The 461,373-nt window shown below is 41.0% G+C and carries 372 protein-coding genes, 31 tRNA genes, 25 rRNA genes and 1 riboswitch (2 of these 429 running past the window's edge); of the genes, 289 read left to right on the top strand and 139 right to left on the bottom strand.

What is annotated here, in order from left to right; all coding sequences use genetic code 11:
* Both HWV02_RS22090 and glnA read right to left on the bottom strand, forming a co-directional pair.
* Positions 1–514, bottom strand: the 5' portion of a protein-coding gene (locus HWV02_RS22090) for a DUF4124 domain-containing protein (protein WP_211677884.1). 8 nt of this gene lie to the left of the window's left edge; 514 of the gene's 522 nt are visible here — the first part of the coding sequence; it begins with the start codon at positions 512–514; its stop codon lies beyond the left edge, outside the window.
* A 122-nt stretch (positions 515–636) separates the two neighbouring features.
* Entirely contained in the window at positions 637–2,046 is a 1,410-nt protein-coding gene (gene glnA / locus HWV02_RS22085; RefSeq protein ID WP_211677883.1) for a glutamate--ammonia ligase, read from the bottom strand.
* Between the two features lie 520 nt (positions 2,047–2,566).
* Here glnA and typA point away from each other — a divergent pair.
* The 5 genes from typA to HWV02_RS22060 all read left to right on the top strand — a co-directional run bounded on the left by typA (position 2,567) and on the right by HWV02_RS22060 (position 7,962).
* Positions 2,567–4,384, top strand: a complete 1,818-nt coding sequence (gene typA / locus HWV02_RS22080) for a translational GTPase TypA (protein ID WP_211677882.1) — start codon at positions 2,567–2,569, stop codon at positions 4,382–4,384.
* Between the two features lie 104 nt (positions 4,385–4,488).
* Positions 4,489–5,445, top strand: a complete 957-nt coding sequence (locus HWV02_RS22075; protein WP_211677881.1) for a virulence factor BrkB family protein — start codon at positions 4,489–4,491, stop codon at positions 5,443–5,445.
* Between the two features lie 106 nt (positions 5,446–5,551).
* Positions 5,552–6,526, top strand: a complete 975-nt coding sequence (gene pip, locus HWV02_RS22070; RefSeq protein WP_211677880.1) for a prolyl aminopeptidase — start codon at positions 5,552–5,554, stop codon at positions 6,524–6,526.
* A gap of 61 nt (positions 6,527–6,587) precedes the next feature.
* Positions 6,588–7,025 carry a D-aminoacyl-tRNA deacylase gene (gene dtd / locus HWV02_RS22065; RefSeq protein WP_211677879.1) on the top strand — a complete coding sequence of 146 codons (438 nt, stop codon included), beginning with the start codon at positions 6,588–6,590 and terminating at the stop codon, positions 7,023–7,025.
* A 37-nt stretch (positions 7,026–7,062) separates the two neighbouring features.
* Positions 7,063–7,962 (top strand): bifunctional GNAT family N-acetyltransferase/hotdog fold thioesterase, encoded by a 900-nt coding sequence (locus tag HWV02_RS22060; protein ID WP_211677878.1) that lies wholly within the window; start codon positions 7,063–7,065, stop codon positions 7,960–7,962.
* A 27-nt stretch (positions 7,963–7,989) separates the two neighbouring features.
* Here the strand turns inward: HWV02_RS22060 and recG are convergent, their stop codons facing one another.
* The 10 genes from recG to HWV02_RS22010 form a co-directional block, all read right to left on the bottom strand.
* Positions 7,990–10,062, bottom strand: coding sequence for an ATP-dependent DNA helicase RecG (gene recG, locus HWV02_RS22055; RefSeq protein WP_211690640.1), 2,073 nt, complete (start codon positions 10,060–10,062; stop codon positions 7,990–7,992).
* A gap of 126 nt (positions 10,063–10,188) precedes the next feature.
* Positions 10,189–10,875 (bottom strand): tRNA (guanosine(18)-2'-O)-methyltransferase TrmH, encoded by a 687-nt coding sequence (gene trmH / locus HWV02_RS22050; protein ID WP_211677877.1) that lies wholly within the window; start codon positions 10,873–10,875, stop codon positions 10,189–10,191.
* A gap of 193 nt (positions 10,876–11,068) precedes the next feature.
* Positions 11,069–13,189, bottom strand: coding sequence for a bifunctional GTP diphosphokinase/guanosine-3',5'-bis pyrophosphate 3'-pyrophosphohydrolase (gene spoT, locus HWV02_RS22045; protein ID WP_211677876.1), 2,121 nt, complete (start codon positions 13,187–13,189; stop codon positions 11,069–11,071).
* 256 nt (positions 13,190–13,445) lie between these two features.
* Positions 13,446–13,721: a DNA-directed RNA polymerase subunit omega gene (gene rpoZ, locus HWV02_RS22040; protein WP_211677875.1), complete on the bottom strand. Its 276-nt coding sequence runs from the start codon at positions 13,719–13,721 to the stop codon at positions 13,446–13,448.
* A gap of 59 nt (positions 13,722–13,780) precedes the next feature.
* On the bottom strand, positions 13,781–14,407 hold the full coding sequence (gene gmk, locus HWV02_RS22035) for a guanylate kinase (protein ID WP_211677874.1): 627 nt from the start codon (positions 14,405–14,407) through the stop codon (positions 13,781–13,783).
* A 126-nt stretch (positions 14,408–14,533) separates the two neighbouring features.
* Entirely contained in the window at positions 14,534–14,863 is a 330-nt protein-coding gene (locus tag HWV02_RS22030; protein ID WP_211677873.1) for a multidrug efflux SMR transporter, read from the bottom strand.
* A gap of 105 nt (positions 14,864–14,968) precedes the next feature.
* Positions 14,969–16,099 carry an S-(hydroxymethyl)glutathione dehydrogenase/class III alcohol dehydrogenase gene (locus tag HWV02_RS22025; RefSeq protein ID WP_211677872.1) on the bottom strand — a complete coding sequence of 377 codons (1,131 nt, stop codon included), beginning with the start codon at positions 16,097–16,099 and terminating at the stop codon, positions 14,969–14,971.
* 286 nt (positions 16,100–16,385) lie between these two features.
* Positions 16,386–16,745 (bottom strand): glutathione S-transferase N-terminal domain-containing protein, encoded by a 360-nt coding sequence (locus HWV02_RS22020; RefSeq protein WP_067040799.1) that lies wholly within the window; start codon positions 16,743–16,745, stop codon positions 16,386–16,388.
* 178 nt (positions 16,746–16,923) lie between these two features.
* Positions 16,924–18,156, bottom strand: coding sequence for an NADH:flavin oxidoreductase/NADH oxidase family protein (locus HWV02_RS22015; protein WP_211689339.1), 1,233 nt, complete (start codon positions 18,154–18,156; stop codon positions 16,924–16,926).
* A 103-nt stretch (positions 18,157–18,259) separates the two neighbouring features.
* Positions 18,260–18,859 carry a TetR/AcrR family transcriptional regulator gene (locus HWV02_RS22010; RefSeq protein WP_211677870.1) on the bottom strand — a complete coding sequence of 200 codons (600 nt, stop codon included), beginning with the start codon at positions 18,857–18,859 and terminating at the stop codon, positions 18,260–18,262.
* 302 nt (positions 18,860–19,161) lie between these two features.
* On the opposite strand from HWV02_RS22010, the gene HWV02_RS22005 reads away from it, so the two are divergent.
* Positions 19,162–19,620, top strand: coding sequence for a DUF1772 domain-containing protein (locus HWV02_RS22005; protein WP_211689338.1), 459 nt, complete (start codon positions 19,162–19,164; stop codon positions 19,618–19,620).
* A gap of 51 nt (positions 19,621–19,671) precedes the next feature.
* On the opposite strand, the gene HWV02_RS22000 is transcribed toward HWV02_RS22005, so the two are convergent.
* On the bottom strand, positions 19,672–20,916 hold the full coding sequence (locus tag HWV02_RS22000; RefSeq protein ID WP_211689337.1) for a dicarboxylate/amino acid:cation symporter: 1,245 nt from the start codon (positions 20,914–20,916) through the stop codon (positions 19,672–19,674).
* Between the two features lie 177 nt (positions 20,917–21,093).
* Between HWV02_RS22000 and HWV02_RS21995 the strand changes: the two genes are divergently transcribed.
* Complete coding sequence (locus HWV02_RS21995; RefSeq protein ID WP_211677867.1) at positions 21,094–21,969, top strand: LysR substrate-binding domain-containing protein; 876 nt, start codon at positions 21,094–21,096, stop codon at positions 21,967–21,969.
* An 18-nt stretch (positions 21,970–21,987) separates the two neighbouring features.
* On the opposite strand, the gene HWV02_RS21990 is transcribed toward HWV02_RS21995, so the two are convergent.
* Complete coding sequence (locus HWV02_RS21990) at positions 21,988–22,476, bottom strand: hypothetical protein (protein WP_255550572.1); 489 nt, start codon at positions 22,474–22,476, stop codon at positions 21,988–21,990.
* 174 nt (positions 22,477–22,650) lie between these two features.
* Between HWV02_RS21990 and HWV02_RS21985 the strand changes: the two genes are divergently transcribed.
* Positions 22,651–23,607: a helix-turn-helix domain-containing protein gene (locus HWV02_RS21985; protein ID WP_211689336.1), complete on the top strand. Its 957-nt coding sequence runs from the start codon at positions 22,651–22,653 to the stop codon at positions 23,605–23,607.
* A 593-nt stretch (positions 23,608–24,200) separates the two neighbouring features.
* Here the strand turns inward: HWV02_RS21985 and HWV02_RS21980 are convergent.
* The 4 genes from HWV02_RS21980 to HWV02_RS21965 all read right to left on the bottom strand — a co-directional run bounded on the left by HWV02_RS21980 (position 24,201) and on the right by HWV02_RS21965 (position 27,063).
* The gene (locus HWV02_RS21980) at positions 24,201–24,872 is read right to left on the bottom strand and encodes a YceH family protein (RefSeq protein WP_211677865.1); all 672 of its coding nucleotides are present in this window, start codon (positions 24,870–24,872) and stop codon (positions 24,201–24,203) included.
* The gene (gene cobO / locus HWV02_RS21975) at positions 24,872–25,480 is read right to left on the bottom strand and encodes a cob(I)yrinic acid a,c-diamide adenosyltransferase (protein ID WP_211689335.1); all 609 of its coding nucleotides are present in this window, start codon (positions 25,478–25,480) and stop codon (positions 24,872–24,874) included. Before cobO ends, HWV02_RS21980 begins: the two co-directional genes overlap by 1 nt.
* Before the next feature lie 72 nt (positions 25,481–25,552).
* The gene (locus tag HWV02_RS21970) at positions 25,553–25,798 is read right to left on the bottom strand and encodes a YdcH family protein (RefSeq protein WP_067040772.1); all 246 of its coding nucleotides are present in this window, start codon (positions 25,796–25,798) and stop codon (positions 25,553–25,555) included.
* Positions 25,799–25,860: 62 nt separating this feature from the next.
* Positions 25,861–27,063 (bottom strand): multidrug effflux MFS transporter, encoded by a 1,203-nt coding sequence (locus HWV02_RS21965; protein ID WP_211689334.1) that lies wholly within the window; start codon positions 27,061–27,063, stop codon positions 25,861–25,863.
* Between the two features lie 109 nt (positions 27,064–27,172).
* Between HWV02_RS21965 and HWV02_RS21960 the strand changes: the two genes are divergently transcribed.
* Positions 27,173–28,129 (top strand): LysR substrate-binding domain-containing protein, encoded by a 957-nt coding sequence (locus HWV02_RS21960; RefSeq protein WP_211689333.1) that lies wholly within the window; start codon positions 27,173–27,175, stop codon positions 28,127–28,129.
* 692 nt (positions 28,130–28,821) lie between these two features.
* Positions 28,822–29,073 carry a DUF1127 domain-containing protein gene (locus tag HWV02_RS21955; RefSeq protein WP_211673421.1) on the top strand — a complete coding sequence of 84 codons (252 nt, stop codon included), beginning with the start codon at positions 28,822–28,824 and terminating at the stop codon, positions 29,071–29,073.
* Positions 29,074–29,168: 95 nt separating this feature from the next.
* On the opposite strand, the gene HWV02_RS21950 is transcribed toward HWV02_RS21955, so the two are convergent.
* Entirely contained in the window at positions 29,169–29,351 is a 183-nt protein-coding gene (locus tag HWV02_RS21950) for a hypothetical protein (protein ID WP_045108620.1), read from the bottom strand.
* A 351-nt stretch (positions 29,352–29,702) separates the two neighbouring features.
* Here HWV02_RS21950 and HWV02_RS21945 point away from each other — a divergent pair, with 351 nt between their 5' ends.
* Complete coding sequence (locus tag HWV02_RS21945) at positions 29,703–30,614, top strand: hypothetical protein (RefSeq protein WP_211689332.1); 912 nt, start codon at positions 29,703–29,705, stop codon at positions 30,612–30,614.
* A gap of 17 nt (positions 30,615–30,631) precedes the next feature.
* On the opposite strand, the gene maiA is transcribed toward HWV02_RS21945, so the two are convergent.
* Genes maiA through hppD form a run of 4 tightly spaced genes read right to left on the bottom strand, consistent with a single transcriptional unit; the run spans position 30,632 to position 34,562 of the window.
* Positions 30,632–31,288: a maleylacetoacetate isomerase gene (maiA, locus tag HWV02_RS21940; protein ID WP_211689331.1), complete on the bottom strand. Its 657-nt coding sequence runs from the start codon at positions 31,286–31,288 to the stop codon at positions 30,632–30,634.
* On the bottom strand, positions 31,275–32,267 hold the full coding sequence (locus HWV02_RS21935; protein WP_211689330.1) for a fumarylacetoacetate hydrolase family protein: 993 nt from the start codon (positions 32,265–32,267) through the stop codon (positions 31,275–31,277). Before HWV02_RS21935 ends, maiA begins: the two co-directional genes overlap by 14 nt.
* 58 nt (positions 32,268–32,325) lie before the next feature.
* Entirely contained in the window at positions 32,326–33,450 is a 1,125-nt protein-coding gene (locus tag HWV02_RS21930; RefSeq protein ID WP_211689329.1) for a homogentisate 1,2-dioxygenase, read from the bottom strand.
* Positions 33,451–33,473: 23 nt separating this feature from the next.
* Positions 33,474–34,562: a 4-hydroxyphenylpyruvate dioxygenase gene (gene hppD, locus HWV02_RS21925; protein ID WP_211689328.1), complete on the bottom strand. Its 1,089-nt coding sequence runs from the start codon at positions 34,560–34,562 to the stop codon at positions 33,474–33,476.
* Positions 34,563–34,827: 265 nt separating this feature from the next.
* Between hppD and HWV02_RS21920 the strand changes: the two genes are divergently transcribed.
* From HWV02_RS21920 to HWV02_RS21905, 4 genes are all read left to right on the top strand, one after another.
* Complete coding sequence (locus HWV02_RS21920; RefSeq protein WP_211689327.1) at positions 34,828–35,298, top strand: hypothetical protein; 471 nt, start codon at positions 34,828–34,830, stop codon at positions 35,296–35,298.
* A gap of 304 nt (positions 35,299–35,602) precedes the next feature.
* Complete coding sequence (locus HWV02_RS21915) at positions 35,603–35,872, top strand: PTS sugar transporter subunit IIB (RefSeq protein WP_211689326.1); 270 nt, start codon at positions 35,603–35,605, stop codon at positions 35,870–35,872.
* A 10-nt stretch (positions 35,873–35,882) separates the two neighbouring features.
* The gene (locus HWV02_RS21910) at positions 35,883–37,139 is read left to right on the top strand and encodes a PTS ascorbate transporter subunit IIC (protein WP_255550571.1); all 1,257 of its coding nucleotides are present in this window, start codon (positions 35,883–35,885) and stop codon (positions 37,137–37,139) included.
* The gene (locus HWV02_RS21905) at positions 37,136–37,585 is read left to right on the top strand and encodes a PTS sugar transporter subunit IIA (protein ID WP_211689325.1); all 450 of its coding nucleotides are present in this window, start codon (positions 37,136–37,138) and stop codon (positions 37,583–37,585) included. The genes HWV02_RS21910 and HWV02_RS21905 overlap by 4 nt, the downstream gene beginning before the upstream one ends.
* 67 nt (positions 37,586–37,652) lie before the next feature.
* Here HWV02_RS21905 and HWV02_RS21900 read toward each other — a convergent pair whose 3' ends face one another.
* From HWV02_RS21900 to HWV02_RS21890, 3 genes are all read right to left on the bottom strand, one after another.
* On the bottom strand, positions 37,653–38,069 hold the full coding sequence (locus HWV02_RS21900; protein WP_211689324.1) for a hypothetical protein: 417 nt from the start codon (positions 38,067–38,069) through the stop codon (positions 37,653–37,655).
* 70 nt (positions 38,070–38,139) lie between these two features.
* On the bottom strand, positions 38,140–38,628 hold the full coding sequence (locus HWV02_RS21895) for a DUF4442 domain-containing protein (RefSeq protein WP_211677855.1): 489 nt from the start codon (positions 38,626–38,628) through the stop codon (positions 38,140–38,142).
* A 416-nt stretch (positions 38,629–39,044) separates the two neighbouring features.
* Positions 39,045–39,908 (bottom strand): YicC/YloC family endoribonuclease, encoded by an 864-nt coding sequence (locus HWV02_RS21890; RefSeq protein WP_211689323.1) that lies wholly within the window; start codon positions 39,906–39,908, stop codon positions 39,045–39,047.
* Between the two features lie 122 nt (positions 39,909–40,030).
* On the opposite strand from HWV02_RS21890, the gene rph reads away from it, so the two are divergent.
* Together rph and pyrE are read left to right on the top strand one after the other, a co-directional pair.
* Positions 40,031–40,762 carry a ribonuclease PH gene (gene rph, locus HWV02_RS21885; protein WP_211677853.1) on the top strand — a complete coding sequence of 244 codons (732 nt, stop codon included), beginning with the start codon at positions 40,031–40,033 and terminating at the stop codon, positions 40,760–40,762.
* Positions 40,763–40,906: 144 nt separating this feature from the next.
* Positions 40,907–41,548: an orotate phosphoribosyltransferase gene (gene pyrE / locus HWV02_RS21880; protein WP_211673400.1), complete on the top strand. Its 642-nt coding sequence runs from the start codon at positions 40,907–40,909 to the stop codon at positions 41,546–41,548.
* 104 nt (positions 41,549–41,652) lie between these two features.
* Here pyrE and slmA read toward each other — a convergent pair whose 3' ends face one another.
* The 3 genes from slmA to coaBC form a co-directional block, all read right to left on the bottom strand.
* Complete coding sequence (gene slmA / locus HWV02_RS21875; RefSeq protein WP_211689322.1) at positions 41,653–42,246, bottom strand: nucleoid occlusion factor SlmA; 594 nt, start codon at positions 42,244–42,246, stop codon at positions 41,653–41,655.
* A gap of 28 nt (positions 42,247–42,274) precedes the next feature.
* A complete protein-coding gene (gene dut / locus HWV02_RS21870) occupies positions 42,275–42,733 on the bottom strand; it encodes a dUTP diphosphatase (protein ID WP_198155594.1) in 459 nt (152 codons plus the stop codon).
* Between the two features lie 90 nt (positions 42,734–42,823).
* Entirely contained in the window at positions 42,824–44,041 is a 1,218-nt protein-coding gene (gene coaBC, locus HWV02_RS21865; RefSeq protein WP_211689321.1) for a bifunctional phosphopantothenoylcysteine decarboxylase/phosphopantothenate--cysteine ligase CoaBC, read from the bottom strand.
* Between the two features lie 211 nt (positions 44,042–44,252).
* Between coaBC and radC the strand changes: the two genes are divergently transcribed.
* The 5 genes from radC to mutM all read left to right on the top strand — a co-directional run bounded on the left by radC (position 44,253) and on the right by mutM (position 46,997).
* Positions 44,253–44,927 (top strand): DNA repair protein RadC, encoded by a 675-nt coding sequence (gene radC, locus HWV02_RS21860; RefSeq protein WP_211677850.1) that lies wholly within the window; start codon positions 44,253–44,255, stop codon positions 44,925–44,927.
* A 151-nt stretch (positions 44,928–45,078) separates the two neighbouring features.
* Positions 45,079–45,315, top strand: a complete 237-nt coding sequence (gene rpmB, locus HWV02_RS21855) for a 50S ribosomal protein L28 (protein WP_006030956.1) — start codon at positions 45,079–45,081, stop codon at positions 45,313–45,315.
* A gap of 11 nt (positions 45,316–45,326) precedes the next feature.
* Positions 45,327–45,482: a 50S ribosomal protein L33 gene (gene rpmG / locus HWV02_RS21850; RefSeq protein WP_045108636.1), complete on the top strand. Its 156-nt coding sequence runs from the start codon at positions 45,327–45,329 to the stop codon at positions 45,480–45,482.
* A gap of 175 nt (positions 45,483–45,657) precedes the next feature.
* Positions 45,658–46,122: a hypothetical protein gene (locus HWV02_RS21845; RefSeq protein WP_211677849.1), complete on the top strand. Its 465-nt coding sequence runs from the start codon at positions 45,658–45,660 to the stop codon at positions 46,120–46,122.
* Between the two features lie 62 nt (positions 46,123–46,184).
* A complete protein-coding gene (mutM, locus tag HWV02_RS21840; protein WP_211689320.1) occupies positions 46,185–46,997 on the top strand; it encodes a bifunctional DNA-formamidopyrimidine glycosylase/DNA-(apurinic or apyrimidinic site) lyase in 813 nt (270 codons plus the stop codon).
* A 20-nt stretch (positions 46,998–47,017) separates the two neighbouring features.
* Here the strand turns inward: mutM and coaD are convergent, their stop codons facing one another.
* Together coaD and HWV02_RS21830 are read right to left on the bottom strand one after the other, a co-directional pair.
* Positions 47,018–47,503 (bottom strand): pantetheine-phosphate adenylyltransferase, encoded by a 486-nt coding sequence (gene coaD / locus HWV02_RS21835; protein WP_211677847.1) that lies wholly within the window; start codon positions 47,501–47,503, stop codon positions 47,018–47,020.
* A 47-nt stretch (positions 47,504–47,550) separates the two neighbouring features.
* A complete protein-coding gene (locus tag HWV02_RS21830; RefSeq protein ID WP_370629417.1) occupies positions 47,551–48,555 on the bottom strand; it encodes a glycosyltransferase family 9 protein in 1,005 nt (334 codons plus the stop codon).
* A gap of 93 nt (positions 48,556–48,648) precedes the next feature.
* Between HWV02_RS21830 and HWV02_RS21825 the strand changes: the two genes are divergently transcribed.
* Together HWV02_RS21825 and HWV02_RS21820 are read left to right on the top strand one after the other, a co-directional pair.
* A complete protein-coding gene (locus HWV02_RS21825) occupies positions 48,649–49,356 on the top strand; it encodes a 3-deoxy-D-manno-octulosonic acid kinase (protein WP_211677846.1) in 708 nt (235 codons plus the stop codon).
* A gap of 94 nt (positions 49,357–49,450) precedes the next feature.
* Positions 49,451–50,116 (top strand): TetR/AcrR family transcriptional regulator, encoded by a 666-nt coding sequence (locus HWV02_RS21820; protein ID WP_211677845.1) that lies wholly within the window; start codon positions 49,451–49,453, stop codon positions 50,114–50,116.
* Positions 50,117–50,201: 85 nt separating this feature from the next.
* Here HWV02_RS21820 and waaA read toward each other — a convergent pair whose 3' ends face one another.
* Positions 50,202–51,509 (bottom strand): lipid IV(A) 3-deoxy-D-manno-octulosonic acid transferase, encoded by a 1,308-nt coding sequence (gene waaA, locus HWV02_RS21815; RefSeq protein WP_211689319.1) that lies wholly within the window; start codon positions 51,507–51,509, stop codon positions 50,202–50,204.
* Between the two features lie 86 nt (positions 51,510–51,595).
* Between waaA and HWV02_RS21810 the strand changes: the two genes are divergently transcribed.
* Entirely contained in the window at positions 51,596–52,681 is a 1,086-nt protein-coding gene (locus tag HWV02_RS21810; RefSeq protein WP_211689318.1) for a glycosyltransferase family 4 protein, read from the top strand.
* A gap of 68 nt (positions 52,682–52,749) precedes the next feature.
* On the opposite strand, the gene HWV02_RS21805 is transcribed toward HWV02_RS21810, so the two are convergent.
* Positions 52,750–53,517 (bottom strand): glycosyltransferase family 25 protein, encoded by a 768-nt coding sequence (locus tag HWV02_RS21805; RefSeq protein ID WP_211677842.1) that lies wholly within the window; start codon positions 53,515–53,517, stop codon positions 52,750–52,752.
* Between the two features lie 282 nt (positions 53,518–53,799).
* On the opposite strand from HWV02_RS21805, the gene glpE reads away from it, so the two are divergent.
* From glpE to hldE, 3 genes are read left to right on the top strand one after another with little or no spacing between them, the layout of a single operon-like run.
* Positions 53,800–54,120: a thiosulfate sulfurtransferase GlpE gene (gene glpE, locus HWV02_RS21800; RefSeq protein WP_211689317.1), complete on the top strand. Its 321-nt coding sequence runs from the start codon at positions 53,800–53,802 to the stop codon at positions 54,118–54,120.
* Between the two features lie 8 nt (positions 54,121–54,128).
* Complete coding sequence (gene glpG / locus HWV02_RS21795) at positions 54,129–54,977, top strand: rhomboid family intramembrane serine protease GlpG (protein WP_211673387.1); 849 nt, start codon at positions 54,129–54,131, stop codon at positions 54,975–54,977.
* Positions 54,978–54,994: 17 nt separating this feature from the next.
* Complete coding sequence (hldE, locus tag HWV02_RS21790) at positions 54,995–56,416, top strand: bifunctional D-glycero-beta-D-manno-heptose-7-phosphate kinase/D-glycero-beta-D-manno-heptose 1-phosphate adenylyltransferase HldE (protein WP_211677840.1); 1,422 nt, start codon at positions 54,995–54,997, stop codon at positions 56,414–56,416.
* 88 nt (positions 56,417–56,504) lie between these two features.
* Here hldE and HWV02_RS21785 read toward each other — a convergent pair whose 3' ends face one another.
* Positions 56,505–56,906, bottom strand: a complete 402-nt coding sequence (locus HWV02_RS21785) for a flagellar basal body-associated FliL family protein (protein ID WP_211673385.1) — start codon at positions 56,904–56,906, stop codon at positions 56,505–56,507.
* A 138-nt stretch (positions 56,907–57,044) separates the two neighbouring features.
* Between HWV02_RS21785 and HWV02_RS21780 the strand changes: the two genes are divergently transcribed.
* The 3 genes from HWV02_RS21780 to HWV02_RS21770 all read left to right on the top strand — a co-directional run bounded on the left by HWV02_RS21780 (position 57,045) and on the right by HWV02_RS21770 (position 60,022).
* Entirely contained in the window at positions 57,045–57,677 is a 633-nt protein-coding gene (locus HWV02_RS21780; RefSeq protein WP_255550570.1) for a chorismate lyase, read from the top strand.
* A gap of 18 nt (positions 57,678–57,695) precedes the next feature.
* Positions 57,696–58,556, top strand: coding sequence for a 4-hydroxybenzoate octaprenyltransferase (gene ubiA, locus HWV02_RS21775; protein ID WP_211689316.1), 861 nt, complete (start codon positions 57,696–57,698; stop codon positions 58,554–58,556).
* Positions 58,557–59,098: 542 nt separating this feature from the next.
* The gene (locus HWV02_RS21770; protein WP_211689315.1) at positions 59,099–60,022 is read left to right on the top strand and encodes a hypothetical protein; all 924 of its coding nucleotides are present in this window, start codon (positions 59,099–59,101) and stop codon (positions 60,020–60,022) included.
* A gap of 145 nt (positions 60,023–60,167) precedes the next feature.
* On the opposite strand, the gene plsB is transcribed toward HWV02_RS21770, so the two are convergent.
* Positions 60,168–62,603, bottom strand: a complete 2,436-nt coding sequence (plsB, locus tag HWV02_RS21765; RefSeq protein WP_211689314.1) for a glycerol-3-phosphate 1-O-acyltransferase PlsB — start codon at positions 62,601–62,603, stop codon at positions 60,168–60,170.
* Positions 62,604–62,800: 197 nt separating this feature from the next.
* Here plsB and lexA point away from each other — a divergent pair, with 197 nt between their 5' ends.
* The 11 genes from lexA (at position 62,801) to fghA (ending at position 73,807) form a co-directional block, all read left to right on the top strand.
* The gene (lexA, locus tag HWV02_RS21760; RefSeq protein WP_211677837.1) at positions 62,801–63,424 is read left to right on the top strand and encodes a transcriptional repressor LexA; all 624 of its coding nucleotides are present in this window, start codon (positions 62,801–62,803) and stop codon (positions 63,422–63,424) included.
* A gap of 256 nt (positions 63,425–63,680) precedes the next feature.
* Positions 63,681–63,968, top strand: a complete 288-nt coding sequence (locus HWV02_RS21755; protein WP_211689313.1) for an STAS domain-containing protein — start codon at positions 63,681–63,683, stop codon at positions 63,966–63,968.
* A gap of 9 nt (positions 63,969–63,977) precedes the next feature.
* A complete protein-coding gene (locus HWV02_RS21750) occupies positions 63,978–64,340 on the top strand; it encodes a response regulator (protein ID WP_211677835.1) in 363 nt (120 codons plus the stop codon).
* Positions 64,341–64,342: 2 nt separating this feature from the next.
* Positions 64,343–66,394 (top strand): chemotaxis protein CheA, encoded by a 2,052-nt coding sequence (locus HWV02_RS21745; RefSeq protein ID WP_211689312.1) that lies wholly within the window; start codon positions 64,343–64,345, stop codon positions 66,392–66,394.
* Positions 66,395–66,409: 15 nt separating this feature from the next.
* A complete protein-coding gene (locus tag HWV02_RS21740) occupies positions 66,410–66,946 on the top strand; it encodes a chemotaxis protein CheW (protein ID WP_211689311.1) in 537 nt (178 codons plus the stop codon).
* Entirely contained in the window at positions 66,939–67,787 is an 849-nt protein-coding gene (locus tag HWV02_RS21735; RefSeq protein WP_211689310.1) for a protein-glutamate O-methyltransferase CheR, read from the top strand. Before HWV02_RS21740 ends, HWV02_RS21735 begins: the two co-directional genes overlap by 8 nt.
* Positions 67,788–67,833: 46 nt before the next feature.
* Positions 67,834–68,898, top strand: coding sequence for a chemotaxis response regulator protein-glutamate methylesterase (locus HWV02_RS21730; protein ID WP_211689309.1), 1,065 nt, complete (start codon positions 67,834–67,836; stop codon positions 68,896–68,898).
* On the top strand, positions 68,885–70,084 hold the full coding sequence (locus HWV02_RS21725) for a methyl-accepting chemotaxis protein (RefSeq protein WP_211689308.1): 1,200 nt from the start codon (positions 68,885–68,887) through the stop codon (positions 70,082–70,084). The genes HWV02_RS21730 and HWV02_RS21725 overlap by 14 nt, the downstream gene beginning before the upstream one ends.
* Before the next feature lie 86 nt (positions 70,085–70,170).
* Complete coding sequence (dinF, locus tag HWV02_RS21720; protein WP_211677829.1) at positions 70,171–71,505, top strand: MATE family efflux transporter DinF; 1,335 nt, start codon at positions 70,171–70,173, stop codon at positions 71,503–71,505.
* 267 nt (positions 71,506–71,772) lie between these two features.
* On the top strand, positions 71,773–72,903 hold the full coding sequence (locus HWV02_RS21715) for an S-(hydroxymethyl)glutathione dehydrogenase/class III alcohol dehydrogenase (RefSeq protein WP_211677828.1): 1,131 nt from the start codon (positions 71,773–71,775) through the stop codon (positions 72,901–72,903).
* A gap of 58 nt (positions 72,904–72,961) precedes the next feature.
* On the top strand, positions 72,962–73,807 hold the full coding sequence (fghA, locus tag HWV02_RS21710) for an S-formylglutathione hydrolase (protein ID WP_211677827.1): 846 nt from the start codon (positions 72,962–72,964) through the stop codon (positions 73,805–73,807).
* A 58-nt stretch (positions 73,808–73,865) separates the two neighbouring features.
* Here the strand turns inward: fghA and trmL are convergent, their stop codons facing one another.
* A complete protein-coding gene (trmL, locus tag HWV02_RS21705) occupies positions 73,866–74,330 on the bottom strand; it encodes a tRNA (uridine(34)/cytosine(34)/5-carboxymethylaminomethyluridine(34)-2'-O)-methyltransferase TrmL (RefSeq protein ID WP_211677826.1) in 465 nt (154 codons plus the stop codon).
* 79 nt (positions 74,331–74,409) lie between these two features.
* Here trmL and HWV02_RS21700 point away from each other — a divergent pair, with 79 nt between their 5' ends.
* Positions 74,410–74,643, top strand: coding sequence for a hypothetical protein (locus HWV02_RS21700; protein WP_211677825.1), 234 nt, complete (start codon positions 74,410–74,412; stop codon positions 74,641–74,643).
* A gap of 44 nt (positions 74,644–74,687) precedes the next feature.
* Here HWV02_RS21700 and HWV02_RS21695 read toward each other — a convergent pair whose 3' ends face one another.
* Together HWV02_RS21695 and HWV02_RS21690 are read right to left on the bottom strand one after the other, a co-directional pair.
* A complete protein-coding gene (locus tag HWV02_RS21695; protein WP_255546970.1) occupies positions 74,688–75,980 on the bottom strand; it encodes an ATP-binding protein in 1,293 nt (430 codons plus the stop codon).
* Positions 75,981–76,085: 105 nt separating this feature from the next.
* Positions 76,086–76,772: a response regulator gene (locus HWV02_RS21690; protein WP_211677823.1), complete on the bottom strand. Its 687-nt coding sequence runs from the start codon at positions 76,770–76,772 to the stop codon at positions 76,086–76,088.
* A 434-nt stretch (positions 76,773–77,206) separates the two neighbouring features.
* On the opposite strand from HWV02_RS21690, the gene HWV02_RS21685 reads away from it, so the two are divergent.
* The 3 genes from HWV02_RS21685 to zapB all read left to right on the top strand — a co-directional run bounded on the left by HWV02_RS21685 (position 77,207) and on the right by zapB (position 79,301).
* Positions 77,207–78,097 (top strand): cation diffusion facilitator family transporter, encoded by an 891-nt coding sequence (locus tag HWV02_RS21685; RefSeq protein ID WP_274609798.1) that lies wholly within the window; start codon positions 77,207–77,209, stop codon positions 78,095–78,097.
* Positions 78,098–78,152: 55 nt separating this feature from the next.
* On the top strand, positions 78,153–78,914 hold the full coding sequence (gene cysE, locus HWV02_RS21680) for a serine O-acetyltransferase (RefSeq protein WP_370629439.1): 762 nt from the start codon (positions 78,153–78,155) through the stop codon (positions 78,912–78,914).
* 159 nt (positions 78,915–79,073) lie between these two features.
* Positions 79,074–79,301, top strand: a complete 228-nt coding sequence (gene zapB / locus HWV02_RS21675; RefSeq protein WP_211673375.1) for a cell division protein ZapB — start codon at positions 79,074–79,076, stop codon at positions 79,299–79,301.
* Between the two features lie 60 nt (positions 79,302–79,361).
* On the opposite strand, the gene rraA is transcribed toward zapB, so the two are convergent.
* Positions 79,362–79,847, bottom strand: coding sequence for a ribonuclease E activity regulator RraA (rraA, locus tag HWV02_RS21670; protein ID WP_045108663.1), 486 nt, complete (start codon positions 79,845–79,847; stop codon positions 79,362–79,364).
* Between the two features lie 218 nt (positions 79,848–80,065).
* Between rraA and HWV02_RS21665 the strand changes: the two genes are divergently transcribed.
* The 19 genes from HWV02_RS21665 to HWV02_RS21575 all read left to right on the top strand — a co-directional run bounded on the left by HWV02_RS21665 (position 80,066) and on the right by HWV02_RS21575 (position 110,346).
* Positions 80,066–80,929, top strand: a complete 864-nt coding sequence (locus HWV02_RS21665; RefSeq protein ID WP_211677821.1) for a polysaccharide deacetylase family protein — start codon at positions 80,066–80,068, stop codon at positions 80,927–80,929.
* Positions 80,930–80,948: 19 nt separating this feature from the next.
* A complete protein-coding gene (locus HWV02_RS21660) occupies positions 80,949–82,067 on the top strand; it encodes a glycosyltransferase (RefSeq protein WP_211689307.1) in 1,119 nt (372 codons plus the stop codon).
* Positions 82,068–82,129: 62 nt separating this feature from the next.
* Positions 82,130–82,579 (top strand): DUF411 domain-containing protein, encoded by a 450-nt coding sequence (locus HWV02_RS21655; RefSeq protein WP_211677819.1) that lies wholly within the window; start codon positions 82,130–82,132, stop codon positions 82,577–82,579.
* 468 nt (positions 82,580–83,047) lie between these two features.
* Positions 83,048–84,592, top strand: a 16S ribosomal RNA gene (locus tag HWV02_RS21650).
* Between the two features lie 76 nt (positions 84,593–84,668).
* A tRNA-Ile gene (locus HWV02_RS21645) sits at positions 84,669–84,745 on the top strand.
* A gap of 21 nt (positions 84,746–84,766) precedes the next feature.
* Positions 84,767–84,842 (top strand) — tRNA-Ala (locus tag HWV02_RS21640).
* A 276-nt stretch (positions 84,843–85,118) separates the two neighbouring features.
* Positions 85,119–88,010 (top strand): 23S ribosomal RNA (locus HWV02_RS21635).
* A gap of 141 nt (positions 88,011–88,151) precedes the next feature.
* Positions 88,152–88,267, top strand: a 5S ribosomal RNA gene (rrf, locus tag HWV02_RS21630).
* A 289-nt stretch (positions 88,268–88,556) separates the two neighbouring features.
* Positions 88,557–90,101, top strand: a 16S ribosomal RNA gene (locus tag HWV02_RS21625).
* Positions 90,102–90,220: 119 nt separating this feature from the next.
* Positions 90,221–90,296 (top strand) — tRNA-Glu (locus HWV02_RS21620).
* Between the two features lie 248 nt (positions 90,297–90,544).
* Positions 90,545–93,435 (top strand): 23S ribosomal RNA (locus tag HWV02_RS21615).
* Between the two features lie 140 nt (positions 93,436–93,575).
* Positions 93,576–93,691: ribosomal RNA gene (gene rrf, locus HWV02_RS21610) — 5S ribosomal RNA — on the top strand.
* A 922-nt stretch (positions 93,692–94,613) separates the two neighbouring features.
* Positions 94,614–96,158 (top strand): 16S ribosomal RNA (locus HWV02_RS21605).
* Between the two features lie 291 nt (positions 96,159–96,449).
* Positions 96,450–99,340: ribosomal RNA gene (locus tag HWV02_RS21600) — 23S ribosomal RNA — on the top strand.
* Between the two features lie 141 nt (positions 99,341–99,481).
* Positions 99,482–99,597, top strand: a 5S ribosomal RNA gene (gene rrf, locus HWV02_RS21595).
* Together the 16S, 23S and 5S rRNA genes with 3 tRNA genes alongside form the textbook arrangement of a ribosomal RNA operon.
* A gap of 339 nt (positions 99,598–99,936) precedes the next feature.
* Positions 99,937–103,329 carry an exodeoxyribonuclease V subunit gamma gene (gene recC / locus HWV02_RS21590; protein ID WP_211689306.1) on the top strand — a complete coding sequence of 1,131 codons (3,393 nt, stop codon included), beginning with the start codon at positions 99,937–99,939 and terminating at the stop codon, positions 103,327–103,329.
* On the top strand, positions 103,329–106,901 hold the full coding sequence (gene recB / locus HWV02_RS21585) for an exodeoxyribonuclease V subunit beta (RefSeq protein ID WP_211689305.1): 3,573 nt from the start codon (positions 103,329–103,331) through the stop codon (positions 106,899–106,901). The genes recC and recB overlap by 1 nt, the downstream gene beginning before the upstream one ends.
* Positions 106,898–108,925 (top strand): exodeoxyribonuclease V subunit alpha, encoded by a 2,028-nt coding sequence (gene recD, locus HWV02_RS21580; protein ID WP_211689304.1) that lies wholly within the window; start codon positions 106,898–106,900, stop codon positions 108,923–108,925. Before recB ends, recD begins: the two co-directional genes overlap by 4 nt.
* Positions 108,926–109,167: 242 nt before the next feature.
* Complete coding sequence (locus HWV02_RS21575) at positions 109,168–110,346, top strand: dicarboxylate/amino acid:cation symporter (protein ID WP_249185563.1); 1,179 nt, start codon at positions 109,168–109,170, stop codon at positions 110,344–110,346.
* A gap of 97 nt (positions 110,347–110,443) precedes the next feature.
* Here HWV02_RS21575 and miaA (HWV02_RS21570) read toward each other — a convergent pair whose 3' ends face one another.
* Positions 110,444–111,367 carry a tRNA (adenosine(37)-N6)-dimethylallyltransferase MiaA gene (gene miaA, locus HWV02_RS21570; RefSeq protein WP_211689303.1) on the bottom strand — a complete coding sequence of 308 codons (924 nt, stop codon included), beginning with the start codon at positions 111,365–111,367 and terminating at the stop codon, positions 110,444–110,446.
* Positions 111,368–111,638: 271 nt separating this feature from the next.
* Here miaA (HWV02_RS21570) and asnC point away from each other — a divergent pair, with 271 nt between their 5' ends.
* Positions 111,639–112,100: a transcriptional regulator AsnC gene (gene asnC / locus HWV02_RS21565; protein ID WP_006032709.1), complete on the top strand. Its 462-nt coding sequence runs from the start codon at positions 111,639–111,641 to the stop codon at positions 112,098–112,100.
* Positions 112,101–112,197: 97 nt separating this feature from the next.
* Positions 112,198–113,433 carry a cystathionine gamma-synthase family protein gene (locus tag HWV02_RS21560; protein WP_211673365.1) on the top strand — a complete coding sequence of 412 codons (1,236 nt, stop codon included), beginning with the start codon at positions 112,198–112,200 and terminating at the stop codon, positions 113,431–113,433.
* Between the two features lie 97 nt (positions 113,434–113,530).
* On the opposite strand, the gene HWV02_RS21555 is transcribed toward HWV02_RS21560, so the two are convergent.
* Entirely contained in the window at positions 113,531–115,213 is a 1,683-nt protein-coding gene (locus HWV02_RS21555) for a DUF342 domain-containing protein (protein ID WP_211689302.1), read from the bottom strand.
* 522 nt (positions 115,214–115,735) lie between these two features.
* On the opposite strand from HWV02_RS21555, the gene rplY reads away from it, so the two are divergent.
* The gene (gene rplY / locus HWV02_RS21550; protein WP_198439038.1) at positions 115,736–116,023 is read left to right on the top strand and encodes a 50S ribosomal protein L25; all 288 of its coding nucleotides are present in this window, start codon (positions 115,736–115,738) and stop codon (positions 116,021–116,023) included.
* Positions 116,024–116,083: 60 nt separating this feature from the next.
* Here the strand turns inward: rplY and HWV02_RS21545 are convergent, their stop codons facing one another.
* Positions 116,084–116,593 (bottom strand): tellurite resistance protein, encoded by a 510-nt coding sequence (locus HWV02_RS21545; RefSeq protein ID WP_211677811.1) that lies wholly within the window; start codon positions 116,591–116,593, stop codon positions 116,084–116,086.
* A gap of 9 nt (positions 116,594–116,602) precedes the next feature.
* Positions 116,603–116,992, bottom strand: coding sequence for a SirB2 family protein (locus HWV02_RS21540; RefSeq protein ID WP_211677810.1), 390 nt, complete (start codon positions 116,990–116,992; stop codon positions 116,603–116,605).
* A 204-nt stretch (positions 116,993–117,196) separates the two neighbouring features.
* Here HWV02_RS21540 and HWV02_RS21535 point away from each other — a divergent pair, with 204 nt between their 5' ends.
* Positions 117,197–119,236, top strand: a complete 2,040-nt coding sequence (locus HWV02_RS21535) for a protein-disulfide reductase DsbD (RefSeq protein ID WP_211677809.1) — start codon at positions 117,197–117,199, stop codon at positions 119,234–119,236.
* Between the two features lie 213 nt (positions 119,237–119,449).
* Positions 119,450–119,815, top strand: coding sequence for a nitrous oxide-stimulated promoter family protein (locus HWV02_RS21530; protein ID WP_211677808.1), 366 nt, complete (start codon positions 119,450–119,452; stop codon positions 119,813–119,815).
* Here the strand turns inward: HWV02_RS21530 and HWV02_RS21525 are convergent.
* The gene (locus HWV02_RS21525; protein ID WP_211677807.1) at positions 119,796–120,626 is read right to left on the bottom strand and encodes an NAD(P)H-binding protein; all 831 of its coding nucleotides are present in this window, start codon (positions 120,624–120,626) and stop codon (positions 119,796–119,798) included. The genes HWV02_RS21530 and HWV02_RS21525 overlap by 20 nt on opposite strands.
* Positions 120,627–120,723: 97 nt before the next feature.
* Between HWV02_RS21525 and HWV02_RS21520 the strand changes: the two genes are divergently transcribed.
* The 8 genes from HWV02_RS21520 to HWV02_RS21485 all read left to right on the top strand — a co-directional run bounded on the left by HWV02_RS21520 (position 120,724) and on the right by HWV02_RS21485 (position 129,840).
* Entirely contained in the window at positions 120,724–121,194 is a 471-nt protein-coding gene (locus tag HWV02_RS21520; protein ID WP_211673358.1) for a hypothetical protein, read from the top strand.
* Positions 121,195–121,352: 158 nt separating this feature from the next.
* On the top strand, positions 121,353–123,302 hold the full coding sequence (locus tag HWV02_RS21515; protein ID WP_211689301.1) for a DNA topoisomerase III: 1,950 nt from the start codon (positions 121,353–121,355) through the stop codon (positions 123,300–123,302).
* A 147-nt stretch (positions 123,303–123,449) separates the two neighbouring features.
* Complete coding sequence (gene msrP, locus HWV02_RS21510; protein ID WP_211677805.1) at positions 123,450–124,472, top strand: protein-methionine-sulfoxide reductase catalytic subunit MsrP; 1,023 nt, start codon at positions 123,450–123,452, stop codon at positions 124,470–124,472.
* A 2-nt stretch (positions 124,473–124,474) separates the two neighbouring features.
* On the top strand, positions 124,475–125,053 hold the full coding sequence (msrQ, locus tag HWV02_RS21505; RefSeq protein WP_211677804.1) for a protein-methionine-sulfoxide reductase heme-binding subunit MsrQ: 579 nt from the start codon (positions 124,475–124,477) through the stop codon (positions 125,051–125,053).
* Between the two features lie 157 nt (positions 125,054–125,210).
* Positions 125,211–125,384: a periplasmic nitrate reductase, NapE protein gene (locus HWV02_RS21500; protein ID WP_211677803.1), complete on the top strand. Its 174-nt coding sequence runs from the start codon at positions 125,211–125,213 to the stop codon at positions 125,382–125,384.
* Between the two features lie 39 nt (positions 125,385–125,423).
* The gene (gene torC / locus HWV02_RS21495) at positions 125,424–126,617 is read left to right on the top strand and encodes a pentaheme c-type cytochrome TorC (RefSeq protein WP_211677802.1); all 1,194 of its coding nucleotides are present in this window, start codon (positions 125,424–125,426) and stop codon (positions 126,615–126,617) included.
* A gap of 13 nt (positions 126,618–126,630) precedes the next feature.
* Positions 126,631–129,147, top strand: a complete 2,517-nt coding sequence (gene torA, locus HWV02_RS21490; RefSeq protein WP_211677801.1) for a trimethylamine-N-oxide reductase TorA — start codon at positions 126,631–126,633, stop codon at positions 129,145–129,147.
* Between the two features lie 156 nt (positions 129,148–129,303).
* Positions 129,304–129,840 (top strand): YaeQ family protein, encoded by a 537-nt coding sequence (locus tag HWV02_RS21485; protein WP_211677800.1) that lies wholly within the window; start codon positions 129,304–129,306, stop codon positions 129,838–129,840.
* Positions 129,841–129,937: 97 nt separating this feature from the next.
* Here the strand turns inward: HWV02_RS21485 and HWV02_RS21480 are convergent, their stop codons facing one another.
* The 3 genes from HWV02_RS21480 to HWV02_RS21470 form a co-directional block, all read right to left on the bottom strand.
* Entirely contained in the window at positions 129,938–130,849 is a 912-nt protein-coding gene (locus tag HWV02_RS21480; protein WP_211677799.1) for a DUF808 domain-containing protein, read from the bottom strand.
* A gap of 107 nt (positions 130,850–130,956) precedes the next feature.
* Positions 130,957–131,658 (bottom strand): spondin domain-containing protein, encoded by a 702-nt coding sequence (locus HWV02_RS21475; RefSeq protein WP_211677798.1) that lies wholly within the window; start codon positions 131,656–131,658, stop codon positions 130,957–130,959.
* A 157-nt stretch (positions 131,659–131,815) separates the two neighbouring features.
* Complete coding sequence (locus tag HWV02_RS21470; RefSeq protein WP_211677797.1) at positions 131,816–133,198, bottom strand: DEAD/DEAH box helicase; 1,383 nt, start codon at positions 133,196–133,198, stop codon at positions 131,816–131,818.
* Positions 133,199–133,466: 268 nt separating this feature from the next.
* Here HWV02_RS21470 and HWV02_RS21465 point away from each other — a divergent pair, with 268 nt between their 5' ends.
* Positions 133,467–135,089 carry a hybrid sensor histidine kinase/response regulator gene (locus HWV02_RS21465; protein WP_211689300.1) on the top strand — a complete coding sequence of 541 codons (1,623 nt, stop codon included), beginning with the start codon at positions 133,467–133,469 and terminating at the stop codon, positions 135,087–135,089.
* Positions 135,090–135,127: 38 nt separating this feature from the next.
* On the opposite strand, the gene HWV02_RS21460 is transcribed toward HWV02_RS21465, so the two are convergent.
* Complete coding sequence (locus HWV02_RS21460) at positions 135,128–135,274, bottom strand: hypothetical protein (RefSeq protein WP_211673348.1); 147 nt, start codon at positions 135,272–135,274, stop codon at positions 135,128–135,130.
* A 195-nt stretch (positions 135,275–135,469) separates the two neighbouring features.
* Here HWV02_RS21460 and HWV02_RS21455 point away from each other — a divergent pair, with 195 nt between their 5' ends.
* The 3 genes from HWV02_RS21455 to glpX all read left to right on the top strand — a co-directional run bounded on the left by HWV02_RS21455 (position 135,470) and on the right by glpX (position 139,215).
* On the top strand, positions 135,470–136,114 hold the full coding sequence (locus HWV02_RS21455) for a lysoplasmalogenase (RefSeq protein WP_211689299.1): 645 nt from the start codon (positions 135,470–135,472) through the stop codon (positions 136,112–136,114).
* Between the two features lie 47 nt (positions 136,115–136,161).
* Positions 136,162–138,078: an MOSC N-terminal beta barrel domain-containing protein gene (locus HWV02_RS21450; RefSeq protein WP_211689298.1), complete on the top strand. Its 1,917-nt coding sequence runs from the start codon at positions 136,162–136,164 to the stop codon at positions 138,076–138,078.
* Between the two features lie 120 nt (positions 138,079–138,198).
* Entirely contained in the window at positions 138,199–139,215 is a 1,017-nt protein-coding gene (gene glpX / locus HWV02_RS21445; RefSeq protein ID WP_211677793.1) for a class II fructose-bisphosphatase, read from the top strand.
* Positions 139,216–139,310: 95 nt separating this feature from the next.
* Here glpX and HWV02_RS21440 read toward each other — a convergent pair whose 3' ends face one another.
* On the bottom strand, positions 139,311–140,369 hold the full coding sequence (locus HWV02_RS21440) for a 3-deoxy-7-phosphoheptulonate synthase (protein WP_211677792.1): 1,059 nt from the start codon (positions 140,367–140,369) through the stop codon (positions 139,311–139,313).
* Between the two features lie 66 nt (positions 140,370–140,435).
* Positions 140,436–140,864 (bottom strand): GNAT family N-acetyltransferase, encoded by a 429-nt coding sequence (locus HWV02_RS21435; protein WP_211673343.1) that lies wholly within the window; start codon positions 140,862–140,864, stop codon positions 140,436–140,438.
* Positions 140,865–140,947: 83 nt separating this feature from the next.
* On the opposite strand from HWV02_RS21435, the gene murB reads away from it, so the two are divergent.
* The 20 genes from murB to thiH all read left to right on the top strand — a co-directional run bounded on the left by murB (position 140,948) and on the right by thiH (position 162,876).
* Entirely contained in the window at positions 140,948–141,979 is a 1,032-nt protein-coding gene (murB, locus tag HWV02_RS21430) for a UDP-N-acetylmuramate dehydrogenase (RefSeq protein WP_211680361.1), read from the top strand.
* A gap of 1 nt (position 141,980) precedes the next feature.
* Positions 141,981–142,940, top strand: coding sequence for a bifunctional biotin--[acetyl-CoA-carboxylase] ligase/biotin operon repressor BirA (birA, locus tag HWV02_RS21425; protein WP_249185562.1), 960 nt, complete (start codon positions 141,981–141,983; stop codon positions 142,938–142,940).
* A 150-nt stretch (positions 142,941–143,090) separates the two neighbouring features.
* A tRNA-Thr gene (locus tag HWV02_RS21420) sits at positions 143,091–143,166 on the top strand.
* Positions 143,167–143,194: 28 nt separating this feature from the next.
* A tRNA-Tyr gene (locus tag HWV02_RS21415) sits at positions 143,195–143,279 on the top strand.
* Positions 143,280–143,298: 19 nt separating this feature from the next.
* A tRNA-Gly gene (locus HWV02_RS21410) sits at positions 143,299–143,373 on the top strand.
* A 5-nt stretch (positions 143,374–143,378) separates the two neighbouring features.
* A tRNA-Thr gene (locus tag HWV02_RS21405) sits at positions 143,379–143,454 on the top strand.
* A gap of 336 nt (positions 143,455–143,790) precedes the next feature.
* Complete coding sequence (gene secE, locus HWV02_RS21400; RefSeq protein WP_211673340.1) at positions 143,791–144,168, top strand: preprotein translocase subunit SecE; 378 nt, start codon at positions 143,791–143,793, stop codon at positions 144,166–144,168.
* A gap of 4 nt (positions 144,169–144,172) precedes the next feature.
* Entirely contained in the window at positions 144,173–144,715 is a 543-nt protein-coding gene (gene nusG / locus HWV02_RS21395) for a transcription termination/antitermination protein NusG (RefSeq protein WP_211677791.1), read from the top strand.
* Positions 144,716–144,900: 185 nt separating this feature from the next.
* On the top strand, positions 144,901–145,329 hold the full coding sequence (rplK, locus tag HWV02_RS21390) for a 50S ribosomal protein L11 (RefSeq protein WP_045108698.1): 429 nt from the start codon (positions 144,901–144,903) through the stop codon (positions 145,327–145,329).
* Between the two features lie 8 nt (positions 145,330–145,337).
* Positions 145,338–146,036 (top strand): 50S ribosomal protein L1, encoded by a 699-nt coding sequence (gene rplA / locus HWV02_RS21385; RefSeq protein ID WP_211677790.1) that lies wholly within the window; start codon positions 145,338–145,340, stop codon positions 146,034–146,036.
* Between the two features lie 374 nt (positions 146,037–146,410).
* A complete protein-coding gene (rplJ, locus tag HWV02_RS21380) occupies positions 146,411–146,914 on the top strand; it encodes a 50S ribosomal protein L10 (protein WP_045108700.1) in 504 nt (167 codons plus the stop codon).
* A gap of 47 nt (positions 146,915–146,961) precedes the next feature.
* Positions 146,962–147,327 (top strand): 50S ribosomal protein L7/L12, encoded by a 366-nt coding sequence (gene rplL, locus HWV02_RS21375; RefSeq protein ID WP_211677789.1) that lies wholly within the window; start codon positions 146,962–146,964, stop codon positions 147,325–147,327.
* Positions 147,328–147,560: 233 nt separating this feature from the next.
* The gene (gene rpoB / locus HWV02_RS21370) at positions 147,561–151,598 is read left to right on the top strand and encodes a DNA-directed RNA polymerase subunit beta (protein ID WP_211677788.1); all 4,038 of its coding nucleotides are present in this window, start codon (positions 147,561–147,563) and stop codon (positions 151,596–151,598) included.
* A 100-nt stretch (positions 151,599–151,698) separates the two neighbouring features.
* Positions 151,699–155,982: a DNA-directed RNA polymerase subunit beta' gene (gene rpoC, locus HWV02_RS21365; protein WP_211689297.1), complete on the top strand. Its 4,284-nt coding sequence runs from the start codon at positions 151,699–151,701 to the stop codon at positions 155,980–155,982.
* Between the two features lie 147 nt (positions 155,983–156,129).
* A riboswitch (TPP riboswitch) is annotated at positions 156,130–156,231 on the top strand.
* A 137-nt stretch (positions 156,232–156,368) separates the two neighbouring features.
* Entirely contained in the window at positions 156,369–158,378 is a 2,010-nt protein-coding gene (gene thiC / locus HWV02_RS21360; protein ID WP_370629416.1) for a phosphomethylpyrimidine synthase ThiC, read from the top strand.
* 7 nt (positions 158,379–158,385) lie between these two features.
* Positions 158,386–159,849 (top strand): thiamine phosphate synthase, encoded by a 1,464-nt coding sequence (gene thiE / locus HWV02_RS21355; RefSeq protein WP_211689296.1) that lies wholly within the window; start codon positions 158,386–158,388, stop codon positions 159,847–159,849.
* 1 nt (position 159,850) lies between these two features.
* Complete coding sequence (locus HWV02_RS21350) at positions 159,851–160,621, top strand: HesA/MoeB/ThiF family protein (protein ID WP_211673332.1); 771 nt, start codon at positions 159,851–159,853, stop codon at positions 160,619–160,621.
* A 102-nt stretch (positions 160,622–160,723) separates the two neighbouring features.
* Positions 160,724–160,921 (top strand): sulfur carrier protein ThiS, encoded by a 198-nt coding sequence (gene thiS / locus HWV02_RS21345; protein WP_211673331.1) that lies wholly within the window; start codon positions 160,724–160,726, stop codon positions 160,919–160,921.
* Positions 160,922–161,731 carry a thiazole synthase gene (locus HWV02_RS21340; RefSeq protein ID WP_211673330.1) on the top strand — a complete coding sequence of 270 codons (810 nt, stop codon included), beginning with the start codon at positions 160,922–160,924 and terminating at the stop codon, positions 161,729–161,731.
* Between the two features lie 23 nt (positions 161,732–161,754).
* Positions 161,755–162,876 carry a 2-iminoacetate synthase ThiH gene (gene thiH, locus HWV02_RS21335; protein WP_211689295.1) on the top strand — a complete coding sequence of 374 codons (1,122 nt, stop codon included), beginning with the start codon at positions 161,755–161,757 and terminating at the stop codon, positions 162,874–162,876.
* A gap of 60 nt (positions 162,877–162,936) precedes the next feature.
* Here the strand turns inward: thiH and HWV02_RS21330 are convergent, their stop codons facing one another.
* Entirely contained in the window at positions 162,937–163,863 is a 927-nt protein-coding gene (locus tag HWV02_RS21330) for a DMT family transporter (protein ID WP_211673328.1), read from the bottom strand.
* 119 nt (positions 163,864–163,982) lie between these two features.
* Between HWV02_RS21330 and HWV02_RS21325 the strand changes: the two genes are divergently transcribed.
* Entirely contained in the window at positions 163,983–164,441 is a 459-nt protein-coding gene (locus tag HWV02_RS21325; RefSeq protein ID WP_211673327.1) for an Lrp/AsnC family transcriptional regulator, read from the top strand.
* Between the two features lie 41 nt (positions 164,442–164,482).
* On the opposite strand, the gene HWV02_RS21320 is transcribed toward HWV02_RS21325, so the two are convergent.
* From HWV02_RS21320 to HWV02_RS21275, 10 genes are all read right to left on the bottom strand, one after another.
* Positions 164,483–165,133: an SCO family protein gene (locus HWV02_RS21320; protein WP_211677779.1), complete on the bottom strand. Its 651-nt coding sequence runs from the start codon at positions 165,131–165,133 to the stop codon at positions 164,483–164,485.
* A gap of 20 nt (positions 165,134–165,153) precedes the next feature.
* Positions 165,154–165,633: a copper chaperone PCu(A)C gene (locus HWV02_RS21315; RefSeq protein ID WP_211677778.1), complete on the bottom strand. Its 480-nt coding sequence runs from the start codon at positions 165,631–165,633 to the stop codon at positions 165,154–165,156.
* A 14-nt stretch (positions 165,634–165,647) separates the two neighbouring features.
* On the bottom strand, positions 165,648–166,103 hold the full coding sequence (locus tag HWV02_RS21310) for a hypothetical protein (RefSeq protein ID WP_211673324.1): 456 nt from the start codon (positions 166,101–166,103) through the stop codon (positions 165,648–165,650).
* Positions 166,104–166,341: 238 nt separating this feature from the next.
* Positions 166,342–166,878: a dihydrofolate reductase family protein gene (locus tag HWV02_RS21305; protein ID WP_211677776.1), complete on the bottom strand. Its 537-nt coding sequence runs from the start codon at positions 166,876–166,878 to the stop codon at positions 166,342–166,344.
* Between the two features lie 26 nt (positions 166,879–166,904).
* Positions 166,905–167,786: a Dyp-type peroxidase gene (locus HWV02_RS21300; protein WP_211677775.1), complete on the bottom strand. Its 882-nt coding sequence runs from the start codon at positions 167,784–167,786 to the stop codon at positions 166,905–166,907.
* 54 nt (positions 167,787–167,840) lie between these two features.
* Entirely contained in the window at positions 167,841–169,631 is a 1,791-nt protein-coding gene (locus HWV02_RS21295; protein ID WP_211689294.1) for an aminopeptidase P family protein, read from the bottom strand.
* Between the two features lie 234 nt (positions 169,632–169,865).
* The gene (locus HWV02_RS21290) at positions 169,866–170,771 is read right to left on the bottom strand and encodes a DMT family transporter (RefSeq protein WP_211677773.1); all 906 of its coding nucleotides are present in this window, start codon (positions 170,769–170,771) and stop codon (positions 169,866–169,868) included.
* Positions 170,772–170,936: 165 nt separating this feature from the next.
* Complete coding sequence (locus HWV02_RS21285; protein ID WP_211689293.1) at positions 170,937–172,961, bottom strand: methyl-accepting chemotaxis protein; 2,025 nt, start codon at positions 172,959–172,961, stop codon at positions 170,937–170,939.
* Between the two features lie 277 nt (positions 172,962–173,238).
* Positions 173,239–176,967, bottom strand: coding sequence for an RHS repeat protein (locus tag HWV02_RS21280; RefSeq protein WP_211689292.1), 3,729 nt, complete (start codon positions 176,965–176,967; stop codon positions 173,239–173,241).
* 28 nt (positions 176,968–176,995) lie between these two features.
* Positions 176,996–178,108 (bottom strand): RHS repeat-associated core domain-containing protein, encoded by a 1,113-nt coding sequence (locus HWV02_RS21275; RefSeq protein WP_211689291.1) that lies wholly within the window; start codon positions 178,106–178,108, stop codon positions 176,996–176,998.
* Positions 178,109–179,062: 954 nt separating this feature from the next.
* On the opposite strand from HWV02_RS21275, the gene HWV02_RS21270 reads away from it, so the two are divergent.
* Positions 179,063–180,334: a hypothetical protein gene (locus HWV02_RS21270; protein WP_211689290.1), complete on the top strand. Its 1,272-nt coding sequence runs from the start codon at positions 179,063–179,065 to the stop codon at positions 180,332–180,334.
* Between the two features lie 125 nt (positions 180,335–180,459).
* Here HWV02_RS21270 and gorA read toward each other — a convergent pair whose 3' ends face one another.
* A complete protein-coding gene (gene gorA / locus HWV02_RS21265) occupies positions 180,460–181,818 on the bottom strand; it encodes a glutathione-disulfide reductase (protein WP_211689289.1) in 1,359 nt (452 codons plus the stop codon).
* A 258-nt stretch (positions 181,819–182,076) separates the two neighbouring features.
* Between gorA and prlC the strand changes: the two genes are divergently transcribed.
* The 17 genes from prlC to HWV02_RS21180 all read left to right on the top strand — a co-directional run bounded on the left by prlC (position 182,077) and on the right by HWV02_RS21180 (position 206,308).
* A complete protein-coding gene (prlC, locus tag HWV02_RS21260; RefSeq protein ID WP_211689288.1) occupies positions 182,077–184,116 on the top strand; it encodes an oligopeptidase A in 2,040 nt (679 codons plus the stop codon).
* Positions 184,117–184,330: 214 nt separating this feature from the next.
* Positions 184,331–187,315, top strand: coding sequence for an EAL domain-containing protein (locus tag HWV02_RS21255; RefSeq protein WP_211689287.1), 2,985 nt, complete (start codon positions 184,331–184,333; stop codon positions 187,313–187,315).
* A gap of 112 nt (positions 187,316–187,427) precedes the next feature.
* Positions 187,428–188,192: a class I SAM-dependent methyltransferase gene (locus tag HWV02_RS21250; RefSeq protein ID WP_255546967.1), complete on the top strand. Its 765-nt coding sequence runs from the start codon at positions 187,428–187,430 to the stop codon at positions 188,190–188,192.
* Positions 188,193–188,336: 144 nt separating this feature from the next.
* Positions 188,337–189,047 carry a transcriptional regulator gene (locus HWV02_RS21245; protein WP_211677768.1) on the top strand — a complete coding sequence of 237 codons (711 nt, stop codon included), beginning with the start codon at positions 188,337–188,339 and terminating at the stop codon, positions 189,045–189,047.
* Positions 189,048–189,618: 571 nt separating this feature from the next.
* Positions 189,619–191,163 (top strand): 16S ribosomal RNA (locus HWV02_RS21240).
* Between the two features lie 119 nt (positions 191,164–191,282).
* Positions 191,283–191,358 (top strand) — tRNA-Glu (locus HWV02_RS21235).
* A gap of 221 nt (positions 191,359–191,579) precedes the next feature.
* Positions 191,580–194,471 (top strand): 23S ribosomal RNA (locus HWV02_RS21230).
* A gap of 126 nt (positions 194,472–194,597) precedes the next feature.
* A 5S ribosomal RNA gene (gene rrf / locus HWV02_RS21225) occupies positions 194,598–194,713 on the top strand.
* Positions 194,714–194,753: 40 nt separating this feature from the next.
* Positions 194,754–194,830: transfer RNA gene (locus tag HWV02_RS21220), tRNA-Asp, on the top strand.
* Between the two features lie 276 nt (positions 194,831–195,106).
* A 16S ribosomal RNA gene (locus HWV02_RS21215) occupies positions 195,107–196,651 on the top strand.
* 291 nt (positions 196,652–196,942) lie between these two features.
* Positions 196,943–199,834 (top strand): 23S ribosomal RNA (locus HWV02_RS21210).
* A 140-nt stretch (positions 199,835–199,974) separates the two neighbouring features.
* A 5S ribosomal RNA gene (gene rrf, locus HWV02_RS21205) occupies positions 199,975–200,090 on the top strand.
* Positions 200,091–200,379: 289 nt separating this feature from the next.
* Positions 200,380–201,924 (top strand): 16S ribosomal RNA (locus tag HWV02_RS21200).
* Between the two features lie 291 nt (positions 201,925–202,215).
* Positions 202,216–205,107, top strand: a 23S ribosomal RNA gene (locus tag HWV02_RS21195).
* A 140-nt stretch (positions 205,108–205,247) separates the two neighbouring features.
* Positions 205,248–205,363, top strand: a 5S ribosomal RNA gene (gene rrf, locus HWV02_RS21190).
* Positions 205,364–205,458: 95 nt separating this feature from the next.
* Positions 205,459–205,574 (top strand): 5S ribosomal RNA (gene rrf / locus HWV02_RS21185).
* A 173-nt stretch (positions 205,575–205,747) separates the two neighbouring features.
* Positions 205,748–206,308 carry a DUF1415 domain-containing protein gene (locus tag HWV02_RS21180; RefSeq protein WP_211677767.1) on the top strand — a complete coding sequence of 187 codons (561 nt, stop codon included), beginning with the start codon at positions 205,748–205,750 and terminating at the stop codon, positions 206,306–206,308.
* 60 nt (positions 206,309–206,368) lie between these two features.
* Here HWV02_RS21180 and pyrI read toward each other — a convergent pair whose 3' ends face one another.
* Complete coding sequence (gene pyrI / locus HWV02_RS21175) at positions 206,369–206,830, bottom strand: aspartate carbamoyltransferase regulatory subunit (RefSeq protein ID WP_211677766.1); 462 nt, start codon at positions 206,828–206,830, stop codon at positions 206,369–206,371.
* 4 nt (positions 206,831–206,834) lie between these two features.
* The gene (gene pyrB / locus HWV02_RS21170) at positions 206,835–207,767 is read right to left on the bottom strand and encodes an aspartate carbamoyltransferase (protein ID WP_211680357.1); all 933 of its coding nucleotides are present in this window, start codon (positions 207,765–207,767) and stop codon (positions 206,835–206,837) included.
* A gap of 337 nt (positions 207,768–208,104) precedes the next feature.
* On the opposite strand from pyrB, the gene HWV02_RS21165 reads away from it, so the two are divergent.
* The 8 genes from HWV02_RS21165 to tuf all read left to right on the top strand — a co-directional run bounded on the left by HWV02_RS21165 (position 208,105) and on the right by tuf (position 214,155).
* On the top strand, positions 208,105–208,488 hold the full coding sequence (locus HWV02_RS21165; RefSeq protein ID WP_211677765.1) for a RidA family protein: 384 nt from the start codon (positions 208,105–208,107) through the stop codon (positions 208,486–208,488).
* A gap of 12 nt (positions 208,489–208,500) precedes the next feature.
* Positions 208,501–208,899 (top strand): sulfurtransferase complex subunit TusD, encoded by a 399-nt coding sequence (gene tusD / locus HWV02_RS21160; protein WP_211677764.1) that lies wholly within the window; start codon positions 208,501–208,503, stop codon positions 208,897–208,899.
* A 22-nt stretch (positions 208,900–208,921) separates the two neighbouring features.
* Complete coding sequence (gene tusC / locus HWV02_RS21155) at positions 208,922–209,278, top strand: sulfurtransferase complex subunit TusC (RefSeq protein WP_211677763.1); 357 nt, start codon at positions 208,922–208,924, stop codon at positions 209,276–209,278.
* Positions 209,279–209,292: 14 nt separating this feature from the next.
* Positions 209,293–209,583, top strand: coding sequence for a sulfurtransferase complex subunit TusB (tusB, locus tag HWV02_RS21150; RefSeq protein ID WP_211689286.1), 291 nt, complete (start codon positions 209,293–209,295; stop codon positions 209,581–209,583).
* Positions 209,584–209,811: 228 nt separating this feature from the next.
* Positions 209,812–210,186 carry a 30S ribosomal protein S12 gene (gene rpsL, locus HWV02_RS21145; RefSeq protein ID WP_006033662.1) on the top strand — a complete coding sequence of 125 codons (375 nt, stop codon included), beginning with the start codon at positions 209,812–209,814 and terminating at the stop codon, positions 210,184–210,186.
* Positions 210,187–210,270: 84 nt separating this feature from the next.
* A complete protein-coding gene (gene rpsG, locus HWV02_RS21140; protein WP_017223615.1) occupies positions 210,271–210,744 on the top strand; it encodes a 30S ribosomal protein S7 in 474 nt (157 codons plus the stop codon).
* A gap of 68 nt (positions 210,745–210,812) precedes the next feature.
* Complete coding sequence (gene fusA / locus HWV02_RS21135; protein WP_211677762.1) at positions 210,813–212,906, top strand: elongation factor G; 2,094 nt, start codon at positions 210,813–210,815, stop codon at positions 212,904–212,906.
* Positions 212,907–212,970: 64 nt separating this feature from the next.
* Positions 212,971–214,155: an elongation factor Tu gene (gene tuf, locus HWV02_RS21130; protein WP_211677761.1), complete on the top strand. Its 1,185-nt coding sequence runs from the start codon at positions 212,971–212,973 to the stop codon at positions 214,153–214,155.
* 149 nt (positions 214,156–214,304) lie between these two features.
* Here the strand turns inward: tuf and HWV02_RS21125 are convergent, their stop codons facing one another.
* From HWV02_RS21125 to hslR, 5 genes are all read right to left on the bottom strand, one after another.
* A complete protein-coding gene (locus HWV02_RS21125; RefSeq protein ID WP_211689285.1) occupies positions 214,305–216,644 on the bottom strand; it encodes a Tex family protein in 2,340 nt (779 codons plus the stop codon).
* 48 nt (positions 216,645–216,692) lie between these two features.
* Positions 216,693–217,178: a transcription elongation factor GreB gene (gene greB / locus HWV02_RS21120; RefSeq protein ID WP_211677759.1), complete on the bottom strand. Its 486-nt coding sequence runs from the start codon at positions 217,176–217,178 to the stop codon at positions 216,693–216,695.
* A 170-nt stretch (positions 217,179–217,348) separates the two neighbouring features.
* A complete protein-coding gene (pckA, locus tag HWV02_RS21115) occupies positions 217,349–218,980 on the bottom strand; it encodes a phosphoenolpyruvate carboxykinase (ATP) (protein ID WP_211677758.1) in 1,632 nt (543 codons plus the stop codon).
* A 163-nt stretch (positions 218,981–219,143) separates the two neighbouring features.
* Positions 219,144–220,025: an Hsp33 family molecular chaperone HslO gene (gene hslO, locus HWV02_RS21110; protein WP_211689284.1), complete on the bottom strand. Its 882-nt coding sequence runs from the start codon at positions 220,023–220,025 to the stop codon at positions 219,144–219,146.
* Positions 220,026–220,044: 19 nt separating this feature from the next.
* Entirely contained in the window at positions 220,045–220,458 is a 414-nt protein-coding gene (gene hslR, locus HWV02_RS21105; protein WP_211677756.1) for a ribosome-associated heat shock protein Hsp15, read from the bottom strand.
* Positions 220,459–220,883: 425 nt separating this feature from the next.
* Here hslR and gspC point away from each other — a divergent pair, with 425 nt between their 5' ends.
* The 14 genes from gspC to cysQ all read left to right on the top strand — a co-directional run bounded on the left by gspC (position 220,884) and on the right by cysQ (position 233,710).
* Positions 220,884–221,756, top strand: coding sequence for a type II secretion system protein GspC (gspC, locus tag HWV02_RS21100; protein ID WP_211689283.1), 873 nt, complete (start codon positions 220,884–220,886; stop codon positions 221,754–221,756).
* A 51-nt stretch (positions 221,757–221,807) separates the two neighbouring features.
* The gene (gene gspD, locus HWV02_RS21095; RefSeq protein WP_211689282.1) at positions 221,808–223,901 is read left to right on the top strand and encodes a type II secretion system secretin GspD; all 2,094 of its coding nucleotides are present in this window, start codon (positions 221,808–221,810) and stop codon (positions 223,899–223,901) included.
* Positions 223,902–225,401, top strand: coding sequence for a type II secretion system ATPase GspE (gspE, locus tag HWV02_RS21090; protein ID WP_211689281.1), 1,500 nt, complete (start codon positions 223,902–223,904; stop codon positions 225,399–225,401).
* A gap of 2 nt (positions 225,402–225,403) precedes the next feature.
* The gene (gene gspF, locus HWV02_RS21085) at positions 225,404–226,624 is read left to right on the top strand and encodes a type II secretion system inner membrane protein GspF (RefSeq protein ID WP_211689280.1); all 1,221 of its coding nucleotides are present in this window, start codon (positions 225,404–225,406) and stop codon (positions 226,622–226,624) included.
* Positions 226,625–226,649: 25 nt separating this feature from the next.
* Entirely contained in the window at positions 226,650–227,084 is a 435-nt protein-coding gene (gene gspG, locus HWV02_RS21080) for a type II secretion system major pseudopilin GspG (RefSeq protein WP_211673296.1), read from the top strand.
* Positions 227,085–227,201: 117 nt separating this feature from the next.
* Complete coding sequence (gene gspH / locus HWV02_RS21075; protein WP_211689279.1) at positions 227,202–227,807, top strand: type II secretion system minor pseudopilin GspH; 606 nt, start codon at positions 227,202–227,204, stop codon at positions 227,805–227,807.
* Positions 227,807–228,196 carry a type II secretion system minor pseudopilin GspI gene (gene gspI, locus HWV02_RS21070; RefSeq protein ID WP_211689278.1) on the top strand — a complete coding sequence of 130 codons (390 nt, stop codon included), beginning with the start codon at positions 227,807–227,809 and terminating at the stop codon, positions 228,194–228,196. The genes gspH and gspI overlap by 1 nt, the downstream gene beginning before the upstream one ends.
* Positions 228,153–228,821: a type II secretion system minor pseudopilin GspJ gene (gene gspJ, locus HWV02_RS21065; RefSeq protein WP_255550567.1), complete on the top strand. Its 669-nt coding sequence runs from the start codon at positions 228,153–228,155 to the stop codon at positions 228,819–228,821. The genes gspI and gspJ overlap by 44 nt, the downstream gene beginning before the upstream one ends.
* A 33-nt stretch (positions 228,822–228,854) precedes the next feature.
* Positions 228,855–229,829 (top strand): type II secretion system minor pseudopilin GspK, encoded by a 975-nt coding sequence (gene gspK / locus HWV02_RS21060; protein ID WP_211689277.1) that lies wholly within the window; start codon positions 228,855–228,857, stop codon positions 229,827–229,829.
* Positions 229,826–231,043, top strand: a complete 1,218-nt coding sequence (gene gspL / locus HWV02_RS21055) for a type II secretion system protein GspL (RefSeq protein ID WP_211689276.1) — start codon at positions 229,826–229,828, stop codon at positions 231,041–231,043. Before gspK ends, gspL begins: the two co-directional genes overlap by 4 nt.
* Positions 231,040–231,513 carry a type II secretion system protein GspM gene (gspM, locus tag HWV02_RS21050; protein WP_211673291.1) on the top strand — a complete coding sequence of 158 codons (474 nt, stop codon included), beginning with the start codon at positions 231,040–231,042 and terminating at the stop codon, positions 231,511–231,513. Before gspL ends, gspM begins: the two co-directional genes overlap by 4 nt.
* Positions 231,510–232,265 (top strand): type II secretion system protein N, encoded by a 756-nt coding sequence (locus HWV02_RS21045; RefSeq protein ID WP_211689275.1) that lies wholly within the window; start codon positions 231,510–231,512, stop codon positions 232,263–232,265. Before gspM ends, HWV02_RS21045 begins: the two co-directional genes overlap by 4 nt.
* A 47-nt stretch (positions 232,266–232,312) precedes the next feature.
* Entirely contained in the window at positions 232,313–232,858 is a 546-nt protein-coding gene (nudE, locus tag HWV02_RS21040) for an ADP compounds hydrolase NudE (RefSeq protein WP_211677745.1), read from the top strand.
* Between the two features lie 45 nt (positions 232,859–232,903).
* A complete protein-coding gene (gene cysQ, locus HWV02_RS21035; RefSeq protein ID WP_211677744.1) occupies positions 232,904–233,710 on the top strand; it encodes a 3'(2'),5'-bisphosphate nucleotidase CysQ in 807 nt (268 codons plus the stop codon).
* 79 nt (positions 233,711–233,789) lie between these two features.
* Here cysQ and HWV02_RS21030 read toward each other — a convergent pair whose 3' ends face one another.
* Positions 233,790–235,163 carry a sodium-dependent transporter gene (locus HWV02_RS21030; RefSeq protein WP_211689274.1) on the bottom strand — a complete coding sequence of 458 codons (1,374 nt, stop codon included), beginning with the start codon at positions 235,161–235,163 and terminating at the stop codon, positions 233,790–233,792.
* A 333-nt stretch (positions 235,164–235,496) separates the two neighbouring features.
* Here HWV02_RS21030 and fabR point away from each other — a divergent pair, with 333 nt between their 5' ends.
* On the top strand, positions 235,497–236,117 hold the full coding sequence (gene fabR / locus HWV02_RS21025; protein ID WP_211677742.1) for an HTH-type transcriptional repressor FabR: 621 nt from the start codon (positions 235,497–235,499) through the stop codon (positions 236,115–236,117).
* A gap of 23 nt (positions 236,118–236,140) precedes the next feature.
* Positions 236,141–236,503: a DUF1422 family protein gene (locus HWV02_RS21020; protein WP_211673286.1), complete on the top strand. Its 363-nt coding sequence runs from the start codon at positions 236,141–236,143 to the stop codon at positions 236,501–236,503.
* 84 nt (positions 236,504–236,587) lie between these two features.
* Here HWV02_RS21020 and trmA read toward each other — a convergent pair whose 3' ends face one another.
* Entirely contained in the window at positions 236,588–237,688 is a 1,101-nt protein-coding gene (trmA, locus tag HWV02_RS21015) for a tRNA (uridine(54)-C5)-methyltransferase TrmA (protein ID WP_211689273.1), read from the bottom strand.
* A 383-nt stretch (positions 237,689–238,071) separates the two neighbouring features.
* Here trmA and HWV02_RS21010 point away from each other — a divergent pair, with 383 nt between their 5' ends.
* Both HWV02_RS21010 and murI read left to right on the top strand, forming a co-directional pair.
* Positions 238,072–239,931: a TonB-dependent receptor domain-containing protein gene (locus tag HWV02_RS21010; protein WP_211689272.1), complete on the top strand. Its 1,860-nt coding sequence runs from the start codon at positions 238,072–238,074 to the stop codon at positions 239,929–239,931.
* Positions 239,932–240,059: 128 nt separating this feature from the next.
* A complete protein-coding gene (gene murI, locus HWV02_RS21005) occupies positions 240,060–240,848 on the top strand; it encodes a glutamate racemase (RefSeq protein ID WP_211689271.1) in 789 nt (262 codons plus the stop codon).
* 14 nt (positions 240,849–240,862) lie between these two features.
* Here murI and HWV02_RS21000 read toward each other — a convergent pair whose 3' ends face one another.
* Complete coding sequence (locus HWV02_RS21000; RefSeq protein ID WP_211677739.1) at positions 240,863–241,318, bottom strand: RNA-binding protein; 456 nt, start codon at positions 241,316–241,318, stop codon at positions 240,863–240,865.
* A 670-nt stretch (positions 241,319–241,988) separates the two neighbouring features.
* Between HWV02_RS21000 and HWV02_RS20995 the strand changes: the two genes are divergently transcribed.
* The 10 genes from HWV02_RS20995 to HWV02_RS20950 all read left to right on the top strand — a co-directional run bounded on the left by HWV02_RS20995 (position 241,989) and on the right by HWV02_RS20950 (position 252,753).
* Positions 241,989–243,533 (top strand): 16S ribosomal RNA (locus HWV02_RS20995).
* 76 nt (positions 243,534–243,609) lie between these two features.
* Positions 243,610–243,686: transfer RNA gene (locus HWV02_RS20990), tRNA-Ile, on the top strand.
* A gap of 21 nt (positions 243,687–243,707) precedes the next feature.
* Positions 243,708–243,783, top strand: a tRNA-Ala gene (locus HWV02_RS20985).
* A gap of 276 nt (positions 243,784–244,059) precedes the next feature.
* Positions 244,060–246,951, top strand: a 23S ribosomal RNA gene (locus HWV02_RS20980).
* 141 nt (positions 246,952–247,092) lie between these two features.
* Positions 247,093–247,208: ribosomal RNA gene (rrf, locus tag HWV02_RS20975) — 5S ribosomal RNA — on the top strand.
* Between the two features lie 289 nt (positions 247,209–247,497).
* A 16S ribosomal RNA gene (locus HWV02_RS20970) occupies positions 247,498–249,042 on the top strand.
* 119 nt (positions 249,043–249,161) lie between these two features.
* Positions 249,162–249,237: transfer RNA gene (locus tag HWV02_RS20965), tRNA-Glu, on the top strand.
* 221 nt (positions 249,238–249,458) lie between these two features.
* Positions 249,459–252,350, top strand: a 23S ribosomal RNA gene (locus HWV02_RS20960).
* 126 nt (positions 252,351–252,476) lie between these two features.
* Positions 252,477–252,592 (top strand): 5S ribosomal RNA (gene rrf, locus HWV02_RS20955).
* Between the two features lie 84 nt (positions 252,593–252,676).
* Positions 252,677–252,753: transfer RNA gene (locus HWV02_RS20950), tRNA-Asp, on the top strand.
* Positions 252,754–253,406: 653 nt separating this feature from the next.
* Here HWV02_RS20950 and HWV02_RS20945 read toward each other — a convergent pair.
* Positions 253,407–254,528 carry a PKD domain-containing protein gene (locus HWV02_RS20945; protein ID WP_211689270.1) on the bottom strand — a complete coding sequence of 374 codons (1,122 nt, stop codon included), beginning with the start codon at positions 254,526–254,528 and terminating at the stop codon, positions 253,407–253,409.
* Positions 254,529–255,039: 511 nt separating this feature from the next.
* On the opposite strand from HWV02_RS20945, the gene glnK reads away from it, so the two are divergent.
* The 5 genes from glnK (at position 255,040) to HWV02_RS22945 (ending at position 258,944) form a co-directional block, all read left to right on the top strand.
* A complete protein-coding gene (glnK, locus tag HWV02_RS20940) occupies positions 255,040–255,378 on the top strand; it encodes a P-II family nitrogen regulator (protein ID WP_211673280.1) in 339 nt (112 codons plus the stop codon).
* Between the two features lie 12 nt (positions 255,379–255,390).
* A complete protein-coding gene (locus tag HWV02_RS20935; protein WP_211677737.1) occupies positions 255,391–256,623 on the top strand; it encodes an ammonium transporter in 1,233 nt (410 codons plus the stop codon).
* Between the two features lie 178 nt (positions 256,624–256,801).
* Positions 256,802–257,401, top strand: a complete 600-nt coding sequence (locus tag HWV02_RS20930; protein WP_211677736.1) for an aminodeoxychorismate/anthranilate synthase component II — start codon at positions 256,802–256,804, stop codon at positions 257,399–257,401.
* Between the two features lie 161 nt (positions 257,402–257,562).
* Complete coding sequence (locus HWV02_RS20925) at positions 257,563–258,768, top strand: aspartate aminotransferase family protein (protein ID WP_211680353.1); 1,206 nt, start codon at positions 257,563–257,565, stop codon at positions 258,766–258,768.
* A gap of 41 nt (positions 258,769–258,809) precedes the next feature.
* Positions 258,810–258,944 carry a hypothetical protein gene (locus HWV02_RS22945; protein ID WP_255550564.1) on the top strand — a complete coding sequence of 45 codons (135 nt, stop codon included), beginning with the start codon at positions 258,810–258,812 and terminating at the stop codon, positions 258,942–258,944.
* 188 nt (positions 258,945–259,132) lie between these two features.
* Here the strand turns inward: HWV02_RS22945 and crp are convergent, their stop codons facing one another.
* Positions 259,133–259,774 (bottom strand): cAMP-activated global transcriptional regulator CRP, encoded by a 642-nt coding sequence (crp, locus tag HWV02_RS20920; protein WP_006032405.1) that lies wholly within the window; start codon positions 259,772–259,774, stop codon positions 259,133–259,135.
* Positions 259,775–260,058: 284 nt separating this feature from the next.
* Here crp and HWV02_RS20915 point away from each other — a divergent pair, with 284 nt between their 5' ends.
* The 4 genes from HWV02_RS20915 to panF all read left to right on the top strand — a co-directional run bounded on the left by HWV02_RS20915 (position 260,059) and on the right by panF (position 263,086).
* Positions 260,059–260,463 (top strand): OsmC family protein, encoded by a 405-nt coding sequence (locus HWV02_RS20915; protein WP_067041997.1) that lies wholly within the window; start codon positions 260,059–260,061, stop codon positions 260,461–260,463.
* 246 nt (positions 260,464–260,709) lie between these two features.
* On the top strand, positions 260,710–261,294 hold the full coding sequence (locus tag HWV02_RS20910) for a cache domain-containing protein (protein WP_211677735.1): 585 nt from the start codon (positions 260,710–260,712) through the stop codon (positions 261,292–261,294).
* Between the two features lie 168 nt (positions 261,295–261,462).
* Positions 261,463–261,657, top strand: coding sequence for a DUF997 family protein (locus tag HWV02_RS20905; protein WP_211673276.1), 195 nt, complete (start codon positions 261,463–261,465; stop codon positions 261,655–261,657).
* Positions 261,650–263,086 carry a sodium/pantothenate symporter gene (gene panF, locus HWV02_RS20900; RefSeq protein WP_211689269.1) on the top strand — a complete coding sequence of 479 codons (1,437 nt, stop codon included), beginning with the start codon at positions 261,650–261,652 and terminating at the stop codon, positions 263,084–263,086. The genes HWV02_RS20905 and panF overlap by 8 nt, the downstream gene beginning before the upstream one ends.
* An 84-nt stretch (positions 263,087–263,170) precedes the next feature.
* Here the strand turns inward: panF and HWV02_RS20895 are convergent, their stop codons facing one another.
* Positions 263,171–264,127: a pseudouridine synthase gene (locus HWV02_RS20895; protein WP_211677733.1), complete on the bottom strand. Its 957-nt coding sequence runs from the start codon at positions 264,125–264,127 to the stop codon at positions 263,171–263,173.
* A gap of 323 nt (positions 264,128–264,450) precedes the next feature.
* Here HWV02_RS20895 and HWV02_RS20890 point away from each other — a divergent pair, with 323 nt between their 5' ends.
* A complete protein-coding gene (locus HWV02_RS20890; protein ID WP_211677732.1) occupies positions 264,451–265,665 on the top strand; it encodes a glycerophosphodiester phosphodiesterase family protein in 1,215 nt (404 codons plus the stop codon).
* Positions 265,666–265,877: 212 nt separating this feature from the next.
* Here the strand turns inward: HWV02_RS20890 and HWV02_RS20885 are convergent, their stop codons facing one another.
* Positions 265,878–266,450, bottom strand: coding sequence for a pyridoxamine 5'-phosphate oxidase family protein (locus HWV02_RS20885; RefSeq protein WP_211677731.1), 573 nt, complete (start codon positions 266,448–266,450; stop codon positions 265,878–265,880).
* A 269-nt stretch (positions 266,451–266,719) separates the two neighbouring features.
* Between HWV02_RS20885 and HWV02_RS20880 the strand changes: the two genes are divergently transcribed.
* On the top strand, positions 266,720–267,361 hold the full coding sequence (locus tag HWV02_RS20880; RefSeq protein WP_211677729.1) for a heme-binding beta-barrel domain-containing protein: 642 nt from the start codon (positions 266,720–266,722) through the stop codon (positions 267,359–267,361).
* Between the two features lie 125 nt (positions 267,362–267,486).
* On the opposite strand, the gene HWV02_RS20875 is transcribed toward HWV02_RS20880, so the two are convergent.
* The 4 genes from HWV02_RS20875 to rpsU all read right to left on the bottom strand — a co-directional run bounded on the left by HWV02_RS20875 (position 267,487) and on the right by rpsU (position 272,117).
* Positions 267,487–267,563 (bottom strand) — tRNA-Ile (locus HWV02_RS20875).
* 251 nt (positions 267,564–267,814) lie between these two features.
* Complete coding sequence (rpoD, locus tag HWV02_RS20870) at positions 267,815–269,644, bottom strand: RNA polymerase sigma factor RpoD (protein WP_211677728.1); 1,830 nt, start codon at positions 269,642–269,644, stop codon at positions 267,815–267,817.
* A gap of 249 nt (positions 269,645–269,893) precedes the next feature.
* Positions 269,894–271,633: a DNA primase gene (gene dnaG, locus HWV02_RS20865; RefSeq protein ID WP_211677727.1), complete on the bottom strand. Its 1,740-nt coding sequence runs from the start codon at positions 271,631–271,633 to the stop codon at positions 269,894–269,896.
* Positions 271,634–271,901: 268 nt separating this feature from the next.
* Positions 271,902–272,117 carry a 30S ribosomal protein S21 gene (rpsU, locus tag HWV02_RS20860; RefSeq protein ID WP_006032380.1) on the bottom strand — a complete coding sequence of 72 codons (216 nt, stop codon included), beginning with the start codon at positions 272,115–272,117 and terminating at the stop codon, positions 271,902–271,904.
* Positions 272,118–272,311: 194 nt separating this feature from the next.
* Here rpsU and tsaD point away from each other — a divergent pair, with 194 nt between their 5' ends.
* The 5 genes from tsaD (at position 272,312) to HWV02_RS20835 (ending at position 277,313) form a co-directional block, all read left to right on the top strand.
* Positions 272,312–273,355, top strand: coding sequence for a tRNA (adenosine(37)-N6)-threonylcarbamoyltransferase complex transferase subunit TsaD (tsaD, locus tag HWV02_RS20855; protein ID WP_211673267.1), 1,044 nt, complete (start codon positions 272,312–272,314; stop codon positions 273,353–273,355).
* 193 nt (positions 273,356–273,548) lie between these two features.
* Positions 273,549–274,040: an LPP20 family lipoprotein gene (locus tag HWV02_RS20850; RefSeq protein ID WP_211673266.1), complete on the top strand. Its 492-nt coding sequence runs from the start codon at positions 273,549–273,551 to the stop codon at positions 274,038–274,040.
* A 54-nt stretch (positions 274,041–274,094) separates the two neighbouring features.
* Positions 274,095–274,697 (top strand): penicillin-binding protein activator LpoB, encoded by a 603-nt coding sequence (locus HWV02_RS20845; RefSeq protein WP_211673265.1) that lies wholly within the window; start codon positions 274,095–274,097, stop codon positions 274,695–274,697.
* Positions 274,698–274,706: 9 nt separating this feature from the next.
* The gene (locus HWV02_RS20840) at positions 274,707–276,239 is read left to right on the top strand and encodes a hypothetical protein (RefSeq protein WP_211689268.1); all 1,533 of its coding nucleotides are present in this window, start codon (positions 274,707–274,709) and stop codon (positions 276,237–276,239) included.
* Positions 276,240–276,314: 75 nt separating this feature from the next.
* Positions 276,315–277,313: an LPP20 family lipoprotein gene (locus HWV02_RS20835; RefSeq protein WP_211689267.1), complete on the top strand. Its 999-nt coding sequence runs from the start codon at positions 276,315–276,317 to the stop codon at positions 277,311–277,313.
* A gap of 100 nt (positions 277,314–277,413) precedes the next feature.
* Here the strand turns inward: HWV02_RS20835 and fis are convergent, their stop codons facing one another.
* The 3 genes from fis to prmA form a co-directional block, all read right to left on the bottom strand.
* Positions 277,414–277,713 carry a DNA-binding transcriptional regulator Fis gene (fis, locus tag HWV02_RS20830; protein WP_045108812.1) on the bottom strand — a complete coding sequence of 100 codons (300 nt, stop codon included), beginning with the start codon at positions 277,711–277,713 and terminating at the stop codon, positions 277,414–277,416.
* Between the two features lie 15 nt (positions 277,714–277,728).
* Entirely contained in the window at positions 277,729–278,694 is a 966-nt protein-coding gene (dusB, locus tag HWV02_RS20825; protein ID WP_211673262.1) for a tRNA dihydrouridine synthase DusB, read from the bottom strand.
* A gap of 326 nt (positions 278,695–279,020) precedes the next feature.
* On the bottom strand, positions 279,021–279,902 hold the full coding sequence (prmA, locus tag HWV02_RS20820; RefSeq protein ID WP_211673261.1) for a 50S ribosomal protein L11 methyltransferase: 882 nt from the start codon (positions 279,900–279,902) through the stop codon (positions 279,021–279,023).
* A gap of 398 nt (positions 279,903–280,300) precedes the next feature.
* Between prmA and HWV02_RS20815 the strand changes: the two genes are divergently transcribed.
* From HWV02_RS20815 to HWV02_RS20795, 5 genes are all read left to right on the top strand, one after another.
* Positions 280,301–281,668, top strand: coding sequence for a TolC family protein (locus HWV02_RS20815; RefSeq protein WP_211677724.1), 1,368 nt, complete (start codon positions 280,301–280,303; stop codon positions 281,666–281,668).
* Complete coding sequence (locus tag HWV02_RS20810; protein ID WP_211689266.1) at positions 281,669–282,667, top strand: HlyD family secretion protein; 999 nt, start codon at positions 281,669–281,671, stop codon at positions 282,665–282,667.
* Positions 282,668–282,676: 9 nt separating this feature from the next.
* Positions 282,677–283,885 (top strand): ABC transporter permease, encoded by a 1,209-nt coding sequence (locus HWV02_RS20805; protein WP_255546961.1) that lies wholly within the window; start codon positions 282,677–282,679, stop codon positions 283,883–283,885.
* The gene (locus tag HWV02_RS20800; RefSeq protein ID WP_255546960.1) at positions 283,878–285,044 is read left to right on the top strand and encodes an ABC transporter permease; all 1,167 of its coding nucleotides are present in this window, start codon (positions 283,878–283,880) and stop codon (positions 285,042–285,044) included. Before HWV02_RS20805 ends, HWV02_RS20800 begins: the two co-directional genes overlap by 8 nt.
* Before the next feature lie 92 nt (positions 285,045–285,136).
* Positions 285,137–285,646 (top strand): aminoacyl-tRNA deacylase, encoded by a 510-nt coding sequence (locus tag HWV02_RS20795; protein WP_045112363.1) that lies wholly within the window; start codon positions 285,137–285,139, stop codon positions 285,644–285,646.
* A 107-nt stretch (positions 285,647–285,753) separates the two neighbouring features.
* Here HWV02_RS20795 and HWV02_RS20790 read toward each other — a convergent pair whose 3' ends face one another.
* The 5 genes from HWV02_RS20790 to HWV02_RS20770 all read right to left on the bottom strand — a co-directional run bounded on the left by HWV02_RS20790 (position 285,754) and on the right by HWV02_RS20770 (position 291,657).
* Entirely contained in the window at positions 285,754–286,587 is an 834-nt protein-coding gene (locus HWV02_RS20790; protein ID WP_211677721.1) for a mechanosensitive ion channel family protein, read from the bottom strand.
* Between the two features lie 195 nt (positions 286,588–286,782).
* The gene (phnR, locus tag HWV02_RS20785) at positions 286,783–287,487 is read right to left on the bottom strand and encodes a phosphonate utilization transcriptional regulator PhnR (RefSeq protein ID WP_211677720.1); all 705 of its coding nucleotides are present in this window, start codon (positions 287,485–287,487) and stop codon (positions 286,783–286,785) included.
* Positions 287,488–287,590: 103 nt separating this feature from the next.
* Positions 287,591–289,312 (bottom strand): putative 2-aminoethylphosphonate ABC transporter permease subunit, encoded by a 1,722-nt coding sequence (locus tag HWV02_RS20780; protein WP_211677719.1) that lies wholly within the window; start codon positions 289,310–289,312, stop codon positions 287,591–287,593.
* A 1-nt stretch (position 289,313) separates the two neighbouring features.
* Positions 289,314–290,420 (bottom strand): putative 2-aminoethylphosphonate ABC transporter ATP-binding protein, encoded by a 1,107-nt coding sequence (locus tag HWV02_RS20775; protein WP_211689265.1) that lies wholly within the window; start codon positions 290,418–290,420, stop codon positions 289,314–289,316.
* Between the two features lie 229 nt (positions 290,421–290,649).
* Positions 290,650–291,657: a putative 2-aminoethylphosphonate ABC transporter substrate-binding protein gene (locus HWV02_RS20770; protein ID WP_211689264.1), complete on the bottom strand. Its 1,008-nt coding sequence runs from the start codon at positions 291,655–291,657 to the stop codon at positions 290,650–290,652.
* 277 nt (positions 291,658–291,934) lie between these two features.
* Between HWV02_RS20770 and phnW the strand changes: the two genes are divergently transcribed.
* From phnW to HWV02_RS20755, 3 genes are all read left to right on the top strand, one after another.
* On the top strand, positions 291,935–293,041 hold the full coding sequence (gene phnW, locus HWV02_RS20765) for a 2-aminoethylphosphonate--pyruvate transaminase (protein ID WP_211689263.1): 1,107 nt from the start codon (positions 291,935–291,937) through the stop codon (positions 293,039–293,041).
* Between the two features lie 150 nt (positions 293,042–293,191).
* Entirely contained in the window at positions 293,192–294,034 is an 843-nt protein-coding gene (gene phnX, locus HWV02_RS20760; RefSeq protein ID WP_211677715.1) for a phosphonoacetaldehyde hydrolase, read from the top strand.
* Positions 294,035–294,162: 128 nt separating this feature from the next.
* On the top strand, positions 294,163–295,617 hold the full coding sequence (locus HWV02_RS20755) for an FAD-dependent oxidoreductase (RefSeq protein WP_211689262.1): 1,455 nt from the start codon (positions 294,163–294,165) through the stop codon (positions 295,615–295,617).
* A 103-nt stretch (positions 295,618–295,720) separates the two neighbouring features.
* Here the strand turns inward: HWV02_RS20755 and HWV02_RS20750 are convergent, their stop codons facing one another.
* The 5 genes from HWV02_RS20750 to acs form a co-directional block, all read right to left on the bottom strand.
* Positions 295,721–297,376, bottom strand: a complete 1,656-nt coding sequence (locus HWV02_RS20750; protein WP_211689261.1) for a glycosyl hydrolase family 18 protein — start codon at positions 297,374–297,376, stop codon at positions 295,721–295,723.
* A 494-nt stretch (positions 297,377–297,870) separates the two neighbouring features.
* Positions 297,871–299,229, bottom strand: a complete 1,359-nt coding sequence (gene accC, locus HWV02_RS20745; RefSeq protein ID WP_211677712.1) for an acetyl-CoA carboxylase biotin carboxylase subunit — start codon at positions 299,227–299,229, stop codon at positions 297,871–297,873.
* A gap of 14 nt (positions 299,230–299,243) precedes the next feature.
* Positions 299,244–299,702 carry an acetyl-CoA carboxylase biotin carboxyl carrier protein gene (gene accB, locus HWV02_RS20740; RefSeq protein ID WP_211677711.1) on the bottom strand — a complete coding sequence of 153 codons (459 nt, stop codon included), beginning with the start codon at positions 299,700–299,702 and terminating at the stop codon, positions 299,244–299,246.
* Positions 299,703–299,715: 13 nt separating this feature from the next.
* Positions 299,716–300,174, bottom strand: a complete 459-nt coding sequence (gene aroQ, locus HWV02_RS20735; protein WP_211677710.1) for a type II 3-dehydroquinate dehydratase — start codon at positions 300,172–300,174, stop codon at positions 299,716–299,718.
* A 473-nt stretch (positions 300,175–300,647) separates the two neighbouring features.
* Positions 300,648–302,594 (bottom strand): acetate--CoA ligase, encoded by a 1,947-nt coding sequence (gene acs / locus HWV02_RS20730; protein WP_211677709.1) that lies wholly within the window; start codon positions 302,592–302,594, stop codon positions 300,648–300,650.
* 297 nt (positions 302,595–302,891) lie between these two features.
* On the opposite strand from acs, the gene HWV02_RS20725 reads away from it, so the two are divergent.
* The gene (locus HWV02_RS20725; protein WP_211677708.1) at positions 302,892–304,034 is read left to right on the top strand and encodes a 3-phenylpropionate MFS transporter; all 1,143 of its coding nucleotides are present in this window, start codon (positions 302,892–302,894) and stop codon (positions 304,032–304,034) included.
* 116 nt (positions 304,035–304,150) lie between these two features.
* Here the strand turns inward: HWV02_RS20725 and HWV02_RS20720 are convergent, their stop codons facing one another.
* The 4 genes from HWV02_RS20720 to HWV02_RS20705 form a co-directional block, all read right to left on the bottom strand.
* Positions 304,151–304,942: an HAD-IIB family hydrolase gene (locus HWV02_RS20720; protein ID WP_211677707.1), complete on the bottom strand. Its 792-nt coding sequence runs from the start codon at positions 304,940–304,942 to the stop codon at positions 304,151–304,153.
* 18 nt (positions 304,943–304,960) lie between these two features.
* Positions 304,961–306,244: a TRAP transporter large permease gene (locus HWV02_RS20715; RefSeq protein WP_211677706.1), complete on the bottom strand. Its 1,284-nt coding sequence runs from the start codon at positions 306,242–306,244 to the stop codon at positions 304,961–304,963.
* A gap of 9 nt (positions 306,245–306,253) precedes the next feature.
* Complete coding sequence (locus HWV02_RS20710; RefSeq protein ID WP_211677705.1) at positions 306,254–306,733, bottom strand: TRAP transporter small permease; 480 nt, start codon at positions 306,731–306,733, stop codon at positions 306,254–306,256.
* Between the two features lie 117 nt (positions 306,734–306,850).
* Positions 306,851–307,867 carry a C4-dicarboxylate TRAP transporter substrate-binding protein gene (locus HWV02_RS20705; RefSeq protein ID WP_211677704.1) on the bottom strand — a complete coding sequence of 339 codons (1,017 nt, stop codon included), beginning with the start codon at positions 307,865–307,867 and terminating at the stop codon, positions 306,851–306,853.
* A 272-nt stretch (positions 307,868–308,139) separates the two neighbouring features.
* On the opposite strand from HWV02_RS20705, the gene HWV02_RS20700 reads away from it, so the two are divergent.
* Together HWV02_RS20700 and HWV02_RS20695 are read left to right on the top strand one after the other, a co-directional pair.
* Positions 308,140–308,850 (top strand): glycerophosphoryl diester phosphodiesterase, encoded by a 711-nt coding sequence (locus HWV02_RS20700; protein WP_211677703.1) that lies wholly within the window; start codon positions 308,140–308,142, stop codon positions 308,848–308,850.
* 4 nt (positions 308,851–308,854) lie between these two features.
* Positions 308,855–309,604, top strand: coding sequence for a DeoR/GlpR family DNA-binding transcription regulator (locus tag HWV02_RS20695; protein WP_211677702.1), 750 nt, complete (start codon positions 308,855–308,857; stop codon positions 309,602–309,604).
* A 15-nt stretch (positions 309,605–309,619) separates the two neighbouring features.
* Here the strand turns inward: HWV02_RS20695 and HWV02_RS20690 are convergent, their stop codons facing one another.
* A complete protein-coding gene (locus HWV02_RS20690) occupies positions 309,620–310,069 on the bottom strand; it encodes a protein-disulfide reductase DsbD domain-containing protein (RefSeq protein ID WP_211677701.1) in 450 nt (149 codons plus the stop codon).
* Positions 310,070–310,280: 211 nt separating this feature from the next.
* Between HWV02_RS20690 and HWV02_RS20685 the strand changes: the two genes are divergently transcribed.
* Entirely contained in the window at positions 310,281–310,814 is a 534-nt protein-coding gene (locus tag HWV02_RS20685) for an FxsA family protein (RefSeq protein ID WP_211689260.1), read from the top strand.
* Between the two features lie 206 nt (positions 310,815–311,020).
* Positions 311,021–311,824: a uroporphyrinogen-III C-methyltransferase gene (cobA, locus tag HWV02_RS20680; protein WP_211689259.1), complete on the top strand. Its 804-nt coding sequence runs from the start codon at positions 311,021–311,023 to the stop codon at positions 311,822–311,824.
* 56 nt (positions 311,825–311,880) lie between these two features.
* Here cobA and HWV02_RS20675 read toward each other — a convergent pair whose 3' ends face one another.
* The gene (locus tag HWV02_RS20675; protein ID WP_211673238.1) at positions 311,881–312,495 is read right to left on the bottom strand and encodes a TetR/AcrR family transcriptional regulator; all 615 of its coding nucleotides are present in this window, start codon (positions 312,493–312,495) and stop codon (positions 311,881–311,883) included.
* 190 nt (positions 312,496–312,685) lie between these two features.
* Here HWV02_RS20675 and HWV02_RS20670 point away from each other — a divergent pair, with 190 nt between their 5' ends.
* Both HWV02_RS20670 and HWV02_RS20665 read left to right on the top strand, forming a co-directional pair.
* Positions 312,686–313,882, top strand: coding sequence for an efflux RND transporter periplasmic adaptor subunit (locus HWV02_RS20670; protein WP_211689258.1), 1,197 nt, complete (start codon positions 312,686–312,688; stop codon positions 313,880–313,882).
* Entirely contained in the window at positions 313,879–316,971 is a 3,093-nt protein-coding gene (locus HWV02_RS20665) for an efflux RND transporter permease subunit (RefSeq protein WP_211689257.1), read from the top strand. Before HWV02_RS20670 ends, HWV02_RS20665 begins: the two co-directional genes overlap by 4 nt.
* 107 nt (positions 316,972–317,078) lie before the next feature.
* On the opposite strand, the gene aspA is transcribed toward HWV02_RS20665, so the two are convergent.
* Both aspA and HWV02_RS20655 read right to left on the bottom strand, forming a co-directional pair.
* Positions 317,079–318,530: an aspartate ammonia-lyase gene (gene aspA, locus HWV02_RS20660; RefSeq protein WP_211689256.1), complete on the bottom strand. Its 1,452-nt coding sequence runs from the start codon at positions 318,528–318,530 to the stop codon at positions 317,079–317,081.
* 281 nt (positions 318,531–318,811) lie between these two features.
* Positions 318,812–320,188, bottom strand: coding sequence for an MATE family efflux transporter (locus HWV02_RS20655; RefSeq protein ID WP_255546959.1), 1,377 nt, complete (start codon positions 320,186–320,188; stop codon positions 318,812–318,814).
* Between the two features lie 315 nt (positions 320,189–320,503).
* Here HWV02_RS20655 and HWV02_RS20650 point away from each other — a divergent pair, with 315 nt between their 5' ends.
* The 3 genes from HWV02_RS20650 (at position 320,504) to HWV02_RS20640 (ending at position 324,742) form a co-directional block, all read left to right on the top strand.
* Complete coding sequence (locus HWV02_RS20650) at positions 320,504–320,794, top strand: co-chaperone GroES (protein WP_045108838.1); 291 nt, start codon at positions 320,504–320,506, stop codon at positions 320,792–320,794.
* A 66-nt stretch (positions 320,795–320,860) separates the two neighbouring features.
* Positions 320,861–322,498 carry a chaperonin GroEL gene (gene groL, locus HWV02_RS20645; RefSeq protein ID WP_211677695.1) on the top strand — a complete coding sequence of 546 codons (1,638 nt, stop codon included), beginning with the start codon at positions 320,861–320,863 and terminating at the stop codon, positions 322,496–322,498.
* Between the two features lie 249 nt (positions 322,499–322,747).
* Entirely contained in the window at positions 322,748–324,742 is a 1,995-nt protein-coding gene (locus HWV02_RS20640) for a bifunctional UDP-sugar hydrolase/5'-nucleotidase (protein ID WP_211689255.1), read from the top strand.
* A gap of 104 nt (positions 324,743–324,846) precedes the next feature.
* Here the strand turns inward: HWV02_RS20640 and HWV02_RS20635 are convergent, their stop codons facing one another.
* Positions 324,847–325,944: an alkene reductase gene (locus HWV02_RS20635; protein WP_211689254.1), complete on the bottom strand. Its 1,098-nt coding sequence runs from the start codon at positions 325,942–325,944 to the stop codon at positions 324,847–324,849.
* A gap of 210 nt (positions 325,945–326,154) precedes the next feature.
* On the opposite strand from HWV02_RS20635, the gene HWV02_RS20630 reads away from it, so the two are divergent.
* Complete coding sequence (locus tag HWV02_RS20630) at positions 326,155–327,081, top strand: LysR family transcriptional regulator (protein WP_211689253.1); 927 nt, start codon at positions 326,155–326,157, stop codon at positions 327,079–327,081.
* A 41-nt stretch (positions 327,082–327,122) separates the two neighbouring features.
* Here HWV02_RS20630 and HWV02_RS20625 read toward each other — a convergent pair whose 3' ends face one another.
* The 4 genes from HWV02_RS20625 to HWV02_RS20610 all read right to left on the bottom strand — a co-directional run bounded on the left by HWV02_RS20625 (position 327,123) and on the right by HWV02_RS20610 (position 331,322).
* Positions 327,123–328,106: an MDR family oxidoreductase gene (locus HWV02_RS20625; RefSeq protein ID WP_211689252.1), complete on the bottom strand. Its 984-nt coding sequence runs from the start codon at positions 328,104–328,106 to the stop codon at positions 327,123–327,125.
* Positions 328,107–328,226: 120 nt separating this feature from the next.
* Positions 328,227–328,862 carry a TetR/AcrR family transcriptional regulator gene (locus HWV02_RS20620; RefSeq protein ID WP_211677690.1) on the bottom strand — a complete coding sequence of 212 codons (636 nt, stop codon included), beginning with the start codon at positions 328,860–328,862 and terminating at the stop codon, positions 328,227–328,229.
* 195 nt (positions 328,863–329,057) lie between these two features.
* Positions 329,058–330,341: an outer membrane protein transport protein gene (locus HWV02_RS20615; RefSeq protein WP_211689251.1), complete on the bottom strand. Its 1,284-nt coding sequence runs from the start codon at positions 330,339–330,341 to the stop codon at positions 329,058–329,060.
* A gap of 633 nt (positions 330,342–330,974) precedes the next feature.
* On the bottom strand, positions 330,975–331,322 hold the full coding sequence (locus HWV02_RS20610; RefSeq protein WP_211677688.1) for a hypothetical protein: 348 nt from the start codon (positions 331,320–331,322) through the stop codon (positions 330,975–330,977).
* A gap of 317 nt (positions 331,323–331,639) precedes the next feature.
* Between HWV02_RS20610 and HWV02_RS20605 the strand changes: the two genes are divergently transcribed.
* The gene (locus HWV02_RS20605; RefSeq protein ID WP_211677687.1) at positions 331,640–332,935 is read left to right on the top strand and encodes an NAD(P)/FAD-dependent oxidoreductase; all 1,296 of its coding nucleotides are present in this window, start codon (positions 331,640–331,642) and stop codon (positions 332,933–332,935) included.
* Positions 332,936–333,009: 74 nt separating this feature from the next.
* On the opposite strand, the gene epmB is transcribed toward HWV02_RS20605, so the two are convergent.
* Complete coding sequence (gene epmB / locus HWV02_RS20600; protein ID WP_211689250.1) at positions 333,010–334,023, bottom strand: EF-P beta-lysylation protein EpmB; 1,014 nt, start codon at positions 334,021–334,023, stop codon at positions 333,010–333,012.
* A gap of 44 nt (positions 334,024–334,067) precedes the next feature.
* On the opposite strand from epmB, the gene efp reads away from it, so the two are divergent.
* Entirely contained in the window at positions 334,068–334,634 is a 567-nt protein-coding gene (gene efp, locus HWV02_RS20595; protein ID WP_211677685.1) for an elongation factor P, read from the top strand.
* A 204-nt stretch (positions 334,635–334,838) separates the two neighbouring features.
* Positions 334,839–335,813: an elongation factor P--(R)-beta-lysine ligase gene (epmA, locus tag HWV02_RS20590; protein WP_211689249.1), complete on the top strand. Its 975-nt coding sequence runs from the start codon at positions 334,839–334,841 to the stop codon at positions 335,811–335,813.
* 85 nt (positions 335,814–335,898) lie between these two features.
* On the opposite strand, the gene mscM is transcribed toward epmA, so the two are convergent.
* The 4 genes from mscM to rsgA all read right to left on the bottom strand — a co-directional run bounded on the left by mscM (position 335,899) and on the right by rsgA (position 342,465).
* Entirely contained in the window at positions 335,899–339,231 is a 3,333-nt protein-coding gene (mscM, locus tag HWV02_RS20585) for a miniconductance mechanosensitive channel MscM (protein WP_211689248.1), read from the bottom strand.
* 71 nt (positions 339,232–339,302) lie between these two features.
* On the bottom strand, positions 339,303–340,160 hold the full coding sequence (locus tag HWV02_RS20580; RefSeq protein WP_211677682.1) for a DMT family transporter: 858 nt from the start codon (positions 340,158–340,160) through the stop codon (positions 339,303–339,305).
* 232 nt (positions 340,161–340,392) lie between these two features.
* Positions 340,393–341,253, bottom strand: coding sequence for an archaetidylserine decarboxylase (gene asd, locus HWV02_RS20575; RefSeq protein ID WP_211673221.1), 861 nt, complete (start codon positions 341,251–341,253; stop codon positions 340,393–340,395).
* Between the two features lie 171 nt (positions 341,254–341,424).
* Complete coding sequence (gene rsgA / locus HWV02_RS20570; protein ID WP_211677681.1) at positions 341,425–342,465, bottom strand: small ribosomal subunit biogenesis GTPase RsgA; 1,041 nt, start codon at positions 342,463–342,465, stop codon at positions 341,425–341,427.
* A gap of 129 nt (positions 342,466–342,594) precedes the next feature.
* Between rsgA and orn the strand changes: the two genes are divergently transcribed.
* From orn to HWV02_RS20510, 12 genes are all read left to right on the top strand, one after another.
* A complete protein-coding gene (gene orn, locus HWV02_RS20565; RefSeq protein WP_211677680.1) occupies positions 342,595–343,161 on the top strand; it encodes an oligoribonuclease in 567 nt (188 codons plus the stop codon).
* Between the two features lie 139 nt (positions 343,162–343,300).
* Positions 343,301–343,376, top strand: a tRNA-Gly gene (locus HWV02_RS20560).
* A gap of 33 nt (positions 343,377–343,409) precedes the next feature.
* Positions 343,410–343,485: transfer RNA gene (locus HWV02_RS20555), tRNA-Gly, on the top strand.
* Between the two features lie 58 nt (positions 343,486–343,543).
* Positions 343,544–343,619, top strand: a tRNA-Gly gene (locus tag HWV02_RS20550).
* A 58-nt stretch (positions 343,620–343,677) separates the two neighbouring features.
* Positions 343,678–343,753, top strand: a tRNA-Gly gene (locus HWV02_RS20545).
* A 58-nt stretch (positions 343,754–343,811) separates the two neighbouring features.
* Positions 343,812–343,887 (top strand) — tRNA-Gly (locus tag HWV02_RS20540).
* 58 nt (positions 343,888–343,945) lie between these two features.
* Positions 343,946–344,021, top strand: a tRNA-Gly gene (locus HWV02_RS20535).
* Positions 344,022–344,079: 58 nt separating this feature from the next.
* Positions 344,080–344,155: transfer RNA gene (locus HWV02_RS20530), tRNA-Gly, on the top strand.
* 62 nt (positions 344,156–344,217) lie between these two features.
* Positions 344,218–344,293: transfer RNA gene (locus HWV02_RS20525), tRNA-Gly, on the top strand.
* Between the two features lie 64 nt (positions 344,294–344,357).
* Positions 344,358–344,433: transfer RNA gene (locus HWV02_RS20520), tRNA-Gly, on the top strand.
* Between the two features lie 270 nt (positions 344,434–344,703).
* Positions 344,704–345,195 carry a DUF4442 domain-containing protein gene (locus HWV02_RS20515; protein ID WP_211677679.1) on the top strand — a complete coding sequence of 164 codons (492 nt, stop codon included), beginning with the start codon at positions 344,704–344,706 and terminating at the stop codon, positions 345,193–345,195.
* Positions 345,196–345,460: 265 nt separating this feature from the next.
* Positions 345,461–346,759 (top strand): sodium:proton antiporter, encoded by a 1,299-nt coding sequence (locus HWV02_RS20510; RefSeq protein ID WP_211677678.1) that lies wholly within the window; start codon positions 345,461–345,463, stop codon positions 346,757–346,759.
* 98 nt (positions 346,760–346,857) lie between these two features.
* Here HWV02_RS20510 and queG read toward each other — a convergent pair whose 3' ends face one another.
* Complete coding sequence (gene queG, locus HWV02_RS20505) at positions 346,858–348,000, bottom strand: tRNA epoxyqueuosine(34) reductase QueG (RefSeq protein WP_211677677.1); 1,143 nt, start codon at positions 347,998–348,000, stop codon at positions 346,858–346,860.
* Between the two features lie 207 nt (positions 348,001–348,207).
* On the opposite strand from queG, the gene tsaE reads away from it, so the two are divergent.
* From tsaE to hflC, 8 genes are all read left to right on the top strand, one after another.
* On the top strand, positions 348,208–348,684 hold the full coding sequence (gene tsaE / locus HWV02_RS20500) for a tRNA (adenosine(37)-N6)-threonylcarbamoyltransferase complex ATPase subunit type 1 TsaE (protein WP_067041790.1): 477 nt from the start codon (positions 348,208–348,210) through the stop codon (positions 348,682–348,684).
* Positions 348,685–348,686: 2 nt separating this feature from the next.
* Positions 348,687–350,036 carry an N-acetylmuramoyl-L-alanine amidase gene (locus HWV02_RS20495; protein ID WP_211677676.1) on the top strand — a complete coding sequence of 450 codons (1,350 nt, stop codon included), beginning with the start codon at positions 348,687–348,689 and terminating at the stop codon, positions 350,034–350,036.
* Between the two features lie 7 nt (positions 350,037–350,043).
* Complete coding sequence (mutL, locus tag HWV02_RS20490) at positions 350,044–352,053, top strand: DNA mismatch repair endonuclease MutL (RefSeq protein ID WP_211689247.1); 2,010 nt, start codon at positions 350,044–350,046, stop codon at positions 352,051–352,053.
* Positions 352,034–352,969, top strand: coding sequence for a tRNA (adenosine(37)-N6)-dimethylallyltransferase MiaA (gene miaA, locus HWV02_RS20485; protein WP_211689246.1), 936 nt, complete (start codon positions 352,034–352,036; stop codon positions 352,967–352,969). The genes mutL and miaA (HWV02_RS20485) overlap by 20 nt, the downstream gene beginning before the upstream one ends.
* A gap of 84 nt (positions 352,970–353,053) precedes the next feature.
* On the top strand, positions 353,054–353,296 hold the full coding sequence (gene hfq / locus HWV02_RS20480) for an RNA chaperone Hfq (protein WP_211673211.1): 243 nt from the start codon (positions 353,054–353,056) through the stop codon (positions 353,294–353,296).
* Positions 353,297–353,355: 59 nt separating this feature from the next.
* Positions 353,356–354,645 (top strand): ribosome rescue GTPase HflX, encoded by a 1,290-nt coding sequence (gene hflX, locus HWV02_RS20475; RefSeq protein ID WP_211677673.1) that lies wholly within the window; start codon positions 353,356–353,358, stop codon positions 354,643–354,645.
* A 49-nt stretch (positions 354,646–354,694) separates the two neighbouring features.
* On the top strand, positions 354,695–355,858 hold the full coding sequence (gene hflK / locus HWV02_RS20470) for an FtsH protease activity modulator HflK (RefSeq protein ID WP_211689245.1): 1,164 nt from the start codon (positions 354,695–354,697) through the stop codon (positions 355,856–355,858).
* 3 nt (positions 355,859–355,861) lie between these two features.
* Positions 355,862–356,737: a protease modulator HflC gene (hflC, locus tag HWV02_RS20465; protein WP_211689244.1), complete on the top strand. Its 876-nt coding sequence runs from the start codon at positions 355,862–355,864 to the stop codon at positions 356,735–356,737.
* 118 nt (positions 356,738–356,855) lie between these two features.
* Here hflC and fldB read toward each other — a convergent pair whose 3' ends face one another.
* Complete coding sequence (fldB, locus tag HWV02_RS20460) at positions 356,856–357,377, bottom strand: flavodoxin FldB (RefSeq protein ID WP_211677670.1); 522 nt, start codon at positions 357,375–357,377, stop codon at positions 356,856–356,858.
* A 258-nt stretch (positions 357,378–357,635) separates the two neighbouring features.
* On the opposite strand from fldB, the gene xerD reads away from it, so the two are divergent.
* The 6 genes from xerD to lysS all read left to right on the top strand — a co-directional run bounded on the left by xerD (position 357,636) and on the right by lysS (position 364,630).
* Entirely contained in the window at positions 357,636–358,526 is an 891-nt protein-coding gene (gene xerD / locus HWV02_RS20455; RefSeq protein ID WP_211677669.1) for a site-specific tyrosine recombinase XerD, read from the top strand.
* A gap of 106 nt (positions 358,527–358,632) precedes the next feature.
* Positions 358,633–359,430: a bifunctional protein-disulfide isomerase/oxidoreductase DsbC gene (dsbC, locus tag HWV02_RS20450; RefSeq protein WP_211677668.1), complete on the top strand. Its 798-nt coding sequence runs from the start codon at positions 358,633–358,635 to the stop codon at positions 359,428–359,430.
* Positions 359,427–361,157, top strand: a complete 1,731-nt coding sequence (gene recJ, locus HWV02_RS20445; protein WP_211677667.1) for a single-stranded-DNA-specific exonuclease RecJ — start codon at positions 359,427–359,429, stop codon at positions 361,155–361,157. The genes dsbC and recJ overlap by 4 nt, the downstream gene beginning before the upstream one ends.
* 139 nt (positions 361,158–361,296) lie before the next feature.
* A complete protein-coding gene (locus tag HWV02_RS20440) occupies positions 361,297–361,710 on the top strand; it encodes a CBS domain-containing protein (protein WP_211677666.1) in 414 nt (137 codons plus the stop codon).
* A gap of 295 nt (positions 361,711–362,005) precedes the next feature.
* A protein-coding gene (prfB, locus tag HWV02_RS20435; protein ID WP_211677661.1) for a peptide chain release factor 2 occupies positions 362,006–363,104 on the top strand; the annotation gives its coding sequence in 2 pieces (ribosomal slippage) (positions 362,006–362,080 and positions 362,082–363,104; 1,098 coding nt in all).
* Between the two features lie 17 nt (positions 363,105–363,121).
* Positions 363,122–364,630 carry a lysine--tRNA ligase gene (gene lysS / locus HWV02_RS20430; RefSeq protein ID WP_211673202.1) on the top strand — a complete coding sequence of 503 codons (1,509 nt, stop codon included), beginning with the start codon at positions 363,122–363,124 and terminating at the stop codon, positions 364,628–364,630.
* Positions 364,631–364,704: 74 nt separating this feature from the next.
* On the opposite strand, the gene HWV02_RS20425 is transcribed toward lysS, so the two are convergent.
* From HWV02_RS20425 to ygfZ, 10 genes are all read right to left on the bottom strand, one after another.
* Complete coding sequence (locus HWV02_RS20425; protein ID WP_211677659.1) at positions 364,705–364,926, bottom strand: tautomerase family protein; 222 nt, start codon at positions 364,924–364,926, stop codon at positions 364,705–364,707.
* A 14-nt stretch (positions 364,927–364,940) separates the two neighbouring features.
* Entirely contained in the window at positions 364,941–365,336 is a 396-nt protein-coding gene (locus HWV02_RS20420) for a carboxymuconolactone decarboxylase family protein (RefSeq protein ID WP_211677657.1), read from the bottom strand.
* Positions 365,333–366,556 carry an MFS transporter gene (locus HWV02_RS20415; RefSeq protein WP_211677655.1) on the bottom strand — a complete coding sequence of 408 codons (1,224 nt, stop codon included), beginning with the start codon at positions 366,554–366,556 and terminating at the stop codon, positions 365,333–365,335. The genes HWV02_RS20420 and HWV02_RS20415 overlap by 4 nt, the downstream gene beginning before the upstream one ends.
* A 328-nt stretch (positions 366,557–366,884) precedes the next feature.
* Entirely contained in the window at positions 366,885–367,352 is a 468-nt protein-coding gene (locus tag HWV02_RS20410) for a MarR family winged helix-turn-helix transcriptional regulator (protein ID WP_211677653.1), read from the bottom strand.
* Positions 367,353–367,467: 115 nt separating this feature from the next.
* Positions 367,468–368,301 (bottom strand): hypothetical protein, encoded by an 834-nt coding sequence (locus tag HWV02_RS20405; protein ID WP_211677651.1) that lies wholly within the window; start codon positions 368,299–368,301, stop codon positions 367,468–367,470.
* A 120-nt stretch (positions 368,302–368,421) separates the two neighbouring features.
* Positions 368,422–369,048, bottom strand: a complete 627-nt coding sequence (locus HWV02_RS20400) for a hypothetical protein (RefSeq protein ID WP_211677649.1) — start codon at positions 369,046–369,048, stop codon at positions 368,422–368,424.
* Between the two features lie 49 nt (positions 369,049–369,097).
* Positions 369,098–370,126, bottom strand: coding sequence for an aldo/keto reductase (locus HWV02_RS20395; protein WP_211677647.1), 1,029 nt, complete (start codon positions 370,124–370,126; stop codon positions 369,098–369,100).
* Entirely contained in the window at positions 370,123–370,821 is a 699-nt protein-coding gene (locus HWV02_RS20390) for an HAD family phosphatase (protein WP_211677645.1), read from the bottom strand. The genes HWV02_RS20395 and HWV02_RS20390 overlap by 4 nt, the downstream gene beginning before the upstream one ends.
* On the bottom strand, positions 370,814–371,590 hold the full coding sequence (locus HWV02_RS20385) for an AfsA-related hotdog domain-containing protein (protein ID WP_211677644.1): 777 nt from the start codon (positions 371,588–371,590) through the stop codon (positions 370,814–370,816). Before HWV02_RS20385 ends, HWV02_RS20390 begins: the two co-directional genes overlap by 8 nt.
* Before the next feature lie 377 nt (positions 371,591–371,967).
* Positions 371,968–372,954, bottom strand: coding sequence for a tRNA-modifying protein YgfZ (gene ygfZ / locus HWV02_RS20380; RefSeq protein ID WP_211677642.1), 987 nt, complete (start codon positions 372,952–372,954; stop codon positions 371,968–371,970).
* Positions 372,955–373,074: 120 nt separating this feature from the next.
* Between ygfZ and HWV02_RS20375 the strand changes: the two genes are divergently transcribed.
* The 4 genes from HWV02_RS20375 (at position 373,075) to HWV02_RS20365 (ending at position 376,341) form a co-directional block, all read left to right on the top strand.
* Positions 373,075–373,326, top strand: coding sequence for a succinate dehydrogenase assembly factor 2 (locus tag HWV02_RS20375; RefSeq protein ID WP_211673191.1), 252 nt, complete (start codon positions 373,075–373,077; stop codon positions 373,324–373,326).
* Entirely contained in the window at positions 373,304–373,711 is a 408-nt protein-coding gene (locus HWV02_RS23070) for a protein YgfX (RefSeq protein WP_342357616.1), read from the top strand. Before HWV02_RS20375 ends, HWV02_RS23070 begins: the two co-directional genes overlap by 23 nt.
* Positions 373,712–373,849: 138 nt before the next feature.
* Entirely contained in the window at positions 373,850–375,769 is a 1,920-nt protein-coding gene (locus HWV02_RS20370; protein ID WP_211689243.1) for an alkaline phosphatase family protein, read from the top strand.
* A 65-nt stretch (positions 375,770–375,834) separates the two neighbouring features.
* Complete coding sequence (locus HWV02_RS20365; protein ID WP_211677638.1) at positions 375,835–376,341, top strand: DUF4442 domain-containing protein; 507 nt, start codon at positions 375,835–375,837, stop codon at positions 376,339–376,341.
* Positions 376,342–376,422: 81 nt separating this feature from the next.
* Here the strand turns inward: HWV02_RS20365 and nadB are convergent, their stop codons facing one another.
* Positions 376,423–378,027: an L-aspartate oxidase gene (gene nadB / locus HWV02_RS20360; protein ID WP_211689242.1), complete on the bottom strand. Its 1,605-nt coding sequence runs from the start codon at positions 378,025–378,027 to the stop codon at positions 376,423–376,425.
* Between the two features lie 304 nt (positions 378,028–378,331).
* On the opposite strand from nadB, the gene rpoE reads away from it, so the two are divergent.
* The 10 genes from rpoE to pdxJ all read left to right on the top strand — a co-directional run bounded on the left by rpoE (position 378,332) and on the right by pdxJ (position 386,962).
* Positions 378,332–378,910: an RNA polymerase sigma factor RpoE gene (gene rpoE / locus HWV02_RS20355; protein ID WP_067041729.1), complete on the top strand. Its 579-nt coding sequence runs from the start codon at positions 378,332–378,334 to the stop codon at positions 378,908–378,910.
* Positions 378,911–378,952: 42 nt separating this feature from the next.
* Positions 378,953–379,501, top strand: a complete 549-nt coding sequence (locus HWV02_RS20350; RefSeq protein ID WP_211673187.1) for a sigma-E factor negative regulatory protein — start codon at positions 378,953–378,955, stop codon at positions 379,499–379,501.
* Positions 379,502–379,514: 13 nt separating this feature from the next.
* Entirely contained in the window at positions 379,515–380,555 is a 1,041-nt protein-coding gene (locus tag HWV02_RS20345; protein ID WP_211689241.1) for a MucB/RseB C-terminal domain-containing protein, read from the top strand.
* An 87-nt stretch (positions 380,556–380,642) separates the two neighbouring features.
* Positions 380,643–381,122 carry a SoxR reducing system RseC family protein gene (locus tag HWV02_RS20340; RefSeq protein WP_211677632.1) on the top strand — a complete coding sequence of 160 codons (480 nt, stop codon included), beginning with the start codon at positions 380,643–380,645 and terminating at the stop codon, positions 381,120–381,122.
* Positions 381,123–381,213: 91 nt separating this feature from the next.
* Positions 381,214–383,010 carry a translation elongation factor 4 gene (gene lepA / locus HWV02_RS20335; RefSeq protein ID WP_211677629.1) on the top strand — a complete coding sequence of 599 codons (1,797 nt, stop codon included), beginning with the start codon at positions 381,214–381,216 and terminating at the stop codon, positions 383,008–383,010.
* A gap of 4 nt (positions 383,011–383,014) precedes the next feature.
* Positions 383,015–383,929, top strand: coding sequence for a signal peptidase I (gene lepB / locus HWV02_RS20330; protein ID WP_211677623.1), 915 nt, complete (start codon positions 383,015–383,017; stop codon positions 383,927–383,929).
* A gap of 2 nt (positions 383,930–383,931) precedes the next feature.
* Positions 383,932–384,603 (top strand): ribonuclease III, encoded by a 672-nt coding sequence (gene rnc, locus HWV02_RS20325; RefSeq protein ID WP_211689240.1) that lies wholly within the window; start codon positions 383,932–383,934, stop codon positions 384,601–384,603.
* Complete coding sequence (gene era / locus HWV02_RS20320) at positions 384,600–385,511, top strand: GTPase Era (protein WP_211677619.1); 912 nt, start codon at positions 384,600–384,602, stop codon at positions 385,509–385,511. Before rnc ends, era begins: the two co-directional genes overlap by 4 nt.
* Before the next feature lie 13 nt (positions 385,512–385,524).
* Positions 385,525–386,232: a DNA repair protein RecO gene (gene recO, locus HWV02_RS20315; protein WP_211677617.1), complete on the top strand. Its 708-nt coding sequence runs from the start codon at positions 385,525–385,527 to the stop codon at positions 386,230–386,232.
* A complete protein-coding gene (pdxJ, locus tag HWV02_RS20310) occupies positions 386,225–386,962 on the top strand; it encodes a pyridoxine 5'-phosphate synthase (RefSeq protein WP_211689239.1) in 738 nt (245 codons plus the stop codon). The genes recO and pdxJ overlap by 8 nt, the downstream gene beginning before the upstream one ends.
* Before the next feature lie 81 nt (positions 386,963–387,043).
* Here the strand turns inward: pdxJ and barA are convergent, their stop codons facing one another.
* Entirely contained in the window at positions 387,044–389,779 is a 2,736-nt protein-coding gene (gene barA, locus HWV02_RS20305; protein ID WP_211677614.1) for a two-component sensor histidine kinase BarA, read from the bottom strand.
* A 118-nt stretch (positions 389,780–389,897) separates the two neighbouring features.
* On the opposite strand from barA, the gene rlmD reads away from it, so the two are divergent.
* From rlmD to HWV02_RS20235, 14 genes are all read left to right on the top strand, one after another.
* Positions 389,898–391,232: a 23S rRNA (uracil(1939)-C(5))-methyltransferase RlmD gene (rlmD, locus tag HWV02_RS20300; RefSeq protein ID WP_211677612.1), complete on the top strand. Its 1,335-nt coding sequence runs from the start codon at positions 389,898–389,900 to the stop codon at positions 391,230–391,232.
* A 40-nt stretch (positions 391,233–391,272) separates the two neighbouring features.
* Entirely contained in the window at positions 391,273–393,519 is a 2,247-nt protein-coding gene (gene relA, locus HWV02_RS20295; RefSeq protein ID WP_211677606.1) for a GTP diphosphokinase, read from the top strand.
* 382 nt (positions 393,520–393,901) lie between these two features.
* A complete protein-coding gene (locus HWV02_RS20290; protein ID WP_211677605.1) occupies positions 393,902–397,108 on the top strand; it encodes an HD domain-containing phosphohydrolase in 3,207 nt (1,068 codons plus the stop codon).
* A 208-nt stretch (positions 397,109–397,316) separates the two neighbouring features.
* Complete coding sequence (mazG, locus tag HWV02_RS20285) at positions 397,317–398,111, top strand: nucleoside triphosphate pyrophosphohydrolase (protein ID WP_211689238.1); 795 nt, start codon at positions 397,317–397,319, stop codon at positions 398,109–398,111.
* A 152-nt stretch (positions 398,112–398,263) separates the two neighbouring features.
* A complete protein-coding gene (locus HWV02_RS20280) occupies positions 398,264–399,901 on the top strand; it encodes a CTP synthase (protein WP_211677603.1) in 1,638 nt (545 codons plus the stop codon).
* Positions 399,902–399,970: 69 nt separating this feature from the next.
* A complete protein-coding gene (gene eno, locus HWV02_RS20275; protein WP_045108897.1) occupies positions 399,971–401,272 on the top strand; it encodes a phosphopyruvate hydratase in 1,302 nt (433 codons plus the stop codon).
* A gap of 125 nt (positions 401,273–401,397) precedes the next feature.
* Positions 401,398–401,676 (top strand): cell division protein FtsB, encoded by a 279-nt coding sequence (gene ftsB / locus HWV02_RS20270; protein WP_211677602.1) that lies wholly within the window; start codon positions 401,398–401,400, stop codon positions 401,674–401,676.
* 9 nt (positions 401,677–401,685) lie between these two features.
* Positions 401,686–402,378, top strand: a complete 693-nt coding sequence (ispD, locus tag HWV02_RS20265; RefSeq protein WP_211677601.1) for a 2-C-methyl-D-erythritol 4-phosphate cytidylyltransferase — start codon at positions 401,686–401,688, stop codon at positions 402,376–402,378.
* 12 nt (positions 402,379–402,390) lie between these two features.
* Complete coding sequence (gene ispF, locus HWV02_RS20260; protein WP_211689237.1) at positions 402,391–402,870, top strand: 2-C-methyl-D-erythritol 2,4-cyclodiphosphate synthase; 480 nt, start codon at positions 402,391–402,393, stop codon at positions 402,868–402,870.
* A 47-nt stretch (positions 402,871–402,917) separates the two neighbouring features.
* A complete protein-coding gene (gene truD, locus HWV02_RS20255; protein ID WP_211680347.1) occupies positions 402,918–403,973 on the top strand; it encodes a tRNA pseudouridine(13) synthase TruD in 1,056 nt (351 codons plus the stop codon).
* Positions 403,970–404,611, top strand: a complete 642-nt coding sequence (locus HWV02_RS20250) for a protein-L-isoaspartate(D-aspartate) O-methyltransferase (protein ID WP_211677599.1) — start codon at positions 403,970–403,972, stop codon at positions 404,609–404,611. Before truD ends, HWV02_RS20250 begins: the two co-directional genes overlap by 4 nt.
* 63 nt (positions 404,612–404,674) lie before the next feature.
* On the top strand, positions 404,675–405,601 hold the full coding sequence (locus HWV02_RS20245; protein WP_255550556.1) for a peptidoglycan DD-metalloendopeptidase family protein: 927 nt from the start codon (positions 404,675–404,677) through the stop codon (positions 405,599–405,601).
* Between the two features lie 69 nt (positions 405,602–405,670).
* Positions 405,671–406,630: an RNA polymerase sigma factor RpoS gene (gene rpoS, locus HWV02_RS20240; RefSeq protein ID WP_211677597.1), complete on the top strand. Its 960-nt coding sequence runs from the start codon at positions 405,671–405,673 to the stop codon at positions 406,628–406,630.
* 170 nt (positions 406,631–406,800) lie between these two features.
* Entirely contained in the window at positions 406,801–407,487 is a 687-nt protein-coding gene (locus HWV02_RS20235) for an RNA polymerase subunit sigma (RefSeq protein ID WP_211677595.1), read from the top strand.
* Positions 407,488–407,490: 3 nt separating this feature from the next.
* Here HWV02_RS20235 and mutS read toward each other — a convergent pair whose 3' ends face one another.
* A complete protein-coding gene (mutS, locus tag HWV02_RS20230) occupies positions 407,491–410,058 on the bottom strand; it encodes a DNA mismatch repair protein MutS (RefSeq protein WP_211677593.1) in 2,568 nt (855 codons plus the stop codon).
* Positions 410,059–410,236: 178 nt separating this feature from the next.
* Between mutS and recA the strand changes: the two genes are divergently transcribed.
* Complete coding sequence (gene recA, locus HWV02_RS20225) at positions 410,237–411,289, top strand: recombinase RecA (protein WP_211689236.1); 1,053 nt, start codon at positions 410,237–410,239, stop codon at positions 411,287–411,289.
* A 110-nt stretch (positions 411,290–411,399) separates the two neighbouring features.
* On the opposite strand, the gene HWV02_RS20220 is transcribed toward recA, so the two are convergent.
* Positions 411,400–412,008: a PepSY domain-containing protein gene (locus tag HWV02_RS20220; RefSeq protein WP_211677588.1), complete on the bottom strand. Its 609-nt coding sequence runs from the start codon at positions 412,006–412,008 to the stop codon at positions 411,400–411,402.
* 151 nt (positions 412,009–412,159) lie between these two features.
* Positions 412,160–413,464, bottom strand: coding sequence for a conjugal transfer protein TraF (gene traF, locus HWV02_RS20215; RefSeq protein ID WP_211689235.1), 1,305 nt, complete (start codon positions 413,462–413,464; stop codon positions 412,160–412,162).
* A 553-nt stretch (positions 413,465–414,017) separates the two neighbouring features.
* Between traF and HWV02_RS20210 the strand changes: the two genes are divergently transcribed.
* Together HWV02_RS20210 and HWV02_RS20205 are read left to right on the top strand one after the other, a co-directional pair.
* Positions 414,018–414,602 carry a YjaG family protein gene (locus tag HWV02_RS20210; protein ID WP_211677579.1) on the top strand — a complete coding sequence of 195 codons (585 nt, stop codon included), beginning with the start codon at positions 414,018–414,020 and terminating at the stop codon, positions 414,600–414,602.
* Positions 414,603–414,856: 254 nt separating this feature from the next.
* Positions 414,857–415,141: an HU family DNA-binding protein gene (locus HWV02_RS20205; RefSeq protein ID WP_017221893.1), complete on the top strand. Its 285-nt coding sequence runs from the start codon at positions 414,857–414,859 to the stop codon at positions 415,139–415,141.
* 97 nt (positions 415,142–415,238) lie between these two features.
* Here HWV02_RS20205 and HWV02_RS20200 read toward each other — a convergent pair whose 3' ends face one another.
* Together HWV02_RS20200 and HWV02_RS20195 are read right to left on the bottom strand one after the other, a co-directional pair.
* Positions 415,239–416,531, bottom strand: a complete 1,293-nt coding sequence (locus tag HWV02_RS20200) for an HlyC/CorC family transporter (protein WP_211677577.1) — start codon at positions 416,529–416,531, stop codon at positions 415,239–415,241.
* Between the two features lie 66 nt (positions 416,532–416,597).
* A complete protein-coding gene (locus HWV02_RS20195; RefSeq protein ID WP_211677571.1) occupies positions 416,598–417,389 on the bottom strand; it encodes an inner membrane protein YpjD in 792 nt (263 codons plus the stop codon).
* A 218-nt stretch (positions 417,390–417,607) separates the two neighbouring features.
* On the opposite strand from HWV02_RS20195, the gene ffh reads away from it, so the two are divergent.
* From ffh to rplS, 5 genes are all read left to right on the top strand, one after another.
* The gene (gene ffh, locus HWV02_RS20190) at positions 417,608–418,999 is read left to right on the top strand and encodes a signal recognition particle protein (protein WP_211677566.1); all 1,392 of its coding nucleotides are present in this window, start codon (positions 417,608–417,610) and stop codon (positions 418,997–418,999) included.
* 309 nt (positions 419,000–419,308) lie between these two features.
* On the top strand, positions 419,309–419,557 hold the full coding sequence (rpsP, locus tag HWV02_RS20185) for a 30S ribosomal protein S16 (RefSeq protein ID WP_006033748.1): 249 nt from the start codon (positions 419,309–419,311) through the stop codon (positions 419,555–419,557).
* Between the two features lie 23 nt (positions 419,558–419,580).
* The gene (gene rimM / locus HWV02_RS20180) at positions 419,581–420,108 is read left to right on the top strand and encodes a ribosome maturation factor RimM (RefSeq protein WP_211673157.1); all 528 of its coding nucleotides are present in this window, start codon (positions 419,581–419,583) and stop codon (positions 420,106–420,108) included.
* Positions 420,109–420,132: 24 nt separating this feature from the next.
* On the top strand, positions 420,133–420,879 hold the full coding sequence (gene trmD, locus HWV02_RS20175) for a tRNA (guanosine(37)-N1)-methyltransferase TrmD (RefSeq protein ID WP_211677564.1): 747 nt from the start codon (positions 420,133–420,135) through the stop codon (positions 420,877–420,879).
* Positions 420,880–420,909: 30 nt separating this feature from the next.
* Positions 420,910–421,275 carry a 50S ribosomal protein L19 gene (gene rplS / locus HWV02_RS20170; protein WP_045108915.1) on the top strand — a complete coding sequence of 122 codons (366 nt, stop codon included), beginning with the start codon at positions 420,910–420,912 and terminating at the stop codon, positions 421,273–421,275.
* Positions 421,276–421,357: 82 nt separating this feature from the next.
* Here the strand turns inward: rplS and mutH are convergent, their stop codons facing one another.
* On the bottom strand, positions 421,358–422,035 hold the full coding sequence (gene mutH, locus HWV02_RS20165) for a DNA mismatch repair endonuclease MutH (RefSeq protein WP_211677562.1): 678 nt from the start codon (positions 422,033–422,035) through the stop codon (positions 421,358–421,360).
* Positions 422,036–422,736: 701 nt separating this feature from the next.
* Here mutH and rppH point away from each other — a divergent pair.
* Both rppH and lgt read left to right on the top strand, forming a co-directional pair.
* Entirely contained in the window at positions 422,737–423,243 is a 507-nt protein-coding gene (gene rppH / locus HWV02_RS20160; RefSeq protein WP_045108918.1) for an RNA pyrophosphohydrolase, read from the top strand.
* A gap of 292 nt (positions 423,244–423,535) precedes the next feature.
* Complete coding sequence (lgt, locus tag HWV02_RS20155) at positions 423,536–424,351, top strand: prolipoprotein diacylglyceryl transferase (protein WP_211680342.1); 816 nt, start codon at positions 423,536–423,538, stop codon at positions 424,349–424,351.
* Between the two features lie 80 nt (positions 424,352–424,431).
* Here the strand turns inward: lgt and HWV02_RS20150 are convergent, their stop codons facing one another.
* From HWV02_RS20150 to HWV02_RS20135, 4 genes are all read right to left on the bottom strand, one after another.
* Positions 424,432–425,283 carry a thymidylate synthase gene (locus HWV02_RS20150; RefSeq protein WP_211677560.1) on the bottom strand — a complete coding sequence of 284 codons (852 nt, stop codon included), beginning with the start codon at positions 425,281–425,283 and terminating at the stop codon, positions 424,432–424,434.
* 165 nt (positions 425,284–425,448) lie between these two features.
* The gene (locus HWV02_RS20145) at positions 425,449–427,188 is read right to left on the bottom strand and encodes a GNAT family N-acyltransferase (RefSeq protein WP_211677558.1); all 1,740 of its coding nucleotides are present in this window, start codon (positions 427,186–427,188) and stop codon (positions 425,449–425,451) included.
* Positions 427,189–427,254: 66 nt separating this feature from the next.
* Entirely contained in the window at positions 427,255–428,091 is an 837-nt protein-coding gene (locus tag HWV02_RS20140; RefSeq protein ID WP_211689234.1) for an alpha/beta fold hydrolase, read from the bottom strand.
* A complete protein-coding gene (locus HWV02_RS20135; protein ID WP_211689233.1) occupies positions 428,057–429,082 on the bottom strand; it encodes a M14 family zinc carboxypeptidase in 1,026 nt (341 codons plus the stop codon). The genes HWV02_RS20140 and HWV02_RS20135 overlap by 35 nt, the downstream gene beginning before the upstream one ends.
* 159 nt (positions 429,083–429,241) lie before the next feature.
* Here HWV02_RS20135 and nhaA point away from each other — a divergent pair, with 159 nt between their 5' ends.
* On the top strand, positions 429,242–430,459 hold the full coding sequence (gene nhaA / locus HWV02_RS20130) for a Na+/H+ antiporter NhaA (protein WP_211689232.1): 1,218 nt from the start codon (positions 429,242–429,244) through the stop codon (positions 430,457–430,459).
* An 89-nt stretch (positions 430,460–430,548) separates the two neighbouring features.
* On the opposite strand, the gene rpsT is transcribed toward nhaA, so the two are convergent.
* Positions 430,549–430,809, bottom strand: a complete 261-nt coding sequence (gene rpsT, locus HWV02_RS20125; RefSeq protein ID WP_019442312.1) for a 30S ribosomal protein S20 — start codon at positions 430,807–430,809, stop codon at positions 430,549–430,551.
* Positions 430,810–431,009: 200 nt separating this feature from the next.
* On the opposite strand from rpsT, the gene murJ reads away from it, so the two are divergent.
* From murJ to HWV02_RS20010, 23 genes are all read left to right on the top strand, one after another.
* Positions 431,010–432,569 (top strand): murein biosynthesis integral membrane protein MurJ, encoded by a 1,560-nt coding sequence (gene murJ / locus HWV02_RS20120; protein WP_211689231.1) that lies wholly within the window; start codon positions 431,010–431,012, stop codon positions 432,567–432,569.
* Positions 432,570–432,642: 73 nt separating this feature from the next.
* The gene (ribF, locus tag HWV02_RS20115) at positions 432,643–433,575 is read left to right on the top strand and encodes a bifunctional riboflavin kinase/FAD synthetase (protein WP_211689230.1); all 933 of its coding nucleotides are present in this window, start codon (positions 432,643–432,645) and stop codon (positions 433,573–433,575) included.
* A 34-nt stretch (positions 433,576–433,609) separates the two neighbouring features.
* Complete coding sequence (ileS, locus tag HWV02_RS20110; RefSeq protein WP_211677548.1) at positions 433,610–436,429, top strand: isoleucine--tRNA ligase; 2,820 nt, start codon at positions 433,610–433,612, stop codon at positions 436,427–436,429.
* Positions 436,430–436,741: 312 nt separating this feature from the next.
* A complete protein-coding gene (gene lspA, locus HWV02_RS20105; RefSeq protein ID WP_211673142.1) occupies positions 436,742–437,254 on the top strand; it encodes a signal peptidase II in 513 nt (170 codons plus the stop codon).
* Positions 437,244–437,690, top strand: coding sequence for an FKBP-type peptidyl-prolyl cis-trans isomerase (fkpB, locus tag HWV02_RS20100; RefSeq protein WP_211673141.1), 447 nt, complete (start codon positions 437,244–437,246; stop codon positions 437,688–437,690). The genes lspA and fkpB overlap by 11 nt, the downstream gene beginning before the upstream one ends.
* A 12-nt stretch (positions 437,691–437,702) precedes the next feature.
* Positions 437,703–438,647, top strand: coding sequence for a 4-hydroxy-3-methylbut-2-enyl diphosphate reductase (gene ispH / locus HWV02_RS20095; protein WP_211690634.1), 945 nt, complete (start codon positions 437,703–437,705; stop codon positions 438,645–438,647).
* 249 nt (positions 438,648–438,896) lie between these two features.
* A complete protein-coding gene (locus HWV02_RS20090; protein WP_211689229.1) occupies positions 438,897–439,343 on the top strand; it encodes a prepilin-type N-terminal cleavage/methylation domain-containing protein in 447 nt (148 codons plus the stop codon).
* Positions 439,340–440,317, top strand: a complete 978-nt coding sequence (locus HWV02_RS20085; RefSeq protein ID WP_211689228.1) for a PilW family protein — start codon at positions 439,340–439,342, stop codon at positions 440,315–440,317. Before HWV02_RS20090 ends, HWV02_RS20085 begins: the two co-directional genes overlap by 4 nt.
* Positions 440,314–440,748 (top strand): hypothetical protein, encoded by a 435-nt coding sequence (locus HWV02_RS20080; protein ID WP_211677538.1) that lies wholly within the window; start codon positions 440,314–440,316, stop codon positions 440,746–440,748. The genes HWV02_RS20085 and HWV02_RS20080 overlap by 4 nt, the downstream gene beginning before the upstream one ends.
* Before the next feature lie 9 nt (positions 440,749–440,757).
* Positions 440,758–444,633: a pilus assembly protein gene (locus HWV02_RS20075; protein WP_211689227.1), complete on the top strand. Its 3,876-nt coding sequence runs from the start codon at positions 440,758–440,760 to the stop codon at positions 444,631–444,633.
* Positions 444,633–445,061 carry a type IV pilin protein gene (locus HWV02_RS20070; RefSeq protein WP_211689226.1) on the top strand — a complete coding sequence of 143 codons (429 nt, stop codon included), beginning with the start codon at positions 444,633–444,635 and terminating at the stop codon, positions 445,059–445,061. Before HWV02_RS20075 ends, HWV02_RS20070 begins: the two co-directional genes overlap by 1 nt.
* 114 nt (positions 445,062–445,175) lie before the next feature.
* Complete coding sequence (gene glnB / locus HWV02_RS20065; protein ID WP_006033375.1) at positions 445,176–445,514, top strand: nitrogen regulatory protein P-II; 339 nt, start codon at positions 445,176–445,178, stop codon at positions 445,512–445,514.
* Positions 445,515–445,775: 261 nt separating this feature from the next.
* Positions 445,776–448,397, top strand: coding sequence for an alanine--tRNA ligase (alaS, locus tag HWV02_RS20060; protein ID WP_211677532.1), 2,622 nt, complete (start codon positions 445,776–445,778; stop codon positions 448,395–448,397).
* 135 nt (positions 448,398–448,532) lie between these two features.
* Positions 448,533–449,756 carry an aspartate kinase gene (locus HWV02_RS20055; RefSeq protein ID WP_211677530.1) on the top strand — a complete coding sequence of 408 codons (1,224 nt, stop codon included), beginning with the start codon at positions 448,533–448,535 and terminating at the stop codon, positions 449,754–449,756.
* Between the two features lie 120 nt (positions 449,757–449,876).
* Entirely contained in the window at positions 449,877–450,068 is a 192-nt protein-coding gene (gene csrA, locus HWV02_RS20050) for a carbon storage regulator CsrA (protein WP_006033372.1), read from the top strand.
* Between the two features lie 202 nt (positions 450,069–450,270).
* Positions 450,271–450,362, top strand: a tRNA-Ser gene (locus HWV02_RS20045).
* Between the two features lie 84 nt (positions 450,363–450,446).
* A tRNA-Arg gene (locus HWV02_RS20040) sits at positions 450,447–450,523 on the top strand.
* Between the two features lie 89 nt (positions 450,524–450,612).
* Positions 450,613–450,689, top strand: a tRNA-Arg gene (locus tag HWV02_RS20035).
* A 42-nt stretch (positions 450,690–450,731) separates the two neighbouring features.
* Positions 450,732–450,808: transfer RNA gene (locus HWV02_RS20030), tRNA-Arg, on the top strand.
* Between the two features lie 69 nt (positions 450,809–450,877).
* Positions 450,878–450,954 (top strand) — tRNA-Arg (locus HWV02_RS20025).
* Between the two features lie 80 nt (positions 450,955–451,034).
* A tRNA-Arg gene (locus tag HWV02_RS20020) sits at positions 451,035–451,111 on the top strand.
* A 24-nt stretch (positions 451,112–451,135) separates the two neighbouring features.
* A tRNA-Arg gene (locus tag HWV02_RS20015) sits at positions 451,136–451,212 on the top strand.
* 75 nt (positions 451,213–451,287) lie between these two features.
* Positions 451,288–451,379, top strand: a tRNA-Ser gene (locus tag HWV02_RS20010).
* 217 nt (positions 451,380–451,596) lie between these two features.
* Here HWV02_RS20010 and HWV02_RS20005 read toward each other — a convergent pair.
* Entirely contained in the window at positions 451,597–451,764 is a 168-nt protein-coding gene (locus tag HWV02_RS20005) for a hypothetical protein (RefSeq protein ID WP_211689225.1), read from the bottom strand.
* Positions 451,765–452,019: 255 nt separating this feature from the next.
* Here HWV02_RS20005 and HWV02_RS20000 point away from each other — a divergent pair, with 255 nt between their 5' ends.
* The 5 genes from HWV02_RS20000 to HWV02_RS19980 all read left to right on the top strand — a co-directional run bounded on the left by HWV02_RS20000 (position 452,020) and on the right by HWV02_RS19980 (position 458,951).
* Positions 452,020–452,436 carry a YqaA family protein gene (locus tag HWV02_RS20000; protein WP_211677527.1) on the top strand — a complete coding sequence of 139 codons (417 nt, stop codon included), beginning with the start codon at positions 452,020–452,022 and terminating at the stop codon, positions 452,434–452,436.
* Positions 452,437–452,479: 43 nt separating this feature from the next.
* Positions 452,480–455,356: a pitrilysin family protein gene (locus HWV02_RS19995; RefSeq protein WP_211677525.1), complete on the top strand. Its 2,877-nt coding sequence runs from the start codon at positions 452,480–452,482 to the stop codon at positions 455,354–455,356.
* An 87-nt stretch (positions 455,357–455,443) separates the two neighbouring features.
* On the top strand, positions 455,444–457,036 hold the full coding sequence (gene gshA / locus HWV02_RS19990) for a glutamate--cysteine ligase (protein WP_211689224.1): 1,593 nt from the start codon (positions 455,444–455,446) through the stop codon (positions 457,034–457,036).
* A 323-nt stretch (positions 457,037–457,359) separates the two neighbouring features.
* Positions 457,360–458,088, top strand: a complete 729-nt coding sequence (locus HWV02_RS19985; RefSeq protein WP_211689223.1) for an SDR family NAD(P)-dependent oxidoreductase — start codon at positions 457,360–457,362, stop codon at positions 458,086–458,088.
* Positions 458,088–458,951, top strand: a complete 864-nt coding sequence (locus HWV02_RS19980) for an amidohydrolase (protein WP_211677514.1) — start codon at positions 458,088–458,090, stop codon at positions 458,949–458,951. Before HWV02_RS19985 ends, HWV02_RS19980 begins: the two co-directional genes overlap by 1 nt.
* 39 nt (positions 458,952–458,990) lie before the next feature.
* Here the strand turns inward: HWV02_RS19980 and HWV02_RS19975 are convergent, their stop codons facing one another.
* A complete protein-coding gene (locus HWV02_RS19975; protein WP_211677512.1) occupies positions 458,991–460,166 on the bottom strand; it encodes a mandelate racemase/muconate lactonizing enzyme family protein in 1,176 nt (391 codons plus the stop codon).
* Positions 460,167–460,201: 35 nt separating this feature from the next.
* On the bottom strand, positions 460,202–460,969 hold the full coding sequence (locus tag HWV02_RS19970; protein ID WP_211689222.1) for a class II aldolase/adducin family protein: 768 nt from the start codon (positions 460,967–460,969) through the stop codon (positions 460,202–460,204).
* Positions 460,970–461,337: 368 nt separating this feature from the next.
* Here HWV02_RS19970 and HWV02_RS19965 point away from each other — a divergent pair, with 368 nt between their 5' ends.
* On the top strand, positions 461,338–461,373 hold the 5' end (the start) of the coding sequence (locus HWV02_RS19965) for a LysE family translocator (protein ID WP_211677508.1). It continues 609 nt past the right edge of the window; 36 of the gene's 645 nt are visible here — the first part of the coding sequence; it begins with the start codon at positions 461,338–461,340; the stop codon falls past the right edge of the window.

Below are 461,373 nucleotides of genomic sequence, written 5' to 3'. Positions count from 1 at the left end.
CCTTAAATCGATGTAAATAAACAGTAATGAGCTCTGATGATGCAATTACCTTGCCTAAGTTGTTAATTATTTGTAACTGTAATTTATGCGTACCAATGGGTACGTTTGTGACATCAAATTGCTTCTCAATTTGCTCACTATAAGTAATGCCATCAATTAATAAACGAATACTTGAACCGTACAGCAGTGTTGAACTGAGAGTGGCAGACACTGTGATTTCGCCAGTATTACTGCGTATTGTTTGTTGATCGCGTGGTGTGCTGATATGAATGCTACTTGGCGTGACTGATTTGTCATTCATTGTGGTTTTTGCATGACTTGTTTTCGGAGGAATTGATTGAGTAAGAGAGTCAATGGAAGGTGGAGTTAGCTTCACATCAATTTCTTTGGCTGATGCTGGTTTACTTTCATCATCCGAAAAGTGGGTAATACCTTGTTCATCAGTCCATTGATAAATAGCGGCAACACTAGTATAGCTTGTGATTATTAATATGAATAACATTACGTATTTCATGGCGACATCCTGTCTTTGATTACTTGATTTGTATGGTTATTTTCACCTAGTTACATTTATTTCACAAATAAAAAACCCGCTAAATAGCGGGTTTTTTGATATTAATTTTTATTAATAAGAAATTATACGCTGTAGTACATTTCAAACTCAACTGGGTGAGTTGTCATGTTCAGTCTTTCAACTTCTTCTTCTTTTATTGCAATGTAAGCATCGATTGTATCGTCAGCCATTACATCGCCAGCCGTTAAGAAGTCACGGTCAGTATCTAGTGCTGATAGTGCTTCTTGTAGTGAAGAGGCAACTTGTGGAATTTCTGCTGCTTCTTCTGCTGGAAGGTCGTATAGATCTTTATCCATTGCATCACCAGGGTGAATACGGTTTTTAATACCGTCAATACCTGCCATTAACATCGCAGAGAATGCTAAGTATGGGTTTGCTGCTGGATCTGGGAAACGAACTTCAATACGTGTCGCTTTTGGCGATGGTACGATTGGGATACGGATTGATGCAGAACGGTTACGCGCTGAGTAAGCTAGCATTACTGGTGCTTCAAAACCTGGGACTAAACGTTTGTACGAGTTAGTTGCTGGGTTAGCAAATGCGTTAATTGCTTTTGCGTGCTTGATGATACCACCAATGTAATGAAGTGCAGTTTCAGAAAGACCGCCATACAGATCACCAGAAAAAATGTTTTCGCCATTTTTCTGTAGTGATTGGTGACAATGCATGCCTGAACCGTTATCGCCTACAAGTGGCTTAGGCATAAATGTTGCTGTTTTGCCGTAAGCGTGTGCAACATTATGGATAACGTATTTAGTGATTTGAACTTCATCCGCTTTTTCAACGATTGAGTTATATAGTGCTGCGATCTCGTTTTGACCTGCTGTCGCTACTTCATGGTGATGCGCTTCAACTGTTAAGCCCATTTCTTCCATTATTAGGCACATTGCACTACGGATGTCTTGTGCAGAGTCAACTGGTGATACTGGGAAGTAACCACCTTTAACACCTGGACGGTGACCCATGTTGCCGCCTTCGTACTCTTTATCAGAGTTCCAAGAAGCTTCTTCAGCGTCAATCTTGTACATACTACCTGACATGTCAGTTTTGTACTTAACATCATCAAATAGGAAGAATTCTGGTTCAGGACCGAAGAATACATCATCAGCGATACCTGTTGAGCGTAAGTATGCAAGTGCACGCTTTGCTACTGAACGTGGGTCACGGCTATAACCTTGCATTGTTGCAGGTTCGAGTACGTCACAACGAAGGTTCAGAGTTGTTGCTTCTGTGAACGGGTCAAGTACAGCTGTTGCCGGATCTGGCATTAAAATCATGTCAGATTCGTTGATGCCTTTCCAACCTTCAATTGATGAACCATCAAACATTTTACCTTCTTCAAAGAAGCCGGCATTAACTTGATGATGTGGTAGAGATACGTGCTGCTCTTTACCTTTAGTATCTGTAAAACGTAAATCTACAAATTTAACGTCTTGTTCTTTAATTAGAGCTAATACGTTTTCTGCTGACATAAAAAATAACCTCCGGTGTCATCAATATGATGGCTTAATTTAAAGTGGCTGACTGTAAACAATCATGATTTAAATAATGCCATATATGTGCCAACTATTTAAGTTGTTGATTTTATTGCTTTAGTGTGCGTATTCTCCCTTGCTCCAATCTATTGCTGCACGAAGATCGTGCGTGCTACGCACTTGTTTGGTGCAGCGATTGTTGCGGTAAAAAAACGCGTACATTTACTATTACTAAGTTCGATATTATGGTTTATTTTCAGGGATTACCAGTAAAATCGTATTCAAATATAGTTGATAAAACGTCTCATCTGTAAGTCTAATTGATCACTGTGTGATACGGCCTATATTTATTTATATTTTGTGTGCTAAAAGCCCATTTAGTGGCTATTGCTTGGTTTTTAAATAAAATAAATTGCAATCATTTTACTCTGTGCCAAAATTTTGCTAGGTAGATCACAAGGAGGCGGTTACAATACCGCCTAATTTTTACCCATATAAAATATATAGAGGCATCACAGTGCTAGATAAACTACGCAACATTGCGATTATCGCTCACGTTGACCACGGTAAAACTACTTTAGTTGACAAGTTATTAGAACAGTCAGGTACTTTAGAGAAACGTGGTGGTAATGAAGAACGTGTAATGGATTCTAACGATCTTGAAAAAGAACGTGGTATTACAATTCTTGCTAAGAATACTGCTATTACATGGAAAGATTACCGTATCAACATCGTAGATACTCCAGGACACGCCGATTTCGGTGGTGAAGTTGAGCGTATTATGTCTATGGTTGATAGTGTTTGCTTAATCGTTGATGCTGTTGATGGTCCTATGCCACAAACGCGTTTCGTAACGCAAAAAGCATTTGCACATGGCCTTAAGCCAATTGTTGTTATCAACAAAATCGATAAACCTGGTTCTCGCCCTGAATGGGTTATGGATCAAATCTTCGATCTGTTTGATAACCTAGGCGCAACTGATGAACAGCTAGATTTTAAAGTTGTTTACGCATCTGCACTTAATGGTTGGGCTAACGTTGAGTCTGAAGAAGCTACTGAAAACATGGAACCTTTATTCCAAGCTATCGTTGATGGTGTTTCTGCTCCAGAAGGCGATCGTGATGGTGATTTCCAAATGCAAATCTCGCAACTTGATCACAACTCATATGTTGGCGTGATCGGTGTTGGCCGTGTAACACGTGGTTCTGTTAAACCAAATCAACAAGTTAGTGTTATTTGTGCTGATGGTCATATCCGTAACGGTAAAGTAGGTACTGTACTTGGTTACATGGGTCTTGAGCGTCATGAAACTGAAGAAGCGCAAGCTGGCGATATCATCGCAATCACAGGTCTAGGTCAACTTAAGATTTCTGACACTATCTGTGCGCCTTCTGCTGTTGAAGCACTACCTGCATTGTCTGTTGATGAACCAACAGTAACAATGACTTTCCAAGTAAACAACTCTCCATTCTGTGGTAAAGAAGGTAAGTTTGTTACTTCACGTAACATCCTTGAACGTCTAGAAGCTGAACTTGTTCACAACGTTGCATTACGTGTTGAACAAACAGATGATCCAGATAAATTTAAAGTTTCAGGCCGTGGTGAACTTCACCTAGGTATCTTAATTGAAAACATGCGTCGTGAAGGTTTCGAGCTAGCTGTATCTCGTCCTGAAGTGATCATGATTCAAAAAGATGGCGAAACTCAAGAACCATATGAAACGGTTACTATTGATGTTGAAGAAGCGCATCAAGGTCCAGTTATGGAAAAAATGGGCATGCGTAAAGCTGAACTTACAGATATGGCACCTGATGGTAAAGGGCGTATCCGTATGGACTTCATCGTTCCTAGCCGTGGCCTAATCGGTTTCCAAACTGAATTCATGACAATCACGTCTGGTTCTGGTCTTATGTACCATACATTCCTACAGTATGGCCCACATAAAGGCGGTACTTTTGCACTACGTCAAAATGGTGTATTAGTATCTAACGCGATGGGTAAAGCACTAACTTACTCTCTATTCGGCTTACAAGAACGTGGTCGTCTATTCATCGAACACGCTCAAGAAGTTTACGAAGGTCAAATCGTGGGTATTCACTCTCGCTCTAACGATCTTACTGTTAACTGCTTGAAAGGTAAGCAGCTAACTAACGTACGTTCTTCTGGTACAGATGAAGCACAAACACTAACTACGCCAATCAAAATGACGCTAGAGCAAGCTCTAGAATTCATTGATGATGACGAATTAGTTGAAGTTACACCACAAAGCATTCGTATCCGTAAGCGTTTCCTTACTGAAAACGAACGTAAACGTGCTAGCCGTCCAGCTAAATAATAGTTAATTAAGGTTATTATTTAATAATCTTGGCGCTATTATAAAAAAAGGTGATACTTAGGTATCACCTTTTTTTTACCTTAAAATTACCAGGGAGGGAACCTGTGGTTAAGTCATCTTATCAACATCCGTTACTGCAGTGGTTGGCAAAAACTAAAACCGTGTTGTGGTTGTTTTTGTTAAATTGCTTTGCATTTTTGCGTTATTTAGGTAAACGCGTGAGTGATGATCGGATCACGGTTAACGCCAGTGCGTTAGCGTATACAACGTTACTTTCTCTCGTCCCATTAATCACTGTCGTATTTTCGGTGATGTCGGCTTTTCCTATTTTTGAAAGTTGGCAGCAAAGTGTTGAAGCATTTTTATATACCAATTTAGTGCCACATGCGACGGGTACGATTCAAGAGTATTTACAGGATTTTGTTGCCAATACAGGGAAAATGACCTCGATTGGCTCTGGCGCGCTGTTTATGGTGGCATTGCTGCTAATTAATACCATTGATAAGCACATTAATCATATTTGGCGTTGTAAAATTGAACGTAGTTTCTTTTTATCATTTGCGGTGTATTGGTTGATATTAACTTTTGGTCCATTATTTATTGCCATTAGTTTAGGTATTTCGTCTTATTTATTATCTTTATCGTTTGTTTCTGATGTGACTGAAGTGACCGGGATTGTTAGCTTGTTAAAGTTGGTACCTGCCTTGCTGGGTACACTGGGTTTATTTGTGATGTATGTGGTTATTCCTCATCGTCACGTACCGTTACTTTATGCATTTATTGGCGCCTCGATTAGTGCTTTGCTATTTGAAGGTATCAAACGGATCTTTACTTGGTATTTAGTACAATTTCCATCTTATGAAGTGATTTATGGCGCATTAGCAACTATACCTATCTTATTAGTTTGGATTTACCTATGCTGGTTGATTGTCCTACTCGGGGCTGAAATTACCGCCTCATTAACAGAGTTTGATGAGCATAAAAAAGCACAGGTTAAATTGAAAAAACAGTCACAAAATCAACAGCAAAAACATCTATCTATGGATGCCAGCTCTGACTAAGTAAGGCAAAGTTAATACTGTAAGCGGGTTAACATTGTTGCGCTAATGTTAGGTTAAGCTATCAACCTCTAGTGTCTTTTGTTGTGGATAAGAGGTTGATATTGCTATGATTGGACTGTACCCGGCCATTCAGCATTATGCTGAACATCATTTATCTGTAAGCTCTCTGCACAGTCTTTATATTGAGGAAGTGGGTAATCCTGATGGTATACCGCTATTATTTCTGCATGATGGTCCAGGTAAGGGGGTTCTGGAAGATGATAGACGTTTATTCGACCCTAAGCTATACCGAATAATTTTGTTTGACCAACGTGGCTGTGGGCGCTCTAAACCGTATGCCTGTATTGAAGACAATACCACCCAAGATTTATTGCAGGATATTAGTGCTATCTTAACGCTGTTAGATATTCGCCGTTGCGTATTATTCGGTGAAGGTTGGGGGGCTACGTTAGCGCTACTGTATAGTTTGAGCCATCAAGATAAGGTACAAGGCTTAATACTACACAGTTTATTTTTAGCGCGTAATCAGGATTTAACGTGGCAATTTTCAGCATCGGGTGGTGCCGCACAGTTGTTTCCTGATCATTTTAAGCAGCTAGTTAGCCGTGCTAATGGAAGGGATTATGGTGCCTTACTCTCTGCATATAGTCAGTTGTTAGTCAGTGATAATGAGATAGAAAAAATGGCAGCGGCAAAAGCTTGGGTAGAGTGGCAAGCGCAAATTGGTAATCCACATCCTGAATTCCGCAGTAAAGTGGATCTGATTGATGCTAATGTGGCGCTTAGTATGTCGACGCTACAATGTCATTATTTTTCGAAAAATTGTTTTATTTCTGACAATTATATTTTTAAGTGTCTAGACTCATTATCACATTTACCGATAATTATGGTGCATGGGCGCTTTGATATCTCTAATCCGTTGGGGCCTGCGTACGAATTATGTCAGCACCTCTCATTAGCTAAGCTGTTTATTGTGCCTCATGCGGGTCATTTTGATTGTGAACCTGGCATGATAGATGCGTTACGAAAAGCAACAGAACTCATGGCTGAGATTATTGCGTTTGAGTTTGTCAGTGATTAATTTAAGGAGTTTCGGTATTATCAATAACATTAAATTTTAATAATGATTATTGAGGAATGGCATGATCGCATTGATCCAGCGTGTGCGCAAAGCAGATGTAACCGTTGAAGACGACGTTATCGGTAAAATAGGCCAAGGCTTAGTGGTGTTATTAGGCATCGAGAAAGGTGATACCGAGGCGAAAGCCAAGCGTTTATGTGAAAAATTATTAGCGTATCGCGTTTTTAGTGATACAGACGATAAAATGAATTTAAATGTTCAACAAGTCAATGGCGAACTGTTAGTGGTATCGCAATTTACTTTAGCGGCAGACACTAATTCTGGTACAAGGCCGAGCTTTTCGACTGCTGCTGCTCCCGCTGATGCCAGTCATTTATATGAATATTTTGTTGGTCAATGTCATCAAAAACAAATAACGACAGAGACTGGGCGCTTTGCTGCAGATATGCAAGTGTCGTTAGTCAATGATGGACCGGTTACTTTTTGGCTGCAAGTGTAGACTGCAGACCATGAGTGATAATAGACAAGGAGAGAATATGTTTCATGTGCATATACCTGAAACGGAACAAGAGTTAGAAGATTATTATCATTTGCGCTGGTCGTTATTAAGAGCACCATTACAACGTCCGCGTGGTAGCGAAAAAGATATCTATGATGAGCACAGCGAACATCGTATGATTTTGAATAATGCTGGCACACCCATCGCGTGTGGGCGGATTTACACCGCGGGTGCGGATGAATCACAGATTCACTATATGGCCGTTGATCCTAATCACCGTAAGCAGGGCTTAGGCAGTTTACTGATCTCGGCTTTAGAAGATGAAGCTTACAAGGCCGGTAGTGAACGCATTGTCATGAATGCACGTGTTGAAGCGGTGCCGTTTTATGAAAAATGCGGTTTTTCTTTAGTGGGCAGTGGCCAAATTAGTGAAGGTGTTCGTCATCGTCAGATGATTAAAGAAGTGAATGCCATGGATAAGATTTTACGACATCCAGATTGGTGCGCTGAACTACAACAAGAATGGGCAAGCAAGATCCCGATTAGCCAACACATGGGTATTAATATTCGTCAGTACAGTGGTTGGCGATTTGAAACTGCAGCGCCATTAAATGCCAATGTGAATGTTCACGATACCATGTTTGCTGGCAGTATTTATAGCCAGGCGACGCTAACAGGCTGGGGATTGGTTTGGTTAATGTTAAAAGAGCAGGGGTTATTGGGGAATATAGTGCTGTCGAAAGGCTGTATTAATTATAAACGCCCGATTAATTTGGAACCCTTTGCTGTGGCACATAAATATCGGATGAAGGGCAGCTTGCTGGAATTATTAGAAGGGCGTAATGCCAAGTTGGATATTGACGTTGACGTTTACAGTGGCCCGAAATTGGCCGCGGTTTTCAGTGCGACCTTCGTTGTGATACCTGTCGGTGTCTAGCGTTAGCGCTGTTTATTAAATGACAGGTTAAGCGTTGGAATAAATGTCCTTGTCTGCCATCCAACGTTGGGTGATCGCATGGGCATTATCGGGATGCTGTTGCAGTAAGTGGCGAGCAATATTTTGGACTAGAGGAATAAGTTGTTGGTCGCGAACTAAGTCTGCCACTTTTAAGTCTGCAATACCGGTTTGTTTACTACCTAGCATCTCGCCGGGGCCACGGATCTCGAGGTCTCGTTGTGCAATTTTGAATCCGTCGGTGGTTTCCCGTAATACCGATAAACGCTTACTGCCGGTATCGGAAAGTGGTGCGTGATAAAGTAATACACAGTGGCTGGCCACTTTCCCACGGCCGACTCGACCACGTAGCTGATGTAATTGTGCCAGACCCAAACGCTCTGGATTTTCGATAATCATCAAACTTGCATTTGGCACATCAACACCGACTTCAATAACAGTGGTTGCGACTAATAAATCCAACTGCTTGTTCTTAAAAGCTTCCATTACGTATTGTTTTTCAATGGCTTTCATTCTGCCATGTACTAAACCAATTCGTAAGTCAGGTAACATTTTTTGTAAATCATTAGCGGTATCTTCAGCGGCTTGGGCCTCTAACACCTCAGATTCTTCAATGAGAGTACACACCCAATAGACTTGACGACCTTCATTTTTAACGGCTAATTCAACCCGTTCGATGATCTTTCCGCGTTTGCTATCGGGCATCACCACCGTGGTAATAGGGGTTCGCCCTGGTGGTAATTCGTCAATGACCGAGGTATTTAAATCTGCATAAGCGGTCATGGCCAAGGTGCGTGGGATAGGGGTTGCTGTCATAAATAATTGGTGCGGGTATAAACCACTGACCGCGCCTTTTTCACGTAGGGCAAGGCGTTGCTCTACACCAAAACGATGTTGCTCATCAATAATGACTAAGGTTAAATTTAAGAATTTTACTGCATCTTGAAAAATGGCATGGGTGCCGACAATCATTTGCGTTTCGCCACTAGCAATCGATTCTAGCTCCGCTTCTCGCGCTTTACCTTTTTGTTTACCAGATAACCAGCCGACTTTGATACCCAGCTGATTGAACCAGCCTTTGAAATTAAGTGCATGTTGCTCGGCTAATATCTCAGTTGGAGCCATCAATGCCACCTGATAGCCATTACCGATAGCCTGAAGGGCCGCTAAGGCTGCAACAAGGGTTTTGCCTGACCCAACGTCACCTTGAACCAAACGCATCATAGGGTAGGCTTTCTGGAGGTCCTGTTTGATTTCAGCAACAACACGTTGTTGGGCATTGGTTGGCGTAAAAGGTAATTGTGCCAAAAATTTATCGGTAATTGTTTTGCTGGACTGCAATTTGATTGCGGGATGCTGCTGCATTTTTTTGCGTAATTGCAGCATGCTGATATTTTGCGCCAGTAGTTCTTCAATAATAAGGCGTTGCTGCGCAGGGTGTTGACCTTGTTCTAGCAGCTCAAGTGAGACATCGGGTGTTGGTCGGTGCAATAGTTGGATTGCATGATTTAACTCGATTTGTCCTGTGTATAAACCTTCAGGTAATAGCTCTTGTAATGTCGTTTGTGTTAAGTGTTGCAGTGCTTGGTCTGTTAGATTTCGTAAGGTAAGCTGCTTTAACCCATCTGTTGAAGGATATACAGGTGTTAGCGTTTCTTCACTCATTTCTGAGCTGGTAGCATGCGCAAGTTTATATTCTGGATGGACAATTTCATAACCAAAGCGGCCACGGCGAAACTCGCCAAATGCGGTAATTGTTTTTCCGACACTGAAACTGTTTTTTTGTCCGGCATTAAAATGGAAAAATAATAAGGTGATGATGCCTGTGCCGTCGTTGACTTTACAAGACATTATTTTGCGTTTACCAAACGTGACATCGCAACTGACGATCTCGCCTTCGATAGTACCGTGTAGACCGGGTAAAAGGTCTTGAATCGGATAGATGGTCGTACGATCTTGATATCGGCTTGGTAGATGAAACAGCAGATCCTGAACTGTGACTAAGTTCAGCTTTGCTAATTTCTCGGCCATTTTGGCGCCAACACCTTTTAACTCGATAACCGGGATCTTATCTAGTCGCATAATCACTCACGAATCCACTGTACATATAAACATATATTATCAGAAGATTTATACTCAAGCTACTACGATATGGATCATGCTAGCTTTGCATTTTGGTATTAAATGCAAAGCTAAATTTAAGCTGGCCTAGTTTGAACTACGCAGTGCATCCCACCACGATTCGTCAGCAACAATTTGACCTTCTTCATCTAATTCTGGATAAGCTAAACCTTTACGTTTACATGCTTTTGCATAGATAGGGTGGCCGCCTTCAAAGTAGATTTTGTGCTGTTCTTCAGCAGATAATTTACTTTCGCCTTGGTACATGCCTGCATTATCACGTTGACGTTGTGCTTCATATAAAATTGTCGCGGTTGCTACTGATACGTTTAGGGATTGCACCATACCAACCATAGGGATGATGATATCTTGATCTGCAAGTGCCAATGCTTCTGCACTGATACCGGTTTTTTCTTGACCCATTAAGATTGCCGTTGGTTTGGTGTAGTCAATTTCACGGAAATCAACAGCAGTATCAGACAGGTTAGTTGCAAGAACTTGCATGCCTTGGGCTTTTAATTCTTTGATTGCTTCAGCAATGTTATCGTGAGAGTGTACTTTCACCCAGTTTTGGCTACCTGTTGCAGTGCCTCCAGATACCTTTGTTGGACGTACAGACCATACCGCGTGAACATTGTTGACACCAACTGCATCGCAAGTTCTTACTACGGCTGCAAGGTTATGTGGTTTATGCACCGATTCCATACAAACAGTAAGATCTGGTTGGCGGTGTTGGAGCATTTTAGTGATGCGTTCGAGACGTTCTGGGGTCATGGTCTTACTCTATCAGATTTAATTGGCGAGGTATTATACCCAAATCACGGGCTAATGCGAATATCTGAACTTAGCTTAGGCGGGTCTGGGTCGGTTGAATGGCGTTTATATAACGAAGCCGTACTTTACAACGGCTTCGTTATCAGCAAACTAGCACTTTGTTATACATACATTCACATTGTTCATTGAATGCTTAATTATAACTGCGTGATATTTTTAGTACGTCTTGCAGGGTGCGGATCTTCTTCATTACATCTGCTACATGTTTTCGGTTTTTAGCGGTAATAAGAATATCAACGTTATAAACACGAGCATCCTTTTCATCGGTAACAATGTTATGAATATTAGCGCCTGTCGATGCTACAGTATTCGTCAATTTTGCTAATACACCTTGGTGATTAACAACTTGGATACGGATCTCGGTTTTAAACTCTTGGCTTGGATCGATATTGTCATCCCATTCCACTGGGATATAACGATCTGGTTCATTTTGATAACCGTGGATATTACGACAAGTCTCAATATGTACAACCAAACCTTTGCCAGGGCTTAAGTGGGCAACAATTGGGTCACCTGGAATCGGATGACAGCAGTTCGCAAAACTAACTAGCATGCCCTCTGCGCCCTTAATTGGCATTTTATCTTCTTCCGAGCGTGGTGAAAGGTCGGTCAGTTCATCAACACGACCTTGCAGGCGGCGAGCAATCAGGATGCTCATCATGTTACCGAGACCGATCTCGATAAGCAGGGCATCTAAATTTTCACATTTGGTATCTTCGAGTACTTGGTTTAAGTTTTCGATGTGAATGTCATCGACTTTAACACCGCTTAATGCGTGGTTTAATAAACGACGACCTAGAATGATTGAATCTTCGGTACGCATGTTTTTTAATTGCTGACGGACACGAGCGCGGGCTCTTCCTGTGACAATAAAGTTTAACCATGCTGCATTTGGTCGCGCACCTGGCGCGGTAATAATCTCAACTGTTTGGCCATTTTTTAATGGTTGGCTTAGCGCATGTGGTTGGCGATTAACACGGGCACCAACACAAGTATGACCAACATCGGTATGGATTGAATAAGCGACGTCTACCGGTGTCGCACCACGTGGTAGCTCGATAATCTTACCTTTAGGTGTAAAAACATAAATTTCATCTGGGAACAGATCTGTTTTCACACTTTCAATAAATTCAAATGACGAACCAGCACTTTGCTGTAATTCGAGTAAGCTTTGCATCCACTTCTGTGCACGTAATTGTGCATTGGTATTAACTTTGTCTGCGCCTTGTTTGTATGACCAATGTGCAGCAACACCACGGTCAGCCATAAGGTCCATATCTTTAGTACGGATTTGGATCTCAAGTGGCACTCCGTGTGGACCTACTAATGAAGTATGCAGTGATTGATAGCCATTAGTTTTTGGAATGGCAATGTAATCTTTAAAGCGCCTTATCTTTGGTTTGTACAAACTGTGCATTTGACCCAGTACACGGTAGCAAGTATCAAGGTCGTCAACGATGATCCTGAATGCATAAATATCAACAACTTCATGGAACTGGACGCGTTTCTTTTTCATCTTGTTGTAGATACTAAAGATGAGTTTTTCACGACCATCTGTTTTCGCCGGGACGCCTGCTTCAACTAAACGGCCTTCAATTTCTTGACGGATGTTAGACATCACTTCTTTGCGATTACCACGTGCTGATTTTACCGATTCAGTCAGGATTCGGTAACGCATTGGGTACATGGCCTCTAGCCCTAATTCCTCTAATTCATTTTTAATATTATGAATACCAAGGCGGTTAGCGATCGGCGCAAAAATTTCCAAGGTTTCACTGGCGATACGACGGCGTTTGTCTGGTCTTAAGGCACCAAGTGTTCGCATGTTATGGGTACGATCGGCCAGTTTGATTAAGATAACGCGTATATCTTGTACCATCGCCATGAACATTTTACGGAAGTTTTCTGCTTGTGCTTCTTTGCGATCGCGGAATTTAAGCTTATCAAGTTTAGATACACCTTCCACTAATTCAGCAACGGTATCACCGAATAATGACGCAAGGTCTTCTTGGGTTGTTTCTGTATCTTCAATCACATCATGGAGCAGTGCCGCCATAATGGTTTTATGATCGAGGCGCATATCAGCAAGAATTTCAGCAACGGCAACAGGGTGAATAATGTAAGGTTCACCCGTGCTTCTCTTTTGAGGTAGATGCGCTTCCCGCGCGACTAAATAAGCATGTTCAATGAGTTCGACTTGTTCAACCGATAGGTAGGTTGATGTCGTTGCTTTTAAATTTGCGAATATATGCAAGTACTGCCTCGTCACTAAAAAGTTGATATAAATAAGGTGATAATATTAGCAAGATAATCAAAAGTGGAGCTAATTGCACCTTTAAATTTATATCTTCTTAATATTTATGCCAACTCAATCTAGAATCAGCAGCTTGGATATTTTGAGTTTAAACATACATAAAAGCTCATAAAGACCATTTTGGGGTGGATCATAGGCATTAAAAAAGGTGCAATATGCACCTTTTTTATAAAATCATCGAAAAGATGATTAGGTATTAGCCACGGCCTTCAGCGATTGCTGCTACTGCTGCAATTTGCTGTGCTTCGTGCTCTTGCTGCTCTTGATGGTCGCCAGCATCCATTAATTCGTTGCTAATTAGACCCGCTTCAATTTCACGAAGGGCGATTACAGTCGGTTTATCATTCTCAGGTGCTACTAGAGGTTCTTTACCATTAATCTGTAATTGACGAGCGCGACGTGCCGCCATTAATATTAGGTCGAAACGGTTACCAACCTGTTGTACAGCATCTTCTACGGTTACGCGTGCCATGCAGGAACTCCCAGTGAATTAAGTCTAAAAAATGACGAGAAACTATACTTTATTTTTGCCTACTTAACCAGCAAATCTTTCATAATTACGTTGTTTTTTGCTGCTTGCTTTGTTGAACGGAGTCTTTCTGCACGAACAATTGCGTGAAGATCTTCTAATGCAGTCGAAAAATCGTCATTAATAATAAGGTAATCATACTCATTATAGTGTGACATTTCAGCTTCTGCTTCAGCCATTCTGCTTGCAATAATTTCGTCGCTGTCTTGACCGCGGCTATTTAGACGACGCTCTAACTCTTCACGGCTTGGAGGCAGGATAAAAATACCACGCGCATCCGCAATTTGTTCTTTTATTTGACGCGCACCTTGCCAATCGATATCGAGGAAAATATCAATACCGCGAGCAAGTGTTTTTTCAATCGTTACACGAGATGTGCCGTAGTAATTACCGAATACTTCAGCCCATTCAAAAAACTCATTGTTTTCGATTTGTTGTTTGAAGTCTGTTACAGGGATGTAGTGGTAATGAATGCCGTCAACTTCACCAGGACGAATTGCTCGAGTCGTGTGAGATACAGACACTTTCATATCGCTGCTTGGGTTTGCATCTAGAAGTGCTTTGATAAGACTTGATTTTCCTGCGCCACTTGGAGCGGATACAATAAATAGAGTGCCTTTACGTGCCATGGTGAGCCTTTGATTAGCGTTAAAAGCGGCCCAAGATAGCATAAGTACAAGGAAGAATTAAACTGCTTTCATACTTTACTCTGTCACAATACACAAAAAAGTGCTGGAAACTGTTAGTAAAGTAGCTTAATGGGAGTGTGGGGTCGAGGACAGATTGATTAAGGCAATGCCGACAGCGATAAATAACATGCCGATCCAAACTTTAGTATCGAGGTGCTGTTTGTAGATTAAGCTCGACATATAGGTCACCAAAATAATCGCTAATCCAGCCCATGATGCATGCACAATTCCCACGGGTAAGTTTTTAACGGCTTGCCCTAAAAATAAAAAGGCGAGTAGGTGGCCAAAGATAACAATGACGCTGGGCCAGAAGTTGCTAAATCCATTGGTCGCTTTCAGTGCTACGTGTGATGTTGCTTCTGCTAATACGCCTAATAAAAGAAATAACCAACCCATAACGCTACCTGCTCACTCTGATTTATATAAAATTTTATGCTTTAAAAACGCCTCCACATACTTGCTGTATGTGAAGGCGAATATAACTCGATTATTTGTAAACGCTTACTTATCGAAATGAATGACAGTACGAATACTTTCGCCTTTGTGCATCAATTCAAATGACTCGTTAATATCTTCTAAGCCCATCGTATGAGTAATGAAATCGTTTAGCTTGAAGTCACCTGCCATGTAGCGTTCTACAATTTCTGGTAACTCTGAACGACCTTTCACACCACCAAATGCAGAACCGCGCCATACACGACCTGTTACTAGTTGAAATGGACGGGTTGAGATCTCTTTGCCCGCACCGGCTACGCCGATAACAATCGATTCACCCCAACCTTTATGGCAGCATTCTAATGCCGAACGCATGACGTCAACGTTACCGATACATTCGAATGAGTAGTCAACACCACCGTCCGTTAATTCAACGATCACGTCTTGAATTGGTTTGTCGTAGTTTTTCGGGTTAATGCAATCTGTTGCGCCTAATTGACGAGCCAGTTCGAACTTGCTTTCGTTAATGTCGATAGCAATGATACGACCTGCTTTTGCCATTTGAGCGCCGATAATCGCAGAAAGACCTATACCACCTAGACCAAATACAGCCACTGTGTCGCCTTCTTGTACTTTGGCAGTATTAAGTACCGCACCCATACCGGTAGTTACACCACAGCCTAATAGACAAACCTCTTCTAATGGTGCTTCTTTGTTTACTTTTGCTAATGAAATCTCTGGTAATACTGTGTATTCAGAAAACGTTGAGCAGCCCATGTAATGGAAGATTGGTTGACCGTCTTTGTAAAAGCGCGTCGTGCCATCTGGCATTAGGCCTTGACCTTGAGTTTCTCTAATTTTTTGACAAAGGTTAGTTTTACCTGATTTACAGAACTTACATTCACCACATTCTGGAGTGTAAAGTGGGATGACATGGTCGCCAACTTCAACACTTGTTACGCCTTCACCAATTTGTTCAACGACACCGCCACCTTCATGACCAAGAATCACTGGGAAGATACCTTCTGGATCATCTCCTGACATAGTGAATGCGTCTGTGTGACATACGCCTGTTGCGATAATACGCACTAATACTTCACCTGCGCGGGGTAACATCACATCTACTTCTTCAATAGAAAGTGGTTGGTTAGGGCCCCAGGCAATAGCCGCTTTTGATTTAATAAATTTGTCAGTCATGTTGTTCTCTCTAATTTATACTGTCAGTTGGGAGGTAACACTGAGGTCCCTCGTTTTGTTGGAGCCATTATAGTTATTTCTCAGATATTGATAATCCCATAAAATAGTAAATTACTTTTACCATGTGGTAATAATATATGGGTATTAGTAGTGATTAGGTTAAAATTGAAATCGAATAGTTGGTATGTTGGGTTATTACGGCGAGGTGATTTTATTTATCATAAAAAAGCCTGATATTGTTATCAGGCTTTTCATACATTAATTAACTTGACTGGGCGCCATTTAATTAAGCAAATTTCTTTTCTAAGTGCGCAATGATGTCACTTGATTCATACATCCATTGTACTTGACCATTTTCTTCAATACGTAGGCAAGGAACTTTACGTTTACCGCCTTGTTGCTCGAGTTCGTTACCAAACGTAGCATCATTTTTCGCATCACGTACGGTGATATCTAAGTTTAAACGCTTCATGCTACGACGTACTTTTACACAAAATGGGCAAGCTTCAAATTGGTAAAGTGACATGTTATTGATCTCGCTATCAACTTTTGCTTGTGCATCAGCTGGGCGTTTCATGCTTTTTGGCGTGAAAATGAAATTAAGCGTTAAAATTAGACGGCCTAGTAGCCAGCGAACAACTTTCATGAATAAGTACCTTGTGAAAATGGGGTGAGTTTTTCGGTATGCTAACACATTTATAGCCCGTAAGGCGACGCTCAGCACGACTCTTGCTGTATATCTGCAAGAGGGTTAGGCGCAGACCTAATTAGTTATTGTTTATAATCAGGCTTATATGCAATATGATTGCGCGGTGACACTGTGACTAAGCACGGCGTTTTCTAAATGCGTAGATACCTGCGCCATAGAGAGTTTTGAAAAATACTGGCCAAGTACCTAAATTGGCTTTTGGCTGCTGCTGTTTAGCAATACGCGCAAGCTGGGCTTCGTACCACGTAATGTTTAACATCGCGATGCGATCAATGGCTTTAACACCTGTAGTTAAGTTCGGTAAACTAATCTTGTGGTCATCAGATGCCATTAGTTTATTCGGCAACTCGGTATCTAACGACATTGGGCGTGCTAATCCAATAAAATCTGTTGCGTTACTTTGTAGTGCAGAAAGCATAGCTTTACTTGAACGAAAACCACCAGTCACAACTAATGGTGTATCGGTAATAGCACGCACCTTTTCAGCATAAGCAAGGAAGTAAGCTTCACGCGCTAATGTTGATTTCTTCACTTTGTGACCGGTCATCGTTGGGCTTTCATAGGTACCACCACTGATCTCGATTTGATCGATGCCTGCATCAGATAATGCTTTGACTACTTGCATGGATTCTTCTTCGGTAAAACCACCTCGCATAAAATCGGCAGAATTCAGTTTAATACCAATCGGGAATGTGTCGCCTACTTCGGCACGTATTGCTTGATAGATTGATAATACAAAGCGCATGCGGTTTTCAATGCTGCCACCCCATTGGTCGTCACGTTGATTATGACGTGGAGACAGGAACTGGTTAACCAAGTAACCATGTGCACCGTGAATTTGTACACCTGTAAAGCCGACTTTCTTAGCTAATTTGGCACTGGTTTGGAATTGGCCAATAATATTCAAGATCTCTGATTCTGTCAGTGCGCGCGGGGTATTAAACCCTTTTTCTAAACCGTTCGTCAGTGCGATCGCCGACGGTGCAACAGGTTCTGCATTAATAAAATTCGGAGTTTGTTTACCGGGGTGATTTAACTGCGCCCACAGTTGGGTATTGTTAACACTGCCTTGTTGAGCCCAGCGTTTAAACTCAGTTAAATCACTCTGTTCATCTAACACTACTTGCTTTGGTTCGCCTAATGCATTGCGATCAACCATGAGATTACCGGTCATTGATAATCCTAAACCACCGAGAGCCCAAGCGTGATAAAGTGTCGCAAGTCCCGGTAATGGGTTATGCTCAGCATCACTAAGTTGCTCGCTCATTGCTGACTTAAATAAACGGTTTTTAATAAACGTGCCATTTTTTAAGGTAAAACCTTGTTGTAATGTAATTGCTGTTGTCATTATCAATCCTGCTTTAAATAATTAGACCGGTCGTCTTAAGTTGGGGCTTAAAAAAGCGATATTACAATTCGACTGATAATATCGCTGTTTGCGTGTTCGTTAGCTAGTTGGCTTTTAAAATGTCATCAAAAATGAAATCAGTGATCTGAGTAAGATTATCGGTATTACCGGCGATCTTCATTTCGATTAAACTGCCTTCCCATGCTGTCCACATTAATGTCGCCAACTGTTTTGCGGGTAGGTCGGTACGGATCAATTGCTGTGCTTGCGCATCGCTGATTAATCCTGATAATAATTGGTTTAATGCCTTCACCGAACGCTGCATTGCTTGTTGGCATAATACACTTGAATCACCAATGTCGTTGGCAACACTCGCTACCAAGCAACCTTGCTTGCCTTGTTGCTCGCTGTATTTTTGGCGAGCTTTTTCGAATAGCGCACGCAATTTTTCAATTGGGTTCAGGTTCGTGTTATCCAATAGCGGTTGAATTTCTTTTGCATTGGCGTGCATATCGGCTTCGATAAGCTCGGCAACAAAAGCTTCTTTGCTATTAAAGTAATTATAAAAGGACCCTTTCGGTACTTTAAGCTCATCTAGGATCTGTTTTATCCCAGTGCCGTGATAACCGTGTTGAGAGATATGCTTGATACCAACTTCAATCAGGGCTTCGCGAGTATGTTCGTTTTGTTTAGGTCTTGGCATTTGGTCATTCTATGACCGATCGTCTTGAAATGCAATCGTTAAAGATCGAGTGTAAATATAATTTCTTTATTTTGCGCCGCCTAACTAATTCCTATCGGCTGAAGGCTTGGAAGTATGAATTGACCATTTTCATGAACAACCTCATTAGCTATTTTGTAAGTTGCTGTAAATTAACTGTAAGTTATTGGTAAATTCATCGGGATCGACTTGTGGCTGGATGGTGGGTGTGGTTAATTAAGCGCGTATATTGATACTATATAAAAGTAGGTATGAATGTACTTTCCATTCATTCAGGAGTAAGTATGAAACAAATCAATAAAATAATGCAAGTATTAGTCATTGCCTTAAATGGCTCATTTATCGGCGCTATGATTTTAATTGCAATTGTTTTAGTGCCATTTTGGCAACTTTCTGAACCGCAATTATTCTTAGATTGGTTTTCAACTTATGGACATCTCATCGGTAGCGTAATGGTACCATTTGGACCCGGCGTTCTTATTTTGGCTATTTTAACGTGTTGTTTAAGCACTGAAAATAGAAAGTTATGGTTCTTAACTATTATTTTTATGCTGGCGAATATGTTGTATTATCCAATTTACTATGTGCCAACAAATACTTCATTTGCAGAGCAAACAATTGATGTTGCTCGAGTAAGTAATGAGCTATCAACTTGGCTAACGTTACATTGGCAAAGAATATTTTTTGCTATTGCAGCTTTAGTTACTTCGATTTTGGCTGTGACCAAAAAATCAATCAAGTAATATCCCACAAATAAGAATAGGTGTCGGTCGAACGACACCTATTTACTCATCTTAACGCTTACTCTGCTGCCATTTATCAACAACCAGCGCTGCAATCAGATCGCCTTCGACATTCACTGCGGTTCTGAATGTATCCAGTGGACGTTCGATAATCAGTAAGATCGCAATACCTTCGAGTGGAATACCTACAGCTAGCATCACTAACTGCATACCAGACATAGAACCCGATGGCATACCCGGTGCACCGACTGACGATACCATTGCCATAATAAAAATCATCACGATGCCAGTTGTACTTAAATCAATACCAAATAATTGCGCAAGAAAGATAGCGGCCACACCTTCAAACAAAGCGGTGCCATCCATGTTCATGACAGCGCCAAGGGGTAATACAAAGCTGCTGGTACTTTGTGATACACCCAGATCTTTTTCTGCAGCTTGCATTGATAACGGTAGCGTTGCAGTACTTGATGAGGTCGCAAATGCCATCGCCAGTGGTGCAGATATGGCTTTAAATAAGGTAGTAAATTTAATGCCTGTAAATATTTTTGCTAATACAGGCAAGATAATCACGCCATGGATCAGCGTCAGTACAAATACCAGTAAAGCGAATAATGCTAACTGACCAAATAAACCGGAATTCCCGGTAACAGTAAATTCAAACACGATGGCAAACACAGCAATCGGTGCGAGACTAATTATACTTTGGACTAACTTATTTAACCCTTTATTCAAGCCCGCAATAACATCAAATACCACATGGTGTTGTGGCAGTGACCGCAATAGCGACACTGAAAATAACAGCGAGAATAAGACAATGGCTAATAAATTGCCGCTAACCAAGGCTGCGAAAGGATTTATCAGTGCCATGGCGAGTAGTTTTGCGGCAATACTTGACCCAGTGACAGACTCCTGATCAATAAGTCTGATGTGATCTGCAACCGTAACAGGCTCGACTAAGGGTTGCCATTCTGGCATTAGCATTACTGCACCAAGCCCTAAGCTAATAGCGATAATCGAAGTCAGGCTATAAAAAATGAGTGTACTTACACCCAAGGTTTTTAATTTTAGCGTGGAGCCTATGTTGGTCATACCTTGCATTAAAGACAGCATCACCACCAACCCGATGACCATTTTTAGCAAGCCGATATAGGTGATCTTTCCTAGCAAGATCAGTTGATACCAAGTTTGTTCGGTAATATTGGCGACTGTTGGCATGATGGTGGCAAAAAACCAAGCCAAAATAGCGGCAGTCAGTAATTGCAGCGGCAATGAACGCTTGATCGTGGATAACATAATCTTTCTCGTTAGCGTTACTGGGTATCAGTAAATGAGGCGCGATTATATTGGAGTTATTCGACAATGATAATTAGCTTGATAAGCAAATCACTTTTACTGATTGGTAATAATGTAGGTTTATTGCAGGGAATAACTTATAATTGTTACCTAACTGTAGAATAAGAGAGTGTATAGATGAGTGATTGGTCTGGTGTTAGTGAGTTTGTTGCGGTTGCTGAAACCGAAAGTTTTACTGCGGCGGCAAAGCGTTTAGGGATCTCTACAGCGCAGGTTAGTCGACAAGTTTCTGCCCTTGAAGAACGGTTATCGGCAAAATTATTTTATCGTACTACACGCAAAGTATCGGTGACAGAGGTGGGGGGGATTTACTATCAACATTGCCGTCAGGTCATGGATGGGTTAGCAGATGCAGAACGTGCGATCACCAATTTACAAAGCACACCAAAGGGTAAGTTAAAAATCACTGCGCCTATTACCTATGGTGAGCGTAGTGTCGCGCCGTTAGTAAATGATTTTGTGACGCAATACCCTGAATTAGAAGTGCAGTTGATACTATCGAATCAGCAAATTGATTTAATCGATGAAGGTTTTGATTTGGCGATCCGCTTGGGTCAGTTAGGCGATTCATCCATGATTGGTAAACGATTAGCGACCCGAAAACAATATGTTTGTGCTGCGCCTGAGTATTTAAGTGCATTTGGTGCGCCGCATAGCTTATCTGAATTAGATCGTCATAATTGTTTGTCAGGGACACTGGATTATTGGCGTTTTCAGGAAAAAGGCAAAGCGCGTAATATTCGCGTGAAAGGTAATTTTAGTTGTAATAGTGGCCCGGTATTAGTGGATGCGGCGCTAAAAGGCGTAGGTATCGTGCAACTGCCGGATTATTATGTGCAGGAATACATTAATCAAGGTCAACTCATTGAATTACTACCGAACTACCGTGAACCAGATGATGCGGTATGGGCGTTATACCCACAGAATCGTCATTTATCCCCGAAAGTACGTATGCTGGTAGACTATTTAGCGAAAGAACTAGCAATAAACTAGCAATCGGAAAGTGATTGTCTAGGGTATAGAACAGACGTGATTAAATTCTTCACTATTATTGGCGGAGTAAAGATAAAGGAAGTTGTCTTTACGCTCAACCTTATAATCGATTGAAAAACCTTTATATAATAATTGATCATTATTAATCACATCATCAGAATGCTTTTTCTTAAAGTGTAAGTCGTTGAAAACCATCGATAAATTATTACCGTTTAGAATATATTCACCAATAAAGAGTAGTTCTACTGTTTCTGTGAGGCCGTTTTTATCCTTGACCAACATTCTATCTTTAATATAAAAACTACTCTTAGAACTAAAAGTATAAAGCATTGATTCATTTATCATTTCGTAATTTGAGTATGCATTACTTGGGAATCTAATTTTTTGGAAATTACACTTCCATTGACTACCGATCAAAACTAAATCTTGTGTTATCAAACTTTTACCAAGCAATATAAAACATAAAATGGCATATATAATGATCAGTTTAACTAAATATGATTGCATTTATTCACCACTCTACTATTTAATTTTCTTACTATTGTCGAATATAAATTTAAACAGCTAAGAATATGAATTAAGAATTTACGTTATAATATATTATATATAATTTTATTGCTTGTTCGTAGCTATGCTGACGAAGTGAAGCTCTATAAGTATCTAATTTAATATAGGACTTTAATGATTCACAAACAGCAATCAACCCAAAATAATATAGCCATAGATGTAGAGATGCGTGCTATCACTTGCCTTACTTCAGGCGTTACAGTGAATATGCGCCCTTTACCTTTTAGAGTGTTAATGTATTTATTCAAAAATCAAGATAAATGCATTTCTAGAGATGAACTGTTCGAAGTGTGCTGGCAAGGCGCAGTTGTTTCTGAGCAATCATTAACGAATACGATTTCTTATATAAGAAAGACGATAAAGAAACTAGAGTCTAATGAGTTGAAACTCAAAACCATTAGTAAAAAAGGCTACTCATTGGTAATTACTTTGAATAATGAATTACCTGGAAATTGTCTTAATGGGTCAATTGTAGATGGAGCTGAAGAGTCAAGTAAAGCACAAGAATCAAGTAAAGTACAAGAATCAAGTAAAGTACAAGAGTTAGATGATTCTTCTGATGACAGTGATAAAAAGAATAACGCTAATCGTGAGTTGTTAAACGATAGCAAAAGAATAAGCTTACCATCAATTAAGGGGAGCTACAGAAGAGGGCTCTGGCTTGTTGTTAATATAGTGTTTATATCGACATTAATCTTTTTAATCGCAAAGAATAATATGAGTAACGCTTCTTTTATGGATATAAAAAACTATCAACGCTATGAACTGGATAATATTGATATCTACATTAGTGATCTTGATGCATTACTTGTTGGCAGGGAGTTTAGAAAAGACCTAGGTGGTTCAAACCTAAATTTATGTGATATAAATAAGGTCTATATTAGGGTTTATTCCTCGCCATACGATAACGCTAACATCGCGATGAGTGCTTTTATCATAACCAATAAGGGCGAAAGTTTGAATATTATTAATTACAAACTAGTGGAGGAAGAACTCTACAGCTCAATCGTTGAATCAATTGCAAGTGACGATTTGTGTCATGGTTCTATCAATATCCCATCAGTCTTTTAAAATGTGATTATTTCAGTCTAAAATAATTCATATCACACTAAGAATTGCCTTAAACGTTGATTTTTTTATAATAAAAATATAACCAAAATGAAAAACTGCATGCGCTTTAGTTTGGGGTGATTATTTTTAGTTATTATTATACAGTTGCTTATGTCTAGTTTTTGTTATTGTTTATTAAATTATAAACATATTTCATTCTTGTTTATTTTTTAGTTAAATTTAACTTTATTATGATGCCTGATTTAGATTGAAACTTAGATTAAAGGTAAGTAATGAAAGCTGCAATAATATTTACGGCTGTGCTGATGTCGACATTGATGGTAAGTACTGTATCAACTTTTGAACTTAAAGGGTTTTATGTTGATGGTGTAAGCGATATTTCTGTCCGTAACGGTTATCGTATGAATCATCCATTAAAAATTTTCAGGCGAGCACGCGTAAATTCCAAGTATATTCTCTTCAATAGAAAAGTTAGGTGACGTTTCGACAATGGTATTCGTTAGGATCAAATTACACTGTCTTTCAATAGAGTAAGTTGGGAGTTCGAATCTGTGAACTCAGAACTCCCTTTGTTATTACTATGATCTAAAAATCTATTTTTTGAGTGCGACTACAGCAGATTGTAACGATTCTAACTGCGCTTTGAGTGTTGCGACTTCTTGCTCAAGTTCACCTACTCTCGTTGATAATGCACCATGTTCATCAGAACACTGATTCATCGTTTGTACTGCACTATCTGCTATTGCTGCCGAGGTTACTTCACCACTGAATAAATGGGCATAACGACAAGCACTTTGTCCCGGCTCTCTTGCCAGTTTAACGATAAATGGACCTTGTTCATGATTGACAAGTTGTTCCAGTGTCGCTTCAACTTCTTGTACATCATTAAATGGACATTGACGTGCTGAACGGGTTCTTAGTTCGCCAGGGGTTTGTGGCCCACGTAAAAATAGCAAGGTAAGGATCGCTAATTGCTGCGGGTTGAAACGAATTTTACTGAACTCAGTATTACCAAAACGATGGCGAATTTTAGCGCTGCGTTTTCCGCCATGTTCATCATTTACGACTAAACGTTTTTTCACTAAATCATCAACAATGTTTTGTACTTCATCTTGGCTAAGTGAGAGTACAGGCTCTCGGCTGCTTTTTTGATTACAGGCCGAGGTTAATGAGTTTAACGATAGTGGGTAATTATCTGGTGTAGTGTGTTCTTTTTCGATTAACGCGCCTAATACGCGGGTTTCATGTAGCGAGAGTTCATCCATTACCAGTCGATCCCTATTTGAGCTTTAATACCTGAGCGAAAGGCGTGTTTTTCTTCTCTTACTTCACTCACTGTGTCGGCGATTGCGACTAAATCTTTGTGGGCACTACGGCCAGTGACGATAACTGTTTGATCAACTGGGCGATTACGGATAGCGCTGAGTACTTCTTCCAAATCTAAATATTGGTAACTGAGCATGTAAGTCAGTTCGTCTAAAAGCACCATTTTAAGATCAGGGTTAGCTAACATGGCTTTAGCATGAACCCATGCTGCTTCTGCAGCTGCGATATCTGCGGCTTTATTTTGGGTATCCCAAGTGAAGCCAGTTTTCATTGCGTGATAAGGCATGTCAGGACGTACTTGCTGGATGAATTTTACTTCCCCCGCTTCCCATGTACCTTTAATAAATTGCACAACACCCGCATTAAAACCGTGGCCTATACAGCGAATGACATTACCAAAACCTGCACAGGTTTTACCTTTACCATTACCTGTCATTACGATCAAAATACCACGTTCTTCCGTGGCTTTATTGACGCGTTTGGCGACTGTATCTTGGATCTTCTGCATTTTTTGTTGATGTTTATCTTGGTTATGTTCTTCCGTCATTCTGCATTCCTTTCATGCCTTGTGCTATTAACTTCAGTGTAAGGCTTTTATGACTAAATGGAAGTGGGGAAATTAAAAATCACCATTAATTAGTTTTTGATAAATCTGGTCTTTTAAGGCAAGTCGACGGTTTTTCAATTCAATAAAATGGCTATCTGTGGTGGGAATGTCACTGGCTTCAAGGCCGTAAATATGATGGTCGAGTTTGTGATATTCTTTGGCTAGGGCGGCAAATTCGGGGTCATCGCTTTTTAGTTTGGCGATATCAATGGCGTGTTCAGGAAATTCATGGTTTAACGGGTGTTTTTCATTTTGCATTATTATTGCCTTAAGTGATGAACGAGTTCTTTCAGTGTAGTCGAACTCGTTCATTGCGGCACCTAATGTTGGACTTGTTCTTGATGCCAATGGTCGAGACGTGGCGTAAGCATTATCACTAGGAATATTATCGATAAACTACCCATTAATACAATTACAGCATATGGTGCGGTCAGCTCTGTTTGTTGAATCAATCCTGCGAGTAGTGCTGCGCCACTCATTTGGATACAACCTAGCATTGCCGCTGCCGTACCAGCGCGTTCGCCAAATGCGGCTAACGCCATACTGGTTGCTGGACCGAGCAATAATGCAAAGCCAATACAGAGCAACATCATAGGTAACATAAAGGCAAACGCGGCGGCCATACCTGCTGTCGGCCCCCAATTTTGCACGGCCAATTGCAGTGCCGCGGATAATAATAACGCGATAAAGGCAATGATAACGGTTGGACGATTACCGAAGCGTTTGATTACTGTAGGCGCTGTAAAACAAGCGGCGATATTGACGATAGCATTTAGACCAAACAATGCACTAAACTCTAGTTCTCCGATGCCTAAATGGCGGATTAACCAGTCTGGTGCATAGGACACATACGTTAGGATCGATGCCATACCCACCATACAAGCGATAGCGTAAAACATGAAGTGCGCATCGTATAATACCGGCTTAAAGCGAGACCAGTGGTACAGCGAACCGGATGTATCAGTATTATCTGGGCGTGTTTCTGGTAATTTGTTGATAATAATAGTTAATATCAACAATCCGTATAGCATCATAAAAACAAAAGTCGAGCGCCAACCAAATTGCAGCGCCAATAAGCCACCTAGCGTCGGTGCAAGTGCAGGTATAACACAAATAACGCCATTTAAATAACTGTAATAATGCGCGCCTTTTTTAGAGTCAAAGCTGTCACGTACCGCACTAAATACAACGATTGATGTTGCACAGGCTGCGGTACCTTGCAGCACTCGTGCTATTTGTAGCCAGTGAAATTCAATTGCGCCTGCTGCAAGAATACTGCTTAAGCAATAAAGCATAACACCACCGATTGCGACTGGACGACGACCAAAACGGTCTGCCAGTGGTCCTATTAATATTTGTCCGATGCCCATGGCAAATAAGAATAAAATTAATGTAGATTGAACTTCGCTAGACGACACCTGAAATTCTGCTGCCATTGTCGGCATTGAAGGCAGGTAGATATCGATAGCGAGGGGGCTTAACACCACCATAGCCATCAAAATAGGTAATATATTTCGGCGCATTGTTATTCTCGAATAAAAGGCATGGATTAATGTGGAGCAGTTTACGTAAAGCATGATATGAATGGAAGTGGTATAATTTCAGGACTGAGTTTCCATTTAGGAATATCTTATGAATTTAGATAATCTTGCCAAAATAGATCTAAATCTCTTGGCTATTTTACAGATCTTACTTGAAGAAGAGAGTGTAACTCGCGCAGCGCATCGCTTACACTTAAGCCAGTCGGCATTGAGTAAAAGTTTAAACCGACTACGTGATACCTTAGGTGATCCGTTATTTTTACGTACTGCCCATGGTTTAAAGCCGACGGCGCATGCTTTGCAATTAAAAGCGCAATTACCGACGATATTACAGGGCTTGTATCATCTCTGCTTACCGCCGAGTTTTATTCCCGAAAATAGTCATCGCCAGTTTTCGTTTGCTATGCTTGAAAGTGCCTATGAAACTTTACTACCTCATTACATTGGGCCAATATTATCGCAAGCACCTAAGCTGAATTTAGGTATTTATGATTGGAATGAAAAATCATTATTAGACTTGCAGCAAGGACAAATTGATTTTGGCATTACGGCCAGGGAGTTGCACCCTACGGCCGATGTTCGCCTCAATAATTTACCTGAGGGGATTGCGCATCAGCGTTTGTTTACCGATAACCAGGTGTGCTTAATACGCGAAAATCATCCTATGTTAGCAAGTATTAATGCAGGGCATTGGGATGTTGATGCTTATTTGAATATGTCGCATGTACAGGTTCGCTGCGAAGGTAATGATTGGTGGTTATTGGATTATCAATTAGCTGAGTCAGGGCTGCACCGTCATATTTGCGCAACCTTACCGGATTTTTACGGTGCCGCCAGTGTCTGTGCGCACAGTGATTTAATTTTTACTTTACCGTCGAGTTTTGTCTCGCATGCACAAAAGTTATATGGCTTGGTGCAATTGCCTTTGCCGATAGATTTTTCTTCATTGGTCTATGTATTGTTGTGGCATGAACGTAATAATGATGAACCGGGGCATAAGTGGGTCAGAGATACTATTTGCCAGAGTGTTGCGAAAGAGATGGGTTAATACCTAATATTGATTCAAAGATGCATTACAGCGTTTGTCTGCTCACATAGGCGATACTACAAAGTTCACTAATCGTTGTTGTATAAGTGGTTGTAGCAATATATTTATTTTGCATGGTGAATATTATTGTTTTTGTATGATGAGTAGGGGGGATGGGTTAGTAATAGCTAAGTTGAAGTACAGAGAGTGAACTTGATAAAATTCAGAGCTAAAACTATTACAGAATTGATATCGTAATATGGGGTGGAGATTAACAGGTTGAATATATTGTGAAAAGATGTATGGGAATACATTGTTAGCATAATACTTTGTTTTATTATTAACTGAGAATTTACGGTTGCAGAATGTTCAATTTCACATAGACTCTCCAATGTGATTTAACATTTATATCACATTTAATTTTGGATTAATTAGTTAACCGGAGGTACACATGAAAAATTTAAATCTTGTTCAATATGTTTGTGTATCTTTTGATCATACCAGTCTCATGATGGCCGTTCATCACGCCTTCGTGATCTGTTCCGATCGAAAGCCTGGCACCAATAACTAACGAATCCGTACCCTTAAAGGCTGCGGGAAAATGGCAGCTTGATAGGATGATAACCTCATTAATATCTCTAGATAGCCGAATTACTTCACGCCATTTCCCCCAGTATTTTTTATATACCAAAACTATATACTGGAGAATTATTATGCGTCATTCACTTTATTTACACCTTGCTGTTTTTTTTGTTCGAGCCGATATACGTCGTGAAGAACGCGTGTGGCTAGCAAAAGTTCGTCGTGCTACCAGCGAGATCCCATTGGGTAATGCTTATCTGTTAAAGGATATTGGACTTAATGCCGATGGTCGTCCACTTTGCAGTTCGGAACCACGTAATGTAACTGCTAAACGTCAAGTGCGTCATCTACGCCGCGCTTGCCGATTGAAAAGAGCAACGTAATGATAGGGGCTAGGCTGTGTGTGCAGTTTAGCCCCGCACCTTTATTGAAGATTTACTTCGAATTAAAATAATAAAATATAACTTATTGAGGTCTGTTAGTGTTCAAGCGCTGCCGAACCATCTTCGTTGATATGCAGTTTTGCTTTACACTGACTTATTAACTGTGCGGCATAAGAAGGTGAGACTGAGCGTAAGCTGCCTTTTCCAGTGTGGAATGAAGGTTCCCAAACTCTGTCCTTGTATCGACCTGTTTCCATAAACTCCACTACTACTTTCATAACGTACCTCTATATTGTTGGTCTTACTGGTTCCCAATTACGAAGCGATTATCGTTCGGTAATGGTTACTCAGATAACTATTAATATAATAAATATGCGGCAACTTCAAATATAATTGGCTCTTATTTCAAATGAAACTAATGGCTTTTTTTTTATACTTTTATTGATATATACAGCCGTCATTATTTTATATTAATGGCGCATACAATTATGTTTGTCATTACAACTAGCTAGCGTCTGCTGACTGACACAAGAGGAATTAGCAACTAAACTATTAGAAATATACCCATTACGATCACCATTTACCGTTCCGATACGTGTTAATGAAATATATTCGGGAGGAGGGTTAGTATGAGAGATAATTCTGCCATCGAAGCGTATCGTAAAGACCATGGACTGGAAAAACTCACTTATCACACGGTTGAAGAGATTCAGTCAGGGCATTTTGATTTAGACAAAGCGCAATATTTTCTGGTCTTTCAATCCCGTATCAACAACGAATTACTGAATCACAAGGTCATTACTGCTAACCCCTATACGCAGTGGTTTTGCGATGCGTCACTCAATGATGCACAGATTAAACAGCTAATTGTGCAATTCTCGGTTTTTTCCAATCAGTTTTTGGTTGCACAACTGGAGAAAATGCTGAATGCCGAAACCATTGAAGAAATGCGTGCCTCGAAAGAAATTTTAGCTAATGAAATTGGGGTTGTGTATAAGAACCCAACGCGAAACCGTGCTACGCAATTAACGCCGGATGAACGTGATTTTGGTGATATCGAAGGCAGTATTGATGGTGGTGCTTTCCATTTTAAAGCTGCACATTTTGAACTGTTAAATCAATTAGCCGATTATTTTGGTATCGCATTTAATCAAATTGGACGACGCCAGTTTGGTTCTGCCAAGACTTTATTCTTTTGTGATGAATTGGTGCGACTTTACGGTTCGGCAAGTTACGCCACGTCAACGGCGGCTTCTTATGCGGTAGAGAATTGGGCTGCTGCAGGGTTTTGGGATGAACTGGTCTCTGGGTTTAATCATTATCGCCAAACGAGAAACCTAAAAGGTTTACCGCTGACCTTTTTTACCTGGCATGCAAAACTTGAAGCCAACCATGCGAATCATACTCAGGAAGAACTCGAGGCTTATTATTTTAATAATGACGTTGATGAAGACCATTTTATCGTTAGTGGTAACGAAATGCTTGATGGTGTGTATACGTTTTGGCAAGGGCTTGATGAAGAAAGAAAACGCATCCATTAAGGTGTTTAATTTGGACGTTAGTCTGCATCAGGCTGTAGTTCTGGCGCGGCGTCGTAAAATGCAGGCAATTGAATACAGTACTGATAAATACGGTTGATTGCGGGATAGGGGGCCATATCAAGTTTAAAACGCTGTGCATTGTAAACTTGGGGGATCAAATAGACATCTGCCAAGGTGATTTGGTCGTTGTAGCAATAGTGAGTACTCTCTTTTTTGGTTAGTAATGTTTCGACGGCTGTGAACCCTTTTGCCAACCAGTGATGATACCAGACCATTTTTTCGGTACCGTCACAGTCGAAATTTTCCTCGATATATTGTAATACCCGCAAGTTATTCAGCGGGTGCATATCGCAAGCAATTATCTGCATCAATGTGCGTACATAGGCACGTTCAATGAGGTTTGTTGGTAATAAAGCTGGTTGCGGAAAAGATTCTTCCAGATATTCGATAATGGCCCCTGATTGGGTGATTATTTGTGGTTTATGTTCTGCCTCAGCGATATCAAGGCTTGGAACCAGACCTTGTGGATTAATATTAAGATATTCGGCTGAGTGCTGCTCCCCACCATGACGAACTAAATGGATAGACTCGGTGGTATAACTAATTTTCTTTAAATTTAAGACGATCCTAACGCGGTAAGCTGCCGATGAACGGAAATAGCTATAAAGCTTCATCTTGCATCACCACCATTTGTTCTATTGCGCCGAAAATGGATTGACCCGCGTGATCACGCATTTCAATTTTTACTCGATCGCCATTCTGTAGAAAGGGGGTTGTTATTTCACCTATGGTTATTTTTTCCAGCATTCTTTTTTCTGCTAGGCAGGATGAGCCTACCGTTCGGTCACAATTAGACACAGTGCCCGAACCAATAATGGTCCCCGCTGTTAAGGTTCTAGTTTTGGCTGCGTGGGCAATTAAACGGGGGAAATCAAATGTCATATCAGTGCCCGCATTGGGCGAACCGAATAATGCATCATTGAGATAACTGTACAAAGGTAAATGTAACTTGGCTCCGTCCCATGCCTCGCCGAGTTCATCAGGGGTAACTGCAACGGGAGAAAATGCGGTGGAGGGTTTGCTGTGAAAAAATCCAAACCCCTTAGCTAATTCACTGGGGATCAAGTTACGCAGTGATACATCGTTGACTAAAGTAATTAATAAAATGGTATTACTGGCCGCGGAGATATTTACGCCCATGTCCACATCGCTAGTTATCACCGCTACCTCACCTTCAAAATCTAATCCCCAAGCTGGGTCTATCAGTGGAATATTGTCATTGGGGCCTAAAAAACTGTCGCTGCCACCTTGGTACATTAACGGATCAGACCAAAATGATGCTGGCATTTCAGCTCCTCTGGCTTTACGTACTAACTCGACGTGATTGACGTAAGCGCTGCCGTCAATCCATTGATATGCTCTGGGCAGTGGTGATTCTAATTGGCAATTTGAGAACTCAATAATATCGTCTAATTCCCTGTTATTTAATCGTGTATATTGTGCTTGCAGTTGGGACTCGACAGCTGGCCAGTTTTCTAATGCCCATTGTAAACTTGTCGCTATCGATGAAGTACACACTGCGGTTTGTAAGTCTTTACTCACTAGGTGCAGGCTGCCATCTCTAGATCCATTTTTTAATGTTGCTAATTTCATTCCAGCCTCTTACCTATGTGTTCGTTAAGTTTTAATTTTTATAATCGGTTTTATAGCGTTATTCTTTCCAGCTATCGACATAACCGTGCCATTCCACATCTTGCATCAGGGACCCAATATCTAAGCCATCGCGAGTATCAATCATTACTGCTACTTCATCTGTTTCTTTTCGCTGTGACTTACAACCTGCGCGATAGGCTTTGGGGTGAGGGCCGTGGGTAAAACCGCAAGGGTGAAAGGTCAACATGCCTGGTTCTATATTGTCGCGGCTAAAGAATTCACCCTGGTGGTAAAAGATAACTTCATCAAAGTCATCATTGCTGTGGTAAAAAGGTACTTTCAATGCCCCCTGATCAGTTTCCATTGGTCTGGGCACGAAAGTGCAGACTACAAATCGATTGGTCACAAACGTTGAATGCGCGGACGGTGGCAGGTGAAAACGATGGCTCATTAACGGGCGAATATCTTGCCAATTAATCCTGACGACAGATACATTACCGTGCCAGCCCACCACATCAAGGGGGTTGAAAGGGTACTCAATAATCGACAGTTCATTAAAACGTTTAAGCACGACTTGCCACGGTTCTTCATTTTGTTGTTGCAAGTAGGCGGCGTCTATTTCTGGGGTGTCCAGTACCGTTTGATCAAATATCGCATGCTGGCCGACGATAGTTTTATCAGGTAAACCATAATAATCATTGGTGGCCTCGATCATCAGTAATGTGATGGGTTCGGCAGGCTCTAAACGCCATAAGCAAGCGCGTGGAATTAATATGTAATCGCCTTGTTTGACACTTAAATGGCCGTAATCACAAAACAATTCGCCGTGGCCTTGGTGGATAAATAACAGATCATCACCATCTGCGTTTCTGACTAAGGTTTTCATGTTTTCGTTACATTTCCAGAAGCGGACCTGACAATAGGCATTATGTAACAGTAGCGGTGCATCCCAGGGCGATATTTGCGAGTAGGACAGTTTTAATAGGTTATATGCCCTTGGCCTGTGATTACCTGACCATGCACTCCAGCCAGTCGGTGGATGTTTATGATGTAGGTGTGTTGCGGGTCCATAGAAACCTTCCCGACTGACTTCTCGCTCAAATATACCTTGTTCAGGCAGGTCTGCATGCGCCTGCCGAGAGTAGGTGCCTTTGCGTAGTGGGAAGCTAATTCTACGGATCATATCTTTTCCTCTAGGCACTGTGTTTATTTATCTTTTGTCGAAAGTACACCTCGTACGAGCTGGTCTCGTTCAATGGATTCGAACAAGGCTTGAAAGTTACCTTCGCCAAACCCTTCATCTCCTTTACGTTGAATAATTTCGAAGAAGATAGGGCCGATTAACGTTTTGGTGAAAATTTGCAGCAGTAGGACTAATTCCCCCGATTCCATATGACCATCAATCAGAATACGATTTTCTCTTAGCTTCTCGATCGCTTCATGATGGCCGGGTAAGCGTTCTGCGATCATGTCGTAATAAGTGTCGGGTATATCCATAAACTCGATACCATGCGCTCTTAACGTCGAGACAGTTTGATAAATGTCATCTGTGCCTAAGGCGATATGCTGGATCCCTTCACCGTGGTATTCCTGCAAGAACTCTTCAATCTGCGACTTATCATCACTGCTTTCATTGATGGGAATACGGAGGTTGCCGCAAGGGCTGGTCATGGCGCGGCTGCGTAAACCTGTCATTGCGCCTTTAATATCAAAATAACGTATTTCTCGAAAGTTAAAGATACGTTCATAAAATTCGGCCCACGGATCCATATGCCCACAGTGCACATTGTGAGTCAGGTGGTCGATATAAGTGAGTCCCGCCGATTTAGATGCGTTTTCAGTTTCGCCTGTTAATTCAAATTGTTCCTGATACAGGCGTGTTCTTACATCATCATCGACTAAATACAGCAGACTTTCACCAATGCCATAAATCGCAGGTACACCGAACTCGAGAATTTTACGCTTACAAGGCTTGGCTTCACGGCTTAACGCATGTTGATAGGCTTTATCTGCATCAGTGACTTTAAAGCCCATCGCACAGGCGGAAGGACCGTGTTGTTTCGCAAATTCAGAGGCGAAACCGCGACCTTCTGTACTGACTAAAAAATGGATATCACCTTGTTTGAACCAAGTTAACGGGCGTGTTTGATGCCGGGCATGAGGATGAAAACCCAACTGTTGGAAAAGCATGGCAAGCTGCTTTGGATCGGGAGACGAGAATTCGACAAACTCGAAGCCTTCGGTCCCCGCAGGATTACTAAACTGCTGTTTAGTATAATCATACGCGTGGTCCATTTTGACCTCCTTTGCAGACGATAGAGTTGCAAATAAGCCTACAAATTTAAAAGGAACTTAGAGGTAGTATGGACGATTTATCGTGATTCTGCTTTAGTGGGAAGTTAAAACAGATGGGAAATGCCTGTTTGATTAGGCTATCGGTTAATCTTTAATGATGATTATTCGCGTCAGTGGTTATGCTATCATATATATAAGAATGGCTAGATAGTGTTTGACGCATCTATTGGTATTCAAAATATAAATGTATAAAGGGAAGTTAATAGTGAAAAAGATGGCTGCTCCACAGGATATGTACAACGGAGCTAAATTTAAAACCAATAAATATGGTTATGTGAATATTGTCGAATATTATAATTGCCATACTGTTATTGTTGCATTTGAAAACACGGGAAACATTCGCGCTATCAGTGCCGCAAAACTAAGAAGTGGCAATGTCCCTGATCGTGCTATTCCGCCAGAATCCATCATGGTTGGCGAACGTGTTAAATCAATAAAACATGGTTGGTTAACCATTACTAAAGTTGAATCCGAAAACATCGTACTGATGACAAATGAGCAGCATGAAGAAATTCGCATGCTATTACCTGCAGTACAAAAGATGAAAGACAAATCAGCTGAAATCGAAAATCGAAAATCAGACACAAGTTCACCTACCTCATTGAAAGATTTAACAAAAAGAAACAAAAATGTTAATACTCTGGTGAAGAAAATGCTGACTGATTATGGTAAATGAAACCAACGGGTAAAAATAAATTTTTGTTAAGCCACTGATATTAAGTTTGTTTATTGTCAATGTTTGTCTTTTAATTCCTCCCGAATAAATATAATAAACTTTTCAAACGTTATTTCCTCCATTTTTAATGTTACAAATCACACTTCTATTATAAATGTCTCTTTTGGTGACTTGCGTCGCAATATCATTGTGGTTTTGTGACGTAAATCTTATTTGGTTTTTCCCCATTCAGTTATGCTTCCTCCACAAACTTTAGAAAACGCAATTTTGCATCCAGGTTAATCCAAGTAGAGAGCAAATCATTATGAAAAAGATCTTAGTTGTATGCGGTAACGGTTTAGGTACGTCATTAATGATGGAAATGGCTGTTAAAGAAGTTGCAAAAAAAATAGGTTTTGAAGCTGAAATTGATCATGAAGATTTATCTTCAGCGGCATCAAGTCATGCTGATATTTGGGTTGCGGCAACGGATATTGCGAGTCAGTTAGAGGAGGTGGGCAAGAAAAACATCATTCGCTTAGTGAATATTTTTGATAAAGCATCAATCGAAGCTCAACTAAAAACGTTCATGTAAGGTTAATATTATGGTGAATTTTTTTGAATTTATGCTCGGCTTATTAAAAGAGCCTGCGATCATGGTTGGTATGATTGCCTTTATTGGCCTTGTCGCACAAAAAGCGGATATTTCGACTATTTTGAAAGGCACAATTAAAACTGTAATGGGATTCCTGATCCTAGGTTTTGGTGCTGGAGCGCTGGTTGGTGCATTAAATAACTTCTCTGTTGTATTTACTGAAGCGTTTGGTGTGCAGGGTGTTATTCCAAATAACGAAGCTATTGTGGCATTAGCGCAACAGGCATTTGGTTATGAAATGGCACTGATTATGTTCTTCGCATTCGTCGTTAACATTGTGTTAGCGCGAGCTACGCCGTTGAAGTATATTTTCTTAACGGGTCACCATACTATGTTTATGTCAATGTTGGTGGCGGTAATCTTATCAACCGCAGGCATTACAGGCTCAGCACTGATTGCGATCGGTGCCACGACTGTTGGTTCGTTGATGGTGATCATGCCTGCCATTGGGCAGAGATATACTGAAAAAGTGATGGGTACTGACCAACTTGCGATTGGCCACTTTTCTACTCTGTCTTATGTTGTATCGGGTTATATTGGTGGTAAATTTGGTGATACGTCTAAATCAACAGAAGACATCCAAATGCCAAAAAGCCTGATGTTTTTACGTGATACTCCCGTTGCTGTCGCAACAACTATGGCTATATTTTTCTCTCTCGCTTCTATTTTTGCCGGTGGTGAGTTTGTTGAAACTGTTTCAGGTGGGCAAAACTGGGTTGTGTTCACCTTTATGCAATCGTTAACCTTTGCCGGTGGTGTATACATAGTACTGCAAGGTGTGAAGATGCTGATCGCAGAGATCGTGCCTGCATTTAAAGGTATTTCTGATACGTTAGTACCAGGCGCGAAGCCTGCACTTGATTGCCCTATGGTATTCCCTATGGCACCTAATGCGGTTTTAATTGGTTTTCTCTGTTCATTTGCTGCTGGTCTTCTAACTATGGGCATTCAAGGTGCACTTGGTTGGACAGTCATTGTTGCTGGCGTTGTGCCTCACTTTTTCGTCGGTGGTGCTGCGGGTGTTTACGGTAACGCCACCGGTGGTTTACGCGGTGCTGTGTTAGGTTCTTTCGCTCAAGGTCTGTGTATTTCAGTCTTGCCAATGTTATTGCTACCTGTGCTTGGTGGTTTAGGTCTTGAAGCAACAACGTTTGCAGATTTTGACTTTGGTGTTGTTGGTCTCGTTCTTGGTTGGATGGTGTCATGAGTCTATTTGATTTAATCGGTCATAATGGCATTGTGATCACAGCTGAAGAAAATCTCACTGTTAATGCAGCATTAGACTTAACTTGCTCAACCCTGTTGGCAAACGGTAAAATTGAAGCAAGTTATGTTGAAGCGATTAAAGCGACACATCAAGAGATTGGTCCGTATTATGTATTAGCACCTAAAATTGCTATGCCGCATGCTCGCCCGGAAGATGGTGTGAATGAAGCTGCATTGCAAGTTACGGTGTTTAAAAATGGTGTTGATTTGGGTTCGACAGATAATGGTGACGTGTACTTCTCGATCACACTTGCTGCAATGGATTCAGACAGCCACATTAATACCATCATGAAACTTGCTGAGTTATTCCAAAACGATGATGACATTGAAAAGATAATCGCAGCGGACAACCATGCTGACATTATCGAGATACTTAAAAATTACTAAATTGAAATGAGATAATTGGTTTTTAGTTGAAGGCGATAATGAAAGTTATCGCCTTTTTTTGATTAATTTACACCGCTGAAGTTAGCTTTGTGTTGGTTGTTACTTTTAATAGTTTAGCTGTGTACAGGCTGGTCCAGATGAGGCCTAAAATTTGTGAGGGTAAGATAGTAATAATAATATTGGGTGTGCTATTTAAATAATGTGAATAATAACTGACAAATAAGGTGAGTAATAAAGGGGTGATAACTGACGCTGGGATCATAATAAATCGGGGTGTTCGTTTACTCGCACAGATTTGGTCCATAATAAACGTCATGAAAAATCCCAGTAAAGCACTACAGATAAACTGCACTGCTGCAGCTTGGGACGCAATTATAATTCCGTCGGCATAATTGGCATATAACGCCCAGCTGCCATATAACAACCCCGCGATAATACCAGTCACAACCGCTGCTTTTGTGATTCTATTTTTGATTGCATTCATTTTAAAATCCTTTTATAAGCAAACGATCCATTTTAAATAGGTCTGTGAATGGAGTGCGTGATCAGTGATGTTATTTCTTTTTTGGAACCCATGCCCAAATGAATTCAGCATCAACAGGATTATTACCAGCGCTATCTGTAATGACGACTTTTACAGCTGTCTCTCCTTTGTCTGTATTTTTTATATCTGATATTTGTGTTTCAGTTAAGCTTGAAATCGCCTTTAAATCCCCATCTGCGCGACTAATATAATTAATATTCATCGATTTGAGTAAAGGAATACGATCATCAGGAACGTGCATGCCAACTAGAAAACCAGTCGCTGATTCGCCCAATAATGCCGTTGCTGCAGCATGAATGCCACCAATATGATTTTGTACCGTTTCGTTATTTTCGAGTCTTAGTACTGCATTGTTAATATTAAGTGATTCAACTTGAATACCTGCTCGGCCAAAAAATTTAACGGTTTCACCAAACATTGACGATAGCTGTAGTGAACTGATTTCTTTTGGTTGTGCAGAAATTTTATTTACAATTGAACTCAAACTGTTAGTCGCCATTAATTCGATTCCTTATTTGTAGGTCTATATTTTTGTCTAGATATCAAATTTTTCATTTATCTATATAAAATATAAGGATAAACAATGTTTTCCACGGTAGTGTTAACGGAGTGTTAATTCAAACTTATTTACAAAGAGGTATCTTTAGGGGGGGCTTATTTGGACGCGGGTCTTTGTTTGCTGCATTTTAGTGTGATTAGAATCACTAATGATGTGTTACCGACTTAAATGCAATTGCATCGTGATTTTTGCACTCACAGGCTGTGTCGGAGAGAATAAGATTGAGTTGCGTTATACGCCTCTTATGGAAAGTCTGTATTACTTTCCTAGCGTTGATGTTGAACTGAGTTTTGAGCGTAAATATAGCCCTCTGTTGAAAGAGGGCTTTTAATTATCGTAACTTAGTGGTTAAACAATTACTCAATATTTTGTAACTGCTCGCGCATCTGCTCAATCAATACTTTAAGCTCTACCGCTGACTTAGTAATGTCTGTGCTAATAGATTTTGAGCCTAAGGTATTTGATTCACGGTTGAATTCTTGCATCATAAAATCAAGACGACGGCCACATGCGCCACCTTTTTTCAAGATACTGTGCGTTTCTGTTACGTGGGCATTTAAGCGATCGATTTCTTCAGCAACATCTAACTTCTGCGCCATTAAGATAAGTTCTTGCTCAACGCGGGTTTCATCTAATTCGATTTTCGCATCGGTAAATTTCTTTTGAATGCGCTCGCGTTGCCATTCGATGATTTCTGGCATCTTACCTTGGACGAAATCAGCTTGTTCAGTGATACCCGCTAAACGTTGCTCTAGCATCGCTTGCAGTTTTTCACCTTCAGAAGCGCGAGACTCTAAGAACTCACCCAGCGTTTCGTTGAAAAAGCTGAGTAGGTCTGTTGATAACTCACCCATGTCTTTTTCTGCTGCTTCCATTACGCCAGGCCAACGTAGAATATCAACAGGGTTTAGTTTTGCCTTACCGGCTTTTTTTGATACCCAGTTTGCGCTTTCAATTAATTTTTCGGCTAATGCTTCGTTTAACTGTAATGCACCGCTGTTTGCTGCACTTGCTTCAAAACGCAGGTTACATTCAACTTTACCGCGTTGTAATTTTTTACGGAAACGTTCACGTAATACTGCTTCTAAACCACGAAATTGTTCTGGTAATCGGATGTACGTTTCGAGGTAACGTTGGTTAACCGAACGGATCTCCCATACAGCAGTACCCCAATCACCTTTAAACTCTTTACGGGCATATGCCGTCATACTATGAATCATGTTAAATCCGTTAATTAAAATAAATTAAGCTAATTATACCTTCAGGTTATTACAACTTGCTATAGCGATAGTTTAGCTTAGCTCATATAATATTGGGCAATCATCATTGAAGAGTTAAAATAATGCGTCCAAGTCAAAGAACATTAGGTCAAGTTCGACCTGTAACAATTACCCGTAACTTCACCGCTCATGCAGAAGGGTCTGTATTAGTTGAATTCGGAGGTACGAAAGTATTGTGTACTGCGACTGTTGAAAACAATGTGCCACGTTTCTTAAAGGGTAAAGGCCAAGGTTGGGTTACGGCTGAATACGGCATGCTACCGCGCTCTACGCACAAACGTATGAATCGTGAAGCGGCGCGTGGTGGGCAAACTGGACGCACGATGGAAATTCAGCGTCTGATCGCGCGTTCACTACGTGCTTGTATCGACCTTGGATCATTAGGTGAACACACGATTGTAATCGATTGTGATGTTATTCAAGCTGATGGCGGCACTCGTACAGCCGCTATTACTGGTGCTTGTGTGGCATTGGCTGATGCGGTTGAATTTTTGATCCGCAAAGGTAAGTTAAAGATTAGTCCAATCAAATTCATGATTGCAGCAGTGTCGGTGGGTATCTATAAAGGCGAGGCCGTGTGTGATTTAGATTACCCAGAAGATTCAGATGCTGAAACAGACATGAATGTGGTGATGACTGAAACCGGTAAATTTATTGAGATCCAAGGAACTGCTGAAGGCGAACCGTTTAGCCACGAAGAAATGCTAAGCATGCTCGCGTTAGCGAAAGATGGTATCGAGCAAATTATTGTAGAACAAAAGAAAGCACTCGGTGATAGCTTGATTAAAGCGTAAAGCTTGTTAGAATAGCGGCGCTTATCGTTAGTCGCCGAGCGCTAACAATATTAATTGCCTAATAATATACCCCATATTATTAGGCTTTTTAGGTGAAGTGGCTTTTAGCTAACAACATTTAATTAATCATAATAGGGGAAAACGATGAAAGATTACCAACGCGAATTTATTGAGTTTGCTTTAGAAAAAGAAGTACTTAAGTTTGGTGAGTTCACTCTAAAGTCTGGTCGTACTAGCCCTTATTTCTTCAATGCCGGTTTGTTTAACACGGGCCGTGATTTATCACGTATCGGTCGTTTCTATGCCGCTGCTTTAGTTGATTCTGGTATTGAATACGATGTAGTATTTGGTCCTGCCTACAAAGGTATTCCAATTGCGACAACAACGGTTGTTGCACTGAATGATCATCATGATATTGATGCACCTTACTGCTTTAACCGCAAAGAGAAAAAAGACCACGGTGAAGGTGGTTCATTAGTAGGCGCTGCGCTTGAAGGTCGTATTATGTTAGTTGATGACGTGATCACTGCGGGTACTGCAATCCGTGAGTCAATGGATATCATCCAAGCAAATAACGCTGAACTATCGGGTGTGTTAATTGCGCTAGACCGCCAAGAAAAAGGCAAAGGCGAATTATCTGCAATTCAAGAAATCGAACGTGATTATGCGTGTAAAGTATTATCAATCGTGACGTTAGGTGATCTTGTTTCTTTCTTAGCAGATAAGCCAGAAATGCAAGAGCACCTTGAAAACGTAAAAACATACCGTGAAAACTACGGTATCTAATTAGCAGTGCTAGATATACCGCTGTTATAAAAAATAAAAAGGCTACCTCGGTAGCCTTTTTTGTTTTTACACTTTGAGTAATGAAACAATTAACCTAGTAACGATTAACTCTGTAATAGCTGCTTGTGTAAGAAGTTCCACTGTTGATCAAAATCAGTCGTTGGTTTTAATGCAAAGCGGGTGCGAACGTATTGATTAATTCGCCCTTCTGCGTACGCCAGTAATAAGTTGGCCAACGTACCTTCGTCTAAACTAAAACCTGTGGCTTCGCGCATTTTCTTTTCACGTAGTACTTGTTTAAAGTGTGTTTCAATTTTGGCATATAAGGCGCTGATCTGCTCACCGAGACGTTCGTGCTCACCTTGTAGTGCATCGCCAGTCATAATGCGGGTGATGCCAGGGTTCCGCTCGGTAAAGACCAACAGTAGATGCAGGATGTGATGACAACGAGTAATGGTATCTTTTTCTTCATTTAAGATTTGATTAATACCCGCTAATATTGAATCTTCGATAAAGGTAATTAAACCTTCAAACATACGCGCTTTACTTGGGAAGTGACGATAGAGAGCTGCCTCTGAAACGCCGACTTCTTTAGCGAGTTTTGCGGTCGTGATACGCTGACCTGGATTGGTCTCCAGCATATGCGCTAACGCTTGTAAAATTTGTTCTCGACGATTTTTTTTAGTGCTTGTTGACATCTTTTTCATCCTAGAATGGTGTTAACCGTTATTGCTTACCCGAATGGCCAAAGCCACCTTCGCCACGTTCACTGCTATCAAACTCTTCAACGATGGTTAATTGTGCTTGTATTACTGGCACTATCATCATTTGAGCGATACGATCGCCCGGTTGAATACTGAAGCTGTCTTGACCTCGATTCCAACATGAGATCATTAACTCACCTTGATAATCAGAGTCGATTAAGCCCACTAAGTTACCCAATACGATACCGTGTTTATGGCCTAAGCCTGAACGTGGTAAAATGGTTGCTGCCATCGTTGGGTCTGCAATATGAATGGCAATACCCGTTGGGATCAAATGCGTTTCACCTGGATTAACCGTGAGTGGTTGTTCAAGGCAAGCGCGTAGGTCCAAACCTGCTGAACCCGGCGTTGCATAACTTGGTAATGGGAATTCTTTACCCACGCGTGGATTTAATATTTTTACTTCTATTTGCTTCATTATTTGTTTCACTGAATATATCAATTGATAGATCTACAATGCTTTGCGTTAGCGCAAGACAAGGTAGAATGTTGAATGTAATTTTAGTTATCGTTATGTATTGGCATTGAACTGGGTTGCAATTAACAGCAGTAATTGTGCTGCCACATCTTGCTTGTTCGCTAATGCTATTTGCGCAGTGCCTTGTGGCCAAAATACGGTCAATGCATTGTCTTCGGCATTGAAGCCTTGGCAGGATTGTGACACGTCATTTGCAGCGATCATAGCAAGATTTTTACGTTGCATTTTGTCGCGTGCATAATGTTCAACATCTTGTGTTTCTGCAGCAAAACCGACAGTAAAAGGAGAATTTTTGAGCGCTGCGACACTGGCTACGATATCGGGATTCTTGACCATTCGAACAATCATTTCGTCGCTATTGGTCTTTTTGATTTTTTGTTCAGCAATGGTTTCAGGGCGATAATCAGCAACGGCTGCACAAGCAATGAAAATATCTTGCTGGTTAATGTCAGACATAACAGCATTATGCATATCTAAGGCGCTCGTTACTTTTACTATATTGCAATCAGATGGCGGAGTTAATGCGACAGGGCCACTCACTATCGTTACATTAGCGCCGAGCGCAGAGGCTGCTTGTGCGAGGGCGTAACCCATTTTGCCTGAACTGTGATTACTGATGTAGCGTACTGGATCAATCGCCTCGCGAGTTGGTCCTGCTGTGATCATGATATTTTTACCCGCGAGCACTTGTGGTTGTGCCGCTGCGGTAAAGAAATCGACAACGGCGGTGACGAGTTCATCGGGATTAACCATTCGACCTGGGCCCACGTCTCCACAAGCTTGGGCGCCTGAAGCGGGTCCCCATAGTGGAACTGCGCGCTGTTTAAGTGTTGCTAAATTAGCCTGCGTTGCGGGCGCTTGGTACATGACTTGATTCATCGCTGGCGCAACGGCAATCGGTGCGGGTGTGGCTAAACACAATGTCGAGAGTAAATCATCGGCAATACCGGCTGTGAACTTGGCAATGAAATTAGCGGTTGCTGGGGCGATTAACACTAAATCTGCCCACTTCGCTAATTCAATGTGACCCATGCCTGCTTCGGCAGCAGGGTCTAATAAGCTATGGGAAACGGGGAATCCAGAGACTGCTTGCATGGTGAGCGGGGTAATGAATTCTTGTGCTGATTGGGTCATCACGACGCGTACTTCTGCGCCTTGTTCCGTTAAGCGACGCGTTAATTCTGCACATTTGTAAGCAGCGATGCCGCCCGTAATACCGAGCAAAATGCGTTTATTGGCAATTACAGTCATTGTGTATTCCACGTTAAAATCTGAAAGGTTATTCTAATAACGTAATAACAATACCATAATTAAATTATCAGATGCTAAGGTTTGTTATTAATTTTATACGCGTCATTATCAAATTCATAAATTTGAACTATTTCACTGTTTTATCATTATCTAGCTCTTTTATTCATCGAATTACTAAGCTAACAGGATGTTATGTTAAATGGGAATTCAGATGAAATTAAAAGCATTACCCAGAGATGAGATGCCCCGAGAGAAGCTGGTTAAGTTTGGCCCACAATCACTATCCGATGCCGAGTTATTGGCTATTTTTCTACGTACTGGTATTAAAGGGACGAATGTGGTGATGTTGGCTCGGCATATTTTAGCTGAATTTGGCACGTTAAGATCCTTGTTTGCTGCGAGTGAACATGAATTCTGTCAAACGAAGGGATTAGGCGTGGCAAAATATGTACAATTACAAGCCACTGTTGAGATGTCTCGGCGCTTTTTGGCCGAAAAGTTAGAGCGCGGTGATGTGTTAGCTAACCCCCAAGAAAGTCGAGATTACATACGCGCAAAATTACGCGATCAGCCTAATGAAGTCTTTGCGGTATTATTTTTAGACAATAAGCACCGAGTTATTCGCTTTGAAGAGTTGTTTTATGGCACAATAGACAGTGCTAGTGTTTATCCGAGAGTTGTGGTTAAAAAAGCGTTAGAAAGAAATGCTGCGGCAGTAATATTTGCCCATAATCATCCTTCTGGCATTGCTGAACCCAGCCGTGCAGATCGTATGATCACAGATAAACTTATTTCAGCCTTACAATTAATTGATGTTAAAGTCCTCGATCATTTTGTTATAGGTGACAGTGACATAGCGAGCTTTGCAGAGCGAGGGTGGGTATAAATTTTATATTTATGACTACCTGAGAAATATAAAAAGCTTGCTCTATGTTTTAATTTGCTGTATAAAATGCCGCCTTTAGCACGCGTCTTGGGCGACGGCCAACAAGACGCTGTATATTTGCTCGAGCAAGAAAATATTTGGAGAAGACGACATGTCTAAAGTATGCCAAGTCACTGGTAAAAAACCAGCTGTTGGTAATAACGTTTCTCACGCAAAAAACCGCACTCGTCGCCGTTTTTTGCCAAACCTACATACACACCGTTTTTGGGTTGAGAGCGAAAACCGCTTTGTAAAGTTACGCCTTACTTGTAAAGGTATGCGTATTATTGATAAAAAGGGTATCGATTCAGTTCTTGCTGAAATGCGTGCCCGTGGTGAGAAGGTTTAAGGAACTCTATTATGCGCGATAAAATTCGTCTGAATTCATCTGCTGGTACAGGTCACTTCTATACCACTGATAAAAACAAAAAAAACATGCCTGAAAAAATGGAAATCAAAAAATTTGATCCAGTTATTCGTAAGCACGTTATGTACAAAGAAGGTAAAATCAAGTAATCCTTGGTTTTATGTTCAAATATTGAAAACTCAGCTTTTGCTGGGTTTTTTTTTGCCTAAAATTCCTTGTTTCAACCTTGCCCAATCCGACATTTTCACGTAATTTGCATATACTTATTGATGTATATACCCAAACTACTTCAAGATGCGATATCAGAGATTAGAAGGATTTAATGTGCAGTTATCACGACGAGGTTGGAATAACGTATTGATATTTGCGGTACTGGCGATGATGCTGGTATTTCAATATTCAGGAAAAAAAATAGAAGGTGATGAGTCTGCTGGTCAATACCAAACGGCGTTACCTGCTCATGCTGTTGTATTGTCGATGCAGTTTGATAATATCCAGATCCAGCGTGTGGGTAGCCAACTTGCTACGTTACCGGAGTTAGGACTTTCACAACCGCAACTTAAACAAATTATTAAAGCGTGGGAAACGGCCACATTTAAGCCTGTGGTTAACGATATTGTGATTGCTAATTTGGCCTACGGTATTAATATATCTTTTGAACTGGCCAATTTATCTGAACCTGTTACGCTGATTTTATACCAAATTGATAGCGGTTACTTGCTACAAAATTGGCAGGGCCAGTTATTGAAAATTGATGAATCTGAGTTACAAGTTTTATTACCTCGCTAGTTATTTTATTTATTTCTTTTTATCATCATCAACAGATTAAGTTCTTACCTACTGGATTACACATGCCTGAATTACCGGAAGTTGAAGTAAGCCGTCAAGGCATTGCCCCTTATCTCGAAAATGCACAGATTACTAAGATAGTTGTGCGTAATGCACAGTTACGTTGGCCTGTGCCAATTGCGCTACAGGATGCGGTGGGCTGTACAGTGATAAGCGTACGTCGCCGAGCTAAATATTTATTACTCGAGACTGAAAAAGGCACAATCATCATTCACTTGGGGATGTCTGGTAGTCTAAGAGTGCTTGATTCGATCGTAGCAGTCGAAAAGCATGATCATGTAGACATAGTGTTGAATTCAGGTAAATGTCTTCGTCTGAACGATCCTAGGCGTTTTGGATCGGTATTGTGGCAAGTGGGTGATGTGCTTGAGCATAAATTATTAGCCAGCTTAGGACCTGAACCGCTGACCTGTGAGTTTACCGCACAACGTTTATTTGAGCGCTCGCGAGCACGGAAAGTGCCGGTTAAGTCATTTCTAATGGATAACCATGTCGTGGTTGGGGTCGGTAATATTTATGCCAACGAAGCCTTGTTCTCTGCTGGTATCAGTCCAAAACGAGCCGCGGGCAAGGTGTCTTTACAGCGTTATAAAGTACTCGTGGAAGAAGTGAAACAAGTATTAGCGAAAGCCATTGAGCAAGGCGGTACGACACTGAAAGATTTTACTCAGACGGATGGTAAACCAGGTTATTTTGTGCAGGAACTGCAAGTATATGGTAAGGGTGGGAAGCCGTGCCCGAAATGTGGTGAAGTATTACAAGCGATGAAGATCGGCCAGCGCAACACGATTTATTGTAATCAATGCCAACGCTAACCTAAGTTTTACTTAACGGGCTATTTTTCTGCAATTTTGTCTAAAATAGCCTGACAAACAATTGGTGCGACAAACTGTGCGACATCACCGTTGTGAATAGCGACTTCTTTCACTAGTGTTGAAGAGATAAATGAGTTCTCTTCAGACGGTGTTAGGAATACGCTTTCTAAATCAGGACTTAAGCGACGATTCATATTCGCAAGTTGGAACTCATACTCAAAGTCAGATACCGCTCGTAACCCTCGAATTAATACCGATGCATTATATTCCTTAGAAAAATCAACTAATAACCCGCTAAATCCTACCACGTCCACATTATCTAAATGTGCTGTTACGGTTTTTGCTAATTGCACGCGTTCATCAAGATTAAAGAACGGCTTTTTGGTTGGGTTAAAGGCCACGCCAACAATGACGTGGTCAAACAATTTTGCTGCGCGTTCGATTAAATCAGTATGACCATTGGTGATGGGATCAAATGTACCTGGGTAAATTACTTTTACTGTCATGATAATTTCTTACTCTACTCAGTGTTAGTTCAAGGTATATGTAATTATTATTGTATAAAACGTGCTAATTTCTTTTTAACGGTTGTGATGCTTATGTTATTCATTAAGTCTGGTCCTTTCGCTCGTTGTCCCCATTCACTGTTTGGTAAATGTTGATGGTAAACTTCAGCGACATCGCTAAGGTTATTATAAGGCCCTGTACGTCCCGGATTACTGTGCGCGTATAAGCCTACAACGGGAGTTCCTACAGTGGTGCTCATATGCGCAGGACCGGTATCGGGTGCTAACACAAGATCAGCATGTTTTAAAATAGCGAGCAATTGCTTCAAGGATGTTTCACCAACAAGATTATTAATTGGTGCCGTGGTTAGCTGCATTATATCTTTAGCGAGTTGCTTTTCGCTTTCTGTTGGGCCTCCGCATATTGATACTTGATAGTCTTGCTCATGCATATAATTGGCTATTTCGGCATAACCTTCTGTTGACCAATTACGTTCTGCTTTACTTGCTGATGGGCAAATAATAAAATTTTTCTTTTCGTGGCTTAATTGTGAATGCGCCCATAAGTTATCTTGGGTTGAAAGTGGGATATCCCATTGCGGAGGTGTAACGGGGACGCCAATCGCTTCGGCAAATGCCATAAAACCATCGAGTACATGAGGTTGTGATTGCGGCTTAATTTTATGATTAGTGAACAACCACTGGCCTTCTTTGGCTCTTGTTTTATCAAATCCCCAGCGCTGCTTGGCTTTAATACATAAACTCGCGATGCTGGCTCGGAGTGCAACTTGCATATGCAGTAATACATCAAACTGACGGTTATTTAATTTTTTTCGTAGGTCTGAATAGCCTTTTAATCCAGCTTTTTTATCAAAAATAATAAATTCAACATTGTTGATGTCCCCAACTAACATGGCTTCTATTTTTCCGATCACCCAAGTGATCTTTGCATTGGGGTATTGTCGCTGAATTGCTTGTACAACAGAAACAGCATGGCAAACATCACCAATTGCGGAAAAACGTAATATACAGATACTCTGTGGAGGGGTCATATTCATCATTTCTAGTTGTTGAATGTAAAAGGCTATTATGCAAATCGTTTGAGGTAATGTAAAATTTATCGACGAAGTTTTTTTGGAGAACACATGTTAATAGAGACACAAGGCGCTAGAGTCTTATTTTTTCAGGACGAATTAAAAGGCGAGATCACCCCTGAATATTTTAATGGGGCATATTGGCAACGTAATAATGCGATTATTGGTTCAGCGTTTGGTCGCGGTATTACCTGGTTCTTTAAAATAAACGATGATGAATTTGTGTTACGTCATTATCATCGTGGTGGTTTGATTGCGAAGTTAATTAAAGATGCCTATTTTTATACTGGGTTAAAGAATACTCGTGCTTACCAAGAGTTTGTGGTGACTCAGCAACTTGTGGATAAAAACTTACCAGCACCAAAACCGATTGCTGGACAGATTATTAAACAAGGATTGTTTTATCATGCTGATTTGATTACCGAGAAGATTGCGGGTGCCAACGATTTAGTTGCGGTATTAAAAGATCGTGCGTTAAAGTCTGATGATTATAGACAAATTGGCGCAATGATAAGACGTTTCCATGATGTTGATTTATGGCATGCGGATTTAAATACCCATAATATTATTCTCGATGGGGAGGGTAAGTGGTGGTTGATCGATTTTGATCGCTGCAAATTTAAACCTACTGCTGATGCGTGGAAAAAAGATAACTTAGCACGGTTAAAGCGCTCTTTTTTGAAAGAACAAAGGAAAGATACGGCGTTCAAATGGCAAGAGACTGATTGGGACTTATTATACGCGGGTTATCATAATTGAGCGAACATTCTAATAATGAGATATTACACTGTGTCATTTAGCTGTAAATGTGCGAGTATTGAGTATTCAATTATAAATCAAAGCGGTCATTTTCATGAAAACCAGAGATAAGATCATTTATACTGCACTTGAGCTGTTTAATGAATGTGGTGAGCGTAACGTGACCACCAATCATATTGCCGCACATTTAGGTATTAGTCCTGGCAATCTTTATTATCATTTTCGTAATAAAGAAGACATTATTGACTCTATTTTTGATCAATATGTGAATTATTTAGCGGAACATTTCCAACCTCACCGTGAAGGTGATGTGACATTAGAAGTGATGATGAGTTATTTAGATTCGATGTTTGAAACGATGTGGCGTTTTCGATTTTTGTATTACAGTTTACCGAGTCTGTTATCTCGAGATCCAAACTTACATAAAAAATATTTAAAATTCCAAGAAGTGTCAGCACAGCGTGAAGTTGATTTATTATTCTCTTTACAGAAAAATAAAGTGGTCAATATTCCGATGGAAGATCTGGATGAATTAGCCAACTCTATTAAGGTTGTGCTTGTGTCTTGGGTAAGCTATCGCACCACAATCAGTAAAGATGCAAAAGTATATAAGACGGATATTTATCGTGGGATTCTGAAATCTATCTTCATGATGAAGCCTTATTTCACTGAAAGAGCCCTTGTCGATTATCAGCATATGCGTGAATATTACTTACGTTTAGCGACGGCTGAAACGGTTATTCCGGAGATAAATGGCTAGTTTTATTGACTGTGTAAGTATGCAATATGGTTTTTCTTTATCGCTGATTATTTCGTGAAAAGATAAACCATATTGACGATATTCACTATTTTGTATTAGCTTGGTTGAGCGCTTGGTCGATGTAAAAGGTGAGTTTTTGCATTATTTTGGTTAATGCGCCTTTGTTCTTTTCCACGACACTCTTTGCTTGTTGACCCATAGTTACTGCAATCTCAGGCTGTGATATCAATTCATTTATCTTATTAGCTAATTCAAGCTCATTATTGACGACAGCAGCCCCATCACATGCAAGTAATTGGGCTGTTACATCCGCAAAATTATAATAACTTGGACCTGTGATACACGCTTTTGATAATGCGGCTGGTTCTAATAAATTATGCCCACCGACTTTATCTCCAATTAAACTTCCGCCCATAAAGCAAATATCACTGGCAGCAAGTAGCAGTGGCATCTCTCCCATACTATCTCCTAAATAAATATCAATGTTACTTAGGTTCTCAGTCGCTTGAGTTTGGCTGCGTCGTTGTGTGTGAGGAAATTTATCTAAGCAGCGTGTAGCAACATCGTCGAAGCGTTCTGGATGGCGTGGTACCAATATTAATAATGCATCATTATGTTGTTGTTTTACTTTTTCAAATGCGGCAAGCACGATTTCATCTTCACCTTTATGTGTACTTGAGGCAATGACGACAGGACGTTGTTTGCCAAACTGTTCGCGCAGTGATAAACCATGATTGATGATGGTATCTGAGAATTGAATATCAAATTTCACTGTACCTGTGACAGAAAGTTGCGTTTGGATTAACCCTAACGTTTTAAAGCGACGTAGATCATTTTCATCCTGACATAAGATATGAGTCAATTTCTGTAATGGTGCTGAGAATAATGATTGAAATCGTTGGTACTTTTGTTGCGACTTCTCAGACAGTCGAGCATTAACTACTATCGTGGGAATATTTTCATCGTTACAAATAGTTAGCATATTAGGCCATAACTCGGTTTCCATGATTAAACAGAGTGCTGGCTTCATACGGCTAATAAACTGTTTTACCGCACAAGGGTAATCTGCAGGAAAGTACCTGTGTTCAATGTTACCAGTTAAAGCCTCTACACGTTCTGCACCAGTGCTTGTTGTTGTCGTAATGAGTAGTGGTTGCTCAGGGTAGTGTTGTTGTAATGCTTTGATAATTGGTGTTGCAGCAATCACTTCCCCCACTGAAACTGCATGGATCCAGATCGGTTGCTGTGATAGCGTTAATTCAGGGGTTATACCTACAAACTCTTTCCAACGGTCCCCAATAGGAGGCTTTCCTTTTTTTTTCTTTAACAATAGAGAAAATATCAACGGTGAAGTTGCATAAAGTAACGTGGTATAGAGTGTTCGGCTGAGCATCTGGCATTCCCTTCTGTATCAATATTAACAATGTGATAGTATCATAAGCATTGTTAATAATTGAATTCGGAATGGAAAGGTACTATATGAAAATTTTGGTTGTAGGCGATTATGCTAAGATTACAAATGTTAGTAGACCTGAAGTCATGATTACGATCGGCTTTGCAAAAAAAGGTCATGATGTTACTGTTTTTACTCGACCTAATTCTGAATATACCCCTATGTTTGAAGAGCTTGGTATTAAAGTTATTGAACAATATCCGACTAAAAAAGTGTGCTTGAAAACCATTAAAGCGATTCGTGAAGAATTAAGCAGTGCACATTATGATATTGTTTACGCTTTAAATTCTAGAACGATTCCGAGTGCTGCTTTTGCTTGTATTGGTTTTCCTGCGAAAATGATTAACTATCGAGGAACCACTGGTGGATTATATCGTCATGATCCCAGTGCTTATTTAACTCATTTACATCCAAGGGTTGATGGCATTATTTGCGTATCTGATGCTGTAACTGAGGATGTCCGTTCTAAGGTATGGAAAAATAAAGATAAGGTCGTCACTATTTATAAAGGGCATGATTTATCTTGGTATCAATCAGTGCCGGGTAACTTATCTGAATTTGGTATTCCTGAAGATGCTTTTGTTGCAATCGCAGTTGCAACAATTCGACCAAGCAAAGGGTTATCAATCCTTATCGAAGCTGTAAGTAAAGTGGCTCATTTAGATAATTTCCATTTGTTACTTGTTGGTTCAGGCATGGATAAAGACCCCTACTTAAGTGCAATTAAAAATTCGCCTTTAGCGGATAGAATTCATTTAGCTGGATATCGATATGATGCACCAGAGTTAAGTGCTGCCAGTGATATATTAATTCAAGCTTCAATTAGTGGAGAAGGGCTTCCTCGCGCTGTCATGGAAGCTATGGGGTATGGTACACCGTCAATAGTAACAGAAACGGGCGGTAGTAAAGAGGTTGTTATTGAAGGCATAAATGGTTGCGTTGTACCAGTTAAAGATGCTCAAGCAATTGCGGATAAAATTGAATATCTTTACAACAATAAAGACTTAGTTCAAGACATGTCTAAAGTATGCAAGCATAAAATCGAAACTGAGTTTACATCAGAGAGAACGGTTTTAGAGCACATTGCGTATTTTGAAAAAATGATTAGCTGAGTAGGGATACTTAGGTAATAAAGTGATAAATAGTTGCTTCGCTATAACTGTTTATCACTTTAAATTATTTATAAGTCTGGATTATTATATTTTGCTAAAAAAGCAACATTATGATGTCGATTTAAAAAGAATTTTTTAATTTGAATAAATTGACGTTGAAAAAAACGATTGTTACTCTTATTACGTTTGCCACCCGTGCTGTCAATATCACTTAACATATTTTCATCTTGCGCTGATACGAATGGTAGTAAGCAGAATATATGGATATTTTTTTCCCACCAATATTGTAAATCAGTATCAAAAGGTCTACCAAATCGTTCAGTTTTCACAAGCAGTTCTTTAGCCGCCTTATAGCTAATCACGGTAGCAGAAGCCCCTGTAACGACCTTCGTATAGGCGACTAAATCCATATCTATAAGTCGTTTTTGGTATATTACTTTTTGTTTTATTTCTTTACTGTTATAGCTGGCCAACTTAATATAATCCCATTCAAATGGGATAGCATTTATATTTTCTATTGCTTTATTTAGATCATCTCGCAAGATAAAGTCATCTTCAAACACAATGCCATAATCAAGCTCTTTATCTACAATTGCTTGCCAAGCTTTTCGATGACTGAGGTATGCACCAATTTCACCATCATTTAATTTTCGATAGAATAATTTATGATTTAAATCGCTACTATAGTGTGTGTGTTTTTCCGTTTTAGATAAGTCAGCACCGTAGACGGCTGGTATCCTTGTGAAAGATAAACCAGCAGCTTTTAACTGTTGAGCTGAGGTTTCTAAACGTGAGGTTGATTTATCCAGGTTGATAACAAATATTTCATTATTCATATTAGTTGCTCATAGTTTGCAAATCTTAAAATTAGTACTGTGATTAAATTAATCATTCACAATTGATATCTTCTATCATGATGTTGAATTTTATAAATATTAATGCGCGTTATATCTCGTTCCAGTCTTATTAATGCCTGTTTAGAATTGAAATATAACAGGTTTCACTTTGATGGGATAGCCACCTTTGTGGATGATAATGCTTAAAGAGTACATCAATATTTGGTATCTTTGTTCTTATAGCAAATTTTAGTTCTTAATATCACTAAAGATGAGAAAATAATGGATAGTTTCAAACATATTTCAATTAATGAAGTTCAGCAATTAATCAGTGATAGTACAGGCGTTAAAATTGTCGATATTCGTGACCCTCAATCATTTACAGATGCACATATTGAAGATTCATTGCATCTCACTGACTCAGTGTTAGGTCACTTCATGCAGCAAACGGACTTTGATGTGCCTGTGGTGGTGGTTTGTTATCATGGGCGTAGTAGTCAAGGCGCGGCGCAATATTTAGTGGAACAAGGCTTTGAAAACGTGTATAGCATGGACGGTGGGTTTGAAGCTTGGCGTCGAGAATGTGCGTTTGTGACAAAATAGGTAATAGCATGATTGAGATTGGTGTAATTAATAATCCACGTATGGCGCAGGCTTTTGTAGATTATTTAGCAGTGCAAAAAATTGATGCGAAAGTCGCACAAACAGAAGACGGGTTTGCGATCTGTTTACCCGCGATGACCCATGTTGAAGTTGCATCACAAGAACTTGATATGTTTTTGGCTGACCCTTATCAAGATAAATACCAAGCAGCGTCTTGGGATGTTGCTGATACGCGTACGGCAAATTTTAGTTATGGTTCGGGTAATATGTTGTCCAACTTTTTGATACATGCAGGTAAAGTGACCCTCACTATTTTTACCTTGAGTGTGGTTGTCTTTGCCGCGATGTATTTTAGCATGTTGACACAAAATGAATTTATATATGCTGCGCTGCATTTTCCTTTTGATTTAAGTGTTTCCTCACTGAGTGAGGTTTGGCGTTTATTTACCCCTGCGCTCATTCATTTTTCAGTTTTACACCTGGTATTTAATTTATTATGGTGGTGGTATCTTGGTGGCCAAATTGAAAATAAGCTGGGCAGTAAAAAGTTATTACTGTTGTTTTTAGTTGCTGCGTTAATACCCAATATCGGTCAGTTTTTATTAGCAGGACCTAACTTTGGTGGTTTATCGGGTGTGGTTTATGCCTTGGTCGGTTATATTTGGTGGACAGGTTGGTTAGCGCCAACACAGGGTATTAGTTTACCCAAGCCTTATGTTGGTTTTATGCTGGTTTGGCTTGTGCTCGGCTTTTTCCCTATATTTGGTCTTAATGTTGCTAACGCTGCACATGTACTTGGTTTAATGGTTGGTTGTGGCCAAGCATTTTTAGACTATAAATTTAAATCTTCTAATTAGAAATTATCGAGAGAATAATGGAAATCATTTTACCTGACTTTAACAATTCAAAAATATTAGTCGTTGGCGATGTAATGTTAGATCGTTATTGGACGGGCGATTCGAGTCGTATTTCTCCCGAGGCGCCTGTTCCAATTGTTAAAGTGAATAATGTTGAAGATCGCCCTGGTGGTGCCGCTAACGTTGCGCTTAACCTTGCGGCTTTAGGTGCAAGTACAAAACTTTTAGGCTTAACGGGTAATGACGAAGCTGCACAAGCGCTATGCGGGAAAATGAATGCTGTCGATGTAATTTGTGATTTTTTGCAATTAGATGATTACCCAACTATCACTAAATTACGTGTATTAAGCCGTGGCCAGCAAGTGATTAGATTAGATTTTGAAGAATCTGTTGCAGCAGTCGATACCCAACCTTTAGTCGCCAAAACGATTGATAATTTTTCGGATTATTCAGTAATGATCGTATCGGACTATAACAAAGGCGCCTTGGTTGAGGTACAACAAATGATCCAAGCTGCAAAGCAACAAGGCGTTAAAGTTTTTGTTGATCCAAAAGGCTGTGATTTTGAAAAATACCGTGGTGCGACCTTATTAACGCCAAATTTATCGGAGTTTGAAGCGGTTGTTGGACATTGTAAGAATGAACAAGACCTTGTTGAGAAAGGTCGAAAATTAATTACTGAATATGATCTTGAAGCATTATTAGTTACGCGTAGTGAAAAAGGCATGACCTTAATTCGAGCTGAACAAGATGAGTTTCACCTTCCTGCATTAGCACAAGAAGTGTATGACGTGACAGGCGCGGGTGATACGGTTATCTCAGTATTAGCAGCTGCTGTATCAGCGGGTTCATCACTCGAAGAAGCTTGTGCATTGGCTAACGCGGGAGCAAGTGTTGTAGTTGCTAAAATTGGTACGTCGACGGTAAGCCCGATTGAATTAGCTAACTCTGTTTACGGCTCTCATGAAAGTGGGTTTGGTGTATTAAGCGAAGAGCAGTTAAAAATTGCGGTTAAATCAGCTAAGTTACGTGGCGAAGAGATTGTCATGACTAATGGTTGTTTTGATATTCTGCATGCGGGTCACGTGTCTTATTTAAATTCGGCACGTAAACTGGGGCAACGTTTAATTTTGGCGGTTAATTCTGATGCTTCTGTACGTGGGTTGAAAGGATCTGGTCGTCCGATTAATACTTGTGACCGCCGTATGACAGTACTTGCTGCTTTAGGTGCCGTTGATTGGGTTGTGGAGTTTGTTGAAGAAACACCAGAGCGTTTAATCTCTGAATTACTACCTGATGTATTAGTTAAAGGTGGTGATTACAAAGTGGAAGAGATCGCTGGGCATAAACAAGTTCTGGCGAATGGTGGCAAGGTTAATATCTTACAATTTGAAGACGGTTGCTCCACGACTGCGATCATTAATGCGATTAAACGTTAATGCTATTTAAAAGCATAAGTGACTAGCTGATTGTATTAGCGATGTAAATTGATAAAGGAGTAGGCTTAGCGGCTTACTCCTTTTTTGATTACATTAATATATATTTGGTAAATAATAGATTCTCAATAACGGCCTCACCACTTTCTTGTTTTAGTAAGCTGTTCACTTCATTTTGGATCATTTTTCTGATCTCTTCTCGGCCTGTGAGAGAGCGTAAATGTTGTGGTGATTGCTGACCGAGTAATGAAATTATTTTATCCCTGATCAAGGGCTCATGCTTTTCTATCACAGCTAAGCTTTTTTTATCTGCGAGCATAAATTCTATAGAGACACTGATGAAACCAATTTTGTTTGTTTCACTGGTATAGTTGGTAATAATATCCGGCTCTAAGCCGAAATAAATATACACCGGCTTGTGGTCGTTAGCAGATACGGCAGTGGAAGATACTGAGGCCATGATCATGCACAAGAGCCAGAATAATTTTTTCATTTACCGTATCCTTAGTTAAATGAGTCGTTAAAGTAGGTTGGTTGTGAGCCAGTATACTCACTTTCAAATGATTAATTAAATAAATCAGTTAACAACTTGTGTCCCTGCTTACAATCTTGGTCTGAATAGCAGATAATTATGCCTGATTTCGTTGTTGAAAAAGTAATTTATAATATGTCAGATAATATAAATAATACGCGTACTAGTGAGCAGGCATTACCATGCTACCCCATCGGCTGTGATTCGAAGTGGTTATGGCCAACTATATTAGAAGAAAAATTATCTGCGAATCTTTATGATTGGCTCGTTGATACGGGGTCATTAACAGCTAGATTGAAGCAGCATTGTCAGACATTTACGGTTGAAATATTAGCGGAAGGTCATTATCAATTATCCGACGATGAAAAGATAAAATTAAACCTAACGGATAATTTAGGTTTTGTTCGTGAGGTACTATTAAAACTTGATGGGATACCTTGGGTTTTTGCGCGTAGCGTTATGCCATTAAATACGCTAACTGCACCGGGCGGTGAATTGGAAAAACTGGGGACCCGTTCATTAGGTAGCGTATTGTTTAACGCGCCAGATATGCAGCGTAGTGAAATTGAAATCGCTGAGTTTTATTCACATAGTAAAATATATTCATTATCTCACCTGTTTTCATCTCCCCCTAAAGCATCGCTATTCGGACGTCGCTCGTGTTTTCTATTAGGCGGACAGTCATTACTGGTTTCTGAAGTGTTTTTACCTGATTCCTTAGCGTATAAATAATAAAAGGACGTTAACATTATGTCGTTCATGACATCAAAAATGAAAGATTACATACAGCTTACTCGTATGGATAAGCCTATTGGCACCTTGCTGTTATTGTGGCCAACGCTGTGGGCGCTGTGGATTGCTGCTGAAGGGGTCCCTAAATTAGATGTACTCCTCGTTTTTACATTAGGGGTTATTGTAATGCGTGCGGCGGGATGTGTGATTAATGATTTTGCTGACCGTCATGTTGATGGTCATGTAAAACGCACTGAAAATAGGCCGCTGGCTGCAGGGCGTATATCAAGCCGTGCCGCGTTGACGTTTTTCTTTGGTTTAACTTTGTTCGCATTTTTACTCGTCTTGACCATGAATACATTGACGATACTATTATCGTTTGTTGCTGTTGGCCTTGCCGCGTGCTATCCATTTATGAAGCGTTATACTCACCTACCTCAAGTTGTATTAGGCATGGCATTTGGTTGGGCTATTCCGATGGGGTTTGCGGCGCAATTAGATTCTGTACCGAGTTATGCATGGTTATTATTTGTGGCAAATATCTTATGGACAGTTGCTTACGATACCTTATATGCCATGGTTGATCGAGATGATGATTTGAAAATTGGCATTAAATCTACCGCAATTTTATTCGGTAAAAAAGATAAATTGATTGTAGGGTTATTACAATTGTCATCGTTATTATGTTTAGGCTTATTAGGTTGGTTATTGGTTTTACCAAGCGTGTTCTTTATTGGCTTAACAATCGTTGCTGGACTATTTATTTATCAACAATTTTTGATTGTGAATCGCGACCGAGAGTCTTGTTTTAAAGCATTTCTACATAATAATTATGTCGGTATGATTATTTTTGCCAGCTTATTTTTAAGCTATTTGTAGGTGGATATCCAGATCATTGGTGTAGTTTGTCGTTACAGTTGAAATAAGTTTACCTAGTAATATTGTGTGCCTTTTAAGTCCGCTGAAGAGGCGCACTGACAACATTGATTAGCTACAAAGATAGTAAGCGTAGGTTGCGGTAACTCAGCAGGCAAAGGCGAAATGTAATCGCAGTCGTCCCTAAATGTGCTTCATTAATAAAATTGTTGTTCCTTCCATGAAGACTTCTTATCGTTGAATTAAGTTAGAAAATGTAAGTAATTGCTGCTCTATATTAACTTGAGACCTAATATAGTAGTTAGTAATTATTAATGTTATTCCAATTTTCATTATATTAAAGTCTACTAGCTTTTAAAGCTTGGAATTGAATATGCTGTTATCTCCTTATCTATTGAAACTGTTTGGTTAATCAATTTTATTTTATTGAGGAAGTGACATTAGATACTAATATTTTTTTTCAACAGCCTTTACATATTATAAGTAAAGGATACTAAAAGGTTATTAAAATTAATTATATGACACTCTTTTATTGGGGAAATAATGTGAAAAAAATATTTATTATTTGCGCTACACTTCTGAGTCTAGGGCTTATTGGTTGTGATGGAAGTAACGGAAGTAACGGAAGTAACGGAAGTAACGGAAGTAACGGAAGTAACGGAAGTAACGGAAGTAATTATAAAGCACTTAAGATTTTGCCTCATAAAGCGGAAGTTTACTGGGGGGAGGAGAATGATTTATTGGTATCTTTCATACAAACGACCAGCCAAATTAAATGTACTTTACATAACCTTAATACAGGGACTAACTTAGAGTCGAGTGTAGCTAATACTTGTTTTTTTGACCATAGTGACTTGATATCTGAACTTTACGTTGGAGCAAACGACATTACTATTAGTAATCCTAATACAGATAAAGAACTGATGACCGTATCTATTTTTATTCCTGAAGGGTTAGACTTTAATGACGTACTGGTTTGGAAAAAGGTTGGTGATGAATATATGATCACCATTCCCTATCAGCCCTCTTCGGAGGATAAAAAAAATAATCAAACCGCCTATGGATACGCTATGTACACGACATCTTTTGAGACGCCTTTATCTGGTCAGGACGCTATCGCTTTCTGTGAAAGTAATAATGGCTGGAAGCTTCCACTGATAGGTGATAAATATGACCCTGTGGCGCAGAGGCGAGAGGCGTCATACAATACTTTGTATGCTAACTCGGCGTTCATGGCTGAATTGTATGAGGCTAATGATACAACATGGTCCGTTGACTATTTTATGTCTAGCTCGCTCCCCATTATTGAAGACAATATTCGAGACTCTTTTGAAACGTTTAAAAAGGGGGATGGTTATTATGGGAATCACGGAATATTTGATGTGCCTAATAGAGGCGGGCCTGGAGCGTATGGTGGCATTACGTCTCCGTTTTTATGTGTGCATGAGGGCGTAACAAAACTTCAATAGTGGTATTTTGGCCATGTAGTCTCTTAGGTGAGTAATCAGGAATAAATAAAAAGGAGCTTCAGCTCCTTTTTATTTATTCAAAACATACAATGTTTAAAGGGAGACTTTTCTATGTTTACGTAATATTCTCATACGTGATAGTTACCTAGTCGTCACTAGACTGCTGGCTAAGCATTACATCCGAGATTGTTTGCTTCACTTCAAGCGTGGTCAAGCTTCTGACTATATTCGCTAACTGACTAATTTTATCAGCTTTAGCTGTGCCTTCATCAGATAAGTAGTGCAGCTCTTGGAGTTTATTAATAAAGATAGCGAGTACTTTCTTATCAAAAAACTCTGGCGCACTCACACCATTTAGCGATGATAAACGTTCGGCAATTAACTGACTACGATCTTCGAGTAGGCTCTTTTCAATGACTTGGTTATGCTCTAATACGGTCAGTACAATCGCATAACGTTGTAGCGTTTCTTGGATGCTTGCAGCAAGCAGTCTTAGTGACATTAAGTGTTCGTTAACCGGTATAATGACATTGTCACTATTGACTATTAATCCCTGTGTCTGCATCTCAGTTAGCGTATCAGTGATACAATCATCTAATTCATCGTCTGAATATTTCAAGAACAATTCCGCTTGAATTAAGGGATAAAGCTGGCGAACTTTACCATTAATTTCTTCTACACTGGTCTGTGGTTTTTCTGTCACGATTGCCGCAATTAATGACGGTAGTGCAAACAGGTGTAAAATATTATTACGGTAGAAGGTTAATAGTACAGCTTGTTCATATGACATCGATAGCATTTGTCCTAAGCTATCTTCACGTACGGTGAATTTTTTCAGCGAGATCGCTTGGTCTAGAATCTCTTCTGCACTGTTTTCTGGTAAGGTACTAAATTCACTATACGGGTTGTTACGAAGTAATTTTAAGTAACTATCAATTTGCTTCACCAAAATTTCTCGGCTCAGAGCCTTATGTGGCGCGGCGTGTAAAATTACTGCGCAAATCGTTAAAGCATTTACCGCAGCGGCACTATTGATATTTATCATCACTTTATTCGCAAGATCGCGAGTTGTTTGGTTTAGCCATTTAGGCTGTTCTTCAACCGGCATATTCATATCATCACGCCAGTTTTCAACGTGTTGATTTAAATATTGGTTAAGGTTGATCGGTTCACCAAAGTTAACAAATGCTTGGCCATAATTTTTAAGCTTTCTGGCGATCCCAAATACTTGGAATATACTTTCCTTTTTCTTATGAGCCCCTGATAACTCTTTTACGTAGGTACTCACTTCCATCACATGATCGTAGCCTAGATATACCGGCACTAATGTAATAGGTCGGCTTTGTTCTCTTAACATCGCTTGTAATGTCATGTTAAGCATACCGGTTTTTGGTGGTAATAAACGTCCGGTACGGCTTCGGCCACCCTCAGTAAAGAATTCAACGGAATATCCTTTTGAGAATAATAAGCTTAGGTACTCTCTGAATACGGTTGCATAAAGTTTATTGCCTTTAAACGTACGACGTAAAAAGAATGCGCCGCCACGACGGAACATAGGGCCAGCAGGGAAGAAGTTAAGATTTATACCGGCGGCAATGTGTGGTGGGATCAAACCTTCATTGTAAATAACATAAGAAATAAGTAAGTAATCCATGTGGCTACGATGACAAGGCATAAATACAATTTCATGACCGTCGGCGGCAAGTTTACGCACTTGTTCGGCGTTATTAACTTTGATACCGCTGTAGATCTTATTCCATAACCAGCTCATAAAATTACTGGTGTTTTTTACGAGTTTATACGAAAAATCACTGGCAATTTCATCGATGTAATCATTGGCTCGCTTTTCCGCTTTTGTTGCTGAAATATTATGCTCAGCGATCTCAACTTGAATGGCTTTTTTAACTTCTGGATTACGCAGTAGTTGTTCAACAAGTTGGTAGCGGTTAGGTAGTTTAGGGCCTGATGCGGCTAATTTTTGACGACTGAAATGGATCTTAGCAACACGAATTAATTTCTGTACGATTTTTTCATCGGTGCCGTGCTGATCGGCCATGAAACGCAGTGATACCGGTTTGTTAAAACGAACCAAGTTATCTTTACGGTTAAGACCCACAATGATTGTTTTACGTAAACGGCTTGGTGAAATACTGTTTGCTAATGATAGTAGTGGTATTTGACCTTCTTTACCGGGTGCGCGTCCCCAAAACAATGCGACTGGCATCAATTGAATATCAAGGGCTTTATCATCTTTATGTAAGCGTAATAGCTGTTGGAATTCGTCAAAAAATACGTCAGTATCTTTTACTCGGCCGAAGAGGGGCGCTGGATTATCTAAGCAAACATAACTGGGAATGATGACCCCGTTCACTTTTATTGGTGTAAGGGGGTCGGGTAAGCCTCGTTCTTTACAAGCTCGCTGTAATGCCACGAGATCGGTCATCGATTTAGTTTTTAAAGCATAAACAATAGGACGTGTTAAATCTAGATTTAACGCATCAACGGGGTTATCTGGTACGTACTGAGATTTAACTAAGCCGTTAACGAAACTTCGACTTAACATTGACGGTGTTTGTTGCATAGGTGTTATCATTCTGTTGTATAAAGTGCGAGAGTGCTTGCTCCAATAATATCAGATGTGTAGCCATAAATCTGTGTTTCAGCGCCAGCAAACGATTAATTCATTATTATCCAGATATACTCAAGGCATATATTGCAAACTTGACAATACTGTATATAATTACAAGAAACTGTATATAAAACCAGTTAGGGTTCATGATGAAAGCATTGACACAAAGACAAGCAGAAGTATTTGAATTAGTTAAACAACATATTAAAAATACTGGTATGCCACCGACCCGAGCTGAAATTGCTAAGGAACTTGGTTTCCGTTCACCTAATGCTGCGGAAGAGCATTTAAAGGCATTAGCACGAAAGGGCCATATCGAAATTCTTGCGGGTACTTCTCGTGGTATTCGTTTGTTGGTTGATGCTGAGCAAGCCAGTAATGACAGTGGTTTACCTTTAATTGGGCAGGTTGCCGCCGGTGAGCCAATTTTAGCGCAAGAACATATTGAAGCACACTATAATGTTGACCCTTCAATGTTTACACCAACGGCAGATTTTTTACTGCGTGTACGTGGCGAAAGTATGCGTAATATTGGGATTATGGATGGCGATTTATTAGCTGTACATAAAACTAAAAATATCAGTAAAGGCCAAGTTGTTGTTGCGCGCGTTGACGATGAAGTAACTGTTAAGCGCTTTGAACAGCAGGGCTGTGAAATCTTACTGCACCCTGAGAATGATGAAATGAGCACAATTCGTGTTGATTTAAATTTCCAACATTTTGATATTGAAGGTGTCGCTGTCGGTATTATTCGTAATACCGATTGGATGTAATCACACCTTCTTACGCCATCGAGCCTGAAGATAGATAGTAAATAATCCTATTGCTGACTATCTATCTTTATATTTCTTTTTTCATTTCTTATCCCCTATCTTTAAATTTAGAAATCGTTTTCAAATCTTGCTTTAACATCACAGTTCTGATCATCTTCTACCTATTAATTTTTTCTTTTCCTATACTCAACATGAGATATAAAAATAAATATTTAATTTGTTTGTCGGTACGCTGGTACAAATATAGGATTAGTTTATGGAACAATACGTTATTGCTATGACGTTGGATGATAAGATCGATGTTTCATCGATTTCCACTCTTAAAGTTATACTTGATCAGCTCCCCATTAAAGCGTCATCTCAAGTACTTGATGCGCGTAATGTGACTCACATAGACAGTGCCACTTGCCAATTATTTTATGCTTATTCTCAACATTTAATTACACATAATACGACCCTCATTTTTTTATCTCCATCGGATAAATTTACGACTGTTGTTCAAGCTCTGGGGTTCGACGTATATTTTAATTACGCATTAGTATGAGGTTTTCTCATGAAACGAATATTAGCTGTAGATGACTCGGTATCCATTCGTGAAATGGTTCAATTTACCCTAAAGCAGGCTGGTTATCACGTCGATGCCGCCGTTGATGGTGTGGATGGATTAGAAAAAGCTAAAATGGGGAATTTTGATCTTATTATTTCTGATATTAATATGCCTCGGATGGACGGTATTAGCTTAATTAGCCAACTGCGTAATGAGCGAGCGTATAAATTTACGCCTATCTTAATGTTAACCACAGAATCGGGTAGTGATAAAAAGATGGCTGGTAAATCTGCTGGTGCGACTGGGTGGATCGTTAAACCTTTTAATCCTGAAAAACTCATTGCTACCGTGCAAAAAGTATTGAGGTAAGCATGGATATCGATCTCAAACAATTTCAACAGGTATTTATTGAAGAATGTGTCGAAGGGTTAGAAGTGATGGAAACTGAATTGCTAAAGCTAACGCCTGGTGCAGTTGATAGCGAAGTGATTAATACGATTTTTCGGGTTGCTCATTCCATTAAAGGGGGCGCGGGCACATTCGGTTTTAATCAACTGACAGAATTTACTCATGTCGCAGAAACATTATTAGATGATCTACGCGCTGGGACTTTAGTCCTTACTGACGATCATATTAGTCTTTTTTTACAAACTGTTGATTGTTTAAGAGAGTGGGTCCAACTATTAGCCTGTGATTTAGAATCAATCCCTGACATTGTAGAAGAGCTTAAGTATCAATATAACCAATTTTTGCAAAGAGATATGAATCAACAAGCATTACCGAATGGTGATGAAATAGCGGTGACGGATGTTGCCGAATTAGCAACTAATGCACACGATGACGGTTATTGGTTAATTAATTTTATTCCCGGTCCGGATATTTTAAAACAAGGTAATGAGCCACGTTTAATCTTTGCTGAATTACAGGAGATGGGCGAGCTAAAAGTAACCCCCAAGATTGCGGACCTCCCATTATGGGAGCTGTTATTACCAGAAGATATTTATGTGAGCTGGGAACTTGAATTAATTAGCAACATCAGTGAATCGCAAATAAAAGAAATATTCGAATGGGTTGCAGATGACTCAACAATCATCATTATACATTCTAATACTTTCTCTAATTCAAAGGCAGAATATGGTAATACTGATCATGCTTTAGCCGAATCTGTGATGACTCCAGTTGTATCGAAAACAATAATGAATAACGCGCCGACTGAAATAAATTCAATTCGAGTATCAATCGATAAAGTTGATGCGTTAATCAATATGGTCGGTGAATTAGTGATCACCCAAGCGATGCTCGGTGAGCTTGGTCAGGATTTTTCTGCTGAGAGGCTACCTGAGTTTAAAAAAGGCTTGATTCAATTATCTCAGCATACCCGTGAGATGCAAGACAGTGTGATGAAAATAAGAATGTTGCCGATCCAATTCGCCTTTAATCGTATACCTAGAATGGTAAGGGATCTAAGTGGGAAATTAGGTAAAAACGTACTGCTTAGGATGCAAGGTGAAGAAACTGAGCTAGATAAAATTATGCTTGAAAAGATCTCTGACCCAATTATGCATCTCGTTCGTAACGCTTTAGACCATGGTATTGAAACCATCGGAGAGCGTAAATTGGCTGGTAAAAGTGACGTTGCTTGTTTGGGGATCACGGCATTTCATCAAAGTGGTGAAATTATTATTGAGATCCGCGATGATGGTCGAGGATTAAACAGAGCAAAAATTCATGCTAAAGCCATTGAAAACGGAATTGCTAATCAAGACCAGCATTATAGTAATAGTCAAATTGATGAATTAATTTTTGCACCTGGGTTTTCAACAGTGGAAACGATCAGTGACATTTCTGGTCGTGGCGTCGGCATGGACGTGGTGAAGAGAAACATTGAATCGCTTGGTGGTGATATTAAGGTTGAGTCTCATGATGGAGAGGGCAGTTGTTTTTCGATTCGCTTGCCATTAACGCTTTCTATTATGGATGGTCAACTAATCAAAATCGGTAATAAAACGTATATCTTACCTATAATGTCAATCATTGAGTCACTGCAGCTGAAAGATGGCATGGTGACTAAGTTGGCGGATCAAACTGAGGTCTTTAAATTACGTGATGAATTTATTCCTATTATTCGACTCTACCGAGTACTAAACCATGAAACGAGTTTAGAGCATATTACCGATGGACTATTAGTTGTGGTTGAAAGTGGCTGTAATAAATATGGTTTATTAGTGGATGATTTGGCTGCACAGCAGCAAGTCGTGATTAAAAATTTAGAAGATAATTTTATGAAGGTTAGCTGTGTATCTGGTGCCACTATTTTAGGGAACGGAACGGTCGCTTTAATCTTAGATATTGCGGATATTGTCAAAATAATCACAACCGAACGATGCCAAATGCAAGGTCTGCGTGCACATGTTGCCGCTTAAATAGAAGGTATTGATATGGAGAGTAGTATGCAGGCTGACATTGATACAGGTGAACAATCAACCCAATTTTTGACTTTTATAATGGCAGATGAAGAATATGGTGTTGAAATATTAGATGTACAAGAGATTCGTGGGTGGGAACCTTGTACCGAGATCCCTAACATGCCGCAGTATGTGAAAGGCGTGATTAATTTACGTGGCACGATTGTTCCTATTGTGGATTTACGACAAAAATTTGGTTTCAATAATATTGAATACAGCACGACGACAGTCGTTATTGTCGTGAAAGTATTAGTCGAAGATAAATCAAAAATAATGGGGTTAGTTGTCGATGCTGTCTCTGATGTACATACGATCGCACATGGCGATATTAATTTACCGCCGCAATGGGGTCAAGATTATGGCCCAAGTGTTATTCGAGGATTAATATCAATTAACAATAAAATGGTGGTATTACTCAGCTCAAGTCTATTGTTAGATTTAGAGCAGTTTCAAAATATCGAGCAAATAAAAGGACATAATACGCAATCATCAATAGTTGCTAATGACTAATATAGTTATTCCTCTGCTATACAGTGAAACTAAGGGGGATACCTTAAATAACATGTGTATGTCGGATATAGATTTTCATTATTTAACGCAACTGGTCTTTAGTCAATCGGGAATTGTACTCGGTGAATCCAAGCGAGATATGCTTTATGCGCGGGTGATGAAAAGGATCCGATATCTCAAGATAAGTGGCTTTTCAGCTTACTGCCAATTGTTACAAGATGGCTATAGTGGCGAGTTGAACGAGTTCATTAATGCGATCACCACAAATCTAACTGGTTTTTTTCGTGAACGATATCATTTTGATTTTTTACAACAAGTCGCACTGCCTGATTTTAAGCGTAATAATCCAGATAAAAAACTGAGAATATGGTCTGCGGGGTGCTCAACTGGGCAGGAAGCATATTCGATAGCCATGACAATTGAGAACCAATTACGTTATTGGGATGCAAAAATATTAGCAACAGACCTAGATAGTAAGGTGCTGTCTCATGCTACTGCTGGTTACTATGATGACCTGGCTGGGATCGCTATCGATTATCGCCTGCAATATTGTCCCGATATGAATAACTCTCATCAGTACGTTATGAGTGAAAAAGTGAGGCAGCTAATTGCTTTTAAACAGCTTAACTTACTTGCTAAATGGCCAATGAAGGGACAGTTTGATGCGATATTTTGTCGTAATGTATTTATTTATTTCAACGAGGAAACGACTAAAAAATTAGTCCAACGATTTTATTCGCTACTTAAACCCGGTGGATATCTTTTTATTGGTCATTCTGAAAGTCTGCAACGTTTTAACACCCATTTTAGTCTTGTCGGTCAAACGATTTATCAACGTTAAGGTCGTTTTATCTCACCATTTTAACGGCGCTATAGGGATATCTTCTATGCAGAAAATAAAAGTGCTTGTTGTCGATGACTCTGTATTAATGAGAAAGATATTAATGACATTACTTCACTCAGATTCGGAGATTGATGTTGTTGGCAGTGCCGTCGATCCTTTTGATGCACGTGAAAAAATTAAAAAACTACAGCCAGATGTATTAACACTGGATGTTGAGATGCCAGGGATGAACGGTCTCTCTTTCTTAGACAATTTAATGCGATTACGTCCAATGCCTGTTGTCATGGTATCAACCTTGACATCAAAAGGTGCGCCAGTGACATTGAAAGCTCTGGAGTTAGGGGCCTTTGATTTTATTGCTAAACCCACTGATAACAGCGCACAATCATTTGGTTATTTTGGCGATGAACTGTGTGCTAAAGTTAAATTAGCCAGCAATGCAAACTTACGCGTTATGAAAACCCCGGTGATAGCTTTACCGGCAAGCCAAGAAATACAAGCAGAACGATTAATTGCGATTGGTGCTTCAACGGGAGGAACAGAAGCATTGCGAGAATTACTGACGCCATTAGCTCCCCCTTTTCCTCCGGTTGTTGTGACCCAGCATATCCCAAAAAATTTCAGTGGGGCGTTTGCAAAGCGTCTAAACGACAATTGCCGTTTAACTGTGATTGAAGTAACTAGTGAGCAAATTATTGAACCTAATCATGTATATATAGCTCCTGGCGATTGCCATTTAAAGGTGCATAAATCTGGACGACGTTACACTTGCCAATTATTTGATGGTCCTGCGGTTAATCGGCATAAACCGTCAGTGGACGTGTTATTTGATTCTGTTGCTACAACTTATGGGGCTAAAGCGATTGGTGTCATGCTAACTGGCATGGGGAAAGATGGGGCTGAGGGATTATTGTCGATGCGACAGACTGATGCCGTCACTATCGCGCAAGATGAAGCGTCATCCGTTGTTTGGGGGATGCCTGGTGCCGCGGTTCAGCTTGGTGCTGTTATGGATATATTAAGTTTGCCGTTAATTGCCCCTAAGTTAGCGGCATTGGTACAAAAGAAAACAGGTAAAGCGAAAGGGGTTGCTTATGACTCGATTTAATTTTTATCAAGGTGTTGCGCTGCTGCCATTCTTGTTGATGTTGCTTTTACAGGAATGGCTTGCGGCTGGTGCAGCGTTCGTCACATTAATACTTATGTCGATAGCTCTATTTACTCTTTATAAGAAGTCGGTAGAGAAACCCGTGGAAGAAAAAAGTGAGCATATCACGTCGATGAATACCAAAGCGATGTTGCTCAGTATGCTACAAGAAGAGATCCCGCCACGTATTGATGAATTAAAAGATGGTTTGAATAAAACCCAGCAAATTAATAGTGAGTCGTTTATCACCTTAAATAGCGCTTTTTATCAGTTATTGCGTATGTCAGCAGAGCAATCCGCATCTTTACATAAAGTACTGCTCAGTATCTCTAAAGATAAAGCCTTAGCCCTTACAGGGAAAGAATATTATGATCCTGATGCAATTGATTTAAAAACATTCATTGAATCAACACACCAGTTTCTTAATATTTGTTCTGATTTAATGATGGAGACTACCGCGCAAAGTAATGATGCCGTCAATAAGATCGCAGTGATGGAAAGTCAGATGAATAATATTAATGGGCTTGTTGAAAATGCACAGAAAATCGCTAGGCAAACCAATTTACTTTCCTTGAATGCAGCGATTGAAGCTGCTCGGGCTGGAGAGATGGGACGTGGTTTTGCCGTTGTAGCACAAGAAATGCGATTATTATCTGATACTTCAAATAAATTTAATGAGGATATCAGAGGACAAGTGACACAAGCGATGGCAACATTCGTTGAAGCGAAATCAATGGTTGAATCGTTAGCGAAAGATAATGCTGAAAAATCATCGCAGACACAAGCGCGGTTACACCAAGAATTAATTAAATTTGTCCAATTAGAAGAAAGCTTAGAAATAAACTTAGATAATCTCATGAGTTTATCGGTTGATACTCAAGTATGCGTTAATGATTCTGTTAGAAGTCTGCAGGTTGAAGATATCATCAGTCAATTATCCGAGCACAACTTATTGCAAGCTGAGAATATGAAGCAAGTATTATTTGCGTGTAGCGAATTACTATCAGCAGATGCGCATATTGAGCAGCATACTTTTATTGATAAGCTCAAAGTTGCCGCTGAACAGTTAAAACAGCAATCACTGCAAGTACAACAGAAGACGATCAGTACGGGGTCGATGGATGAAGGTGAAATAGAGTTGTTTTAATTTTCGATAGGTAATACTTTGTTTCATAATTGAAGTTAGATAGACTCTGGCCTCTTTTATTTCCCTCTACAAAGTTGAATTTGTCTATGTGGTTATCTATTCCTACTTCGGTGCATCGAAATATCATCGCGTTGGCATTGCCAATGATCTTGTCAAATATCAGTATTCCACTACTAGGTTTGGTTGATAGCATCGTTATTGGTCATCTTGAACAAGCTTGGTATCTCGGTGGCGTAGCATTGGGTTCCACTGTGGTTATGTTTATTGTCTCTATGTGTAATTTCTTACGCATGTCGACAACAGGATTGACTGCACAGGCATTTGGTAAACAAGATAGTTCTGCGATATTAATGACGCTCGCACACGCCTTGTTAATTGCGTTTTGTTTATCCGTTTTATTACTGTTGTGTAAAAATTATATTGTTGAATTAGCCTTAATGCTGACGGAAGCAAGTGACAATGTACAACAAAATGCACAGGCCTATTTATCGATTCGTATGTGGGGTATCCCCGCTGCGTTATTTAATTTTGCGATATTAGGTTGGTTAATAGGCCTGCAAAATATGAAAGCGCCGATGCTGTTATTAATTATTGCTAACGTGTTTAATATTTTCTTAGATATTTTATTTGTGGTGAATTTAGAATGGGGTGTAGAGGGCGCTGCGGCTGCGTCGGTGATTGCAGAGTATGCCGCTTTGTTATTTGGCTTATTATTAGTATTAAAGCAGCTCGGTAAGATTTCGTTACCTCATAGATCTGACATTATCAGTCGTTTATTTGCATCAGATAAATTACAGGGCTTACTGTCACTCAACCGTGATATATTTATCCGTTCGCTCTGTTTACAACTGACATTCGCCTTCATGACATTTAAAGCTGCAAGTTTTGGTGATGAGTATATTGCGGCTAATGCGGTGTTACTCAATTTTCTGATGTTTATCTCTTTTGCGCTGGATGGCGTGGCTTACGCGGTGGAAGCGATGGTCGGTAAGGCGGTTGGCGCTAAAAATACCCTTGCTTATCGTCAATCAATTCTCGCGTCATTGATCTGGGCGGGTATATTTTCCGTTGTTTTCTCTACGATTTTTTTCATCTTTGGCGAGGGAATAGTGCATATGATCACGGATATAGAAAGTGTTAATACCATTGCTGTTGAGTATTTACCTTGGTTAGTGTTATTACCCTTTACAGCTGTATGGTGTTTTGTATTTGATGGTGTATTTATTGGTGCAACTCGGGCAAAAGATATGCGTAACAGCATGTTATTTTGTGTCGTTTGTATATTCTTACCTACATATGTTATTAGCAGTGGATTAGGTAATCATGCTTTATGGCTGGCGATGAATACTTTTATGCTTGCCCGTGGTTTATCACTCGCTTGGTTGCTATCCCCTTCGCTACAAGAGAAGATCATGCAATGAAATTCTATCGACTATACTGAAGAGGTTTAAGCCTTCCTGATAATACAGCACTGTTATCAAGTTCGTTATTAACGAAAAAGAAAGATGAAATTACCGCGGTATTTTTGCTTTCCTTTTTATTGTTACATCTGGGTAAAAGTAATTTGTGTTTAAAGGGTATTATCATTACTGTGCAAATGAATATAATGAACGCCATACAGTATGACTGGTCGTGATGCAGAGATAAGCATTAACGATGATATTAATTTTATCCCAATGGAGATGAACATGACTGACAAATTTATTAAATCTAAAGCGGCTATTGCTTGGGGTCCAAAGCAACCACTATCAATCGAAGAAGTGGATGTAATGTTACCAAGAAAAGGTGAAGTGTTAGTTAAAGTGATCGCATCTGGCGTATGTCATACCGATGCATTCACATTATCGGGAGATGATCCAGAGGGTATCTTCCCCGTAATTTTAGGTCACGAAGGTGGCGGTATTGTAGAACAAATAGGCGAAGGTGTGACGAGCGTGCAAGTTGGCGATCATGTTATCCCTTTATATACGCCAGAATGTGGCGAATGTAAGTTCTGTAAATCAGGTAAAACTAACCTTTGCCAACAGATCCGTGAAACACAAGGTAAAGGCTTAATGCCTGATGGCACGACGCGTTTTTATAAAGACGGTCAGCCAATCTTTCATTACATGGGTTGCTCAACATTCTCTGAATACACTGTATTACCAGAAATTTCGTTAGCGAAAGTTAACAAAGAAGCACCGCTTGAAGAAGTATGTCTACTTGGTTGTGGTGTAACGACAGGTATGGGCGCGGTAATGAATACGGCTAAAGTTGAAGAAGGCGCAACTGTTGCTATCTTCGGTCTAGGCGGTATCGGTCTTTCAGCTGTTATCGGTGCAACGATGGCTAAGGCCAGTCGTATTATTGCCATCGATATTAACGAAAGTAAATTCGAACTAGCGAAGAAATTAGGTGCAACAGACTTCATTAATCCAAAAGATTATGACAAGCCTATTCAAGACGTTATCGTTGAATTAACTGACGGTGGTGTAGATTACTCATTCGAATGTATTGGTAACGTTAACTTAATGCGTTCTGCATTAGAATGTTGTCATAAAGGTTGGGGCGAATCAGTTGTAATTGGTGTAGCGGGCGCAGGTCAAGAGATCTCAACACGTCCATTCCAACTAGTAACTGGTCGTGTATGGCGTGGTTCTGCATTCGGTGGTGTTAAAGGCCGTACAGAACTACCTGATTACGTTGAACGTTACCTACAAGGTGAATTCAAATTAAGTGATTTCATTACGCATACCATGGGTCTTGAAGATATCAATGAATCATTTGATTTAATGCATCGCGGTGAAAGTATCCGTACCGTTATTCATTTCGATAAGTAATTAAAATATGTCCCGCTATTTATAATCTACATAGCGGGACGACTAGTAAAGGTTTGTCATGTCTATAGAAGTTGTTAGTAGTAATAAAATGTTTGGCGGTTGGCAGCATCAATATAACCATGCGTCGACTGTACTAAACTGTCAGATGCGTTTTGCTGTGTATTTACCACCGCAAGCATCCAATATGCGTAAAGTACCTGTGATGTATTGGTTGTCAGGCCTGACGTGTACTGATGAAAACTTTATGCAAAAAGCCGGTGCTCAGCGTATTGCTGCAGAACTGGGTATTGCGATCGTGGCACCGGATACTAGTCCGCGTGGTGAAGGTGTACCTGATGATGTTGACCAAGCGTATGATTTTGGTTTAGGTGCTGGATTCTATGTGAATGCCACACAAGCACCGTGGAACACACATTATCAAATGTATGACTATGTGCTCAATGAATTGCCTGCATTAATTGAAGCTAATTTCCCAGTGACACAAGAGCGTGTCATCAGTGGTCACTCAATGGGTGGTCACGGTGCATTAGTGATGGCATTGCGTAATCCTGAGCGTTATCGTTCAGTAACGGCATTTAGCCCGATTAGTAATCCGATTAATTGCCCTTGGGGGCAAAAAGCGCTGCAAAACTATTTAGGTAAAGACAAAGCAACATGGCAAGAATACGATGCTAGTTTACTGATGGCTAAAGCAGAAACGTTTGTACCAGCAATGGTCGAACAAGGAAAAGATGATTCATTCTTGGATGAGCAACTCAAGCCGAATATGTTGACTGCTGCGGCAGAGAAAAAAGGTTATCCTCTCACGCTAGAAATGCATGATGGTTATGATCATAGTTACTATTTTATCGCTACGTTTATTGAAAAGCATATGCGCTTTCATGCGGCTAATCTAGTAAAATAACGATTATAAATAATTTTACGATAAGGGTGATAGGAATTTTTTCTATCACCCTTTCTTTTTATTTTGAACCCGAAAAATCCAGTTGGCGCCAGCTTTCATAGATGAAAACAGATACCGCGTTCGATAGATTCATGCTGCGACTCTCTGGTAGCATCGGAATTCTTACCTTTTGCTCTTGTGGCAATGTATCGAGTACTTCTGGCGGTAGACCACGTGTTTCAGGTCCAAATAATAAAACATCACCTGCTTGGTATTGTGCTTCATGATGGTATTTTGTGCCTTTGGTTGTACATGCAAAAATACGAGCATCACCTACACAATCTAAAAATGCTTGATAATTAGCATGACGTTTTACGTCTGCAAATTCATGATAATCCAGTCCCGCACGTTTTACCCTTTTATCATCCCATTCAAAACCAAGCGGTTCGATTAAATGTAATTTGAAACCAGAGTTGGCACAAAGGCGAATGATATTACCTGTATTTGGTGGGATCTCAGGTTCAAATAGTGCTACTTGTAACATAATAAAGTCTCAGTTCAGGGTTATATAACGTAGGTACTTTGCGTAGAATAGCAAATTTAACAACCTAATGGTAAAAGTGATGAAAAAGCGTAGTACTTTGATCGTGATAGGCTTGGTAGTATTAAGTGCGATACCTTTTAGCTTAAATATTTTGATTAATATGTTCTTTGATGATCTGGATACTGAAATATATGAGAAGAAAAAAGCGCGGGTAGAACAGCGTCGACAAATAGAAAAGATGTTTCCTGATTTAGATACAAAAACTCCATTGCGTCCGCAGGTTGAAAAGGATAAAAAAGCAGAAGATAAATAAGATTTTAAGTATCTTCTGCTCCCGTTAAACCACAGATGAGCCCATTAGATCATAGGTATAGTAATAGCGATTTTTAAACCTTGAGTATCTCTATTGCTTGCCCGTATCTCGCCATGATGCTGTCGGATTGCATTATCCGTTATTGCGAGTCCCAAACCTGCCCCTCCGGATTCTCGATCGCGCGCTTGTGATACGCGGTAAAACGGTTTGAATATCTGTTCTATCTCATCTTCTGGCACACCAGGACCGTCATCAGTTATCACAAATGTTATTTTATCTAGGTCACTGATTACCGCTAAATGAACTTGTTGATTAGCATAGCGCAATGCATTACGAATAACATTCTCTATAGCGCTGCCGAAGAGTGCTGGAAAACCTTTGATATCCAAGTCTGGAATAGGCTGATGACTGAAATTTTTGTCTAATTGCTCCGCCTCGAAAATAGCATCATCGCAAATAGGCTGTAACAGTGAGTCTAGATTAAATGATTCTTTGGTTGTGGCATTTAATTGTGTTTTCGATAAGTTTAATAGTGCTGCAATCATCTCTTCTAAACGCTGCGACTCATTATCAATACGCACGATCTCTTTGGTCTCACCATAATGGCGCTTAGATAATGCAACTGACATTTTCAGCCGTGTTAAGGGCGATCTCAACTCATGAGAGATATCACTCAATAAACGATGCTGAAGTGAAATATGTTCACGGATAGAAAGCATCATAGTACGTAGACTTCGCGCTAATTCACCAATCTCATCTTGTCTCTGAGTCGCTGGAACGACAGCATCTAAATTACCGTCGGTGATCTCGGATGCGGTTCTTTGTAATTTTTGTAATGGTTTCGAAATATGCCATGCGAGTAGTGCACATAACGGCATACTGACAAACATAGTAATGAAAAGTAATAGAAATGGCCTATCTAATACATTAATTAACCATATGTTGTGCTCTGCTGGTAACTGTTGTGCTGCATACAGCTGAAATTGTTCACCACGTAGTTTTATTGGTATTGGTCCAGTCATTAACCAGTTTTTATATTGTTTTACTTTCGGTTTCGGCGATTCTTCACTTTGCAAAATAAAGCGACGAATGGCTTTAGAAGCTTTGCTACTTGAAATGATATCGCCATTTTCACTAACCAAATAAAAATGTTTTGTCTGTGCTTCTTTAGGGGTTATTAACACTTGTAATGGGATGTTCGGATAGCGATCTGCAGAGCTAGAGATATTATGTGCAATGCTATTTAAAATGCTAGCTGAGCGCGGATCAAGTTGTTTCATGATTCGGCTATCTAAGGTTGGTAGTGCTATAACGACAGCAACCACAAGTAGTAGCATACACCAAAACCAGACAAAAATTTTAACGAACAGTTGATTCAATTTGCGACTCAGCACGTGTTAATAACCTTATTTCAAAAATAATAGAAGCGTAAGATGGGCTGGTTATGTATCTAGCCACATATAACCACGACCACGGAGCGTACGAATTCGCATTTTTTCATCTTTTCTTTCTGGTAACTTCTTACGTAAATTACTTAAATGCATATCAATACTACGGTCAAATGGTGTTAGCTTTTTCCCCAGTACTTGATCGCTTAAATCAGCTTTGGTTAGGATCGTACCAGGCGATGAGATTAGTGCCTCTAATAACATTAGCTCGGTACTGGTTAAGTCAAGCAGAATACTTTGACACCATGCCTCCTGGGTTCGGCTGTTTATTTCAATGTCTAAATGTGTCAACAATTCTGTTTTTTTGGTTGATGTCGTTGGCTCGATTCGACGTAATACAGCTTTAATTCGAGCTAATAGCTCACGATCACTAAATGGTTTTGGTAAATAATCATCGGCACCCATTTCCAAACCAAGTACACGGTCAATTTCATCGCCTTTTGCGGTTAACATTAAGACCGGTGTGCTGTTATCTACTCGAAGTTTTTTTAATACTTCAAAACCGTTTAGTTTTGGCATCATGACATCTAAAAGTACCATATCATATTGACTACTTCTAATTGCGGCTAAACCCGCTTCACCATCATGTACCATATCGACATCGAAATCTTCGAGACTTAGAAATTCAGCGAGTAATTCGGCGAGCTCTTTATCGTCATCAATTAGTAATAATTTAGTCATATTAGGTACTCTGTTAATTGTTTTTATTGTATTAGGATACTGGGTTAAGCGGTAAATAATTCGAAGATTTACCTTGTTTTACATTTTTGTTTCAGCATTATAAAAAATAGTGATACCTAGTCAGTTTAACTAAGATCGTGTAATAAACAATGCAATCTTCAATTAAAGAGCTGAAGATTGTGAGGTGCTACGTAATTGCTTTATTTATGGTTTAGGCTTAATTACACAGTATTTATTACTACAATTTTAGATGAACGAACTAGGATTTAAGCCCTAATTATATCTATGTGTTGCTGCTATCCTAAAATAACAACAGAATATTTTTATTTTCCCTATTTTCTTTGATTTATAGGTTGTTTAAGTGAATAACTTCACGTTGTTTTTCTATTACCCCAGTTTATAATAAACGCATAGATAATATAAAGGGTAACTCTGTGATAGATTCTGATCATGAACAATTAATTAAACGAGCCAGTTATGCTTCTGTTGCTACAGCGGTCATTTTATTATGTAGTAAATTGTTTGTGTGGTTTGCCACTGGGTCGGCATCAATATTAGCCTCATTGACGGATTCATTTTTAGATATTGGTGCATCCATCATTAATTTGTTTGCTATTAAATATGCTTTAGAGCCAGCGGATGATGCGCATCGCTTTGGCCATGGTAAAGCAGAATCTTTAGCTGGATTAGTGCAATCAGCGTTCATTGTTGGCTCATCTATTTTATTAATGCTGCATGGTATTAGCGCATTATTAGATCCTCAGCCGATCGAACGTTCAGAGCTTGGTATCGCTGTATCCATTTTTGCGTTATTAGTAACTTTTATTTTAATTCGTTACCAAACGCATGTTGTGGCTAAAACCGGAAGTATTGCGATTAAAGCTGATTCACTTCATTATAAATCTGACTTGTGGCTTAATGCGACAGTACTTATTGCGCTTAGTTTATCTGCGTATGGTTTTTATTGGGTTGATGGATTAGCGACAATTTTGATATCCTGCTACATATTATACAGTGCGTACGAGATCGGTATGGAGTCAATTCAGACATTATTGGATCATGAATTACCGGCTGAAGATATTGATAAAATAACAGCGATTGTGGTAAATACGGAAAATGTACTCGGACTACATGAGTTACGAACGCGACAATCAGGCTATATGCGTTTTATTCAATTGCATATAGAACTGGATGATCACCTTACTCTGTTTCAGGCCCATGCGATTGCCGATAATGTTGAAACTAATTTACTCTGTGAATTTGTAAATACGGAAGTTCTCATTCATCAAGATCCAATCTCAATTGTAAAGATGAAAAATGATTAATATAAACGTGAATTCTAAATGTTGTAAAGGAATAAACATGGAAGATAAACTTTCAATGTCTTGGCTTAGAATTAGAGATGAAGCTAAATTATTGGTTGAGCAGGAACCGATGCTTGCTAGCTTCTTCCATTCAACAATACTAAATCACGACAGCTTAAAATGCTCATTAAGTTTCCAATTAGCCAATAAACTCGATAGTGCGACAATGCCTGCCATTTTATTACGCGAAGTGATTGAAGAGGCATTAAAAGCAGATCCTACTATTTTACATGCGGTGGGTGCGGATTTATGTGCAGTACAAGAGCGAGACCCTGCGGTTGAATATTTCTCGACACCGTTATTATATTTGAAAGGTTTTCTTGCTCTACAGTCTTATCGAGTTGCCCATTGGTTGTGGAACCAAAAGCGTGAAGCATTAGCGATTTATTTACAAAACCAAATATCAGTGGTGTTTGCTGTTGATATTCATCCAGCGGCTAGAATTGGCAAAGGTATTATGCTTGATCATGCAACTGGTATTGTTATTGGTGAAACAGCAATTGTAGAAGACGACGTGTCAATTTTGCAAAGTGTTACGCTAGGTGGTACAGGTAAAGAAAGTGGTGATCGTCATCCGAAAATTAGAGCGGGTGTAATGATTGGCGCTGGTGCTAAAGTGTTAGGTAATATTGAAGTCGGCAGAGGAGCCAAAGTCGGTGCGGGTAGTGTCGTGCTCGATCATGTACCTGAACATACGACTGTTGCTGGGGTTCCTGCTAAAGTTGTAGGTAGACCTGATTCTGAGATGCCTTCACTAGCGATGAATCAAACAATTTGATGTATTAATGCCAGCGCTCACAAACAAAAAGTTAATTCTGCTTAAGTGCATCATAATTTGACTAATAAGACTTGTTGTAGATTGACTAGCGTTGTATTCTTCTAGCAAGGGATAAGCCCTCTCAGCACAATATTGAATTCTTAAATTATGGGTGAAAAAATGAATTTTGACGTATTAGATAAATTAGAAAGTAAAGTACAAACGGCAGTTGATACCATTTCCCTATTACAAATGGAATTAGAAGAGCTAAAAGAAGAAAACAACCAATTATTAGCGAATAACTCTGAGCTTAAAAGTCAGCAAGATGTATGGCAAGATCGTTTACGTTCTTTGCTAGGCAGAATGGATGAAGTTCAAGAACTAGAAGAGTTAGAAGAAGAAGCATAATTTGATTCAGAGGTATGGTTATGGCTAACTTATACCTCTGTTTCTATATGTTTTTGCGTGTTACTCAATATCTAGCGCATCTGCAGATAGAATAATACCAGTGCTGTCGGCATAAACATGATCGTCAGGTAAGAATGTGACACCGCCAAAATTAACCGCCACATCTAGTTCACCTGTTCGATTATCATCTGCACCAACAGGAATAGAAGCAAGGCTCTGAATTCCAATATTAATATCGTCTAGCTGATCGACTTCTCGAATACTACCGTAAACAATAATGCCTTCCCATTCATTCTCGAATGCCAGTTGGGCAATATCAGAATCAATTAATGCTCTTCTTAATGAACCACCACCATCAATGAGTAGAACTCTACCTAATCCGGCTTGTTGAACTGTTTCAGCAATCAGCCCTAAACTTTCAAAGCATTTAATTGTGGTTATTTGACCACCGAATGATGACTTTCCACCGAAATTCATGAACATAGGTTCAACAACATCAATCATATCTGTATAAATGTCGCATAGTTCAGAAGTATTGTATTCCATGAGCAGCACCTTTTAATAAAGAAAGTTAGGTCATTAGCAATAAATCATAGCACTGTTAGCATATAAATTAAGCCTTTATTATCATTCGATAAATCAAAATTTGGCTTGCGACATAAAAATATAAGCAGTGTTCAGTAAATATCTCTCTAATCCCAAATAGTACGATGTGATGGTCTATTCTTATGATAATAGAGTAGATTGTCGATGAGGGGATCGTTATGGCGATTATTAATGCGTTAACTATCAATGTGGAAGATTATTTTCAAGCCCCCGCTTTTCAATACTGTATTAAGGAAAAAGATTGGAGTCTACTCTCACCTCGCATTGAATATGCAGTAGATAAAATTTTATTATTATTAAGTGATCATAATGTGACAGCCACATTTTTTGTTTACGGTTGGACGATTATTCACTTTCCTTCGATGTTAAAAAAAATAGCAGAACAGGGACATGAACTTGCATATCGACATTATAGCCTGCCCGATACGCAGCATTTCAATAAGCGTAAAATTATTGAAGATTTAAACCGTTATAAAGATCTGTTATCACAAGTCATTGGCCACCGTATCATTGGGTATCGGAGTGATACAAAATTATGCTGTGCGACCTCGGCGTGGTTAGAAGACGAATTAATCTTGGCTGGTTATGAATATAGCTGTGCTAGTCGGGTTCGTAGAGTGGATGTACAAGCGGAGCCTATTGAGTCTGTATTTAGGGATTTTCAGCATTTAAATGTATCAACCCATAAAGTCTTAACTAAGCGATATGAAATTATTAATACCAATAGTATCCGTTTTAGAAAATATGAATCAAGTCGTAAGCTAGTCAGCCAGTTTATGGAAGAAACGAAAACACCTGTGCTAGGGTGTATTTCAACTTGGGTCATGGACAACCAACAACCGAACATTAGAGCAGATAACTTATTTAAAAAATGGTTACACGATTATCACCGTCGTGAGGCGCCCCTCCTTCTACACCAACTATTTTCTGATTATCGCTGGCAAACAATTAGTGATATATATCTGCGGAAAGTATTACAACTTAACAGTATAAAAAAGAGGAAAGGACGCTGTGTAAGTTAATGATAAGGATATTATGAGAATGAAAATTTTACACGTGATCGAAAGTGGTGGTTTTTATGGTGCTGAAAGAGTTTTAATTGAATTAATGCTCGGTTTGAAGGTACTTGGGCATGAAGCCGCTTTGCTTAGCTTTGGTTATAAAGGACAGGCAGAAAAAGAGTTTGAAACAATTTGTCGCCAATACGGCATAACGGTCAATTTAATTAGGGTAAATAAACTCGAATATTTTTGTATCAGTCATTATATAAAAAAATTTGCCGAGAAAAATAGGTTTGATATTGTCCACTCTCACGGTTATAAATTCAATATACTGTTTGGTTTGATGTTGAAACGAAACCGCTTTAAATGTTTTTGTTCAACCGTACATGGTTATGTATCCGCACCTAGATTTAGTAAAATGGCATTTTATCAATATTTGGATAAGTACTCATTAAAGCAATTAAATCGGGTTTTTCTTGTTAGTCAGCACATGACTAATCTACCAAGTGTTCAAGGGTTAGAAGCAAACCAATATACGGTTATTGAGAATGGTATCGGTGGTTACATGCCGATGTGTGAGATTGAAGAGCGTTTAAGTACTTTTTTACATAATAAAACAACACGATTAATGGCTGTAGGTCGTCTTGCTGTTGAAAAAAGTTTCGATACACTTATCGACGCATTACCCAAGTTGATAAAAAATGATCCGAATACTGTACTTGTTATATTTGGTGCCGGTAGGGAGGAGTATCGATTACGAGAAAAAATCAGGACGTTGGATTTAGATGAACATGTCCTACTATTTGGCTTTGTAGAATCACTACCAAGTTATTTTAGCCATTTTGATGTTTTCGTTATGCCCTCTATTACAGAAGGTACACCAATCGCTTTACTAGAAGCTATGCAGGCTAGAGTTCCTTGCGTTGTTACTAATGTTGGTGGTATGCCACATATGCTGGCACATGGTCGTGGGGGGTGGATAGTTCCACCTAAAGATCCCGATGCCTTACAGTCTGCAATAACCAAAAGTTTGATTCATAGTCAAAGCCAAATTAAAACTACCTTTGCTTATGACCGTGTTATGCATGAATTTAACTACCTTCATATGAGTCAACAATATCTAAACGCTTATCACAATTTGCTGATTCGCTCTTCTTAATGCAATTGACCTTACCTCAACTGGAATGCTTATCATTATTTTCTTTTTTTTAGGATCTTCTGATGACATTTATTGCTAAAATTTTAAAACCTGTCTTACTCACTAGTAGTTTAATTGGTAGTGCTGCATTGGCTGAAGAGATGACTGTATATAAATCGCAGTATTGTGGTTGCTGTACAGAGTGGGCTGAGCAAATGGAAGATGCGGGATTTTCATTAACGGTTATTAACAATGAATATATGAGTGATGTAAAGAATCAATATGGCGTACCTCATAACCTGCGATCTTGTCATACAGCAATAGTTAATGATTATACTATCGAAGGCCATGTTCCTGCCGCTGATATCAAGAAGCTATTAGCTCAGAATAAAAGAGTCACTGGCATTGCAACTCCCGGCATGCCACAGAGTGCACCAGGTATGGATGTTCCCGGCGCGAGTGATGCATATCAAGTCGTAGCCTTTAATAAAGCGGGTATGCAGTATGTCTATAATGAATACAATCAGAAATAGATTACTTCTTATACGTTAAGGTGTGTTTAACAGCTTGGTAACGCGGATTCTTGGTTTTTAGTGACTAATTAATGAAATCACTTGCTTGAAGTCATTAGTTCTCTATAATGCGACCTCACTGACACGGCAACAGCCGCTAAGTAAAGGTGTTTATCAGTATCGAAAGTTACTTTTTAAACTTCCTGAAATAAAGTGCAAATATGTACTTGACTTCGAAATTGGTTTGCGTAGAATACGCAGCCTGACTACGACGGATGACGTCAAGGTCAATGCTCTTTAACAATTTATTCAAGCAATCTGTGTGAGCACTTGCAGAGATATAATGACCAAAAATTATATCAATGTAATTGTGAACATTAAATTAAATCGAAAGATTTGGTTTTATAAACAACAAATCTCGGTTTGTTGTTGAAGTACAGAATTCATTGAGCCGACTTAATCAACATCGTTGATTAGTCAAAAAACTTTTAATTGAAGAGTTTGATCATGGCTCAGATTGAACGCTGGCGGTAGGCTTAACACATGCAAGTCGAGCGGAAACGAAGAATAGCTTGCTATTCTGGCGTCGAGCGGCGGACGGGTGAGTAATGCTTGGGAATCTGCCTAGTCGAGGGGGACAACAGTTGGAAACGACTGCTAATACCGCATACGACCTACGGGTGAAAGGGGGCCTCTTCTTGAAAGCTCTCGCGACTAGATGAGCCCAAGTGGGATTAGCTTGTTGGTGAGGTAAGAGCTCACCAAGGCGACGATCCCTAGCTGGTCTGAGAGGATGATCAGCCACACTGGAACTGAGACACGGTCCAGACTCCTACGGGAGGCAGCAGTGGGGAATATTGCACAATGGGGGAAACCCTGATGCAGCCATACCGCGTGTATGAAGAAGGCCTTAGGGTTGTAAAGTACTTTCAGCGAGGAGGAAAGGCAGTAGATTAATACTCTACTGCTGTGACGTTACTCGCAGAAGAAGCACCGGCTAACTCCGTGCCAGCAGCCGCGGTAATACGGAGGGTGCAAGCGTTAATCGGAATTACTGGGCGTAAAGCGCATGCAGGCGGTTTGTTAAGCGAGATGTGAAAGCCCCGGGCTCAACCTGGGAACTGCATTTCGAACTGGCAAACTAGAGTTCTTGAGAGGGTGGTAGAATTTCAGGTGTAGCGGTGAAATGCGTAGAGATCTGAAGGAATACCAGTGGCGAAGGCGGCCACCTGGCAAGTAACTGACGCTCAGATGCGAAAGCGTGGGTAGCAAACGGGATTAGATACCCCGGTAGTCCACGCCGTAAACGATGTCTACTCGGAGTTTGGTTCCTTGAGAACTGGGCTCTTAAGCTAACGCATTAAGTAGACCGCCTGGGGAGTACGGCCGCAAGGTTAAAACTCAAATGAATTGACGGGGGCCCGCACAAGCGGTGGAGCATGTGGTTTAATTCGATGCAACGCGAAGAACCTTACCTACTCTTGACATCCATAGAACTTTTCAGAGATGAATTGGTGCCTTCGGGAACTATGAGACAGGTGCTGCATGGCTGTCGTCAGCTCGTGTTGTGAAATGTTGGGTTAAGTCCCGCAACGAGCGCAACCCTTATCCTTATTTGCCAGCACGTAATGGTGGGAACTCTAAGGAGACTGCCGGTGATAAACCGGAGGAAGGTGGGGACGACGTCAAGTCATCATGGCCCTTACGAGTAGGGCTACACACGTGCTACAATGGCGCATACAAAGGGCTGCAAACCAGCAATGGTAAGCGAATCCCATAAAGTGCGTCGTAGTCCGGATTGGGGTCTGCAACTCGACCCCATGAAGTCGGAATCGCTAGTAATCGTGAATCAGAATGTCACGGTGAATACGTTCCCGGGCCTTGTACACACCGCCCGTCACACCATGGGAGTGGGCTGCACCAGAAGTCATTAGCTTAACCTTCGGGAGGGCGATGACCACGGTGTGGTTCATGACTGGGGTGAAGTCGTAACAAGGTAGCCCTAGGGGAACCTGGGGCTGGATCACCTCCTTACGTAAAGTTGTTAATTTTTGTAAGTGCCCACACAAATTGCTTGAATAGAGAAATTAAAGACATAGTAAATGTCAGTAGGACTGTAGCTCAGTTGGTTAGAGCGCGCCCCTGATAAGGGTGAGGTCGGTAGTTCAAATCTACTCAGTCCTACCAATTTACTAGCCACAATGATGTGGGGCTATAGCTCAGCTGGGAGAGCGCCTGCCTTGCACGCAGGAGGTCTGCGGTTCGATCCCGCATAGCTCCACCACATCATGTTCTCAGGAAGAGACCAAAGTTAAATCTGCTTATGTATAGCAAGCGACTTAACTTTGGTTTTTTTAACTCTGAAATTCAGGGTTAGAGACGAAAACTTTGCTTTTTAGCAAATGCTCTTTAAAAATTTGGAAAGCTGAATAAATAAAGAAGTTCTTAAAACACGTTATTACTTCGGTAATAACAATATAGTGTTCTTGAGTATTCTTGAGGCGAAAAAAACTAGATAATACCTAGTTATTTCAATTGTACGGTCGACTTTAGATTGTATGGTTAAGTGACTAAGCGTATACGGTGGATGCCTAGGCAGTCAGAGGCGATGAAGGACGTGTTAATCTGCGTTAAGCTGTGGGGAGTTGATAAAAAGCGTTAATCCACAGATTTCCGAATGGGGGAACCCACTCTACTTTGTAGAGTATCGTAACGTGAATACATAGCGTTACGAAGCGAACCGGGAGAACTGAAACATCTAAGTACCCCGAGGAAAAGAAATCAATAGAGATACCCTTAGTAGCGGCGAGCGAACGGGGTCTAGCCCTTAAGCAGTTTGGAAGTTAGTGGAAGATTCTGGAAAGTTTCACGATACAGGGTGATAGTCCCGTACATGAAAACGACCTTACTGTGAAATCGAGTAGGACGGCACACGTGATATGCTGTTTGAATATGGGAGGACCATCTTCCAAGGCTAAATACTACTGACTGACCGATAGTGAACCAGTACCGTGAGGGAAAGGCGAAAAGAACCCCTGTGAGGGGAGTGAAATAGAACCTGAAACCGTATACGTACAAGCAGTGGGAGCAGACTTGTTCTGTGACTGCGTACCTTTTGTATAATGGGTCAACGACTTAATTTCAGTAGCAAGGTTAAGCGAATAGCGGAGCCGTAGGGAAACCGAGTGTTAACTGCGCGAATAGTTGCTGGGATTAGACCCGAAACCCGGTGATCTAGCCATGGGCAGGTTGAAGGTTGAGTAACATCAACTGGAGGACCGAACCGACTAATGTTGAAAAATTAGCGGATGACTTGTGGCTGGGGGTGAAAGGCCAATCAAACCGGGAGATAGCTGGTTCTCCTCGAAAGCTATTTAGGTAGCGCCTCGCGTCTAACTATTGGGGGTAGAGCACTGTTAAGGCTAGGGGGTCATCCCGACTTACCAACCCTTTGCAAACTCCGAATACCAATAAGTTCAATCGCGGGAGACACACGGCGGGTGCTAACGTCCGTCGTGGAAAGGGAAACAACCCAGACCGTCAGCTAAGGTCCCAAAGTGTATGTTAAGTGGGAAACGATGTGGAAAGGCTCAGACAGCCAGGAAGTTGGCTTAGAAGCAGCCATCTTTTAAAGAAAGCGTAATAGCTCACTGGTCGAGTCGGTCTGCGCGGAAGATTTAACGGGGCTAAACATACCACCGAAGCTACGGATGCAAGACTTGTTCTTGCATGGTAGAGGAGCGTTCTGTAAGCCGTCGAAGGTGAGTTGAGAAGCTTGCTGGAGGTATCAGAAGTGCGAATGTTGACATGAGTAACGATAATGGGGGTGAAAAACCTCCACGCCGAAAGACCAAGGGTTCCTGTCCAACGTTAATCGGGGCAGGGTGAGTCGACCCCTAAGGCGAGGCCGAAAGGCGTAGTCGATGGGAAACAGGTTAATATTCCTGTACTCACTTATATTGCGATGGGGTGACGGAGAAGGTTAGGCTAGCATGGCGATGGTTGTCCATGTTTAAGGTTGTAGGCTGTATGCTTAGGTAAATCCGGGCGTACATTAAGGCTGAGAGCTGATGACGAGTCTCTACGGAGATGAAGTAGTTGATACCCGGCTTCCAGGAAAAACCTCTAAGCTTCAGATATAAGAGAATCGTACCCCAAACCGACACAGGTGGTTAGGTAGAGAATACTAAGGCGCTTGAGAGAACTCGGGTGAAGGAACTAGGCAAAATGGTACCGTAACTTCGGGAGAAGGTACGCCGATGATGGTGAAGGACTTGCTCCGTAAGCTATTGTCGGTCGCAGAGAAATGGTGGCTGCAACTGTTTATTAAAAACACAGCACTGTGCAAAATCGAAAGATGACGTATACGGTGTGACGCCTGCCCGGTGCCGGAAGGTTAATTGATTGGGTTAGACTTAGGTCGAAGCTCATGATCGAAGCCCCGGTAAACGGCGGCCGTAACTATAACGGTCCTAAGGTAGCGAAATTCCTTGTCGGGTAAGTTCCGACCTGCACGAATGGCGTAATGATGGCCACGCTGTCTCCACCCGAGACTCAGTGAAATTGAAATCGCTGTTAAGATGCAGTGTACCCGCGGCTAGACGGAAAGACCCCGTGAACCTTTACTATAGCTTGGCACTGAACATTGAACCTACATGTGTAGGATAGGTGGGAGACGTTGAAGCATTGTCGCTAGATGATGTGGAGTCAACCTTGAAATACCACCCTTGTACGTTTGATGTTCTAACGTAGGCCCCTTATCGGGGTTGCGGACAGTGTCTGGTGGGTAGTTTGACTGGGGCGGTCTCCTCCCAAAGAGTAACGGAGGAGCACGAAGGTTGGCTAAACATGGTTGGACATCATGTGGTTAGTGCAAAGGCATAAGCCAGCTTAACTGCGAGACAGACACGTCGAGCAGGTACGAAAGTAGGTCTTAGTGATCCGGTGGTTCTGAATGGAAGGGCCATCGCTCAACGGATAAAAGGTACTCCGGGGATAACAGGCTGATACCGCCCAAGAGTTCATATCGACGGCGGTGTTTGGCACCTCGATGTCGGCTCATCACATCCTGGGGCTGAAGTTGGTCCCAAGGGTATGGCTGTTCGCCATTTAAAGTGGTACGCGAGCTGGGTTTAGAACGTCGTGAGACAGTTCGGTCCCTATCTGCCGTGGGCGTTTGAGAATTGAGAGGAGCTGCTCCTAGTACGAGAGGACCGGAGTGGACGAACCACTGGTGTTCGGGTTGTTATGCCAATAGCATTGCCCGGTAGCTAAGTTCGGAACTGATAACCGCTGAAAGCATCTAAGCGGGAAGCAGGCCTCGAGATGAGTTCTCACTGGGACTTTAAGTCCCCTGAAGGGCCGTTGGAGACTACAACGTTGATAGGCAAGGTGTGTAAGTGCTGTGAGGCATTGAGCTAACTTGTACTAATTACCCGTGAGGCTTAACCATACAAATTAAAGTATGATTAATTGAAATATCGACTTAAGAATTGATTGAACACTACTATTTATCGAAAGATAGGTTTTAAAGACTTCTTTATTTATAGCTTTTCAGATTTTAAAGATACAACTTGAAAGCAAACCAAATTTGCTTGGTGACCATAGTGTTGCGGTACCACCTGATCCCATTCCGAACTCAGTAGTGAAACGTAATAACGCCGATGGTAGTGTGGGGCTTCCCCATGTGAGAGTAGGGCATCGCCAAGCGCCAAATTAAATTGTTGTAACGATAGTTACAGCAATTTTCAGATAACACTCCTTGAGTGATATTTGAAAATTGCCGTGTTTAACACGCCAATGCTCTTTAACAATTTATTCAAGCAATCTGTGTGAGCACTTGCAGAGATATAATGACCAAAAATTATATCAATGTAATTGTGAACATTAAATTAAATCGAAAGATTTGGTTTTATAAACAACAAACCTCGGTTTGTTGTTGAAGTACAGAATTCATTGAGCCGACTTAATCAACATCGTTGATTAGTCAAAAAACTTTTAATTGAAGAGTTTGATCATGGCTCAGATTGAACGCTGGCGGTAGGCTTAACACATGCAAGTCGAGCGGAAACGAAGAATAGCTTGCTATTCTGGCGTCGAGCGGCGGACGGGTGAGTAATGCTTGGGAATCTGCCTAGTCGAGGGGGACAACAGTTGGAAACGACTGCTAATACCGCATACGACCTACGGGTGAAAGGGGGCCTCTTCTTGAAAGCTCTCGCGACTAGATGAGCCCAAGTGGGATTAGCTTGTTGGTGAGGTAAGAGCTCACCAAGGCGACGATCCCTAGCTGGTCTGAGAGGATGATCAGCCACACTGGAACTGAGACACGGTCCAGACTCCTACGGGAGGCAGCAGTGGGGAATATTGCACAATGGGGGAAACCCTGATGCAGCCATACCGCGTGTATGAAGAAGGCCTTAGGGTTGTAAAGTACTTTCAGCGAGGAGGAAAGGCAGTAGATTAATACTCTACTGCTGTGACGTTACTCGCAGAAGAAGCACCGGCTAACTCCGTGCCAGCAGCCGCGGTAATACGGAGGGTGCAAGCGTTAATCGGAATTACTGGGCGTAAAGCGCATGCAGGCGGTTTGTTAAGCGAGATGTGAAAGCCCCGGGCTCAACCTGGGAACTGCATTTCGAACTGGCAAACTAGAGTTCTTGAGAGGGTGGTAGAATTTCAGGTGTAGCGGTGAAATGCGTAGAGATCTGAAGGAATACCAGTGGCGAAGGCGGCCACCTGGCAAGTAACTGACGCTCAGATGCGAAAGCGTGGGTAGCAAACGGGATTAGATACCCCGGTAGTCCACGCCGTAAACGATGTCTACTCGGAGTTTGGTTCCTTGAGAACTGGGCTCTTAAGCTAACGCATTAAGTAGACCGCCTGGGGAGTACGGCCGCAAGGTTAAAACTCAAATGAATTGACGGGGGCCCGCACAAGCGGTGGAGCATGTGGTTTAATTCGATGCAACGCGAAGAACCTTACCTACTCTTGACATCCATAGAACTTTTCAGAGATGAATTGGTGCCTTCGGGAACTATGAGACAGGTGCTGCATGGCTGTCGTCAGCTCGTGTTGTGAAATGTTGGGTTAAGTCCCGCAACGAGCGCAACCCTTATCCTTATTTGCCAGCACGTAATGGTGGGAACTCTAAGGAGACTGCCGGTGATAAACCGGAGGAAGGTGGGGACGACGTCAAGTCATCATGGCCCTTACGAGTAGGGCTACACACGTGCTACAATGGCGCATACAAAGGGCTGCAAACCAGCAATGGTAAGCGAATCCCATAAAGTGCGTCGTAGTCCGGATTGGGGTCTGCAACTCGACCCCATGAAGTCGGAATCGCTAGTAATCGTGAATCAGAATGTCACGGTGAATACGTTCCCGGGCCTTGTACACACCGCCCGTCACACCATGGGAGTGGGCTGCACCAGAAGTCATTAGCTTAACCTTCGGGAGGGCGATGACCACGGTGTGGTTCATGACTGGGGTGAAGTCGTAACAAGGTAGCCCTAGGGGAACCTGGGGCTGGATCACCTCCTTACGTAAAGTTGTTAGTTTTTGTAAGTGCCCACACAAATTGCTTGAATAGAAACGTTAAAGACAGTCTTATGAAAATAAGACAACGTTTGGGATGAAATCCAAACGTAGAAAGTAAATAGTGTCCCGTTCGTCTAGAGGCCTAGGACACCGCCCTTTCACGGCGGTAACACGAGTTCAAATCTCGTACGGGATACCATCTTTCTTCTGTAAGGAAGATGGAGTATTTTTTCTTTCTGATTAAAAATCAAAGCTAAGCAGCGAATGCTTATCTTTGCTTTTTAGCAAATTGCTCTTTAAAAATTTGGAAAGCTGAATAAATAAAGAAGTTCTTAAAACACGTTATTACTTCGGTAATAACAATATAGTGTTCTTGAGTATTCTTGAGGCGAAAAAAACTAGATAATACCTAGTTATTTCAATTGTACGGTCGACTTTAGATTGTATGGTTAAGTGACTAAGCGTATACGGTGGATGCCTAGGCAGTCAGAGGCGATGAAGGACGTGTTAATCTGCGTTAAGCTGTGGGGAGTTGATAAAAAGCGTTAATCCACAGATTTCCGAATGGGGGAACCCACTCTACTTTGTAGAGTATCGTAACGTGAATACATAGCGTTACGAAGCGAACCGGGAGAACTGAAACATCTAAGTACCCCGAGGAAAAGAAATCAATAGAGATACCCTTAGTAGCGGCGAGCGAACGGGGTCTAGCCCTTAAGCAGTTTGGAAGTTAGTGGAAGATTCTGGAAAGTTTCACGATACAGGGTGATAGTCCCGTACATGAAAACGACCTTACTGTGAAATCGAGTAGGACGGCACACGTGATATGCTGTTTGAATATGGGAGGACCATCTTCCAAGGCTAAATACTACTGACTGACCGATAGTGAACCAGTACCGTGAGGGAAAGGCGAAAAGAACCCCTGTGAGGGGAGTGAAATAGAACCTGAAACCGTATACGTACAAGCAGTGGGAGCAGACTTGTTCTGTGACTGCGTACCTTTTGTATAATGGGTCAACGACTTAATTTCAGTAGCAAGGTTAAGCGAATAGCGGAGCCGTAGGGAAACCGAGTGTTAACTGCGCGAATAGTTGCTGGGATTAGACCCGAAACCCGGTGATCTAGCCATGGGCAGGTTGAAGGTTGAGTAACATCAACTGGAGGACCGAACCGACTAATGTTGAAAAATTAGCGGATGACTTGTGGCTGGGGGTGAAAGGCCAATCAAACCGGGAGATAGCTGGTTCTCCTCGAAAGCTATTTAGGTAGCGCCTCGCGTCTAACTATTGGGGGTAGAGCACTGTTAAGGCTAGGGGGTCATCCCGACTTACCAACCCTTTGCAAACTCCGAATACCAATAAGTTCAATCGCGGGAGACACACGGCGGGTGCTAACGTCCGTCGTGGAAAGGGAAACAACCCAGACCGTCAGCTAAGGTCCCAAAGTGTATGTTAAGTGGGAAACGATGTGGAAAGGCTCAGACAGCCAGGAAGTTGGCTTAGAAGCAGCCATCTTTTAAAGAAAGCGTAATAGCTCACTGGTCGAGTCGGTCTGCGCGGAAGATTTAACGGGGCTAAACATACCACCGAAGCTACGGATGCAAGACTTGTTCTTGCATGGTAGAGGAGCGTTCTGTAAGCCGTCGAAGGTGAGTTGAGAAGCTTGCTGGAGGTATCAGAAGTGCGAATGTTGACATGAGTAACGATAATGGGGGTGAAAAACCTCCACGCCGAAAGACCAAGGGTTCCTGTCCAACGTTAATCGGGGCAGGGTGAGTCGACCCCTAAGGCGAGGCCGAAAGGCGTAGTCGATGGGAAACAGGTTAATATTCCTGTACTCACTTATATTGCGATGGGGTGACGGAGAAGGTTAGGCTAGCATGGCGATGGTTGTCCATGTTTAAGGTTGTAGGCTGTGTGCTTAGGTAAATCCGGGCGCACATTAGGCTGAGAGCTGATGACGAGTCTCTACGGAGATGAAGTAGTTGATACCCGGCTTCCAGGAAAAACCTCTAAGCTTCAGATATAAGAGAATCGTACCCCAAACCGACACAGGTGGTTAGGTAGAGAATACTAAGGCGCTTGAGAGAACTCGGGTGAAGGAACTAGGCAAAATGGTACCGTAACTTCGGGAGAAGGTACGCCGATGATGGTGAAGGACTTGCTCCGTAAGCTATTGTCGGTCGCAGAGAAATGGTGGCTGCAACTGTTTATTAAAAACACAGCACTGTGCAAAATCGAAAGATGACGTATACGGTGTGACGCCTGCCCGGTGCCGGAAGGTTAATTGATTGGGTTAGACTTAGGTCGAAGCTCATGATCGAAGCCCCGGTAAACGGCGGCCGTAACTATAACGGTCCTAAGGTAGCGAAATTCCTTGTCGGGTAAGTTCCGACCTGCACGAATGGCGTAATGATGGCCACGCTGTCTCCACCCGAGACTCAGTGAAATTGAAATCGCTGTTAAGATGCAGTGTACCCGCGGCTAGACGGAAAGACCCCGTGAACCTTTACTATAGCTTGGCACTGAACATTGAACCTACATGTGTAGGATAGGTGGGAGACGTTGAAGCATTGTCGCTAGATGATGTGGAGTCAACCTTGAAATACCACCCTTGTACGTTTGATGTTCTAACGTAGGCCCCTTATCGGGGTTGCGGACAGTGTCTGGTGGGTAGTTTGACTGGGGCGGTCTCCTCCCAAAGAGTAACGGAGGAGCACGAAGGTTGGCTAAACATGGTTGGACATCATGTGGTTAGTGCAAAGGCATAAGCCAGCTTAACTGCGAGACAGACACGTCGAGCAGGTACGAAAGTAGGTCTTAGTGATCCGGTGGTTCTGAATGGAAGGGCCATCGCTCAACGGATAAAAGGTACTCCGGGGATAACAGGCTGATACCGCCCAAGAGTTCATATCGACGGCGGTGTTTGGCACCTCGATGTCGGCTCATCACATCCTGGGGCTGAAGTTGGTCCCAAGGGTATGGCTGTTCGCCATTTAAAGTGGTACGCGAGCTGGGTTTAGAACGTCGTGAGACAGTTCGGTCCCTATCTGCCGTGGGCGTTTGAGAATTGAGAGGAGCTGCTCCTAGTACGAGAGGACCGGAGTGGACGAACCACTGGTGTTCGGGTTGTTATGCCAATAGCATTGCCCGGTAGCTAAGTTCGGAACTGATAACCGCTGAAAGCATCTAAGCGGGAAGCAGGCCTCGAGATGAGTTCTCACTGGGACTTTAAGTCCCCTGAAGGGCCGTTGGAGACTACAACGTTGATAGGCAAGGTGTGTAAGTGCTGTGAGGCATTGAGCTAACTTGTACTAATTACCCGTGAGGCTTAACCATACAAATTAAAGTATGATTAATTGAAATACGACTTAAGAATAGATTGAACACTACTATTTATCGAAAGATAGGTTTTAAAGACTTCTTTATTTATAGCTTTTCAGATTTTAAAGATACAACTTGAAAGCAAACCAAATTTGCTTGGTGACCATAGTGTTGCGGTACCACCTGATCCCATTCCGAACTCAGTAGTGAAACGTAATAACGCCGATGGTAGTGTGGGGCTTCCCCATGTGAGAGTAGGGCATCGCCAAGCGCCAAATTAGAGAGAGCCGATATCAGTAATGATATCGGCTTTTTTGTGTCTGTAATTTACACCTGTGATGTGATTATTGCGCGTTTGAATTAAAAATACCGAGCTTAACCAGCAGCGTTGGTTGCTATAAACGTATTCCAACTAATAAAAAACCAGCCGATGGCTGGTTTTTGTGTATTTAAAGTTGGATTAATTAAAGTCAGCGATAATGTACAGGTGCTAGCTTGTAAAAATACGCAGTTCTCTTTCGCTGAACTGAATATCGGGTCTTATTATCGCGGAATATACACGTGTAATAATTTATTTATGCTAAAACCGTTTTATTTTGGCTGTAAAATGGCGTAATTGGACGCTAAGGACTAAACTTAATATCCTTGCTCGATAGTATTACCCTTAAAGTAAATCTGTAACGCAAGTTCAGGCCAATCATATTATGCTGTAATTATCACCGTTCGTATGAATCGTGATCGTTAATGCACGTGTTATTGCTGGTTTTTCCTGCACTAAATATTAAATCAATATAAGTGCATAAAATGGATTGCTAATGTGATCTAAATCCCTATAATGCATCCCACTGACACGGCAAGAGCCGCTCAGTAAGGTGTTTAAAAAGAACTTAGGTTACTTTTTAAACGTCCTGAATAAAGCATAAATATGTGCTTGACTTCGAATCTGGTTTGCGTAGAATACGCAGCCTGACTAAGACGCAAAGCGTTGATGTCAATGCTCTTTAACAATTTATTCAAGCAATCTGTGTGAGCACTTGCAGAGATATAATGACCAAAAATTATATCAATGTAATTGTGAACATTAAATTAAATCGAAAGATTTGGTTTTATAAACAACAAACCTCGGTTTGTTGTTGAAGTACAGAATTCATTGAGCCGACTTAATCAACATCGTTGATTAGTCAAAAAACTTTTAATTGAAGAGTTTGATCATGGCTCAGATTGAACGCTGGCGGTAGGCTTAACACATGCAAGTCGAGCGGAAACGAAGAATAGCTTGCTATTCTGGCGTCGAGCGGCGGACGGGTGAGTAATGCTTGGGAATCTGCCTAGTCGAGGGGGACAACAGTTGGAAACGACTGCTAATACCGCATACGACCTACGGGTGAAAGGGGGCCTCTTCTTGAAAGCTCTCGCGACTAGATGAGCCCAAGTGGGATTAGCTTGTTGGTGAGGTAAGAGCTCACCAAGGCGACGATCCCTAGCTGGTCTGAGAGGATGATCAGCCACACTGGAACTGAGACACGGTCCAGACTCCTACGGGAGGCAGCAGTGGGGAATATTGCACAATGGGGGAAACCCTGATGCAGCCATACCGCGTGTATGAAGAAGGCCTTAGGGTTGTAAAGTACTTTCAGCGAGGAGGAAAGGCAGTAGATTAATACTCTACTGCTGTGACGTTACTCGCAGAAGAAGCACCGGCTAACTCCGTGCCAGCAGCCGCGGTAATACGGAGGGTGCAAGCGTTAATCGGAATTACTGGGCGTAAAGCGCATGCAGGCGGTTTGTTAAGCGAGATGTGAAAGCCCCGGGCTCAACCTGGGAACTGCATTTCGAACTGGCAAACTAGAGTTCTTGAGAGGGTGGTAGAATTTCAGGTGTAGCGGTGAAATGCGTAGAGATCTGAAGGAATACCAGTGGCGAAGGCGGCCACCTGGCAAGTAACTGACGCTCAGATGCGAAAGCGTGGGTAGCAAACGGGATTAGATACCCCGGTAGTCCACGCCGTAAACGATGTCTACTCGGAGTTTGGTTCCTTGAGAACTGGGCTCTTAAGCTAACGCATTAAGTAGACCGCCTGGGGAGTACGGCCGCAAGGTTAAAACTCAAATGAATTGACGGGGGCCCGCACAAGCGGTGGAGCATGTGGTTTAATTCGATGCAACGCGAAGAACCTTACCTACTCTTGACATCCATAGAACTTTTCAGAGATGAATTGGTGCCTTCGGGAACTATGAGACAGGTGCTGCATGGCTGTCGTCAGCTCGTGTTGTGAAATGTTGGGTTAAGTCCCGCAACGAGCGCAACCCTTATCCTTATTTGCCAGCACGTAATGGTGGGAACTCTAAGGAGACTGCCGGTGATAAACCGGAGGAAGGTGGGGACGACGTCAAGTCATCATGGCCCTTACGAGTAGGGCTACACACGTGCTACAATGGCGCATACAAAGGGCTGCAAACCAGCAATGGTAAGCGAATCCCATAAAGTGCGTCGTAGTCCGGATTGGGGTCTGCAACTCGACCCCATGAAGTCGGAATCGCTAGTAATCGTGAATCAGAATGTCACGGTGAATACGTTCCCGGGCCTTGTACACACCGCCCGTCACACCATGGGAGTGGGCTGCACCAGAAGTCATTAGCTTAACCTTCGGGAGGGCGATGACCACGGTGTGGTTCATGACTGGGGTGAAGTCGTAACAAGGTAGCCCTAGGGGAACCTGGGGCTGGATCACCTCCTTACGTAAAGTTGTTAATTTTTGTAAGTGCCCACACAAATTGCTTGAATAGAAAGTTGAATAGTATGTCTTACTAATAGTAAGACGCTAGTAAGCAAAGATAAGCAATCGCTTGTTTATCTTTGCTTTTTAGCAAATTGCTCTTTAAAAATTTGGAAAGCTGAATAAATAAAGAAGTTCTTAAAACACGTTATTGCTTCGGCAATAACAATATAGTGTTCTTGAGTATTCTTGAGGCGAAAAAAACTAGATAATACCTAGTTATTTCAATTGTACGGTCGACTTTAGATTGTATGGTTAAGTGACTAAGCGTATACGGTGGATGCCTAGGCAGTCAGAGGCGATGAAGGACGTGTTAATCTGCGTTAAGCTGTGGGGAGTTGATAAAAAGCGTTAATCCACAGATTTCCGAATGGGGGAACCCACTCTACTTTGTAGAGTATCGTAACGTGAATACATAGCGTTACGAAGCGAACCGGGAGAACTGAAACATCTAAGTACCCCGAGGAAAAGAAATCAATAGAGATACCCTTAGTAGCGGCGAGCGAACGGGGTCTAGCCCTTAAGCAGTTTGGAAGTTAGTGGAAGATTCTGGAAAGTTTCACGATACAGGGTGATAGTCCCGTACATGAAAACGACCTTACTGTGAAATCGAGTAGGACGGCACACGTGATATGCTGTTTGAATATGGGAGGACCATCTTCCAAGGCTAAATACTACTGACTGACCGATAGTGAACCAGTACCGTGAGGGAAAGGCGAAAAGAACCCCTGTGAGGGGAGTGAAATAGAACCTGAAACCGTATACGTACAAGCAGTGGGAGCAGACTTGTTCTGTGACTGCGTACCTTTTGTATAATGGGTCAACGACTTAATTTCAGTAGCAAGGTTAAGCGAATAGCGGAGCCGTAGGGAAACCGAGTGTTAACTGCGCGAATAGTTGCTGGGATTAGACCCGAAACCCGGTGATCTAGCCATGGGCAGGTTGAAGGTTGAGTAACATCAACTGGAGGACCGAACCGACTAATGTTGAAAAATTAGCGGATGACTTGTGGCTGGGGGTGAAAGGCCAATCAAACCGGGAGATAGCTGGTTCTCCTCGAAAGCTATTTAGGTAGCGCCTCGCGTCTAACTATTGGGGGTAGAGCACTGTTAAGGCTAGGGGGTCATCCCGACTTACCAACCCTTTGCAAACTCCGAATACCAATAAGTTCAATCGCGGGAGACACACGGCGGGTGCTAACGTCCGTCGTGGAAAGGGAAACAACCCAGACCGTCAGCTAAGGTCCCAAAGTGTATGTTAAGTGGGAAACGATGTGGAAAGGCTCAGACAGCCAGGAAGTTGGCTTAGAAGCAGCCATCTTTTAAAGAAAGCGTAATAGCTCACTGGTCGAGTCGGTCTGCGCGGAAGATTTAACGGGGCTAAACATACCACCGAAGCTACGGATGCAAGACTTGTTCTTGCATGGTAGAGGAGCGTTCTGTAAGCCGTCGAAGGTGAGTTGAGAAGCTTGCTGGAGGTATCAGAAGTGCGAATGTTGACATGAGTAACGATAATGGGGGTGAAAAACCTCCACGCCGAAAGACCAAGGGTTCCTGTCCAACGTTAATCGGGGCAGGGTGAGTCGACCCCTAAGGCGAGGCCGAAAGGCGTAGTCGATGGGAAACAGGTTAATATTCCTGTACTCACTTATATTGCGATGGGGTGACGGAGAAGGTTAGGCTAGCATGGCGATGGTTGTCCATGTTTAAGGTTGTAGGCTGTGTGCTTAGGTAAATCCGGGCGCACATTAGGCTGAGAGCTGATGACGAGTCTCTACGGAGATGAAGTAGTTGATACCCGGCTTCCAGGAAAAACCTCTAAGCTTCAGATATAAGAGAATCGTACCCCAAACCGACACAGGTGGTTAGGTAGAGAATACTAAGGCGCTTGAGAGAACTCGGGTGAAGGAACTAGGCAAAATGGTACCGTAACTTCGGGAGAAGGTACGCCGATGATGGTGAAGGACTTGCTCCGTAAGCTATTGTCGGTCGCAGAGAAATGGTGGCTGCAACTGTTTATTAAAAACACAGCACTGTGCAAAATCGAAAGATGACGTATACGGTGTGACGCCTGCCCGGTGCCGGAAGGTTAATTGATTGGGTTAGACTTAGGTCGAAGCTCATGATCGAAGCCCCGGTAAACGGCGGCCGTAACTATAACGGTCCTAAGGTAGCGAAATTCCTTGTCGGGTAAGTTCCGACCTGCACGAATGGCGTAATGATGGCCACGCTGTCTCCACCCGAGACTCAGTGAAATTGAAATCGCTGTTAAGATGCAGTGTACCCGCGGCTAGACGGAAAGACCCCGTGAACCTTTACTATAGCTTGGCACTGAACATTGAACCTACATGTGTAGGATAGGTGGGAGACGTTGAAGCATTGTCGCTAGATGATGTGGAGTCAACCTTGAAATACCACCCTTGTACGTTTGATGTTCTAACGTAGGCCCCTTATCGGGGTTGCGGACAGTGTCTGGTGGGTAGTTTGACTGGGGCGGTCTCCTCCCAAAGAGTAACGGAGGAGCACGAAGGTTGGCTAAACATGGTTGGACATCATGTGGTTAGTGCAAAGGCATAAGCCAGCTTAACTGCGAGACAGACACGTCGAGCAGGTACGAAAGTAGGTCTTAGTGATCCGGTGGTTCTGAATGGAAGGGCCATCGCTCAACGGATAAAAGGTACTCCGGGGATAACAGGCTGATACCGCCCAAGAGTTCATATCGACGGCGGTGTTTGGCACCTCGATGTCGGCTCATCACATCCTGGGGCTGAAGTTGGTCCCAAGGGTATGGCTGTTCGCCATTTAAAGTGGTACGCGAGCTGGGTTTAGAACGTCGTGAGACAGTTCGGTCCCTATCTGCCGTGGGCGTTTGAGAATTGAGAGGAGCTGCTCCTAGTACGAGAGGACCGGAGTGGACGAACCACTGGTGTTCGGGTTGTTATGCCAATAGCATTGCCCGGTAGCTAAGTTCGGAACTGATAACCGCTGAAAGCATCTAAGCGGGAAGCAGGCCTCGAGATGAGTTCTCACTGGGACTTTAAGTCCCCTGAAGGGCCGTTGGAGACTACAACGTTGATAGGCAAGGTGTGTAAGTGCTGTGAGGCATTGAGCTAACTTGTACTAATTACCCGTGAGGCTTAACCATACAAATTAAAGTATGATTAATTGAAATATCGACTTAAGAATAGATTGAACACTACTATTTATCGAAAGATAGGTTTTAAAGACTTCTTTATTTATAGCTTTTCAGATTTTAAAGATACAACTTGAAAGCAAACCAAATTTGCTTGGTGACCATAGTGTTGCGGTACCACCTGATCCCATTCCGAACTCAGTAGTGAAACGTAATAACGCCGATGGTAGTGTGGGGCTTCCCCATGTGAGAGTAGGGCATCGCCAAGCGCCAAATTAGAGAGAGCCGATATCAGCGATGATATCGGCTTTTTTGTGCCTGTAATTTAAAGGTAGGGATATTGCTTATGTTAAATTACAAACTTCACTCTGGCTGAATCAAGCCAAGTGATAGACAATAAAAAACCAGCCGTGGGCTGGTTTTTGTGTATTTGGGATTCGTAATATTTTCTGTTTAAATGATAAAGACCGTGAATCTCTGCGCTTTTAGTTTCATCTAGGAGTTCGTTTTCATATTTCTGTCGCAAAAACCAACATGTCGTTTTTTCTACATTGCATAGTGAGTTCGTATGCCCCACAATTCCAGTAGGTTATCAGTCTGGAGTTACCGTGTTTAATCTTTATCATTCGAATCAGTTAGATATTTTAAAAGAGCTAATGGCTCACTTTATTGCGAAAGATCCACTTGCCGACCCTTTTGTCGAAGAGCAAGTTTTAGTACAAAGTCCAGGTATGGCGCAATGGGTGAAAATGGAGTTGGCAAAGTCGATGGGCATATCGGCTAATATTACCTTCCCATTACCAGCTTCTTTTATTTGGAAGATGTTCCAAAAAGTATTGCCTGACATTCCCGACAAAAGTGCATTTAATAAAGAGGCGATGTCTTGGAAGTTAATGCTAATACTTCCTGAGTTGTTAGTGCTACCTGAATTCGAATCGTTAAAGCATTATTTAGCGGATGATCAAGATGATTACCGCTTATTTCAACTCTGTCAAAAAATATCGGACACGTTTGACCAATATTTGGTGTACCGACCTGAGTGGATCGCGGGATGGGAAGATGGTGATAATATGCATGCCGATACTCATCCTTGGCAGCCATTACTATGGCGTGAATTAGTTGCTAAAACAGACGCGTTGGGACAATCTCATTATCACCGAGCCAACTTATATGATCAATTTATCGCCCGTCTGAATAGCTCAACTTTTGATGCCAAGCTGCTACCTGATCGTATTTTTGTATTCGGGGTATCTGCATTACCACCGCGTTATTTAGATGCATTACAAGCACTTGGTATGCATACTGAAATACACTTTATGTTATCGAACCCTTGTCGCTTGTACTGGGGGGATTTAATTGATCCTAAATGGCTGTTAAAGCAACGTACCATGGTTAATCACCACAATGTAACGCTCGGTATGAGTGACAAAGTCAGCGCCAATGATGAACAAACTGTTCGTGCTCTCTTTGATGAAGATGACGCATTTAAAGTGGGTAATCCACTACTCGCGTCTATGGGTAAACTGGGTCGCGATAATTTAGCGTTATTGACAGGTTTTGGTTGTCAGGAGTTAGATGTTTTTGTGCAACCGACCGATGATGGACTACTTGCAAGTATTCAGCGTGATATTTTAGATTTGGCTGATCGCAGTATGGCAGAGTTTAATGTTTCGCAAAAGGATGCCAATACACGAGATAGTCGTTATAAACTCCCTATTAATCCTGAAGACACGTCACTGGAACTGCATAGCTGTCATAGCCCAATGCGGGAAATAGAAGTATTACATAATAATTTGCTTACTATGTTTTCGGCAAACCCAGATCTTAATCCCCGAGATGTGGTTATCATGATGCCTGATGTAAATGGTTACAGTCCTTATATTCAAGCCGTGTTTGGTGCGATGGACCGTTATGATGAACGGTATATTCCGTTTTCTATCTCTGATAGTGGCGCGCAGTATGATAATCCTATTTTACTTAGTTTTTTACAATTACTAGCGCTACCTTTATCGCGTTGTAACGTATCTGAATTGCTGTCGTTATTGGAAGTACCGGCGGTATTGTCGCGTTTTGCTATTACGCCTGATGAGTTTAACCGATTACGTCAATGGATTGATGAATCTGGTATTCGCTGGGGCTTAGATGAAGATGATGCAACTCGTTTTGACTTACCGGGGATGAAACAAAATACTTGGCTATTTGGCTTACATCGTATGTTGCTAGGTTACGCTTATGGTGGTGATGATATTTATCAAGGCATATTACCTTATCAAGAAGTGCAGGGAATTGAAGCTGAACTACTCGGTAAATTAGCTCACTTTATTGAAGCATTATTAGATAGTCTTACGTTATTACAAGATCCTAAATCGATAGCGGACTGGATCAAGTTAGGTAATACGCTTATAGATAGTTTTTATAAAATTGATGTGGATGATGAGCAATCAATAAAAATGATTCGAGATGCTTTTTCACATTTAGATGAACAATTAAAAGGTGCCAGTTATGACAAACAAATCACTCCGTTAGTATTACGTGATTATTTAAATAATGCATTATCACAAGCCGGTGCAAGTCAAAAATTTCTCGCAGGTCAAGTTAACTTCTGTACCCTAATGCCGATGCGTTCAATTCCGTTTAAAGTTATCTGTTTACTTGGTATGAATGATGGTGTTTATCCACGCTCAATTCCGCCAATGGGTTTTGATTTAATGGCTAACGATCATAAACAGGGGGATCGTAGTCGCCGTGATGATGACCGTTATTTATTTTTGGAAGCGCTGATCTCAGCCCAAAGTAAATTATATATCAGCTATATTGGCAGTAGTATTCGCGATAAGAGTGAACGCCTGCCATCAGTGTTAATAACTGAATTATTACAGTATTGTCAGCAAAGTTTTTGTATTACCGGTGATGAGGGCTTGTCGCCAGATGAATCAGCGAAAAAATTATTGATGCATCTCATTCAGCAGCATGCTTTACAGCCATTTGATGCCCGTTATTTTGATCCGCTAGCGCCTTGTTCTTTTGCCAAAGAGTGGTTACCTGCGTTAGCCCCCGCTGAAGAATTAAGACAATTTCTGACGGAACCGCTACCAGCGTTAATCCCTAACGATGATATGCAAGAGGTCGAGTTAGCTGAACTATTACGTTTTTATCGCCATCCAACTAAGTATTTCTTTAATCGACGTTTAAAAGTTTATTTTAATCAGGCCAGTCTTGATGTGCTCGATGACGAACCGTTTGATGTTGATAACTTAGAAAAATATCACCTTAAAGCGCAGTTATTGGAAACGGAATTGATGGGAGGCGAAATTAACTTAGTGACAGAACGCTTGGTTGCTTCTGGACGTTTACCACTTGGTCGGTTTGGACAGATTTCATTAGATAAAGAAGTCAGTACTGTTAGTCAGCTTGCTCAGGTATTAATGCCTTTATTAACAAATTGTAATGATGATATAGAAGTCGATATTCCTTTGCTTTCAGGTCGTTTAGTTGGTTGGTTAAAACAAATATACAACGGTGGCTTAGTGCGACATAAGCCAAGTGGCTTTAATGGTAAAGATTATCTGCAAGTTTGGTTAGAACATTTATGTTTCTGTATTAGCATTAAAAATCCGGGAGCGACAACGCTTGTCCATTTATCTGCGGGTAAACCTGTTGTGCAACGACTTCGAGTTATTGAGCAACCTCGGGCGAGAGAATTGTTGTTTCAATTACTTGAGGTCTATAACGATGGTTGTTGTCAGCCTTTGGGCTTATTTCCTAAAACTGGTTGGGCTTGGGCAAAAACTAAATGTGCAACAGCCGAACCTGATGATTATAAATTAAGGTCGGAAGCTGTATTGAATTTCGAAGGTGGCTATAACCGTATGGGTGAAAATGCTGATGACTATTTACAACGTAGTTTCCCACGCTTAAATGACGAGGTATATAAATTAATGTCTGCGTCTTCAGAGTCGGTGTTATTTCCAATATTTGAATACCTGGAGGATGCTGAATAATGGCTGACGTAAATATTCTTAATGCGATGACGTTCCCCCTCTATGGTGAACGCCTGATCGAAGCATCTGCAGGTACAGGTAAAACATTTACTATTGCCAGTTTATATTTGCGCTTGTTGTTAGGGCACGGCGGCGATAATGCTTATAACAAAGAAGGTCAAATCGAAGCATTAAATGTAGACCAAATATTGGTAGTAACATTTACAGAAGCGGCAACGGCTGAATTACGTGATCGCATTCGGGCTCGTATTCATCAAGCACGTATTGCTTTTAGTATTGGCTATAGTGATGATCCGGTGATTAATCTGTTACTGGCTGATACCCACGTTCAGGATTATGCGCGTTGTGCTAAATCATTATTGGCCGCAGAAAGGCAGATGGATGAAGCGGCTATTTATACCATTCATGGCTTTTGTCAGCGTATGCTGAAGCAAAATGCATTTGAGTCCGGGGCATTATTTGAAAGCGAATTTATTACTGATGAATCGCAGCTAAAATTTAATGCTATTGCTGATTTTTGGCGTAGTCATTTCTATCGTTATAAAGACGGTATGATTGATATGGTACATAGCTTCTGGTCCTCGCCACAAGCACTGCTGCGCGATATTTCGGGATACTTATCTAATACAGATATCGAGTTTATTGCTAAAACTGGCAGTGACGATATTGAGCAGAGTTACGATAAATTAATTTTATCGATTCAGCAGGTCAAAGACGCATGGTTTACAAATGCCAGTGAGCTCTGTGAATTAATTCAAGCGGGTAACTTGAATGGCAATAGTTATCGTGTTGCTAGCGTAGCAAAGTGGCTAAATGAAATGCTCAGTTGGTCGCAATCAGAAACTAAGCAAAATGACTTACCTGATAGTATCGTTAAATTTGCCCAGCATGCTTTAAGCGCTAAAACTAAAAAAGGCAAGCAATCACCAGAGCATCCAGTGTTCTGCGATATTGAAGTCTTATTAGAACAGCCATTATCACTTAAAGATTGTTTTATTGTGAAAGCGGTTGAGTACGTGCGTGCTCGTGTGATGAAAACCAAAAATCAATCACAGCTATTGTCTTTTGATGATCTGTTGTCGGGATTATCTGAGGCATTAGTGGGCGATCAAGCTGTGAGTTTAGCTGAATGTATTCGCAGCCAATATCCGATTGCCATGATTGATGAATTTCAAGATACAGATCAGCAGCAATACGATATTTTTAATACTATCTACAGTAAACAAGATGGTGCTGGTTTATTTATGATTGGTGATCCGAAACAAGCTATTTATAGTTTCCGTGGCGCAGATATTTTTACCTATATGCAAGCCCGTGAAAATGTTGATGATCATTACACCTTAGCTAAAAATTGGCGTTCTTCGACTGCGATGGTCAGTGCGGTAAACCGTGTGTTTGGACATGCTAATAAACCTTTCATTTATGAAGACAGCATTAGTTTTCAGCCTGTTGAATCGCAAGGTAAAAGTAAACCTTTGTTATTGAATGGTGTTGAACCAGCAGCGTTACAGCTTTGGTTACACGAAGAAGAAGGTCAGAAAAATATGACCAAGGGCCTGTATCAACAAGTCTATGCTAAAGCGACCGCTAATCAGATTGCGACATTATTGACAGATGCGCAGCAAGGTAATGCGATGTTATCTGGTCGGCCCGTTAAAGCGGGAGATATTGCTGTTCTTGTGCGAACGGGAGCGGAAGCTAAGTTAGTGCGTGACCAGCTCGATGCTTTATCTGTCCCTAGTGTATATATGTCGAACCGTGAAAGTGTATTTTCAACCCGTGAAGCGCGCGAGTTGTATCATATTTTTGCCGCTATTTTGAATCCTGAAGATGAAGGTTTATTACGAGCGGCATTAGCGACCGCTATTTTTGAGAAGCCTGCTATTGAGTTAGACCAACTGAGTAATGATGAAAAAGTCTGGGAACAAACCGTTGCGGAATTTAAGCAATATCAAAATACCCTACAGTGGCAAGGATTTTTACCAGCATTAAGGTTATTACTTAATCAGCAAAATATTGCCGCTATCATGCTCTCAGGCCAAGGTGGTGATAGGCGTTTGACTGATGTTCTGCATTTGGGCGAATTATTACAAGAAGCGAGTTTGGAATTAGATGGCGAGTATAGCCTGTTCCGCTGGTTTGGTGAAAAAATTGAAAACCCAAATAGTGATGCGCAAGAGCAGCTGGTTCGTTTAGAAAGTGAAGCCGATCTCGTACAGGTCGTGACGATCCATAAATCAAAAGGGCTGGAATATAATTTAGTATTCCTGCCGTTTATTTGTGCGACAAGACAAGCATCAACCCCACTTTATCATCAGGATGGCCATACTTATGTGCATCTTGATTTAGATGACGAAGAAGCGTTAGAGACTGCGAAAGAACAAGCTGACCAAGAACGTCTTGCTGAAGATCTACGTCTGTTATATGTGGCATTAACGCGGGGTGTTTATGCTACTTGGTTAGGCTTAGGTGCTGTTAAAATGGGTAATTCTCATAATAAAATGCACTTAAATGCGATGGGATATTTATTACAGCAAGGCGAAGAGTGCAAAGATACTGAATTTAGAGCCTGTATCGAAAAACTTGCCGAGCAGCAGACTTGTGTTGATGTAGTATCTCTACCGTTAGCGGCGGTCGATGCTTATCAACCCATCGTTGCACCGCCTGTGGTTTATCAAGCTAAGACGATGACAAACCCGATTAGTAAAAACTGGTGGGTAACGAGCTATTCTGCATTATCTCGCCATAGTCATGGTAACCGTCATTCTAGTTATGACGCATCGCTAGAATTACCGGGATTCGATGCTGAAGTGGATACCGAAAAAGAAGATGAACAGGAAATTCGTTGGGATATTTTTAGTTTCCCGCGTGGTGCTGCAGCCGGTACCTTATTGCATACGGTGTTTGAGCACATTGATTTTTCCAATGTTGATGAAGACATGCTCACCGAGCAAATATTACAACTGCTCGAGCGCGAAGGGTATGACTTAGCTTGGTTGCCAGTATTACTTGAATTGGTTAACCAAGTACTGGATTGTCCATTGCAGGATGGCTTTAGTTTACGCCAGTTAACGCCAACCCAGAAAAAAGTGGAGATGGAATTCTTTATGCCAATTTCATCGCTTAACTGTGATGATTTAAATACATTGATCAAGCAGCATGATGGCCTTTCTCAGCAGGCTGGAGATCTTGATTTTCAGCAAGTGAGTGGCATGTTAAAAGGTTTTATCGATCTGGTGTTTGTTTATGAAGGTCGTTATTACGTTCTGGATTATAAATCGAATCATTTAGGTGACAGCCAAGCGGATTATACCTTTGGGGCGATTAATCAGGTGATGATTGAGCACAGATATGAACTGCAGTACCAACTGTATACCTTAGCGTTACACCGTTTCTTACGTTCACGTATCCCAGATTACAACTATGAGCAACATTTCGGTGGCGTTTATTATTTGTTCTTACGTGGCATGCAAGTCGAAACAGGTGATCAATATGGCGTATTCTTTACTAAACCATCATTCGACTTTGTTATGCAGTTAGATGACTTATTTTTAGGAGAACTCGCATCATGAGTGTACTTCATTGTCTCAAAGAATTAGCCAACGAAAATAAAATTCGCCAATTGGATTACCAGTTTGCTCGTTTTATCAGTAATTATGAATCTGACCCCGCTATTATTTTATTAGCTTGCTTAACCAGTTATCAACTGGGTAAAGGGCATGTCTGTATTGATTTAAAAAATATAGACAGCAATGCGTTATTTGATTTGAATTTAACCCGTTCACATCTGTTACTGGCTGAAGTCCCGAGTCGTAGCATTACTTGGCCGACATTATTAGAAAATTCGTTGGTGGTTGGTGAGTCGGCACCATTACAGTTTGTGAACGATGCAAATAAATTATATTTACAGCGATACTGGGCTTATGAGTTACAAGTTGCGCAACAATTAAAAGATTTGGCAAAACAAAGTCAGCAACCTGATTTAAGTGCCAGTCTTAATCGTTTGTTCAAACGTGATTATGGTTTCCTATTTCCTATACTTGCCAAAGAGCGAGAAAGTCATTTTAGTGCGCAAACATTTGTGGCTAAATATCTTGATGTGGTGAAGAAAGGCCGGATTAGTTGGCAGGATGTTGAGCAGGTATTACTTACGGCTAAAAATGCCCAAGAACTACATGCATTGGATAGTTTAATACCTGAAGCATACTGCTTAAACTGGCAAAAGTTATCGGTGGCGGTTGCTGCTACTCGTCACTTTTCAGTTATCTCTGGGGGGCCGGGTACAGGTAAAACCACAACAGTAACCAAGTTGTTAGCGTTATTAATCGAACAGGGATTATTAGCGCAACAAGCGTTAACGATTAAACTTGTAGCACCAACTGGTAAAGCCGCTGCACGGTTAACTGAATCGATTGCGGGTGCCAAAGGTAAACTCGATTTACACGTTAGCGTCGCGGATCTTATCCCCGAGCAAGCGGGAACGATACACAGATTATTAGGTGTTATCCCGAATCGACAAGCATTTCGTCATAATAAAGATAACCCCTTACATCTTGATGTATTGGTGGTAGATGAAGCCTCGATGGTGGATTTACCGCTAATGGCAAAGTTGTTAACGGCATTACCACCGCATGCACGATTGATACTGTTGGGCGATAAAGATCAACTTGCCTCGGTAGAAGCGGGTTCTGTATTAGCGGATATTTGTGCTTATGCTGAGTCCGGTTATTCGGCAGAACAAGCTAACTGGTTATCGAAGATTACTGACTATGAACTGAGTCAATATCAAGCCTCTGATGCTGCGGCTATTTATGATAGTTTGTGTTTATTACGTAAGAGTTATCGTTTTGATGCCGAATCCGGTATTGGCTGTTTAGCTAGCGCGGTGAATAGAGGTGATCTGAATGAGTTTGATCGTGTTTGGGAAAATCGACATGATGATATTCACTTGCACCCGTTATCGACAGAAACCTACGACGCGCTAATCACAATGGCGAAACAAGGTTATCAAGATTACCTTGCTAAGGTTGTGGTATCACCGAGCGAAGACGAAGCTAAATCAATATTGCGCAGTTTTAATGATTTTCAAATTCTAACTGCGATCAGAGAGGGTGACTTCGGTGTACATGGTTTAAATCAACGCATCGAAAAGGCGTTACAGTCGGCGCGTAAGATCCGTAAAAATCAGTCTGAATGGTATGCTGGCAGACCGATCATGATCACCAATAACGATCATGGTCTCGGTTTATACAATGGTGATATTGGCATTTGTATGCTAGATGACGATGATCGTATGCGGGTTTATTTTGAAATGGCGGACGGTAATGTGCAGTCTTTTCTACCTAGCAGATTGCCGCCACATCAAACTGTCTTTGCGATGACGATCCATAAGTCGCAGGGTTCTGAGTTTCGACATACGGTAATGATACTACCAAATCGCTTTAACCCGGTGCTAACCAGAGAGCTCGTTTATACCGGTATTACCCGTGCAAAAGAGAAACTAGACATATTTACTAACGTCACTGTACTGAAAAAAGCGATCAAATTACGTACGGAACGTGTGAGTGGGTTAATGGCATTACTGAATCAAGATTGATGGATCGTAGATTTAGACCCTAGATTATCATTTATCCTAAAAAGGCACTGCTTTGTTATCGATTTTGCAAACATGCACTTAAAAAGTTGGCGTTTGATCACATTTATAGCTAACTTGTTGTGTTATCTTCGCCGCGTTTTTGTTAACGTATAATATATTGCATAAAGCCTTATTAGGAGAGTGTTTTGCTTAAGGATAAAAAGAGTCTGGTTAAAAATATTGGATTTCAAGTTGTAGTTGCTATGATTATCGGTGCCGCTGTCGGTGCCTTTATGGGTGAAGGCGCTGCCATTTTTGCGCCACTGGGTGCCTTGTTCATTAATCTGATCAAAATGTTAGTTATCCCACTTGTTGCGGTATCTATTATTGCGGGTGCGGCGAATCTCGGTGATAGTCCTTCTGCCGGTAAAATTGGCGTCGGTACATTTGTATTCTTCATGCTGACGTCTGCGATTGCTGTTGCACTGGCGTTAGTGATGGGTACCGTATTTGAACCAGGTGTTGGTGTTGATTTCTCTCAAAATACAGTTGGTCTCGTTGCTGTAACCGCTGAACAGGGTGCACTGCCCGGTGTATTTGAGACTATTATTGGTATGATCCCAACTAACGTATTTAGTGCGTTAACCAGTGGTAATATTCTCCAAATTTTAGTATTCAGTATCTTCTTTGGTATTGCGTTAACGAAAGTTGAGCGTAAACGTGCAAAACCAATTATGGATGGCTTAAATACCATTATCGATGCATTCGTTTGGATGATTAACTGCGTGATGATTATTGCCCCTATTGGTGTATTTGGCTTGATGGCGGAATCGGTTGGTACGTTTGGTTTTAGCGCGCTAGCTGTGGTAATGAAACTATTTGTTGTTTATATTGCTGCGATTATTATCTATGGCTTTATATTCTACCCTCTTGTTGTGAAATTCTTCTCTGATACGCCAGTACTGAAATTCATGTCTGCGATGAAGAAACCACAAGCGTTAGCATTATCGACGGCGTCATCAATGGCGACATTGCCAGTGACATTGGAAGTATGTGAAAAAGAATTAAAAATTGCTAACTCAACGGCATCGTTTGTATTGCCGTTAGGTGCGACGATCAACATGAGTGGTAATGCCATTTATTACGGCCTAGTAGCTGTGTTTTTTGCGCAAATGTTTAATGTTGAATTAGGTATGGCTGCTTACGCTGCGATTATCTTCACATCGACATTAGGTGCGATTGGTCAAGCGGGTGTTCCTGGGCCGTCTTTCCTTGTTGTTGCAGTATTATTGGCTGCGGGCATTCCAATCGAAGGTTTACCACTATTATTCGCGTTAGACCGTATCTTTGATATGGTGCGTACCGCATTGAATATTACAGGTGATGCTGTTTGTGCAGTGGTAATGGATAAATATAATCCAGAGCATCAAGTAACTAAATAATAAAAATTTAGTTACTAAATATTTAAGCTAATAAGATAAGAAGCCACACCCGTTCGGTGTGGCTTTTTTATACTTAGAATTTATGGTTAATATCTAGTTAGACTTGATTAAATTGACTCAGTACATGTTGAGCTTGTTCATTGATATCTTTGGTACCATCCAACCAATGTATTTTAGTCCCGTTACGTTCCATCCTTCTAAACCAAGTATCTTGGCGTTTGGCGTATTTATGGATCGCGACATTGAGTTTATCAAACATGTCCTCATTACTAATCTTCCCAGCAACATACTGACTGACAAAGCGATATTCAAGGCCAAAGTATTCTAATTTTTCATGTGTTACACCTTGCGCTAATAAGCCTTTAACTTCTTCTATCATGCCGTTTTCTAAGCGTTCTTTTAAACGTAGGGTAATACGTTGGCGTAATACATTTCGTTCCCATTTGATCCCAAAATAAAGTGGTTTGATATCAGGTAGAGGGGCTTTAGCCGTAGGCGTGGTTAGTGATGTAGCATGCTGGGCTATTTCAATGGCGCGGTATAAGCGTGGTCGCACGGTAATATCGGTTGCTTGATACGCATCGCTGTCTAATTCAAATAAGATTTGTTGTACGGCTTCGAGTGCCATGTCGGAAAACTGTTCACGCTGGCTAATATTTTTATCGACTTGCACAAATTCATAACCAGCAACCACCGCATCTATATATAGACCGGTACCGCCGACAAGGAAGGGGAGTTTACCGCGTTGGTTAATGTCTTTAAATACCTTGAAGAAATCGCGTTGGAATTGAAAGGCGTTATATTCTTTACCGGGTTCGATAATATCAATTAAATGATAAGGTACCTCGCCATATTCAGCTAAATCTTTGCCTGACCCAATATCTAAACCAGTATATACCTGTCGAGAATCACCTGAGATTACTTCCCCGTTTAATTGCTTTGCCAGATCGACACCTAAACGTGTTTTCCCCGATGCGGTCGCACCAAGTACGACGATAAGATTGTATTGTTGTTGAGACATGAAATTACCTGAATGAAAAATTGCGCTGTGTGCAGGCCGAAATGGTAACTCAAGCTTGCTATGTGACCAATAGTCTTTTTCACTTTGTCATGAAACTTATTTTAATTTAGATGAAATTCAAAGATTAATTAATGGAATATTGGATAAATCTCAATTATGCAGTCAAAAAGGTGGTATTTTTTCAAGATTATTCAAATTATACGCTAGATGATTAGGGTTTTAGCGTTATAATCGACTTCTTGTATTGTTACTTATGATCGGAAAAGTTGTAATGTCGCTTAATGCTAATCTTGATGAATTAGATAAAAAAATCCTTAATGCACTCATGGTTAACGCGCGTGTACCTTATGCTGAACTGGCAAAAAAGTTTAACGTAAGTGCGGGTACTATTCATGTACGTGTCGAAAAAATGAAAACAACAGGTGTTATTCTTGGCACTAAAGTTGAAGTATGCCCGAAAAAACTCGGTTATGACGTGTGTTGTTTTATTGGTATTAATCTAAAGAGCGCAAAGGATTACCCTTCTGCGTTGGCACAATTAAAAGCGTTAGATGAAGTCGTAGAAGCGTATTACACAACGGGTAATTACAATATTTTTGTTAAGTTGATGACGCGCTCGATTGATGAACTACAAAAAGTACTGATTGATAAAATTCAACAGATTGAAGAAGTACAATCGACCGAAACATTGATCTCATTACAAAACCCAATTAGTCGTGGTGTTCACCCATAACTTTCACCGCTAATTATAAATGATATAAATGCTATAAGTTAGCCTCATCCTGATCAATAATGAGGTTAACGTCAATTTGTTGTATGAAGGAATATCAATGAAAGAGCAGGGATTCACTACTCATTTAGTTCATCATGATCACAACCAAAATTTAGAGTTTGGTGCTATTCACGCGCCAATTTATAACTCTGCCACTTATGGTTATGATGACATTCAAGATCTTATCGATATCTTCCAAGGCCGCCAAGCTGGCCAAGCTTATGCTCGTCAAGCTACGCCAACGATTGATATGTTGCAAAACATGATCTGCGAAATGGAGCAGGGTAAAGCATCACTATGTTTTAGCTCTGGTATGGCGGCGATTGTTGCGGTATTTTTGACTTTATTAAAAGGTGGCGATCATATTGTTGCCAGCCGTTTCTTATTTGGTAATACCTCAAGTGTATTTGGTACATTAAAAAGTTTTGGCATTGAAGTGACACTTGTTGATGCGACAGATGTGGCTAACGTTGCTGCAGCTTGCCAAGAAAATACGAAAATGGTGTTTGTAGAAACAATTGCAAATCCTGCTACACAAGTTTGTGACTTAGCCGAAATCGGCGAGTTATGTGATGCCAAAGGTTTACTATATGTTGTTGATAATACATTAACGTCAGCGTATTTGTTCCAACCTAAAGTCGTGAAGAGTCATCTTATCGTTACTTCACTATCAAAATATTTTGGTGGTCACGGAAATGTGATTGGCGGCTCTGTAACAGATACTGGTTTATTTGACTGGTCACAGTACCCGAATATATTTGAAGCGTACCGTAAAGGTGACCCGGCTATGTGGGGTTATGCGCAAATGAAGAAGAAAGGCTTACGTGATATGGGCGCCTGTCTGAGTTCTGAAGCGGCTGGCCAATTAGCGTTAGGTTCAGAAACCATGGCTCTGCGAATTAAGCAATCGTCAGGTTCGGCATTAGCTTTAGCATTAATGTTAGAGAATCATCCAAAAGTTGAACGTGTTTATTACCCTGGTTTGGAATCACATCCTGAATATGCTCGTGCTAAATCGTTATTTTCTGCATCGGGATCGATGTTAAGTTTAGACTTGAAAGAAGGTTTGGATTGTTGCAAATTTTTAAATGAGTTGAAGCTGGTGATTGGCGCGACGCATTTAGGTGATAACCGCAGTTTAGCACTGCCTGTTGCGCCAACTATTTTCCATGAAATTGGCCTAGTAGCAAGACAGGAATCGGGTATTAGTGAGAATATGATCCGCTGTTCAATTGGTATTGAAGATACTGATGATTTACTGGCTGATTTTACCCAAGCACTAGCAAATCTGTAAGTTTATTAAGCTCGTATATTGAAAGAAAGGCCTAAGTGAGCACTTAGGCCTTTTTGTTCGCACATATAAAATTAGTGAGCATGGTATTTATTATTATCTAACCATGATCAGCATAATCGAAGTCAATTTGTTTATCTTTATGTATGACTCGACAAGGGCCGTGCTCACGCTGAGTAACGGTTGATGCTGTACCTACATGTAAGGTAACGTTATCAAATATACATTTACTTACTTCAATGTTGTGTACGTGAAAGTATTGATCTAATTCAAGTTGTAGTTGCTGTAATTCTATTTCGTCATTCACGCGTTGTTGGTTAAACCTATTTTTTTCATACAGCATTTCTTTGATTTCAGCAACGACACCGTGATCATGTTTCCATTTATCTTTTGGCGGTAAATTATTAATTTTGAGCCACAGCGAATCATCTTCTTCAACTAACGCTTTTAATTCTAGGCTACGGTCTTGTACTTGCACTCGAATTTCATCTTCTTGCATGGCACAAAAAATTTCAGTTTTGGTGCCTGACATCGCCCCAATGTTGACTACTACAATACCATTATTCGCATTTACAGTGCCGCCAATGATATCACCATGGCGGTTAAAACCATCACTCACCGTCAGTTTTCCTTGGGTATGAGTCACACTATGTAATAATTGTTTTGTAATCGTGATGTCACCAACGGCGGTTAACTCGGAATATTGCACAAACTGAGCGCGTATTTGTCCTTGTGCTTTAACCTTAGTCGCGAGCTGTTGACTGTCCCCGTTATTTGTTAGTTGACGGCCTAAGATGCCTTTATTGACGATAATATCACCTGCTGCTTCCAAGGTTGCGGAGTCAACAAACCCCATAACGGTTATATCACCACTACTTTTCACTATCATCTCGGCGTCAACATCACCTGTGATTAAAATGCTACCTTTAAACGTAATATGACCTGTGCCTATATCTACATTCTTAATCGTTAGCATATCATCAACTTGCAAGATGCCTTGGACCTCAACGGCTTGTCCTGTCATGGTTGCAAGTAATCTCAAAGGATTGTTTGGGTCGATCCGGGTACCAGGACCTGCTTGTAGCTTAGTGTCTTTACCTGACTTTGGTAATAGCTCTTTACCGAGTAAGTTGAATCCTTTGGTGCCATTATCTGCGGGTATTTTTTCGATGAGTACGTCGTTAGTTTTAACCATGTTTATTTCACCAAGGTTACGCATATCAACATTACCATCAGTTTTTATTTGTGGCTGTAATAATCGTTCTCGGGCTAATGATACTTGGCGTTTCAATTCGGCATCTTTGCCATTAATTGGAAGTTGACCTTCGGCAACAGTAATCTTAATTTGTTCACCGGGTGATAGGCTCGAGAGTTGTGTAAGTTGTTCAGTTATTTTTTGTTTATCAATACCAAGGTGGATGTTGCTGTTAGTGAGCTCAGCTAAAATATCATCAATTGAAACTTGGTTATCACCCCAGCCAGCCGTTAAATTAATTTCTGCTCGCATGCAGTCTTCATTTAGGCTGATATCAATTTTACAATTATTACGCTCTGCGAGAATAAAGATAAGTTCTTCTTCGCCGGCGCGTTTACCTGTAAGTTTATTTATTTGGGTGACGGCTTCTTCAAGGTTCGCAAGAATAGGAGATAGTTGATTGAAAGGCTCAATATTCAGTAATTCAAGTAAATCAGTTATTTCGAGTGGCGCGTGTTTATTTGGGAGCAGACGGACTTCGGCTTGGTTATCATCTTCGCTTAGCCTAATTAATGTTGAGTCCAGCATACAAGATCCTAAAGTATTATCGTTGATATTAGGGGGAGTTACGTTCCAGTATAGCAGCATAAACTTTATCTAAAGTAGTATAACCTATTGAAATACTCGGTTTAGTGATCTAAAACTTACTTTAGAGATAGATGAGTTTATTATGTTTAGATACATTGTTTTTTTGTTTGATAGCTCTAATTTATTTGTTATTTAGAATGTAATCTCTGTTGATTATAATATTCCGAATCTTTTACATAGCTGTTCTTTATTGAAGTACATTATTTGGTGGCTTGTTTTTGTTGAAATAAATGTTGAAGGGAGTTAAATAGTATTTATTCCCGATAGATGCACATTTCCCTTATTTCAAATAGACTGAATCTTTTAGTTCTGTGCATTTACTTGTTGTGGTAAGGCTGCCATGGTATTATCCGCACCCGTTAATTATACTGTTGTTGCCCGGTCGCAGGCAGCAGTTAAAAGACGCTTACTTATCTGGATTTTAGTCCAGATCTAAATATTACTACTTATTAGGAAAAGATTATGTCTTTCACTTTTGAAGCACAAGTACGTTCTGACCTTGGGAAAGGTGCGAGCCGCCGCCTACGTCACGCTAACAAATTCCCTGCTGTAATCTACGGTAAAGGCGAAGAAGCTATCTCTATCGAACTAGACCACGATACAGTTAACAACGCACAACGTAACGAAGAGTTCTTCTCTTCAGTAATTACGCTTGTAGTTGACGGTACTGAAATGGCTGTTACAGTTAAAGCTATGCAACGCCACGCGTTCAAGCCAAAACTACAACACATTGATTTCATCCGCGCTTAATATCGGATTGTTATAATTGTGATAAGAGCGCCATGTTGATGATTCGACATGGCGCTTTTTTTATGGTTTTTTACAGACAATCTGTGCAATAGCGCGGTCAGGATTGCGTTCAATCCCTTCAAAATAATGTAAACATTCCCAGTCACTGAACATCGCTTTTAATTCTCCCAACTGTAATAGAAATGCATCACGATTAGGTCGACCAAATTGTCTGTTCTCGACAGTGAAAGTTTCATAGATCACAATACCGCCAGAACATACTGCTTGCTTGATTGCGTCAATGAGCGGACGGTGTAAATATCGAAATACGACAATGCCTTGATAGTGATTAGCGGGTAATTTATGCTCACCATTTTCAAAGTCAACTTGCCAGCATTGCTCGCTACTCACACCCGATACCGCCGCTATACTGGTTAAAGCAGTCCGATTTTGATCGGCAAAAATAGTGGGTATCTGTTGTTGATGCAGATACAGACCATTGCGACCTGCGCCACAGGCTAAATCCAATACGGGTTTACCTGACGGCTGGAACAACGTGCTGTATTGTTGTAATAGTGCTGATGCGGTCATATAAACCCCTTAAGCGAGCGCTAACCACGACATCACATCATGACTTTTTGCAACACCCAGAATATAAGCAAAAATGGCTACCGCAGCCACACTTGCCCATAAGCGTATGATAGCTGTCTTACCACGTTTTATTGCAATTGTACCCACGATAATATAAGCGATAAGGCCGATTAACTTTGCCGTTAACCAAGCATCAGCAAACGGATATTGTTGGATTGTCATCATTAAGTGACCCGCTAGCAAGATAAGTAGCGTATCAATGATGTGCGGTAATATTTTGATTACCTTATTTTGTAATAATGAAGATTCTGTGACCGACAAAATTGAACGAAAGATAAAGAAAGTGATACTAAGGTAAGCCATGCCCATATGCATGTGTTTAACAAATGCGTAATCCATTTTAATTGCCCATTGTAAAAGTGATGTGATTAAATCGATTAAGGGGAATAAATTTAATATCCACCTTAATACGCGTGTTAGTGACGTCTTCGGCGAGAAGTATATCTAATTCTGGTGGGGTTAGGTAATACATACGTTTTTAATTTCCTATCTTAAGGTAGCTGACTTAAAATAGGTGTAATGTAAAAATTTGGAACTTATTGAATGCGATTTTATATTTTAATTTGCCTTTTACTTTCTTCTTTTGCTTATGCGGAACAAAGTGCTAGTGCATTTGACCCTGCGGCGAAGGTGGCGACTGCGCAGTTACTATCAACGGCGAATGGCGTTAATGGCGCAACGGTATTGTCTATGGGTTTAAAAATAACCTTAGATGATGAGTGGAAAACCTATTGGAGTTCACCTGGGTTAGCTGGAGCACCACCGAGTATTGACTGGCAAGGATCTGAAAACTTAGCGGATGTTGAATGGTCATGGCCGGTACCGCAGCGCATGATGGTGTATGATGTTGAGACTTATGGTTACAAACACGAAGTGATTTATCCTCTGCAAGTTACCGTTATTGATCCCAGTAAAGCTTTAGCGTTACAAGCTAAAACGACCATGTTAGTGTGTCGTGAAGTGTGCATACGTGCACAAGTGAATCTGGTATTAAATCTCCCCGCAACAGCAAGCAGCATTGATAAAGCCTCAAGTGCACAGCTACAGCCTTACGTCGCTAATGTTCCGGTAGATATTAGTGCCACGTCGGCTTCTATCCAACAGTTCGGTTGGGACAGTGCATCATCACAATTATTAATTGAAGTGGCAGGATTAACAACGCCAGTGCTTGATAGTTTTGTTGAAGGTGTAGATTTTACTCTGTTTAGTCAGCCTAAAATAAGCCAGCAAGATGGGGTCACACGTTTAATTATACGGGTTGAAGACATGGCGGGCACACCTGCTCGATTAGATCCTCAACAAGCGTTAAAAGTGACGTTAACCAATGCACACGGGGGCATTACATTTACCGATACCATTAAACCCACCGTGATAGAACAAACCTTACCAAGTTGGATATACATGTTGCTGCTGGCGGTTGTTGGTGGTTTGATTCTTAATTTAATGCCGTGTGTATTACCGGTTTTGTCGATTAAATTATTAGGTGTGGTTGAATCGGTTAGTGAATCGAGTGCGCAACGACGGGTTAACTTTTTATTAAGCGCCGCTGGTATTTTTGTGGCGTTTTGGTTGCTGGCATTACTTTTCATAGGCTTAAAGTATTTCGGTATTGGTTTTGGTTGGGGAGTGCAATTCCAATCGGCTGCGTTCTTATTGATCATGATCCCGGTATTGTTGTTATTTGCATTAAATTTATTGGATAAATTTGATGTGCAGTTACCACAAAGTTTAATGGATAGGCTGTCTGGCTCTAATAAGGGGCATTTTTATCAAGGTATCTTTGCGGTGTTATTAGCAACGCCTTGCTCTGCGCCTTTTTTAGGTACCGCGGTTGCCTTTGCCTTAGCTGGCTCAGGCTGGCAGATTATGGTGATATTTAGTGGTTTAGCCTTGGGTTTATCACTGCCATATTTACTTATCGCGATGTGGCCAAATAGCGTAAAAGTGATGCCAAAGCCGGGTTTATGGATGGTACGCTTTCGTCAGTTTCTAGCAGCCTTACTTTGCGCGACATTAGTGTGGCTAATTTGGCTGCTGCAAGCACATTTAAGCATGATGTTGTGGGTTACTTTTAGCGTCATTATTTGTGCGATGGTGATTCTCTTAATCGTTAAACCGGGCCCTAAATCACTGGTCACGACATTTGCAATATATCTGCTGTTGGCGAATACCATTATTTGGTCGCCTGAGTCTGTGAAGTTATTACAGCGCAGCGATATCCAGTCTGAATCAGAAATACACTGGCAGGCATTTGAGCCTGAAAAGATTGCGGAATATGTAGCGGAAGGAAAAACCGTGTTTATCGATATTACTGCCGATTGGTGTATTACCTGTGTGGTGAATGAACGTGCAGTGCTGCAACGTAGTGATATTATCGCCCGTTTAAATGCGGATAACGTTGTAGCGATGAAGGGAGACTGGACTAAGCCCGACAGTCAAATTGAAGCGTATTTAAAACGCCATGGCCGTTATGCTATCCCATTCAATCAGGTGTTTGGCCCGGCATTACCACAAGGAAAGTTATTACCTGAGTTATTAACGAAAGATGTCGTCACTATCGGATTGGTACAGGCTGGACAGTAATTCAGACTCATTGCTGCCTTATTGTTGAGTGATAATGGAGCAAGGCAAAAAACGGATGTACACTAAACGCCTGTTTTTTGTCTTGCAGTTCGATTATTTTGCTGTTCTAATTGCGCTCTTCTGAATTTATACAAGACTCATTTTATTGTTGAACTAAGAGATTAACGGATTTATTGAACCGTTAAGTTGGCGAACAGATAAAATAGATATACGATGAAAACAGTTACTGAAACTTTAGCGCAGCCACGTTTAAACCGTGAAATGCGCCTGCAAAATGCAATGATAACTATGTATTGTAAACAGCATCATGTTTACCAAGGTAAAGTATGTCGTGAGTGCGAACGTTTACAACAAATGACCGCGCGTAAACTAGCATTTTGTGAAAGTGGTATAGAAAAGCCCACCTGTGTAACCTGCACTGCTGTATGTTATACCCCTGTTGTCTCCAAACAAGTAAAGACTATTTCTCGTTGGGGCCGCCTGCGTATTTGGTTTCGTCACCCTATTCTCATGTCTCTATATTGTTTTGATAGCCTCAAACCAAGTCAAATGCCAAAACCTAAATTACTAAATCTGTAGCTGACTGATGTGTAAATTGGTAGTTTAATCGTTGCTTTAACTTCTCGTTGGCAATGATGCAATGTGGTTTGCTGTTCTTAGTTGTAAAGCTTGGAATCGTAATACTCAGTTGTTTGGCTGCTTGTTGATAGAATGTTTGTCTGCTGGGATGGTGATCGCAACAGGCATTGAATACTTCTCCCCAACATTCTTGTTTGATCACTTGATGAATGATCCCAACCGCATCATGTTGATGAATTAGGTTTACAGGTGATTCTCCGGCATCAAAGATATGACCGTCGGCACTCTTTTTCGATAAACTTTTTGTTGGATTCCTATCTTCGCTAATAAGCCCAGCAAAGCGGATAATGGTGTAATCAATATTTTGTTGTTGCTGAATTAATTGTTCTGCCGCATACACAGTACTGTTTGGATTTAAGGGTGATGTTTCGGTCAATGCTTGGTCTGTTTTTTGATATATGCTGGTGGAACTAATAAAGATCAATTTACCCACTTGGTATTCTTTGAGTAGTGCTAACAATTGTTTAATTTGTACCACTAATGGTGAGCTTGCATGATTACCTCTACTGGCTGGTAACAGACAAATGGCAATATCTTTATTGCTTAATAAACTTTTCCAATCACCTTGTGGTTCATTGCTAAGGGTGGCGCTTACTGCTGGGATACCTTGAGAAACTAAACTTGCTGCTTTTTCGGTATGGCTACAACTGACTATAAGCGGATAGTCTTGCGATAATAACTGTCGTGCGAGTGGCTTACCTAGCCAGCCCGCGCCTATGATTGCAATTTTCGGTTGTGTATTTGTGCTCATATCCGTTGCCTGTATTATCAAGTTAGATACAAGCGTAGCGATTTTTGGTTATAATAGCGATTGATAATCTGTCGTAACATAAACTAAAGAGAAAACCATGAGTAGATTTATAGATAGCTGGGCTATCGTGCATATTGATGATTCTTACAATGCATCAGTATTAGGTAGTAGAGGCACTAAGCTACACTGGTGTAATGGCCGTGAAGAAGCCATTGAGTTTATTTATGATGAGTATCTCGCTATTTTGGCTGATACTGGCGAAATGGACGAAGAGTTAGTTTATGCCGCGAAAGAGCGCTTTGAAGTACTACAAGAACAAACGCAATCTGATGCAGAGTGGATCGAGCACGTCAACGAATTAACCGTCGATTTACGCCATATTGTTTGGTTCGGCAGCATTGCAGAAATGGCTGAATTAAACAATGAATTTGCGTGTGCTGTGCGTGAAGTGTATTGGGAAGAATTTGGTGAGTATGATGAAGATGATCCAAGCGCATTTGTGCCTGAAGATGAATGGTTAAACCTTTCTGAAGCCTTAGTCGAATATTTAGGCCGCGCAATCGTATAATTTAATCACGCTGCTTATCGATAACAGATTAACGTATCAGTTTCCGTTTAATACGTTAATCTACTCTCATTTATCCCCCCCATTTTTAAGTCATAGACTTACACGTCGAAATTAGCTACATTAACTGTTTATTCATACAGTCCGTAATTGTTAACATCATGAAACTTTATATTGCCGAAAAACCCAGCCTTGGTCGTGCTATTGCCGATGTGTTACCTAAACCGCATAAGAAACAACAAGGCTATATTGAAGTCGGTAACGGTGATGTCGTATCTTGGTGTATTGGTCATTTGCTCGAACAAGCAGAGCCGGATGCATATGATGAAGCGTTTAAAAAGTGGCGGTTAGAGCACTTACCTATCGTACCTGAAACGTGGCAACTGAAGAAAAAGCCCAATACCAGTAAACAACTGACCGTATTAAGAGGTTTGGTAAAAAAAGCGACCAGTCTTGTGCATGCAGGCGATCCTGATAGAGAAGGGCAATTGCTGGTGGATGAGGTGATTGAATTTCTAAAAACCCCAGCGAAAAAGAAAAATACTGCCCAACGCTTATTGATCAGCGACCTCAACCCAGCAGCGGTGAAAAAAGCGCTGAATAATTTGCAAGCCAACAGTGATTATATTCCCTTGTCTGTGTCGGCATTAGCGCGTTCGCGTGCCGATTGGTTATATGGCATGAATATGACCCGTGCTTATACTTTACAGGGCCAAAAAGTCGGTTACCAAGGTGTGTTGTCTGTCGGGCGCGTACAAACCCCGATTTTGGGTTTAGTGGTGAGGCGTGATATCGAGATCGCTAACTTTGTCAGTAAACCTTTTTATGAAGTGCTGGTGCATTTAGAAACCCAGCAGCAAGAGATGTTCACCGCCAAGTGGAAACCGAGTGAAGCATGTCGTCCGTATATGGATGAAGACGGTCGGGTACTGGTCAAAAAATTGGCTGAAAATGTGGTCAGCCGCGTCCAAGGTCAAATGGGCGAAGTCACTAAGTTGGAAAAGAAAAATAAACAGCAAGCCGCGCCACTGCCATATAATTTATCTTCACTGCAAATTGATGGTGCTAAGCGTTTTGGTATGAGTGCACAACAAGTATTAGATACCTGCCAAGCTTTGTACGAACGGCATAAGCTCATTACTTACCCGCGTTCAGACAGTCGTTATTTACCCAAGGAACATTACGGGCACCGTGGTCGTGTGATCAACGCAATATCCAAAACTAGCGGGTCATTGCAGCAAGCAGCCTTAAATGCTGATCAAAGTTTACGGAGCAAAGCCTGGAACGACAGTAAAGTTGAGGCCCACCATGCCATTATCCCGACCGAAAAAAGCAGCAGTGTCGAGCGTCTTAACAGCAGTGAAAAAAATATTTATGAATTAGTCGCACGGCAATATTTATGTCAGTTTTATCCACCTTATGAATATGCGGACACGGTTGCAGAGATAACTATTGCGGGTGGTTTGTTCATCGCTAAAGCCAAAATGACCTTAAATCAAGGCTGGAAAATATTATTTCCGAAATCAGCAGGGATCAATGCCAAACAAACTGAAGCTGAGAAAGAATTGGCCGCGCAATTACCGACCATTAAAAAAGGTGAACAGGTGTTATGCCAACACGCTGAGTGTGTTGAAAAACAAACTCAGCCACCGAAACATTTTAGTGATGCCACTTTACTTGCGGCGATGACAGGGATCTCTCGTTATGTCAAAGACAGTGAGATCCGTAAGATCTTAAAAGACACAGATGGGCTCGGTACCGAAGCCACGCGTGCGGGGATTATTGAACTGTTATTTAGACGTAACTTCTTGGTACGTAATAACAAACTAATTTTATCCACGGACGCTGGTAAAGGCTTGATTAATGCGTTACCTGAATCGGCGACCTTACCGGATATGACTGCTCAATGGGAATCTGTACTTGATGGTATCAGTAAAAAAGAAGCCAGCTACCAGCATTTTATGGGCGGTTTATTACAGCAGCTAGCAGGCATGATTGAGCAGGCTAAAGCAACACTACCGGATGGTTTACGTGGTCTTTCAAGCGGCAAGCCCGCAGGTGGACGATTTAAGAAAAAACCAGCCAAAAAAAGGACTTATAAAAAATCATAATCGAAAACTGAGAGCTACTCCCGTATTTATATAAGGTTGTGCTGCATTTAGATCAAATTGTGCCGCTATTGTGATAACTCTGTGATGAACAATTTGCTTAAATAGCTCATGATTAGTATATGGGAAGTTAACCAAGCAGGTAACGGAATGATTATTAAATGTAAAAAAAAATCTCAAGCAAGTGAAAATGATGTTGTTGCGGAACCTGTTTATCAGCAACGTCGACAATTCCTCAAACAATTAGGCCTTGCTGGTGTTGGTTTAGCCGCTGCGAGTCCAGCACAAGCAAGCATCTTTGATATTTTTGATAGTGGTAAGAAAAAAGCCCACAGTCAGGCGTTTGTGCAATCGCCATTGAAATTCATTGGCAGTAAAGATTACGCCGATGGTGAGATCTGGACGCCTGAGAAAAAAGTACTATCACATAATAATTTTTATGAGTTTGGCACGGCGAAAACAGATCCCCAAAAAAATGCCCAGAACTTTAAGGTTGAACCATGGACACTGACGATCACTGGTGCGGTGGAAAAAGAAATCACTTTAGGGTATGACGATTTATTTAAAGTGGCGGATTTGGAAGAGCGTATTTATCGTATGCGTTGTGTAGAAGCGTGGTCAATGGTGATTCCGTGGATCGGTTTTTCGCTAGCTGAAATTATTAAAAAAGCTAATCCAACATCAAAAGCTAAATATGTCGCGTTTGAAACCCTATATGATCCACAACAAATGCCGGGGCAAGCATCTTCTTATCTGGGTGGTAATCTGGATTGGCCCTATGTCGAAGGTTTACGTATGGATGAAGCGATGCACCCATTAACCATACTTTCTGTCGGTACGTTTGGTAAAACTCTTGCGCCACAAAATGGTGCGCCAATCCGCTTGGTTGTGCCGTGGAAATATGGTTTTAAAGGTATTAAATCAATCGTTAAAATCCATTTATTAGAAAAAGAACCACCAACTACGTGGAATCGTCTTGCTGCTCGTGAATATGGGTTTTATGCCAACGTTAATCCAGCTGTGGATCATCCGCGTTGGAGCCAAGCATCTGAACGTCGTATTGGAAATGGCAGTGTTTTTTCTTCTAAACGTATAAAAACATTAGCTTTCAATGGTTATGATGAAGAGGTCGCTAGCTTATACCAAGGTATGGATCTGAAGAGGTATATTTAATTATGCCAGTGCTAACCTATAAACGTATGCCGTATTTAAAGGCTTATATTCATATACTGGCCATTATGCCATTAGTATATCTCGGGTTAGCAATTAATGCTGATGCATTGGGTGGTGATCCAGTGCAAGCTGTGATCCATTTTTTGGGTAAAGGCGCATTAAATTTATTACTCGCCACCTTAGCTATTTCACCTTTGGCAAAGCGTTACAAAGAAGGGTTGTTGATCTCAACCCGTCGTCTGGTCGGTTTATATTGTTTTTTTTATGCAACGTTACATTTAGTTGCTTTTGCTTGGCTCGATTTAGGCTGGGATCTCGGTTTATTTCTTCAAGAGTTGATAAAAAGACCGTATATTTGGCTTGGCATGGTTGCCTTTATTATTTTACTATTATTAGCATTAACCTCGCCAATGTGTGTACGTCGTAAAATGCAGCGTAATTGGCAAAAGTTACATAATTTCATATACCTAGCTGCAGTTTTAACCCCCGTTCATTATTATCTGTCGGTGAAGTCTGGCTGGATAGAACCCATTATATATGCTTTTTTAGTGATACTCCTGCTATCTAGTAGACGAAAATAGCGCACCGCTGTGTTTAGTTACAATTTGGCACTAAAAAAATACTTATTTGTTTTATAAAGTAACCTTTCCTTGATCTGCTGCAATTAATCGTTCTTGACCTTGCTTTACACTGTCCTAAACTCTAATTTTATATATCATCTAGCTGCAGGAATTTGAGATGAAACAACAAGCAAGCAATGTAGAGGTCAAGAAAGTCGAGAAGAAGGCCGAATGGAAGTTATTTGTCTTCTTAACGGTGTTCTTATTTCCAATCCTCGCTACCGTTAGTGTATTTGGTTATGGGTTTGTCATTTGGATGAGTCATATCCTTTTTGGCCTACCTTCGCATTAATCAAATTAATCAATTACTCATTATCCAGGTATTACAGTAATGAAAAAATTATTCTCTATAATCGCTCGCTCTTGGCGTGTGTTTAATAAACCAAGTAAACATATCTCTTTAGGTGTTGTGACTTGTGCTGCTTTTATTGCGGGCGTTATTTTCTGGGGTGGTTTCAATACCGCGCTAGAAGCGACAAACCAAGAAGCATTTTGTATTTCTTGTCATAGTATGAAAGAAAATAACTATCAAGAAATCCAAAGTACGGTTCACTGGTCAAACCGTAGTGGTGTCCGTGCTACTTGCCCTGATTGCCATGTTCCTCATCGCTGGCAAAACAAAATCGCAGCCAAAGCGCGTGCGAGTAAAGACGTATTTGGTTGGTTATTAGGTACGGTGAATACCAAAGAAAAATTCGAATCTAAGCGTTTACACTTAGCGCAGAACGAATGGGCTCGATTTAAAGCCAACGGTTCTTTAGAATGTAAAAACTGTCATGACTATAAGAGCATGGATTTCACCAAAATGTCTGAACGTGCGCAAGTACAAATGCGTAAAGCGGCTGAGCGTGATCAATCTTGTGTTGATTGTCATAAAGGTATTGCCCACCACCTACCTGAAATGGATACCTCTGCAATCAGTGAACTAGGTAAAATGGCGAAAGACCTAGAAGGTCACTCATTTGAAATTGGTAAAGAGTACTACTCTCTGGTGCAAACACCACTTTATAAAGATGATAAAGAACCTGAGTATCTGGGCGTATTAACACCAGCGACTAAGTTTAAAGTTATCGCTGAATCTGGCAACCGCCTGCAAGTTGAATTAGTGACTTGGCATAAAGCTAAAGGTTACGGTCGCGTGCTGTACTTCGATTTTGCTAAAAATATTGTGCAAGCAACATTATCAAAAGAAGCATCACAAGATGAATCGCTATTCGTTCGTGGTGATAAGAAAGAAGATGATCTAACTGGTCTACCTTGGGAACAAGTAACGTTCACACTATGGGTTGATAAAAAAGGTTATGAAGAAAGCCTACAAAACATTTGGGATTACGCGAAAGACGCTTACCAAACCACATGTAGTGTTTGTCATACCCAACCAGCAGAAGCTCATTTTGATGCAAATACTTGGGTTGGTATGTTTGCCGGCATGCAAGGTTTTGTGAACTTAGATGGCGACACACATGACGTGATCTTGAAGTATCTACAAAACCATTCATCTGATTACAGCAAAGATGCTCATTAATTCAAAGAGAAGTATGACTATGTTTAATAAAGACAAAAAGTCTAAAAATGAAAATGTATCTGTCAGTCGTCGCTCCTTTTTAAAAGGTGTGATGGCGACATCAGCTGTTGCTGTGATTGGTCCTAGTTTATTAGTACCAAAAACAGCAAGCGCAGCGACAATGGCTGAGCGTGCTGAATGGAAGTTAACTGGTTCGCACTGGGGGGCGTTCCGCGCTAAGATCCACGGCGGTAAAGTTACAGAAGTTAAAGCGTTTGAATTAGATAAATATCCAACTGATATGCTGCAAGGCATTGAAGGTATTATCTATAGTCCATCACGTGTTCGTTACCCTATGGTTCGTCTCGATTGGTACTTGAACCGGGAGAAAAGTAACACAAAACAACGTGGCGATAATCGCTTCATCCGTGTTACTTGGGATCAAGCTCTAGATATGTTCTATGAAGAATTAGAACGTGTTCAGAATACGTATGGCCCATCAGGGCTACATACAGGTGCTAACGGTTGGCGTGCAACTGGTCAACTACATAGCTGTGGTAGCCATATGGCGCGTGCAATCGCGATGCACGGTGCATCAGTAAAAGATGTTGGCGATTACTCTACGGGTGCTGGTCAAACAATTCTACCCTACGTACTTGGTTCGACAGAAGTATATGCACCGGGTACATCATGGCCGTTAATCCTAGATAATAGTAAAACGATTATCTTATGGGCAACGGATCCAGTGAAAAACTTACAAGTAGGTTGGAACTGTGAAACACATGATAGCTTTGAATATCTGGAAGCGCTAAAAACTAAAGTTGCTGAAAAGAAAATCCGTGTTATCAGTGTCGATCCGGTTAAGAACAAAACGCAAAACTTCTTAGGTAATGAACACAGATACATCAATCCACATACCGATGTACCGTTCATGCTTGCTGTAGCACATACTATGGTAAAAGAAGATCTACATGATAAGAAATTCTTAGATACTTATGCGCTTGGTTTTGAAGAATTCTTGAAATACGTGCAGGGTGAAACAGAAGATAAAGTTGAGAAAACGCCTGAGTGGGCGAGTGAAATTTGTGGCGTATCGCCTGATGACATCCGTGATTTCGCTCGTTTAATTACTAACGGTCGTACTCAATTCTTATTTGGCTGGTCAATCCAACGTCAGCAACATGGTGAACAACCATATTGGATGGGCGCGGTATTAGCTGCCATGATTGGTCAAATCGGCCTACCTGGCGGTGGTATTAGCTATGGTCATCACTACAGCTCTATTGGTGTACCTACTTCTGGGGCAGTTGGTGCGGGTTCATTCCCACGTAACCCTGATTCAGGTCAAAAGCCTCGCCATGAAAGCAAAGATTTCAAAGGTACCAGCTCTACGATCCCTGTAGCACGCTTCGTTGATGCGCTGCAAAATCCAGGTAAAGTGATTGATGCCAATGGTTCAAAAATCACCTTCCCTGATATAAAAATGATGGTATTCACGGGTTGTAATCCTTGGCATCGACATCAAGATCGCAACAATATGAAAGAGGCATTCCAGAAACTGGAAACAGTGATCGCGATTGATTATAACTGGACTGCAACGTGTCGTTTTTCTGATATCGTGTTACCAGCTTGTACGCAGTACGAACGTAACGATTTAGATATCTATGGTTCATACCGTGCGAAAGGTTTACTGGGTATGAAGAAGCTAGTTGACCCGCTATTCCAATCTAAAACTGACTTTGAGATCTTTACTGAACTAACGAAACGTTGGGGTAAGAGTAAAGAGTATACTCAAGGTAAGAGTGAAGTTCAGTGGTTAGAAAAGCTGTATAACAAATCAAAAGATGCGAATGTTGGTAAATGGGATATGCCTGATTTCCATGAATTCTGGAAAGAAGGTTACTTCCACTTTGGTGATGGTGAAAACTGGACTCGTCATGCAGACTTCCGTGAAGATCCTGAAGTTAACGCACTTGGTACGCCTTCTGGTTTTATCGAGATTTATAGCCGTAAGATTGCACGTTTTGGTTATGAGCACTGTAAAGGTCACCCTATGTGGTTCGAGAAAACAGAGCGTTCACATGGTGGTCCAAAATCAGCTGAATTCCCTGTATGGATGCAGTCTTGTCACCCGAATAAACGCCTGCATTCACAAATGTGTGAATCAGAAAAGTTCCGTGCTACTTACACAGTCCAAGGTCGTGAGCCAGTTTACATGAACTCTGCAGACGCGAAGAAACGTGGCATTAAAGATGGAGACATCGTACGCGTATTCAATGATCGTGGTCAGTTGTTAGCGGGTGCGGTAGTTGATGATAACTACCCTGTGAATGTGATTCGTATTGAAGAGGGGGCTTGGTATGGTCCTGAAGATGAAAGCATCGGTTCACTTTGTACTTATGGCGATCCAAATAACCTAACATTGGATATCGGTTCTTCGGAACTTGCTCAAGCAACATCGGCAAATACATGTCAGGTTGAGTTTGAGAAATTCAAAGGTAAAGCGCCGGCAGTTAATTCGTTCGGTGGACCAATTGAAGTGGTTTCATAATGTTATAAAACATTAGTTAGTACGGTTCGATAAAGCCTAATAGTTGGCAGGTTGTGAAAGCAATTTGCGATTATTAGGTTTTTTTTTTGCCTTAAGCTTTCTTGCTCTAAAGACTGGTGTATCATGCCTGTCATATTCCCTTTATTAGTGACTTCCATGGCTTTAACAGCAACCATTTTAAAAGCAAAAGTATCAATCGTTGATCTTGATAATCATGTTTACCTTAATGATATTCCTCTGACTCTGGCTCAGCATCCATCTGAGAATGATAACCGTCTGATGTTACGCCTACTTGCTTGGATGCTAAATGTTGATGCTGAAGCTCGTTTAAGCTTTACTAAAGGTTTAGGCGAAGATGAAGAACCAGATATCTGGTTTAAATCTGATATTGGTGTGATTGAGCAGTGGATTGATTTAGGTCAGCCATCGGACAAACGTCTAAAGAAAGCCAGCAATCAAGCACAGAAAGCGACGGTTTATACGTACGGCGATCGCAGTGCTGCATTATGGTTTAAGAAAATAAAATACAGCGCAGATAACTTATCTATTCAGTTTATTAATGATGAAACGGCAGAGCAAATGGCGCAGTTATATAGCCGTAATATGGAGCTACAATTGATGATCCAAGATGGAGATATTCAAGTGTTATCTGGCGAGAGCTGTATTGCGATTAAACCTGAAGTTTGGTGTTAAGCTTTAGCGTTTAATACGAATATTGACTGATGAGTAACGACTGTGACACTGATGTATGATGGTGTCTTCATTATCGTTACTCATGCTAGTTATGTAGTTAGTTTCTTAGCTTTTGTATACCCGTCACCACCATCAACACAATAAAACCTGCCAGTAACCCCATTAAGCCATTAATTATCACAGGAATTACTCCCGCTACAATTGCATTATGTGCGAATGCATCAGGTAACATCGTCAGTAGTGTGTGGATGACATCGTGAGAGCCAGGAATACTGTGAATGACAATACTGCCGCCAACAAGAAACATTGCAATTGTCCCGATCACTGCTAACGAACGCATTAGTTTTGGCGCGAAAGTCAGTAGCCCATTACCGAGGTAGTGTTTGATACTTTTTGCTTGGCTGTTATTAACGAGATACAAGCCGACATCATCCATTTTTACGATGGCGGCAACAAGACCATAAACGCCGATTGTCATGATTAAGGCAATTAAGCTTACTACAATTAGCTGGGTTGTTAATGACTGTATTTGTACCGTACCTAAGGCAATAACAATTATTTCGGCAGATAAAATAAAATCCGTTCTAATTGCGCCTTTAACTTTTTTATCTTCAAATTCTTCAACGGATAGTCCCGTTAATCCATCATCATCACTATTATCTTCATGAGCGGATGTGGATTTAGCATGATGGAGCTTCTCAGCCCCTTCAAAGCATAAAAACAAACCACCGATAAGTAATAATGGGGTAATTAACCAAGGTGCTACAGCGCTTATGAGTAGGGCCGCAGGTACTAAGATAGCTTTGTTCTTAAAAGAGCCTTTAGCAACCTTCCAAACCACAGGTAGCTCTCGATCTGCGCTTACCCCTGACACTTGTTCTGCGTTGAGTGCGAGGTCATCACCTAATACACCCGCAGTCTTCTTTGCGGCGACTTTGGTCATCAGTGCCACATCATCCAATACCGACGCAATATCATCGAGTAGGGCAATTAAGCTTAGTCCAGCCATATTCAAAGTCCTCATTAATAAATAGCAACTCCCAGCGAAAAAGCTGGCAGTTGCTTAGTGAATAACCTTGGATACATAGCTAGATAACTTAACTGCTTAATACGTACTTAAGGTTTTAATTTAAGTGTAATAGTACCAATAAATGTACCATTGTCACGATGAACTCCATCGAAAAAGTTAGTATCTGCCGAATCTGTTGTAAGGCGTGTAATAACATCTTTGTTTATTTGAGGTGCATTAGCTGCAGTAAAAGTGTCTGCACTATCGCTGCCTGCATCATATACGCGTAGATTTAGGGTTAAATTATTCTTCCATTTATTATTTTCATATAGTTGCAAATTATCAATACCAATAAACCAGTCTGGGCTAGGTGCCAGCATAGATACGATTGAGAAGTAAGAATAATTGGTGTTAGCAGAGAAACTTAATGAAACCGAGTTGCTACCTGTAGGGATTCCAGCGCCGTCGACGATTTTGTCGGCATCGTTATTGGTGATGTGCGTATTTATTTCATTTATTAGTGTGCCTTTTTCTCCCGTTTCGGCAACAACAATGACTCCAGGGCTAGCTAACTCAGAGCGTCTGAAAATATTAATTTGGTTGTTGTGGGTAAGGCCTATTAAGCCAGAAAAGTGTGCTGTCGCGGGGTAATTTGTTGGAAAGTTAGCTGCACTCCAGTTGGAGTTAAAGGTAAGTTCGTAAACGACGTCATCGTTTGGGTTGATGTTATTTATACTGGAGGAGTTTGGGTCATCACAGCCTGCAAGCAGTATGGTTAAAAAAAGTAGTGGTATGTAGATAAACTTCATAATAGCCTCGATATTCAAATTAAATGTTAATTTAAATCTTAGCTATCGGTTGTCACATTTCTATCACAGTACCATTACTTTTATATCCATATATTTCATGGATACAATCTGCCTAATAAAAAGCCCGCAGATTGTGCGGGCTAATACAGTCAGATTGTTAATCTTCTTCGTGACCATCATCGATGATTTCAGCTCTTGGCTTTCTCTTCATCGGCGCGAAACCGCCATCCACGGCGCTTGCCATTGAATCACGCATAGCTTGTTTCTTATCTTGCTTAGGAGCCGTATTCTGCTTGTGTTTCGGTGCGTTTTTATCACCTTTACGCGCGAGTTTAGTTGGACGCCCTTTATTACTTTCTGGTAAACGTTTTTTCGCAGGTTTTGGTTTAAGGCCTTTAAACTTAGCTTCAAAACCTTCTAACATAATGCAAGGCAGTTTAACTTTTAAGTAACTTTGGATCTTGCCAAATGAAGTCCAGTCTTTCGGGCTTACGAGTGAGATTGCAATACCTGTTGCGCCAGCACGACCTGTACGACCAGTACGGTGGATAAAGTCTTCAGGGTTAATCGGTAAATCGAAGTTGATAACATGGCTTAATGTACGAATATCAAGACCACGCGCGGCAACGTCTGTTGCCACTAAGACTTCAACACGTCCACGACGGAAATCTTCTAACGTACGCTTACGTTGATTTTGTAACATGTCACCGTGAATTGAAGTGGCATTGATACCGTTATCAACTAATAGTTTTGCGAGACGTTCTGTATCTAATTTTGTTGCTGTGAAAATTAGCAGCTGGCGATAGTCTTCGGTCTTAGCAAGATGAACTAATTGTTCTTCTTTGTGCGTCAGATTATCAGAGAAAAATAAACGCTGTTCAATTTTCTCATGTTGATCGTTTGAACGGTTAATCTCGATACGTTCTGGTGCACGTAATACTTGGTTACAAATATTAGCAACGTCAACGTGCTCTAGTGTTGCAGAGAACAGCATCGTTTGACGTTTTACGTTTGGTGCACTGTTTGAGATTGCAGATACATCATCACGGAAACCCATGTCTAACATACGATCAGCTTCATCCAGCACTAAGAATTCTAAGTGCTCAAGCGAAATTGATTTTTCACGGATATGATCAAGCAAACGACCTGGTGTCGCAATTAAGACTTCTGGATTTTTACGTAATAACTTTTCTTGGTGCTGGAAAGACTCACGACCAATAATCAGTTGGATTTGATAATCCAGACTCATACCCAAATGTTTCATGTTTGCATGCACTTGGATCGCAAGCTCACGCGTTGGCGCTAAGATCACTGCACGTACAGCGCGATGCTCAAAACGACGCTGCTTTAACATACGTTGTAATATTGGCAGACCATAAGCAATGGTTTTACCACTACCCGTTTGCGATGTAGCCATGATGTCACAGCCACCTAAAATAAGTGGAATAGCTGCTTCCTGCACCTCTGTTGCTTGTTCAAATCCTAAATGCTTGATTGAACTGATTAAACGTGGGTCGATACCGAAATCTTGAAAGCGCAAAGAAGCTACCTCTTAAATAGAATTAAAATAATTGCTAGAAATTATTTAGGGGCGAGAACTATATAGGAGCACAGCTCAAATTCCAACCCTATTTTCTAGTGACTACTGAGTATTATACAGCATAAACAGAAGATGCCTTCAGAAATAAATCATTATCCCTTTTTAAAAGCGTATTGTGCATTTGTTATTAATGAAAAATATGAGTTATTGCAGCAATTTTTACAATTTTAGCTAAATTTACTATATAGGTAATAGAAGGATGTATGGTATGCGGGATATCAAGGTTGATTCAAGTAAAGTCATTTTACAATATTCGTTATACAGTAAAATAAGAACATTATTGTTAGTGATGTTGGCGTTGGTTATTGCGGTTTTTTTTATTGCGATTGAAGTGACTGTTCAACAAGTTAACCCATTATTTATAGATGCATTTACTACCTTAAAAATAAACCTTTTATTAACAATATTGCCGCTATTATTAATCTCGCTTGTTCTCTCTAAATTGGTGTTAGACAAATTAGTCTCCAAGCCATTAGCGAAACTACAACAAAAGTGCCATGACGCGATTGCTGATAAAGATAATCATCATGAACCATTTAGCTCTCCTTATATAGAATTGGATGGATTAGTTGACTTATTGAATGACCAGATAGAGACAATGACCGAACCTCGAGTGAATAAAATACTGTTGGCGCAATCCAAGCAGCAATTTGTCGAGAGTTTAAGTAATGATATTCGAACACCAATGAATAGTATTCTAGGTACCGCTGAGTTACTTTGTGAAATGCCACAAAATATTAAATCCGCAGAATATCTGAAGTTAATGAAGCACTCTGCTAATCATATGCAGATGGTACTGAATGATGTGACAGATTACTCGAGAATCGAATCGGGTAATTTAGAACTCGCTAAAGTTCGTTTTGATTTGTTAGAAATACTCGATCAAGTCTACACCTCGCTACGTCCGTTTGTGCATAACAATTTACGCGTACGCTTTAGCCTGAATTATAGTGACGATCTGCATCGGTTTTATATCGGTGACCCGGTTCGGTTACAACAAGTGCTGGTCAACTTGGTTGCGAATGCGTTGAAGTTTACCGATAGAGGCTTTGTTGAACTTAAAGTCAATTGCAGCAAGGTCGATGATACAAATGAAGGAGGGGCAGTAGCAGATATTGTGTTTACGATTAGTGATACTGGCATTGGTATTCCAGTTACTAAACTCGCGCATTTGTTTGATAACGAGCAGCTACCTTATAATCATAAATCTAATGATTTACCGAGTGGAGGCTTAAGTTTAGCGATTTGTTCCCGTTTGATTAACTTAATGCAAGGTCGTTTACAAGTCGAAAGTAAATTAGGTGAGGGTGCACAATTTAAGATTAATCTAAGGTTGCCTCATGCTTACCAATTACGCACACAGCATATTATTGGTAGTAGTGATTTAGCATTAGATAAATTAGCAGGGTTAAAAGTATTATTGATCGAAGATAATAAAATGAATCAAATTGTTTTTCAGCAAGCGCTGACGCAATTGCAAATGCAGGTGTTTACTGCGAGTACAGGTTTAGAAGGTCTAGATTTGATCCAAAAATACACTTTCGATATTATTTATATGCAGATCCCTGGTCCAGATGGTATTGCAACGACCAAGATGATTCGTGCGGGTACGAGTAATAATAGTAACACTCCCATTATAGCGCTTATAGAGGATGCATTTAAGTTTGATTTAGTGACCTGTAAGCATACAGAAATGGACGGTTATATTAATAAACCGATATCCAAGCAAGCTTTAATTGACGAAACGGTACGCGTACTTGATTTTGAAATACCCGTTACAGACGTGGTCCTGCCGATTAATAAAGAGTGTAAAGTCAGCTTAGAAGAGTAGGGTAAATGGTTCTCTTTTAAAGGCTGACGAAGTTGATCTTATGAAACTATCATGCTTTTTAGTGCTAACTGATCGGTGATATCTAAGTTCAGTTCGTTGCAAGCTTCTTCAAATGTTTTACCTAAATGGCAAATATACATTTCAATTGCGATCAGATGATTTTGTAGTGCTTGTTGCTGTTCCATACTTATACCTCCTAAGGTTTATGAGCTAATAAACTAGTACAGTTTGTGGATTTCTGTCTAGCGTTAGACTTAAATTACAGATCGTTATGTTTATAAATGTTAACCCACGCACATTTATACCGCTTTAATACTTGCTCATTACGGTGGATATGACTCAGACTCGAGTATTTATTCGATGAGATGGGACCTGTCAAAATGGAATTTACAACGACGATTATCACCAGTACTATTATTATCACTGCGTGCGCGATATTGCATTTATATGGTGCCTACCAAGACCGAAAGTGGTTATTTTATCTGTTTAAGCCTGTGACCACACTTTCTATAGCTGCTTTGTGTTGGTATCTTGCACCGGGGTTTAATGATTATGTCTGGCTGATCTTACTTGGTTTATTGCTCTCAACCTTGGGGGATATTTTCCTTATGTTACCCAAGGACCGCTTCATACCGGGATTATTGAGTTTCTTGTTGGCGCATATTGCTTACATTATTGCATTTTCGATTGCACTGGAGTTGACTTATACTTGGTCACTTATCTTCCCTTTGGCTATTATAGCAATGATCTACTTAACCCTATTGTGGTCGTCACTAGCAGAAATGAAAGCACCGGTATTGGTTTATATGAGTATCATCGTAATAATGGCCTGGGTCAGTGGTGAGCGTTACCTTAGCTTGAATAGCTCGGCCAGTATGTATGCATTTATTGGTGCGATAGTGTTTTTGTTTTCAGATGCGACATTAGCACTCGACCGATTTAAAAAACAGTTCCATAGTGCTTATGCGGTTATTATTGTAAGCTACTATCTTGCCCAGTATTTTATTGCGCTTTCAGTTATATGACCAGTTATCTGAAGGTGTTAACGTCGTTACAGTAAGGGAATTAATTCGTGGCTAACCTAAATTTATCAGCACTTGCTATTTATCCACTGAAATCAGCAAAAGCAATTAACTTAACCTCTTCTCACGTGAGTGAAATGGGCTTGGATCATGATCGTCGATTTGTTATTAGTGACATGCAAGGACAGTTTATTACGGGGCGAACTCAGCCTAAAATCACGACGATTAAAATTGAAGTCGTGGCGCAAGGTATCATGCTTTCAGCGCCACAGATGCCACCGATTGCTTTCACGTTTAAAGAGCTACTGCAAGATTATACAGATGTAACGGTTTGGGGGACTATAATTCGAGGTCAACGTTGCAGCGAAAACATTAATCAATGGCTAGGTAAGTTCTTACAGATAGACTGCCAATTACTTTATTTTGGAACTAGCTCTTCACGTCAGGTTCCTAATTTTGATAAACAATTAAGTTTTGCTGATGGATATCCGATTTTATTAATCTCACAAGCCTCTCTTGATGAACTAAATCGCAGCACACTGAGACCAATTGAGATGAGCCAATTTAGAGCTAACTTCATCGTGACGGGCTGTGAACCATTTGCAGAAGATAGTTGGAAACGGATCAAAATTGGTAATGCTGAATTTGAATTAGTGAAACCCTGCGAGCGTTGTATCTTTACGACATTAAGCCCGGGAAAAATAAGCTTTGCTGAAGACAAAGAGCCGCTTAAGACGTTAAGTTTATTCCGCAAAGGTAATGATGGTAAGATTGATTTTGGCCAAAATCTAGTTAGTCATAACGATGCGGAAATTAAGCTTGGTGATAGAGTTGAAGTATTGGAATATCACACGCCTAAATTTTATGCTGATAACCGCCCTAAACAAAGACCAATTGTGTCAGCACCAAAGGCTGCTGTGAACCATAATACTGAGCTACAGGCTAAAACTTTGTGGGATAAAAATGAAACCCGACAACTTTGCTGTGTAGCAGTTATCGATGAAACGCCTGATACTAAAACATTTCGTTTTCGTGTCGAGCCTGCCGCTTTGTTGAATTATAAACCGGGTCAATTTATTACCCTTAATTTAAAGATTGGTCATGATCTGGTGATGCGTAATTATACCTTATCATCATCACCAAGCCGACCGGATTTGTTAGCTGTCACGGTAAAACGGGTCCCAGATGGTAAAGCGTCAAATTGGCTTAATGACAATTTAGCGGTTGGCGATCGGTTAGGGGCGTCATCACCACGTGGGCCGTTTCATGCTTTTACAGCCACGACACCAAAATTATTATTATTGTCGGCGGGTAGTGGTATTACTCCCATGCTCTCAATGGCGCGTTATTATGCTGACACTGAGTGTGATAAAGATATCGTCTTCTTCTACAGTGCAAAAACGGCGGTAGATTTGATTGCGCTTGATGAGCTGCAATTACTCACGCGTCAGCATACCAATATGCGTTTAGCCTTAACCTTGACAGCTGAAAGTACACAGAGTGATTGGACTGGGTTAAGGGGACGTATTGATCAGCAAATGCTGGCTGATGTGGTGCGCGACATTAGTGACCGATCATCCTATGTTTGTGGCCCCGAAACCTTTATGACGACAATGGCAGCTGCGCTAACGGCATTGAATGTACCAGCTGAACAGCAATTTCAAGAAAGTTTTGGTGATCATAAACATTCCGAAACACCTAGTGAACCAGTGAATATCTTATTGGATAGTTGGGATACCAGTTTTGTAGGTGACAATAAAACGACATTATTAGAACAAGCTGAAAGAAATGGCGTGAACATCCCCTATAACTGCCGTGCAGGTTATTGTGGTGTTTGCCGTGTAACGTTAGAGTCGGGAGAAGTGCGTGTACTCGCTGACCATGCATTAACAGATGATGGTAAAAAGGCGAAGAAAATATTGGCGTGTAGCTGCATTCCACAAACGGATGTCGTGATTAGCGCATAATGATGCTGTTGTATTGGGAGTGCTTAGTTTTAGATAATCGTTTTAAATATGAGTACTCTCAAATTGTAATTAGATAGGTGGTGCTTTAAAGTGTACCCACTTATATATAGGAGTTAAGACATGAATCGTACACTTGCCATTGAATTTTCGCGTGTCGTTGAAGCCGCTGCTCTTGCTGGTTATAAATGGTTAGGCCGCGGAGATAAGAATATTGCTGATGGCGCTGCTGTTGAAGCCATGCGTGTGATGCTAAATAAAATCGATATTGATGGTGAAATAGTTATTGGCGAAGGCGAAATCGATGACGCACCTATGTTGTATATAGGCGAGAAAGTCGGTACGAAAATAGCCGGAGCTGACGCGGTTGATATCGCTGTTGATCCGATTGAAGGCACCCGTATGACAGCAATGGGTCAATCTAATGCAGTTGCAGTATTGGCTGTCGGCGAAAAAGGCGCGTTTCTAAAAGCACCTGATATGTATATGGAAAAATTAGTGGTTGGCCCTGATGCTAAAGACGCCATTGATTTACGTTTATCCCTTGAAGACAATATTCGTAATGTTGCTCACGCGCTAGATAAAGACATCAGTGAGCTAACTGTAGTGACCTTAGCAAAACCTCGTCACGATGATAAAATCAAAGGCATGCAAGCAATGGGCGTACGTGTGTTTGCGTTACCCGATGGTGATGTTGCCGCGTCTATCTTGTGCTGTATGCCAGATAGTGACGTTGATATGATGTATTGTATTGGTGGTGCGCCTGAAGGTGTTATTTCTGCTGCTGCTATTCGGGCTATGGACGGCAACATGCAGGCGCGATTATTAGCGCGTCATGATGTGAAAGGTGATACTCCTGAAAACCGCGCGGCAGGTGAAATCGAAATTTCACGTTGTCAGGCATTAGGCTTGGTTGTTGGTGAGATCTTACCATTGGATAAATTAGCGAAAACCGATAATGTGATTTTTGCCGCAACAGGTATCACTAAAGGCGATCTTGTTGAAGGTGTGCAGCGTAAAGGTAATATTGCAACGACGGAAACCTTGGTTATTCGTGGTAAGTCGGGCACTATTCGTCGTATTCAATCAATACATGTGCTCAATCGTAAAGGTGCAGATTTACAAAGTATTATTTTATAACTCATCATTTTATAAACATAGAATCGTGATTGATTAGATAACAAAAAGCCGCGTTATTAACGCGGCTTTTTCGTTTTTATAATATAACGCTTAGCTTACGCAATCGCGATACGATCACTTGCTGCCAGGGCTAGATCCGCTAATAATTTTTCAGTATCTTGCCAGTGGATACAAGCATCGGTAATACTCTTACCATAAACCAAAGGCTCACCAGCAACGACAGCTTGGTTACCTTCTTCAATGAAGCTTTCTGCCATGATACCTGAAATTTGCATGCTACCCGTGCGCATTTGAGCCATTACATCTTCAGCTACGTTTAGTTGGTTAGTGTGTACCTTCTGGCTATTACCATGGCTAAAATCAACAACGACAGACGGTGCTAAACCTGCATCACTTAATGCTTTGGTCGCTACGTCAATGTGTGATTTAGCATAATTAGGTGTTTTACCACCACGTAAGATCACATGACCAAATGGATTGCCGTGTGTTTGATATACCGTCATCAAGCCATCTTTATCTGGAGAGTAGAAAATGTGTGGAACTTGTGCTGCACGTACGGCATCGATAGCAATTTTGGTATTGCCATCAGTCCCGTTTTTGAAACCGACAGGGCAAGACAAGGCTGACGCCATTTCGCGATGAACTTGGCTTTCTGTGGTTCGCGCGCCAATTGCACCCCAACTGATTAAGTCTGCAATGTATTGACCGTTAACCATATCTAAAAATTCGGTCGCGATTGGTAAACCGATTTCAGTAATATCAACGAGCAATTTACGTGCTAAGCGTAAGCCTTTGTTCGCTTGGTATTGACCGTTTAAGTCAGGATCACTGATCAAACCTTTCCAGCCCACAATAGTACGTGGTTTTTCAAAGTACACACGCATTGCAATAACTAAGCTACTTTTATACTGCTCTTGCAATGGTTTTAGACGGCGAGCGTAATCTAACGCCGCGCTAGTATCATGAATTGAGCAAGGGCCAATGATAACCAGTAGGCGTTTGTCTTTGCCTTCAATAATCGCTTCTATTTCACGACGGTTATTGATTAGCTGTTTTGCAGCGTTATCAGATAATGGAAACTCTTCAACCAGTTGACTTGGAGTGATCACCTGGTCGATATAGGTAGTTCTAAGTTCGTCTGTTTTAATTGTCATGATGTCTATTAATCTAAATATGGGCTGTGATCAGCTTAACGTAATTTCACCTTATTATAAAGATAATCAGATGTTAGCTTGATTCGAATCATTAAATCCTAATAACAGCAGTTGTTTACCCTGTTTTTGATAGGCTAAAAAACGTTGCTGTATATCGTTCGGCGCTTGCGTTGTCGGATAGAAGTCATGCTGACCATAAAACTGTTCAAGATGAGGCAAAGCAAAAGTGAACGTTTTATTATTCTGAAATTGAGAGCGCATGTGCCGTAAAATATGGTGGCCAAGGCGTTGGCCTCGGTGATCGGGAGCGACCAACATACCTGTTAATAAAGATAACTCACCAATAGGGCGTAATCGCGCGCAAGCTACAATGCTATTACCCTCTTTTAATACAGCAATATGCTCTGCTTTATTGGGTCTTGAATAGGGCAAATATTGCTTATAGAAGGGCTTAACTAATGGGTTCTCTATTTTTTTTAACCATTGAAACTGCATGTTGTTGCCTTTTATTATTCGGTTTTGCATGCAGATACGTTATTATCTGCAGTGAATTATGCCTTATGAGTGTTAATTATTTCATGCAAATACTAAAAAATCACAATTTAAAACCTTATACCAGCTTTGGTGTTGATGCTTATGCCACACAGTTTGTCACCGTTACCACGTTAAGTGAGCTTAAGTTAGCACTACAGATCCCTGCGCCTCAACGGTTAATTCTTGGCGGCGGTAGTAATTTATTATTTTGCGATGACTTTGATGGACTTGTTATCCGTATTTGCTTGACGGGCATAGCAGTGAATGAATCGGCAGATGATGTGGTTTGTTTACATGTGGCGGCTGGAGAAAATTGGCATGAATTTGTGGAATGGTCATTGACCCAAGGCTATGATGGTTTAGAAAATCTGGCGTTGATTCCGGGTGTTGTCGGAGCCGCACCAGTACAAAACATTGGCGCTTATGGCGTTGAATTTAAGGATGTCTGTGATTATGTGGATGTACTTGATATCGAAAGCCTGAAAGTACAGCGTTATGTACCCGCAGAATGTCAATTTGGTTATCGTGACAGTGTTTTCAAAGGTGAACTTAAAAACAGCGCGGTGATCACTGCTGTCGGCATTAAACTACACAAACCTTGGATTGCCAAAATTAACTACGGACCATTAGCGAATTTAGGGGCTGGCGTCTCGGCATTAGCAATTTTTAAGCAGGTTTGCCTTACGCGGCAACAAAAATTACCGGATCCAAATCAGCTCGGTAATGCAGGTAGTTTTTTTAAAAACCCGATCATCAATTTAACGCAATTTAACGCTATTGTGGCTAAGCACCCTGACATTCCTCATTATCCTGCTGGTGATGATATTAAACTAGCCGCAGGCTGGTTAATTGATCAATGCAATCTAAAAGGTTACCAGCAAGGTGGAGCACAAGTACACACGGAACAAGCACTGGTTATTGTTAACACGGGTTCTGCAACCGCGGGCGACATTATTGCACTAGCAAAGCATATCCAAGCCACGGTGATGGCGCGATTTGCAATTGAATTACACCATGAGGTTCGCTTTATGGGTCGTGATGGCGAAACCAATCTAGCGGAGGTGTGTCGTGGTTAATATGACGGTATCAAGGCAGCAACTGATTCGTTTACTGGCAGATGGTGAGTTTCATTCTGGAGAAGCTCTTGGTGAAAGATTGGGCGTTAGCCGCATGGCAGTAAGTAAGCAGATCAAAGTATTAGAAAGCATCGGTCTGGATGTATTTAAAGTGACAGGTAAAGGTTATAAGCTTTCTGCACCTTTACAATTACTCGATGCTCAACTGATCGCAGACGGTAGTGGTGTCAGTATTGAAAGTCATCAAGTGCTTGGTTCGACCAATCAGCATTTATTGGATAAAGCGGCGTTATTAACCAAAGGTCACAGTTGTTTTGCTGAATATCAGACCGCCGGACGAGGACGCCGTGGTAAAAAGTGGGTGTCTCCTTATGGTTCACACCTTTACACCAGTACTTATTGGAGTTTAGACGCTGGTATTCAAGCTGCATCTGGACTCAGCTTAGTGATTGGTATTGCTGTTGCGCGTACACTCACAGAGTTGGGTATTGCTAATACCCAATTGAAATGGCCAAATGATGTATATGTGGATGGTAAAAAAATTGCAGGTGTACTCGTCGAGATTATTGCGACGGCAGGTGGTGAATGCCATTTAGTCATTGGCCTGGGTTTAAACGTGAATATGCCATTACAAGCCGGATTGGAAATTGATCAAGCTTGGACTGATATAAATCAGCAATTACCGCACCTACTTGATCGTAATGAACTAGCCACGCGTTATTTAACACACCTAATCAAAATATTAACTGACTTCGAGCAGTTTGGTTTTGGACATTTTGTAGAAGAGTGGAACAATTGTGATGCATTTAAAAATTGTCCTGTGTTAGTTAGCGTCGGAAATAAGAAAAAATACGGTATTGCGAAAGGTATTGATCAAAGTGGGGCGTTGTTATTAGAAATTAATGGCATTATTAGTCCACAAATTGGTGGTGAAGTATCGTTACGACGTGCAGATACTTAATCTAATATTGATCTTACTAATGATTTTTAGTCGAAGCTTAGTCGAAATGGCTAATATTTCACCATGAGAGCAAAAAAGAACTGATTTTTATCGATTAAGGTTGCAAGAGGTCGGGGCTTACTCTAATATCCTTCCTCGTTAAGTGACGCCGCCGACTTAGCTCAGTAGGTAGAGCAACTGACTTGTAATCAGTAGGTCGCCAGTTCGACTCCGGCAGTCGGCACCATTTAACTCGTTACTGAAGTACAATATGTGGAGGGGTTCCCGAGTGGCCAAAGGGATCAGACTGTAAATCTGACGGCTCAGCCTTCGAAGGTTCGAATCCTTCTCCCTCCACCACTTTGTATTCAGGACGCATGCGGGCGTCGTATAATGGCTATTACTCCAGCCTTCCAAGCTGATAATGCGGGTTCGATTCCCGCCGCCCGCTCCAAATTTGCTGATATGGCTCAGTCGGTAGAGCGCATCCTTGGTAAGGATGAGGTCCCCAGTTCGATTCTGGGTATCAGCACCATTTTTCAGGTCAATTATTTCTTCTTCTCTATATTCTCCATACCAAATAACGATACCTTAAAAATATTCAAGATTTAAAAATCAAAAAATCAAAAAATAAATTTAATTATAACGAATTTAAGCTATTTGTAATTCAAATATTATTCATAATTATTTACGAATAACTTGCATGAAAAACGAAAGCCCCTATAATTAGGTGCTCCGTTTGTAGGGGTAGCTCCAATTGGTAGAAAGGCGGTCTCCAGACTGATGTTTGTGAGTGCGATTATCTCCCTCCTGCCACTGTCATCACCGTGTAACAGCGGATTTTTTTGTCTTTAAGGTACAGGTTAGTAGTATGACTTCAAATACTGAAAACCAAGGAAAAGCACTAGAAACTGTAAAATGGGTACTAGTTGCTATAATTCTAATTGGCACAGTTATTGGTAACAATATTTTTAGTGAAGAATCAGTGTTAATCCGCGCAGTTGCTGTAATTATTGCCGCTGTTATTGCTGGTGGCATTGCATTACAGACAAGTAAAGGGCGCGATGCGCTTGAATTTGCATCTGAATCAAGAACAGAAGTACGTAAAGTAGTTTGGCCTACGCGCCAAGAGGCGATCCAAACTACACTTATCGTATTAGTTGTTACCGCTATTATGGCGTTAGTGCTATGGGGATTAGATGGAATTCTAGTTCGCGTAGTTGCATTTATCACAGATGTAAAGGTATAAGTTCATGTCTGAACAGAAAATGAGATGGTACGTAGTTCAAGCCTTTTCCGGTTTTGAAGGTCGTGTTCAAAAAACATTAACAGAACACATTCGAATTCACAACATGGAAGAATACTTCGGTGAAGTACTTGTTCCAACGGAAGAAGTTGTTGAAATGCGCGCTGGTCAACGCCGCAAGAGTGAACGTAAGTTCTTCCCTGGCTACGTTTTAGTTCAAATGGTAATGAACGATGAATCATGGCATTTGGTAAGTAGCTTACCACGTGTACTTGGTTTCATTGGCGGTACGAAAGAGCGTCCAGCTCCGATTAGTTCTAAAGAAGCTGATCGCATTCTTAACCGTCTTCAAGATGCAATTGATAAGCCGCGTCCTAAGACGTTATTTGAAGTAGGTGAAGTGGTTCGTGTATCCGACGGTCCATTTGCAGACTTTAACGGTGTTGTAGAAGAAGTTGACTATGAAAAGAGTCGCTTAAAAGTTTCTGTATTGATCTTCGGTCGTTCTACTCCGGTTGAATTAGATTTCGGTCAAGTAGAAAAAGGCTAATACCATTAACCTTTTAGATTAATGGTTAGGTTAAATAAAATAAAATTATCATTTTATTGAATGTAATTTCAACAAAATGCTTGGCAAGGGCAGCGATTATATCTATAATTCGCTGCCCTTGTTTTTCGGGAAGCTTGTATTCATGTCGGATACAGCGTTCGCACCCATATTTAAGGTAAATTAAAATGGCTAAAAAAGTTACTGCATATATTAAGCTGCAAGTTTCAGCTGGTATGGCGAATCCTAGTCCACCGGTTGGTCCTGCACTAGGTCAACACGGTGTTAACATCATGGAATTCTGTAAAGCGTTCAACGCAAAAACAGATTCTGTAGAGAAGGGTTCACCGACTCCTGTTGTTATCACAGTTTATTCTGATCGTTCGTTCACGTTCGTAACAAAGACTTCTCCAGCATCTTTCTTACTTAAGAAAGCGGCAGGCATCAAGTCTGGTTCTGGTCGTCCTAACACTGAGAAAGTGGGTACTGTTACTCGCGCTCAGCTGGAAGAGATCTCTAACACTAAACAACCAGACCTTACGGGCGCTGATCTAGAAGCTATGGTTCGCACTATTGCTGGTACAGCTCGCTCAATGGGCTTGAACGTAGAAGGATAATACTGATCATGGCTAAACTTTCTAAACGTATGCGTACGATCCGCGAAAAAGTGGAATCTACAAAAGCTTACGAAATCAACGAAGCTGTTGAACTTCTTAAAGAATTAGCATCTGCTAAATTCAAAGAAAGCATCGACGTTTCTGTAAACCTAGGTATTGATTCACGTAAATCTGACCAAAACGTTCGTGGCGCTACTGTGCTACCACACGGTACTGGTCGTGAAGTACGTGTTGCAGTATTTACACAAGGTGCTAACGCTGAAGCGGCTAAAGCTGCTGGCGCTGACATCGTAGGTATGGACGATCTAGCTGCACAAGTTAAAGCCGGTGAGCTTAACTTTGATGTTGTTATCGCATCTCCAGACGCTATGCGTGTTGTTGGTCAACTAGGTCAAATCCTAGGTCCACGTGGTTTAATGCCAAACCCTAAAGTTGGTACTGTAACTCCTGACGTTGCGACTGCAGTTAAAAATGCTAAGTCTGGTCAAGTTCGTTACCGTAACGACAAAGCTGGCATCATCCACACTACTATCGGTAAAGTGGATTTTGAAGCAGCGCAAATCAAGGAAAACCTTGAAGCTCTACTTAAAGCATTAAGCAAGTCAAAGCCTGCTTCTGCTAAAGGTCAATTCATCAAGAAGATCAGCCTATCTACTACGATGGGTGCTGGTCTAACTGTTGATGCTGCAACTGTAGAGACTAAATAATTTACAGGAACTAAATTATTTAGTATAATTCGGTTCCTTAAATTTAGCTGGTCGGTTAATACTAATTTATTAATATTAACCGACCAGTAAAAAATGTGGGTTGAAGTAAGTGTACTGAGTTTAATACTTAGTGTTGTTTACTTCCGTCCAAGACCGTAGGAGTTGTGCTTACTCTGTAAGAATAACTTAATAATGATCGGCTATTTTAGTTAATACTTGATCTTTCCTACGTAGATGGTGCAGGACCTCTGAAGAATTTATTTTTTTCTGGAATCCAAGCCGTAATGGTTCGACTGATATTACTGCCAAAGGCAAGGTATTGGTCGGAAATTTTAAATACCGATTTTTTTCGGTTTTATCCAGGAGTATAGACCATGGCATTAGGTCTCGACGACAAAAAAGCAATTGTTGCTGAAGTCAACGAAGCTGCCAAGGCTGCGCTTTCTGCAGTAGTTGCTGATTCACGTGGCGTTACTGTAGGTGCAATGACTGGTCTTCGTAAGCTTGCTCGTGAGAATGGCGTCTACATCCGTGTAGTACGTAACACTCTTATGAAGCGTGCTGTTGAAGGTACGGATTTCGCGTGCCTTAACGAAGTATTTACCGGTCCAACTCTGATCGCATTCTCTAATGAGCACCCAGGTGCTGCAGCTCGTCTTCTTAAAGACTTCGCTGCACAAGAAGAATCTTTCGAAGTTAAAGCGTTAGCATTTGAAGGCGAATTTATCGGTGCAGAAAACATTGATAAACTAGCTAAACTACCAACATACGACGAAGCTATTGCTCAGTTAATGATGACTATGAAAGAAGCATCTGCTGGCAAACTTGTACGTACATTGGCTGCTTTACGCGATCAAAAAGAGCAAGAAGCTGCTTAATTTAGCCGCTTTGTCTAAAATAAATTTTAATATATTAGGAATGACACATGTCTATCACTAAAGACCAAATCATCGACGCAATTGCTGAACTTTCTGTTATGGAAGTTGTTGAATTAATCGAAGCAATGGAAGAAAAATTCGGCGTATCTGCTGCAGCTGCAGTTGTTTCTGGTGGTGCTGAAGGCGCTGCTGTTGAAGAGCAAACAGAATTCGACGTAATTCTTGCTTCTTTCGGCGACAACAAAGTTAAAGCAATTAAAGCTGTTCGTGGTGCTACAGGCCTAGGTCTTAAAGAAGCTAAAGGTGTTGTTGAATCTGCACCTGTAGCTCTTAAAGAAGCTGTAGAAAAAGCTGAAGCTGAAGAACTTAAGAAAGTTCTAGAAGAAGCTGGTTGTACTGTTGAGATCAAATAGTCTATTCTTAAATAGATTATTGCCCTCATAAGGCATTGGCTGGTGATTCTTTAATCGCCGGCCTTTTTGCGCTATAGGATGTTTGGAAATTTCACATCATTTCAACCAAAATTCTGCGCACTGTTTAGCCCAATTCTTTTGGTCGAGACAGGATAAAAAACATATAATGATGTTGTTAGAGCTGTCCTTTTTAAGGGCAGAGTGGGTCACTTATCAGCGAGCTGAGGAACCAAATGGTTTACTCTAATACCGAAAAAAAACGTATCCGTAAAGACTTTGGTAAAAGTGCACCAGTTGTGGCTAAGCCGCAAATGTTGGCTATTCAAACTAGCTCTTTTAAAAAGTTTTTAGAAATGGATCACACAGGTGAATACGGCCTGGAAGCAGCATTCCGTAGCGTGTTCCCTATTAAAAGTTACTCTGGAACTTCTGAACTTCAATATGTATCGTACCGTTTAGGTGAACCTGTATTTGAAGTTAAAGAATGTCAAACCCGTGGTGTTACTTATTCTGCACCGCTGCGTGTTAAATTACGTCTTGTATTATACGATCGTGATGCACCAGCAGGTACTATTAAAGATATCAAAGAACAAGAAGTCTACATGGGCGAAATCCCATTAATGACTGAAACTGGTACTTTTGTTATCAATGGTACAGAGCGTGTTATCGTATCTCAGTTACACCGTAGTCCTGGTGTATTCTTTGATCACGACAAAGGTAAAACCCATTCATCAGGTAAAGTATTATATAACGCACGCGTTATTCCTTACCGTGGTTCATGGTTAGACTTTGAATTCGATCCGAAAGATAGCTTATTCGTTCGTATTGACCGTCGACGTAAATTACCATCATCAATTATTCTTCGTGCACTTGAGTTCACGACGGAAGAAATCTTAGCAATCTTCTTCGACACTACTCGTTTTGAAGTTAAAGATGGCAAGTTATTGATGGAACTACAGCCAGACCGTCTACGTGGCGAAACGGCGGTATTTGACATCGTAGCTAACGGTGAAGTATACGTTGAAAATGGTCGTCGTGTTACTGCTCGTCATATCAAGAAATTTGAAAAGAACGGCGTAACAGAGATCGAAGTACCATTAGAGTATATCGCTGGTAAAGTAGCCTCTAAAGATTACGTTAATGAAGAAACAGGCGAAGTGATTGTTGCAGCGAATGCTGAACTAACACTAGAATCTGTTGCTGAATTATCACAAGCTGGTATCAAGGTAATTGATGTTCTTTATACGAACGACCTTGATGTAGGTAGTTACATGTCTGACACATTACGTGTTGACTCAACTACTAACAAACTTGAAGCGCTAGTTGAAATCTACCGTATGATGCGTCCTGGTGAACCACCAACGCGTGAAGCGGCAGAATCATTATTCCAAAATCTTTTCTTCGCAGAAGAACGTTATGATCTATCTACTGTAGGTCGTATGAAGTTCAACCGCCGTATTGGCCGCGAAGAAGATACTGGCTCAGGCATTCTGAACAAAGCTGATATTGTTGAAGTGATGAAAACTTTGATTAATATCCGTAACGGTAAAGGCGAAGTTGATGATATCGATCACCTTGGCAACCGTCGTATTCGTTCAGTTGGCGAAATGGCAGAAAACCAATTCCGTGTTGGTTTAGTTCGTGTAGAACGTGCTGTTCGTGAACGTCTAAGTCTTGGTGATCTTGATGCAGTAATGCCACAAGATTTAATCAATGCTAAACCGATCTCAGCTGCGATCAAAGAGTTCTTTGGTTCATCACAACTGTCTCAGTTCATGGATCAAAATAACCCATTGTCAGAAGTGACGCACAAACGTCGTATTTCTGCATTAGGTCCTGGTGGTCTAACACGTGAACGTGCTGGTTTTGAAGTACGTGACGTACATCCAACTCACTACGGTCGTTTATGTCCGATTGAGACTCCAGAGGGACCAAACATTGGTCTAATTAACTCACTAGCTGTATTTGCCCGTACTAACGATTATGGTTTCTTAGAAACGCCATTCCGTAAAGTTATCAACGGTCAAGTTACTAATGACGTTCAATACCTTTCTGCTATCGAAGAAGGTCTGTATGCAGTAGCACAGGCTAACGCAACTATCGATACAAATGGTGTATTACAAGATGAATTTATTCCATGTCGTCACAAAGGTGAAACAACCTTTATGTCTGCGGACCAAATTCAGTATATGGACGTATCTCCACAGCAAATTATTTCTGTGGCGGCATCGCTAATTCCGTTCCTAGAACACGATGATGCTAACCGTGCATTGATGGGTGCGAATATGCAACGTCAAGCAGTACCAACACTAAATGCTGATAAGCCATTAGTAGGTACTGGTATTGAACGCGCGGTAGCAATCGATTCTGGTGTAACTGTTGTTGCGCTACGTGGCGGTTCAATCGACTATGCTGATGCAAGTCGTATCATCGTTAAAGTTAACGAAGATGAACTTGTACCAGGTGAAGCGGGTATTGATATCTACACGCTAACTAAGTACACACGTTCGAACCAAAACACATGTATTAACCAACGCCCAACAGTATTAACTGGTGAAGCAGTGGTTAAAGGTGACGTGCTTGCTGACGGTCCTTCAACAGACTTAGGTGAATTAGCACTTGGCCAAAACATGCGTATCGCATTCATGCCTTGGAATGGTTACAACTTCGAAGATTCAATCCTTGTATCTGAACGTGTTGTAAAAGAAGATCGTCTAACGACAATCCACATTCAAGAATTGTCATCTATTGCGCGTGATACTAAACTTGGTAGCGAAGAGATTACTGCGGATATCCCTAACGTGGGTGAAAGCGCATTATCTAAACTAGATGAGTCTGGTATTGTTTACGTTGGTGCTGAAGTTAAGCCGGGTGATATCCTGGTAGGTAAAGTAACCCCTAAAGGTGAAACACAATTAACGCCTGAAGAAAAGCTTCTACGAGCTATCTTCGGTGAAAAAGCATCTGATGTAAAAGATAGTTCATTACGTGTACCTAACTCTGTTTACGGTACTGTAATTGACGTGCAAGTATTTACCCGTGATGGCGTAGATAAAGATAAACGTGCACAAGACATCGAGCAGATGCAACTGCGTGAAGCGAAAAAAGACTTAACTGAAGAGTTATCTATCTTCGAAGAAAGCTTATTCGGTCGCGTTAAATCTCTATTACTTGCTGCAGGTAAAACGGAAGAGCAACTTAATGCTGTTTCTCGCGCACAATGGTTAGAGATTGTTCTTTCTGATGAAGAACAACAGATTCAATTAGAAGGCCTAGCTAAGCAACATGATGAGCTACGTGCTGACTTTGATTCTAAGTTTGATATCAAACGCCGTAAAATTACCCAAGGTGATGACTTAGCACCAGGTGTACTTAAGATTGTTAAAGTATACCTAGCTGTTAAACGTCGTATCCAACCGGGTGATAAGATGGCTGGTCGTCATGGTAACAAAGGTGTGATCTCAACAATCGTTCCTATTGAAGACATGCCACACGATAAGTTTGGTGAGCCAGTTGACATCGTACTTAACCCGCTGGGTGTACCATCGCGTATGAACATCGGTCAGGTACTTGAAGTTCACTTGGGCCTTGCTGCTCGTGGTATCGGTAGTAAAATCGATAACATGATCAAAGAACAACAAGATCTTGCTAAGATCCGTGAATTTATGCAAAAAGCATACGACATCGGTAATACGCATCAGAAAGTTGATTTATCAACATACTCTGACGAGCAGGTTCGTGTTCTTGCGCACAACTTACGTAAAGGTCTGCCAATGGCTACACCTGCGTTTGATGGTGCAGCTGAAGCTGAAATCAAAGAAATGCTTAAATTGGCTGATTTACCAGAATCAGGTCAATTAGAGTTATTTGATGGTCGTACTGGTGACGTATTCGAGCGTCCAGTTACCGTTGGTTACATGTATATGCTGAAACTGAATCACTTGGTTGATGACAAGATGCATGCACGTTCTACCGGTTCTTACAGCCTAGTTACTCAGCAACCGCTGGGTGGTAAAGCTCAGTTCGGTGGTCAGCGTTTCGGTGAGATGGAAGTATGGGCTCTGGAAGCATACGGTGCAGCATATACTCTACAAGAGATGCTAACTGTTAAGTCTGATGACGTGAACGGTCGTACTAAGATGTATAAAAACATCGTAGACGGCGATCATCGTATGGACCCAGGTATGCCTGAATCATTCAACGTATTGTTGAAAGAGATCCGCTCATTGGGTATCAACATCGAACTAGATGAAAACAAAGGTAAGAAATAAGCTCTTATTAAGAGATTATTCAGACTTTTGAATTAGCATTGCGCCTCGACTCATTCTGTGAGTTGAGGCTGCGTAGTTTTCACTCCCAGTGGAGAAAAACGTGAAAGACTTATTAAAGTTTCTAAAACAGCAAGGTAAGACCGAAGAGTTCGATGGTATCAAGATTGGTCTAGCTTCTCCGGAACAGATCCGTTCTTGGTCTTTTGGTGAAGTTAAAAAGCCAGAAACCATCAACTACCGTACCTTCAAACCTGAGCGTGACGGTTTATTCTGTGCGCGTATTTTCGGCCCAGTAAAAGATTACGAATGTCTTTGCGGAAAATATAAGCGTCTGAAGCACCGTGGTGTTATTTGTGAAAAATGTGGCGTAGAAGTAACGCAAACTAAAGTTCGTCGTGACCGTATGGGCCACATCGAATTAGCGTCTCCTGTTGCACACATTTGGTTCTTGAAATCATTACCATCTCGCATCGGTCTATTACTAGACATGACGCTACGTGATATCGAACGTATTCTTTACTTCGAATCATATGTTGTTATCGAACCTGGTATGACTTCGCTAGAGCGTGGCATGATGCTGACTGAAGAGCAGTATCTTGACAACCTAGAAGAATGGGGTGATGAATTTGATGCGAAGATGGGTGCAGAAGCTGTACTTTCTTTGTTACAAGATCTAAACCTAAACCAAGACATCGAAGAAATGCGTGAAGAATTAGAGACTACAAACTCTGAAACTAAACGTAAGAAGATCACTAAACGTCTTAAACTAATGGAAGCATTCGCTGTATCTGGTAATAAACCAGAGTGGATGATCATGAACGTACTGCCGGTATTACCGCCAGATCTTCGTCCATTAGTACCACTAGATGGTGGCCGTTTCGCGACTTCTGATCTAAATGACCTTTATCGTCGTGTGATCAACCGTAACAACCGTCTAAAACGTCTATTAGATCTAGCTGCACCAGATATCATCGTACGTAACGAAAAACGTATGTTACAAGAATCTGTTGATGCACTATTAGATAATGGTCGTCGTGGTCGTGCGATTACAGGTTCTAACAAACGTCCTCTTAAATCTTTGGCTGATATGATCAAAGGTAAACAAGGTCGTTTCCGTCAGAATCTACTAGGTAAACGTGTAGATTACTCTGGTCGTTCTGTAATTACAGTAGGTCCAACGTTACGCTTACACCAATGTGGTCTACCTAAGAAAATGGCACTTGAGTTATTCAAGCCATTCATCTACGGTAAATTAGAATCACTTGGTTTTGCAACAACGATTAAAGCAGCTAAGAAAATGGTTGAACGCGAAGGCGCTGAAGTTTGGGATATCCTAGACGGCGTGATCCGCGAACATCCAGTAATGCTTAACCGTGCACCAACACTGCACAGACTTGGTATTCAAGCATTCGAACCTGTTCTAATTGAAGGTAAAGCGATTCAGTTACACCCATTAGTATGTTCTGCATACAACGCCGATTTCGATGGCGATCAGATGGCTGTACACGTACCGTTAACAATTGAAGCTCAGTTGGAAGCGCGTACACTGATGATGTCTACGAATAACATTCTTTCACCTGCGAATGGTGAACCGGTTATCGTACCTTCTCAAGACGTTGTATTAGGTCTTTACTACATGACTCGTTCTGGCGTTGGTGCTAAGGGTGAGGGAATGGTACTAGGTAGCCCTGAAGAAGCTGAAAAGCTTTATCGTAGCCACCTTGTTGAGCTACATGCACGTGTTAAAGTACGTATTACTGAACATCTTAAAGATGAAAATACTGGTGAAGTTACAGTTCGCACTGAACTGAAAAACACAACAGTTGGTCGTGCGATTCTTTCTTTAGTAGCACCTAAGGGTCTACCATATGAATTAATTGATCCGATTAAAACTTTAACTGCTGAAGAAGAAGCTAAACTTGCAGCGGATCCAGCTAACTGGATCCTGAAAGTATCTAACGAAGCGTTAGGTAAAAAGCAGATCGGTAAGCTACTGAATGACTGTTACCGTCTATTAGGTCCAAAAGACACTGTTGTTTTCGCTGACCAAATAATGTACACCGGTTTCCATTATGCTGCGCTTTCTGGTGCATCAGTTGGTATCGATGACATGGTTATTCCGGATGCGAAGAAAACGCTAATTGAAGCGGCTGAACTAGAAGTAACTCAAATCCAAGAACAATTCCAGTCTGGTCTTGTTACTGCGGGTGAGCGTTACAATAAAGTGATTGATATTTGGGCTCGTGCCAATGAGCACATCTCAAAAGCAATGATGGATAACTTGTCTACAGAAACTAAAGATAACTCTTTAGGTGATGCTGAGACACAGAAATCTTTCAACAGTATCTTTATGATGGCCGATTCTGGTGCACGTGGTAGTGCGGCACAGATTCGTCAGCTAGCTGGTATGCGTGGTCTGATGGCGAAACCAGATGGTTCGATCATCGAAACACCTATTACGGCTAACTTCCGTGAAGGTCTAAACGTACTTCAGTACTTCATCTCAACGCATGGTGCGCGTAAAGGTCTAGCCGATACAGCACTTAAAACAGCAAACTCGGGTTACCTAACTCGTCGTCTTGTTGACGTTGCACAAGATCTTGTGATTAACGAGATTGATTGTGGTACTGAAAGTGGCCTAATCATTACTCCTCATATTGAAGGTGGTGATGTTGTTGAACCACTACGCGATCGTGTTCTTGGTCGTGTTGTTGCTGAAGATGTTGTGAACCCAAGTACTGGTGAAGTGATATTGCCACGTAATACATTACTTGACGAAAAACTTTGTGATTTCTTAGAAGAGCACTCAGTTGATCAAATGAAAGTACGTTCTGTAATTACTTGTGACAATGACTTCGGTGTTTGTGCAAGCTGTTACGGTCGTGATCTAGCTCGTGGTGAGATGGTTGGTCAAGGTGAAGCAGTTGGTGTTGTTGCAGCACAATCAATTGGTGAACCTGGTACACAGTTAACGATGCGTACATTCCACATTGGTGGTGCGGCATCAAGAGCCTCTGCAGAAAATAATATCCAAGTTAAAAATACGGGTACGATTAAGTTCCACAACGAGAAATTCGTTGAGAATGCAGAAGGTAAACTGGTTATTACTTCACGTTCATCAGAAATTACAATTATTGATGAAAACGGTCGTACTAAAGAAAGCCATAAACTGCCTTACGGTTCTGTTGTTGAATATAAAGACGGCGCAGCTATTGAATCTGGTAGCATCATTGCTAACTGGGACCCGCATACTCACCCAATCATCACTGAGGTGGCTGGTCAAATTAAGTTTGTTGACTTAATTGAAAGTGTAACGGTTACTAAGCAAACTGATGATCTAACTGGTCTATCTAGCACGGTAATTCTAGACCCAGCAGCACGTGTTGCCGCTGGTAAAGATTTACGTCCTATGGTTAAGCTTGTTGATACAGCAGGTAATGATTTGTTCATTCCTGGTACAGAAGTTATTGCACAATACTTCTTACCTGCAAACGCAATCGTTAACTTAGAAGATGGCGCATTAGTGACTATTGGTGAAGCGTTAGCGCGTATTCCTCAAGAAAGCTCGAAAACACGTGATATTACGGGTGGTCTACCACGCGTAGCGGATCTGTTTGAAGCTCGTCAGCCAAAAGATGCTGCTATCTTAGCGGAAATCTCAGGTACTATTAGTTTCGGTAAAGAAACTAAAGGTAAACGTCGTCTAGTTATCACACCTACCGATGGTGCTGAAGCTTACGAAGAGATGATCCCTAAATGGCGTCACTTGAACGTGTTCGAAGGTGAGAAGGTTGCTAAAGGTGAAGTTATCGCCGATGGTCCTGAATCAGCACACGATATTCTACGTCTACGTGGTATTAGCCATGTTGCGAACTATATCGCGAACGAAGTTCAAGAAGTATACCGTTTACAAGGCGTAAAGATTAACGATAAGCACATTGAAACTATCGTTCGTCAAATGCTACGTAAAGCTAACGTAATCTCTGCTGGTGATAGTAACTTCTTACCAGGTGAGCAAGCTGAAGTTTCACGTCTGAAAATTGCTAACCGTCAGCTAGAAGCTGAAGGCAAGCAACCAGCCGTGTTCCAACACATGCTTATGGGTATTACTAAAGCGTCTCTTGCAACTGAATCATTTATTTCAGCTGCATCGTTCCAAGAAACAACACGTGTTCTAACAGACGCTGCTGTTCATGGTAAGATTGATGACCTTCGTGGTCTGAAAGAGAACGTTATTGTTGGTCGTCTGATCCCTGCTGGTACAGGCTTCTCTTATCACCAAGAACGTGCGAAAAAACGTGCTGGTAAAGTAGAAGAAGTAATGCAAGAAATCACGACTGATGAAGCTGAACAGAACTTAGCAAACCTACTAAATAACCTTTAATTGATTTGCTGAATGCAATTAAAGTCGTGTGTAAGTGATGACAGACCCACTGATTCACTTACGCATAGTTATTAGATAGTAAAGGCGCCCTTTTATAGGGCGCTTTTTTTTGCTTGTTTTTTAACGCCATACCAGTCTATACTCCGATACATCTTGTCGGAGTGCTTTAGGGCTGAGACCATTTAATAATGGGATCCGTGGAACCTGATCAGGCTAATACCTGCGTGAGGAAACAAGAGTGATTAATATGAATATTATTCGTGTCATTGTAAGTTAGCCATAGGGACATCAGGCCGCTTACTATTACATTTACGATCAATATATCTATATCACTACTCTCCATACTCAACGACAAGCAATCATCTTATTAGAAAGGAATGAGTGCTATGTCTACTACCAATATAAATCAAAGCAATAAGACCAAAAAACCAACGCGTCGTGAAAACCGCGAAAATGCACAAGAGTTTATTAATAACCTCAGTTGCGAACCGTTTCCTAATTCAGAAAAATTTCATCTCACAGGTAGCCGTGACGATATTCAAGTTGCGATGCGAAAAATCAATCTTGATGAGACGTTAGTCGCAGGCAGTAAAGACGATCCGGTTTATGAGCAAAATGAATCGATCCCGGTTTATGATACATCAGGCCCCTATACAGATCCGGCGATTGAAATAAACGTACACCAAGGTTTACCGAAGTTAAGACAAAAATGGATCGAAGAACGTAACGATATTGAAGCATTAGAAATCGTTACTTCGCACTTTGCCCAGCAGCGTCTTGCTGATGATGGTATTGATCATATCCGCTTTGAGCATTTACCAAAGCCATTGAAAGCCATTGATGGTCAAAACGTTACTCAGATGCATTATGCTCGTAAAGGCATGATCACGCCGGAAATGGAATACATCGCGATTCGTGAAAACATGGGCCGTGAATTGATCCGTAACGAGCTGTTATTAAAACAACATGCGGGTAATGATTTTGGTGCCAGCATACCGGAAAAGATCACACCTGAATTTGTCCGTGATGAAGTGGCGCGCGGTCGTGCGATCATCCCTTCCAACATCAATCATCCAGAATCTGAGCCGATGATCATCGGTCGTAACTTTCTTGTAAAAGTAAACGCCAACATTGGTAATTCGTCAGTCACATCATCGATTGAAGAAGAAGTCGAGAAGCTAGTATGGGCGACGCGCTGGGGTGCTGACACGGTAATGGACTTATCCACAGGCCGTAATATTCATGAAACGCGTGAGTGGATCCTCCGTAATTCACCTGTGCCAATCGGTACTGTGCCGATCTATCAGGCTCTAGAGAAGGTAAACGGGATCGCCGAGGATCTTACTTGGGAAGTATTCCGCGATACCTTGATCGAACAAGCTGAGCAGGGGGTTGATTACTTTACTATTCATGCTGGTGTACTGCTTCGTTATGTACCAATGACGGCAAAACGCCTTACCGGGATCGTGTCGCGTGGTGGTTCGATCATGGCTAAATGGTGTTTGACGCATCATAAAGAAAACTTTGCTTATGACCATTTCGAAGAAATCTGTGCGATTTGTAAAGCTTACGATGTATCTCTGTCATTAGGTGATGGCATGCGTCCAGGTTGTGCGGCTGATGCGAATGATGAAGCCCAATTTGCTGAATTAGCAACTTTAGGTGAGTTAACGAAAGTTGCGTGGGAGCAAGACGTACAAGTTATTATCGAAGGCCCTGGTCATATCCCAATGCACATGATTAAAGAGAATGTTGAAAAGCAGCTCGATATTTGTCATGAAGCGCCTTTCTATACTTTAGGTCCACTGACAACCGATATCTCACCGGGTTATGATCATTTTACTTCGGGTATTGGTGCTGCTCAAATTGGTTGGTATGGGTGTGCGATGTTGTGTTACGTGACACCAAAAGAACATTTAGGCCTACCGAACAAAGAAGACGTTAAGCAAGGCATGATCACCTACAAAATCTCTGCACATGCGGCTGATTTAGCGAAAGGTTTCCCAGGTGCTCAAATCCGTGACAATGCGATGTCTAAAGCCCGTTTTGAATTCCGTTGGAATGATCAATTCAACCTAGCATTAGACCCTGATACTGCACGTGCCTATCACGATGAAAATATCCCACAAGAATCCGGTAAAGTTGCGCATTTCTGCTCTATGTGTGGACCAAAATTCTGTTCAATGAAGATCTCACAAGATGTCCGCGATTACACTGCTAAACAAGAACAAATCAGTATTCAATTACTCGATGAAGTTGTTGTGATTGATGCCGAAGAGGGGATGAAGCAGATGTCTGAAGAATTTAAAAAGCATGGTGCCGAATTATATCTGCCACCAACACATGATGCGGTAAATGGTCGTGTGACTGAATCTATAACTGATAAAGTGGAATAATTATTTAATGACTCAAGCCATTATTTGGACTATCGCGAGCTTTACTGCTCGCGATAATGTTGCGACTAAAATTGATATTAATACGATTAATGCGTTGGGTGGAGGTGGTTATCATGTATCGACGACACTATTATCTGATGCGGATTTTTCTGCTGAGTTAGCGATATTGACTGCTGCACCGGTAGCGTCTGCCATTAAAGTCGGTGTGATAGCGACAGCCTCACATGTAGAGATCTTAGCTGATTTTTTACAGGGGTATAAGCAAAAATATCCAGAACTAACCGTTATCTATGAGCCGTTATCAATTTCATTATCTGATATGGCAAAGACTGAATCAGCAGGCAACGTGCTAATAAATGTGATTAAAATACGCTTATTACCAATCGTGGATGTATTGATCTTACCGCAAGAGCAAGGCGGAACAGATGCTGCTGTGTTATTTGGTGCGACGAAACAAGCGATCAACTCGTTACTGAACCTCGGCGTAGAAGGTGTTTGTGCGAAAGGGATTGCTGTTAATAATAAGCAGCAATCTATCGTCCTCGATGTTTATATTGATGGACAACGTGAAATCTTATTATCGTCACCAAACGCGATATTAACCCCATCAAGTAAAGATGAAAACAGTGGTGTTTTTTCTTCAGCATTGGCAACTGTGATCGCCCAAGATTATCCGGTAGATGATGCATTAGTGGTAGCCAGAGCCTACTTGAACCAAACTTCTGATGGTTGGCCTACCGATCGCAGTGATTTCCCACAGGTCGTCTTACCGAATACGGAATTAGGCGATCAGCTTGGCTTAGTTCTACAAATGCAATTAGCTTATGATTTTGCACCTTGTGATACCAACCGCCTTGGGCTATATCCGGTGGTGGATACGATCGAATGGTTAGATAAAGTATTACAACAAGGGGTTAAAACCCTGCAATTACGTATTAAAGATAAAGCCCCAGCCGAAGTGGTTGATGATATTAAAGCTGCTGTGGCATTAGGCCGCCAATACCAAGCGCGTTTATTTATCAATGATTACTGGCAATTAGCTATTGAGCATGGTGCTTATGGCGTTCATTTAGGTCAAGAAGATATGCTTATTGCCGATTTTGTTGCGATAAAAAATGCGGGTTTAAAACTGGGTTTAAGCACACATGGTTATTATGAAATATTACGTGCACATCAAATAAAACCGAGTTATATCGCCCTTGGTCATATCTATCCTACGGTCACTAAAGACATGCCTTCAAAGCCACAAGGATTACAGCGTTTACAGCGTTATGCTGATTTAATGCAAGACTATCCTTTGGTCGCTATTGGCGGTATTAGCATAGAGAGAGCGCCACAAGTGGCTGCGACAGGTGTGGGGAGTGTCGCTGTCGTCACAGCGATAACTCGCGCTGACGATTATAAACAAGCCATTGCCGACTTACTGATTATCGCTGAACCGCAATCATCCTTAACCAGTGTGAGTCGTTAATATGACCGGATTAAGTGATCAGGAATATATGCGTTATAGCGCGCATTTACTGCTTAGTGATATCGGTGAGCAGGGACAATTAGCACTGCGTAATGCCAAAGTATTGATTGTCGGTGTAGGTGGCCTTGGCGCACCTGTTGCTCTGTATTTAGCTTCTGCTGGTGTTGGCCATTTATATTTAGCGGATGATGATCATGTTGAGCTAAGTAATCTACAACGGCAGATTATTTTCACTCAACAGCAGTTAAAGCAGATGAAGGTAAGCGCGGCAAAAGCCTCGTTAGCACAGCTTAATCCACATATAAGTGTCACGGCAATCGCACAAAGAGTAACCCTCGATAGTGCGAATCATCAAATGGTAGATATGCTTGCCCAAATTGATTTAGTCATTGATTGCAGCGATAACATGCTGACTAGGCAAGCGATAAACAAGATCTGTGTAACCCAAAAACTACCGTTAATAGTGGGCGCTGGTATTCGTATGGAAGGGCAGTTGATCTCGTTTAACGCACAGCAAACTGATTCGGCGTGTTATCACTGTTTATATCCTTTTGAAGAAACAGCTGAAACGAATAATTGCAGTACCTCGGGAGTACTCGGCCCCTTGGTTGGTGTTATTGGTTCTTTGCAAGCATTGGAAGCAATTAAATATTTAACCAGCATGCCGCTGTCTTCACTAAATAGGTTAATGCGTTTTGATGGTAAAACCTTGCAATGGCAGTACCTCTCTGTCACTAAAAATCCCGACTGTTCTGTGTGTGCAGGTCGCTAATACCAATACGAAATATAAGTGCTGAATATAAATAGTAAAACTAAGCAGTTAATTAAATAACCTCATGCCTGAATATTTGGATGTGAGGGACAGGGAGAGAAGATGAAATTAATCATTAACGATGAAATAAATAACCTAGCAGTGACGACTATTACGTCATTATTGACGGTATTAGAACAGCCAGAAAAAGGCATTGCGGTAGCGGTGAACCAAGCCATTATTACACGTCAAAAATGGGATGATTTTGAGTTGTCAGAAAATGATCGAGTGACTTTATTTCAAGCTATTGCAGGAGGCTAAATGTCAGTAACAACTTTAAACCCAGCATTCTTATTACCAAGTGATGAGCTTGTCATTGCCGATAAAACCTTTTCATCACGGTTATTTACCGGTACGGGGAAATTTAGCGATCAAAAAATAATGGCTGCTGCCTTGATTGCATCTCAATCCCAGTTAGTGACTATGGCATTAAAACGCATTGATTTAGCTAATCAAGATGATGATATTCTTAAGCCTTTGATTGCCGCTGGTATGAACTTATTACCCAATACGTCTGGTGCGCGTGATGCCAAAGAAGCGGTATATGCTGCACAATTAGCACGTGAAGCATTGCAAACGAATTGGATTAAATTAGAAATTCATCCAGACCCAAAATATTTACTACCAGATCCAATTGAAACTTTAAAGGCCACAGAACAGTTAGCGCGTGATGGTTTCCATGTGTTGCCATACATTCATGCCGACCCGGTATTGTGTAAACGTCTGGAAGCTGTGGGTACTGCTGCAGTCATGCCGTTAGGTGCACCGATTGGTTCAAACAAAGGTATTCGTACTGCAGAGTTCTTAGAGATTATTATTGAGCAATCGACAGTCCCTGTGATTGTTGATGCTGGTATTGGCGCGCCATCACATGCGGCGTTAGCCATGGAAATGGGCGCGGATGCGGTATTGGTTAATACTGCGATTGCGGTGGCTAAAGATCCAGTGGCGATGAGTCAAGCATTTGCGTTAGCTGTGCAAGCAGGTCGGCAAGCTTATTTAGCTGGATTAGGTCGCCAAGCACAGACTGCGGTTGCTTCTAGTCCATTAACGGCATTTTTAGATCTGTAATAACGCCAACTTAAGGTATAAATATGAGCTTTTACGAGCAATTACAAAAATTAGATTGGGATGATATTCGCTTATCCATTTATGCCAAAACAGCGGCAGATGTTGAGCGTGCATTATCGAAGTCTCGACTCGATCTGGATGACTTTCAAGCCTTAATTTCACCTGCGGCAGAACCTTATTTAGAGCAGATGGCACAGCGTAGTGTACAGTTAACACGACAACGTTTTGGTAATACTATCCAATTCTATGTGCCGTTATACCTTTCTAATATGTGCTCTAATATTTGTACCTATTGTGGTTTCTCGATGCATAACAAAATTCGTCGTACCACGCTGGATATGAAGCAGTTAAACAGTGAAGCGCGAGCGATTAAAAAAATGGGTTTTGATCATTTGTTATTAGTGGCAGGTGAGTCGGAACGTAAAGTGGGTATGCCGTATTTTCGTCAGGTATTTAATGAATTGAAATCGCAGTTCTCGCATTTATCCTTGGAAGTGCAGCCGCTAGAACAAGCCGATTATGAAGAACTAAAAGAATTGGGGTTAGATTCAGTATTAGTGTATCAAGAAACCTATCATCCCCGGACGTATGCCGAACACCATATCAAAGGTAAGAAGTCTGATTTTAAATATCGAATTGAAACCCCTGACAGGTTAGGCAAAGCTGGTATTCATAAAATGGGGCTAGGTGCATTAATTGGCTTAGATGAATGGCGTACCGACTGTTTCCATGTTGCTGCGCATTTAGATTATTTGCAAAAACGTTATTGGCAAACCAAGTATTCAATTTCTTTCCCACGTTTAAGACCATGTGAAGGTGCATTTCAGCCGAAGTCGATTATGAATGATCGCCAATTAGTACAGTTGATTTGTGCTTATAGATTGTTTAATCCGGATGTGGAATTATCGTTATCGACGCGAGAGTCCGAGCATTTTCGTGACAATGTTATTCCATTGGGGATCACCAGTATTAGTGCGGGCTCGAAAACCCAACCCGGTGGTTATTCTGACGATACAGAGAAAGCCTTAGAGCAGTTTGAAATTGATGATGACCGTTCACCAAATGAGATGGCAGGTCTAGTCAAAACGATGGGCTTAGAAGTGGTTTGGAAAGATTGGGATAGGTCGTTAACGGCACTTAAATAATGGGTATAGGCTGCTATCGCATAACGCGAACGCAGCCTATATTATAAAATCGGTCATTAATTATGACGATTTCTCTACTTTCGAGGCAATTCTTGTGAAACGTTTACTGATTAATTCAATCGGTAATTTACACAGTAAAACACCTGCAGTTAGCATTACCATCATGACTAATGATTCGTGACTAATCGTTCTACCGTTGATTGCACTGTCTAGACCAAGTGCGATAACGGGGAACACAAGGAAACAGATTGATGCTTGAAATGGGCTTGCCACTTTATTTAATTGGAAGTAAGCCATGATGCCGCCAATACCAGCAATAACGCCAAGGTAAATAACTGATAACCAAGATGTTGACGTGAATGTGCTAAAGTCTGGTTGCTCTATGAATGCGCCAACAGCCAATAATAATACTGAAGCAACAAGACATGGGAGTGCATTATACGTCAGTACGTGAATACCCTGACAACGGGTTTGTACACTGGTATAGATCGTAGCGTGCATTAATACGGCTAACACCAATGCGCCAACACCGATTAGGCTACCGTTCGCACTTACGCCCATCTCATTACTAATAATTGTAATTAAACTAAACAAAGCAATAGCAAGACCAGCTAGCTGGTGAATGTGTACTTTTTGGCGGTGTACTAATACGGCGAATGCTAATACGACAACTGGCATAGTGGCAAAAATAATCGACGCTAATCCAGATGAAATATATTGCTCACCAAAAATCATTAAGGTGAATGGTGCCGCAAAATAAAACACGCTGATTAACGCAAATTCAAGATTTTTACCTTTTGGGAACATCAGCGGGATATTGAGCTTGCGAGCAGCTAAAATTAATAGCGGTGCAGCCAGTGCAAAGCGTAATCCAGTTGCAGTGATGGGTGGAATTGAATGAACTGCAATTTCCATAGCCATCCAGGTTGTACCCCAGATCAAACATACAGATGCAAATAATAATGTAGCGACGAGTTTTGTATTCATAAGGCTATCTCTATATAAGTGCTGGAATATTTAATACGATAATTATATTGCTTTTAAGCAGAAATATGATTTCATATATATCACTGATATTGGCTTTTAAGGAAAGGATTTACTCCATTATGTTAGATTCGAAGGATAAATTGATTTTAGACATACTGCAGCGCGATGCATCTTTGTCAGTGGCAGAACTCGCGGATAAGGTGAGTTTAACGGTATCGCCTTGCTGGAAGCGGTTAAAACGGTTAGAGGATAGCGGTTATATCTTACGCCGAGTGGCATTATTAAATGAGCAGAAACTCGGCCTTGCACTCACAGCCTTTGTTAATATCAAAACCCAAAATCACAGTGATACTTGGTTTAAAAAGTTTGTCGTGAGTGTTGATGGCTTTGCAGAAGTGACCGAGTTTTACCGTATGGCTGGCGAATACGATTACATGATGAAGGTACTAGTGAAAGATATGGCTGCATTTGATGTGTTTTATAAACGATTAGTTAATTGCGTCGATGGATTAACTGATGTTACCTCTTCCTTTGCGATGGAAGGGCTAAAAAATACGACGCAATTACCTATCTCTTAATTTCTATAAGGCATAGGTTCTTAATAACGAGCATTACAGCATTATAATTTAAGTAGGTCTTTAGCTATTTTCTTTGCGCTATGGGGCGGTGCAAATGCCGCAACATATTGTCCTTCTGGATTAACTAAATACAGTCGAGAAGAGTGATTAATTAGATAACTCTCACGCTGACCTTCAGGTATTGGACTATTGTAAGGCACAGAGACATATTTACCATTATTCGCTAAAAACGTTTTTTGATAAATAACGCCAAAACTAGCGACTAATTTATCAATTTCGCTCGTTTCACCTGTGATGCCTATAAAGTTGTCGTTATAAAAATGCGTATAAGTTGTCAGCATTTCATTACTATCACGCTTCGGGTCGACCGAAATAAATACTACTTGTGGCATGGTTTTACCAGCATCAGTCATGATATTTGCAACATTGTTGAGGTTGTATAATTCAGTTGGGCAAATGTCTGGACAGCTGGCATAACCAAAGAAAACTAATGACCATTTACCTTTAAATAAGGCCTTGGTGTATTCTTTATTATCGCCGAGTTCGAAATCTGGCAAGCTTATTTGCTTAGGTTGTGCGTAAGCCGTCGTGAATGTCGGTAAATTTGATTGCTGTATATTATTGGCAATAATAGCGCCGAGTGCACTAAGGCCGATAATACCCGCAGCGATTATCGCCTTAGACTTTTTCATTCGTTAATCCTTTGTCGAAACTAATTATGTTTCATATTAGTGTGATCCATTTTAGTCTTACTGTTATCACGTTTAACTGGCATTTTTGTACTAATTTTTTCACCATTTAACAAAGTGAAGGATACGTTGACTAACTCACCCGGCGCCGCGATCTTGTTTGGTTCTAATAACATTACATGGTAGCTACCCGGCTTAAATTTAAAAACAGCATTGGCAGGAATTGTTACTTTCTGCTGTTTTTGCATTGTCATCATGCCATCTTTTTTACCAGATAAATGCAGTTCGCTACGGCCAAAACCTTGCGCTTCAACATCTGTGATCACTATTGGTTTATCACTGTGATTCATAACAGTGAAAAAAGCTGCTTGTACTTTTGCAGATGGTGGTGCAGCTCGAACCCAAGCGTCCATTATCATCATATTAGTTTTTTCCGCCGCAAACGTCGGTGCTGCAGATAAAATAGCAGTTGCGATAAGCGTGGTAATTATTGATTTTTGCATTTGTTCATCCTGAATTAATGAGTTGTAGTGGTAAATTGAAAAGGTATTAAATAAGGCCGACCAGCTACCGTGACGGTTAAGTCTGCTTGCCATAACATTTCACCCAATATACAGATTGCTAGCGCGGTTTCTGCTTGGTATCTATCTTTTTTTATGGCATTCAGCTGTGTAGGGAATCCCGGCATAATCATGTTCACACCATTAATTGTAATACTGGCATTGTCAATGTTAGACCCGTTCAAATTAACGGATAACGGCGTCATTGGTTTTGCATTGAATGGCGTGATCGACAGTGAAATTGCGTGACCTGGTGTTAACTGAACCTGACATTCTTGTTGATTCACACGACAGTCCTGTGTCAGTGGTAATTGAATGTGGTTGAGATCTTGCTGCGGCTGATAGAAGAAGTTGAAATAACCGACAGCAGCGATAGAAATAGTACTCATACCAACAGTTAACCATTTAGACATGGATAAGGCTCTTATACTTAGTATTGGGTTCGAAAAAGGGCATCCGCTTTATAACAAAACGATTAATAACATAATATTACTTTAATTTTTAATGTAGATAAACCGCCAATAGAATAAAACGTAAGTTAGCACTTGTTTTGAGGATATTTAAAAAGTGGGACGATGGCAGGTCGGGGTTAAGGTGATGCCGTTAATATATATTAGCGGCATCGGCCGTATTAATGCGGATTCGTATCATTCATTTTTGTTGTTTTTTTATTATCTTATAATGTGTTTGTATCAGTCCTGATGGATAGGATTGAGAGGATAATAGCGTTACTCCCAGTTCTGGCAGAGGCGCATTAAATAAACGTATGCCATTACCGAGTAAAATTGGAATGGTAGATAAAATTAATTCATCAACTAAATCTAGCCGTAATAAAGAATCGGCCAAGTTTGCACCACCAAGTAACCAAATATTACCTTCATCACTGGCCTTCAGTTGCTTAATTGTTGCGGCGGGGTCGGTAATAAAAGTGACGTTATCATTAGGAACAATGTCGGGAGAGTGGGACGCGACAAAGCATTGTTTATTGGTATAAGGCCAGTCGCCAAAGTCTTTAATCACCTGAAAAGAGCTGTTTCCCATGATCACAGCACTGACATCATTGAAAAATTGTTGGTAACCATAATCTTCATCTTTGACTTCAACATTTGAGAGCCATGAGATGTCATGGTCCATTCTGGCAATGTAGCCATCAAGGCTAGTTGCTATATACAAAATAACGTTCGACATAATCATCGCTCCCGGTTGAATGCAAATTAATTCATTAATGTATCTAGCTCTGTCTGAGAAGGGGCAAACCAATATGATCCTGTTACCGCATCTGAATAATCAATCAATCTGTCTGTGACTCCGTCAGGTATTCCATACATACGTTGTAGCTGAGTCGTAAAGCGTAATTGTTCACATGCGAATGCTAAAAAGTATAGTCCGTGTTCGGATGCGTTACCATAAGGCGAACTACGACGATATATCTTCATTCCCGATACATCTGTGCGGCTGACGTGTGAATTAGCTGGCATCGCATCGCCGGATAACTCGATATCGTCTTCTTTAGTACGACCTACAACCGCTTCTTGCTCCGGTACTGGCATCGCATTGAAACTACTTAAATCGTGAACCCATTTTTGTGATAACACAAAGCTACCGCCTGCTCCTGGTTGTCCTGTTGGGATCAACGAAGCTAGTTGGCGCGCGTCTTCTTTTGGATTAGCAGTGCCGTCAACAAAACCAATGAGATCACGATTTTTATGGTATTGGAAACCGGAAATATCCAGTTGGGTATCGGCAATTGTACTTATCACCGATTGGATATGAAATGCTTGCTCTAAGGTATGGCTAGCATTGTCGCTATGGATCCAAAACATTATATCACCTTGGCTCGCGATGGCTTTTTTGCCGTGCGGACTCGCTATCTCGGTAAAATCGTCAAATGCAGTAAGTTGTAAATCAGGTAATAGCGTATTCGTGGCACTACGACCAAAGGCAATTACGATGTTAATGTCATTTGTTTGTTTGCATAATGCTTTTTGCAGTGCACTTTGGATATTGGCTAAGTAAACATCCTCTTTCAATTTGTATTCTAAATGATGATAGCTTTGGCTTTGTTCGTTAAAAATAGCGATCTGTGGTTGGGTCATGCCAACTCCTTCTAATGCATAACCAATCGATTAGATTGGTTACATAATAATTAATTAAATAGCGTGTGTAGCTTGAGATAGCCACTGTAAATCAGCACCGGTTAACAATGGGGATAATGCGTCACGTACTTGAGCGTGATAAGTATTGATCCAGTTTACTTCGTCTTGTGAGAGTAGCTGTTGATCTATCAGATGCAAATCAAAAGGAACCAGTGTTAATGTTTCAAATTCGTAGAATGTCTTGCCATCATGCCCATTATCTTTAGCAACAACATAAATTAGGTTCTCACAACGGATACCATATTCATCTTGTTTGTAGTAACCCGGCTCATTGGATACCACCATACCCTGTTCTAATGCTACGCCGTTAGCGTTTTTACCAATACGGTGTGGACCTTCGTGTACATTCAAGAAACAACCTACACCATGCCCAGTTCCGTGGTCATAATCATAACCTTGTTGCCATAAGAATTGACGCGCGAGTGAATCCAGTTGACCACCGTTAGTGCCTGCTGGGAATTTCATTTTAGCCAGTGCGATATGGCCTTTTAATACCAAGGTGAACATTTTTTTATGCTCAGCACTCGGTGTACCAATGGCAACAGTACGGGTAATATCGGTTGTACCATCAAGGTATTGAGCGCCTGAATCGAACAGGTAAATACTGTCCATTGGGAGTTGTGCTGGCACGCCATTATTATGATTGTAGTGACACATAGCGGCATTACCACCTGCTGCTGAAATAGTATCAAAACTTAATTCAACGAAGTTCTCATTCGATGCACGGAAACTTGTCAGCTTGTCAGAAAGGTAACCTTCATCATGCAAACGCCCTGCGGCAACTTCTGTTTCTAGCCAATTAAGGAAGCGTACTTCTGAAGCGCCGTCACGAATATGTGAGGCACGCATACCTGCAAGTTCAACTGCATTTTTACAGGCTTTTGGTAATGCTACTGGATCATTGCCTGCAATGAGAGTCGCACCAGCTTGCTGTGCGGTTAGCTGGCTGAATGCATTTGATGCTTCAGGATCTGCTAATACATGTAATTGCTGTTCTCCGAGCGCTTGGTAAGTTACAGTTGCCTGTGATTCATCAACAATCTCAACACCTGCGCCAACGTGTTCGTGAAAACCAGCGGGGATCTTCGATGGATTGGTGAAGAATGTCATCGAACCGTCTTTACGTAATACAGCACTGCCTAAGATCACGCAGAAGCAATGAATGTCTTTACCACGGATATTCAATAACCAAGCAATAGAATCTAACGCGCTGATAATAACGGCATCAGCACCTTGCTTCTCAATATCGGCACCAATCTGTTGGCGTTTTTCTAAACTTGACTGGCCAGTGTATTTCTCATCGAGTAACAGGCCTAAATTTTCTGTTGGTATAGGTCTATCTGACCAGCTCAAATCAATAGGGTTTTCATTGACTGCCACTAAGTTTATTTGTTTATCTGCTAAGGTTTTTTTACTGGCGTTATGCCAATTTAAATTATGTACTTTGGCGTCATAACCGACATTTGCATTGGCGGGTAATTGTTCACTTAACCAAGCAACATGTGGTGTTTCGATAAGATGATAAAACTCAAAGCAATCGCCATTAACTTGCTGCTTAACCTGAATTGTATAACGACCATCGGTAAAAATGGCGGCGCGATCTTTTAAGATTATTACTGTGCCTGCTGAGCCGGTAAAATCACTGCACCATAATAGGCGTTCATTATGTGCTGGTACGTATTCGCCAAGGTACTCATCTGCGCGCGGAACGATAAATGCGTCTAAGTTTGCTGCATTCATATGGGTACGTATTACTGCTAATTTCTGTTCTATTGTTTGAGGCATCTTGCTGTCCGGTTCGTCATGTTACCTGACGCACTACTCTGCGTTTTATAGGATCATGTTCTGGTTATAGAAAGAGAGAATATTGAAACATTAACCTGTTAGGGTTTAGATATGCAAGAGGAGGTAATGGGGATTGTGATACTTTCAGTAATTAAACCGTGATTAAGTCATTATTACGGTTTAATTTGACTCCGCTGGTGGCTGATTTTATTTATCAGCCACCAAGTGTCACAATTATTTCACTGTTACGGTACTACGTTTTTTACGCCAGTTAATTTGTTGGATAACGAGTCCGATGATAATTGTTACTAAGCCGATGAAGGTCGAAGGATGAATTTCTTCACCAACAATGGCACTTAATAAAAACAGCGAGATAAATGGCGAAATAAAGATAAGGTTACTTACCTGTGCGGTATTGGTGGCTAATTTAATGGCCATTAACCACAATACAAATGAAATCCCCATTTCAAATAAGCCGATATAAATCGCGCCTAAAATACCTTCTACAGAACTAAGATTAAAGTCTGCGAGTAGCGCTGTTGCGACGAGGGTAAAGGGTAAACTTAATAAAAACCCAAGTAACAGACTAATAATAGGATCATTGTTATTTTTCGCATTAATAATCCAGTAACTTGCCCAAATCAATGTACTTAACAATGCAAATACAACCCCAAGTGGACTTTCAAAATTAAGGCCTAATAGATCCCCCTTAGTGGCAATGATTAAGGCACCGGTATAACTGAATAAGATTGCCACCCAGTCTTTTTTTCGGATCTTTTGGCCTAAAAAAGGCACTGATAATAATGTCAGTGTGATTGCCCAAGTATAATTTAAGGCCTGGGCTTGTGATGCGGGCAGTAAGTCATAGGCTTTAAATAAAACTAAATAATAGAGAAACGGATTAATTACCCCCAGTGTTAAATAGAATAGCGGCTGCTTAACAAAATATTGTTTAAGTAAATATAATTTTTTTTGCTGGTAAGCAATACCCAGCAGTAGAGCAATACTGGTCAATGAGGCAATTAGAACCATTTGAATGGGGGCAAAATGGCTAAGAGTAATTTTAAATGCGGAGGCTACCGTGGACCAGAGTAAGACTGTAATAAAGCCGAACAGCATAGCTTTTTTTTGATTTTTCATTTGTACCAGTTTCGGGTGTGGGTTTAGACGTATTGGCAGTGTAGTCGGCAAATTTATTCAAATCTAGTGTTTCATGCGGGATAACTTATATTCAAATAGTTAAATTGTGGCTTAAAGCAATGAAATACACTTAAACCACTAATTAAAAATGCTAAAGTATAACTTTTAAAAAGCATACTCCTCGGCAACTTCAGTTAACTTATCGGCAACGGTTAATAAGTTATGTGCTGACTGAGTAGCACCTGTGGCAACAGAGCGTGCCGAATCCGCACCCCCAGATACATTACTGACATTACGTTCAATTTCCTCTGCCGCGAGACTTTGTTCTTCAATCGCACTCGCTATTTGGTTATTGAGTGAAACGATCTTATCGACTGACAAAGTAATCGCTTCAAAGGTATTTGAGGCTTCTTTGGCCTGCATCACGCCCATGTTGGCTTGTTCTCTGCCTACTGCCATTACTTTTACTGATTCTTTCGCGCCTGATTGTACACGTTCAATCATCGCTTGAATTTCATTCGTTGATTGTTGTGTGCGGCTTGCGAGTGTTCTCACTTCATCTGCGACCACCGCAAAACCTCGCCCCTGCTCACCGGCCCTGGCTGCTTCAATTGCGGCATTTAATGCCAGTAAGTTGGTTTGTTCGGCAATACTCTTGATCACTTCCACTACACCTCCAATATCGGCGCAATGGCTTTCTAGTTTCTGAATGGTATCACTTGATGTTTGTACCTCTGAAGCAATCGCATTAATGGCGATGATAGTCTGGTCTACAACTTGTTTGCCTTCTAATACAGCACGCTCAGCATCATGTGTTGCTCCAGTGGCATCATTGGCATTGATGGCCATCTCGGTTGATGTTGCTGCCATTAGTTTTATTGCCGCCGCGATTTGATGGGTTTCCGTTTGCTGTGCGGTTATTGTTGTTTCTGCGGAATTGGTTTTATCTTTAATGTCTTGAACTGAACTATGTACATCTACGGCACTGCTATTGAGCTGCTTGACTAATGTGCGCATGCCATCAATGGTGCTATTGAAATATTGGGCAATAATGGCCAATTCGTCACTGCTGACTATATTTACGTTTTGTGACAGGTCGCCATTTGATACATTCTGCGCTACTTGACTGATACTACGTATGGTTTCGGTTAGAGAAATATAAATACTTAATAAGATCACCATGCAAACTACAAATAGGGTGATTAGTATCGCGTAAAAAATATTTAGCTCGCTATTTTTTTCACTGAGTCTGACAGCTATTTCAGTACCGAGTGTATTAAAGGCAACTTGATACAAATCATTGGTTTTTACTCGTAGCTCTTCACCTAAACGATAAAGCGTATTTGGGTCAATTTTGATCTCGGCTGATACGGTATTTATTAACTGGCGGTCGAGTAGATCTTCGAGTATCGCCATGGTGGTTTTGATCTGTTCAAGTGGTGTGACTAAGGTGCTGTGATAGTCGGAGTTAATTGCTACTAATGCTTGCACATCATTATCGGTTGCTGAAAAAATAATATTAAGTTGATCAATGCGGCGGCTTAAATCATTAAAGCTGGTGGCTGTAAACGCGGCAAACGCTGCCGTCTCAGCTGCTTTGTCTGTTACTTGGTAAGAAAAATCAGCGAGTCGTGGTAATTGACTTTGGGTTAAATTAATCAGGTAATAGCTACCCAAATGTGAATCAAATAATAGTTTACTTTCGCTGTTGATCTCACGGGTACCTATACGCAGGTTCTCTAACATTAAATCGATGGCATAGAATATTTCTTCTGGTAATAAAAAATCACTGTCGGCTTTGAGTTGTTGCCAATCGGTAGTGATCTTATCAAACGCTGATAATTGCAATCCTGTTGCTGCCGTATAAGCACTGTAATATTGATTGAAGGTGTTTTCTGCGAGCTCTTGTGCTTGTTGTATTTTGTCATCTCCAGGTTCAAGTTCTGCAACTTCCAAGCTTAATAGATGGCGATAATCAATTAACTTATCAGCGACTTCAGGTAAGTCTTGTAATAATTGATAGCCTTGCAGCTCAGATTCTGCAAAGGCGATATCTTTTTGTGTTTGCGAGATGATTTTAAATGAAAAAAATACAATCGGTGTGGCAAGTAGTAAGATCACTAAACCAAACTTTTTCTGAAATGATAATCGGCTAATCAGGTAAGTGACTGGCTGCAATAATGCGCCCATAAAAATATCCTTATCAATATGGTTAGAAAGTGGTGAGCCTGAGAAGTATGGTTAAGTGGCTAATGCCAACGTATGAATAATATAGCTAGTTGTTAGGTGAATGTTAAGTATTTTGTGTGCGTATTTAACAAGGATGGGGTCATTTCGTGATCTCTATAGCGAGATAGGAAATATTATTGAAATGAAAGTGGGGGATTAAAACAGTAAAGTTCGCATAGACATCCTTTCTCGTAGAAAGGATGTCTATGATTCACGCATTTACGGTTTGACCTATGGCTTAACGGCTACCGTAAGGGCTATATATATGAGATTTATTCTCATTAGTTGATATTTCGTTAATACAACTCCCTTTGCAATCAGTGATCAGGATTTGTTCTTTTATTTCATCATTGTGGTGAACAAAACGGATAAGCGGGCTGTTATTAACTTTTAATAGTCGAGTATGACTGTTTCCTTGTTGCTCATGCAACAAACCTGAGTATTGACTATAATAAAGTTTAATGTCTTCTTGGCCTATAACCGATTGTTCAATTAGGCTGTTACCAGCACTATATTTATAGTCTGTAAGTTTCTCGTCATTCGCATCTAGTATGCCAATTAACTGTCCCTGAGAATTATATTTATATTGTCGATTCTGCTCATCAATAAGCTGGTTTCCATTAACATCATAACTGATAGTATAGTCTGCGATCCCCTCATAACTATGAGCGACCTCTTCTAATAACTGATTCTTATCATAAGTATAAACAGCTTTATCGCTTTTAAGTGAACCGTTATCAGTTATAAAACTTGTATCAACACTTTCAATATTGTTAAAACAATCAAAGGTAAAGATTTGAGAGATTATTCTTCCAACATCTTTATAATTAGGCCCACTAACTCCAGTGACGTTATAGTTAATCATACGACCATAATCATCATACTCATAACTCTCTGTTAAACTAGATAACTCATGACCAGACAAATCTACTATTGTTTTTTTATCTAGCTTCCCATCATTTTTATATTCATAGCCCTGATTTATATAAGGGTTATTGTCTATCTTAGTTTCCTTTCTCTTTAATCGTGAGAAGTTATCGTAGGTGTAACTATTTTCTATATCGTAAGAAAGTTGTGAGCTAATCGTTTCATATTCAACTCTATCGAATTTATCATACCCTAAAACGACTTTAACATTTCCAACCTCAATACTACTCAGCCGATGATATTCATCGTAATTCTTAATTTCTTCAACCCCGAAGAAATCAACACATTTAATAAGTTTACCTTGACGTGAATACGTATCATAACTAGCAGTACGATCCCACTGACTCTGAGATTTAAGTTGACCATTAGTATAATATTCTTTCGTTATTTCTATTAGTGCATTTTTAGAGAAAGTAGCTTGCCCTCGATGATTGTATTTGAACTCATTAAATGCCCCATCACTTGCCGTGGAACTTTTAATCATATCGGGTATCGAATATAATTCGAAAGTAGTGCTGCTTCCATCTGGTTGAGTAACTTTTGTTGGTTTTTGATTCGCGCCACTATATTCAAAATGAGTGGGTTTATCACTTTTCGACTCTTCTACGACACGGCCAAGAACATCGAAATCTCTTTTACCTATTACTACGTCGTTAACCTTAAATACGGTCACGCGTTCTTCATTAGAATAGGGGTCAAACTCATTTTTAACTTCTAATTTAGGAGTTCCAGCCGTCGTTATTTGCTTTCTTCGGCCGAGATCGTCTAGTGTATAACTAGTCTTAATACTATTAGGATCTATTGTGTTAATTAATCGACCAAAACCATCATATGTATTTTTTATTGTGTAGTCTGGGTATTCTATCTCGATAGGCTCTCCTTGTTCATTGAAATAAGTTTTCACCTTACAAATTTTATCAGTGCCAGATTTTAAATAATTCGTTTCACTATTCTCAGCTTTGTTTCGGTTTACAGCCTCAATAACCCCAGTAGGCCGCTGAGTTTCAGTCACCTCATCCCAAATATTGTAAGTATAAACATTAGATATTTTCACTTCACCCTCACCAAAATCATCATAAATGCTTTCAGTTTCCAATAATGCTTGAGCATTATACTCTTTGCTTCTAATATGCTTTAGCTTACCAGAGGAATCGGTAGCATAATATTCTATTTCATTTCCGCGCGAGTCAAACTCGTACCTTTCTTTAGTTTGATCAGATATTGTAATGTGCAGCTTATTTTTATCCGATAGATAATCATATAACTTAGTTATTTCATATTTCGTATTCGCACTGTAAACCTCTTTTTTGACCCTGCCAAGTAAATCATATTTATAGCTTACTGTCGCGCCGAGTTCATCTTTAGTACCCACCTCAAAACCATGGTGAAGAGATAAAGTAGAGCTAGCATTGAACGGTCCAATAGGCTTTCGCATTGGATTAGTATCAATAAAAGTGGTTGTTTTATTAATTGTTAAATGGTCATCTGTTAAATCATATTGATAGTCAATTATAGATTCTGCTGCTGCAGTGGTAACATCCTCTTTCTCTAATTGGCTATGTAGTTCAGGATTGGAAACCTGATCAACATAGGTCATTTTTTGTTTTTCTACTTCCTTACCTGACATTAATTTCCGTTGTACATCCAGTAGCAAGAACGTCTTTCCGTCTGTCAAACTTGGAAAAGGGAGATATGTATACAGGGTTTCATTTGTGGGTATGATTGTTCCTTCGGGAGTATACGTGCTCCATGAAGATACAGTTTTTTCTTTAACATAAAAAGGAAAAGGACTTGGTGAGTCTAGCTCTTGTGGTGTGTAATATTCATATGATTCTGCAATCCCGTAGGCATCTCTAGCTAGTGTTAAGTTGTTATAGATATCGTAATCTGTTTTTAACGTTTCACAACGTGAAACGTTATTATCATAAAAGGTTGTATTTGTTTCTTTTTCACGTAAATACTGTGCAGGCTGTTCATCAAATTTTATCTTAGTATCAGAGTAATACGTTATTACTGTTTCTTGCATAACGTTGTTAGTATCAGAGTCGGTCAACTCTTCGTTTATCATTTGATGATATTTATTAAATGTTTGCTTAATTGTCTTACCAGGAGACGTTTCAGTACTCCAATATTCATAGTCCTCACGAGTCTCAATCAAGCTGTCATAACCTACCTTATAATTAGCAAGTCCAGAGCCTAAAAAGTTCTTTGCAGAATAACTATAACTTTTTTTCATTTTTTTTAAATCAGACCCTGTGGTAATATGATATTCAACTGCAGGAAGATATTCTACCGGCCCTCCATTAGGTAACCTTGTTCCTGTATTTGAATATTGAAGCGTCTCTTCCATCCCGCTAGAATATTTCACAGACTTGATAACATGCAAACTATGCAGATTTTGATAGGTCAAATTGATACTCTGTTCTTCACCGAATGTAATAAGCTGTATCCTGTTAACTGACTTATCTAGAGTAACCTGTGTTTGACCATCAGAACCAACCGTCGTAGCACGATACTTACTATATACAATCTCCAGTTCTTTTCCTGCGCTATCCTTTATGCTTTTTAAAACGTTATTCATCTGATATTCGTAGTGAACTCGGTGACCAGATGGATGAACAACTTTACTTAAATAACCATCACGATCTAGATGCTCTATTACACCATTTTTATAAGTTATACGAATAAGCTTATTAACATAGTCAATTTGCACATCTTTTTCTTTTAAATATCTCGCAGATACTTTATTTTCATAACTGTTTATTTCTATATAAAAGCTTCTGCCATCGGACAAAGATAAACGGTTACTGGCTTTATGATAACGACTATGATTGAGAGACCATCCTTTTCCAAAACCTAGATCTTCATTACTCATCATATTGTAAGATAATTGGAGTTGAATTTTCCCTATGCCTGCCGCATTGAGATGACCAAATATAATACTGAAATTAAATGTTCCTGTTCTAAGGTCAACATCAGAAGAAAATTGCTCGCCAAAGTTAAATGCAGTTGAAACAATACTATTAATATTATTTTCCATTAAATAGTCTCCTTGTATTTTTGTAAAATTATAAAAACTCATTGGTTAGAGTACCGGCAAAATAGACAGCCCTAAACATTTCACAACCATTCGCAGCGCCCCAATTCGTGCGCGCCGCCAGAAGGGTTTTAGCATGCGGAGCAACATCATTGTTCCTTATTGTATATCCCCTACTAGATCCCCCTGTTTGGTCTGGAAGTCGTGAGATGTTAGTTGCTATCTTTACTCCGGTTGTGGCCATGCTCCAATACTTGGTTTTATTACTCACGTTGAAGTCGGGATTAGCCTGTTCTGCGGCACCTAACATACTAACAACTGCATCTCCCGTATATGCAACCGCGGAAATGCCACTCTTTACTGAGCTTCCAACAGATTTCGCTATTTTTGTTGCACTTGCTCCTGATTTTGCTACACCCACTGCTGCTCTAGTTGTTGTCGCAAACGCATTTATTGTACTAGCGGAAAAAGAAACAGCGCTGGCAATACCAAACGCCGTTGATGCATATCCTAGATTCTTTTTATGAGGGTTATCATCACTTATCGATGCACCTCCTATTGCGAGTGTGCTTGAAACCATTCCAGCAGCCCCCCCCACAATACCCATAACCGCCCCAGCAAAGCCTGGGGCTGTCGCTCCAGCTAAAGAACCAAATGACGCTATTGTTACAAGAGTGCACATAATAAGGCCTAATACACCGCCAATAATTCCCCAAAGGTCTGCAGAACGACCAGTAGGATCAATAAAGTTAATCGGATCGCCAAGACAATAAGCGTATGGGTTAATGCCCCCATCACCAAAGGGACTCAGCTCATCAGCTTGATTAAAACGCATTAATGCAGGGTTATATACTCGATAGCCTTGGCCTAAGTGATATAACTTAGTAATAGGGTCAATACGCTCACCATTAAAGCCAATGGAATTAATTATAATTTTTAGTTGTTTATCTTCTCTTAATAAATCTGCAGCCGCTTTAACTGATGTAGGAAGAGTCGAAAATGATACGACTGAAGATAAAATTGATGCTCGAATCAAAAATTGCCTACGAGATAATTTTGGCAGGAAACTCAAGTTTTTTTTCTTTAATATTTTGAGTTCGGAATTATTTATTAATATTTTTTGTGTTTTGTTTCTAAATTTCATTCTTTATCTCCTAAGTAGAATATTAATTACAGGTGATTATGAAAGTTAAATTTAAACGTCTAAAATATAGAACTGAATTTTAGGTGAGCACTGTACATTTCGGTTTTATAAGTGAGCTTATCAGCAAAGAAAGGCAATGGCGCATCCTAAATATGACGGCTTAATTTTCTATTTTTTAGTATGTTTGATGTTTTCTGTATCTCAACTATCACCGTTTGGTTTTGTCAATAATTCGTTTAGATCATTTATGTTGAAAATAAAATTGATAGAAACCTAGAGGTGGCTATCTGGGTAAGTGGCTAACCCTTAAGGGGGAGGGTGGTCCGAAGTTAGAGTAAAAACACTCACCCGTCAATGAAGAAGAGGCCCGTTTACATTTTCTTACATTTGACGTGCGTTTTATTTACATCTCAAGGGTTCATTAACAAATACGAAGTGTGCGGTGGTAACTAGCTCGACTGACTAGGTTTGCTTTTTTATAATTAAAAGGCCATCTAAGTCCGTATGGAATACCTTTTGGCAAGGTTGTGGCGAGTCAGTGGAAAGCCTTGTACATGGCGAAGTAGGTGACAGTTATATTCGGTATTGAGCAGATATATAGTCACGACAAAATGTGGCTGGATCATTGTAATGGCAACACTTAATGCTATTGAATTTAAAGCGCAATTCCACTCAAAGCAGAGGTTTCCCGCATATTAAAACTCAAACGCACACGTAAAATGAACACTAAATGTAATCAAGTGCAACTAAGTGTGATCAAATGTAACTAAATGCAATTAAATGTAAGCAAGTTGCATTTGTGTTGACGGGTTGAGCTTTTCACACTACATTCCCAGTGCCCTAGTACTACTAAATGGCTATGCCGCCGAAGGGGGCTTTTAAGTGGTTAGTTCTGGTTTTTTATCAATTTGATAGTGTTTAATTCTTCACGTAATCAATAAAGGATAACTTGTTATGAAAAATAAAATTGCACGGGCAGCCCTTCTGCCGATCAGCATGCTTTGTTTCTCAAATGCTTTCGCTGAATCAAGTATGGGAAACTCAGATACTCAGCGCCTCTTAGGACCTAATTTTGCACAAGAAAAAAAGAGTTTTGATCCTAACACAATGTATATTACCAGCCTAAAAATCAATCAAAACATCAATAAGGTTACATATCCGATTTATGCGAATGGTAAAATGCAAGCTCCTGTAGTCGTTGAACTAGAAATTAAAAATAAATCCGATAAAAGTTTGGTTTGTATTAGTGATATTGCTAATAATAAGAGCCTTATTCGTTTTTATGATATGACAATCGGTCCTATTAATGGTCGGGGCTCTTTCGTAAGTCTTGATGGCGACGTTGGAGATGATTACTCTGAAAACTGGAAAGCTAGCAGGGAAAAAAATGATTTCTCAAATGTAATGAGTTCTTATTCGGACTATTCACTTTTAATTGATGATACTACGCTTGAGCATCCAACAACCAATGGTAATTGTACCAATTCTGGTTTAAACACCTTCATTTATTATGTTACCTCAAATGAAGGTTCTCATCTTAAACAGCTTTGTGCGACAGTTGGTGAGGTAGGTGATTCATGCCCTTATGACAGCGGGATTATTGAGTTTGCGTCGGTGAGAGCTATGACGGCTCCAATCTATAATAAAAGTGACTTTATAGAATCTAATCAATTTATGTGGACTAAGGATATGGATGAGGAATCGATGGGCTCTTTCTTCCTTAAGCGATTAACTCCGATCAGTCCAGACTTGATCGTCCATAGTATAAATACTGATACTGATATGAAAAGGTTCGATACTTATAAAGGCATGTACGAGGTAGGTACGCATAATCAATCATGGCATACTACCACATTTAGAACTGGAGGAAAATCTGGAAATCTAATTGCTTTACCTATAAAAAAAGATGGACAAATTGTAACCCCTCCCATTACTTATGGTGTGGATCAACATCGGCAGCATAAGTCATTCCCTTCAATTACAATCCCTGGCGGTAATGCCATTAATTTCATTCGTGGAGAAGGGACGGAATATATAAATGCCTGGGGCACGCGATATGGTTGGGTGCCAGCGATTGGACGGCAAACCACATATGTACAAAAAGGCATTTCGCAGACAGCAGTGGCTAAGACAATTTATTACTATGATCAATTCGGAAATAATATTGAATTGATGTCTGGGACACTCGACAATCATGACAATTTACAAATTATCACGATAAATTAATCAAGTAAGAAACGAATAGCCAATGTAATATTCAGCATTGGCTATTTTTTCTAATTCTGAAAATATATTATGTGCAAATCAATTACCTCTTGGTTGGTAAGGCAAACGTCAGTTTACCAGCAACATCAACCTGTCATGGTAACAAACTCTTCTGACCCCGTAGGGTGGATAGCAACAACGCTATCGAAATCCGCTTTGGTTGCGCCCATCTTCATCGCGACACCAAAACCTTGGATCATTTCGTCAGCAGCAAAGCCAATGCCGTGTAGACCAACAACGGTTTCTTCTCCACCGGCACAAACCAATTTCATTTTGCAAGGCTGACGGTTTGAAGTGATTGCTGTATACATAGCAGTAAAGCCTGACTGGTATACTTTAACGTTTTCTTCGCCGTATTGTGCAATTGCTTCTGGTTCTGTTAAACCGATAGTACCAATTGGTGGGTGGCTAAATACAACCGTAGGGATCAGGTTATAATCCATTTTAGCTGTTGTTTTACCGTTGAATAGACGTTCTGATAATTGACGACCCGCTTTCACAGCAACTGGTGTTAGTTCAACACCACCTTCCATAATGTCACCTACACAGTAGATACCATCAACATTGGTGTTTTGGTATTCGTCTACTTTGATGTAACCACGGTCATTGGTTTCAACACCCGTTACTGCAAGGTTGATTTTGTCTGTAGAAGGATGACGACCGATAGCCCAGATTAGGGTATCAACATTTTGTGATTTGCCATTTTCAAGGTGTAAGGTGATAGAACCATCTGCTTCTTTCACTACTTCTTTTGGTACTGAGTTCGTATGTAACTTTGGACCTTCGGTATTCATTACATCAACCAAGGTATCAATTAAGATTGGATCAAAGCTACGCAGTGGAGATTCTTTACGGACAAATAAATGTGTTTCGCTGCCTAAACCGTTTAATACACCTGCTAGTTCAACAGCAATATAACCTGCACCGATAACTGCAACGCGTTTTGGTTGCTCTGTCAATTCAAAGAAACCATTCGAATCAATACCGTGCTCAGCACCTGGTACATTAGGAATTGTTGGTGCGCCACCTGTTGCAATCAGGATATGATCGGCTGTGTAGGTTTCACCATTTACGCTGACGGTTTTTTTGTCTACGAAGGTCGCAAAACCTTTGATCACAGTGACTTTATTATTACCTAAAACATTGTCATAAGAAGTGTGGATTCGGCCGATATAAGCTTCACGTGCCGCAACTAATTTACCCCAATCAAGGCCTTTATTTTCAACATCAAAGCCATAATCTTTTGCATAAAGGTGCATTGCTTCTGCGATTTGAGCACCATGCCACATTACTTTCTTCGGTACGCAACCAACATTAACACAGGTACCACCAAGCGCATTCGCTTCGATAATAGCTACTTTTTTACCGTACATTGACGCTCTGTTTGCAGATGCAATGCCGCCGCTACCACCACCGATTGCAATATAATCAAAATGCTGTGACATATTTTTGTAGTCCTTAAATGAGAAGATGAACTTATTATATGACTAAGTTCAGAACCTTGTTTGTAATAAAGTTAATTACACAGTTTAAACTGTATTGACGGATATTATTAGTAGGTAAAGCCATTCATAGTCATTACTTTTACCTATCAATGCTGAATTCGATATGTCGAGTGTTTCTCGATATTTACTCGCTATACTTGAAATTATCATTTTATAGCCGCATTAACTAATTAATATCATTATAAATAGGATGACTCTATGACTAACCCACTTTTGACTATGACTGGCTTACCTCCGTTTAAGAGTATTAAACCCGAGCATATTGTGCCGGCTGTGACTCAAGCTATTCAAGACTGTGAAGCGGTTATTGATAGCGTATTATCAAATACTGCGGCTGTAACGTGGGATAATTTAGTTGCTCCCTTAGAAGAAAGTGATGATCGGTTAGGACGTGTTTGGTCGCCTATTGGCCACTTAAATGCCGTTGTGAGTAGTGATGAGTTACGTGAAGCCCATGATGCTTGTTTACCATTACTGTCTGAGTACTCAACTAAGGTTGGACAAAATCAAAATCTGTTTTTAGCGTACCAAAGTTTACATGACAGCAGTGAGTTCGCCACTTTATCAACTGCACAGAAAAAAGTGATCACTAATGCATTACGTGATTTCAGATTATCAGGTATTGATTTACAAGGTGATGATAAACAGCGTTATGGTGAGATTACTAAACGTTTATCACAACTGACATCAACATTTAGTAACAATGTTATGGATGCTACTTTAGGTTGGCAGAAAGAGATCACTGACGAAGCTCTCCTTATCGGGTTGCCTGAATCAGCGAAAGCAGCAGCTAAAGCGGCTGCAGAAAGTAAATCATTAACAGGTTATTTGTTTACGTTAGACTTTCCAAGCTATTTACCTGTGATGATGTATTCTGAAAATAGAGAGTTACGTCGTGAAGTGTACGAAGCGTTCTGTACTCGTGCGTCGGATGTAGGTCCAAACGCTGGTAAATGGGATAATTCGACGATAATGAATGAAATTATTGCGCTGCGTCATGAACTCGCTGAATTACTTGGTTTTGCACACTTCGCAGAAAAGTCTCTCGCCACCAAAATGGCGGAAACACCAGCCCAGGTGATTGAATTCTTGACCGACCTTGCCGATAAATCTTTCTCGCAAGCTGAAGTTGAATTAGCGGAGATTCAAGATTTCGCAAAAGATAACTTTATGGCTCAAGCGTTAGAAGCTTGGGATTTAACATTTTATGCTGAAAAATTAAAGCAAGCTAAATATACTATTTCTGATGAAGAATTACGCCCATACTTCCCTGAAGAAAGGGTTGTCAAAGGTATGTTTGAAGTGGTTAAACGCTTATTTGGTTTGAACATTATCGAAGAGCTTGGTGCTGAATCTTGGCATGACGATGTACGTTTCTTCGAGATATTTGATGAAGAAGGTGAATTACGCGGTAGTTTTTATCTGGATCTGTATGCTCGTGAACACAAACGTGGTGGAGCTTGGATGAATGATTGTCTAACACATCGTATTAAAGCTAATGGGGAGCTACAAAAACCTGTCGCTTACTTAACCTGTAATTTTAATAAACCAGTTGGCGATACACCTGCATTATTTACTCATAATGAAGTGACGACTTTATTTCATGAATTTGGTCATGGCCTACATCACATGTTAACAAAAGTGATTCCTGCAGCTGTATCGGGTATTAATGGCGTGCCGTGGGATGCAGTGGAACTACCAAGTCAGTTTATGGAGAACTGGTGTTGGCAAGAAGAGGCGCTTGCGTTTATTTCAGGTCATCACAAAACAGATGAGCCTCTACCACAAGTTATGTTGGATAAACTATTAGCAGCTAAGAACTTTAATTCAGCGATGGGCATGTTACGTCAAATCGAATTTGGCTTATTTGATTTCCGCATGCACATGGAATATAACCCAGCGCAAGGTTCAAATATTCAATCTGTATTAAACTCGGTAAGAGAAAAAGTATCAGTGCTACCAGCACCTGAGTTTAATCGCTTCCAAAACGGTTTTTCACATATTTTCGCTGGTGGTTATGCCGCGGGTTATTACAGCTATAAATGGGCCGAGGTATTATCCGCCGACGCTTTTTCTCGTTTTGAAGACGAAGGTATTTTTAATGCCGAAACGGGTCGAGACTTTATGCATTGTGTACTTGAACGTGGTGGTAGTGATACACCAATGTCATTATTTGTGAAGTTTCGTGGTCGTAAACCGAGCACATATGCGTTATTAAATCATTCGGGTATTAATTAGTACAATGGATAACTTGCGATAACTGCTGAGTCGTAGCGGTTATCGTTTAGTTTTGATTTTAAAATAGTGGTAAATTGTGTATTATCTTTGCGTGATATTACCCACTGTATTTTTAGTGCTAAAGTATTACCATAGTTTTAGATAAATTGTGGTGATAATTGAAAGGATATCAATCTACTGTAGTTAAACTAATTGAATTTCTGGACAAGGATGTATGATTGATACACTCACGCTTAGTGGCATAAACATTGATACGGCAAAATTATATGAGCAAAACCATTTAGATTCGTTCCTCACTAATTTAGCCGCATTACTACGTGTTGATACTATATATGTTGCGGCCATTTGCCCTCAGTCCTTTGAGCTATCCATTTTATCTTGTTTACAGCAAGGGGTATTTGTCCCCAATATTGAGGTCGATTTTAAATCTATGCCTTGTTTTGCTGCTTATCAACGGGGTTATGCTGAATATGAGCAAGGTTTGGCATCTCGATTCTCAGACCAAAAGCTACTGCAAGAGTGGCAAGCACAAGCATATTTAGGTATCCGTTTAAATGATGCATTTGGTCAACCTACTGGTGTACTTTCGGCGTTCTTCCCTCGTCAACTTTCTAAGCATAAACTTGAATTAAATTTAATGCGTTTAGTTTCAGGTTTTTTAGAAAAAGAAATTCAACTTACTTCTAGCTGCACGCTATCAGACACTCCGACTACATCCACTTACTCTGACGAACTAAATGCATATACCTTGTGGCTAGAAGATAATATAGCCAAAGGTCGTTTAAGTAGTTGGAGCTATTTTTTGGAGCAAGACCGATTAGTATGCTCTGATTCTGCCGGCAGTATTATTGAAACCGAGAGTGTAGAGAAAATTGATAAACTGGAGACTTTGTTAGCATTAGTACATAAATTAGATAAAACTGCTGTATTACGTGATTTTCATAATGCAATAAAGTCTAATTCAACGACGTCGATATGCAGTATTTTCAATATTACGACCCTAGAGGGAAATTCGAAGCGAATTCAAAGTGATATTTATCCTATTATTGATGAATCTGGGCTGGTGTATCGTCTAGACTGTATTAGTAAAGATATCACTGTAGAAGAATTAACGAAAAAAAGGATATCAGCGCAAGAGCGTATTCTTGAAACTGTTTTAGCGACAACGCCAGTCGGGTTAATCAAACTAAATGCGAAGCGTGAAATTAAATGGGTGAATAAGCAGGCATGTAAAATGTTTGGTTATGAATTGGATGATTTTCATCGCTTACGTGAAAAAGGTATACTGAATACGAGTAGTTTGAATTTATATTTTGATGAAGATATAGAACAGTTTGAAGAGTATTATCAAGAAATATATGCCAATAAGCGTAATAACTTTACGCTTAATACCCGTTATCGTCATCGTGACGGTAGTATCTTATGGACAAAGCTAACTGTCACAGCAGTTAGAGATGACGTTAATAACATTCAATATTTTATTAACACTATTCAAGATCTCACCGAAGAACAAGATAATAGGCAACGCCTATCTATGATTGAAAGCGTTTACAAGCATAGTGCTGAAGGCATCATGTTGTGTGATGCGAATGAAAAGATTATTGATGTTAATCCTGCGTTTGAAGCTATCACAGGCTATAGCGCCGAAGATGCAATCGGGCGTACACACGGCCTATTACGCTCTGGCGTTCATGATAAAGCCTTTTATAATGACATTTCTGAAGCATTATTAAGTGGCAATGAGTGGAAAGGTGTTATTTGGAGTCGTAATAGAGATGGTGAGATATTTGCGCAACAAGTGACGCTTTCGAGTATTAAAGAAGGCGGTAAACTTAAATATTTCTTTGCTGTTTTTACTGATGTGACAGAAGAGAAGAAAATAGAACAACAGATTATAACTCAGTCTAATTTTGATACGCTCACTGGTTTGCCTAATCGTCAGTATTTTAGTGCTGAAATTCATCATGTTATCGATAAATCAGCTAAGAGTGGCCAAAAGTTTGCAATCCTCTATATTGATATTGATGACTTTAAGTCGGTCAATAATTCAGAAGACTTTATGGCCGGTGATCGCTTGCTGAAAGAGACTGCGGAACGGTTAAAATACCGGAGTCGAGACAATGACTTTCTTGCTCGAATTGATGGTGATGAATTCGCATTTATCATTCCTGAAGTGGTAAATAAACGTCAAGCTGAAGTCTATGCGAAACAGCTACAGGGGGTTTTTGCCCAAGCTTATCAACTCCCAAATCAGCAGCGCTATGTTACGGCATCGGTTGGTATTACCATGTACCCAGAAGACGGAATATCGGTAGAAGCATTAATGCAAAGTGCAGAGCAAGCGATATTTGAAGCAAAACGTAAAGGGCGTAATCAATGCGTCATGTTTACACAAGAGTTAAGTGATGCCGCGATACTTAAACACCAAACAGTTGTTGAATTAGCTGATGCGATCAAACGCGGCAGTCTTGATGTGTATTATCAACCTATTATTGATAATGCCACGGGGAAAGTTGATAAGGTCGAAGCTTTAGTTCGTTGGAACCATCAAGATAGAGGGTTTATCTCACCAGCGGAGTTTATCCCACTTGCTGAGGAAGGTGGGTTGATTCAAGGTTTAGGAGAATACGTATTAGACCAGGCATGTTGTGATCTTAAAATTTTGCATGAAGCCGGATATCCTTATATTGAAATGAGTGTAAATCGTTCTTGCCTCGAATTTAAGACTGTTGATATGCAAGCATCGGAATGGCTCAAAGTTATTTCTTCACATAACTTACCTTATAGTTCGGTGACTATGGAGATAACTGAAAGTTTATTAATGGAGATGGACGGTCAGTATATGCAGCGTATTAACGCTTTAAAAAGTGCTGGTGTCAAAATTGCTATTGATGATTTCGGTACCGGCTATTCATCACTAAACTACTTGCGTAGCTTGCCTGCTGATATAGTTAAAATTGACCGAAGTTTTATTATTAATATTCCAGAGAACCAGCAAGATAATTTATTGCTCGATGGTATCATTACTATTGTTCATAATCTGGGGATGAAAGTCGTAACTGAGGGCGTTGAAACAAAAGCACAATTGAATTACCTACAAGAGAAAAAATGTGATTACTCACAGGGGTTCTTATTATGCCGTCCGATACCACTGCATGAGCTATTAGAATTTCTCTCTCAAAATGAAAGTGTTTTTTAATTCACACTTTCTATTTTCCTCTAATCATCAACTGAATTTAGGTTGTATTCGTATTTTTTGCTAATATAGGCAATCTAACTTGAATTATTACACCTAACCTTATCAGGCATACATGAACTGCATACAAATAATCACAACAGATTCACTCTTTTCTGAACATATAGCAGCACTTGCTAAACAGTGGGGGTTTTCTCTTGAGCCTGTGGCTGATGCTCAATTCCAATTGATATATTCGGATAAGGGACTTGAATTATTTAAACTAGATGAACCGAAGCTCGGTTCTGTATATGTTGATTTCGCTGGTGGAGCCGTTAATCACCGTCGTAAATTTGGTGGTGGCAAAGGGCAAGCAATTGCAAAAGCCGTGGGCTTAAAGTCGGGAGTAACACCATCTGTTGTTGATGGCACGGCAGGTTTAGGCCGAGATGCATTTGTGCTGGCATCATTAGGTTGTCATGTCACTATGTTAGAGCGCTCGCCAATTGTTGCGGCATTACTGGACGATGGTTTAAAGAGAGCCGTTGACGATGCAGAGATCGGTGGCTGGATTGGAACAAGGCTAAAATTGGTCTTTGCATCAAGCCTGTCGAAATTAGAAGGTTTGGGTATTACTCCTGATGTGGTTTATCTTGATCCTATGTATCCACATAAGAAGAAATCGGCACTGGTGAAAAAAGAGATGCGCGTTTTTCAATCTTTAGTTGGAGCGGATTTAGATGCGGATGGTCTGTTTGAACCTGCCATGCGCGTAGCGACGAAGCGTGTTGTTGTTAAACGTCCTGATTATGCTGAATATATAGCAAACGCTGAACCGAGCATGGCAATCGAAACTAAGAAAAATCGCTTTGATGTTTATGTTAAACAAGGGATGAAGTAATTACCTTAATTTATTTGTGTAGTTATTAATATCGACCAGATATTTTATTTTAATATAATATCTGGTATCCGGTTCAAAGTTTTTAATATTGAACTATGTTAACGTTGCCTCCCAAATGGGCTTAACTATAGGCGAGGGATAGTTGTGCTACTTGAACTAGATAATATTAAGAATGAATTAACAAGTTCATATACGTTTACGGATGAAGATCACCGTATTTTAAAATCTTATGATGGTGTTATAGAAGGTATTGCTACTTTATTTGGTAAGCAATGTGAAGTGATCTTACACTCATTAGAAAGCGTAGATCGTTCTGTGATTAAAATTGAAAATGGTTTTAATACAGGCCGTGTTGAAGGTTCTCCGATCACTGATTTAGCATTAATGATGCTACAGGATATATCGGAACAAAATAAGCAATGTTCTAAAGCTTATTTTACACAGACAAAAGATGGTCAAATGATGCGTTCGATGACGATCGCAATCAAAAACCGTTCTGAAAGAACAATCGGTTTAATTTGTATCAACATTAATATTGGTGCGTCATTTATTGATTTTGTTCAGGAGCTATTACCTACACCTGAGACAAGAGAAACTGAATTGTCTTCTGAAAATTTCGCAACGACAGTTGAAGAATTGGTTGACCGCTCTGTAGAAGAAACGATTGCTGATATTAACAACCGAACTGATATTGCCAATAATGCTAAAAATAAGCACATTGTAATTTCGCTTCACCAACAAGGTATTTTTGATATTAAAGATGCAATTAATATGGTTGCGGAAAAACTGAATATTTCAAAACATACTGTGTACTTATATATACGTCAAATCAAGTCTGATGAAGCTGAGCTGTAAATAAGTTAATTATTTAAGCTGCTTACTATCTAGAATATGAATGTGTAAGTAATTAAGAAGGTGATTACTGTATGAATAATCACCTTTCTTTTTGAACTAACTCAGCTACCCCACACTTAATGCACGTCATATGCGCAATTATTGTGCAGTTCAATATATCTGGTTAATTACGGCATATAAAACTTGCTAAGTGAGCCTAGTTCTCTATAATTCGACCTCACTCAAACGGCAATAGCCGCTAAGTAAAAGGTGTTTTATCAGTATCGAAAGTTACTTTTAAAACCTCCTGAAATAAAGTGCAATATGTACTTGACTTCAAAACTGGTTGCCGTATTATACGCAGCCTGGCTACGACGGATAACGTCAAGGTCAATGCTCTTTAACAATTTATTCAAGCAATCTGTGTGAGCACTTGCAGAGATATAATGACCAAAAATTATATCAATGTAATTGTGAACATTAAATTAAATCGAAAGATTTGGTTTTATAAACAACAAACCTCGGTTTGTTGTTGAAGTACAGAATTCATTGAGCCGACTTAATCAACATCGTTGATTAGTCAAAAAACTTTTAATTGAAGAGTTTGATCATGGCTCAGATTGAACGCTGGCGGTAGGCTTAACACATGCAAGTCGAGCGGAAACGAAGAATAGCTTGCTATTCTGGCGTCGAGCGGCGGACGGGTGAGTAATGCTTGGGAATCTGCCTAGTCGAGGGGGACAACAGTTGGAAACGACTGCTAATACCGCATACGACCTACGGGTGAAAGGGGGCCTCTTCTTGAAAGCTCTCGCGACTAGATGAGCCCAAGTGGGATTAGCTTGTTGGTGAGGTAAGAGCTCACCAAGGCGACGATCCCTAGCTGGTCTGAGAGGATGATCAGCCACACTGGAACTGAGACACGGTCCAGACTCCTACGGGAGGCAGCAGTGGGGAATATTGCACAATGGGGGAAACCCTGATGCAGCCATACCGCGTGTATGAAGAAGGCCTTAGGGTTGTAAAGTACTTTCAGCGAGGAGGAAAGGCAGTAGATTAATACTCTACTGCTGTGACGTTACTCGCAGAAGAAGCACCGGCTAACTCCGTGCCAGCAGCCGCGGTAATACGGAGGGTGCAAGCGTTAATCGGAATTACTGGGCGTAAAGCGCATGCAGGCGGTTTGTTAAGCGAGATGTGAAAGCCCCGGGCTCAACCTGGGAACTGCATTTCGAACTGGCAAACTAGAGTTCTTGAGAGGGTGGTAGAATTTCAGGTGTAGCGGTGAAATGCGTAGAGATCTGAAGGAATACCAGTGGCGAAGGCGGCCACCTGGCAAGTAACTGACGCTCAGATGCGAAAGCGTGGGTAGCAAACGGGATTAGATACCCCGGTAGTCCACGCCGTAAACGATGTCTACTCGGAGTTTGGTTCCTTGAGAACTGGGCTCTTAAGCTAACGCATTAAGTAGACCGCCTGGGGAGTACGGCCGCAAGGTTAAAACTCAAATGAATTGACGGGGGCCCGCACAAGCGGTGGAGCATGTGGTTTAATTCGATGCAACGCGAAGAACCTTACCTACTCTTGACATCCATAGAACTTTTCAGAGATGAATTGGTGCCTTCGGGAACTATGAGACAGGTGCTGCATGGCTGTCGTCAGCTCGTGTTGTGAAATGTTGGGTTAAGTCCCGCAACGAGCGCAACCCTTATCCTTATTTGCCAGCACGTAATGGTGGGAACTCTAAGGAGACTGCCGGTGATAAACCGGAGGAAGGTGGGGACGACGTCAAGTCATCATGGCCCTTACGAGTAGGGCTACACACGTGCTACAATGGCGCATACAAAGGGCTGCAAACCAGCAATGGTAAGCGAATCCCATAAAGTGCGTCGTAGTCCGGATTGGGGTCTGCAACTCGACCCCATGAAGTCGGAATCGCTAGTAATCGTGAATCAGAATGTCACGGTGAATACGTTCCCGGGCCTTGTACACACCGCCCGTCACACCATGGGAGTGGGCTGCACCAGAAGTCATTAGCTTAACCTTCGGGAGGGCGATGACCACGGTGTGGTTCATGACTGGGGTGAAGTCGTAACAAGGTAGCCCTAGGGGAACCTGGGGCTGGATCACCTCCTTACGTAAAGTTGTTAATTTTTGTAAGTGCCCACACAAATTGCTTGAATAGAAACGTTAAAGACAGTCTTATGAAAATAAGACAACGTTTGGGATGAAATCCAAACGTAGAAAGTAAATAGTGTCCCGTTCGTCTAGAGGCCTAGGACACCGCCCTTTCACGGCGGTAACACGAGTTCAAATCTCGTACGGGATACCACTTTTCTTTCTGATTAAAAATCAAAGCTAAGCAGTTTAATGCTTATCTTTGCTTTTTAGCAAATTGCTCTTTAAAAATTTGGAAAGCTGAATAAATAAAGAAGTTCTTAAAACACGTTATTGCTTCGGCAATAACAATATAGTGTTCTTGAGTATTCTTGAGGCGAAAAAAACTAGATAATACCTAGTTATTTCAATTGTACGGTCGACTTTAGATTGTATGGTTAAGTGACTAAGCGTATACGGTGGATGCCTAGGCAGTCAGAGGCGATGAAGGACGTGTTAATCTGCGTTAAGCTGTGGGGAGTTGATAAAAAGCGTTAATCCACAGATTTCCGAATGGGGGAACCCACTCTACTTTGTAGAGTATCGTAACGTGAATACATAGCGTTACGAAGCGAACCGGGAGAACTGAAACATCTAAGTACCCCGAGGAAAAGAAATCAATAGAGATACCCTTAGTAGCGGCGAGCGAACGGGGTCTAGCCCTTAAGCAGTTTGGAAGTTAGTGGAAGATTCTGGAAAGTTTCACGATACAGGGTGATAGTCCCGTACATGAAAACGACCTTACTGTGAAATCGAGTAGGACGGCACACGTGATATGCTGTTTGAATATGGGAGGACCATCTTCCAAGGCTAAATACTACTGACTGACCGATAGTGAACCAGTACCGTGAGGGAAAGGCGAAAAGAACCCCTGTGAGGGGAGTGAAATAGAACCTGAAACCGTATACGTACAAGCAGTGGGAGCAGACTTGTTCTGTGACTGCGTACCTTTTGTATAATGGGTCAACGACTTAATTTCAGTAGCAAGGTTAAGCGAATAGCGGAGCCGTAGGGAAACCGAGTGTTAACTGCGCGAATAGTTGCTGGGATTAGACCCGAAACCCGGTGATCTAGCCATGGGCAGGTTGAAGGTTGAGTAACATCAACTGGAGGACCGAACCGACTAATGTTGAAAAATTAGCGGATGACTTGTGGCTGGGGGTGAAAGGCCAATCAAACCGGGAGATAGCTGGTTCTCCTCGAAAGCTATTTAGGTAGCGCCTCGCGTCTAACTATTGGGGGTAGAGCACTGTTAAGGCTAGGGGGTCATCCCGACTTACCAACCCTTTGCAAACTCCGAATACCAATAAGTTCAATCGCGGGAGACACACGGCGGGTGCTAACGTCCGTCGTGGAAAGGGAAACAACCCAGACCGTCAGCTAAGGTCCCAAAGTGTATGTTAAGTGGGAAACGATGTGGAAAGGCTCAGACAGCCAGGAAGTTGGCTTAGAAGCAGCCATCTTTTAAAGAAAGCGTAATAGCTCACTGGTCGAGTCGGTCTGCGCGGAAGATTTAACGGGGCTAAACATACCACCGAAGCTACGGATGCAAGACTTGTTCTTGCATGGTAGAGGAGCGTTCTGTAAGCCGTCGAAGGTGAGTTGAGAAGCTTGCTGGAGGTATCAGAAGTGCGAATGTTGACATGAGTAACGATAATGGGGGTGAAAAACCTCCACGCCGAAAGACCAAGGGTTCCTGTCCAACGTTAATCGGGGCAGGGTGAGTCGACCCCTAAGGCGAGGCCGAAAGGCGTAGTCGATGGGAAACAGGTTAATATTCCTGTACTCACTTATATTGCGATGGGGTGACGGAGAAGGTTAGGCTAGCATGGCGATGGTTGTCCATGTTTAAGGTTGTAGGCTGTATGCTTAGGTAAATCCGGGCGCACATTAAGGCTGAGAGCTGATGACGAGTCTCTACGGAGATGAAGTAGTTGATACCCGGCTTCCAGGAAAAACCTCTAAGCTTCAGATATAAGAGAATCGTACCCCAAACCGACACAGGTGGTTAGGTAGAGAATACTAAGGCGCTTGAGAGAACTCGGGTGAAGGAACTAGGCAAAATGGTACCGTAACTTCGGGAGAAGGTACGCCGATGATGGTGAAGGACTTGCTCCGTAAGCTATTGTCGGTCGCAGAGAAATGGTGGCTGCAACTGTTTATTAAAAACACAGCACTGTGCAAAATCGAAAGATGACGTATACGGTGTGACGCCTGCCCGGTGCCGGAAGGTTAATTGATTGGGTTAGACTTAGGTCGAAGCTCATGATCGAAGCCCCGGTAAACGGCGGCCGTAACTATAACGGTCCTAAGGTAGCGAAATTCCTTGTCGGGTAAGTTCCGACCTGCACGAATGGCGTAATGATGGCCACGCTGTCTCCACCCGAGACTCAGTGAAATTGAAATCGCTGTTAAGATGCAGTGTACCCGCGGCTAGACGGAAAGACCCCGTGAACCTTTACTATAGCTTGGCACTGAACATTGAACCTACATGTGTAGGATAGGTGGGAGACGTTGAAGCATTGTCGCTAGATGATGTGGAGTCAACCTTGAAATACCACCCTTGTACGTTTGATGTTCTAACGTAGGCCCCTTATCGGGGTTGCGGACAGTGTCTGGTGGGTAGTTTGACTGGGGCGGTCTCCTCCCAAAGAGTAACGGAGGAGCACGAAGGTTGGCTAAACATGGTTGGACATCATGTGGTTAGTGCAAAGGCATAAGCCAGCTTAACTGCGAGACAGACACGTCGAGCAGGTACGAAAGTAGGTCTTAGTGATCCGGTGGTTCTGAATGGAAGGGCCATCGCTCAACGGATAAAAGGTACTCCGGGGATAACAGGCTGATACCGCCCAAGAGTTCATATCGACGGCGGTGTTTGGCACCTCGATGTCGGCTCATCACATCCTGGGGCTGAAGTTGGTCCCAAGGGTATGGCTGTTCGCCATTTAAAGTGGTACGCGAGCTGGGTTTAGAACGTCGTGAGACAGTTCGGTCCCTATCTGCCGTGGGCGTTTGAGAATTGAGAGGAGCTGCTCCTAGTACGAGAGGACCGGAGTGGACGAACCACTGGTGTTCGGGTTGTTATGCCAATAGCATTGCCCGGTAGCTAAGTTCGGAACTGATAACCGCTGAAAGCATCTAAGCGGGAAGCAGGCCTCGAGATGAGTTCTCACTGGGACTTTAAGTCCCCTGAAGGGCCGTTGGAGACTACAACGTTGATAGGCAAGGTGTGTAAGTGCTGTGAGGCATTGAGCTAACTTGTACTAATTACCCGTGAGGCTTAACCATACAAACTGAAGTATGATTAATTGAAATATCGACTTAAGAATAGACAGAACACTTTATGTTTTAAAGACTTCTTTATTTATAGCTTTTCAGATTTTAAAGATACAACTTGAAAGCAAACCAAATTTGCTTGGTGACCATAGTGTTGCGGTACCACCTGATCCCATTCCGAACTCAGTAGTGAAACGTAATAACGCCGATGGTAGTGTGGGGCTTCCCCATGTGAGAGTAGGGCATCGCCAAGCGCCAAATTAAGACTGATGGAAACATTAGCACAGATTGTGCGGAGTGGTAGTTCAGTTGGTTAGAATACCGGCCTGTCACGCCGGGGGTCGCGGGTTCGAGTCCCGTCCACTCCGCCAACAATTCTTAAATAACATTCTATGAGTGTTATTTTAAAATTGTAGTGCGTAAAGCACACAATCAGACCGTAAGGTCAATGCTCTTTAACAATTTATTCAAGCAATCTGTGTGAGCACTTGCAGAGATATAATGACCAAAAATTATATCAATGTAATTGTGAACATTAAATTAAATCGAAAGATTTGGTTTTATAAACAACAAACCTCGGTTTGTTGTTGAAGTACAGAATTCATTGAGCCGACTTAATCAACATCGTTGATTAGTCAAAAAACTTTTAATTGAAGAGTTTGATCATGGCTCAGATTGAACGCTGGCGGTAGGCTTAACACATGCAAGTCGAGCGGAAACGAAGAATAGCTTGCTATTCTGGCGTCGAGCGGCGGACGGGTGAGTAATGCTTGGGAATCTGCCTAGTCGAGGGGGACAACAGTTGGAAACGACTGCTAATACCGCATACGACCTACGGGTGAAAGGGGGCCTCTTCTTGAAAGCTCTCGCGACTAGATGAGCCCAAGTGGGATTAGCTTGTTGGTGAGGTAAGAGCTCACCAAGGCGACGATCCCTAGCTGGTCTGAGAGGATGATCAGCCACACTGGAACTGAGACACGGTCCAGACTCCTACGGGAGGCAGCAGTGGGGAATATTGCACAATGGGGGAAACCCTGATGCAGCCATACCGCGTGTATGAAGAAGGCCTTAGGGTTGTAAAGTACTTTCAGCGAGGAGGAAAGGCAGTAGATTAATACTCTACTGCTGTGACGTTACTCGCAGAAGAAGCACCGGCTAACTCCGTGCCAGCAGCCGCGGTAATACGGAGGGTGCAAGCGTTAATCGGAATTACTGGGCGTAAAGCGCATGCAGGCGGTTTGTTAAGCGAGATGTGAAAGCCCCGGGCTCAACCTGGGAACTGCATTTCGAACTGGCAAACTAGAGTTCTTGAGAGGGTGGTAGAATTTCAGGTGTAGCGGTGAAATGCGTAGAGATCTGAAGGAATACCAGTGGCGAAGGCGGCCACCTGGCAAGTAACTGACGCTCAGATGCGAAAGCGTGGGTAGCAAACGGGATTAGATACCCCGGTAGTCCACGCCGTAAACGATGTCTACTCGGAGTTTGGTTCCTTGAGAACTGGGCTCTTAAGCTAACGCATTAAGTAGACCGCCTGGGGAGTACGGCCGCAAGGTTAAAACTCAAATGAATTGACGGGGGCCCGCACAAGCGGTGGAGCATGTGGTTTAATTCGATGCAACGCGAAGAACCTTACCTACTCTTGACATCCATAGAACTTTTCAGAGATGAATTGGTGCCTTCGGGAACTATGAGACAGGTGCTGCATGGCTGTCGTCAGCTCGTGTTGTGAAATGTTGGGTTAAGTCCCGCAACGAGCGCAACCCTTATCCTTATTTGCCAGCACGTAATGGTGGGAACTCTAAGGAGACTGCCGGTGATAAACCGGAGGAAGGTGGGGACGACGTCAAGTCATCATGGCCCTTACGAGTAGGGCTACACACGTGCTACAATGGCGCATACAAAGGGCTGCAAACCAGCAATGGTAAGCGAATCCCATAAAGTGCGTCGTAGTCCGGATTGGGGTCTGCAACTCGACCCCATGAAGTCGGAATCGCTAGTAATCGTGAATCAGAATGTCACGGTGAATACGTTCCCGGGCCTTGTACACACCGCCCGTCACACCATGGGAGTGGGCTGCACCAGAAGTCATTAGCTTAACCTTCGGGAGGGCGATGACCACGGTGTGGTTCATGACTGGGGTGAAGTCGTAACAAGGTAGCCCTAGGGGAACCTGGGGCTGGATCACCTCCTTACGTAAAGTTGTTAATTTTTGTAAGTGCCCACACAAATTGCTTGAATAGAAAGTTGAATAGTATGTCTTACTAATAGTAAGACGCTAGTAAGCAAAGATAAGCAATCGCTTGTTTATCTTTGCTTTTTAGCAAATTGCTCTTTAAAAATTTGGAAAGCTGAATAAATAAAGAAGTTCTTAAAACACGTTATTGCTTCGGCAATAACAATATAGTGTTCTTGAGTATTCTTGAGGCGAAAAAAACTAGATAATACCTAGTTATTTCAATTGTACGGTCGACTTTAGATTGTATGGTTAAGTGACTAAGCGTATACGGTGGATGCCTAGGCAGTCAGAGGCGATGAAGGACGTGTTAATCTGCGTTAAGCTGTGGGGAGTTGATAAAAAGCGTTAATCCACAGATTTCCGAATGGGGGAACCCACTCTACTTTGTAGAGTATCGTAACGTGAATACATAGCGTTACGAAGCGAACCGGGAGAACTGAAACATCTAAGTACCCCGAGGAAAAGAAATCAATAGAGATACCCTTAGTAGCGGCGAGCGAACGGGGTCTAGCCCTTAAGCAGTTTGGAAGTTAGTGGAAGATTCTGGAAAGTTTCACGATACAGGGTGATAGTCCCGTACATGAAAACGACCTTACTGTGAAATCGAGTAGGACGGCACACGTGATATGCTGTTTGAATATGGGAGGACCATCTTCCAAGGCTAAATACTACTGACTGACCGATAGTGAACCAGTACCGTGAGGGAAAGGCGAAAAGAACCCCTGTGAGGGGAGTGAAATAGAACCTGAAACCGTATACGTACAAGCAGTGGGAGCAGACTTGTTCTGTGACTGCGTACCTTTTGTATAATGGGTCAACGACTTAATTTCAGTAGCAAGGTTAAGCGAATAGCGGAGCCGTAGGGAAACCGAGTGTTAACTGCGCGAATAGTTGCTGGGATTAGACCCGAAACCCGGTGATCTAGCCATGGGCAGGTTGAAGGTTGAGTAACATCAACTGGAGGACCGAACCGACTAATGTTGAAAAATTAGCGGATGACTTGTGGCTGGGGGTGAAAGGCCAATCAAACCGGGAGATAGCTGGTTCTCCTCGAAAGCTATTTAGGTAGCGCCTCGCGTCTAACTATTGGGGGTAGAGCACTGTTAAGGCTAGGGGGTCATCCCGACTTACCAACCCTTTGCAAACTCCGAATACCAATAAGTTCAATCGCGGGAGACACACGGCGGGTGCTAACGTCCGTCGTGGAAAGGGAAACAACCCAGACCGTCAGCTAAGGTCCCAAAGTGTATGTTAAGTGGGAAACGATGTGGAAAGGCTCAGACAGCCAGGAAGTTGGCTTAGAAGCAGCCATCTTTTAAAGAAAGCGTAATAGCTCACTGGTCGAGTCGGTCTGCGCGGAAGATTTAACGGGGCTAAACATACCACCGAAGCTACGGATGCAAGACTTGTTCTTGCATGGTAGAGGAGCGTTCTGTAAGCCGTCGAAGGTGAGTTGAGAAGCTTGCTGGAGGTATCAGAAGTGCGAATGTTGACATGAGTAACGATAATGGGGGTGAAAAACCTCCACGCCGAAAGACCAAGGGTTCCTGTCCAACGTTAATCGGGGCAGGGTGAGTCGACCCCTAAGGCGAGGCCGAAAGGCGTAGTCGATGGGAAACAGGTTAATATTCCTGTACTCACTTATATTGCGATGGGGTGACGGAGAAGGTTAGGCTAGCATGGCGATGGTTGTCCATGTTTAAGGTTGTAGGCTGTGTGCTTAGGTAAATCCGGGCGCACATTAAGGCTGAGAGCTGATGACGAGTCTCTACGGAGATGAAGTAGTTGATACCCGGCTTCCAGGAAAAACCTCTAAGCTTCAGATATAAGAGAATCGTACCCCAAACCGACACAGGTGGTTAGGTAGAGAATACTAAGGCGCTTGAGAGAACTCGGGTGAAGGAACTAGGCAAAATGGTACCGTAACTTCGGGAGAAGGTACGCCGATGATGGTGAAGGACTTGCTCCGTAAGCTATTGTCGGTCGCAGAGAAATGGTGGCTGCAACTGTTTATTAAAAACACAGCACTGTGCAAAATCGAAAGATGACGTATACGGTGTGACGCCTGCCCGGTGCCGGAAGGTTAATTGATTGGGTTAGACTTAGGTCGAAGCTCATGATCGAAGCCCCGGTAAACGGCGGCCGTAACTATAACGGTCCTAAGGTAGCGAAATTCCTTGTCGGGTAAGTTCCGACCTGCACGAATGGCGTAATGATGGCCACGCTGTCTCCACCCGAGACTCAGTGAAATTGAAATCGCTGTTAAGATGCAGTGTACCCGCGGCTAGACGGAAAGACCCCGTGAACCTTTACTATAGCTTGGCACTGAACATTGAACCTACATGTGTAGGATAGGTGGGAGACGTTGAAGCATTGTCGCTAGATGATGTGGAGTCAACCTTGAAATACCACCCTTGTACGTTTGATGTTCTAACGTAGGCCCCTTATCGGGGTTGCGGACAGTGTCTGGTGGGTAGTTTGACTGGGGCGGTCTCCTCCCAAAGAGTAACGGAGGAGCACGAAGGTTGGCTAAACATGGTTGGACATCATGTGGTTAGTGCAAAGGCATAAGCCAGCTTAACTGCGAGACAGACACGTCGAGCAGGTACGAAAGTAGGTCTTAGTGATCCGGTGGTTCTGAATGGAAGGGCCATCGCTCAACGGATAAAAGGTACTCCGGGGATAACAGGCTGATACCGCCCAAGAGTTCATATCGACGGCGGTGTTTGGCACCTCGATGTCGGCTCATCACATCCTGGGGCTGAAGTTGGTCCCAAGGGTATGGCTGTTCGCCATTTAAAGTGGTACGCGAGCTGGGTTTAGAACGTCGTGAGACAGTTCGGTCCCTATCTGCCGTGGGCGTTTGAGAATTGAGAGGAGCTGCTCCTAGTACGAGAGGACCGGAGTGGACGAACCACTGGTGTTCGGGTTGTTATGCCAATAGCATTGCCCGGTAGCTAAGTTCGGAACTGATAACCGCTGAAAGCATCTAAGCGGGAAGCAGGCCTCGAGATGAGTTCTCACTGGGACTTTAAGTCCCCTGAAGGGCCGTTGGAGACTACAACGTTGATAGGCAAGGTGTGTAAGTGCTGTGAGGCATTGAGCTAACTTGTACTAATTACCCGTGAGGCTTAACCATACAAATTAAAGTATGATTAATTGAAATACGACTTAAGAATTGATTGAACACTACTATTTATCGAAAGATAGGTTTTAAAGACTTCTTTATTTATAGCTTTTCAGATTTTAAAGATACAACTTGAAAGCAAACCAAATTTGCTTGGTGACCATAGTGTTGCGGTACCACCTGATCCCATTCCGAACTCAGTAGTGAAACGTAATAACGCCGATGGTAGTGTGGGGCTTCCCCATGTGAGAGTAGGGCATCGCCAAGCGCCAAATTAAATTGTTGTAACGATAGTTACAGCAATTTTCAGATAACACTCCTTGAGTGATATTTGAAAATTGCCGTGTTTAACACGCCAATGCTCTTTAACAATTTATTCAAGCAATCTGTGTGAGCACTTGCAGAGATATAATGACCAAAAATTATATCAATGTAATTGTGAACATTAAATTAAATCGAAAGATTTGGTTTTATAAACAACAAACCTCGGTTTGTTGTTGAAGTACAGAATTCATTGAGCCGACTTAATCAACATCGTTGATTAGTCAAAAAACTTTTAATTGAAGAGTTTGATCATGGCTCAGATTGAACGCTGGCGGTAGGCTTAACACATGCAAGTCGAGCGGAAACGAAGAATAGCTTGCTATTCTGGCGTCGAGCGGCGGACGGGTGAGTAATGCTTGGGAATCTGCCTAGTCGAGGGGGACAACAGTTGGAAACGACTGCTAATACCGCATACGACCTACGGGTGAAAGGGGGCCTCTTCTTGAAAGCTCTCGCGACTAGATGAGCCCAAGTGGGATTAGCTTGTTGGTGAGGTAAGAGCTCACCAAGGCGACGATCCCTAGCTGGTCTGAGAGGATGATCAGCCACACTGGAACTGAGACACGGTCCAGACTCCTACGGGAGGCAGCAGTGGGGAATATTGCACAATGGGGGAAACCCTGATGCAGCCATACCGCGTGTATGAAGAAGGCCTTAGGGTTGTAAAGTACTTTCAGCGAGGAGGAAAGGCAGTAGATTAATACTCTACTGCTGTGACGTTACTCGCAGAAGAAGCACCGGCTAACTCCGTGCCAGCAGCCGCGGTAATACGGAGGGTGCAAGCGTTAATCGGAATTACTGGGCGTAAAGCGCATGCAGGCGGTTTGTTAAGCGAGATGTGAAAGCCCCGGGCTCAACCTGGGAACTGCATTTCGAACTGGCAAACTAGAGTTCTTGAGAGGGTGGTAGAATTTCAGGTGTAGCGGTGAAATGCGTAGAGATCTGAAGGAATACCAGTGGCGAAGGCGGCCACCTGGCAAGTAACTGACGCTCAGATGCGAAAGCGTGGGTAGCAAACGGGATTAGATACCCCGGTAGTCCACGCCGTAAACGATGTCTACTCGGAGTTTGGTTCCTTGAGAACTGGGCTCTTAAGCTAACGCATTAAGTAGACCGCCTGGGGAGTACGGCCGCAAGGTTAAAACTCAAATGAATTGACGGGGGCCCGCACAAGCGGTGGAGCATGTGGTTTAATTCGATGCAACGCGAAGAACCTTACCTACTCTTGACATCCATAGAACTTTTCAGAGATGAATTGGTGCCTTCGGGAACTATGAGACAGGTGCTGCATGGCTGTCGTCAGCTCGTGTTGTGAAATGTTGGGTTAAGTCCCGCAACGAGCGCAACCCTTATCCTTATTTGCCAGCACGTAATGGTGGGAACTCTAAGGAGACTGCCGGTGATAAACCGGAGGAAGGTGGGGACGACGTCAAGTCATCATGGCCCTTACGAGTAGGGCTACACACGTGCTACAATGGCGCATACAAAGGGCTGCAAACCAGCAATGGTAAGCGAATCCCATAAAGTGCGTCGTAGTCCGGATTGGGGTCTGCAACTCGACCCCATGAAGTCGGAATCGCTAGTAATCGTGAATCAGAATGTCACGGTGAATACGTTCCCGGGCCTTGTACACACCGCCCGTCACACCATGGGAGTGGGCTGCACCAGAAGTCATTAGCTTAACCTTCGGGAGGGCGATGACCACGGTGTGGTTCATGACTGGGGTGAAGTCGTAACAAGGTAGCCCTAGGGGAACCTGGGGCTGGATCACCTCCTTACGTAAAGTTGTTAATTTTTGTAAGTGCCCACACAAATTGCTTGAATAGAAAGTTGAATAGTATGTCTTACTAATAGTAAGACGCTAGTAAGCAAAGATAAGCAATCGCTTGTTTATCTTTGCTTTTTAGCAAATTGCTCTTTAAAAATTTGGAAAGCTGAATAAATAAAGAAGTTCTTAAAACACGTTATTACTTCGGTAATAACAATATAGTGTTCTTGAGTATTCTTGAGGCGAAAAAAACTAGATAATACCTAGTTATTTCAATTGTACGGTCGACTTTAGATTGTATGGTTAAGTGACTAAGCGTATACGGTGGATGCCTAGGCAGTCAGAGGCGATGAAGGACGTGTTAATCTGCGTTAAGCTGTGGGGAGTTGATAAAAAGCGTTAATCCACAGATTTCCGAATGGGGGAACCCACTCTACTTTGTAGAGTATCGTAACGTGAATACATAGCGTTACGAAGCGAACCGGGAGAACTGAAACATCTAAGTACCCCGAGGAAAAGAAATCAATAGAGATACCCTTAGTAGCGGCGAGCGAACGGGGTCTAGCCCTTAAGCAGTTTGGAAGTTAGTGGAAGATTCTGGAAAGTTTCACGATACAGGGTGATAGTCCCGTACATGAAAACGACCTTACTGTGAAATCGAGTAGGACGGCACACGTGATATGCTGTTTGAATATGGGAGGACCATCTTCCAAGGCTAAATACTACTGACTGACCGATAGTGAACCAGTACCGTGAGGGAAAGGCGAAAAGAACCCCTGTGAGGGGAGTGAAATAGAACCTGAAACCGTATACGTACAAGCAGTGGGAGCAGACTTGTTCTGTGACTGCGTACCTTTTGTATAATGGGTCAACGACTTAATTTCAGTAGCAAGGTTAAGCGAATAGCGGAGCCGTAGGGAAACCGAGTGTTAACTGCGCGAATAGTTGCTGGGATTAGACCCGAAACCCGGTGATCTAGCCATGGGCAGGTTGAAGGTTGAGTAACATCAACTGGAGGACCGAACCGACTAATGTTGAAAAATTAGCGGATGACTTGTGGCTGGGGGTGAAAGGCCAATCAAACCGGGAGATAGCTGGTTCTCCTCGAAAGCTATTTAGGTAGCGCCTCGCGTCTAACTATTGGGGGTAGAGCACTGTTAAGGCTAGGGGGTCATCCCGACTTACCAACCCTTTGCAAACTCCGAATACCAATAAGTTCAATCGCGGGAGACACACGGCGGGTGCTAACGTCCGTCGTGGAAAGGGAAACAACCCAGACCGTCAGCTAAGGTCCCAAAGTGTATGTTAAGTGGGAAACGATGTGGAAAGGCTCAGACAGCCAGGAAGTTGGCTTAGAAGCAGCCATCTTTTAAAGAAAGCGTAATAGCTCACTGGTCGAGTCGGTCTGCGCGGAAGATTTAACGGGGCTAAACATACCACCGAAGCTACGGATGCAAGACTTGTTCTTGCATGGTAGAGGAGCGTTCTGTAAGCCGTCGAAGGTGAGTTGAGAAGCTTGCTGGAGGTATCAGAAGTGCGAATGTTGACATGAGTAACGATAATGGGGGTGAAAAACCTCCACGCCGAAAGACCAAGGGTTCCTGTCCAACGTTAATCGGGGCAGGGTGAGTCGACCCCTAAGGCGAGGCCGAAAGGCGTAGTCGATGGGAAACAGGTTAATATTCCTGTACTCACTTATATTGCGATGGGGTGACGGAGAAGGTTAGGCTAGCATGGCGATGGTTGTCCATGTTTAAGGTTGTAGGCTGTGTGCTTAGGTAAATCCGGGCGTACATTAAGGCTGAGAGCTGATGACGAGTCTCTACGGAGATGAAGTAGTTGATACCCGGCTTCCAGGAAAAACCTCTAAGCTTCAGATATAAGAGAATCGTACCCCAAACCGACACAGGTGGTTAGGTAGAGAATACTAAGGCGCTTGAGAGAACTCGGGTGAAGGAACTAGGCAAAATGGTACCGTAACTTCGGGAGAAGGTACGCCGATGATGGTGAAGGACTTGCTCCGTAAGCTATTGTCGGTCGCAGAGAAATGGTGGCTGCAACTGTTTATTAAAAACACAGCACTGTGCAAAATCGAAAGATGACGTATACGGTGTGACGCCTGCCCGGTGCCGGAAGGTTAATTGATTGGGTTAGACTTAGGTCGAAGCTCATGATCGAAGCCCCGGTAAACGGCGGCCGTAACTATAACGGTCCTAAGGTAGCGAAATTCCTTGTCGGGTAAGTTCCGACCTGCACGAATGGCGTAATGATGGCCACGCTGTCTCCACCCGAGACTCAGTGAAATTGAAATCGCTGTTAAGATGCAGTGTACCCGCGGCTAGACGGAAAGACCCCGTGAACCTTTACTATAGCTTGGCACTGAACATTGAACCTACATGTGTAGGATAGGTGGGAGACGTTGAAGCATTGTCGCTAGATGATGTGGAGTCAACCTTGAAATACCACCCTTGTACGTTTGATGTTCTAACGTAGGCCCCTTATCGGGGTTGCGGACAGTGTCTGGTGGGTAGTTTGACTGGGGCGGTCTCCTCCCAAAGAGTAACGGAGGAGCACGAAGGTTGGCTAAACATGGTTGGACATCATGTGGTTAGTGCAAAGGCATAAGCCAGCTTAACTGCGAGACAGACACGTCGAGCAGGTACGAAAGTAGGTCTTAGTGATCCGGTGGTTCTGAATGGAAGGGCCATCGCTCAACGGATAAAAGGTACTCCGGGGATAACAGGCTGATACCGCCCAAGAGTTCATATCGACGGCGGTGTTTGGCACCTCGATGTCGGCTCATCACATCCTGGGGCTGAAGTTGGTCCCAAGGGTATGGCTGTTCGCCATTTAAAGTGGTACGCGAGCTGGGTTTAGAACGTCGTGAGACAGTTCGGTCCCTATCTGCCGTGGGCGTTTGAGAATTGAGAGGAGCTGCTCCTAGTACGAGAGGACCGGAGTGGACGAACCACTGGTGTTCGGGTTGTTATGCCAATAGCATTGCCCGGTAGCTAAGTTCGGAACTGATAACCGCTGAAAGCATCTAAGCGGGAAGCAGGCCTCGAGATGAGTTCTCACTGGGACTTTAAGTCCCCTGAAGGGCCGTTGGAGACTACAACGTTGATAGGCAAGGTGTGTAAGTGCTGTGAGGCATTGAGCTAACTTGTACTAATTACCCGTGAGGCTTAACCATACAAATTAAAGTATGATTAATTGAAATACGACTTAAGAATTGATTGAACACTACTATTTATCGAAAGATAGGTTTTAAAGACTTCTTTATTTATAGCTTTTCAGATTTTAAAGATACAACTTGAAAGCAAACCAAATTTGCTTGGTGACCATAGTGTTGCGGTACCACCTGATCCCATTCCGAACTCAGTAGTGAAACGTAATAACGCCGATGGTAGTGTGGGGCTTCCCCATGTGAGAGTAGGGCATCGCCAAGCGCCAATTACTATTTATTCAAACCTAGTCTGAATAAATATTGTTTAAGACGTAGTCTTAAACAAGAGCAGATGATTCGTAAGACTCGAAAAATTTGTTTGGTGACCATAGTGTTGCGGTACCACCTGATCCCATTCCGAACTCAGTAGTGAAACGTAATAACGCCGATGGTAGTGTGGGGCTTCCCCATGTGAGAGTAGGGCATCGCCAAACGTCAAATTAGATTCAAGACTAATCTTGAACAAAAAAAGCCGATATCATTGATATCGGCTTTTTTTATACCTGTAAATTATTAACTGTTAAAGTTAAAATATACTTTCACCACTTTAGGTTAAATCACTAATTTTGTGGTTAACGAATTTAATTCATATATTTAGGATCCTTGTATGACTGATAACCATGAGATAATTAAGTTACAGACGCTAAAATGGGTGAAAGATATTATTGTGAAATACAATATTTGCCCTTTTGCGAAAAAAGAATTAGAGCGAAAAACAATTCATTGTGCAGTACTTGATGGGACTGATTTAACTGAGTTATTAGAATGTGTTAATGCTGAATTTATTCGTTTAGATACCAATGAAGAGATAGCTACAACATTAGTTGTTATTCCTAAATTGAGTAGCAATTTTGATGATTTCCTCGATCTAATTGATTATGCGAACGATTTATTGGAAATGCAGGACTACGAAGGTGTTTATCAATTAGCGCATATGCATCCTAAGTATCGTTTTGATGACACGACAATGCAAGATGCTGCTAACTTTACTAATCGCTCACCTTATCCGATACTGCACATTATTCGTGAAGATGAGATGGCGCGCGTATTGAGAGTATTCCCGAACCCTGAGGAAATCCCTGAACGTAATGTTGAATTATTACGAAAGAAAGGATTTAAGGAAATTAAAGCGGAATTAGAAGCGTGTTTTGACGTGAAAACCAAATAATTCTATAAAGCGTTTATAACAGAGCTGTATCAGTGAGAAGCAGCTCTGTATTAATTTAAGTTAAACTTGCTCTGTTACAATCTCTTTTGAGAAAGTTTTCTCACAATACTTACATTTCAAACCGATATTACCTTTGATCATTTTAATGGTGAAAGATGAAATAACTGGTTCTCCGTGTGTAATACAATTTGAGTTTGGACACGGGAATACGTTTTCAACGTCTTTTGGCAATGCTAACGCATGCTTATCTGTCACCTCGAAATTTTCAATTATATTGATGGTTGCATTTGGTGCAAGCAGTGCTAATTGATTAGCTTGTGACTTGGTTATCTCAGTGTTTTCAACTTTAATTAAATCTTTGGTCGCACCATTATGAGTTGGAAGGTTAAAACCAACGGTAACACGCTGCTTGGTATTTGTAAGACTAAATAGTCTTAGGATCTTCACACCTTGTCCTGATGGGATGTGATCGATAACGTAGCCATTACAGATAGCTTCTACTTGCATGTGATTGCTTTTCATTATCTTATCCTTCAATTGTTTCGTTTAATACAAGAGCAAGTAATGCTTCACGTGCGTAGACACCATTTTCAGCTTGCTGGAAGTAATACGCGTATGGCGTTTTGTCCACATCGACAGTGATTTCATCAACACGTGGTAATGGGTGAAGCACTTTTAAATTATCTTTCGCATTCTTTAATGAACTGGCTGATAAAATAAAACCAGCTTTCATGTGTTGATACTCTGTCTCATCAAAACGTTCTTTTTGTACGCGAGTCATGTACAACACGTCGATTTCAGGCACGACTTCTTCAATCGAGTTATAACAGGCATAGCTGATATCGTGCTCATCAAGCTCGTCACAGATATATTCAGGCATCGCCAATGCATCTGGTGCAATGAAATAGAACTTGCAGCCACTGAACTTAGCAAGGGCTTGTGCTAAAGAATGAACTGTTCGACCGTATTTAAGATCTCCCACCAATGCGATATTTAAATTATCTAAACGGCCTTGTGTTTCGTAAATAGAGAATAGGTCGAGTAATGTTTGTGTGGGATGTTGATTAGAGCCATCACCGCCGTTAATTACGGGAACGTTGGAAAATTCTGATGCCAGTCTTGCTGCACCTTCTTGAGGGTGGCGCATCACAAATGCATCCGCATAGCTTGAGATCACACTGATTGAATCGGCAAGCGTTTCACCTTTTTTCGCAAGTGATGTGTTACCAGCATTATCAAAGCCAATAACAGTCCCACCTAATCGTTGGATCGCCGTTTCGAATGATAATCGTGTTCGTGTTGATGCTTCAAAGAAACAGCTCGCAATTACTTTGTTTTTTAAAAGTTCGGGCTGTGGCTGTTTTTTTAGTTTTGCCGCAGTTTTAACAATAAGTTCTAGCTCATTACGTGACATATCATTGATAGATACTATATGTTTTCTAAATAACGGATTTACCATTTTTGTGCCCTGATGATCAGAATTATCCAAAAAAAAGCCTCATATGAATAGTTATGAGGCTTTACAAGTTTGCATGCATAGGGAGAGGGTTCTATGGTCTAATGATATGAACATTCGTTAATCCTCTAATCCGCTAAACACAATAGGTAATTTTAGCTTAAAATAAAAACGACAGAAAGCACTAATCAAATTAATTTTATGTAAAAAAACCTATAAAGTTTAAACTATTCGTTGCTCTAGATTTGCTTATTATGCGTGTTATTAAATATAATGCGTATAAATAGTGCAATATACTCGCTCTAAATATGGGAGCATTGATAAATTTATGGAACTTACAATGAGTAAAAAAATCATTTCTACAACGAATGCACCTGCTGCAATTGGTCCGTACTCACAAGCTAATCAACTTGGTAATATGGTTTTTACTTCAGGACAGATCCCATTAGTGGCAGAGACGATGGACATTATTGAAGGTGGCGTGAAAGAGCAAGCTGAATTAGTAATGGAAAATCTAATGGCAGTACTAAAAGCGGCGAATGCAAGTGCCGATACAGTAATCAAGACAACATGTTTCCTGAGTGATATGAATGATTTTGTTACTTTCAATGAAGTGTACGCACGTTATTTCCCTGAGAACGCACCAGCACGTTCATGTGTTGAAGTAGCTCGTTTACCGAAAGATGTATTAGTTGAAGTTGAAGCTATCGCTTACACGCTTTAATTAGGCCTATTTATGTCTAAATCGGTCACTATTGCTGTGCTTGTTACAGGTCCAGCATATGGTAGTCAAGATGCTTTAAGCGCCTATCATTATGTTAAATCAGCGATTGAGTTAGGTCATACTATTCAGCGCGTATTTTTTTATAATGATGGTGTGCTTAATGGTTCAACGCTGACATCTCCAGCTGCGGATGAATTTGATTTATATAATGCTTGGCTTTTGATGGCTCGTGAGCATCTATTTCCTTTAGATATATGTTCAGGTGCAGCGCTAAGGCGTGGTGTTATTGATCAAAATGAAGCGGATAGGACTGGGAAGAATCAGTTTAATCTTGAGTTACCATTTCAATTAACCGGGTTAGGTCAATTAGCAGAGTCGATTATGACTGCTGATCGGGTTATCCAGTTTTAATTATCTACATTTGGTTGAAAATATGTTGAGAGCCGCGTTTGTTACTCGTCAAGTTCCTCATGGTACGAGTCTAGCCAGAGAAACACAAGACGCCATCCTTGCTACGTCTGCATTAACGGAAGAGTTAAGTGTTTTTTTTATTGGCGATGGCGTTTATCAGTTAGTCTGTAATCAAAAGCCTCAAAATATCGCTTGTCGGGATTTTTCGCCTACATTTGGACTGTTTGACTTATATGATATCGAAAACATTTATGTGTGCGCTGACTCGCTTCTAGAGCGAGGTATAAGCGATATTGAGTTGATTATCGATGCTGAACGTTTATCACAGCTAGAAATTAATCAGCGAATACGCCAGCATGCTATTATTTTGAATTTTTGATTGGTGATAACATCATGCTTCACATTATTAAATCGTCGCCGTTCTCAAAAAACACATTTATTGACAGCCTAGCTTATCTCAATGAGGGTGATGCGCTGCTCTTTATTCAAGATGCTGTCGTCATTACGGCATCACAGCATAAATATGCTAAAATACTTCAAGATCTCCTACCAAAGATAAGTGTTTACACTTTAACTGAAGATCTGGATGCGAGAGGGTTAAAATGTATGCTAGGTCAGCAAGTTAGCTATCTAGAATTTGTTAATCTTACTGTGTCGCATTTACAAGTACAGACTTGGAATTAAAGAAGCTTAACTGTACGAATTTTCATTGTTGCCCTATGAACTATGGGTAAGTTTTTATCTAGTAGTGTTGTAAATGCGGTTTATTTACGATTTATTGGTGAATAAACTGATTTATTTTCAATAATACTGTTCTTATGCTTGACAGCTAAAGGCGCAATGACTAAAATTCTGCGTCCCTATATTAGGGATGATTTTTCACACGTAAAAAACTCAACGGAGCTATTTTAAATGGCAACTACTAACCAATTAGTACGCAAGCCTCGCGTAAGAAACGTTACAAAAACTAACGTTCCTGCTCTTGAAGCTTGTCCACAACGTCGTGGTGTTTGTACTCGCGTATACACTACTACTCCTAAAAAACCTAACTCGGCTCTACGTAAAGTAGCTCGTGTTCGTCTAACTAACGGTTATGAAGTAACTTCATACATCGGTGGTGAAGGCCATAACCTTCAAGAACACAGCGTGATCCTAATCCGTGGCGGTCGTGTTAAAGATTTACCGGGTGTTCGTTACCATACAGTTCGTGGTGCGCTAGATACAGCTGGTGTTAGTGACCGTCGTAAAGGTCGTTCTAAATACGGTACTAAACGCCCTAAGAATTAATAATTCTTCGTTTAGTAAGGCCAAGCAAACTGTTAACTATTTATTAGTTTTGGGTAATACCTGAAGCACAACGAGGAATAAGAGATGCCAAGACGTCGCGTCGTAGCTAAAAGAGAAATTTTAGCAGATCCAAAATTCGGATCAGAAATTCTAGCAAAATTCATCAACATCGTAATGGTAGACGGTAAAAAATCTACTTCAGAAGCGATTGTATACGGTGCGCTAGAAACTATCTCTACTAAAAGTGAAGATAAAACACACCTAGAGCTTTTCGAAATCGCTTTAGACAATGTTCGTCCATCGGTTGAGGTTAAATCTCGCCGTGTTGGTGGTTCAACTTACCAAGTGCCTGTAGAAGTTCGTCCTTCTCGTCGTAATGCACTAGCTATGCGTTGGTTAGTTGAAGCAGCACGTAAACGTGGTGAAAAATCAATGGCTGCTCGTCTAGCTGGAGAGCTATTCGACGCTGCTGAAAACAAAGGTTCTGCGGTTAAGAAACGTGAAGACGTTCACCGTATGGCTGACGCGAATAAAGCATTTGCTCACTATCGCTGGTAATTTTTGGACGCAGATTTTAAATCTGCGTCAATTACTTTCTGTCTAGGTTTCCTAGTAAGGGATTTATTGTGGCACGTACAACTCCGATCGAGCTCTACCGAAATATTGGTATTTGTGCTCACGTTGATGCGGGTAAAACTACAACTACAGAACGAATTCTGTTCTATACTGGCCTTTCACATAAGATGGGTGAAGTTCATGATGGCGCAGCCACTATGGATTGGATGGAACAGGAGCAGGAGCGTGGTATTACCATTACTTCTGCTGCGACAACAACAATGTGGAAAGGTATGGATGCGAAATTTAAGCAGCACCGTATCAACATCATTGATACTCCGGGACACGTTGACTTCACGATTGAAGTAGAACGTTCTTTACGAGTCCTTGATGGCGCAGTTGTCGTGTTTTGTGGTGCATCAGGTGTTGAACCACAATCTGAAACGGTTTGGCGTCAAGCTAATAAATATCAAGTACCACGTATCGTATTCGTTAATAAGATGGATCGTACAGGTGCTGATTTTGAAGCTGTTATTGACCAAATTCGTAATCGCCTGGGCGCGACTTGCGTTCCTATCCAGTTAAACATTGGTGCGGAAGAAGAGTTTGAAGGCGTAATTGATTTAATTAAGATGAAATCAATTAGCTGGAATGAAGCAGATCAAGGTATGTCATTTAGTTATGGCGATATTCCTGCTGGTCTACTTGAGCGTGCAGAAGAATTACATGAAGAATTGGTTGATGCTGCCGCCGAAGCTAACGATGAGCTTATGGATAAATACCTTGAAGAAGGTGAATTATCTGAAGAAGAAATTAAAGCGGGTTTACGTCAACGCACGCTGAACAACGAGATCGTACTTGCGACTTGTGGTTCTGCCTTTAAAAATAAAGGTGTACAAGCGGTACTTGACGCCGTGGTTGAATTTCTTCCTAGCCCAACGGAAGTGAAAGATATCAATGGTATTGATGATAACGAGAACGAAATTACTTGTCCATCAAGTGATGACGCTCCCTTTGCTGCATTAGCCTTTAAGATCGCGACAGACCCATTCGTAGGTACGCTTACGTTCCTGCGGGTGTATTCTGGGGTGGTCAATACGGGCGATGGCGTTTATAATTCTGTTAAGCAGAAGCGTGAACGTTTAGGTCGTATTGTGCAAATGCATGCCAATGATCGTCAAGAATTGAAAGAAATACGTGCCGGCGATATTGCTGCGGCAATTGGTCTTAAGGACGTCACTACTGGTGATACGCTTTGTGATACTAATCATAAAGTAATTCTTGAGCGTATGGATTTTCCGGAACCGGTTATCCAAATTGCTGTAGAGCCTAAAACAGTAGCCGACCAAGATAAGATGGCTATCGCCCTAAGTAAATTAGCGGCGGAAGATCCATCGTTCCGTGTTGAAACTGACGAAGAGTCAGCGCAAATTCTGATATCTGGTATGGGTGAACTTCACCTGGATATTATTGTTGACCGTATGCGTCGTGAGTTTAACGTTGAATGCAACGTTGGTAAGCCTCAGGTTGCATATCGTGAATCAATTCGTGATTCGGTTGAAGCAGAAGGTAAATTCATTCGCGAATTAGGCGGGAAAGGTCAATATGGCCATGTTCTGCTGAAATTAGAACCGCTTGAAGCGGGTGCTGGTTTTGAATTTGTGGATGCAATCGTTGATGGTGAAGTTCCTCGTGAATTCATTCCAGCGGTAGAAAAAGGTTGTAAAGAACAGATGGACCAAGGTGTGTTAGCTGGATATCCTATCATGGATGTTCGTGTTACACTCTACGGTGGTTCATTTCACGATGTTGATTCCAATGAAATGGCATTCAAGGTCGCGGGTTCTTTTGGTTGCAGACAAGGCGCATTGGATGCAAATCCAGCCTTGCTTGAGCCAATGATGAAAGTTGAAATTACCACTCCTGAGGGGTGGATGGGTGATGTTGTTGGTGACGTAAGCCGTCGTCGCGGCATGATCGATGGTATGGATGATGGCCACTCAGGTCTTAAAATTATTCATGCTAAGGTTCCGTTATCTGAAATGTTCGGTTATGCAACTGCACTACGTTCAGCTACACAGGGCCGCGCTTCGTATTCAATGGAATTCCTTGAATACAATGAAGCACCTAAAAACATCGCTGACAAAATTATTGAAGCGAAATAAAGTTTAACTTTGGTAGTCTTTATCATAAGATAAAGGCTTAACTGATAATTAGAAGGTACACGTCGTGTCTAAAGAAAAATTTGTACGTAGTAATACCCACGTAAACGTAGGTACAATTGGTCACGTTGACCATGGTAAAACAACTCTAACAGCAGCAATCACAAACGTACTTGCAAAAGTATACGGTGGTGAAGCTAAAGATTTCGCATCAATCGATAACGCTCCTGAAGAAAGAGAACGTGGTATCACGATCAACACTTCTCACGTTGAATACGATACGCCTAACCGTCACTACGCACACGTAGATTGCCCAGGTCACGCGGATTACGTTAAAAACATGATTACTGGTGCTGCTCAAATGGACGGCGCTATCCTAGTTGTTGCTGCAACTGATGGTCCTATGCCACAAACACGTGAGCACATCCTGCTTTCACGTCAGGTTGGCGTTCCTTTCATCATCGTATTCATGAACAAATGTGATATGGTTGATGATGAAGAACTACTTGAACTAGTAGAAATGGAAGTTCGTGAACTTCTTTCTGAATATGACTTCCCAGGTGATGACCTACCAGTTATCCAGGGTTCTGCTCTTAAAGCACTTGAAGGCGAAAAAGAGTACGAAGACAAGATCATTGAACTAGCAGAAGCGCTAGATTCATACATCCCTGATCCAGAACGTGCTATCGATATGCCTTTCATTATGCCTATCGAAGACGTATTCTCAATCTCTGGTCGTGGTACTGTTGTAACTGGTCGTGTTGAGCAAGGTATCGTTAACGTTGGTGATGCAGTAGAAATCGTTGGTATCCGTGAAACTGTTACTACTACTTGTACTGGTGTTGAAATGTTCCGTAAACTGCTTGACGAAGGTCGTGCTGGTGAGAACATTGGTGCACTTCTACGTGGTACTAAACGTGAAGACGTTGAACGTGGTCAAGTACTAGCTAAGCCTGGTTCAATCACTCCACATACTAAGTTTGAATCTGAAGTATACGTACTTTCTAAAGAAGAGGGTGGTCGTCACACTCCTTTCTTTAAAGGTTACCGTCCACAGTTCTACTTCCGTACAACTGACATCACTGGTGCTGTAGAGCTTCCAGAAGGTGTTGAAATGGTTATGCCTGGTGACAACCTTAAGTTTGTTGTTGAGCTAATCAACCCAATCGCGATGGAAGAAGGTCTACGCTTCGCTATCCGTGAAGGTGGCCGTACTGTTGGTGCTGGTGTTGTTTCTAAAGTAATCGCTTAATTTCGATTAGTTTGAACAATATATAGAAAGGTCGCTTAGGCGACCTTTTTTTCATCTTCGATTTATGTCATTAATTGTTAGCAGAGAATAGCTAAAAAATGACGAACTAAGTTCGCCACATTTCATTTTATAACATAGTCATTTCACTATTAACGTTTCTTTGCATTTTTAAACGCGTCAGCAAAGGCATTGTTACCGAACGATGTATTTCTATTTTCAGTTTGATTCTGTTTTTTTGATTCTGGTTGCTTGTATGGTTTTGCTTTATTAACAACCGTTTGGTTCTTATCTGATTCTGAAGTATTACGTTGTACTATGTCATCATCTAACCGCATTGTGAGTGCGATACGCTTTCTGGCTATATCAATTTCTGTCACTTTAACTTTGACTACTTGACCAGCTTTCACAATCTCATGGGGATCTTTTACAAAACGGTTCGTTAGTGCAGAAATATGGACTAAACCATCCTGATGAACACCGATATCAACAAAGGCACCAAAGTTAGTCACATTACTGATTATACCCTCTAATAACATCCCTGGTTCTAAATCTGTTATTTTTTCAATACCGTCTTTGAATGTTGCTGTTTTGAATTCGGGTCTTGGATCTCGACCTGGTTTCTCTAGCTCTTGCAGAATGTCGATGACCGTTGGTATCCCCACTTTAGTATTTGTGTAATCTTGTGGATCAAGCGATCTCAGTATTTCACTATTACCAATAATATCGGTAATTTTTCTCCCTGTCTTTTGAGTAATCTCTTTCACGATGGAATATGACTCAGGATGAACTGCTGAGCTATCAAGCGGGTCTTTCGCGTTTAATATACGCAAGAATCCGGCACATTGTTCAAAAGCTTTAGGGCCTAATCTCGCAACTTTCTTTAGTTCACTACGTTTACTAAATGGACCGTTGTCATTACGATAATTAACAATGTTTTCAGCAATCGTTTTGTTCAATCCAGCAACACGAGAGAGTAGGGCTGCAGATGCTAAGTTAACATCAACACCGACTTTATTTACGCAATCTTCAATGACAATGTCGAGTTGCTTTGATAACAAGGTCTGGTTTACATCATGCTGATATTGACCAACACCAATTGCTTTCGGGTCGATTTTAACTAACTCGGCAAGTGGGTCTTGTAAACGACGGGCAATGGATACGGCTCCTCGAATAGAAACATCAAGCTGTGGAAATTCGTTGGCTGCTAACTCTGATGCAGAATAGACTGATGCGCCGGCTTCACTGACCATGATTTTTTGTAATTTAAGCTCAGGCTTCGCTTTAATTAACTCAGCGACTAACTTATCTGTTTCTCGAGATGCGGTGCCGTTACCAATACTGACTAACTCAACGTTATAGCGTTGGCACAAAGTCGCTAATGTCGACAGCGATTGTTGCCATTGCTTTTGTGGTACATGCGGATAGATGGTTGTGTGATCGAGTAATTTACCTGTTGCATCAACGATGGCAATTTTGGAACCTGTACGTAACCCGGGATCAAGTCCAAGTGTTACCTTTGGTCCCGCTGGCGATGCCATGAGCAATGCAGTTAGGTTGGCTGCGAATACTTTGATAGCTTCAACTTCCGCCGACTCTTTCATTTTACCGATAAGTTCAGTTTCTAATTGGCTGAGTAATTTTTGTTTCCAACTGCTGTGAACGACTGATTTTAACCATTCGTCAGCGGGTTTATTTTGATAATGAATCCCCAAATGTTTGGCGATGATTATTTCACAATAGCTGGTTGCATTTTTCTCGGTAAATTCAGGGTCTGCATTCAAACCTATTTGTAGCTCACCTTCATTTTTGCCGCGTAACATGGCTAACATGCGGTGTGATGGTACTTTGCTAATCCCCTCACTGTGGGCGAAATAATCTTTGAATTTACTGTCTTCTGTGGCTGTTTTTTTATTTTCTTTTGATTCAAGCGTTGCGTGAGAAAGTAACTGTTTACGGACTTTAGCAATCAGTTCTGCATCAACGCTCGCTTTTTCCATCAGGATAAATTTAGCTCCTTCTAATACTTGCTCTGGTTCAGCAAAATTAGTGTCTGATGTGATAAATTGTTTGGCGAGTTTGATCGGCTGCTGTTGTGGATTTGCAATCAGAGATTCTGCTAATGGTATTAATCCTGCTTCAATTGCTATTTGGCCCTTCGTACGGCGTTTGGTTTTAAAAGGTAGGTAGAGATCTTCTAAACGCGTTTTTGTTTCAGCATTATTGATAGCGGCGGTTAACTGCGGGGTTAACTTATCTTGTTCGGCAATATTTTTTAAAATTGTTTCACGGCGCGTTTCTAAGTCACGTAAGTAGGTCAGGCGCTGTTCTAATGTTCTTAATTGGCCATCATCTAAGCCTTCAGTGGCTTCTTTTCGATAGCGGGCGATAAAAGGGACGGTCGACCCGTCATCAAGTAGGGTAATTGCAGCGTTAACTTGGCGTACATGCGCATTAATTTCTTGCGCGATCAGAATAGCTAATTTAGACACTTTGGATCCTTAAAATGAATAGATTTGTGATGACATGAATACGGATGATTATTCTGTAAATGGGGTGTATTGGATCTTGTTGATGTACCACGTTTTACTACCCGCAGGCGTGTGCACTATCGCCTCATCATCAACTTGTTTCCCGATAAGGGCTTTTGCCATTGGTGAGTCGACTGTAATGAAATTACGTTTAGGGTCTAATTCGTCACGGCCGACAATGCGGCACTGGATTACCTTTCCATCATCATCTTCTAATTCGGCATAGGCGCCAAAATAGACTGTGCCATCTTGTTGTGGACGATAATCGACGATCTCTAATACTTCGAGGCGTTTAACTAAAAATCGAATTTCGCGGTCGATGGTTCGCAGTAAATGTTTATTTTCTTTGTAGTCAGCATTCTCACTGCGGTCACCTAGAGAAGCTGCCCAAGACACAACTTTTGTGACTCTTGGTCGTTCTTCTTTCCAGAGAAATTTAAGGCGTTTGTCTAAAGTTTCCCAGCCAACTCGGGTGATTAAGTTTGATATAGCCAATGCTATGACCTTCTTAAATTATATTGAAAAGAAATTATAGCAATAGCACAGCTGAATAGCTCATTTTCGTTATGGCAGGTAGAAAAAATGCCAGGTCGATTACTCGATACTGGCATTTTGTTCATGATTGCTCATTATTTAAATCGGTATAAACACAACTTAAATAAAGTTTAAAGTTGTGGACCAGCAGCAAGCAGTGCTTTGCCTTCTTCGTTGTCAGTGAACTTCTCGAAGTTGTTCACGAAACGTTTAGCAAGGTCAACGGCTTTCTCTTCCCATACATTTGCATCTTCGTATGTATCACGAGGGTCAAGAATCTTAGTATCACAACCTGGTAGTGTTGTTGGTACTTCTAAATTGAAGTAAGGGATCGTTTTACTTTCCACTTTTTCAATTGAGCCATCAAGAATTGCATCGATGATGGCACGCGTATCTTTAATTGAAATGCGTTTACCAGTGCCGTTCCAGCCAGTATTAACAAGGTAAGCTTGCGCGCCTGATGCTTCCATACGTTTAACAAGTTCTTGACCGTATTTCGTAGGGTGAAGTGATAGGAACGCAGCACCGAAGCATGCTGAGAATGTTGGTGTTGGTTCTGTAATACCACGCTCAGTGCCGGCTAATTTAGCGGTAAAACCTGATAGGAAGTGATATTTAGTTTGTTCTGGCGTTAGTTTAGATACTGGTGGTAAAACACCAAATGCATCTGCACTTAAGAAAATAACTTTATTTGCGTGACCGCCTTTTGAGATCGGCTTAACAATGTTTTCAATATGTTCGATAGGGTAAGAAACACGCGTGTTTTCTGTTTTCGAACCGTCGTTATAATCAACTACGCCACCGTCAAGTACGGTTACGTTTTCAAGTAATGCGTCACGACGAATTGCGCCGAATATTTCTGGCTCCGCTTCTGCACTTAACTTAATTGTTTTTGCGTAGCAACCACCTTCGAAGTTGAATACGCCATCATCATCCCAACCGTGTTCATCATCACCAATTAATTGGCGTTTTGGATCGGTTGATAATGTTGTTTTACCTGTACCAGATAAGCCAAAGAAGATTGCTGTTTCACCATCAGAACTTACGTTTGCTGAACAATGCATTGATGCAATACCTTGTAGTGGCAATAGGTAGTTCATATAAGAGAACATACCTTTTTTCATTTCGCCGCCGTACCAAGTACCGCCGATAAGTTGAATTTTCTCTGTTAAATTGAAAGCAACAAAGTTTTCAGAATTTAGGCCGTGCTTTTCCCAATCAGGGTTTGTGCACTTAGCACCATTCATTACCACGAAATCTGGTTCGTAAGTTGCTAATTCTGCTTCGGTTGGACGGATGAACATGTTCTTAACGAAATGCGCTTGCCATGCAACTTCGGTGATGAAACGAACTTTAATACGGGTATTGGCGTTAGCACCACAGTATGTATCAACAACGAATAAACGTTTTGTGGAAAGCTGTTGTGTTACGAGTGCTTTAAGATCATTCCATACGTCTTGAGAGATGGCTTTATTATCATTTTTACCTTGATCTGACCACCATACTGTATCGCGAGTTGTATCATCACGAACAATGTATTTATCTTTTGGTGAACGACCAGTGAAGATACCTGTATCAACTGCAACTGCACCTGATTCAGTAACAGTCCCTTTTTCATAACCTTCTAGACCTGCTTTTGTTTCTTCTGAAAAAAGTAGCTCGTAAGAAGGGTTATATACGATTTCTTCAACATCCTTGATGCCATATACCGATAGATCGATAGTGGCGCCAATAACTGTATTTTTATGTTTTACTTCTGTCATTGGTATCTCCTGGGGGTACAGAGTTTAATTTATTGTTTCAGATTAAATTAAGTTGGTTTGAAAATTAAATTTAATGAGTGCACTAACGGCACTCTTATTATTAAATTTAGCAGTATTAAACGATGTGCTGCGGTGTATTTGTTACACTCTTATTCCATCTTGTTTAATGTACAGGGTTGCCAATTTGCGGTGCATGTATATCTTCTACATCTCCTGCATTAAAAGCATAAAGCGAACCGCAATAATCGCAGTGCATCTCTATTTGTCCTTTTTCAGCAATAATATCAAGTAACTCTTCTTTTGCTACATTCAGTAATGCTGCTGCACTACGTTCATGTGAACAACCACATTTAAATGACACGGTTTGTGGATCGAATAAGCGTACTTTTTCTTGGTGATAAAGTCGTACTAGCACATCTTCAGCATCAAGATTAAATAATTCATCATCTTTTATCGTTTCAGTTAATGCTGCGAGGTGTTCAAAATCTTCGTGTGAACTTTTCTTGTCGTCTGATGCTGGTAATTTTTGTAGCATCATGCCCGCAGCTTGTTTTCTATAGCCAACTTTACCAGTACGGAACCACAAACGTGTTGTTAGTTGTTCAGACTGTTCGAAGTATTGTTCCAAACATTCTTGTAAAGTCTCGCCACCAAGATCAACGATACCTTGATAACGTTCGCCTTTGTCTGGTGAGATAGTAATAACCATTACTCCTTTACCAATCAATTCTTTTACATTGTTTGTGTCTGGTACTGAACCATTCCAGCGAGCCACACCACGTAATTCAAGATCTTCATTACCATTAATAACAGCAAGTGTCACTGGACCGTCACCTTGTAACTGAACCGTGATAGAGCCTTTAAATTTTAATGTCGCTGTTAATAGACTTGCTGCAACTTGTAACTCACCGAGTAGGCGCTGAACAGGTCTTGGATAATTTAGGTTTTCTAAAATATCAATAAAGCTTTGTTCAAGTTGTACAATCTCACCACGTACTTGGTGATCTTCAAACAGGTAACGGTGTAATAAATCTTTCTGGCTCATAATATTCTCGACGTTAAAGTTAATGATTTTTTATCCGCAATAGTTCTCGACGTTGTTTCTTGTCGGGACGTTTATCAGGGCTAGGGTTATACAATGTATTCAGTTTACGCGCGACATCATTTTGTGCACGCTTTTCAACACTAGTTGGTGTTTCTTCATACAAAGTAGTCGCCTCTGGTGCCCCTCTCCTTTGTGCGGAAAGCTGCTTTACGATCACTTCCTTTTCATCAAAGCCTTGTTTTATTTTTATTGTTGCACCCAACTCAACGGTTTTACTGGGTTTTGTGCGTTGATCATTGTAGCGGACTTTACCACTTTGGATCATGTCTCTGGCAATGGCGCGGGTTTTAAAAAACCGTGCAGCCCACAACCACTTATCAAAACGCACATCACTATCTGGTTTGGTATTTTTTGACATATTGAATGTAACCATATTCCAAATAAACGATCTTATTGATCTGATTATAACAGATAAATAAAGCAGTAAGAGAGTCTTTTATTACGCGGAAATACACATTTCATTAACTAAATCACGTCGTTGATTTCACATTTCTTTCGTCATAGTTTCATTTGTAAGTGTTCTAATTATAGTGTGGCGAATAATCAGAATTCATATATTCTTTAAAGGTTAGCGCTGGTATGTTTTTTTATTAAAAAAACATTAATTTTCTATCATGATTTACCCGATTTATCTGATTTATATGATTTAACTGATGTTTGTCGTGTTTAAGGCTTGTACGGATAGAACGAGAAGGCTAGTATTGGTCAGTTCAATTTACGACTTTTATTCGGGTTAATCACAAACGTTGGTAAACATAGCTTATTTTGAAAGTAATGCTGTATTAGGGTAATACAAAAATGGATAATTTAGATGCGCTTAAGCAGCTTATAATCAAACTACCTCAAAAACAAATATCGACCTTTTGTTGCTATTTTTTACTCGCTGTATTTTGTTATCAATCAGCGGTGTTAACTTGGCAGTTATGGCCGATAAAATCAGATTCTGCAACATTATGGCAACCTACATTTAGCCGTGGTAGTGATCAAGCCAAAAGTTATGAATTAAATACACTTCGTAATTTAAATTTATTTGGTAAACAGAACGCAGAAAATCAAGCGTCTGTCGCTGTTCAGACTATTGATGCACCAAAAACACGCTTACGTCTAATATTAGTTGGTCTTGTTGCGAGTAGTGAACCAAGTCTTGCATTAGCTATTATCGAGCTCAAAGGTAAGCAAGAAACGTACGGGATTGATGATGAGATTGGCGACACGAATGCGGTGTTAAACCAGGTACTGGTTGACCGTGTGATCATTAAATATCGAGGTAACTTAGAAACGTTAATGTTGGATGGTGAAGAGTTCACTCGTGAGACAAGCGGGCGACAGTCTCATAACGAAAGTTCAAGTAAAGCACCTAGAGACCTTTCTAATCTACGTAAAGACTTATTATCAAACCCTGCCAGCATTACCGACTACGTACGTATTTCTCCCGTTCGAACTAATGGGCAATTAGCGGGTTATCGTGTTAATCCAGGTAAAAATCGTGAACTATTTAAAGAAGTTGGTTTAAAGCCAAATGATCTCGCCGTATCGTTAAATGGATATGATTTAACGGATACTCGCCAAGCAATGGAAGTTGCCACGCAACTGAAAGACTTGACCGAAATGTCCCTCACCGTTGAGCGTGATGGGCAATTACACAGTATTTATTTAAGTATGCCAGAGTAGCCATTTGAGCAACACTTTTTAAGCCGGTAACTTAGGTAGCTAAGGATAAAGATGAACCTTAATAACGTTGGAAAAAAATTAACAAGCTTAACCTCAGGGATATTGCTGAGTTTGAGTGGGATGGCCATGGCTGCCGATTATTCTGCAAGTTTTAAAGGCACAGATATTAATGAATTTATTAATGTTGTGGGTAAAAACTTAAATAAAACCGTGATCATTGATCCGAGTGTGCGTGGCAAGGTGAATGTTCGTAGTTACGATTTATTAAATGAAGAACAGTATTATCAGTTCTTTCTTAATGTCTTAGATGTATATGGTTATTCCGTTGTTAAGATGGACAATGGTGTACTTAAAGTTATTAAAAGCAAAGTAGCAAAAACATCAAGCATACCAGTGGTTGATGATAACGATCCTGGTCAGGGTGATGAAATGGTTACGCGTGTAGTACCTGTTCATAATGTATCAGTACGTGAGCTCTCTCCGTTATTACGTCAATTAAATGATAATGCTGGTGGCGGTAATGTAGTGCATTATGAACCGTCTAATGTGTTAATGCTGACAGGCCGCGCAGCTGTGGTTAATCGCTTAGTAGAAATTGTCCGCCGTGTAGATAAAGCGGGAGATCAGGCCGTTGATATTATTCATCTTAAATACGCATCTGCTAGTGAGATGGTTCGTATTATTGATAGTGTGAACAAAGGCGATGGGAAATCGAAGATCCCAAGTATCTTACAACCTAAAATTGTTGCTGATGATAGAACTAACGCGGTTGTGATTAGTGGTGATCCCAAAGCGCGTCAACGTGTTGCTAAATTAATCCAACAGCTTGATAGCGAATTAAAAAGCACAGGTAATACCCGCGTTATTTACTTGAAATACGCGAATGCCAAAGAAGTTGCCGAAGTTTTAAAAGGGGTGAGTAACTCTATTGAGGATGGAACGTCTGGTTCATCGAGTAAATCAAAATCAAAATCGAGTTCAAAATCAGAGCCGGGTATTGAAGCGCATGAAGACACCAATGCGTTGGTGATTACCGCGCAACCGGATGTGATGCGTACCTTAGAGCAAGTGATTAGTCAGCTTGATATTCGCCGTGCACAAGTATTGGTCGAAGCGATTATTGTCGAAATATCAGAAGGTGATGGCATTGACTTTGGTGTTCAGTGGGCAACGGAAGCAGGAGGCACGCAATATAATAATGGCAAGCAAGTCTCTTTAGGTGCACTTGGCCAGGGTATTTATGATGCACAGGATAAAAAAACGACAACGATTTATACTGACCCTACAACAGGTGCAGAAACACCGAGGACGACTACAACTTCTGGTGATACTTCAGCACTTGCTTCAGCACTTGGTAATGTGAACGGCATGATTATGGGCGTTATGAATGGGTCAAAAACCTTCGGTGCGATTATTCAAGCGGCTGCGACAGATACTAATTCTAACCTTCTTGCTACGCCAAGTATCATGACACTCGATAATCAAGAAGCCACATTTGTTGTTGGTGAAGAAGTACCCGTTATTACAGGCTCTTCAACGGGGTCGGGTAATGAAAACCCATTCCAGACGATTGAGCGTCGGGAAGTGGGAATTAAATTAAAAGTGACGCCACAAATCAACGAAGGTGATGCGGTACAGTTAACCATTGAGCAAGAGGTATCACAAGTATTAGGTTCTACTGCGGTGGATGTGACTTTTGCGAAACGTCAGGTAAATACCAGCATTTTAGTGGATAGTGGGCAAACGATCGTGATTGGTGGCTTACTTGATGAGAAAGTGATTGAAAGTATTTCTAAGGTGCCTTGGCTCGGCGACATCCCTTGGATTGGTAATTTATTTAAGTCTACATCATCAAGCACTTCAAAACGTAATCTGATGATCTTTATTAAACCGACCATTATTCGTGATAATGCATCGATCCGCGGTATCAGTAATCGTAAGTACAGTTTAATGCGCGCAAATCAGTTGCTACAACAAGAAAAAGGTGTCGCATTGATGCCGTTTACTGATGTTCCAGTGTTACCTAAATTTGATGAAGAACGTATTATTTCGCCTGCAGTTCGTCAATATCTGGAAGAACAAGATAATCAAACGGTTGAATTTGATATGAGAACGAAGCCTAAAACGACAAGTGAGGCTGAGTAGATGAGTACTCAGGATTATGACGAGGTAAGTGAAAGCGAACGCTTGCCTTTTTCGTTCGCCAAAAAATTTGGTGTGGTGCTAAGTGAAGCTGAACGCGGCTGGGTGTTATATCACAAAGCCGATGTTGCCCCGAGTACTGTACTTGAAGTACGTCGTAACCTTGGTCAAGTGTTTCAATTGGTATTATTAGATGATGAGGCATTCGAATTAAAACTGACAGACGTGTTTCAACGTGACTCATCAGAAGCAAGACAGTTAATGCAGGACATTGGTAATGAAGTTGATTTTTTTACGTTAGCTGAGGAGTTACCAACCGAAGAAGATTTATTGGAGTCCGATGATGATGCGCCGATCATTAAACTGATTAATGCGATGCTCAGTGAAGCAATTAAAGAAGGTGCTTCAGACATTCATGTGGAAACATTTGAGCGTGCATTGGTGATCCGCTTCCGTATTGACGGTGTATTAAGAGAGATTTTGAAACCGAATCGGAAATTAGCATCATTGTTAATATCACGAATCAAAGTCATGTCAAAAATGGATATCGCAGAAAAGCGTGTTCCCCAAGATGGGCGAATTTCGTTGCGAATTGGTGGACGTGGTGTTGACGTGCGTGTATCAACCTTACCATCGAGTTTTGGTGAACGTGTCGTAATGCGTTTACTCGATAAGAATAACGCTAAATTAGAATTAAAGCATTTGGGGATGACGTTAGATAATCGTAATAAGATGTCTGAACTTATTCATAAGCCACACGGCATTATTTTAGTTACTGGTCCTACGGGGTCGGGTAAGAGTACGACCTTATATGCCGCACTATCGGATATTAACAGCAAAGATCGTAATATCTTAACGGTTGAAGATCCAATTGAATATCAACTTGATGGCATTGGGCAAACGCAAGTGAATCCAAAAGTTGATATGACCTTCTCACGTGGTTTACGTGCTATTTTACGTCAAGACCCCGATGTTGTGATGATTGGTGAGGTGCGTGATTTAGAAACAGCGCAAATTGCCGTTCAAGCTAGTTTAACGGGTCACCTCGTATTATCTACCTTACATACTAATACCGCAGTGGGCGCCGTCACTCGTTTACGTGATATGGGATTAGAGCCCTTCTTATTGTCGTCAAGTATATTGGGAGTACTGGCACAACGATTAGTTCGAACGCTTTGTCCAGATTGTCGAGAGGGTGCACCGCCAACAGAGCGCGAACTTGAGCAATTGGCTTCTAATCGAGTGGCGGACGCGACAGTCATTTATCATCCGAAAGGTTGCGAAAACTGTAACAACACAGGCTATCGAGGTCGTACTGGTATTCATGAATTATTAATCGTCGATGAAGATGTGCGAGACATGATCCACAGTGGTGCTGGCGAACAGATTGTAGAACGTCATATTCGACCATTCACACCAAGTATCCGTCAAGATGGCCTAGCTAAAGTACTGGAAGGTGTCACCACCTTAGAAGAAGTACTTCGTGTGACAAGAGAGGGATAAGCATGCCTGCATTTTCTTATTTAGCGATTGATCAAAAAGGTAAAAATAAAAAAGGGGTAGTGGAAGCTGATGGGCCAAAGCAAGCGCGTGCTTTATTACGCGAGAAAGGCTTAACTCCACTGGAAGTGGAAATGTCTGCAGCGGCTGAAAAGAAAAAAGCGGCAGGTGTTTTTTCATTTAAACGAGGTATTAGTACGGCGGATATGGCGCTATTAACCCGCCAGTTATCCACGTTAATTGCTGCTTCGCTACCACTCGAGGAATCATTAAAAGCGGTTGCAGAACAAAGTGAACTACCACGTATCCAGAACATGATCTTAGCCGTACGGAGTCGTGTTGTTGAAGGACATACGTTAGCAGAAAGTTTTGCTGAGTTCCCTCATGCCTTTGACGACTTGTATTGTTCTATGGTGGCCTCTGGCGAAAAGTCGGGTCATTTAGATAAAGTACTCAATCGTTTGGCTGACTATACCGAACAACGCCAAAAAATGACCAGTCAATTAACGCAAGCCATGATTTATCCGGTCATGTTAACGCTGGTGGCTATTGGTGTTGTGTCGCTATTATTGACAAGTGTCGTGCCTAAAGTTGTAGGCCAGTTTGAACACATGGGACAAGAATTACCGCAAATCACCCAAATATTGATCGGACTTTCTGATTTTGTCAGTAACTATGGTCTTTATCTTGTTGTTGGTATTGTCCTTACTATCATTGTTATTAAACGCTTGTTATTAAAACCTGCGAATCGCTTGATATTCGATGAACGATTATTAAAAGTGCCTGTCATTGGTAAGGTGAGTCGTGGAATCAATACTGCGCGTTTCGCGCGAACATTAAGTATTTTAAATGCCAGTGCGGTACCGCTACTCGAAAGTATGTTGATTGCGGGACGGGTATTAACCAATATGCATGCGCGTAAATTGGTCGAAGCTGCGACAATGCGCGTTCGTGAAGGTACTAGTTTAAGAGCAGCATTAACGGAAACAAAATTATTTCCACCAATGATGCTGCATATGATTGCCAGTGGTGAACAAAGTGGTGAATTAGGTCCGATGTTAGAGCGTGCTGCAGATAATCAAGATTCACAATTTGAAGCGCAAGTGACGATGGCTTTAGGCATTTTTCAACCCTTACTGGTAGTGAGTATGTCGGGTGTTGTATTATTTATTGTGATGGCAATTCTTCAACCGATTTTGTCCTTAAACAATATGGTTTCAGGTTAGATTTTTATTTCAAATAGAGGATTTTATGAATAATAAAAAACGGAATATGTCAGGTTTTACCCTGTTAGAAATCATGGTTGTTATCGTGATTTTAGGTATTCTTGCATCAATGGTTATCCCTAATTTATTAGGTAATAAAGAAAAAGCGGATCGCCAGAAAGTAGTATCAGATATCGTCGCGTTAGAAAATGCGATGGATATGTATAAGTTAGACAACAGCCGTTATCCAACGACAGAACAAGGCTTAGATGCATTAGTTGAAATGCCGGATGTAGATCCAGAACCAAGAGATTATCGTACTGGCGGTTACATCAAGCGTTTACCGCAAGACCCTTGGGGTAATGAATATCTATTAGTTAGCCCAGGTGAACATGGTCAAGTTGATATTTATTCTATTGGTTTAGATGGTGAAGAAGGTTCCGATGACGATATCGGCAACTGGAACATGCATGATAAGTAACTAATTGTTTTATTGAGGCACAGGTTCTTTTCTGTGCCTTTTTTTATCCAACTGAATGCATTCGATGTTAATTCTTACTCTATCAGAACGCATATCAACAATGAGCAAAGGTACACAATGAAAAATCGTACTCATCAAGAATCTGGCTTTACACTATTAGAGATAATGTTAGTTATATTCTTAATGGGCATGATGGTCACCGGTGTTGTCATGACAATGAGTTCTTCTGGCCCTGATAAGCAACTCAAAAAAGAAGCTGCTCGTTTTATCGGAGTGCTAGAACTGGCCGAAGAAGAAGCCTTACTCAGCAGTATTGAAATGGGGATCGTGATTGAAGAACAGCACTATCAATTTGTTTATTTAGATGACAATGATAAATGGTCCGCATTTAATGATTCTAAGTTTTTTGTAAAAAAAGAGCTACAAGAAGACATGCTTATGTCACTTGAGTTAGCAGGGTTGAAAACAGAAGGAAGCTTGTTAGGTGATCGTAAGCTATTTGCTGATGATGATGGTTTGTTTGAGGATAATGGCGGGCTATTTGAAGGTGATGAAAAAGACGAACGTATCGAACCGGATGTGTTTATTTATTCAAGCGGTGAAATTACCGATTTTACGTTGACGTTTACCTACATGGATGCGGATGTTGGGGACAGTAGTATCAAGGTCCAATTTGATGAATATGGAAAATTAATGATTAATACCACGATGGATGGATTTTAATGAAACCATGTTTAGGAAAAAAAACATTATGTAAGCAAGCTGGCATGACATTATTAGAAGTCATGGTGGCGATGGCGGTATTTGGCACGGCTGGTTTAGCCGTGATGAAAGTCGCGACTGAAAATCTCAGCAGCTTAGCCTATTTGGAAGAAAAAACATTCGCTAATTGGGTGGCTGCTAATACTTTAACTGAATTAAAATTAGCAAAAACAATACCAGGAAAGTCATGGCGAAAAGGTGAGTCTGAATTAGCGGGTCGAACTTGGTATTGGCGTTATAAAGCAGAGTCGACAGACAGCAATGATTTTGTCGGGGTGACAGTCGAAGTGGCGACAGATAAGAAGTATGACTCAACGATTAGCCATTTACTCACCTATGTGGTGCGCTAAGATGATGCGAGAACCGACAATAAAACAAAATGGCTTCACATTGATCGAGATGATGATTGCGATCGCTATTTTTGCCTTACTCAGTCTGGGGGCTTATCAAGTATTACAAGGTGTATTACGCAGCGATGAAATTTCGACAGAACGTGGGAATGCATTAAAACAATTACAACGAGCAATGGTTATTGTCGAGCGTGATTTTCAACAAATGAATGCGCGTAATAATCGTAGTGATGATGAACAGACAGCAATGCCATTACAGTCTGGGAAATTTATGTTTGATAGTGATGACGATGGTATTGCTTTCGTTCGCAGTGGTTGGCGTAATCCATTATCACAGTTACCACGCTCATCGTTACAGCGGGTAATGTATCGTGTTAAAGATGCGCACTTAGAACGTTTAAGTTATGTCTATTTAGACCCCACTACAGGGGAAGAGCCGAAAAGGCAGTTGATCTTGGAAAATGTCGAGTCATTAACGTTCGAATTTTATCATAAAAATAAATGGAATGAGACTTGGACAAACAAGACCGCACTACCTGATGGCGTTAAAATGACGCTAACATTAAAAGGTTTTGGTGAAATTCAGCGCTTATTCCTATTACCTAAAGCGACAATCGAAAAATAAAGATGAAGATAAAGATAAAGGAAAGGGCAGCTAATGATATATGCCTCTAAACAGCGTGGTATTGCACTATTAACCGTCTTACTTATTTTGGCTGTGATGGTGATTATTGCCAGTAATATGTCATCACGTTTACAGCTGGAATTACGCCGCACCAGTAATATCATGACGCATCAACAAGCCCTTTGGTATGCTTATGGTGCAGAGGCATTGGTTGAAAAGGGATTAAAGCAAGCCTTGAAAGACGATGATACGATTAACTTAGATCAATATTGGGCCACAGAAGGCATGATGTACCCAGTTGAAAATGGGCTCATTGGTGGTCAGGTTTTTGATATGCAAGCCTGTTTTAATGTGAATGCTGTCACTGGTGAAGATAAAGACGGTCAAGCCCCACTGAAGGTCCGCTTGTTCCGTAATCTATTAGAACAGCTGGATCTGGATGCGTATGAAGCGGAGCAATTAAGTGATGCCTTACGTGACTGGATTGATAGTGATACCAATGTGATATCGAGTTACGGTGTCGAAGATGCTTACTATGAATCCCTTGATTACCCTTATCAAGCGGGTAATCAACGTTTAATTAATGTCAGTGAACTACGGGCAATAAAAGGATTTAATCAAGCTGTTTACCGTAAGGTTCGTCCTTATCTTTGCGCCTTACCTACAGCAGTCTTAAAGATAAACGTGAATACCATTGTGATTGATAAGCCTGAGATATTAGCTGGATTATTTTCAGGACAATTATCATTAGATGTAGCGAAAACAATATTGGAAGAACGGCCTAACGGTGGTTGGAAAACAACGGCGGATTTCTTGGCGTTACCGTTATTGGCTGGTATTAAGCTGGATACGGAAGAGCAAGCTGTGTTTGGTATAAAAAGTGGTTATTTTGTTGCGCAATTACAAGCTGAATTTGCTAGCGCAACCATGAAAGTAGAATCGTTATTTAAAGCTGAAAGCAAAGATAGTGTTTATGTTATTCGTCGACAATTCGGAGGAGCTCAATGAGTGAGCAATTAGTAGTAAGGCTTGGTAGTGAAAGTCGACAAGCAATACATTGGTTAGTGTGGTCAACCGTTGAAAGCGAGATCATTGCATCAGGTGTTTTGACCTGTGCCGCTGAACTTATCGAGCTAAAATCCCGTGCTGGTGGGCGACCTATCATTGCATTAGTACCAAGCTGTGATATCACGTTTAAAGAGGTGGAATTACCTGGGCGTAGCAATAAGCAATTACTCAATGCATTACCCTACATGCTAGAACAAGAATTGAGTAGTGATATTGATAAGTTACACTTTTCTGTTCTAGGTAAGACTGCGAATACTGTATCCGTTGCGGTGATTGCGCATGACAAAATGCAGCAGTGGCAATCATGGTTATCGGATGCCGAACTAGTTTGCACACAAATTATTCCTGATGCCTTAACACTGCCGTACAGTGAAGAGAGTTGGAGTGCGATTGAATTAGATGGGCAATGGCTTATTAGGAAAACTCGTACACAAGGTATGTGTATTGAGACCGCATTATTAGGTTTTGTCTTGCCAACGGTTGCTCATCTAGACGTTGATGATGAGAGTGCTGTGCAGACGGTGACTAGCTATTCTACTATCGATCATCTTGAGTTAGATAATTGGCAACAGAATACAATTGAGTTGCCAATGAAACTTTGTGCTGAGGGCGCTGTTACCAGCCGTTATAACTTATTACAAGGCGAGTACAAAATAGTACGTGAAGAAAATGTCGCATTAAAATTATGGCGTGGTACGGCTATCGCAGCAGGTCTAGCTATCGTGATGATATTTGTGAATCAATTTGTGATGTTAAATAAGTTAGAACAGCAACAAATGGCATTAGAGAATGAGATTAAGCAGGTATATAAAACGGTATTTAAACCGAAGAAAATGCGCCTAAATACGCGTTTAGTTAAAAAACAGATGCAGAATCGTTTAAATGATTTACGCGGTGGGGGCAGTGATTCAGGATTCTTAGTGATGTTAAGTCAGCTGACCCCTACATTTAAACAATCACCGGATATTAAACCTATTTCAGTTCGATTTGATACGAAACAGGCAACATTACGATTGCAAGCAAGTGCGGCGGACTTTCAGGCCTTTGATCAATTCAAATCATCGTTATCGACTGAGTTTGATGTTGAACAAGGGACGTTAAGTCAACGAAATGGCCGTGTTCAGGGCACGCTGGATATTAAGGGTAAAAAATGAAGGCATATTGGCAACAATTAGAGCAAAAAGAAAAGCAGCTCATTAGTTTATTAATCGCCACATTATTGCTTGCAGGTGGTTACTGGCTGGTTTGGCAACCGTTACAAAATGATATTAGCAATACCCAACGAAAAGTTAATGTTCAAACGCAAACACTCGCCGATGTGAAAGTGATAGGGCAAAAAATTATGAATTTACAGGGAGGCCAAGTAAACCGTCCTGAAGCGGGTGATCTTAACCAGCTTGTTAGTCGTAGTGCTAAACGTCATAAGATAATGCTCACACGTATTCAAGCAAAAGCAGATAATCTGCAAGTATGGATTGATGATGTTAATTTTAATCAGCTTACCGATTGGTTAGAGCAATTGAACAAACAATACGGTATTGAAATCCAGAATATTGATCTGAGTGTGTCAGATAAAAAAGGGATGGTTAAGGTTCGCCGATTACAGTTAGGAAAAAGAGCATGAGAAATAAACTTCTAGGGCTATGTTTTGTCATGATTGCGTATGTATTCTTTCTTATCGGCACACTACCAGCTACATTAGTATTATCATATATTCCATTGCCAGCGAACTTAACGATTAGCCAAGTTGAAGGTTCGGTATGGAAAGGGGAAGCAAAACAGGTATCTTTTAATCATATAGAAGTGAAAGATGTTAGCTGGGATACATCGGTAATTGCGCTATTAACGGGATCTGCACAAGTTTACGTTGAGTTTGGTCGTGGTAAGAATAGCTTACGCGGCAGTGGTGAACTAGGCTATTCAAGTGCTGGTGTCTATGCGCAAGATTTCACCGTTACGGCAAGTTCTGAATGGTTAGTCACGGCGAGTAATATTCCATTGCCAGTGACGACCAAAGGTAGCGTTAAATTGACAATAGCAGAGATGCAGCAAGGAAACCCTTGGTGTGAACAACTTGATGGACAGCTGAGTTGGTCTAATGCAGGCATTGACTCACTGTTGGGCAATGTAGAAATTGATTCTGCTGTCGCTAATTTAACTTGTGATAAGGGGACTATTGTTGCGAATATCAAGCAGAGCTCTAATCAGCTGAAATTATCTGGTATTGCTACGTTAGAAAATCAAGGTAAATACACGTTTTCAGGCGTACTTGTACCAAGTAATGAATTACCGCAATCAATACGCAGTAATTTACGTTATGTTGGGCAAGAAAATGCCAAGGGTGAGTATAAGATTAATTACGCAGGCCGCATATAATGTTGTTATATAACGCGTACTCGTTATGACAAGGATGCAGAATTAAAATGACACATCAGAAACCTAAAATATTAAGCACGAAAATTGTCGCAGAAAGTCGACTATTTAAAATTGAGTCTGTTGCACTGCGTTTCTCTAATGGTGTTGAACGTACTTACGAAAGAATGAAAGGCGGTGGTCACGGCGCCGTTATGATGGTGCCAGTCGATGCGGATAATAATCTTATCTTGATCCGTGAATACGCTGTCGGTACTGATAGTTACGAACTTGGTTTTCCCAAGGGGGCGATCGATAAAGGTGAAACAGCATTGATTGCTGCTAATCGAGAGTTAATGGAAGAGATTGGATATGGGGCTAAAAGACTAAGCTTACTGAAAGAAGTTAACTTAGCACCGAGTTATTTTTCTGCTCGAATGCAGATTTATCTTGCACAAGATCTGTACCCTGAATCTTGTGAGGGTGATGAACCTGAGCCACTCGAAATTATAAAGTGGCCATTAGCCAGAGCAAATGAGTTACTTGATAATGATGAAATCACTGAATCACGTGCTATTTGCGCATTATTACTTGCCCTAAAACAACTAGATAAGTAATACTAAATCATTAAGCGATGGCGAGAATAAAGTAGGAAGTGCGATATGCAAATAATGACCTTAATTCCAGAGTTAAAAAAAATTGCACGCGCCACTGGTGCAGTGATTTATGATATTTATCAATCGGGTGAGTTTGAGCAAGAAGTTAAACTCGATCATACACCGGTCACCAGTGCTGATATCGCGGCCCATCACTATTTATCTAAGCAACTTGCGTTACTGACGCCTGACATTCCAATCTTATCTGAAGAAGATTGTGATATTGCCGTTGAAGAGCGTCAATCTTGGGAAACTTATTGGTTATTAGATCCGTTAGATGGCACCCAGGAGTTTATTTCTCGTAGTGGTGATTTTGCGACGATTATTGCATTGGTACACAAGAATAAACCTATCTTGGGGATGATTTACGGCCCTAAAGATGACGTTCTCTATTGGGCTGTTGACGGGGAAGGTGCATACAAAGAAACATTGGAAGGTGAAGAAAGAATCTTCAGTCATACATGTCTGCAACCTTTAACCAGTTTAAATGTGGTTGTGAGCCGCGTTCAGAACCCAGACAACATCCGTAAGTTAGTTGAAGATGATATTGACTTAGAATTACAATCTCTCGGCTCTGCGAGCTTAAAAGGTTGCTTAGTTGCAGAGGGTAAAGCGGATTGTTATATACGCTTAGGTATTACTGGTGAGTGGGATACAGCAGGTACGCAATGTATCGTGACTGAAGCGGGAGGGGCTATTCTTGATTTGAATTTAAACCCACTCTCTTATAACCAGCGCGATACATTAAAAAATCCTGACTTTATTGTACTCGGAGACCGTAATCTGACATGGTCTGAGATCTTAACGGGTTAAATAAATTAGTTTTATATCAAATAGTAAAAAGGTCAGCGTATTGCTGACCTTTTTATTATTCATTGAACCGTATGTTCGTTTATTGGAATGACGCGAATACTAGGATTAGTACTAATACTGGGCAAACAAATTTTACGTATACAGGCCAGATCTTCCAAAAGATAGAATGCTCTGTTACACCTTCTTGTTCTCTGATTTCTGCCATTAAGCCTTTACGGCTCCAAACCCAACCTGCAAAGATTGCTACGCCTAAACTAATGAGTGGTTGTGCGTATTGCGTCGTAAGTGTGATAACAAAACCAAACAGTGTTGAGAAGTTAAATACAATCACTAAGCTAAGCGCAGTGACGATCGTACCAACGATATAGGTTGCTTTCTTACGTGTCATAGATGCACGTTCTGCAAGATAACTTGTTGGTGATTCCATCATACCAATCGCCGATGTTAATGCGGCAACAAACAATAATGCAAAGAATAAAATTGAAACCGGGTATTGTGCAGCGCCCATCGTTTCAAATAATGCCGGTAATACCGTAAACACTAATGTATCAGAACTCAGTAGACTGCCGTCAGCAGCGAAGATCTCAACGCCATTATGTGAAGCCACATACATAGCAGGTAAGATCACCATACCTGCAACAAATGCGACCGCGGTATCCATCAGTGTCACTTGCGCGGCTAATTTAGCAATATTTTCTTTTTTGTTTAAGTAAGAACCGTATACCATCATGCAACCACTGCCTAATGATAGTGAGAAGAATGTTTGACCGAGTGCTCCAATCAGTACGTCACGGTCTAGGATGCGGCTAAAATCAGGAATAAGTAACGCTCGTAAACCTAGCTCTGCACCTGGTTGAGTCAAGATATAAAGCATTGCAGCGATAAGCATTATAAATAACAGTGGCATTAAACGCTTCGACCATTTCTCGATACCGTCTTCTACACCTTGTTGGATAACTAGGACTGTGAACATCGCGAATATCACTGTAAATACCACGTTGCGTGATAATGACATATCTACTAACCAATTAGCAGTTGTTGTAGAGCCCATCATGTCTGCAATTGGTGCTAAGGTATTGCTGATGAACCAACCTGATAAAATACCGTAGAAAGAAAAAATCAGTGCTGACGTTATGATTGCCGCAAGACCAATGGTAATACCAATTAATTTAACGCTTTTACTTTTAGCGAGTTTACTTAATGCATTAGCGGGGTTTGTTTGTCCATGGCGGCCGATCATCAATTCAGCAATTAGCATTGGATAACCAAGCATAAAGATGAGAACAAGATAAACCAGTAAAAAAGCACCGCCGCCGTTACTTGCTGCTTGTGTTGGGAATCCCCAAATATTACCAACACCAACAGCAGACCCTGCTGCCGCCATAATGAAACCAAATTTAGAGCTAAACTGGCCGCGTTTAGCTGATTCTATTGTTGTACTGATGGTCGACATAACTCTCCGTGTAAACTTTTATTTACTATAGGTTTGGTTGTAACTAAATATTTACGATTAATATCCTATTTAAGCGTGTTTTCGTCAACGTTTTATTTTGGTATTGGTCATTTATTTGGGTTTTAAGTGTTGTTTGATGATATTTTATGCGGAGTTTATTTTAAGTTCGAGTTTGTAAATAATTGTTTACAAGCTCTGTTTTTAGGTTTGTTTATAACGTATTTGTACCTGTCTTAAAAACGATAAAAATAAGTTAGTTGCTGATAATGTTGAAAGTAGTATTATAATATCAATGTTAACAATCCCTACCCCTTAATGAATGACATTTAAATTATGACCGGAATTAGAGCTCAGCAAAAAGAAAAAACCCGCCGTTCACTGATCAACGCGTCATTCAGACTCGTGACTGCAGAACGAAGCTATTCAAATTTAAGCTTACGTGAAGTTGCACGTGAAGCTGGGATCGCACCTACGTCTTTCTATCGCCATTTTTGCGACATGGAAGAGTTGGGCTTAACCATGGTTGATGAAGGAGGGCTGACATTAAGACAGCTGATGCGTCAAGCACGACAACGTATTGAAACTGGTGGTAGCGTGATCAAAACCTCTGTAGAAACATTTATGGAGTTTGTTGAACAAAATCCAAATATTTTTCGAGTTTTATTGCGTGAGCGTTCTGGTACATCGGCAGCCTTTCGAGCTGCGGTATCTAGAGAATTACGTCACTTTAGCGCTGAGCTAACCGATTATATTGAACTCGCAAGTAAACTAAGCCGTGATGAAGCGACGATTCAATCTGAGGCAATGGTCACAATTGTTTTTAATGCGGGGGCTGAAGCGTTAGATTTATCGAACGAAGAACGTCGAATATTGTCTGACCGTACTATAATGCAATTGAGAATGATTGCAAAAGGTGCAGCGGTATTAAAAATGACAAGAGGTATTGCGCTGTAAACTTTGAACATTGAGGTATTTAAATGACGACAAAGAATCAAGCGGGTTATAAACCATTATACTTTGCCTTTTTAGCAGGCTTATGTGGTAACGCAACATTAGCAACGTTAACGACAAGTGAAGTTCCATTCAGTATTTTTCCGCTCATTGCATTAGTGCTGGTGGCTTATAATTGGTATCAAGTTTATATGACTAGCGCTATTGAAAGCCATATAAGCAAATCGTCATTAGGTTTGTTTGTTATTGGTGTTTTGATATACACGACATTTGTACGTATGGAATATCCTGAGTTAGGCAGTAATTTCTTCCCCTTGATATTGGTATTAGGTCTATCTGCTTGGGTAGCAAAAACCATCGGTGTGTTCAGATCTAAAAAACAGGCATAATATCGGACTTATAAAAAAGCTCGTTAGCAACAATGTTGTTAACGAGCTTTTATCTATTCAAATTAATGTTGAGTTAACTTTTCGTTAGCTCTTTTTCGTTAAGTACACACCTGATTCAATATGGTGGGTATACGGAAATTGATCGAACAATGCAAAGCGGTCGATATTGTGCGTTTGACTTAATGCTTCGAGGTTGTCACTCAATGTTTCTGGGCTGCAAGAAATATAAACGATATTATCGTATTCTTGCACCATTTTAACTGTGTCAGCATCCAAACCTGCACGTGGAGGATCGACAAAAATAGTGTTGCAATTAAATGTCGTTAAATCAACTTTTGCATCTTTAAGGCGGTTGAACTCTCGTTCACCATTAATCGCAATTGTAAATTCTTCTGCAGATAAACGTAAGATAGTTAAATTGTCTAATCCGTTTTCGGCTATATTGTATTGTGCAGACTGCACTGATGATTTAGATATTTCTGTCGCTAATACTTTTTCAAAGTTTGGTGCTAATGCGATAGAGAAATTACCATTACCACAATACAACTCAAGTAAATCACCACTACAATCTTTAGTTACGTCTAATGCCCACTCAAGCATTTTCTGATTGACGATACCGTTTGGTTGCGTGAAGCTGTTTTCAACTTGCTTGTATTTTAATTTTTTACCCGCAACGTTAAGTTCTTCAACCACGAATTCACGATCTAATACGACCTTTTGTTTTCTAGCACGGCCAATAATGTCGATATTGAAGCGTTCACTTAGTTTTTCTTTTAATGCTTTCGCTTCAGTGATCCATTCATCACTTAATTGACGATGGTAAAGTAAGCTAACCAACAGTTCACCGCTTAGTGTTGATAAAAAATCGACTTGGAAAAGTTTGAAACGCAATAAGTTTGATTCTTTTAGTTCCAAAATCAGTGCTGGCATTATCTCGTTAATCAATTTACTACCAGGCAGGAAATAATCGATTTTTATTTTTTGCTTAGTTTCTTTATCAAACATGATGTAGTCAAGATCGTCGCCATCATGCCAAACACGAAATTCAGCACGTAAACGATAGTTCTCTGCCGGAGAGTCAAAGACTTCTAATTCAGGTGGTGAGAATTTTTTAAATGTGTCACGTTGACGAGCTGCTTTATCGTCAAGCTGTGATTGGTAGTTGTCGGGGTGCATTTCGATCATGTGGGCTCACCGTAGTTAGATACTAAACAAAAGAGTAGGGATTGTAAGACCCAAATAGAGTTTGTCCAGCATATTTTACCTTCAGTTCGATACTTACCTTACCTTATCTTGAAAATATAAATAACCGAATTATAAATATACATTTATCTCGCATGACTCTATACTTTTTTTTGTTATTACTTGTAGAAGTAAATCTCTAGTTTAGTAACATACATTTATTGGGGGAATCCAGTTAGATTCTGGACCTGTCGCGCAACGGTGATAGTGCTTAGCACTTAAGGCCGGTCTCCAATAGGAACCTGAGTAATTAATAAAATAATAAATACTCAATTTTGCTGAATGATTCGGCTTATTTTTCTACGCGTAAATAGGAAAAATTTACAATGTCTAAAAAACTCTTAGCAGCGGCGCTTTTACCGTTCGCTGCTCTTGCCCAAGATCCATCTACTAATAATGAAGAAGTAACAGTCGTTACTGCCAACCGTGTTGAACAAGCTGTTTCTGATGTGCTTGCACCTATTACTGTTATCACCCGTGATGATATTGAATTAAGTATGGCAAAGTCATTACCTGAAATATTAAGAATGGTTCCAGGTATCGATATTGGTCAAAATGGTGGTCGCGGAAGTAAAGCCTCTGTTTTCATGCGAGGATCTGAGTCAGACCATGTATTAGTATTGATTGATGGTGTTCGTTTACCATCGAGTATCACATCTGGCGTTGATTTTAGTAAGATTCCTGTCAGTCAAATTGAAACAATTGAGATTGTTCGTGGTCCTCGAGGCGCTATTTATGGTTCTGAAGCTATTGGTGGTGTGATCAACATTATTACTCGTGGTCAACAAGGTACCAATATTAAACAAGTCTCAGTGGGAATCGGTTCTGATAAATACTATGAAACTGACTTGTTCTTATCATCAGATTTGACTGACAAGCTACATGTGAATTTCGGACTTGGCTATGATGATGCTGAGGGTTATAACTCTAAACCTGTCGTTGGTGTTAATGATGGTGATAAACATGGGTTTGAAAATAAAGATATTTTATTAGGTGTTGACTATCAATTATCATCACAATTAAATGCTTTTATTAATACGCGATATTCACAGAGTTCAAATGAATATGATGGTTCTAGCGCGGCTTCGGCGTGGGGTCCTGAGGTACATTTGAAGAAAGAGCAGTGGTTAGAGACAACCTCTATAATTACCGGTGCTAAATATAGCCGTGATAACTATTTTTCTTCATTGAGTTATTCGTTTGGTGAAAATAAATCATATCAATATAAAGCTGGTGATGATTATAAAGATGCCAATAGTACACTTTTCACTAAGCAGCATAATATAAGCTTTATCAATTCGTTTGTGCTATCGGATTCATTATTACTAAACGCAGGTTTAGATTGGCGAGATGATCAAGCTGAAGATGAGGGCGGTACTCTTGATGGTATTGTTTCTCGTTCGAATACCGGTATATTTACAACGGTTGTATATGATATCTCATCAGTCACATTAGATGGCTCAATTCGATATGACGACAACGAAACATTTGGTGGAAATACAACGTGGGGTTTAGCTGCTGGCTGGGAGTTTGTGAATAATTATAGTGTCATTGCTTCGACTGGTACATCGTTTAAAGCCCCATCTCTGTACGATCTATATGCTAAAAATGCTTATACTAAAGGAAATCCAGATTTAAAACCTGAGTCTGGTGAATCTATTGAAGTAGGTGTTAAAGGTATTACAGGACTTGTGGATTGGAAAATTATTGCATATAAGAATAAAGTACAAGATTTAATTGATGGGAAAAAGATCAACACAGTTCGAACTGCTTACAATAAAGAAGGGGTGAGTACGCTCCAAGGTATTGAACTAGAAATTAATACCGTAACGGGTATCGTTTCACACCAGGCGGTGCTTGAGTATTTAGATCCTAAAGATGCGAATGGTGATACATTACTGCGCCGTGCTAAATATAAAGCTAAATGGCAAGGTACTGTTCAATTAGGTGATGTTGATTTGTCTCTGCGCTATTTATACCAAGGTAAAAGAGATGATTATGGCACTGCTGGAGTTGACACTTTTGCTGGTTATAGCCTATGGGATGTTTCAGCTGCTTATCTAGTGACGGAAGCATTCAAGGTCAGCGCTAGACTAGATAATGTATTCGATAAAGAATACGCAACAGCGCAAGGTTACCCAGCACCAGAACGCGGTTACTACATTAATGCTACTTATGAATTTTAATTTGTAATGACACATTAACATGATGATTGAGAAGCCAGCGTTATGCTGGCTTCTTTTATATTCATCTATTCCAATTTATCCTGCCCTTGACTATTATATGTCTTTTACAATAATCCAATGGTTTGTACATGAGTAAGATATTGATTTTTGATTCTGGTGTAGGTGGTATATCTATATATAAAGCAATCAAAGAGCAATTACCAAACGCTGATTATCTTTACTTGTTTGATAATAAGTATTTCCCTTATGGTGAACTTGAGCCTGAGTTTCTTATCGAACGTGTTTGCCAGTTAATCGGACATATGTATGAAGAATATGATCTAGATCTTGTGGTTATCGCATGTAACTCTGCGAGCACATTAGTTCTACCCGCTTTACGTAAACGTTTTCCTATTCCTTTTGTTGGCGTTGTACCCGCAATAAAACCCGCAGCATTACAAAGTCGAAAGAAAAAAATAGGTTTGTTGGCAACGCCTGGCACTGTTTCTCGAGACTATACGCAATTACTTGTAAGTGAGCATGCCCAAGACTGTGAGATCGACATGATTGGAACAACAAGTCTTGTGTTACAAGCTGAAAACAAACTATATGGTAAACCTGTTGACTTAGATGAAATAAAAAAGGTTGTATCAAAATGGACCGTTGCTATTAATAGTCCTGATATTGTTGTATTGGGCTGTACTCACTTCCCGCTGTTAGCTGAGGAGTTAGGGCTGATTGTTGGTGAGCATATTAAATTTATCGATTCAGGGATGGCTATCGCATCTCGTGTTAAACATATCCTCGGCGATAGTGTGCTTTTTGGTGGTGACAATGATGGTGGAAAAGCGTTTTGTACCAAAATACAGGCACAAAAAAAGCTGACTTGCCTATTTAATGAAATAGGGTTAAGCCAGCCTTTATATATAGACGTATAATTTAATGAAACAAATTACTCAGCAGAATGAACCGTGCGTTCATTTGCTTCACGTACTTTTAATGTCCGTTGTTGATATTCTGCATCGTTAAGCGATTGAATTGCTTCTTTCGCGTCAGCCTCTGGCATTTCTACAAAACCAAAACCACGACGTTTACCTGTATGTTTATCTTTCATTAAGCGAACTGATAATACCTGACCATGTTCTGCAAACAATGTACGTACTGATGTTTCATTTGCTCGGTAAGGTAAGTTCCCTACGTATAATGTCGTTGTCTCTACAGCTACGCTGTCTGAAGATGAAGGTGTTGTGAATTTAATTGTAATACCAGTAATAATTGCACCAATAGCAAACGCAATAGGCGCTGGTATTGTATTTCCTATAAAGGAAAGCGCTGCAAAACCAATTGCTGCAATCGCTACCGAAATAATGGATGCTCGAGTTGCATTAGATAAAGTTGAAAAGCCCATCGTTTTAAAGAACCTCTGAAAAAACATAAGTGATTAATATTAAAGAATAATTCATCAATTGTTACTCTTGTCCCTAATAGTAACTAATATCTAGAAGAGCGACAATCAGTCTCAATGTATCAATAAAAAGCCACAAAAAATCATAGCTGTGTCTTATTTTGTCAAAAAATGTATGAAATACAAACAAAAATATTGCATTCATTCAAATATAAATGGTTACTCTGTGTATAAGTTGGTAGTAAGTTGTTATTAATATTATCTTTCGTGTTTTTATATGAAAATGCTTGTCATCATCAGCTATCTCTCTATAATGCGACCTCACTGACACGGCAATAGCCGCTAAGTAAAGGTGTTTATCAGTATCGAAAGTTACTTTTTAACCTCCTGAAATAAAGTGCAAATATGCACTTGACTTCGAAATTGGTTTGCGTAGAATACGCAGCCTGACTACGACGCAAAGCGTTGTTGTCAATGCTCTTTAACAATTTATTCAAGCAATCTGTGTGAGCACTTGCAGAGATATAATGACCAAAAATTATATCAATGTAATTGTGAACATTAAATTAAATCGAAAGATTTGGTTTTATAAACAACAAACCTCGGTTTGTTGTTGAAGTACAGAATTCATTGAGCCGACTTAATCAACAACGTTGATTAGTCAAAAAACTTTTAATTGAAGAGTTTGATCATGGCTCAGATTGAACGCTGGCGGTAGGCTTAACACATGCAAGTCGAGCGGAAACGAAGAATAGCTTGCTATTCTGGCGTCGAGCGGCGGACGGGTGAGTAATGCTTGGGAATCTGCCTAGTCGAGGGGGACAACAGTTGGAAACGACTGCTAATACCGCATACGACCTACGGGTGAAAGGGGGCCTCTTCTTGAAAGCTCTCGCGACTAGATGAGCCCAAGTGGGATTAGCTTGTTGGTGAGGTAAGAGCTCACCAAGGCGACGATCCCTAGCTGGTCTGAGAGGATGATCAGCCACACTGGAACTGAGACACGGTCCAGACTCCTACGGGAGGCAGCAGTGGGGAATATTGCACAATGGGGGAAACCCTGATGCAGCCATACCGCGTGTATGAAGAAGGCCTTAGGGTTGTAAAGTACTTTCAGCGAGGAGGAAAGGCAGTAGATTAATACTCTACTGCTGTGACGTTACTCGCAGAAGAAGCACCGGCTAACTCCGTGCCAGCAGCCGCGGTAATACGGAGGGTGCAAGCGTTAATCGGAATTACTGGGCGTAAAGCGCATGCAGGCGGTTTGTTAAGCGAGATGTGAAAGCCCCGGGCTCAACCTGGGAACTGCATTTCGAACTGGCAAACTAGAGTTCTTGAGAGGGTGGTAGAATTTCAGGTGTAGCGGTGAAATGCGTAGAGATCTGAAGGAATACCAGTGGCGAAGGCGGCCACCTGGCAAGTAACTGACGCTCAGATGCGAAAGCGTGGGTAGCAAACGGGATTAGATACCCCGGTAGTCCACGCCGTAAACGATGTCTACTCGGAGTTTGGTTCCTTGAGAACTGGGCTCTTAAGCTAACGCATTAAGTAGACCGCCTGGGGAGTACGGCCGCAAGGTTAAAACTCAAATGAATTGACGGGGGCCCGCACAAGCGGTGGAGCATGTGGTTTAATTCGATGCAACGCGAAGAACCTTACCTACTCTTGACATCCATAGAACTTTTCAGAGATGAATTGGTGCCTTCGGGAACTATGAGACAGGTGCTGCATGGCTGTCGTCAGCTCGTGTTGTGAAATGTTGGGTTAAGTCCCGCAACGAGCGCAACCCTTATCCTTATTTGCCAGCACGTAATGGTGGGAACTCTAAGGAGACTGCCGGTGATAAACCGGAGGAAGGTGGGGACGACGTCAAGTCATCATGGCCCTTACGAGTAGGGCTACACACGTGCTACAATGGCGCATACAAAGGGCTGCAAACCAGCAATGGTAAGCGAATCCCATAAAGTGCGTCGTAGTCCGGATTGGGGTCTGCAACTCGACCCCATGAAGTCGGAATCGCTAGTAATCGTGAATCAGAATGTCACGGTGAATACGTTCCCGGGCCTTGTACACACCGCCCGTCACACCATGGGAGTGGGCTGCACCAGAAGTCATTAGCTTAACCTTCGGGAGGGCGATGACCACGGTGTGGTTCATGACTGGGGTGAAGTCGTAACAAGGTAGCCCTAGGGGAACCTGGGGCTGGATCACCTCCTTACGTAAAGTTGTTAGTTTTTGTAAGTGCCCACACAAATTGCTTGAATAGAGAAATTAAAGACATAGTAAATGTCAGTAGGACTGTAGCTCAGTTGGTTAGAGCGCGCCCCTGATAAGGGTGAGGTCGGTAGTTCAAATCTACTCAGTCCTACCAATTTACTAGCCACAATGATGTGGGGCTATAGCTCAGCTGGGAGAGCGCCTGCCTTGCACGCAGGAGGTCTGCGGTTCGATCCCGCATAGCTCCACCACATCATGTTCTCAGGAAGAGACCAAAGTTAAATCTGCTTATGTATAGCAAGCGACTTAACTTTGGTTTTTTTAACTCTGAAATTCAGGGTTAGAGACGAAAACTTTGCTTTTTAGCAAATGCTCTTTAAAAATTTGGAAAGCTGAATAAATAAAGAAGTTCTTAAAACACGTTATTACTTCGGTAATAACAATATAGTGTTCTTGAGTATTCTTGAGGCGAAAAAAACTAGATAATACCTAGTTATTTCAATTGTACGGTCGACTTTAGATTGTATGGTTAAGTGACTAAGCGTATACGGTGGATGCCTAGGCAGTCAGAGGCGATGAAGGACGTGTTAATCTGCGTTAAGCTGTGGGGAGTTGATAAAAAGCGTTAATCCACAGATTTCCGAATGGGGGAACCCACTCTACTTTGTAGAGTATCGTAACGTGAATACATAGCGTTACGAAGCGAACCGGGAGAACTGAAACATCTAAGTACCCCGAGGAAAAGAAATCAATAGAGATACCCTTAGTAGCGGCGAGCGAACGGGGTCTAGCCCTTAAGCAGTTTGGAAGTTAGTGGAAGATTCTGGAAAGTTTCACGATACAGGGTGATAGTCCCGTACATGAAAACGACCTTACTGTGAAATCGAGTAGGACGGCACACGTGATATGCTGTTTGAATATGGGAGGACCATCTTCCAAGGCTAAATACTACTGACTGACCGATAGTGAACCAGTACCGTGAGGGAAAGGCGAAAAGAACCCCTGTGAGGGGAGTGAAATAGAACCTGAAACCGTATACGTACAAGCAGTGGGAGCAGACTTGTTCTGTGACTGCGTACCTTTTGTATAATGGGTCAACGACTTAATTTCAGTAGCAAGGTTAAGCGAATAGCGGAGCCGTAGGGAAACCGAGTGTTAACTGCGCGAATAGTTGCTGGGATTAGACCCGAAACCCGGTGATCTAGCCATGGGCAGGTTGAAGGTTGAGTAACATCAACTGGAGGACCGAACCGACTAATGTTGAAAAATTAGCGGATGACTTGTGGCTGGGGGTGAAAGGCCAATCAAACCGGGAGATAGCTGGTTCTCCTCGAAAGCTATTTAGGTAGCGCCTCGCGTCTAACTATTGGGGGTAGAGCACTGTTAAGGCTAGGGGGTCATCCCGACTTACCAACCCTTTGCAAACTCCGAATACCAATAAGTTCAATCGCGGGAGACACACGGCGGGTGCTAACGTCCGTCGTGGAAAGGGAAACAACCCAGACCGTCAGCTAAGGTCCCAAAGTGTATGTTAAGTGGGAAACGATGTGGAAAGGCTCAGACAGCCAGGAAGTTGGCTTAGAAGCAGCCATCTTTTAAAGAAAGCGTAATAGCTCACTGGTCGAGTCGGTCTGCGCGGAAGATTTAACGGGGCTAAACATACCACCGAAGCTACGGATGCAAGACTTGTTCTTGCATGGTAGAGGAGCGTTCTGTAAGCCGTCGAAGGTGAGTTGAGAAGCTTGCTGGAGGTATCAGAAGTGCGAATGTTGACATGAGTAACGATAATGGGGGTGAAAAACCTCCACGCCGAAAGACCAAGGGTTCCTGTCCAACGTTAATCGGGGCAGGGTGAGTCGACCCCTAAGGCGAGGCCGAAAGGCGTAGTCGATGGGAAACAGGTTAATATTCCTGTACTCACTTATATTGCGATGGGGTGACGGAGAAGGTTAGGCTAGCATGGCGATGGTTGTCCATGTTTAAGGTTGTAGGCTGTGTGCTTAGGTAAATCCGGGCGTACATTAAGGCTGAGAGCTGATGACGAGTCTCTACGGAGATGAAGTAGTTGATACCCGGCTTCCAGGAAAAACCTCTAAGCTTCAGATATAAGAGAATCGTACCCCAAACCGACACAGGTGGTTAGGTAGAGAATACTAAGGCGCTTGAGAGAACTCGGGTGAAGGAACTAGGCAAAATGGTACCGTAACTTCGGGAGAAGGTACGCCGATGATGGTGAAGGACTTGCTCCGTAAGCTATTGTCGGTCGCAGAGAAATGGTGGCTGCAACTGTTTATTAAAAACACAGCACTGTGCAAAATCGAAAGATGACGTATACGGTGTGACGCCTGCCCGGTGCCGGAAGGTTAATTGATTGGGTTAGACTTAGGTCGAAGCTCATGATCGAAGCCCCGGTAAACGGCGGCCGTAACTATAACGGTCCTAAGGTAGCGAAATTCCTTGTCGGGTAAGTTCCGACCTGCACGAATGGCGTAATGATGGCCACGCTGTCTCCACCCGAGACTCAGTGAAATTGAAATCGCTGTTAAGATGCAGTGTACCCGCGGCTAGACGGAAAGACCCCGTGAACCTTTACTATAGCTTGGCACTGAACATTGAACCTACATGTGTAGGATAGGTGGGAGACGTTGAAGCATTGTCGCTAGATGATGTGGAGTCAACCTTGAAATACCACCCTTGTACGTTTGATGTTCTAACGTAGGCCCCTTATCGGGGTTGCGGACAGTGTCTGGTGGGTAGTTTGACTGGGGCGGTCTCCTCCCAAAGAGTAACGGAGGAGCACGAAGGTTGGCTAAACATGGTTGGACATCATGTGGTTAGTGCAAAGGCATAAGCCAGCTTAACTGCGAGACAGACACGTCGAGCAGGTACGAAAGTAGGTCTTAGTGATCCGGTGGTTCTGAATGGAAGGGCCATCGCTCAACGGATAAAAGGTACTCCGGGGATAACAGGCTGATACCGCCCAAGAGTTCATATCGACGGCGGTGTTTGGCACCTCGATGTCGGCTCATCACATCCTGGGGCTGAAGTTGGTCCCAAGGGTATGGCTGTTCGCCATTTAAAGTGGTACGCGAGCTGGGTTTAGAACGTCGTGAGACAGTTCGGTCCCTATCTGCCGTGGGCGTTTGAGAATTGAGAGGAGCTGCTCCTAGTACGAGAGGACCGGAGTGGACGAACCACTGGTGTTCGGGTTGTTATGCCAATAGCATTGCCCGGTAGCTAAGTTCGGAACTGATAACCGCTGAAAGCATCTAAGCGGGAAGCAGGCCTCGAGATGAGTTCTCACTGGGACTTTAAGTCCCCTGAAGGGCCGTTGGAGACTACAACGTTGATAGGCAAGGTGTGTAAGTGCTGTGAGGCATTGAGCTAACTTGTACTAATTACCCGTGAGGCTTAACCATACAAATTAAAGTATGATTAATTGAAATATCGACTTAAGAATTGATTGAACACTACTATTTATCGAAAGATAGGTTTTAAAGACTTCTTTATTTATAGCTTTTCAGATTTTAAAGATACAACTTGAAAGCAAACCAGATTTGCTTGGTGACCATAGTGTTGCGGTACCACCTGATCCCATTCCGAACTCAGTAGTGAAACGTAATAACGCCGATGGTAGTGTGGGGCTTCCCCATGTGAGAGTAGGGCATCGCCAAGCGCCAAATTAAATTGTTGTAACGATAGTTACAGCAATTTTCAGATAACACTCCTTGAGTGATATTTGAAAATTGCCGTGTTTAACACGCCAATGCTCTTTAACAATTTATTCAAGCAATCTGTGTGAGCACTTGCAGAGATATAATGACCAAAAATTATATCAATGTAATTGTGAACATTAAATTAAATCGAAAGATTTGGTTTTATAAACAACAAACCTCGGTTTGTTGTTGAAGTACAGAATTCATTGAGCCGACTTAATCAACATCGTTGATTAGTCAAAAAACTTTTAATTGAAGAGTTTGATCATGGCTCAGATTGAACGCTGGCGGTAGGCTTAACACATGCAAGTCGAGCGGAAACGAAGAATAGCTTGCTATTCTGGCGTCGAGCGGCGGACGGGTGAGTAATGCTTGGGAATCTGCCTAGTCGAGGGGGACAACAGTTGGAAACGACTGCTAATACCGCATACGACCTACGGGTGAAAGGGGGCCTCTTCTTGAAAGCTCTCGCGACTAGATGAGCCCAAGTGGGATTAGCTTGTTGGTGAGGTAAGAGCTCACCAAGGCGACGATCCCTAGCTGGTCTGAGAGGATGATCAGCCACACTGGAACTGAGACACGGTCCAGACTCCTACGGGAGGCAGCAGTGGGGAATATTGCACAATGGGGGAAACCCTGATGCAGCCATACCGCGTGTATGAAGAAGGCCTTAGGGTTGTAAAGTACTTTCAGCGAGGAGGAAAGGCAGTAGATTAATACTCTACTGCTGTGACGTTACTCGCAGAAGAAGCACCGGCTAACTCCGTGCCAGCAGCCGCGGTAATACGGAGGGTGCAAGCGTTAATCGGAATTACTGGGCGTAAAGCGCATGCAGGCGGTTTGTTAAGCGAGATGTGAAAGCCCCGGGCTCAACCTGGGAACTGCATTTCGAACTGGCAAACTAGAGTTCTTGAGAGGGTGGTAGAATTTCAGGTGTAGCGGTGAAATGCGTAGAGATCTGAAGGAATACCAGTGGCGAAGGCGGCCACCTGGCAAGTAACTGACGCTCAGATGCGAAAGCGTGGGTAGCAAACGGGATTAGATACCCCGGTAGTCCACGCCGTAAACGATGTCTACTCGGAGTTTGGTTCCTTGAGAACTGGGCTCTTAAGCTAACGCATTAAGTAGACCGCCTGGGGAGTACGGCCGCAAGGTTAAAACTCAAATGAATTGACGGGGGCCCGCACAAGCGGTGGAGCATGTGGTTTAATTCGATGCAACGCGAAGAACCTTACCTACTCTTGACATCCATAGAACTTTTCAGAGATGAATTGGTGCCTTCGGGAACTATGAGACAGGTGCTGCATGGCTGTCGTCAGCTCGTGTTGTGAAATGTTGGGTTAAGTCCCGCAACGAGCGCAACCCTTATCCTTATTTGCCAGCACGTAATGGTGGGAACTCTAAGGAGACTGCCGGTGATAAACCGGAGGAAGGTGGGGACGACGTCAAGTCATCATGGCCCTTACGAGTAGGGCTACACACGTGCTACAATGGCGCATACAAAGGGCTGCAAACCAGCAATGGTAAGCGAATCCCATAAAGTGCGTCGTAGTCCGGATTGGGGTCTGCAACTCGACCCCATGAAGTCGGAATCGCTAGTAATCGTGAATCAGAATGTCACGGTGAATACGTTCCCGGGCCTTGTACACACCGCCCGTCACACCATGGGAGTGGGCTGCACCAGAAGTCATTAGCTTAACCTTCGGGAGGGCGATGACCACGGTGTGGTTCATGACTGGGGTGAAGTCGTAACAAGGTAGCCCTAGGGGAACCTGGGGCTGGATCACCTCCTTACGTAAAGTTGTTAATTTTTGTAAGTGCCCACACAAATTGCTTGAATAGAAACGTTAAAGACAGTCTTATGAAAATAAGACAACGTTTGGGATGAAATCCAAACGTAGAAAGTAAATAGTGTCCCGTTCGTCTAGAGGCCTAGGACACCGCCCTTTCACGGCGGTAACACGAGTTCAAATCTCGTACGGGATACCACTTTTCTTTCTGATTAAAAATCAAAGCTAAGCAGTTTAATGCTTATCTTTGCTTTTTAGCAAATTGCTCTTTAAAAATTTGGAAAGCTGAATAAATAAAGAAGTTCTTAAAACACGTTATTGCTTCGGCAATAACAATATAGTGTTCTTGAGTATTCTTGAGGCGAAAAAAACTAGATAATACCTAGTTATTTCAATTGTACGGTCGACTTTAGATTGTATGGTTAAGTGACTAAGCGTATACGGTGGATGCCTAGGCAGTCAGAGGCGATGAAGGACGTGTTAATCTGCGTTAAGCTGTGGGGAGTTGATAAAAAGCGTTAATCCACAGATTTCCGAATGGGGGAACCCACTCTACTTTGTAGAGTATCGTAACGTGAATACATAGCGTTACGAAGCGAACCGGGAGAACTGAAACATCTAAGTACCCCGAGGAAAAGAAATCAATAGAGATACCCTTAGTAGCGGCGAGCGAACGGGGTCTAGCCCTTAAGCAGTTTGGAAGTTAGTGGAAGATTCTGGAAAGTTTCACGATACAGGGTGATAGTCCCGTACATGAAAACGACCTTACTGTGAAATCGAGTAGGACGGCACACGTGATATGCTGTTTGAATATGGGAGGACCATCTTCCAAGGCTAAATACTACTGACTGACCGATAGTGAACCAGTACCGTGAGGGAAAGGCGAAAAGAACCCCTGTGAGGGGAGTGAAATAGAACCTGAAACCGTATACGTACAAGCAGTGGGAGCAGACTTGTTCTGTGACTGCGTACCTTTTGTATAATGGGTCAACGACTTAATTTCAGTAGCAAGGTTAAGCGAATAGCGGAGCCGTAGGGAAACCGAGTGTTAACTGCGCGAATAGTTGCTGGGATTAGACCCGAAACCCGGTGATCTAGCCATGGGCAGGTTGAAGGTTGAGTAACATCAACTGGAGGACCGAACCGACTAATGTTGAAAAATTAGCGGATGACTTGTGGCTGGGGGTGAAAGGCCAATCAAACCGGGAGATAGCTGGTTCTCCTCGAAAGCTATTTAGGTAGCGCCTCGCGTCTAACTATTGGGGGTAGAGCACTGTTAAGGCTAGGGGGTCATCCCGACTTACCAACCCTTTGCAAACTCCGAATACCAATAAGTTCAATCGCGGGAGACACACGGCGGGTGCTAACGTCCGTCGTGGAAAGGGAAACAACCCAGACCGTCAGCTAAGGTCCCAAAGTGTATGTTAAGTGGGAAACGATGTGGAAAGGCTCAGACAGCCAGGAAGTTGGCTTAGAAGCAGCCATCTTTTAAAGAAAGCGTAATAGCTCACTGGTCGAGTCGGTCTGCGCGGAAGATTTAACGGGGCTAAACATACCACCGAAGCTACGGATGCAAGACTTGTTCTTGCATGGTAGAGGAGCGTTCTGTAAGCCGTCGAAGGTGAGTTGAGAAGCTTGCTGGAGGTATCAGAAGTGCGAATGTTGACATGAGTAACGATAATGGGGGTGAAAAACCTCCACGCCGAAAGACCAAGGGTTCCTGTCCAACGTTAATCGGGGCAGGGTGAGTCGACCCCTAAGGCGAGGCCGAAAGGCGTAGTCGATGGGAAACAGGTTAATATTCCTGTACTCACTTATATTGCGATGGGGTGACGGAGAAGGTTAGGCTAGCATGGCGATGGTTGTCCATGTTTAAGGTTGTAGGCTGTATGCTTAGGTAAATCCGGGCGCACATTAAGGCTGAGAGCTGATGACGAGTCTCTACGGAGATGAAGTAGTTGATACCCGGCTTCCAGGAAAAACCTCTAAGCTTCAGATATAAGAGAATCGTACCCCAAACCGACACAGGTGGTTAGGTAGAGAATACTAAGGCGCTTGAGAGAACTCGGGTGAAGGAACTAGGCAAAATGGTACCGTAACTTCGGGAGAAGGTACGCCGATGATGGTGAAGGACTTGCTCCGTAAGCTATTGTCGGTCGCAGAGAAATGGTGGCTGCAACTGTTTATTAAAAACACAGCACTGTGCAAAATCGAAAGATGACGTATACGGTGTGACGCCTGCCCGGTGCCGGAAGGTTAATTGATTGGGTTAGACTTAGGTCGAAGCTCATGATCGAAGCCCCGGTAAACGGCGGCCGTAACTATAACGGTCCTAAGGTAGCGAAATTCCTTGTCGGGTAAGTTCCGACCTGCACGAATGGCGTAATGATGGCCACGCTGTCTCCACCCGAGACTCAGTGAAATTGAAATCGCTGTTAAGATGCAGTGTACCCGCGGCTAGACGGAAAGACCCCGTGAACCTTTACTATAGCTTGGCACTGAACATTGAACCTACATGTGTAGGATAGGTGGGAGACGTTGAAGCATTGTCGCTAGATGATGTGGAGTCAACCTTGAAATACCACCCTTGTACGTTTGATGTTCTAACGTAGGCCCCTTATCGGGGTTGCGGACAGTGTCTGGTGGGTAGTTTGACTGGGGCGGTCTCCTCCCAAAGAGTAACGGAGGAGCACGAAGGTTGGCTAAACATGGTTGGACATCATGTGGTTAGTGCAAAGGCATAAGCCAGCTTAACTGCGAGACAGACACGTCGAGCAGGTACGAAAGTAGGTCTTAGTGATCCGGTGGTTCTGAATGGAAGGGCCATCGCTCAACGGATAAAAGGTACTCCGGGGATAACAGGCTGATACCGCCCAAGAGTTCATATCGACGGCGGTGTTTGGCACCTCGATGTCGGCTCATCACATCCTGGGGCTGAAGTTGGTCCCAAGGGTATGGCTGTTCGCCATTTAAAGTGGTACGCGAGCTGGGTTTAGAACGTCGTGAGACAGTTCGGTCCCTATCTGCCGTGGGCGTTTGAGAATTGAGAGGAGCTGCTCCTAGTACGAGAGGACCGGAGTGGACGAACCACTGGTGTTCGGGTTGTTATGCCAATAGCATTGCCCGGTAGCTAAGTTCGGAACTGATAACCGCTGAAAGCATCTAAGCGGGAAGCAGGCCTCGAGATGAGTTCTCACTGGGACTTTAAGTCCCCTGAAGGGCCGTTGGAGACTACAACGTTGATAGGCAAGGTGTGTAAGTGCTGTGAGGCATTGAGCTAACTTGTACTAATTACCCGTGAGGCTTAACCATACAAACTGAAGTATGATTAATTGAAATATCGACTTAAGAATAGACAGAACACTTTATGTTTTAAAGACTTCTTTATTTATAGCTTTTCAGATTTTAAAGATACAACTTGAAAGCAAACCAAATTTGCTTGGTGACCATAGTGTTGCGGTACCACCTGATCCCATTCCGAACTCAGTAGTGAAACGTAATAACGCCGATGGTAGTGTGGGGCTTCCCCATGTGAGAGTAGGGCATCGCCAAGCGCCAAATTGAGTCGAAAGACTACAATCAAGGTTTTATACCTTGTATAAAGAATAGACTGATGGAAACATTAGCACAGATTGTGCGGAGTGGTAGTTCAGTTGGTTAGAATACCGGCCTGTCACGCCGGGGGTCGCGGGTTCGAGTCCCGTCCACTCCGCCAACAACAACGAAAGCCTGAATCGAAAGATTCAGGCTTTTTTTGTGCCTGAAATTCAGGATACAAAAATACAGATTGTTCGGAGTTGTCGTTCAGTTGGTTAGACTCTTTACCTAAAAAAGGCGGCCTGTCACGCTGCCGAAGGCTTCGCGGGTTCTAGTCCCGGCACTCCGCCAACAACAACGAAAGCCTGAATCGAAAACTTTTTGTTAGAAATAGAGGCTTTTTTTGTGCCTGAAATTCAGGATACAAGAATACAGATTGTTCGGAGCGGTCGTTCAGTTGGTTAGACTGTTTATAAAACCATAAGCGGCCTGTCACGCAGGGGCTCGCGGGTTGTGTTTGTAGAAAGCCGTCCGCTTTCTCTTTGCCAACAACAACGAAAGCCTGAATCGAAAACTTTTTGTTAGAAATAGAGGCTTTTTTTGTGCCTGAAATTCAGGATTCAAAAAATACAGATTGTTCGGAGTGGTCGTTCAGTTGGTTAGACTCTTTATAAAAAGATAATCGGCCTATCACGCAGGGTGACGGGGGTTGTGGTTTATAAAAAGCCGTCCGCTTTCTCTTTGCCAACAACAACGAAAGCCTGAATCGAAAGATTCAGGCTTTCGGATAAACACTAACCATTTAATTTTAGGTTGGGACTGCTCGCTAACTTAGCACTCATTATTACCTTGCTGTCTTACCTGCCAAGTTAATGTTGGTTTTATACGGGGAAATGATAAATCATCGATGTATTGTTGAATTCTCGCTCCGCACCAGGATTCTGCCGCTGCACGACTTGTAATTGGTGAAGTACTAAAGCACTGACGTTCATCTGTTTTTTTATACAACCAGCTAGAGGATGTTAATACATCACAAGTTACGTAAGAGCCTTCTTCGTAAACATTAATTGTTTCTGTTTTTGTATTTGTGACACCTTCTTTACTCGCGACAGTTAAAACCACGTTGTAAGGGCCTTCTGATGGGTAAGTTGCGGAGGCCGTAATCCCCGTTGCTGATTCTCCATTACCAAAATCCCAGTTATAAGACGAGATATCGCTGCTTTGGTTGGAACTTTCGCTCGCATCGAAGCTTACAACTAACTTATCCTTTGTATAGTTTAACTTTGCAGTTGGAGTTGTTATTTCATCAACAACGTAAACAGTCGTTGCTGTTGTTGCTTGGGTGTTATCTTCGGCTGTGACTTTTAAATGAACAATATGTTGCCCTGTTTTGCTAAAACTATGGGTGACTTGAGGTCCTGACAACTCTTGACCTTCAATCACCCAATCAATTTGAGATAAAGAGCCTTCACTATAGCTAGAGGAATCGCTATTAAACGTATATACCGTTGTTGCTCTATCCGTAATGCCTATTATTGCGCGTGGGGATAGGGGCTGTGTAGCTATATCTTCTGCACTGATTGTTAAATTTTTTGAAAACTGAGCTAAAGCTTCTACAGTATGATTCTCTACAGTTAACTTTACTTTGTAGGTGGCAGCTTCTTTAAACTCATATTGAGGTGCTTGTTCTGGATATAATGAGGTTACTTGTCCCTCACCTTCTAAGCTTACTGACCAGTTAAAAGTCATGTCGTCAGTGGATTGCTCAACATCATTTACGGTATAAACGGAACTGAAATTATAAATGGGTGAGTTTATATCACTAGGTGTAGCTGAAAAACTCACGGATGATATTGTTTTTAATTTGTCATCCTTATCGTCATTATCAAATACATCCTCAGAACCGCAAGCTGTAAGCGTTGATAATAGTGCTACCAGTAGTAATTTCTTCATCGTATTTCTTCCATGAGTTTAGATTTTGAGTAACAGATCCATCTTGGCTACTCGGGTTGGAAGCACATTATCATTATAACGGATTATAAGAAGTACCAATTTGATTGTGGTACAAAACGTTGTGTCACCTTTTGTCTGGTGCTCTTATTGAAATGATTTAATATATTTTAAATGAATTATATCAAATTTAATTATTTAGACTTAAAGGGGCCTAATTAGTAGTAATGATTAACAATTAAAATTAATTAATTTATTACGTAATTTTAAGGTATAAGAAGTTATTAAAAGTGGGATTACGATCTCACATTTTATAGTTATTAACATTTGAACAACAATTGCACTGAATTGGGGTTAACAGCTTCTCTGCTGCACCAAGTTAGTGCTTTATAGATGCGTAAATGTGGGGGCGTTATATTAAGCTATTGAATTTACATTATTTTAATTGTTGGCACGGACGTTGAATTAAGTTTAAGCATATAGATACTCAATATACTCAGGCAAGGAGCTCTTTATGAAGCTAATAAGCGCAATCATTAAACCATTTAAACTCGATGATGTTCGTGAAGCAGTAGCAGATATCGGTGTTGAAGGATTAACAGTAACTGAAGTGAAAGGCTTTGGTCGTCAAAAAGGTCATACCGAATTGTATCGTGGTGCAGAATATCAAGTTGATTTTTTACCTAAAGTTAAGTTAGAAATCGCAACACAGAGTGAAAATGTTGATCGCGTAATTGAAGCTATTAATAGTGCTGCTTATACGGGAAAAATTGGTGATGGTAAGATTTTTGTTTACGATTTAACACAAGTTGTGCGTATCCGTACGGGCGAAATGGACTCAGAAGCAATTTAAAGGAAATAAATTATGCAAGAGCTAACAACTACAGTTACTGAGCTGCGTTTTGCACTCGATACTTTTTACTTTTTAATGTCAGGTGTACTTGTGATGTGGATGGCGGCAGGTTTTGCTATGCTCGAAGCTGGCCTCGTTAGATCTAAGAATACAACTGAAATTCTGACAAAGAACATCGTGCTTTATTCTATCGCATGTATCATGTTTTTATTAGTCGGTTATAACATCATGTATGTTGGTAATGCTGAAGGCGGCATCATCCCATCATTTGGTTCTTTAATTGGCTCACAATCTGAGGGCGCTGATCACTCATTAGAATCAGACTTCTTCTTCCAAGTTGTATTTGTTGCAACAGCAATGTCGATTGTATCAGGTGCGGTTGCTGAACGTATGAAACTATGGGCTTTCCTCGCCTTCACGGTCGTTTTGACTGGTGTTATTTACCCGATGGAAGGTTACTGGACTTGGGGTGGTGGTTTCTTAGCTGAAGCTGGTTTCTCTGATTTTGCGGGTTCAGGTATTGTTCACATGGCTGGTGCGACGGCTGCATTTGCTGCAGTACTTCTATTGGGCGCTCGTAAGGGTAAATATGGTAAGAACGGTGAAGTGTATCCAATCCCTGGTTCAAATATGCCACTAGCAACATTAGGTGCATTTATCTTATGGATGGGTTGGTTTGGTTTTAACGGTGGCTCACAACTACTACTTTCAGATGCTGAAAATGCAACGGCTGTTGGTCAAATCTTTCTGAACACGAACGCGGCGGCGGCTGCCGGTGCTGTAGCTGCATTGCTCATTACTAAATTAATGTGGGGCAAAGCTGATTTAACAATGATTCTTAATGGTGCATTAGCTGGTTTGGTTACTATCACGGCAGACCCTCTGAGTCCTGCACCAGCATTTGCTACATTATTGGGTGCTTTAGGTGGTGCGTTAGTCGTATTTAGTATCGTAGCATTAGATAAAGCGAAGATTGATGATCCAGTTGGTGCTATCTCAGTACATGGTGTTTGTGGTCTATTTGGTTTAATGGTTGTTCCATTTAGCAATTCAGATGCAACATTTAGTGCTCAAATATACGGCGCAGCGATTATCTTTGCTTGGGTATTCGCAGCAAGTATCTTAGTGTGGGCTGTACTGAAAGCGACAATGGGTATTCGTGTTACTGAAGAAGAAGAAGTTACAGGTATGGATATGGCTGACTGTGGTATCGATGCTTACCCTGAGTTTGTATCAGTTAAATAAATTGAGCTAATAGCAGGTTATAAATAACAAAAGCTCAGCAACTGCTGAGCTTTTTCTTTGTTTCTTTAAACATAAAGGTGACTCAGTCGTGTCGATTTATTCGAAGGCACATTATTAGAATCCAATTTCTACCTATGATATTATTCACTCAGTTTCCTCATTAGAATTTTAATTCCGCATGTTACTTATTATCGATAACTACGATAGTTTTACGTTTAATTTATTTCAATACTTCTCAGAGCTTGGGCAAGAAGTTGTCGTTAGGCGTAATGACGAAATTTCACTGGAGCAAATATCTATCTTGTCTCCTGATTATTTGGTTATTTCTCCAGGACCGTGTACACCCAACGATGCTGGTATTTCATTATCTGTTATCGAACAGTTTGCGGGGAAAATACCAATTTTAGGCGTTTGCCTTGGTCATCAATCTATTGCCCAAGTATTTGGCGCAAATGTCATTAAAGCTAAAAAAGTGATGCATGGTAAAACATCGAAAATACAGCATAAAGGTAAAGGCGTTTTTGCGGGGTTAAATAACCCTTTAACAGTTACGCGTTATCATTCTTTGATTGTTGAGACCTTGACGTTGAGTGACGAATTTGAGATCACAGCATGGACTGAAGATGATAAAGGTGAATTTGATGAGATTATGGCATTTAAGCATAAAGACTTTGCATTAGAAGGTGTGCAGTTTCATCCAGAAAGTATTTTAACCGAGCAAGGCAAAGAGTTATTAAATAATTTCCTTCTCAAAAATCAATTTATTTCAAGGGATTAATCTTAGCTCAAGAATTAATGAAATTTCTGCTGTGTTATTACATATTAAACTTGACGTGTGACTATTTATTTATAATTATTGAATATGTATGCACCTATCTATTGGTGTAACTAAAGGATTTAGACATTCACTGAGAGGAAAGGGATATGAGCAATAATGTAATGAATGTTACTCGGGTAGATTTTGATAATGTAATGGTTCCTAACTATGCTCCGGCTGTTATGATCCCAGTTCGAGGTCAAGGGTCACGTGTTTGGGATCAAAATGATAATGAATACATTGATTTTGCTGCTGGCATTGCCGTTAGCTGTTTAGGCCATTGCTATCCCCTTTTAGTTAAAACGCTACAAGCACAAAGCCAGAAATTATGGCATGTGAGTAATTTACTCACTAATGAGCCAGCATTAAGGCTAGCCAACAAACTGATAAATGCGACGTTTGCGGATAAAGTATTCTTTGCTAACTCCGGTGCGGAAGCAAATGAAGCAGCGTTAAAATTAGCGCGTCGTTATGCACACGATAAATTTGGTGAAGGCAAAGATCAGATCATCGCCTTTAATCAGGGATTCCACGGCAGAACTTTCTTTACAGTCACTGTGGGGGGGCAATCGACTTACTCGGACGGGTTTGGTCCTAAGCCTGGAGCTATAGAGCATGTTAACTTCAATGATCTTAATGCATTCGAAGCATTAATCAGCGACAAAACCTGTGCAGTAATAGTGGAACCTTTACAAGGTGAAGGGGGCATACATGCGTCTAATCAACAGTTTTTGATTGGTGTGCGTGCGCTTTGTGATAAATATAATGCGCTGCTGATATTTGATGAAGTACAAACAGGTGTTGGTCGTACAGGGCATTTTTATGCTTATCAACATACCGATATCAAACCTGATATTTTAACGTCAGCAAAAGGCCTCGGTGCCGGTTTCCCTATTGCGGCAATGTTAACAACAGCGACTATTGCTGATAGTTTTACTGTGGGTACGCATGGCAGTACTTATGGGGGTAATCCGCTTGCTTGTAGTGTTGCCGAGGTTGTTGTTGATACAGTTAATGATGAGTTTTTTTTAGCGCAAGTTAAAGCAAAGTCTACGATTTTCCAAGACGCATTAACCGAGATAAATAATCAATATGCTATTTTTTCTGACATTCGTGGTGAAGGCTTGTTATTGGGTGCCGAATTAACTGAGCAATATCAAGGTCAGGCAATTGCGATTATGAGGCAAGCGGCTCAAGAAGGGTTATTACTATTGGTCGCTGGTGCGAATGTTTTACGTTTTACACCCGCTCTGAATATTCCAGAAGAAGATATTCATGCAGGTATGAAAAAGCTTCGTCTTGCTATTGAAAAATGGTTATCCGCTTAACATATACTAATACGTGAGTCAGGTAGTACCTATAGCACCCCTTGCAGCGTTTAATACTGACTTATCATTTGGGTGTTGGTTATGATCATGATGTCCGTAGCGTTGTCTATGGTGGCACTGCTATTTGTTTTGAAGAAGGAGTGCGTAATGGTTCTTTGGTGTCGATTGCGAAGTGAGTTGATAGTTTTATGCTGAATTACAAGATGAAGGTGAGTCGTGTAGTGAAGTGATACGTCAGTGTTAATTAAGCTATTGAATAAACTACAAGGTAATTCAAAATAAACCATACATAATTAAAAATAACGCCTGATTTATTATATAACAAATCAGGCGTTGCTTTTATTATTTTAGTTAACGAGTTGGATTAGCGCGTGCCAAATACAACAATCGTTTTACCATGAGCTGAGATCAGCTCTTGCTCTTCAAGCATTTTCAAAATACGGCCAACGGTTTCACGTGAACAACCAACGATTTGACCAATTTCTTGACGAGTAATTTTAATTTGCATGCCGTCTGGGTGCGTCATTGCGTCAGGCTGTTTTGCTAAGCTTAATAGCGTTTGTGCAATACGGCCAGTTACGTCTAGGAATGCTAGATCACCAACTTTTTGACTTGTTATCTGTAGACGTTCAGCCATTTGACCTGATAAACGCATTAGGATTTCAGGGTTGACTTGGATTAATTGACGGAATTTCTTGTATGAAATTTCTGCTACTTCACATGGTGATTTAGCACGGATCCATGCACTACGTATAGGTTCTTCAGTATCTTCAAATAGGCCTAGTTCACCCATGAAGTCACCTTGATTTAGATAAGAAAGGATCATTTCTTTGCCTTCTTCATCTTTAATTAGAACTGCCACAGAGCCTTTAACGATAAAATACAAAGTTTCCGCTTTTTCTCCAGCATGGATCAGTGTACTTTTTGAAGGGTACTTATGAATATGGCAGTGAGATAAAAACCATTCTAAAGTAGGGTCAGATTGTGGCTTGCCGATAACAACCATGGGTATTCCTCTGTAAGTTATTATAATCGCAAATTATGTCCGTGTTGCGATATTTTAATTTTATTATTATTACTGACTTGATAGCATAAGAGACAATAACACTAATAAGCAAGAACTGAGTTGATTTCTGTTCAATATCAACGTGAATATATCATTTTTTGAATATTGACTTGCTGTTTATTTGTGACTTTTAACTATATTTGGGATATGAGACAGTATTTGATTACTAATCTGGTGTTAAATATTGTCTAATGCCTTCGAATTAGACATTAACGAGGTGTTTTATGAAAGCAAATGTGAAGTGGATCGACAAAATGCAACTGATGGGTACGTCAGAAACGGGTCACGGTATCCTTATGGATGGTGATCGTAATGGTATCGCAGCAAGCCCGATGGAAGTTGTACTTATGGGAATGGGGGCGTGTAGCTCTATTGATGTTGTCGATATTTTGAAGACAGGCCGTCAAAACATCCTTGGTTGTGAAGTTAATTTAACCAGCGAACGTGCTGCAGAACCGCCACGTGTATTTACTAAAATTAATGCCCATTTTGTTGTTTCGGGTAATGACCTAAATGAAAAAAAAGTAAAACGCGCTGTTGAATTGTCGATGGAGAAATATTGCTCAGTCGCTAAAATGCTAGAAAAAGCAGCGGAAGTGACCTCAAGCTATGAGATTGTAGCTAAATAAATTGCCTTGATCGCCAATTATTAATGGTCGGTATACTGCATGCTTATTGTTAATTTGTCTCTCCCAAGTTATTGCATCCTTGTAATATAACAATGATGAAAATATACACAATAGGGTTATTGATAATATAATGTGTTTCAGATTGAACATTAATTGTCATTTTCCTTATTGTTTACAATCGTTTATGTTTTTTATGTGTTAGCATAATGATAGATTATTTTGTTGTGTTAAGTTGTAGAGGCTGTAATGTGCCGTCGTAATTCTGTTATCTGTAAAATTACCTTATGTGTTGTATTTAGTTTTATCGCGTTGATTTGTATCGCATTGGGTTATTTATCAATATTACGTGAAGAAATGCTGGCAGAAAGAAAGTCGCGTCTTGTTAATATTATTAATAAAACGGAAATTATCTTTCAACGCTACGATTTGTATTACCAGTCTGGCGTGTTGTCACTTGAGCAGGCACAAAAGCAAGCTTTAAAGCACCTGTCTCTACTGGATAGGAATTATATTTTTGTCTTCGATGATAATTACACCTTGCTTGCTTCTTTAGGTGGTTTGGATAACTCAACCCATAATGTTAAAATGCTTCAAGACGCTCATGGTAATTACACCTATCAAGTCATCTATGAAAAAGCAAAAAAACTAACGACTGGTAGTTTTGTAAGTTATTGTTTTCCCTTGTTTGTGGGCGGTAAGGCCGTGCGTAAAATCTCTTATAGTAAGCGTTTTGAGACCTGGGGCTGGACCTATGGTGCTGGTGTTTATATTGATAATATTGATTCGATTATCAGTCATACGCTTATTTCGTTCGATGAACACGTTGTATAATAAATATGTCATTCTTTATTCGTTAATATAACTATGTTTAGGTGTAAGCTATCCCCCCGATATAATTAAGCGTAAAATACTCGAACTATTGAATAATTCATACGATTAGAATTATTTATCGATAATGGTTATCTATACTCTCCGCGGGTATTTATTTTAGGCTAAGCTATGCACTCTATTTCAAAAAAAACGCTGCTGCTGACATTGGGCTACTTTGCTCTATGGTGTGCAGGACCGTTATTATTACAAACGCAAGGTGACTGGTGGGGACTTCCCGTTTGGTTCTGGTTTTCTTGCCTGTTTGCACCCTTATTACTTATTTTCATCCTTATTTTAATGATTAAATCGACTTATCATGACTAATCTTATCCCTATTCTTATCTATCTTGTTGCCAGTTTGCTCATTACCCGTTGGTGGAGTGCTCGTCAATCAAAACAATCAGGGGACTTGTTCCAAGATAAAGCCAAACGCTTTTTTATTGGTGGACGTTTTCTTAATGGCCCGTTACTCGCACTGACATTAGTGGCGACCTACACCAGCGCCAGTTCATTTATTGGCGGACCTGGTGCAGCCTATAAAATAGGATTGGGCTGGGTATGGCTTGCGCTGATCCAAGTACCAGTCGCTATGCTTACATTGGGTGTATTAGGGCCTAAGTTATTGGCGCAACGTAAAGCCGAGCACGCGACGTTAATCGAGTGGCTTGATGCGCGGTATCAGAATAGTTGGCTAACTAAATTAGCATTAGTGAGTCTGGTTATGGGTTTCATTGCCATGATATCGGTGCAGTTTATTGGTGGTGCACGTTTATTCTCGGGGGTTAGTGGTATTAGCTATGAACTAGGGCTCGGGCTATTTGTTATTACTGTATTGGCTTATACACTTACCGGCGGCTTTCGTGCTGTGGTGATTACCGACGCATTTCAAGGTATTTTGATGATCATTGGTGTATTAGTCATCTTCTTGACATTGTTGTCACAGGGAGGGTTAACAGCACTTATGGCGGATGTTAGCGCGCAATCTCCGACGTTATTAAGTCCACAAGGTAATAATGGTCAGCTTGGGTGGCCAATGATGTTGTCATTTTGGATGCTGATTTGTTTTGGTACGCTAGGTTTACCGCATACTGTCGTGCGATTATTAGCGGTCAAAGATACCAATGCATTAAAACGTGGGATGATTTGGGGAACAATTATTAGCTTTCTAATGACTTTGATTCCGCATTTGAGTGGTGTGTTAGGCCGTGCTTTATATCCTGATCTAACGATACCTGACGAAATCATGCCTAGATTAATTACCGGCTTATTTACCCCGTTCTGGGCTGGCGTATTGTTGGCTGCGCCTATTGCAGCAGTGATGTCATCGGTGGATTCGATGCTATTGCAATCAGCGGTTAGCTTGGTACGCGATGGCGCTGTGCGTTGCTATCCAACGATGACAGCAAGTAAGCAAGTATGGCTAACTCGTCTTGCCATGTTGCTGATTACCTTGATTGCAACTTATTGTGCGATTAAACCACCGAAAATGATTGTTTGGCTTAATCTTGCTGCTTTTGGGGCATTGCAGGCTGTGTTTTTATGGCCTGTGTTGGCGGGACTTTATTGGCCAAAAGTTTCGGGGCATGCCGCTTTATCTGCAATGCTGACAGGTCTTGTGAGTTATTTGTTATTACTGTGGTTTAAACCTGCGATGTTTGGTATTCATCCTATTGTCCCAGCATTATTAATATCCATGTTTGGGATGTTGGCTGTTCATCGTTTTCAGCAAGTTTATAAAAACCAAAAAGCATAGCTGAATAAGCAACACTAGGGCAGACCTTTACGACAGTTAAGGTCTGCTTAACACTATTGCAAGATATAAACACTAAATACGGTTTTAAACTGGCCCTATCATATCGATACTTTTATCCATTAAAGCTTCTATATCAAGCACATCTGTTGTTATATCATGTTGAATACCTGTTACTGGATCGGTAAATTTGAGCTGTTGGGCTAGCAGCTGTAATGGCTGATTAAAATTATCATCACATCGGTCTAATAATGTTGGATACAAGCGGTCGTTTACCAATGGCATGCCTAAACTATGCATGTGTAAGCGTAATTGGTGTGTCTTACCGGTAATTGGGGACAGTTTAAATAAACCAAACTCACCTTTAACGTCAATCAGTTCTATCTGAGAGTGACTGTTAGCTTCGCCATCGCTGATCTGCATCGTGAAGCTTGGCTCACCTTTTACAATTCTATTTTTTACTGTCCAATTGCGTGGAAACGTGAGGCTACCTTCATTGTGTTGTCGTTGTAAGTCCGGTGTTAACCGAGCAATGGCTTGGTAATGTTTGGTGATATTGCCATGTTTAAATAAGTCATGGTATAGATGGCGCTGCTCAGGGTGTTTAGATAGCAGCATTAAGCCAGCGGTCGCACGGTCAAGGCGATGCGCAGTTACTAGTGTTTCGATACCGGTTTTTATTCTTAGGCGATTCACTAAGCATTCATTAACAAATTGCCCGCTGGGACTGACCGCTAAAAAGTGTGGCTTGTAGGCAACAATAATGTGGTCATCTTCGTAAATAATTTTTTCTGCAAAAGGGATCTTTTTTTCTACCGCTACCTCACGGTAATAATAGACCCGCTCTCGTGGTACAAATGCACAATCTAGTGTAATTAAGCGACCATCACGCCAATGCACTTTGCCATCGATGATCCGTTGTTGCCATATCGTCGCGTCAATCTGTTTGAAATGATTGATAAGAAAGCTGAATACGGTAGGCTTATCGGTCACGCTTTCTGGTAATACAATATGCGAAGCATGGGTGGCACGAACGTGAGACATAAGATTAATAAACTCGGTTAAAACGGGAATAGGGTTAAGTGGGGGAGTGTACCTCAATTCTCCTCGAAAAACCCTATATCGAAAATGAAGAAATACCAACTTGATAAAGAAGACTTCATCGTAAAGTGAAGTTGTAACCAGCTGTTATATAGGAAAATTAATAATTGTAATGATGAGTGCAATTACATATTAGGTGATTTAGTATCACCAGTACTGATAATTATTTGATGCTTATTCACATTACTTATAACAGTAGATAAGCGAACACAGAAATAATAATTAATCAGCCAAATGGATAATTGCTTATTAAAAGGAAATACAAAATGAAGCAAATACTAAAGGGCTCAATCGTGCTCATACTCGGGTTAACTTCAATCACAGCTTGGGCTCATGAGTCGGCTAATTTAGGTCCTCGTCCAGCATATTTAGTCAATAATATGGATGATAGCGTCCTCAAAACTAAATTACAGCAATGTAGTGCAGGGCCATTTCAACGAAGTAGCTTTTCTATTGGCCACCGTGGCGCTGCCATGCAGTTCCCTGAACACACCAAAGAGTCTTACCTTGCAGCCATTGAAATGGGTGCCGGTGTGGTTGAGTGTGATGTGACGTTCACTAAAGACAAACAACTTGTTTGTCGACATTCACAAAACGATCTACACACAACAACCAATGTATTATCAAAACCAGAACTTGCTAAGAAGTGTACTGTACCGTTTACACCTGCGAACGCTGCAACAGGCGAAGATGCCAAAGCAGAATGTAGAACGTCTGATTTCACTCTGGCTGAATTTAAGACGCTTAAAGGTAAAATGGATGGTTCAAATCCGAAAGCAACGACTGTCGAAGAATACATGAATGGTACACCAGGCTGGCGTACTGACCTTTATACGCAAAATGGTACATTAATGACCCATGCAGAAAGTGCTGCATTATTTAAAGCGCATGGTGTGAAAGTAACACCAGAACTTAAGTCGACTGCCGTTGCTATGCCATTTAATGGCTTTACTCAGGAGATGTATGCACAGAAATTAGTTGATGAACTAAAAGCAGCAGGTATTTCAGCATCGGATACCTATTTACAGTCATTTGATTTGAATGATTTAAAGTACTGGATTAAAAATAATCCAAGCTTTGGTAAACAAGCCGTATATCTTGATGAGCGTGTTTATGAACAAAAAGATTTTGTAGCATCGAAAGCCAGCATGAAAGCACTCAAAGATGCTGGTGTAAATATTATCGCTCCACCTTTGTATGCACTTGTCGATTTAGATAAGAAGAAAAACCTTGTACCTTCAAATTACGCCAAACTGGCGAAACAAGCTGATCTTGACATTATAGCATGGACACTAGAACGTTCAGGACCACTGGAACAAGGCGGAGGTTGGTATTATCAAAGTGTCAGCGAAGGTATTAATAATGATGGCGACATGATGAATATGCTTGATGTATTAGCACAAGATGTCGGTGTAATTGGTGTTTTCAGTGATTGGCCAGCAACAGTGACCTATTATGCAAACTGCATGAATTTAAAATAGCGAAGCAGTATTAATATTGTTAATAAGGACACGGTTTTAACATTATTAATCCACTGTAGACAATAAAAAGGGCTTTCGAGCTCTTTTATTTTGTCTGCGTTAAAAGTGAGAGATATATGACCAATATACCTCTTTAATACATGGGAAGTTATAATCAATATTTGAAATAAGCTTATTTCGGTATCATCGATATTCGCATTCAGGTTCTTACTTTAAATGTTAGCATTGATATCAATCCCTGTTCGTTCAACGATTTCAGTTTCAAAACCATCAATACTTTGTTGATTTTGTTTAACCCAGTATTTTTCAATACCTTCTTTACCTTGACGAGTCGACCAGTTAGCTAAGTCATCGCGATCTTCATTATAATTGAAGTAAGGTACAGATTTGCCACAAGATGATTGAACCATTTCTATATCTAAAATGAATATTTGTCGGGCTGCCACACTTTGTGGGAATAGCGCGCAGTATTTATCCCATTCAGGATCTTTTTGATGGATTACTTTTGCATTGCCATAAGCGCGAAGGATCAAAGGTGCCCCTTCAAAAGCGCAAAACATGACTGTCATTCGTGGGTTAATGAGTACGTGAGAAGCTGACTCATTACCGCTACCCGTGAGGTTAAGCCAAGCAATGGTGTTTGTATTGATAACACGAAGTGAGTCTCCACCTTTAGGTGAAAGGTTCACATTGCCAGTATCTGCTGCAGTGCCGACAAAATAAAGGCGCTGTTCGCCAATAAATTTAATATGCTGTTCTGTTAACGCCGAAAATTGCTTCCCCATGTCATATTCCCTCGTGACTTGTATTTATGTTGAATACTATATGTTGTTTATTGTCATGATTTATCTATGTATATTTTTAGCATACCTAAGCCGTAACAACTACCAATTACCACAAAGATTCGTGACGATATAATCATAAATGTGATAGTTGATACCAGTTCAATCATTGAAGAAAGCGATTAAACATATAGCTTTAACCAACTACCCTAAAAGTATTAATGAGGATAATCTTATTGGCAATAATCCACAATAAAAATAAGGTTATAACCATGAATAAAAAAGTAGCATTATTAGCTTTAATCTCTTTATCTTCGGTAAGTTTTATACAAAATGCGAGGGCAGCTGATTTAGACTTAGGACCATTAATTAATTTAATAGGTATATGGGAAAGTACAAAATTCGGAGGTGTAGATGTTGCACCAGGGCAGGCCGGTAGTAATGTTGGTAAAGGAGGTCCTGCTGTTGAACCATATTATGAAACTATTACATTTGAACCTGCAGCAGATGCAACAAATGCAAGTGAACAATATCTAACAGCTCTATATTACAAACAAGAAGTTTTTAGAAAAAGAGATAATGGTAAATTTCATGATCAAAGAGGTTATCTGATTTACGATAAAAAAAATCAGATGGTATATAACTCTTTCTGTATTCCAAGAGCGGTATGCGTAGTGGCCGAAGGTAAAGCAGGGCAGGTCATTAACTTTGAGAGTTCAACGAGGGGGGTTGCTGAAAGTAAATTTATGACAGAAAAAGATACAACAACTAAATTTAAAATGTCTTTGGATATGTCAGAAAAAGACATATTGAAATACTCTCAAATTACGAGTTTGGAAGTATATGGAGGGGCGTTTACGCACACGGATTCAGGTACTTTTAAAAGAAAGAATGAACAAACACCTAAATCTTAGATCGCAGGGTCTGTCATATGAGTCAGGCCTAGCTTAGCTTAGCTGTCAGAACCAGAGATAGGCAAGAGTCACTTTCTTACAGGCATAAAAAAACACCCGATATTGCTATCGAGTGTTCTAAGAATTGGTGGGCCCTCCCAGACTTGAACTGGGGACCTGCCGATTATGAGTCGGATGCTCTAACCAACTGAGCTAAGGGCCCTGATCTTTCAAACGTTCTTACGACGCTTTAAGATGCAGAAAGTATATAAGTATACTTTCTGCGTGTCTAGGCTATATTCAATAACTTAGACAAGAAATCAGCTAACTGTTCAATTATTCATCGAAGACGCTACCTGAATGCCTACCGTTAATAAATAGGGCCGTCATTATTGATTTTATTGCGGGCATAAAAAAACACCTAATGTCGCCATCAGGTGTTCTTTGTAATGCAGAAGAGCATTAACTGTTCAATTATTCGTCTAAGAAGCTACGTAGTTGTTCGCTACGGCTAGGATGACGTAATTTACGTAATGCCTTTGCTTCAATTTGACGAATACGCTCACGCGTTACATCGAACTGTTTACCCACTTCTTCAAGTGTGTGGTCTGTATTCATATCGATACCAAAACGCATACGCAGTACTTTAGCTTCACGGGCTGTTAGGCCTGCTAAAACGTCGTCTGTCGCGCCTTTAAGACTATCTTTTGTTGCAGCGTCAACTGGTAAAGAAAGCGTTGTATCTTCAATGAAATCACCTAAGTGAGAATCTTCATCATCACCAATAGGCGTTTCCATTGAGATTGGCTCTTTAGCAATCTTCAATACTTTACGAATACGATCTTCTGGCATCATCATGCGCTCGGCCAATTCTTCTGGCGTTGCTTCACGGCCCATCTCTTGCAGCATTTGACGCGAAATACGATTCAGTTTATTGATTGTTTCAATCATATGCACTGGAATACGGATTGTACGCGCTTGGTCAGCAATAGAACGTGTGATTGCCTGACGGATCCACCATGTAGCGTAAGTCGAGAATTTGTAACCACGACGGTATTCAAATTTATCTACAGCTTTCATCAGACCGATGTTACCTTCCTGAATTAAATCGAGGAACTGTAGACCACGGTTGGTGTATTTTTTTGCTATCGAAATTACCAGACGTAAATTCGCTTCAACCATTTCTTTTTTCGCACGACGAGCTTTCGCTTCACCAATACTCATACGACGGTTGATGTTTTTGATCTGTGAAATAGACAGACCAGTAGTACTTTCTACTAATTTTAATTTGTTGACACAGCGGCGTACGTCAAAGTCGATACGTTGTAATGCTTGCGCATAAGGTGCTGCTGATTGCTGTGCTTTTTCAAACCAAGTAATGTCAGTTTCGTGGCCAGCGAATGCTTCAACGAATGCTGCTTTTGGCATTTTGCATTGTTCAACACACATCTTGATGACAAGACGTTCTTGAACACGTACGTGATCCATCATGTCACGCATGCTATTTACAATGCGATCAAACTGTTTTGGGATCAGACGGAAAGTACGGAATACTTCACTTAGCATTTCAACGTGTAGGCGTGTTTTCGGATGTTCTAACCCGTCTTCTTTAATGCCTTTCAGTAATGCTGCATGATATTTGCGTAACTCGGCAAATTTCTCAGCTGCTTCTTCTGGATCCGGGCCTTTATTACCTTCTTCCTCATCTTCGTCATCATCAGCATCATCAGAATCAGTTTCTTTGGTTGGAACTTCAGAACCAATATGTGTTGCTGTTGGTGCCACATCTTCTGCATTCGGATCGATGAAACCAGTGATGATGTCACTTAAACGTGTTTCTTCAGCAAGGAACTTGTCATATTCAGCTAATAACGAGTTAATTGCTTCTGGGTATTCTGCAACGGCAGTTTGTACCGCATAGATACCTTCTTCAATTCGTTTGGCAATTTTGATCTCGCCTTCACGAGTCAATAATTCAACGGTACCCATCTCACGCATGTACATACGTACAGGATCGGTAGTTCGGCCAATTTCAGATTCTACAGAAGCAAGCGCTGCAGCTGCAGCTTCTGCGGCATCATCATCTGGTGCCGTTGTATTTTCGGCCATCAACAAATCATCTGCATCAGGTGCTGTTTCTAGCACTTGAATACCCATGTCATTGATCATTTGAATAATATCTTCAACCTGATCTGAGTCCACAATATCTTGTGGTAAGTGATCATTTACTTCTGCATATGTTAGGTAACCTTGTTCTTTACCTTTAGCTACAAGAAGTTTTAATTGTGATTGAGGGGATTCCATAGAATACTTCCACTCCGGTGACGTGGTTCAAAGATACAGACGCAAAAGCACTGCGCAAACAAAGCAGTATAGTGCTAAACGGTGCTTTTTTCTACTTGTTGGTATAATTATGTGGTCAAAATGCGCGTAATTTTAACTTTTATCACGTTATATTAGGCGAAAGCTTTTAACTCAGTGTAATAAATCGATTTAATTCGACTCTTTTTTGTTAGTACATTAAATGGGGTTTAATGGATCATATTTCAAGCGTTATGATGATTTTAATTCATCGAGAATACTTTTATATTCTAAACGCTCAGCTTTAGTCAATCCACCTTGCGCTAATTTCAATTGTAGTTCACTGAAACGTTGTTCGATGACTTGTGTTGAAAGAACAAATAAAGTATCGAAAAACTCTGCTTCGACCGCTTCATCTGCTCCATGATCCCAAACAGCTAGTTTTATCAGTGCTTTCTGCTCTGGTGTATCGTGCCAATATTCTAATAACTGTGCTGTATTGATCTGATCGCTACTGTTTGTTTGTGCTAATAATTTTAATAAAATATTAATGCCGGGTAATTTTAATTGCTTTAAATCATCGAATACCGGCAGGTTAAAACCAATGTGAGGATTTTGTAATAATAAACCAATCGCGCGGCGTATTGGTGTTATTTGGAGCGATTTTTTGGCCGGCTTACTCGTCGCTACAGTAGTAAATAGTTTATTTAACTTGGCTTCATCCCAAGCTAAGAAACGTGCTAATTTTTTTAATACGATACCACGGTAGAAACCGTCAGGCATTTTTTCAATCAGCGGCTTAGCTTGGCTGGCTAATTTACTACGCCCTACATCGGTATGGGTATCGATATCTTGGCTTAAGCGGCTGAATAAAAAATCCGGTAAGGTCTGTGCATCTTTAAACAGTTGCTCAAGTGCATCTTTACCTTGGTTACGAACCAATGAATCAGGGTCTTCACCATCGGGTAAAAATACAAATTTTAGATCTTTACCATCACGTAATTGCGGTAAGGCATTTTCGAGTGCACGCCATGCAGCGGCACGACCTGCTTTATCGCCATCGTAACAACAGATCACTTCATTGGTATTGCGGAACAAGGTCTGCATGTGATCGCCAGATGTCGATGTACCCAGTGACGCGACTGCATAATCAATCCCAAACTGGGCCAATGCCACCACGTCCATATACCCTTCAACCACGACAATTTTGGGTATCTCTTTATAAGCCTGACGTACTTCATATAGTCCATAAAGCTCTTTACCTTTATGGAAGATCGGTGTTTCGGGTGAATTCAGGTATTTTGGTTTTTCATCACCCAGTACTCGACCACCATAACCAATGACACGTCCACGTTTATCCCGGATCGGGAACATGACGCGTTCACGAAAACGATCGTAACGACGTGATTGACCTTCGTTCTCAATTAACACACCTGTGGTGAGCAACTGTTCTTCGGTGTGTTTGTCACGGCCAAAGCGTTTTAATACGTTGTCCCAACCTGGGGCTGCATACCCAATGGCATATTTAGTAATGACTTCTGCAGACAGTCCGCGCTGCTTTAAATAGTCATTAACCACACGTTTATTCGGGTGTTCTTTTAATTGGTACTGATAGAAGCGCGTGACACTTTCGAGTAGTTGGTAATAATCTTTACGCTCAGGTGCTGTCGGGCCGTTATTATTGCCACCTTCTTCTCTGGGTACTGTAACACCGTAAAAGCCCGCTAAATCTTCAATGGCGTCGACAAACTCAAGGTTGTCGTATTCCATTAAAAAACCAATGGCGTTACCGTGCGCACCACAACCAAAGCAATGGTAGAACTGTTTATCTTGGCTGACAGTAAAAGAAGGGCTTTTCTCATTATGGAACGGGCAGCAAGCATGGTAGTTTTTACCTGCTTTTTTAAGCTTTACGCGTTTTTCGACGATATCTACGATATCAGCTCGACCTATCAAGCCATCGATAAAGTCGCGAGGTATTCTACCGGCCATATGTACCTAACTAATGAGTGTGAAGATTATTGGGAATCGCAATTACAGTAACAATTACAGTAAATACGTGACTTATTTTGAACAAATCAGTTATGTACTGGCATCGTTATAAGACTAGGGTAATAAATTTTATGAGTCTTGAAAAGCAAACAAGCCGTGACTCTAGGAGTTCACGGCTTGTTAATAGGCGTTATCTTCAGCAGACTAAGTCAGAAACTTACTCAGTGGGATAAGCCTAAAATGCATACAGTAGTTATACTAATAGAGATTAGTATAGACGTACGCGACGTGCATTTTCACGAGACAGTTTCTTAGCTAGACGCTTAGATGCTGCTGCTTTAGCACGTTTACGAACTGTAGTAGGTTTTTCGTAATGCTCACGACGACGTACTTCAGACAAGATACCTGCTTTTTCGCAAGAGCGTTTGAAACGACGTAGTGCAACGTCAAACGGTTCGTTTTCACGTACTTTAATTACTGGCATGTTTTCTTCCAACCTTTGGGCTTGATGGTTCCAAGTTATCTGGAACCTAAAAATATTTTTATAGAAATTCTATAAAAATGGTGCCGAATTGTACTCTAGAACGCGATTAAATGTAAAGCGTAATAATTTGGCGCTGGAGAAATAAGTATAGCGCAGGTACTATTGTGCAGTCATGTATAAGGTGAATGAATAAAATGCGCGTAATAGGAATAGAAACATCATGTGATGAGACCGGCATTGCAATTTATTGTGATGAACAAGGGCTAATGGCTCATCAACTTTATAGCCAAGTAAAACTGCATGCCGATTATGGCGGTGTGGTACCGGAATTAGCGTCACGTGATCATGTGCGTAAAATTATTCCACTGATTAAAGCCGCATTAGCAGAAGCGGGCTGTACTAAAGATGATATTGACGGTATTGCCTATACAACGGGTCCTGGACTGGTTGGTGCATTAATGGTGGGGGCGACGGTTGGTCGTAGTATTGCTTATGCGTGGGATATTCCGGCATTAGGTATTAACCATATGGAAGGTCATATGTTAGCGCCAATGCTTGAAGAGAAAACCCCTGATTTTCCTTTCTTAGCGATGCTAGTGTCGGGTGGTCATACTCAGATCGTGCGTGTTGATGGTATTGGTCAATATGAATTACTGGGTGAATCTGTTGATGACGCTGCCGGTGAAGCATTTGATAAAACCGCGAAACTGCTGGGCTTAGATTACCCTGGTGGCCCAAGATTATCAGCATTAGCAGATAACGGTGTCGCTGGACGTTATAAGTTTCCACGCCCAATGACTGATCGTCCCGGCTTAGACTTTAGTTTTTCAGGGCTAAAAACATTCGCGGCGAATACGATTGCTAAAGAAAAGAAGTTAGCAGAAGAAGCGGGTGCAGATGCGGTTGATGAACAAACCCGTGCTGATATTGCGTTTGCATTCCAAGAAGCGGTTGTAGATACCATTTCGATTAAGTTAAGAAGAGCAATTAAAGAAACCGGTATTAAGCGTCTGGTTGTTGCTGGTGGTGTAAGTGCAAATAAATACTTACGCATCAAATTAGCAGAAATGATGAATAAGCAAAACGGCGAAGTATTTTACCCGCGTATTGAGTTCTGTACTGATAATGGCGCGATGATCGCGTATGCCGGTTTACAGCGTTTACGTCACGGTGGCGATGACAGTTTAGAGATCACTGCACGCCCACGTTGGCCATTAGATCAAATGGATGCGATATAAGTCATAACTATTTGATAATTTAGTTGTCATAGCTACCGATATCGGTAAATTTGAACAAAATAAACCAGACTATCGGTAGATTGTCTGGTTTTTTTTATGCTTGTGTAAAGGCTACGTAAGTGTATTTGGCTAAATATTATTTTAAATTATAATACTATATATTATCTAAACACTTTTTAGGGATAAGTTAATCATGAAAATAGCAACATTGAAAGTTACGGTCGCAGCCGGAATAATGGCTTTATTATCAGCATGTTCTAGTCAAACTAGCATTGACAGCGACTTAGGCGTTAGTGGTGCACCTGATTGGGTTAATATTGGTACACAAGCCGTTGAAAATGATTCAGGCCGTCTATTACACGGTGTAGGGATGTCAAATGGCATTGCTGACGAATCTTTACAAAAATCTGTTGCAGATAGTCGTGCACGTGCCGAAATAGCGCGTATCCTAGCTACATCTGTTGATGCGATGCAGGCTGATTATACAGCCGCTGCCAATGGTGAAGTAAGCGCTAATGTTGAGCGCGAAATTAAAGCGAAAACGAAATTAGCACTGAATGGCGTGAAAATTATTGGCCGTTGGAAGAACCCAGACAATGGCGATATTTATGCTTTTGCAGAATTAGACCTGTCTGATCTTGAAGCGGCAATTAAGCGTGCAGCAGCATTAGAATCAAAGCAGTAACCGTATTTAGTAAGTTATTAATAGTCGTTCGTCAAATTGGAAAGGAAAATAGCAATGAATAAGTTATTCAAATTAGTATTAGGCTCGATCTTAGTATCGTCATTATTAGCCGGCTGTAGTACCTCTGTAGAGCGTATTGATGCGGGTCAAACGGTAGATTTAAGTGGTGCTTGGAATGATACTGATTCACAAATGGTAGCGCAGGAAATGATCAGCGATGCGCTAGCGCGTCCTTGGTATAGCAACTTCGCGGCAAAAACAGGTAAAGCACCTGCTGTGATCGTGGGTTCTGTGCGTAATTTAAGCCATGAACACATTAATACCAAAACATTTGTTAATGAAATGGAACGTGAATTAATTAACAGTGGTCGTGTTGAGTTTGTTGCATCAAGTGACGAACGTAGCGAGATCCGTGAAGAGCGTATTGACCAAGATTTAAATTCTTCTGAATCAACACGTAAAGCTGCAGGCCAAGAGAAAGGTGCAGACTTTATCCTAAAAGGTCAGATCAACACAATTCTTGATACTGCATCTAGCGAGCAAGTACGTTATTACCAAGTTGATTTAAGCCTAATCAGCCTAGCGGATAACCGCAAAGTATGGGTTGGTCAGAAGAAACTGAAGAAACTCGTGTCTAACGGTAAACTACGTTATTAATAGGTCGTAATGAAAGCTGTATTAACATTTTTACGTTCGCGGCGTTATCTCGCGGTTATCGTATTTAGCTTGTTGCAAGGCTGCTCGTTGCAGCAGCATCAACTCAATGATTTGGCACAAACGCTAGATAATGGTAATGCCAGTCAGGTATTGGCCGACGTTGCGCAACGGGAATACCCCGAGCGTGACTTAGCCCAATATAAACTGACATTAGGCTTATTGCGCGCTGTAAATGGTGATTTTGCGGGTGGTATTCGTGAACTACAAGCCGCTAAAACTGAAATTAATCAGTTACAAGCGTTAAGTGTTAGCGAAAACATTGGCGCTGTAACGGTTAATGAAACGTTACGGAGCTATACCAGTACTGCCAGTGAACGAATGTTATTACAGCAGTTATTGATCTTGTCTTACTTGATGGAAGATGACCTTGATGGCGCCCGTGTTGAAGTATTGCAAATGCAAGAGTTGGCAAAAGGGCTGTCGGATAATGGATTATCAGGGCTAGTATCAAGTAGTTATTATTTGGGCGGTTTGGTGTATGAACTTGGCGGTGAAACCGATAATGCCATGATCAGTTATCGCCAAGCTTACCAAGTAATGCAAACCAGTAAGATCAAGATACCGAGAGTATTGCAAGACAGCTTACTGCTTGCGTCTAAGCAATTAGGTCTCAGCTCTGAACATGCTAAATATGTGAAAAAATTTGGCCATGACGTAAAGTCGCCTGATCGCAGTAAAAGTCAGTTGGTCTTAGTATATTGGGGCGGTGTTGTATCAGCGAAGCAACAACGTTATTTAAGTGTTTATGTACCAAGTTTAGGCTATAACATTTCCTTGGCATTACCTTATTATGACAATGATTATGTTAAACCTGTACCTTGGCGCTTTAGCGTACTTGGTAAAACGGCCGAAACTGAAATATTTGATGATGTAAACTTATTAGCACGTGCCGATCTTGATGCTGAGTCTGCTGATATATATGCAGCAGCATTAGCGCGGGTTATTATTAAACAAACTGCATTACACGAAGTGAAGAAAAATGACGAGGGTGGATTAGCGACCTTGTTATTGAATGTTACTAGCATGGTCAGTGAAATGGCTGATGTACGTAGCTGGAATATGCTACCGGCGAGTATTCAAGTGCAACGTTTGGCATTAGATCCAGGCGCTTATTATTTACAGCAACCAAGCCAGACTAGAGGCTTATCTGTTACTGATATCGCGCCCGTTATACCTGTATTAGCAGCATCAGTTGACCCAACATTAGTTAATGCAACCGCAAGTATTACCGATAAGACTAGCAATAGTGCCGCTGAATCTGACAACGGATTTAGTTTACCGCAGTCAAATACAACACTTGCTAATGATAAAGATAATCTTGTTAGTATGGATGACCCGAGTTCAGAGACGGTAGCAATGACGAATATTACCGATGTTCCGGTTGTTGTTAGTGCGAAGCCTTTGTTATTGAAGCCGGGTAAAACCGTTTTACTATTCTATTCAAGTGCCGCTAAAAAGGCATACTACACCTTATCACCTTAGTTATTCATGAATTGCTGGCCCTATATTCAATGTGGGCTAGCGTTCAAGTAACGGCTTGTTACAGGACTCGAACATATGATAAATAAATTCTTTTCTACCAGTTTAATTTCTGCTGCTGCAATCTTGATGAGCGCGTGTAGTAGTACCCCTGAACGTCCAGCTTGGTTAGACGGTGCTGATGTTAACTATCCTGAAAACGTTTATTTAAGCGCATCTGGTCAAGCGAAATCGGCTAGTGTGGCAGATAATCGTGCATTAGCTAATTTAGCAAAAATTTTTGAAGTATCGATTGCTGATGAAAGTATTGATTTTAGCGAAGCAAGTATCAGTCAAAGTAATGCCAGTGGCAGTACTATTCGTCAGGTCGATAACAAGCAAACCTTATCTCGTTTTGTAAACACGCAAGCGCAACAAGTTCTGCAAGGCACCCGTATTGTCGAACGCTGGCAGGATCCGGTTAGCGGTGAGCAGTCTAGTCTCGCAGTAATGAAAAAAGCACCTGCGGCGGCATTATTTATGCAGTCAATACGCGCTGCAGATGAACAAACAAGTGCAGCAGTGAAGTATGCTGAGCAGCAAGCGCCGAACCCTCTTATTGCCCTTAGTTCATTAGAAAGTGCCCGTCAGCGCCAAATTACACGCTTAAATGACAATAATAATCTACGAGTTGTGACAGGGAATGACATTAACGTTGAATATTCGGTCGAAACCTTAACTAAAATGATTAAAAGCCGTTTAGCTGCATTATCATTTTCAACGTTGGCAACAGATGATCAAGCGTTATTGTCTTTGCAGGGAGGGGCGTCAGAGGTTGGCGTACAGCTAAAAGATGATAGCCAATACAAACTAGTATTAACATTGGATAAAGGCGCTGTAGAACAACGTCAGGCGTGGTATTGGTTACGTGGCAACATTGTATTGAATGTGATGGATGGCAACAGCAGTATTAGTAATAAACGTTGGCCATTTAAGATCTCTGCACAAAGTGAGCAATTATTAGAGCAACGATTAGCGACTAAGTTGAGTTCTGAATTACCCGGATATGTATATCAAGTATTAACGCCGGAAATATAATTTATTCATTTTATTGGCACATCTTATTTTGTGTATAAAAAAAGCCAGTCCTGATTTATCAGGGCTGGCTTTTTATTACATTACGTTATGACAATGACGCTTAGTTCATACCGTAACGTTTTAGTTTCTTCCGAAGAGTACCACGGTTGATGCCCATCATCACAGCTGCACGGGTTTGGTTACCGCGAGTATACTGCATAATGATATCTAGCATTGGCGCTTCAACTTCTGCTAATACCAAGTCATAAAGGTTTTCTACGTCTTGGCCATTTAATTGTGCAAGGTAATTTCGTAGTGCTTGTTGGACAGAATCACGTAATGGTTTCTGTACAATTTGCTCAGCTTGTTGCACGGTTGCAGTAGTTGTTAGGGCACTAGGAGCCAGATTTTGTTCAAACATATATTGCTCTTCTCGTTAGCTTAAATCATCAAAATATTTCATTAATGCAAGGTGTTGTTCAGCAGAACTCTCCAATGCATTAAAGCTTTTACGAAACTCAACACCATTAGTCTGGTGTTGTATGTACCAACCGACGTGTTTGCGTGCAAATCGAACGCCCTTAAACTCACCGTAAAACTGGTGTAGGTTTTCGACATGTTGCAAAATGACTCGGCGAACTTCGTCTGCAGTTGGTACGGGTAATTTTTCACCTGTTTTAAGATAGTGATTTATTTCCCGAAAAATCCAAGGATTACCTTGAGCGGGACGTCCGATCATAAGACCGTCTGCACCTGTGTACTCAAGTACCTGCTTTGCTTTTTCTGGGCTATCAATATCACCATTCGCGATCACAGGAATGCTAATGCTAGCTTTAATCGCTTTTATAGTGTCGTATTCTGCATTGCCCTTATACAGGCAGGCTCGAGTACGACCATGAACCGCAAGGGCTTGAATTCCAGCTTGCTCTGCGATTTCTGCTATCTGTATACCATTGCGATTTTCTGGATCCCAACCGGTACGTATCTTTAGTGTTACTGGTACATCAACCGCGTTCGTTACCGCGTCTAAGATTAGCTTCACTTGCTCCGGATGTTGCATTAATGCAGACCCAGCCATTTTTTTATTCACTTTTTTCGCAGGACAACCCATGTTGATATCAATGATCTGCGCACCATTTTTTACATTATGCTGCGCGGCTGCTGCCATCAACGCCGGATCTGCACCTGCGATTTGCACTGAACGGATCCCGGTTTCGCCAGCATGATCCATACGCTGTTGCGATTTTTCTGAAGACCAAACTCGAGGGTTACTCGATAACATCTCTGACACGGCCATACCAACACCCAATTCACGACAAAGTTGACGGAAGGGGCGGTCAGTAACACCAGCCATTGGAGCCAAGAATAGTTGGTTATCCAGAAGATAAGGACCTATTTTCATCTGTTGCGGCTCATTTGCTCTAAGGCGGCGTATGTTACGCAGTTTTCACCCGAGTTAAAAGGTTAATAATTAGACTATTGAATATTTTTTTAGTTAAAATCATTAAATAGTAAAAAAAACACCTCAAAATCAAATTATAACAACAGATAATCGAGCTAAATTACTTATTATTCAATTTTCACTTAGATTAAATGTGAAATTGAGATAGCTTGCATTTTAGCCTGATTAATTACTGTTCGCACGTTTTTTACGTACTTACTGTTCGTTTTATCTACACAAGCCTCGTTTTTGAATTTGCTTATGTAGAATAAACAGTATGGCTAGTATTATTTGATTTGGCCGTTTAAGCGTGCCCACTCATCAGAGAATGTTGGTTCATCCATGATACAGTGCTGACGATAAATTTCGTTCAATTCTGCTGCTTGGTGATCCAAAATACCAGATAAGGCCAGTTTACCACCTGGTTTTAAGAAGCTGACGATAAGCCCTGATAGCTCACGTAGTGGTGCTGCAAGGATATTCGCAACCACGATATCAGCTTTGATACCTTCAGGTTGATCTGCGGGTAAATACAATTCAATTTGGTCTGCAACGCCATTACGTTCAGCGTTATCACGACTTGCTAAGATAGCTTGTGGGTCGATATCTACCCCGATCACACGTTTTGCGCCTAGTTTAAGTGCTGCGATTGCTAAGATACCAGAGCCACAACCGAAATCGACAACGGTTTTACCAGCTAAATCTTGGCCATCTAACCATGTTAGGCATAAGGCGGTAGTCGGGTGGGTACCAGTACCAAATGCTAAACCTGGGTCAAGCATGACGTTAACGGCATTTTCATCTGGCACTGGGCGCCAGCTTGGGCAGATCCATAGACGCTCACCAAACTGCATTGGATGAAAGTTTTCCATCCATTCGCGTTCCCAATCTTTATCTTCTAATAATTCTAATTTATAGCGGAAATCTGGACCTAATACCTTGGTTTTTGCTAAGAAAGCGAGGATTGGCTGCATGTCTTTATCTGCATCAAACAAACCTGTTACATCAGTATCACCCCAAAGCAGTGTTTCACCCGGCAGTGGTTCAAAGATTGGTGTATCTTGTGAGTCCATAAATGTGACAGCACTTGCTCCTGCGCCAGATAGCATGTTGCTTATCTTCTCAGCTGTTTCTTCGTTAGCATTAATTTTTAATTGGATCCAAGGCATCGATTTTCTCTCAGTTATTTCGTGGGCATAATTGTACGCACCTAAGCCATAAGACACCATCGGAATATGATAATTAAATGCAATTTTACGTTTTTTATGGACCTAACTATGGCGCATTAACATCTACAGTTGTGCGCTTATGGACTAAGCGTTATTAAAATTAGTCTAACACTGACATAGTTATCAACAAATTTATACGTTATCATTCGTTCTTGGTTATTCATTGTCATCTTCTACATTCTATTTTTAGAGTATAAACTCTATTTGTGGTTGTTATTGTATAAACGTGACCGTGTGTACAGTTATTGAAAATATTACCCATCGTTGTTTAATTGTTTGATATTAATTAATTAATATCAACGGGCTATGCCACAACGGCGTGATTTTAGGAATAAAGTATGAAAACAGTCTTTTATGGCGTTATTTCTGCCATTGCATTAAGTTGTAATGTACAAGCTGCTGCTATCGATTTTTCTGAAGCTTGGTATCAAGTAGTGCAGAAAAATGATGCATTGCAAGCAAAAAAAGAAGAAGTGAAGCACTCTGAAGCATTACAGAGTGCAGCGAAGTCGCTCTATTTGCCGAATGTTGATATTACGGGGTCATATACTCATTTAGATAAACCGATAGAAATCGATACATCAGGGGTGAAAGGAAAAGTGGGTGCTATTTCCCCTATAATAGCTGGAATGCTCCCTAATAGCGTCCCGTTATCCAATCAAAATGTAGCTCACTCTTCATTGAATGCAGTATTGCCGATTTATACTGGCGGTCGAATTACCGCGGCACAAGATATTCGTGAAGCACAAGTGAGTGAAGCGGAAAGTAATTATGATTTAGCTACGCGTGCGACATTTACGCAATTGGTGCAGTATTATTTTGGGGTGGTGTTATCCGAGCAAGTGTATCAAGTTCGTCTCGATGCGGTGGATGCTTTAGCCGATCACCTTAATCACGCGATTAAATTAGAACAGCAAGGTCAAATAGCCAAAGTTGAACGACTTATGGCGCAAGTCTCGTTAGACAAAGCGCAAATTGAAGCGCAAAAATCGCTACGTGATTATGAAATTGCCAAACTTGCGTTAACCAAGATGTTAAAACAGCAAGATTCGGTATTACCAACCACGCCGTTATTTGTGAATAACAGTGCGACTTCTGTAACGCCATATTTAAGCAAAACATTAACAGACCATCCTGGTATTGCGGTTTTAAATGCCAAGCGTGAGCAAGCTAAAGGCATGGTTGAAATGGCTTTCGCTAAGCATCTACCAGAAGTGATGCTGTACGGTAATTATAATTTATATTCTGATGACTCTGTTATGGGCCAATCGGTACCAGAATGGATGGTCGGTGTTGGTGTTCGTATTCCTATTATTGAGCGTTCGGGTACTTCGCAAGAAGTTGTTGCAGCAAAAAGTTCAGTACGTCGTGTGAACTTATTACAAATGCAAATGCAGCAAGATTTATCCATTCTAGTGGAGAAAACCTATGCCGAAATGAGCCAAGCGTTAGAAGAATATAATTCTTTGGCATCGAGCCAAGCGTTATCAGAAGAAACTGTGGTACTGCGTCAAAAGGCATTTAGCCAAGGTCTATCAACATCACTGGAAATGGCCGATGCACAGTTATATGCAACGAGTATTCGTGTTCAGCGTCTATCTGCAAGCTATAACTATGTTAAATCACTTGCACAATTACTATCTGTTAGCGGCGATATCGATCGCTTTATGGACTATCTAAAAATCAATGGTATCGAGGTTAAATAAATGAGTAACGTTAAAACAGGCATCATTGCGGTAGTCGCACTCGCTGTTATTGGCTGGCTGGTATTTGAATTCAATAGTGCTTACGAGCCGAAAAGCATATTGTTACAAGGTCAAATAGAAGCCGAGCAATATAATATATCGTCTAAGATACCGGGGCGTATTGCCTCGGTAGACGTAAAAAAAGGCGAATTGGTTAGCCAAGGGCAATTAATCTTCTCACTGGCGAGTCCTGAATTAGAGGCTAAGTTGGCGCAAGCAAAAGCGGGTCGTTCTGCGGCAAGTGCGATGCGTAAGCAAGCTGAATCAGGTGCCCGTGAACAGCAAGTTATTGCGGCTAACGATCAGTGGAAAAAAGCTCAAGCGGCAGCGGAGTTGATGGAAAAAACCTATCAGCGAGTTGATAATCTTTATAAAGACGGAGTATTGCCTGAGCAAAAACGTGATGAAGTCTACACCAAGTGGCAAGCAGCTAAATATACTCAAAATGCCGCGTATCAAGGTTATCAAATGGCTAAAGAAGGGGCGCGTAAAGAAACCAAACAAGCGGCTATCGAGCAAGAACGCATGGCGGAAGGTGTGGTTGCTGAAGTCGAGTCTTATACTAAAGATACCAAGCAATACGCACAGCGTGATGGTGAAGTGGTACAGATATTATTAAAAGAGGGTGAGCTTGCACCGACTGGTTTTCCTGTGGTGAGTATTGTCGATATTAAGGATAGCTGGGCGGTATTTAATATTCGTGAGGATTTATTACCACGGTTGAAAAAAGGCACGATATTAACGGCGCGTATTCCAGCGTTAGGTGAGGCAACATACCAATATCAAATATCTCATATTGCAGTGATGGGGGATTATGCGACTTGGCGATCGACAGACAGTGCGAAAGGGTTCGATTTACGTACTTTTGAAATTGAAGCAAGACCTGTTAAGCCTATTGCTGATCTACGTGTCGGTATGAGTGTATTAGTTGAGCTGGCTCCGTCAGCGACAGCGCAGTAAGTTGGTTTGATGATGAGTTTATTTATTACTCAGGTCAAAGCGGTTTGGCAGCGGGAAAACCAACTGATATTGGCATCGAAATGGCAACTATCATTGGTGACTTGGTTACCAATTGCTTGCATGTTGTTGGTGTATGCTATTTTTTCACAGGGGATTCCACGTGATCTTTCTGTCGCGGTTGTTGATCAAGACCACAGCCGATTGTCACGCAGCTTGGTGCGTTATATTGATGGCAGTCCTTCGCTTGCGGTGACGGCTCAATTGACAAGTCTTGCCGAAGGTAAAGCACTAATGCAGCGTGGTGAGGTGTATGCTGTCGTGTATATTCCGCGTGAGTTTGAAAAGCAAATTTATCTCGCGATGACCCCAGAAGTCAGTACTTTCTACAATGCGCAGTACGTGTTAATTGGTAAGTTGGTATCGTCAAATATGGCGAAGACCTTTGCCACGTTTACAGCACAAATTGATGCGGTTAAAACATTGGCGAGTGGGGGGAACCTAGCTGTGATTAAAGGGGCTGTCGCGCCGATATCAACGCAAGTTAACCCGCTTTATAATGCGTCAACTAATTATGTACCTTTCTTGGTCACAGCCGCTATTCCTGCGCTATGGCAAATCTTTATTTTGGTGTCGGTGCTGTTGGCATTTGGGTTGGAATATAAAAACAATACCCAAAATAACTGGTTTCAGCGTGCGGATGGTGCGGTCGTTAGTGCTGTGATTGGCAAGTTACTACCCTATACCTTACTTTCTGTTGTCCATGGTTTATTATTTTTAAGTTTCTTTTACGGTTATTTAAGTTTGCCCATGCATGGCAACTGGGGTTATTTATTATTAATTCTGGTTGCGGGGGTATTAGCAGGTCAAGCGATAGCATTATTTATCTTTACATTAACGATGGACCTGACCCAAGCAATTAGTATGGGCGCGGCCTATTCAGCCCCAGCATTTGCATTTATGGGAGTGACATTTCCAGCAGAAAGTATGCCGCAGCTAGCACAAATATGGCGTTCGTTATTACCGATTACGCATTATATGCAGTTGCAAATAGGGCAGGTTAATTACGGGCAAGGCTTTATGACCTTGTTACCGCAACTCACGTCATTAGGCTTCTTTGTATTGACGCTAGTTGTGGCAATATTTCGTATTAAGCGCCATCGTGAGCTCGCCGTTTTGAATAATATAAACAAGCCAGCAATGGGGCATGAAGATGAATAAATTCTTGGCACTTGTTGTACTCGAAATAAAAAGTATTTTTGCCGACCGTAGTATTTTGTTGACTATATTTGGTGGCATTATTATGTACTCGATCTTATATCCGTTACCGTATTCTCAGCAAGTATCAAGAAATGCTGAAATAGTGGTTATTGATTATGATCGCAGTTCGATGAGTCGCGAATTAATACGCATGGTTAATGCCAGTCCTGATACCCGTATTACTGGTCAAGTTGACTCTGTCAGGGATGCTGAAGCGTTAATTGAGCAAGGAGAAATTAAAGGGTTCTTAATTATTCCTGAACATTTCCGCCGTGATTTATTGATGAAAAAAGCGGTCACCTTATCGCTAGGTGGTGATGCTACTTATTTTATGACGTATTCGACCATCGCATCGGGGATCCTGAAAGCGGGCGGAACATTATCAGCGCAGATTAAAGTGGCGAGATTAACGGTTGATAAAGAAAATATCTTGTTAGCTAAGCAACAATGGCAGCCCGCTTCGTTAAACCTACAACCTGTGTTTAATCAGGTTAATGGTTATTTGGATTACGTGGTGCCAGCGGTGTTTATTCTGATCTTGCAGCAAACGTTATTAATTGGCAGTGGTATCTTATCTGGCAGTCAAAACGAACGTTCAAGGGCGAAAGAGCAAGGTTATTGGTTAACCGCATCACCGACATTGTTGTTACTGGCGCGTAGCTGCGTGTTCCTCAGTTTGTATCTGGTATTTAGTTTGTATTACTTTGGTTTTGCATTGGATATTTATGGTGTCAACCGCCTAGCGGCAGCATGGGATATCCTTAAGCTATTGGTCCCTTTCTTGTTGGCCGTAGTGTGTCTTGGGGTGGCCTTAGGGCAATTGTATAACCAAGCTGAAACGGCGACACAGGTTATTTTATTTAGCTCAATGCCGGTATTGTTCAGTAGTGGTTTTATTTGGCCTGTGAGTGAAATTCCAACTTGGCTCGTCGCAGTATCGCAATTATTCCCAAGTACCGCCGCTATTCAAGGTTTGTTGCAATTAAATCAAATGGGCGCCGATTTTGAGATGGTAAGACACTTTCAAACTCAGTTGTTAATTCAAGGGTTTGTCTATGCACTATTAGCCATTATTTTACTGCGTTACAAACAGCGTAAATATAGAATAAGTGCAGTTTAATATCATTCATTAAATAATGCGTGATTAACTCGCGTTGTGGCGATTTAGCTTCCATACTTTGCTTGTTGAAAGAGTATTTTATGGAGGCTGAAATGAGTATGGCAACCAAAGTTGGCCAGTTCTTGGCTAGTCACAATATTGATTTTAGTTTAGTTAAGCATCGTCACACCGCAAGTTCATTTAATTCTGCACTATCTGCACACGTTCCTAGTTCACAAGTCACTAAAGCGGTCATTTTACGCGACATTGGCGGCGATTATCTCATGGCGGTAGTACCTGCAAACAAGCATGTATTAATTGGTGAGATTAATCGGCAAACAGGAAAGCAGTATTATTTATTGGCAGAGCATGAATTAGCGACGCTATTTCAAGATTGTGAACCCGGGGCGATCCCCTCACTCGGGCAGATTTATGGTATGGATATGCTGGTGGATGATACGTTGTTTGAACAGGAACAATTGTTTATTGAATCGGGTGATCACATGAATCTGATCAATTTAGATAAACGCCAGTTTGGCAAAGCGGTGGGCAGTTTACCGCATAGCCATATTAGCGGATATAGCTTTAAAGAAGGACCGTTATTTGAACGTCGTGATCTTTGAGTGTTCAAGACTGCTAAAAAGATTCATAGCAATAAAAATGGGAGCCATATTTGGCTCCCATTTTTGTTTATAGTAAAGAACCTATAAAAATTATCTATCGCTAAACATTAGCTTGCTGGTGGTGTTGGATTACCTTGTATATGCAAGTCTAATTGTGGATAAGGGATCGCAATACCAGCAGCGTCAAGTGCAAGTTTAAGCTCTTCTTGCATGCTAAAATAAGCACCCCAGTAATCGCTAGTCCTAACCCAAGGGCGTACCGCGAAGTTTACTGATGAGTCTGCTAACTCTAGGATACCTACTGTGTAATCTGGATCTTGTAGGGTAAATTCGTTGTTTTTGATAACATTAATTAAAAGCGCTTTCGTTTGCTTAATATCTGCGTCATATGATACGCCAACCACAAGGTCTAAACGACGTTGGCCTAATGCAGAATAGTTAGTAATTGTACCATCCATGATTGCGGCATTCGGTGCGATCACAACTTTGTTATCTGGTGTGATTAAGCGTGTAGAGAAGATGGTAATTTCATCAACTGTACCTGCTACACCCGCAGCTTCAATGTAATCACCGATACGACAAGGACGGAAGATGACGATAAGTACCCCCGCGGCAAAGTTGGAAAGTGAACCTTGCAAAGCTAAACCGATGGCTAAACCTGCGGCACCGACAATCGCAACCAGAGAGGCTGTTTGCACCCCAAACTGGCTAAGGGTGGCGATGATGGTAAATATAAATACCAGCGTCCATGCCATGTTACTTATAAAAGAAGCTACTGTTTTATCTATATTACGTTTAAGCAGTAATTTTGAGGTCATTTTTTTCATTACGCCAGCAAGGTATTTACCGACGATAAAAATGACTAACGCTAATAATATTTTTGTGCCGTAAATAGCGGCAATCTCAGGGGCTTGCTCTAGTAGTTTTTCAAGATATTCCATGGATAAAATTCCTATCATTTAGAGTGTTAAATATGCGTGTACTTACATAGGGCATTCAATGACTATATTAGTCGAGCTTGATTGATATGTTACATTATTTTTAATCATTGACAAAGTACAGCCTATTTCACTCTTTAAAGCGCGATGTTTGATGCTTATATACGATGAATTATTGGAATAGTCTATTACTCATGTTTATTTCTGGCGAGTCGCTTGCGCTTCAATCGTTACCGCATCATGGCGCCAATACTCCAAATCACAATCAAGTAGCTGGCCATGTTGATCATGATTCACTCGCTCTATATACATGGCTGCGCAGCCTGACGTCGCACGTAATGGGGCGGCAGTGTCGGCAACTAATGACGATGAACGGATCCGATAATGGGTGCTTTGATAAAGCGTATCATAGTGTTGTTGATAAATATCGGTTAATGACGCCGATAAATCGTGGCTGAGTAAGTTTGGTAGTCGTTCAGGTAATACATAGTTCGTCACAAGAACAACCGGACGTTCTTCTAAATAACGGATGCGATGGATACGGATGACTTCAGTCTGTGGTGTTATTTGTAATAATTGAGCGATATGTTTATCGGCTGGTACTATGCTTGCACTGAGCAATTCTGTTTTCGGAATGCGCTGTTGGCTAAGAGCGAGATTGTGAAAATTGGTGGTATTGGTTGGATCATAACGTAATGGTTCTGGGGAAATAAACCAGCCGCGACGGTCTTCACGATATACCCGACCTTCAGATTCCAATAAAGACAATGCTTCGCGTAGCGTCACGCGGGTAGTATTGAATGCCTCTGCTAATTTGCGCTCTGACGTTAACTTTTGTCCTGAGGTTAATAATCCCGATTCGATTTGCTGTAGGATTTCTTCTTTAATTTTTAGGTATTGCACAAAAGCCTCTGATGCTAGTTCATTTATTTTATGCCGAACAAGTGGGGTCGAGCGATAAGCTACCTAGCGATGTCAGTGCCAGGCAGCAATAAATGGTCTGTTATTAATTTTGTTGACGCCAAGCCTGAGTTCGTTTATTGATAAACGATGCCGCAATTAAATGAATCACTTTAGCGATCGCCGCGGTGATTAAGATCATCACAGCCATCGCTGCCGCAGAACCTGTTTGTCCGGCATCATCCATATTTAATACTGACACTGATGCTGGAATTGTATCGGTTGCATACAAGAATACAACGGCTGATGTGGTGGTCAATGCATTGATAAACAGATAAGCTGCTATATCCATGATAGCTGGCGTACAAATTGGCAGCGTAATGACAAAGAATGATTTGTACTGTGGCATTTTTATCGATGCTGAAATCGCTTCTATCTCTGCCGGTAATTGTTTTAACGCCGTTAATGCTGTCATATGACCAACCGTGTAATAATGTACCACGGTATTAACCACCAGTAAGAGCATGGTTGCATATAGGCCATTTAGTGGGTTGTTTATGTCATTAAAAAAGAAGATATAACCCAAGCCTAATACGATACCTGGTACCGCCATTGGAATAATAGTGATCATTTGTAATAGTTGACGAATTGGGCCAAAACCACGGCCTTTTTCAATCACGTAGGCACCAATAAAAATAATTATAGTACCAATAACAGCAACCCAGCTTGCTAACGTTAATGAGTTAAAATAAGGCGACCAGCCATAGGTACTCACTTCACTAAAGTTATAATTGTTAAAGCTTAAGGTTAAGTTCCATGGCCAAAATGTGACAAATGATGCATATATTGCCATGCCGATAATGGTGATAATCGCCAAGCCTATCGAACTACAGAATAAGAAACAGATACCATCTCGTAATTTATCTGGTTTGGGTGTGTAAGCGACAGAGCGTGAATCAAATAGATTTTGTTGTTTACGCTGCACGTGACGATCAATGGCAAAAGCCAGTACTGCAGGTAATAACAGTAACACACTGGTTACTGCCCCCATGGCAAAATTTTGCTGACCAACGACTTGCTTGAAGATATCCGTTGCCAGCACGTTATAGCTGCCACCAATCACTTTGGGTACACCAAAATCACACACGACTAAGGTAAACACTAAAATGAGTGTGCTAATCACGCCGTATTTTGCTGCGGGTAGGGTCACCATGAAAAATGTTTTGATCGGATGATTTTTTAATACGGTTGCCGCCTCATATAAACGGGCATCGGAAGTGCGTAATGCCGTGGTTAAAATCATTAGCGCATGAGGGAAGGTCCAGAATGTCAGGCCGATGGTTATACCGACAATACCGTAAATGGATGCACCACCGAGTAGCTCTTTGGCAATGCCTTGATTACCGAATAAGTAAATTAAACTCAGTGCTGGTAATAATGATGGCGCTAAGATCGGCGCCGAGCCAATAATTTGAAATAAAGTTTTAAATGGCATGCAGCTACGTGTTAATGCATAAGCATAACTAAAGGCTAATACCCCAACAATCGTTGTTGTTACTAATCCCACCGTGACTGTATTTGCAATCGAGTTGAGCATAGCACTGGATGCAAAATACGCGGTGAAATTTGCTAAACCAATAAAATGACCATTAATATCTTGGACGCTTTTGGCAAACATGGTGAACATCGGCGCTAAAATGAAAAAGCCCATCAGCACAGTTAAGATAATTAAAATGCTGGCAAGAATGGCGCTATCTCGGCTAAACGCCAGTGTGAGTCTTTGTATATAATTTGGCGTAATCAGCTTTTTATTGATGATCGTATCCATATTAAGCCTCTACCGCTTGTGTGTTTACTGTGGTTGGTGAGTTGCTTCGTTTACGTGGGAATATATGGGTGTAATTGTCGCTATAACGAATACGACGAAATTCGCCATTGTTTAAACCGAGCGCTCTAACTTCACGAATCGGTACGTCAACTTTAATTATAGGTGCATTCATATTGCCCGTTAGTTGGCACTCTGCTCGCACATAAGTCCCTTGGAATTCCATTGCTTTAACTTGTATGGGCAAACCTTGCGGATCATCACTAAATTGAATGTCTTCAGGGCGCACAGCTAAGTCAAACATGTCACCACGGTTTAACGTCTCTTTTGGTTTTGGTAGCAGGGTTTCAGCAATACGAATTTGCTGGCTGCTGATCACTGAACTGGCAATGAAATTCATGTTACCGACAAATTCAGCGACAAAACGTGATGCGGGTTTATCGTAAATTTCTTGTGGGGTACCCACTTGTTCAATCACACCGTGATTCATGACCACGATACGGTCTGCCATCGCTAAGGCTTCTTCTTGGTCATGGGTTACCATGATAGTAGTAATACCGAGTTTACGTTGTAGGGTACGGATCTCTTCACGTAAATGAGAACGCACTTGGGCATCCAGTGCTGAAAGTGGTTCATCTAACAGTAATAATCCCGGTGATAACGCTAATGCTCGAGCCAGTGCAACGCGTTGTTGTTGGCCTCCAGATAGTTGGTTCGGGTATTTAGGCGCAGAATCAGCTAAACCAATAATCCCCAACCAATGGTTAACAATGTCCACCGCTTCGGCCACTGACTTACCTTGGTTGTGTAAACCCACACTGATATTTTCGGCAACCGTTAAGTTGGGAAACAAGGCATAAGATTGAAATACAATACCGAAATTACGTTTTTCTGGCGGTAAGAAGGTAGTGTCTTTACCGTCTTGTAAAATAGATCCCGATGTTGCTAAATCTAATCCGGCAATCGCACGAAGTAGGGTGGTTTTACCGCAACCAGAAGGACCTAAAAAGCAGATGAACTCGCCTTGATTGATCTGCAAAGAAATATCGTTTAATGCGGTGAAATCACCGAATTTTTTAACAAGGTTATTGATGTTGAGATACGTGCTCATCTGACTACTCATAAGTTATTTGGACTATACCAGTATGGTAGGCAGCGTTAGTGACAGTTTGATGACAGTTAGATGACGGTTAGAGTGTTTTTGGTAGTCTTTACAATTATTTATAGTGATTCAGGATGGGTGTTTAATATTTTTATGTGGATAATAATTGTCCATAAACGATAAAGCTAGGCATTATAAATAACGCCTAGCTTTGATGTTTAATTAGCTAGATTAATCATTATCTCGCTTCAGATTTTGAATCGAATTTTTCTGACCATGTATGCAGTACATCTTTACGATCATTAGCCATTTTACTAAAGTCCATTGCAACCATCGCTTCTTGTACGTTTGGATAGTTCTTTACGGCTTTACTGACGTCCTTATGACCGACTAATGCATAAGATTCATTATATAATTCATTGGCTCGTTTTGAGATTGACCAATCCACAACACGCTTGGCTGCTGCAGATGGTTTAACAAGGCCAACCGCTTCTGATTCCCAACCAATACCACCGGCAGGTAAGATCACGTCAAGTGGCGCGCCTTGGGTTTTTAGTTTTGCGCCACGTAATGCCATCGATACCCCGATCGCTACTTCGCCCATGCCTGCTTGTACACAAGGCTTTGAACCTGAATGGGTGTAATGTGCAATATTGTCATCCAGTTTGGTCATATACTTCCAACCTTTATCTTCACCCATGGTTTGTAACCATGCCGATACTTGCATATAACCTGTGCCCGATGATGCTGGGTTTGGCATCGCAATATGCCCCTTGTAGACAGGCTTAAGCAGGTCATCCCATGATGTCGGTTTAGGTAGGTTGTACTGTTTTGCTACGTATTCGTTAAAGCAGATGGCATTAAACCAAGCATCATTACCATACCAAGCTTTGTTTTCTTCTGGGTCAATCATGCTAGTTCGCAGGTTTTCGACGCCTTTTGGTGAATAAGGTTTCAGGATACCGGATTTTTTAAGCAGTGCCATTGATGACCCTGCCAGTCCCCAAACAACTTCTGCACGCGGGTTATTTTTTTCGGCAAGTAATTTTGCCGTCATGATACCTGTTGAATCTCGCACCCATTTTATTTCGATATCAGGGTTAGCTTTTTCAAAGGCGACTTTGTATTTCGCTAACACATCAGTTTCAAATGCGGTGTAAACCACCACTTCTTCTGCGGCAAATACTGGTGCAGTGAATAAGGCGCCTAAGGCAGCGATAGAACCTATAATCCAACGTTGTTTCATTCGTGTAACTCCAAAAATTATTAACGGTTGATTCTGGTCTGCACCAGATTTGTTGAGTTCGATGATAGAGTTGTTTTGTGACAGAAATATGATCAATTTATTTAAATTCAATTAATTAGGAAGTTTCATCTCTTTTTATATTTGCGTTTTTGTCCCGGTGTTTTTCTAAAACTCGTGAGTATGAACCTTTTATGAATTCTGCTGTTGGGCTATTTACCAAGCTAGTCATCCACTGCTAGAGTTCTCATCAACTGGTATAGTCCAAATGGAAGCAGAGATGAAAAACGAATATTTATTACTAACACCGGGTCCACTTTCTACTACAGCAAGTGTACGAGAAGCCATGCTAAAAGATTGGTGTACTTGGGATGATGAATATAACAAAGACATTGTTGAAGTTATCCGCGCTAAGTTAGTTCAACTAGCAACACAGCAAGCGGGTTATACCAGTGTATTGATGCAAGGAAGTGGCACTTCATCGGTAGAAGCGACAATCGGCAGTATTATTCCTACTGATGGCAAACTGCTGGTGGTTGATAACGGTGCTTATGGTGCCCGTATAGCCCAGATTGCAGATTATTTAAATATTGCCTGTGACGTGATTGCACCGGGTGAAACAGCGCAACCCAGTATCGCTGAAGTGGAAGCGAAATTAATCGCCGATGACAGTATTACCCACGTCGCGATTGTGCACTGCGAAACGACAACTGGCATGCTTAATCCTATTGATGATGTAATCAAAATGGCTAAACAACATGGCAAGATCGTGATCTTGGATGCGATGTCGAGCTTTGGCGGTATTCCATTGGATGTGGCTGAGTTGGGGGTTGATTTCCTGATCAGTTCAGCCAACAAGTGTATTCAAGGTGTACCGGGTTTTGGTTTTGTGATTGCACGCCAAAGTGAACTGGAAAAATGCAAAGGGCTAGCACGTTCGTTATCATTAGATCTTTATGACCAATGGCATTGTATGGAAACAAATGGTGGCAAGTGGCGCTTTACCTCACCAACCCACACTGTGCGTGCATTTTACCAAGCGTTATTGGAACTTGAAGAAGAAGGCGGTATTGCGGCGCGTCATCAACGTTACCAAGAAAACCAAACGACCTTAGTCGCAGGAATGGCGAAGCTGGGTTTTGATACGCTACTTGATGCGTCCTTACATTCACCAATTATTACCTCGTTCTACTCTCCAGCACACAGAGATTACCAATTTAAAGAATTTTACAACCGTCTGAAAGAGCAAGGCTTTGTTATCTATCCTGGTAAGGTGTCAAACGCTGACTGTTTCCGTATTGGTAATATTGGTGATGTACATCCAAGTGATATCCAGCGCTTGTTAGTGGCGATGGAAACTGCTAAATATTGGGAATTGAGTGCATGAGTGAAGTGATTACTAACTTAGAGGTTAATACACCGTTGATCGCTGCCTGCATCGCAGTATTGTCGTGCTTAACTGCATTGTTAGTAGATCAGGTGTCATGAAAAACTGTAACAAAATCATTAACAAAAGCTTACTTTGGAAAATATTATTATGTCTAACATCGTACAAGATCAATCAGTAAAACTGAGTCATGTTCAATCCGTTATTTTTGATTGGGCGGGCACTATTGTTGATTTCGGTTCATTTGCACCAACCACTATTTTTATTGCGGCATTTAAAGCGCAATATGATTTTGATATTAGCCTAGCGGAAGCGCGTGTACCTATGGGACTAGGTAAATGGGATCACATTAAAGCAGTATCTGAATTACCTGACGTTGCAGCGCGTTGGCGAGCACAGTTTGGCTCGACGATTAGTACCGCTGATATTGATGCGATTTACGAAACATTTATGCCGCTACAGATAGCGAAAGTTGGTGAACATGCCGATCCCATCCCACATGCGCTCGATGTTGTGAATGGCTTAAAACAGCAAGGCGTTAAAATTGGCTCATGTTCTGGTTACCCTCGTGTTGTTATGGACAAGCTAATTCCGGTTGCTGCAGAAAAAGGCTACGTGCCTGATTGTGTTGTCGCCACTGATGACTTACCAGCAGGCGGTCGTCCAGCACCTTATATGGTACTTAAGAATGTGATTGATATGGCTGTTACCGATGTTGGTACGTGTATTAAAGTAGATGATTCAGTTCCGGGCATTGAAGAAGGGCATAATGCAGGTATGTGGACAGTTGGTTTACTGCTATCGGGTAACGAGGCCGGTCTGACGTTAGCGGAATACCTTGCTGCAGATGAAGCCACATTACACTTGTCGCGTGAAAAAGCCCGTGATCGCTTCACGCCATTTAAGGCCCATTATCTGATCGATACCATTGCTGACCTGCCGCAAGTAGTTGCTGATATTGATGCACGTTTAGCCGCCGGCGAACGTCCATAATCGTTCATTTAGCCTTATAACCTGTCGCTTGTAACCATTAAGCCTCAGGGTAGTGGTTAAAGTTAATAGCTAGTCATAGGGCTAGCTATTTTTCGTTACATGAAAATAAAAGTACACAGAGTGTGATCATGACTAAACAGCCTGAATTTCAACCTTTTTGGTTTCAACAAGCGATGGATCTTGAAGATGACTACCGGAATAATGTGGAACCACAAACCCTAACTGCAGATACCGTCGCAGATGTATGTATTGTCGGTGGTGGTTACACAGGGTTATGGACAGCGATTCAGCTAAAACAGCAACAACCAACACTGGATGTAATGATCATAGAAAAAAGTTTCTGTGGTAGTGGCGCATCGGGTCGTAATGGTGGTTGCATGTTAACGTGGTCGACCAAGTACTTGTCGATGCGACGTTTGTATGGCGAAGCGCAGGCGGTTGAACTCGTGAAAGCGTCAGAACAAGCCGTGGATGAAATAGAAGCCTTTTGTTTAAAGTATAAAATTGATGCAGAACTGCGTCGTGATGGGACTCTATTTACCGCGACTAATACTGCGCAAAGCGGTGGTTTAGAGGCAACGTTAGCCGCGTTAGATAAACATGAATTAAACAGTTGGCAGGCGTGGGAAGCGAAGAAAGTACAGTTACATGCCGGGTCTGAATTGCATCAAGCAGGGTATTTCTCTCCTGTTGCCGCAAGTGTACAACCAGGTAAATTAGCACGTGGTTTAAAGCGCGTAGCAGAACAGCTCGGGGTACGTATTTATGAAAAAACCCCGATGTTGGCCATTAATGATAATTCGATTACGTCAACCAATAGCAATAAAAACACAAAGCATAAAATTGTGATTAATACTCCGAAAGGGACTGTTTACGCGACGAAATCTGTGATGGCTTTGAATGCGTGGATGTTAGAGCAATTCCCACAATTTAAAAATAAGATCGTAGTGGTGTCTTCAGATATGGCGATCACTAAACCAATACCAGAAAAGCTGAAAAAAATGGGTTTGGTAGACGGTAAAACCGTGCTGGATTCACGTACCTTTGTGCATTACTACCGTACTACGCCAGATGGCCGATTAATGTTAGGTAAGGGAGGTAATCATTTCTCTTATGGCAATGAAGTTAGACCTTTATTCGATAAAGCGACTCGCTATGGCAAGTTATTACGTGAGTCGTTTGATAAATTATTTCCGACGTTGGTGGATGAAGAGTTTGCGGTGACTTGGACTGGCCCTTCCGATCGTTCTGCAACTGGACTGCCGTTTTTTGGTAAAATTGAAGACGTAGGCAATATTTATTATGGCTTTGGTTATTCAGGTAGTGGCGTTGGCCAGACTTGGATCGGTGGCAAAATATTATCATCTATGTTACTTGGCCATAATGACAAATGGAGTGATAACGGCTTAACGACAGGGCCGAAAGGCGGCTTTCCACCTGAACCTGTGCGTTGGTTAGGTACCATGATGGTACGTAATGCGATTCGTCGTAAAGAACGTTGTGAAGATAACGAAGCGACACCTTTCTGGTTAGATAAACAGTTGGCTAAGTTTGCTAATGCGGCCGGTAAAGCAGATAAGTAATACACTGTTCAGTGAGTAATAAAGATCATGAAAAATCCAGTATTAACGTGTGCTAATACTGGATTTTTTTAAGTTATGTATTTATAAAGCGCTTCGTTACTTACTACTTGCGCCAAACTCCCCATTCCCCTGTCGTTCCTGGTTCTTCACCTTTTGTCCACCAATGCGCAGTCCAGGTTGAACCGTTATGAGTGACTTTGTCTCCGCGAACATAGATGGTATCAGCTTGCCAGTCACTGTCATTTATCGCATCGCTTACCACGGTAACAGTACGTTTATTCGTTATGATCTGTTGATTATCTTGACCGTAGGTTAAGGTGTAAGTTAACTCGTATTTACCTACAACATCGGTATTTACCTCTCCCGCGACAGTGATGTTACTGGTGAGATCGCCTTGGGTTGGATGGTTTGCTGTAACCCCTTGCATTGGATCAAACTGACTCCCAATAACAATCGTGGTATCTGTGATACCTTCAACGCTTGGTAATACTTCGTATACCGTTACCTTACGTACTTGGTTTTCTGTTTTATCATGACTACTGACGCTGTACGTTAATAGATATTCACCGACTTGATTAGTATCAACATGACCTGATATCTCTATATTACCTGTGATGTCATTACCCAGGTAATCTTTAGCGGTAATTCCTGTTAAAGGATTAAAGCTAGCATTAAGTTCGATGCGTGTATCGACAATACCAGCCAAGGTTGGTGTCATATCGACGACTGGCGGTAATTGATTATGAATAAAATTGCCGTAATCTTTAATAAACTTCTGATTATAACTATTGTTCGCTGAGTCTGTACCCATATCCCAGTTTACGGACCAGGTCATGACACCACGCAGTGGCTGTCCTTGTGCTTTTAAACGATCAAACGCACGATATAAATCTTGAGGATCTTTGACATAACCAGTGGCTGCGGCATCATTACTCGAAGGCAGTCCAAACACTAGTTTATCATGTGGGATCTTGTAGAAATTACGCGTGCCGTTAATGAGAGAGTCAGCAATATAGTAAATAAAATCTTCTTTTAACTCGTCATTATTTTGTGCTATCCAGCCCACGCCTTCAATCCAGAGACCATCGCCACCCTGATTATAGAATTGTGGGTTAATAAAATCATAATAACCATCGAGCTCGGTCAGATAAGGTGTATATGCACCATTTGCAGTTAAGTATGGAAATTCGGGCGCCATGGTGATCATAAAGTTGTCTCCGGTTTTACGGTAATGATCTTTCACCATTTTTAATGCGGTCGGGATAACAAACTGATTATCTTTCGCCGTAATCGCAGCTTGCTCTAAGTCGATATCGAGACCATCAAAACCATAACGATCTGTAAGACGAATAATCTCTGCTGCGAGTGCATTTTCATCACCACGAGTTAACTCGATATGTGCATCTGCACCACCAAGGGCGAGTAGTACACTGCGTCCCTGACTGTTAAGGGTATTGATCTGCTCGATAAACTCAGCTTCACTCATACCTATCGTTAGGTCTAGCTTAAAGGTTGGGATTCGACCTTCTGCGGTATCATAAACTTTCATAAATGAAATGTTGACTACATTGTATTGTGGGTTGACTTCACTGAGGTCAATACAAGGGGCGTTACCTCCCTTATAACCACCACCGTCACACCAGTTGTGCCAGTAACCAACGACCACATTGTCGTCCTGTGAAGTGATCGTCCCTGCAATACCTGCTGTTGAAAATAAGCCGGTAAATATTGCCGCCGAAAGTATAGGTTTTAGCTTCATAATATTCCCCAAATTAACGCTGTTGACGCAATGAAATATCCTATCTCATTGTTAAAACTGATATTAAACTACAATAAAATGTATAGTGATTACGGGGTGTTTGTACATAGTACTTTTTTTAATGGTCGAAAAAAGAATGCCTATAGCAATGATGAATAAAAATTATATGCAGAATCAGGATAAAAGGTCTATATGAAAGGTGTTATTCACACCCTGATGTTAAGCTGTTGTTTTTTAAGCTGTTGTTTTTTAAGGTGTTTTTTTTGGCGTTCGGTATTGTGCGAATATTTTTCTTAGTGTTTTTCGTTTATTTTTATAACGTGTTTTAGATATTCATCGGTAATGTGAGACGGGGAATGCAGATAAGTAGGGTGGTTATTATAGAGGTAATACCAGTTGAGTTTAGGCGTATAATAAAAAACCCAAGACGAGTAAATCGCTTGGGTTTTTTGATATTTAATGAGGTTAACTCTTATTTAGAGCAAGTTTAGAATCTATTTCGCGTTTTTCGCTTTTAGATCTAATTTCTTCTCTAGATAATGGATGTTAGTGCCACCATTCTGGAAGTTTTCATCACTTAAAATGTCTAAATGTAATGGGATATTAGTCTTAATACCATCAATCACCATCTCGCTTAATGCATTGCGCATTCTTGAGATTGCAACGTCACGATTCTCACCGTAAGTAATTAACTTACCGATCATTGAATCGTAGTGTGGTGGTACTTTATAACCCGCATATACATGTGACTCCCAACGTACGCCATAACCGCCAGCGGCATGGAAACGTTTGATCAGACCTGGACTTGGAATAAAGCTTTCCGGATCTTCAGCGTTAATGCGACATTCAATTGAGTGACCTGTTAAACGCACTTCATCTTGGGATACTGACAGCGGCATGCCCGCTGCAATACGTAACTGAGCTTTGATTAAATCAATGCCTGTTACCATTTCTGTTACGGTATGCTCAACTTGAATACGGGTATTCATTTCGATGAAGTAGAATTCGCCATTCTCATACAAGAATTCAAAAGTACCGGCACCACGGTAGTTAATATCAACACAAGCACGACTACAACGCTCACCAATGTGACGGCGTAGGTCTGCTGTAATACCTGGTGCAGGTGCTTCTTCAACTACTTTTTGGTGACGACGTTGTAGTGAACAATCACGCTCACCAAGGTAGATTGCGTTACCCTGACCGTCAGCTAGTACTTGGATCTCGATGTGACGTGGGTTTTCTAGGAATTTCTCCATGTATACCATGTCATTACCGAAGAACGAACCTGCTTCATTACGTGTGAGTGCAATAGAATCAAGTAATTCAGACTCTTCACGTACAACACGCATACCACGACCGCCACCGCCACCGGCTGCTTTAATAATGATTGGGTAACCGATACGCTTAGCAATTTTCTTATTTCGTTGTGCGTCAGTGTCAAGTGGACCATCAGAACCTGGTACGCAAGGTACTCCAGCTTTTTTCATTGCCGCAATCGCAGACACTTTATCGCCCATTAGACGAATAGTTTCAGCTTTAGGGCCGATGAAAATAAAACCAGAATGTTCAACCTGTTCAGCAAAATCAGCGTTTTCAGCTAAGAAACCATAACCAGGGTGAACAGCAACTGCTCCCGTGATCTCTGCTGCGCTTAAGATTGCAGGCACATTTAGGTAACTGTCTACTGCTGCTGGCTTACCAATACAAACCGTTTCGTCAGCAAGTAATACATGCTTAAGTTCACGATCTGCTGTTGAGTGAACAGCAACTGTTTTAATGCCTAATTCTTTACAAGCACGAAGAATACGTAGTGCGATTTCGCCGCGATTGGCGATAACAACTTTATCCAACATTGTAAACTCCGTTGTTATTCAATGATGAAAAGTGGTTCATCAAACTCAATAGCTTGACCATCTGTTGCTAGAATAGCTTTTACTACACCGGCTTTATCTGATTCGATTTGATTCATCATTTTCATTGCTTCTAGGATACACAGTGTATCGCCAACCTGAACTTTTTGACCAATTGCTACAAACGGTGCTGCACCAGGAGATGCTGCATTATAGAAAGTACCAACCATCGGAGAGCGAACTTGATGTCCTGCCACTTCTGCTGGAGCTGCAACTTCTGCTGTCGCAGGAGTCGGCGCCGCCACAGGAGCTACAGGAGCGGGTGCTGCCGCTGCTGCTGCCGTGTATTGTACTTGTGGTGCCACGCTGCTAAAACGATTGATTCGAACTGACTCTTCGCCTTCAGAAATCTCTAATTCTGCAATGCCAGATTCTTCAACAAGTTCAATCAGTTTTTTAATTTTACGGATATCCATAATAATCTCTTTCTTATTTGTTGTTAGTTTGCTTTAGCTGTTTGACAGCAGAAAGCAGTGCAAATTCATAGCCATCAGCACCTAATCCACAAATAACGCCTTTGGCGACATCTGACAGATAAGAGTGATGACGAAATTGTTCTCGTGCGTGTACATTAGAGAGGTGTACTTCGATGAAGGGGATTGAAACCCCTAATAATGCATCTCTAATTGCGACACTTGTATGCGTATATGCAGCTGGGTTGATAATGATAAAATCAGTATTTCCCATTGCCGCATGAATATGATTAATGAGCTCGTGTTCTGCGTTAGACTGTTCGTGGCGCAGAGCAATATCGTGCTGAGTTGCAACATCGTTTAAATGTTCTACAATGTCATTAAGTGTTTGATAGCCGTAAGTCTCAGGTTCTCTTTTACCTAAAAGATTTAGATTCGGTCCGTTGAGTAACAATATTCTTAGTTTGTTCGACATATTGCTTCCATTGTCTGGTAAAATGACGCTAACGTCGATAAGAACGTTGTCTTTGCTAGCTCTTCTGAAAACCTCAATCGTAAATAAATATAAAGTACGATTGTTGCTAATTCACTACACACTATATGATTTTCGTAGAATATAACAGCATTTAACTGGTCTTATCTGATATTTTATTAAAGTTTACACTCTAAGTTTTATCTCGCTCACATTGCTTATTTAAGGGAGGGGAGGCCGGTTATTGATGCGATTATCTATAATTTTGATCGAGTAACAGTTTGATCAGCTAGAATAATTTGTGCATGACTTATTTAACGGTGTAAATAGGGCATTATGCAGAGATGATTGAATATGAATACTGAGGTTGTTCGTTGGTATCAGAAATAAAAAATCGATGTAACAAGGCGAGGGTTACACCGATAAGTTGATTATGATCGCTAGCGAATTAGTGATAGGGCTAGCGCTTATGGTCGTTATGCGTTTTGCTTTTCGGTTATTAGAGTATCAACAACGCTTGGATCTGCTAGCGTGGATGTATCTCCTAACGAATCAGTATCATTGGTTGCTACCTTTCGCAGAATACGACGCATGATCTTTCCTGAACGTGTCTTTGGTAATGCGTCTGTCCAATGTAACGTATCTGGTGTAGCAATCGCACCAATTTCGCTACGTACCCATTGTTTTACTTCGGCCATTAATGCGTCATCCGCTTTTTCTCCGGCATTCAGTGTGACGTATGCGTAAATACCTTGTCCTTTAATATCGTGTGGCACTCCGACGACAGCTGCTTCTGCAATTTTACTGTGTGCAACTAATGCACTTTCAATTTCTGCGGTGCCCATACGGTGACCTGAGACATTCAGGACATCATCTACACGGCCTGTGATCCAGTAATAACCGTCAGCATCACGTTTGGCACCATCACCCGTGCAGTACATGTTCGGGAATGTTGAAAAATAAGCTTCTTCAAAACGACTTTCGTCACCATAAATACCGCGCATTTGTCCTGGCCAAGAATCTAAGATGACTAAGTTACCTTCATTTTCGCCTTCTAATAAGTGACCTTCATTGTCGACCAACGCAGGGCTAATGCCAAAGAATGGGCGTGTTGCAGAGCCTGGTTTTAGTGCCGTAGCGCCAGGTAGAGGGGTAATTAAGATCCCGCCAGTTTCTGTTTGCCACCAAGTATCAACAATCGGTGTTGATGAGTTGCCAATCTTGTCGTAATACCATTGCCATGCTTCTGGATTGATCGGTTCACCCACCGAACCCATTAGTCGAAGCGAGGTACGTTTAGTGTCAGTAATGGCATCATCGCCTTTGGCCATCAGTGCCCGAATTGCAGTCGGTGCAGTATAAAGTGTGGTGACTTGGTGTTTATCAATAACCTGACTCATGCGGGCAGTATCAGGATAGTTTGGAACACCTTCAAATAATACCGTGGTAGCGGCATTCGCAAGCGGCCCATACACCAAATAACTGTGACCCGTGATCCAACCTACATCGGCAGTACACCAGAATACGTCATTGTCTTGGTGATCAAAGACGTACTTAAAGGTCATAGTTGCATAAACAAGGTAGCCACCTGTGGTATGCAATACACCTTTGGGTTTACCAGTTGAACCTGAAGTATAAAGGATGAATAATGGGTCTTCGGCGTTCATCGCTTCAGGTTCGCATTCGCTTGGCTGGTCTTTTACGACATCATGCCACCATAGGTCGCGCCCCTCATGCCAAGTAATATCTGCGTTGGTTCGTGCAAATACGATGACATTTTCAACGCTGGTTACTTGTGGTTTGGCTAAGGCATTATCAACGCAATCTTTGAGGCGGGTGATACGTCCTGCACGTAGACTTTCATCGGCGGTGATCACTAATTTAGCCCCGCAGTTATCAATACGATCGGCCAGTGCTTCAGCAGAGAAGCCTGCAAATACAATCGTGTGTACTGCACCAATACGTGTACAAGCAAGCATTGCGATAGCGGCTTCTGGCACCATTGGCATATACAGGCAAACTACGTCACCTTTTTTAATGCCTTGGGCTTTTAATGCATTTGAAAACTGACAGACTTTTTCATAGACTTCTTGATAAGTAAGTTTTGCTGAATCTTTGGGATCATCGCCTTCCCAAATGATTGCGGTTTTGTTGGCGTTATCTTTTAAGTGACGATCAAGACAGTTAGCTGAGACATTGAGCTTACCGTCTTGGAACCATTTAATATCGACACTACCAGGTTGGAAACTGGTGCTTTTGACTTGGCTATAAGGCTTGATCCAATCAACTATTTGCCCTTGTTCACGCCAGAATGCTTCCGGGTCGGTAATTGAATGCTTATACATAGCTTGATAAGCACTGTCATTTAATAAACTGTTTTGCGCAAATTCAGCTGGTACCGGATATAGTTTAGTGTCGCTCATTATTCTTCCTTAATGGTATTTAATTCCTTTTTATTTTGGATGTTATATCGCTATGTCGCTTGCGGTTATGCACATCTCTTGTGAATAAAAATGACACGGCGGTAAACTTCTATCAATACGACTTTAGTATTAGCACTGAGTTTTTGTGATAGTTTGACTTATATAGTTAATATGTGATTTTAAAAATGTTACTTCACGCAACTTTTTAATTTATTTTTCTTAATGATTTATTCATGATAAAAGCGCAAGATAGCTGCACTTATTACAGTGTTATTTACTAATAATTAGAGGGTTAACATGCCATACTCACTGCCATCTACCTTATGGATGGGTTTATATTACCTTGGATTCTTTGGTGTCTATGGTGTTCTGCTGCCATTTTGGGCGTTGTGGTTAAAAGGCGAAGGTATGTCTACTGAGATGATCGGGACTATGCTTGCTTTTGCCTTGATAGCACGTTCTGCAGGTGCTTTATTGTTAACCCGTAATTTAACGACAACGGTTTCATTATTGCAGGCGATGCGCCGCTTAACGCTAACCAGTATTATTACCTTTGCTGGTTTTTACTTGAGCAATAATGTGTATGTGGTTTTTCTGCTGGTGGTGCTCACCAACTTTGTCTTTTCACCGTTAATGGCGTTAGGTGAAGCGATGGCGGCAAAGCTCGTTCGCTATAGTAATATGGATTACGGCAAGACGCGCTTGTGGGGCTCAATAGGCTTTATGCTTGCGAGTGCTCTGACAGGATTACTTGTTGAATCATTTGATCATAAAGTTATTTTATTAACCATTATTGTTGGCTTATCAGCATTATTATTATTAACGGTGACCCCTACGCGTAATATGCCGCAAGATACTACGACTAGTAGTAAGCGTAGCAGTAGTTTTATTACTATTTTAAGTCGTCCAAGTTTTTGGCCATTTTTGTTAATTACTGCATTATTGCAAGGCGCACATGCTGCCTATTATGGCTTTGGTGCAGTGTATTGGCAGGACATTGGTATTAGCGAAACCTACATTGGTTATTTTTGGAGTATGGGCGTTGTCGGTGAGATCTTCTTTTTAGCGATTGGCCGTCGATTGTTTGCCAATACGAGTATGGCGACGATGTTTGTGATTGCGGCATTAGGCAGTATTGTGCGTTGGTTAACGTTAAGTTATGCGACGGATGTGAGTGTCATTATGTTGTCGCAATTATTACATGGTGTGACCTTTGGTATCGCGCATTTGGCGGCGATGCGTTATATAGCTGAAAATGTTGCAGATGAAGACACCATGACAGTGCAAGCTATTTATGCGGCTATTCCGTTTAGTTTGGCTATTGCGCTGCTGACGTTTGTATCGGGTTTATTCTATCCAGAGTTTAAAGAAAATATCTTTATCTTCATGGCGATTGCAGTGGTGCCGGTATTCGTTTTGGTTCGTAGTAAGTATATTTAACGCTCGCTAAGTAAGTCTAAATATATTTATAGCAATGATAAATTTGGCTTTGACCATGACCATAAACAGATAATGCAGTATCTGTTTATGGTTGGCTGTATTTTTGAAATGGTTAATTAGTTACGTTTAATATCGAGTAACTGTTTGGTAAATTCTGCAAACCCGAAACCACCGGGTTGGCTCATGACTATTTTGGGATGATGACTGAGCTTGTGCCAATATTTTTCTATGTTCGCGACACCGACAGTCTTCGGCAGTGCTTCAAACATCAATTGATCATTCATTGAATCACCAACGTAACAAGATTGATTTAAAATGGCTTGTGGTGATAAGCCTTTTTCGGCCAAAAATTGTAACGATGTCGCTTTCTTCGAATGTTCGCCATACCATGCATTAATATGAATTGAGCTGGCTGTTGCATGTGCGCCTAATGCATGGATTTTAGCAACAACTTCAGCAATAATATCGTCATCAACACGCGCTCTATTCTGGCCAATATCAATCGCGACTTCACATAATCGATATGACTGATCGAGCGTTAAATTTAGATCTGGATAATCCGCTAAAATCGCTTTTACTTGCTGTTTTAATATTGCTTGTTGTTGGGCAATATCATCCATAGAACGATTGGCCCGTAGGGTTAAATAACCATTTTCCTTTTCCATAATGAACGCGCCATTTTCACCAAGCACGGCATCAACAGGCCATAGCTGAGCTATATGGTCACACCAACCCGCGCAGGCGCCTGTTACGGCAACTACTTTTATACCTGCTTGCTGTAATTCAGCCAGTGAAATTAAGGTTTCTGGTGGTAACTTTCCTTGCCAAGTGAGGGTATCATCCACATCAGTTAGCACCCATTCCACATGTTTCCAGTCTGGCGTTAATTCGTTTGGTACCGAATTCATTTTATACATCCTTCATAATTAGAGTAAATTCGGCAAAAACATCACCAAGCTTTCTGAATAAGTTAAAATCATTAACACCGTGAGTAATGCAAGTAATAGCGGTAAAACCTCACGGACAAAGTCGATCATTTTTACTTTTAAAATAGAACAAACTGTAAACATCATCGAACCAAATGGCGGTGTTACACCACCGATCATAATATTAACGATCACTATGATACCGAAATGTACGGGGTTAACACCAAGGTTAAGTACCGCTGGCAGCAATAGTGGAGTCAGAATAATCATGGCTGCACCACCTTCAATGAACATACCGACAACTAATAGCAGTACATTTATTAATAACAATAAAACTAGCTTGTTATCGGTGAGCTCAATCAAAGCCGATGCCACATTTTGTGGTATTTGTTCTAACGTCATGTAGTAGCCAAATACCATCGCACCAATGATGATAAACATGACACTACTGGTGCCCTGTACCGTTTCTTGCAAGATATATTTGAAATGACGGAGCTTTAAGACTCGATAAACAAATAAGCCAATGATAGAACAAAGTAATACCGCTATTGCGCCAGCTTCAGTTGGGGTAAATAAACCAAAACGCATGCCTAAAATAATGCCGAAAGGAATACATAATGCAGGAATAGCTTGAGCGAAACAGTGTAAACGTTCTTTAGCGGGAGCTGGAACTGAACGTGAAGGTTTGTAATTACGACGTCGAGCAATAAAAGCGATTGTTACCATCAGCGATAACGCCATCATGAATGCGGGCACATAACCGGCAATGAACATCTGGTGAACTGATACGTTCGCTAGTAATGCGTAGATAATCAAGTTAATACCGGGCGGGATCACTGGACTAATACTGGATGATGCAGCGGTTACAGCGGCTGTAAATGGTAAATCGTATCCACGCTTGGTCATCTCTGGGGCTAAGATTTTGGATTGCATGGCGGCATCCGCATTCGCTGAGCCTGAAATGCCACCCATTAAAGTACTTAACGCGACATTAACGTGAGCGAGACCACCCGTTTTATGGCCAATCAGCGAATCTGCGAAGGCCAGTAGGCTGCGGCTAATACCCGCGTAATTCATCACGGATCCAACCATAATAAAAAAGGGAATTGCCAATAGTGGAAACGATTCAGTCGACGAGATAAAGCGTTGCATTACTAAGCTAACGGGAATTGAATCATTGATAAATAAAAAGTACACCATTGCTGATGATATCAACGAGAAGGCAATGGGAATATTTAATAAGAATAATAGAAATAAAATAATAATAGGAATATAGCTTTCCACAATTGTCACCTATTTACGTGTATCTAATCGCTTCTCTCGAAGCTGTGTTACATCATCTTTAATAAACTTCACTGTGTGAATCGTCATTAAAGAAAAACAAAGAAATAGCACACCGTTTATCGTGAAATAAGACATTCCCATCACCGGTGTTACCTTGTTAGATAGCATCATGTAGTCGTAACTTAGGTAAGCCATAAGTACGTTGATTACCAGTAAAAAGCTCGATACAACAAGCCTAAACGGACATTTCATCGACTCTGGTAATAATGATACAACGACGTCAACACCCATATGCAGTTTGTGTTTGTAACATGAGCTAATGCCTAGGTAGACTGCCCAAATAAAACAAATAACCGAGAGTTCTTCACTCCACGGAACCACAAAACCAAAACCATAGCGTAAGAACACATTGATAATAACGACAAGTATCGTGATAGAAATAGCAATGGATGCCAGTATTTCTTCAATATTTTTTAGTATAAAGCGCATTACTTCTCCTGTGATTTACTGAAACAGCGAGTAAACCAACAATAAACGTGACTACTCAACAATGAGCAGAGAAGTCACGCGATAACTATTTATTATTTTTACTTACATTATTCGCGATTATTGAGCGGCGCGAATTTTTTCTAGTTCTTTCATGATAGTGCTATGAATATCGTTACTCCATGCTGGGAACTGGTTATAAACATCAGCGGTCAATTGAGTAAATTCAGCGGTATTTACACTATTAAATGTAACGCCTAATTCTTCAAGTTTCTGTGTATATTCTGCATCTAGTTTAATCAGCTCTGCGGTATTCGACGCAGCACCGGCTTCAAGTTCTTCCGCCACGATTCGCTGTTGTTCTGGCGTGAACTTATCCCATAATGTTGGAGAGATGTAGATGCCGACTGTGCCTAAGAAGTGCTTAGTCAGAGACATATTCTTCGCAACTTCATAAATCTTAGTTGAATACATAGTTAAGATAGAACCTTCCAGTCCATCAACCACACCTTGTTGAACACCTGCATAGGTTTCAGGGAAAGGCAGTGCCGCAGGTGATGCGCCCATCGAATCAAGCGTGCTAATGAATAACTGACTGCCTGGAACGCGAATACGCATGCCCTTCATATCCGCTGCATTTTTGATTTCTTTGTTGGTGATCATATGACGGAAGCCAAACATGTAATCAGCGCTCAGTACTTTAATGCCTTTTTGTTCAACTTGGTCTTTTAGGTCGGCAACGAAGTCGGTTTGCATCATGGCCAGATATTCGTCATATGAGTTGTAAAGCATAGGGCCAGCGAGTGCGGCAAAGTCAGGCACGTAATCGCCTAAGTAGCTAAGATCTTCAACCGCGATCCAGTTAGCACCATTGACTACTTGTTCAAGATTGTCTTTGTAAACAGGCAGCTGACCACCAGGGAAGACTTTTATATTTATAGAACCATCGGAACGTTGTCTAATTTTATCGCTCACTTTAATTAATTCTTGGGTAAGCAGTTCGTTTTGAGTGAAGACTAAACTCATATTGATATCAATCGGTTTGATTGCTGTAGCGGAAACCGATTCATCACCTTGTTTACCACAACCGACGAGAAGTACTGCGGCTGTTAGCATTGTTCCTACTAGCTTTTTCATTTATTAAACCCTCTTTATCAATATGATTAGATTTCATTATTCAAGACTGTCTGTATAAACTCGCCTTGGAGTATTTCTTAAGTCTAAGTGAACAATGTTACATTCATATGAACATGCAGGTTGATCGTGTGAATCATACTTAACTATCTATATATTTATTAATTGCGCCTTGGTTATTAATGTGTTGCAGCGCTTGTTCTATTTTCATATTTCTGTAACTTTAACCTTTTATAGTGATTGGATATTCAAATGAACATTTATCGGGTAGTCATATGATCACAGGTCACCGTGGTGCGGCAGCGCTAGCACCAGAGAATACGCTTGCCAGCATTCAAAAAGCAGCTGAGTCAGGCATTAAATGGATCGAAATAGATACACAGTTAAGTGCAGACAATATCCCTGTCATTATTCATGACCAAACTGTGCAGCGTTGTACCAATGGCAAGGGGTTAGTCGGAGAGCTGACGCTTGCTGAGCTTAAAGGGTTAGATGCAGGTAGTTGGTTTGCAAGTGAATTTACAGGTGAAACCATACCGACATTAAAAGAAGCACTGCTTGTTTGCCAAGAAAATGACTTGAATATGAATCTTGAAATAAAGATTTATAGCGAGGATGAAATAAAATCTTTGGTGGAAAGGGTTGTCGAAACGGTAAAAGTGCTGAATTTCCCTATCGATAAATTGCTATTTTCAAGCTTCTCTCAGACCGCGTTAAAGCACTGCCAAGCCTTATACCCTGGAGTACGACGCGGTTTTATTACAAAAAATAAACCATCGGATATGCTGGTGTCGATTAAGCCGCTTGCGCTGTATAGTCTGCATATCGATCATCGCATACTAAATGAAACTTTGGCCGAATCGATTAAAGAGGCTGGGTTAACCTTAATGATTTGGACCCTAAACGATCCCAAGCAAATTGATAAATATACGGCATGGGGTGTTGATAACATTATTACAGATAAGCCCCACAAGTTTAATAGGTAGTTTTATGGAATTAAACCAACGTCAGCAACAAATATTACAGCGCTTAAAGCAAGTTGAGGGGATTCAAATTGATGAGCTAGCGGCTTATTTTGATGTCACCACTCAAACAATACGCCGAGACGTAAATCAGTTATGCGAACAAGGGATTGCACGGCGGATACACGGTGGTGTCAGTTTACCTGCTTTGCTCACTAATACGACTTATCAATTTCGTGCTGATGTTGAAACAGGGATTAAAGATAAGCTCGCAAAAGAAGTTGCGAATGCTATTCCTGATGGCTCTACGGTGATGATGGGAATAGGTACAACGATTACACGTATTGCGCATTACCTGCTACATAAAAAATCGCTACGTGTTATCACCAATAATTTGCAAGTGGCTCGAATTTTAGAGTTAAACAAATATGCTGAAGTCTATATTGCGGGAGGGCTGTTCAGAAGTGAACATCAAGATATCGTCGGTAATAGTGTATTAGCATTTTTCGGTGGTTTTGAAGCGGATATAGGTATTGTCAGTTGTGGCTCTATTACTAAAAGTCAGGCTGCGATGGAGCATGAAACCCAAGAAGCCGAGCTGTCTCGTTGTATTTTGGATAACGCTCGCCAAGGTTGGCTCGTTGCTGATACCAGTAAATGGTCTCGCTTTGCATCCGTTAAGGTGAGAAAATTGAATGAGTTTGATCGTATATACACCAATAAAACAGGGCTACCAGCCGAGTTACCAATTCATGTGATAGAAAATGAATCGCGGTAACTCTTGCTCGCTGATTTATTGGGTAATAAATGTTTTTGTCATGGGTGGGTAACATAGTCCCGCCACTGCACAACCTTGGTAATGAATCGTTATTTTACTCGCTGGTGCTAACGTTGAAACGGGGACTGACAACATCAATTCATATTCGAAAATTTCGACATCACCAAAATACTCATCATGATAGTCTTTACCTTCTGGTAGCCCGACTATCGTGTGCTCATTACCGTTTATTGTTACGCGCAGCTTATTCTTATATAAATAATAGCCCTCGGTAATTTGCCAGAATACATTTAAGTTGTCGGCTTGTTGCAGCTGAGAAAAAACAAATGCATCTTCGACGGGTAAAAATGCAGGGGCGCTCTGTTGTTTATTTGCAAATGGACTAACATTAATATTTGCATACACTGGCATTACGCTTTGGATCACAAAGCTACTTGCGAGTAATAGGGTTAATTTTACTTTCATTTTTCCAACTTTATTACGTTTTAGTTGTCTTAATTGTGACGTCAGTTACTTAGCATTATGGACTATCTACTAGACTAGAGCTTGAAAACTAGGTTGATTACCCCTATGTTACTTTATATTCTGATCGTTTTGTGCGGATTTTTAGATAACTTAGTGACAAATATATACTCAGCTAAGTCGTCTACTATAACTATATTTTTGAGAGGTTAATGTGTTAGGTCGTTTATTTTTCTTATTTACTGCGATGACATTAATCGAAGTGTATGTACTGATGTCGATAGGTTCGTTATTAGGTGCAGAGCTGACGATTGGTATTATTATTTTAACGGCGTTTGCTGGTTCGTATTTGGTGCGGAGCCAAGGCATACAAACGGTGCAAAAATTACAAGCGCGTTTAGCTGCAGGTGAAGCACCTGGACAAGAAATAGTAGAAGGCATTATGCTGCTGGTATGTGGTGTGCTACTTGTAACACCGGGCTTTGTTACTGATGCGTTAGGTTTATTGGTGCTTACACCACAAATTCGTGGTCGTTTAGCCAAAGCGATTATTGCCCAATACAAAGATCGTATTATTCCACAACCGACGTTTACGGGTAATGCGCAAGGTTTCCATTATTCGTCACACTCGTCAACACACTCGTCGCCATTTCAACAACAGCCAGGTGCTGATAATAAGGCCAAAAATGACGGTGTTATTGAAGGTGATTTTGTTGAAGTAGACAAAGATGACAACAAGCTTAATTAATAAGCGATAGACAAATAAATACCAAAAGGCGTGTTCGAAAGTTCACGCCTTTTTTGATCTTGCTTCGCTTGATATAACTTATACTACTCCGCTATTGGTAAGCCTTGCACAGCTATGGTATTTATTAGTGATGTAAAAGCAGTGACAAATAGCGCTGTGAATAGTTGCTAGCCATGAACGGCTGGCGTAGTAGCTAAGGATATAGAATGACTGGACAAGCAGTATCAACAACAGTGAATGAGCTACAGGCCATAAGTCATACAGGGAAAGTAATTTTAGTCGGTTCGGGTCCAGGCGACCCCGATTTATTAACCGTTAAAGCATTACGTTTATTGCAACAAGCCGAAGTTGTAGTACATGACCGTTTAGTGTCCGATGAAATTATCGCCTTGATTCACCCACAAGCAGAACGTTTTTTTGTTGGAAAAAAGGCGGGAAACCATTGTGTACCACAAAGCGGCATTAACCAATTATTGGTGGAGCTTGCACTGCAGGGTAAGCAGGTGATCCGCCTTAAAGGCGGCGATCCGTTTATTTTTGGCCGTGGTGGTGAAGAGCTTGAAGCCTTATTACCTTTTAACATACCTTTTGAAGTTGTGCCGGGTATTACCGCTGCTTCTGGATGTGCTGCATACGCAGGGATCCCGTTGACTCATCGTGATTATACCCAAGGTGTACAATTTATTACTGGCCATTTAAAAGATGATTCGAATCAGTTGAATTGGCCGCTATTGGGTAAGGCTACGCATACATTGGTGTTCTACATGGGGTTAACACAGAGTGGTGGTATTGCACATAACCTGATTAAACACGGAATGAGTGCAGACATGCCTGTGGCTATTGTGGAAAGAGGCACCAGTCAACAGCAGCGTACATTGCAAGGATCGTTAAAAGATCTGAGTGATCTTGCCGCGCAATCTGAAAGCCCTTCGCTGATTATCATTGGTCTGGTTACCCAGTTAGCCGCTAAGCTTGATTGGTTTAGCGCCACACTCGCAACGGCTGAATAGCATCGTTCAAACTACAATAAATAGGGTTATATGAAGATCATATAACCCTGATCGTTTTAGCTTAACGTCTGGTATCCACGGATAAATAAACGCACAGAACTTTGTAAGTAGTGCTTAATTTCCTGTTCAGATAATGATTCTTCAATATTAAACTCTAACCGTGTCCATTGTTCACCTTTTATTAATGACAATAATTGGATTGCCGCTTGGCGGCAATCGTTTATATCCAGCTCTCCACGACGGTGATATTCAGCTAAGCAATTAGCTAGCTTGTCGATAACAAAAAGTGGACCAGCCTCAAAGAATAAACGTGATAAATGTGGATGAGCAAGGCACTCCGCGGCACAAACTCGGTGCACAGCCATTGAGTCAACCGACGTTATCATAGCAAAGAAACGCTGTGCAAATAATGTTAAAACAGATTCAACGGGTCCTAGATTTTCTGGTAGTAGTTCTGCTATTCCTGCCAATTCGCACTTATAGGTGATGGCGGTAATAAATAATTCATCTTTATTACCGAAATGGCTATAGACAGTCTGTTTTGATACACCTGCTAATTTCGCTATGTGATCCATACTCGTAGCGGCGTAGCCATGTTGGGTAAATTGTATTGTTGCCGCATCAAGTATTTGATTTCGCTTTAATTCACTTTTTGCTCTGGGTTTATTCATCTATCTACACCGCTAATAATTGAGTACACATTATCGCATTAAATGTTGTGCTAGCGTTAATTAATATTAAAGTGGACTGTACCGTCCAGTCTACATTTGATATTATCCAGACTGGACTCTGGAGTCCACTTTGTGTGAGCTCTGAAATAAAGCGTTGAGTTGAGTTGAACGTAAATAAAGGATAATGATTATGTCTAAAAAGAATCACCTCTCTGTGTTGTATGTAAAACGAGCACAGTGGTTAAGTATATTGCTAATTATGCTTGCATTGCAAGCTTGTAGTGATGTCGTTGCGAATGAAACGCAGGTTGCGTCGCAGTATTTACAAGCAAGTAGTGGGCACTTAACCAAACAAACGAGTTACGAAGTCGAGAATAAGTTTGTTGGTAAGGTGATTGCTAAGCAAGATGCTAATTTAGGTTTCGAATTCGCAGGCATTATCAAGACGCTACATGTGATTGAAGGTCAGCAGGTTGTTAAAGGTCAATTGCTGGCAGAGCTAGACATACAGTTACTATTAATTGAACGTACTAAGCTCGAAGCACAATTGCAGCAAGCGCAAGCGGAATTTGATCTGATTGAAGCAAATCTAAAGCGGTTAAGTTCGCTCATTTCACGTGGATTTACTTCTGAGCAAAATATTGATGAGTTATCGTCGCAAAAGCGAGTTATTGCCGCGAAGATCCGCAGTACGTTATCTGCATTGGATGCAAGCCAGTATCATATTGATAAGTCTAAACTGTTAGCGCCATTTGATGGTATTGTTAGCAGCCGCCAAATTGCCGAAGGCGAAGTGGTTGCTGCTGGTACTACGGCATTTAGATTATTACAAACAGGTGCGTCCGAGGTCACGATTGGTGTGCCAGCAAGTTTTATTCCTCAGCTGCAAGGCAAGAATCATCAAGTCGAAATTGCTGGTGTTAATTACGCTGTTCGTTTACTTAGCATGGGTAACGAAGTGGATAAGGTGACCCGAACGATAAGTTTGCGCTTCACATTGGTTGATAACAGTCCTGTTTATAATGGCCAATTAGCTTATTTGTCTTTGTCGCAGGAATACCAACAACCGGGTTACTGGATCCCATTAAGTGCCATTACTGATGGCGTGCGCGGTATGTGGAATATTTATACCTTAGAGCACGACAGACTACAGAAGGATCTTGAGGATCATTCGGCAGATGAAGTTTTTCAGTTAAAAAGCACTACAGTCACAATATTACATGCCACTGAAACAGCTGCATATGTACAAGGTGATCTACAGAGTAATCAGGCGTATGTGAATACCGGTATTCATCGTTTCGTGCCGGGGCAAAAAGTAAGGGTTAATCATCAGCAAGCGTTTGCAAATAAAGCGTCATATTCTGCAACTACGGAGAATGAAATATGATTAAGGCGTTTACTGAAAATAATCGTCTGATAGCACTGCTGATTACTTTATTAATTGTCGCTGGATTAGGCTCATTATCAACACTGCCACGTACGGAAGATCCTAGGATCACGAACCGTAATGCCAGTGTGTTGACTATACTGCCTGGCGCGAGTGCTGAGCGTGTTGAAGCTATGGTAACTGAAAAAATTGAACAGAAGTTACGTAAACTTGCTGATATTAAGCATATTACGTCGACATCTCGAGCGGGAATTTCAATTGTACAGTTAGAATTACACGATACTAACTATGATCCTGTACCAGTGTGGTCTCGAGTTAGAGATCTGCTTAATGACGTAACAAGTGAGTTACCGCCAGCAGCAATTGCACCACGTTTAGAAGACGATAGGGGTTATGCCTATACGCAATTAATTGCAGTTAAATGGGAAGGAAATAGCGCTGTTGATTTGACTACATTAGGTCGTTACGGTAAAGAATTACAGAGTCAGTTAAAGGTGATTTCGGGGACTGATATTGTCAGTTTGTTTGGTCGTGGTGAAGAGCAAATATTGGTAGAAATAGATAAGCATTTAGCGGCTAATTTGTCGTTATCGACACAAGCTATTTCGAATATTATTTTAGCTGCTGATGCTAAGGTATCTGCGGGTAACATCATCAATGACTATAATCAAATGCAGATTGAAGTGGCTGGATCGTTCGACTCTGTCGATCGGATCCGTCACATTCCTCTGCTAAATGACAGTAAAGGCGGTGTGGTTCGTTTAGGTGATATTGCCAACGTTAGTAAAAAATTACAATGGCCAGCTCAAGAGGTTGCATTGGTTGATGGTCAATATGCCGTCGTTGTATCGACTCGTATGTTACCTAACTTACGAATTGATAAGTGGAGTGAAAAAGTTGATGAGGTCGTGGCTGGATTTACTCAAAGACTGCCAACTTCATTAACTACTGAAGTACTTTTTGATCAATCCACATATACAGAAGATAGGCTGCAAGACCTGGTGAGTAATATCCTCATTGGTTTTTCGATCATTGCAGTGGTGCTGTTAGTGACTTTAGGCTGGCGCGCGGCATTAATCGTTACTTTATCTCTCCCTTTAACTGTATTGTTTACTTTGACCGTGATGAATTATTACGGATTACCTATTCATCAAATGTCTGTTACTGGCTTAGTTGTTGCTTTGGGCATTATGGTTGATAACGCGATTGTAATGGCTGATACCATCCAAAAACGTCGTCAACAGGGGTTGGCTGCCAGCGTTGCGGTGCAAGGTGCGATTAAGCATTTATGGTTACCTTTACTCGGCTCTACACTAACGACTATATTGGCTTTTATGCCAATTGTGATGATGCCTGGTCCTAGTGGTGAGTTTGTCGGTGGCATTGCGCTGAGTGTGATCTTTGCCTTAATCGGCTCGTATATCGTTTCACATACTATCGTTGCTGGTTTATCTGGTCGTTTTATTGCTAGCAATGGGAAAAATGGCGAGAGACGAAGTTCTACTTGGTATAATGATGGTATTGAGTTAAATGGTTTAGCGAAGGCTTTTCGCAAGTCATTAGTCTTGGTACTCGCGAGGCCTAAACTTAGTATTGCTTTGGTATTTATCTTACCTTTGAGTGGTTTTATGTTGGCTAAACAGTTGGATGAACAGTTTTTTCCAGCGTCGGATCGTGACATGTTCCATATTGAATTATTCATGCCTGTGCAAACCAGTATTGTTGCCACCGAGGCCATGACGAGAACGATCAGTGATTTGTTAGCGCAACAGCAAGGTATCAGTAAGGTTCGCTGGTTTATTGGTAATAATGCCCCGTCTTTTTACTATAACTTGATGCCGAATAAAGATGGTGCGCAGTATTATGCCCAAGCTATGATTACTGGTGATAGTTTCCAACGTGTTAATGAGCTGATCCCTGAATTACAAATTTTGCTTGATGATGCGATCCCTGAAGCACAAATATTAGTGCGTAAATTAGAGCAAGGCCCTCCGTTTAAAGCCCCTATCGAATTACGCTTGTTTGGCCCTAATTTAGATACCTTGAAAGCCCTAGGCGATGAAGCAAGGCGGATCTTAATTGGTACCAAAAATGTGATCCACACGCGTGCAACAATCCAACCAGGGTTACCAAAAGTATGGTTAAAAATTAACGAAGATGTCAGTCAGCTAGCTGGTTTAACATTGACTGATGTGGCAACACAATTACAATCGACATTACATGGTACGGTAAATGGTTCTATTATCGAAGCAACGGAATCGATTCCAGTTCGCGTACGTATTGCCAATGATCAGCGCAGTAGCTTGTCTGACCTCGCTAACATTAGTCTTAGTTCTCCACAATCACACAGTAGCATCCCACTGGTGGCACTAACGGAGCTGGCATTAAAGCCGAGTCGTGGTGCTATTCCACATCGAGATGGTGTACGGGTTAATACTGTTGAAGGTTACTTAGTTGCGGGGACGCTACCGTCGACTGTGCTTAGTGATTTTTCGGCGCGTCTAGCGAGCGAAGGCTTTGTATTACCACCTGGTTATAGCATGGAGTTTGGTGGCGAGTCTGCTAAACGTGATGAGGCTGTGGGTAAACTTTTAGCGAGTGTTGGCGTTATCATGATGTTACTTATTATTATTGTGGTACTGTCCTTTAACTCGTTCCGTTTGGGTGGTGTGATTGTATTATCCGCTATTCAATCGGTGGGACTGGGCTTATTTAGTGTGTACGTATTTAATTACCCATTTGGTTTCACTGTTATTATTGGTTTACTTGGCTTGATGGGATTAGCGATTAATGCCGCAATTGTAATTTTGGCTGAATTAAAATCAGATCCGAAAGCGGTCGCTGGCGATACCGATGCCATTATTAATGCTATCACCAGCTGTACTCGCCATATTACTTCAACGACGATCACTACGGTGGGGGGATTCTTACCATTAATCTTAGCGGGTGGTGGTTTCTGGCCTCCGTTTGCCATTGCCATCGCGGGTGGGACGGTATTAACGACTTTATTATCGTTTTATTTTGTACCTGCGATTTTTGTATTAATGAGTCGTAAAAGACCCTTTGAGGTAACGGCTGTCGCAGCTTAGTTGTAAAGGGAATTAAAGAATCGCCGTACAGGTTATTTGAGATATACAAAAATCCCCGTTACTGTTTATGGCAGTAACGGGGATTTTTATTCAAACTGCTAACTTATTTATATTGCTTTCGCGAAACGTTGTGCAGTGTATTTTGGATTCATTAAGTTTTCGATAGAGAAGATTTCATCTAACTCAGCTTCTGACAATAAGCCGCGCTCTAATACTACTTCACGTACACTCTTACCTGTTTCAGCACAGATTCGACCGATAGTATCGCCTTCATGATGACCAATGAATGGGTTTAAGTAAGTGATGATACCAATTGAATTGAGGACGAAGTCTTGGCATACCTTACGGTTAGCGGTAATGCCTTTGACACATTTATCTTGTAGTGAGAAACAGGCATTTTCTAATAATGTCAGTGATTCAAATAGGCATTGACCAATCACAGGTTCCATGACGTTTAATTGTAATTGACCGGCTTCTGCAGCCATAGTGATGGTTATGTCGTTACCACACACTTTAAATGCTACTTGGTTAACCACTTCAGGGATCACTGGGTTTACTTTTGCTGGCATGATTGAAGAACCAGCTTGCATTTCGGGTAGGTTAATTTCATTTAAACCAGTACGTGGACCAGAAGACAGTAAACGTAGGTCGTTACAAATCTTCGATAGTTTCACTGCGAAACGTTTTAATGCACTTGATAACATCACATAAGCGCCACAGTCTGATGTTGCTTCTACTAAATCTTCTGCTGGCACAAATGGGTGACCGGTAATTTCAGCTAATTTTGCAATAGCTAACTCTGAATAACCTACTGGTGTATTTAAACCAGTACCAATTGCAGTTGCGCCTAGGTTAATTTCGAGCAGTAATTCTTGGCAACGTTTAATGCTTTTTATTTCTTCTCTGAGGGTAATGCCAAAAGCACGGAACTCTTGACCTAATGTCATCGGTACCGCGTCTTGTAATTGGGTACGACCCATTTTTAATACGTCATTAAACTCTTCGGCTTTCGTTAGGAATGTTTCGCTTAATGAAGTTAGCGCGGCTAATACAGCATTACTACGTTCAAACAAAGCAACACGGAAGCCAGTAGGATAGGCATCGTTGGTACTTTGACTTTTATTGACGTGATCATTTGGGTTAATGTGGCTGTAAGCGCCTTTAGCATGTCCCATTTGCTCTAGCGCAATATTAGCTAATACTTCGTTGGTATTCATGTTTACAGATGTACCTGCGCCACCTTGGAATGCATCAATCGGGAATTGAGCGTAAAATTTATCAGTCGCCAGCAAAGTGTCACAAGCATTTACGATCGCGTCACTAATGTGTGGTGGGATAGTGCCTAAAATACCATTGGCTAATGCTGCTGCTTTCTTAGTTTTTACCATGCCACGTACAAATTCAGGACAGTCACCGATCTTCTCACTACTGATATGGAAGTTTTCCATCGCTCTTAATGTGTGAATACCGTAATAAGCTTTCGCTGGTATTTTTTTAACACCTAATAAGTCAGTTTCTAAACGGGTTTCTTGAGTAAAATCGGTTGCTAATACAGTCATGAATACACTCTGCTATGTGATAAAACGTAGGAAGGAAAACAAAATTAATGCGTGGATAATACGTTGTATTATTGTTAATAAAGTGGGCTTAGATCACCTTTTTCAACAAAGTTTTAAGAATGCTAAATATATTTTATTTTGGCCTAAGAAACAGCAAGTTTGTTGGATTATTAGTGAATATTAGTGCTGTAAATTTAGTGTTTATGGTTTGATTCATTAACACGGGGAAATTGGTGAACATGTATGCTGTTTAGCTGATTTCTATTGTCTTATTCACAACATTACTTTAGCTGAAATTCATTCTCTAATTTATCGCCTAATTCATTACGCAGCTCGATGCGTAATTGCTGGGCGTAATATAAAGCTAATAAACCGATTAAAACATTGGCGCTAGCGATACCAAAGAAAATCCCTTTTTCACCATAATAAAAACCACCAAGACTCGATAGGCTAATGATTAGCAGAGAGCGCAGCACGCTAAGACTCAGTGCTGGCATAGGTCGATTTAAGCCGTTTAAACTAGACGCGACCGCCATCATAATACCCTGCATAGTAAAAGTCGCAGGAATAATATAAAGGTATAAAGATAAGTGGCTGATCACCGCTACATCATCACTGAATAACGTCGCTATATAAGGGGCAGCTAAGGCAATGATTAGATAAATGCTTAATTGTGAAATTAGCGAGTAACGGATCGCCAGTTTGATCGCGGTTAAGCAACGCTGTGGATTCTTCGCTGACGAGTTTTGAGCGATGAAAGGCGCGAGCATCGAGCTTACCGCGATCATGCCGATTAATAAAATCGCTTCCAGCCGCGTTCCTGCCCCATAAGCGGCCACCGCTGTGGTGCTAAACGCCGCTAATTGCCACATCACAAAGGCATTGTTCACTGGACTTAACATATTGGTCAAAGAGGCTGGCAACCCTATCGCCGCAATCTTACGCCAATTTTTTAACATCTTGGCTAGGTTTGGTTTGGTTAATAGCAATAACTGTTCACGATAACGCAATAAGTAAATCGCCACTGCAAAGGTAATTAACCAGGATAAACCAGACGCAATAGCAGCGCCTTTTACACCGAGTTCAGGAAAAGGACCTATGCCAAAAATAAGTAATGGGTCGAGTATGCCATTCATAAAACCAGCAATGATCATGACTCTGCTTGGGGTTTTTGTATCACCAGTGGCGCGAATAGCGGCATTGCCAACCATAGGGATAACGAGGAAGGGGATCGCGACATACCAATAGAACATATAATCTTGAATGTAGACCATTAAAGTATCTGTCGCACCCAGCAACCGAAATAATGGTTCTATGCTGTTAATACCAATAACAGCGACGGTTAATACAGTAGTAAGTGCTAACAATAGTCCGTCAGAGGTTAATCGTGCCGCATCTTGGTGCAGACCTTGACCTAATAAACGCGCTAAGCAAGCAGATAAACCCGTGCCTAAGCCCATGGCTAATGCGGAAACAAAAAAAGTGACTGGGAAGGTAAAACTAATCGCGGCTAAGGCTTGTGTACCCAGCAAGCTAACAAAGTAAGTGTCCACTAAGCTAAAGCCAAGTACAGCTAATAAACCATAGGCCATAGGTACTGCCATTTTTGTCATTACCTGAGAGACGGGTGCCGAGAGAAGGCCGTGTTTATCTTTCAATACTGATTACCTAAAATGTTTGCTAACGTGATGGCTAAAAAGTCACTGAGAAGGTTTATGGACTAAATTTAGTTCGGGCTATATTACGCGTTTCTTTGTCAACAAAAAGTTTTGTTTTATACTTTTACCTGACATTTACATTTATATTTATAGAAACAACCTAAAAACGCCATGTAAGGCGTGAATTTATTAACTATTTTTCGCTTTTCCCTTGAGTTGGAAAGCAGTTGCCCCGATATATTACTCCATAGTCATGGTGTCGGTAAATAATCGGCCATTGATATTCGCAACATGTATTCTTTAGGAGATCTTTAAATGACAATTCGTCCACTACACGATCGCGTGATCGTTCGTCGCCAAGAACAAGAAACTAAATCAGCAGGCGGTATCGTACTTACTGGTGCATCTGCGACATTATCGACACGCGGTGAAGTTATTGCTGTTGGTAACGGCCGTTTATTAGATAGCGGTGAAGTACGCCCACTGGCTGTTAACGTTGGCGATACTGTTATTTTTAGTGAAGGCTATGGCGTTAAAACTGAAAAGCTAGAAGGCAAAGAAGTTTTAATCATGAGTGAAGCTGATATTTTAGCTATCGTTGAATAAATTTAAACATTTATTTTTGATAGACCTAATACCAAAAAATTAAAAGATTTTAAAAGGACAATTAAGATGGCTAAAGACGTAAAATTCGGCTTAGACGCACGCGATAAAATGCTTAACGGCGTAAACATTCTTGCGAATGCAGTTAGAGTAACATTGGGCCCTAAAGGTCGTAACGTAGTAATCGATAAAAGCTTCGGCGCACCATTAATCACTAAAGATGGTGTTACTGTTGCGAAAGAAATCGAGTTAGAAGATAAATTCGAAAATATGGGCGCACAAATGCTGAAAGAAGTTGCTTCTCAAGCAAATGAAGCGGCTGGTGACGGTACAACTACAGCAACAGTGCTTGCACAAGCAATCGTTAATGAAGGCCTAAAAGCCGTTGCTGCGGGCATGAACCCAATGGATCTGAAACGCGGTATTGACCAAGCGGTTAAAGCTGCAGTTACAGAACTAAAAGAACTGTCAGTACCTTGTTCAGATACGAAAGCAGTTGAACAAGTTGGTACTATCTCGGCAAACTCTGACGCAAGTGTAGGTAAAATCATTGCTGAAGCAATGGATCGTGTTGGTAAAGAAGGTGTTATTACGGTTGAAGACGGCCAAGCACTGGAAGACGAACTAGATGTTGTTGAAGGTATGCAGTTCGACCGTGGTTACCTATCACCTTACTTCGTAACAAACCAAGAAACGGGTAGCGTTGAATTAGAATCACCATTTATCTTATTAGTCGATAAGAAAGTATCTAACATTCGTGAACTACTACCTGTACTTGAAGGCGTAGCTAAAGCATCTAAACCATTATTAATCATTGCTGAAGACCTTGAAGGCGAAGCTCTGGCTACATTAGTAGTGAACAACATGCGTGGTATTGTTAAAGTTGCAGCTGTTAAAGCACCTGGCTTTGGCGACCGTCGTAAAGCAATGTTACAAGATATTGCAATGCTAACTGCTGGTACTGTTATCTCTGAAGAGATCGGTATGGAGCTAGAAAAAGCGACTGTTGCAGAACTTGGCCAAGCAAAACGTATCATCATCACGAAAGATGAAACAACGATCATTGATGGTATCGGTGACGAAGCGACTATCCAAGGTCGTGTCGCTCAAATCCGTAAGCAAATCGAAGATTCGTCTTCAGATTACGATAAAGAGAAACTACAAGAGCGTGTTGCTAAACTTTCTGGCGGTGTTGCGGTAATTAAAGTTGGCGCAGCAACTGAAATCGAAATGAAAGAGAAAAAAGCCCGCGTTGATGATGCATTACATGCAACTCGCGCAGCGGTTGAAGAAGGCGTTGTAGCTGGTGGTGGTGTTGCACTTGTTCGCGCTGCTGCAGCAATCCAAGGTCTTGAAGGTGATAACCAAGATCAAACAGTCGGTATTAAAGTTGCACTAAGAGCAATGGAAGCACCATTACGTCAAATCGTGCAAAATGCTGGTGATGAAGCATCTGTTGTGGCAAACAACGTTCGTGAAGGCGAAGGTAGCTACGGTTACAACGCTGGTTCTGGTGAATATGGCGACATGATTGCGATGGGCATCTTAGATCCAACTAAAGTAACACGTTCAGCACTACAGTTTGCTGCATCTGTTGCGGGTCTTATGATCACGACTGAAGCAATGATCACTGACGTACCTGTTGATGCATCAGCTCCTTCTATGCCTGATATGGGCGGAATGGGTGGAATGGGCGGTATGATGTAATCGTAAGTTACGATTATATCTCTGTCTTTAGTGGTTAAACGCTAAGCCTCAGAAGAATAAAAAAGCCTTAATCGGATATGTTATATCGTGATTAAGGCTTTTTTTGTGACTATGATTCAGAAATCTTACCTAGCTTAGTGGTATCCATCGGTCTATACATTGCTTGATACATTGCTTGATACATTATTATTGGTATAGTGCAGTTCATTCAACGCACTTAATATTAATCCCTGACCGTAAAGGAATATCATGATGTTTTCAAAACCGTTTACCGCACGCTTAACCGCTGTTTCTGTCGCGTTATTATTAGCGGGCTGTGCCCAAACATCACAACCTGACGATGTATTTAACCTGACTGTTGCCCATATCAATGATACCCATTCCAACTTCGATCCTGTGAAGTCGAGCTTTACAGCGAATGGCGACAGGGTTTATAACGAATTTGGTGGCCATCCTCGTTTAAAAACCATGTCTGATGAGTATAAGCAGGAAGCAGAGAAAAATGATGAAAGCTTTTTATTCTTACATGGCGGTGATGCGTGGCAGGGCAGTGCGTACTTCAAGTTAAATGAAGGCGCGATGAATGCAGACATCTTAAGTATGTTTGGTATCGATGCAATGGCATTAGGTAATCATGAATTCGATCTTAACAATGCGAAACTTAATCAGTTCATCAGTGACATTAATTTTCCGGTATTAGCAGCAAATGTCGATACTAGTGAGGATGCAGATTTAAAAGACCAAACCAATTTACGTCCTTTCATGGTGTATGCGTTTGATGGTAATAAAAAGACGGCGTTGACGGATTTAGATAACCTACCTACAGATAAAGACTTGGTGGCGGTATTTGGTTTAGCACTGGATAACATGGCTAATATTGCACCGAATACGGGTGATGTTAAATTCTTAAACATGGTGACGTCTGCACAAGCGACCGTTGATATGTTGAAAGCGAAAGGCGTGAACAATATTATCGCCTTAACGCACATTGGCAATGCGGTAGACGTCGATGTAGCAAGTAAAGTAAACGGCATTGACTTGATAGTGGGTGGTCACTCACATACGTTGTTAGGTGATTTCACTAACCTTGGATTACACAATAACGGCACGTATGCGCAGATGGTGAAAAACCCAGATAATATGGGTCAAACCTGTGTGGTACAAGCGGGTGAATATGCACAAGCAATTGGCCGTTTACAAGTAAGCTTTAATCAACAAGGTGACATCGTTAACTGTAATGGCCATAACGTATTACTGAGCAATGATGAATTCTATTCACAGCCATCACGACAAGCGAGTGAAAAGTTTGATACAGCAGCGACGCAAGGTGTGGTTGAGTTTATTGATCAAGCAGACAACATCACGATCACTGCTGAAGAAGCGGCAATGCGTAAACGTATTGATGTGAACTACAAGCCTGCGGTTGATAACGCTTACGGTAAAACCATTGCTCAAGTACCAGTAGAATTAAAACATGAACGTCGTCCTGGCGATCGTGGCAGTGATAAACATGGTTCTGATGTAGCGCCTATTTTAGCTGAAGGCCAGTACTTCTGGGCAAATACAGCCGAAGTTCAAAAAGTAACAGGGATGAAAGTTGATTTTGCTTTAATCGGTGCTGGTGGTATTCGTACTAACATTGAAGCGGGTGAGTACCGTGCGGGCAACGTGTCGTTAGAAATGCTGCCATTTTCTAATTTTATGTCTGTAGTACCTGTGTCGGGTAAAGTGATTAAAACATTAATTAACGACACGGTCACTGCAACACTTGCTGCAGGTTCACACGCAGGTAAATTCCCTTATGGCGGTCACATCCGTTATAGCTACACAGAAACAGTCGCTAACAAAGCGGGTAAAGTTGATTTTGTGGAAGTGATGAGTGGTACAACTGATGCGCCATCATGGACTGCGATTGAAGATAGCAAAACTTATAATGTTGCGTTAAACAACTACAACGCGACGGGTAACGATGGTTGGACTCCGTTCTATGAAGCACAAAAGAACAGCTCTAAGCGTGTTGATTTAGCGTACGTTGATGGCAAGCTAACTGGTTTTAAAGTGAAGAATATTGCAAAGTTTGGTAAGAAATACAAAGTAAATTACCAAGGTGAAGCGCCAAACTGTAAAGCGGCGAACACTGTGTGTAATACCGATGCACAAGCGGTCATTGATTACATCAGTAGTGAACGTAATACATTAACGCCACTTAACTATGAAGTAGTGACGTTTAATCGCGCACAGTAGTGTACTAATAGCGACAGTTTAAGCAAACTGAATAGTCCTGCAAATTAATCGAATCCTCAGCCTTATTGACGAGACTGAGGATTTTTTTATCTTCAATGCTGCAATTAAAGAGCATCGAGAGTTGGATAATCAGTGTAACCAAGTGTGTTACCACCAAACAGCGTCGCGCCGTCTAAGTCAGCGAGTTCATTGTTGTTCTTTAAACGTGAAACCAAGTCTGGATTTGACACGAATGGACGACCGAAGGCTACTAGGTCTGCGTAATCTTGGCTTAGTATTTCATTTGCACGTTCTTGCGTGTAGCTACCCGCGACAATGATGGTGTTAGTGAAAATTTGTCGCAACTCAATACGAAAGCTCTCAGGGATCACGGGTGCATCATCCCAATCCGCTTCTGATAAGTGCATGTAAGCGATATCACGCGCTTGTAATGCTTTTGATGCATTAAGGATTGTTGGAACGATATCTGGGCAGTCCATATCTTTAAATGTGATGAATGGCGCAAGGCGAACCCCCACCTTATCTGCACCGATTGCTTCAATTACAGCATCAACAACTTCAAGCAAGAAACGGAGACGGTTCTCACGCGTGCCGCCATAGCGGTCTGCTCGCTTGTTTGAGTTTGTGCGAAGGAATTGGTCGATCAGATAGCCATTACCACCGTGGATCTCAACCCCATCAAAACCCGCTTCTACAGCACGTTTTGCAGCGTAAGCAAAATCGCTAATAACGCGATTTATGTCGGCTTGATTCATCGCTCGGGGTTGAATGCAATCAACCATGTTGCCGTTACCTTGGTCATCAGAAATCCAAACTTTAGTTTCAACTGGTGCTAGGGCTGAAGGTGCGATAGGTAGTTCACCTTTCTGAAATGTAGGGTGAGAAACGCGACCCACATGCCATAGTTGGCAAAACATAGCGGCACCTTGGTCGTGTGCAGCTTTAGTTATTGGTTGCCAGCCTTTTACTTGTTCGTCGGTGTAAACACCTGGAGTGAATGAGTAACCCTGAGAATCATCTGAAATTTGAGTCGCTTCAGAAATGATTAAACCAGCAGTTGCACGTTGCTTGTAGTATGTTGCCATCATTTCATTTGGTATGTTACCTGGTTGACTTGTGCGAGCGCGGGTCATTGGAGCCATGACCACTCGGTTTTGTAAATCCAAATTTTTTAAGTTTGTTTTCTGAAATAATTTACTCATCGGTGTTTCCATGATTTTTCCTTAGTAAGTCGAAATGACTATTAATGATTAAGGCGAGTTAAGTTGGAGGACAGCGGCTGCAGCGTAAAGGAACATGCCTGGACCCGTATTGCTTCCGTTAATGATTGTTATTATATTCCTTCGTTTAATTTTGATAATTGGATAAAATGTGAAATCATTATTCGGATAAACTGAATAATAGGGGGGGAGATGGATAAATTTTCTGATATGACCATGTTTGTGAGCATTGTTAAACACCATGGGCTTGCTGCAGCGGGTCGTGAGCTAGGTCTTTCTCCTGCGACAATGACTGCTAGACTTCAGACTCTTGAAGAAAGGTATGGTGTGAAGCTGCTTAACCGAAGCACAAGGCATGTGTCGTTGACGGACTCTGGTGAGCTTTATCATAAAGCCTGTATTGAGATATTAGAGAATGTAAGTGAAGCCGAAAACCTTATCCTAAATGGTGTAAAAGAAGTGAAAGGTTCACTAAAAATCTCTGCGCCAAAGGACATAGGCAAGCAATACATTCTGCCTATATTGTCTGAGTTCTGTAAGCAATATCCAGATGTGGTGCCGTATCTATATCTGAACGATGATGTTTCTAATATTGCAGAATCGGGTATCGATATTGTTATTCGGTATGGAGAGCTTGCAGACAGTAGTTTGATATCTCGACGACTATCATCCAGCCAACGAGTGCTATGCGCATCGCCAGAATACCTCGCAAAGCATGGCACGCCATTAACGCCACAGGATTTGGTTAATCATGATTGTCTCGCAATGATCCGCAGTCATGAGGAACTTAAAACATGGCACTTTCAAGATCAAGATAAAAAGAACGCGATCACAGTTATTCCTAAGCGATTCTCAGATGATGGTGAAGTTATTCGATATTGGGCATTAGAGGGGGCGGGGATAGCGCTTAAATCTATTCTAGATGTACAAGATGATATTCATCATTTACGCCTTGTTACCGTGCTTAATGGCTATATGACGAATTTTAATGCATCAACTTCAGTATCAAGCGCAGATTTAAATGTGGTGTATATTAGTAAGAAGTACCAACCGAAACGAATTAGACTATTTTTGGACTTTTTGTTTGATAGATTCTGCGGGATGACTAAAAAGCAGTAGGTACGGATCCTACTGCTATGCCATGTTGATTTAATGACAAATTATTGTTGTAAATTAACCATTACACGACCGCGCACTTTACCTGCCATTAGATCATGCGCTGTTGCTACAGCGTCATCTAAGCTGATCTCTGTGCCAATAGACGTAAAGTCACCGTCTGTTAATAAATCGGCTAAACGTGCCCATGCTTCTTCTCTGTCTGCAAGTGGACGCATAACACTGTCGATCCCCGCTAACGTAATACCACGTAAAATAAAGGGTGCTACGCTTGCAGGAAAATCCATGCCTTGTGCTAAGCCACAGGCTGTCACCACACCACCGTATTTAAGACCTGCACATACATTGGTAAGTGTATGACTACCAACAGAGTCAATCGCAGCTGCCCAACGCTCTTTAACCATTGGACGGCCTGGTTCTGACAGTGTATTACGATCGATGATCTCAGCTGCGCCTAATGCTTTTAGGTAATCGGCTTCTTCTGGACGACCGGTCGATGCAATAACGCGATAACCCAGTTTTGCTAATAAGGTAATAGCAAAGCTACCAACACCACCATTTGCGCCTGTTACTAAAACATCGCCTTGTTCGGGCGTAATACCGTGACGCTCTAATGCAATAACAGATAACATGGCTGTATAACCTGCTGTTCCGATCGCCATTGCTTGCTTTGCAGATAGTCCTGCAGGCAGTTTGATTAACCAATCACTCTTGAGACGAGCTTTTTCGGCAAGGCCACCCCAATGTTTTTCGCCCACACCGAAACCATTCAGTAATACTTGATCGCCAGCTTGGAATTTATCGCTATTGCTTTGGGTGACAGTACCGACTAAATCGATACCTGGTACCATAGGGAAGCTACGTACGACAGGACCTTTACCTGTGATTGCTAAACCGTCTTTAAAGTTTAGTGTGCTGTAAGCCACATCAATACTCACATCACCTTCAGGCAGTTTTGATTCATCAATTGATTGTACTGACGCAGTATATTGCTCGTTATTTTTTTCGATTAAGATACCTTTAAACATGGTCCACTCCTAATATAGACTGGTCGTCTATTTAAATATAAAAAATTTTTATAACATTGAAATTGTATTGGAAATTAATGCCTTGATCGTTATTTTAGAATAAAGGCACATATGATTATTCTAGCTGGTGGCAATACTGGTAATAAACGTCGCGATATATAAATCCAACGGTTGCACTGACTGTACGAGTCGCGCACGCATCACTGCGCCTTCCCAACCAATCCAAAAGTACTCAGCTTGCTGTACGCAATTGATGTTCTGCTTGATGTCGCCTTGTTGCTGGGCAGTTTCTAAACACGCTTGCATCTTGGTTTGCCAAACAGCAAAAATGTCTTGCAGCACTAAGCGATAGCTTTGCGGTAAAATAGCCACTTCTTGGCCTAAATTACCAACCAAACAACCACGTTTAAACTCAAATTTAACAATGCCTTGTTTGGCTTCATCTGCGAATTTAACAATGCGTTGTAACGGTGCGATTGATTCATCAAGCAGGCATTTATCAAGTTTTGCAGCGAAGTAGCTGGCGTAGTTATCAATGACCGCCTGACCAAAATCTTCTTTACTTTTAAAGTAATAATAAAAAGATCCTTTTGGTACACCGACTTTTTTTAAGATGCCATCGATCCCTGCTGCTGCAAAGCCACTTTCCGTTAATACTTCGACACCACTGCGAATTAGCAGGGCACGGGTATCACTGTTTTCACGAGTTACTTTGGGTGGCCGACCTCGACGAGGTTTGGGCTTATTACTTGTCATATTTTCCATAATTTTATTATAGACCGACCGTCTATTTAATTGCAATGCGTAGATATAAAAAAGATCCTTAAATAGGATCTTTATTGATTTTGATCAGAAAACAAAAAAGACAGCCGAAGCTGTCTTTTTTAATGCAAAGTTGAACTGCTTAATGAAAAGCTGAACTACTTAGTACAAAGATGAATTAAGCTTGAATTAGAAGCTGTAGTTCATTTGTGCTGAGTAGATGTAAGCATCGCCACTTGATTTGAATGTACCTGAAGTTCCAGCTGCTAGTTCTTCTTTAAATTCGATCTCTTTACCTGCAACTAAAGCTGCAGCAAAATCAAATGATAATGCTGGGGTTGCTTTATAAGTTAGACCAGCTGTATACCATTGGCGATCTGTATCTGGGATACTAAGCGTTGCTTCACCAGCTTGTTCATCAAATGCATAACCCGCACGTAATGTCATAGCTTCAGAAAGGTAGTACTCACCACCAATCGCGTAGCGGCTCGAATCTTTATAGTCTTCTTTTTTCTCTAGGCAAACTCCTGGAGTCGAGCCAGGGAGTGGTATTTTACCACATTCAGAGCCTTCAGCTACAATATCTCCAAAGTCTGACCAAGTGGTGTACATCCAGCTATATGATACAGCGAACTTGTCTGTTAATTTGTGGTAACCAGAAACTTCTAAAATTGAAGGTAAGTTGATATCTAGCGTGCCATCAACTGTTTTTTGATCTAATAGCGGTGAACCGCTCATCAATGTTGATGATGCGATACCTGTGTACTCACCTTTTAATTCTGTTTTAACTTTTGATTTGTAGCTGATGCCTAAACGATTATTTTTGTTAATTTCATATAATGCACCAACATTCCAGCCAAAGCCGTAACCATCACCTTCCATCTCGGCAACATTCATAGTTGGATCATTGATTTTACCAGCACTTAATGCTGGAGCTAACGCACCTGCGTTACGTTTTAACTCTGCAGTTGCATAAACCAAGCTAACGCCCGCACCTACACTCAATTGTTCATTGATTCGGTAAGAAACATTCGGATTGAAGTTTACTGTCGCAATACTTGTGGTGCCTGCTACTACTCCTGCGGCATAATTATTTGGATATTCAGTACCCGTTCCATAATTAGAATAAATAGCTAAGCCTACAGCAACTTTATCGTTAATTGGTTGGATGTAGTACATAGCCGGAACGACTTGAGCAGGCGCTATATCTTCAGCCTTACCAAATTTACTACTTTCAGTATCAACATCTGGTGATACATAAGAAGCTACAACAGATAGTTGTGCTTTATCAAAAGTTGCCATCAACGCTGGGTTACGTGCAAGTGATGCTGCGTCGTCGCCGATTGCTGCTTCACCAGCGAATGCGCGGCCTAGGCCAGACGCTGAATGTTCACTAACCTGGAAACCAGCAGCCTGAACTTGGCTTGCTGCAAGTAATGCTGTAACTGCTAGAGCAACTTTATTAATTCTCATGTAAACCACCATATAAAATTTGAATTTATGAATGCGATATGTCTGTTCAAAAAAAATGAACTTTTTAAATACCCTTAAAACGTGTACTGAAATCTAATTCTTTCGTATTAGATCGTAAAGGTATTTTATCAATCTTTATGACAGCTTGTTGGTTTATCTAATACCTTTTCAACTTAACAATAATTTAACCTTACGTTACTTTACGTTACATCTTGTGGTTAAGTTGTTGTTATTAATGGTTAAGTATGGAGTTGTTAGTCATTTTCAAGTCATGAAAAAAAACACATCTGATCTGTTTGCAAATATTTAAATTATTACTATGTAATACTCCATATCGTAGAGCTAAGACTCTATAAAATAGCGGTTTTTTTGGTCGTTATAACAAAAAAGTATATATTTAGAGGTATTTATATTGTTTATTATTGATTTTTTTAACTCTATATTTTATTTATGGCATCTTTATTTGAAGATATCACTTGTTCTAGATAGGATTTTTAGCTTTTATTTGGCTGGTTCTATTGAGGTTAGTCTTTATGCTAGAGGTGGGGGGGTCAAGTCGAGGATAATTTTACTTTGTTTTACAGCGCTAAAAAGCGGCTGATGCCGCTTTTGGTTTTAGAGGATGTGATGTAGCTACTCTCCAATATTACTTGGTGTGCTTTTCTTCTCTTTTAATTGCTCAGAGAATTGACCAAGTACATTATGCATTTGCTGTAATTTACCTAGGAATGCAGCGATAGCTACGTCAAACCCTTCTTCATCTGTTTTTGGTAACGCTTGCTGATCTTCAACTAATTCTTCCATATAAGGTAAGAATCGGTTTGAATTCGCTTTGAAGCCACTGTCTGAAGCAAAGATAGCGCTAAACTTTCCCATTTTTCGTTTGCTTAATAACGTTAAAAATTCATCTGCCTCGATAGCTGGGTGGTAAAAGCTTTTTAGCTGTGCAGTTAGCTGTTCATGAAGTTCTTGATTTGTCATAGCGCCGGTATTCTTATCGATAAAAGGGTCGGTATTATATACCTAAGTCACTTAAAGATGCTATATCAGAGACTCGCTTGAATATAGGCATCTTAACTCGATTGGGGGTTATATTTTTCTGTTGATGAAATTAGGTTATGCTAGTTAATTGATATTCTAAATATGATCTAGCTCAATTTAGCTAGATTTAGAACTGAAAATCATGCTTTAATACTCGGCCAACGGAATGATTTAGCAAGAGTCACATCTGCTTAGTTGTATCAGTTAACTGCTGTGCTGACAGTTGTTAACTGATACATTTATGAGGACGTAATAAGATGAAAAAAATTCTTGTGATCGGAGGCGGTGCTGGTGGCCTTGAGCTTGCTACGCAACTGGGTCGTAAATTGGGTAAAAAAGGGAAAGCGAGCATTACGCTGGTGGACCGTAACAAAACCCATTTATGGAAACCGCTATTACATGAAGTGGCGACTGGTTCACTTGATACCGGTATTGATGCGCTTAGTTATGCTGCACATGCGAAGAACCAAGGTTTTGATTTTCAATTAGGTAATTTTTCAGGTTTAGACCGTGACACGAAAACAGTCACAATTGCACCTTTATATAATGATAGTGATGAATTACTGATTGCTGAGCGTACCTTGCAATACGATTACTTAGTATTAGCTATTGGTAGTATGTGTAATGACTTTAATACTAAAGGTGTTAAAGAGAACTGTATTTTCTTAGACAGTCCTGATCAAGCACATCGTTTTCACAAAGCATTATTAAATCAATTTTTATTACATGGCGCAAGCAAAGCTAAAGATGCAAAAGTAAATATTGCAATTGTGGGTGCTGGTGCGACTGGTGTTGAACTTTCTGCTGAGTTACACAATACCGCATCGCAATTATCGGCTTATGGTTTTACTAATGTAAATCAAGAATCGTTAAATGTAACCTTAGTTGAAGCGGGTAAGAGTATTTTACCTGCATTACCGTCACGTATTTCTGCTGCAGCACATCATGAGCTAACTAAAATTGGTGTTGATGTACGTACCGAAACGATGGTGACGGAAGCGAATAGTGAAGGCTTGGTAACGAAAGATGGTGACACTATTCCTGCATCATTGATGGTATGGGCTGCAGGTATTAAAGCGCCTGATTTTATGAAAGACATTGCTGGGCTAGAAACGAATCGTATTAATCAGATCGTGGTTAAAGATAGTTTACAAGCAAGCCGTGATGACAGTATTTTTGTTATTGGTGATTTAGCCTCTTGTGCACAAGCCGATGGTTCATTTGTACCGCCGCGTGCCCAAGCCGCACATCAAATGGCAACGATTGCGTTTAAAAATATCATGGTGTTAATACAGGGTGGATCAACGTTAAAACCTTTCGTTTATCATGATCATGGTTCATTGGTATCGTTAAGTAGCTTTAGTACTGTGGGTAGCTTAATGGGAAACCTGACTAAAGGTAGCATGATGGTCGAAGGTCGTATTGCGAGAATGGTGTATATTTCGTTGTACCGCATGCATCAAATTGCGTTGCACGGTTATGTTAAAACCGGACTGATGATGTTGGTTGGTAGTTTGAACCGGGTATTACGTCCAACGTTGAAACTGCATTAATCGCGACTAGACTAAGGTTTAGAGAGTTAAAAGGAATGGCCTAGTGGTCATTCCTTTTTTATTGTCTGGTTTAATTAAATAGAAATCGGTGTTTTACTTTTCTCGCCACCTATTTCACGAACTAACTTCGGCACTAAAAAACCCGGTAAACGTAATAACAGTTGGTTCATTATCTCGACTGCTTTTTCTTCAGGCACATCAAAATGAGTAGCCCCTTCGACTTTATCGAGCAGATGTAAATAGTATGGCTGAATTCGATTATCAAAAAGGCGTTCGTGTAATTCCACTAAATCATCAGCATTGTCATTAATGTCCGCTAATAACACCGCTTGGTTATATAAACTGATGCCAGCAGTGGTGAGTTTAGCTAACGCTGCGGGCAATTCAGCAGCTAATTCATTGGGGTGGTTAATGTGCAATACTACACTGCAACGCAAACTCGATTTTTTTAGCAGCGTAACGAACTCATCGGTAACACGGCTGGGCATCACCACGGGTAAACGTGTATGTATGCGTAGACGTTTAAGATGTGGGATCAGCTCTAATTGTTCAACCAACCAGCCCAGTTGCTCATCGCTCGCCATAAGCGGGTCGCCGCCACTAAAAATAACCTCGATGATCTCAGGTTTAGAACGGATATAGTCAATCGCTTGTTGCCATTCGTGTTTGTTATTACTATTGTCTTGATAAGGAAAGTGACGACGGAAACAATAGCGACAGTTGATCGCGCAACCGCCACGGACAATAAAGAGTACACGGTTTGTGTATTTATGCAGTAACCCAGGCACCACAGATTCATGCTCATCAAGGGGGTCTTTAATGAATCCAGTCTTTTGAATGAATTCTTGTTGTTTTGGCATTACTTGCAGAAATAGCGGGTCTTTTGGGTTACCTTTTTCCATGCGATCTACAAATGATTGCGGTACGCGCATAGGAAATAACTGCCTTGCCGCAAAATCAGTCTGGAAAGCTTCTTCGGGAAGTTCTAGTATAAAAAGTAGCTTTCTGGGATCTGAAATGGCACTTGCTAAGTCTTTTTTCCAATTTTCCTGCATCTTTGCTCCATTTCGGGTTATCATTTGCGGCATTATTGAACTCTAATTATTGAAATCTATTTTTTCATGAGGATAACATGGCAACATACAAAACCAGTGACTTTAAAGGCGGCTTAAAATTCATGCTTGATAATGAGCCTTGCTCTATCATCGAACATGATCATGTAAAACCAGGCAAAGGCCAAGCATTTCACCGCGTTAAAGTTCGTCGTTTAATTTCTGGTAAAATTTTAGAAAAAACATTTAAGTCTGGTGAAACTGTTGAAGCAGCAGACGTAATGGAATCAGAATTAGCGTATCTATATAACGATGGTGAATACTTCCATTTTATGAACAATGACTCGTTTGAGCAAGTTGAAGCTGACGTAAAAGCGGTTGGTGATACGGCTAAATGGCTTGTTGAACAAGATATCTGCGTTATTACTACGTGGAATGATAACCCAATTGCTGTTACACCACCAAACTTTGTTGAATTGGAAGTAACAGAAACAGATCCTGGCCTAAAAGGCGATACACAGGGTACGGGTGGTAAACCTGCAACATTAACTACAGGTGCCGTTGTGCGTGTACCTTTATTCATCCAAATCGGTGAAGTAGTGAAAGTTGATACACGTACTGGCGAATATGTTGGCCGTGTAAAATAAGTTGATTTTACGCTAACCTAATTAGCGTTTAGGAACGATAAAATGCCAGTCTTTGACTGGCATTTTAGTTTTTGGCAAACCAGTAAATAATGATTCAGATACATAGCGTTATAATATTAATTAAAGTAAGTCGGCCATTTTTAATTAGTGTTATACAGATGATAAATAGCTTTAACGTTTTAGGTAATGACAACCGGAGTAAATATGAGTGACGTAAATTGGCAACCTAGTGCAAGTTTTACTGCCCTGCGTGCGCGAGCGAAAGTATTAAATACTATCCGTGAGTTTTTTACGCAACGAGATGTGTTAGAAGTGGATACACCAGCAATGAGTCAAGCCGCTGTTACCGATGTACATTTAGATGCATTTAGCACGGTATTTGTTGGTCCTGGTTACAGCCAAGGTCTGACCTTATATTTACAAACATCACCTGAATTTCACATGAAAAGATTGCTAGCAGCAGGCAGTGGTTGTATCTATCAAATAAGTAAATCGTTTCGTAATGAAGAAGCTGGCCGTCACCATAATCCCGAATTCAGCATGCTAGAGTGGTATCGTATTGATTTTGACCATTTTCAATTGATGGATGAAATGTCTGAGCTACTAACCCTAGTATTAGGTTCTGGTAAAGAGCAGCGCTTCACTTATCAAAATGCATTTAAGCAATTCTTACAGTTAGATCCGTTAACCGCGTCGATGGATGAATTACGTCAAGCGGCAAAACCGTACGGGGTTTATGACGTGTTAGAGAATGAACCTGATCGAGATACGATCTTACAGTTATTATTCTATGTGGGCGTAGAGAGCCAAATTGGTCAGGATGTACCGTGTTTTATTTATGACTTCCCTGCATCGCAGGCGGCATTGGCCCGTATCAGCCCACAAGACACTCGTGTAGCAGAGCGTTTTGAAGTGTATTTCAAAGGTATTGAGCTTGCGAATGGATTCCATGAGTTAGCGGATGCAAAAGAACAGTTATCGCGTTTTACTGCAGACAATAACAAGCGTAAAACGATGGATTTACCAGAACAGCCTATCGACCATTATTTAATTGATGCACTCACCGCTGGTTTTCCTGACTGCGCAGGCGTCGCATTAGGTGTTGATAGGTTAGTGATGTTAGCGACAGATGCGAATAGCCTTAATGACGTAATCGCTTTTCCAACACCGCGCGCATAATTTGTGTTTAAAAGCTGAAAGGGTGAGTCGTTCTATTGTTTGAATTTAAGAAACATTCACTCACTCTTTCAACGGTAGATTAAGCCTATCTTAAGCTACCTTTTTTCATACTCATTATATGGCCGCTATCACTTACTTTTATGCCATTTTTTACATTTAGGTCCAATTGTTGTAGCGCAATGCGAATATTATGCTCTTTGAACACTTGATTGATACGGGTATTAAGTGCGTGCGTCATCGTTAAACGATGGCCCATTTCGGCGACATAACAGCGTACTTCAAAGCATAATGAATGTTGCCCAAACTCAATAAAGAATACTTCTGGCCCTGGATTTTCAAGACTTAAACTATTTTCTTCGGCACAATCTAATAGCAGTTTGGTGACCAGTTCAATATCCGAATTAAATTCCACCCCAATATTAATGATCACACGGGTAATAGAATCGGACAGTGACCAGTTAATAAATTGTTCAGTAATAAAGGCTTTATTCGGTACGATAATTTCCTTTCTATCCCAATCGACAATCGTTGTTGCTCGGGTCTGAATTTTACTGATACTGCCGGTTAATTCACGGATTGTGACGGTATCACCAATACGGATCGGTTTTTCAAATAAGATAATCAGACCGGATACGAAGTTGGCAAAAATTTCTTGTAAACCAAAACCCAAACCGACGGTTAGTGCTGCCACTAACCATTGTGTTTTTGCCCAATCGACACCTAAAAAGTTAAAGCCGACGACAAAACCAATTGAGATCGTCATATATTTGGCTAACGTGGTGATCGCAAAACCTGTACCTGGGCTAAGATCGAGATGTTGCAAAATAAGTAGTTCTAGCGCACCGGATAAATTACGTACCAATACCAGCGTTAGTACAAAAATAGTGATGGCTAATAGGCAGCTCTTTAAGGTAATCGGATCGATATATTCAACCCCGTTTAGGGTATTGGCTGCGTCCCAAAGCGTGATGGTATCAAGGAAGGTAAAGGCACTTTGAATTTCAGACCAAAATAGTGCATTTAGTGCGATGAATAATAAAGTTAACAAAGTACGTAATAAGCCGAGTGATTGTGCACTGATTTGATCCAGATCGATCTCGGGTTCTTCGATATCAAAATGGCTTTCTTGACTGGAATTTTGCTCACCCTTTTCAACTTCTTTCGCACGTTGTGCAATAATATCGATACGTTTGGCTTTAGCTCGCTCAAAGGCCAGGCGACGTTTTTGTAAGTGCATACCGCGGCGGATCAAATAATAAGTGAGTAAGAAGAACACCCCCATTAATAAGGATGACTCCATCTGTTTTAACAATACTTGCGCCGTATAGAGGTAGCCCATGAGTGCGATGATGGCTGACGCGATTGGTGCCATGATAAAGACAGTCCAAATAGAGTGGTGGACAATGTGCGGTTTGCCATTATTTTTTTTCTTATACGTTAGCGGTAATTTTTCGCGATATAAGCGGTAGTAGAACTGCGTTAATGCACAGCAAGTAATGATAAAGGCAAGACGACCTAGCGATCCATCATAGGCTTGTTCTGGATACTGATAACAAAGCACTTGGATGATGTAAGAAGGCCAAGAAATAAAAAATAGTACCTGATAATAACCCCAAATTTTGACGATTAGTGCTTTATCTATTTTAAGGTGAATTTGCAGTAAGCCCTTATGGCGGGTGAGGTTGCGCATAAACAGGTATATCACTAACAAAAATAGCGAGTCTTGTAATGCGTGGCCAATATTGACTGCAAAGGGGAATTCCCATGCGCTAATGAGCAGCTCTGTAATAATAAACAGTGAAAGTGGCAAGAGCAGCGCATCGGCGAATGAATACGCGAGATTCCGTAAGGTATAAGAAAACTTATCCTTTGTTACTTTACCAACCTTTGGATATATTTCGGCTATATGTTTGGTAAAATATTTATTCAGAGGAGCGTGTAAATAAATGAGACCGAGAATGAATAACAGCGCCAAACTTAACGTTGCTAAAGGTACAGAGAGTATGGCTTGTGGTATTGTGATACTGTTATCGATCGAGGCGATCCAAAGCATACTCGCCAAAAGTTCTGAAATTGTTTGAGTATTTATGAATGGAGAGCTCGGTACCCAGAATAAATGCTCATCAGCCTGCTGTTTAATTTGTACTAATGTGCTATTCATCTTGCTGTAACTGACTTTTAATTTCGTTTGCTCGTAGATGTGGTTATCTGAACTTGAAATAAGTTGGCTGAGTAACAGCCGACGTAATTCAATAAATCGTAATAAACTCTCATGTTCTACAGGTGTGAGTGTTTTTGTTGTTAGCGGTAGACTGTCTAATTGTGTCAGCATTTTTTTATAGCGAAAGCGTGCTAGGCGGCTTTCAACAATTTCATTTTCGAGTTTTGCTAGTGGTGGCTCACTCGGTAAGCTACTTACTTGAGCCCGTAAGTTTTCACCAAACGCAGAGCTGATTTTTAACCATTCTACTTGCTCATTAAAATTAGTGAGCGTTGTAGTGAGTGCATCTACTTGCTGTGTGATTGCTTGCTGTTTACGTTGAATAATTTCATTTTTAGCTGAAACGGTTGCAAGTTCTTTAGATAGCTCTTGATTTATTTCGAGTTGCAGCTGCAAAAATGGAGAACTGATCTGTGATGAGTCATTGATCTGTTTGCTACGCGCAATTGCGTCTTCGGTTTCTTTACGTAATATACTGTTACGTATATCTGTCAGCGTGGATAGGTACTTACTTACATCTTTTTGCTTCAGCCTAATCAAACGACGATTGAGTTGTGCTAATTCACTGCGATTACTGGCACTGAGTTGTTCAAGCTCTAACATCTGAATTTGCGTTGATAGCGATGATTCTTTGATTTGTAGTGAAATGCGTAGTGCTTCTTGATCACTATTTAAATTGCTGGGACCAGTACTAATAAGCTTATCAGATTCTTTTTGCGTATTGGTTAATTTTCTACGTAAGTGCTCGATATCAGTCTGAAATGAACTGATCCTAATTCCGATGGTAGTGAGCTCGCTACTACGCGTCTGTTGTTGTTGTTTTAAATCGGTAAGATTGGAATTTTGTTTGGCAATTGCTTGTTCGACTTTATTTAATGACCAGTCGCTTGGATCGGTAAATGTTGCGGGTATATGGTCTGCAATTCGAGCTTTTAATGTTTGTGAAGTCACTGGAAAGTCATCAATGATTTTTTGATAACTAACGGCTGTTTGACGGGCATCGGTATCTTCGGTGAGATCTTTTAAGGCTTGTTGATAGTATTTGAGCTGTAATTTAACCGAAGGTGTAGGCTCTAGTTCTTCAAGCTGAGATATGGTGTTGTTAAGCTGAGCCTCACCATAACTAAGTTGTGCATAAACTGGAGTACTAAATAATGAAAATAGAATAAGTAAAATTACATAATTTTTAGTCATCATAATATTTCATAAGCACAATTAATAATGTCATTTAATCTCGGTTTATCCGTTTTTACACTATATTAACTGGCCTATTTCTTTCCTGCATTCCATGTTTCAAAGAGGGCGGCTGAGACTACTAATACTCCTCCCGTGATGGTTGCAGCATTGGGAATTTCACCTAAAAAAGGGATCGCGAGCAAACTACCGTAAAGCGGTTGCAAACAGGAGATAAGGCCAACTGTTTTTGCTTTAAGGTAACGTAATGCTGTCACTAGCAGTGTGTGTGGCATTGCTGTGAAGCAAACTCCTAACACAACTAATAACGTCCAACTGTCATTATTTATATCCGCTAAGTCTACACTCAAAAATGGTGAAAGCATACATGCGGTTAATAATGTTTGATAAAACATTGTGTGAGGGCCACTGTAATGCGATAGCTTACGCTTGTAGAGAATATTTCTTAAAGTAAACAGAAATGCAGAGCTAATACCACTAATAATACCGAGTGTTACATCGTTCTCTAAAGACAGTTCTGGGACTAATAAGCTGATCCCGATTAATACAATCAATGCTGATATTATATCGTGACTTTGTATTTTCTCTCGATTAAACAAAGGTTCTAAAAACACCGTCATTACAGGATAAGTGTAGAAGGCAATAAGGCCTATCGCAATGGTCGACAATTGCATGCCTAAAAAGAATGTTACCCAGTGAGCGCCCACTAGTGCGGCTAATAATACTGCCCAGCCATAATCACTTAACTTATTTAATCGCAATGGTTGCTTGGTGATTTTTAATAATAAACACAGAACCATACTGGCAATAACGCAGCGAATAATGGTGATATCAAGTGCACTTAATGAAATGAGCTTAGAAAATAATGTGGTGCCGCCAAGTAATAGCGTTGCTGAATGCAGAGCCCAAAGCCCTCGTTTACCTTGTTCCATTAAATGCTTACATCCTTGTCATGGTTCGCCAGATCAATTGGCATCGTTAATCTTGATTTAGTGATCATAGCCTTTGTATAGAGATAATAATGGCATCGCAGTGCAGTGCAGTGCTTATTAAAAAGGTATTGAATATACAGGGTTAGGTTTGTTATTGAGGGGAAATGTTACTCATTAAAATTATTATGTTTATAATGAGTAACATTATCCTAGCTATTACGCTTAGGTTATCTTATTTGCTTTTGATACGGGCAAATGCTTCACCCATTACTGTTGCTGTTGTTGGTTGTAGTTCATCAACAAATTCAACGGCATCTTTGGCAAATACTGCAACGATCGTTGAGCCGAGTTTAAAACGACCCATTTCTTCGCCTTTTTCGATAACAATTGGCGCTTGATTTTCATATGTCCAACGTACGATCTCTTTATTCTTTGATGGTGCGATGGTGCCGTGCCAAATTGTTTCAATTGAGGCCACGATTGTTGCGCCAACTAATACCATTGCGAATGGACCCACCTCGGTATCAAAGATAGCGATAGCACGTTCGTTACGTGCAAATAAATTTGGTACATTTTGCGCTGTGAGTGGATTAACTGAAAATAGATCACCCGGTGCAAAAATCATTTCTTTTAACGTACCCTTAATTGGCATGTGGATACGATGGTAATCACGTGGCGATAAATATACCGTGGCGAAATCACCATCTTCGAATTTGTTTGCAAGTTGACGATCGCCACCAAGTAGTTCGCATAGACTGTAATCATGACCTTTAGCTTGAACAATACGACCTTGTGTAATTGGACCAGCTTGGCTTACAGCGCCATCAACAGGCTGACATAACATGTTATCGTCAGTATTGATTGGACGTACACCTTCTTTAAGTTCACGGGTAAAGAACTCGTTGAATGTTTGGAAGTGTGCTGGATCTGAGTGTTTTGCTTCATCCATGTTTACATTGTAACGCTTAATAAACCAGCTGATTACATTTGTTGTTACTTTACCGTGAGCACCATTGGCAAATAAACCAATAAGACGAGATAACCCGTGTTGAGGAAAGCAGTATTGGGCAATAACTTTAAGCTTGTCTAGCACCTTAGAGCCTCTTAAATAATTGAATAAGTTAGAATTAACGCTATTGTAACAAGTTTGGATATTGTTGTCATAATTAGCGTCATGCGTTTAATAAGAGAATGGTTACCTTGCGATGTAGACGAGCAAGATAACCAATCGTCGTTTTTAGTTATATAACTAATTGTATACGAATTATTTTCGCACTGGGACATGGCGAGTAGGGCGATTATCTAACATTGTTTCTAAAATGCGGAGATAATTATCAAAGCGCACTTTTTTGATTTTGCCTTTTGCTACGGCTTCTTGCAGTGCACAGCCGGGATCATTCTTGTGTTTACAATCACGGAAGCGACATTCACCTAAGACGTCTCTAAACTCGATAAAACCGTTAGCGATCTCTTCGGGTTTCATGTGCCATAGCGAGAATTCACGTACCCCTGGTGAGTCAATAAGATCACCACCTGATGGGAAATGATATAAACGTGCAGTGGTTGTGGTGTGGGTACCAAGACCTGATTTTTCAGATACATCACCCACATCGACATTTAATTCGGGCATGAGGGCATTAACCAGTGATGATTTCCCCACGCCTGATTGACCCACAAAGATAGTGGTATTATCTTTCAGTAGACCTTGTAACTCACCTAACCCCTTACCTTCGATAGATGATACTTGCCATACTTCGTAGCCAATATCACGGTAGGTTTGTAGTTGCTGGTTAATCGCGAATAATTCATTGGTGCTTAATAAATCGATCTTATTTAATAAGATTACTGGGCGAATTTTTACATCTTCGGCAGCAACAATATAACGGTCGATAATATTCGTTGAGAACTCTGGTACTACAGAAGATACGATCACAATCTGATCAATATTGGCTGCGATAGGTTTAATACCGTCATAAAAATCGGGACGGGTTAATACGGTTCTGCGTTCGTGTACTGCTTCAATAATGCCAGAAATACCTTGCAGCTGTTCATTACCTAAGCGCCAAACGACACGGTCACCTGTTACTAAGCTCGCAATAGAACGACGTAGATTACAGCGGTGAATAACACCATTCTCATCTTCTACATCAGCATGTTGACCAAAGCGGCTAATTACCACACCTTCTTGCTTTTGCCCGAGAAGAGCATCATCCCATTCTCGTGTATCTTGCTTTTCTAAACGTTTAGTCTGGTTGCTACGTACGCGACGTATTTGACCTTGGGTTAAATGTTTCTTTTTAGCCACGGGTAATTTAATTCCTGAGTTGTAACAAGCGTATTGTAGTACAGCTGTTGCTGAACATCGCATTTCGAGGTCGATTGAGTATAATAACCTTAAATATACGATTAAACGACAACTATTAGGATCCCCTCTATGCAACTTGCCGACAAAGCAGCGCAATTTAATGAAAATAATTTAGTTTGGATTGACCTAGAAATGACCGGGCTTGATCCAGAAAAATGTCTGATCATTGAGATTGCTACTATCGTCACTGATAGTGAATTAAATATTCTTGCAGAAGGACCTGTACTCGCTATTCATCAAGATAAAGCGGAACTTGATAAGATGGATGAGTGGTGTACAACTCACCATACTAATTCAGGTCTTGTTGAACGTGTATTAGCAAGTAAAGTCACTGAAAAAGAGGCTGTTGAGCAAACATTAGCATTCTTATATCAGTGGGTACCGGCGGGTAAATCACCATTATGTGGTAACAGCATTGGCCAAGACCGTCGTTTCTTAGTGAAATATATGACGGACTTAAATGATTACTTCCATTACCGTAATGTGGATGTAAGTACGATTAAAGAATTAGGTCGTCGTTGGTGCCCTGAGATTGTATCGAGTTTCCATAAAGAAGGTTTGCATTTAGCATTGGATGATATTCGTGAATCAATCGGTGAATTACAGCATTATCGTCAACATATGTTTAAAATTTAAGCAGTGAAACGACTGGTTGGATAAATTTACGACCTCATAGTCGAAACATTCGGCAATATCAGGTTTTTTTATAATAAAGCTTTGGTCTATGCTTGCAAAAACCAGTCGGTTCTATATAATTCGGCACCTAAGATGAGATGCGGTACTAGCTCAGTTGGTAGAGCGCAACCTTGCCAAGGTTGAGGTCAAGAGTTCGAGCCTCTTGTACCGCTCCAATCTTTTCTTAGAATACCAAATAGAATACCAAAGCGGTACTAGCTCAGTTGGTAGAGCGCAACCTTGCCAAGGTTGAGGTCAAGAGTTCGAGCCTCTTGTACCGCTCCAATTTTCTTATCACACCAATGATGAGGAAATAAGTTGAGAAACTATAAATCAAAATGAAGCGGTACTAGCTCAGTTGGTAGAGCGCAACCTTGCCAAGGTTGAGGTCAAGAGTTCGAGCCTCTTGTACCGCTCCAATTTTCTTATCACACCAATGATGAGGAAATAAGTTGAGAAACTATAAATCAAAATGAAGCGGTACTAGCTCAGTTGGTAGAGCGCAACCTTGCCAAGGTTGAGGTCAAGAGTTCGAGCCTCTTGTACCGCTCCAATTTTCTTATCACACCAATGATGAGGAAATAAGTTGAGAAACTATAAATCAAAATGAAGCGGTACTAGCTCAGTTGGTAGAGCGCAACCTTGCCAAGGTTGAGGTCAAGAGTTCGAGCCTCTTGTACCGCTCCAATTTTCTTATCACACCAATGATGAGAAAATAAGTTGAGAAACTATAAATCAAAACGAAGCGGTACTAGCTCAGTTGGTAGAGCGCAACCTTGCCAAGGTTGAGGTCAAGAGTTCGAGCCTCTTGTACCGCTCCAATTTTCTTATCACACCAATGATGAGAAAATAAGTTGAGAAACTATAAATCAAAACGAAGCGGTACTAGCTCAGTTGGTAGAGCGCAACCTTGCCAAGGTTGAGGTCAAGAGTTCGAGCCTCTTGTACCGCTCCAATCTCTCTTTTCACACCAATGATTAGATAGATATAGTTCCTGAAACTTTAAATCAGACCGAAGCGGTACTAGCTCAGTTGGTAGAGCGCAACCTTGCCAAGGTTGAGGTCAAGAGTTCGAGCCTCTTGTACCGCTCCAATCTCTCTTTTCATGCCAATGATTAGACAGATACAGTTCCCCTGAAACTTTAAATCAGACCGAAGCGGTACTAGCTCAGTTGGTAGAGCGCAACCTTGCCAAGGTTGAGGTCAAGAGTTCGAGCCTCTTGTACCGCTCCAATTTCTTTTCTTTATATATCCTCTTATACTATCTTTCTTTATTTTACTTCTTAGTTCATTAATTTTTAAATCTACAAATCTACAAATCTACAAATCTACAAATCTACAAATCTACAAATCTACAAATCTACAAATCTATCGCTGCTAATTTTATTCTATGTCATTTAGACCAATTGCACTTATGAATTAAATGTTATAGTTGTCGGTCACTTAGTGCAGGAATTTAACTAAGTATTCGTTCTGGAACCAATGATAACGTCGAGGATTGACATGAAAGCCGATAATAAACTCAGTAAAATCGTTAAAAAAGTAACGTTACTTCCAAAATCTTGCCACGCGCCTGTGTTGTCGTTGGTCTTTGGAAAAGTAATTAAATTTGCTGGTACGTCAAAAGTACGTGTCGAAAAATTAGACTTTTCTGGTTCTAAACTTAGTTTGAAGAACCGTAAGCGCGTTCAGAATCATATTGGTGGTGTTCATGCCGCTGCAATGGCGTTACTTGGCGAGTCCGCGACGGGTTTTTTAATTGGTATGCATGTACCTGACAATCGTATTCCATTATTAAAAAATATGAATATTGATTATGTTCGTCGTGCTGCGGGTGATCTTACTGCTGTGGCAACATTAAGTGATGAGCAAATAAATTATATTCGTGAAACAGAGAAAGGTGATATCTCGGTACCTGTTGTTATCACGGACAGTGAAGGTAATGAGCCGATCAATGCTGAATTTATTTGGGCTTGGGTACCGAAAAGACGTTAACTTGCCATATGCCATATGCCATATGCCATATGTCATATTTCTTATTTCTTATTGTTATCTATCACTATTTATTATATAAAATAATTTACGGGTTAATTCAGGTACCTAATTATAGGTGTTTTTTTAGACCTGAAGCTCTATTCTATATTGTTGCTGCTTATATTGCTGAAAGAACTTGATTTTTACCCTTAACAAGAACATTGTGTAGCTCGTAAAAATAATCTTCAGTCAATCTTATCAAATTTACTTCCATTAGAGGTGTAGCATGTCGGTGTACGGTACCTTATGTTTTCTCGCAGCAATTGCCATTTTCATTGCATTTATTAATAGCAAAATTGGCAAAATGCAAACAACAATTGCGATAACAGCCGGATCAATAATACTGTCTTTAGGTATTGTGATTGCAGGCCAAAGCGGCTGGTTTCATTTAGAGGCAATCGCAACAGAGCAATTAAATAGTATCAACTTCGAAAGCTTCTTATTAAAAGGTATCCTAGGTTTCCTATTGTTTGCTGGCGGTTTAGGCATTAAATTGGCAAACATGAAAGATCAGAAATGGGAAATTACAGTCTTAGCGCTTATTGCCACTTTATTCTCAACGGGCTTTGTTGGTGGGGTGTTATGGGGATTTTGTCAGTTAGTTGGGATCCCATTGGACTTAATTTACTGTCTACTTTTTGGTGCGCTAATTTCTCCTACGGATCCGATTGCTGTTCTGGCTATTGTTAAGAACCTGGACGCTCCACAGCGTATTTCAACGCAAATCGAAGGTGAGTCATTATTTAATGATGGTTTTGGTTTAGTGATCTTTATGACGCTATTTACGGTGGCATTTGGCTCTGAAGCGCCAACAGTAAGCAGTGTGACTCAACTATTCTTGCATGAAGCGATTGGTGGCATTATTTATGGGCTTGTGCTTGGTTTAGTATTCCATTATTTAATTAGTTCAACGAATGATCACTCAATGGAATTATTACTGACCATTGCTATCCCTACTGCGGGTTATGTATTTGCAGATGTGATCGATGTTTCTGGTCCGTTGGCGATGGTTGTTGCCGGTATTATGATTGGTAACTGGACGCGTCAAAAAGGCTTTTCGCCAGAAAGTGAATATCATTTGGATCACTTTTGGGAGTTGGTAGATGAATTCTTAAATGGCATTCTATTCTTGCTGATTGGTATGGCTATGTTATTGTTTAGCTTCCATAAAGAAGATTGGATTTTGATGGTTTTTGCTATTCCATTAGTATTGTTAGCACGTTATTTGAGTGTGAAACTCTCTTATTTATTTTTCAATCGATTCCGTAGTTATAATCCATTATCCGTTAAGATCCTGACGTGGGGTGGCTTACGTGGTGGTTTAGCATTAGCGATGGCGCTGGCGATTCCTGCGGGTGTGTTTGTTATTCCAGAGAAAAATATCGATGTACGAGAAATTATTCTGGTGATGACTTACTCGGTTGTCGTGTTCTCGATTTTGGTGCAAGGCTCAAGCATCACTGGCTTGATCCATAAAGCCAAAGCGTGGGAAGCAGAGCAGCTTGTTAAGAAAGCGGATAAATAACCGTTAACCCTTTTGTAAGCTGTAAATTGAAATTGTGAATAAAAAGCGTGTAGAGGATTTCCTCTACACGCTTTTTATATTTATTAGCTAGCTATTAATCATGCATCGCGTGGTAGTGCTTTTTCAACCATTCTGATTAACTTATTTTTTATCTTATCTATTTGTAATACAGGAATAATATTATCTGCTTTGGCTTTCTGCTGTTGTAGTGCCCAAGTGATATGTTCTTGCACCATCTCTGTTGTTTCAGCAAACTTAGCTTCTAAGGCTTCGACAATTGCTGCGGAATAAGCTGCATTGCCCAATGCGACTGAAATATTACGTAACCAACGTTCATGACCAATACGACGAATCGGTGAGCCTTCAGTCTGCTTAAGAAAATAGGCTTCATTCCACGCATACAGGGTTAACAGCTCTGGCGAGTGTAGATTTGATCTTGGGTGAAAATCTTGCTCACCGGTAATTGCGGCAAATCGATTCCACGGACAGATCAACTGGCAATCGTCACAACCATAGATACGATTACCAATTAAAGACCTATATTGTTCTGGTATCGCCCCAAATAGTTCAATGGTGAGGTAAGAAATACAACGATTCGCATCAACAGTGTAAGGTTCGACAATCGCTTGTGTTGGACAAATTTGTAAACACGCAGTACATTTGCCGCATTGATTTTCAATAGGTTTATCAATGGGTAATGGTAGGTTTATTAATATTTCGCCAAGGAAAAACCATGAGCCTGCTTCCTTGTTTAAGATCAGCGAATGTTTACCTGTCCAGCCTAATCCGGCTTTTTCGGCCAAAGGTCGTTCGAGTAAAGGGCCGGTATCAACGAAGGGACGAGCATCGAGTGTTTCACAATGTTCACTGATTTTTTGGCCTAAATGTTTAAGGCGTTTTCGTACGATTTTATGGTAATCACGACCTAACGCATAGCGACTAATATAACCTTTATCTTTTTGTTTTAAGGTCGTCGCCATTAGTGCGTCGGGTGGTAGATAATCCATGCGCACGGAGATCACACGAATGGTGCCTGGGTAGAGTTCTTCAGGGTGAGTACGCATGGTTCCGTAACGCGACATATAATCCATGTCGGCATGATAGCCATTATCTAACCAGGTTTGAAAGTGTGGCTCGTAGGTTGATAAATCAGTATCGGCAATACCGACTTGTTGGAAACCAAGTTCTGCGCCCCAGACTTTAATTTGTTGTGTAAGTTGTTGATAGTCTATTGGAGGCATGGTTTATTATCTGTCTATGAGTAAATTGAGGTAAAGTTTATCATATTGTGGTTTTCTTTGGGCTCGACAGTTTGTAGAATCTACATACCTGTACATTTTATAAGAGGCTGTCTTACGAAAGACAGATCTTGTTGTACAGATATGGGATAGTGTAGTAGCACTGCTCAATATAGCGTTCTATTTTAATGTTTAAGGTACTCAAATTAGATGACAAATACAGTAAAAGTTTTATTAGCTGATGAATCAGAAACCGTTGCTTTTGGTGCTAGCCTTGCGCGTTTATGCGATAGCGCAACAACCATTTTTTTACATGGTGATTTAGGCGCTGGTAAAACGACATTAACCCGTGGTTTTGTGCAAGCATTGGGTCATCAAGGGAATGTTAAAAGCCCTACTTATACATTAGTTGAACCATATGAATTAGCTGATTGGAATGTGTATCATTTTGATCTCTATCGTTTAGCGGATCCTGAAGAATTAGAATTCATGGGAATTCGTGATTATTTCGATGATAATTGCCTGTGTTTAATTGAGTGGCCGCAGCGCGGTGAAGGTTTCTTACCTGCTGAGGATTTACAAATTACGCTGACTTATGTCGGAGAGCAGCGTGAAGTTGTGGTTGAAGGCCTGAGTGAGTTAGGCGCAACACTCGTTAATAAATTAGCTAATATAAATATAGGATAATAATGTTTAAACGGATTTTACTATTAAGCATCATTTACTTGTGCTTTATGCCATTAAGTTATGCTGCTAATGCGGTGTATGCTATCCGTATTGTTGAGCATGCGGATAAAACAAGAATTGTTTTTGACCTGGCGAAAAAACCATTATTCAACCTTTATGACCGTCATAAAAATACACAGATCGTGGTGGATTTTGCTGGTACGCGAAATAAGGTTAATGTGAGTAAGCTAGCAAGGTTAAGCAGTAATATTATCCGTGTTGAACAAACCAAGTCGGCTAAATCTAGCGATTTACGTATTATTTTTCATCTTGCTCAACCAATCAAGTATCGATTCTTTGAACTCGCGGGTAATAAAACCGCCAGAAATAGACTAGTTATTGATTTACCTGTTAAGCCGACACAGTCTGCAAAGTCCGTTATCAAACAAAAAAGTCCGGTTGTCGTTAAAAAAATAACTAAAAAACCAGTTGTTAGGCATCCAAAAAGAGATGTCGTGATCGCGATAGATGCCGGACATGGTGGTAAAGACCCTGGATCTATCGGTTTCAAAAAGTTTGTTGAAAAAGACATTACCTTAGCCATTGCGAAAAAAACAGTGGCAATTTTAAACCAGAAGAAAGGCATTAAAGCCGTTTTGATCCGCAAAGACGATCGTTATATTTCGTTAAACGAACGTTCTGCGATTGCGCGTAAATATAAAGCGGAGTTATTAGTGTCTGTGCATGCTGACGGTTTTACTTCATCAAAGCCATCGGGCGCATCAACGTTAATTTTATCGCAAGGTCGTGCGAATTATGAATTCAAGAAAAAGTTACGTGACGATAATGTCAACGGACTGTTAGGTGGCGTAGGTGATGCAATTAAAAATAGTAACGGTGCTGATGACCTACAATATACGTTTCTCGACCTCGGTAGGCAATATTCACAAGGAGCTGGTTATAACATTGCGTCATTAATTCATCATGAGTTAGCGAAAGTAACTGATATGCATAAATCTAAACCGTACGAGCAAAGCTTGGCTGTATTGAAGTCATTGGATATTCCGTCGTTATTAGTGGAAACTGGTTTTGTTACCAACTATCGAGAAGGTAAAAAGTTAACGACAAGCCGTCACCAGCATAAAATTGCGAACGCGATTGCACAAGGTAGCTACTTGTATTTCCGTAATTCGCCACCAAAAGATACGTATTTGGCCTATATGCGAAATAGCATTCACGTGGTTAAAAAAGGTGACTCACTTTCTGTTATTGCCCGCAGCTATGGGACGACAGAGTCGCGCATTAAGCAAGTAAATAACTTAACTAAAAGTACCATATTTATTGGTCAAAAATTAAAAATCCCAACGAGTTAGGTGTGTCATGACAATTCAAATATTACCACCTAGATTAGCTAACCAAATTGCTGCTGGTGAAGTGGTTGAACGTCCTTCATCGGTAGTAAAAGAGCTTATTGAAAACAGCATTGATGCTGGCGCGACGCGTATTGATATTGATATTGAGAAAGGTGGCGCAAAACTGATCCGACTTCGTGATAATGGTACCGGAGTGGAGAAGGACCAACTTGGTCTGGCATTAAGCCGCCATGCAACGAGTAAGCTTGCTACGTTAGATGATCTAGAATCGATTGATAGTCTTGGCTTTCGTGGTGAAGCATTAGCAAGTATCAGTTCGGTTTCTCGACTTACATTTACCTCTCGAACCAAGGCGCAAACGGAAGCATGGCAAGCCTATGCAGAAGGCCGAGATATGCAGGTTCAGATTAAACCTGCGGCACACCCGATTGGTACTACGGTTGAAGTGATCGATTTATTTTTTAATACGCCTGCTCGTCGTAAATTTTTACGTACGGATAAAACAGAATTTAATCATATTGATGAGCTGGTGAAACGTATTGCGTTAAGTCGCTTTGATTTACAGATCACACTGAAACATAACGGTAAAGTGATCCGCAGTTATCGTCCCGCGAGTAGCATCGAACAACAAGAACGTCGTGTTGCCAGTATTACTAGTACCAATTTTATGGCGAACTGCATGGCATTGCACTGCGAACATAGTGATATAAAACTGTGGGGCTGGGTGGGTTTACCACATGATAATGCGCCAATGGATGTGCAATACAGTTATGTTAATGGCCGTATGATGCGAGATAAGCTTATCAACCATGCATTACGTCAAGCTTATGAAGAAGCGACTGGTATTGCTGCGCCGCCAGCGTACGTATTGTTTATTGAAGTGTCTGTACGTGAAGTCGATGTGAATGTACATCCGGCTAAACATGAAGTTCGTTTTCATCAAGCGCGTTTAGTGCATGATTTTATCTTTCAAGGTGTTTTTAAAGCTATTACTGAAGGTGTAAGTCCATCAATACCAACGGCTGAGTTACCTGTTCAGGAAGCGGTTAGTTATCCTGGACAAGCACCTATCACCAGCAGTAGCAATGCCAGCGCTAACGAGGAGAGTACTGGTCATGGTGTAGTGCATAACGGGATAGTTGATAGCGCGGTTACCCCCGCATATAGTGATGTTATGCCGATGCAAAAGCAGCATGGTTATGGCGTTACAGATACGCGCCAGGGGAGTACAAGTGCAACATCGTCGAGTTATAGTCAGCAGCGTCAATATATGCCAGATAAACCTTCAGCTGGTGCTATCAAGCAATACAATCACTTGTTACAACCCAGCAAGGCTGAAATAACTGATCTGCAGCAAGTCGCGCGAAATACAGCGACGACAAATGTTAATCAAGGGCGTCAAGTTGGGACGCATACTCAGTCGAATGAGCAACATACAGCGCGAGTTAAATTACTCAGTTTAGTCGCAGATAATTACTTATTATTACAAGATGATGATGTTCTTTTGCTCGCTGATGTACTGGCAATGTGGCAGGTAAATTGTAAAATGCAATTATTGGCAACATGGGAACAAGGGGTTATATCACAACCCTTGTTATTACCAATATCGATTAAATTAGATAAAAACTTTGTAGAAACAGCAAAAAATCAGCAAAATTTGCTTAATCGTTTGGGTTTAGAGTTGAATTATAGCAATGCCGCCACCATTATCGTTAGAAAGGTGCCAGCACAATTACGCCAAGCGAATTTATCCGCTGTGTTACCTGAGTTATTGCAACAGATAGTCCATCTATCCGAAAAGGCTACGGCCTCAGATGTTGCCCCCTTGTGCCATTGGCTTGCAATACAAGGTAGTCACGGATTGACCAAATTTACTTGGGAACAAGCGACTCAAATATATAGCCAATTTATAGAACAAGATAACTGTGTACAACAGCAATATCGTTCTAAATTATTTGAGAAACTTGACTATATGTCTGTAATAGAGAGATTTAACTGTGACTCAACAGCAAACTAAATCATTACCGAAAGCTATCTTTTTAATGGGGCCTACGGCGTCAGGTAAAACGGATCTTGCTATTGAGTTAACAAAACAGCTGCCGTGTGAAATTATCAGTGTCGATTCGGCATTAATATATAAAGACATGGATATCGGCAGTGCGAAACCAACAGCGGCAGAGCTTGCACAAGCGCCACACCGTTTGATTGATATTATTGATCCTGCAATGAGTTATTCAGCCGCTGATTTTCGTGCCGATGCTTTAAAACATATGCAATCGATCACAGAAGCAGGAAAAATACCGCTACTTGTTGGCGGGACTATGCTTTATTTTAAAGTACTACTTGAAGGTTTATCGCCAGTACCGACATCGGTGCCTGAAATTAGACTGGCTATTGAAGCGGAAGCGAAACTGCGTGGTTGGGAATCATTACATCAAGAGTTATCTTTGTATGATCCTGAGTCAGCAGCGCGTTTACATAAGAATGATGCACAACGCGTTTGCCGTGCGATTGAAGTTTATCGACTAACGGGTAAGTCATTAACTGAATTAACCCAACAAAAAGGTGAAGCACTACCTTATGACGTAGCACAATTTGCCATTGCACCATCCGATAAAACCGTATTACACGAGCGTATTGAACGGCGTTTTAAATTGATGATTGAGGCGGGTTTTGAAGCGGAAGTACAAGCCTTGTATCAACGTGATGACCTGCATCTTGATTTACCGTCGATGCGTTGTGTCGGTTATCGCCAGATGTGGGAATACCTAGATGGCAACATGGATCATGATGAGATGGTGTTTCGCGGTGTCGTAGCAACAAGACAACTGGCAAAGCGTCAAATGACGTGGTTAAAAAGTTGGAACGATCTAACGTGGTTAGACTCCAAAGCAGATGACAATTTAGAAAAAGTTTTATTATCAGTTGGCTAGAGCCTATTTTTAAGTTGTATACTGATAATTATCGGTTATATTTTTCATTATAATAAAAATCTAATTTTTAAAAGGAAACTATTGATGGCTAAGGGACAATCATTACAGGACCCGTTTTTGAATGCATTACGTCGCGAACGGATTCCTGTCGCAATTTATTTAGTTAACGGTATTAAGCTACAAGGCCAAATCGAATCATTTGACCAATTTGTTATTTTACTAAAAAATACCGTGAGTCAAATGGTATACAAACATGCTATTTCAACGGTTGTACCGGCACGTCCGTTACAACATGGTATTCAAGCTGACGGTGAAAGTGATAAATAATTCTTTGAAATTTAAACTAAAAAATCTTGTGAGTCATATACTCATAGGGAGTCGTGAAGTTGTTTGATCGCCATGAAGCAGGTGAACGTGCCATATTAGTGCACGTTAACTTTAATGATGAGGGCAACCGAGAAGATCTGCATGAATTAGAAATGCTGGTTTCCTCTGCAGGTGTAGGCGCGTTATCTGTGGTAACAGGTTCGCGTTCAAGACCACACCCTAAATATTTTGTTGGTTCAGGTAAAGCAGAAGAAATTGCAGAAGCAGTAAAGCTTTATCAAGCAGATATTGTTATCTTTAACCATGCCTTAGCACCACGTCAAGAGCGTAACTTAGAAGCGTTAATTGAATGTCGTGTTGTTGACCGTACAGGCCTGATTTTAGATATATTCTCTCAACGTGCTCGAACTCATGAAGGTAAGTTACAAGTTGAATTAGCGCAACTGCGCCACATGTCGACCCGATTAATTCGTGGTTGGACGCATTTAGAACGTCAGAAAGGCGGTATCGGTATGCGTGGTCCAGGTGAAACTCAGCTTGAAACGGATCGCCGTTTATTACGCGTACGTATAGACAGTATTTTACGTCGTTTAGACAAAGTGGTAACCAAGCGTGATCAAGGTCGTCGCTCACGTAAGCGTCGTGAAATACCGACAATTTCGTTAGTAGGTTATACCAATGCAGGTAAATCAACGCTGTTTAATCGTTTAACCGATTCTGAAGTGTACGCTGCCGATCAATTGTTTGCGACGTTAGACCCAACATTACGCCGTATTGCGGTTGCTGATGTTGGTGAAGTGGTTTTAGCTGATACAGTTGGCTTTATTCGTCACTTACCACATGATTTGGTCGCTGCTTTTAAGGCCACATTGACGGAAACGCGAGAAGCGGATCTACTTTTACATGTAATTGATTGTGCAGATGAAAATATGCGCGGTAATATTATAGAAGTAAATTCGGTATTAACCGAAATTGATGCGGGTGAAGTGCCTGTTTTAATGGTATATAACAAAGTCGATAAGCTTGATGATGGTCGTTGTCGTATTGATTATGATGATGAGGGTAAGCCGGTTAATGTATGGCTATCTGCAATGTCAGGCGAAGGTACAGAGTTTTTATATCAAGCATTAACGGAGTTACTGGCAAGTACCATGAAAGTGGTCAAGTTACAGTTACCCGCAATGCAGGGTAATGTAGTAAGCCATCTATATAATCTCGATTGTATTGAGCATGAGGCGTTTGCTGAAAATGGTGACTGGCTACTCGACATTAGAATGACTATGATTGATTGGCAACGTTTGAAAAAATACAAATGTAATAACATTGAAGATTTTATCCTTCAGCACTAGGCTGATATCATTAATATTTTCCCGAAACTATCTGGTAATGGAGATGCAAATGGCTTGGAATGAGCCCGGAAATGGCGGTAATAAAGATCGCGACCCTTGGGGACAAAAAGGTAAAGAGCAGGGACCCCCTGATCTTGACGAAGTATTTAAAAAGCTAACCAGCAAGTTTGGTGGCGGTAAAGGCGGTAAGTTCTCTGGTGGTGCTAACTTTAATAAAGTTGGTGTATCTCTGGTGCTTGGTGTACTTGCCGTGATCTGGGTGGTCAGTGGTTTCTATACGATCAAAGAAGCTGAACGTGGCGTGGTATTACGTTTAGGTCAGTATTCAAAAACGGTAGAACCGGGTTTATCTTGGTTACCGACGTTTGTTGATCGTGTGACCCCTGTTGACGTTAAGAGCATTCGCTCTATGCCTGCTTCTGGTTCAATGTTAACCAAAGACGAAAACGTGGTTGACGTAAAAATGGATATTCAATATCGCGTTATTAATTCGCGTGAATATCTATTTAGCGTAACAAATCCGGATGATAGCTTACATCAAGCTATTGACAGTGCATTACGTTTCGTTATCGGTCATACGACAATGGATGATGTGATCACAACGGGTCGAGAAGTTGTACGTCAAAGTACCCGTGAAAACATTGAAGCTATCATCGATGAGTATCACATGGGTATTGAACTTGTTGATGTCAACTTCTTGTCTGCACGTCCACCGGAAGCAGTTAAAGATGCATTCGATGATGCGATTGCTGCACAAGAAGATGAACAACGTTATATCCGTGAAGCCGAGGCTTATGCGCGTGAAATTGAACCAACAGCACGTGGTAAAGTGAAGCGTATTGAACAAGAAGCACAAGCTTACCAACAGCAAATTGTGTTAAAAGCACAAGGTGAAGTAGCTCGTTTCGAAAGTCTATTGCCACAGTATCAGCTTGCACCGGAAGTAACGCGTCAACGTTTATATCTAGAAACAATGGAAGCGGTTTATTCAAATACAACGAAAGTTGTGGTTGATACTAAAGGTACTGGCAACATGCTATATCTACCATTAGATAAGATCATGAATGCTAATGCCGCTGATACTAAACCGACTCGTGCGGCAAACACAGTACCAGCACCGCAACAACCAGCGAAATCAAATAACCGTTATCAGTATCCAGATACGAATAGTAATAATGTTCGTCCTGATCGTTTTAACACAGGGAGAAACTAAGCTATGAATCAATTAAAAGCAGTTATTTTAGTACTTGTGCTATTACTTGGTTTCTCGTCTTTCTTTGTGGTAAACGAAGGTGAACGTGCGCTAGTAGTTCGTTTTGGTAAAGTACTTAAAACAGGTGATGAAGCGAAGGTTTATCTACCGGGTCTTAACTTTAAAGTACCATTTATCGATTCAATTCGCGTATTAAGCTCTCGCTTACAAACGCTTGATGGTCTTGCTGACCGTTTCGTTACGTCTGAAAAGAAAGATTTAATTATCGATTCTTATGTGAAATGGCGTATTGAAGACTTTGAGAAGTTTTACCTTGCAACGAATGGCGGTAACTTCTTACAAGCAGAGTCTTTATTACAACGTAAAATTACCAATGGTCTACGTAATGAAATTGGTAACCGTACTATTAAAGATATCGTTTCTGGCCAACGTGGCGAAGTAATGGAAACGGCATTGAAACGTATGGCACGTTCATCTGAGCTAGGTATCCTGGTTGAAGACGTACGAATTAAGCAAATCAATCTACCGGAGGAAGTTAGTAACAGTATCTTCCAACGTATGAGTGCAGAGCGTCATGCTGTAGCGAAAGAACACCGTTCGCAAGGTTATGAACAAGCTGAGATCTTAAAAGCAGAAGTGGATGCGAAAGTAACCGTAATGCTTGCTGATGCAAATCGTCAAGCACGTGAACTACGTGGTAAAGGTGATGCAGACGCAGCGAAGATTTATGCTGATACGTACAACAAAGATGCCGAGTTCTATGGTTTCTTACGTAGTCTACAAGCTTACTCTAAGAGCTTTAGCAATAAGTCTGATGTATTAGTTGTTTCACCAGAGAGTGATTTCTTCAATTACATGAAAGGCTCAACTATAAAATAGTGATTGCTTGTCAATAAATAACAAAAAGGCCGTTGCTATCTTGGATAGTAACGGCCTTTTTTATTGTGTTAACTTGTTGTTATAACATGCTTGTTGACGGTCATTATCCTATGATTACTTATGAATAATGGGCTTCAATTTCTTCGAGTACTTGTAAAGTCCAAGTGGCAATGCGTTCATCAGTCAGATCGTATTGGCTGTCTTCATCGAGTGCTAAGCCTAAGAATTGACTCTCGTCTTCTGTTAATGCTTTTGAAGCAACGAATTCGTAGCCTTTATTTGGCCACTGGCCGATGAAGTGAATGCCTTTGCCCTGCAACTCGTCAAATAACATCCCCATTGCATCCAGGAACCATTCGCTATAGTTGACCTGATCGCCAAGACCAAATAGCGCTACGGTTTTGCCCGCCAGGCTAATACCTGCAATATCAGACCACAGATCACCCCAGTCTTCCTGAAGTTCACCATAATCCCAAGTAGAAATACCAAATAGAACGACGTCATAGGTTTCTATATCAGTAAAACCCGAGTCTTTTATGTCATGTAAGTCGACAAGTTCTGCACCAATTTCAGCTTGGATCTTTTCCGCAGCTATAGTGGTATAAAAAGTAGTGGAGCCGTAATATAAACCGATTTTCATTATCTACATCCAAAGACAGTGTTGCTAATCATACTATGTGTTAATAAATACTATGTGTTAATAAATACTATGTGTTAATAAATACTATGTGTGAATCATGTTCTGAGCGATCAGTTGCTCATCGGTACGCATAGTAACATGAGATAATTGTACTATAATTCATGTTTATTTATACAGTGTTGTTATACTGGTGAAACAGTGATGGCAATTGTAATCGTACTTGTACTTTTAATCGTAATAGCAGCATAGGGTATTCGCTTGGAAAAGATTGAAATAATAGAACAGTTTTTAGATATTATGTGGCATGAACGTGGATTATCAGATAATACCCTGACCTCTTATCGTAATGATTTAAGCCAATATCATCACTGGTTAGCGCAACACAAGCAGCAATTATTAACCGTTGATAGTCTTGAAATTCAGACGTTTATGGCCAGTCGTTTTGATTTGGGCTACAAAGCCAGTAGTACCGCACGCCAGCTGAGTGCGATCCGTCGCTTCTATCAATATCTCTATCGTGAGCAGATGCGCGATGATGATCCGACGGCTTTACTCATTAGCCCAAAACTACCGCAGCGTTTACCGGATGATTTATCAGAAGCGGAAGTGGATGCATTATTGGCTGCACCCACATTGGACGATCCGATCCAATTACGTGATAAAGCCATGATGGAACTGTTATATGCAACAGGATTACGCGTATCGGAATTAGTTGGCTTGAGCATGGAATCTGTGAGCTTACGCCAAGGGTTAGTACGCGTGACGGGTAAGGGTGGTAAGGAACGCTTGGTACCTATGGGTGAAGAAGCAGTGTATTGGACCGAGCGCTTTATTGCCGAAGGTCGCGCGACCTTATTAAAAGGATTAACGTCCGATGTGGTGTTTCCTTCCAGACGTGGAAACTTTATGACTAGGCAGACCTTCTGGCATCGTCTTAAACATTACTCGCAAGTTGCAGGCATTACGACGCATTTATCACCACACACTTTGCGGCATGCGTTTGCGACCCATTTGTTGAACTATGGCGCCGACCTACGTGTCGTACAAATGTTACTTGGTCATAGCGATTTATCAACCACACAAATTTATACGCATGTGGCAACAGCACGATTAGAGCAGCTGCATAGTGAGCACCATCCTCGAGCGTAATAACGTTGGTGACACGGCATTAGCAAGGATTAAGGCTAGTGATAAATAATTAATTCTGTTAATTTATCGAGTATAGAGATCCATTAAGAATAAGAGCGGAGAACATATGTTAAAGAAAGTAATTATTACAGCCGTTGCTGTAGGTTTAGTGGGGAGTTTTATACTTGGGATTGATGGTAGTCCTAAGCAGGCGTTAATTACTACACCGATGGCTCATACTGAACAATCTACCAATGTAGTATTATCAGCAGAACACCAAGATATTTCACGCTTATTAGCTGAAAAACTTAACTTTAAAGTATCGAGTGTAAGTGACAGTGCTATTGCAGGTTTGTTTGAAGTCGCTACCGATCAAGGTATTTTCTATGTGAATGCAGATGCTTCGAACCTTATTCAAGGCACTCTTTACCAAGTTAATGATAACGGGGTTACGGATCTTACCGAACAAGCAATGGGTAAAGTACGCCAGCAAGCAATACAAGAATTCGCAGGTGATACCATTAATTACCTTGCCGAAGATGAAAAGTACAGCATCACGGTATTCACGGATATTAACTGCGGTTACTGTCGTAAGTTACATAACGAAGTCGCACAGCTAAACCAGCTGGGCATTAGTGTAAAATATTTAGCCTTTCCACGTGGAGGTATCAACTCTAAGACTTATCAAGATATGGCGTCAATTTGGTGTGCCAAAGACAGTGCGCAAGCGATGAACAACGCCAAACGAGGTGGTAAAATCATTCCTGAAGTATGTACAAATACAGTTGCACAACAATATGAACTTGGTCGACGTTTAGGCGTGACGGGTACGCCTGCAATTGTTTTGGAAAACGGGAAAATGCAGCCTGGTTATGTGCCTGCTGCGAAGCTTCTAAATATGCTAAAAAACATGGATAAATCTTGAACAAACAAATTAAACGTCGCGATAATGTAGGCTGTGACGGTATATCTGCAGCGGTACCTGCATTATTACGCCAAATCTATGCCAGTCGTGGTGTGAAGTCAGATCAAGAATTAGAGAAAGGCGCTAAAAACTTATTACGTCCGAATCAGCTTAAAGGTATGACTGCCGCGTGTGATTTATTAGTCAGCGCGTTAGAACAAAATCAACGTATTATCATTGTTGGTGATTTTGATGCCGATGGCGCAACGAGTACCGCATTATCGATGCTTGGTTTTAAAATGCTAGGCTATCGTAATGTTGATTTTTTAGTACCTAATCGCTTTGAATTTGGTTATGGCTTAAGTCCTGAAATTGTTGATCTTGCTGCAGCCAATGGCGCGCAATTGATCATGACCGTGGATAACGGTATTTCCAGCATTGCGGGTGTTGCTGCCGCTAAAGCGTTAGGCATTAAAGTGCTCGTGACCGATCACCATTTACCGGGTAACGAAATACCGGATGCCGATGCAATTGTTAATCCCAATCAACACGGCTGTACATTTCCAAGCAAAAATCTTGCAGGTGTAGGGGTTGCCTTTTACGTAATGTTGGCATTACGAAGTGCACTGCGTGAACAAGATTGGTTTACTAAGCAAGGTTTAACAGAACCTAATTTAGCCTGTCTGCTGGACATTGTTGCGCTGGGTACGGTTGCCGACGTTGTCCCATTAGATGCTAATAACCGTATTCTAGTACATCAAGGCCTACAGCGTATCCGCGCCGATAAATGTCGGCCCGGCATTAAAGCCTTGATCGAAATTGCCAATCGTAATCAAGCACAGCTTTGCGCAAGTGATCTCGGTTTTGCATTAGGGCCAAGATTAAATGCAGCGGGGCGCTTAGATGACATGTCTGTTGGCGTAGCAACGCTGTTGTGTGAAGATCTTAATAACGCACGTCGTTTTGCTGGCGAACTGGATAGCCTGAATGAAGAGCGTAAAGAAATTGAGAACTCGATGCAGCAAGAAGCACTGGTTATCTTAAAAAGTGTTGATTTTGATGCAGGACAAGTACCTTACGGGATTTGTCTATTCCAAGATGATTGGCATCAAGGTGTGGTTGGTTTAGTTGCATCTCGCATTAAAGAGCGTTTTCACCGCCCTGTTATCGCTTTTGCTGATGCAGGCGAAGGGGAAATAAAAGGTTCTGCACGTTCAATACCTGGCTTGCATTTACGTGATGTTTTAGAGTTACTTGATACCCGTAATCCGGGTATGATCTTGAAATTCGGTGGGCATGCGATGGCGGCTGGTTTGTCTTTACGCCTTGATTGTTATGATGAGTTTGCGAAACAGTTTAACGCCTTAGTGCAGGAACTATTAACTGAAGAACAGTTAACAGGTGTGGTATTAAGTGATGGTGAACTACCGAGTGAGCAACTGTCATTGCCAACTGCAGAACTAATCAAAGAAGCCGCACCCTGGGGCCAGATGTTCCCAGAGCCGATCTTTGATGGTATTTTTAAATTACGTGAGCAACGCCTTGTGGGTAAAAAACATTTAAAAATGATGTTGGAACCTGAAAGTGGTGGACCTCTGGTGGATGCGATTGCTTTTAATGTTGATTTAGAAGTGTGGCCTGATGCTTCGGTACAGAAGATCGAGTTAGCCTATAAATTGGATGTTAATGAGTTCCGTGGTAAGCGTAGTTTGCAGTTTATGGTTGAGCATTTACAGCCATTACGCTAATAGCATTTATTTATAAATACTAATTGATAGATTTTGGCAATTGAAGTGTTATATTTAATCGTCTTTATCTATGTGTTGTTTGCAGTTATAGTTATTTCTTCTTCTACAGCAATCCTGCTTTAAGATAAGGATATAGACCATGACTATGCAACGCGTAATGAATGAAATGAAAATTAAAGCTCCGAGTATTCCATGTGGTACGTCACTGGTCGCCGTGGTTGATTTGTTTGCTAAACATCAGATTAGTGCCGTGCCTGTGGTGAATTCGACAAATGAAGTGATTGGTTTGGTTTCTGAATCGGATTGCCTACAAGCACTTATTAGTGGTAGCTATCACTGTGATAAACCTGCGATTGTGAACGATGTGATGACCAAAAGTGTCGTTAGGGTATCGCCAAAAGACAGTATTATTGATATTGCAATTAGCATGACAAAAGATAACTTGAGTGTTTACCCTGTTGTTGAAGATCGCCAGTTGGTCGGTATCATTCGTCGTGGTGACATTCTACAAGTATTGGCAGAAAATAATAACCAATGTAGTCAAATCAGCTAACCTCGTTGGTTGCCATTATTTTCAAGCCATGCTCCTGTAGTGTGGCTTTTTGCTATTTTACTGCCGTCATATTTTCCCTCGTTTTTATTTATCGCCATTTATTCCTATTTATTTTCTTATATTATCGATTAATTTGCTGTTTTCTTAATCTTCCTCTGTATATCCGTGAGTGAATTCGGTAAAATTTGCTGTTGTATAAAATCCCATAGTTAGAACTATATACTTAGTAGAATGCTGATGAACATACCGATATTCGCATGCATCATGCTAAGTACAACTAGAGTAGAGCAGAATCATGTTTGAAGTAAATCCAGTACTGAATAAATTAAAGGAGCTAGGCGAACGTGCTGAGCTGCTTCGGGGGTACCTTTGACTACGATGCAAGTAAAGAGCGTCTAGAAGAGGTATCTGCGGAATTAGAGTCATCGGAAGTATGGAGTGATCCTAAATATGCCCAAGAATTAGGTAAAGAACGCGCGTCATTAGAATTGATCGTAAAGACGATTGATGATCTCGACACGGGTTGTGATGACGTTGAAGGTTTGGTTGAACTGGCAGTTGAAGCTGAAGACGAAGAAACATTTGCTGAAGCAGAACATGAAATTTTAGGTTTAGAAGCACAACTCGCTAAACTTGAGTTTCGTCGTATGTTTTCTGGCAAACATGATGCAAATGATTGTTATCTTGATATCCAATCTGGCTCCGGTGGTACTGAAGCACAAGATTGGGCAAACATGCTATTGCGTATGTTCTTACGATGGGGTGAGGCACACAAATTTAAAGTTGAGCTGATCGAAGTCTCAGCTGGCGATGTCGCAGGAATCAAAGGTGCTACTATCCGTTTAGGCGGTGAATATGCTTATGGTTGGTTACGTACCGAAACAGGTGTTCACCGTTTAGTGCGTAAATCGCCGTTTGATTCAAGTGGCCGTCGTCATACATCATTTGCGTCGGTATTTGTATATCCAGAGATTGATGACAGTATTGAAATTGACTTAAATCCGTCAGATTTACGTATTGATGTATACCGTGCTTCAGGCGCTGGTGGTCAGCACGTAAATACAACAGAATCAGCGGTACGTATTACTCACTTACCAACCAATCTTGTTGTACAATGCCAGAATGATCGCTCTCAGCACAAGAACAAAGATGCGGCGATGAAACAAATGCGTGCGAAGTTGTTTGAATATGAAATGCAAAAACAAAACGCTGAAAAACAAATCGCAGAAGACGCTAAATCAGATATCGGTTGGGGTAGTCAAATCCGTTCTTACGTACTGGATGACTCACGCGTAAAAGATTTACGTACAGGTGTTGAAACACGCAACACACAAGCCGTTTTAGACGGTGATTTAGACAAATTTATTGAAGCCAGCCTGAAATCAGGCCTGTAAAAAAATAGGGTTAAACAATGACTGAACAGTTACAAGATGAAAACAAACTGATTGCAGAACGTCGCGCGAAACTAGATCATATCCGCACAAACTGTAAAGCAAATGGCCACCCTAATGACTTCCGTGTAAAACATAAGTCGGCAGATTTACAGGCTGAATTTGGCGAAAAGTCAAAAGAAGAGCTGATCGAAATGCAGCATGTGGTAAGCATCGCGGGTCGTATCATGGCTAAACGTGGTCCTTTCCTTGCTATCCAAGATACATCTGGTCGCATTCAAGCATACGCATCGAAAGACGTGCAAAAAGCACAAAAAGCTGACCTTGGTGGTTTAGATATTGGTGATATCGTTGGTATTACTGGCGCACTAAACAAATCAGGTAAAGGCGATCTTTACGTTGAAATGACTGACTACGTGCTACTAACTAAAGCACTACGTCCATTACCAGAAAAGTTCCACGGTCTAACTGACCAAGAAATGCGTTACCGTCAACGTTATGTTGATCTGATCGTAAATGCTGAATCGCGTAATGCATTCATCGTCCGTTCTAAGCTGGTAACTGCTATCCGTAACTTCATGGTATCAAAAGATTACATGGAAGTTGAAACGCCAATGATGCATGTGATCCCGGGTGGTGCAACAGCACGTCCATTCATCACGCACCATAACGCACTTGATCAAGCAATGTATCTACGTGTGGCACCTGAGTTATACCTTAAGCGTTTAGTGGTTGGTGGTTTTGATCGTGTATTCGAAATTAACCGTAACTTCCGTAACGAAGGTCTATCACCTCGTCACAATCCAGAATTCACTATGATGGAATTCTACCAAGCTTACGCTGACTATAACGACCTGATGGATTTCACTGAAGAAATGCTAAGCACAGTGGCAGTTGAAGTACTTGGTGCTACGTCTATGCCTTACGGTGATGATACTGTTGAATTCGGTGGCAAATACACACGTATTAGCATGCTAGATGCAATCAAACAGTACAACCCTGAGCATGAAGTTATTCAGGCATTGACTAACGAAGGTGTTCAAGATCGTGAGTTGATGGTTTCTATTGCTAAATCACTGAACATGAAGATAGAGAAATTCTGGACTTGTGGTCAATTACTGGAAGAGATCTTTGGTGAAACTGCTGAACCACAACTGATTCAGCCTACATTCATCACTGGCTACCCAGCTGATATTTCGCCACTAGCACGTCGTAGCGATGATAATCCATTCTTCACTGACCGTTTTGAGTTCTTCATCGGTGGCCGTGAAGTTGCAAATGGTTTCTCAGAGCTTAACGATGCGCAAGACCAAGACGAGCGTTTCAAAGCACAAGTTAATGCAAAAGATGCGGGTGATGATGAAGCGATGTATTACGATGCAGATTACATCACAGCACTAGAGCACGGTTTACCACCAACAGCAGGTCAAGGTATTGGTATCGACCGTTTAGCTATGTTATTTACGAATACACATACTATCCGTGACGTTATCTTATTCCCTGCTATGCGTCCGCAAGCAAATAGCTAATTAGTTGCATCAATAATGATGCTTTAATTTATGCATATAAAAGCCCTGTGCGATAAATCTCACAGGGCTTTTTACTAAGTGTATGTTTTGCGGCGGCTTTCTATTGGAAAGTTCGTATCATCTCCCGTTACCCCTGCTTCAGCCCATTCACTTCTTTCTATTTCTTGAATATAAACTGTTATTTTATCAAGCGGTGCACCAGTCACTTCATGTGTTGTTTTGGTGAGTTCCTGCAGTAACTTTTTTTTCATTTCTTTATCGTCACTTTTCCACGTCGTTACATTGATAATTGGCATAGGTTAGTCCTCTGTTACTGATTTGATTTATTAAATGTTGTCACGGCATTACGATAAGCCGTTATCGCATTCATACAAGCAGGCACTCCAGCGTAAATAGCCATCTGTATGACTATTTCAAGTAACTCTTTCTCTGTCACACCTACATTCAAAGATGCCCTCATATGCAGCTCAAGCTGTGGCTGAGCGTTACCCGAGGTGATTAAGGACGCGACGGTTATCATTTCTCGTGTTTTTATATCTAATCCCGGTCTGCCAACGACATCTGCAAAAGCATAATTAACAATTAGCTTGGGAAGCTCATCATCTAATTCCCCTAACTTTGAGATGACTTGATCAGCTAGACCAGGCTGCAAGGTATTCATTATCTCTTTGCCGTACTCTGATATATCGGTTGTGTGTGTACTCATAGGTTATCTCCAACTAGTTGTGAAGGTGCATCATTGATATTGCTCGGAATAATTGAAATCATAAATAGCGATATAACGATCGCGGTACCTGAAAAACTCATTAATACAGTGAAATCAAAGTTTGCCATTATCCATGCGCCAAATAGCGCGCCTGTACCTATCGCACTGTTAAATATGGCGACATAAATGGCTGACGCTGGAAATGCATCCTCTTGGGCAATGCGTAACACCCAAGTTTGGAAACCAACAAAAATACCAGAAACGGATATACCCCAAAATATAATTAACGCAAAAATAGCGGTTTGGTTAAGTGAGCTAGAAAAAATACCGAGAATAAGTAAGCTTACGGCAACCATGGCAACGGATAATAAGATTAATGGTTTAAGATATCGGTCAATGAACATACCTGTAATGAAGTTACCCATTAATCCCGCAATACCGAATGTAAATAGTGCGATGGAAATGAAGTTATCGCTAATCGCCTTTGACGCATGTAAGTAAGGTTCAATAAACGTAAACGCGCTAAAATGTGCTGTGATTGCCAATAATGTCGCAATATAAATTTTAGATAATACCGGATTGCTAATGACATCTTTTAAGACTGAAATACCGATAGCATGTTGTGATTTAATATTTGGAACTAACAGCAATATCCCCAAAAGTGAAAAAACACTTAAAGCAGAAATTACCCAAAATGCCATTTGCCAGCTTAAGTTGGCAGCGATGACGTTAGCAATCGGAATACCGAAAACACTCGCTGCTGACACACCACCAAAAACAATGGATGTGGCAAGTCCAACATGGCGGGCAGGTACCAGAGACATAGCAAGCGCGCCTATCATTGCCCAAAATGCACCATGAGCAAGAGCTCCAATGACTCTGGCTGCGACGAACCAGTAATAGTCAGTCGTTATCGCACATAAGGTATTTGAAATAAGTAAAATAAACATCAGTGTGATAAGTAATGCTTTTTTCGGTAGGTTCCCCAAAAATGCAGAAGATAAAAGCGCACTTATTGCCCCTATCCATGCATAAAATGTCACGGTGAGCCCAATCATTGATTCTGATTGTTGTAGTCCTTCAGCCATTGGTGTTAATAAGCCAATAGGGGCGAGTTCTGCGGTAACAATAGTAAATGTAGCGATCGCTAATATGATGATTGATAGCCACATTTTTAAGTTCGATGTTTCTAAAGAACTGTTCGTTTCTGTGTTGTTCATTATATTCCCCTAATATCCATCTGAGATCTAGTTTGTCGCTTAAAGGTATCTGGTCATATAGTATGACCCCGTACTATATGACTATTGCATATCGTGAATCGCAAAGTCCAGCTTTATGGAGTGATTATATTAATAACAAATAATTATGTTTAAAAGTGGTGTTTATTTGGTTGTATCTACCAATTTAGGAGTGCATCGTTATATAGTTACTGCAGGTGACTAGATTGAAAATAGCAGTTAATTATATTTCAAATCAATAAGTTGATGTTTAAGAGTAAAACAATGTACCTTTGGCGGTACTGTTTTACTCTTTACATAATAAGCTTACTTAAAGATTATTGCTTATCTTGGTTAGAATTGATTTGAATGCGGCTTTTTCATCTTCATCTAATGACTTGGTTAAGCTTGCTAACCAATTAAGTTGAGATGTTACTGCTTGATCTAAGATCGTTTGGCCTTCAGCTGTTAATTTTACCGTCAACGAACGTCGATCTGTTTTTGACGCTTCTCGTACTGCGAAACCACGTTTTTCAAGCGAGTCTATCGTTGAAGTGATTGATGCTCTCGTTAAACCCGTTAAGCTTGAAATTTCGTGAGGTGCTGCAGATTCTTTATCATTAATCATCAGCATTGAAACAAAACGACCTTCAAGTAACTCAAATTGATTAAGGTTGTTAACGCAAGTATTTGTTAATTCATTACTAAGCGTAAAGAATTGGCCCAGTAAAGCAATAGCTTCACTATCTACGTCTCTCTTTTTAGCTTCTTTGCAGAGTGTTACATATTTAGGGTTCATTAATTTGACCTCCTGTTCATTGTATCGTCCTAATATATTAACTCATCATATTGTTTGGCGTCTTATTATATGTCAATTAATTGTATGATTGGTAAATATAGTCGTCCTTTTCCATCTAACCTCCGTTATTTGTGTTGAACTCTTGGAAAGAAGCCCCTGTCAATTTTAGCTGTGCATGAATGTCTCCGCCGAGTCCATAAATACCAATCGCACCGCCATTAGAGCATTGACTACTCATGTACAAGACAACGATGTTGATAATGCGATTGCCTTCTTCTATTGGAAAGGGATTTTGCATTATTGATTTAAATTTCGCACAACCATATTCATTAGTAACAAAGCAGTGTGGTACACCTAAGGGACCTGGTCTTGTTGGGTTTAATGGGTCTAAATCATTCGCTCTTAGCGCCATGACGGTATACAAACTATTTGGTATTAGATGCTTGAAACGGATGCTGAATTTAGCATCATGTTGGTTACTCAATACCTCAACGGTTAAGCTACCCTCTGCTTTGATCCATTGGTTTAGTGTGATTGGCTGAGCGTTTTGACGACTATGTTCAAGTTCAAAATCAGGCACTGCATCGTGTAGCGGTAAGCTGACGCGTATCACGTCTTTGCTATCCGACTTTTGCTGGGGAGCAAAGAGCATCTCGTAATTATTACAGGGAAGTGGAAGCGGCAGTGTGTACAAAGGTTGATCCCCGTATTCACCTAGGTCGGTTAAGTCGAGTTCGGAGACAATATCGTACTCCGCTAAGGAACCGAAGTGGGGGAGTTCAGACTGCGGAGATACAATGGCTGCCCCCCATGTTGGTGAAACTTGGTTATCTCCAATCCGTTTGTTAATCATGCCGATCACCACAAAGTTTCCCTCTTGATCCCAGACTTCACTCGGTGGGTAGAGTGGTCCTTGTGTTGTTACTGTTAATGCATATTGTCGTTTCATCACCTGCCCCTTGTTTCGATAAGAACAGGTAAGTGCATTGGTAATATCTACACTTACCTGCCTGCTATGTCATGTAGCAACAACACAGTTATGTAATAAGAAAAGTTATGGAATAAAAAGTTATGCCGCAACAAAAATACGCGTATAAAGACCATCTGCACCACCTGTGATGTATTGATCACCGGCCTCTTTGACTATCTGTTGGTACTTGGGTGTTAGGAATATATCGGCCATATATTGGCTACTGTCTCCGTTGAAGCCAGAGAAGAACATGACCCCTGGTTGGGTACTAAATAGCGTTCGATAAGCAAGGAAGCAATCAATCTGTGAAGCGCCACGTACAACTTCAAAGATAGTATCTTCACGCCAATTAAGATAAGCGTCTTTTACAGATAATGGCACTTCAATGTAGCGTAATTGCAATTTCTCTGTCGTTGGTAGCGCGGTGTCGATTGCCTTGACTGTGTCTTCGAGTTGAAAGACTTGCTGACGAATATCACTGCTTAGTAAAGGTGACAGCTCGGTCATAAATGCTTCGCGTTGAATCATTAATGTTTCGAGATCACTGAATTTTTCAACAGCAATAAGCTCTAAAAAATGGTTTTCGTTTTCTTCTAAGTAGTAACATTTGCGCACAGCACCGGATGGTAATTCGGCATTTCCAGCGTTACACCAAATATCCCATGCGGCAGTGGTTTCTGAATTGAGGGCGATAACTTCTGAGCTAATAATTAGATTGTTTTTCATAACGATTTCCTTCAAAAAAATGAGTAAGATACAGTTAAAAATTGAACCATTATTCGGTGAGTGCATAGCTATGCATGGCTTGTTCGGTATAGCGAGTCCCCTGCACTTGAAAGTCAGAACTTAGTGAGTTTAGTAAACTCATCTCGTCCTCGCTAAGCTTTACTTGCATTGCATTGATATTTTGTTGTAAATATTTTTGTTGTTTGGTTCCTGGTATTGGGATCACCGCAGGAGATTGATGCATTAACCAAGCGAGTGCTAGTTGTGCTGGTGTGCAGGCTTTGGCTTGTGCTAATTCAGCTAATGCTGTGGTTAATTTGTTATTATGGCTCAGGTTTTCATCGCTAAATCGGGGGAGCGTACGACGAAAATCATCATGGTCTAATTTATCAAGGGTATTCAATTCGCCACTTAATAATCCACGACTGATCGGACTATATGCAATAAATGTAATCCCTAACTCACTACATGCATCGAGGACCCCATCGCTTTCTACTCCACGGCTGAGTAATGAGTATTCCGATTGCACGGCACTGATCCCATGGTTACCTTTTGTTATATCTAATAAACATTGGTGGGCGTAACGAATATACTCTGCGTTGGCTTCAGAGAGTCCAACGGCTTTAATCTTACCGGCTTTTAGTAATGATGCCATTGCCGACATAGCGACGAAAATAGCGTCTGGATTATCAATCACACGATGTAAATAATAGAGATCTATGGTGGTATTTAGGCGCGCAATACTGGCCTCACAGCATGCGAAAATATATTCACGACTATTATCTACACCACGTTTTTGTGCGTCGTGTTCGTCACGAATAATGCCGCATTTGGTGGCTATCACAACTTGTGTTCGGTCGGGGATAGTTGCGATAAATTCCCCCAGTAATACTTCATTACGGCCATAACCGTAGATATCGGCTGTATCAAAGAAATTCACCCCAGAAGACACTGCACTCTGCAATAGTTGTTTACTGTGGTCATCATCGCTTTGACCGTAAAATTCTGACATTCCCATGCAGCCTAAGCCTTGCGGAGTGACGGTGAGTTGACTCTTACCTATTGTTAACATATTCATACTGGCTCCTTGATATATTTGATTTGTTCCCAGTGATTGTGCTCGGCAATGTCTATCAGTTCAGGGCAGTTAGCGACAACAATAGGGTGTCCGACCATCTTGAGCATGGCGAGGTCACTGATATGATCGCCAAATGCGTAGCAATCCTTTGGGTTAACGCCTGTTGCCTCGAGCAATGAATGAATTAAGCGTGCTTTTTTATTACCTATTGCTTGTTGCGATAGCTTTCCTGATATCACATCGTCATTGACGATTAGCTCTGCACACAAAATCGTGTTTACATTGAGTGCTTGGGCAAGCGGTTCTAAGCAAGGACGGAATGAACCGGATACAAATACAATGTCATAACCGTCATTTTTTAACTTTATTAAGCGGTCTACGCTTGGTTGAATGAAAAAATCCTTTTGCTGTTTACGTTGCGCATACCACGCTTGACCAATTAGCATCAGCCGTTGGTAGCTTTCTCCACGATAAAGGCGGTAATACAGGCTATTTATGTTGTCGCGACTGATGCCTAACTTGACGAATGATTTACACATCGACCAATATATTTGATACTGAGCTGTGCCTAGGTAACCTCTTTTACGTTCTAGATAAAAACGCAGAAAATCGAACATACTCTTACTGTTGATGATGGTTTCATCGACGTCAAAGAATGCAATTTTTTGGACATTTTCAATCTTGCTATTAGGCATATTTAAGCTCCTGTTCCGCCTCGCAGGTTTCAGCAATCACATCACAAGTTGCTTCGGCCATTGCATTTTCTTTTGCAGCTATATAGTTTTGGTCGTAAGCGGTGAAGTCGATTGATACTTCTGCCATTTCAATGTCATTTTGGAAAAATGTGGTAATACTTTCCGCATGCATTGAGCCACCTTTTTTATGCTCTATGTTGGATGCGATGAAGCGTATCTCTGCATTGGCGGGAAACATGAAGTTTTTAAAGACGATATTGATATTGTGTAATACGAAGTAAGCATTACCTTTAATTCCCTCCTTAAGTAAGTAGTTTTCACTGACCGATAGCATCATTTGGCGAGCGGCTTCGACGAGTATCATGCCCTGAATGTGTTGACCTGTAGTGTGGTCGCCTAGCTCTTCGCAATCACTTTGTAGATGTAGTTCGCTGGTGAAGCAACTTGCCCCTAGGTTGAGTGGCGGTGAGATCATGACATTCGAGGAATAATGCTTATGTACTTTACGCTGATGCTCAGCGTCATCTTGATAGGCGAGTAATTTGGTGTCGTTGAAAATAAATTTGTTTTTATGTTTTGAGGCTGCAATGGCTTGAACAATTTCGGTAAGCTCTGTGTTAGAAATCCCTTGGCCAATACGTAAGTAAAACTTGTCTACGAACCCTGTTTCTAAGATTTCAAAAAATGAATCAAAGGTGATAACCATTTCATGCATTTCGGCAAAGTTTGAAAAGATATTGCCCACAACTAACATAGTTTTAGTTTCCATTATTACTCTCCAACCTGTTGATTTTATTTTTATAAAAGCGTTTGGTAAATCGTAAATATTGCGAATTAATAATAGGTGTTAAATATATAGTAAGACGCCTTATTATATTAAGCATGCTTAAATCGTATTGTCAATGGCTTTTTTTATATAAAAGTGGGTAGTTATTTAGTGGTGTTTTGATTGGTAAGATAATAATTTATTGCTTGTCAAATGTAGTTAGGCGTCATACTATGTTTGTGAGCCGCAGGTTGTATACAATAAAGGGAAAGTATTTATTACATTTAGAATGTGATTGCTGATAGGACTGTGGCGATAGGTATTATCGGTTTATTCTAGATAATAAACCGATAATCAATGATAACTTAACCGTGTTACAGTTAGTCTGCGTCTACCAATGAATACGGTAATGGCATGAAGGCTAACGTTGATTCGTTATCGGTAATTTTAAACACGCTATCTGCTTCAAGGTTATTTGGCATCACACTTGAAATCAATTGCACGCCGTCACTATAACGGTAGCTTAGGTTTACTTTACCGCTGCTACGCCAGTTCTCACCCAGTTGTAATTCAATGTTATCGCCACTGTTTACTTCAGTAGCTGTTGCACCAGTTAAGATCGCCATAGCACGTTTGTTGGTACCACGGTATTTAGCACGAGCTACTGTTTCTTGTCCTGTGTAGCAACCTTTCTTAAAGCTAATACCATCATAAGCTTGTAGGTTGAATGCTTGTGGGATCTGCACGCTGCTCATTGCTACGCTCACAATCGGTGCTGCGGCTAAAATATCTAACGCATCCCAGAATGAACCATCATCGGTTGCTGCTTCAGCTAAGTGTTGGCTGATTTGTTGCAGCGAGGCATCACTTTTTTGTAATAAGACTAAGAAACGCGGTGTTTCACCAATAAGTCGCATCACAAAACCATTTGGTAAATGAGTAACAGCTTCTTCGCCTAGCGTCATTGCAAAAGTCTTATTCAACCACTGCTCTGCTTGCTCGCCAGCGACACCGTAAAGGTTACAAAATGCAGAGGCATCGGTCAGTTCGACTTTTGAGAATACCGCGTATTTCTTTAGTTCAGGCAGAGTGATCGCTAATGCGTCTTTGCGCATGATGAAATAAAATGAATTGCCTTTTTTAGCTACTTGGAATGTTGACCACAGTTTGCCTTTTGGATCGCAATGACCACCCCAAGTTGTTTGTTGATCTTCTAAGCCCACCAGATCACAAGTCAATTGGCCTTGTAAGTAACTTAAACGCTGCTCACCTGTTGCAGTCATCAATCCCCAGTGCGATAGTTCGCTTACGATCACATTTGGTAATGCGTCTGTTGATGCTAGGGTCAGTTTATTAAATTGCGTCATTGTTTACTCTTCTCTGGCTGGTTTTCTCTATGGTAGATTGAACGCAAGCATTTGTCTTTATAAGATCTTGTTTATTTTTATGATAGAATTAACTTATGGACAATATGATAAGGGAAAAAGATGACGAAGTTAGATTCAAAGGCGCGTTTACGCTGGGCTTGTCGCCGTGGCATGCTAGAACTCGATGTATTATTTCGTCCGTTTGTGGATGAAGCTTATGATGATTTATCAGATGAAGATAAATTGATTTTCCAACGCTTGTTAGAAGGCGAAGACCCAGAGTTATTTGCTTGGGCAATGGGTCATGAAAAGTGTGAAGATCCAGAGTTAGCCTATATGATGAATAAAATTGTCTCAAGAGTTAAAGTGTAGCGTCACGTTACGCCCATCTAAATACTGGTTGTTGCTGTGTATTGTAATACATAGTTCGGTGCTCGGTTTGCTGCTGACTTGGCTGGTACTTATACCACTGCAATTGGTTTATTCCGTAGTCATTATTGCTCTGTGTGGTTCTCAATGCAGGCAACATTGGCTACGCCGTCCCTGTTTTACCTATTTCACCAATGGTTACATTCAGTTTGACGCTGGGGGAGAGTTATTTGCAATTACCCCATGTTCACGCAGCGCCGACCTTTTTATTCAGTTAAGTTATATCAGCTTAAATAAGGGGCGCGTTCAGTCATTGTGTATAATGCGTGATGCTATCGACGATACTGATTATCGCCGCCTAGTTCGGACTATTAAAATTTTAAAATAGCAGCTTGAAGTAACTTGGGTATACACTTTATTTGAGCGTAAAGAATTGTTTAAGTACTGGTAAGTTCATCTTCAAACTGTAACTGTCCACGTTCTAGTTTATTCTGCAATAGCTTTACTTTTTTATTAAGAGCGATAAATGCCAACGTCAACTTCTGAATCATTACCACTTATTATTGCTGGACCGATATTACGTCATTGCGATATACAACATTTCACTTTATGGTTTGTGAGTTCAACGTTGTTAGCTGAATTGAATTTAACCTTACAGGGAGCCAACTTTTCACGTCAGTTAACGGGTGATGAAGTACACACTATTCAACTCGGTAAACATGCCTATCAGTATTTAATTAATGTGAAAGCCGAGGTGTTATTGCCTGCGGAGATTGAAGTTAAATATCAACTCTGTGATGCGATATCAGGAAATGTTTTTGCTCAAATTGAAGGGCTTTGCTACACAGATATACACGCTGTCGATAATACAATACTTCCTCTGCCAAGTGTTATTGTTAAGCCGACAATTAATGATTTGTTGCATGGCTCATGCCGTCAGCCTCACCATGATAGTGCTGATGCGTTAGTTGCTGCTGATATTCGATTGCAGCAGATGCCTTCATTAGATGAGCGACCTGCATTATTGATGCTGAGTGGTGATCAGGTTTATGTCGATGATGTGGCTGGACCCATGCTATATGCTATCGGGAAAGTAATTGATTTATTAGGCTTACCAAATGAGACGTTTCTTTCGGCAAATATTAGTAATAGTCGTGAACTGGGTTATCAGCCAGAAGATATGTATCAACGGCATATAGACCTATTACCCCGCACTGAATACCCCGCTAAAACAGCACTGCATAATTGGTATGTTAATCATGCTGTTTTTACTTCAACATCGGCAGGAAACCACTTAGTTAGTGCCAGTGAAGTGATGGCCTTGTATCTACTCTCTTGGTCACCAGAATTATGGCAACAGATCTCGATTCCTCGTGACGTAGAAGGCTTAACCGCTGAACATTTGACGCGTTGGCAGCATGAATGGGATAACTTACTAGTCTTTAAAGCGGGGCTAAGTAAAGTTCGTCGCCTGATGGCTCATTTACCGACTTATATGATGTTTGATGATCATGATGTTACTGATGACTGGAATCTGACTGCGAAATGGGAAGAAGCCGCTTATGGCCATACATTTTCGAAACGGATCATTGGTAATGCGCTAATTGGTTATACTTTGTTTCAAGGTTTGGGGAATAATCCACAGTGTATGATTGCTAATTTAAGCGTGCCATTAGCTGGTTACTTCAACTCACCCTCGATGCAGACTCAGGATGACTTAATTACCGCCTTACTTAAGTATGAACAATGGCACTATACCTTAGCAACATCGCCTAAATTAGTGGTCTTAGATACACGTACAAGGCGTTGGCGCAGTGAATCTAATTTAGCTAAACCTTCAGGGCTTATGGATTGGGAAGCCTTGATGGAATTTCAGCATGAGCTAGTAGGGCAAGATAAAGTCATTATAGTGTCCCCTGCGCCAATGTATGGTGTAAAAGTGATTGAAACGATCCAGCGAATTGCGACTATGTGCGGGGCTTCGTTAATGGTTGATGCAGAAAACTGGATGGCACATCCGGGTACCGCTAATACCTTGTTGAGTATTTTTATGCACCGTAAAACTCCGCAGCAGTTTGTGATCCTGTCGGGTGATGTACACTATTCGTTTGCGTATGAGGTCGGTATTCGCTTTCGCCATGGAGGACCGAAAATATACCAAATCACTTGTAGCGGACTTAAAAATCAGTTTCCCGAAAAATTGTTATCGTGTTTTGATAAGCTCAATGCTTGGTTATACGGTTATTATTCACCTCTGAACTTTTTTACTAAGCGTAAGCGTATGACAATTAGAGGTTGTAAACCTAATAATGCCAGAGATAAACGTTTGGTAAATCACAGTGGTATTGGCATGGTTAGTTTTGCTGAGAATGGTGCTCCGAGCAAGATCGCAGTATTACACAGTGATATGACTGAAACTCAGTTTGTTCCGCCCAAGCATGATTAAATTCTACTTTGCGGAACTTAATTCGTGTTAGTCTTTATTTTCAATGCATTATAAGGGCTAAACGGATGAAGCTATTCAACTTATTTTCAGAAACGACTAAGTACACGCTATTTCTACGATTATTTACCTTACTTAAAGTACCCTCGCTATTTTATGTTAGACCTTCAGTACATCAACTTGATGAGCGTACTTGTACGATTAAGATCCCATTTAAAAGACGCAACAAAAATCACCTGAACTCAATGTTTGTCGGGGTACTTGCAAGTGGTGCTGACTGCACTGGCGTATTAGCTGCAATGCACAAAACGCAAATGAAAAGCGTTAAGGTGGGCTTCGCATTGAAATCGATGCAAGTTGATTTTATTAAACGTGCAGAGGGGGATACTTACTTTACCTGCGTGCAAGGGCTCGATATCGCTCAGTATGTAAAGGAAGCTGTGATCACTGGTGAGCGATTAAATAGACCGATTAAGGTTATCGCCACTTGTCCAGATAGTACTGGGGATGAGCCAGTAGCCGCTTTTACCTTAATGTTGTCATTAAAAAGTATGACTAAAAAAATCGGTGGTTGATAAGGCCGTCGCTGATGCAAGAAAGCAGCCTGACAGCTGCTTTCTTGCATCTTATTTTTATAACGGCTAACCAGCCATAAGTTATACCTTAGGCTGTAATATAGTTGGTTGTGGTTCGTCGAATTGTTCTGGGTAGTCGAGCGTGTAGTGCAAGCCGCGACTTTCTTTGCGATCTAACGCACAACGAATGATCAAGTCTGCTACTGTCACCAGGTTTCTTAATTCCAATAAGTTATTACTGACGCGGAAATTACTGTAGTACTCATCAATTTCTTGCTGCAATAGATTCACACGGCGCAGGGCGCGCTCTAGACGTTTTGTCGTTCTTACAATCCCCACGTAATCCCACATAAATAGACGTAGTTCGTGCCAGTTATGTTGAATAATAACTTCTTCATCTGAGTTCGTCACTTTACTCTCATCCCAGGCTGGAATACGGTAATCTTTACGGGTTTTATGCAGTTTTGATAAAATATCGTCTGCCGCTGCGTGGGCAAACACAATACATTCTAATAATGAGTTACTGGCTAAACGGTTTGCACCGTGTAAACCCGTATAAGCTACCTCGCCAATCGCGTATAAACCGCGCATATCAGTTTGACCCGTTAAGTCAGTCATTACACCACCACAGGTATAATGTGCAGCGGGTACTGCTGGGATGGGGTCGGTCGTGATATCAATACCTAACTTCAAGCAACGCTCATAAATAGTCGGGAAATGACTAATAACGAACTCAGCGGGTTTATGACTGATATCTAAATATACACAATCACTACCCAGACGTTTCATTTCAAAGTCGATAGCACGGGCAACAATATCACGCGGAGCCAATTCAGCACGTTCATCGAAACTTGGCATAAAACGGGTACCGTCTGCATGACGTAAATAGGCCCCTTCACCACGTAGTGCTTCGGTTAATAAGAAGTTCTTTGCATCAGGGTGGAATAAGCAGGTAGGGTGGAATTGATTGAATTCCATATTGGCTACACGGCAACCTGCGCGCCATGCCATGGCAATACCGTCACCACTAGAGACATCAGGATTACTGGTATATTGGTAAACCTTACTTGCACCGCCCGTTGCTAAGATAACAAAGCGTGCTTTAATCACTTCTACTTTCTCGGCTTCTCGGTTCCACACATAAGCACCGACAATACGGTTGGTCGCTTGGTTAAGCTGTTTAGTCGAAATAAGATCAACCGCGTTAAAACGTTCCATTAAGGTAATGTTAGGATGTTGACTGACATTTTCGATTAATGTAGTTTGTACCGCTTTACCAGTGGCATCTGCGGCATGCAAGATACGGCGATGGCTATGACCACCCTCTTTGGTTAGGTGATACTGCTGTTCACCATTATCATCGGCTACTTGATCAAATGGTGCGCCTTTATCTATTAACCAGTTTAAGCTGGCGGCCGCGCTGCTTGCTGTAAAGCTAACGGTATCTTCATCACATAAACCTGCACCTGCAACAAGGGTATCGGATACATGGCCTTCAACACTGTCAGCTTCATCAAAAACGGCGGCGATACCACCTTGTGCGTAGAGAGTTGACCCTTCGGTTAAGCTACTCTTACTTAATACTGTCACTTTAGCGTGATCTGCGAGTTTCAAGGCAAGTGAGAGTCCTGCGGCACCACTGCCGATAATCAGTACATCGCTTTGGTATTCCGCATTTGTTCTCATAGTTTCCGCTCTATTTGTAGTATGCTGTTATGTCTATACCCAAGTTACGTCAAAATGCTATATCAGAGATGAGCAGGTTGTGCATCTTGAGGTTGTTTAGATATAACTCTAAGTAGGGCATTATAAGCTTTAAATCTCGGGCAATAAAAAGGTATTTTGATTTATTTGTCCTTATTTTGATTTAATTAGCGCAATGGCGAACTTTATTTGGCGTTAAAACGAACTTTATTTATATAACGCAGTCTGAAAAATACACATTAGTAATACTAGTGTCATCAGGATAATAAGAGGTTATGAGTTACTAATGAGTGCAAAAGAGACGGACTTGCAATTAGTCGAGCGAGTTCAAGGCGGTGACAAAGCCGCATTTAATTTATTGGTGACTAAATACCAACAGAAAGTGGCGAACCTGATCTCACGTTACGTTTCAGCCAGTGGTGACGTTGCCGATGTGACTCAGGAAGTGTTTATTAAAGCGTATCGTGCGTTGCCTAATTTTAGAGGTGATAGCGCGTTTTATACTTGGCTATATCGGATTGCCAGTAACACAGCTAAAAATTATTTAATTGCGCAAAGTAGACGACCACCTGCAAATGATGTTGATGCTGCAGATGCGGAGTTTTACGAAGGTAATGATGGCATGCGTGAGTCATCAACACCAGAACGGATTATTTTGGCGGAAGAAATGAAAGCAGTAATTTTTTCTGCTATTGACGCGTTACCTGATGAATTACGTACAGCGATAACATTACGTGAAATGGAAGGCATGAGTTATGACGATATAAGTATTGTCATGAGCTGCCCAGTGGGTACTGTTCGCTCACGTATTTTTCGAGCGCGTGAAGCGATTGAAGTAAAATTAAAACCCTTACTTCAACAGTAAGTTAAACACAGATTACGGACGAGTAAATTTAGGTAATTAATTATGATAGAAAAAGAACGTTTATCCTCCTTAGTAGACAATGAATATATCGATGCTGCACTACTTGATGAGTTAGGTAAGGATGAAGCATTATCTTCAAGTTGGCAGCATTACCACATGATTGGTGATGTGATGCGTGGTGAAACACCTGCAACGGTTAATTTAGATCTTACCCGTGCCATCACAGCTGCTATCGCCGAAGAACCTGAACTGACAATGCCAAAAGAAAGTGCAAACGACAGCTCTTTCTATCAGAAAGTAATCCAGCCTTGGCTAAAAACAGGTGGTCAATTTGCGATTGCGGCATCAGTTGCGTTAATGGTGATTACGGGTGTGCAATACAGCAATACCGAAGCTCCAATAACAGGACTTGAACCAGCGCTGAATGTGATGCCGTTTGCCGGTGTTGCATCACCAGTTAGTTTTAGTGTTGAATCACCTGATTCGCGTCAAGTACAGCCAGAATTTACGGATGAAGAAAAGGTAGAACAAGTGCGTCGTATTAATGCATTTGTACTTGATCATCAATTACAAAAACGCATCCAGCAATAATAGTGAGCCAGTAATGTTCAAGAAAAGTGTTGGTTTGTGGATCTTGTTGTTTTCATTTTTTACGCCGCAGGCATGGAGTGAAGCAACGTCAAGCAGTGAACAACTCGATAATAGCGTTGCGAATAAGAGTGTTTCAGGACAACCAAAATTATCCGCTGACGCATTGCTAGACAAGATGAAAACGGCGTTTAAGCAGTTAAATTATGATCTGTCTTATGTCGAAATTGAACGTGGTAGAATTACCCCTATGCGTTATAGTCATGGGCTAATTGATGGTGTGTCTGTTGGACATTTACTGTCATTAAATGGTAATCCACGTGAATATTTACGCCGCGGTAATATCACCAGTTTCTTTGAAGCTGAGCAGCCAGGTTATTCGTTATCATCAACCGCTATTCCGGGGTTATTATTTGATTTAATGGCAACTGAATTGACGCTTGATGATAGCTTATACCAAGCGATATATGTTGGTGGAAAATCACGTGTGACAGGGCGTTTAAGTCAAATTGTACGTGTTGTGCCGAATGATAAATATCGCTTTGGTTATTTAATCTGGATAGATTTAACTACCAATTTACCGCTGCGTATTGACATGATTAAAGACAGTGGTGAAGTGGTGTTCCAAGTGATGGCTATTTCACTGTATCAATTCCCTGATGTGACGCCTTGGTTAGAGCAGCTCAATGCGGTAAAATTACCACCGGTATTATCAGCAATGCAAACACAAGCATTAATGCCTGAACCAACGAAATCGGAGTGGAAAGCGACTTGGATACCTGATGGTTTCAAACAAATTGTGAGCAACAAACACCAGATCGCAGGTATAGGTCAAACAATTGATTATATGCAGTTTTCTGATGGGTTAGTCGATATATCTATCTATGTTAATACTAATGCGAAAGCGGGTAGTTTAAGCCAAGGGTTAGGTGTATCGGGACAAATTAGTTTACAATCTAAAATTACAGACGACATTGAGATTGTCGTGGTGGGTGAAGTGCCTAGCTTTACCGCCAAGAAAATTGCTGAATCAGTCGTCCGTAATACTGATAACTAATTTTTCTAGCATGCGTAACCGCGTTTAACAATAAAAGGTTTGTGTTGTTAAGTCGGTTACGATTGTTTTATATAAGGCATTTACCGTATGATTATTGAAACAGCTATCGTTCAAAGTGTTACTGGTGATCAGGTTTCGGTACAGTGCGAAAGCCAATCTGCTTGTAACCATTGTCACGCGAGCGATAACTGTGGTACCGGGACTGTAGCTAAAGCATTCCCACATCGTACTCACCGTTTTACGGTCACTAAAACAGCAGATGTTGTTACGGGTGACAAAATCGAAATTGGTTTACGTGAAAAAAATTTAGTCACCAGCGCAATGCTGGTTTACTTGTTACCATTAGCGGCAATTTTACTCTCACTTGGTCTTGGTCAGTATTTATCACAAGTTTTCCAATTTGAAGGTGAAGGCTTGGTTATTCTCGCGGCTTTTGTTGGTGGTTACATTGGTTTTAGTTGCACGCGGAAAATAAGCGTTACATTTGACCAACGCTTTGATTTTAAACCTAAAATGCTAGGTGTTGTAGCTCAATCGGAAGTGATAGGGCAATGGCGCGCTGATTAAAAGCAATGAAAGATAGCAGTCATCCCTTAAATCCGTTAAAATCTGCCTCATTAAGTGTCATATCTACTAAGTATTGGATATTATCTAACTCATGAAACACATTCGTAATTTTTCAATTATTGCCCATATCGATCACGGTAAATCAACTTTATCAGATCGTTTGATCTCATTTTGTGGTGGTTTATCTGACCGTGAAATGGCTGCACAGGTTCTTGACTCAATGGATATTGAGCGCGAGCGTGGCATTACAATTAAAGCACAAAGCGTAACGCTGGATTATAAAGCGAAGGATGGTGAAACTTACCAACTTAACTTTATTGATACGCCAGGGCACGTGGACTTCAGCTATGAGGTTTCTCGCTCATTAGCAGCCTGTGAGGGTGCTTTACTTGTTGTCGACGCTGGTCAAGGCGTAGAAGCACAAACTCTCGCAAACTGTTATACCGCTATTGAGATGGATCTGGAAGTTGTGCCGATCCTGAATAAAATCGATTTACCTGCCGCAGATCCAGATCGCGTAGCAGAAGAAATCGAAGAAATTATTGGCATTGATGCAATGGAAGCAACGCGTTGTTCTGCTAAGACTGGTTTAGGTATCGAAGACGTACTTGAAACAATTGTTAGAGACATTCCATGTCCATCAGAAGGTTCTGAAGACGCAGCACTGCAAGCGTTGATCATCGATTCATGGTTTGATAATTATCAAGGCGTTGTATCTTTGGTTCGTATTACCAATGGTGTACTACGTAAAGGTGACAAGATTACTGTTATGTCTACGGGTGAGTCTCACCTTGTTGATAAAGTCGGTATCTTCACACCAAAACAAACAGATACAGATGTGTTGCACTGCGGTGAAGTTGGTTTCGTGATCTGCGGAATCAAAGATATTTTAGGCGCTCCAGTGGGTGATACGTTAACTAATACGCGTAATCCTGCTGATGCACCTGTACCTGGTTTTAGTAAAGTTAAGCCTCAGGTTTATGCGGGTATGTTCCCAATTAGCTCTGACGATTATGAAGCGTTCCGTGATGCTCTGGGTAAACTCAGCCTAAACGATGCGTCTTTATTCTATGAACCAGAAAGTTCTTCTGCACTTGGTTTTGGTTTCCGTTGTGGTTTCTTAGGTTTACTACACATGGAAATCATTCAAGAGCGTTTAGAGCGTGAATACGATCTTGAACTGATTACGACGGCACCAACGGTTGTTTACGAAGTAGAAACCAAAAAAGGTGAAGTTGTTTACGTTGATAGCCCAGCTAAATTACCGGCAATTAATGATATTGAAGAAATTCGCGAGCCAATTGCAGAATGTAACATCCTAGTACCACAAGAATACTTAGGTAATGTAATAACCCTTTGTATTGCCAAGCGTGGTGTACAAACTAAGATGGATTATCACGGCAAGCAAGTTGCATTAACTTATGAGATCCCGATGGGTGAAGTAGTAATGGACTTCTTTGACCGTTTGAAATCGACAAGCCGTGGTTATGCGTCATTGGATTACTCTTTCAAATACTTCAATGCTGCTGACATGGTGCGTGTTGATGTATTGATTAACACGGATCGTGTCGACGCATTAGCGATGATCACTCACCGAGATAATGCGATTAATCGTGGTCGTTTACTGGTTGAAAAGATGAAGGAACTTATTCCTCGTCAAATGTTTAACATTGCAATTCAGGCGGTTATTGGTTCACAAGTTATTGCCCGTAGTACCGTAAAGCAAATGCGTAAAAACGTGATCGCTAAATGTTATGGCGGTGATATTAGCCGTAAGAAAAAACTGCTACAGAAGCAGAAAGATGGTAAGAAACGCATGAAGCAAGTAGGTAATGTTGAAGTACCTCAAGAAGCCTTCTTGGCTGTGTTGCATATCGGAAAGGATTAGATAAATGGCAACCTATTTTTCACTAATATTGGTATTGGTTACTTTCGTTAGCGGTATTATTTGGGCGTTAGATAAACTGATTTGGGAAAAGGCACGCGCTGAAAAAGTCGCGTTTGCTCAATCTCAAGCAGAATTACCAGCGGAAGCTATTGCAAAATTAGGGCAAGAATCGTTTATTGTTGAAAATGCAAAATCGATCTTCCCTGTGATTGCAGCGGTGATGGTATTACGTTCATTTTTATACGAACCATTTCAAATTCCATCAGGATCTATGATGCCAACGTTATTAGTTGGTGATTTTATTCTGGTTGAAAAATTTAGTTATGGTGTTAAAGATCCGGTATTACGTTCTACACTTATCGAAACAGGTAAACCAGAGCGTGGTGATGTTGCGGTATTTAAATACCCACCAGAGCCAACCGTTGATTACATTAAACGTGTGGTCGGTTTGCCGGGTGATCGTATAGCCTATCGTGGAAAGCAGGTTTTCATTCAACAAGCATGCAGCGGAACAAACTGCGCAGGGTTTAAAAAACTCGATCTTAGTTTAGTCGAAATTGGCAAATTTAAAGATCAAATGGTTGAATTACAGCAATACACAGAGCAACTTGGGGATGTTAAACACAACATTTTAATTAACCCTAGCCGTCCTGATTTAGTGCGTGATTTTTATCAGCAAGATAATCCGCCAACCCGTCAATATGAATGGGTTGTACCGGATGGTCATTACTTCATGATGGGTGATAACCGTGATAATAGTGCTGATAGCCGTTTTTGGGGTTTTGTTCCGGAAGCAAATTTAGTCGGAAAGGCTGTGTTCATTTGGACGAGTTTCGAATTTGAACGCGACCCAGATTCTTTATTACCTAGTTGGATCCCAACGGGTATACGCTTTAGTCGTATTGGCAAGTTAAAATAATTATGACAATTATATTAGAAAGATTACAAAAAGTATTAGGTTATCAGTACCAAGACGGTGCCCTGCTACAACAAGCGCTGACGCACCGTAGTGCTTATTACAAACATAATGAACGTCTTGAATTTTTAGGCGATTCGGTACTTGGCTTTATTATCTCAGATGCATTATTTAGCCAGTTTCCTGAGGTGCCGGAAGGTGATTTAAGCCGTATGCGTGCCACCTTAGTGAAAGGGTTAACGCTCGCTGAAATTGCGCGTGAGTTTGAATTAAGTGAGTGTTTAATCTTAGGCCCTGGTGAATTAAAAAGTGGTGGATTCCGTCGTGAATCTATCCTTGCAGATACAGTGGAAGCCTTAATTGGTGCTATGTATCTGGATAGCGATATCGAGAAAACGCGTGAACGTGTATTGGCTTGGTATGCATCACGTTTAGCAATGATCAAACCTGGTATCGGTCAGAAAGATGCTAAAACACAATTACAAGAATGGCTGCAAGGACGTAAGCAAGCTCTTCCATTGTATCAAGTAATGGAAGTTAAAGGTGAAGCTCATAATCAAGAGTTCACCATTCATTGCGTTATTGAAGGCCTAGAGAAACCTGTTACAGGTAAAGGTACTAGTCGTCGTAAAGCAGAACAAGAAGCAGCTCAAAAAGCATTGGAGCAATTACAATGAGTGATATGACTTATAGCGGCTTTGTTGCTATCGTTGGTCGTCCTAACGTAGGTAAATCAACGTTACTAAACCGCATTCTGGGACAAAAGGTAAGTATTACCTCGCGTAAACCACAAACGACTCGTCACCGTATTCTAGGTATTGATACTGAAGATAATCGTCAAACTGTGTATGTTGATACTCCAGGCCTACACATTGATGAAAAACGTGCAATTAACCGTTTAATGAACCGTGCAGCAAGCAGCTCATTAAAAGATATTGATGTTGATGCGGTGGTTTTTGTTGTTGATGGTACCCGTTGGACCGAAGACGATGACATGGTATTGAACAAGCTGCGTGATATTAAATGCCCAATCTACTTGGCGGTTAATAAAACCGATGCGATCAAAGATAAAGCGGAAGAGTTAATGCCACACCTTCAGGTATTGGCGTCGAAGTTTAACTTCGCGGAAATTATTCCTATCTCTGCAACGAAAGGGACAAACGTAGAAATGCTACGTGGTATTTGTTCGAAGCAGTTACAAGAAGGTGATTTTTACTTCCCTGAAGATTATGTAACTGATCGTTCTTCACGTTTCATGGCGTCTGAAATTATTCGTGAAAAACTGATGCGTTTTACAGGCCAAGAATTACCTTACTCAACCACGGTTGAGATCGAGCAGTTTAAAGTCAGTGAAAATGGCACGTTCCATATTAATGCGTTAATTTTAGTTGAGCGAGATACTCAAAAACGTATGGTTATTGGTAACAAAGGCTCGAAGTTAAAAACTATTGGTACAGAAGCACGACGTGATATGGAAACTTTGTTTGATAATAAAGTATTTCTAGAATGTTGGGTGAAAGTGAAATCTGGTTGGGCTGATGATGAACGTGCACTTCGTAGCTTAGGTTACGGAGATGAAGTGTAAATAGCATTATTGCATGGACTTACAAAACGCTTTTGTACTGCACCGTCGACCTTTTAAGGAGTCGAGTTTACTTATCGACTTCTTTACCATTAACGATGGTAAAATTTCGTTAGTAGGACGAGCAGGGCGAGGGCGTAAGAACAGTCAAAGTGCAATTTTACAGCCGTTTACCTTACTTAATATCGCCTATGCCGGCAAAGGTGGATTAAAATCCATGCGCCAGGTCGAGGCGGTATCAAATTCATTACCCCTCTCAGGTCGGCATCTCTATGCTAGCTTTTATCTCAATGAATTACTCTATCGCTTACTGGCCAGTGAACAAGCGAACCCCGAACTATTCTCCCATTATCAAAATGCATTATTAGCGTTAGCTAAACAACAACCCCTTGAACCCTTATTGCGTGAATTTGAACTTAATTTAATGCAATGTTTAGGTAACATTGGTGCGTTAAGCTATTGTGCTGATACCATGGATGCAGTGCTCCCCGAGCGTATGTATAAATACGTACCACATGTTGGGATTGTGCCATCTATTTATAAAGTTGCAGTGGATAGCTCATTTTTAGGTAAAGATTTACTCGCCTTTGAGCAAAGACAATTTAACCAAGAGAATTCAGCGGCTGCAAAGCGCTTTTGTCGACAAATGTTGTTACCCTATTTGGGCAACAAGCCGCTGAAAAGCAGAGAACTATTTATTAATAAGGGAATTAAACGTGAATAAGATCTTTTTAGGTGTCAACATTGACCATATCGCAACCCTGCGTCAAGCTAGAGGTACTACTTACCCTGATCCTGTGCATGCAGCATCTGTCGCCGAATTAAATGGCGCAGACGGCATTACAGTGCATTTACGTGAAGATCGTCGTCATATTCAAGATCGTGATGTGCGAGTGCTAAAAGAAACCATTCAAACGCGTATGAATCTGGAAATGGCTGTGACTGCTGAAATGCTGGATATTGCGTGTGAGATCGAACCTGAGTTTGTTTGTTTAGTACCTGAAAAACGTGAAGAACTGACAACTGAAGGTGGTTTGGATGTACTTGGCCAACAAGACAAGATAACTCAAGCGGTTAAACGTTTAAGCGAAGCAGGTATTCTTGTATCGTTATTTATCGATGCTGATAAAGAGCAAATTGATGCGGCGGTTGCAACTGGCGCGCCGTACATTGAAGTGCACACCGGTGCTTATGCGGATGCAGACTCTGAAGGCGAGCAACAAGCTGAATTGAAGAAGATCGCAGCTGGAGTGAGCTATGCGCATAACGCAGGATTGAAAGTAAATGCAGGTCACGGGTTGCATTACCATAACGTACAACCTATCGCGGCTATTCCTGAAATTTATGAATTGAATATCGGCCATGCAATTATTGCACGTGCGGCATTTGATGGTTTAGGTAAAGCGGTAAAAGACATGCAAATCATCATGCAAGAAGCGCGAAATAACCGCTAAGTTATTACCTCTTATACGTATGCAAAAAGGAGCCATTGGCTCCTTTTTATTGTGTGGTTGTTCGTAGATTTAGATTAGCGGTTAATTGGGTAAATAGGGCTGTGCTTCCTTAATAACTGTTTCAATGGCTTCTTGTAGTTCAAATATTTCGGGTTCAACATCTTCGATGTCTGCGCCCTTACGTAAACCACGCTCAATCTGATCGGCTAAATTCTGAATAGGTAATACCCCGCAACATGCTGCGCCACCGTGAAATTTATGAATGATTTTCTGAAATTCTGAGCGTGACAAACTTCGTGCTAAAGCTTGTTCAAGGTGCTCACTGATCTCTGGTAAGCTATTGATAAACATCTCTAGCATATCCACCGCAAGATCTTCTTTACCCATTGAACGTTGTAAGGTCAGTGGCCAATTTAAAATATGGTTTTGGACCGCACTGTTATCATGTGACGAACTGCCCCATTGCTGTAAGATACGCTTTAGAATAGACTCATCAATTGGTTTCGTTAAGTAATCATCCATACCTTTACTCAGTAGACGGTCACGTTCGCCACTCATGGCATGTGCGGTTACTGCAATAATCGGTGTTGATTGATTACGGCTGCCAGAACGAATTGATCTACAGGCGCTAATACCATCCATAATTGGCATTTGAATATCCATAAAGATAATATCAAAATCCATTTTATTGGCTTTGGCAACAGCTTCGGCACCGTTGCTACAGATTTCAATGCGAGTGACTGAATCTGTCAACATTGCACTAATAAGTTTTAGGTTCGCAGGATTATCATCGACCGCTAAAATTGACAGGTCAACTTTAGCTTTTGGTTTTTCAATCTTCAGCTGCGGGATTGGCTGTTCAGCTGGTTTTTCTAAATAGGCTAATGCATTCACAAGTTTACGGTGATTACATGGTTTTGTGAGGCAATGCCTTGCGCCAGTTTGAATGATTTCTTCTTGTAAGCAAGGGTCTGAAGAGTTAATTAATACTACGACTGCCGCATTAATATCATGACACTGGCTCATCTTATTATACATAGGTGTTAAATTGTTTTCATCGTTCTGAGCTATAATCACGCAGTGGTAAGGTTGCTCGATATAATGTTGCCACTCGGCTTCGTTAGCACAATGTAAAACGTCCAGATCCCAACTATTCAGCAAGGATATTAACGAACGTGCGGAGTAATTATCTACTTCATAGAGCAAGACTTGTTTACCTTTAAAGCCACTGACTGGCAGCGGTTCAGATAATGAAGTCGAGGTCATATTAAATTTAAGCGAGAATTTAAAGTTAGAACCTTGGCCTAAGTCAGAATCAAGCGAGATCTCACCGCCCATAAATTCAACTAAGCGTTGGGTAATAACCAGACCGAGTCCGGTACCGCCATAACGACGTGAGATACTGGTATCGGCTTGGTTAAAGGCTTCAAAGAGTTGCGCTTGTTGTTGTTCTGAAATGCCAATGCCGGTATCGCGGATATTCGTTTGAATAGTAACGCTATTATGTGTGGATTCCAGTAATTCAATATGGATATCAATATTACCACTTTCGGTGAACTTGATGGCATTACCCAGTAAGTTGGTGATCACTTGCTGGAATCGGAATGGATCACCAATAATGCCATCAGGAACATTCTTATCAACATGTAGGGATAGCTCAAGGCCTTTATCATGCACTGTTGGTGCGAGTAATATGGCGGCTTCTTCAATCGTGTCGCGTAGATTGAATGGGATCTGTTCTAGGGTTAACTTACCCGCTTCAAGCTTAGAAAAGTCGAGAATGTCATTAATGATGCTAAGCAAGTTCTTGGCTGATTTCTCAATGGTCTGTAAGTAATCGGTTTGATTCGGACTTAGTGACGTTTTTAATAGCTGGCGAGAGAAGCCAATCACCCCGTTAAGCGGTGTTCTTAACTCATGACTCATATTTGCTAAGAATTCAGATTTCACTCGTGCGGCTGCTTGAGCACGTTTTTTTGCCATATCTAATTCAATATTTTGAATTTCAATCTGCTCTAAGGTTTCCCGTAAATCAGAGGTTGCTTGGTCAATATTTTGCTGCATTTCTTCGTGATAAGCCGAGAGTGACTTTGCCATCGAGTTAATACCATTCTTGAGCAGTGCTAGTTCACCCGTGTGTTCACCGATTACTCTGGCATCGAGTCGGCCTTCTCTGATTCGATCAACGACGGTGACCATGTCGGTAATGGGCTGGGTAACGTTTTTAACTAATCGCCAGGAGAAGATAAGCGCGGTAAAGAAGCCTAGTAATACAATAAATACCGAGACCGTGGTATCGCGGTATTGCAGTAATATCGCTTTGTCACGAATGAGCTGAATAGATAAATAACCGAGGACCTGTTCCGGGTTTTCTAAACTTAATGGGAAATTGGTATTGTCAATTTCGGCAATAATCGGAGAACGCAGAATGATGTAATCATCAAGTACTTCGACTTGGGTGATTTCCGGCAGTTTGTTGTTGTCGGGGTTTTTAAGCACGGAAAAATTACGGTGGTAATTACTGGTTACAAACAGTTTATTATTGTTATCAAAAATGGCGATACTTTTAATCGTCGGCGCAAACTTGCGGTGGGTTAAACCGAGTAGTTTTTTCAGTGATTCTCGGCTGTTTTGTAACATGCCGTACTCACTCGCGATGGCCAGTGGCTCAATGATATTAATGCCCTGTTCAATAAGTACTGTCTCTAGTTGCTGATAGCGGTTAAAGGTGAAATAGCTGGCTAATAATGTCCCGATCAAAACTGTCGGTAAAATCGTCAGTGCCATTACTTTGGCACGAAGTCCGTATTTAGTCATAAAGTCATCTTATTGGTATCTGGTTTAATGCCATCTACAGAAGTTATTTAAGTATAAAGCGGGAAAGCAGGTTAGAATAATACCCTAATGATGACATAGGCAATAGTTGTATATCAATATGGCGCAAATTTTTAAAGCAAAAAAAGTACATAAAACTCCGAGTAAAGCGGTCGAGATCACTATTGAAAAATTAGATCATCAAGGTTTAGGTTTGGGTCGCCTTGATGGCAAAGCGGTATTTGTTGCTGGTGGATTACCAGGTGAACGCGTATCAGTGAATATTATTGAACAAAAAAAGCAATACGCAAAAGCGATCTTAAGAAAAGTAATAACGCCATCTGAGCAACGAATCGAACCAGCATGCCCGCATTATGCAACGTGTGGCGGCTGTAGTTTACAAACATTAGATAGCCATGTTCAGGCTGATTATAAACAAACTGCATTATTTAGTTTATTACAGAACTTCAGTAAAAATGATGATATTGAATTTGCTGAGCCTATATTATCGCAGCCTTGGCAGTATCGTCGTACTGCACGTCTAAGTGTGATGTTTGATCGTAAAGCCAAGACATTGGTATTTGGCTTCCGTGAACGTAACAGTAAATCCCTAGTCGCAATTAATCAGTGTCCGGTATTAGTACCCGCCTTGTCAGCATTGATTCAACCTTTACGCCAATTACTTGCTACGCTTAATGTACGTCGTGATTTAGGCCATATTGAGTTGTTTGCAGTGGATTCTGGCATTATTTGCTTATTCCGAATTTTAAAACCATTGAAGGATAAAGATCAAGATTTACTGCAAGCCTTTGCTGGTGAACATCAGTTAAGTATTTACCTACAACCTGAGCCTGAATCGATACTTAAATTAACCCCTGATACGCCAGCCGCTTGGTATCAGCTTGCTGATGGTGAATTTAAATTAAGTTTTACGCCGGGTAATTTTATTCAAGTGAACCCTGTGGTGAATAACCAAATGGTGGCGCAAGCACTCGATTGGCTAGATTTAAGCCCTGAAGACAGAGTATTAGATTTGTTCTGTGGTGGTGGTAACTTTAGTTTACCAGTTGCGCGTTTATGTCATTCAGTCGTAGGTGTGGAAGGTGTTGATGAAATGGTGCGTCAGGCACAAGTCAATGCAATGGCGAACAATGTCGATAATGCGGAATTCTATCAAGCGGACTTATCGGCTGACTTCTCTAAGCTATCTTGGGCAAAAAATAGGTTTGATAAAGTATTATTAGATCCTGCTCGAGCGGGGGCGGCAGAAACAGTGCAATATTTACATAAACTAAAAGTGAATAAAATTGTCTATGTATCTTGCAATCCAGCAACATTAGCGCGAGACTCGAAGTTGTTGATGGAAAAGCATTATAAATTAACACGCCTTGGTATGATTGATATGTTTCCACAAACGGGACATGTTGAGTCAATGGCGTTATTTGAACGCGTTTAGCGCGTGTATTTTTTGGTTTAATCTTGTTAGGAATTAAGACATGGTTGCGGTACGTGATTCTCATTTGACCAACCCGAAAGACTTTGATGCGAAGACCTGGACGTCTTCGTTAGCACTCACCTCGACAGAGCAAGATGAATTATTTGAGTTATATTCTCAATTAGCATTAAAAGAAACAGCTGAATCCTTAGAGGATGAAGCTGAAGTTCATTTCCCGTTACTTGCTTACGGGGTGGAAATGGTTGAAATATTGATGACCATGGATATGGATATGGATACCTTAAAGGTCGCTTTGCTATATCCATTTTTTGATGCCAAGTTATATGATAACGAACAAATTGACACCTTGTTTGGCTGCAAGTTATTACCCTTATTAGTCGCCGTTGTAGAGATGGATGCGATCCGTACGCTACAAGCAAAATCACAAAAGCCATCGGAAAGTCAGGTGGATAATCTACGCCGTATGTTAATGGCAATTGTGGATGATGTACGCGCGATTGTGATCAAATTAGCTGAACGTATTTGTCATCTTCGTCAGGTTAAAAATGAATCTGAAGAAGAGCGTGTACTAGCTGCAAAAGAAATTTCAGATATCTATGCGCCGCTTGCTAACCGTTTAGGTATTGGTCAGCTTAAGTGGGAATTAGAAGATCTATCATTCCGTTATTCGCATCCTGATACCTATAAAAAAATTGCCAAACTATTACTTGAACGGCGTATTGATCGCGAAGAGTTTATTGCTAACTTTGTCTCGCAAGTTAAAACGGGTGTTGAAGCTGCAGGCGGTAAAGTCGAAGTTTACGGACGTCCCAAGCATATCTACAGTATCTGGAAAAAGATGCAGAAGAAAAATTTGGATTTCACTGGTTTATATGACGTACGTGCAGTGCGTGTGATCGCGGCTGAATTACAGGATTGTTATGCTGCTTTAGGGGTTATTCATAATTTATTCCGTCCTATTCCCAGTGAATTTGATGACTATGTAGCAAATCCAAAAGCCAATGGTTATCAATCCATCCATACCGTTGTCGCGGTAGGGGATGAGAATAAAGCCGTTGAAGTACAGATCCGTACCAAGCAAATGCACGATGACGCAGAATTGGGTGTTGCTGCGCATTGGCGTTATAAAGAAGGTTCTGATAGCACCAAGAAAGGCAGTTACGAAGAGAAAATTGCTTGGCTACGTAAATTATTAGCATGGCAAGATGATATGGCTGAAAGCGGTAGCTTAGTTGATGAGTTACGCAGTCAGGTATTTGATGATCGTGTGTATGTGTTTACCCCAAAAGGTGATGTGGTTGATATGCCACAAGGTTCAACGCCGCTTGATTTTGCTTACTATGTACATAGTATGGTTGGTCATCGCTGTATTGGAGCCAAAATCAGTGGTCGTATTGTCCCGTTCACGTATGAACTACAGACTGGCGACCAGGTTGAAATTATCACCCAGAAAAATCCCAATCCAAGTCGTGATTGGTTATTACCGAATCTCGGTTATGTGAAATCTGCGCGCGCACGAGCCAAGATTAATACATACTTTAAGCGTCTTGATCGCGATAAGAATGTCGCCGCTGGTAAAGACATGTTAGAAGGTGAGTTGCATAAACTTAAACTCCAGCTGTCTGATGCGAGCTGTGCCTTCGAGCGTTTTAACTCTAATACGCTAGAAGATTTATTGGCCCAGGTTGGTAGTGGCGATGCGCGTCTTAACCAAGTAATTAACCATATTAAAGTACTGCTATTACAGCCTAGTGCGGAAGAAGAAGATAAGCTTGCGCTAGAGTTGGTTGACCAGCAAGTACAAAAATCACAAAACCAGCAGAAGAAAAAACGTAATAAAGATCATATTGTAGTGGAAGGGATGGGGAACTTGATGACCCATATTGCGAATTGTTGTCAGCCGATCCCTGGTGATGACATTGTCGGCTATATTACGCAAGGACGTGGTATCTCGATCCACCGTAATGGTTGTTTACAGTATGCTGATTTAAGTAATCGCCAACCAGAACGTATTATTGATGCGGTTTGGGGCGACGATTTTAGTGGCGGTTATCGTGTCACACTGGTGGTACATGCAACGGATCGTAGAGGTTTATTACGTGACTTAACGACTATCTTTGCTAATGATCGTATCCATGTCGTTGGTATGAATACTCGGACGGATACTAAGTTACAAACAGCGACGTTAGAGATTAATATCGAGCTTTATAATATTGATACTCTGAGCCATTTGACCAACCGTATGAGTCAGGTTAAAGGTGTGATTTACGCTAAGCGTTTAAGATAATTGATTACGTAAAATATGTATCTGTAATGTAGTGAACTATAAAGCCGGGATTGTGATTTCAATACCGGCTTTTATCTCAGAAATAATTTTACTTGTCGGTATGTCTACATCTGAAGTATTAGCGGTAGGTATTATAGCCAAGTCTTTTTCTTGTCATTTTGCATGTTATTTCCTTACTTACCAAATAAAACTCACACCAAAAACATACTTTAATCCACACGTTAGAAACTCCTATCACCTAATTACTTGATGTACATCGCATTCCCTTTATTTTTATCGAATACTCTTTCTAATTAGACAGAGTGTTCTGTTTATTTGCGGTAGCGTATGAAAAGCATGCTTTAAAGCTGTATAGAGTAATTGAATTTAAGGAAGAATTGCGATGAAATTAAGGAAATTTTCACTGCGCTTTACTGTCGGTACCATGTTTGTGCTTGCAACACTTATGACTGGATTTGTTGCGGTATCTTTGCAATACCATTTCAGCAAAAAAATGGCGATGGAACACACGTTGCAAAGTTTATCCAAGGCATCTTTCGATTTATCAGCATATATACAAAATTTAGAACGTGATGCCTCTAATACGGCACGCTTATTGGTTGCGATGAACCAGATGTTTGATATTCAATCTAATGAGATAGAGCTTAGTAATATTCTTGCCGAAATCATGATTGAAAATTCACTATTTTACAGTATCTATGTTGGCTCAGAGAATAATGATTTTTATCAATTGATTAACCTTGATTCTTCACCGATTGTACGAGAAAAGCTTGCTGCAAATCGGGATGATCGCTGGGTTGTTATCAAGATAACGGGTGATAGACAGAATCGAGTTCGTGGCACTTATTATTACGACAGTCACTTTGTATTACGAGACGTAAGCATTAGTGAGAGTAATTATTTTCCAACCGAAAGACCGTGGTATGTGGCTGCGAATACAGATTCGGTATTTAAAACAAAGCCCTACTTATTTCAACATTTAAAAATTACAGGTCAAACTTATTCACTCAAATTTAAAGACAAAAATAACCAAGATCAAAGTAGAATTCTGGGTATTGATATTGTGTTGTCTTCTATCGCAGATAAGTTGTCGAATAATTCATTCGATTTAAGTGATATTAGCGAAATTGAGTCTTATTTATACATAAAATCTGGCGAAGTTATCTCTTCAAGTCGTCAAGCCGCTAAGCGCATTGCCATCCCCAAATCTGATATGTTGGCGTTAACAGCGCAGCAGCGTAGCGTTATCAGCACAGCTGCGACAATAAAGATATCAAACCAAAATGACAGGGTGCCACTTGATTTTTCTTTATCCGGGAAGCCTCAAGGATATGCTATCGATATATTACTGTTGATTGAAGACATGACGGGGATTGATTTTGAGTTTATTAATGGCTTTTCTTGGTTCGAGTTAATTGACAAGTATAACAATGGCTCTTTAGATGGATTGCATTCATTACAGCAGAATCAGAGCAGTAGATATTCAGGTGTATATAGTGATCCTATTTATGATTTCAATTTTGCTTTGGTGACGCGTATGAGTAGTGCGGATGTTCATAATTATGCTGAATTGGCAGGACAGAAAGTTGCGATCTTATCGGGTTGGCCTATGACAGCTAAATTACGCCAAGATTTCCCTCACATTGAGTTGATTGAATTTGTGGATAGAAATGCAGCATTTAAATCTGTTTCGGAGGGGGACACTGACGCATTATTAGATGTTAAACCGGTACTCATTTCTGGATTATCGCAATATTTCTATAAAAATCTTAAGTTGCATGATGATATTATTGATCTAGTAGAACAATTTTCTTCAGCGTTTTACATCGTGCTTAAATCCGAGCATGAGGACCTGATTCCCATTATTAATGCTGCTATAGCTAATATTAGTGCTAACCAGCGAGCGGTACTTGCGAGTAAATGGCTTGGGAATAAAGTTATACACGACAATATTATGGTGCCCTATCAAGACCTAGTATCACTAACTGGAACACAAGGTAATCATGACCAAATTTTGGATCGTGTCATCGAAGATCAGGAAAAGTTAGTTTATATTAGTCCTGTTAAAGTTGGCGCCAATTCGGAAGAATTCTTCGCTGTAGTCATCCCGAAAAGAGTGATTTACCAGAAGGTAAATGAGCAGGTAAAAATAGCTATTTTTGTGACAGTTATTTTCATGTTATTGATGTTGCCTTTAGCTTGGTTGTTTGGTGCTCCGATTGTCAGACCAATTCGACAATTACGAATTGAAACGAGAAAAGTACAAGAGCGGCGCTATGATGAAGTGCAATTAGTGGATACGGCGATAAAAGAAGTCTGGGAATTATCTGAAGCTATGATGGATATGTCAAAAGACTTACAGCAATATGAAGCAGCACAAAAAGAATTCTTAGAAGCGTTTATTAAGCTTATTGCACAAGCCATTGATGATAAATCGAAATACACGGCTGGTCATTGTAATCGTGTGCCAGAGCTTGGCATAATGTTAGCAGAGGTTACTGAGCAATGTGATTCTGCGTTATTTAAAGATTTCAAATTTGCCAACGCGGATGAGAAACGTGAATTTAGAATTGCGGCTTGGCTACATGATTGTGGCAAGATCACGACACCTGAATATATTGTCGATAAGGGCACTAAATTAGAGGCAAATTACAACCGTATTCACGAAGTTAGAACGCGGTTTGAAGTGTTGTGGCGTGATGCTGAAATCTCCGCGCTCAAACAACAAATCGTATTACCAGAGCATAAGAGTACGATTGATGCTGCGCTTAAGGCCAAACAACAGAAGTTGACCGATGATTTTGCGTTTATTGCGGCATCGAATGTAGGCGGTGAGTTTATGAGTGATGATAAAGTTGCCCGCGTGAAGGTTTTATCAGAACAAACATGGTTACGTCATTTCGATGATAGTCTAGGACTGTCTTCGGCTGAAGAGCTACTGAAAAAAGAATCGTTAAATACCCGTTTACCAGTGATTGAAAAATTGCTTTCAGATAAAGCTGATCATATTGTTGAGCGAGATCGTAAAGTGGAGTTTGACCCTAAGTTTGGTATTAAGATGGACGTACCAGAGCATCAGTATAACTTAGGAGAAGTCTATAATTTAACGATTAGTCGCGGCACGTTAACCGCGGAAGACAGGTATAAGATCAATGAACATATGATCAGTACAATTAAGATGTTAGACAACCTCCCCTTTCCGCCAGAATTAAGTCGTGTCCCGCGTTACGCTTCAACTCACCATGAAACATTAAAAGGCACGGGTTATCCGCGTAAACTGACTGCTGATGATCTTTCTATTCCAGAACGTATCTTAGTGATCGCTGATATCTTTGAAGCCCTGACCGCGTCTGACCGTCCTTATAAGAAAGCTAAACCAGTCAGTGTTGCAGTTGATATCATGTATAAGATGGCCTTGGATCAGCATTTAGATATTGAGTTGTTTAGATTATTTTTACAAAGTGGTACGCATATTAAATATGCGCAAAAATATTTGAAGTCTGAACAAATTGATGAGATTGATTTAAGTAAGTATCTGCAACCAGAACACTTAGATGAGGTTGATTTAAGTAAACAATTGACTGCTTAATAGCCATTATAACGTACTGTGGAGCATCATCAGATGATTCATCGTGCGTTATAAACCCTTCCTAGATCATTTAGTCACGCCTCTCCAAACGTAATGAATATCATTATATACTCACTGATAAATCATTTAGTCTCAGTTATGGTTCAATTTAAAGTAATGAGTCAGGATCTTGGGATTTCGCAGAAAAGTTGAATTAATAGGATTTATTTTGAAAGAAAAGTACACGGTTAATGATTTACGGCATATTGTTGAGAAGTTACGTAATCCAGATACAGGATGCCCTTGGAACTTGCAGCAAAGCTTTGCGTCGATAGCTAAGTTTACGTTGGAGGAAGCTTATGAAGTTGTTGATACTATTGAAAATAATGATTTGAAAGGTCTTGAGGGTGAAGTTGGTGATCTGCTTTACCACGTACTCTATTATAGCCAATTAGGACAGGAAGAGGCGTTATTCAGCTTTGATGACGTTATTCAACAGCTTGCTGAGAAATTAATCCAACGTCATCCACATATTTTTGGTGAAATAAAACTACAGTCTGAATCTGAAGTTATTGCCGCATGGCAAAAACAAAAATCGAAAGAGCGTTTTGAAAATCATAAAAAACCGGCTCAACACAGTGCATTAGACAATATACCCAATGTTTTTCCTGCACTGGTTAGAGCGGCTAAAATACAGCAAAGAGCTGCCGATGTTAACTTTGATTTTGAACATTATAAGCAAGCATTATCAAAGGTTTATGAGGAGGTTGACGAAGTTGTTGCAGAAGCGGATGCTGTGGCTATTGATCAGGCTAAGTTAGAAGAAGAATTAGGTGATTTATTGTTCTCTGTAGTGAACGTCACACGCCACCTAAAACACGATCCTGAGCAAGCACTTCGTAAGGCAAATGAAAAGTTTGAAAAAAGATTTAGACAGGTCGAAGTACTTGCATTACAGAATGGTAAGATACTAAGTGATTGTTCTGTAGGGGAAATGGAATCATTTTGGCAGAAAGTGAAATAAAATTACAACATATGATCTACCGCACAGTTATCGAAAAACGACAATGCTATACTTGTCAACATTGTGGGATGAGGGGGATTTGTTTATAATGTCGTCCCTTCTGGTATATATTCAATAATACACATTTAATCCCTAACAACTTCAGGTTATGTATGACAACTAAGTACGTTTTTGTTACTGGTGGGGTAGTATCCTCATTAGGTAAAGGTATTGCGGCAGCATCATTAGCAGCTATTTTAGAAGCGCGTGGCTTAAAAGTCACAATGATGAAACTAGACCCTTACATTAACATTGATCCGGGCACAATGAGCCCGATTCAACATGGTGAAGTATTCGTAACGGACGATGGTGCTGAGACTGATCTAGATTTAGGTCACTATGAGCGCTTTATTCGTACTCACATGACTAAACGTAATAACTTTACAACAGGTAAAGTGTATTCATCAGTGCTTGCTAAAGAGCGCCGTGGTGATTACTTAGGTGCAACGATTCAGGTTATCCCACACATTACGAATGAGATCAAAGAACGCGTAATCGCGGGCAGTGAAGGCTTTGATGTTGCAGTAGTAGAAGTGGGTGGTACGGTAGGTGATATCGAATCTCAACCTTTCCTAGAAGCATTACGCCAAATGGGCGTGCAACTAGGTCGTGACCACACAATGTTTATGCATTTAACATTAGTTCCTTATTTAGGTGCTGCTGGTGAAGTTAAAACAAAACCAACACAACACTCAGTGAAAGAGCTACGTTCAATTGGTATTCAGCCTGACATCCTAATTTGTCGTTCTGATCGTAATGTACCAGCGAACGAACGCGCTAAAATCTCGTTATTCTGTAACGTAGAAGAAAAAGCCGTTATTTCACTGAAAGATGTAGACAGTATTTACAAAATTCCTGCGCTATTAAAATCACAAGGTCTAGACGAGCTAATTGTTAACCGTTTCGGTTTAACAGCACCAGAAGCCGATCTAGCTGAGTGGGAACAGGTAATTTTCGAAGAAGCTAACCCAACTGAAGAAATTATTATCGGTATGGTTGGTAAATACATCGAACTACCAGACGCATACAAATCAGTAAATGAAGCACTTAAGCACGGTGGTTTGAAAAATCGTCTAAGCGTGAAAATTAAATATATTGATTCACAAGATCTTGAAGCGAAAGGCACTGATATTCTAAAAACTGTTGACGGTATCTTGGTACCAGGTGGTTTCGGTGAACGTGGTGTTGAAGGTAAAATTCTTGCAGCTCAATTTGCGCGTGAGAACAAGGTTCCTTACTTCGGTATCTGTTTAGGTATGCAAGTAGCGCTAATCGAATTCGCACGTAATGTTGCAGGTCTAGAAGGCGCACATTCAACAGAATTTAATCCAGAAACTAAGTTCCCTGTAGTTGGTTTAATTACAGAATGGATTGATGAATCAGGTAACGTTGAAGAACGTACTGGCGCATCAGATCTGGGTGGTACTATGCGTTTAGGTGCACAACTTTGCCACCTGAAAGCGGGTAGTAAAGTAAGAGAAATGTACGGTAGTGCGACGATTAAAGAACGTCATCGTCACCGTTATGAAGTTAACAACAACCTTCTTCCTAAAATCGAGAAAGCAGGCCTTAAAGTAACAGGTTTATCTGCGGATAAGAAATTAGTAGAGATTGTTGAGAATCCGAATCATCCTTGGTTTGTTGCTGCGCAATTCCACCCGGAATTCACGTCAACACCACGAGATGGTCACGCATTATTTGAAGGATTCATTAATGCTGCTGGTGAAAATAAAAAATCATCAACTAGCTAATCAGAGATTTTAATATTAGTGCCGCGGTAACGCGGCATACTTAAATTTTTAATAGTTAAGGAAGTAAAAATGTCTAAGATCGTTAAAATTATTGGTCGCGAAATCATTGATTCACGTGGTAACCCTACTGTTGAAGCTGAAGTTCACCTAGAAGGTGGTTTCATCGGTATGGCACCTGCTCCATCTGGTGCATCAACAGGTTCTCGTGAAGCACTTGAATTACGTGACGGCGACAAAACTCGCTTTTTAGGTAAAGGTGTTCTTAAAGCTGTTGCAGCAATCAATGGTCCAATTGCTGAAGCACTAATTGGTAAAGATGCAACTGATCAAGCTGCAATCGACCAAGTGATGATCGATCTAGACGGTACTGAAAACAAAGCTAACTTCGGTGCTAATGCTATCCTTGCTGTTTCTCTAGCTAACGCTAAAGCGGCTGCATCTGCAAAAGGTTTACCACTTTACGCTCACATTGCTGAGTTAAATGGTACTCCTGGTCAATACTCTATGCCTCTACCAATGATGAACATCATCAACGGTGGCGAGCACGCTGATAACAACGTAGACATTCAAGAGTTCATGATCCAACCTGTTGGCGCTAAAACTCTTAAAGAAGCACTACGTATCGGTGCTGAAGTATTCCACAACCTAGCTAAAGTTCTTAAGTCTAAAGGTCTAAGTACAGCTGTTGGTGATGAAGGTGGTTTTGCTCCCGACCTAGAATCAAATGCTGCTGCACTAGCTGCAATTGAAGAAGCTGTTAAAGCTGCTGGTTATGAAATGGGTAAAGACGTTACACTTGCTATGGATTGTGCTGCTTCTGAGTTCTATAACAAAGAAGAAGGTATCTACGATCTTAAAGGCGAAGGTAAGAAATTTACTGCTGAAGAGTTCAACCACTATCTTGCTGGTCTTGTTGACCAATACCCAATCGTATCGATTGAAGATGGTCTAGATGAATCTGATTGGGCTGGTTTCAAACACCAGACTGAACTACTAGGTGACAAGATCCAATTAGTTGGTGATGATTTATTTGTGACTAACACTAAGATTTTGACACGTGGTATTGAAGAAGGTATCACTAACTCAATCCTAATCAAATTCAACCAAATTGGTTCACTAACTGAAACGTTAGCAGCAATCAAAATGGCGAAAGACGCAGGCTTTACAGCTGTAATCTCTCACCGTTCTGGTGAAACTGAAGATGCAACAATTGCTGACCTTGCTGTTGGTACATGTGCTGGCCAAATCAAAACGGGTTCTATGAGCCGTTCAGATCGTGTTGCTAAGTACAACCAATTAATCCGTATCGAAGAAGCGCTAGGTGATGCTGCTCCTTTCCACGGTCTTAAAGAGGTTAAGGGTCAAGCTTAATTTGCTTAACTGTTAATTCTGAATAGATTAAAAAACCCGCTTTTTAGCGGGTTTTTTTTATGTATACGCTAACCAAACTCTGCATTATATGTGACAATAACTGATTAATTTACAGGATGATTGTCATGCGCCTTCTTTATTTTGTATTAATCTCCATACTCAGCTTGCTAATCTATCATTTTATTGCCGGTAATAACGGGGTGATGGATTACAGTCGTATCGAACGTGAAGTCATCGTTCAGCAAATGAATAATCAAGTTTTAATCGATCGTAATACCGCGTTAAAAAATGAAATATTAGATTTACGCAATGGGTATGACGCGATAGAAGAGCGTACCCGTAATGAACTTGGCATGATTAAAGAAGGTGAGACCTTCTACCGTATTATTAGTGATGATAACTAGGTTAGCGAGATGACAGAACAATTTATTGCGGTTGTCCCAGCCGCTGGCGTCGGCGCCAGAATGGGCGCGAGTATACCCAAGCAATATTTGATGTTGCAAGATAAAACAGTGATTGAACACACGTTAACGGCGTTGTTAAGTCACCCTAATATTGCGCAAGTCGTTGTGGCCCTCGGCCCGGAAGATGGCTGGTTTACTGATATTGCTATCGCGAAAGATCCGGCAATTATCCGTGTGAATGGCGGTAAAGAGCGTGCAGATTCGGTACTCGCGGGATTGCAGGCTTGTCAGTCGTATAATTGGGTTCTGGTACATGATGCCGCACGGCCTTGTCTTACTCATGCCGATGTGGACAGTTTGATTGCTGGCGCACTGGCATCTGAACATGGTGCTATTCTAGGGTGCCAGGTTCGCGATACAATGAAACGTACTGATGCTAATGGCAATATTATTACGACGGTCGAGCGTGATTTATTATGGCATGCGTTAACACCACAAATGTTTCCCGTTAAATTGTTAACCGATGCGTTAACTGCGGGATTAGCGAGTAATGCGAATATTACCGATGAGGCTTCAGCCATTGAACGATTAGGTTTAATGCCCAAAATGGTCGTTGGTCGCGCGGATAATATTAAAATTACACGTCCAGAAGACATGCCGTTAGCAACACTGTATCTACAACAGTCAGTGAATAATAAATAGGGAAAATATTTAATGTTTAGAATTGGTCATGGTTTTGATGTTCATAAATTTGGTAATTCTGGTCCTGTTATGATTAACGGTGTCGCGATCCCTTATGAACAAGGTTTTCTGGCTCACTCAGATGGTGATGTGGCGTTACATGCGATTTGCGATGCGCTACTTGGTGCTTTAGCGCTTGGTGATATTGGCCATCATTTTCCTGATACGTCGGCTGAATTCGAAAATATTGATAGCCGTATTCTATTACGCGATGTGTTTAGTAAAGTCAAAGAACTGGGTTATCGCATTGGTAATTTAGATGTCACTATTATTGCTCAAGCACCTAAAATTGCCCCACATATTCAAGCAATGCGTGCAGTATTAAGCACGGATCTTGAAACCGAATTGTCAGCGGTGAATGTGAAAGCAACCACCACTGAAAAACTCGGATTCACTGGTCGTAAAGAAGGCGTGGCATGCGAAGCTGTCGTGCTGTTAATGAAAAATACATAATAAGTGAATATAAATTAATGCAAACTAATCCTAATGCGGAGACATCAATGCTTCCTGAATTTGAATATTTATATGGCAAACCTAACGTAACTGGTTTTATTAAGCAGGAAGCTGCCGATTTTGTGGTTATTGAAGACCTTGGTTTTGAATTAACGGGTGAAGGTGAACACATCTTTATTTCCATCCGTAAAATAGGTGAAAATACCCAATATGTTGCCCGTGAATTAGCCAAAGCAGCCGGTGTTTCAGGCAAGGATGTGAGTTATGCTGGGCTTAAAGACCGCCATGCTATTACTGAACAATGGTTTGGTATTCACATGGCGGGTAAAGAAACTCCCGATTTTTCTGTGATTGAAACAGCGCAAATTAAAGTATTAAAAATTGTTCGTCATAATAAAAAGTTACGTACTGGTGCATTAAAAGGTAATCAATTTACATTAAAACTAACGGACCTAAGCAGTACGGATGGATTAGCCGAGCGTTTAGAAAAAATTAAAACCACTGGTGTGCCGAACTATTTCGGTGAACAGCGATTTGGTCAAAACGGTAATAACATTGTGCGCGCACAAGCGATGTTTGCGGGTGAAAAAGTAAAAGATCGTAATAAGCGTAGTTTTTATATTTCAGCTGCACGTAGTTTGATATTCAATCATGTTGTCAGTGAACGAATTAAACAAGATAAATGGCAAACTGCAATGTCAGGTGATTGCTTTATTCTACAGGGTTCTAATTCATTCTTTGCGGAAGAAACCTTAACTGACGACATTATCGAACGTGTTGCCCAAGGCGCGCTACAATTATCGGCGCCACTCGTTGGTAAAGGTAACAGCAGCGCGACGAACGAAGCGCTAACATTTGAAAGCAGTATCATTACGCAATATCCAGAATTGCTTGAAGGTTTAAGTGCTGCGGGCCTACGTCAAGAGCGTAAAGCGTTAATATTACGTCCTGAAAACTTTAGCTACCAGCTAGCTGAAGATAGCCTAACAGTAAGTTTCTATCTGCCATCGGGTTGTTTTGCGACGAGTATTGTACGTGAATTGATTGAAGAAAAAGTCGTTATTCGTCACTTTGACCAAGCGCCAACATCAGGAACCGTATGATTGAATTGGGTAATACAGGAGTAGCAGGGCAGCGTATAAAAGCGCTGCTTGAAGAACAAGGAATTCGAGAACCGAGCGTGTTAGCTGCAATGCAAAATACACCTCGAAACTATTTTGTTGAAGAAGCGCTAGCGTTACAGGCATGGGGAAATCAGGCTTTACCCATTGGGGCAGGGCAAACGATATCTCAGCCTTATATTGTTGCACGAATGACGGAACTATTATTGCAAACTAAGCCAACAAAAGTATTGGAAATCGGCACGGGTTCAGGTTATCAAACGGCTATTTTAGCGCAGGTATTTCCACAGGTTTATTCGGTGGAACGGATCCAAGCGTTACAATGGCAAGCGAAGCGTCGGTTAAAGAATCTCGATCTGCATAACGTGATGATGAAATACGGCGATGGTTGGCAAGGTTGGCAGAGCAAAGGCCCTTTCGATGCTATTATCGTGACTGCTGCCCCCGCTTCTGTACCACAAGCATTACTGACGCAACTGGTTGATGGCGGGCAACTAATTTTGCCATTAGGTGTCGAATCTCAGGTGTTGCAAGTGATCACTCGTAATGGTGATACTTATACCAGTCAAAACATTGAACATGTCAGATTTGTGCCATTAATTATCGGCGATTTAGCGTGACGGTGTTTTTGCTAAACTTGAGGGTTATGGTATTTAAATCATGGGATTAGGGAGAGTTAAGCGGTGACCATCAGCAGCAGGTATTTATGCAATATACGCCGATACCATTTATGGCTTCGTATCGCTGTTGTCTTTTTTTTAGTTCAGTTAGCTGGTTGTTCTACTGCTAATCATAGCCCTGCACCCGTCACGAGTGTTCAGGGTTATAAAACAGAGTTGAAATCAAGTATTAGTACGTCCACGTATCGCGTTAAAAAAGGGGATACCTTATATGCAATTGCATGGCGTAGTAATCAAGATTTCAAGCATCTCGCGGCATTAAATAAGATCCCTAAATCGTTTCAAATTTATCCTGGGCAGCTACTTAAGCTGAAAGGCAAGATCCCGGCTCAATCTTATAGAAAGCCAAAACCAGTGACTGTGGCTAAAACTAAAACAACGAAATCAGGCTCGACTAAAACCAGTGTTAAAGCGCCCACTAGGCCATTGGTTAAACCGGTGCCGATAAAAACTGTTACGGCTAAAGTAACTCCTCCGGTAAAAGTTAAAGCGCCAGTGAAAGCAAAACCGGTTGCTGCCAAAGTCTCGAAACCGAAAGTGGTCGTTCGTAATAATAAATTGTCATGGGCATGGCCTGCATCGGGTAAATTAATTAGCACTTATTCCAGCAGCAAGTCGGGACAGCAAGGGATTAACATCGGCGGTTCATTAGGGCGTAACGTACTGGCTTCTGAATCCGGTCGAGTAGTTTATTCTGGTAATGGTCTGCGTGGTTATGGCAACCTTATTATCATTAAACACAACGATGATTATCTAAGTGCTTATGCCTATAATAAAGCGTTATTAGTTAAAGAGCAGCAATGGGTTAAAGCTGGACAGAAGATTGCGAGTATGGGGAACACTGGACCTAATTCGGGCGCTGAACTGTATTTCGAAATTCGTTATCGTGGTAAACCCGTTAATCCGATACGTTACTTGCCCAAACGTTAAGCCCGACCGAAAGTTGTTTATTAGGCTAATCTTAATAGGCTATTTACTTCAGTCAGGAGCCTATACCTAATGAGCAAGATAACTGATGCAGATAAGTTAAACGTTAAAGATCATGATGTATCTGAAAACGATAAAAAAGCAAAGCCAGGGATGGATATATTTAACGATGAGCACCTTATCCCTAACGATGCGAAAAGCTTAGATGCAACACAGCTTTATCTTGGGGAAATTGGTTTTTCACCGTTATTGACCGCAGAAGAAGAAGTTTTTTATGCCCGCCGAGCGCTACGCGGTGATGCTAGTTCACGAAAACGTATGATTGAGAGTAATCTGCGTTTAGTTGTTAAGATTGCCAGGCGTTATAATAACCGTGGTTTAGCTTTACTTGATTTAATTGAGGAGGGTAATCTTGGATTGATCCGCGCGGTCGAAAAATTCGATCCCGAACGGGGCTTTCGTTTCTCTACTTATGCAACATGGTGGATCCGGCAAACGATTGAACGGGCCATTATGAACCAAACCCGCACTATACGTTTACCTATCCATGTCGTTAAAGAACTTAATGTTTATCTTCGTGCAGCACGTGAACTTGCTCATGAGTTAGATCATGAACCGACAGCCGAGGACATTGCGGAAAAGTTAGATAAGCCAGTTGCCGATGTCAGTAAAATGCTGCGTTTAAATGAGCGTATTAGTTCTGTAGATACGCCTATAGGGGGCGATTCAGAGAAAGCGCTATTGGATATTATTTCGGATGATAAAGGCGATGGTCCTGAGCGCTGCACGCAGAACGATGATATTAAGTTTAGCATTGTGCGTTGGCTTGAAGAGCTGAACCCGAAACAACGCGAAGTATTGGCTAGGCGTTTTGGCTTACTCGGCTATGATGCCTCGACACTCGAGGATGTTGGTCGTGAAATTGGCTTAACCCGTGAACGCGTTCGTCAAATTCAAGTGGAAGCATTACGACGTTTACGGGAGTTATTAGCACAGCAAGGACTCTCTGTTGAAGCATTGTTCAGGTTATAAAGTACTGCTAAACGACCTTATTGAGTTGTTAATAATTAAGCTATTCCCTAGTCTTAGTTATTAACACTTTAATCAACCTTTAGCCTTATTTTATTAAAATCAGTCATTCTCTTCATTTTTTTCTAGTATCTTGATAACCCTCTGTAAACAAGGATTGTTTAAGGACGGTTATGCTATCTACTCATTATTTCATTAAGTTATTTTTGACAGTTAGTTTTGTTTTATTTGTCACGTCTTGTTCAACACCGCGATTATTTATTAATAGTGATCTTCCAGCCATTGAGAATGATGCTAAATTGATTGTATTGCCAACAGACATACACGGATTATCGGGCTCAAGGTCAGATAAAGAAACGATTTTTTATGAGTCGTTTAAAACGGCATTTGGTCAACAAGCAATTGAGACTCCACAGCTTACAGCACGCTTAAAAGCGAAGGGCTATGCAGATATATCCTGGAAAATGAGTCATGCTATGCACCGCCTTGTTACCAAGAGTGACGGTTTTAGTTATACGGATGCGTATTACTCAGCGTTTAATAATGGTGAAACGAGAAGTAAATTCAGAACACTTGATAATGAGTTATATTATTTGAGTCAATGGTTAAAGCAAGCCTATCAACTATCCGCTGTGCCGGAATATATTGCTGTTGCGCATATTGATAGTATGGGGGTGTCACAAGCGAAGAATTCGATTAAATATCGGGTGATTGCTGGGGTCTATTCTACCCAACGACAGGCGTTAGAACGGGTGGTTACTTATGTAACAGAAAGCCCAAATAATCCTATCGCTATTTTGCATGATTTAGATAATTTGGGCTTTTTGATTTATCGTGAACTATTTAATATTGGAGTATAGAAATTAAAGTTGTTCTTTTAAACGGTATAAAACATCCAGAGCTTCCCGTGGTGTCATATTATCGATATTTAACGCACTGAGGTCATCGATCACGGGGTGAGAAACGGGCGTCACTTCAACTTGTGGGCGTTCACCTGCTACAACGGGTTGGTGTGAATTTACCTCTAACTCATGTAACTTGACTTTAGCTGCATGAATTACCGTTTTTGGTACGCCTGCTAATGCCGCAACTTGCAAGCCATAACTGCGATCTGCCGCGCCGTCTTGCACTGCGTGCATAAATACGATCGAGTCACCGTGCTCAACCGCATCGAGATGCACATTGACTAAACTTGGGTGCTGTTCTGCTAACGTGGTTAGCTCAAAGTAATGCGTTGCAAAGAGAGTATAAGCCTGGATCTTATTCGTTAGGTATTCTGCACATGCCCATGCTAATGATAAACCATCGTAAGTGCTGGTGCCGCGACCAATCTCGTCCATCAATACCAAACTATTTGCAGTAGCATTGTGCAAAATATTCGCTGTCTCGGTCATTTCTACCATGAAGGTCGAGCGACCTGACGCGAGATCATCTGATGCCCCAATGCGTGTAAAAATACGGTCGATTAATGACGTTGTTACTTGCTCGGCTGGCACGAAACTACCAATGTGTGCCATTAGAGTGATCAAGGCCGTTTGACGCATGTAGGTTGATTTACCACCCATATTAGGACCGGTAATGATCAACATACGACGTTCAGGATTAAGCTGAACAGGATTGGCAATGAAGGGGTCCGTCATCACTTGCTCTACTACAGGATGACGCCCATTAGTAATGTCGATACCCGGTTGGACACTAATTGTTGGTCGGCAATAATGCAAGGTTTCTGCGCGTTCAGCAAAGTTACACAATACATCAAGTTCAGATAATGCCGCAGCGCTGTCTTGCAGTGCGGGAATATACGGTAACAACTTATCTAATAGTTGCTCATAAAGTTGTTTCTCTAGCGCCAGTGACTTACCTTGGCTACTGAGAACTTTATCTTCGTGTTCTTTCAGTTCAGGTATGATGTAACGTTCGGTATTCTTCAGCGTTTGACGTCTGATATACGTTGCTGGTACTTGATCTGATTGAAGACGACTGACTTCGATGAAGTAGCCGTGTACCCGGTTATAACCGACTTTTAAGGTTGGGATACCGGTTTGCTGTTTTTCGCGATCTTCCAATGCTTGTAGATAATCGGTAGCACCTTTACTTAGGGTACGCCATTCATCTAACTCTTGGTTATAACCGGGGGCTATCACGCCACCGTCTCGGATTAATACTGGCGGGTTGTCGATAACGGCGAACGTCAGTAGCTGTTCTAGTTCAGTGAACTCACCAGCTAATTGCTGCAATGAGTTTAAGTGTTCGGTATCGTGTTCTGCTAACAGTGTTTGTAATTCGGGTAACTGCTGGAAAGCATTACGTAAACGCACAAGATCACGAGGACGTGCAGAGCGTAATGACAAGCGTGCAATGATACGTTCAATATCACCAATAGTACGTAGAACTGGCTGGATATCGTTTAATGCACCCACATCAAGTAAGGATTGAATACTTGATTGGCGTTGTTGCAATACCAAGCTGTCACGAATTGGCTGGTGTAACCAACGTTTTAATAGTCGGCTGCCCATTGGTGTTGAAGTATGATCAAGTACTTCTGCAAGGGTATTATCAAAACCACCAGATAGGTTTTGGGTCAGTTCTAGGTTACGGCGAGTTGCTGCATCCATGACGACCATTTGTTCGGTTTGTTCAAGTTTGATCGCTCGAATATGTGGAAGTGCGGTACGTTGGGTTTCTTTCACATACTGCATCAAACACCCTGCAGCACATAACGCTACTGGTGAGTTTTCAACCCCAAAACCAATCAGATCTTTAGTGCCAAACTGTTGGCATAAGACGTTGCGACCAGTTTGTAAATCAAACTCCCATTCAGGGCGGCGACGTAAGCCTTTAAGTTGGTTGATGTGTTGCATTGATTCAAATGATTCGCAATACAATAGCTCTGCAGGGTCGGTACGTTGCAGTTCTGCCAGTAGTGTTTCTTCTGACGTAAATTGATTGATCAGGAAACGGCCGCTGCCCATATCTAACGTCGCATAACCAAAAGTAATGCCATCATGGAATAATGCTGCTAATAAATTGTCATTTTTCTCGGTGAGTAAGGCTTCGTCACTGACAGTGCCTGGTGTCACAATACGAACCACTTTACGTTCAACAGGGCCTTTGGATGTCGCAGGATCACCAATTTGTTCACAGATCGCTACCGATTCACCACTACGTACTAGCTTTGCTAAATAACCTTCCAATGAATGGTAAGGGATACCAGCCATTGGGATAGGATTACCATTTGACTTACCACGCTTGGTCAGAGATATACCTAATAATTGCGACGCTTTTTTGGCATCATCATAAAATAACTCATAAAAATCGCCCATGCGATAAAAGAGTAAGATCTCTGGTTGCTCAGCTTTTAACTTAAAGAATTGCTGCATCATAGGGGTGTGATTGGTTAAGTCTTGAGGTGCAAGAAAGTTAGGTTGCATAGCGGCTCGGTTTAAAAATAATAGTTGCAGCTATAATAACAATGCTAAAGCACGGTGGCGACTGTATTTTTTGTACGTAAGTATGAGCCACTAATAATAATTAAAAAAAATATTCGTTTATTACTTGATACTGTATGAACGAACAGTATACTTATGCCTATAAATTAAATACTCGATTATGCCTCAGGGGAATAAAATGGACGCGAATAAAGAAAAAGCCTTAGCTGCAGCACTTGGACAAATTGAAAAACAATTTGGTAAAGGTTCTATCATGAAGCTAGGTGATAACCGTACCATGGACGTAGAAACTGTTTCTACAGGTTCACTTTCTCTTGATATTGCGTTGGGAGCTGGTGGTTTACCGATGGGGCGTATCGTAGAAATTTACGGTCCTGAATCAAGTGGTAAAACGACGTTAACGCTAGAAGTTATCGCGTCAGCACAACGAGAAGGTAAAATCTGTGCCTTTATTGATGCAGAGCATGCACTTGACCCTATTTATGCAGGTAAACTTGGCGTTGATATTAATGAACTATTAGTCTCTCAACCAGATACTGGTGAGCAAGCATTAGAAATATGTGACATGCTCGCACGTTCTGGCGCTGTTGATATTATCGTAGTCGATTCTGTAGCAGCACTAACTCCGAAAGCTGAAATTGAAGGCGATATGGGCGATAGCCACATGGGTCTGCAGGCACGTATGTTATCGCAAGCGATGCGTAAATTAACGGGTAATTTAAAAACGACTAACACCATGTGTATCTTCATTAACCAAATTCGTATGAAGATTGGTGTTATGTTTGGTTCACCTGAAACGACTACAGGCGGTAATGCACTTAAATTCTACGCGTCAGTACGTTTAGATATCCGTCGTATTGGTTCAGTAAAAGATGGCGACGAGATCACGGGTAATGAAACACGTGTTAAAGTTGTGAAGAATAAAATTGCAGCACCATTTAGACAAGCTGAATTCCAAATATTATACGGTAAAGGCTTTAACCGTAATGGTGAGTTAATTGATCTAGGTGTTAAAGAAAAACTAATCGAAAAAGCAGGCGCTTGGTATTCATACAAGGGTGATAAGATTGGTCAAGGTAAAGCTAAATCAACACAATTCCTTATTGACAACCCAAAGATTGCAGTTGAAATTGACAGTATGATCCGTGCAAATCTACTTGGTAATGAAGCTGAAGTTGAAGTTAAGGCTCCTGAAGCTGAAAACGAATTTTAATTCTGATATTAGTTAACGTGTAATCTTTGATTTTAGTATTTATTGATTCGCGTTAATTGAACAGATATTAATAGAAATAAAGGCAGGTATGGCTTACATACCTGCCTTTATTATTTTATAGTTATCGATGATTTCTTGATCATGACAATACCAGTTAGCGCCATCAATACCAATAATCCTAAGCCGATATACCCAAACCACTGATCAAACGTTTTGTTGCCTGTCCAGCGTAGGTAATGAATATCATACATAGTGTTAAAAATACGACTGTCCGCACCTTGTTGGTGTAGGTTTAAGCGCGACCAATCAAACATCAGTTTTACGTCGGTATCCGTAACAGCGATACCATCTTTGTAGTTCAAAACCAAACCATAGCGTTGTGGATTATGTTTCACAGCATCTTGTAATAAACTTATTATATTTTTTGCATTTGGTTCTGACAGCACTTGGTTATTGAGTGGATTAATATGCTGCCATTTATTCTCTATTTGAACACGGTAATGACGACCTAAGATTGTTTGGTTTATTGCTACTGCTTGCCACTCTGGTTCAGGAGAAAGTTGTAAAATAGAGGACAACGGATAGCGAGTTATTTGCAATTGTTCGTAGGCATCTTTATAACCAGGCTTAATTAAAAAAAACGCACCAGTGAAGGCCCATAGTGTTACCGGCAGAATTAATAAATAGCCAAGGTAGCGATGTAGCTGATAAGTATTCATTGTTGTCTATCTAAGAAAGTGAATATGCTATTTTACGGTTTAATAATAACAAAAGCACCTTATGAAAGGTGCTTTTAACATACATTAATGTAACGAGTCTAAATATTGGCGCTTAATATGACATTACTATTTATATGATAAATATAAAAACTTAGAATTTAGCCGATACTTGCAAGACAAAACCGTCGATACCATAGACGGCATCATCACCTGTCGAACGGGCTGAATTAAGTCCGCTATCGTTAAATTTACCGTCTTGATAGATACCATAAGCACCGTTTTTGCTCACGGTAGCGGCTAGGTCAATATGTACTAGATCCATCGGTGATATACCAAAACCTAAGGTGAATAGGTCTTCACGGACATCATTTAGATCATGGCGAATACCTGCGCGTAATTGTAAGAAATCAAATAGATTAGCTTCAATACCTGCGCGGGCATAACGTGATTCTCTGTTGCTTTCAAACCCTATCGCATCATTTAAATCCATTTCTGCTGTCAGTGTTGCGTAATCATGGTGTAATGCAAAACCTGCCGTCACTAGTGGTGCTAACGTGAAAACCATTTTCTCATCTGTTTGGTTGATACCTTTGTATGCCGTTGTTTCTACTTTAAGATTTTTTTTAAGTATGTTACGGCCACTGACTGCAACGCGGAAGGTATCATAAAAATCAAAGGCAATACCGGCATCGAGATTAAAATGGCTTTGTTTATCTAACCCGTCAAGAAAGCCATCTTCAAACTCACGTAGGCCGTCGTCATTAATTGAAATATCATAACTATACGTGTCGATACGTTGATATTTTGGTGATATACCAATCGATACTTTGGCGATTCTGGCATCCCAGTTCATTGATAGTGCCAAACCAAGATCAGAAACCGATACTCCTGCCAGATTAACTTTGCTATCAAGGTCATCTAAAGTTTGGTTATTTGCTGAATCAATATCATTTTGACTCACTTTTGCTGTCGCGACACTGGTCATGTAAGCGTTGCCAAAAAAGGCCACTGATAATGCACTGCTGGGTAATACAATCGCGAAACTGGTGCCGACATTAGCGCCCATGCGTTGACCATCAAAATTGCCAAGCGCATTGGCATAAGCTGCAGCCGTTACTGGATTTTTGTTATTGTCATAAGCGTTTTGCGCAGTTTTAACATTGTCTAAGGCACCTAAAAACGCATCCGATGTTTCGGTTTGAGCACCAAAAGAGGTGGGGGCATAGCGGGTATTACCATTATCACTGTATGGGATTGCTGGCAGAATGAGACCAATATAATTATCTTTGCCTTGACCTAATAATGCAGGGTTTACAAAAGCTGCAGTAACAAAGTCCGAAGATGCGACACCAGCTCCCCCCATAGCATCATTACGGGCATCAAAATACAGCTGAGAAGCAAAAGTGGTTGGTGCGATAGCGCACGTTAGTGCTGAAATAATAAATATACGTTTCATATCAATCCCTGATTTTTATACGGTGCTATGTTTGTTATACAAGCGTTTATTAGATAAATAATTAATGCGAAAATGTGTTGATTAATCCTTTAATCAACGAGTAATATCGCTTGATGTATCGTTAATGATGTTGGTTATTTGCTGGTTCAATATTAGCACTGGTTGAGATGAACTTAAGTTTGATGTTAGGTACTAGATTACAAGAATGAATTTGTGATCATGATCTTTTTAGTGTAATTAACGACGATTTAGTTAGATTGGTTTTCTCAGCCTTGTATCTCGCTAATATAGCGCGTATAAATAGCTGCACTCATACTGAGATAATCAGTAAAGCAATATAAAAACCTTATCGCGCGGTTTGCTAAAGCGGTAAGTGAAGTAGCAAGGTATGAGGTTGTCTTCTCATGCTTTTGCTTAGCTAATTGATTGCATCATTGTTTTCATGACTGGAAACGGTAGAAAGATGTAGGTCTTTGGTTAAATATCACCATCAGATTTAGTTATATTTAACTATTATAGAAAGAATAAAAACAATAAATAAGAGGCTATTTTTGTGCTTGAAGCAAACTATGAACAGCAATTAACGAAATTATTACCTTGGCAGAAAGTGAGTTTTATTGCGTCACTTGCTGAACGCAGCTTTCCTAATTACAAATTATTTTCTGAAGCTTGTGAAACCGGAGATGCGAAGCAGTTCCGTTCATCATTAGATCTGTTTTGGGAGTCTTTAACGGTTAAAAATAGCAAAATCAATTTTACTATTCAACTTGATCGTTTCGAACCGATTATTCCAAATGTAGACAAATTTGATGTGTATGGTGTTTACCCTGCACTGGATGCGTGTGTGACTTTAAACAGTGCTTTTAATAGTTTAGTTGGCCCTGATCCGGATGTGAACGAAGCTATTAATGCATCGCGAGTATCAATTGGTACTGTTGCAAGCTATTTAGAAGCGTTGGCAGGTGAAGAACTTGACGACGAGGTTATTTTCGCTGAAGAGTTAATGCAAGAAGAGCTTAAATTTCAGCAAGCGGTGTTGGATTTACTCACGGTACAAAAATCACCAGAGAGTATGAAGACGTTACGTCAGTTTGCTAAAAATGATGGGATTTCTAACATTGGTATTACCTTAGATTAATTGATTGAAATTTCATTAAAGAGGCGCCAGAGCTGGTGAGGCGGCGATCGGGAATTAGTTTTAAGGGTAGTCTCCCACCTTTTTTATGGTGTTTTTTTGTACATAGAATGGGATTAGTGTGAGCGCTACCCCATTTGTTGATTATTCTCTCAGCAATTGACTTAATTAAGGCGATAAATCCTTTGCGGTCAACGGTTTTTTTGAATACAGTGTTTAACAGTTTAATGTTATTGAATAGTGGAAAGGACATTCTTATGAATAAAACTCAATTAATCGATGCAGTTGCAGCGAAAGCAGATTTAACTAAAGTACAAGCTAAAGCAGCACTAGAAGAGATCCTAAGTGCGATCACTGATAGCCTTAAAGAAAAAGAAGCTGTACAGCTAATTGGTTTCGGTACTTTTAAAGTAAGCGAACGTTCAGCACGTACTGGTCGTAACCCACAAACGGGTGAAGAAATTCAAATTTCTGCAGCGACAATTCCAGCATTCGTTGCTGGTAAAGCACTGAAAGATGCAGTTAAAAACGCAAACAAATAAGCATTAACTTTTATTAATTTAAAGTTTAATGAAAAAAAGCACCTATATTAGGTGCTTTTTTATTATCTACAAGTCATGTCCAAGACGAAAATATCCGTTATAGTTTGGTTCTTCGTTTCTTTTTATCCGCTGGTTGAACACGAACACGTTGGATTACATTGTTGTTTATTTCTAATACTTCTAACGGATGGTCTGCAATTTTTAGACTAATATTTGATTCAGGTATCTCTTCTAAATATTCTAAAATTAAGCCGTTTAATGTTTTTGGACCATTGGTTGGAAAGTGCCAGTTCATCTCTTTATTAATATCACGCACGTTTGCCGTACCATCAATGATATAACTGCCGTCAGGTTGCGCCTCAATTTCTTCACTCGCTGAAGGTGCCATGGTAGTGGTAAAGTCACCGACAATCTCTTCTAAGATATCTTCGAGAGTCACCAAACCTTGGATGTCACCGTATTCGTCAACAATTAAACCGATCCGCTCTTTTTTACGTTGGAACTTTAATAGTTGCACGTTAAGTGGTGTTGCTTCAGGAATGAAGTACAGCTCTTTTACTGCTCTGAGTAGCGTTGTTTTATCAAACTGTTCTTTCAGTAATAGACGCAATGCATCTCGAGTATGCACAAATCCAACTGCATCATCGATGGTGTCACGATACAGCAATACCCTCGTATGTGAAATATTACGTAATTGGCGTAACAAAATCTCCCAATCATCATTAATATCAATCGCGATGATCTCGTTACGCGGCACCATAATGTCATCCACAGTGACTTTTTCAAGGTCGAGAATACTGATCAGCATATCTTGGTGACGCTGAGGGATCATTGTACCTGCTTCATGCACAACGGTACGCAATTCTTCGGAGCTCAATGCACCATTGTCATTATGATTGAGATTAACGCGCAATAGTTGCAACAGGCCATTAGAAATGATGTTTACCAGCCATACCAATGGATAAAACAAGGTTAGCATCGGGCGTAATAACAATGAGCTTGGAAATGCCACTTTTTCTGGATGCAGTGCAGCTAAGGTTTTAGGCGTTACTTCAGCAAAAATAAGGATAACGATTGTTAAGAGACCAGTCGATACGGCTAAACCAAGCGCTTCATTTTGTGCAAATAAACGCATACCAATAATCGTTGCGATGGAAGAGGCCAAGATGTTGACTAGATTGTTACCAATAAGAATAAGACCAATCAAACGATCAGGTCTGTTGAGGAGTTTCTCTACACGTTTCGCACCTGTATGGTTATTTTTAACCAGGTGCTTAAGCCTATAACGATTGAGAGACATCATACCTGTTTCTGAGCTAGAGAAATAAGCTGATATGAGGATTAAAATAGTCAGGAGGCCGAATAAGGTTCCTGTTGATATGTCGTCCAAGTGTTATCCTTTGATTACGCAAGTGTATAGTAATTAATATATGATAGTTTTAAGTATGTTTAAGTATTAATGAAGTAGGATCTCTTTTACAAAGCGAGAACCGAAATAGGCTAAAGAGAGCAGTACAGTGCCAAATAATGTACCAAAAGCAATCTTGTTGCTACGCCAGCCTTGTTTAAAGTGACCCCACAGCAATACCGAATAAAATAGCCAAGCTAAAATAGATAAAACAGTTTTATGCGCTTGAGAGTGGGTAAAAGCATCTTCAAAAAAGACAAAGCTTGTCACTATTGCCACGGATAGCAGCACTAAACCGATACTTAATAACCTGATGAGTTGTTTTTCTATGGTCATTAACGATGGCAGTGCTGGGTGCATTGCGGTTGGGCGTTTGTGCTTGAGTTGATAATCTAAGTAAGCCATTTGCAGGGCAAGTAAACTCGCCACAATGAAGGCCGCATAGGCAAATAATATCACGATAATATGGACAACAAGTGGTGTGTTATCACTTAAATTGGAAATGTAAATCGTTGGTAACAAATAGCTTATCGCAATGACAATGATTGAAAAACCATACACAATAGGTAATAAAGGTAATATTTTAAATTTATTGATCGAGAGTGTCATGAGCATCGAGATCAGCAAACTGATAAGTGCGGCTACATTGACAATGCTCAGGTTAATCCCTGCTGCCGTCACAATATCAAACCCCATCCAGAATAGATGGCAAAGTGTCGCGCCTGCGCCTAGGGTAAAAATAGTACGTATACTCGGCTGCTGCGTGATAGTTAAGACTTTAATGCAATAATAAGTTGCAGCTATATAAAGAAAAATAGCGCCGAGAGCAAACAGTTCCATAGGGCTCACTTTAATGTTGATTTATAGGTAGTTATGCTTCCCAGTATACGCTTGCTCTATCTATAGAGCTATATTCAAATGCATTATTTAGAAAGGAAAATATTATTTTTTTATAAAACAATAGCTAGTCGCGACTTGAGAGTGTGATTTTTGCCCTCAAATAAGGTTATAATCATCAGTAATTATTGCATTTAATCTAATTTATAACGGATAACGTCATGTTTGAGAATTTAACCGATCGCTTATCGGCAACACTGAAAAACGTCAGTGGCCGTGGTCGTTTGACTGAAGATAATGTCAAAGACACACTACGTGAAGTACGCATGGCGTTACTCGAAGCGGATGTTGCTTTACCTGTCGTACGCGCATTTATTAAAAATGTGAAAGAAAAAGCCTTAGGTCAAGATGTATCTAAGAGTCTAAACCCTGGCCAAGCCTTTATTAAGATTGTTCAATCTGAACTTGAATCGGCAATGGGTGAAGCGAACGAAACATTAAATCTTGCTGCGCAACCGCCAGCAGTATTAATGATGGCTGGTTTACAAGGTGCTGGTAAAACAACGTCTGTAGCAAAACTATCACGCTTCTTAAAAGAGCGTGAGAAGAAATCAGTATTGGTTGTAAGTGCCGACGTTTACCGTCCAGCGGCAATCAAGCAGCTAGAAACATTGGCTGGCGAAGTTGATGTAGAATTCTTCCCAAGTAATATCGAACAGAAACCTGTTGATATTGCTAATGCGGCAATTGAGCACGCACGCAAATCATTTATTGACGTTGTTATTGTCGATACCGCGGGTCGTTTACATGTCGATTCTGACATGATGCAAGAGATCCAAGATTTACATTCAGCGATTAACCCAGTTGAAACCTTATTCGTTGTTGATGCGATGACTGGTCAAGATGCGGCGAACACAGCTGCGGCATTCAATGAGAGCTTACCGTTGACTGGTATTATCTTAACGAAAGCTGATGGTGATGCGCGTGGTGGTGCTGCACTATCTATTCGTCATATTACTGGTAAACCAATTAAGTTTATCGGTATGGGCGAGAAAATTGATGCGCTGGAACCTTTCCATCCAGAGCGTATTGCGTCACGTATTCTAGGTATGGGTGATGTACTATCACTTATCGAAGAAGTAGAACGTAAAGTAGATAAAGACAAAGCTGAAAAACTGGCGAAAAAAGTTCAGAAAGGTAAAGGCTTTGATTTAGAAGATTTCCGTGATCAACTTGTGCAAATGAAAAGCATGGGCGGCATGATGGGGATGATGGATAAGTTACCGGGTATGAACCAGGTACCTGATGCTGTTAAAGACCAAATGGATGATAAGTTAACTAATCGTATGGAAGCTATCATTAACTCTATGACACCAGCTGAGCGTCAACGTCCTGATATTATCAAAGGTTCACGTAAGCGTCGTATTGCTATGGGGTCTGGTACACAGATTCAAGATGTAAACAAACTACTTAAACAGTTTACCCAAATGCAAAAAATGATGAAAAAAATGTCGGGCAAAGGCGGCATGAAGAAGATGATGGGTAAAATGAAAGGTATGATGCCACCCGGAATGGGCGGTGGTATGGGCGGTGGTAAAGGACCGTTTGGTTAACAACTTCGTGGTTTAACCCCTTCCTTATATATGTATTTTATTCCAAGCCCTGCTTATTAACAGTAGGGCTTTTTTATTTCCGCGGATTCTGGCTAACCTGCTTTTGATCACTGTAATAGCAAAATAATGATTGTTTATAGTATAAATAGCGCTAACTAAAGCGGTCATGACTCACAATAAGGTTGCATTTAGTTAAAATAAGAGTAAAATTGCGCGACTTCGAATCGTCTCATTCGTGAGTACTATTTGAACTATGGGGCCTTGTCAGTGCAAGGTCGGAATACACACTTAATTTATAAAGAGGACGATATGGTAACTATTCGTTTATCTCGTGGTGGTTCTAAGAAATCACCTTTCTACACAGTTGTTGTTACAGACAGCCGTAATGCTCGTGATGGTAAATTCATCGAGAAGCTAGGTTTCTTTAACCCAATGGCTGCTGGTCAAGAAGAACGTGTTCGTCTTGACAACGTGAAAATTGAAGCTTGGGTTGCTAAAGGCGCTACAGTTTCTAACACAGTTGCTAAGTTAATCAAAGACGCTGCTAAAGCTGCTTAATTATCTTAAGGTAAGGAGATCTTGTGAGTTCAACTGACAAACCTATGGTAGTTGGTCGTCTTGGTGCTGTTTACGGCATTAAAGGCTGGATGAAAATCAACTCCTTTACCGATATTCCTGAAGGGATTTTTAACTATTCACCTTGGCTCATTGAGCAAAAAGGCGAATGGGTTGAAGTGGCGATTGAAGATTGCAAACGCCATGGCAAAGGTTTAATTGCTAAGTTAGTCGGCATTGATGTTCGTGAAGAAGCGCAGTCCCTTACGGGTGCTGAAATAGCTATTCATGCTGATCAACTTCCAGATTTAGAAGATGAATATTACTGGCGTGACATTATTGGCTGCTCTGTTGAGACAGACAAGGGTTATACGTTAGGTAAAGTCACTGATATGATGGAAACCGGTTCTAACGACGTATTAGTAATTAAAGCGAATGCAACTGATGCCTTCGGAAAAAAAGAACGGTTAATCCCGTATCTTGATGGGCAAGTAATTATCAGTGTTGATATTACCGCTCAAAAAATTATTGTTAATTGGGACCCGAGTTTTTAAGACTCGTTGTCAGCGGAGGCTAGTATGTGGTTAGGGGTTATTAGCCTTTTTCCAGAGATGTTTAATGCCATCACTGAACAAGGAGTCATCGGTCGAGCAATAAAACGCGACTTGCTTAAGTTCCAAACTTGGAACCCTAGAGATTTTGCCCACGATAAACATAAGACGGTCGATGATCGCCCTTATGGTGGTGGCCCTGGCATGTTGATGATGGTTCAACCATTACGAGATGCTATCCATGCAGCAAAACAGGCAGCTGGTGGTGAGGCGAAAGTTATTTATCTTTCACCGCAAGGACGTAAATTGGATCAAGCTGGTGTACTGGAGTTGGCAACAAATGAAAAGATGATTTTTATTTGTGGCCGTTATGAAGGTATTGATGAGCGTATCATCCAATCGGAAGTTGATGAAGAGTGGTCTATCGGTGACTTTGTGTTAACTGGTGGTGAACTTGCAGCAATGACGATGATTGATGCTGTCTCACGCATGATTCCTGGTGTTTTAGGCACTCAGGCATCCGCGGAGCAAGATTCGTTTGCAGATGGTCTTTTAGATTGTCCGCATTATACGCGTCCGGAAGTGTTAGATGGTATGGTTGTTCCTAAGGTTCTCCTTAGTGGCAATCATAGTAAAATTAGCCAATATAGACAGAAACAGTCTTTAGCTCGAACGTTAGAACGACGACCTGATTTATTAAGTAACCTAGCTCTGACTGATCTGCAAGAAAAACTTCTTGTTGAGATCGTTCGCGAAAGTCGCGAGTTAAAGTAGAGTTTTTCAGTTTATTCTAGGGTATAGAAAATGAGCAACATTATTGCACAGCTCGAACAAGAGCAAATGAAAACAGATCTACCAACTTTTGGCCCTGGTGCTACTGTTGTAGTACAAGTAAAAGTTGTTGAAGGTGATAAATCACGTCTACAGGCTTTTGAAGGCGTAGTTATCGCTAAACGTAACCGTGGTCTGCACTCTGCATTCACAGTTCGTAAAATCACTTCAAACGGTGAAGGTGTGGAACGTGTATTCCAAACACATTCTCCAGTGGTAGCAAGCATCACTGTTAAGCGTCACGGCGATGTTCGTCAAGCTAAGCTATACTACCTACGTGGTCTTACTGGTAAAGCTGCACGTATTAAAGAAAAATTGGGTAAGCGTAAAAGCAAATAATCCATTTTTCATGCAGTTTAAGGTCCGTCTTCTGACGGGCCTTTTTTTTACCTGCGATTTATCATCATCATATTTTGATAGATTAGATATTAAAGTGTTTTTTGAGTAGCTGATGCGTAAAGGCCTTTTTAAGATAGAAGCCACGCGGTCGTACCTGAATGATCTCTCCCTCGCTGCCATACGCCTTTGTACGGACCTTATTATTTGCTGCCTTAGGGCGAAGCTGTAAATACTTACCGTGACGCGCAGTGATCTGTTCTACCTGTCCAAGTGCGATCATATCCATCAGCTCTTCCCAATCTTCTTGTAATTGCATATTTTCAAGTGCATCGGGCTGCCATAGTAGAGGTGAGCCTACGATACGTTCTGCGATCGGAATATCGCGTTCACCGAGTACTGGTATCCATAGCACTTGTTTTAGCTTATTAGCCACATTACAGGTTGACCAAGTAACGCCGTGATTACCGGTTAAAGGGGCTACGCAGACGAAGGTTGTTTCAAGTGGTTTACCTTGTGCATTAATTGGAATGGTTTTTAATTCTACCCCTAACTCAGGGAAATCTTGAATTGGTTTACTGCCCGCCGTAGCGCCAAGGTGCAGCTCTAAGAGTTGTCCAATCCAGCCTTTTTCTTTACGCAGATCATAGGGTACACAGAGTTGGTGTAATGCGGCTATTTGTTGCAGGTTGAATCCGGCAATGGCTTGTGCGCGATCCATAAGCTCATTGATATCACGGGGTTCGTTAATTAGTGAAGGCATATCAAGTTATTCTTATATCTCAAGGTTTCTTTTAGCAGAATAACACTTTTAAATCTAGCTGTTAACGGTCGTTTTTCATACAAAGTGAGATGTGAATCTCGTTTTTATGTTACGTAGATATTTCAAGTGAAGCGTTGAATTTAAGTGATTGTTTTTAAACGTCTTTTGTTTGGGTTTTTATTCTTGTGGATAATTATACCATTTTTTTATTATGTTAAATGGTAATAATGTAAACACTTCACAAGGTTATCCACAGAAAAGGTGGATAACTTGCTACTTCCCCCCTGCATTTGTTAATAAATATCGAAAGTCGCGATTAATAAGACTACTTATCGCTATTTCTATCACTTTTCCACACATGTAATGTGTATAACTATGTATATTGTGGATGAGGAGAGATATTATTGGCATATTGGTGTTTTATTACTCAATCGAGAGTAAGGTAAATGTCTATATATTGGAGTGAAAGGTAGAACTCTGCTTTCATTGCATGTTTTCTTTTAAGATATCTATCATACTTGCTTCTCTATAAAGAAGGGGGTTATTTCAACAACGCCGCTCAGAAGTTCTGAATTAGAGATAAATCGGCGGTATTTTGTCTTTGTAAATGGATCTTTGGTAAAACTGCTGGTGTAAATTTGCTGCTCATTGATTTATATGAAACAATCAAGTTAACTAAGTTCTACCCTTAAGGTGCTAATGTGATTGATAGCGATGGCTATCGTCTTAATGTAGGCATCCTAATTTGTAATCGTGAAGGTCAAGTTTTATGGGCTAAACGTTGTGGGCAACATTCTTGGCAATTTCCGCAAGGTGGTGTAGATAATGGAGAGTCTGCAGAGCAAGCAATGTATCGAGAACTATATGAAGAAGTTGGACTCAAAGCGAAACATGTTTCGATTCTAGCCACTTCTAAAACATGGTTGAAATATAAATTACCAAAGCGATTAGTCAGATGGGATAGCAAACCAGTCTGCATTGGGCAAAAGCAAAAATGGTTTTTACTGCGTCTGGAAGCGGATGACAGTCAAATCGACTTCAAATGCACAGGACACCCTGAATTTGATGATTGGCGTTGGGTCAGTTATTGGTATCCTGTACGTCAGGTTGTATCGTTTAAAAAAGACGTTTATCGTCGTGTTATGAAAGAGTTTGCACCAGTGGCATTACCTTTTTTACGCAAAGACATTAAACGTAAACGACGTTAATGTTAAATAGTGCCTGCGCATTGAATTATTATACGATTCAATGCAAAGGCATTACTTATTCATTGAACTTTTCTCCATTCCAGTACTCCTAATTTCTCTCTCTCATACTTTGGTTTAATTTATCTTACTTTACCGATTCTATTGCGGCTAATTCTATGTTGTGACAAGCAATTGGTGTAAGGTGTATTTTATAAATAATAACGAATGTATATATAAATACATAGCTTACGTTATTTTGTAATTTTATTGCCTTAGCATAGGTGATCACTTTCTTTTACTCAGGAACTCAATGATGTCGCAGACATATCTACAATATCCAGAAATTGATCCCATTGCGATCAGTATCGGCCCGATTCATGTTTACTGGTACGGGTTGATGTATTTACTTGGTTTTTTATTTGCTAATTGGATGGGTAATCGACAAGCAGCGAAACCGGGTAGTAGCTGGAATAAAGACGAAGTAGGTGATTTATTATTTTACGGTTTCCTTGGGGTGATCCTTGGTGGTCGTATTGGTTACGTGCTGTTTTATAACTTCGGTTTATTCCTTGATGATCCAATGTATTTATTCCGTATTACGGATGGCGGCATGTCATTCCATGGCGGCCTGATTGGTGTATTGTTAGCATTTGCTTATTTTGGTCGTAAAACCCAGCGTTCATTCTTTGTCATTGCCGACTTTATTGCCCCTATGGTGCCGTTTGGCTTAGCGGCTGGACGTATTGGCAACTTTATTAATGGCGAGTTGTGGGGGCGAGTGACTGATGTGCCTTGGGCGATGATCTTCCCAACTGGTGGTGATTTACCGCGTCATCCGAGTCAGTTATATCAGTTTGCAATGGAAGGTGTGTTACTGCTTATTATCTTACAAGTATTTGCACGAAAACCGCGTCCAGTAGGCGCTATCTCTGGTTTGTTCTTATTAGGTTACGGTATTTTCCGCTTTATTGCTGAGTACTTCCGCCAACCAGACTCACAACTAGGCTTGTATTTTGATTTGATTAGTATGGGACAAATTCTATCGACCCCGATGATCTTCTTAGGTGCGCTTATTATGTTTATTGCTTATAAAAAGCCGACTTTGTTTGCAGGTAAACAAAACAAATAATTGGTTTACGCAGATAAAGAATGAAAAAGGGGTTAACTAAATTTAGTTAACCCCTTTTTATTTTAATCATCTATCAGTGTTTACACTGAAAATGGATATTTTATCGCATCATGATGTTGGTAATCTGTTACCTCGAAATCGTCCAATGTCACCCAAGTTTCTAAATCTTCCAATGTCTTAATTTTCGGGTTAATGTGTAATTTCGGCAGTGGTAATGGCTCGCGTTTTAATTGTACGTCACGCATTAATTCTAGCTGATCTTCATATATATGAGCGTTGACGATCTTGTGGTACGCTTGACCGGCTTTATGACCAGTGATTTGCGCTACCAACGCTAGCAATACATGTACTTGCACCATGTTGAAGTTTAGGCCTAGGGGCACGTCACACGAACGTTGGGTGCTGTTTAGATATAACGTATCACCGAGCAGTGAGAAATGGTGGCTGTACATGCAAGGACGTAAACAACCCAGTTCAAATGCACCCGGATTAAAGAAGGTTAAAATCTCGCCGCGGTTATCAATGCCGTTTGATAGGTCATCGATGATTTGGCGTAGTAAGTCGACTGTACCGCCTTGTGGTTTTACCCAGTTACGTGCACACGCACCGTACACATAGCCCATGTCGTCTTCACCTTTACGGTGTGGGCTTGCCAACCAAACTGGATTTTCATTGGCATTGGCATCCCAGGTTTTGGTACCTAATGCACGAAAGTCTGCGGCATTATCATAACCACGGATGTAACCAATGATCTCGGCAATGGCTGATTTCCAAAAGCTTTTTCGCGTGGTGACTAATGGAAATACATTATTCGCCACGTCATAAGTGAGATCAGCATTGATCACGGTTAAACAGCGTTTTCCGGTACGTTCATTTTCAACCCAAACACCGTTTTCCACTATTCTCGTACATAAATCAAGATACTGTTTCATCGACTACTGCCCTATTCTTATTGTTGTACATTAATTATTGTGCATTAATTTGCGTGGGCAGGATCTTTACATAGATTAGCAGGGGTTACAAATCGGATTTACCAAAGGCAAGTAATTATCGCTGACTTAATATCAGCGATAATGGGATGTTGTAGATAAGAGCTATTAGCGGTGTTCGAGTTGCAGCGCTTGTGCATTAAAACGTTTTTTGTTTTTATCAGTGAATTGAGCGAGGTCTAATACGATCAAACCATCAATACAATGATTAAAACTGGGGTCAATATTGAAATCAAAAATCTGCACACCACCAGGTTTACACAATTTGATATATTGCTTAAAGAGTGTCGGTACACTAAACCCCATGTGGTTGAGCTGGGCCTTTAGGATGGTCATCCCTTCTTCGGCATCGACATCAGCAAATAAATCCGTTAAACGTGTATTTGCTTCTTCCGACAATCGGAATGGCATAGTGGCACTCGCGACATTGGTATTGTTACCGTAGAAATGTTGATAATAATAGACCAGAAGTTCTTTTGCTGGTTGTGAGTAACTATTACTGATACTCACAGTACCAAACAAGTAGCGACAACCACTGTGTTGAATGATGTATTCCATGATCCCTTGCCATAGGTATTCAAGGCTGCGGGTTCCCCAGTATTTGGGTTGAATAAAGCTACGGCCCAGCTCAATTCCGGTTGCCAAATAAGGTGTCATTGCTGCATGGTAATCAAATAACGTGGCACTATAGAGTTGCTGCTTTACGTTGATGCTCTCAATCTTATTCGTTTCTAATAAGCGATAGGCGCCGATTAACTCCAGCTTCTTATCATCCCACAATAGAATGTGGACATAAGAATTATCGTAGATATCTACATCACGACGCTCGCCTGTGCCTTCACCCACTAATCGAAATGACTCTTCTCTTAATCTGCCGATTTCGCGCATTATGGTGGAGTTTGCTTGATGGCGGTAGCAGTAGATTTGCTTCCCATCACGGCTTTCGCTGATCTTCTGGCAGGCGTGTATTTCACTGCGTAATAATGCTTTATTTTCTGGGTGAGCAATGGCTGACTGCGTATTGAAAATCGATGGTTTGTCTTTGGTTAAGCGGTATAAATGTTTACGAAACAATGCTGTTTTAGTATTGATAGGCAAGTCTAGCGACTGGTAAGTTTGATAATTAATCTGCTCGCCAATACGGATTGAGACGCAGTTGTGAGCGTGTTTAAACATTTCACGGATCAACCACAAGGTCGAAATAGGTTTTGATAATATGGACAAGCTATAAAAAAACAATGAATTCTTAGCATTGATATAAATGGGGATGATAGGGGCTTGGACGCTGCTCGCAATACGCAAAAAACCATTACGCCATTTACCGTCTTTTACACCCTGTGGGCTAATGCGTGAGACTTCGCCAGCCGGAAACATAATAATCACACCTTCATCCTTGAGATGTGTTTTTATTGCTTGTAAACGGTCGCTAGCGGTCCCCCCATTCATGTTATCTACCGGTAATAAATAATCTTTTACTGGTTTGATGATCATAAGCATGTCATTGGCCACGACCTTTACGTCTGGACGGACTTTACTGACCATTTTAAGCAGTGCCATACCATCGAGAGTGCCGATCGGATGGTTGGCGATGATCACTGCTTTACCTGTTGCAGGAATACGCTCTATTTCGTTAGGGCGAACTGAGTAACTAAAGCTGAAGTGCTCAAATACTTGTTCGATAAACTCGATACCTGTGAGGTGTGCATAGGTTTCACCAAATTGGCGTAATTCACGTTCATGAAAGAGTAATCTAAGTGTTGCCAGCATAGGTTTGGCAATGAGACGGGTACTTTTTTTATGAAAAAAGTCCGGATAACGTTGGTTTATTTCCGCTTCTATGTTGAGCATAATCTTCATCCTTTAGATTATTGTTTGTTGTTATCATAGAAGCTTGCTGTGACATTTTTAGTGGTTTTATATGGCAGTTGAGTGACTGCTCAGAACTGGATGTGTGATCCAGCGCGATATTCTATCGCAGATCCACTTACTGTCATCTAAAGGTAAGTCGTGACCTGCTGTGGGGTGATAGTAGATTGGACAGTGCCATTGTGCGGCGATAGCACTACTACAACGAACATCAACTAATTGATCATGTTGACTCGCGAGTAATAAAATATTTTCAATGGGTGCCAGCGGAGGGGGGCTAAAACGGCTTGCAGCATACAGCTGGCGCAAGGCGTTTTGACGGCTGACGGGTTGCAGCTCTGCATAACGACTCCAACGTTGAGACAATGCGTGATTATTATGTTGGGTATGACTAGTCATATTTAAAATAAGTTGTTCTTGCTGTAAAGGTGTACTGGATAATATGCGGATAAGGGTGGTGAGTTTGCTAAATTTTAAACGCTGATAAATAGGACTGAATTGTTTAAAACTGGTATTAATAAAAACCATATGTTCAATTTCGTTAGGAAATCGCTTCGCCCATTCCGTGCAGATCATACCGCCCATAGAAATACCTAATAACCGGATAGGGTAGGATACATCAGGGTTTTTCTGCCTAAATTGTTGTCTAAGTTGCAGGGTGATGTCGGAGATGGAGGCGGGAGTTACGCGCTGCCATTCAGTGCCTGTACCTGGAATGTCACAACATAACACCTGACTGTTAAGCTGCTGCGCTAATTTGATGGGGAAGTCTTCCCAGTGTTGCTGCTGTCGACATAAGCCTCGTACTAATAGCCAAGTTGGTGCGCTGCTATGTTGTCTTGATGACGTCCTATTCTGTATACCAGAGTGATGTTGCGTCGGCATGGCTACGTTCCTTGTTTAGTTGCGGTAACCAATGTGCATAAGACCCAGTTACTTTGATCAAAAATTCCATTAGGACATGATGCTGTCGTAATACGCGTTTAATTCGGTGAGGCTGGATCGGATGGAAAATACCACTGGATTTGAACACTTGAAGTGGGTTCTTTTTGATCCAGGTCCAGGAGCCCATTTCTAGCGTTAGCGGAAGAAAAATGGTATCGAGTTCCAGTGATTGATCATATAAGTAATCCCATAAATCACCATGTGTCATATAGTTACGAGCTTGTGGTTCGAATATATAGTCTTGGTGTGGATAGGTTTCAATAAGCATTTTACGCAGCTTAAATATTTCAGCGAGATGGGGAATAGGTTGTTTTGATTTAGCATAAGGAAACCAAATCTGATTATCAAAACCAAAACCAGAATGACAATCTAGCGCAATACTAAAAGGGGCTGTTAATAATTGTTGGCGAATATGTGCTACCAATACCCGGGATTCAGGTTGCATTGCCTTGCTTTTTTTACCACGATACCAAGGCAGTATATTACTAATGCGCTGCCCTCCCACGAGCCAAGGTACATTGCCAACAGCATCTACCGGAGCATTACGCATTAAATCCACACCATTACCATTGGCGCGACTATTGTTTAGCATACCTATAGGGTTCATGAGTGGCAGGAATAGCAGTTTTACGTGACGGAGTTCTTGATGCAGTGATTGATCCCATTTTAATCGCCTAATGAGGCTTTCAAACAACGCTAAGATAACTTGCGTGCCAATACGCTCTACCCCATGGATTCCACCAACAAAGGCGATGACGGGGACATTGGGTTCTTGTGATCCCATACTGATTGAATACAAGGGGTAGCTGGACTTTTTATAAGACACATGTGCCAAAATCTGACTGTGTAAGTGTTTACCGCCTAACTCAATTAACTTCTCCAGTTGTATTAATTCGGGTAATAACTGCTGTTGTAGTGATTTTAAGGACATTAATAATTACCTAAATGAGTTAAATATAAAGATTAATGTCTACCAATATAGCGAAATTAACAAATTTAAAGGTTAAATCTTTGTGAATTTTCTATACTTGATCTATGTGGTTGATTATTCATTGAATACAAATCCCTGATAATAAGCAAGGAGGCTCATTTGTATAAATCCTTAACGCAATTTCTTCGTACTGAATCCTCAGGCGGTGTATTACTTATCATTGCGGCTATATTGGCGATGCTTGTTGCTAATTCTCCCTTTTCCGATTTGTATCTGGAGTTTTTACATACCGAGATCCAAGTTCGTGTCGCCGATATTGATATCAATAAGTCATTCAGTCATTGGATCAACGATGGCCTTATGGCGGTATTCTTTTTACTTATTGGTTTAGAGGTAAAGCAAGAGCTTGTTGAAGGTGCGCTAGCGAGTCGTAAAAAATCTCTTTTTCCCATTATCGCTGCGGCTGGGGGTATGCTAGCGCCTGCATTAGTCTATTTAAGTTTTAATGCCGCGAATCCAGACGCAATCAAGGGGTGGGCAATCCCTGCCGCCACCGATATCGCCTTTGCATTAGGGGTTTTGTCATTATTGGGTGAACGCGTGCCTGTTAATTTGAAAATTTTCTTATTGGCGCTGGCTATCATGGATGATCTCGGTGTGATCATTATTATTGCCTTGTTTTATACCGTGGATATGTCGGTATTATCACTGAGTTTAGCGTGCGCGTGCATTAGCCTATTGTGGCTAATGCACCGTTACAGCATCATGAGTTTAACGCCTTATCTTATTGTTGGCGCGTTATTGTGGGTAGCAGTACTTAAATCAGGCGTACATGCAACTTTGGCCGGCGTGGTGATCGGTTTTGCTATTCCTATGTATCGTAAAGATGATAAAAATGATGTTGAAAACCCGCACTCTCCAGCGAAAACGTTGGCACGCTGGCTGCATCCTTGGACTAAGTATTATATTTTACCCTTGTTTGCATTTGCGAATGCGGGGGTGCCGTTAACTAATATTCAGTTTAGTGACATGACCTCTGCACTGCCAATAGGCGTTGGATTAGGGTTACTGATTGGCAAACCTTTGGGGATCTTCAGTATTAGTTGGCTAGCGGTGAAGCTAAAAATTGCGACAATACCCGAGGGGATTAATTTTAAACAAATTTTTGCGGTGTCAGTGTTGTGTGGAATTGGCTTTACGATGTCGATGTTTATTACGTCATTAGCATTCACGGATCCGGTGATGGCGGATCTGGCGCGTTTGGGGATATTAATAGGTTCTACATTGGCTGCGGTACTAGGTTATTATTTACTTGCCTGTGCGACAACAACAAAAGATAAGGTGGAAGTTGAGAGAGAATTAGTGGATAAAGGTTGAATTAAGTTGAAATAGAACTGAAATCATATTTTTTAGATATAAAAAAACCAGCCGAAGCTGGTTTTTTCATTATCGTATTCAAGCAATAATTAAAGTGCTTTGATCTTAGCAGAAAGACGGCTCTTAATACGAGCAGCTTTGTTTGCGTGGATCAGGCCTTTACAAGCCATACGATCAAGAATCGGTTGTGCAGCAACAAATGCAGCAGTCGCTTCTTCTTTATTACCAGCAGCGATAGCTACGATAATTTTCTTAGTTAGTGTACGCATCATTGAACGACGTGAAGTGTTGTGCTTACGGCGTTTTTCAGATTGGATTGCGCGTTTTTTAGCAGACTTGATATTAGCCAAGGTCCTACTCCTAAATGTCTAAAGACGTTAATTTTATAAAGGCGAGGAATATGCCTTGCCTAACGAAATTTGTCAATATTTTTTGTGTAAATAACAGGCAAAATATTGGCAACTAACTGCAATGACAGTTAAGATGTGGGACATATTTTAGCAGCAAATGCGCCCCACGAACAGGGTTTGATTGACATAAAAGGTATTTCTTGAGTAATAAATTAATAAAATCTGGCCTTATCGTCAGTTCAATGACCATGATCTCGCGTATTTTAGGTTTAGTCCGAGATGTTATTGTTGCAAATCTAATGGGCGCGGGTGCGGCTGCCGATGTTTTCTTCTTTGCCAATAAAATCCCTAATTTTTTACGTAGACTCTTCGCTGAAGGTGCCTTTGCACAGGCTTTTGTACCTGTTCTTACTGAATATCAACAAACTGGTGATAAACAAAAAGTACGACAATTGATCGCTTCAGTATCCGGCACCTTAGGGGTGTTAGTGACCATTGTTACCTTGTTTGGGGTAATTGGTTCGCCATTAATCACGATTCTCTTTGGTGCGGGTTGGTTTGTGGATTGGCTCAACGATGGACCTGATGCACACAAGTTTGAACTTGCTTCATTTATGCTAAAAATAACTTTCCCTTATTTGTGGTTTATTACTTTTACCGCATTATCTGGTGCAATTTTGAACACTTTGGGTAAATTTGCTGTTGCGGCCTTTACGCCGGTGTTTTTAAATATCGCTATTATTGGTGCGGCATTGTTCATTGCACCTAATTTAGCACAGCCAGAAATAGGACTCGCTATCGGGGTCTTTATCGGCGGTGCAATTCAGTTCTTATTTCAAATTCCGTTTTTAGCAAAACAGAATATGTTGGTGAAACCACGTTGGGGTTGGCGAGATCCTGGTGTGACAAAAATTAGAAAACTAATGATACCGGCAATGTTTGGTGTATCAGTGAGTCAGATTAACTTATTGTTTGATACGTTTATTGCCAGCTTCTTAATGACAGGGTCAATTAGTTGGTTGTATTACTCAGACCGTTTATTAGAATTTCCACTTGGTTTGTTCGGTATTGCGATCGCGACCGTTATTTTACCAGCCCTTTCTCGAACTCATTCAGCCCGCTCTGATAACCAATTTAAACTAACTATGGATTGGGGGGTAAGAGTTGTTCTATTACTGGGAATACCGGCGATGATGGGCATGATAGTGCTTGCCAGCCCAATGCTTAAAGTATTGTTTATGCGTGGTGAATTTGGCGCTGATGACGTCTCTATGGCCTCAATGAGTTTGATGGCTTATGGTTCTGGTTTACTTAGCTTTATGCTAATTAAGGTATTGGCACCAGGTTATTATGCGCGTCAAGATACCCGTACGCCAGTTAAGTTTGGCATCATCGCCATGATCAGTAATATGGGCTTTAACATTATTTTAGCGATTCCATTTGGTTATGTTGGTTTAGCGCTGGCTACAGCGGGGTCTGCGACATTGAATGCAGGCTTACTCTATTGGGGATTGCATAAGGAAGGTGTGTACAAGATTAATAGGGATACCGGTATTGTCGTGGTGAAGTTATTTGTCTCTGCAGGTTTGATGGCAGGCTTAGTGCAATACGCTAAACCAGACATGTCGCAATGGTACGAGTGGAGTTTATTAGACAGCAGTTTATGCTTGTTAGGCTTACTTGGATTAGCTGTAATAAGCTATTCTATGGCTTTATTGGTGTTTGGTTTACGCCCGCGACATTTTAAAATTACCGACTGAGTACAAATTGTTGCTGACCCTGTGCGTTGACTAAGTTATAATTTATCGTTTTAGTGGAATAGTTGGCAAAGACATGGAGCTGATTCGAGGCATTCACAATTTGAAGCCACACCATCAAGGGTGTGTTTTAACTATCGGTAACTTTGATGGCGTTCATCTTGGGCACCAATCGGTATTACGACAGTTAATCGAAAAAGCGAACCAATTGAATTTGCCTGCGACGGTAATGACATTTGAGCCGCAGCCACTAGAGATGATCATTGGCGACAAAGCACCTGCGCGATTAACACGGTTACGTGATAAATATGCAGCGTTAAAAGCTCAAAATATTGATCAACTTTTATGTGTTAATTTTAATAGCAAATTTGCAGCATTATCAGCGGATGAGTTTATTACCCAGTTATTGGTGAATAAATTAGGCGTTAAATATTTAGTTGTTGGTGATGATTTCCGCTTTGGGCATAAACGCACGGGTGACTTTGCTATGTTGCAAGCTGCTGGCGCCAAGTATGGCTTTGATGTGGTGAGCATGGATACCTTTAGCGTTGCTCAAGCACGCGTTAGTAGTACCATGATCCGCGACGCGTTAGCACAGGATAAACTGGATTTAGCCGCCGAACTATTGGGTCGACCATTCAGTATTTTTGGTAAAGTATCTCACGGTGCTAAATTAGGGCGAACTATCGGTTTTCCAACCGCTAATATACCGCTTAAACGCTGCGTAGACCCAATCAATGGCGTGTATGTAGTTGAAGTGTTAGGTATCAGTGATGATGCGATACAGGGCGTTGCAAACATTGGCAAACGTCCTACAGTTGGTGGCGTGTGCTCTCAACTGGAAGTGAATTTATTTAATTTTGATGGTGACCTTTACGGCAAACAGCTAGAGGTTGTCCTAAAGAAAAAATTACGCGGCGAACAGAAATTTGCATCTTTTGATGTACTTCGTCAGCAAATAGAACGAGATGTCATTGCAGCCAAAACCTTTTTTGGCCTGTCAGTTTAATTTTTATGAATACCAATAACGGAAATTAGGATACATGAGCGAATATAAAAAAACGCTGAACCTGCCAAAAACGGGCTTTGCGATGCGCGCTAACTTAGCGAACCGCGAACCAAACATGTTGAAGCAGTGGACGACTGATGATTTATACGGAAAAATCCGTGCCGCTAAGAAAGGTAAAAAAACCTTTATTTTGCACGATGGTCCTCCTTATGCGAATGGTAACATTCACATTGGTCACTCAGTTAATAAGATCCTGAAAGACGTTATTATTAAAGCGAAAGGCTTGTCTGGCTTTGACGCACCTTACATTCCAGGTTGGGATTGTCACGGTCTACCTATCGAATTAATGGTAGAAAAAAAAGTGGGCAAACCAGGCCGTAAAGTAACAGCTGCACAATTCCGTGAAGAATGTCGTAAATATGCGACAAAACAAGTTAACGGTCAACGTGAAGACTTTATCCGTCTTGGCGTACTAGGCGATTGGCAGAATCCATACCTAACAATGGATTTCAGCACTGAAGCAAACATTATCCGTGCTTTAGGTAAAATTGTTGAAAACGGTCACTTACAAAAAGGTTCTAAACCTGTTCACTGGTGTACAGATTGTGGTTCTGCACTTGCTGAAGCTGAAGTTGAATACGAAGATAAGAAATCACCTGCTATCTACGTGCGTTTTACGGCACAAGATCAAGCTGCTGTTAAAGCTGTATTTGGTAGTGATGTTGAAGGTTTGGTGTCAACGGTTATCTGGACGACAACACCTTGGACATTACCTGCTAACCGCGCGGTTGCATTAGCTGAGCGCGTTGAATATTCGCTAGTTAACATGGTAACTGAATCTGGTTCACAGCAACTAATTTTAGCAACAGACTTAGTTGAATCTTGCATGGCTGCATTTGCACCTGAAAGCTTCACTACGTTAGGTACTTGTACTGGTGCTGCACTAGAGAATTTACGCTTTAACCACCCGTTTTATGATTTCGACGTACCAGCAATTTTAGCTGATCACGTAACGACTGAAGCGGGTACGGGCGTTGTTCATACTGCACCGGGTCACGGTCAAGAAGATTACGTGGCTGGCCTACGTTATAACCTAGAGATTGCAAACCCTGTTGGTAACAACGGTGTTTACCTTGAAGATACACCTTTATTTGCTGGTCAACACGTATTTAAAGCAAACGATAGTGTTCTTGAAGTGCTAACTGAAAAAGGTGCGTTACTAAATCACCAAGTACTAAAACACAGCTATCCACATTGCTGGCGCCACAAAACGCCAATCATTTTCCGTGCTACACCACAATGGTTTATCAGCATGGAACAAAATGGTCTGCGTAATGCGGCAATGAAAGAAATTAAAGATGTGCAGTGGGTTCCTTCTTGGGGTCAAGAGCGTATCGAAAGCATGGTAACGAACCGTCCAGACTGGTGTATATCTCGTCAGCGTACGTGGGGTGTGCCAATTTCTTTGTTCGTTCATAACGAAACACAAGAACCGCACCCGCGTTCAGCTGAACTAATGCAAGATATTGCTAACTTAGTTGAACAGAAAGGCATTCAAGCGTGGTGGGATCTTGATTCTGCAGACCTACTAGGTGATGACGCTGTAAACTACACGAAAGCACCTGATACATTAGACGTATGGTTCGATTCGGGTTCAACACACTTCTCAGTTGTTGATGCACGTAAAGAATACGACGGCGCAGATATCGATCTTTACCTTGAAGGTTCTGATCAGCACCGTGGTTGGTTCCAATCATCATTGATGATCTCAACAGCTATTCACGGTAAAGCACCTTATAAAGACGTATTAACACACGGTTTCGTGGTTGATGCGAAAGGCCGTAAGATGTCTAAATCTATCGGTAACGTAATGGCGCCACAAGACGTAATGAACCGTCTTGGTGGTGATATTCTACGCTGGTGGGTTGCAAGTACCGATTACACAGGTGAAATGACGGTATCTGATGAGATCTTAGATCGCAGTGCTGACGCTTACCGTCGTATCCGTAATACTGCACGTTTCTTATTGTCTAACTTAGAAGGTTTCAACCCAGAAACTGATATTGTAGCGACAGAAGATATGGTTGCATTGGATCGTTGGGCAGTGGGTCGTGCACACGCACTACAAACTGAAATCCTAGCCGATTATGAAAACTACCAAATGCAGAATGTAACGCAAAAACTAATGACATTCTGTTCAATTGAAATGGGTAGCTTCTACTTAGATATCATCAAAGATCGTCAGTACACTGCAAAGTCAGACGGAATTGCACGTCGTAGCTGTCAAACTGCGATGTTCCATATCTTAGAAGCGATGGTTCGTTGGACTGCGCCTATCTTAAGCTTTACAGCGTTTGAGATCTGGAATGCAATGCCTGGTGAACGTGCTGAGTATGTATTCACTGAAGAGTGGTACACAGGTCTAACACCACTTGCTAATGATGCTGAGCTAAACAACGCTTACTGGAGTAAGCTACAAGCTGTTCGTAGTGAAGTAAACAAAACTGTTGAACTAGCACGTAACAATGCGGTTGTTGGTGGTTCTTTACAAGCTGACGTTACTTTATATGCGAATGCTGAACTTGCAGCTGACCTTGACAAATTAGGTAACGAATTACGTTTCTTACTATTAACGTCAAACACGACAGTAGTTGCGGTAACAGAAGCGCCTGCAGGCGTTGAAGCAAGCGCTATTGACGGTTTATGGATTAGTGTTGCTAAGAGTGACGCAGAGAAGTGTGAGCGTTGCTGGCATCATAACGAAACAGTAGGTCAGTCTGAAACGCATCCTACTATTTGTGCGCGTTGTGAAGATAATATCGATGGTGAAGGCGAGAAACGTCAATTTGCTTAATTGCTAGTGTGTTCATTACACCGAGCAAGTTAAAGAAGGGTAATAACCATTAAGCTGTTATTATCCTTCACATAGAATGCCTACTGTGTACTGGTTAGTTTAATCAGTATAAATACAGTAGGCATTTTTTTATGGATAAAAGCTTAACCCGTGTCATGAAAATGATATGATTGTAAATAATCTATTCCAATATGCTGGATTGATACCAATAACAATGCACTGTTTATACCCAAGCGATTGATATAGCATCTTGAAGTAACTTGGGTATATTTTATATTTATCGTCATCACGTTGACGTATCAGAGGATAATCATGACCGTAGGCACAACAAAGAGAACAGGATTAATTTGGCTGTGGTTAGCCGTTGTCGTATTTTTTATTGATTTGGGTACCAAGACTTTTGTGGTGAGCCATTTTCAATTAGGTGAATCGGTAAATGTGTTACCTGTGTTTAATTTTACCTATGCACGTAACTATGGTGCGGCATTTAGTATGTTTGCAGATGCAGGCGGTTGGCAGCGTTGGTTCTTTGGCGTAATAGCGGTATCGGTTTCTGGTCTGTTGATTTATTGGTTAAAGAAACAACCAGCTCAGCAGTATTGGAGCAATATTGCTTACGCACTTATTTTAGGTGGTGCGTTAGGTAATTTATATGATCGTATTATTCATGGTTATGTAATTGATTTTTTACATGTGTATTGGGATACAAGCCATTTCCCTATTTTCAATTTAGCAGATACTTGGATCTGTATTGGTGCCGCGATGTTAATCTTGGAAGCCATTATGGAAAGTAAAAATGACAAGGACTCATCAAATGACAGTTAACGTAGCAACAATTGGTAATGATAGCCAAGTACTAATGCATTTTACTATTACCTTAGCAGATGGCTCTGTTGCTGATAGTACTGAACTACAAGGTAAGCCAGCCAAATTAGTGATTGGTGATGGTAGCTTAACGCCTAATTTTGAACGCTGTTTATTAGGTTTAACTGTCGGCGATAAAAACAAGTTTGAACTGCAACCAGAAGATGCATTCGGACAGCCGAATCCAGATAATATTTATTATTTAGACCGTGCTAAATTTACCGAAGTAAAAGCGGAAGTCGGTTTGATTGTTGGTTTTACTCAGCCAGACGGTGCTGAATTACCGGGCATGATTCGAGAAGTGATTGGTGACTCGGTAACTGTCGATTTTAATCATCCGTTAGCTGGACAAGTTGTAACGTTTGAAGTTGAAATTTTAGAAATTAATGCAGAATAAATAAGGTTTATGATGGAAATTTTACTCGCTAATCCTCGTGGCTTCTGTGCCGGTGTTGACCGTGCTATTAGCATTGTTGAACGTGCGCTTGAGCTGTTTGAAACCCCTGTTTATGTACGTCACGAAGTTGTGCATAACCGCTATGTGGTGGATGGCTTAAAAGAGAACGGTGCTATTTTTGTCGAAGAGCTTGATGAAGTGCCAGACGGTCGTGTGGTTATTTTTAGTGCGCATGGCGTATCTAAAGCGGTACAAGCTGAAGCTAAACGTCGTGACCTAAAAGTATTTGATGCAACTTGTCCGCTTGTGACAAAAGTACATATGGAAGTGACTCGTGCGAGTCGCCGTGGTATTGAATGTGTATTGATTGGTCATAAGGGTCACCCTGAAGTCGAAGGTACTATGGGTCAGTATGACAATGCTGATGGTGGTATGTATCTGGTTGAGTCGATTGCGGATGTTGCTGTTTTAGATGTTAAAGATGTGACAAACCTAACTTACAGCTCACAGACTACGTTATCGGTAGATGATTGCTCAGCTATTATTGACGCACTGCGTGAACGTTTCCCAGAAATTAGGGGACCACGTAAAGATGATATTTGTTACGCAACACAGAATCGTCAGGATGCGGTATCTAAACTAGCAGGTATGGTTGATATTATGTTTGTGGTTGGTTCTAAAAATTCATCAAACTCGAACCGTCTACGTGAAAAGTCTGAAAACCTTGGTGTCCCGTCTTACCTCATTGATAATGCAGGTGATATTGACTCTATATTATTGGAAGGTAAAGCTAAGATTGGTGTTACAGCAGGCGCGTCTGCACCTAAAGTGTTGATCGATCAGGTTGTTGAAAAGCTCCAAGAATACGGAGGTAAACTGGTGACTGAAGTCGAAGGGCGTCCAGAAAATACGATATTTGAAGTGCCAGCCGAATTACGTATTAAGCAAGTAAATTAACTCGCACTATTGATAGGCTCGTTTAGTCATCGACTCGACGAGCTTTATCCACTCATACACTCTTTTTAACTAATCTCTAATATCTCACCTCTATACCCTATAATTTTATTTGAATACCAGCTTGGTTTGCTACCGCATTGAATCATCGATTTAATTAATGTTGAGTCTCACAGAATAAATGCATTGTGTTTACATAAAATAAACATATGTGTAACATGGTCGTGTATAAATTATTTAAGTGAGTTAGTTATGCAATCTAGAAAGGAATCTGGATTCAGTCTCATTGAAGTGATGATCACATCATTCATCCTTGCCGTTGGCCTATTGGGCATAGTGGCATTGCAAGGGATTGCGAAGAAATCATTAGCAGATACAGACAAGCAAATTGAAGCTTCATATCTTGCGCGTACGGCGTTGCAAGAATTGCGGACGAATACCGCTTGGATTAAGCCTTCCTCAAGTTCATCTGATACCCAAGACGTCATACTCACTAGAATTCTTACCAATGTGGCAAGCTCTGCTAAGCGTAGCAATATGAATTTATGCCGTAATGTCACCGATACTTACACTGTCCGTATTGCTGTGAGCTGGCAAGTTCAAGGGGTAGACGCTGCTAAGCAAAGTAAAAATTGTGGAAAACGAGTGACTAATCGTCGACAAGTTATGCTAACTAGTTTTATCAAGGAGGCTATATGAGAGCGAAGCAAGCGGGCTTTAATTTAGTGGAACTGATGATTGCGCTGGTTATTGGTTTGGTGCTTATGGTGTCAATCACAACGATGTTTGTGGATACTAAAGTCTCGGCTAATCGATCTTCAACCGTTTCCAATTTACAGCAACAGGCACAATTGGCCTTGCAAGTATTAGTGGAAGACGTACGTGCTATCGGGAGTTTTGCTGAATTTTCTGGGGAGATTATCACTGATCTCCCTAACATAGTTCCTGGTAAGTGTAATATAGTATCTACAGTCACGGGAGCAAAGAGTGAAAACTACCATCATCCAGAATACGCTAATTGGATTTTTAGTTTCAAAGCTGCGAGTGCCGCTAGTGCTGCGATTACCGCCAATGTGATAACTGATGCTCCTTGTCTCGAAAAAGATCATAGCATGACTGAGCAAAGTGATGTGCTTTCTATTTCACGGATCCGAGGGGCTATTATCCCTACCGCCAGTGTTAATGCTAAGAGTTATCATGTTGCGATCACTCCTATGCAAGCGAAGTTATTTACAGGTGTAACCCCGAATATAGCTAACGCCGAAATATACCCTTACTTACATCACACTTATTTTGTGCAAGCGCATGCAACAGACGGTACAAAATTAAGTCGATTCAGCTTTATTGACGGTAATTTTAGTAATGATTTGGTTGTTAGCAATATAGAACAAATCCGGATTGATTTTGGTGTCGACACTAACGGTGATGGCCGACCTGAAAGTTACTTTGCAAGCAGTAATATTACCGACTTGATGTGGCGTACTAATCAGCTTGTATCTGCGCGAATATACGTGCTCGCACGTGCTAAAAATAAAGATTTAACATTAAATAATGACGAGGCGTTTAACGACAAATTTGAACCTTTTAGCCCACCGAATAATGATAATTATCGTCGTTTTTTATTATCAACAACGGTCGTGATAAAAAATAACATGATGGCGGTGACACAATGAAACATCAGCGAGGCGTTACCTTATTTATTGTGATTATTATATTGGTTGTTATTACTTCATTGGCTGCTGCCGTGATAACCCAAACGCGCTTAGGGCAACATTCGATAGGTTTGACGCAAGACAAATTAGCGAATGAGCAAGCGTTATTAGGCAGCGTTAGTGAAGTGATGAGTAACCCTAATTTAATTAACGATATTATGGAGTGGGGGGAGGGAGCTAGTTCCGCTTTAAGTACGAGCGGTACTTCGCATGTGACTCTAGAGCAGCGCGGAGAAGGTCATTGTAAGCGAAGTGTAAACGCTTCGAGTGTCAATTTAATTAACTGTCGATTTGTGAAAATGGATTTTACACAAGACGATGGCCCGCGAGTTAAAGGTCTGGCAATGACCGCTGGCGTAGAACAGCCATTTTTGGCAGCGCAAAATCAATAGGGATAGGCAATGAAAAGGATTTTCAAACCAGTCAGCGTTATTTTCGCTGGATTGATGGCATTACATGCAGGGGCTGATGAAGGTGAAATTTATTCAGTTAGCTTAAATGGTAAGCCGCAAGTACTGATTATTTTAGATACCTCTGCTCATATGCGTGAAGAGGCGGATTATCCTTACCCTAAGTATTATGACCCGCATATTGCATATCCACCGACACCAGATACAAATGTTGAAGATATCATTTACCGTTGGCTCTACGGTGGTGAGCAATTTTATTATAACAATAGTGTTAACGCTAAGGCGCTCAATCACACAGAGCTACGTGGTATAGCAGAAAAAGCGGTTGATACTTATTCGGGGGGCGCAGCTCTTACAGGTGATGAACAAGTTAAATACGACGAGTTTGTTACGACGATTCCGACTCGAGACAGTAGTAATAAGCTCGACTTTTCTAAAATGAATTGCTATTCAGCTGTCGCGGATTTTCAAGGTGATCTTGGTGCTTATCAAGACTATGTTGCTCAGTGGTTACCTGGCCCTTTAAAGTTTGGAGATGGCGTTGTAGGGATCCCGTATGAGTGGCGTACAATTGGCAGTAAAACTAGTATCGGGCGTAAATTTGTTGATTGTGACCAAGATATAGCTACGGGTGAAAAGCGAAACCCCGGTTACGAACACAGTGGGGTGATTAAGGCTGAAGAAGTCAACGAAGATGGTGAATCAGATGATGGTTCAGCTGATGGGTATGTTGAAAATCCGGATCGAGAAGGTTTTCCATCGAACGGACCTGAATATTATTGGAATATCTATGAAGATACGGCTCAAGGAAGATTTAATGGTGATAGTAATAATAAAGCGTATTTATATTCAGATAATTTAGTTAAATGGGCAGCGTTAAAACCGACAAGTGGCGCAACGATTCAATTATCAAATTTGCAGATCGCTAAAAAAGTTGTTTTAGATTTGATGCTGGATACAACAGAAATTAATACTGGATTAGAAATTTTTAATCCGAATAACTCTATCACTAAACTCGACATTCTAAATAATAATGGTGGTCGAATTATTTCGAAGGTGAGCTCTTATGATCCTGATGGTTACGATGCTACGACTAATGGCTATGTAAATAAAAAAAGTCTGCTAAAAAGCCAAATGCAAGATATTTTTACTACGAGTATGTCTAAGTCTGCCTTATGCGAAAGTTTGTACGAAGGATATCGATATCTATATGGTCAAGGTGTTTGGTATGGGGATGATGTTTTAATTGGAGAAAAACCAGAACGCGACCAAAGTGCAGAAGCTAGCGGTACTTACATTAGTCCTATGGATTGGGTAAATAGTTGTCAAACCGAAGCCTATATAATTATGGTCACAACAGGTCATCACGATGTATCTTCTAGACTTACTGATATTGTTAAGTGTGGTGGTATCTTTGGTGGGCGAATTAGAATTGATGCGTATGATCACGATAGTAAAGCTAATGAGTTGATTGAACAATTACCTGGAATGACCGCACAGGATATTGTAGACAAAGCGGTACAAGTTAATGATGCAGATACGACCTGTGATAAAAACCTACTCCCTGTACTATCAGGTTGGTTAGCAAATAATGATATGAACCCTACTACTAAGGATATAAAGGAGCGTATTGTTACTTATACTGTCGGTATTGGAAAACTGGATGATAAACGTCGTAATTTGTTAGAGAAAACGGCTAAATACGGTGATGGTGAATTTTATAACGCGCTTGATGCGAATGAATTACGTCAGAAATTAGATATGGTTTTTGCTGATATTATAACTAGACAGCAAGGTGTTACAGCGGCCGTTGGTACTTCTATTAATAGTAGTAATTCAACTAAGAGTAATGAATTTGTTTATTACCCTATGTTTAAACCGAGTCAAACTAGTCGCTGGCGAGGTAACTTGCGTAAATTTAAAGTTACTGATGACGGTACCTTGAGTGCATGGACGCAATCAGCAAGCGATGCTACGTCAACTAATTCAGATATATTACCAGCCTTGACTGGTAGTGACTCTAGTTTCTTTAATGATAATTTGTATTCAGCTTGGAGCTCAGAGAAAGGCCTCAATGATGTAGATAAAGGTGGTGTTGTAGAAGCATTTAGCACCCTTGAATCAACGGATACACGTAATATTTATATCACTAATGCTGATAATAGTGCGTTGCTAACTTTGAATAAAGATAATTTAAAAATCGCCCTATCTGTTGAAAGTGACGCGAATTTAGCGAGTGCTCTTGGTGTATCGGAAGCCACTTTAGACGCTGCAATTAGTTGGTTACAAGGTAAAAATGAAGCGGATGAATATCGTGATGATATCTTCGGCGATCCTATGCATGCAGAGCCATTAATTGTTGAATATCCAGATTCTAAACCACGGATATTTATTGGTACTAATGCCGGATTCTTCCATGCATTTAAAGATAACGGGCGTAGTGTTGAAGAAGAGTGGGCATTTATACCGAAAGAAAATCTCGCCATGGCGCTTATGTTAAACCTGCAAATCACAAGAGCTGAAAATCGCATTTATGGAATTGATGGCACAGCTGTTGATGCTCATTATTATGAAAATCCAGACAATCTTAAGCATATAATTACCTTTGGCTTACGACGAGGTGGGGAAAAATATTTTTCCTTGAATGTTAATCTTGATCGCAGCAAAGTAAATACCATCCCAGAATTAAACTGGGTGATGGAAAATGCTCCAGCACCAATAGCAAAAACGTATCCAGAATTGGCTCAAACTTGGTCGACTCCTATTGTGAGTAAAATTCTTAGAGAGGACCCGGATCAAAATGATAGACCGGTATTAATTTTTGGTGGCGGCTATGATACTAATAAAGATACTTGCGGTTCCAATAGTAGCAGTTCAGGTATTAGTAATATTTGTAGTGATACAACAGGTCGAGCTGTGTATATAGTCGATGCAATTAGCGGTGTTGTCGTGGAGTCGTTTGGGGGATTTAGCGATAGTATTGCCAGTCGGTTAGCTGTAATGGATAGCGATGGTGATAGCTATGCTGACCGAATTTATGCGCCTGACACAGCGGGTAATATCTACCGTATTGATATGACGAAAGCCTTCGATACTGATAAAAATAAATTTACCAAGGGTGCAAATACCTTTGTTCAACTTGCTAGTCTTGGTGGCTCGGGGGATAGTGATCTCCGATTTTTCAGCGCGCCATCAATTGTAAGAGCAAGGGATATAAATGGTAACTCCTATGATGGTTTATTATTAGGTAGTGGAGATATTACCAGCCCGAATTCTAATATTACCGTGCGTAATTATCTCTTTAATATTAAAGATAAAGATATATACCCTACAGTGTGGGGGGAAGGGCTTGGTAAAAAGCCTGAACCTACAGTGATAAAACGCGATAATTTATCTTTGATTAGTAATAACAACGTCTCTGGTAATGAAACTGTCACGGATGTCGAGAAAGACACTGTATTATCAGGTTGGCGTTATAAATTAAATGAAGCAGCTGAAAAGTCCCTTGGTGCTGCTGTCGTTATTAATGGTGTTGTACATTTTAATACTTATACTCCTTTTGCCAGTGACTATGTTATAGAAAATGGACAGTGTGTTGCGAACCTATCGGGTTATAGCCATTATTATCAACTCAACTTGAATGTTGGTACAAAAAAATATTATCGAAAATTACAGAATGTAATCGCTAAAGATCTTGCGGTTCATGCTGCGTCGAATAATGGTGCATCAGTATTACGTTTACTCGGTGCGGGGAAAGGGGACAGTAAAATGGTCGGTGGTGTTGCCGTTAACAAAGGAACTATTGATACGGAAGTATCGTTAGTACCGCATTCTACCTACCGTTACTTCAATGAGGCGGCGCAATAATGACAAATAAACAGACGGGTTTTACCCTCGTTGAATTGATGATCGTCATCGCGATTATCGGCATTTTAGCGGGTATTGGTTATCCTTCTTACAGTGCTTATATTATGAATAACAATCGTAATGATGCAAAAACGGCATTGTATAAAGCGCAGTTATTACAAGAGCAGTTCTATTTAGATAATAGACAGTATGCAACCTCATTAACCACAGGTGTGGCGAATACATTATCTGGCTGGGATGATGACAGTGACTATTACACCTTTGCACTGAGTGCTAGCAGTACTGCAAACAACTATACGATAATTGCGACTGTCGAAGCTGGCAGTACGCAGGCTAATGATACAAATTGTGCCTCTTTTACCATTGATAATCTTGGTTCAACTACGTCGATGAATAGTGAAGATGAAGCAACAACAGATTGTTGGTGACTTTCTATAAAAAGAAATTTAGCGATTTCATCGATTTAATTACTCGTCTGATTGGCAATTCGAGTTTGCTTCGGTATGCTAATAGTTATATTTAGGGGCTAACAGGGACTGAACATGAAAAAAATTGAAGCGATTATTAAACCGTTTAAACTTGATGATGTACGTGAAGCGCTTGCAGAAATTGGCATTACAGGTATGACTGTATCTGAAGTGAAAGGTTTTGGCCGTCAAAAAGGTCATACCGAGCTTTATCGTGGTGCTGAATACATGGTTGATTTTCTACCTAAAGTAAAACTCGATCTTATTGTGCAAGACGATGACGTTGACGCATGCATCGACTCTATCGTTGAAACTGCGCATACAGGTAAAATCGGTGACGGTAAGATCTTCGTTACCGCTGTAGAACGCGTGATCCGTATTCGTACCGGTGAAGAAAACGAAGAAGCAATTTGATAACTATCAGTGAGATGAGTTACTGATAGTCGAATGGTTTTATAAAAACACCGAGCATTTATGTTCGGTGTTTTTTTTTAGCCTGCAAATCTAATCTAAATCTAAGCTGATTCGGTTGATTGACACACACAAAATCACGACCCAAGGGCGTCTCTGAGTTAGCATTTTGACGCGGTTTGGGTATAATCACTTCATTAACAGATCCGTTTATATTATTAAATCTAAACAATCGCTCATAATTAAAGCACCCAGGACGATTCCATGACAATGTCTACAGCTGAGATCCGCAACGCGTTTCTTGATTATTTTGCCAGTAAAGGGCACAACAAAGGTACAAGTAGCTCACTTGTACCTGCTAATGATCCAACTTTGTTATTTACAAATGCGGGCATGAACCAATTTAAAGACGTATTCCTAGGTGCAGAACAACGTTCATATACACGTGCCACAACGTCTCAACGCTGTGTACGTGCTGGTGGTAAACACAACGACTTAGATAACGTAGGTTATACTGCGCGTCACCATACATTCTTTGAAATGCTAGGTAATTTTAGCTTTGGTGATTACTTCAAAGAAGATGCGATCTTATTTGCATGGGAATTCTTAACGGTTGTCCTGAAACTGCCAAAAGAAAAATTGCTGGTTACCGTTTATGAAAGTGATGATGAAGCATTTTCATTCTGGGCGAACAAAGTAGGCGTGCCTGAAGACAAAATTATTCGTATTGGTGACAAATCACCAGAGAAGAAATTTGAATCCGATAATTTCTGGTCGATGGGTGACACTGGTCCATGTGGTCCATGTTCTGAAATATTCTACGACCACGGCGAAGATATTTGGGGTGGCGTACCGGGCTCAGCAGAGGAAGACGGTGACCGTTTCATTGAGATCTGGAACTTAGTATTCATGCAGTTTAACCGTCAAGCTGACGGCACAATGGAAGAACTACCAAAGCCATCTGTTGATACAGGTATGGGTCTTGAGCGTATTTCTGCAATTATGCAAAATGTACACTCAAACTACGAAATCGATATCTTCCAAACTCTAATCAAGCATGTTGCAGAGCTTATCGGTACAACTGATTTAGAAAACAAATCATTACGCGTAATTGCCGATCACATTCGTGCATGTAGCTTCCTGATCTCTGACGGCGTTATGCCATCAAATGAAGGTCGTGGTTATGTACTACGTCGTATCATTCGTCGTGCAGTTCGTCACGGTAATAAACTTGGCGCGAAAGGTCCATTTTTCAACAAACTTGTTGCGAAAATGGTCGAACTCATGGGTGATATTTCTGACGATCTAGTAAAACAACAAGCAATTGTTGAAAAAATCTTACTTATCGAAGAAGAGCAGTTTGGTAAAACACTTGAACGTGGTCTGAACATTCTAGACAATGAATTGTCACAACTAGACGGAAAAGTTGTTCCTGGTGATGTCGTATTCAAACTTTACGATACCTATGGTTTCCCATCTGATCTAACGGCTGATATTGCACGCGAACGCGATCTAACGATTGACGAAGACGGCTTTAAAGCAGCAATGGAAGAGCAACGTAATCGTGCGCGTCAAGGTTCTAACTTTGGCACTGATTACAACGAAATGATAAAAATTGATGCTACAACTGAATTTTTGGGTTACCAAACGCTGACATCTGATGCGCAAATCGTTGCATTAATTAAAGATAACGCTGAAGTTGAGCTGTTAAATGACGGTCAAGAAGGTGCTATTGTTTTAAACCAAACACCATTCTACGCAGAAGCGGGCGGCCAATCTGGTGACCAAGGTGTGATCAAAATTGGTGATGCAGTATTTACTGTAACTGACACCAAAAAAGCAGGTAATGCAACGGTTCACTTTGGTACTGTTTCGGGTGTTATTGAAGTTAATACCCAAGTTATCGCCGATGTTGATGTTAGCCGTCGTAAAGCGATTGGCCTTAATCACTCTGTTACTCACTTGGCACACGCTGCATTGCGTAAAGTTGTTGGCGAAAATGTACAGCAGAAAGGCTCATTAGTATTACCAGAACGTTTACGTTTCGATTTTTCACACTTTGAAGGTGTAACAGCAGCGCAATTGCTTGAAGTTGAACGTTTGGTTAACGCACAAATTCGCGCAAACCACGAAGTTGTAACTGAAGTAATGGACATTGATGCTGCGCGTGAAGCGGGTGCAATGGCACTATTCGGTGAGAAGTACGATGATGAAGTGCGCGTAGTGCGCATGGGTGATTTCTCAATTGAACTGTGTGGTGGTACGCATGTTAAACGTACTGGCGATATTGGTTTCTTTAAGATTTTATCTGAAAGCGGAATCGCTGCAGGTGTTCGTCGTGTCGAGGCGGTAACGGGTGATTCTGCATTAGCATATGTTCACGATCTTGTTGCCAAAATACAAGAAACTGCAGGTTTAGTGAAAGCGGACCAAAATACAGTTGTGGCAAAAGTGAGTCAAGTACTCGACCGTAATCGTAGCCTAGAAAAAGAAGTTGAGAAGTTAAACGTACAAGTAGCAAGTGCTGCGAATGCTAACTTGATCGATCAGGTACAAGTGATAAACGGTGTTAAAGTACTTGTTGCTAATCTAAAAGGTGCTGATCCTAAGTCGCTACGTAGCTCGATGGATGAACTGAAGAACAAACTGCAAAGCGGTATTATTGTTCTTGGTATTCCTGGCGAAGGCAAAGTTAACCTAATCACGGGCGTAACTAAAGATCTAATCGGTAAAGTGAAAGCGGGTGAGCTCGTAAGCTATCTAGCAGTTCAAGTCGGTGGTAAAGGCGGCGGTCGTCCAGACATGGCGCAAGCGGGTGGTTCAAACCCTGAAGCGCTAGCTGCAGCGCTTGAATCAGTGACTCCTTGGTTAACTGAAAAATTATAAGTTAGTATTATTAGTTAACAACACATCGTTGTTAACTAAGTTTAAATAAACAGTGTAATAACAACGAGTAGGCAATCCTTCTCGTTGTTTTGAACACAGGCGGTGATAAATTAAAGGTTATTAAAGGAAGTTGTTGTGGCGTTGTATGTACAAAAATATGGGGGTACTTCAGTTGGTTCAATTGAGCGCATTGAAGCTGTTGCCCAGCGAGTGAAAAAATCTCGTGAACAGGGAAATCAAATAGTTGTGGTCGTGTCGGCTATGTCTGGTGAAACTAACCGTTTACTGGGCATGGCGAAAGCGCTCGATGAGAACGCCGACCGCAGAGAAATGGATGTATTAGTTTCAACGGGTGAACAGGTTACGATTGCATTGTTAACCATCGCGCTGCATAAAGCTGGTGTCGATGCGATATCAATGACTGGTGATCAGGTTCAAATGAAAACCGATAACAGCCATGGTAAGGCTCGCATCAAAACTGTTGAAACAGACAACTTACAACGTCATCTAGATGAAGGTAAAGTGGTCGTAGTTGCAGGTTTCCAAGGTCGTGATGAAGATAATAATATCACGACGTTAGGGCGCGGCGGCTCGGACACAACCGCAGTTGCAATTGCAGCTGTACTGAAAGCTGATGAATGTCAGATTTATACTGACGTTAATGGCGTCTATACCACCGACCCTCGGGTTGAACCGCGCGCACGGAAATTAGATTGCATCACTTTCGAAGAGATGCTTGAAATGGCGAGCCTAGGTGCCAAAGTATTACAAATTCGCTCGGTCGAATTTGCAGGGAAATACAATGTACCTTTACGTGTTCTATCTTCATTTGAAGAAGGTGAAGGGACATTGATTACTTACGAGGACGTAAAAAAAATGGAATCAGCAATCATATCTGGCATTGCGTTTAACCGCGATGAAGCAAGTTTAACAATATCAGGTATCCCTGATGAACCTTTAGTCGCAGCCAATATCTTAACGCCAATTGGTGATGCCGGTATTGATGTTGACGTTATCGTCCAAAATGCACATGGTGAAGATGGTCTTGTTGATTTTACCTTTACTGTTCATCGTGACGATTACCAAGCCGCGAGAGCTCTCTTGGAAAAGACTTGCGAAGAATTATCTGGAAAAGATGTGCAAGGTAACGATCGTATTGCTAAAATTTCAATAGTAGGTGTCGGTATGTGGAATCATCCAGGTGTCGCTAAAACAATGTTTGAAGTTTTAGGCAGTGAAGGGATCAACATGCAGTTGATTTCAACCTCTGAAATTAAGATTTCAGTGATCGTTGACGAAAAGTATTTAGAACTCGGTGTACGTGCATTGCACGCTGCATTCAACTTAGATGTTGCTTGAACTGAGTGAATTAACAGCAAATTAAGTCTTATTTATTCTTTTCTTGTTTTACATTGAAGCTTTTAATAGAATAATAAGCGGCTTAACAAAAATATAATGAATTAGTTGAGGAATAAATTAATGCTAATATTGACGCGCCGTGTTGGCGAAACACTTATGATCGGTGATGAAGTTACAGTTACTGTTCTAGGTGTTAAAGGTAATCAAGTTCGTATCGGTGTTAATGCGCCTAAAGAAGTATCTGTTCACCGTGAAGAGATCTACATGCGAATTCAAGCAGAAAAAGGCGAAAGCCCTGAAGGCAACTTCTAAATTAGAATAATAAAATTATTACAGATTGGGTTTAGCGATAGCTAAGCCCTTTTTTTTATCTGTTTTTTGACTATTTTGGGACTTTCATCCTATTTATGCTGCAATAGTAGTTTTGTTGTTTGAAACTTAAACAGTTACTTGGGAGTGGTTAATTAACATTTGACTTATTTTCCAGTATCCGTATTATGAGCGCCAACAACACGGAGAGGTGGCCGAGTGGCCGAAGGCGCTCCCCTGCTAAGGGAGTATGGGCTTTAAATCCCATCGAGGGTTCGAATCCCTCCCTCTCCGCCATTGTTGTCCTACTCCTATCACATGTTTGAAAATGTGTTATAGTGTTTCGGTCAGCTTTTTGGTCGTTGTAAGAAATAATTGTATGCGGATGTAGCTCAGCTGGATAGAGTACCTGGCTACGAACCAGGCGGTCGGAGGTTCGAATCCTCCCATCCGCACCATTATTTCGATTAGAATTAATTCTAAGTAGTTAGTAGAAGTTGAAAACACTTAATCTAATTATGAAAATTATACGTTAGACCAAATATGTGCGGATGTAGCTCAGCTGGATAGAGTACCTGGCTACGAACCAGGCGGTCGGAGGTTCGAATCCTCCCATCCGCACCATTGGTTTTAACTCAAGAATAGATATAACAGAATAAATTATGTGCGGATGTAGCTCAGCTGGATAGAGTACCTGGCTACGAACCAGGCGGTCGGAGGTTCGAATCCTCCCATCCGCACCATTTATTCAAATCAACTAGAGATTTCAAACTAGACGTTGTAGAACGTAAACCTAACAGAACAAATTATGTGCGGATGTAGCTCAGCTGGATAGAGTACCTGGCTACGAACCAGGCGGTCGGAGGTTCGAATCCTCCCATCCGCACCATTTGTTCAAACCACAATTTAATTTTTATGGTTTAATTCGTTAAACGGTAAAATAAAACAAGTTCTTAAAATAGAAAATGTGCGGATGTAGCTCAGCTGGATAGAGTACCTGGCTACGAACCAGGCGGTCGGAGGTTCGAATCCTCCCATCCGCACCATCTATTTTAAATATAATTTTTTGTGCGGATGTAGCTCAGCTGGATAGAGTACCTGGCTACGAACCAGGCGGTCGGAGGTTCGAATCCTCCCATCCGCACCATTTATTATATTATTATGATTTTTCCGATGTAAGTCTTTACATTGTCGATGTTTTTCATAATAATAGGGTTTGTGTGGAGAGGTGGCCGAGTGGCCGAAGGCGCTCCCCTGCTAAGGGAGTATGGGCTTTAAATCCCATCGAGGGTTCGAATCCCTCCCTCTCCGCCATTAAATAAAGAAACCGCTTAATTGCGGTTTTTTTATGCCTGAAATTTACCTCACCAACTATCTGCTGATTATGGGCGTTCCGCTATATTGTTATTTTTGGTTATTATTACAGAATCGGGTGGTGGTTTATCTTGGTTGCATATGTGGCTGGGGCTTTCTCGTTAGATAATAAAGTAAGACTGATTGGCCTTTATAAGATGCAATTCTCGTCTGGTGCTCAGCGAGTAAGGTATATCATCAAACTAAGAAATGCGATGATGGCCGTTGTGGCGCCAATAATATAGATAAAACCTTTCTTACCTTGTTGTATACTCCAGTTATTATATTGCAAGAATCCAAACCACAAGATACTTAGTACTAAAGGTAATAGAAAAAATTTAAACATAAACTCCCCAATGTAGCGATTTATCACTGTTTATTGAATTATATAGTGGCTAAACTGTCCTACCACTTTTAATTATGCACGTAATATTTATAGAACAGTTAAATATTACCAGTCTGTGTATCCATAAGTGCGTTAAGCATAACATTAACATGCTTAACTTTGATTATACGTCTAACTTCAATATTATAGTGTGACTTAATTCTCTTAGTGGTAATACTGTGGGTAACCGTGGGTAGATGAGATTTAGAGGATTAGATGGGTCTTTGGTTATTGTTTTTTAGTAGTTTTACGTCTGCGACCATTTTACCTGGTAGTTCAGAAATACTGTTAACCGCGATGCTTGTTGAAGGTTCGTGGTCGCATTGGCAGCTTTTTATTATGGCGACCAGTGGCAATGTATTAGGCTCTATTCTTACCTTTTACATGGGGTATTTTATTTATGCGAAAAAGCCGATTGATTTTTCAGAAAATAAGCACTACCGCCGTGTACACAGCGTGATCCAACGATGGGGTTGGAGTAGCTTGCTATTTAGTTGGTTACCTGTTTTCGGTGATGTTTTTTGTTTATTAGCAGGTTGGTTACGTTTAAATCCTGTACTTTCTTTTATCGCTATTATGCTAGGTAAGTCAATTCGCTATGCAGTTATTATCTGGTTTATGAGTTTCTATTAGCTAATTATTTTATATTCAATTTAAAATTAACGAGGAATTTTTGATGCGTTTGAATTCTTTTTATGGTGCTGTGGTGCTGAGCTCTTCAATGCTGTTACTTAGTGGGTGCTCATTATTTGATAAAGACAGTGATATCGCAGCATTGCCGAGTGGAATGACATTAGTGGATCAGCAAGAAAAAGTGTCAGGAAGCTTGCTAATACCCTATGAAAAGTACCAGTTAAGTAATGGCCTTACCGTTATCTTACACGAAGACGATTCTGACCCGCTAACGTATATTGATATGACTTACCATGTTGGTTCTGCACGTGAAGAGCTCGGTAAATCGGGTTTTGCGCATTTTTTCGAGCATATGATGTTCCAAGGCAGTAAAAATGTGGGTGATCAGCAGCATTTCAAGATTGTTAATGAAGCTGGCGGTTCGATGAACGGCAGTACCAATCAAGATAGAACGAATTATTACCAAACCGTACCTGCGAATCAATTAGAAAAAATACTGTGGTTAGAAGCCGATCGTATGGGTTTTTTATTAGATGCGGTTGATCAACGTAAATTTGAGATCCAACGTGCTACGGTTAAAAACGAGCGTTCACAACGCGTTGATAATCGCCCTTACGGTTTACTTGGTGAACGTGTAGGTGAAGCTTTATATCCACGGGATCATCCTTATGCTTGGCAGCCAATTGGTTATGTTGAAGATTTAGACCGTGTTGATGTGAATGATTTAAAACAATTCTTCTTACGTTGGTATGGGCCGAACAATGCAACACTGACGATTGCGGGTAAATTTGATAAAGCGGAGACCTTAGCGTGGGTAAATCAGTATTTTTCGACCATTCCGGAAGGTCCTGAAGTAAAAGATATGCAACCTGTGCCTGTGAGTATTGATAACGATCGTTATATTACCTTAGAAGATAACGTGCCACAGCCGATGCTGTATATCAGTTATCCAACGGTATATATGGGGCATAAAGATGAAGCCCCTCTCGATCTGTTTGCTTATGCTTTAGGCGGTGGGAAAAACTCACTTTTGTATAAGAATTTGGTGGAAACTGGTTATGCAACGAATGTAGCTGCTTATCATAGTTGTAGCGAACTAAGTTGTACTTTTGATATCTATACGCAACCGAACCCAGCTAAAGGAATGGAGCTGGCCCCGTTATTGGCGAAGATTAATGCGTCGATGAAAGAGTTAGCAGATAAAGGTATCGCATCTTCTGAAGTAACTCGGTTACGCTCGATCATTGAAAGCTCCACGATATTTGGTATGCAAAGTGTTGCAGGAAAAGCAAAAGAGCTTGCGTTAGGTGAAACCTTGATGAATGATCCTAATTACTTAACGAAGGGGTTATCCGTTTTTAATACGATCACTGCAGAAGAAGGGATTGTTGGTTATAAAAAATACCTCGAAAATAAACCCAAAGTGATCATGAGTGTTGTGCCTAAAGGTAAGTTGGAATATGTTGCCCATGCTTCGACGTTTACACCTGCACCACGTGATATTGGTAAGCAAAATGCGCCGCTAGCTCAAACATTAGCAGTCAGAACGACGAAAGATACTTTTGATCGTTCAGTGATGCCAAAAGCGGGCGATAATCCACAGCAAACATTACCGACATTATGGCGTCAATCACTCGCGAATGACATTCAAGTGCTTGGTACGGTATACGATGAAACCCCTACCGTGAGTATACAGATTAATGTAAAAGGTGGGCGACGTGTTGAAAGTGCTGATAAACAAGGGATTGCAAAATTAACGGCCGCTATGATGAATCAATCTACAACGCTGCATTCATCGGCAGAACTCAACGATCAATTACAATCACTCGGCAGTAGCATTAATTTCTCTGCGGGCCTTTATGGTACGAGCATAAGTGTTAACAGTTTATCGAAAAATTTACCTGCAACATTAGCAATATTAGAAGAGAAACTGTTTAAACCGGGTTTTGTAGACGCTGATTTCACGCGTATTAAAGCACAGTCAAGACAAGCGTCATTACAAAATCAGCAAAGAGTTGGTTGGTTAGGGCAATTAGCTACACAACGTATTTTGTATGGTGAGGAGCGTGTTACTGGCAACCCATCATCTGGTACATTGAAAAATCAAGCAGCATTAACGCGTGATGATGTATTGGCTTACTATCAGCAATATTATAACTTAGCAGAAGCTAAAATCGTGGTGGTTGGTGATGTTAGTGAAGTCGCTGTTACGACGTCGTTAGATTTTTTACAGCAAGGCGCTCATTTGCCCGCAGTGACTTACCCGCCTCTAGCAAAAGCACCGTTATGGCAACCGAACACACTTTATATAGTTGATAAGCCAGGGGCGGTACAATCTGTAATTAAAGTAATATCACCCGCGGTAGCGTATGATGTGACAGGTGATTTTTTCAAAGCGAACTTAATGAACTTTAATTTAGGTGGTAACTTTAATAGCCGCTTGAATCAGAACCTACGCGAAGATAAAGGGTATACATACGGAGCGATGACAGGATTTTATGCTGACCGTGAATATGGTTTTTTCTCTTCATCGGCGGATGTTCGGGCTGAAGTAACTGGCGATGCAATCAAAGAAACGCTAAAAGAATTAAAAACTTATACAGATGGTGGTATCACTGATTCCGAACTGACTTATATGAAAAGTGCGATTTCACAGCAAGAAGCCTTGTCTTATGAAACACCAGCTCAGAAGTCTAATTTCTTAATGCAGCTATTATTATTGGATTTATCACCTGATTTTGTAGAGCAGCAAGCCAAGATTATTCAAACGATGAATAAGTCTGAAATTCAGGCATTAGCAAAGACTTACTTATCGAGCGATAAATTTTCTGTTATTGTGGTCGGTGATCGTCAGTTGATTGAAAAACAGGTTCAAGACTTTGGTTTAGATATTCAAGTTTTTGATCTGTTAGATAAATAATAGACTTGAAATTAACCTTAAAGATTGCTCCATTGATCGTGCAATTTTTAAGGTGATACTTTTATATAGTTCATTGGTGGATTTAATTTGAACGTTACATTTAAATCTCTGATCTCAAAATTATCAGAGCCAAGCAATATACAGTCGCTAAACGGCATCACCCGCGGCATTGAACGAGAGTGTTTACGCGTAAATGAAGCAGGCGGTTTATCACAGAACAGCCATCCTGCAGCGTTTGGCTCAGCATTAAGTCATCAGCACATTACCACAGACTATTCTGAAAGCTTATTAGAATTTATTACGCCTGTCAGCGATAGTGCCGCCAAGGCGCAACAGCAATTGAGTGATATCCATCGCAATGTAGTTAAAAACCTTGATGGGGAATTGTTTTGGCCTTCAAGTATGCCATGCCAGGTTTGTGATGCTGAAAGTATTCCATTAGCTAAATATGGTACATCGAATACAGGTAAAATGAAGCACACTTACCGAATCGGTTTAAAGCATCGTTATGGCAGTAGCATGCAAATTATTTCAGGTCTGCATTATAATGTGTCATTACCTATTACGTTTTGGCAAACGCTTTATGATCTAAAGGATGAAACTGGCGAACTCCAAGATTTTATTTCTGATAGTTATATGGGACTTATCCGTAATTTTTACCGTCATGGTTGGTTAGTTCCTTATCTATTTGGTGCTTCTCCTGCGTTAAACCGTTCATTCTTACCGACGGAGAAACAAACACCGTTCTCAGCATTGGGTGAAGACACATTATATATGCCATATGCGACATCGTTACGCATGAGTGATCTGGGTTATACCAATAATGCCCAAGATGATTTGGTTATTTGTCATAACACGTTAGAAAATTATACCGATAGTTTGAAGAAAGCGATTAAAACAAAAGCCCCTGAATTTGCAAATATCGGTATTAAGGTTGATGGTGAGTATCGCCAGCTTAATGATAATGTTTTGCAGATCGAAAATGAACTGTACGCGCCGATTAGACCTAAACGTGTGGCTAAGTCAAATGAAAAACCGTCGGAAGCATTAGCAGCTCGTGGTATTGAGTACATAGAAATTCGTTCTTTGGATGTGAATCCATTTGTTGCTACCGGTATTACCACTGCGCAGATGTCTGTGTTAGACAGTTTATTAGTTTGGATGGCACTGCAGCCTTCAGCTCCGATGACAGCCGACGAAATGGCTATCTGTCGTGATAACAGCACGAAAGTGGTAATGGAAGGACGTAAACCTGGCTTAACATTACAATTCGATGGTAAGGAACAAGTACTTGCTGATGTTGCCACTCATATTCTTACTGAAGTACAATTGGTAGCTGGGCTATTAGATGGTGCACAACTCGCTACGGAGACTGCTGCGAGTAATTTTTCGAAAGCGGTCGCTGAACAGCAGACATTGATTAATCGTCCAGAATCATTATTGTCTGGGCAAGTGCTTACGGCAATGAAGGCACAAGGTCTAGAGCATAATGATTTTATTTTAAACTTAGCTAAAAAGTATAAAGCAGAGTTATTAGCGACAGATTATGCGTATTGGGATGATACTTATTTCAAGCAAATGCAGCAGCAGTCAGTCGTGCAACAACAGCAGATCGAGGCTGACGACAAGCTTGATTTTGATACGTTCTTAAGTGAATACTTTGCAACAACTAAAAAATAGATAAAAAAAAGAGCCTATAATTAGGCTCTAAAAAATGAAAAAACAACTCTTGCAATGAATCAGACTACGGAATTGAGTTATGGTTCATAAATAATTGTAATAGTTGGAAAATAAAAAAAAGGAGCCTTAATAAGGCTCCCAAAAAATGAAAAAACAACTCTTGCACTTAATCTGACTACAGCATCAAGCAATGGTTCATAAAATTATTATTTGTTTTTATAATAGTATATTTGATTTAAAAATTTGATATACCCCATCATCATTAACATTATTATGTCCATAAGATCAGATTTCTCATATATAAAATTATAAAAGGAAAAATAATGAAGAAAGTCGCAATTGTGACGGGTGGTAGTAAAGGCATTGGCTTAGCTATTATCAAGAAATTTACAGAAGAATCCTATCACGTATATAACCTAGATATAGAAGCGGGTTCTGTTGGTGAATTTATTGCTTGTGATATTAGTAATTCAGAGCACGTTAATGCCGCAATGTCTGCAATTATAAAAAAAGAACAGTATATTGATACATTAATTTGTAATGCGGGTATCCACCTAAATTCAAATATCGAAAACACATCAGAACAAGATTTCGATCGCCTTTTTGCAATTAATGTAAAAGGCGCTTATTTTGCGATTCAAGCTGTTTTACCTGTCATGAAGTCCCGTAAACAGGGCTCTATTGTTTTAATCGCATCAGATCAATCAGTTGTCGCACACCATAATTCATTTGCTTATAATTTAAGTAAACATGCGCTCGCCTCAATAGCAAAAACGACCGCTTTAGATTATGCCGGATATAATATCCGAGCAAATGCTGTTTGCCCAGGAACCATTGAAACACCACTATACCATACCGCTATCGATAATTATTGCGCTCGTACTGGTGCAAATAAAGACAATATCCATAAAGAAGAATCTGCACTACAACCATTAGGTCGAATTGGGCAACCAGAAGAAGTCGCCGAATTAACGTATTTCATAGCAAGTGATAAGGCCAGCTTTATTACAGGGAGTTTGCAAATGATTGATGGCGGCTATACAGCGAAGTGATGGATAATATTATTGATCCTCATATTCATTTATTTGATAGAAATAAAGGCAGCTATGCTTGGTTAAAACCAGAGAACCCTCCCTATTGGTCAGATAAAGAGATTATCAATAACGACTTTTCTGAAAATGATCTGATATTGAAGTCCCCTTTAACACTCAGTGGTTTTGTTCATATTGAAGCTGGATTTGACAATGACTCTCCTTGGCGGGAGATTGAATGGCTTGAAAGCACTATTTCATGCCGCTTTAAAAGTGTAGCTTGTATCGACTTGATGCTTGCTTCCGAAGACTTCATTGGCCATATAACAAGGCTTAAGAAATTCTCTTCTGTCATTGGAGTCCGCCATATTCTAGATGAACAAGCTCATCTATTGCTGACATCAGATGTCGCTCAAATGAACCTAGTCTACCTTGCAACAACTGGATTACATTTTGAAGCCCAGTTATCAGGGAGCGATACAAAGGGCATAAACGCATTAGTCAATGTAGCAAGACAAAATTTAGGGCTTACATTTATCATCAGCCATGCGGCTTTTGCACCTTTAGATTCCACGCATCAAACATTACAATGCTGGAAGAATGGTATGGTATCACTCGCCGCTTTTCCGAATATCGTTGTAAAAGCTTCGGGCTGGGAAATGACTCGACGAGATTATATAAATACAAATTCGATTGATACTGTAATTACAGAACTACTTTCTTTATTTGGAGAAGATCGTATTATGTTAGCGAGTAATTTTCCACTAGCCCTATTTACAACTAGTTATCAAGAACTTTGGGCTTACTACAAAGCGCTAGGCCTACCACGAGCTTTATTAGAAAAACTGTGTCATACCAATGCCAAGAGAATTTATCAGTTTTAAATGATAATCGACTCTAGAATCGATTATCATTTTCTATATTTATTTAATCTCAATGCGAGGTGATCGCATAACAAGATCATCATTAAGTTCAATTCCGATACCCGGCGCTTCAGATACTTTAAATACACCATTTTCAGGTTGAGGATCCTGAATGCACAGCTCTCGATTCCATTTCTTTATCGCATAGGTATGATGCTCATGAATAAGGAAATTGGGGATCGCGGTTTCGAGGTGTAAGGATGCAGCTGTAGCAACAGGTCCACCACATACGTGGGCTTGAATACGAACATCAAAGATGTCTGCATAATCACACACTTTTTTCGTTTCGGTAAAACCACCACATAAGCCAATATCGGGTTGAAGTACATCAATACTTTGGTCTTCTAAATATGGACGAACACCCCAACGATTATATAACCGCTCTCCACCCGCAATAGGCACTGCAACTTTATCCGCCACTTTAGCATGCAAAGAGTGGTTCAAATAATTAACAGGTTCTTCGTAATACATACAACCGAATTCTTCTGCAATTTTTCCTAGCTGAATCGCTGTAGTTGCTCCAGGTAAACTATGGCACTCAAAAATAATATCAACTTCGTCGCCTACTGCATCGCGAATTGCTTGCATGCGACTACGGTATAGTTTCATTTCTGCTTTTGAAATAATTTTAGTGCGTTCGTAATAAGTATTCCCATTTTTATCATACATAATAGGGTCAACCTTCACGGCGTCATAACCTTGCGCTACCGCTTTTAATGCCGCTTCAGCATATTCTTCTGGGTGAGATAAAGCTTTGAATTCATCATCCCAATCAAATTGTAACTGAGATGCATAAGTACGTAGTTCATCATTCACTTTACCACCTAAAAGTTGGTAAACTGGAAGATTCAGTGCTTTCCCTTTAATATCCCATAATGCGGTATCAATAGCACTCATCGCTGCATAAACGATAGGTCCTCCACCTAATCCCCAAAAACTCTCTCGTAACATACGAGACCAAAGTTTTTCTGTTTGAAAAGGGTCATGTCCAATTAGGAATGCTTCTGCCATTTCTTTAATCATATTAGCCGCAGCACTATGACCCAAATCATACGCCAAGCCTGCTTCACCGACACCACTTATTCCTTCATCTGTATGAATACGAACAAATATCGGATTCCATCCTGCACGGTCTGGGCAGTGAATATCAAATACTTCAATCCACGTAACTTTCATCTAACTCTCCCTATTATATTTTTATTACGACTATATTATTCCATAAAACTAGGATCTAATTTATAAGCCTTACGTAACATAGCTGGCCATGCAAGCTGCCCACCAGTTGAACCCGTATGAACAATGTTAGCTTGCTTATAAATATTATCTAAAATTGGTTGTGGTACAGGAGTAATATCCTGTCCAGCTGATTGGATCATTATTTGTATTTCACAAGCACGCTGTAAATCATACATACGCATAAAGGCATCACCAATAGTGGGCCCTAATGTTAAACCACCATGATTAACTAATAACATATAATTAGTATGGCCGAGATCATCCTGCAAACGCTGTTTCTCAGAACTATCCACAGCAAGCCCTTCATAAGCATGATAAGAAAGTGATGATAATGAAAACATAGAATATTGGCTGTAAGGTAACAAGCCTTGTTTTTGTGTTGCGACTGCTATCATTTCTGCTGTATGCAAATGTATAACGCAATGTGCATCTTCACGAACCTCATGAATAGCGCTGTGAATCGTAAAACCAGCAGGATTAATACTAAAAGGACTATCATCGATAATATTTCCAGCGAGATCGACTTTAACCAGGTTAGATGCGGTCACTTCATCGAACGCAAGACCAAAAGCATTAATCAAATAATGTCGCGTTCCTGGGATACGGACTGATAAATGCGTATAAATTAAATCATCCCAGTTAAAATGCGAAACCAACCGATAGCAAGCAGCCAGATCTATTCTAAGTTGCCATTCTTTGTCGCTGACCCCATTTTTAAGATCTGGCTTAGGTAAACTAAACATACTTTAATCCTTTTTAAGTTTTTAGCTTCTTATCCTTTATATCACGCCTAAGGGACTTTGTTACAATCCTATTTTACGCGAACCACTAAAATCGGATAAGTAGCCAATGCGACATTTCTATCGGTGAAAGCACATGACATTTTAAACTTGCCTAACATGATCGTAAGCGTATGGGCAACCACACCACCATCTAATATCTGATTGAATATAATGACAGGTTTCAATGGTGCTATTTGGGTACTTTTTAGAAGAACCTATACCGTCATAAATACGTTCGTCATTGATTTTTACTTTTTTGATTAAAAATAGATTAAAATGTTGCTAGTTGTATTACAATCTGGTTTTTTATTTTGCAACGCGACCATCTAATGATTGATTTCTCTATTCTGCCCCTGTATTTAACT

The sequence above is a fragment of the Moritella sp. 28 genome (genome assembly GCF_018219435.1).
GTDB lineage: Bacteria > Pseudomonadota > Gammaproteobacteria > Enterobacterales > Moritellaceae > Moritella.
This window is presented reverse-complemented; position numbering and strand designations above follow the sequence as displayed.

Coding starts and splice junctions, on each gene's coding strand:
- HWV02_RS21690 (WP_211677823.1), bottom strand. CDS start 76,772: ATGACTAAATTATTACTAATTGATGACGATAAAGAGCTCGCCGAATTA.
- msrQ (WP_211677804.1), top strand. CDS start 124,475: ATGCCAGTGCTAACCTATAAACGTATGCCGTATTTAAAGGCTTATATT.
- HWV02_RS21010 (WP_211689272.1), top strand. CDS start 238,072: ATGTCTAAAAAACTCTTAGCAGCGGCGCTTTTACCGTTCGCTGCTCTT.
- gspG (WP_211673296.1), top strand. CDS start 226,650: ATGAATAATAAAAAACGGAATATGTCAGGTTTTACCCTGTTAGAAATC.
- HWV02_RS20370 (WP_211689243.1), top strand. CDS start 373,850: ATGCCAACGTCAACTTCTGAATCATTACCACTTATTATTGCTGGACCG.
- HWV02_RS22000 (WP_211689337.1), bottom strand. CDS start 20,916: ATGTTATCCACGATCAAGCGTTCATTGCCGCTGCAATTACTGACTGCC.
- HWV02_RS20145 (WP_211677558.1), bottom strand. CDS start 427,188: ATGCTCAACATAGAAGCGGAAATAAACCAACGTTATCCGGACTTTTTT.
- HWV02_RS20090 (WP_211689229.1), top strand. CDS start 438,897: ATGCAATCTAGAAAGGAATCTGGATTCAGTCTCATTGAAGTGATGATC.
- HWV02_RS20690 (WP_211677701.1), bottom strand. CDS start 310,069: ATGAAAGTAAAATTAACCCTATTACTCGCAAGTAGCTTTGTGATCCAA.
- HWV02_RS21890 (WP_211689323.1), bottom strand. CDS start 39,908: ATGATTCATAGTATGACGGCATATGCCCGTAAAGAGTTTAAAGGTGAT.
- tsaE (WP_067041790.1), top strand. CDS start 348,208: ATGACAAATACAGTAAAAGTTTTATTAGCTGATGAATCAGAAACCGTT.
- dnaG (WP_211677727.1), bottom strand. CDS start 271,633: ATGGCCGGTAGAATACCTCGCGACTTTATCGATGGCTTGATAGGTCGA.
- HWV02_RS21660 (WP_211689307.1), top strand. CDS start 80,949: ATGAAAATTTTACACGTGATCGAAAGTGGTGGTTTTTATGGTGCTGAA.
- HWV02_RS19980 (WP_211677514.1), top strand. CDS start 458,088: ATGGATAATATTATTGATCCTCATATTCATTTATTTGATAGAAATAAA.
- HWV02_RS19995 (WP_211677525.1), top strand. CDS start 452,480: ATGCGTTTGAATTCTTTTTATGGTGCTGTGGTGCTGAGCTCTTCAATG.
- HWV02_RS20375 (WP_211673191.1), top strand. CDS start 373,075: ATGACGAAGTTAGATTCAAAGGCGCGTTTACGCTGGGCTTGTCGCCGT.
- HWV02_RS20665 (WP_211689257.1), top strand. CDS start 313,879: ATGATTAAGGCGTTTACTGAAAATAATCGTCTGATAGCACTGCTGATT.
- HWV02_RS21330 (WP_211673328.1), bottom strand. CDS start 163,863: ATGAATACAAAACTCGTCGCTACATTATTATTTGCATCTGTATGTTTG.
- HWV02_RS20885 (WP_211677731.1), bottom strand. CDS start 266,450: ATGGGGAAGCAATTTTCGGCGTTAACAGAACAGCATATTAAATTTATT.
- HWV02_RS20000 (WP_211677527.1), top strand. CDS start 452,020: ATGGGTCTTTGGTTATTGTTTTTTAGTAGTTTTACGTCTGCGACCATT.
- cysQ (WP_211677744.1), top strand. CDS start 232,904: ATGCAAATAATGACCTTAATTCCAGAGTTAAAAAAAATTGCACGCGCC.
- zapB (WP_211673375.1), top strand. CDS start 79,074: ATGAATTTTGACGTATTAGATAAATTAGAAAGTAAAGTACAAACGGCA.
- asnC (WP_006032709.1), top strand. CDS start 111,639: ATGTCGCTTAATGCTAATCTTGATGAATTAGATAAAAAAATCCTTAAT.
- ubiA (WP_211689316.1), top strand. CDS start 57,696: ATGTCGTTCATGACATCAAAAATGAAAGATTACATACAGCTTACTCGT.
- HWV02_RS21740 (WP_211689311.1), top strand. CDS start 66,410: ATGGAGAGTAGTATGCAGGCTGACATTGATACAGGTGAACAATCAACC.
- HWV02_RS20425 (WP_211677659.1), bottom strand. CDS start 364,926: ATGCCAATTATCAATGTAACGACGTGGAAAAGTGACGATAAAGAAATG.
- recG (WP_211690640.1), bottom strand. CDS start 10,062: ATGCGACTAGATAAGATCCCGGTTATCGAGTTAAAAGGTGTTGGCGCC.
- HWV02_RS21915 (WP_211689326.1), top strand. CDS start 35,603: ATGAAAAAGATCTTAGTTGTATGCGGTAACGGTTTAGGTACGTCATTA.
- gmk (WP_211677874.1), bottom strand. CDS start 14,407: ATGGCACGTAAAGGCACTCTATTTATTGTATCCGCTCCAAGTGGCGCA.
- HWV02_RS21465 (WP_211689300.1), top strand. CDS start 133,467: ATGCGGGATATCAAGGTTGATTCAAGTAAAGTCATTTTACAATATTCG.
- slmA (WP_211689322.1), bottom strand. CDS start 42,246: ATGTCAACAAGCACTAAAAAAAATCGTCGAGAACAAATTTTACAAGCG.
- gspI (WP_211689278.1), top strand. CDS start 227,807: ATGAAACCATGTTTAGGAAAAAAAACATTATGTAAGCAAGCTGGCATG.
- HWV02_RS20620 (WP_211677690.1), bottom strand. CDS start 328,862: ATGACAAGTAATAAGCCCAAACCTCGTCGAGGTCGGCCACCCAAAGTA.
- fabR (WP_211677742.1), top strand. CDS start 235,497: ATGACCGGAATTAGAGCTCAGCAAAAAGAAAAAACCCGCCGTTCACTG.
- rpoZ (WP_211677875.1), bottom strand. CDS start 13,721: ATGGCACGCGTAACCGTAGAAGATGCTGTACAACAGGTTGGTAACCGT.
- accC (WP_211677712.1), bottom strand. CDS start 299,229: ATGTTGGATAAAGTTGTTATCGCCAATCGCGGCGAAATCGCACTACGT.
- truD (WP_211680347.1), top strand. CDS start 402,918: ATGCTTCCTGAATTTGAATATTTATATGGCAAACCTAACGTAACTGGT.
- HWV02_RS20635 (WP_211689254.1), bottom strand. CDS start 325,944: ATGAGTAAATTATTTCAGAAAACAAACTTAAAAAATTTGGATTTACAA.
- HWV02_RS20345 (WP_211689241.1), top strand. CDS start 379,515: ATGTTCAAGAAAAGTGTTGGTTTGTGGATCTTGTTGTTTTCATTTTTT.
- ygfZ (WP_211677642.1), bottom strand. CDS start 372,954: ATGACGCAATTTAATAAACTGACCCTAGCATCAACAGACGCATTACCA.
- tsaD (WP_211673267.1), top strand. CDS start 272,312: ATGCGCGTAATAGGAATAGAAACATCATGTGATGAGACCGGCATTGCA.
- HWV02_RS21560 (WP_211673365.1), top strand. CDS start 112,198: ATGAAAGAGCAGGGATTCACTACTCATTTAGTTCATCATGATCACAAC.
- ffh (WP_211677566.1), top strand. CDS start 417,608: ATGTTTGAGAATTTAACCGATCGCTTATCGGCAACACTGAAAAACGTC.
- HWV02_RS21530 (WP_211677808.1), top strand. CDS start 119,450: ATGAAAACAGTTACTGAAACTTTAGCGCAGCCACGTTTAAACCGTGAA.
- rpsP (WP_006033748.1), top strand. CDS start 419,309: ATGGTAACTATTCGTTTATCTCGTGGTGGTTCTAAGAAATCACCTTTC.
- HWV02_RS21895 (WP_211677855.1), bottom strand. CDS start 38,628: ATGGCGACTAACAGTTTGAGTTCAATTGTAAATAAAATTTCTGCACAA.
- HWV02_RS21165 (WP_211677765.1), top strand. CDS start 208,105: ATGAGTAAAAAAATCATTTCTACAACGAATGCACCTGCTGCAATTGGT.
- HWV02_RS20195 (WP_211677571.1), bottom strand. CDS start 417,389: ATGGAACTGTTTGCTCTCGGCGCTATTTTTCTTTATATAGCTGCAACT.
- HWV02_RS20515 (WP_211677679.1), top strand. CDS start 344,704: ATGAAAGCCGATAATAAACTCAGTAAAATCGTTAAAAAAGTAACGTTA.
- HWV02_RS20905 (WP_211673276.1), top strand. CDS start 261,463: ATGCACTCTATTTCAAAAAAAACGCTGCTGCTGACATTGGGCTACTTT.
- pyrB (WP_211680357.1), bottom strand. CDS start 207,767: ATGGTAAATCCGTTATTTAGAAAACATATAGTATCTATCAATGATATG.
- rlmD (WP_211677612.1), top strand. CDS start 389,898: ATGGCGCAAATTTTTAAAGCAAAAAAAGTACATAAAACTCCGAGTAAA.
- HWV02_RS20495 (WP_211677676.1), top strand. CDS start 348,687: ATGTTTAAACGGATTTTACTATTAAGCATCATTTACTTGTGCTTTATG.
- HWV02_RS21305 (WP_211677776.1), bottom strand. CDS start 166,878: ATGTCGAACGTTATTTTGTATATAGCAACTAGCCTTGATGGCTACATT.
- thiS (WP_211673331.1), top strand. CDS start 160,724: ATGAAATTAATCATTAACGATGAAATAAATAACCTAGCAGTGACGACT.
- queG (WP_211677677.1), bottom strand. CDS start 348,000: ATGCCTCCAATAGACTATCAACAACTTACACAACAAATTAAAGTCTGG.
- HWV02_RS21780 (WP_255550570.1), top strand. CDS start 57,045: ATGCCTGATTTCGTTGTTGAAAAAGTAATTTATAATATGTCAGATAAT.
- trmH (WP_211677877.1), bottom strand. CDS start 10,875: ATGACCCCAGAACGTCTCGAACGCATCACTAAAATGCTCCAACACCGC.
- HWV02_RS21475 (WP_211677798.1), bottom strand. CDS start 131,658: ATGAAGTTTATCTACATACCACTACTTTTTTTAACCATACTGCTTGCA.
- trmD (WP_211677564.1), top strand. CDS start 420,133: ATGTGGTTAGGGGTTATTAGCCTTTTTCCAGAGATGTTTAATGCCATC.
- miaA (WP_211689303.1), bottom strand. CDS start 111,367: ATGTCTCAACAACAATACAATCTTATCGTCGTACTTGGTGCGACCGCA.
- HWV02_RS20835 (WP_211689267.1), top strand. CDS start 276,315: ATGATAAATAAATTCTTTTCTACCAGTTTAATTTCTGCTGCTGCAATC.
- rraA (WP_045108663.1), bottom strand. CDS start 79,847: ATGGAATACAATACTTCTGAACTATGCGACATTTATACAGATATGATT.
- HWV02_RS21930 (WP_211689329.1), bottom strand. CDS start 33,450: ATGATCCGTAGAATTAGCTTCCCACTACGCAAAGGCACCTACTCTCGG.
- lexA (WP_211677837.1), top strand. CDS start 62,801: ATGAAAGCATTGACACAAAGACAAGCAGAAGTATTTGAATTAGTTAAA.
- HWV02_RS21320 (WP_211677779.1), bottom strand. CDS start 165,133: ATGAAAAAGTCTAAGGCGATAATCGCTGCGGGTATTATCGGCCTTAGT.
- rplY (WP_198439038.1), top strand. CDS start 115,736: ATGTCTTTCACTTTTGAAGCACAAGTACGTTCTGACCTTGGGAAAGGT.
- HWV02_RS21460 (WP_211673348.1), bottom strand. CDS start 135,274: ATGGAACAGCAACAAGCACTACAAAATCATCTGATCGCAATTGAAATG.
- HWV02_RS20075 (WP_211689227.1), top strand. CDS start 440,758: ATGAAAAGGATTTTCAAACCAGTCAGCGTTATTTTCGCTGGATTGATG.
- HWV02_RS21990 (WP_255550572.1), bottom strand. CDS start 22,476: ATGCAATCATATTTAGTTAAACTGATCATTATATATGCCATTTTATGT.
- rplK (WP_045108698.1), top strand. CDS start 144,901: ATGGCTAAAAAAGTTACTGCATATATTAAGCTGCAAGTTTCAGCTGGT.
- trmL (WP_211677826.1), bottom strand. CDS start 74,330: ATGTTACAAGTAGCACTATTTGAACCTGAGATCCCACCAAATACAGGT.
- HWV02_RS21540 (WP_211677810.1), bottom strand. CDS start 116,992: ATGGATTACGCATTTGTTAAACACATGCATATGGGCATGGCTTACCTT.
- HWV02_RS21280 (WP_211689292.1), bottom strand. CDS start 176,967: ATGGAAAATAATATTAATAGTATTGTTTCAACTGCATTTAACTTTGGC.
- HWV02_RS22025 (WP_211677872.1), bottom strand. CDS start 16,099: ATGACTGACAAATTTATTAAATCAAAAGCGGCTATTGCCTGGGGCCCT.
- HWV02_RS20080 (WP_211677538.1), top strand. CDS start 440,314: ATGAAACATCAGCGAGGCGTTACCTTATTTATTGTGATTATTATATTG.
- ispF (WP_211689237.1), top strand. CDS start 402,391: ATGTTTAGAATTGGTCATGGTTTTGATGTTCATAAATTTGGTAATTCT.
- prlC (WP_211689288.1), top strand. CDS start 182,077: ATGACTAACCCACTTTTGACTATGACTGGCTTACCTCCGTTTAAGAGT.
- mutM (WP_211689320.1), top strand. CDS start 46,185: ATGCCTGAATTACCGGAAGTTGAAGTAAGCCGTCAAGGCATTGCCCCT.
- HWV02_RS21455 (WP_211689299.1), top strand. CDS start 135,470: ATGGAATTTACAACGACGATTATCACCAGTACTATTATTATCACTGCG.
- HWV02_RS21045 (WP_211689275.1), top strand. CDS start 231,510: ATGAGAAATAAACTTCTAGGGCTATGTTTTGTCATGATTGCGTATGTA.
- gspK (WP_211689277.1), top strand. CDS start 228,855: ATGATATATGCCTCTAAACAGCGTGGTATTGCACTATTAACCGTCTTA.
- waaA (WP_211689319.1), bottom strand. CDS start 51,509: ATGCTCAGCCGAACACTCTATACCACGTTACTTTATGCAACTTCACCG.
- HWV02_RS21575 (WP_249185563.1), top strand. CDS start 109,168: ATGATTATCGGTGCCGCTGTCGGTGCCTTTATGGGTGAAGGCGCTGCC.
- rpoB (WP_211677788.1), top strand. CDS start 147,561: ATGGTTTACTCTAATACCGAAAAAAAACGTATCCGTAAAGACTTTGGT.
- HWV02_RS21755 (WP_211689313.1), top strand. CDS start 63,681: ATGGAACAATACGTTATTGCTATGACGTTGGATGATAAGATCGATGTT.
- HWV02_RS22005 (WP_211689338.1), top strand. CDS start 19,162: ATGAAACAAATCAATAAAATAATGCAAGTATTAGTCATTGCCTTAAAT.
- HWV02_RS21730 (WP_211689309.1), top strand. CDS start 67,834: ATGCAGAAAATAAAAGTGCTTGTTGTCGATGACTCTGTATTAATGAGA.
- HWV02_RS21535 (WP_211677809.1), top strand. CDS start 117,197: ATGCGATTTTATATTTTAATTTGCCTTTTACTTTCTTCTTTTGCTTAT.
- rpsL (WP_006033662.1), top strand. CDS start 209,812: ATGGCAACTACTAACCAATTAGTACGCAAGCCTCGCGTAAGAAACGTT.
- HWV02_RS20935 (WP_211677737.1), top strand. CDS start 255,391: ATGCAAGAGCTAACAACTACAGTTACTGAGCTGCGTTTTGCACTCGAT.
- HWV02_RS20755 (WP_211689262.1), top strand. CDS start 294,163: ATGACTAAACAGCCTGAATTTCAACCTTTTTGGTTTCAACAAGCGATG.
- HWV02_RS20800 (WP_255546960.1), top strand. CDS start 283,878: ATGAATAAATTCTTGGCACTTGTTGTACTCGAAATAAAAAGTATTTTT.
- mutS (WP_211677593.1), bottom strand. CDS start 410,058: ATGCAACCTAACTTTCTTGCACCTCAAGACTTAACCAATCACACCCCT.
- HWV02_RS21830 (WP_370629417.1), bottom strand. CDS start 48,555: ATGACCCCTCCACAGAGTATCTGTATATTACGTTTTTCCGCAATTGGT.
- glnA (WP_211677883.1), bottom strand. CDS start 2,046: ATGTCAGCAGAAAACGTATTAGCTCTAATTAAAGAACAAGACGTTAAA.
- HWV02_RS21950 (WP_045108620.1), bottom strand. CDS start 29,351: ATGAAAGTAGTAGTGGAGTTTATGGAAACAGGTCGATACAAGGACAGA.
- HWV02_RS20420 (WP_211677657.1), bottom strand. CDS start 365,336: ATGAGTACACACACAACCGATATATCAGAGTACGGCAAAGAGATAATG.
- msrP (WP_211677805.1), top strand. CDS start 123,450: ATGATTATTAAATGTAAAAAAAAATCTCAAGCAAGTGAAAATGATGTT.
- hldE (WP_211677840.1), top strand. CDS start 54,995: ATGGAAATCATTTTACCTGACTTTAACAATTCAAAAATATTAGTCGTT.
- HWV02_RS21935 (WP_211689330.1), bottom strand. CDS start 32,267: ATGAAATTAGCAACATTAAAAAATGGATCTAGAGATGGCAGCCTGCAC.
- HWV02_RS21725 (WP_211689308.1), top strand. CDS start 68,885: ATGACTCGATTTAATTTTTATCAAGGTGTTGCGCTGCTGCCATTCTTG.
- thiH (WP_211689295.1), top strand. CDS start 161,755: ATGAGCTTTTACGAGCAATTACAAAAATTAGATTGGGATGATATTCGC.
- HWV02_RS21745 (WP_211689312.1), top strand. CDS start 64,343: ATGGATATCGATCTCAAACAATTTCAACAGGTATTTATTGAAGAATGT.
- HWV02_RS21525 (WP_211677807.1), bottom strand. CDS start 120,626: ATGAGCACAAATACACAACCGAAAATTGCAATCATAGGCGCGGGCTGG.
- gspE (WP_211689281.1), top strand. CDS start 223,902: ATGAGTACTCAGGATTATGACGAGGTAAGTGAAAGCGAACGCTTGCCT.
- HWV02_RS20610 (WP_211677688.1), bottom strand. CDS start 331,322: ATGACAAATCAAGAACTTCATGAACAGCTAACTGCACAGCTAAAAAGC.
- HWV02_RS21270 (WP_211689290.1), top strand. CDS start 179,063: ATGAAAAATAAAATTGCACGGGCAGCCCTTCTGCCGATCAGCATGCTT.
- HWV02_RS20650 (WP_045108838.1), top strand. CDS start 320,504: ATGACAATTCGTCCACTACACGATCGCGTGATCGTTCGTCGCCAAGAA.
- cobA (WP_211689259.1), top strand. CDS start 311,021: ATGACTGGACAAGCAGTATCAACAACAGTGAATGAGCTACAGGCCATA.
- glpX (WP_211677793.1), top strand. CDS start 138,199: ATGAATCGTACACTTGCCATTGAATTTTCGCGTGTCGTTGAAGCCGCT.
- HWV02_RS21000 (WP_211677739.1), bottom strand. CDS start 241,318: ATGGGCTTTTCAACTTTATCTAATGCAACTCGAGCATCCATTATTTCG.
- HWV02_RS20350 (WP_211673187.1), top strand. CDS start 378,953: ATGATAGAAAAAGAACGTTTATCCTCCTTAGTAGACAATGAATATATC.
- rph (WP_211677853.1), top strand. CDS start 40,031: ATGCGTCCAAGTCAAAGAACATTAGGTCAAGTTCGACCTGTAACAATT.
- HWV02_RS20890 (WP_211677732.1), top strand. CDS start 264,451: ATGAAGCAAATACTAAAGGGCTCAATCGTGCTCATACTCGGGTTAACT.
- HWV02_RS21020 (WP_211673286.1), top strand. CDS start 236,141: ATGACGACAAAGAATCAAGCGGGTTATAAACCATTATACTTTGCCTTT.
- rplL (WP_211677789.1), top strand. CDS start 146,962: ATGTCTATCACTAAAGACCAAATCATCGACGCAATTGCTGAACTTTCT.
- HWV02_RS20770 (WP_211689264.1), bottom strand. CDS start 291,657: ATGAAACAACGTTGGATTATAGGTTCTATCGCTGCCTTAGGCGCCTTA.
- tusB (WP_211689286.1), top strand. CDS start 209,293: ATGCTTCACATTATTAAATCGTCGCCGTTCTCAAAAAACACATTTATT.
- ileS (WP_211677548.1), top strand. CDS start 433,610: ATGAGCGAATATAAAAAAACGCTGAACCTGCCAAAAACGGGCTTTGCG.
- HWV02_RS20615 (WP_211689251.1), bottom strand. CDS start 330,341: ATGAGAATTAATAAAGTTGCTCTAGCAGTTACAGCATTACTTGCAGCA.
- HWV02_RS20710 (WP_211677705.1), bottom strand. CDS start 306,733: ATGCGCTTTATACTAAAAAATATTGAAGAAATACTGGCATCCATTGCT.
- recD (WP_211689304.1), top strand. CDS start 106,898: ATGAGTGTACTTCATTGTCTCAAAGAATTAGCCAACGAAAATAAAATT.
- HWV02_RS20930 (WP_211677736.1), top strand. CDS start 256,802: ATGTTACTTATTATCGATAACTACGATAGTTTTACGTTTAATTTATTT.
- gorA (WP_211689289.1), bottom strand. CDS start 181,818: ATGTCACAGCATTTTGATTATATTGCAATCGGTGGTGGTAGCGGCGGC.
- glpG (WP_211673387.1), top strand. CDS start 54,129: ATGATTGAGATTGGTGTAATTAATAATCCACGTATGGCGCAGGCTTTT.
- HWV02_RS20280 (WP_211677603.1), top strand. CDS start 398,264: ATGACAACTAAGTACGTTTTTGTTACTGGTGGGGTAGTATCCTCATTA.
- HWV02_RS19985 (WP_211689223.1), top strand. CDS start 457,360: ATGAAGAAAGTCGCAATTGTGACGGGTGGTAGTAAAGGCATTGGCTTA.
- birA (WP_249185562.1), top strand. CDS start 141,981: ATGACGGTATCAAGGCAGCAACTGATTCGTTTACTGGCAGATGGTGAG.
- recA (WP_211689236.1), top strand. CDS start 410,237: ATGCCTCAGGGGAATAAAATGGACGCGAATAAAGAAAAAGCCTTAGCT.
- HWV02_RS20695 (WP_211677702.1), top strand. CDS start 308,855: ATGGAATTAAACCAACGTCAGCAACAAATATTACAGCGCTTAAAGCAA.
- thiC (WP_370629416.1), top strand. CDS start 156,369: ATGTCTACTACCAATATAAATCAAAGCAATAAGACCAAAAAACCAACG.
- HWV02_RS20915 (WP_067041997.1), top strand. CDS start 260,059: ATGAAAGCAAATGTGAAGTGGATCGACAAAATGCAACTGATGGGTACG.
- HWV02_RS21750 (WP_211677835.1), top strand. CDS start 63,978: ATGAAACGAATATTAGCTGTAGATGACTCGGTATCCATTCGTGAAATG.
- HWV02_RS21310 (WP_211673324.1), bottom strand. CDS start 166,103: ATGTCTAAATGGTTAACTGTTGGTATGAGTACTATTTCTATCGCTGCT.
- HWV02_RS21965 (WP_211689334.1), bottom strand. CDS start 27,063: ATGCGCCGAAATATATTACCTATTTTGATGGCTATGGTGGTGTTAAGC.
- HWV02_RS20925 (WP_211680353.1), top strand. CDS start 257,563: ATGAATGTTACTCGGGTAGATTTTGATAATGTAATGGTTCCTAACTAT.
- nusG (WP_211677791.1), top strand. CDS start 144,173: ATGTCTGAACAGAAAATGAGATGGTACGTAGTTCAAGCCTTTTCCGGT.
- phnW (WP_211689263.1), top strand. CDS start 291,935: ATGAAAAACGAATATTTATTACTAACACCGGGTCCACTTTCTACTACA.
- HWV02_RS21255 (WP_211689287.1), top strand. CDS start 184,331: ATGATTGATACACTCACGCTTAGTGGCATAAACATTGATACGGCAAAA.
- tusC (WP_211677763.1), top strand. CDS start 208,922: ATGTTGAGAGCCGCGTTTGTTACTCGTCAAGTTCCTCATGGTACGAGT.
- HWV02_RS22020 (WP_067040799.1), bottom strand. CDS start 16,745: ATGAAAGTTGTTCGCTGGCTACTAGGCCGTCTAATTTTAACGCTTAAT.
- HWV02_RS20775 (WP_211689265.1), bottom strand. CDS start 290,420: ATGAGCACGTATCTCAACATCAATAACCTTGTTAAAAAATTCGGTGAT.
- HWV02_RS21290 (WP_211677773.1), bottom strand. CDS start 170,771: ATGAAAAATCAAAAAAAAGCTATGCTGTTCGGCTTTATTACAGTCTTA.
- HWV02_RS21500 (WP_211677803.1), top strand. CDS start 125,211: ATGAAACAACAAGCAAGCAATGTAGAGGTCAAGAAAGTCGAGAAGAAG.
- HWV02_RS21665 (WP_211677821.1), top strand. CDS start 80,066: ATGGCGATTATTAATGCGTTAACTATCAATGTGGAAGATTATTTTCAA.
- lysS (WP_211673202.1), top strand. CDS start 363,122: ATGACTGAACAGTTACAAGATGAAAACAAACTGATTGCAGAACGTCGC.
- plsB (WP_211689314.1), bottom strand. CDS start 62,603: ATGCAACAAACACCGTCAATGTTAAGTCGAAGTTTCGTTAACGGCTTA.
- hflK (WP_211689245.1), top strand. CDS start 354,695: ATGGCTTGGAATGAGCCCGGAAATGGCGGTAATAAAGATCGCGACCCT.
- acs (WP_211677709.1), bottom strand. CDS start 302,594: ATGAGCGACACTAAACTATATCCGGTACCAGCTGAATTTGCGCAAAAC.
- barA (WP_211677614.1), bottom strand. CDS start 389,779: ATGACTAAATACGGACTTCGTGCCAAAGTAATGGCACTGACGATTTTA.
- HWV02_RS20140 (WP_211689234.1), bottom strand. CDS start 428,091: ATGCCGACGCAACATCACTCTGGTATACAGAATAGGACGTCATCAAGA.
- HWV02_RS21300 (WP_211677775.1), bottom strand. CDS start 167,786: ATGACCCAACCACAGATCGCTATTTTTAACGAACAAAGCCAAAGCTAT.
- HWV02_RS20725 (WP_211677708.1), top strand. CDS start 302,892: ATGCCATACTCACTGCCATCTACCTTATGGATGGGTTTATATTACCTT.
- HWV02_RS20250 (WP_211677599.1), top strand. CDS start 403,970: ATGATTGAATTGGGTAATACAGGAGTAGCAGGGCAGCGTATAAAAGCG.
- HWV02_RS19970 (WP_211689222.1), bottom strand. CDS start 460,969: ATGTTTAGTTTACCTAAGCCAGATCTTAAAAATGGGGTCAGCGACAAA.
- HWV02_RS21810 (WP_211689318.1), top strand. CDS start 51,596: ATGAAAATTTTGGTTGTAGGCGATTATGCTAAGATTACAAATGTTAGT.
- HWV02_RS21275 (WP_211689291.1), bottom strand. CDS start 178,108: ATGAAATTTAGAAACAAAACACAAAAAATATTAATAAATAATTCCGAA.
- HWV02_RS20700 (WP_211677703.1), top strand. CDS start 308,140: ATGATCACAGGTCACCGTGGTGCGGCAGCGCTAGCACCAGAGAATACG.
- rplJ (WP_045108700.1), top strand. CDS start 146,411: ATGGCATTAGGTCTCGACGACAAAAAAGCAATTGTTGCTGAAGTCAAC.
- HWV02_RS20630 (WP_211689253.1), top strand. CDS start 326,155: ATGGATAAATTTTCTGATATGACCATGTTTGTGAGCATTGTTAAACAC.
- HWV02_RS20580 (WP_211677682.1), bottom strand. CDS start 340,160: ATGGAACAAGGTAAACGAGGGCTTTGGGCTCTGCATTCAGCAACGCTA.
- HWV02_RS21030 (WP_211689274.1), bottom strand. CDS start 235,163: ATGTCGACCATCAGTACAACAATAGAATCAGCTAAACGCGGCCAGTTT.
- rpoS (WP_211677597.1), top strand. CDS start 405,671: ATGAGCAAGATAACTGATGCAGATAAGTTAAACGTTAAAGATCATGAT.
- torA (WP_211677801.1), top strand. CDS start 126,631: ATGACTATGTTTAATAAAGACAAAAAGTCTAAAAATGAAAATGTATCT.
- epmA (WP_211689249.1), top strand. CDS start 334,839: ATGAGTGACGTAAATTGGCAACCTAGTGCAAGTTTTACTGCCCTGCGT.
- HWV02_RS21985 (WP_211689336.1), top strand. CDS start 22,651: ATGATTCACAAACAGCAATCAACCCAAAATAATATAGCCATAGATGTA.
- orn (WP_211677680.1), top strand. CDS start 342,595: ATGCAACTTGCCGACAAAGCAGCGCAATTTAATGAAAATAATTTAGTT.
- gspC (WP_211689283.1), top strand. CDS start 220,884: ATGGATAATTTAGATGCGCTTAAGCAGCTTATAATCAAACTACCTCAA.
- panF (WP_211689269.1), top strand. CDS start 261,650: ATGACTAATCTTATCCCTATTCTTATCTATCTTGTTGCCAGTTTGCTC.
- HWV02_RS21945 (WP_211689332.1), top strand. CDS start 29,703: ATGAGAGATAATTCTGCCATCGAAGCGTATCGTAAAGACCATGGACTG.
- ftsB (WP_211677602.1), top strand. CDS start 401,398: ATGCGCCTTCTTTATTTTGTATTAATCTCCATACTCAGCTTGCTAATC.
- HWV02_RS21435 (WP_211673343.1), bottom strand. CDS start 140,864: ATGCAGTTTCAATGGTTAAAAAAAATAGAGAACCCATTAGTTAAGCCC.
- HWV02_RS21735 (WP_211689310.1), top strand. CDS start 66,939: ATGACTAATATAGTTATTCCTCTGCTATACAGTGAAACTAAGGGGGAT.
- groL (WP_211677695.1), top strand. CDS start 320,861: ATGGCTAAAGACGTAAAATTCGGCTTAGACGCACGCGATAAAATGCTT.
- HWV02_RS20365 (WP_211677638.1), top strand. CDS start 375,835: ATGAAGCTATTCAACTTATTTTCAGAAACGACTAAGTACACGCTATTT.
- gspJ (WP_255550567.1), top strand. CDS start 228,153: ATGACTCAACGATTAGCCATTTACTCACCTATGTGGTGCGCTAAGATG.
- rplS (WP_045108915.1), top strand. CDS start 420,910: ATGAGCAACATTATTGCACAGCTCGAACAAGAGCAAATGAAAACAGAT.
- rnc (WP_211689240.1), top strand. CDS start 383,932: ATGACAATTATATTAGAAAGATTACAAAAAGTATTAGGTTATCAGTAC.
- HWV02_RS20415 (WP_211677655.1), bottom strand. CDS start 366,556: ATGAACAACACAGAAACGAACAGTTCTTTAGAAACATCGAACTTAAAA.
- dusB (WP_211673262.1), bottom strand. CDS start 278,694: ATGAAAATAGGTCCTTATCTTCTGGATAACCAACTATTCTTGGCTCCA.
- HWV02_RS20220 (WP_211677588.1), bottom strand. CDS start 412,008: ATGAATACTTATCAGCTACATCGCTACCTTGGCTATTTATTAATTCTG.
- gspH (WP_211689279.1), top strand. CDS start 227,202: ATGAAAAATCGTACTCATCAAGAATCTGGCTTTACACTATTAGAGATA.
- hslR (WP_211677756.1), bottom strand. CDS start 220,458: ATGGTTACATTCAATATGTCAAAAAATACCAAACCAGATAGTGATGTG.
- HWV02_RS20385 (WP_211677644.1), bottom strand. CDS start 371,590: ATGGAAACTAAAACTATGTTAGTTGTGGGCAATATCTTTTCAAACTTT.
- HWV02_RS20750 (WP_211689261.1), bottom strand. CDS start 297,376: ATGAAGCTAAAACCTATACTTTCGGCGGCAATATTTACCGGCTTATTT.
- HWV02_RS20790 (WP_211677721.1), bottom strand. CDS start 286,587: ATGGAATATCTTGAAAAACTACTAGAGCAAGCCCCTGAGATTGCCGCT.
- HWV02_RS20340 (WP_211677632.1), top strand. CDS start 380,643: ATGATTATTGAAACAGCTATCGTTCAAAGTGTTACTGGTGATCAGGTT.
- glnB (WP_006033375.1), top strand. CDS start 445,176: ATGAAAAAAATTGAAGCGATTATTAAACCGTTTAAACTTGATGATGTA.
- rpsU (WP_006032380.1), bottom strand. CDS start 272,117: ATGCCAGTAATTAAAGTACGTGAAAACGAACCGTTTGACGTTGCACTA.
- nudE (WP_211677745.1), top strand. CDS start 232,313: ATGACACATCAGAAACCTAAAATATTAAGCACGAAAATTGTCGCAGAA.
- gspL (WP_211689276.1), top strand. CDS start 229,826: ATGAGTGAGCAATTAGTAGTAAGGCTTGGTAGTGAAAGTCGACAAGCA.
- mscM (WP_211689248.1), bottom strand. CDS start 339,231: ATGATGACTAAAAATTATGTAATTTTACTTATTCTATTTTCATTATTT.
- HWV02_RS21350 (WP_211673332.1), top strand. CDS start 159,851: ATGACCGGATTAAGTGATCAGGAATATATGCGTTATAGCGCGCATTTA.
- trmA (WP_211689273.1), bottom strand. CDS start 237,688: ATGATCGAAATGCACCCCGACAACTACCAATCACAGCTTGACGATAAA.
- lepA (WP_211677629.1), top strand. CDS start 381,214: ATGAAACACATTCGTAATTTTTCAATTATTGCCCATATCGATCACGGT.
- gspF (WP_211689280.1), top strand. CDS start 225,404: ATGCCTGCATTTTCTTATTTAGCGATTGATCAAAAAGGTAAAAATAAA.
- HWV02_RS21520 (WP_211673358.1), top strand. CDS start 120,724: ATGAGTAGATTTATAGATAGCTGGGCTATCGTGCATATTGATGATTCT.
- thiE (WP_211689296.1), top strand. CDS start 158,386: ATGACTCAAGCCATTATTTGGACTATCGCGAGCTTTACTGCTCGCGAT.
- HWV02_RS21825 (WP_211677846.1), top strand. CDS start 48,649: ATGTTAATAGAGACACAAGGCGCTAGAGTCTTATTTTTTCAGGACGAA.
- HWV02_RS20670 (WP_211689258.1), top strand. CDS start 312,686: ATGTCTAAAAAGAATCACCTCTCTGTGTTGTATGTAAAACGAGCACAG.
- HWV02_RS20085 (WP_211689228.1), top strand. CDS start 439,340: ATGAGAGCGAAGCAAGCGGGCTTTAATTTAGTGGAACTGATGATTGCG.
- HWV02_RS20070 (WP_211689226.1), top strand. CDS start 444,633: ATGACAAATAAACAGACGGGTTTTACCCTCGTTGAATTGATGATCGTC.
- fis (WP_045108812.1), bottom strand. CDS start 277,713: ATGTTTGAACAAAATCTGGCTCCTAGTGCCCTAACAACTACTGCAACC.
- lepB (WP_211677623.1), top strand. CDS start 383,015: ATGGCAACCTATTTTTCACTAATATTGGTATTGGTTACTTTCGTTAGC.
- eno (WP_045108897.1), top strand. CDS start 399,971: ATGTCTAAGATCGTTAAAATTATTGGTCGCGAAATCATTGATTCACGT.
- glpE (WP_211689317.1), top strand. CDS start 53,800: ATGGATAGTTTCAAACATATTTCAATTAATGAAGTTCAGCAATTAATC.
- recB (WP_211689305.1), top strand. CDS start 103,329: ATGGCTGACGTAAATATTCTTAATGCGATGACGTTCCCCCTCTATGGT.
- era (WP_211677619.1), top strand. CDS start 384,600: ATGAGTGATATGACTTATAGCGGCTTTGTTGCTATCGTTGGTCGTCCT.
- HWV02_RS20795 (WP_045112363.1), top strand. CDS start 285,137: ATGAGTATGGCAACCAAAGTTGGCCAGTTCTTGGCTAGTCACAATATT.
- HWV02_RS20400 (WP_211677649.1), bottom strand. CDS start 369,048: ATGAAAAACAATCTAATTATTAGCTCAGAAGTTATCGCCCTCAATTCA.
- csrA (WP_006033372.1), top strand. CDS start 449,877: ATGCTAATATTGACGCGCCGTGTTGGCGAAACACTTATGATCGGTGAT.
- cysE (WP_370629439.1), top strand. CDS start 78,153: ATGTCTTGGCTTAGAATTAGAGATGAAGCTAAATTATTGGTTGAGCAG.
- HWV02_RS20150 (WP_211677560.1), bottom strand. CDS start 425,283: ATGAAACAGTATCTTGATTTATGTACGAGAATAGTGGAAAACGGTGTT.
- ribF (WP_211689230.1), top strand. CDS start 432,643: ATGGAGCTGATTCGAGGCATTCACAATTTGAAGCCACACCATCAAGGG.
- HWV02_RS20405 (WP_211677651.1), bottom strand. CDS start 368,301: ATGAAACGACAATATGCATTAACAGTAACAACACAAGGACCACTCTAC.
- pckA (WP_211677758.1), bottom strand. CDS start 218,980: ATGACAGAAGTAAAACATAAAAATACAGTTATTGGCGCCACTATCGAT.
- HWV02_RS21250 (WP_255546967.1), top strand. CDS start 187,428: ATGAACTGCATACAAATAATCACAACAGATTCACTCTTTTCTGAACAT.
- rplA (WP_211677790.1), top strand. CDS start 145,338: ATGGCTAAACTTTCTAAACGTATGCGTACGATCCGCGAAAAAGTGGAA.
- rpmG (WP_045108636.1), top strand. CDS start 45,327: ATGCGCGATAAAATTCGTCTGAATTCATCTGCTGGTACAGGTCACTTC.
- epmB (WP_211689250.1), bottom strand. CDS start 334,023: ATGCCGCAAATGATAACCCGAAATGGAGCAAAGATGCAGGAAAATTGG.
- secE (WP_211673340.1), top strand. CDS start 143,791: ATGACTTCAAATACTGAAAACCAAGGAAAAGCACTAGAAACTGTAAAA.
- hppD (WP_211689328.1), bottom strand. CDS start 34,562: ATGGACCACGCGTATGATTATACTAAACAGCAGTTTAGTAATCCTGCG.
- glnK (WP_211673280.1), top strand. CDS start 255,040: ATGAAGCTAATAAGCGCAATCATTAAACCATTTAAACTCGATGATGTT.
- HWV02_RS21655 (WP_211677819.1), top strand. CDS start 82,130: ATGACATTTATTGCTAAAATTTTAAAACCTGTCTTACTCACTAGTAGT.
- recO (WP_211677617.1), top strand. CDS start 385,525: ATGGACTTACAAAACGCTTTTGTACTGCACCGTCGACCTTTTAAGGAG.
- HWV02_RS21695 (WP_255546970.1), bottom strand. CDS start 75,980: ATGCTACTACTTGTGGTTGCTGTCGTTATAGCACTACCAACCTTAGAT.
- rpoD (WP_211677728.1), bottom strand. CDS start 269,644: ATGGAATCCCCTCAATCACAATTAAAACTTCTTGTAGCTAAAGGTAAA.
- HWV02_RS20840 (WP_211689268.1), top strand. CDS start 274,707: ATGAAAGCTGTATTAACATTTTTACGTTCGCGGCGTTATCTCGCGGTT.
- HWV02_RS21700 (WP_211677825.1), top strand. CDS start 74,410: ATGAAAAAGCGTAGTACTTTGATCGTGATAGGCTTGGTAGTATTAAGT.
- HWV02_RS21995 (WP_211677867.1), top strand. CDS start 21,094: ATGAGTGATTGGTCTGGTGTTAGTGAGTTTGTTGCGGTTGCTGAAACC.
- traF (WP_211689235.1), bottom strand. CDS start 413,464: ATGAAACGTATATTTATTATTTCAGCACTAACGTGCGCTATCGCACCA.
- HWV02_RS20880 (WP_211677729.1), top strand. CDS start 266,720: ATGAATAAAAAAGTAGCATTATTAGCTTTAATCTCTTTATCTTCGGTA.
- HWV02_RS20910 (WP_211677735.1), top strand. CDS start 260,710: ATGTGCCGTCGTAATTCTGTTATCTGTAAAATTACCTTATGTGTTGTA.
- HWV02_RS20410 (WP_211677653.1), bottom strand. CDS start 367,352: ATGAACCCTAAATATGTAACACTCTGCAAAGAAGCTAAAAAGAGAGAC.
- HWV02_RS20510 (WP_211677678.1), top strand. CDS start 345,461: ATGTCGGTGTACGGTACCTTATGTTTTCTCGCAGCAATTGCCATTTTC.
- HWV02_RS20845 (WP_211673265.1), top strand. CDS start 274,095: ATGAATAAGTTATTCAAATTAGTATTAGGCTCGATCTTAGTATCGTCA.
- HWV02_RS20625 (WP_211689252.1), bottom strand. CDS start 328,106: ATGTTTAAAGGTATCTTAATCGAAAAAAATAACGAGCAATATACTGCG.
- HWV02_RS21440 (WP_211677792.1), bottom strand. CDS start 140,369: ATGACAATTAAAACAGACGAACTTAGAACTACCTATATCGACCAGGTG.
- HWV02_RS20810 (WP_211689266.1), top strand. CDS start 281,669: ATGAGTAACGTTAAAACAGGCATCATTGCGGTAGTCGCACTCGCTGTT.
- HWV02_RS21485 (WP_211677800.1), top strand. CDS start 129,304: ATGGCTTTAACAGCAACCATTTTAAAAGCAAAAGTATCAATCGTTGAT.
- fghA (WP_211677827.1), top strand. CDS start 72,962: ATGTCTATAGAAGTTGTTAGTAGTAATAAAATGTTTGGCGGTTGGCAG.
- HWV02_RS21970 (WP_067040772.1), bottom strand. CDS start 25,798: ATGCAAAATGAAAAACACCCGTTAAACCATGAATTTCCTGAACACGCC.
- HWV02_RS21715 (WP_211677828.1), top strand. CDS start 71,773: ATGACTGACAAATTTATTAAATCTAAAGCGGCTATTGCTTGGGGTCCA.
- HWV02_RS21340 (WP_211673330.1), top strand. CDS start 160,922: ATGTCAGTAACAACTTTAAACCCAGCATTCTTATTACCAAGTGATGAG.
- HWV02_RS21900 (WP_211689324.1), bottom strand. CDS start 38,069: ATGAATGCAATCAAAAATAGAATCACAAAAGCAGCGGTTGTGACTGGT.
- coaBC (WP_211689321.1), bottom strand. CDS start 44,041: ATGACTGTAATTGCCAATAAACGCATTTTGCTCGGTATTACGGGCGGC.
- HWV02_RS20805 (WP_255546961.1), top strand. CDS start 282,677: ATGATGAGTTTATTTATTACTCAGGTCAAAGCGGTTTGGCAGCGGGAA.
- HWV02_RS20850 (WP_211673266.1), top strand. CDS start 273,549: ATGAAAATAGCAACATTGAAAGTTACGGTCGCAGCCGGAATAATGGCT.
- mutL (WP_211689247.1), top strand. CDS start 350,044: ATGACAATTCAAATATTACCACCTAGATTAGCTAACCAAATTGCTGCT.
- rpmB (WP_006030956.1), top strand. CDS start 45,079: ATGTCTAAAGTATGCCAAGTCACTGGTAAAAAACCAGCTGTTGGTAAT.
- lspA (WP_211673142.1), top strand. CDS start 436,742: ATGACCGTAGGCACAACAAAGAGAACAGGATTAATTTGGCTGTGGTTA.
- HWV02_RS22010 (WP_211677870.1), bottom strand. CDS start 18,859: ATGCCAAGACCTAAACAAAACGAACATACTCGCGAAGCCCTGATTGAA.
- HWV02_RS20440 (WP_211677666.1), top strand. CDS start 361,297: ATGACTATGCAACGCGTAATGAATGAAATGAAAATTAAAGCTCCGAGT.
- radC (WP_211677850.1), top strand. CDS start 44,253: ATGAAATTAAAAGCATTACCCAGAGATGAGATGCCCCGAGAGAAGCTG.
- tusD (WP_211677764.1), top strand. CDS start 208,501: ATGTCTAAATCGGTCACTATTGCTGTGCTTGTTACAGGTCCAGCATAT.
- HWV02_RS21315 (WP_211677778.1), bottom strand. CDS start 165,633: ATGCAAAAATCAATAATTACCACGCTTATCGCAACTGCTATTTTATCT.
- hslO (WP_211689284.1), bottom strand. CDS start 220,025: ATGAGCCAGAAAGATTTATTACACCGTTACCTGTTTGAAGATCACCAA.
- gspD (WP_211689282.1), top strand. CDS start 221,808: ATGAACCTTAATAACGTTGGAAAAAAATTAACAAGCTTAACCTCAGGG.
- dsbC (WP_211677668.1), top strand. CDS start 358,633: ATGTTAAAGAAAGTAATTATTACAGCCGTTGCTGTAGGTTTAGTGGGG.
- gspM (WP_211673291.1), top strand. CDS start 231,040: ATGAAGGCATATTGGCAACAATTAGAGCAAAAAGAAAAGCAGCTCATT.
- HWV02_RS20005 (WP_211689225.1), bottom strand. CDS start 451,764: ATGTTTAAATTTTTTCTATTACCTTTAGTACTAAGTATCTTGTGGTTT.
- prmA (WP_211673261.1), bottom strand. CDS start 279,902: ATGCCTTGGATCCAATTAAAAATTAATGCTAACGAAGAAACAGCTGAG.
- mutH (WP_211677562.1), bottom strand. CDS start 422,035: ATGCCTTCACTAATTAACGAACCCCGTGATATCAATGAGCTTATGGAT.
- HWV02_RS21820 (WP_211677845.1), top strand. CDS start 49,451: ATGAAAACCAGAGATAAGATCATTTATACTGCACTTGAGCTGTTTAAT.
- murB (WP_211680361.1), top strand. CDS start 140,948: ATGCAAATACTAAAAAATCACAATTTAAAACCTTATACCAGCTTTGGT.
- HWV02_RS20945 (WP_211689270.1), bottom strand. CDS start 254,528: ATGAAGAAATTACTACTGGTAGCACTATTATCAACGCTTACAGCTTGC.
- HWV02_RS21480 (WP_211677799.1), bottom strand. CDS start 130,849: ATGGCTGGACTAAGCTTAATTGCCCTACTCGATGATATTGCGTCGGTA.
- HWV02_RS20675 (WP_211673238.1), bottom strand. CDS start 312,495: ATGAATAAACCCAGAGCAAAAAGTGAATTAAAGCGAAATCAAATACTT.
- pyrE (WP_211673400.1), top strand. CDS start 40,907: ATGAAAGATTACCAACGCGAATTTATTGAGTTTGCTTTAGAAAAAGAA.
- fkpB (WP_211673141.1), top strand. CDS start 437,244: ATGACAGTTAACGTAGCAACAATTGGTAATGATAGCCAAGTACTAATG.
- HWV02_RS20895 (WP_211677733.1), bottom strand. CDS start 264,127: ATGTCTCACGTTCGTGCCACCCATGCTTCGCATATTGTATTACCAGAA.
- HWV02_RS20235 (WP_211677595.1), top strand. CDS start 406,801: ATGCTATCTACTCATTATTTCATTAAGTTATTTTTGACAGTTAGTTTT.
- HWV02_RS20205 (WP_017221893.1), top strand. CDS start 414,857: ATGAATAAAACTCAATTAATCGATGCAGTTGCAGCGAAAGCAGATTTA.
- accB (WP_211677711.1), bottom strand. CDS start 299,702: ATGGATATCCGTAAAATTAAAAAACTGATTGAACTTGTTGAAGAATCT.
- HWV02_RS21910 (WP_255550571.1), top strand. CDS start 35,883: ATGGTGAATTTTTTTGAATTTATGCTCGGCTTATTAAAAGAGCCTGCG.
- HWV02_RS21180 (WP_211677767.1), top strand. CDS start 205,748: ATGACTGATAACCATGAGATAATTAAGTTACAGACGCTAAAATGGGTG.
- coaD (WP_211677847.1), bottom strand. CDS start 47,503: ATGACAGTAAAAGTAATTTACCCAGGTACATTTGATCCCATCACCAAT.
- HWV02_RS20815 (WP_211677724.1), top strand. CDS start 280,301: ATGAAAACAGTCTTTTATGGCGTTATTTCTGCCATTGCATTAAGTTGT.
- HWV02_RS19975 (WP_211677512.1), bottom strand. CDS start 460,166: ATGAAAGTTACGTGGATTGAAGTATTTGATATTCACTGCCCAGACCGT.
- HWV02_RS22030 (WP_211677873.1), bottom strand. CDS start 14,863: ATGGGTTGGTTATTTCTTTTATTAGGCGTATTAGCAGAAGCAACATCA.
- nadB (WP_211689242.1), bottom strand. CDS start 378,027: ATGAGAACAAATGCGGAATACCAAAGCGATGTACTGATTATCGGCAGT.
- HWV02_RS22060 (WP_211677878.1), top strand. CDS start 7,063: ATGTTTCATGTGCATATACCTGAAACGGAACAAGAGTTAGAAGATTAT.
- HWV02_RS21785 (WP_211673385.1), bottom strand. CDS start 56,906: ATGAAAAAATTATTCTGGCTCTTGTGCATGATCATGGCCTCAGTATCT.
- HWV02_RS22015 (WP_211689339.1), bottom strand. CDS start 18,156: ATGACAACAGCAATTACATTACAACAAGGTTTTACCTTAAAAAATGGC.
- HWV02_RS20390 (WP_211677645.1), bottom strand. CDS start 370,821: ATGCCTAATAGCAAGATTGAAAATGTCCAAAAAATTGCATTCTTTGAC.
- HWV02_RS21905 (WP_211689325.1), top strand. CDS start 37,136: ATGAGTCTATTTGATTTAATCGGTCATAATGGCATTGTGATCACAGCT.
- pip (WP_211677880.1), top strand. CDS start 5,552: ATGATTGGACTGTACCCGGCCATTCAGCATTATGCTGAACATCATTTA.
- HWV02_RS21980 (WP_211677865.1), bottom strand. CDS start 24,872: ATGGATGAACTCTCGCTACATGAAACCCGCGTATTAGGCGCGTTAATC.
- HWV02_RS20135 (WP_211689233.1), bottom strand. CDS start 429,082: ATGTCCTTAAAATCACTACAACAGCAGTTATTACCCGAATTAATACAA.
- alaS (WP_211677532.1), top strand. CDS start 445,776: ATGACAATGTCTACAGCTGAGATCCGCAACGCGTTTCTTGATTATTTT.
- murI (WP_211689271.1), top strand. CDS start 240,060: ATGAGTAAGATATTGATTTTTGATTCTGGTGTAGGTGGTATATCTATA.
- HWV02_RS21805 (WP_211677842.1), bottom strand. CDS start 53,517: ATGAATAATGAAATATTTGTTATCAACCTGGATAAATCAACCTCACGT.
- cobO (WP_211689335.1), bottom strand. CDS start 25,480: ATGACGGAAGAACATAACCAAGATAAACATCAACAAAAAATGCAGAAG.
- dinF (WP_211677829.1), top strand. CDS start 70,171: ATGTGGTTATCTATTCCTACTTCGGTGCATCGAAATATCATCGCGTTG.
- HWV02_RS20720 (WP_211677707.1), bottom strand. CDS start 304,942: ATGAATTCGGTACCAAACGAATTAACGCCAGACTGGAAACATGTGGAA.
- rpoE (WP_067041729.1), top strand. CDS start 378,332: ATGAGTGCAAAAGAGACGGACTTGCAATTAGTCGAGCGAGTTCAAGGC.
- efp (WP_211677685.1), top strand. CDS start 334,068: ATGGCAACATACAAAACCAGTGACTTTAAAGGCGGCTTAAAATTCATG.
- HWV02_RS21325 (WP_211673327.1), top strand. CDS start 163,983: ATGTTAGATTCGAAGGATAAATTGATTTTAGACATACTGCAGCGCGAT.
- HWV02_RS21515 (WP_211689301.1), top strand. CDS start 121,353: ATGAAACTTTATATTGCCGAAAAACCCAGCCTTGGTCGTGCTATTGCC.
- hfq (WP_211673211.1), top strand. CDS start 353,054: ATGGCTAAGGGACAATCATTACAGGACCCGTTTTTGAATGCATTACGT.
- ispD (WP_211677601.1), top strand. CDS start 401,686: ATGACAGAACAATTTATTGCGGTTGTCCCAGCCGCTGGCGTCGGCGCC.
- hflC (WP_211689244.1), top strand. CDS start 355,862: ATGAATCAATTAAAAGCAGTTATTTTAGTACTTGTGCTATTACTTGGT.
- relA (WP_211677606.1), top strand. CDS start 391,273: ATGGTTGCGGTACGTGATTCTCATTTGACCAACCCGAAAGACTTTGAT.
- HWV02_RS21960 (WP_211689333.1), top strand. CDS start 27,173: ATGAATTTAGATAATCTTGCCAAAATAGATCTAAATCTCTTGGCTATT.
- aspA (WP_211689256.1), bottom strand. CDS start 318,530: ATGACTGTATTAGCAACCGATTTTACTCAAGAAACCCGTTTAGAAACT.
- lgt (WP_211680342.1), top strand. CDS start 423,536: ATGTCGCAGACATATCTACAATATCCAGAAATTGATCCCATTGCGATC.
- aroQ (WP_211677710.1), bottom strand. CDS start 300,174: ATGTCGAACAAACTAAGAATATTGTTACTCAACGGACCGAATCTAAAT.
- phnX (WP_211677715.1), top strand. CDS start 293,192: ATGTCTAACATCGTACAAGATCAATCAGTAAAACTGAGTCATGTTCAA.
- HWV02_RS20705 (WP_211677704.1), bottom strand. CDS start 307,867: ATGAAAAAGCTAGTAGGAACAATGCTAACAGCCGCAGTACTTCTCGTC.
- fldB (WP_211677670.1), bottom strand. CDS start 357,377: ATGAAAATCGGTTTATATTACGGCTCCACTACTTTTTATACCACTATA.
- HWV02_RS20395 (WP_211677647.1), bottom strand. CDS start 370,126: ATGAATATGTTAACAATAGGTAAGAGTCAACTCACCGTCACTCCGCAA.
- HWV02_RS20780 (WP_211677719.1), bottom strand. CDS start 289,312: ATGGATACGATCATCAATAAAAAGCTGATTACGCCAAATTATATACAA.
- ispH (WP_211690634.1), top strand. CDS start 437,703: ATGGAAATTTTACTCGCTAATCCTCGTGGCTTCTGTGCCGGTGTTGAC.
- maiA (WP_211689331.1), bottom strand. CDS start 31,288: ATGAAGCTTTATAGCTATTTCCGTTCATCGGCAGCTTACCGCGTTAGG.
- HWV02_RS20605 (WP_211677687.1), top strand. CDS start 331,640: ATGAAAAAAATTCTTGTGATCGGAGGCGGTGCTGGTGGCCTTGAGCTT.
- HWV02_RS21285 (WP_211689293.1), bottom strand. CDS start 172,961: ATGGGCGCATTATTGCAGCCAGTCACTTACCTGATTAGCCGATTATCA.
- HWV02_RS20290 (WP_211677605.1), top strand. CDS start 393,902: ATGAAATTAAGGAAATTTTCACTGCGCTTTACTGTCGGTACCATGTTT.
- HWV02_RS21545 (WP_211677811.1), bottom strand. CDS start 116,593: ATGACCGCATCAGCACTATTACAACAATACAGCACGTTGTTCCAGCCG.
- HWV02_RS21295 (WP_211689294.1), bottom strand. CDS start 169,631: ATGCCTCAAACAATAGAACAGAAATTAGCAGTAATACGTACCCATATG.
- dtd (WP_211677879.1), top strand. CDS start 6,588: ATGATCGCATTGATCCAGCGTGTGCGCAAAGCAGATGTAACCGTTGAA.
- pyrI (WP_211677766.1), bottom strand. CDS start 206,830: ATGAAAAGCAATCACATGCAAGTAGAAGCTATCTGTAATGGCTACGTT.
- HWV02_RS20640 (WP_211689255.1), top strand. CDS start 322,748: ATGATGTTTTCAAAACCGTTTACCGCACGCTTAACCGCTGTTTCTGTC.
- HWV02_RS21555 (WP_211689302.1), bottom strand. CDS start 115,213: ATGCTGGACTCAACATTAATTAGGCTAAGCGAAGATGATAACCAAGCC.
- crp (WP_006032405.1), bottom strand. CDS start 259,774: ATGGTTGTTATCGGCAAGCCACAATCTGACCCTACTTTAGAATGGTTT.
- HWV02_RS21955 (WP_211673421.1), top strand. CDS start 28,822: ATGCGTCATTCACTTTATTTACACCTTGCTGTTTTTTTTGTTCGAGCC.
- torC (WP_211677802.1), top strand. CDS start 125,424: ATGAAAAAATTATTCTCTATAATCGCTCGCTCTTGGCGTGTGTTTAAT.
- rpsG (WP_017223615.1), top strand. CDS start 210,271: ATGCCAAGACGTCGCGTCGTAGCTAAAAGAGAAATTTTAGCAGATCCA.